This window comes from Actinomyces sp. HPA0247, from assembly GCA_000411415.1.
In the GTDB taxonomy this organism is placed as follows: Bacteria; Actinomycetota; Actinomycetes; order Actinomycetales; family Actinomycetaceae; genus Pauljensenia.
This window is the reverse complement of sequence record KE150450.1, coordinates 426,277-756,921: the sequence shown is the minus strand read 5'-3', so window position 1 is coordinate 756,921 and position 330,645 is coordinate 426,277. Positions and strand designations below refer to the sequence as shown.

Annotated in this window: 260 protein-coding genes, 11 tRNA genes, 3 pseudogenes and 1 riboswitch (1 of these 275 only partly in view); of the genes and pseudogenes, 168 read left to right on the top strand and 106 right to left on the bottom strand. The window is 65.8% G+C overall.

The features are described from left to right. From HMPREF1478_RS10540 to HMPREF1478_RS03040, 5 genes and pseudogenes are all read left to right on the top strand, one after another. Positions 1-765, top strand: a pseudogene (locus HMPREF1478_RS10540) (hypothetical protein); the annotation flags it as partial. Between the two features lie 225 nt (positions 766-990). Continuing rightward, positions 991-4,800, top strand: coding sequence for a S8 family serine peptidase (locus HMPREF1478_RS03055; RefSeq protein WP_016460615.1), 3,810 nt, complete (start codon positions 991-993; stop codon positions 4,798-4,800). Between the two features lie 232 nt (positions 4,801-5,032). Further along, on the top strand, positions 5,033-8,857 hold the full coding sequence (locus tag HMPREF1478_RS03050; protein WP_016460614.1) for a S8 family serine peptidase: 3,825 nt from the start codon (positions 5,033-5,035) through the stop codon (positions 8,855-8,857). Between the two features lie 154 nt (positions 8,858-9,011). After that, complete coding sequence (locus HMPREF1478_RS03045) at positions 9,012-9,479, top strand: protease inhibitor I9 family protein (RefSeq protein ID WP_016460613.1); 468 nt, start codon at positions 9,012-9,014, stop codon at positions 9,477-9,479. Positions 9,480-9,633: 154 nt separating this feature from the next. Further along, positions 9,634-11,016 (top strand): Fic family protein, encoded by a 1,383-nt coding sequence (locus HMPREF1478_RS03040; protein ID WP_016460612.1) that lies wholly within the window; start codon positions 9,634-9,636, stop codon positions 11,014-11,016. 162 nt (positions 11,017-11,178) lie between these two features. On the opposite strand, the gene HMPREF1478_RS03035 is transcribed toward HMPREF1478_RS03040, so the two are convergent. Further along, positions 11,179-14,211 (bottom strand): lysylphosphatidylglycerol synthase transmembrane domain-containing protein, encoded by a 3,033-nt coding sequence (locus HMPREF1478_RS03035; protein WP_016460611.1) that lies wholly within the window; start codon positions 14,209-14,211, stop codon positions 11,179-11,181. A gap of 113 nt (positions 14,212-14,324) precedes the next feature. Here HMPREF1478_RS03035 and HMPREF1478_RS03030 point away from each other — a divergent pair, with 113 nt between their 5' ends. The 3 genes from HMPREF1478_RS03030 to pheA all read left to right on the top strand — a co-directional run bounded on the left by HMPREF1478_RS03030 (position 14,325) and on the right by pheA (position 18,410). Then, positions 14,325-14,951 carry a DedA family protein gene (locus HMPREF1478_RS03030; RefSeq protein ID WP_048677730.1) on the top strand — a complete coding sequence of 209 codons (627 nt, stop codon included), beginning with the start codon at positions 14,325-14,327 and terminating at the stop codon, positions 14,949-14,951. Positions 14,952-14,954: 3 nt separating this feature from the next. Next, positions 14,955-17,210, top strand: coding sequence for a DUF6541 family protein (locus HMPREF1478_RS03025; RefSeq protein WP_016460609.1), 2,256 nt, complete (start codon positions 14,955-14,957; stop codon positions 17,208-17,210). Between the two features lie 192 nt (positions 17,211-17,402). Beyond that, positions 17,403-18,410: a prephenate dehydratase gene (gene pheA, locus HMPREF1478_RS03020; protein WP_034474867.1), complete on the top strand. Its 1,008-nt coding sequence runs from the start codon at positions 17,403-17,405 to the stop codon at positions 18,408-18,410. A 398-nt stretch (positions 18,411-18,808) separates the two neighbouring features. Here pheA and HMPREF1478_RS03015 read toward each other — a convergent pair whose 3' ends face one another. Beyond that, entirely contained in the window at positions 18,809-20,104 is a 1,296-nt protein-coding gene (locus tag HMPREF1478_RS03015) for a diacylglycerol/lipid kinase family protein (protein ID WP_034474866.1), read from the bottom strand. A 254-nt stretch (positions 20,105-20,358) separates the two neighbouring features. On the opposite strand from HMPREF1478_RS03015, the gene serS reads away from it, so the two are divergent. Beyond that, on the top strand, positions 20,359-21,636 hold the full coding sequence (serS, locus tag HMPREF1478_RS03010) for a serine--tRNA ligase (RefSeq protein ID WP_016460606.1): 1,278 nt from the start codon (positions 20,359-20,361) through the stop codon (positions 21,634-21,636). Beyond that, the gene (locus HMPREF1478_RS03005; protein ID WP_016460605.1) at positions 21,633-22,550 is read left to right on the top strand and encodes an HAD-IIB family hydrolase; all 918 of its coding nucleotides are present in this window, start codon (positions 21,633-21,635) and stop codon (positions 22,548-22,550) included. Before serS ends, HMPREF1478_RS03005 begins: the two co-directional genes overlap by 4 nt. A 1-nt stretch (position 22,551) precedes the next feature. Here the strand turns inward: HMPREF1478_RS03005 and HMPREF1478_RS10285 are convergent, their stop codons facing one another. The 3 genes from HMPREF1478_RS10285 to HMPREF1478_RS02995 are packed head-to-tail and all read right to left on the bottom strand — an operon-like array spanning position 22,552 to position 25,691. Beyond that, positions 22,552-23,094 (bottom strand): RloB family protein, encoded by a 543-nt coding sequence (locus HMPREF1478_RS10285; RefSeq protein WP_167507294.1) that lies wholly within the window; start codon positions 23,092-23,094, stop codon positions 22,552-22,554. 48 nt (positions 23,095-23,142) lie between these two features. Continuing rightward, positions 23,143-24,447, bottom strand: a complete 1,305-nt coding sequence (locus tag HMPREF1478_RS03000) for an AAA family ATPase (protein ID WP_016460603.1) — start codon at positions 24,445-24,447, stop codon at positions 23,143-23,145. A gap of 56 nt (positions 24,448-24,503) precedes the next feature. Beyond that, the gene (locus HMPREF1478_RS02995; RefSeq protein ID WP_016460602.1) at positions 24,504-25,691 is read right to left on the bottom strand and encodes an alpha/beta fold hydrolase; all 1,188 of its coding nucleotides are present in this window, start codon (positions 25,689-25,691) and stop codon (positions 24,504-24,506) included. Between the two features lie 127 nt (positions 25,692-25,818). Here HMPREF1478_RS02995 and HMPREF1478_RS02990 point away from each other — a divergent pair, with 127 nt between their 5' ends. Beyond that, positions 25,819-26,418 carry a TetR/AcrR family transcriptional regulator gene (locus tag HMPREF1478_RS02990; RefSeq protein ID WP_016460601.1) on the top strand — a complete coding sequence of 200 codons (600 nt, stop codon included), beginning with the start codon at positions 25,819-25,821 and terminating at the stop codon, positions 26,416-26,418. Position 26,419: 1 nt separating this feature from the next. Here HMPREF1478_RS02990 and HMPREF1478_RS10280 read toward each other — a convergent pair. The 4 genes and pseudogenes from HMPREF1478_RS10280 to relB form a co-directional block, all read right to left on the bottom strand. After that, a pseudogene (locus HMPREF1478_RS10280) lies at positions 26,420-26,554 on the bottom strand (type II toxin-antitoxin system RelE family toxin); the annotation flags it as partial. 42 nt (positions 26,555-26,596) lie between these two features. After that, a complete protein-coding gene (locus HMPREF1478_RS02985) occupies positions 26,597-27,424 on the bottom strand; it encodes an IS3 family transposase (protein WP_016460600.1) in 828 nt (275 codons plus the stop codon). A gap of 32 nt (positions 27,425-27,456) precedes the next feature. Continuing rightward, positions 27,457-27,960 (bottom strand): helix-turn-helix domain-containing protein, encoded by a 504-nt coding sequence (locus tag HMPREF1478_RS02980; RefSeq protein ID WP_016460599.1) that lies wholly within the window; start codon positions 27,958-27,960, stop codon positions 27,457-27,459. Positions 27,961-28,133: 173 nt separating this feature from the next. Then, complete coding sequence (relB, locus tag HMPREF1478_RS02975) at positions 28,134-28,376, bottom strand: type II toxin-antitoxin system RelB family antitoxin (protein WP_016460598.1); 243 nt, start codon at positions 28,374-28,376, stop codon at positions 28,134-28,136. Between the two features lie 256 nt (positions 28,377-28,632). Between relB and HMPREF1478_RS02970 the strand changes: the two genes are divergently transcribed. The 10 genes from HMPREF1478_RS02970 to HMPREF1478_RS02925 all read left to right on the top strand — a co-directional run bounded on the left by HMPREF1478_RS02970 (position 28,633) and on the right by HMPREF1478_RS02925 (position 40,496). Next, positions 28,633-30,231 carry a xylulokinase gene (locus HMPREF1478_RS02970; RefSeq protein ID WP_016460597.1) on the top strand — a complete coding sequence of 533 codons (1,599 nt, stop codon included), beginning with the start codon at positions 28,633-28,635 and terminating at the stop codon, positions 30,229-30,231. Between the two features lie 341 nt (positions 30,232-30,572). After that, the gene (locus HMPREF1478_RS02965; RefSeq protein WP_016460596.1) at positions 30,573-31,454 is read left to right on the top strand and encodes a DUF5926 family protein; all 882 of its coding nucleotides are present in this window, start codon (positions 30,573-30,575) and stop codon (positions 31,452-31,454) included. Positions 31,455-31,545: 91 nt separating this feature from the next. Continuing rightward, positions 31,546-32,394, top strand: coding sequence for a glycosyltransferase (locus tag HMPREF1478_RS02960; protein ID WP_034474864.1), 849 nt, complete (start codon positions 31,546-31,548; stop codon positions 32,392-32,394). Next, positions 32,391-33,938 carry a DUF2079 domain-containing protein gene (locus HMPREF1478_RS02955; protein WP_016460594.1) on the top strand — a complete coding sequence of 516 codons (1,548 nt, stop codon included), beginning with the start codon at positions 32,391-32,393 and terminating at the stop codon, positions 33,936-33,938. Before HMPREF1478_RS02960 ends, HMPREF1478_RS02955 begins: the two co-directional genes overlap by 4 nt. 207 nt (positions 33,939-34,145) lie before the next feature. Further along, entirely contained in the window at positions 34,146-34,688 is a 543-nt protein-coding gene (locus tag HMPREF1478_RS02950; RefSeq protein ID WP_016460593.1) for a hypothetical protein, read from the top strand. A 53-nt stretch (positions 34,689-34,741) separates the two neighbouring features. Further along, on the top strand, positions 34,742-35,152 hold the full coding sequence (locus tag HMPREF1478_RS02945) for a hypothetical protein (protein WP_016460592.1): 411 nt from the start codon (positions 34,742-34,744) through the stop codon (positions 35,150-35,152). Between the two features lie 129 nt (positions 35,153-35,281). Next, positions 35,282-36,895 carry a hypothetical protein gene (locus HMPREF1478_RS02940; RefSeq protein ID WP_016460591.1) on the top strand — a complete coding sequence of 538 codons (1,614 nt, stop codon included), beginning with the start codon at positions 35,282-35,284 and terminating at the stop codon, positions 36,893-36,895. Continuing rightward, positions 36,874-38,061, top strand: a complete 1,188-nt coding sequence (locus HMPREF1478_RS02935; protein WP_016460590.1) for a S8 family peptidase — start codon at positions 36,874-36,876, stop codon at positions 38,059-38,061. Before HMPREF1478_RS02940 ends, HMPREF1478_RS02935 begins: the two co-directional genes overlap by 22 nt. 4 nt (positions 38,062-38,065) lie before the next feature. Continuing rightward, entirely contained in the window at positions 38,066-39,277 is a 1,212-nt protein-coding gene (locus HMPREF1478_RS02930) for a S8 family peptidase (protein ID WP_016460589.1), read from the top strand. A 4-nt stretch (positions 39,278-39,281) separates the two neighbouring features. Beyond that, positions 39,282-40,496, top strand: coding sequence for a S8 family peptidase (locus HMPREF1478_RS02925; protein WP_016460588.1), 1,215 nt, complete (start codon positions 39,282-39,284; stop codon positions 40,494-40,496). Between the two features lie 134 nt (positions 40,497-40,630). Here the strand turns inward: HMPREF1478_RS02925 and HMPREF1478_RS02920 are convergent, their stop codons facing one another. From HMPREF1478_RS02920 to HMPREF1478_RS02910, 3 genes are all read right to left on the bottom strand, one after another. Then, on the bottom strand, positions 40,631-43,204 hold the full coding sequence (locus tag HMPREF1478_RS02920; protein ID WP_016460587.1) for a heavy metal translocating P-type ATPase: 2,574 nt from the start codon (positions 43,202-43,204) through the stop codon (positions 40,631-40,633). Between the two features lie 84 nt (positions 43,205-43,288). Then, on the bottom strand, positions 43,289-43,534 hold the full coding sequence (locus HMPREF1478_RS02915; RefSeq protein ID WP_016460586.1) for a heavy-metal-associated domain-containing protein: 246 nt from the start codon (positions 43,532-43,534) through the stop codon (positions 43,289-43,291). 16 nt (positions 43,535-43,550) lie between these two features. Further along, positions 43,551-43,841 (bottom strand): metal-sensitive transcriptional regulator, encoded by a 291-nt coding sequence (locus HMPREF1478_RS02910; RefSeq protein ID WP_016460585.1) that lies wholly within the window; start codon positions 43,839-43,841, stop codon positions 43,551-43,553. 146 nt (positions 43,842-43,987) lie between these two features. On the opposite strand from HMPREF1478_RS02910, the gene HMPREF1478_RS02905 reads away from it, so the two are divergent. Together HMPREF1478_RS02905 and HMPREF1478_RS02900 are read left to right on the top strand one after the other, a co-directional pair. Next, positions 43,988-45,469, top strand: a complete 1,482-nt coding sequence (locus tag HMPREF1478_RS02905; protein WP_016460584.1) for a hypothetical protein — start codon at positions 43,988-43,990, stop codon at positions 45,467-45,469. Beyond that, on the top strand, positions 45,466-46,107 hold the full coding sequence (locus tag HMPREF1478_RS02900) for a hypothetical protein (RefSeq protein WP_016460583.1): 642 nt from the start codon (positions 45,466-45,468) through the stop codon (positions 46,105-46,107). The genes HMPREF1478_RS02905 and HMPREF1478_RS02900 overlap by 4 nt, the downstream gene beginning before the upstream one ends. Positions 46,108-46,203: 96 nt before the next feature. On the opposite strand, the gene purB is transcribed toward HMPREF1478_RS02900, so the two are convergent. Continuing rightward, positions 46,204-47,661 (bottom strand): adenylosuccinate lyase, encoded by a 1,458-nt coding sequence (gene purB, locus HMPREF1478_RS02895; RefSeq protein WP_016460582.1) that lies wholly within the window; start codon positions 47,659-47,661, stop codon positions 46,204-46,206. A gap of 218 nt (positions 47,662-47,879) precedes the next feature. Between purB and HMPREF1478_RS02890 the strand changes: the two genes are divergently transcribed. Both HMPREF1478_RS02890 and HMPREF1478_RS02885 read left to right on the top strand, forming a co-directional pair. After that, a complete protein-coding gene (locus HMPREF1478_RS02890) occupies positions 47,880-48,176 on the top strand; it encodes a hypothetical protein (protein WP_016460581.1) in 297 nt (98 codons plus the stop codon). A gap of 2 nt (positions 48,177-48,178) precedes the next feature. Then, on the top strand, positions 48,179-49,864 hold the full coding sequence (locus tag HMPREF1478_RS02885) for a hypothetical protein (protein ID WP_016460580.1): 1,686 nt from the start codon (positions 48,179-48,181) through the stop codon (positions 49,862-49,864). Between the two features lie 28 nt (positions 49,865-49,892). On the opposite strand, the gene HMPREF1478_RS02880 is transcribed toward HMPREF1478_RS02885, so the two are convergent. Beyond that, positions 49,893-50,279, bottom strand: a complete 387-nt coding sequence (locus HMPREF1478_RS02880) for a phage holin family protein (protein ID WP_034474860.1) — start codon at positions 50,277-50,279, stop codon at positions 49,893-49,895. Between the two features lie 65 nt (positions 50,280-50,344). On the opposite strand from HMPREF1478_RS02880, the gene hisC reads away from it, so the two are divergent. Further along, positions 50,345-51,409, top strand: a complete 1,065-nt coding sequence (hisC, locus tag HMPREF1478_RS02875; RefSeq protein WP_016460578.1) for a histidinol-phosphate transaminase — start codon at positions 50,345-50,347, stop codon at positions 51,407-51,409. Between the two features lie 65 nt (positions 51,410-51,474). Here the strand turns inward: hisC and HMPREF1478_RS02870 are convergent, their stop codons facing one another. Then, the gene (locus tag HMPREF1478_RS02870) at positions 51,475-52,257 is read right to left on the bottom strand and encodes a YwiC-like family protein (RefSeq protein WP_034474858.1); all 783 of its coding nucleotides are present in this window, start codon (positions 52,255-52,257) and stop codon (positions 51,475-51,477) included. A 245-nt stretch (positions 52,258-52,502) separates the two neighbouring features. On the opposite strand from HMPREF1478_RS02870, the gene HMPREF1478_RS02865 reads away from it, so the two are divergent. Then, positions 52,503-53,486: a bile acid:sodium symporter family protein gene (locus HMPREF1478_RS02865; protein WP_016460576.1), complete on the top strand. Its 984-nt coding sequence runs from the start codon at positions 52,503-52,505 to the stop codon at positions 53,484-53,486. A gap of 370 nt (positions 53,487-53,856) precedes the next feature. Next, a complete protein-coding gene (locus tag HMPREF1478_RS02860) occupies positions 53,857-54,240 on the top strand; it encodes a hypothetical protein (RefSeq protein ID WP_016460575.1) in 384 nt (127 codons plus the stop codon). 110 nt (positions 54,241-54,350) lie between these two features. Here the strand turns inward: HMPREF1478_RS02860 and HMPREF1478_RS02855 are convergent, their stop codons facing one another. From HMPREF1478_RS02855 to HMPREF1478_RS02840, 4 genes are all read right to left on the bottom strand, one after another. Then, positions 54,351-54,848, bottom strand: a complete 498-nt coding sequence (locus tag HMPREF1478_RS02855; protein ID WP_016460574.1) for a hypothetical protein — start codon at positions 54,846-54,848, stop codon at positions 54,351-54,353. A gap of 1,428 nt (positions 54,849-56,276) precedes the next feature. Beyond that, positions 56,277-56,350, bottom strand: a tRNA-Pro gene (locus HMPREF1478_RS02850). Between the two features lie 207 nt (positions 56,351-56,557). Continuing rightward, on the bottom strand, positions 56,558-57,538 hold the full coding sequence (locus HMPREF1478_RS02845) for a metallophosphoesterase (RefSeq protein ID WP_016460573.1): 981 nt from the start codon (positions 57,536-57,538) through the stop codon (positions 56,558-56,560). Between the two features lies 1 nt (position 57,539). Then, positions 57,540-59,669: a transglycosylase domain-containing protein gene (locus HMPREF1478_RS02840; RefSeq protein WP_016460572.1), complete on the bottom strand. Its 2,130-nt coding sequence runs from the start codon at positions 59,667-59,669 to the stop codon at positions 57,540-57,542. A 168-nt stretch (positions 59,670-59,837) separates the two neighbouring features. Here HMPREF1478_RS02840 and HMPREF1478_RS02835 point away from each other — a divergent pair, with 168 nt between their 5' ends. After that, positions 59,838-60,197, top strand: coding sequence for a WhiB family transcriptional regulator (locus tag HMPREF1478_RS02835; RefSeq protein ID WP_016460571.1), 360 nt, complete (start codon positions 59,838-59,840; stop codon positions 60,195-60,197). Further along, positions 60,194-60,373 carry a Sp36 family protein gene (gene sp36 / locus HMPREF1478_RS02830; protein WP_003791133.1) on the top strand — a complete coding sequence of 60 codons (180 nt, stop codon included), beginning with the start codon at positions 60,194-60,196 and terminating at the stop codon, positions 60,371-60,373. The genes HMPREF1478_RS02835 and sp36 overlap by 4 nt, the downstream gene beginning before the upstream one ends. Before the next feature lie 169 nt (positions 60,374-60,542). On the opposite strand, the gene HMPREF1478_RS02825 is transcribed toward sp36, so the two are convergent. The 4 genes from HMPREF1478_RS02825 to HMPREF1478_RS02810 all read right to left on the bottom strand — a co-directional run bounded on the left by HMPREF1478_RS02825 (position 60,543) and on the right by HMPREF1478_RS02810 (position 65,179). Beyond that, positions 60,543-61,226 (bottom strand): Crp/Fnr family transcriptional regulator, encoded by a 684-nt coding sequence (locus HMPREF1478_RS02825; protein WP_003791132.1) that lies wholly within the window; start codon positions 61,224-61,226, stop codon positions 60,543-60,545. A 180-nt stretch (positions 61,227-61,406) separates the two neighbouring features. Next, complete coding sequence (locus HMPREF1478_RS02820) at positions 61,407-62,312, bottom strand: alpha/beta fold hydrolase (protein ID WP_016460570.1); 906 nt, start codon at positions 62,310-62,312, stop codon at positions 61,407-61,409. Next, complete coding sequence (locus HMPREF1478_RS02815; RefSeq protein ID WP_016460569.1) at positions 62,309-64,195, bottom strand: prolipoprotein diacylglyceryl transferase; 1,887 nt, start codon at positions 64,193-64,195, stop codon at positions 62,309-62,311. The genes HMPREF1478_RS02820 and HMPREF1478_RS02815 overlap by 4 nt, the downstream gene beginning before the upstream one ends. Before the next feature lie 54 nt (positions 64,196-64,249). Continuing rightward, positions 64,250-65,179, bottom strand: coding sequence for a hypothetical protein (locus HMPREF1478_RS02810; protein WP_016460568.1), 930 nt, complete (start codon positions 65,177-65,179; stop codon positions 64,250-64,252). Between the two features lie 17 nt (positions 65,180-65,196). Between HMPREF1478_RS02810 and HMPREF1478_RS02805 the strand changes: the two genes are divergently transcribed. Then, positions 65,197-66,033, top strand: a complete 837-nt coding sequence (locus HMPREF1478_RS02805; protein ID WP_016460567.1) for a hypothetical protein — start codon at positions 65,197-65,199, stop codon at positions 66,031-66,033. Between the two features lie 56 nt (positions 66,034-66,089). On the opposite strand, the gene HMPREF1478_RS02800 is transcribed toward HMPREF1478_RS02805, so the two are convergent. Then, on the bottom strand, positions 66,090-66,860 hold the full coding sequence (locus HMPREF1478_RS02800) for an HAD family hydrolase (RefSeq protein ID WP_016460566.1): 771 nt from the start codon (positions 66,858-66,860) through the stop codon (positions 66,090-66,092). Between the two features lie 142 nt (positions 66,861-67,002). On the opposite strand from HMPREF1478_RS02800, the gene HMPREF1478_RS02795 reads away from it, so the two are divergent. From HMPREF1478_RS02795 to HMPREF1478_RS02770, 6 genes are all read left to right on the top strand, one after another. Beyond that, positions 67,003-68,031, top strand: coding sequence for a CpaE-like family protein (locus HMPREF1478_RS02795; protein WP_016460565.1), 1,029 nt, complete (start codon positions 67,003-67,005; stop codon positions 68,029-68,031). After that, entirely contained in the window at positions 68,024-69,136 is a 1,113-nt protein-coding gene (locus tag HMPREF1478_RS02790) for a TadA family conjugal transfer-associated ATPase (RefSeq protein ID WP_016460564.1), read from the top strand. The genes HMPREF1478_RS02795 and HMPREF1478_RS02790 overlap by 8 nt, the downstream gene beginning before the upstream one ends. A gap of 17 nt (positions 69,137-69,153) precedes the next feature. Next, positions 69,154-70,395 (top strand): type II secretion system F family protein, encoded by a 1,242-nt coding sequence (locus HMPREF1478_RS02785; RefSeq protein ID WP_232207409.1) that lies wholly within the window; start codon positions 69,154-69,156, stop codon positions 70,393-70,395. A gap of 130 nt (positions 70,396-70,525) precedes the next feature. After that, the gene (locus tag HMPREF1478_RS02780) at positions 70,526-70,801 is read left to right on the top strand and encodes a DUF4244 domain-containing protein (RefSeq protein ID WP_034474855.1); all 276 of its coding nucleotides are present in this window, start codon (positions 70,526-70,528) and stop codon (positions 70,799-70,801) included. After that, positions 70,798-71,136 (top strand): TadE/TadG family type IV pilus assembly protein, encoded by a 339-nt coding sequence (locus tag HMPREF1478_RS02775; RefSeq protein WP_016460561.1) that lies wholly within the window; start codon positions 70,798-70,800, stop codon positions 71,134-71,136. The genes HMPREF1478_RS02780 and HMPREF1478_RS02775 overlap by 4 nt, the downstream gene beginning before the upstream one ends. Further along, positions 71,133-71,555: an Rv3654c family TadE-like protein gene (locus HMPREF1478_RS02770; RefSeq protein ID WP_016460560.1), complete on the top strand. Its 423-nt coding sequence runs from the start codon at positions 71,133-71,135 to the stop codon at positions 71,553-71,555. The genes HMPREF1478_RS02775 and HMPREF1478_RS02770 overlap by 4 nt, the downstream gene beginning before the upstream one ends. A gap of 291 nt (positions 71,556-71,846) precedes the next feature. On the opposite strand, the gene HMPREF1478_RS02765 is transcribed toward HMPREF1478_RS02770, so the two are convergent. From HMPREF1478_RS02765 to HMPREF1478_RS02755, 3 genes are all read right to left on the bottom strand, one after another. Beyond that, the gene (locus tag HMPREF1478_RS02765; RefSeq protein ID WP_051113414.1) at positions 71,847-74,426 is read right to left on the bottom strand and encodes a DEAD/DEAH box helicase; all 2,580 of its coding nucleotides are present in this window, start codon (positions 74,424-74,426) and stop codon (positions 71,847-71,849) included. Between the two features lie 197 nt (positions 74,427-74,623). Next, complete coding sequence (locus tag HMPREF1478_RS02760; protein ID WP_016460558.1) at positions 74,624-75,106, bottom strand: YbjN domain-containing protein; 483 nt, start codon at positions 75,104-75,106, stop codon at positions 74,624-74,626. Next, entirely contained in the window at positions 75,103-75,561 is a 459-nt protein-coding gene (locus HMPREF1478_RS02755; protein WP_016460557.1) for a YbjN domain-containing protein, read from the bottom strand. Before HMPREF1478_RS02755 ends, HMPREF1478_RS02760 begins: the two co-directional genes overlap by 4 nt. Before the next feature lie 323 nt (positions 75,562-75,884). Between HMPREF1478_RS02755 and HMPREF1478_RS02750 the strand changes: the two genes are divergently transcribed. From HMPREF1478_RS02750 to HMPREF1478_RS02730, 5 genes are all read left to right on the top strand, one after another. Beyond that, positions 75,885-76,976 carry a phosphatase PAP2 family protein gene (locus tag HMPREF1478_RS02750; protein WP_016460556.1) on the top strand — a complete coding sequence of 364 codons (1,092 nt, stop codon included), beginning with the start codon at positions 75,885-75,887 and terminating at the stop codon, positions 76,974-76,976. Positions 76,977-77,817: 841 nt separating this feature from the next. Beyond that, entirely contained in the window at positions 77,818-78,342 is a 525-nt protein-coding gene (locus HMPREF1478_RS02745) for a DoxX family membrane protein (protein WP_016460555.1), read from the top strand. Positions 78,343-79,078: 736 nt separating this feature from the next. After that, positions 79,079-80,983 carry a ribonucleoside triphosphate reductase gene (locus HMPREF1478_RS02740; RefSeq protein ID WP_083940064.1) on the top strand — a complete coding sequence of 635 codons (1,905 nt, stop codon included), beginning with the start codon at positions 79,079-79,081 and terminating at the stop codon, positions 80,981-80,983. Next, entirely contained in the window at positions 80,934-81,797 is an 864-nt protein-coding gene (locus HMPREF1478_RS02735; protein WP_083940063.1) for an anaerobic ribonucleoside-triphosphate reductase activating protein, read from the top strand. Before HMPREF1478_RS02740 ends, HMPREF1478_RS02735 begins: the two co-directional genes overlap by 50 nt. A gap of 116 nt (positions 81,798-81,913) precedes the next feature. Further along, positions 81,914-83,155 (top strand): variant leucine-rich repeat-containing protein, encoded by a 1,242-nt coding sequence (locus tag HMPREF1478_RS02730; RefSeq protein ID WP_016460552.1) that lies wholly within the window; start codon positions 81,914-81,916, stop codon positions 83,153-83,155. 219 nt (positions 83,156-83,374) lie between these two features. On the opposite strand, the gene HMPREF1478_RS02725 is transcribed toward HMPREF1478_RS02730, so the two are convergent. Next, on the bottom strand, positions 83,375-84,520 hold the full coding sequence (locus tag HMPREF1478_RS02725) for an acyl-CoA dehydrogenase family protein (RefSeq protein WP_016460551.1): 1,146 nt from the start codon (positions 84,518-84,520) through the stop codon (positions 83,375-83,377). 191 nt (positions 84,521-84,711) lie between these two features. On the opposite strand from HMPREF1478_RS02725, the gene HMPREF1478_RS02720 reads away from it, so the two are divergent. Further along, the gene (locus tag HMPREF1478_RS02720) at positions 84,712-85,320 is read left to right on the top strand and encodes a LytR C-terminal domain-containing protein (protein WP_016460550.1); all 609 of its coding nucleotides are present in this window, start codon (positions 84,712-84,714) and stop codon (positions 85,318-85,320) included. Positions 85,321-87,040: 1,720 nt separating this feature from the next. On the opposite strand, the gene HMPREF1478_RS02715 is transcribed toward HMPREF1478_RS02720, so the two are convergent. The 5 genes from HMPREF1478_RS02715 to HMPREF1478_RS02695 form a co-directional block, all read right to left on the bottom strand. After that, entirely contained in the window at positions 87,041-88,288 is a 1,248-nt protein-coding gene (locus tag HMPREF1478_RS02715; RefSeq protein ID WP_016460548.1) for an App1 family protein phosphatidate phosphatase, read from the bottom strand. Positions 88,289-88,335: 47 nt separating this feature from the next. Beyond that, complete coding sequence (locus HMPREF1478_RS02710; protein WP_016460547.1) at positions 88,336-89,556, bottom strand: MFS transporter; 1,221 nt, start codon at positions 89,554-89,556, stop codon at positions 88,336-88,338. A gap of 210 nt (positions 89,557-89,766) precedes the next feature. Next, positions 89,767-91,284, bottom strand: a complete 1,518-nt coding sequence (locus HMPREF1478_RS02705) for a multicopper oxidase domain-containing protein (protein WP_016460546.1) — start codon at positions 91,282-91,284, stop codon at positions 89,767-89,769. After that, positions 91,277-92,575 (bottom strand): serine/threonine-protein kinase, encoded by a 1,299-nt coding sequence (locus HMPREF1478_RS02700; protein ID WP_016460545.1) that lies wholly within the window; start codon positions 92,573-92,575, stop codon positions 91,277-91,279. The genes HMPREF1478_RS02705 and HMPREF1478_RS02700 overlap by 8 nt, the downstream gene beginning before the upstream one ends. Next, positions 92,575-93,903 carry a DUF8744 domain-containing protein gene (locus HMPREF1478_RS02695; RefSeq protein WP_016460544.1) on the bottom strand — a complete coding sequence of 443 codons (1,329 nt, stop codon included), beginning with the start codon at positions 93,901-93,903 and terminating at the stop codon, positions 92,575-92,577. Before HMPREF1478_RS02695 ends, HMPREF1478_RS02700 begins: the two co-directional genes overlap by 1 nt. A gap of 205 nt (positions 93,904-94,108) precedes the next feature. Between HMPREF1478_RS02695 and HMPREF1478_RS02690 the strand changes: the two genes are divergently transcribed. Further along, the gene (locus tag HMPREF1478_RS02690) at positions 94,109-94,873 is read left to right on the top strand and encodes a hypothetical protein (protein ID WP_016460543.1); all 765 of its coding nucleotides are present in this window, start codon (positions 94,109-94,111) and stop codon (positions 94,871-94,873) included. A 147-nt stretch (positions 94,874-95,020) separates the two neighbouring features. On the opposite strand, the gene pgm is transcribed toward HMPREF1478_RS02690, so the two are convergent. Then, positions 95,021-96,697 (bottom strand): phosphoglucomutase (alpha-D-glucose-1,6-bisphosphate-dependent), encoded by a 1,677-nt coding sequence (pgm, locus tag HMPREF1478_RS02685; RefSeq protein ID WP_016460542.1) that lies wholly within the window; start codon positions 96,695-96,697, stop codon positions 95,021-95,023. A gap of 249 nt (positions 96,698-96,946) precedes the next feature. Here pgm and HMPREF1478_RS02680 point away from each other — a divergent pair, with 249 nt between their 5' ends. From HMPREF1478_RS02680 to HMPREF1478_RS02630, 12 genes are all read left to right on the top strand, one after another. Further along, on the top strand, positions 96,947-98,287 hold the full coding sequence (locus tag HMPREF1478_RS02680) for an AGE family epimerase/isomerase (RefSeq protein ID WP_016460541.1): 1,341 nt from the start codon (positions 96,947-96,949) through the stop codon (positions 98,285-98,287). A gap of 82 nt (positions 98,288-98,369) precedes the next feature. After that, positions 98,370-98,456: transfer RNA gene (locus HMPREF1478_RS02675), tRNA-Ser, on the top strand. Between the two features lie 78 nt (positions 98,457-98,534). Continuing rightward, positions 98,535-98,624: transfer RNA gene (locus tag HMPREF1478_RS02670), tRNA-Ser, on the top strand. Positions 98,625-100,605: 1,981 nt separating this feature from the next. Then, positions 100,606-108,045 carry an SdrD B-like domain-containing protein gene (locus tag HMPREF1478_RS02665; RefSeq protein WP_016460540.1) on the top strand — a complete coding sequence of 2,480 codons (7,440 nt, stop codon included), beginning with the start codon at positions 100,606-100,608 and terminating at the stop codon, positions 108,043-108,045. 432 nt (positions 108,046-108,477) lie between these two features. Beyond that, positions 108,478-110,553, top strand: coding sequence for a DUF11 domain-containing protein (locus HMPREF1478_RS10815; protein WP_016460539.1), 2,076 nt, complete (start codon positions 108,478-108,480; stop codon positions 110,551-110,553). 110 nt (positions 110,554-110,663) lie between these two features. Further along, positions 110,664-114,326 (top strand): SdrD B-like domain-containing protein, encoded by a 3,663-nt coding sequence (locus tag HMPREF1478_RS10810; RefSeq protein WP_016460538.1) that lies wholly within the window; start codon positions 110,664-110,666, stop codon positions 114,324-114,326. Between the two features lie 257 nt (positions 114,327-114,583). After that, entirely contained in the window at positions 114,584-117,667 is a 3,084-nt protein-coding gene (locus tag HMPREF1478_RS02655; RefSeq protein ID WP_016460537.1) for a DNA polymerase III subunit gamma and tau, read from the top strand. A 1-nt stretch (position 117,668) separates the two neighbouring features. Beyond that, on the top strand, positions 117,669-118,262 hold the full coding sequence (recR, locus tag HMPREF1478_RS02650; RefSeq protein WP_007588661.1) for a recombination mediator RecR: 594 nt from the start codon (positions 117,669-117,671) through the stop codon (positions 118,260-118,262). A 217-nt stretch (positions 118,263-118,479) separates the two neighbouring features. Beyond that, complete coding sequence (locus HMPREF1478_RS02645; protein ID WP_016460536.1) at positions 118,480-119,187, top strand: response regulator transcription factor; 708 nt, start codon at positions 118,480-118,482, stop codon at positions 119,185-119,187. Continuing rightward, positions 119,184-120,743, top strand: a complete 1,560-nt coding sequence (locus HMPREF1478_RS02640; protein ID WP_016460535.1) for a sensor histidine kinase — start codon at positions 119,184-119,186, stop codon at positions 120,741-120,743. The genes HMPREF1478_RS02645 and HMPREF1478_RS02640 overlap by 4 nt, the downstream gene beginning before the upstream one ends. Positions 120,744-120,966: 223 nt before the next feature. After that, positions 120,967-122,283, top strand: coding sequence for an aspartate kinase (locus HMPREF1478_RS02635; protein ID WP_016460534.1), 1,317 nt, complete (start codon positions 120,967-120,969; stop codon positions 122,281-122,283). Between the two features lie 143 nt (positions 122,284-122,426). After that, positions 122,427-123,473 (top strand): aspartate-semialdehyde dehydrogenase, encoded by a 1,047-nt coding sequence (locus HMPREF1478_RS02630; RefSeq protein WP_016460533.1) that lies wholly within the window; start codon positions 122,427-122,429, stop codon positions 123,471-123,473. A gap of 1,178 nt (positions 123,474-124,651) precedes the next feature. Here HMPREF1478_RS02630 and HMPREF1478_RS02625 read toward each other — a convergent pair. The 3 genes from HMPREF1478_RS02625 to HMPREF1478_RS10265 are packed head-to-tail and all read right to left on the bottom strand — an operon-like array spanning position 124,652 to position 126,084. Next, on the bottom strand, positions 124,652-125,473 hold the full coding sequence (locus tag HMPREF1478_RS02625) for an IS3 family transposase (RefSeq protein WP_016460307.1): 822 nt from the start codon (positions 125,471-125,473) through the stop codon (positions 124,652-124,654). A gap of 23 nt (positions 125,474-125,496) precedes the next feature. Beyond that, positions 125,497-125,778 (bottom strand): transposase, encoded by a 282-nt coding sequence (locus tag HMPREF1478_RS02620; protein WP_016460308.1) that lies wholly within the window; start codon positions 125,776-125,778, stop codon positions 125,497-125,499. A gap of 39 nt (positions 125,779-125,817) precedes the next feature. Further along, complete coding sequence (locus HMPREF1478_RS10265) at positions 125,818-126,084, bottom strand: transposase family protein (protein ID WP_083940062.1); 267 nt, start codon at positions 126,082-126,084, stop codon at positions 125,818-125,820. 243 nt (positions 126,085-126,327) lie between these two features. Here HMPREF1478_RS10265 and HMPREF1478_RS02615 point away from each other — a divergent pair, with 243 nt between their 5' ends. Both HMPREF1478_RS02615 and HMPREF1478_RS10260 read left to right on the top strand, forming a co-directional pair. Next, positions 126,328-126,789, top strand: coding sequence for a MerR family transcriptional regulator (locus HMPREF1478_RS02615; protein ID WP_034474850.1), 462 nt, complete (start codon positions 126,328-126,330; stop codon positions 126,787-126,789). Further along, positions 126,789-127,202 carry a carboxymuconolactone decarboxylase family protein gene (locus HMPREF1478_RS10260; protein WP_083940061.1) on the top strand — a complete coding sequence of 138 codons (414 nt, stop codon included), beginning with the start codon at positions 126,789-126,791 and terminating at the stop codon, positions 127,200-127,202. Before HMPREF1478_RS02615 ends, HMPREF1478_RS10260 begins: the two co-directional genes overlap by 1 nt. Before the next feature lie 41 nt (positions 127,203-127,243). On the opposite strand, the gene HMPREF1478_RS02610 is transcribed toward HMPREF1478_RS10260, so the two are convergent. The 3 genes from HMPREF1478_RS02610 to HMPREF1478_RS02600 form a co-directional block, all read right to left on the bottom strand. Then, on the bottom strand, positions 127,244-127,483 hold the full coding sequence (locus tag HMPREF1478_RS02610; RefSeq protein WP_141764724.1) for a hypothetical protein: 240 nt from the start codon (positions 127,481-127,483) through the stop codon (positions 127,244-127,246). A gap of 167 nt (positions 127,484-127,650) precedes the next feature. After that, positions 127,651-128,715 carry a hypothetical protein gene (locus tag HMPREF1478_RS02605; RefSeq protein WP_232207408.1) on the bottom strand — a complete coding sequence of 355 codons (1,065 nt, stop codon included), beginning with the start codon at positions 128,713-128,715 and terminating at the stop codon, positions 127,651-127,653. A 239-nt stretch (positions 128,716-128,954) separates the two neighbouring features. Further along, a tRNA-Gly gene (locus tag HMPREF1478_RS02600) sits at positions 128,955-129,028 on the bottom strand. Positions 129,029-129,226: 198 nt separating this feature from the next. On the opposite strand from HMPREF1478_RS02600, the gene HMPREF1478_RS02595 reads away from it, so the two are divergent. The 3 genes from HMPREF1478_RS02595 (at position 129,227) to trxA (ending at position 130,812) form a co-directional block, all read left to right on the top strand. Continuing rightward, the gene (locus tag HMPREF1478_RS02595) at positions 129,227-129,646 is read left to right on the top strand and encodes a (deoxy)nucleoside triphosphate pyrophosphohydrolase (RefSeq protein WP_016460529.1); all 420 of its coding nucleotides are present in this window, start codon (positions 129,227-129,229) and stop codon (positions 129,644-129,646) included. 65 nt (positions 129,647-129,711) lie between these two features. Further along, a complete protein-coding gene (locus HMPREF1478_RS02590) occupies positions 129,712-130,350 on the top strand; it encodes a TetR/AcrR family transcriptional regulator (protein WP_016460528.1) in 639 nt (212 codons plus the stop codon). 96 nt (positions 130,351-130,446) lie between these two features. Continuing rightward, positions 130,447-130,812: a thioredoxin gene (gene trxA / locus HMPREF1478_RS02585; protein WP_016460527.1), complete on the top strand. Its 366-nt coding sequence runs from the start codon at positions 130,447-130,449 to the stop codon at positions 130,810-130,812. A gap of 99 nt (positions 130,813-130,911) precedes the next feature. Here trxA and HMPREF1478_RS02580 read toward each other — a convergent pair whose 3' ends face one another. After that, positions 130,912-131,523, bottom strand: a complete 612-nt coding sequence (locus tag HMPREF1478_RS02580; RefSeq protein ID WP_016460526.1) for a GNAT family N-acetyltransferase — start codon at positions 131,521-131,523, stop codon at positions 130,912-130,914. A 161-nt stretch (positions 131,524-131,684) separates the two neighbouring features. Between HMPREF1478_RS02580 and HMPREF1478_RS02575 the strand changes: the two genes are divergently transcribed. From HMPREF1478_RS02575 to HMPREF1478_RS02565, 3 genes are read left to right on the top strand one after another with little or no spacing between them, the layout of a single operon-like run. Beyond that, positions 131,685-132,770: an efflux RND transporter periplasmic adaptor subunit gene (locus tag HMPREF1478_RS02575; RefSeq protein WP_016460525.1), complete on the top strand. Its 1,086-nt coding sequence runs from the start codon at positions 131,685-131,687 to the stop codon at positions 132,768-132,770. Continuing rightward, positions 132,767-133,654, top strand: coding sequence for an ABC transporter ATP-binding protein (locus tag HMPREF1478_RS02570; RefSeq protein WP_016460524.1), 888 nt, complete (start codon positions 132,767-132,769; stop codon positions 133,652-133,654). Before HMPREF1478_RS02575 ends, HMPREF1478_RS02570 begins: the two co-directional genes overlap by 4 nt. Continuing rightward, the gene (locus tag HMPREF1478_RS02565) at positions 133,651-134,991 is read left to right on the top strand and encodes an ABC transporter permease (RefSeq protein ID WP_016460523.1); all 1,341 of its coding nucleotides are present in this window, start codon (positions 133,651-133,653) and stop codon (positions 134,989-134,991) included. The genes HMPREF1478_RS02570 and HMPREF1478_RS02565 overlap by 4 nt, the downstream gene beginning before the upstream one ends. Positions 134,992-135,073: 82 nt before the next feature. Here HMPREF1478_RS02565 and HMPREF1478_RS02560 read toward each other — a convergent pair whose 3' ends face one another. After that, on the bottom strand, positions 135,074-135,910 hold the full coding sequence (locus tag HMPREF1478_RS02560) for an HhH-GPD family protein (protein WP_016460522.1): 837 nt from the start codon (positions 135,908-135,910) through the stop codon (positions 135,074-135,076). A 256-nt stretch (positions 135,911-136,166) separates the two neighbouring features. On the opposite strand from HMPREF1478_RS02560, the gene HMPREF1478_RS02555 reads away from it, so the two are divergent. The 5 genes from HMPREF1478_RS02555 to HMPREF1478_RS02535 all read left to right on the top strand — a co-directional run bounded on the left by HMPREF1478_RS02555 (position 136,167) and on the right by HMPREF1478_RS02535 (position 140,011). Continuing rightward, positions 136,167-136,481 carry a TM2 domain-containing protein gene (locus tag HMPREF1478_RS02555; RefSeq protein WP_016460521.1) on the top strand — a complete coding sequence of 105 codons (315 nt, stop codon included), beginning with the start codon at positions 136,167-136,169 and terminating at the stop codon, positions 136,479-136,481. A gap of 268 nt (positions 136,482-136,749) precedes the next feature. After that, on the top strand, positions 136,750-137,475 hold the full coding sequence (locus tag HMPREF1478_RS02550) for a TM2 domain-containing protein (protein WP_016460520.1): 726 nt from the start codon (positions 136,750-136,752) through the stop codon (positions 137,473-137,475). Between the two features lie 46 nt (positions 137,476-137,521). Next, positions 137,522-138,103 (top strand): dCTP deaminase, encoded by a 582-nt coding sequence (gene dcd / locus HMPREF1478_RS02545; RefSeq protein ID WP_016460519.1) that lies wholly within the window; start codon positions 137,522-137,524, stop codon positions 138,101-138,103. Between the two features lie 6 nt (positions 138,104-138,109). Next, the gene (locus tag HMPREF1478_RS02540; protein ID WP_232207407.1) at positions 138,110-139,720 is read left to right on the top strand and encodes a hypothetical protein; all 1,611 of its coding nucleotides are present in this window, start codon (positions 138,110-138,112) and stop codon (positions 139,718-139,720) included. Positions 139,721-139,798: 78 nt separating this feature from the next. Next, the gene (locus HMPREF1478_RS02535) at positions 139,799-140,011 is read left to right on the top strand and encodes a TOBE domain-containing protein (RefSeq protein WP_016460517.1); all 213 of its coding nucleotides are present in this window, start codon (positions 139,799-139,801) and stop codon (positions 140,009-140,011) included. Between the two features lie 132 nt (positions 140,012-140,143). On the opposite strand, the gene HMPREF1478_RS02530 is transcribed toward HMPREF1478_RS02535, so the two are convergent. Continuing rightward, positions 140,144-142,666, bottom strand: a complete 2,523-nt coding sequence (locus HMPREF1478_RS02530; protein ID WP_016460516.1) for a (Fe-S)-binding protein — start codon at positions 142,664-142,666, stop codon at positions 140,144-140,146. Between the two features lie 176 nt (positions 142,667-142,842). Between HMPREF1478_RS02530 and purF the strand changes: the two genes are divergently transcribed. Both purF and purM read left to right on the top strand, forming a co-directional pair. Continuing rightward, positions 142,843-144,411, top strand: a complete 1,569-nt coding sequence (purF, locus tag HMPREF1478_RS02525) for an amidophosphoribosyltransferase (protein WP_016460515.1) — start codon at positions 142,843-142,845, stop codon at positions 144,409-144,411. A 100-nt stretch (positions 144,412-144,511) separates the two neighbouring features. Continuing rightward, positions 144,512-145,672: a phosphoribosylformylglycinamidine cyclo-ligase gene (gene purM, locus HMPREF1478_RS02520; protein ID WP_016460514.1), complete on the top strand. Its 1,161-nt coding sequence runs from the start codon at positions 144,512-144,514 to the stop codon at positions 145,670-145,672. 217 nt (positions 145,673-145,889) lie between these two features. Here the strand turns inward: purM and HMPREF1478_RS02515 are convergent, their stop codons facing one another. From HMPREF1478_RS02515 to HMPREF1478_RS02500, 4 genes are all read right to left on the bottom strand, one after another. Continuing rightward, positions 145,890-146,168 carry a DUF3073 domain-containing protein gene (locus HMPREF1478_RS02515; protein ID WP_016460513.1) on the bottom strand — a complete coding sequence of 93 codons (279 nt, stop codon included), beginning with the start codon at positions 146,166-146,168 and terminating at the stop codon, positions 145,890-145,892. Between the two features lie 234 nt (positions 146,169-146,402). Beyond that, positions 146,403-146,843: a DUF3618 domain-containing protein gene (locus tag HMPREF1478_RS02510; RefSeq protein ID WP_016460512.1), complete on the bottom strand. Its 441-nt coding sequence runs from the start codon at positions 146,841-146,843 to the stop codon at positions 146,403-146,405. Next, positions 146,840-147,292, bottom strand: a complete 453-nt coding sequence (locus tag HMPREF1478_RS02505) for a phage holin family protein (RefSeq protein WP_016460511.1) — start codon at positions 147,290-147,292, stop codon at positions 146,840-146,842. The genes HMPREF1478_RS02510 and HMPREF1478_RS02505 overlap by 4 nt, the downstream gene beginning before the upstream one ends. A gap of 92 nt (positions 147,293-147,384) precedes the next feature. Then, a complete protein-coding gene (locus tag HMPREF1478_RS02500; RefSeq protein ID WP_016460510.1) occupies positions 147,385-149,022 on the bottom strand; it encodes an ATP-binding cassette domain-containing protein in 1,638 nt (545 codons plus the stop codon). A 371-nt stretch (positions 149,023-149,393) separates the two neighbouring features. On the opposite strand from HMPREF1478_RS02500, the gene cas3 reads away from it, so the two are divergent. Next, entirely contained in the window at positions 149,394-152,387 is a 2,994-nt protein-coding gene (gene cas3, locus HMPREF1478_RS02495) for a CRISPR-associated helicase Cas3' (protein WP_198008380.1), read from the top strand. After that, on the top strand, positions 152,374-152,982 hold the full coding sequence (gene casA / locus HMPREF1478_RS10255) for a type I-E CRISPR-associated protein Cse1/CasA (protein ID WP_016460508.1): 609 nt from the start codon (positions 152,374-152,376) through the stop codon (positions 152,980-152,982). Before cas3 ends, casA begins: the two co-directional genes overlap by 14 nt. Here the strand turns inward: casA and HMPREF1478_RS02490 are convergent. Then, a complete protein-coding gene (locus tag HMPREF1478_RS02490) occupies positions 152,969-153,982 on the bottom strand; it encodes an IS30 family transposase (protein WP_016460220.1) in 1,014 nt (337 codons plus the stop codon). The two genes, casA and HMPREF1478_RS02490, sit on opposite strands and share 14 nt — an antisense overlap. On the opposite strand from HMPREF1478_RS02490, the gene HMPREF1478_RS10990 reads away from it, so the two are divergent. From HMPREF1478_RS10990 to HMPREF1478_RS10225, 8 genes and pseudogenes are all read left to right on the top strand, one after another. Then, positions 153,936-154,526: a type I-E CRISPR-associated protein Cse1/CasA gene (locus HMPREF1478_RS10990; RefSeq protein WP_083940060.1), complete on the top strand. Its 591-nt coding sequence runs from the start codon at positions 153,936-153,938 to the stop codon at positions 154,524-154,526. The genes HMPREF1478_RS02490 and HMPREF1478_RS10990 overlap by 47 nt on opposite strands. A gap of 22 nt (positions 154,527-154,548) precedes the next feature. Further along, a pseudogene (locus HMPREF1478_RS10920) lies at positions 154,549-155,145 on the top strand (type I-E CRISPR-associated protein Cse1/CasA); the annotation flags it as partial. Next, the gene (gene casB / locus HMPREF1478_RS10240) at positions 155,142-155,789 is read left to right on the top strand and encodes a type I-E CRISPR-associated protein Cse2/CasB (RefSeq protein ID WP_016460507.1); all 648 of its coding nucleotides are present in this window, start codon (positions 155,142-155,144) and stop codon (positions 155,787-155,789) included. The pseudogene HMPREF1478_RS10920 and the gene casB, both read left to right, overlap by 4 nt. A 48-nt stretch (positions 155,790-155,837) precedes the next feature. Continuing rightward, positions 155,838-156,998, top strand: a complete 1,161-nt coding sequence (cas7e, locus tag HMPREF1478_RS02485) for a type I-E CRISPR-associated protein Cas7/Cse4/CasC (RefSeq protein WP_034474847.1) — start codon at positions 155,838-155,840, stop codon at positions 156,996-156,998. Beyond that, the gene (cas5e, locus tag HMPREF1478_RS02480; protein ID WP_016460505.1) at positions 156,995-157,741 is read left to right on the top strand and encodes a type I-E CRISPR-associated protein Cas5/CasD; all 747 of its coding nucleotides are present in this window, start codon (positions 156,995-156,997) and stop codon (positions 157,739-157,741) included. The genes cas7e and cas5e overlap by 4 nt, the downstream gene beginning before the upstream one ends. After that, complete coding sequence (locus HMPREF1478_RS10235; RefSeq protein WP_016460504.1) at positions 157,741-158,328, top strand: type I-E CRISPR-associated protein Cas6/Cse3/CasE; 588 nt, start codon at positions 157,741-157,743, stop codon at positions 158,326-158,328. The genes cas5e and HMPREF1478_RS10235 overlap by 1 nt, the downstream gene beginning before the upstream one ends. 98 nt (positions 158,329-158,426) lie before the next feature. Continuing rightward, complete coding sequence (locus HMPREF1478_RS10230; protein WP_016460503.1) at positions 158,427-159,755, top strand: ISL3 family transposase; 1,329 nt, start codon at positions 158,427-158,429, stop codon at positions 159,753-159,755. Positions 159,756-159,761: 6 nt separating this feature from the next. Then, complete coding sequence (locus HMPREF1478_RS10225) at positions 159,762-159,947, top strand: type I-E CRISPR-associated protein Cas6/Cse3/CasE (protein ID WP_083940058.1); 186 nt, start codon at positions 159,762-159,764, stop codon at positions 159,945-159,947. A gap of 1,617 nt (positions 159,948-161,564) precedes the next feature. Here HMPREF1478_RS10225 and HMPREF1478_RS10535 read toward each other — a convergent pair. Next, a complete protein-coding gene (locus tag HMPREF1478_RS10535; protein WP_016460501.1) occupies positions 161,565-161,720 on the bottom strand; it encodes a hypothetical protein in 156 nt (51 codons plus the stop codon). 1,731 nt (positions 161,721-163,451) lie between these two features. Here HMPREF1478_RS10535 and HMPREF1478_RS02470 point away from each other — a divergent pair. Together HMPREF1478_RS02470 and HMPREF1478_RS10530 are read left to right on the top strand one after the other, a co-directional pair. Next, on the top strand, positions 163,452-164,687 hold the full coding sequence (locus tag HMPREF1478_RS02470) for an IS256 family transposase (RefSeq protein ID WP_016460499.1): 1,236 nt from the start codon (positions 163,452-163,454) through the stop codon (positions 164,685-164,687). A gap of 475 nt (positions 164,688-165,162) precedes the next feature. Beyond that, complete coding sequence (locus HMPREF1478_RS10530; protein WP_156824702.1) at positions 165,163-165,303, top strand: hypothetical protein; 141 nt, start codon at positions 165,163-165,165, stop codon at positions 165,301-165,303. Between the two features lie 350 nt (positions 165,304-165,653). Here the strand turns inward: HMPREF1478_RS10530 and HMPREF1478_RS02465 are convergent, their stop codons facing one another. The 4 genes from HMPREF1478_RS02465 to HMPREF1478_RS02450 all read right to left on the bottom strand — a co-directional run bounded on the left by HMPREF1478_RS02465 (position 165,654) and on the right by HMPREF1478_RS02450 (position 168,161). Continuing rightward, the gene (locus HMPREF1478_RS02465) at positions 165,654-167,072 is read right to left on the bottom strand and encodes an Ig-like domain-containing protein (RefSeq protein WP_016460498.1); all 1,419 of its coding nucleotides are present in this window, start codon (positions 167,070-167,072) and stop codon (positions 165,654-165,656) included. 787 nt (positions 167,073-167,859) lie between these two features. After that, a tRNA-Phe gene (locus HMPREF1478_RS02460) sits at positions 167,860-167,935 on the bottom strand. Positions 167,936-167,962: 27 nt separating this feature from the next. Continuing rightward, positions 167,963-168,036, bottom strand: a tRNA-Asp gene (locus HMPREF1478_RS02455). Positions 168,037-168,085: 49 nt separating this feature from the next. After that, positions 168,086-168,161: transfer RNA gene (locus HMPREF1478_RS02450), tRNA-Glu, on the bottom strand. A 163-nt stretch (positions 168,162-168,324) separates the two neighbouring features. On the opposite strand from HMPREF1478_RS02450, the gene HMPREF1478_RS02445 reads away from it, so the two are divergent. From HMPREF1478_RS02445 to HMPREF1478_RS02430, 4 genes are all read left to right on the top strand, one after another. Continuing rightward, complete coding sequence (locus HMPREF1478_RS02445) at positions 168,325-171,867, top strand: mechanosensitive ion channel domain-containing protein (RefSeq protein WP_016460497.1); 3,543 nt, start codon at positions 168,325-168,327, stop codon at positions 171,865-171,867. Between the two features lie 114 nt (positions 171,868-171,981). After that, positions 171,982-172,998 carry a DMT family transporter gene (locus tag HMPREF1478_RS02440; protein WP_016460496.1) on the top strand — a complete coding sequence of 339 codons (1,017 nt, stop codon included), beginning with the start codon at positions 171,982-171,984 and terminating at the stop codon, positions 172,996-172,998. 81 nt (positions 172,999-173,079) lie between these two features. After that, complete coding sequence (gene msrB / locus HMPREF1478_RS02435) at positions 173,080-173,484, top strand: peptide-methionine (R)-S-oxide reductase MsrB (RefSeq protein ID WP_016460495.1); 405 nt, start codon at positions 173,080-173,082, stop codon at positions 173,482-173,484. A 13-nt stretch (positions 173,485-173,497) separates the two neighbouring features. Beyond that, positions 173,498-174,358: an EamA family transporter gene (locus HMPREF1478_RS02430; RefSeq protein WP_016460494.1), complete on the top strand. Its 861-nt coding sequence runs from the start codon at positions 173,498-173,500 to the stop codon at positions 174,356-174,358. 22 nt (positions 174,359-174,380) lie between these two features. On the opposite strand, the gene HMPREF1478_RS02425 is transcribed toward HMPREF1478_RS02430, so the two are convergent. The 6 genes from HMPREF1478_RS02425 to HMPREF1478_RS02400 form a co-directional block, all read right to left on the bottom strand. Beyond that, complete coding sequence (locus HMPREF1478_RS02425; RefSeq protein WP_016460493.1) at positions 174,381-175,625, bottom strand: multidrug effflux MFS transporter; 1,245 nt, start codon at positions 175,623-175,625, stop codon at positions 174,381-174,383. Between the two features lie 144 nt (positions 175,626-175,769). Continuing rightward, a complete protein-coding gene (locus HMPREF1478_RS02420; RefSeq protein WP_016460492.1) occupies positions 175,770-177,842 on the bottom strand; it encodes an ADP-ribosylglycohydrolase family protein in 2,073 nt (690 codons plus the stop codon). An 11-nt stretch (positions 177,843-177,853) separates the two neighbouring features. After that, complete coding sequence (locus HMPREF1478_RS02415; RefSeq protein ID WP_016460491.1) at positions 177,854-179,788, bottom strand: carbohydrate kinase family protein; 1,935 nt, start codon at positions 179,786-179,788, stop codon at positions 177,854-177,856. 15 nt (positions 179,789-179,803) lie between these two features. Next, positions 179,804-181,753 carry an ADP-ribosylglycohydrolase family protein gene (locus HMPREF1478_RS02410; protein ID WP_016460490.1) on the bottom strand — a complete coding sequence of 650 codons (1,950 nt, stop codon included), beginning with the start codon at positions 181,751-181,753 and terminating at the stop codon, positions 179,804-179,806. A 1-nt stretch (position 181,754) separates the two neighbouring features. Further along, entirely contained in the window at positions 181,755-183,833 is a 2,079-nt protein-coding gene (locus tag HMPREF1478_RS02405; protein WP_016460489.1) for a PfkB family carbohydrate kinase, read from the bottom strand. Between the two features lie 69 nt (positions 183,834-183,902). Next, a tRNA-Lys gene (locus HMPREF1478_RS02400) sits at positions 183,903-183,974 on the bottom strand. 31 nt (positions 183,975-184,005) lie between these two features. On the opposite strand from HMPREF1478_RS02400, the gene HMPREF1478_RS02395 reads away from it, so the two are divergent. Both HMPREF1478_RS02395 and HMPREF1478_RS02390 read left to right on the top strand, forming a co-directional pair. Next, positions 184,006-184,635, top strand: a complete 630-nt coding sequence (locus HMPREF1478_RS02395) for a hypothetical protein (RefSeq protein ID WP_016460488.1) — start codon at positions 184,006-184,008, stop codon at positions 184,633-184,635. Positions 184,636-184,747: 112 nt separating this feature from the next. After that, positions 184,748-186,025 (top strand): NUDIX domain-containing protein, encoded by a 1,278-nt coding sequence (locus tag HMPREF1478_RS02390; protein WP_034474842.1) that lies wholly within the window; start codon positions 184,748-184,750, stop codon positions 186,023-186,025. 48 nt (positions 186,026-186,073) lie between these two features. Here the strand turns inward: HMPREF1478_RS02390 and HMPREF1478_RS02385 are convergent, their stop codons facing one another. The 5 genes from HMPREF1478_RS02385 to HMPREF1478_RS02365 all read right to left on the bottom strand — a co-directional run bounded on the left by HMPREF1478_RS02385 (position 186,074) and on the right by HMPREF1478_RS02365 (position 189,411). Then, positions 186,074-186,589 (bottom strand): septum formation family protein, encoded by a 516-nt coding sequence (locus tag HMPREF1478_RS02385; protein ID WP_016460486.1) that lies wholly within the window; start codon positions 186,587-186,589, stop codon positions 186,074-186,076. A 28-nt stretch (positions 186,590-186,617) separates the two neighbouring features. Then, a complete protein-coding gene (locus HMPREF1478_RS02380; protein ID WP_016460485.1) occupies positions 186,618-187,085 on the bottom strand; it encodes a septum formation family protein in 468 nt (155 codons plus the stop codon). 185 nt (positions 187,086-187,270) lie between these two features. Beyond that, a complete protein-coding gene (locus HMPREF1478_RS02375) occupies positions 187,271-187,711 on the bottom strand; it encodes a septum formation family protein (protein WP_016460484.1) in 441 nt (146 codons plus the stop codon). Next, complete coding sequence (locus HMPREF1478_RS02370; protein WP_016460483.1) at positions 187,711-188,775, bottom strand: inorganic phosphate transporter; 1,065 nt, start codon at positions 188,773-188,775, stop codon at positions 187,711-187,713. The genes HMPREF1478_RS02375 and HMPREF1478_RS02370 overlap by 1 nt, the downstream gene beginning before the upstream one ends. 3 nt (positions 188,776-188,778) lie before the next feature. After that, positions 188,779-189,411, bottom strand: coding sequence for a DUF47 domain-containing protein (locus tag HMPREF1478_RS02365; RefSeq protein ID WP_034474840.1), 633 nt, complete (start codon positions 189,409-189,411; stop codon positions 188,779-188,781). 372 nt (positions 189,412-189,783) lie between these two features. On the opposite strand from HMPREF1478_RS02365, the gene HMPREF1478_RS02360 reads away from it, so the two are divergent. From HMPREF1478_RS02360 to HMPREF1478_RS02300, 13 genes are all read left to right on the top strand, one after another. Next, entirely contained in the window at positions 189,784-191,622 is a 1,839-nt protein-coding gene (locus HMPREF1478_RS02360) for a phosphoenolpyruvate carboxykinase (GTP) (protein ID WP_016460481.1), read from the top strand. A gap of 169 nt (positions 191,623-191,791) precedes the next feature. Further along, positions 191,792-192,781, top strand: a complete 990-nt coding sequence (locus HMPREF1478_RS02355; RefSeq protein ID WP_016460480.1) for an AAA family ATPase — start codon at positions 191,792-191,794, stop codon at positions 192,779-192,781. A 45-nt stretch (positions 192,782-192,826) separates the two neighbouring features. Beyond that, entirely contained in the window at positions 192,827-193,720 is an 894-nt protein-coding gene (locus HMPREF1478_RS02350; RefSeq protein WP_016460479.1) for a DUF58 domain-containing protein, read from the top strand. Further along, a complete protein-coding gene (locus tag HMPREF1478_RS02345; RefSeq protein ID WP_016460478.1) occupies positions 193,710-194,198 on the top strand; it encodes a hypothetical protein in 489 nt (162 codons plus the stop codon). Before HMPREF1478_RS02350 ends, HMPREF1478_RS02345 begins: the two co-directional genes overlap by 11 nt. Then, positions 194,195-195,214, top strand: a complete 1,020-nt coding sequence (locus tag HMPREF1478_RS02340) for a vWA domain-containing protein (RefSeq protein ID WP_016460477.1) — start codon at positions 194,195-194,197, stop codon at positions 195,212-195,214. The genes HMPREF1478_RS02345 and HMPREF1478_RS02340 overlap by 4 nt, the downstream gene beginning before the upstream one ends. A gap of 1 nt (position 195,215) precedes the next feature. Then, the gene (locus HMPREF1478_RS02335) at positions 195,216-196,250 is read left to right on the top strand and encodes a vWA domain-containing protein (RefSeq protein ID WP_016460476.1); all 1,035 of its coding nucleotides are present in this window, start codon (positions 195,216-195,218) and stop codon (positions 196,248-196,250) included. After that, on the top strand, positions 196,240-197,193 hold the full coding sequence (locus HMPREF1478_RS02330; RefSeq protein WP_016460475.1) for a hypothetical protein: 954 nt from the start codon (positions 196,240-196,242) through the stop codon (positions 197,191-197,193). The genes HMPREF1478_RS02335 and HMPREF1478_RS02330 overlap by 11 nt, the downstream gene beginning before the upstream one ends. Positions 197,194-197,285: 92 nt before the next feature. Beyond that, entirely contained in the window at positions 197,286-198,620 is a 1,335-nt protein-coding gene (purD, locus tag HMPREF1478_RS02325) for a phosphoribosylamine--glycine ligase (RefSeq protein WP_034474838.1), read from the top strand. 19 nt (positions 198,621-198,639) lie between these two features. Then, a complete protein-coding gene (locus HMPREF1478_RS02320) occupies positions 198,640-199,641 on the top strand; it encodes a phosphoribosylaminoimidazolesuccinocarboxamide synthase (protein ID WP_016460473.1) in 1,002 nt (333 codons plus the stop codon). A gap of 64 nt (positions 199,642-199,705) precedes the next feature. Beyond that, positions 199,706-199,987, top strand: coding sequence for a phosphoribosylformylglycinamidine synthase subunit PurS (gene purS / locus HMPREF1478_RS02315; protein ID WP_016460472.1), 282 nt, complete (start codon positions 199,706-199,708; stop codon positions 199,985-199,987). Next, complete coding sequence (gene purQ / locus HMPREF1478_RS02310; RefSeq protein WP_016460471.1) at positions 199,984-200,691, top strand: phosphoribosylformylglycinamidine synthase subunit PurQ; 708 nt, start codon at positions 199,984-199,986, stop codon at positions 200,689-200,691. The genes purS and purQ overlap by 4 nt, the downstream gene beginning before the upstream one ends. 69 nt (positions 200,692-200,760) lie before the next feature. Next, complete coding sequence (gene purL / locus HMPREF1478_RS02305; protein ID WP_016460470.1) at positions 200,761-203,118, top strand: phosphoribosylformylglycinamidine synthase subunit PurL; 2,358 nt, start codon at positions 200,761-200,763, stop codon at positions 203,116-203,118. A 1,651-nt stretch (positions 203,119-204,769) separates the two neighbouring features. Next, positions 204,770-205,555 carry a CDP-alcohol phosphatidyltransferase family protein gene (locus HMPREF1478_RS02300; protein WP_016460469.1) on the top strand — a complete coding sequence of 262 codons (786 nt, stop codon included), beginning with the start codon at positions 204,770-204,772 and terminating at the stop codon, positions 205,553-205,555. Positions 205,556-205,779: 224 nt separating this feature from the next. On the opposite strand, the gene HMPREF1478_RS10680 is transcribed toward HMPREF1478_RS02300, so the two are convergent. Then, positions 205,780-206,688 carry a P-II family nitrogen regulator gene (locus HMPREF1478_RS10680; protein ID WP_016460468.1) on the bottom strand — a complete coding sequence of 303 codons (909 nt, stop codon included), beginning with the start codon at positions 206,686-206,688 and terminating at the stop codon, positions 205,780-205,782. Between the two features lie 101 nt (positions 206,689-206,789). On the opposite strand from HMPREF1478_RS10680, the gene HMPREF1478_RS02285 reads away from it, so the two are divergent. Continuing rightward, positions 206,790-207,158 carry a sterol carrier family protein gene (locus tag HMPREF1478_RS02285; protein ID WP_034474833.1) on the top strand — a complete coding sequence of 123 codons (369 nt, stop codon included), beginning with the start codon at positions 206,790-206,792 and terminating at the stop codon, positions 207,156-207,158. A 43-nt stretch (positions 207,159-207,201) separates the two neighbouring features. On the opposite strand, the gene HMPREF1478_RS02280 is transcribed toward HMPREF1478_RS02285, so the two are convergent. Beyond that, entirely contained in the window at positions 207,202-207,480 is a 279-nt protein-coding gene (locus HMPREF1478_RS02280) for a DUF4235 domain-containing protein (RefSeq protein ID WP_016460466.1), read from the bottom strand. 141 nt (positions 207,481-207,621) lie between these two features. On the opposite strand from HMPREF1478_RS02280, the gene HMPREF1478_RS02275 reads away from it, so the two are divergent. After that, the gene (locus tag HMPREF1478_RS02275) at positions 207,622-208,905 is read left to right on the top strand and encodes a type 2 periplasmic-binding domain-containing protein (protein ID WP_016460465.1); all 1,284 of its coding nucleotides are present in this window, start codon (positions 207,622-207,624) and stop codon (positions 208,903-208,905) included. A gap of 25 nt (positions 208,906-208,930) precedes the next feature. On the opposite strand, the gene HMPREF1478_RS02270 is transcribed toward HMPREF1478_RS02275, so the two are convergent. Next, positions 208,931-210,250 (bottom strand): DUF4921 family protein, encoded by a 1,320-nt coding sequence (locus tag HMPREF1478_RS02270; RefSeq protein ID WP_016460464.1) that lies wholly within the window; start codon positions 210,248-210,250, stop codon positions 208,931-208,933. 19 nt (positions 210,251-210,269) lie between these two features. Then, complete coding sequence (locus HMPREF1478_RS02265; RefSeq protein ID WP_016460463.1) at positions 210,270-211,148, bottom strand: aldo/keto reductase; 879 nt, start codon at positions 211,146-211,148, stop codon at positions 210,270-210,272. A 144-nt stretch (positions 211,149-211,292) separates the two neighbouring features. Between HMPREF1478_RS02265 and HMPREF1478_RS02260 the strand changes: the two genes are divergently transcribed. The 5 genes from HMPREF1478_RS02260 (at position 211,293) to HMPREF1478_RS02240 (ending at position 217,007) form a co-directional block, all read left to right on the top strand. After that, the gene (locus tag HMPREF1478_RS02260) at positions 211,293-212,117 is read left to right on the top strand and encodes a hypothetical protein (RefSeq protein WP_016460462.1); all 825 of its coding nucleotides are present in this window, start codon (positions 211,293-211,295) and stop codon (positions 212,115-212,117) included. Positions 212,118-212,509: 392 nt separating this feature from the next. Further along, a complete protein-coding gene (locus tag HMPREF1478_RS02255; protein WP_016460461.1) occupies positions 212,510-213,118 on the top strand; it encodes a PadR family transcriptional regulator in 609 nt (202 codons plus the stop codon). Continuing rightward, positions 213,115-213,852, top strand: a complete 738-nt coding sequence (locus HMPREF1478_RS02250; protein WP_016460460.1) for an ABC transporter ATP-binding protein — start codon at positions 213,115-213,117, stop codon at positions 213,850-213,852. Before HMPREF1478_RS02255 ends, HMPREF1478_RS02250 begins: the two co-directional genes overlap by 4 nt. Before the next feature lie 20 nt (positions 213,853-213,872). Beyond that, entirely contained in the window at positions 213,873-216,575 is a 2,703-nt protein-coding gene (locus HMPREF1478_RS02245; protein ID WP_034474830.1) for an ABC transporter permease, read from the top strand. A gap of 9 nt (positions 216,576-216,584) precedes the next feature. Then, positions 216,585-217,007: an RNA-binding S4 domain-containing protein gene (locus HMPREF1478_RS02240; RefSeq protein ID WP_016460458.1), complete on the top strand. Its 423-nt coding sequence runs from the start codon at positions 216,585-216,587 to the stop codon at positions 217,005-217,007. A gap of 155 nt (positions 217,008-217,162) precedes the next feature. Here HMPREF1478_RS02240 and HMPREF1478_RS02235 read toward each other — a convergent pair whose 3' ends face one another. The 8 genes from HMPREF1478_RS02235 to HMPREF1478_RS02200 form a co-directional block, all read right to left on the bottom strand. Continuing rightward, positions 217,163-217,888, bottom strand: coding sequence for a hypothetical protein (locus HMPREF1478_RS02235; RefSeq protein ID WP_016460457.1), 726 nt, complete (start codon positions 217,886-217,888; stop codon positions 217,163-217,165). Beyond that, positions 217,885-218,319 (bottom strand): DUF2510 domain-containing protein, encoded by a 435-nt coding sequence (locus HMPREF1478_RS10070; RefSeq protein ID WP_016460456.1) that lies wholly within the window; start codon positions 218,317-218,319, stop codon positions 217,885-217,887. Before HMPREF1478_RS10070 ends, HMPREF1478_RS02235 begins: the two co-directional genes overlap by 4 nt. 116 nt (positions 218,320-218,435) lie before the next feature. Continuing rightward, a complete protein-coding gene (locus tag HMPREF1478_RS02225; RefSeq protein ID WP_016460455.1) occupies positions 218,436-219,131 on the bottom strand; it encodes a hypothetical protein in 696 nt (231 codons plus the stop codon). Then, positions 219,128-219,370 (bottom strand): hypothetical protein, encoded by a 243-nt coding sequence (locus HMPREF1478_RS02220; protein ID WP_016460454.1) that lies wholly within the window; start codon positions 219,368-219,370, stop codon positions 219,128-219,130. The genes HMPREF1478_RS02225 and HMPREF1478_RS02220 overlap by 4 nt, the downstream gene beginning before the upstream one ends. A gap of 85 nt (positions 219,371-219,455) precedes the next feature. After that, entirely contained in the window at positions 219,456-220,154 is a 699-nt protein-coding gene (locus HMPREF1478_RS02215) for a hypothetical protein (RefSeq protein ID WP_016460453.1), read from the bottom strand. Then, a complete protein-coding gene (locus HMPREF1478_RS02210) occupies positions 220,151-220,759 on the bottom strand; it encodes a DUF2510 domain-containing protein (protein ID WP_016460452.1) in 609 nt (202 codons plus the stop codon). The genes HMPREF1478_RS02215 and HMPREF1478_RS02210 overlap by 4 nt, the downstream gene beginning before the upstream one ends. A gap of 85 nt (positions 220,760-220,844) precedes the next feature. Continuing rightward, on the bottom strand, positions 220,845-221,576 hold the full coding sequence (locus HMPREF1478_RS02205; protein ID WP_016460451.1) for a hypothetical protein: 732 nt from the start codon (positions 221,574-221,576) through the stop codon (positions 220,845-220,847). Next, the gene (locus HMPREF1478_RS02200; RefSeq protein WP_016460450.1) at positions 221,573-222,286 is read right to left on the bottom strand and encodes a DUF2510 domain-containing protein; all 714 of its coding nucleotides are present in this window, start codon (positions 222,284-222,286) and stop codon (positions 221,573-221,575) included. Before HMPREF1478_RS02200 ends, HMPREF1478_RS02205 begins: the two co-directional genes overlap by 4 nt. Positions 222,287-222,396: 110 nt before the next feature. Between HMPREF1478_RS02200 and HMPREF1478_RS02195 the strand changes: the two genes are divergently transcribed. The 3 genes from HMPREF1478_RS02195 to HMPREF1478_RS02185 all read left to right on the top strand — a co-directional run bounded on the left by HMPREF1478_RS02195 (position 222,397) and on the right by HMPREF1478_RS02185 (position 225,052). After that, entirely contained in the window at positions 222,397-223,971 is a 1,575-nt protein-coding gene (locus HMPREF1478_RS02195; protein ID WP_034474828.1) for an aspartate:alanine exchanger family transporter, read from the top strand. An 18-nt stretch (positions 223,972-223,989) separates the two neighbouring features. Further along, positions 223,990-224,511 carry an NUDIX domain-containing protein gene (locus HMPREF1478_RS02190; protein ID WP_016460448.1) on the top strand — a complete coding sequence of 174 codons (522 nt, stop codon included), beginning with the start codon at positions 223,990-223,992 and terminating at the stop codon, positions 224,509-224,511. A gap of 109 nt (positions 224,512-224,620) precedes the next feature. Beyond that, entirely contained in the window at positions 224,621-225,052 is a 432-nt protein-coding gene (locus HMPREF1478_RS02185; RefSeq protein WP_016460447.1) for an Ohr family peroxiredoxin, read from the top strand. A 182-nt stretch (positions 225,053-225,234) separates the two neighbouring features. Here the strand turns inward: HMPREF1478_RS02185 and HMPREF1478_RS02180 are convergent, their stop codons facing one another. After that, positions 225,235-226,539 carry a M18 family aminopeptidase gene (locus HMPREF1478_RS02180; protein WP_034474825.1) on the bottom strand — a complete coding sequence of 435 codons (1,305 nt, stop codon included), beginning with the start codon at positions 226,537-226,539 and terminating at the stop codon, positions 225,235-225,237. Between the two features lie 47 nt (positions 226,540-226,586). Between HMPREF1478_RS02180 and HMPREF1478_RS02175 the strand changes: the two genes are divergently transcribed. From HMPREF1478_RS02175 to HMPREF1478_RS02170, 3 genes are all read left to right on the top strand, one after another. Beyond that, the gene (locus tag HMPREF1478_RS02175) at positions 226,587-227,426 is read left to right on the top strand and encodes an aldo/keto reductase (RefSeq protein WP_016460445.1); all 840 of its coding nucleotides are present in this window, start codon (positions 226,587-226,589) and stop codon (positions 227,424-227,426) included. Positions 227,427-228,121: 695 nt separating this feature from the next. After that, complete coding sequence (locus HMPREF1478_RS10220) at positions 228,122-229,306, top strand: DNA cytosine methyltransferase (RefSeq protein ID WP_016460444.1); 1,185 nt, start codon at positions 228,122-228,124, stop codon at positions 229,304-229,306. Further along, positions 229,306-229,914: an Eco29kI family restriction endonuclease gene (locus HMPREF1478_RS02170; protein ID WP_016460443.1), complete on the top strand. Its 609-nt coding sequence runs from the start codon at positions 229,306-229,308 to the stop codon at positions 229,912-229,914. Before HMPREF1478_RS10220 ends, HMPREF1478_RS02170 begins: the two co-directional genes overlap by 1 nt. 124 nt (positions 229,915-230,038) lie before the next feature. Here the strand turns inward: HMPREF1478_RS02170 and HMPREF1478_RS10215 are convergent, their stop codons facing one another. From HMPREF1478_RS10215 to HMPREF1478_RS02155, 5 genes are all read right to left on the bottom strand, one after another. Next, positions 230,039-231,136, bottom strand: coding sequence for a DUF262 domain-containing protein (locus HMPREF1478_RS10215; RefSeq protein ID WP_016460442.1), 1,098 nt, complete (start codon positions 231,134-231,136; stop codon positions 230,039-230,041). Beyond that, the gene (locus HMPREF1478_RS10210; protein ID WP_016460441.1) at positions 231,133-231,924 is read right to left on the bottom strand and encodes an FRG domain-containing protein; all 792 of its coding nucleotides are present in this window, start codon (positions 231,922-231,924) and stop codon (positions 231,133-231,135) included. Before HMPREF1478_RS10210 ends, HMPREF1478_RS10215 begins: the two co-directional genes overlap by 4 nt. A gap of 266 nt (positions 231,925-232,190) precedes the next feature. Further along, positions 232,191-232,646, bottom strand: coding sequence for a GNAT family N-acetyltransferase (locus HMPREF1478_RS02165; RefSeq protein WP_016460440.1), 456 nt, complete (start codon positions 232,644-232,646; stop codon positions 232,191-232,193). Between the two features lie 187 nt (positions 232,647-232,833). Further along, a complete protein-coding gene (locus tag HMPREF1478_RS02160) occupies positions 232,834-233,991 on the bottom strand; it encodes a class I SAM-dependent methyltransferase (RefSeq protein ID WP_016460439.1) in 1,158 nt (385 codons plus the stop codon). A gap of 79 nt (positions 233,992-234,070) precedes the next feature. Beyond that, positions 234,071-236,443: an alpha-L-fucosidase gene (locus HMPREF1478_RS02155; protein ID WP_016460438.1), complete on the bottom strand. Its 2,373-nt coding sequence runs from the start codon at positions 236,441-236,443 to the stop codon at positions 234,071-234,073. A 468-nt stretch (positions 236,444-236,911) separates the two neighbouring features. Between HMPREF1478_RS02155 and dnaK the strand changes: the two genes are divergently transcribed. The 12 genes from dnaK (at position 236,912) to HMPREF1478_RS02095 (ending at position 251,388) form a co-directional block, all read left to right on the top strand. Further along, positions 236,912-238,747: a molecular chaperone DnaK gene (gene dnaK, locus HMPREF1478_RS02150; protein ID WP_016460437.1), complete on the top strand. Its 1,836-nt coding sequence runs from the start codon at positions 236,912-236,914 to the stop codon at positions 238,745-238,747. Next, a complete protein-coding gene (locus HMPREF1478_RS02145) occupies positions 238,744-239,400 on the top strand; it encodes a nucleotide exchange factor GrpE (RefSeq protein WP_016460436.1) in 657 nt (218 codons plus the stop codon). The genes dnaK and HMPREF1478_RS02145 overlap by 4 nt, the downstream gene beginning before the upstream one ends. Positions 239,401-239,442: 42 nt before the next feature. Next, positions 239,443-240,492, top strand: coding sequence for a DnaJ C-terminal domain-containing protein (locus HMPREF1478_RS02140; RefSeq protein WP_016460435.1), 1,050 nt, complete (start codon positions 239,443-239,445; stop codon positions 240,490-240,492). 3 nt (positions 240,493-240,495) lie between these two features. Beyond that, a complete protein-coding gene (locus HMPREF1478_RS02135) occupies positions 240,496-241,050 on the top strand; it encodes a heat shock protein transcriptional repressor HspR (RefSeq protein WP_016460434.1) in 555 nt (184 codons plus the stop codon). Positions 241,051-241,672: 622 nt separating this feature from the next. Next, a complete protein-coding gene (locus HMPREF1478_RS02130) occupies positions 241,673-242,983 on the top strand; it encodes a Mur ligase family protein (RefSeq protein ID WP_193393917.1) in 1,311 nt (436 codons plus the stop codon). Next, positions 242,980-243,720 (top strand): type 1 glutamine amidotransferase, encoded by a 741-nt coding sequence (locus tag HMPREF1478_RS02125; protein WP_016460432.1) that lies wholly within the window; start codon positions 242,980-242,982, stop codon positions 243,718-243,720. Before HMPREF1478_RS02130 ends, HMPREF1478_RS02125 begins: the two co-directional genes overlap by 4 nt. Positions 243,721-243,797: 77 nt before the next feature. Next, positions 243,798-244,481, top strand: coding sequence for a hypothetical protein (locus tag HMPREF1478_RS02120; RefSeq protein ID WP_016460431.1), 684 nt, complete (start codon positions 243,798-243,800; stop codon positions 244,479-244,481). A gap of 87 nt (positions 244,482-244,568) precedes the next feature. Next, entirely contained in the window at positions 244,569-245,990 is a 1,422-nt protein-coding gene (locus HMPREF1478_RS02115) for a DUF418 domain-containing protein (RefSeq protein ID WP_016460430.1), read from the top strand. A 344-nt stretch (positions 245,991-246,334) separates the two neighbouring features. Next, the gene (locus HMPREF1478_RS02110) at positions 246,335-246,997 is read left to right on the top strand and encodes a type III secretion system chaperone family protein (RefSeq protein WP_016460429.1); all 663 of its coding nucleotides are present in this window, start codon (positions 246,335-246,337) and stop codon (positions 246,995-246,997) included. 120 nt (positions 246,998-247,117) lie between these two features. Next, on the top strand, positions 247,118-249,730 hold the full coding sequence (clpB, locus tag HMPREF1478_RS02105; RefSeq protein ID WP_016460428.1) for an ATP-dependent chaperone ClpB: 2,613 nt from the start codon (positions 247,118-247,120) through the stop codon (positions 249,728-249,730). 75 nt (positions 249,731-249,805) lie between these two features. Continuing rightward, on the top strand, positions 249,806-250,588 hold the full coding sequence (locus HMPREF1478_RS02100) for a TetR/AcrR family transcriptional regulator (protein ID WP_016460427.1): 783 nt from the start codon (positions 249,806-249,808) through the stop codon (positions 250,586-250,588). Next, entirely contained in the window at positions 250,585-251,388 is an 804-nt protein-coding gene (locus HMPREF1478_RS02095) for a serine hydrolase domain-containing protein (RefSeq protein WP_016460426.1), read from the top strand. The genes HMPREF1478_RS02100 and HMPREF1478_RS02095 overlap by 4 nt, the downstream gene beginning before the upstream one ends. A gap of 75 nt (positions 251,389-251,463) precedes the next feature. Here HMPREF1478_RS02095 and HMPREF1478_RS02090 read toward each other — a convergent pair whose 3' ends face one another. Next, a complete protein-coding gene (locus HMPREF1478_RS02090) occupies positions 251,464-252,279 on the bottom strand; it encodes an exodeoxyribonuclease III (protein WP_016460425.1) in 816 nt (271 codons plus the stop codon). A gap of 139 nt (positions 252,280-252,418) precedes the next feature. Between HMPREF1478_RS02090 and HMPREF1478_RS02085 the strand changes: the two genes are divergently transcribed. Both HMPREF1478_RS02085 and HMPREF1478_RS02080 read left to right on the top strand, forming a co-directional pair. Continuing rightward, positions 252,419-255,397, top strand: coding sequence for a choice-of-anchor M domain-containing protein (locus HMPREF1478_RS02085; RefSeq protein ID WP_034474820.1), 2,979 nt, complete (start codon positions 252,419-252,421; stop codon positions 255,395-255,397). An 81-nt stretch (positions 255,398-255,478) separates the two neighbouring features. Then, on the top strand, positions 255,479-256,267 hold the full coding sequence (locus tag HMPREF1478_RS02080; protein WP_016460423.1) for an SDR family NAD(P)-dependent oxidoreductase: 789 nt from the start codon (positions 255,479-255,481) through the stop codon (positions 256,265-256,267). A 77-nt stretch (positions 256,268-256,344) separates the two neighbouring features. Here the strand turns inward: HMPREF1478_RS02080 and pyrE are convergent, their stop codons facing one another. Then, entirely contained in the window at positions 256,345-256,914 is a 570-nt protein-coding gene (pyrE, locus tag HMPREF1478_RS02075; protein WP_016460422.1) for an orotate phosphoribosyltransferase, read from the bottom strand. A 26-nt stretch (positions 256,915-256,940) separates the two neighbouring features. Further along, the gene (locus HMPREF1478_RS02070) at positions 256,941-257,762 is read right to left on the bottom strand and encodes an HAD-IIA family hydrolase (protein ID WP_016460421.1); all 822 of its coding nucleotides are present in this window, start codon (positions 257,760-257,762) and stop codon (positions 256,941-256,943) included. On the opposite strand from HMPREF1478_RS02070, the gene HMPREF1478_RS02065 reads away from it, so the two are divergent. From HMPREF1478_RS02065 to fbaA, 3 genes are all read left to right on the top strand, one after another. Continuing rightward, the gene (locus HMPREF1478_RS02065) at positions 257,761-258,489 is read left to right on the top strand and encodes a TrmH family RNA methyltransferase (protein WP_034474818.1); all 729 of its coding nucleotides are present in this window, start codon (positions 257,761-257,763) and stop codon (positions 258,487-258,489) included. The two genes, HMPREF1478_RS02070 and HMPREF1478_RS02065, sit on opposite strands and share 2 nt — an antisense overlap. 218 nt (positions 258,490-258,707) lie before the next feature. Continuing rightward, positions 258,708-261,734, top strand: a complete 3,027-nt coding sequence (locus HMPREF1478_RS02060; protein WP_016460419.1) for a family 20 glycosylhydrolase — start codon at positions 258,708-258,710, stop codon at positions 261,732-261,734. 147 nt (positions 261,735-261,881) lie between these two features. Next, positions 261,882-262,907: a class II fructose-bisphosphate aldolase gene (fbaA, locus tag HMPREF1478_RS02055; RefSeq protein WP_016460418.1), complete on the top strand. Its 1,026-nt coding sequence runs from the start codon at positions 261,882-261,884 to the stop codon at positions 262,905-262,907. Between the two features lie 1,478 nt (positions 262,908-264,385). On the opposite strand, the gene HMPREF1478_RS10675 is transcribed toward fbaA, so the two are convergent. Both HMPREF1478_RS10675 and HMPREF1478_RS02045 read right to left on the bottom strand, forming a co-directional pair. Continuing rightward, positions 264,386-264,808, bottom strand: a complete 423-nt coding sequence (locus HMPREF1478_RS10675; protein ID WP_016460416.1) for a hypothetical protein — start codon at positions 264,806-264,808, stop codon at positions 264,386-264,388. Positions 264,809-265,389: 581 nt separating this feature from the next. Next, positions 265,390-266,856, bottom strand: coding sequence for a flotillin family protein (locus HMPREF1478_RS02045; protein WP_016460415.1), 1,467 nt, complete (start codon positions 266,854-266,856; stop codon positions 265,390-265,392). Positions 266,857-267,108: 252 nt separating this feature from the next. Between HMPREF1478_RS02045 and HMPREF1478_RS02040 the strand changes: the two genes are divergently transcribed. Both HMPREF1478_RS02040 and HMPREF1478_RS02035 read left to right on the top strand, forming a co-directional pair. Then, positions 267,109-267,804, top strand: coding sequence for a hypothetical protein (locus HMPREF1478_RS02040; protein ID WP_016460414.1), 696 nt, complete (start codon positions 267,109-267,111; stop codon positions 267,802-267,804). Positions 267,805-267,897: 93 nt separating this feature from the next. After that, entirely contained in the window at positions 267,898-269,103 is a 1,206-nt protein-coding gene (locus HMPREF1478_RS02035; RefSeq protein WP_016460413.1) for a hypothetical protein, read from the top strand. A gap of 157 nt (positions 269,104-269,260) precedes the next feature. Here the strand turns inward: HMPREF1478_RS02035 and HMPREF1478_RS02030 are convergent, their stop codons facing one another. From HMPREF1478_RS02030 to HMPREF1478_RS02020, 3 genes are all read right to left on the bottom strand, one after another. Beyond that, positions 269,261-270,004, bottom strand: a complete 744-nt coding sequence (locus HMPREF1478_RS02030) for a glycerophosphoryl diester phosphodiesterase (RefSeq protein ID WP_016460412.1) — start codon at positions 270,002-270,004, stop codon at positions 269,261-269,263. Positions 270,005-270,044: 40 nt separating this feature from the next. Further along, complete coding sequence (locus HMPREF1478_RS02025; protein ID WP_016460411.1) at positions 270,045-271,307, bottom strand: DUF4032 domain-containing protein; 1,263 nt, start codon at positions 271,305-271,307, stop codon at positions 270,045-270,047. 164 nt (positions 271,308-271,471) lie between these two features. Further along, complete coding sequence (locus HMPREF1478_RS02020) at positions 271,472-272,602, bottom strand: ABC transporter ATP-binding protein (RefSeq protein WP_016460410.1); 1,131 nt, start codon at positions 272,600-272,602, stop codon at positions 271,472-271,474. Between the two features lie 261 nt (positions 272,603-272,863). Between HMPREF1478_RS02020 and HMPREF1478_RS02015 the strand changes: the two genes are divergently transcribed. The 3 genes from HMPREF1478_RS02015 (at position 272,864) to HMPREF1478_RS02005 (ending at position 276,015) form a co-directional block, all read left to right on the top strand. Continuing rightward, positions 272,864-274,810, top strand: a complete 1,947-nt coding sequence (locus HMPREF1478_RS02015; protein ID WP_016460409.1) for a serine/threonine-protein kinase — start codon at positions 272,864-272,866, stop codon at positions 274,808-274,810. Between the two features lie 59 nt (positions 274,811-274,869). Beyond that, positions 274,870-275,802: a DsbA family protein gene (locus tag HMPREF1478_RS02010; protein ID WP_016460408.1), complete on the top strand. Its 933-nt coding sequence runs from the start codon at positions 274,870-274,872 to the stop codon at positions 275,800-275,802. A gap of 137 nt (positions 275,803-275,939) precedes the next feature. Next, positions 275,940-276,015, top strand: a tRNA-Thr gene (locus HMPREF1478_RS02005). Between the two features lie 70 nt (positions 276,016-276,085). Here HMPREF1478_RS02005 and HMPREF1478_RS02000 read toward each other — a convergent pair. After that, on the bottom strand, positions 276,086-276,796 hold the full coding sequence (locus tag HMPREF1478_RS02000) for a uracil-DNA glycosylase (RefSeq protein ID WP_016460407.1): 711 nt from the start codon (positions 276,794-276,796) through the stop codon (positions 276,086-276,088). A gap of 134 nt (positions 276,797-276,930) precedes the next feature. Here HMPREF1478_RS02000 and HMPREF1478_RS01995 point away from each other — a divergent pair, with 134 nt between their 5' ends. Both HMPREF1478_RS01995 and groL read left to right on the top strand, forming a co-directional pair. Further along, entirely contained in the window at positions 276,931-277,470 is a 540-nt protein-coding gene (locus tag HMPREF1478_RS01995) for a LytR C-terminal domain-containing protein (protein ID WP_034474814.1), read from the top strand. Between the two features lie 1,204 nt (positions 277,471-278,674). Then, positions 278,675-280,303 carry a chaperonin GroEL gene (gene groL / locus HMPREF1478_RS01990; protein ID WP_016460405.1) on the top strand — a complete coding sequence of 543 codons (1,629 nt, stop codon included), beginning with the start codon at positions 278,675-278,677 and terminating at the stop codon, positions 280,301-280,303. Between the two features lie 135 nt (positions 280,304-280,438). On the opposite strand, the gene HMPREF1478_RS01985 is transcribed toward groL, so the two are convergent. After that, entirely contained in the window at positions 280,439-280,732 is a 294-nt protein-coding gene (locus tag HMPREF1478_RS01985) for a WXG100 family type VII secretion target (RefSeq protein ID WP_016460404.1), read from the bottom strand. 142 nt (positions 280,733-280,874) lie between these two features. On the opposite strand from HMPREF1478_RS01985, the gene HMPREF1478_RS10520 reads away from it, so the two are divergent. Next, the gene (locus HMPREF1478_RS10520) at positions 280,875-281,030 is read left to right on the top strand and encodes a hypothetical protein (RefSeq protein WP_156824701.1); all 156 of its coding nucleotides are present in this window, start codon (positions 280,875-280,877) and stop codon (positions 281,028-281,030) included. A 659-nt stretch (positions 281,031-281,689) separates the two neighbouring features. Here the strand turns inward: HMPREF1478_RS10520 and HMPREF1478_RS01980 are convergent. From HMPREF1478_RS01980 to HMPREF1478_RS01970, 3 genes are all read right to left on the bottom strand, one after another. Beyond that, complete coding sequence (locus HMPREF1478_RS01980) at positions 281,690-282,652, bottom strand: HD domain-containing protein (RefSeq protein ID WP_016460403.1); 963 nt, start codon at positions 282,650-282,652, stop codon at positions 281,690-281,692. Positions 282,653-282,828: 176 nt separating this feature from the next. Continuing rightward, complete coding sequence (locus HMPREF1478_RS01975) at positions 282,829-284,295, bottom strand: sensor histidine kinase (protein WP_016460402.1); 1,467 nt, start codon at positions 284,293-284,295, stop codon at positions 282,829-282,831. A 1-nt stretch (position 284,296) separates the two neighbouring features. Continuing rightward, the gene (locus HMPREF1478_RS01970; RefSeq protein ID WP_016460401.1) at positions 284,297-285,001 is read right to left on the bottom strand and encodes a response regulator transcription factor; all 705 of its coding nucleotides are present in this window, start codon (positions 284,999-285,001) and stop codon (positions 284,297-284,299) included. A gap of 146 nt (positions 285,002-285,147) precedes the next feature. Between HMPREF1478_RS01970 and HMPREF1478_RS01965 the strand changes: the two genes are divergently transcribed. The 7 genes from HMPREF1478_RS01965 to HMPREF1478_RS01935 all read left to right on the top strand — a co-directional run bounded on the left by HMPREF1478_RS01965 (position 285,148) and on the right by HMPREF1478_RS01935 (position 292,338). Next, on the top strand, positions 285,148-285,648 hold the full coding sequence (locus HMPREF1478_RS01965) for a PH domain-containing protein (protein WP_016460400.1): 501 nt from the start codon (positions 285,148-285,150) through the stop codon (positions 285,646-285,648). Continuing rightward, positions 285,645-287,204, top strand: a complete 1,560-nt coding sequence (locus HMPREF1478_RS01960; RefSeq protein WP_016460399.1) for a PH domain-containing protein — start codon at positions 285,645-285,647, stop codon at positions 287,202-287,204. Before HMPREF1478_RS01965 ends, HMPREF1478_RS01960 begins: the two co-directional genes overlap by 4 nt. A gap of 25 nt (positions 287,205-287,229) precedes the next feature. Beyond that, positions 287,230-288,117 carry a Rossmann-like and DUF2520 domain-containing protein gene (locus HMPREF1478_RS01955; RefSeq protein ID WP_016460398.1) on the top strand — a complete coding sequence of 296 codons (888 nt, stop codon included), beginning with the start codon at positions 287,230-287,232 and terminating at the stop codon, positions 288,115-288,117. A gap of 132 nt (positions 288,118-288,249) precedes the next feature. Beyond that, positions 288,250-289,200, top strand: coding sequence for a pantoate--beta-alanine ligase (gene panC, locus HMPREF1478_RS01950; RefSeq protein ID WP_016460397.1), 951 nt, complete (start codon positions 288,250-288,252; stop codon positions 289,198-289,200). Then, entirely contained in the window at positions 289,197-289,631 is a 435-nt protein-coding gene (gene panD, locus HMPREF1478_RS01945; RefSeq protein ID WP_016460396.1) for an aspartate 1-decarboxylase, read from the top strand. The genes panC and panD overlap by 4 nt, the downstream gene beginning before the upstream one ends. Positions 289,632-289,907: 276 nt before the next feature. Further along, on the top strand, positions 289,908-290,606 hold the full coding sequence (locus HMPREF1478_RS01940; RefSeq protein ID WP_083940056.1) for a DUF4143 domain-containing protein: 699 nt from the start codon (positions 289,908-289,910) through the stop codon (positions 290,604-290,606). A gap of 115 nt (positions 290,607-290,721) precedes the next feature. Next, the gene (locus HMPREF1478_RS01935; protein WP_016460394.1) at positions 290,722-292,338 is read left to right on the top strand and encodes a lysine--tRNA ligase; all 1,617 of its coding nucleotides are present in this window, start codon (positions 290,722-290,724) and stop codon (positions 292,336-292,338) included. 81 nt (positions 292,339-292,419) lie between these two features. On the opposite strand, the gene HMPREF1478_RS01930 is transcribed toward HMPREF1478_RS01935, so the two are convergent. Beyond that, complete coding sequence (locus HMPREF1478_RS01930) at positions 292,420-293,361, bottom strand: sugar-binding transcriptional regulator (protein ID WP_016460393.1); 942 nt, start codon at positions 293,359-293,361, stop codon at positions 292,420-292,422. Between the two features lie 314 nt (positions 293,362-293,675). Here HMPREF1478_RS01930 and HMPREF1478_RS01925 point away from each other — a divergent pair, with 314 nt between their 5' ends. Together HMPREF1478_RS01925 and glpK are read left to right on the top strand one after the other, a co-directional pair. Then, positions 293,676-294,461 (top strand): MIP/aquaporin family protein, encoded by a 786-nt coding sequence (locus HMPREF1478_RS01925; protein WP_016460392.1) that lies wholly within the window; start codon positions 293,676-293,678, stop codon positions 294,459-294,461. 152 nt (positions 294,462-294,613) lie between these two features. Further along, the gene (gene glpK / locus HMPREF1478_RS01920; protein WP_016460391.1) at positions 294,614-296,134 is read left to right on the top strand and encodes a glycerol kinase GlpK; all 1,521 of its coding nucleotides are present in this window, start codon (positions 294,614-294,616) and stop codon (positions 296,132-296,134) included. Positions 296,135-296,210: 76 nt separating this feature from the next. Here glpK and HMPREF1478_RS01915 read toward each other — a convergent pair whose 3' ends face one another. Then, a complete protein-coding gene (locus HMPREF1478_RS01915; RefSeq protein ID WP_016460390.1) occupies positions 296,211-298,493 on the bottom strand; it encodes an FAD-dependent oxidoreductase in 2,283 nt (760 codons plus the stop codon). Positions 298,494-298,584: 91 nt separating this feature from the next. On the opposite strand from HMPREF1478_RS01915, the gene HMPREF1478_RS01910 reads away from it, so the two are divergent. Further along, positions 298,585-299,178 (top strand): TetR/AcrR family transcriptional regulator, encoded by a 594-nt coding sequence (locus HMPREF1478_RS01910; protein WP_034474811.1) that lies wholly within the window; start codon positions 298,585-298,587, stop codon positions 299,176-299,178. Positions 299,179-299,257: 79 nt separating this feature from the next. After that, entirely contained in the window at positions 299,258-299,830 is a 573-nt protein-coding gene (locus HMPREF1478_RS01905; protein WP_016460388.1) for a PIN domain-containing protein, read from the top strand. A gap of 102 nt (positions 299,831-299,932) precedes the next feature. Here HMPREF1478_RS01905 and HMPREF1478_RS01900 read toward each other — a convergent pair whose 3' ends face one another. The 3 genes from HMPREF1478_RS01900 to HMPREF1478_RS01890 form a co-directional block, all read right to left on the bottom strand. Further along, the gene (locus HMPREF1478_RS01900) at positions 299,933-300,655 is read right to left on the bottom strand and encodes a PspA/IM30 family protein (protein WP_016460387.1); all 723 of its coding nucleotides are present in this window, start codon (positions 300,653-300,655) and stop codon (positions 299,933-299,935) included. A 372-nt stretch (positions 300,656-301,027) separates the two neighbouring features. Further along, positions 301,028-302,902 carry a TPM domain-containing protein gene (locus HMPREF1478_RS01895; RefSeq protein WP_016460386.1) on the bottom strand — a complete coding sequence of 625 codons (1,875 nt, stop codon included), beginning with the start codon at positions 302,900-302,902 and terminating at the stop codon, positions 301,028-301,030. Positions 302,903-302,997: 95 nt separating this feature from the next. Continuing rightward, the gene (locus HMPREF1478_RS01890) at positions 302,998-305,133 is read right to left on the bottom strand and encodes a coiled-coil domain-containing protein (protein ID WP_016460385.1); all 2,136 of its coding nucleotides are present in this window, start codon (positions 305,131-305,133) and stop codon (positions 302,998-303,000) included. Positions 305,134-305,338: 205 nt separating this feature from the next. Between HMPREF1478_RS01890 and HMPREF1478_RS01885 the strand changes: the two genes are divergently transcribed. The 4 genes from HMPREF1478_RS01885 (at position 305,339) to HMPREF1478_RS01870 (ending at position 309,541) form a co-directional block, all read left to right on the top strand. After that, positions 305,339-305,716, top strand: coding sequence for a cold-shock protein (locus tag HMPREF1478_RS01885; protein ID WP_016460384.1), 378 nt, complete (start codon positions 305,339-305,341; stop codon positions 305,714-305,716). Further along, on the top strand, positions 305,709-306,533 hold the full coding sequence (locus HMPREF1478_RS01880) for a DUF3027 domain-containing protein (protein ID WP_016460383.1): 825 nt from the start codon (positions 305,709-305,711) through the stop codon (positions 306,531-306,533). Before HMPREF1478_RS01885 ends, HMPREF1478_RS01880 begins: the two co-directional genes overlap by 8 nt. 121 nt (positions 306,534-306,654) lie before the next feature. Next, positions 306,655-308,106: an NCS2 family permease gene (locus HMPREF1478_RS01875; RefSeq protein ID WP_016460382.1), complete on the top strand. Its 1,452-nt coding sequence runs from the start codon at positions 306,655-306,657 to the stop codon at positions 308,104-308,106. Between the two features lie 145 nt (positions 308,107-308,251). Then, positions 308,252-309,541, top strand: coding sequence for an MFS transporter (locus tag HMPREF1478_RS01870; RefSeq protein ID WP_016460381.1), 1,290 nt, complete (start codon positions 308,252-308,254; stop codon positions 309,539-309,541). A gap of 18 nt (positions 309,542-309,559) precedes the next feature. On the opposite strand, the gene HMPREF1478_RS01865 is transcribed toward HMPREF1478_RS01870, so the two are convergent. Next, positions 309,560-310,678, bottom strand: a complete 1,119-nt coding sequence (locus HMPREF1478_RS01865) for a phosphoserine transaminase (protein ID WP_016460380.1) — start codon at positions 310,676-310,678, stop codon at positions 309,560-309,562. A 173-nt stretch (positions 310,679-310,851) separates the two neighbouring features. On the opposite strand from HMPREF1478_RS01865, the gene HMPREF1478_RS01860 reads away from it, so the two are divergent. From HMPREF1478_RS01860 to HMPREF1478_RS01830, 7 genes are all read left to right on the top strand, one after another. Continuing rightward, positions 310,852-311,529, top strand: a complete 678-nt coding sequence (locus HMPREF1478_RS01860; RefSeq protein WP_016460379.1) for a metal-dependent transcriptional regulator — start codon at positions 310,852-310,854, stop codon at positions 311,527-311,529. A gap of 241 nt (positions 311,530-311,770) precedes the next feature. After that, positions 311,771-311,907, top strand: a riboswitch (cyclic di-AMP (ydaO/yuaA leader). A gap of 2 nt (positions 311,908-311,909) precedes the next feature. Continuing rightward, a complete protein-coding gene (locus tag HMPREF1478_RS01855; protein ID WP_016460378.1) occupies positions 311,910-312,662 on the top strand; it encodes a C40 family peptidase in 753 nt (250 codons plus the stop codon). A 133-nt stretch (positions 312,663-312,795) separates the two neighbouring features. Beyond that, positions 312,796-313,728 (top strand): universal stress protein, encoded by a 933-nt coding sequence (locus HMPREF1478_RS01850; protein ID WP_016460377.1) that lies wholly within the window; start codon positions 312,796-312,798, stop codon positions 313,726-313,728. Between the two features lie 153 nt (positions 313,729-313,881). Next, positions 313,882-313,954 (top strand) — tRNA-Arg (locus HMPREF1478_RS01845). A gap of 16 nt (positions 313,955-313,970) precedes the next feature. Next, complete coding sequence (locus tag HMPREF1478_RS01840) at positions 313,971-314,885, top strand: DMT family transporter (RefSeq protein WP_016460376.1); 915 nt, start codon at positions 313,971-313,973, stop codon at positions 314,883-314,885. A gap of 28 nt (positions 314,886-314,913) precedes the next feature. Beyond that, on the top strand, positions 314,914-319,122 hold the full coding sequence (locus HMPREF1478_RS01835) for a PDDEXK-like endonuclease domain-containing protein (protein ID WP_016460375.1): 4,209 nt from the start codon (positions 314,914-314,916) through the stop codon (positions 319,120-319,122). Further along, on the top strand, positions 319,115-319,336 hold the full coding sequence (locus tag HMPREF1478_RS01830) for a hypothetical protein (protein ID WP_016460374.1): 222 nt from the start codon (positions 319,115-319,117) through the stop codon (positions 319,334-319,336). Before HMPREF1478_RS01835 ends, HMPREF1478_RS01830 begins: the two co-directional genes overlap by 8 nt. 258 nt (positions 319,337-319,594) lie before the next feature. On the opposite strand, the gene mscL is transcribed toward HMPREF1478_RS01830, so the two are convergent. Together mscL and HMPREF1478_RS01820 are read right to left on the bottom strand one after the other, a co-directional pair. Then, complete coding sequence (gene mscL / locus HMPREF1478_RS01825; protein WP_016460373.1) at positions 319,595-319,993, bottom strand: large conductance mechanosensitive channel protein MscL; 399 nt, start codon at positions 319,991-319,993, stop codon at positions 319,595-319,597. Between the two features lie 291 nt (positions 319,994-320,284). Beyond that, on the bottom strand, positions 320,285-320,905 hold the full coding sequence (locus HMPREF1478_RS01820) for a 5-formyltetrahydrofolate cyclo-ligase (RefSeq protein ID WP_016460372.1): 621 nt from the start codon (positions 320,903-320,905) through the stop codon (positions 320,285-320,287). 109 nt (positions 320,906-321,014) lie between these two features. Here HMPREF1478_RS01820 and HMPREF1478_RS01815 point away from each other — a divergent pair, with 109 nt between their 5' ends. The 5 genes from HMPREF1478_RS01815 to HMPREF1478_RS01795 all read left to right on the top strand — a co-directional run bounded on the left by HMPREF1478_RS01815 (position 321,015) and on the right by HMPREF1478_RS01795 (position 325,378). Further along, positions 321,015-321,938 carry a UTP--glucose-1-phosphate uridylyltransferase gene (locus HMPREF1478_RS01815; RefSeq protein WP_016460371.1) on the top strand — a complete coding sequence of 308 codons (924 nt, stop codon included), beginning with the start codon at positions 321,015-321,017 and terminating at the stop codon, positions 321,936-321,938. A gap of 5 nt (positions 321,939-321,943) precedes the next feature. After that, a complete protein-coding gene (locus tag HMPREF1478_RS01810) occupies positions 321,944-323,170 on the top strand; it encodes a molybdopterin molybdotransferase MoeA (protein WP_016460370.1) in 1,227 nt (408 codons plus the stop codon). Beyond that, the gene (locus tag HMPREF1478_RS01805) at positions 323,167-323,865 is read left to right on the top strand and encodes a GNAT family N-acetyltransferase (protein ID WP_034474806.1); all 699 of its coding nucleotides are present in this window, start codon (positions 323,167-323,169) and stop codon (positions 323,863-323,865) included. The genes HMPREF1478_RS01810 and HMPREF1478_RS01805 overlap by 4 nt, the downstream gene beginning before the upstream one ends. A gap of 191 nt (positions 323,866-324,056) precedes the next feature. After that, the gene (locus HMPREF1478_RS01800; protein ID WP_034474804.1) at positions 324,057-325,037 is read left to right on the top strand and encodes a hypothetical protein; all 981 of its coding nucleotides are present in this window, start codon (positions 324,057-324,059) and stop codon (positions 325,035-325,037) included. Positions 325,038-325,302: 265 nt separating this feature from the next. Then, positions 325,303-325,378, top strand: a tRNA-Ala gene (locus HMPREF1478_RS01795). A gap of 322 nt (positions 325,379-325,700) precedes the next feature. Here the strand turns inward: HMPREF1478_RS01795 and HMPREF1478_RS10515 are convergent. Together HMPREF1478_RS10515 and HMPREF1478_RS01790 are read right to left on the bottom strand one after the other, a co-directional pair. After that, complete coding sequence (locus HMPREF1478_RS10515) at positions 325,701-325,928, bottom strand: hypothetical protein (protein ID WP_148332941.1); 228 nt, start codon at positions 325,926-325,928, stop codon at positions 325,701-325,703. A 717-nt stretch (positions 325,929-326,645) separates the two neighbouring features. Continuing rightward, positions 326,646-328,646: a GmrSD restriction endonuclease domain-containing protein gene (locus HMPREF1478_RS01790; protein WP_016460367.1), complete on the bottom strand. Its 2,001-nt coding sequence runs from the start codon at positions 328,644-328,646 to the stop codon at positions 326,646-326,648. Positions 328,647-328,846: 200 nt separating this feature from the next. Between HMPREF1478_RS01790 and HMPREF1478_RS01785 the strand changes: the two genes are divergently transcribed. Next, complete coding sequence (locus tag HMPREF1478_RS01785; protein ID WP_016460366.1) at positions 328,847-329,659, top strand: fructosamine kinase family protein; 813 nt, start codon at positions 328,847-328,849, stop codon at positions 329,657-329,659. A 126-nt stretch (positions 329,660-329,785) separates the two neighbouring features. Here the strand turns inward: HMPREF1478_RS01785 and HMPREF1478_RS01780 are convergent, their stop codons facing one another. Further along, positions 329,786-330,645 carry the 3' portion of a molybdopterin-dependent oxidoreductase gene (locus HMPREF1478_RS01780; RefSeq protein WP_016460365.1) on the bottom strand. The gene runs 706 nt beyond the window's last position, so the window shows 860 of its 1,566 coding nt (coding positions 707-1,566); its start codon lies beyond the right edge, outside the window; its stop codon occupies positions 329,786-329,788.

Genomic DNA, 330,645 nt, shown 5'->3' with positions numbered 1-330,645 from the left:
CCGGATCCCCAGCCGCAGCCCGAGCCTCAGCCGCAGCCTGACCCCCAGCCTGCTCCGGATCCCCAGCCTGCTCCGGATCCCCAGCCGCAGCCCGAGCCTCAGCCGCAGCCTGACCCGCAGCCTGCTCCGGATCCCCAGCCTCAGCCTGCTCCCTCGGGCGCCTGGATGCTGGACTCGATCGGCTGGTGGTACCGCAACGCTGACGGCACCTACCCGGCGAATACCTCGATGGTGATCGACGGACGCACCTACCGCTTCGATGGACGCGGCTACATGCGCACTGGTTGGGTCATGGACGGCGGTGCCTGGTACTACCACGATGGCTCCGGCGCGCAGCTCACCGGCTGGCAGATCGTCCGCGGTTCCTGGTACTACCTGGGTGACAACGGCGCGATGCGCACCGGTTGGGTCATGGACGGCGGCACCTGGTACTACCTCCACGGTTCCGGTGCGATGGCCACCGGTTGGATCAACCTGGGCGGCACGTGGTACTACCTGCACGGCTCGGGCGCGATGCTCACCGGCTGGCAGATGATCGGCGGTTCCTGGTACTTCCTGGGTGACAACGGCGCGATGCGCACCGGTTGGGTCATGGACGGCGGCTCCTGGTACTACCTGCACGGCTCCGGTGCGATGGCCACCGGTTGGATCAACCTGGGCGGCGCCTGGTACTACCTGTCTCCCTCGGGAGCCATGGTGACGGGCACGCACACCATCAACGGCCGCAGCTACACCTTCAACGCCTCGGGTGTGTGGATCCCGTGATCTGATCGAGGCCTCGCCGACAGGTAACAGTCCGGGCCCGGGAACGCAGCAACGCGCTCCCGGGCCCGGCTTCTCGTTAGACGCTTCAGCTCCGCTTCACGTAACAATAAGCAATACCGTGATTGTCAGTCGTGCTATGTGCGGTATTTTGTGAGGAGACGGCTGGTACACCGATGTACCGGATGCCACCGGCACGCCGTCCCCCCACACATTTGGAGAAGGCTTATGTCAACGAAGAAACCGGCTGCCCTCCTCGCCTTCGTCGGCGCCTGCGCGCTCGCGGTCACCGGGCCGGCCACCCTGGCCTCGCCCCTGTCCGCGGGCCCGTCCGGCGCCCGCGATGGCGCAGCGGCGTCCCTGCCTGCGGGCGATATTGATACGGCGCTGACCTCGAAGAGCGGGCAGTCTGCGCCCGCCTCGAGTGCCGGCGATGAGGATCCGGCGCGCGTCGTCGGCGTCATCGTCCAGCTCGAGGACGGCGCATCCCGCGAGGGCGCGATCAACGAGATCAACCGGGCTGTGGCCGCTCAATTCCCCGGGGCCTCGGCCCAGGTCGAGCGCGAGTATGACAACGTCCTGACGGGCTTCGCCCTCAAGGCTCCCGCAGGTGCGCTCGACGCGATCCGTCGCGCCCCGGGCGTGCACGCAGCGTTCCTCGAGCGCGAGGGGCACGTGAACGACGGCGCGACCCTCGACTCAGAGGGAGGCCTTGAGGCAGCGCGCAACGGTGGGCAGGACCCCGCCAACCTGAGCGCCCAGCTGATGATGCGCACCGACCAGGTCGCGCAGAAGGGCGAGGGTAAGGTCATCGCCGTCATCGACACGGGCGTCGACACGACCCACCAGGCGTTCACGGGCGAGCTTGCGGGAACGCCTCCGCTCACCCCGCAGAAGGTTGCCGCGCTGACTTCGCAGCTGGGCGAGGGCAAGACCGGCGTCTACATCTCGCAGAAGTTCCCCTTCGCATACGACTACGCGGACGGTGACAACGACGCATCGCCGCGCGAGGGAGGCTCCGGCTTCCACGGCACCCACGTCGCCGGCATCGCCGCGGGCAATGCCGACAAGATCGTCGGCACCGCCCCCAACGCGCAGGTGATCGTCGCGAAGGTGACGCGCAGCGAGGACGACGCGCTGCTGGACTCGGCGCTGCTCGCCTCCCTCGACGACATGCTGGTCCTGCACCCCGACGTCATCAACCTGTCGCTCGGCTGGACGGCCGGCATGGATAACGAGGCCGACACGGTCTACGCGACCGTGTACAAGAAGCTCCAGGACGCGGGTATTACCGTCAACGCGGCCGCGGGCAACGCCTTCTCCACCGGGTATGGCAACAACTCCGGCAAGGGCCTGCCCTACGCCTCGGACCCCGACTCCTCGGTCATTGACGAGCCCGCGACCTACTCCTCCGTGGTCGCCGTCGCCTCCGTCGAGAACGCCCTCATCCGCAACGCCTTTACCGTCAACGGGAAGGACATCGGCTACCAGCGCTCGCGCGGCATGAATGGCGAGAAGGTCGCCTACTTCTCGGACCTGCCCGCCGGCACCTACGAGTACGTGGACGCCGGGTTCGCCTCCGAGGAGGACGTCGCCGCCCTCAAGGAGAAGTACCCGGACGGCCTCGCCGGCAAGATCGCCCTGGTCTCGCGCGGCAAGATGACCTACCAGAAGAAGGTCGAGAACCTCTACGACCTGCATCCGGCCGGCATCCTCGTCTACAACAACGTGTCCGTCGGCTCGCTCATCATCATGAACCTGACGACGCAGGACCTGCCCGCCGCGTTCATCTCCCAGGCGGACGGCCAGGCCATGCTGGACGCCCCCGAGCACAAGCTCTCCATCGCCGAGGGGCAGGTCCTGCCGCAGTCCTCCATCTACGAGGCCTCGGAGTTCTCCTCGTGGGGCGTGTCCCCGGACCTGCGTCTCAAGCCTGAGATCGTGGCGCCTGGTGGCAACGTTTTCTCATCGATACCGAACGGTGCGTACGAGCAGACCTCGGGCACCTCGATGGCCACGCCCCAGATGGCTGGCATCAGCGCGATCGTCCTGCAGCGTGTCCAGTCTGATCCGTTGTTTGCGTCGATGAGCGCGCGCCAGCAGGCTGATGTGGTGCAGAACCTCATCATTGGCACCGCCCGCCCGCTGACCGATGCGGCTCAGACGTCGGGTGCTCTCTATTCCCCGCGCAAGCAGGGTGCGGGCCTGGTGGACGCCCTGGCGGCCACGACCTCGTCGGTGTACCCGACCGTGGTGGGTGCGCCCGAGCAGTCCCGGCCCAAGGCGGACCTGGGGGATGGCACGAAGGGCTGGCATTTCGATGTCACGCTGCATAACCTGTCCGGCACGGCTGCGACGTACGAGTTGAGTTCTCAGGCTCTGTCGGAGATCGTTGATGGTGGTTTCTTCACGGAGCATTCCTCGGATTGGCGAGGCCATGGCGTGGAGATCACCTACTCCGGTGCCGCTTCTGCGTCGGCTGAGGGTGCGACGGTGACGGTTCCGGCGAGCGGCGAGGCCACGGTCGGCATCGACGTCACGCCCGGCAGCGAGTTCGCCTCCTACGTTGCGGACAATACGCCCAACGGCACGTTCTTGGATGGTTTCGTGCGCTTCGCGTCGAAGACGGACGGTCAGCCTGACCTCGCCGTGCCTTACCTGGGCTTCTACGGCGACTGGGGCAAGGCACCCATCTTCGACGCGCTCGCCTCTGTGGGCGGGGCGCACACCCGGGCCTCGGATATCGTCAACGGACAGACCGGCGCCTCCCTCGGCTACAACCCGCTCGTCAAGGTGGCCGACCGCACCGGCAACCCGAATCCGCAGCGCTACGTGATCTCGCGGTCCACGGCCTCGGGCGCCCCGACGATCCTCGAACCGCGCACGGGCACGCTGCGCAGCGTCCATACGCTGACCAGCACCTACACGAACCAGGCCGGGGAGACGGTCTTCTCCGTGACCAACCACCAGAACTGGAAGTCCGTCTACCTGACCAGCACCGAGGAGAACACCTGGGTCGAGGCCTACCACGAGTCCACCGCCTTCGATGCGAACGCGGAGAAGTTTGCGCAGATGCCCGACGGTGCCTACACGCTGCGGATCGCCGCATCCAACGACGGTCCGTCGTCTGCCCGGCAGTCGATCTCTTACAACTTCCGCCTCGACACGAAGGCCCCGGTCATCTCCGATCTGGTGTACTCCGGCAAGGATGAGGGCTTCGTCGTGACCTTCGACGTTACCGACGACTCGCCGCTGGCGGCCGTCGACCTGCACGACCCGGCCGACGGCCTGTGGTTCTACCGCCATGTCTTCACCGAAGATGAAGGCAGTGTGGGAGCCGACGGCCGGTACACGTACCACGTCGAGATCCCGCTCAGTGTCATCGAGCAGGCGTGGACCGACCAGGGCGGCACCGGCGGCGTCATCGCCAACCCCTACATCCTCGCGTGGGACTACGGCCTCAACCCCTCCGAGGTCTTCCCGATCAACCTGCCCAGCGGCAACCCGGGCACACCCAGCCCGTGCGTGAACCCCGAGGGCGGTCACTGGGTGAAGGATAGCGTCGGCTGGTGGTACGCCTGCGCCGATGGGGCCAGCTACCTCAAGGGCGGCTGGTTCACCATCAACGGCCGCGACTACCAGTTCGGGCCGTCGGGCTACATGGCGACCGGCTTCCTCAAGCGCATGAACGGCCAGTGGGTTTACGCCGACTCCGACGGCGCCCTCGTGAGCGGTTGGGTGAAGGATGGCGGCCAGTGGTACTACCTCGACCCCGCCTCTCACGTCATGGCGACCGGATGGGTGGCCGACCGCGGCTCCTGGTACTACCTCACCGGCAACGGTGCGATGGCCATCGGGTGGGTGAATGACGGCGGTACCTGGTACTTCCTGAACGCCTCCGGAAAGATGGCGACCGGCTGGGTCAAGGATCGGGGCACCTGGTACTACCTGGCACCCTCCGGTGCGATGCTGACGGGCACGCACGTGATCAACGGGCGCACCTACATGTTTGACGATTCTGGCGCCTGGGTGCGATAAGCGCCGAGCTTCCTGAATCTGTCAACATTCCCTTCCGGGCCCGAGAACGTTGTTGTGTAAGCGTTCTCGGGCCCGGAATCCGTTACTGAGTAAAATAATCGTCAGGTGTTTCTCTAGGTGAAACAAAGCTTGTCACAAGACTTGTCTGCGGTTATGTTGATGATGGCGGCCAATAGACGCGGTCCTCTCCTCGTTCTTACGCGACCGCCTGTCAACACATTGGAGTAGGTAGATGACAACGAAGAAACCAGCGACGCTCCTCGCGCTGGCCGGCACCGCGGCACTCGTGGTTGCTGGCCCCGCGACCCTCGCATCCCCGCCCACCGGCGCGGACAGCCAACCCGACGCGGGCGCCACGGCCTCGTCCCTGCCCGTCGGTAACGTCGATACCGCGCTCACCTCGAAGAGCGGGCAGACCACCCAGACCGATCAGGCCCAGTCGACCGACGAGGTGGACCCCGCCTCCGTCGTGAGCATCGTCGTCCAGCTCGACGACGGCGCCGACCGCGCGGCCGCTCTCGCCTCCATCAACGAGGCCGTCGCCGGCGCATTCCCCGGCGCCTCCGCCCAGGTGGAGCGCGAGTACGACAACGCCCTGAAGGGCTTCGCGCTCAACGCCCCCGCCGGCTCCCTCGACGCGATCCGCGCGGTGAGCGGCGTCAAGGCCGCGTTCCTCGACCGCGAGACCCACGTTGAAGGCGCCGACGACCAGGTCGCTGGCGAGGGTGCGACGAACTCCGCCCGCACCGCCGCCCAGGACCCCGCCAACCTTAGCCCCCAGCTGATGATGCACGCCGACCAGATCACCCAGAAGGGTGAGGGCAAGGTCGTCGCCGTCATCGACACCGGCGTGGACATGACGCACCCGGCGTTCGCGGGCGCCCTGCACGGAACCCCCGCGCTCTCAGCGGACAAGGTCGCATCCCTGACCCCCCAGCTGGGTGACGGAAAGACCGGCACCTACGTGTCGGAAAAGTTCCCCTTCGCCTACGACTACGCGGATAACGACCCCGACCCCTCGCCGACCGGCGAAGCCGGATCGCACGGCACGCACGTCGCCGGCATCACCGCGGGCAACGCGGGAGAAATCGTCGGCATTGCGCCCGACGCCCAGATCATCGTCGCCAAGGTCGCCCGTAGCAGCAACGGCGGCATCCCGGACTCGGCGCTGCTCGCTGCACTCGACGACATGGTGATCCTGCACCCCGACGTCGTGAACCTGTCCCTCGGACAGACCGGCGGCATGGACAACGAAGCCGACTCCATGTACGCCACCGTCTTCAAGAACCTGCAGGCCGCGGGCGTCACCGTGAACGCGGCCGCGGGCAACGAGTACACCGCCGGATACGGCAACCTGTCCGGCAAGAACCTGCCCTACGCGTCGGACCCCGACTCCTCGGTCCTGTGCGAGCCGGCGTCCTACTCCTCCGTCGTGTCCGTGGCCTCGGTCGATAACTCGCTGGCGCACAGCGCCTTCAGTGTCGGCGACCGCGACATCCCCTACCAGCGCGCTGGTGGCGCCGACGGTCAGAAGATGCCCGACCTGTCCGACCTGACCGGCGGCCCCTTCGAGTACGTCGACGGCGGCATCGGTTCGCCCGAGGACGGTGCTGCGCTCAAGGCCAAGTACCCCGAGGGCCTCGCCGGCAAGATCGTGCTGGTCAAGCGTGGCTCCCTCACCTTCCAGGACAAGTTCAACAACATCGCAGGCTCCAAGCCCGCCGGTTTCATCGTCTACAACAACGTGCCCGGTGACTCGCTCGTCGTCATGAGCCTGGCGACCGACGGCGTGCCCGCCGCGTTCATCTCGCAGGCGGACGGCGAGGCCATGCTGGCCGCCGCCGACCACCACATGAACGTCGCCCCCGGCAAGGTCGTCCCCCCCAGCACGAAGTACTCCATGTCGAGCTTCTCCTCCTGGGGCGTCACCCCCGACCTGCGCCTCAAGCCCGAGGTCAGCGCCCCCGGCGGCAACATCTACTCGTCCGTGCCCGGCGGCAACTACGAGTTCATGTCCGGCACGTCCATGGCCACCCCGCAGATGGCGGGCGTCAGCGCCGTTGTCCTGGAGCGCGTCCAGAACGATCCGCTGTTCGCGTCCATGAGCGCGAGCCAAAAGGTTGACGTCGTCCAGAACCTCATCATGGGCACGGCGGCCCCCATCGCCGACCCGCTTGAAGACTCCGGCGCCCCGTACTCCCCGCGCAAGCAGGGCTCGGGTCTGACGAACGTCCTGGCTGCCACGACCTCGTCCGTGTACCCGACCGTGGTGGGCGCCCCCGAGCAGTCCCGCCCCAAGGCCGACCTGGGCGATGGCACTAAGGGATGGCACTTCGACGTCACGCTGCACAACCTCTCCGGCGCCGAGGCCACCTACGCCCTGAACACGCAGGCGCTCTCCGAGATCGTTGACGGCGGGTTCTTCACCGGACACACCTCCGACTGGCGCGGCAAGGGCGTGGACATCGCCTACTCCGGCGCGGCCGTGAGCGGCACCGGCGAGGGCGCGACCATCACCGTCCCCGCGAACGGCGAGGCGACCGTGGGCGTGGATGTCACGCCTCGCGCCGCGTTCGACTCCTACGTCGCACAGAACACGCCCAACGGCACCTTCCTCGACGGTTTCGTGCGCTTCACCTCGAAGACTGACGGACAGCCTGACCTGACCGTGCCCTACCTGGGCTTCTACGGCGACTGGGGCAAGGCTCCCATCTTCGACGCGCTCGCCTCGCAGGATGGCGCCCACACGCTCGCCTCCTGGGTCTACAACGGCACCACGGGCCAGCAGCTGGGATACAACCCCCTGGTCAAGGACGCCGATCGTATCGGACTGCCCAACCCGAGCCAGAACATCATCTCCCGCTCGGACGCCTCGGGCGCTCCCACGGTTCTCCAGCCCCGCACCGGCACGCTGCGTAGCGTCCACACGGTCAACGCCGCGTACACGAACGCCGACGGGGAGAAGGTCGCGTCCTTCACGCGATTCATGAACTGGAAGTCCGCGGTGGATTCCTCCACCGGCAAGATGACGTGGCTCGAGCAGGGACACGATCCGATGTCCTTGGATGCGCGCGCCGACGCATACAAGAACCTGCCTGATGGCCAGTACAAGCTGACGCTCTCCGCGCACAACGACGGCCCCTCGCAGGCCGAGCAGTCGATCTCCTATGAGTTCCGCATCGACACGGTCGCGCCCGTCGTCTCCAACCTGGAGTACAAGGGTGAGGGTGCCGACACCGTCCTGTCCTTCGACGTGACGGATGCGTCGCCGCTGGCCGCGATCGACCTGCACGACCCGGCCGACGGCCTGTGGTTCTACCGCCACATCTTCACCGACAACGAGGCAACCATCGCGGCTGACGGCTCGCGCGCCTACCACGTCGAGATCCCCTTCAAGGACATCAACTCCGCGTGGACCGACCAGGGTGGCTCCGGCAACGTCATCGCCCACCCGTACCTGCTGGCATGGGACTACGGCCTCAACCACTCCGAGGCCGCGACCCTCAACCTGCCCAGCGACAACACGGGCACGACCGACGCCTGCACAAGCACCGACGGCGGCCACTGGGTGAAGGATGGCGCCGGCTGGTGGTACGCCTGCGCTGACGGCGCGAGCTACCTGAAGAACGGCTGGTTCACGATCAACGGTTCGGACTACCTGTTCGGCCCCTCCGGTTACATGGCGACCGGCTTCCTTAAGCGCGCCGACGGCCAGTGGGTCTACGCGAACGAGTCCGGCGCCCTCGTGGGTGGCTGGGTGAATGATGCCGGCTCCTGGTACTACCTCGACCCCACCACGAAGGTCATGGCCACCGGTTGGGTCGTCGACGGCGGCTCCTGGTACTACCTCACCGGCAACGGTGCGATGGCTACCGGCTGGGTGAATGACGGCGGTTCCTGGTACTACCTGACGGCCTCCGGAAAGATGGCGACCGGTTGGGTCAACGTGGGTGGTTCCTGGTACTACCTGGCACCCTCCGGTGCCATGCTCACCGGCACGCAGGTCATCAATGGACGCACCTACGTGTTCGACGCGAACGGAGTCTGGGTGCACTGATGTGCGCGCTGTTCTGAATCGCTGATTCACTGATTCTCGATTCACGAGGCCGGGGCCCGGGAACGCTCACTGCGAGCGCTCCCGGGCCCTCTATCTGCGCTATGTTGGAGGCGTCAGCGCGACAGCGCACGCCCGCAGCAAGGAGCAGATAACCATGAAGAAACCAGCCGTTTTTCTGGCCGGAGTGGGCACGTGCGCGCTTGCGGTTGCCAGCTGTTCCACCGCGACGTCGCCGACGCCCGCGCCGCAGTCCGGCGCTCCCGCAGACTCCTCCCAGTCCGCTCCGGGGGCCACGGCCTCGTCGAGTGTCGACCCCGATACCGCGCTGACCTCAAAGAACGGGCAAAGCGGACCGAGCGCGCAATCCGGCAGCCAGGACGCCGACACCACCGTCGTCGTGATCGTCCAGCTCGCGGAAGGCGCCGACGGGGAGGCGACCCTCACCTCGATTAACGAGGCCGTGGCCGCGTCCTTCCCGGGCGCGTCCGTGACCGTGGAGCGCGAGTATCGCAACGCGCTGCGCGGCTACGCCCTGCGCGTGCCCGCCGGTTCGCTGGAGACGATCCGCGCGGTCAGCGGCGTCCAGGCGGCATACCCGGACGGCAACAACAGCCTCCAGTAAGCGAACGGTCGGCTGCCTCGTGCCGGAGTGAGGCAGGTGGGGTGCGCTCTCTTGCGCATAGATGGGATCCAGGACTTGGGGTGAGAGTATTTCTAATTACTTCAAATTAAGATAATATTAGAAGTAATTTGAAATAAGCGTGAACGGAGCAGTCATGAAGAAGCCGACCCCTCCGCCCTGTCGCCTGGCTGAACTCTATGACAGTGTTCTCAATAGCCTCAGGGATATGGATGAGGATCATCGTTCGTCTGTTATTCGCGCGCTAGCTGGCGGACTTGATGATCCGGAGTATCGGCCGTGGGAGTATTACTTCCGGGCCGAGCCGGTGCCCGAGGGACTCACCCGCGAGGCCTGGTGGTGCGCGGTTCGCAGTGCTCGAGCGACCACTGCTAGACCGACGCCCTTCACGATGAAGGACGCAACACCCTTGACCTTTAATCTGCCCGATGTGCTGTTGAGCCTGAATGAGGATATTACCGCTCAGGCGCGAGGTCAGGTCGAGCTCCCCGGGGAGGTAGCAACGGAGGCTGCGCGAGACAGATACCTCATCAACTCCCTGTACGAGGAGGCGATCACATCCTCCCAGATGGAGGGAGCCTCCACGTCGAGGCGCGATGCGAAAAAGATGCTCCGGGAGGGGAGGCGCCCGCAGACGCGGTCGGAGCGGATGATCCGAAACAATTTTCTCGCCCTCGAATTTGTGCGGGGGCGTCTCACGGATAAGCTCACTCCAGAGTTTATCTGTGAGGTTCATCGGATCGTGACTGAGGGGACGCTCGATGATCCTGGCGATGCTGGCCGCCTCCAGCGGGAGGGGGAGGGCAGGGTTCGCATCTACGGGACGGAAAGCGAGGAGCAGCCGCTCCATGTTCCGCCGTCCGCATCGGAGCTGCCCGAGCGCCTGGAGCGTCTGTGTTCCTTCGTGAATGGTGAAGGTGAGTATGCGACGCAATATGTGCCGCCCCTCGTCAGGGCGCTCATTGTTCACTTCATGATGGGATACGACCACTACTTCGTTGATGGTAACGGTCGCACGGCCCGCGTCATTGCGCAGTGGGTGATGCTGCGTGAGGGCTTCTTTCTGATGGACTTTGTTCCGGTGTCCCGACTACTGCATAGAGCGCCCGCACAGTACGCTCGCTCATTCCTTGAAGTCGAGCAGGATGAGGGCGACCTTACCTACTTCCTGATCTGGCATGCGCGGATAATTCTGCGTGGAATCCGCGAGCTGCACGATTATCTGGCAAAGAAATCCAAGGAGCTGGATCAGGTGAAGCATCGCCTGCGCGCCACGACACTCACGAACCGTCAGATCGGCGTCATCGAAGAAGCCTTGCGTGATCCCATGATGACAGTGACAGCAGCGGCGCATGCCAACAAATACAGGGTCACTCCTCAGACTGCGCACGCCGACCTGCGTGGACTCGAGGATGAGGGCTATTTGAGACGTGTTCGGCGCGGCCGGAGCTTCGAGTGGTATCCGGTGTCAGATCTTCAGCGTCGGGTTGATTGTGCCCTTGAAGGGGACGGTGACTGACAAGAGGGGAGGGGTCCGAGGGTTGCCGCGATGCGGTGGCAGTCGTCAGGGTACGACTGTGGATATGTTCGTCGAGAAGGCATTGCTTCCATTTACTTCAAATTTAGCCTTAATTTGAAGTAAATGGATAGTGTGACGGATCCGCGCGCGTCTGTCCGTGCCCTAGATCATGTCCTTCTTTTCCATGTACTTCATGGCCAGCCAGCCGAAGGGGATACGGCCGTAGAAGGTGACGAGACGGTAGAGCAGGGCTGTCGCGATCGCAACCGACGAGGAGATGCCCGCAACCGTCAGGCCCGAGGTCAGCGCCGTTTCGACGGTACCGATACCACCCGGCGACGGGATGAAGGAGCCGGCCGCGTTCGCCGTCAGGTAGGTGATCGACACCGTGGAGAAGTTCAGCGAACCGCCCATGGCGAGCAGCGCCGTCCAGAACGCGCCCACGTAGCCGATGTTCATCAGCAGGTTGCCGCCCACGACCGCAGCGAGGCGACGCGGCTGGCCGATGATCCACAGGAGGCGCGGGTATACCTGCTGCCAGGTCGGCTGAATCTTCGACCAGATCCAGCGGCGCACCTTCGGCACCGCGACGATGACGCCGACCGCGACCATCACGACCGCGACGACACCCAGGATGGTGCCGTAGGGGACCGATACGGACAGTGACGACCCGGCGATCACCATGACGATCAGCAGCAGGATGATCGTGATGAGCGCCTGCGAGATCTGCATGAGGGTCACGGTCGTCACCGCCATCGCGGTGGGAACGCGACGCTTGCGCAGGTAGCGCAGGTTGAGGGCCGCGGGTCCCACGCCGGCGGGTGCCACGATCGTAATGATCGAGGCCGCGACCTGGGCGATGAGAGTCTCTCGCAGGCTCAGCTTCTCAGGCGACAGGGCAACAAGCGGGACCGCGGACCCGACCCAGATGAGGCAGGCGAGCACCGCGGAAGCGAGCATCCACCACGGGTTCGCGCTCTTGACCGTGGTCACGATGTCGCTGAAGTTCAGCGAACCCACGACGATGAAGACCGCGATGAACGCCACCGCGATTGTGAAGATCGTGCGCGGGCGGAAGCGCTGCAGGTCAGCCGTCGGCGCTGTCTCCGCCTCGGAGTCGCCCACGAGGGCCGCGCGCAGCTCGCTCAGCAGATCGGAACGGCGCAGGCGCTGGTTGATGGATGCGGGAAGAACGGGCTTCTGGATGACGGGGGCGCACGCGATCAGCGTCTCCTCCCCGACGCAGCGCCGTCCGGCCTCGAGCGCGCGCTCAGGCCCCACGGCCAGGGCCGTGAGAACCAGCATCTGCGCGATGTCGATCGACTGGTTCAGCTCGGTCGTCGCAACCTCGCCGGAATCCCAGTCGAGGAGCCACACGTCCGAGGATGAGTCGACGACCACGGCCTCGGGAGTGAGGGCGCGGTGCGAAATGCCGCGCGCGTGCGCGAAGTGCAGCTGCTCCCACGCGCGGTCCAAGACCTCGTCCGTCGCAGCCTCGCCGAGCTCCGTCAGCGGGGTCGTCGGCGGCAGTGCGGACATGACCAGAATGATCGAGTCGGAGGCCGAGGCGATGCCGATCGGCTCCTGCGTGAATACGCCCGCACGCAGCGCCTGCAGGGTTGTGAACGAGGAGCGCTCGGCCTGCGCCTTGAGCGAGGGGGAGACCCACCGGCTGATGCCGCGCAGCCGCAGGTTGTTCCACATTTCGAGGAGGGTGCCGGTCAGCTCCTGGCCGGGATCCATGGCGATGAGCTCGTAGGCGAGGCCCGTGTCGCTCCACGCCTGGTAGTGGCGGTAGTGATCCTGGCCCGGGTGGCGCGTGACCGTGACGCCCATGTCGCCCAGGTCGGCGGGCATCTGTGTCAGGCGGCCGCGCGAGTCTTCGGCGACGGCCCAGGTCGCCAGGGGTTCTTCGGTGGTGTCGAGGTCGGTGCGCACGATCCGCGAGGGTGTGATGCCGATGCCGAGGAGGGCCTCGACGAGTTTTGCGCCCTTGGCCCTCTGGTCGTCGTAGCCCATGATCCACCGCGAGCCCGAGCCGAACGCGCGGCCCAGGAAGACGGAGATGAAGGCGACGGGCAGCGTCATGGAGGAGCGCAGCACGCCCAGGATGAGGATGATCCACAGGCCGGTCCAGCCCCACTTAATGGCCTTCATCGACTGGGCCTCACCCGCGGAGGTGAACAGGGCGCACAGGGTGACGATGACCAGGTTGATCGCAATTGCGATACCGGTTTGGGAGCCTTGGGTGGCGAGCGCGCGGTCCACGCTCAGCGGCGCGGTCAGTTCCGAGGGGAGCAGTCCCGTCAGCAGGATGATGATCCAGCCGCCGACTGCCGCGACGAGGCTCGTGACCAGGACCTGGATGATCGCCTGGAGGCGTCTGCGTAGCGCGAGCGAGACGATCACGAGGATCGGCGTGGTCAAAATGATGAGGCCCTCGGTGATGCTCACCGGCAGGATGAGGATCTTGCGGACCAGCTGGAAGCTGAGGACGTCCATGGTGACGCCGCGCGTGGTCGCGCTGGCGAGCGCGCCGATCGTCCAGATGAAGAAAATCGCGATGAGGGAGATGACGACGTCGACGGCGTCCTCGCGGCGGCGTCGCACGCTCGTGATGCGGTCGGCGATGTAGACGGGGCGGGGCAGGCGCATGCGGCGCACCGGCAGGTTCGCGGCGATCTCGCCGGTGGCTGGGGAGGGGGTCTTCTCCGCCTCCTCGGACGCGCTCGCGGGGGTGGTTGCGTCTTCCTCGGCGCCGTGCACATCCTCGGTGTTGGTGGTGTCCGTGGCTACGGGCGTGGACGAGGCCGGGGCGGGCTCGTGCGTGTCGGCGGCGCTATCGGAATCGGTGGTGGCGGGCGGGGGAGGCACTGTGACGCCGCTGTCGGCGATCATCGACGAGGCCGGGGTGCCCTGGTCGGAATCTGCGTGGCTGGGAGGAATGCTGGGGGGCATGGTGACCGGGGCGGTGGTCGCGTTCGGCACGACGACGGGCGCCATGACCTCCGTGCGTGCCTCCGATGCGGGCACCTCGGGGGGTGGCGGTGGCGCGGGCTGAGCCCCTGCCTCGTCGATCATTCCCATGAGGGCGTCGACCCCGTTCTCTGCGGAATCGTCAGATGATGATGGGACGAAGAGGAGGTTTGTGTCAGCGACCGGCGAGCCGTCGTGTGAATCCTTGCGCTTCCTCATGTTGCCTATCCTATAATCGCGGTCAACAAAGGTAGGGTTAGGGTGATACATTCCCGGCAGAAAAGGGCCCTATCGTGACCTGGTCGACACTCGTGACCGCATCAGATCCGTCGATGCTGCACACCGTTATCGAGTGGTTTAAAAATCCCGAGACCCTGCTCGTCGCCATGGGACCGTGGGTGCTGTGGGGAACGATGCTCATCGTTCTCATCGAGTCCGGTGTCCTGTTCCCGGTCCTGCCCGGCGAGTCCCTGCTGTTCACCGCGGGCCTGCTCCACGACCGCCTCGGCCTGCACCTGCCGACCCTGATCCTCCTCGTCGTCGTCGCAGCTTTCATCGGCGCGCAAATCGGCTACTTCCTGGGCGCCAAGTGGGGACGGCGCTTCTTCAAGCCGGACGCCCGAATCCTCAAGACGGAGCACCTGGAGAAGGCGGAGCACTACTTCACGAACTACGGAGGCCGGTCGCTGGTCATCGGCCGTTTTATTCCCTTCGTGCGCACGTTCATCCCGATCGCCGCGGGCATGGCCCGCTACCCCTACGCGAAGTTCCTGGTCTTCAACACGCTCGGTTCTGTCATCTGGGGCGCGGGCTTCATCCTCGTGGGTGCGCTCCTGGGCAACGTTCCCTTCGTGCACGACAACCTGACGCTCATCCTCGGCGTCATCATCCTCGCGTCGGTCCTGCCCGTCATCATCGAGATGATCGGTAAGCGCCGCGCCGCATCCGAGGAGGAGTAAGCCGTGCTGGCCTGGTGGATGCTGCTTCCGACCCTGCTGGCCATGATGGTCGCCCTGGTGCTGCCGGGCTTCATGTGGCTGCGGGCCGGGGGGCGCTCGTCGCTCGTCGCGATCGGTGCGGCACCCGCGTTCACCTTCGGCCTCGTCACGGCCCTGTCAGCGGCCTACCCGGCCCTCGACATTGAGTGGGAACCCTCCACCGCCCTGCCAGTCCTCGGCCTGAGCGCCATCGGTGGCGCCGCCGCGTGGGCGTTGAGCTTCTTCCACCGCAGTAACGGCGGTTTCTCACTGCGGGGAGTTCCCCTGCGCGAGGCCATCGGCGTACGCGTTCCCATCGGCGGCGCGCAGGCTGCGGTCCGCGCCTCCACGTGGGGAGCGATCCTCGTCGGCTTCCTCGTGGCCGCGTGGCCGCTTCTTGCGGGCGCGGACCCGGCCAACCCCGTCCAGCAGTGGGACCCGACGTTCCACCAAAACGGCGTGCACGCGATCCTGTACGGAAAGGATGCGAGCCCCTTCGGTGGCCTCCACGAGCTCTACGGCGGCAGGAGCGTCTACTACCCCACGGGCTGGCACGCTTTCGTCGCGCTTTTTGCGCGCTACGACTCGGTTGTCCAGACCGCCAACGTCTCCTCGCTGGCACTCATGGCCGTGTGGGTGATCGGCCTGGCAGCGCTCGTCTCGGTGCTCACCGCCTCGCGCAGCGCTCTCCTCGCCGCGCCGGTCATCGGCGGCATGCTGCTCAACATGCCGGCCGACGCGCTCACCATGTACAACCAGTGGCCCAACTCGACCGGCACCGCGCTGGTTCCCGGGCTCGCCGCGGCCGCGATCGTCGTCGGTCGACGCTTTACCACGGATCTGCGCGCCGGAGACGGGGTACGCGCGTTCATGCGCCGCATCCCCCAGGGTGTTTTCCTGCTGATCGGCGCCCTCGGCCTCGTCGGCGCCCACCCGAGCGCCGCCTTCTCCCTCCTCGCCCTCCTCATCGCCCCGCTCCTGGCGTCGATTCTCTCCTTCGCCCGCCGGGCCTACGAGCGCGATGGCCGAGGCCAGCTCGCCGCCCTCGCGTGGGGTGCCCTCGCGCTCGCCGTCGTCGCGGCCCCGCTCCTCGCGCTGTCGTCGTCGAAGATCCAGGCGATGGGCAAGTACCCGCGCAACGGAAACGGCTGGGGCGAGGCCTTCGCCCACGCGTTCCTGCCCTACCCGCCCTTCACGAGCACTCCCAGCACCACCTACTGGACCCTCATCCAGCTGCTCCTCCTCATCGCCGGCATCGCCGCGACCGCCCGCCTGCACACGCTCTGGCGCCGCCCCGACCCCCTCGAGCGCGCCGCCGAACAGGCCGGACTCACGCAGGAGACGGGCGCGGACGAGGGAGCCCCGGCCTCGTCCGACGAGGAAGAAGCGCTGCCCCTGCCGTGCTGGCCGATCGTCTCCTACCTGATCCTTGCGGGCCTGACCGGCCTCGCCTACGCGCCCGACTCGGCGCTGCGCACGTACCTGCTGGCCCCCTGGTACAAGGACGCCCGCCGCATCATGGGCGTCGAAGACATTGCGCTGACGGTCCTCATGGCCGTCGGCACCGCTGCGATCATCCACGCTCTGCACGCCGCGTGGACCAGGTCCCTGCAGCGCATCCTCGCCGAACGCGGCGTCGACGAGGAGATCGAAGCGCCGCGCTGGCCGATCCAGGTGGGCGTCGGACTCCTCATCCTCGTCCTGTCCGGCTTCGGCGCAATCGACGCGCGAAACACCGCGGTCGCCTACGTGTACGACCCCGCGCACCTGGGCAAACCCGGCATGGCCACCACCGGCGAACTCGCCATGCTGCGCCGCATGAAGTACACGACCGCACCCAACGCGCTCATCCTCGGCGACCCAATCGCGGGCGCCGCCTACTCCGAGATGCTCGGCGGACGCAAGGCCGTCTTCCCGCAGCTGAGCACAGTCAACGCGGACGGCGCCTCGCAGAAGGTCCTCACCCAGCACTTCCACGACATCGCGACCGACCCCGAGGTGTGCGAGGTCGTGCGCAAGCTCGGCATCACGCACTTCTACGAGGAAGAAGACGGCGCCTACTACAACTTCATGCGCTCCGCCCGTAACCCGGGTCTCTACGGCGTCGACACGTCCACCGGGTTCGAGCTCGTCGACGCGGGCGGCACCGCGAAACTGTGGAAGATCACCGCGTGCGGCGACATCACCCCCGGCGGCGGACGCGACGCCTTCGCGACCGGCGTCCCCGGGGGCGGTAGCTGAGGCCCGAACCGCTTGCCTGGGGGTGTGCGTGACCTGCCTCCCGGGGGCGTGCCTATTCCCGGGCGTGCCTATTCCCGGGCGTGCTCGCACGAGGTCCGCGCGCCCCTCGAATCCCGCGCGATTGGCCACAATGCGCCCCCGGCGCTGAAACGAGGGCGCACCGCGCGCGATGCTCTCGTTACCCTTGACACCATGACGACGAACATTCCCGGCCCCGCGCCCCTCGGTGACAAGCTTCGTATCGCCTTCCTCGGCCCCTTCGGCACCTTTACCGAACAGGCCGTCCACCAGGTCGCCCCCGCCGGAGCCGTCCTCATGCCCATGACGAGCGCCCCCCAGGCGCTCGCGGCGGTGCGCCGCGGCGAGGCCGACCGGGCCGTCGTCCCGATCGAAAACTCCATCGAGGGCGGTGTCAACGCGACGCTGGATTCCCTCTCGCACGGCGACCCCCTCGTCATCGTCGCCGAGATGCACGTGCACGTCGTCTTCCAGCTGGCCGTCCTGCCGGGCACGCGCCCCGAGGATATCCGCCGCATCGGCACTCACCCGCACGCGTGGGCGCAGTGCCGCGGATGGGTCGAAGAGACCTTCCCGGGCGCGATTCACGTGCCCGCGACGTCGACGGCTGCCGCCGCCGAGCTGCTCTCCGACGGCGACGCCTCCTTCGATGCTGCCCTGTGCAACGCGGTCTCCGTCAACACCTACGGCCTTGAGGCCCTGTTCACCGACGTCGCCGACAATCCGGGCGCGATCACCCGCTTCGTCCTGGTGGCCCGCCCCGGCGTGGTGCCCCCGCCGACCGGCGCGGATAAGACGACCATCCAGGTGGCCCTGCCAGTCAACGAGTCGGGTGCGCTGCTGACCCTCCTTGAGCAGTTCTCGGCGCGCGGCGTCGACCTGTCGCGCATTGAGTCGCGCCCGAGCGGGGACGGCCTCGGCAACTACACGTTCAGCATCGACATCGTCGGCCACATTCGCGAGGAGCGCGTCCAGGCGGCCCTCGTGGGCCTGCACCGCTATTCGCCGGAGGTGCGTTTCATGGGCTCCTACCCGCGCGTCGACGGCGTGCGCGCGGCGGTTACTCCGGGCACCACGGACGAGGCCTTCCGCGCGGGCCGCGCGTGGGTCGCGGATCTGCTGCACGGCGGGGATGGCACGGGCGAGGCTGTTGGCAGCGCGCCGTCGTGGCCGCTGGCCTGACGCGTCAGGTTTCTTGATGTTTTGCGGGCCCACATCGCGGCGCACCTCGATACCTTGTGTACTATCGTCGGGATTCAACCCGTTTTGGGGAGATTCAACCTGATCGGGAAGATTCAACCCGATCAGAAGGGGTTGAATCTTCCCGATCGGGTGTAACACCTCATCGGTCACAAGCGTCATCGTGGCACTTGCTGCCGACAACGTCCCTGCCGGCGTTCAAAAGGGCGCAGATCCTGCAGCGCTGCACTAGATGCAGCAGCAATGCACTAGTTGTGGGGGCATTGCACTGCTTCCTATCTAGTGGAATGCCACGCGAAGTAGTGCAATGCTGCGCTCAGTAGTGCACTGCTACTTGACAACAGGCTCGTGCGCGGCACGCATCGCGTAAGGAAGCGGGCTCAGCTCGGCAGCAGCTCCATCCACGTGCGCTCAGCGGGAACGGCGATGTCGAGGGCACCCGCCTGCATGCGAACGTGCATGGTGTGGGCGACGCCGATTGCGTCCCCGTCCACCTGGCACACCTGGGCTTCCTTGCTTGTCACTGATGCGCCCTTCGCTTGGCGGAAGGCGACCGTGCCCGTCGCGACGGGCAGGTTCACGGGGCGAAGCCCGATCAGCTGGCCGAGCATCTTCCATGTCACGTCCGCCCATCCGAGCAGACCAGCCTGCGCGTCGACGGCGATCACGTCGATGAGGCCGTCCGACAGATTCGCGTCGGGTGCCAGGATGAGCATCTTCATCTCGCCGGCGTTGGCGAACATGACGGATCGCGCCTCGACCTCGGTGACCTCGTCCGCGACGTCCCCGGCCTCGTGGATGACGGAACCGGAGATCTGGTCGCCGATCCCGAGGGGGTCCGGCGCGGCTGCGGCGGGGGAACGCAGGGTCAGGCGGGCCTTCATGCGCGGGGCGCCCATCGCCCCCAGGCCCGCCCACACGTAGGCGATCCACCCGATGCGCTTCTTCAGCTCGGGATCCGTGTCGGCCATGGTCTCGCCGTCGTAGCCCATTCCCGCGACGACGAGGCACGCGTACTCGTCTGCGCGCGGCTCGTTCGACGAGGCCGGGGCAGCCTCGTCCTGAAGAGTGTCCTCGGGGTGCAGCGCGGCGTGCGCGGCGAGGCGGAGGCCACCTTCGGCGGGCTGATCGGATTCCTGCGTGGCGTCTTCGACGCGCACCCAGGCCAGGTCGACGGCGCGGTGATTGCGGTCGAGTGCGATGGCGAGGGCCTGCGCGGGGTTGTCGGGGATAGACAGGTTGCCGGCCAGGACGTTGCCCGTGCCCACGGGGATGATGCCCATGCGTACGCCGGATCCGGCCATGCCGGCCGCGACGGCGCGGACGGTTCCGTCTCCGCCCGCGGCGATGACGACAGTGGCACCCTCCTCAAGGGCGCGCACGGCCTGGCCGGTGCCTGGGTCCTCGCGGGTGGTTTCGCGCCAGTGCACGTGGTCGATGCCCAGTTCCTTGGCCTTGCGGTTGATGCGGTCTTTGAAGGCCTGGGGATCCTCGTGCTTGGAGGGATTCATGATGATCCAGGGACGCGGCCGTCCGCGCGTGGGGTCGTCCACGGAGGCGGGGACTTCGAGGGCTTGGCGGCGGCGGTGCCGACGGCTGAGGGCGGTTGCTAGGCGCGCGACGCCGATCGCTCCGGCTCCGGCGACCGCGGCGAGTACCCAGGGTGTTGCGTCCATATCCACAAGCGTAGCCTGCGGGTGCCCTGTGGACGGGTTGTGAAGTGGCTTTTCGTTGTACTTCGTGTCATAAGCGCCTGCCTGGTGTGCACCCAGCATCATCTTGTCCACACGGTTATGCACCAAAGGTGGATAACTTTCAGGCTTTTGAGGATAACAGGCATGTGGTTTGTGCATAACCTTGACCTGGTGTGTTGAATTCATAGCTGGCCCGATATGGGACACGGGATGCCACCTGGCATAGGATGGGATGCATGATTGATGTGCGTGCCCTGCGTGAAAACCCCGAACCCGCCCGCGCCTCCCAGCGCGCCCGCGGAGCCAACCCCGGCCTCGTCGATGAAATCATCGAGGCCGACGCCGCCCGTCGCGAGGCCCTCCAGGCCTTCGAGACGCTGCGAGCCACCCAGAAAGAGGTCTCTAAGTCCGTGGGTCGCGCCTCCAAGGAGGAGCGTCCGGCGATCCTGGCCAAGGCCAAGGAGCTCGCCGAGCAGGTGAAGGCCGCCGAGGCCGCCGCGAACGCTGCCGACGCCGAGGCCGACCGCCTCGCCCGCCTCCTGCCGAACCTCGTTCTCGACGGTGTGCCCGTCGGCGGTGAGGATGACTTCGTGGTCCTGCGCCACGAGGGACCCGCCCCTCGCGACTTCGCGGCCGAGGGCTTCGAGCCCCAGGATCACCTCGCGCTGGGTGAGGGCCTGGACGCGATCGACACCAAGCGCGGCGCGAAGGTCTCCGGCGCCCGCTTCTACTACCTCAAGGGCATCGGCGCCCGCCTCGAGCTGGCCATCATGACGATGGCGATGGATCAGGCGCTGGCCAACGGCTTCGTGCCGATGATGACCCCGACGCTGGTCACCCCGCAGATTATGGGCGGCACCGGCTTCCTCAACGAGCACTCCGACGAGATCTACTACCTGCCCGCCGACGACCTGTACCTGACGGGCACGTCCGAGGTGGCCCTCGCCGGCTACCACGCCGACGAGATCCTCGACCTGAGCGCCGGCCCCAAGCGCTACATGGGCTGGTCCACCTGCTACCGCCGCGAGGCCGGCTCTGCGGGCAAGGACACGCGCGGTATCATCCGCGTCCACCAGTTCAACAAGGCTGAAATGTTCAGCTACTGCCGCCCCGAGGACGCCGCCGCTGAGCACGAGCGCTTCCTCGCGTGGGAAGAGGAGATGCTGGCCAAGGTCGAGCTGCCCTACCGCGTCATCGACACGGCCGCCGGCGACCTGGGAACCTCGGCCGCCCGCAAGTTCGACTGCGAGGCGTGGCTGCCCACCCAGGAGCGCTACATGGAGGTCACCTCGACCTCGAACTGCACGACCTTCCAGGCGCGCCGCCTCGGCATTCGCGAGCGCCGCGAGGATGGCATGGCCGCGGTCGCCACGCTCAACGGCACGCTGGCCACGACCCGCTGGATCGTCGCCTTCCTGGAGAACCACCAGCAGGCGGACGGCTCGATCTACGTGCCCGAGGCCCTGCGCCCCTACCTGGGTGGACTCGAGGTCCTGACCCCGGTCGCTCGATGAGCCAAGAGCGCTTCCTGACGGTCCCCTCCACCGGGGAAGTCGCTCGCCCCTTCGAGGTTCTCCTCGACGAGGCCTCGGCCGCCCTGCCCGCCGACTTTCCGACGTCGGCGGGCCAGGCGCTGGTCGCGCTCGACATCGACGGCACGATCCTGACCCCCGCGGGGGCGACGCCGCGCGTCCTGGAGGGGATCCACGGCCTCGCCGCCGCGGGCGCGCACGTGCTCATCGCGTCGGGACGTGCGCTCGAGGGCGTCATCCCGGTCCTGGGGGCCCTCGACTTCACGGACGGGTGGGCGCTGTGTAATAACGGCGCGACGCTCGTGCGCGTGAGCGGCGGGAAGTGCGAGATCGTCGAGGAGCGCACCTTCGTTCCGGGGGCATGCCTGGAGGAGATTGCCTCTGCGATTCCGGGTGCCGTGTTCGCGTCGATGCCGCACCCCGACATCCTGCTGTCCGCCCCGTTCCCGAACAACGAGATCGAGGGCATCGAGCATCGCATCGTGTCGATGGAGGAGCTGGCCTCCACGCCGACCCCGAAGATCGTCGTGCGCGCCGCCGACGTGGATCGCGAGGAGTTTGATCGGATCCTGTCGTCCTTGGACGTGTCGCGCACACACGAGGTGTTCGTCGGCTGGACGTCGTGGGCGGACATCGAGCCGCTCGGCGTGACCAAGGCGACCGGGCTGGAGTCGCTGCGTGCGCGACTGGGCGTTCCCGCGTCTGGAACCGTCGCCGTGGGGGACGGCACGAACGACATTGCGATGATTGAGTGGGCGGCCTTCGGCGTCGCCATGGGTGGTGCCTCCGAGGAGGTGCGCGCCCACGCCAATCACGTGACGGCCGCCGTCGAAAACGATGGTGCCGCCGCCGTCATGCACGCGATCATGCGCCGCTGCGGGGTCGGCGGCCGCTGAGCTACTTCTCCTTCGGGGGAGATACCAGCAGATCGATGAACCATGGCATAGCAGAGGAAGGATTGGGTTCTTTTTCGTTGGGGGTAAGGCCTGGCCACGCTTTGCGCGCCCGTTCTATGGCTGCTTCGTAGTTGGCGTGGGGGAACTGGGTAGTGAGAGCCTTCTCGTCCGTCACTTTGGCGCGGTGAGCAAGATTGACGCAACCCCGTGATTCGATGTACCCCGTTTGATTTTGCGTGTGCCAGAGGAGCCAGAGCTCAAAGCAAGGGTTGGAGACGATAGCGTCAACTTCAGATGAATTTCTGCAACTAGTCAATACTTCATCGAGTCTCTGGTGTTGGTCAACATCGACGATAAGGATTGCATGGTCGAAATCGTCTTTTCGCAGTGCTTTATTGCATTCCTTGAGCACTCGTGACGGTTCTCCGCCGATGGCGTGAATTTTGATTGTCGCGTGCTTAGGGCGAATCTGTTGGTATAGAAGCTCCAGGTACTGCCGTTCGGTGACGAGACCTTCGGTAAATACTGCGTAGCGGATCTTCACATTCTTAGGATTACGTGTTTTGCGTGTACCGGGCCGTCCCATGAGGTCTCACCGTATTTCCTCGGTGTTTCTGTTCAGTAGGTTGTGAATCAGGGAGGGCGCTGTGTAAGGCACGCCTCCGAACTGCCCCTCCAGGTATTGTTTGACGATATTGCTGCCCTTCTGGAGTGTGAAGTCATCAAGGTTAAAGAGCTCGCTTGCTCCGTTGCTGCCCTTCTCAACGAACCACACTTGCTCGCGCTTGGCTCTGCTGCCACGGCCCGCATCGAGCAGGGTCATATCGTGGCTGGTGAAGATGAGCTGTGCGCCTGTTGTGTTTACCTCAGGGGCATCGAACCAGTCGATGATGAGGCGGGAAAGTTGAGGATGAAGGCTTGAACCAAGTTCGTCAACAACAAGTACACAGCCTTTTCGTAGGGCATTAACGACAGCTGTCCCGAGTGCGAGCCATGCCATGGTGCCGGTTGATTCATCGGAGCTTCTGAGTCTTCCGCTGCTTTCTCCGTGCCGAAATAGGAGGTTGCGTGCAATGTAGTTGCTGATGTCTTCTACTTCGTCTGACGAGCTATCACTAGCCTGTTCCTGACTGTCGTCGGAGGCAGGCGCCAGCATCTGGGCGACTAGCTGGGCGAACCGCGGGGGAATTGCGTGTTCCTCCACCTCGACATGCGTGATGCCTGTGTCTGCGATTTGCGCGAGGGTAACGAGGGCGCTGAGGTTTAAACTCCGTTCTTTCAGTTGTCGAGCGATGCGATCAATGCGTGCGTTAACTTCCCCGTCTCCGACGTGATAAAGGTCGAATCCACGCATGAGAGCTTCCCAGATTGGCGTTACTGATGCATGGTTGAACTGGGCGGCGCGGGAAAGTGCGAGTTCGCGTCTCGCAACTCGAGTGATCCCCTTCAGGCCCTTCACACGCCCGTCAGTGTTGCGGGAGTACACTTCTTTCCATCGAGTACTCACGACATGCAGTGACTCTTCGGTGATGCCGTCACTGTCCGTCGCAAAGCGATAGTCGTACCGTTGCCCGGAGTAGATGAACTCGAGTTCAAAGGTAGCGGGAGCTGTCATCTGTTCCGGGATAAGCGCAAAGGGGGCTCGAGGGAACTGTGGCTCATCGAGCCACGATGTTGCCGAGGAGCCGATGACTCCAAGCATGTAATGGAGCGCATCGAGAACGTTAGTCTTGCCGGAAGCGTTTGCGCCGTAGATGCCGTCAACGTGGTGGATGTGGTCGGTCCACTCTGTGCCCTTGGAGGGGCGGAGCGTCTTGAGTGTGGGCCGTGTCAGGTCGAGGGTGGCCTCATCGCGGAACGACCGATGGTTCTCAAACGTGAATCGTAGGAGATGCATAGGGATATGCTACATCATCGATCCGATTTCGATAAAAGTTATCGAAAATGAAGCGCTCATACCCTAATTGAATTGCGGAGTGATTTCATTGGTGCTGCCTGCAGCCAATCGCCCATGATCGCGAAGGCGCGGTCAAGGTCTCCGATCTGGCAGTGCTGCGCCATGTCCGGGTCCTGCGCGTGGCGGAATGCGCGCACGTCCAGGGACGCCGAGTTTTCCAAGGCCCGGCGCACGTCGCCCAGCCGCTCGAAGGGCACGTACTGATCCGCGTCGCCGGCCAGGACCAGGCACGGCTGAGTGATCCGGCCCTCGAACGGTTTCATCGTGTAGTCGCCAAACGCCCGCAGCACCTCGCTCGGCCTGCTCAGCCCGGTCAGGTGCGAGGCCTGCTGGAGCTTCCACCCCAGGTCCGTGCTGAGTCGTGAGGCCGTGCCCAGCGCGGCGTCGATAAGCCATGCGGGCCTCGGGTTCCCGACGACCGCGTCCGCGATGGGGCGCAGGGGACGAGGCAGTGGCGCCGTCAGGCCGTCCAGGAGCCGGTACATCATGTCGAAGGCGATGACGTGCGTGATGCGCGGGCAGTAGGCGGCCGCGCGCGTGACGAGGTATCCGCCGAAGGACACGCCGAGCGCCGCGGCACTCTCGATGCCGAAATAGTCCAACACCGCGTTCGTCGGGCGCTCCCACTGCGGCTCGAGCGGCATGCCCGCCAGGACCGTGTGCCCCTGGCCTGGCCCATCGAAGGCGATGGTGTCGAATGGGCGGGTGGGGAAGTGGGACGCGAAGTCGATGATCTCCTCCGCGTATCCGTCGAAGCCGTTCATCATGATGAGCGTCGTCGGGGTACCTGCCGGGGCCTGCGCGCGGTCCGTCGGGTCCGCCTCCCACCGCATCGCGGTCAGCTCCCCGTCCCCGAAGGGCACTGCGTGACGGGTGAGTGCGAGGCCTCGGTGGGCCTCGTCGAAGGAGGCCGACATGGCGTCGATGAAGCGCCGCTTACGGGGGTCGTCCGCACCGAGGTAGAAGGCCGCGAGCTCGTAGAGACGCCACGCGGCATCCGCGTCGCCCTCGGAGGAGAAGCGCTCGGCGAGGCCCTGGGCGAGCTCCGTGATCTGGTCTGTTGTTCGAAGCTGGGGGAGTGCGGTGGCCGCGATCGTCTCCATGCCCGCGCGGTCGAGGATCGGTGCGAAGGTCCGGTTGAGCTGCAGGTCGAATTGGCGATTGCCGGTGTATTCGGTGAACATGTCTCGACCGTATCGGCTGCCCGAGTGCGGTGGACTGAACAATAACAAACGGAGTGTTGGATACCGGACAGAGCAACCGCTATACGTAGGATAAGCACATTGATAGTGGAAAATTGATCGGAGAGACATGTTCCTGCGAGGCACGGAAAAGCACGGGCGCGAGGCCGAGAAGAACCTGGACCTGCGCGTTCGCAAGACGCGTCGGGCGATCCGTTCCGGCCTCGTGAAGGCGTGCCAGGCCAAGCCGTACGCGCACGTGAGTGTCACCGACATCTGCGCCGCGTCGATGGTGTCGCGCACGACCTTCTACGACCACTACACCGACAAGGACGCGCTGCTCGCAGAGGTGGTGTCTTTCCTCCTCGACGAGATCACCCCGGCGCTCGAGGGCCTGTGGTTCGGCGAGGGGCGCGACGCCCGAGCCGTCGCTCGCCACCTCGCCGACGTGTACGCGCGCAACGGCCACGCCCTGACGACCCTGCTCGCTATCCGCGTGGGCGGCGACGGCGACCTGCACGAGCAGATTTATCGCACGTGCTGTTCGGTATTTGCCGATTGGGCCCGTGGTCGCGTGGACGACGAGGTGCTGCCGCTCGCCGCCGACGTCTACGCTTCCGTCGTCCTGACCTTCATCGAGCGCAGCGCCACGAAGCCCCTCACGGACAAGGAACTCGCCGCGATCGACCGCGCCCGAGAGCTCTTCATCGAGGGGTTCGGTGCCCGGTAGGTCAGCGGTAGATGCGTGACCGGTGATCGATATTGATGGCGAGGATCAATAGCTCATCATCTTCGATGGACGCAATGATTCGATAGTTGCCAACACGGTATCGCCAAAAGCCTGAAAGGTTGCCGGTCAGTCCCTTCTGAACTGCGCCCCGAAACTTGGACGCGTTTAATGGTAGCCGTTATGCGGCTTCCTGTAGGGCCTGATCCCGGTATTCTGCCGGGGTCAGGCCCTTGAGCTTTACTTGGCGTCTTGTTGTGTTCCAGTGCGTGATGTAAGCCTCGAGGTCGGCTTTGAAGCTCTCGAAGGTCTGCCAGTCCTGGCCGCGAAAGAACTCGTCCTTGAGGTGCCCGAAGACCTGCTCGGTGGCGCCATTGTCGATGCAGTTGCCTTTGCGTGACATGCTCTGGATGAAACCGTTATCGGCGAGCGCACTGATGTAGGCCTTGTGCTGGTATTGCCATCCCATGTCCGAGTGCAAGATCGGCTCGGCCCCTGCGGGCTTGGCGTCCATGAGCATCTGGAGCATCTCTTTTTGTTGGGCGAGGTTGGGACACATCGATATGGAGTGGGCCACGATCTCTTTGCTGGCAAAGTCGTAGACCGGAGCGAGGTAGGCCTTACCGAAGGAAAGCTTGAACTCGGTGACGTCGGTACCGAGTTTCTGCCAGGGCCCATCGGCCTTAAAGTCGCGGCCGATGATGTTGTCGAAACTTTGCCCCACGTCCCCCTTGTAGGAGTTGTACCTGTGGTACTTCGTTTCGCGGCGTATGCCGCAGCGCAGCCCCATCTCACGCATCATCTTCAAGACCGTCTTATCGGCGATGCGCTCCCCTTCCTCAGCGCGCAGGCACATGGCTACCTGCCTGTGACCGCACCCGTTGGGGGTTCGTGAAAAAATCTGGGCAACCTTGGGCCGCAGATACACCCTGGTTGGCTGCTGGGGGTGAGCCAGCGCGTAGTAGTAGCTCGACCTGGCAAGACCGGCGGCCTCGAGGAGATCACACACCGCATGTCCGCGCCCTGAAAGCTCAGCGACCACTAGGGCTTTGTCCCGGTTTGGGAGCGCCTCTGCGCCTTCAGGGCAATCGATTTTTTTAGGTACGCCACCTGCGCCTCGAGCTTGCGCACGCGCTCTTCGAGTTCCTCCTCACGCGTTGGTGGCACCGCCCCCTTTGGCCTGCCCTTGGGCTTGGGCTTGAGCGCCTGCGCGCCGCCCTCGCGGTACAGCCTGCACCACTTCTTCAACGATGTCGCGCTCGCAATACCGAAACGCACCATCGCCTCAGGCTTACTCATCCCACCGTCAACCACGGCCCTCGCCGCAGCGACCTTGGTCTCATAGTCGTATTTGGCCCGCTTTACTCCCATGGCAAGAAGCCCGCCCCTCCCGATCACGCGGTACATCTTCTGCCACTCTCTCACAGTCTCAGCAGACACACCAAGCCTCCCGGCGGTCAAACGATAGCCAAATCCCCTCTCAAACATCTCCACCGCCTGCTCCCGAAGCAAACGATCATGCCTCAACCCCAGATTCACAGACACGAAAAGCCTCCCATTCCCTGGACTTCAATTTCGATGTCCAAGAAACGGGAGGCAGTTCATTCCCGCGTGAGCGGGGATCTTCGCCGCTCGCGGTCTCGCGGAGGTAGTCGATGATGCGTCTCGCGGTCGGCTTGTCGAGCTTGCTGAGCTGTTTCAGCGCGCGCGGTGACAGCTCAGCCCTCCAGGTCAAGGGTCTTCACCGCCTCGTCGAGGCTCACCGATGCGACTCGTCCGGCGCGAATGTCCTCAAGTTCCGCCTGCAGTGAGTAGGCCAGCTCGATCTCTTCGAGTGCTGACTCGATGGCGCGATTCATGTAGAACGACTTCGTTCGGCCGGTCCGCTGGGCGAGAGCCGTGAGGCGGGCGTCGATCTCGGGATCGAGCTTGACGGAGCGTGCAACGCGTGCCGTAGACATGTCTCCTCCTCATTTGTGACTACGCGTAGTCTACTCCCCCGAGGCGGCAGTTGGAAGAGGTCGGCGGAGATGCAGGAGCGCCGATGCGAGCGTTTGGCCTGTCGGTGGGAATGACACGTTATGACAACGTGAATCTGCATATACCGGACGGCGCGTTCGATAAGGGGTCTCAGGTCCCCGTCGGGGCGTGCGCGAAAGTGTTACCGTTAACGCATTCCCGGCCCCCGCCTCGTCAATGAAGACCCAAGGAGCATCCGTGAGCACCGACCCCCGCGCCGCCATCGCCGCCGCCGACACCGCGCTCGGCATCGAATTTGGCTCGACCCGCATCAAGGCCGTCCTGATCGGCCCCGACCACGAGGTGCTCGCCACCGGTGGCCACGGCTGGGAGAATCACCTGGAGGGTGGCCTGTGGTCCTACAGCCTCGACGAGGTCGTCGCCGGTTTGCAGAGCGCCTACGCGTCCCTGGTCGCCGACGTGCGCGAGCGCTACGACGTCACCCCGACGTCTTACGGCTCGATCGGCATCTCGGGCATGATGCACGGCTACCTCGCCTTCGATGCCGACGATAATCTGCTCGCGCCCTTCCGCACGTGGCGCAACACGAACACGGGACGCGCGGCGGATGAGCTCACCCGCCTCTTCGGCTTCAACATTCCGCTGCGTTGGTCGGTTGCCCACCTGCACCAGGCGGTCCTCGACTCCGAGGAGCACGCCCCGCGCGTCGCCCGCCTGACGACCCTGGCCGGCTGGGTCCATCACCAGCTGACGGGCCACCACGTCCTCGGTATCGGCGACGCCTCGGGCATGTTCCCGATTGATTCGACGACGGGCACGTACGTGGAGTCCTACCTCGATCAGTACGAGGCCCTGCTCGCCGGCCGGGTCCCGTGGCGCCTGCGCGACGTGCTGCCGACCGTGCTGCGCGCGGGTGAGGACGCGGGCGCGCTCACCCCTGAGGGTGCCGCGCTCATCGACCCGACCGGGACGCTCCAGCCGGGGATCGCGCTGTGCCCGCCCGAAGGCGACGCGGGTACCGGCATGATCGCCACGAACGCGATCGCGCAGCGCACCGGCAACATCTCGTGCGGTACCTCGGTCTTCCTCATGGCGGTCCTCGAGCGTTCTCTCACCGAGCTGCACACCGAGATCGACATGGTGACCACGCCCGATGGATCACCGGTCGCGATGGTTCACTCGAACAACGGCGCATCCGAGATTGACGCGTGGGTGGGCTGGTTCGCGGACTTCGCGCGCCTCGTGGGTGCCGACGTGAGTGTGCCCGCGATCTACGACGCGCTCTATGTCCACGCGCTCACGGGCGAGGCCGACGCGGGCGGCGTCATGGCCTACAACACCCTGTCGGCCGAGCCGCTCGTCGGCCAGGAGGCCGCGCAGCCGGTGTTCACGCACACGGCCGACGCACGCGTGACCCTGGCGAACGCGGTGCGCGCCCAGCTCATGAGCATCTTCGCGGCCGTGCGCATTGGCGTCGACATCCTGAGCGCCGAGGGCGTGCGTCTCGACTCGTTGTTCGCGCACGGCGGCCTGTTCAAGACCCCGGGCGTCGCCCAGCAGATTCTCGCCGACTCGCTGAACATCCCCGTGTCCGTGGGCGACACCGCGGGCGAGGGTGGAGCGTGGGGCATCGCGGTCCTCGCGCGCTACCGTGCGGTCGTTGCTGGGGACGAGGCCGTGCCCGCCCTGCCGGACTACCTCTCCGAGCGCGTCTTCGCCGGGGCCTCGGTCTCCACCCTCGAGCCCACTCCCGAGGGCGTGGCCGGCTACGAGCGCTTCCTCGACTCCTACCGCGCGTCCCTGCCCGGTGTGGAGGTCATCGCCCGGGGGCGCTGACGAGGCCCGGGCGCTGACGAAGCGCCCCGCGCTGCCAGATGCTGCCCTAATGCCGCCCAGCCTCTGCCTCACCATATGTTTACCCAAAAATGTCGCATGCAATTCCCTGCGAACTATTTCAAACATTGAAATCGGATCGTTGGAATTCCGGGCAATTCTCGATACCTCATAAAAGTTAGGGGAACCAAATTGCATGCGACATTTGGGGAGGGCGGGACGGAGCGTGGGGAGGCGTGGAGGTCATCGCCCGGGGCCGCTGACGAGGCGTGGGCCGGAGTGAGTGGACCGGCTCGCCCAGCCTGCGCCTCGTCGATTGAGCGAAACCCGCTACGATTACTCCCATGGGTAAAGCTAGCCGCCGTAAGAAGGTCACCGATCCCGCCAAGCTCAAGGCGTATCGCCCGCCGATCCCCTTCGTCGCGCGCCCCTACGAGGGCCTGCCGAAGGAGATCGAGCTGGTCGCCATGCGCGAGCTCATCCCGGCGGCCACGCTGACCGCACGCACCGACGCCGACCACGGCGCCGTCGAATTTGAATTCGTGACTCTCCTGCCCGAGGGCCATCCCGCGATGGTGCGCCCCGACGGCCGCATCCTCGTTGCGCTGCAGACCCGCTCGAACTCCGCGGACCTGAGCCACGACGCGGGCGCCGCGCTGCTCGCGGCCATCGCCGCGAAGGAAGCGGGCGACGAGGGCGTCATCTCGATCGACGTGCGCGAGCCGTCCGAGCGTCTCCAGGACATCCTCGACCTCGACAGCTTCACGGACATGAAGCTCGAGGAGGACTTCTCCTTCTGGTTCGACCCGGCCGAGGAGATCGACGACCAGACGCGTCGTGCCCTTGAGCAGAACCGCGACGAGATCATCCCGACCGAGCCCGTGCCCGGCGTCCCCGGCGCGTACTGGTGCGAGATGAACCGTAACTTCGTGCGTTTCCTGACGGATAACGACGAGGCCAAGCTCTTCGACGCGCTAGCCCGTCTGGCTGCGCGCGGCGAGGCCAACGTCGGTGAGGGGTCGCGCTACGTGGGTTCCTTCCGTGCGTGCGGCCTGATCGTCCCGGTCTTCGAGCTGCCCGAGGGTGCCAGCGCCTCCGACGTTGCGCCCGGCACGCAGGCTCTCGCCAAGGCCCTCGACGAGGCTCTGGCGGTCACCGAGCGCCTGGACGACAAGGAACGCCGCGCGCGTCAGGGCCTCGTCTCCCGAGCTGTGACGATCCGCTGAGCACAATTTTACCTGCCGTTTAGATCGGCTTGTCGCTCACATTACGGGCGGCGGAGCGCACATGCGCCCCGCCGCCCGTAGACTGTTAGTCGTGAACTATCCCGCAGGATCACGAGGTTCCCACCCGCAGCGAGTCGCTGCAGTTATCGCCGCCCACAACGTCGGTCGCGCCGTTGCGGCCACCGTGCGCGCGTGCCGCGCCATACCCAGCGTTGACCTCCTCATTGTCGTCGACGATGGGTCCACGGACGACACCGGACGTGCCGCGCGAGCCGCGGGCGCCGTCGTCGTGCGCCACTCCGTCGAGCGCGGGCGCGCCTCGGCCATCGAGACCGGCGTGAAGGTCGCCGCCATGCGCGACCGCCCCGACGGCCCGCCCCGCCACATCCTGCTGCTCTCTCCCGATCTGGGGGAGTCCGCGGTCGAGGCCACCGCCCTCGTCGAGGCCGTGTTCGCCCGCCAGGCCGACATGGCGATCGCCGTCCCCGCGACGGGGCGCGAGTATTCCGGCTATGGGCCGGGGATGGCGCGCCGCCTCATCCGCCGTAAGACCGGGTGGAACTGCCATTACCCGCTCAGCTATCAGCGCTGCCTGACGCGCGAGGCTATCGACGCCGCCATGCCTTTCGCGGGGCGCTACGTGCTCGAGGCTGCGATGACTATTAGCGTCTTGCGCGCGGGGCTGTCCGTTATGGAGGTGCCCTGCAACTTCACGCACTCGGGCGCGGACCGCTCGCTGGGCTCGCTCAACCGCCCGGCGCGCATGTTCGACGCTGTGCGCGCAACGGTCGGCCAGCTTTTCCACTCCGACGCGCGTTCGAAGCGCCGCGCCGACCATGAGCAGGGGATCGGCGTGCCCTACCCGGCGCCGGCCTCGGCTCGCGACGAGGCGGAGGCTGTCGATTTTCCTGCTACGCACCCCGCGGAGATGGTTGGGTGAAGGGGCCGGATCGAGTAGCCGCCACGCGCCTGGTCGCGACCTGGTGGCTGCCCACCGTCATCGCCTGCGCCGTCGGTGCGCTCTACGTCTGCTACTCGGTGGCGCAGTGGCGTGCGCTCGTGGCCCCCTCGTGGGATCTGGGCATCTTCACCGAGGCGGTTCAGGCGTACTCACGCTTCGAGGCGCCGATCGTTCCCATTAAGGGCCCGGGCTATAACCTGTTGGGCGATCACTTCCACCCGCTTCTGGCCTTGCTGGGGCCGATCTTTCGTCTGTTTCCTTCCGCGCTGACGCTCCTGGTCGTCCAGGACGTGCTGATCGCCGTATCGGTGCTGCCGATTGCGCGCCTCGCGCAGCGTCTCCTCGGGCGAGGGGGCGTGCTCCTCGTGGGGCTCGCCTACGGGCTCGGGTGGGGGTTGCAGGGCGCGGTCGCCGCTCAGTTTCACGAGGTCTGCCTGGCCGTCCCGCTGTTGGCGTTCGGGGGCGTCGCCTTCGTCGAGAGGCGCTGGGGTGCGAGCATGGCGTGGCTGGCGCCCCTCGTCCTTGTCAAGGAGGATTTGGGGCTGACGGTCTTCGTCGCGGGCCTGGCGCTCGCGTGGCGTCGCCGAGGCGAGGGACGCTCCGGCGTGCTGCGCTCGCTCGCGTACGCCCTGTTCGGCATTGTTGCGTTCGTGGTGACGGTGAAGGTGCTGCTTCCCGCGATGAACCCGGCCGGCACGTGGGCCTACTCGCTCGATGGGGCTGCGACCGGGGCGGGCACGCCGACCGCGGGAACTACCGCCGCGCGCGCCATCCCCTCCCTGTGGGACATCCTGACGACCCCCTCTGTCAAGCTTGTGACGCTTCTGGTGCTCGCGGCCGGCGCCGGCTCCGTTGGCAGCGCCTCGCCCTGGTTCGCGCTGGTCCTCCCGACGCTCGCGTGGCGCTTCGCGGGCTCCGTCGAGGCCTACTACGGCTGGGACTCCTGGCACTACAACGCGATCCTTGTCCCCATCGCGGCGTGCTCTCTGCTCGACGTCATGAACCAGTGGCTCGCGCCGGAGCGTCCCTCTCGGTCGGCGGCTGCCTCGGCGCTCGCGGAGGTGGTGGGAGAGGACGCACTGCGTGACCTCCGCGCCGACCAGGGGGCTTCTGCGTCGCCGAGGCGGGGGTGGCGCGTGGCCGCGTGGGCGGTCGCGTGCGTGCCCGCTGTGTCGCTGGCGCTCACGGCCTCGTCCCTGCCCCTGTGGAAGCTGCCCTCACTCACGGAGGATCCGCGCATGGCGGCCGCGCAAGGCGCGCTCGACGCGGTGCCCGAGGGGGCGAGCGTCGAAACGGACACGACGCTGCTCGCGCGACTCGTGCCCGGGCGCGACGTCTACTGGGTAGGTACGACTGGGCAGATGGATACCCCTCCGGAGTATGTCGTCATTGACACGCGTTCCTACGCGTGGGGCGGCATGCAGGTCGACGCCGAGTCATGGGGGAGTAGCGCCCACCCGGGCCACAGCTACGAGACCGTCTACGCCAAGCAGGGTTTCCGCGTCGCGCGGCGCACCTCGTGATGCGGCACACCTCGTGATGCGGCATGTCGGTGATGCGGCGCCCCGTCGTTCGCGACGGCGTCGAATGATCGTCCAATTTTAACTGTGGGTTATAAATCCACGGTGGGTACCGGTGACGCCATGGCCTGCCCTCCAGGTGTGATCAATTGTTGACACGGACGCCCGCACCTCGCTTATGATTGACCAGTCTGAAAGTAGGAGAAAAACATGTCCCCTCTCGCGTCCCGCCGCACGCTCGCAGCGGCCTCGTCCCTGCTGCTGGCAGCCGTCGGTCTCACCGGCTGCATCACCCTGCCTGGCGGTGGAGGCTCCAACTCCTCGGACATTAGTTCGATGAAGAACATCCCCGAAGGCATCAAGCAGGACCTCATCAGCCAGATGAGCTCCGCCTCCGACTCTGAGAAGAGCAAGATCCTCGAGAAGGCCAACGCGCTGAACAACATGGTCGGCCGGGATCTCATCGGCTCCGAGCCCGCCGTCATCGGCCTGCAAAAGTTCAAGCTGGACCCCAAGGGCACCGTCGTGGTCAACAAGGAGGACAGCATCTACGGGATGATGTCGGCCGCCGACTACTGGCGCCTGGGCCAGGATAGCTACGACCTGTGCGTCGATCAGGGCTGCGAGTACTACTCGTCCTGGACCATCGATATCGAAGGCAGCGGCTCCAACCTCGTTTATGTGTGGACCCTCAAGATCGATAATCCCGAGATTACCGACCAGCCCCTGGTCCGCCGCTTCACCGTCAAGTAATAAGTATCCCGCGCGCAGGCGCCTCACTATCCCATCAGTGCAAGGAGATCAGCATGTCAGGGTCTACGGACTACGGCTACGACCAGTCGGCTCAGGAAGCTGCGGCTTCCAACGTTCCGGAGAGTTCCGAGGCGGTGAGCAGTACGGCGGATGCGTCCTACGCCCAGGGTGCGGCCCAGACGCGCTCCGCATGGGGTGACGAGACCGGTCCCTCGGCCTTCCGGGAGTCCGTGACCAACATGTTCGAGGAGATCTCCGACATCCTGCGCAAAGAGAACGATCTGATCTCGACCTTCGATACGAACATGCGCGAGACCATGAAGGAAGCGGAGAACGCGGAGTGGGACAACGAGCAGTCCCTGAGCAAGGTCAACGACATGCTGGGGAAGGTTGCCCGATCCAACGAAGCGGAAGCGCTCAAAGAGCAGCTGAAAAAGAACGAATACATGAAGGACGAGGCGTAACAGCTGGCGTCTTCGCCTCCCACAATCAACGGGCAGTCTCCCTCCGCGCAGAATGCCGCGAATACAATCACCCACGGTGAGTGGGTCGAAAGCCGCGCCCGCCGCGCGGCAGGCAGAAAGGAATCACTCATGGTTTCGTCTCCGTACTACCAGCGCCTGAAGGAATTCATGAAGGCCGCCGAGGAGAACAAGAATCTCGACGCGTGGAATGACGAGCACGAGAAGTCGATCAAGGGCTTCGATCAGGCCGTCGAGCGCCTGAAGGCCTACCGCGACGGTCACGGCTTCCAGGGAGAGGCGGCCAAGGCCATGGAGAAGTGGGTGAACGAGTCGATCGATCGTATCGAGGGGTACCGCGCCCGCTATGAGGCGAAGTATGGCACCTATCAGGGCGGCCGCGAGGTCATGGCGAAGGCCCTCGCGGAAGCGGGAAACGTGTCCGACACCCTGGTGGACCCGGTCACCGCGGCGATGGGATACCTGCCCGTCGTCTCCGTCCCCTCCAGCCAGCCCGGCGGCGGCTTTTCCGTCGGACCGGTTCGCTTCACGACGGGTGCCGCGTACGTGGAGGGCGTCGAGGCGCAGAACAACGCCCAACGCGAGGAGGCGTGCAAGCGCATTCTCAAAACTCTGAATGGCGAGCTGGACCGCCAGACGGAAACTATGAGTAGCACCGAAACTACTCCTAAGATCGGTGATCCTACCAAAGATAAGGATAAGGGCGGTGACGATGCCGCTAACGGTGGCGGCGGTAGCGGCCACGGCAATGGCGGCGGTAGCACGGGTAATACCGGTGGTGGCGGCCATGGCTATGGTGGCGGTGGTTATTCGCCGGAGAATGGTTTTGGTCGCGAGGGTGGTCGTAATGGTGAGGGTTATCCGGGTGGCTTTGATAAGCCGTGGTGGAGCGAGGCCGACGCGGCTGCGGCTCGTAACCGCGTGATCGCCTCGGGTGCCGTCCCCACCAAGGAGTTGCCGTATGGTGAGCTTGGTTCGCGCACGAACCCGATCACGGATCCGCAGGACCTCATGGACACTGACCTGCTGCACACGCGCGTGAATGGTACGACGTATCGCAACGGCGTCGTGGGCGGTCACACCCCCGCGCCCGCTGCGGACTCCGGTCACCCCCTGTGGCGCCTGAACAGCAGCGCTGCCGCGGACGCGGCGACGGCTGGTCGCCTGGGTGGCGCTGGCGTGCTGGGCGCTGGCGCACTGGGCATGCGCGGCGCGGCCCGAATGGGCTCAGGTTTCGGCGGAGCGTCTGGTTCTGCTGGTGGCCTGGGTGCGGCCGGTCTGCGTGGTATTACCGGCACGACGGGTTCGGCGGGCGCCATGGGTGCTTCGAACCTGCGCGTGGGCTCCTACTCGGGTTCGGGTTTTGGTTCTTACACTCCCCCCGCCTCCGTGGCGGGCGCTAATGGTGCGGCCGGTGCGGGCGCCTCTGGCGTGACCGGCACGACCGGCGCAGGCGGTAGTGGCGCGGCTGGCGCGGCGGGTGCTGCCGGTCGTGGCGGTGCTGGTGCTGGTGGCGGCTTCATGGGTGGCGCTGGCGCGGGTGCTGGCATGGGTAAGGATGATAAGAAGGGCCGCAAGCGTAAGTATGTGGCTTTCACGGTGGATGATGATGAGGATGATCTGCCCGCCGGTTATGTCAATCCCTTGTCTCAGACCTACGGGACGGACCGCACGATTACTCCCGTCAAGCGCGAGGACGACGGATGGGACCTACGCCAGTGGTAACCACTCACAAGCCTGCGCGCGTCCTGACCACGGCGGCCTGTGCTCTTGCGTTGAGTGTGGGTGCTGTGGCTGTGTCTCCGTCTTCGGCGCACGCTGATGACACGATTACGACCCAGGATTATTTCTCGTATTACAAGCTTGATCAGGTGCGTGCGAAGGGGTACATGGGTCAGGGCGTGACTATCGCGATGATCGATGGCACGGTCGATACCAGCGCACCTGAGCTCGCGGGGGCCAACATCACGGTCAAAACTCCGTGTGAGTATGAGGCGGCTAAAAGTACGAAGACTCATGCCACTGTTGTCGCTTCGGTGCTGGTGTCCAAGAACTATGGTGTGGCACCTGACGCTACCCTTATCGCTTACTCAATGCCTTCCAAGGGTGAAAAATTATCAGATAAGTGTAAGCAAGACGCGTCTGGCTTCAATGCTACTTCTCTCGCAAATATTCAAATGGCGATGAATGATGGCGCGCAGATCATCTCCATCTCGTCATCGGACACTAACCATAATGTTAGGGCGTTGAAGTGGGCGATTGCTCGGGCGATGGCCCGCGGTGTCATTATTGTGGGGCCGATGGGTAATGATGCCAAGGATGAGAATGATGCGTCCTATGGCTGGTGGTCGGGGACTGTGGGTGTGTCTGCGATTGATGCCAGTGGTCAGTTGGCGAGTTATTCGTCGTGGGGTCAAGGAGTCGTCGCCGCGGGTATTGGTGGGCCTGTGAAGGCACGTGACTACGAGACGGGCGCCATTAAGGATGTGCAGGGGACGTCTATTTCGACTCCGATTGTGGCGGGTCAGATTGCTTTGGCGCGCTCGCGTTGGCCCGAGGCCACTCCTAACCAGATCCTTCAGTCGGTGATTCGTAGTGGGTCGAATAATGGTGTGTGGAATCAGTACACGGGTTACGGTGCGCTGAGTCTGGACGGGTTGTTGGGGAGTGATCCTTCTCAGTATCCGGATGAGAATCCGCTGGCCGATAAGGGCGGCGGTTCCACGCCTACCTCGGCTGAGGTGCAGCAGTACCTCGACGGCCTCGTCGACTATGGAGCGATCCAGCTTGATGACAGTTATGTGTATCGCGGGGTGGATGAAGACGCAGCTGACAGTGCTGATGCTCCGAATGCGCATATTGGCACGAGCCCGGCCTATCACCGGAAGTGACCTCATGACGCCTACGCCAGTCGCGCATCGCCGCTCCCGCGTGTTTGTGGGTGTGGTGGGGCGCGCCGCGCGCGCTTTGACTACCGCTGCCTGTGCTCTCGCGTTGAGCGTGAGTGCGCTGGCGGCGGCGCCGGGTTCTGCCCGGGCTGATGACACGATTACGACTCAGGATTATTTCTCGTTCTACAAGCTGGATCAGGCGCGTGCGAAGGGGTACACGGGTCAGGGCGTGACCATCGCGATGATCGATGGAACGGTCGATACTAGTGCTCCTGAGTTGGCGGGGGCTAACATCACGGTCAAGACGCCGTGTACGTATAACGAACCTGATGCGTCTCGGACTCACGCGACCGCTGTTGCCTCCATCCTGGTGTCGAAAAACTATGGTGTCGCGCCCGACGCTACCCTTATCGCTTACTCCATACCGTCAAGTAACGCGAAGGTAACTAGCGAATGCAAGAAGGGAGGTCAGGAACTCAAGGGAACGGCCTATGGAGCATTTGAAATGGCGATGAACGAGGGCGCGCAGATCATTTCGATTTCGATGTCGGACGATAGCGAGGGCGTAATCGAGCTGAAGTGGGCGGTTGCTCGGGCGATGGCGCAGGGCGTCGTCATTGTGAGTTCTATGGGCAATGAGGGGAAGGATGAGAATAACACTCACTTTGGCCGGTGGTCGGGAACTGTGGGTGTGTCTGCGATTGATGCCAGTGGTCAGTTGGCGAGTTATTCGTCGTGGGGTCAAGGAGTCGTCGCCGCGGGTATTGGTGGGCCTGTGAAGGCTCGCGACTACGAGGCCGGTGGTGTGAAGGATGTGCAGGGGACTTCCATTGCGACTCCGATTGTGGCGGGTCAGATTGCGTTGGCGCGCTCGCGTTGGCCTCAGGCCACCCCTAACCAGATCCTTCAGTTGGTGACTCATAGTGGGTCGAATAATGGTGTGTGGAATCAGTACACGGGTTACGGTGCGCTGAGTCTGGACGGGTTGTTGGGGAGTGATCCTTCCCAGTATCCCGATGAGAACCCGCTGGCTGATAAGGGCGGTTCTATGCCTACCCCGGCTGAGGTCCAGCAGTACCTCGATGGCCTCGTCGCTTTCAGGGACGTGGACTTTGATGATAGTTATGTGTATCGCGGGGTGGATGAAGACGCAGCTGGTAGTGCTGATGCCCCGAATGCGCATATTGGTACGAGCCCTGCCTATCACCGGAAGTGACACGATGACGCCGACGCCAGACGCGCCCTACCGCCCCCGCGTGTTTGCGGGTGCGGCGGGGCGCTCTGCGCGCGTCCTGACCACCGCCGCCTGTGCTCTTGCGTTGAGTGTGGGTGCTGTGGCTGTGTCTCCGTCTTCTGCTCACGCTGATGACACGATTACTACGCAGGATTATTTCTCGTATTACAAGCTGGATCAGGCGCGTGCGAAGGGGTACACAGGTAAGGGCGTGACCATCGCGATGGTTGATGGGCCGGTTGATACCAGCGCACCCGAACTGTCGGGGGCCAATATTACGGTGAAGACACCGTGCAAATATGAAGCGGCTAAATCCTCTTCGACTCATGCGACGGCTATTGCCTCGATTCTAGTGTCCAAAAACTATGGTGTGGCGCCTGACGCTACCCTCATCGCGTATTCGATGCCTTCTGAGGGCGAGAAGGAATCAGATGAATGTAACAGGGATATGGCTGGTGCCAAAGCCACTACATTCGCACAGTTTCAGATGGCGATGAATGATGGCGCGCAGATTATTTCTTACTCATCGTCGGATAAGAATCATAGGTCGGAAGATTTGAAGTGGGCGATTGCTCGCGCCATGGCCCGCGGTGTCATTATTGTGGGTCCGATGGGTAATGATGCGAAGGACGAGAATGACCAGTCCGTGGCCTGGTGGTCGGGGACTGTGGGTGTGTCTGCGATTGATGCCGGTGGTCAGTTGGCGAGTTATTCGTCGTGGGGTCAAGGAGTCGTCGCCGCGGGTATTGGTGGTCCTGTGAAGGCACGCGACTACGAGGCCGGTGGTGTGAAGGATATGCAGGGTACATCGTTTTCGACTCCGATTGTGGCGGGTCAGATTGCGTTGGCGCGCTCGCGTTGGCCCGAGGCCACCCCTAACCAGATCCTTCAGTCGGTGACTCGTAACGGGTCGAATAATGGTGTGTGGAATCAGTACACCGGTTACGGTGCACTGAGTCTGGACGGGTTGTTGGGGAGTGATCCTTCTCAGTATCCGGATGAGAACCCGCTGGCTGACAAAGGCGGTGGTTCTAAGCCTACCCCGGCTGAGGTGCAGCAGTATCTCGACGGCCTCGTCGCTTTCAGCGATGTGGAGTTCGATGATAGTTATGTGTATCGCGGGGTGGATGAAGACGCAGCTGGCAATGAGTACGCTCCCAACGCTCATATTGGTACGAGTCCTGCCTATCACCGGAAGTGATCCGATGACGCCGACGCCTGACGCTCCCTACCGCCCCCGCAGGCTCGTGGGGTAAAACAGGGCGGGTATCAGTCGTGAGATACCGAGTGCCGCGCAGCCGGAATTCCCGGCCGCGCGGCACTCGGTGTGTGTGACTACTTCGCGGCGCGCAGGCGCAGCGAGTTAAGGACCACGAACACGGACGAGCATGCCATCGCGGCGCTCGCCAGCATGGGGGAGAGCAGACCCGCGATTGCCAGCGGCACCATCAGCACGTTGTAGAAGAACGCCCAGAACAGGTTCTCCTTGATAATGCGCAGCGTCCGGCGCGACACGCGGATCGCAGTCGCCGCCGAGGTCAGGGACGAGTTCATGAGCGTCATGTCCGCGACCTCGATCGCCACGTCCGTGCCCGAGCCCATCGCGATGCCCAGGCCCTTCGCGCTCGCCTGCGCGAGGGCGGCCGCGTCGTTCACGCCGTCTCCCACCATCGCGACCGTGCGACCCTCGGCCTGCAGGTCAGCGACGGTGTCGCGCTTGCCGTCGGGCAGGACACCAGCGATGACGCGCTCGATTCCGACCTGACCGGCGACGTGGCGGGCCGCCGCCTCGTTATCGCCCGTCAGCAGGATCGGCTCGATGCCGAGCTCGCGCAGCTGAGCGATCGCATCCGCGGAGGACTCCTTGACCGTGTCGCGAACGACCAGCGCGGCGATCGCGCGGCCTTCGACGTGCTCGGGGATCACGAGCGCCGAGGCCTGCGCCCCCTCCCGCTCGCCCATGCCCGGCGTGGTGCCCGGCTGGGTGGGGGTACCGGTATCCCCACCCGCGCTGTCGCCAGCCGCGGGTGCGCCGTCGGCGGTCGCGGCCTCAGAACGGGAGGTGACGGTGCCGGAGTATCCGGCGGCGTTCACGACGGCCTCAAGCTCCTCGTCGCTGTGAGGGGCGGTGAGCGTGATGCGCGCGGATTCCGTCGCCAGGTTGACCTCGGCTTTCACGCCGTCGAGTTTGCCGAGCTTGCGTTCGACGCGGCGCACGCAGGACGCGCAGGTCATGCCGCCCACGCTCATGGTGAGCGTCGCGAGGGGTAGCTCGGCGTCCGGGCCCGGAAGTGCGACGGACGCGGGTGCCTCGGGCGTGGTGGAGGCTGCCACCGGGGAGGACGCCGCGGAACCCAGGTTCGGCGCGAGGGCCGCGACGACCGCGGAGGCACCCGAAGCCTCGGCCTCACGCACGGCGTCGAGGAGAGAAGCGGGAACGTCGATGCCCAGGGAGGTGAGCCACGACGGGCGACCAACCAGCACGCCGCCGCGGGCGGTCAAACCGACGACGCCGAGTCCGGGCTGGTTCGCGAACGCCGTCACGGGCTCCAGCGACAGGCCGCGATCCGCGGCGCCCGACGTGATCGCGCGGGCAACAGGGTGCTCGGAGAGGGACTCGACGGAGGCGGCCAGGGACAGGGCCGAGGCCTCGTCCACCTCAGGGGAGTCGCCCGCGGAGGCAGCTGCAACAGACTCAAGAGACATGACGCCCGTGGTGACCGTGCCCGTCTTGTCCAGGAGCATCGTGTCGATCGAGCGCGTCTGCTCGAGGATTTCCGCGTTCTTGATGAGGATGCCCAGCTGCGAGGCGCGTCCCGATCCGACGAGGATCGCGGTGGGCGTGGCCAGTCCGAGCGCGCACGGGCACGCCACGACCAGGACGGCGACGGCCGCCGTGAACGCCGCCTGCACGCTGCCGCCCGCGAGGAGCCAGCCAATCAGCGTCAGCAGGGAGACTGCGATGACGATCGGGACGAACACGCCCGAGATCTGGTCCGCGAGGCGCTGGACGGGCGCCTTTCCGGCCTGGGCCTCGGCGACCATGCGTCCGATCTGCGCGAGCGTCGTGTCCGAGCCGACGCGCGTGGCGCGCACCAGCAGGGATCCCCACGTGTTGACGGTCGCGCCCGTCACCGCATCGCCGGGGGCCGCGTCCACGGGCACGGACTCGCCCGTCAGGAGCGAGGTGTCCAGGGCGGAGGAGCCCTCGACGATGACGCCGTCGGTCGCAACCTTCTCGCCCGGGTGCACCGCAAAGAGGTCGCCGACCTGCAGGGACGAGGCGGGAACGACGCTCTCCGTGCGTTCACCCGTCTCGGGGTCGATGCGCACGAGCGTCGCCTCCTTCGCGCCCATGCGCAGCAGCGACCGCAGCGCGTCGCCCGCGCGGTAGCGTGCGCGCGCCTCCAGGTAACGGCCCGTCAGCAGGAAGACGACGATCATGCACGCGCCCTCGAAGTAAATCTCCGCATGCCCGCCGTGCGCCGCGCGCGGGATCAGGCTCATGTGCATGCGCATGCCGAGCATGCCGGCGCCGCCCCACAGCAGGGCCCACCAGCTCCACAGCGTCGAAGAAATGACGCCGAGGGAGACCAGGGTGTCCATCGTCGTCGAGCCGTGACGGCCCGCCGCGAACGCCGCCCGGTGGAAGGGCCACGCGCCCCACGTCACCACCGGGATCGAAGCTACCGCGACGACCCACTGCCACCCCGTGAACTGCCAGGCGGGAACCATTGACAGGATCATCGCGAGGATGCCCAGCGGCGCGGAGATGATGAGGCGTCGGCGCAGGTCGGCGGCGTGGGCGCGGGTGCCTTCGCCCACCTGGGGGATGGGGGCCGAGGCCTGGAGTGCCTCGTGCGAAGAAGCGGTAGTTGTGCGGTTGGGAGTCACGGAATCGGTGGACATGGGTACCCTCCGGGGGTATGTATTAGGCGAAAGGAAACGAGGCCGGGAAGGTGCCCCGGCCTCGTCGGTGAGGCGTGGAAATCCTCAGAAGTCGCGCGAGATGCCGACCAGCTTGAAGCCGGCCTCGGACACTGCGTCGCTCAGTGCCGTGTCGTCCAGGGGGGTGTCGGTCAGGACCGTCACCTTGGAGGTGGCGCCCGAGTTGAGGATGACATCGACGTTCTTCACGCCGGGGATCTCGCTCAGCTCTTCGCTGACGCTCATCACGCAGTGGCCGCAGGTCATGCCGTCGACGGACAGCTCGATGGTGCGATCGATCTCGGTGGTCATGATTTCTCCTTGTTTATTAGGACTTGATGAGGCGCGCGATGGCCGCGGCCGCCTCGTCGACTTTGGCCTGCGCGGCCTCGTCGGATTCACGCGCCGCCGTGACGACGCAGTGATTCATGTGGTCTTTGAGCAGGTTGACCGCAACGGAGTCGAGCGCGGACTGGACGGCCGAAACCTGCGTGAGGATGTCGATGCAGTACTCGCCCTGCGAGATCATGCGCTGCAGGCCGCGGACCTGGCCTTCGATGCGGCGCAGGCGCGCGAGATGATTCTCGGTGTTGCCGTGGTAGCCGTGTTCGTTGCTCATGGAACTGAGGATACCTCTAGGGGGTATGGGTGTCAAGGGGTGTGGGTGCGCGTGCGCTGTGGGGGTGGCGACACGCGTCCCTCAAAGCGGCGCGCCCCGGCCCGAGCCCGCTTAGGGTGGAGGCAGCACACAGGTAAGGAGGGGACATGAAGCGACGCCCGCGTCGGCGCTACCGCGCGATCCGCCGTGTCCCCCAGGCCTACCCCGGCGTCTACCTGCGCCTCAAAGTCGCCCCCGTCGTGCCCGCCCTCGCGGCCACGGTCGCCGTCGGCGCGCTCGCGGAAATCTCCGCCCTGCCGCAGGACGTGCGCGCTCGCGCGCGATCCCTCTCCGATGACATGGGCACAGCGATCAGTGAACAATCGCAGCGCATCTTCTTCGATAACCCCGGCCTCGACACCCTCCTCATCCGCTCCCTCTCCCACGTCGCCCGGCGCACCGCGACCGTCGGGCGCGCCTGGGCACGAACGGTTGTCGCCGTCGGCGCGGACAAGGACGGGCGCATGGCCCGCATGCTGCCCCTCATCCCCAGGCGCGGATACGACGCCCTCATGACCGGCATGCTCACCATCGGCACCGCCGTGGGGGCCTTGCGCGGTGGCGAGGTCCACGTCGCACTCCTGCGCGACTCCGACGCAGACCCCGCGTTCCAGGACCCGCTCCCCGGCCACCCCGAGGCCCAAATCCGCCGCGTCGACGCGCCCGAACTGCTCTCCGACATGTGCGCCGACATCGACGAACTCTACTGGTCGCGCACGATCGGCCCCGCCGTCAAAATCACCCGCGTCGGCGCAGGCGAGGCGCGCCGATGGCTCCTCTCCCTGGTCGGCACCGAGTCCATGACCTGGCGCTCCACGAACAACCCGGCCGACGCTGAGACGAACATCCGACTCATGCTCGGCCTCGAAAGCGCGATGAGCGTCGGCGTCGTGCGCGCACTCCACGCCGCCATGGAACGCGACGGCGTACCCGCCGAGCGGTGGACGCGCGAACCTGTCCTCATCTGTGGCCACTCCCAGGGCGGGATCGTCGCCGCCGCCCTCGCCTCCGTCCCCGCCGACGAGGCCGGGATCAACATCGCCGGAATCCTCTCCACAGGCGGCCCCAACCGGCGCATCCGCGTGCGCCCCGACGTCGTGACCGTCGCCGTCACCCACGACCAAGACGTCATGCCGAGCCTCGACGGCTCGCCCGACCGTGCCCCCGACCGGCGCGTCACCGTCGGACGCAGCCTCGTGAGGCCTCGTACCCGCCCCCTCTACTACGCGCACTCCTCCTCGACCTACACGGAGACCGTGCGCCTCCTCGAGCGCAAAGTGCGCGTCACCCCGTGGGGCCGGCTCGCCTCGGCGATGGCCGCCCTACAGGATTTCCTGCCCGCCCCGGGCGAAGCCACGCGCGTCCTGCACTACGAAATCTGGCAGGACATCCTCACCCCCACCGCCGAAGGCACGTGGGACACGGTCGCCGCGCTCGAACGAGCCAGCTCCTACGAACCCGCCACCTACCACATCGACTACGCGGCCACGGCCCCCCGCCTGCCGCGCATCGCCCGAGCCAGACGCCGCGCGAGTATTCCCGCGCGCCTCTCCTCCGCCCTCTCCTCCCTCAGAAAGGACAGGTCATGACCGACCCCAACGCCCCCCTGCGCGAGGTGCGCCGATGGATGCGCGTCTCGACCCCCGTCAACAAGGCGGCCTCCTCCGGCCTGCGTGGTCGGCTCCCGCAGATCGCCGGGCCCCTCATGATCGGCGCGCTCGGCGTGGGCGCCCTGGGTGCGGGCATCGCGTGGCGCGCCCTGTCCTCCACGCGCGGCACTGGTCGCACCCAGCGCTTCGTCGACCTCGTGACCGCCGCTCTTGAGTCGGGTTTCCCTGTGCGTGCGCACGAGGCTGGTGCGGGTGAGGCCCGCGCGCCGCGCCGCGTCGTCCACGTCGAGGTCGGCGAGGGCTTTGGTCGTCCCTCCCTCGTGTCCATCGACGTCGTCGTGTCTGCTGCCGATGTTCTGTCGCAGCGCGAGGCCGCCACGCGCGCCCTCGACGCGATCACCCGCGTGACCTGGAACAACGACGAAATGGCGCCGGTCAGCGTGCGCGCCCGCGTCCTCCTCGCCCACGAGGAGGCCGACGACCTCGAGGCCCCCGGCGCGCAGACCGACACCGTCGTCGACATGAGCGCCCTCGGCTTCGCCGACGAGATCGCGCGCCCCGACGAACTCTACGACCGCTACGGCGCGCCCGACTGCGACCCCACGTGGAGGCCGTGACCGGCAGCTGAGAGTCGGCCTCGTCGATCCAGGGCAGAAACGGCAAAGGGCGGCGAGGCGCGAACCCGCGCACCCGCCGCCCCAAACCGGCCAGGCTCAGGCCTCCCAGCGCGCCAAGCGCTCGGACAAGCCGACGTAGGTTGCGGGGGTCAGCGCCAGGAGGCGCTCCTCCACCTCGGCCGGCAGACCCAGGCCCGCGATGAACTCACGCATGTCGCGCTCACCCACCTCGTGGCCGCGCGTCAGCTCCTTGAGGCGCTCGTACGGGTTCGCCATGCCGGTCGCGCCCGCGATCGCGGCGGCGCGCATCGCCTGCTGGACGGCCTCGCCGAGCACCGCCCAATTCGCGTCCAAATCCTGCGCCATGCGCGCCGCGTTAATCTCGATGCCATCCAGGCCACGCACCAGGTTGTCGTAGGCCAACACCGCGTGACCGAACGCGACGCCCACGTTGCGCTGCGTCGTCGAATCCGTCAGGTCGCGCTGCATGCGGCTGGTCACCAGCGTCGCCGCCAGCGAATCCAGCAGCGCGTTCGACACCTCCAGGTTCGCCTCCGCGTTCTCGAAGCGAATCGGGTTGACCTTGTGCGGCATCGTCGACGATCCCGTCGAGCCCTGCGCCGCCAGGTTCTGGTGGAAGTAATCCATCGAAATGTACGTCCACGCGTCCGTCGCCAGGTTGTGGGCGATGCGGCCCGCGCGCGCTACGTCCGCGTACAGCTCGGCCTGCCAGTCGTGCGACTCAATCTGCGTGGTCAGCGGGTTCCACGTCAGGCCCAGGCCCTCCACGAAAGAGCGAGCCAGCGTCGGCCAATCCGCGCCCGGCACCGACACGACGTGCGCGGCCCACGTGCCCGTCGCGCCGTTGATCTTGCCCAGGTACTCCGTGGCCTCGACGCGCTTAATCTGACGGGACAGACGGTGCGCGAACACCGCCATCTCCTTGCCGATCGTCACCGGGGTCGCCGGCTGGCCGTGCGTGTGCGCGAGCATCGGGACCGCCGCCCCGGCCTCGGCGAGGCCGCGCAGGCGATCCAGGAGCGCGCGGATCGACGGCAGCCACACCTGCTCGGTCGCCGCCTTGATCGTCAGCGCGTATGCCAGGTTGTTGATGTCCTCGGAGGTGCAGAAGATGTGGACGACCTCGCGCAGGGTCGGCAGCGTCGTGTCCTCGCCCAGCGTGTCGGCCGCGGCCTCCAGATACTCGCCGATCAGGTACTCGACGGCCTTGACGTCGTGGCGGGTGACGGCCTCGAACTCGCCCAGGCGCTGAATGTGCTCGGCGCCGAAATCGCGGGGGAGCGCGCGCAGGTAATCGCGCTCCGCTTCCGTCAGCGTCGGGGCGCCCGGCAGGACCGAGTTGTCGAGCAGGAAAATCAGCCACTCGATCTCGACGTGCACGCGCGCGCGATTCAGGCCGGCCTCGGACAGGTAGTTCGCCAGGGGCGAGGCCACCGCGCGGTAGCGGCCGTCCAGCGGGCTGAGCGGTTCACCCCCGCCCGCCAGGTCCGAATAGCCGTGGGCAGTGGAGAACAGTGTCATCGTGTCGCTCATACCCCTATCTTCCCAGAACGAGGGGCTATCGGGCCGCCGAGTCCGCGCGGCGGTTCGTGGCATGGGTAACGACGAGGCCGGGGCTGGGCGTGTCGTCCACAGGGGTTGGCAGCGCCGGGAAGTTATCCACAGGGGTCGCTGTGCGAGTGGTGGTGGGGGAGCACGCAGGCGTAGCGTGCGAGGACAAGCAACGATTCTTCCAACGATGGGAGCCGACCATGATCCCCGATCCCCTCAGCCCCGGCCTGTCCCTGCACGCAGCCCACGGCCTCGTCGATGGCCTGCGTGGGGCGCTCGCGGGTGCTACGTGCCCACAGTGGGTCGGCGTCGCGGGAGACTCCTACCGCAGCCGACAAGGCGAGGTGACCGCGAGCGTTCAGGGAGTCCTCGACCAGATCCAGGCCGCCCTCGACCTCGTCCGCTCCTTCGACGAGGAACGCAACCGAGCCCTCGCCAGCGCGCTCGCCGACGCTTCCATCTCCCAGCCCGAACTCGTCATGCTGGGAGCGTGGTGACCATGGCATTCGACCCGCGCCGCGACGTTACCGTTAACTCGGGAGCATTTCGCGTCGACGTCGACGAACTATGCGCCGCGCACACCCTCATCAGCGGCGAGGAAACGCTCGCGATCGTGCCCGCCAGGCTCGCGCTCGACGCCGCCCTCGGCGAGGCAGACGCGGTATCCGGACTCATCCCCGAGGCCTCCGCGCGCCTCGCGTCCGCGATCACGGGCGCCCTGTCCGCCCTCAACTCGCTCGAGACCGAGATCGACTCCCTGCGGTGGAAGCTGCAGGACACCGCCCTCACATACGCGAACGCCGAGAACGGCTCCTCCCTGTGGGAGCTCGTGCCCGGCAGCCCGTTGGGACCGCAGCTGAGCGCGCGGGGCGTCGGCACGATGGTCATGGGGCCCGCCGGCCTCGCGCTCACCGGAGCCTCGGCGCTCGTTCACGGCGCGCAAGACGCCTCCGCGCGCGCCGGCGTGCCGTGGCTGCCCACCCTCCTCATGCCCGGTCTTTCATCGTTAGTCGCGGAAAAAGACCTGTGCGACACCGTCATCGACGGGTTGCTCTTCAAGTACCACGCGGACGAGGCGTCGGGTGCGCGCTTCCAACGCGACCTCGGCAGGTTCGCCCTGGACGTCAACTCCCTCCCCGCGTTCCGAGGCGTCGCGCAGTCACTGGCCGGGCTGGGGGTGAGCCAGGACCTGAACTCGACGTCCACCCAATCCGCGTCCGGCGTTGCCGCGCTGGCTGCGCCCCTGTTCGCCTACCTGGGATTCACCGACCTCCGTCTCGGCCATGGCCTCAGCTGCGGGATCATCGTCCGAGGCGCGGACGGGGACACCCGAGTGCGCACCAACGGCCTCGGATCCCGCATTCCTTCAAACGCCCTCGACGCACGCACCCGATCCGCGCTCGCGGCCATGCCCGAGACCGCCCCCGACACCCACTACGAAGGTGTCACCACCAGCGCGGATGCCATCGAGCACATCACCGAGATGCACGGGGGAGACGCCGACAACGGCGAGATTGCCATCGAGGAACACGTCACGGTGGGGGAGGACGGGGCGACGACGCGGTCGTGGACCGTCGACATCCGAGGCACCCAGTCCTTCTGGATTGGGCAGTCGGGCCCCCAGGACATGACCACCAACCTGCAGGGCGTCGCTGGCATGAACTCGGACCAGCTCGACGCCATTAAAGAGGCCATGAACGCGGCAGGCATCGCCCCGGGCGAGGCCGTCGAATTTGCCGGACACTCCCAGGGAGGAATCATGGCGGCCCAAATGGCCGCAGACCCTTGCGTGCGCGCACGCTACAACGTTGTCTCCGTCGTCACCGCCGGCTCACCCACCGCGACAATCGCGCCTAGCGACGTGCCCATCCTCGCCTACGAAAACTCCGGCGACATCGTCCCTGGCTTGGACGGCAACGCCACGAGCGGGGACAACGTCACGACCGTCATGTTTCACGACTACGAGGCCACGTGCCACGCCGACGACCCCGTGCCCTGCTCGCACAGCGCGCCCCTGTACGTCGACGAAATCAGGAGCACCCTGAACGCCGCCCGGGCCTCGTCCGACCCCGGCCTCGGCGCACTGGCAGCCGCCGAGGCCCGGCGTACCCAGGCGCTCGGCCTCACCCCGGGCACCCAGACCACCATCCACCACTACCAAACGAGGCGCATCACCCAGGGGTGACGCGCCTCGAGAAAGGGGGCAGAACGGATCAGTCGCGCTCGTCCTTCTTATCGCGCAGCAGGCCCGAGACGATCGAGGACACCACGGAGGTGATGACCGCGCCCGCCAGGCACGACAAGAAACCGCCCGTCGTCATAGGGAATCCAAGCGACGTGGACAGCCAGCCCGTCAGCGCAAACAGCAGCGAGTTCGTCACCAGGGCAAACAGTCCGAACGTCAGCAAATACAGGGGGAATGCCAGTGTCTTCACAACAGGCTTAATAATCGAGTTCACCGCCGTGAACACCAAGGCGACGACCGCAAAGACGATCACCGTCTGCGAGGCCGACGACGCCTCGATCGAAATCGACGGAACCACGTGGACCGTGACCCACAGTCCGGCCATCGTGGCTAAAAGGCGTGCAATGAAATCCATTGCTTCATTCTTGCGCAGTGGGACGATGCTTGCACGTGCCAATTCCATGGGATAGGACTACACACATGACCAACCTGCGCATTCGTCCCGCCGTCGCCGCCCTGCCCCGCTACGTGCCGAGCAAGACGGCCCCCGGCGCCGTCAAGATCTCCTCGAACGAAATGCCGACGCCGCCCAGCCCCGCCGTGCTCGAAGCGATCGCCCGCGAACTCGAGACGATCAACCGCTACCCCGACCTGACGGCCGCGCCCCTGCGCGAAGCCCTCGCGCAGCGCTTCGGGGTCGGCGCCGACCAGGTGTGCGTGGGCACCGGCTCCTCGGCGATCCTCCTCGCCGCCCTCTCCGCCGTCTGCCAGCCCGGCACCCAGGTCGTCTACCCCTGGCGCTCCTTCGAGTCCTACCCGATCGCCGTGCCCTCCGTGGGCGGCGACCCCGTGCCCGTGGAGCTCCTCCCCGACGGCACCCACGACCTGGATGCCATGCGCGCCGCGATCACGCCCGACACCGTCGCCGTCATCGTCTGCTCGCCCAACAACCCGACGGGTCCCGCCCTCACCTACGAGGAAATCGCCGCGTTCGTCGCCGACGTCCCCGACGACGTCATGATCATCGTCGACGAGGCCTACATTGACTTCGCGACCAAGCCCGGCGTACGCACTGCGGTTCCCCTCATCGAGGAGCACCCCAACGTCATCGTCATGCGCACCTTCTCCAAGGCCCACGCCCTCGCGGGCGTGCGCGTCGGCTACGCCATCGGCGAGGCCGAGGTGATCGGCGCGATCCAGGCCCTCCTCGTGCCCTTCGGCGTCAACTCCCTCGCGCTCGCAGCGGCCCTCGCCTCCCTCAAGGACTCCGAGGGCGTGGCGCGCGCAGTCGCCGAGATCGTCGCCGAACGCGAGCGCATCATACCGGCGCTGCGCGGCCTCGGATACGACATCCCCGACAGCCAGTCGAACTTCTACCTGATCCGCGGAAACGTCTACGGCCTCGTCGAGGCATGCGCGCGCGTGGGCCTCATCGTGCGCCCCTTCAGCGTGGGCGTGCGCGTCTCGGTCGGCTCGCGCGAGCAGAACGACCTCTTCCTGTCCGTCGCCACCGAATTTGCGCGCACCTCGGGCATCGGCGCGTAGGGGCGTGTGCGAATGGGCCCGCCCGACGAATCGGACGCGCCCATACACCCGCCGCAGCGCGGTGATTACGGGATCAACAGGGAGACGATCAGGAGCAGCGACCAACCGAGCTCGCTATAGCCGATGAGCTTGGGCGAGATCGGGCGCGCCCGCTTCCGGCTGATCGTCGGCATCACCCACGCGCGGGCCGTCAGCAACGCCCACGTGAGGACCGGCCAGATCGTGAGCGCTCCGAACCACCACGCCGCGGCCGCGCCCAGGGTGAACGCCGCGTGCAGCAGCGTCGAACCCACCGCCCAGCGCGGATCCCTGCGTCCCCGGATCATCGAACGCACCAGCGGAACCGTGCCGATGTAGTGCAGACCGAAGGCCGCGCACGTCGCCCACGCGTGGATCGACACCGCGGCCGGAGAACCATCCGCGACCGCCAGCGAAAAAGCCACGGGACCCATGATGTTACCCGCCAGGATCGACGCCGCCCGAGCCCCCAGGGAGCGCTCGCGGCCCTTCCACACAAGGTAAAGCGCGGACGAGGCCAGGGGTGCGAAAGCGATCGCCCACCACAGCAGCTGCGGACGCAAGGCCAGCAGGGTGGCGCCGGGGAGCGCCGCGAGGACGGCGTAGGTGATGACCGCGGGAGCGATTCGAGCGCGGCGCTTGGCGGGCGTCTTCACCCACAAGCACACGGCCGAAAACATCTGGAACGCCATCGCCCACGCCACCAGCATGAGCACGACCGTCCACGAGAAGGAGTAGGACAGCGCCCACCCGAGCAGCGGCGGGAAAGCCATCATCGTCCACGCGCCGTGCTGATCGGAGATCCAGCCGTCGCGGGCGAGCTTACGCATGTGGGGATTGTTGTGGTGGCGCGGCTTCGGGCGGCCCTGGGGACGTGCTGGTGCGCGGTCGGTGGCGGTCCCTGGGGCGTGTGCGGAACCGTCACCCCCGGTGCGTTCGGGCGGTGTCTGAGTCTGCGGCGCTGCACTGTGCATAGCCTTAGCTTAGTGAAGTGGTCTTGTGAGGCTCAATACTGAGCTGATCACAACGTGAGATGGGGAAGGGAAAATTTCAACAATCGGTGAAATATGGGGGCATGTCCACATCAGACGCAGTCACAACTCAATCTCCGACCCTGTCCTCCGAGGACCGCAGTGCGCGCATCGCCGTCACGGTCTTCCCGCTGCTGATCCTGGCGGCCTTCGCGATCGCCATGATCACCCCCGCCACCTTCAAGCCGCTGGCCCCCGGCGTTAACTGGGCGCTCGGCGTCATCATGTTCGGCATGGGCCTGACCCTCACGCTGCCCGACTTTGGACTCATCGTCAAGCGTCCTCTGCCCGTGCTCGTGGGCGTCGTCGCCCAGTACCTGATCATGCCCCTCGTCGGTTGGGCCCTGTGCTACGTGTTCCGCCTCCCCGACGCGGTCGCCGTCGGCGTCATCCTCGTCGGCTGCGCGCCCGGTGGCACGGCCTCGAACGTGATCTCCTACCTGGCGAAGGCGGACGTCGCCCTATCGGTCACCATGACCTCGATCTCGACGCTGCTCGCGCCCCTCATGACGCCGCTGCTCACCGCCTGGCTGGTGGGTTCGCGTATGCCGGTTGATGGTGCGGCCATGGCGAAGAACATCCTCCTGATGGTCCTCGCCCCCGTCCTGGGTGGCTTTATCGTGCGCTTCGTTGCGGGCAAGCTCGTGGAGAAGATCCTGCCGATCCTGCCCTGGATCTCCGTGCTGGGCATCTGCTACGTGCTCCTGGTCGTCGTGTCGGGTTCCGTCGACAAGATCCTGACGTCCGGCGCCCTCATCATCGCCGTGGTCATCTGCCACAACCTGCTCGGCTACCTCTTCGGCTATCTGGCCGGACGCGTCGGCCGCGGCTCCGACAAGGCTGCCCGCACGACCGCGATCGAGGTCGGCATGCAGAACTCGGCGCTGGCCGCGACGCTGGCAAAGACCCACTTCGCCTCCACCCCGGAGACTGCGCTCCCGGCAGCCGTGTTCTCCGTGTGGCACAACCTCTCCGGCGCGCTGCTGGCGATGTTCTTCCGTCGCTGGAAGAACGGCGGAGCGGCCTGAATCGACGAGGCCGGGGCGGGGCGAGCACTCATCCCCAGTTCCGGTTCTCGACTGAGTAGATAGTGAGAAGGGGGGCGGCCCGTTGGGGCCGCCCCCTTCCGCGTCCTGCGAGCGCGTTGCTCGTGTGCCCATGTTGCTCGTGTGAGCGTGGCCCTCGTGTGTTCGCGGTGTTGTCCCCCTCCTCGTCGTGTAAGCGCGGGGCGGCCCACTCCTCGGCGCATGTTCGGCGTAGCTATCAAGCGCCGTCGTCATTCGTGCAGCGGATGTGTAAAAAATGCACGCATGTTCGTTAACCGCGAGGTAATCAATGATGCGAAAATGCGGTATGCTTCGTGGGTACCCATCACAAATACTCGAAGGAGTAACCCTCATGAAAAAGCGTCTTCTGACGGCCGCCCTCGTCGCGCTGCTGCCCCTGAGCCTGGCCGCCTGCGGTGGACAGTCCAAGCAGGCCGCGTGCCAGATCATCAACGACAAGGCCGTCAAGGCAATTGATGGCCTGGATCCGAGCAACACGGAAGACATGATCCAGGGCATGACCAACGTCGCGACCGTCCTGAAGTCTGACGACATCACCAACACCGAAGTGAAGACTGCTGCGGTGGCTGCGGGCGATAGTGCTCAGGCCCTCGCCGACTTCGCCAAGACGGTGGGCGATAACCCGTCGGCAGACCAGATGAGCGAGGCCATGGACCTGTACACGACGTTCACGACATCGATGTCGTCGCTCGAGACGGTGTGCAACGCGCGCTGACGCGCACCATCAGATTGTGTATGCCCGCGTGTGGGCATTGAAAAGTGAGGGTGGCCCCGCGGGGCCACCCTCACCTCTACCTTGACGGGTGTCGTGTGCTCGCCAGAGCGTCACTTACCTTCGCACACCGACTGAAGATTGTTCATCGACTCCAGGTACTCCGACGTCGCTGACAGAATCCGGGAGCGCTGTTCAGCCGTCGGCTGATCGTCGGCCGCCTTGGTCGCGTCGAGGAGCTTCTGTGCGCTGGCCGCCAGGCCGTTTGCCGCCACCTTGACCTCGGGGTTGGTGACCTCGTCAGACTTCATGATGTCAATGAAGTTGGACAGGGTCTTGATGACCGAGGCCTTGTCCTTCTCGTTCAGGCTCGAGGAGATGGCGTTGGCCTTGTCGTCGAGAATGGCGCAGGCCTCCTCCTTCGTCTGGTTCGACTTCGACGAGCTCGACGCGGAGGGCGATGCCTGCGTAGGCGTGCTGGTCGGCTCCTGCGAAGGCGCGGACGAGGACGACGGCGAGGACGTCGGGTTGTCAGTCTTGACCTGCAGGCACGCGGACATGCCCAGGGGCAGCAGAGTGATGAGGAGGGCGGCTGCAATACGACGCTTCATGGGATGCTCCTTGAAATATTGAAGTGTACGTTCTCGCTCAGTCTAACCCCAAAAGCATGAAATTAACATATCGGTCAGTGAGGTCGTGCTGACGCGGGAAAATCGGGGTTAATCGGACGCCTCGTATCGGCGTATTATCCCGCTAGATGACAGGCCGCCGCGTGGACTGTCAATCTGTTTGGTGGTCGTGGTCTGTGCTTTGCTCCGGGTGTTGCTTTCGTGCCTGGTGTCTGTGTGAGGGCGTTCGGGCTCTGCTGCGCCTCCATTGGCGTTGGTCGTGGTTGCCGTCCCTCAGTGTTGTGAGTGGCCGCTGTTCTGTGCGTCGGCCCCCTCGGTGCCACGTCCGTCATCGATGCGTCGGCCGTGGAGGCGTCGGCCGTTGCCACGTCGGTCATTTATGCGTGTTTCCTGAGCTTCATCGTCGGGTGCTGCGGCGCCCTACGTGGGGTCCGTGTGGGGGTTTGCACTACATGGGGGTGTGACACGCAGGCGACACGCCGTCAGAGGGCTTCGTGTAGTGCAAAACCCCCATCGCACCAGATTGGAGACCGCACGGTGCGCAACTCGCGCCGGTGTCGGGGTGGGATAGTCCGGGCAAGGTTCCTCCCCAAGGCTCCTCCCCAAGGCACCTCCTCAAGGCTCCTCCCCAAGGCTCCTCCCCAAGGCGCCGCCAAGACCACCTCTCCACAAATTTCGCATGCAATTCCCCCACGGTACGAATCGACGCACGCTTAAAAACCGCGGAATTTCAACGATCTGATTTCAAAACCTGAAATATTCTCAGGGGAATTGCATGCGAAACTGTCGGATGCTGCGCTGTGTGTCCCCGAAAAGTTGCACGTAATTCCTCCCGGGCCTCATTCGGCGACAGCTCGAAAACCGCGGAATTTCAACGATCCAATTTCAATATTTGAAACATTCTCAGGGGAATTACGTGCAAAACTGCTGTGCCCATCTGTGGCAGGGTCAGGGTGCGCCTCACGATCAATCACTCAAAGCAAAGCTCGCGGCGCGGATGGCGGGCGGGCGGGCGACGCGGCGGCTGGAGATTAGGCGGGCTACCTCGAGGTACTACGCATCCGGATAGGTAATCGAGATCCGGATAGGTAATGAACATCCGGATAGCTTAATAACCTATCTACATGCGCATAACCTATCCGGATGCGCACAACCTATCCGCATCCGCCCGCCCCGCCCGATTGGAGGCCGCCGCGTGGCCTGCGGAGCCTGGCCGGACAACGAGTCGACGCGCCGAGCGAAGCTCGAGGCGCGGATGGCGGCCGGCGAGCGGGCGGGGCGTGCAGGTGTCGGAGATTAGGCAGGCCTCGTGGCCGGAGATCTGGGGCGCGACCCCACATCTGGTGGTGAGCCCAAGGAGGGCTGATCGATAAAAAATCGCCGGGACCAAACGGTCCCGGCGATTACCGGTCGGGGTGGCGGGATTTGAACCCACGGCCTCTTCGTCCCGAACGAAGCGCGCTACCAAGCTGCGCCACACCCCGGTGCCGTTCGAGTATAGCGTTTCCTCACCGATAATCCCAAACGGAGATCAAGCAAGCGGCATAAGTGTGTCCCACGCCGCATTAGGCTGGCTGATTGGAAGCGCCTCTTGCGGAATCTTTGCGACGCGAATGCCCTGGCGACGCCGGGTATGCGTATGCGGCGACGCCGGGTATGCGTATGCGGCGACGCTGCGTATGCTTATGTGGCTACGCCGGGTACACGTGCAGGAGCGAGGCCTCGGGGCGAGTCGCGATACGCACCTTCGCGTAGGGGGACGTCCCCAGGCCCGCGGACACGTGTAGCCACGCCGTCGAACCGTCCGGAGCCTCCCAGCGGCTCAGGCCCTTCGCGTAGGGGCGCGAAATATCGCAATTTGTGATGATGGCGCCGAACCCCGGAATGCCGATCTGACCGCCGTGCGTATGGCCCGCGAGAATCAGGTCCGAGCCGACCTCGGTGAGCGCGGAAACAACCCGCGTGTACGGCGCGTGCGTCACCCCGAGGCGCAGGACATCGGATGCTCCCCACGACGAGGCTGGAGCCCCCAGGCGATCACGGTAAATATGCGCGTCATCCGTGCCGAGCAGAGCAACCGTGCCCGTGGGCAGGCGGAGTGTGCCGGATGCGTTCGACAGGTCCAGCCAGCCCGCCCGGCGCATCGAACGCACCATCGGCAGGTAGGGCAGATCGGGGACAACACGCACCGGGTGCGGTTTCGAACGCGATAGGTAGCGGCTCCAACGCTTGGGGATCGGTGAATAGTAGTCATTCGAACCGAGCACGAACGCACCCGGGTAGGACAGGAACGGACGATACGCGTCCATCACCATGTCCAGAGCCTCCGTCGACCCAAAGTTGTCGCCCGTCGCAACGACCATGTCGAAGTGCTCCGAGGCTGCCACGTCGGACAAGAATCGCAGCAAAAACTCCTGGCCCTCGAAAAGGTGCAGGTCTGCGATCTGCAGAATCGTCACCTCGGGCACGCGGGCGCGAACCGGGACCTCGTAGCGCCGCAGCACCGGCATGGTGCGCTCGACCGACCCCCAGGCGAGCGCAGCGCCCCCCGCTGCTAACCCTGCGAGCCCCAGCCCACCCACGAGCGTGCCCGCGGTGCGCAGGAGGCCACGGCCTCGTCGAGTGGACGAGGCCGTGGCCTCCTGAAGCAACGCTGCCGTATCAGTCGTCATCTCAGTGGCTCGGCGACGGCGACGGGTTCGGGGACTGCGAAGGAGCAGGCGTCGGAGTGGTGCCGCGCTGCGGAGTGGACGCGCCGATGTTCGCGTTCGATACGGCCTCTACCGGGGTGCCCGCCAGCGCCTGCGTCATGTAGGGGGCCCAGATGTTCTGGCCGACGTAGGTCTCACCGAAGATCTCGGAGTGGTAGACGCCATTGATGACAACGCCGGACACTTCCTGCGAGGAGTTGTCGCCGTGACCCACCCACGCGGACGTCGCGAGCGACGGCGTGAAGCCCGTCAGCCACGTGTTCGCGTGGCCGTCGGTGGTACCCGACTTCGCGGCGAAGGGGCGGCCGTCGCCCAGGCGCGTCGCCGTGTAGTACTGGCCGGCCGACGCCGTCAGCAGTGCGGCCGTCTTGTTTGCGACGTCAGGGGAGATGACCTCCTTGCAGTCCGCTGAGAACTCCTTGAGGACGTTCTCGTTACGGTCGGTCACCGACTCGATGGGCTGAGGCGTGCACTGCTGGCCGGAGTTTGCGATCGTCGCGAACACGGACGCCATCTGCAGCGGGGAGCTCGACACGGAACCAAGGATGTTGGCCGGGAAGGGCGCAGGAACCTCACCGTCCTCCGTGACGCCCATGTCATAGGCGGTTTGGAAGATGGAGCAGAAGTCCACACGCGACGCCATGTTGACGAAGGCCTGGTTGACGGACAGGCCCGTCGCGCGCACGACGTTCATGGAGCCGGTCTTGCCTGCGAGGTCGTTGACCTGGTAGCCCTCAGTGGTGATGGCGCGGCCATCACACTTGAAGGATCCGTTGGGGTAGAACGTGTTGTTCGAACCTACGGTCTCGTATGCCGAGTGGCCTTCCTTGAACCACTCCAGGAGGGTGAACACCTTGAAGGTCGAACCAACCTGGAAGTTGCCGTCGGCCGAGTAGTTCGCCATCGTCTGGCCGCTCTCGATGCCGTACGTCGTGTTCTGAGCCATCGCGAGGACCTTGCCGGTGCGCGGATCCAGGGAGACAATCGCGTCGTTCAGGCCGGACGCGTCGCCGACGGGAATCGCGTTCGTCAGGGACGCGTAGGCTGCGCTCTGCTTCGCCGGGTCCAGCGTGGTGCGAATGGTGATGCCCTGCGTCTTGAGCAGGCGCTCGCGCTCGATGCGCGTGGAGCCGAAAGCCGGATCCTCCAGGAACTGCGACAGGACGTAGTCACAGAAGTAAGCCTGCGCGGACGGCGCGCCGGAGCAGCCCTCGGAGGACACCGTCGGATGCAGCATCGACTCGACGCTCGTGGCGACGCCCTGGTCGTACTCCTCCTGCGTGATGACACCCTGCTCGAGCATCGTGGCCAGGACCGTGTTGCGGCGTTCCTGGGCGGCCTCGGGGTGGGTCAGCGGATCGTACTGGACGGGGGACTGAACGAGGCCAGCGAGGAGCGCGGCCTCCAGGTAGTTCAGCTCCGAGGCCGACTTGGAGAAGTAGCGCTGCGAAGCGGCCTCTACGCCGTAGGTGATCGGACCGAAGGGCGCGATGTTGAGGTAGCCCGTGAGGATCTCATCCTTGGACTGGGTCTTTTCCAGTGCCAGCGCGTACTTCATCTCGCGGAGCTTACGCTCGGTGGTCTGCTCGGTCGCCGCGCTCACCTGATCCGCGTCGCCCTCGAGGTAGCCGCGCTCGGCCAGCGAGTTACGCACGTACTGCTGGGTGATCGTGGAGGCGCCCTGGCGTCCGCTGTCGCCCAGGTTGGAGACCAGCGCGCGTGCGATGCCGGTGGCGTCAACGCCGTTGTGCTCGTAGAAGCGCTTGTCCTCAATCGCCACGATCGCCTTCTTCATGACGTCAGCGATGTTGGCGCTGGGCACAACGATGCGCTGCTTGTCGTAGAAGTGCGCGATCACGGCGCCAGACGAATCCAGCAGCTGGGACTCCTCGGCGGGAGCCACCGTCTGCAGATCACCGGGCAGCTCGTTGAAGACGGACGGAACCGACTTCGCGACGAGCGCGGTGGGGCCGGCGACGGGGACAAGCATGCCTGCCCCGACGACGCCCATGAGCGCGGACACGCTCAGGAACGCCAGCAGCAGCGCGAGCAGCTGGGCCGGACGGACAGCGCGAGAGTGAGAGTGCGACATATTCCTAGCTTACGTGGCGGCGTGCTCATCTGGCGTTTGGCGACGCGTGAGAATTGCCTGATGAGTCACGCCTGACGGCCTTGATCGTGGTCGCAGCGTTTGCACCCACAATCGTATGTGTGTATGGTCACAGGAAGGGCTCAAAATACAGTGAAGTGGAGTTCCACGATGTCAACGCAAGGCGACGACCAGAGCTGGGTCGCTCGCGCACTCTGCGCGTCCATCGAACCGGACGTGCTGTTCGTGCAGGGTGCGTCTCAGCGTCAGGTTCGTATGCGCTGCTATGAGTGCGAGGTTCGCCTCGAATGCCTCGCCGACGCGCTTGAGTCCGAAGCCAACTACGGCGTGTGGGGCGGGCTGACAGAGCGGGAGCGCCGCGCGATTTTGCGCCACTATCCGCACGCGGAAAACTGGTTGGAGTGGCTGCGCACCTCCGACGAGTCCCTCGCGCGCGAGCTGCGCAGTCCTCACGTCCCTAAGGTTCTGTCCTTTGTTCGCCCGCAGATGGCAGGTAGGATGGAAGCATGACTAAATGGGAATACTCCACGATTCCGCTGCTCACGCACGCGACGAAAGCAATCCTCGACCAGTGGGGCGCCGACGGGTGGGAACTCGTCCAGGTGATCCCCGGCCCCACGGGCTCCGAGAACCTGGTGGCCTACCTCAAGCGTCCGATTGAGGAAGCTCCCGCCGTCCAGAACTGACGCGCACTATCCGCGCGCAATCAATCGAATACGACGAGGCCGTGGCTGGCGTGTGCGTTGAGCGCACGCGGGCCGCGGCCTCGTTTGCGTTGGGAGACAACAAGGTTGGGAGATAACAAATAGGTTGGGCCCGGCACCACTGGTGCCGGGCCCAACCCGAGAGCTGAGGTCAGCGAGCGCGACGCGCCAGGCGATCAACGTCGAGGAGGGTCACGGCACGACCTTCCAGACGGATCCAGCCGCGCGACACGAAGTCGGCCAGAGACTTGTTGACGGTCTCACGGGAGGCGCCGACCAGCTGGGCGAGCTCTTCCTGCGTGAGGTCGTGGGGGACGTGGACGCCCTTATCGGTCGCGGTGCCGAAGCGGTCTGCAAGGTCCAGGAGGGCCTTGGCGACACGGCCGGGAACGTCGGAGAACACGAGATCCGAGAGGGACTCGTTGGTGCGGCGCAGGCGCTGTGCGAGGGCGCGCAGCATGTGCTTGGCCAGGGTGGGGTTGGTGTCGAGCACGTGCATGAGGTCCTCGTGCTCGAGGTAGAGAAGCGACGCCGGGGAAACGGCAGTCGCGGTGGTCGAACGCGGGCCCGGATCGAAGAGCGTGAGCTCACCGATGATCTCTCCGGGGCCCAGGACTGCGAGCAGGGACTCGCGGCCGTCGCTGGAGGTGTGGCCGAGCTTCACCTTGCCCTCGGTCACGATGTAGAGGCGATCGCCGAGATCGCCTTCGTCGAAGAGAGTCTCTCCGCGACGCAGGGTGGTATGACCCATCTTCTGCTGGAGGGACACCTGCTGTGCATCATCAAGGCCACCGAACAGCGGCACCTGGCTGATGAAGTTTCCGTCACCGATCATTGTGCGGAGCTCCTTCCGCTCGTGCCCGATTGCTCGGGCGTTCCGATTTGGACTGCGCAGTGGTTCCCATACGTAATACCGCTCACGAGGAGGTACCGCGCATCACACCATTATGCCCTATCTATCAGGTGAAACGCGTTTCATTTTGCGATTTGTGTGAGCTGTCTAATGAAAAATGCGCTATTTGGCGTGTGCTAAAGCGTGTTCTGACAGAGCGTCAGCCACCGCTTGGGGGGCCTCTTCGGGGAGGAAGTGGCCGGCCTCGCGAATAACGATCTGCGTGAGCGGCGCATCCACGAACTGGGCGTCCGCTGCGTGATCCAGCGTGGACCAGGCGCCATCGTCGCGCCCGACCAGCGAGAGAACGGGTACGCGCAGCGGCTCGGCGAGGATGCGTCGTTCCTCGCGCGAGAGTTTGCGGGCAGCGCCGAGGCCACGCAGCGCGGTGTGCGCAGCGAAGGGGCGACGCAACGCGGCCCGGTACGTTCCTGACTGGGAGACGAGGCCATCCACGTTCCCCGGCGAGGCCCACGCGCGATAGACGGTCGTCACGAGTGACCCGGACCGCAGCGCACGTTCGCGTCCCGTGGGCAGCGCGAGGCGTCCCTGCAGCACGCGTCCACCTGCCCACGGCGCCCTGCCGATGACGGGCTGAACGCCGAGCGGATGAGGGGCCGACAGGACGGCCACCGACCGCAGCTCAAGGGGCGCGAGAGCGCCGATCATCCACGCGATCGTGCCCCCGATACCCATACCAGCCACCGAGAAGGAGGTAATACCGAGGGCGCGTACGACGGCGATGACGTCGTTCGCCATCTGGGTGAGGTCGTAGTCCCCGCGCGTCAGGTCGGAGGTGCCAAAGCCTCGTAAATCGAGGGCGAACACGCGCGACGTCGACTCGGCGAGCGCGGGCAGAACGTCGCGCCATGCCCACCAGTGCTCGGGGAAACCGTGGAGAAGAACGAGCGCATGGTCCATGCCCTCGCCCATGTCGGCAACGTGGAATGCGGCGCCGCCAGCGCTCACGTGCCGGTGGGTCCAGGGACCCTCGAGCTCGATCGCGCTGGCGGGAATCAAAGTCTTCACTTGCGGGCCGCGTCCTTCGCTGCCTTCTTGCGTGCGCGCTTGGAGTAGAAGGCGCCCGCCGGGTTCGTGGCCTCGATCGAGGTGCGCAGAGCCTCCTCGTCGCGGCCTGTGCGGCGCGCCGCGTGCGACACGTACGCCAGGCCAAGGAGCGCCACGCCCAGCAGGACGAAACGGCCCGAGTAGCCGGAAGCCTGCAGGTGGTGCGACAGGTTTGCCCCCAGGGAGCCCGTGTTGGTCAGCGCGGTCAGCGCGGCCAGCGCCGACGTGGCCGTGATGCCGGGAGCCATGACCCACGGCAGGCCAACGATCAGCGTCCCCAGGCCCGTCAGCCAGGCGCCCAGCGAGGAGCGGCGCGCCACCATGAACAGGATCGCGGCGATGAGGATCGAACCCAGCAGCTCGCCGAGCGCGAGCATCGAGGCGACGCCCGTGTACATCGGCGCGGCGTCAGCCAGCGTCATGCGCGCCCCCGCGTCAGCGGCCAGGTACCAGCCGACCGGCGTGAGGATGAGGAACAGCAGGAGCGAGAGCCAGTGCGCGCCCGTGCGCGAGGGCATCTCCGTGACCTGCGGGGCGGCGGAGAAGAGCTCGTCGTCCAGTCGGCCGGAGTCGGACTTGTCGCCGCGTGCGGCGGTCGATGCGATCGCGGCCAGGGTCGCGGCCTCGGCGTCCTCGTTGCCCTCACCCAGCAGGGAACGGCGGCGCGGGCGCGCCTCCTCGGCGGCGTCCTGGTCCTCGAAGGAGTACGAGGCCTGGGCGTGCTGGGTGGGCAGCTGGGCTGTCGGCTCGGTGAAGGGGGTGGGATCCGCGGCGGGCTGGTCGACCTCGGCGGAGGCGGCGTCGGTCTCCTCCGACGAGGCCGGGGCGGCCTGGCTGGTGGGCGCGAGTGCCGGGATCGACGGGGTCGTCGCCTCGTCGTCACCGAAGATCATCGATCGGCGCGAGGTGAGCGGGTGCTCGGCGGCTGCACCACCGACGGCCGAGGTGGTTTCCCCGGCCTCGTCCGCGTCCTTGGCCTCGTCTGCGTCCTTCGATTCCTCGGTGGAATCGACAGCGGAATCGGCGGCATCAGTAGGCTCCGTGGCCTCAGCGGGCTCCTCCGCGTCAGCGGGCTTCTCGCCCTTCGTGACTGCCTCATCCAGGTTCAGGCCTAGCGCTGCGGCAGCCTGCGCGGGCGTCATGACGGGCGTGCGCGTGGGCTCCGGTTCCTCGGGGGTGTCGGTCTCGTCGGACGAGTCCTCGGCCTCGGGCGTGGCGTCCGCTGACGTCGCGTCGTCCTGGCCCGAGGCCTTGGCGCCCTCATCCGTCGAATGTGCGGATTCCGCGTCGGCCTGGCCGGTCTCAGACTCCTCGTCGGCGGCGCTGGCAGCGGGCTCCTCGTCGGCCGACACGTCCTGCTGATCGGCGGCGTTCTCGGAGGTCTGCGCGGGAGCATCCTGCGCGTTTTCCTCGGAGGAAGCCTCATCCGCGGTGTCGCTACTGTGCGTGCCCTCCGAATCGTTCGCCGTCTCCGCAGGTGCGTCGGCGTCGCCTAGCCCGCCATCCGCCACCTGAGGCGTCTCCTCGGAAGCAGCCTCGGCCTCGTCCGTGGTGGACACGACCGGGAGGTCGCCCTCGGGGGCGGCGACGACGGGCAGCTCGCCCGTGGAAATCTTGTCCTCGATCGTGGGCTTGAGCGGGGCAGCAGCCGGAACGCGTCCCGTCAGGCCGCCGATTGCGACCGACTCGATCTCGCCCGTGTGGATGGGCTCACTGGACTCGCCGATGATCGCCGACGCGTCGGAATCTTCGCCCGGCAGCTCGATCTCCTCGCCGGTGAGCACCACGTTTTCGCGGTCCTCCTCGGCGCGGTCGCGCTGGACGTCAAACTCGTTCTCGGACATGCTTCCTCCTTATATCTGCCCACATATTACGGTCCGTCAGACCGCTTGCGCGCATTAGCCCTCGGCAGGCCCCTCATTCGTCGATGCGGCCTGCGACGCATCGAGCTTCTTCAAGGCGCGTATCCGCGCCCACAGAACCCCCATCGACGCGCAGCCCGTCGCCATTCCCAGGGCCGCCAGGGGAGGGGCGGCGAGGGAGAACTTCGTGAGGACCGAGGAACCGGGAACGATCACGTTGCCCGTCAGCGACGCCCACACCGGCAACACGACGTAACTCGGCAGCACGAGAATCGCCCACGTCGCGATCTGCGTGCCCGTGATCGACCAGCGGGCGCTCACCACCAAGAGGGCGAACGCCAGGCCCGCACCGAGGGCGAACAGCGGAGCGAGGGTGTGGCCCTCGAGGATTCCCTCCAGGCCCATCGCCGCGACGTTCGTCGAATCCGAGGGCGCCGCCCCCACCATCAGCACACCCGCGGCGATCGCGGCCGGGAGCGCGACCGTCGTGCCGAACGCGTGACGGTGCACGCGCGCGAGAGGCATGCGCGTGTCCTTGCCCGCGCGCACCCGCACCGACTTGATCGTTAGCGCACACGCGCCGAGTATGAGGGACAGGCACACCGGGTACATGCACCACAGGACGCCGGCGAGCATGTCTTCGCGGCCCACCGAGGACTTCATGAGCAGCGGCAGGCGTGCCACACCCAGGAACTGCGCGACCCCCACGGCGAGCGACCACACGAAAGTGACGACCATGCCCGCGCTCGACTCCTCGCAGTTGAGCGCGATGAGAGCGAGCAGCAGCGACGCGAGCGCCATGCCGATGAGGCCCTCCACCGAGGCCAGCGGCTGGCCGACGGCGGCCAGCGCCTGCACGTCGACCATCGACGAACCCAGGAACACCAGGGCAACCGGCGCGAAAATGAATGCGAACAACCCCGAGCGCAGGCGCGCGGAGAAGTTTCGATGCTGCAAAAGCGTCATGCCCCTAGTGTAGAGGGGTGAGTATCGAAGCCCTCGTCGACCCCGCGCCCGCCGTGCTGCGAGCGGCCGCCGCCCGTCCCGACGTCGCCTCCGCCATGAACGAGGCGCACGCCGCGCTCGCCGACCTGCGCTTCAGCGAGGGACTGCGCCGAGGCTGGGAGGAGGCCCGCGCCGAGGCCGCCGTCCGCGAGGCCACCGCCCTGTCCATCATCGAGGGTGCCCGCACGAGCGTCGACGACGTGCGCGCCGCGTCCATGGGAGACGAGGGTGGGCCTGCATCCGATCCGGGGGCTGCCCTCGCTCTGGGGATTTGGCGCTCGCAGTGGAACCTCGCCTCGCGTTTCCCCGCCCTGAACACGCGTTCCCAAGGCGGTGCGCGCGTCGCCCCGACACCCCTGCCAGCGCTGATCGCCGGGCTGCATCGGGATGCCTGCTCCGGTCTCGTGGCCTCCGGCCTCGCTCAGGCGAACGCCGTCGCCCTGCCCACGGACCCCGCCCTGCTGGCCCCCGCCCTCGCGTACGCGTGCAGCGATGCCCCCGCCCTCGCCGTCGCGGCCGCGCTCACCGCCCACTTCCGGTTCCGGCGCGTCTTCGCCCCGGCCTCGTCTGTCGTGGGAAGCGGCCTGGCGCGGTGGATCCTCGTCACGCGCGGTGTCGACCCGACCGGCGTGTGCGTGCCGAGCGCCTACGACGCGCTGGATCCCGCGCGCGCGGGGCGGGAGCTCGCCGGGTGGGTGAGCGCCGACGAGGCCGGCCTGGCCAGGTGGATCACCCACTACTGCGCGGGGATCGTCTACGGGGCCCAGGTGGGGCGCGACGTCGCACGCCACGTGCAGGCGGGCAGACTCTCCTAAATCTGCGCGATTCGTCCGATCCGTCCGATCTGCGCTCGTGTCAGCGGCGCAGCCTCCTAGCGGCGCAGGAGCGCGCAGGCCGCCGCACCCACGGCGACGCCAGCGATGAAGGGAACCGCGACCTTCGCGGGGGTTGGGACCTCGCGCGGCAACACGCGCACCGTGGACGTGAAGGTGAGCGTGGGCCAACCCTCGCGCTGCGCCATCTCGCGCAGGCCGCGGTCCGGGTTAACCGCGTAGGGATGGCCGACGAGGCGCAGGAGCGGCGCGTCCGACACCGAATCCGAATACGCCGAGCACTCCGACAGGTCCCAGCCGCGCGCGCGAGCCAAGGCCTCGCAGGCGTCCGCCTTGCCCTGCGCCTGGTTAAAGTGCGTGATCTCGCCCGTGAAACACCCGTCCTCGTCGACGGCCGCCCGCGAAGCGAGGACCTCATCCGCCCCCAGCATGTGGGCGATCGGGCGCACCACCTGCTCGACCGAGGCCGACGCGATGACGACGACGTCGCCCGCGCGCTTGTGCTGCTCGATGCGCGCGAGCGCCTGTGCGTAGCAGACGGGCTGGATCGTGCGTTCGAGCGCGTCCTCGACCGTGGCCTCGAGGAATGCGGCGTTCCAGCCGCGTCCCATCCGCCCCAGCGCCTGCGCCATCTGCTCCATGCGCGACTCGTCAGCTCCCGTGAGCAGGTAGGGCAGCTGCACGAGGACGGAGGTGATCGCGGTGCGGCGGTTCATGAGCCCGGCCTCGATGAACGGTCCCGAAAGCGCCACGTTCGAGGACGTGTCGAGAATCGTCTTATCCAGGTCGAAAAAGGCCGCGCGTACCATGCGTCTACTCCAGCGTTGGCTCAATCCACAGGGTCCTCCGTCGGGCCCCTTCTATGCACAGGGTGGCATTTTGGGTCTGCGTTGTCCACAGGGGCACGCGCGCGGGTGGACGGGAGGGTTCTGGTGGGCGCAGCGTAGCTGCATGGACATGCATGATGAGACGCACGATGCCGCGAATCGGGGTCCTGTCGCCCTCGTCGGCCTCGCCCCGCCCGACCTGGAGTGCGCCCGTGACGCGGTGGAACTCGCCGGGGCGCGGGTGTGCTCGAACCCGGCCAGCGCGCTGCTGGTCCTCGCCTCGCCAGGCGCGCCCGTGCCCGTCGGCGTGCCCTGCGTGCGCGTTGGGGGAGAGGGGCAGGTGAGTCTGCCCGGGGACACGGCGCTCCTCGTCTCCCTCATCGCCGAGGCCTGCCACCGGTGGGCGATGCCCGGCGCGGTGTGGGTGGTCGCCGGGATCTGCGGCGGGGTGGGCACGACGAGCGTCGTGCGGCTGCTGGCCGGGGAGCAGGGGCGTCGGCGCGGTGTTCGAGAGCGGTGGTGGCGTGGGGCGAGGCATCGTGAACGTGGGCGGGAGCGGGGAGTGGTCGTCGTTGACGCCTCCGGGTCTGTGCCCGGGTTTGCTCGCGCCCCCGAGTGCGATGTCCCCGGCGTGCGGTGGGCGGACCTCGCCCCGGGGGAGGACTGCTATCTGCCGTCGCTGCGCGATCACCTGCCCATCCTCAGCGGAGTGCGGGCCCTCGTCGGGGACGCGCGCGGCGGTGCCAGCGCCGATGACCCGCGCGTCGCCGCCGCCTGCCGGTCCCTGCACGCTCCCCTCATCGTGGACGCGGGACGATGGGATGACCGGGCTGCGCGCTGCACGTCCGCCGTTCACGCGAATGCTCTCGTCCTCGTGACGCGCCCAGACCTGGAGGGTGCCGCGGCGATGGCCGCGAGCCTCGCCTGTCATCCTCCGCCGTGCCCCGCGATCACGCTTGTGTCAACTGGTCGCAGGGGGCGCAGCCCGGGGCTGTCCGCGTGTGCGCCGCGCCCGATCCTGCGCGCGCCGACGCGACCGGGCCGCGATCTGCGTGCTCTCCGCCGGGCCCTCGCCTCCCTCGAACCGACGCCCCTGCGTGGGCGTTCCCTCGCGCGCGACGAGACTGTGCGCCTGGAGGTGGCTCGTGCGTAGCGCCCTGAGACTCCTCGCCCGCGGCACCGCGCCCGCCGGGGCGATCGCCAACACGTCACGACCCGGGTGCGGCGCACGCGAAGCCGCCGACGCCCTCGAGACCCTGCGTGCCCGGCAGCGCGGGATGGACCCGCCCCTCGCGCGCCTCCTCGACGACCCGAGCGTCACCGACGTGCTCATCAACGGCGCTCACGCGTGGGCCGAGCGGGGAGGCGGACTCGCGCGCGTCGACGTCGGCATCCACGACGAGGCCGACGCCCGCCACGCCGCGATCCGACTGGCGAGCGCGTGCGGGGCGCGCCTCGACGACGCCAGCCCCATCGCCGACGGCACCCTGCCCGGCGGCGTGCGCCTGCACGCGGTCCTGCCACCCGTCTCCGGGTCGGGAACGCTCATCTCCCTGCGCGTGCTCGGCACGCGTCGGCTGGGAATCGCGGATCTCGAAGCCTGCGGGACACTGCCCGGTGCGCTCGGCCCGCTCCTGCGAGCGCTCGTCGCCTCGCGCGCCAACGTCCTCGTCTCCGGCGCCACCGGCAGCGGCAAAACGACCCTCCTGAGCGCGGCCCTCTCCCTCGTCCCCTCCTCTGAGCGCATCGTGTGCATCGAGGAGGTCGCCGAGGTCGCCCCCGCCCACCCGCACTGCGTCCACCTCGTCGAACGCAAGCCAAACGTCGAGGGGCGAGGCGCCGTCACCCTGTCCGACCTCGTGCGCGCGGCCATGCGCATGCGCCCCGACCGCCTCGTCCTGGGTGAATGCCGAGGCCCCGAAGTGCGCGACGTCCTGACCGCCCTCAACACGGGACACGACGGCGGATGGGCGACCATCCACGCGAACGGGGCGCGAGACGTGCCCGCGCGCCTTTCCGCCCTCGGCGCGCTCGCCGCCATGGGCGAGGAAGCCGTTGCCGCCCAGGCCGCCAGCGCCCTCGACGCCGTCCTTCACATGCGACGATCCCCCTGCGGGCACCGCTGGGTATCCGAGGTCGGGGTGCTGACGCGCGCTCGCGGGTCGCTCGAGTGCGCGGTCGCGCTCAGCGTCACAGCCTCAGGACAGGTCACCACTCACGAGGCCTGGGCGTCCCTCGCACGAAAGGCCGGACTATGAGGTGGGGTGCCGATTGGATGGCCGTTCTCAGTGGCGGTCGCTCCGTCGTGGAGCGCTCAGCCGATCGCGCGCTCGCGTGCGTGCTCGTGCTGTGCGCGCTCATGCTGGTGTCTCGTGCGCTCGCGGCCGCCTGGCGCGTCGTGCACGAGCGTCGCATCGTGCGCGCGTGGATGCGCCCTGCCGGTTCTCGTCAATCTGCCGGACGCGCGTGGATGCGCCGCCTGCGCAGATGCGCGGGCAGGGGAGAAAACGGGCGGCATCGAGGGCGTGCCTGCGGCGTGCCTCAGGCGCGCGAGCTCTCCCTCCTGGTCGCCGAGGTGGCGACGCGCCTGCGCGCGGGAGCCCCGACCTCCGCCGCCTGGGGCCTCGCGTTGGCGCGCATCGGCGCGGGCGGAATCATGCCTGAAAGCGCGTCCTACCCGCCCATCCTCGACGAATGGGCGCGCGAGCCGCCGCGGTGGGAGCTCCCCGTGCGCGCCCGGGCCCCAGACGCGGCCGCTCGTCGCACCGCCGCCTCCGTCGCCCTGGCCTGCCGATTCAGCCACGGCCTCGGCGCGCCCATGGCCGACATCCTCGACGCCATCGGGGACAGTATCGATGATGCCCAGTCCGTCGCGGAAGCGCGCCGCGTCGCCTCCGCCGGTCCCCTCATGTCCGCGCGAGTCCTCGCCGCGCTTCCCCTCGTCGGAATCGTGAGCGCGCTCGCCCTGGGCGCCTCGCCCTGGCAGTTCTACACGGGAGCGACCGTCGGGAGAATCTGCGCGCTGCTCGGCGTGGCCGCCTGGGTGGCCGGCATCGCCTCGTGCCGCCGGATCCTCGCGCGAGCCCGATCTGTCGACGAGGACACGGACCCCGCCCTGGCCTGCGACCTCGTCGCCGCCGGCCTCGCCTGTGGGGCCGCGATCCCGCGCGTCCTCGACGCCCTGGCCGCCGCCTGCGCGCGAGAATCCCTCGCGTGGACGGCCCATGCCCTGCGGCTCGGCGTCCCATGGGACGAGGCCTGGGAAGAGACCCCGGAGTGGGCGCACCCGCTGCGCGACGCCCTCGAATCGTCCTGGACCAGCGGAAACGCACCCGAAACGATGCTCGCGCGCAGCGCCTCGTGGGAACGCCGCTCGCGCCTGGCGGAGGCGAAAACACGCGCCGAAGAACTCAGCGTCCGACTCGTCGGGCCACTGGGCGCCTGCTTCCTCCCCGCATTCCTCGCGCTCGGGATTGCGCCCCTGCTCGCCACCCTCACCGGCGGCCTCGACATGTAGGCGTTATCCACAGGGCTTTGTGGCGCTCGTGAGTTATCCACAGGGGTCCGAATCCACATGGAATCGGGGCAGGTGTGGCGCGCACACTGGCCACACGCGTCGATAGGCGCGCAGATGAAAGGACAGATCAATGATGATTATCGACAGAATCGAATCCGCGGCCACGCGCGCTCAGCTCGCTGCGATGAGCGCCCTGCAGGACGCGGCCCATCACATGACGGCGGGCCGGGGAGGGGAATCCCACGCGGACCCGGCCGACCCGGAAGAGGGAGCCACCACCGTGGAGTACGCGATCGGGACCATCGCGGCCGCAGGATTTGCGGGACTCCTCATCGTGATCCTCAAATCGGACGCCGTGCGCGCCGCCCTGGAATCCATCATCCAGGAGGCGCTGAACACCCGATGAAGCGCTGCGATCACGGATACGTCACCGTCGAGCACGCCATCGGATTCCTCGCCGTCACGGCCGTCATCGGCGTCATCGTCGCGGTCGCGCAGGCCGGATTGACGGGGGCATCCCTGTGCCAGGCAGTGCGCGAGGGGGCGAGGGCCGCCTCGATCGGGCAGGGGGATCCGCAGGCGGCGGCATCGGCCGCGTACGCCCCCGGCTCCTACGCGGTGAGCCGAGCCGACGGCTGGGTGAGTGTCACCGGCACCGCCCCCTACCGCGGCGCCGCCGGTTGGGTCGGGGGTGTGGCTCGATGCTCGGTGACGACCATCGACGAGGGGGCCCTGCCGTGATCCCCGAACAGGGGGCGGCCATTCCTGGGAGCGACCCTGAGGGGGCGGGCGATCCGCGCGCGTTGTGCGGGGAGCACGGATCCGGGACCATCAACTCCGTAGCCCTGATCGTCCTCGCGCTCGCGCTCGCTGTGGTCCTCGGTGGGGTGGGCGCCGCGCACCGCGAGCAGGGGCGCCTGCAGGCCGTCGCCGACCTGGCGGCCTTAGCGGGCGCCGAACAATCGGCAACGGCACCCTGGGAGGACGTGGGAGAACGGCCGTGCGCGGCCGCCTCCTCCGTCGCCGCGGCGAACGGAGTCGCACTCCAATCCTGCGAAGTACGAGGCAGTGATTGTCTCGTCGTTGCCACGCAGAGCGTCAGAATCGCCGGAATATCAACGATTCTGCGCGCGAAGGCGCGAGCCGGACCCGGAAGCTGAGAAATTCTCAGGAAATTGCCAGCTTCGTTCAATGGTTCCCACAGGTGAGGTACGTACATTAATAGTCATCAAGCCAAGGGCGACACCCACCAAGGGTGAGCCGAGAAAGGGAGCGCATCGGAAGACTTGCACTGTGTTGATGGGATACTCGAAGGGGTCGGCCTCAGGGTCGGCCCCTTCGAGTATCTACGGTGTGGGGTCGAGCCTTGCGTGAGTATCTCCGGTGCGGGTTCGGGTGTCTTCAGTGCGAGGCCGAGCCGTCCGCGAGTGACGGCGGTGCGAGTGCGCCTCTCACACCCCCGGCGCGCGCTCCTGAAGATAGGTGAGCAGCGTGATCGCGCCCTGTTTGGACAGGGGTTCGTTGCCGTTGCCGCACTTGGGGGATTGGACGCAGCGCGGGCATCCGGATTCGCAATCGCAGGAGGACACGGCCTCGAGAGTGGCGGCCACCCACGCCCGCGCGCTCTTGAAGCCGGCGAGCACGTGTCCGGCGCCGCCCCGGAACGCGTCGTGAATAAACACGGTGGGTGCGCCCGTGTCGTCGTGCAGTTCGGTGGACAGGCCGCCCAGGTCCCAGCGATCGCAGGTCGCGACGACGGGCAGGATCCCGATCATCGCGTGCTCGGTCGCGTGCAGCGTGCCCGCCAGGTCCGCGGCCTCGATCCCCATCGCGGCCAGCGCCGCCGGAGTGAGCGTGAACCACGTGGACTTCGTGGGCAGCGTGTGGGTGGGCAGGAAGAGCTCGATGTTGCGGATGAACTCGAGCCCGGGCAGGCGCAGCAGATCATAGTCGGTGACCCGCGTCGACACGTTTGTCGGCCCGTGATGCCAGGTGACCGTGCCGTCCCCGCACACGTACGTCTCGTCGATGGCGCACACCTCGACGCTTGTGTGGGTCGCCGAGCGCGTGCGCAGGGGAGTGCGCACCTCCTCGACCAGGGCGACGCGCGCGTCGTCTGCCCGCGCGGGCGGGATGATGATCGACGAGGCCTGGGCCCCCTCCCGCTCCCCGCCCCCGAGGTGGTCCGTTCCCTGGGTGCCGGCCCCGGCCTCGGGCAGGAGTGCGCGCGGCCATCCCTGGGCGGCGGGTGCGGTGGGCGTGGTGAGGGAGGTGAGGCTCAGGACGTGGAAGGTGCGCCCCTGGTGGATGTAGATGGCGCCGGGGAAGACGTGGGCGTCGGCGGAGGCCTGGTCGATCGTGCCGATGACGGTGCCGGTGGCCGAGTCGACGATCTGGACGTCCCCGGCGGTGCCGCGCAGGTCGGTGAGGTCGCTGGGGCGCTCGGGCCTGGTGGCGTCCCAGAAGTATCCGGCGGGCCTGCGCTTGAGATAGCCGTCGGCGACGAGGCGCTCGGTGACGCCTCGCAGTTCCGGGCCAAAGTAGGTGATATCGGACGGAGTGATCGGTATTTCTGCGGCTGCCGCAGCGACGTGCGGGGCCAGCACCCACGGGTTGGAGGGGTCGATGACAGAGGCCTCGACCTCGCCGAGAATGTGCTCCGGGTGGCGCACCAGGTACGCGTCCAGCGGGTTGTCCGACGCGATGAGCACGGACGTGCCCGGCGCGCCCGCGCGACCCGCGCGACCGATCTGCTGGCGCAGGGACGCGCGCGTACCCGGCCAGCCGACCGTGATCGTCGCGTCCAGGCCCGAGATATCCAGGCCCATCTCGAGCGCCGACGTCGTCGCGAGCGCCCGCACGCCTCCCGTGCGAATCGCCTCCTCGAGCGCCCGGCGCTCTTCGGGAAGGTAACCGCCGCGATACGCGCCCACCCGGCCGGCGTTCGCGGAACCACGCGCCGAAAGCCGATCGCGCACCTGAGCGGCCACGGCCTCGGCCCCCGCGCGCGAGCGCACGAAGGCGAGCAGGCGCGCCCCCTCCTCGACGAAGGCGGTGGCCAGGTTGGCGGCCTCGACCCCGGCGCTGCGCCGCACGATCGGGACCTTGAGGGTGGCCGTGCCGGGAGGCGCGTCGAGGGCCTCCAGGAAGGAAGAAATATCGACCTCGGACTCGTCGGCCATGACCGCGCCCTGCCACAGGACCAGCTCGTGGGCGCCCGCGGGTGAGCCGTCCTCGGTGATCGCGACCGCATCGCGCCCCGTCAGCGCGCGCCCGACAGACCCAGCGTCGCGCACCGTCGCGCTCAGCATGACGACGCGCGGATCCGCGCCCAAGTGGTGGGCGACGCGCAGCAGTCGGCGCACGACCAGCGCAATGTGCGAGCCGGTGACGCCACGCCAATGGTGGGCCTCGTCGATGACGATGAGGCGCAGCGAGGCCAGGAACCGCGACCACCGCTGGTGCGACGGCAGCATCACGTAGTGCAGGAAATCAGGGTTCGACAGGATCAGATCGGCGCCCGCGCGAGCCCACTCCTTCGCCTCGCGCGGCGTGTCCCCGTCCACGGTCGTCGCGCGCACGCGGCGCAGCCTCTCATCGACGAGGCCTTGGCTTTGTTCCGCGTCTGCGCTCGCCTGCGCGTCGGCGGGTTTGTCGTCCTGGCCGAGCAGCGCCATGAGCGAGGCCAGCTGATCCGCCGCCAGAGCCTTCGTCGGAGCCAGATACAGGGCCGTCGGACGGCGATGAATCGCGGAAATGCGCGACGAATCCTCGGCCTCCACCAGGTCCGAGAGGATCGGCGTCCACGCGGCCAGGGACTTGCCTGAGCCCGTGCCCGTCGCGAGCACGACGTCACGGCCCTCGCGCAGCGCATCCAAGGCCTCACGCTGATGAATCCACGGGCGCTCCACACCCCGGCGCGCCCACGCGTCCACGACCGCGGGGCTGACCCACTGCGGCCAATCCGCGATCCGCCCTGATCGTCCCGGCAGCGTCACGTGGCCGAGCAGCCGATCATCCCCGGCGCTCAGGCGCTCCAAGACCGCCAGCAGGTCGGCGGGGGAGGGAGACGAGGCGAGGTCCGGCGCGGCAGCGGTGCTCGATGGCACCCGATCATCCGCCTCACCTCGAGGTGACGCCGACTTCCCTGTGTCCGGGTCAAGGCGCGCGTGCTCGCGTGAACCCGCCCCGGCCTCGTGCGAGTCGGGAGAAGCGCAGCGATCAGCGTTCATCCGCGCCCGGATTCACCGAGCCCCAGAGCCTCGGAGGCGGACTCCTTCACGTACTGGATCGCCGCGATACCCGTCGAAATACCCGACGAAATAGCGTCACGCAGCTGCACATCCGACAGGCCAGCCTCCGTGTCCACCACGAAATCCGCGTACACGCCCAGCGTCCCCTCCGGCGACGTCGACGTGTACACCGTCGGGAAATACTTCTCGCGATTCCAATTGTCCGCGGTCGCGAACAGAGCGGGCTCCGCGCTCTCCGCCGGCAGATCCGACTCCCACAGCGCGCGAATCGACAGGAAACGCCCCGCCGTATCGAAGGACACCAGGAACGGAACATCGTCGAAAATCGCGCCCGCAGCGTGACCCTTCTCGATCACATCCAGCCCATAGCCCATCTCGCGCACGGCCTGAACGACCCGCTCAAAATTAGCCGGGTAAGGGGTCACCTCATCCTCGGGAACCACGTACGGAACGTTCACAGCGAAGCCTCCCGACCCTGGGAATCCCAATCCACGAACCCGGGCAACGTCACCTCAAGATCCGCGAAAAAACCCATAATCATCGACATGGACGTCTCAAAGAAATTATCCAACTGCGCCTGAGTGAGCCCCGACATCACCACGACGTTGCATTCCGCGATCAAGCCATACTGCGAGCCATCCTCCAGGGGAGCCAGGTACGCCTTCGGGCCCGTGCGCGTCGAATTGCAGGCCGCGACCTCGCGGGCCAGCTCGCCGAACTGCTCGGGCGTGCGCGCAATCCCGCGCCACTGAGCGCGCAACTGCAGAATCTGAGGGTTCGTCGCATTCCAGAAAAACGCGGCATTCGGCGTCAAATACGCCAGCTCGCCCTCGTTGTAGTCGCCGAAACGCACATCGCGAGAACGCAACAAATCACGAATACGATCGGTGCTGACAGGTGAAGATGCAGCCACTGACAACTCCCGCGTGACACGTATGGATCGGACACCCCCACTGTAACCGAGGCCTCTGTCCCGCGCGCGCCCACCTTGTCTGACAACTTTCGTGCGCGTGCCGGCCAGGGGCGTGCCGCGCATGCAGACCCGGGGCGCCGTGTGTTCCCCCTGGTGTACACCGTATGTGCCACTGCCCGGGACGAGGCCTCGGGTAGGTGCGCTTTCCACCACCGCTGTGTGCTTGCCTTCGATTCGCATCAAACCCGAACCAATCCACACGCCCGCCCCCCACTCCACTACAGTGGAGGCGGAATACGCTATCGACACGAACGGAGGACACCATGGACGACCCCAACGCCGCCCTGCCCTCCGACCCGACCGTCGACGAGTCCTACACCAAAGGCTCACGCCCCGTGCGCCCCCGCAAACGCTCGTCGGCACCCGCCGAAGCAGCGGGCCGCGCGCCCCGCGAGGACAGCGCCCCCGCGACCCCGCGACCCACCCGAGGGCGCACCCCCAGCCCCGCACCCGCCGACACGCCTGCGGCGGACGGGCCCCGGCCTCGTCGCCTCACCTCCGACTCCTGGTATCGACGCAAGCTCGCCCGACGCCTCGGCGGCGTCGCCACCTGCCTGCTGCTGACGATGCTCATCAGCCACGTCGCGCTCGCAACCGCGCCCGGGCAAGTCCTCGACACCATCCTCATGGAAGGCACCATGCGCTCCGCGAGCCGCTACGAAGCCTTCTCCACACTCATCACCGGCATCGTGTCCGTGCCCGTCATGGTCGCAGCCGGCCTCGTCGTCGCCCTCGTCGCCGCAGCGAGGCGCCGACCCACCCTCGCCGGGCGCGCCCTCGGCGCCGTCATCGGCGCAAACGTGACAACCCAAATCCTCAAGGACTACATCCTCACCCGCCCCAACCTCGGCGTCACCACGGGCGCCGGCAACTCCCTGCCCTCCGGGCACACGACCGTCGCCGTCACGCTCTCGCTCGCCCTCATCGTCGTCGCCCCCCAATGGTTCCGCAGCCCATCCGCGTGGATCGGGTGGGCGTGGACATCCCTCATGGGCGTGTCCGTCATGATGGAAGGCTGGCACCGGCCCTCAGACGTCATCACCGCGGTCCTCATCGCAGGCGCGTGGGCGCTCGCCCTCTCACCCATCGAACGGCGGCCCCGGCACGGCGCGAAAGTCCAACGCGTCATGATGTGGGTGAGCCTCGGGCTCATCGTGATCGCCCTGCTGGCCACCGGCGCTGCCATGTGGGGCTTCAGCATGTCCGCCGCATCCCCCGGATCCGGGTACGGCTTCGAGGACTTCCTGCAGGTGCGCCCCTGGCGATCCCGCGTCCTCGGCGTGGCCGCCGTCGCGTGGGTGAGCGCCGCGTGCGGCCTCATCATGCACCAGGTCGACCGGCTCGCGGGCGAGTAAATCCGGCGGTCCTGGCGGCTCCGGTTGATGTGCTGCCGTGCTTGTGGTGCCGCTTTATGTGCCTGGTCGGGCCGGGCTGCTTGGTGTGCGCGTGGGCGGCGGCCCGCCCGCGAGCCGTCCGCGCCGCGAGCTTCGCTCGGCGCGTCGTCTCGAAGCCCGGCCAGGCCCTGCCACCGCCCACGCGCACCGCAGCCAGGCCCCGCGGCCTGCCATCGTGACCTGCCACCGCGTCCTGGCCCGTCGGCCCAGCAATTTCGCATGCAATTCCCCTTTGGCTATTTCAAACTTTGAATTCATATCGTTGGAATTGCAACGTTTCTGGACTTTGTTGAAAGTTCATGCAATCGAATTGCATGCGAATTTTGCTGAGTGCTGGCCCTGCCGCCCACCGGCACCGCGGCCAGGACGTGCATGCGGTACAAAGTTCTCCCTGCTCGGTTTGTTGGTGGCTCGAGCGGTACAAAGTTCTCCCTGCTCGGGTTGTTGGTGGCTCGAGCGGTACAAAGTTCTCCCTGCTGGCGTCAAATGGCCCAAAATCGGCGTTTTTCGGTGTGCTGGGAGAGTTTTGTACCGGTTCGACCCGCGAGGGCTGCGAACAGGGAGAGTTTTGTACCGGGCCGTCGAATCAGGTGCGCAGGGCCGGTTTCGCGAAACCACCGGAACCACTGCGGATTACCAGTTTGCTGCCGACAGGCATCGGACGTCGTGACGTAACTAGCCCCACATGACTCTAGCGGTGGATAATGGCGGCGGGTTATCGAGCTGCTGACTTGGCAGGCAGTGGCCCCGCCGTCGGCGCCCCAACCCCGCCACCAACCGCAGATCACCAGAAAGGGCCGCTATGCCTCGTCCCGCATCAGCCGTCGTCACCTCCAAGCCCGCGCGCTTCGTCCTGGCCCTGCTGCGCATCGCGGTCGGCTTCATTTTCCTGTGGTCGTTCGTGGATAAGACATTCGGCCTGCACTATTCGACGGGCCCGTCGCGCGCGTGGATCAACGGTGGAACCCCGGCGCAGAGCTACCTGACGGGTGCGACGACCGGTAAGCCTCTGGCTTCCTTCTTCGAGTCCCTCGCCGTACCCGCGATGGATTGGCTGTTCATGCTGGGCCTGCTGGGGATCGGGTTGGCGTTCCTGCTGGGAATCGGCACGCGGCTCGCGGCCGTGGCGGGCGTCGTCATGCTGGGCTTCATGTATGCGGCCGTCGCGCCGTGGGTGTGGGGCTCCCTCAATCCGGTCGTCAACGAGCATCTGGTCTACGCGCTCGTCCTCATCCTGATTCCGCTCACCAGTGCGGGCGACACGCTTGGCCTGGGCGCGTGGTGGAAGGGCCTGGGACTCGTCAAGAAGCTGCCCTTCCTCGTCTGATTCGTTCCGCTTCCTCGACGAGGCCGTGGCCGGGTTTCCGGTCGCGGCCTCTGCGCTTCGTGGTGGTGGTGACGGTGTGGCGGCGACGGTCGTTGTGCCATGGTTTCCCAACAATCTCGCATGCAATTCCCCTGGGTCTATTTCAAATATTGAATTGTGGTCGTTGGAATTGCAACGTTTGTGGGGGATATTGAAGTTTAAAGTAATTGAATTGCATGCGGAATTTTGGGTGGGGAGTGTGAGGTTGGGGCGTGGAGTGCGAGGGTGGAGCGAGGGTGGGGTGAGGATGGGGTCGGATCGGGGTGAGGTTGGGATGTAGGGAGCGTGGGGCGTACTGTCTGGTCGCATGGTCATGCGGTCTCGCGTGCGACCGGACGCAGCCTCGCGTCGGGACGTAGGTCCCCGATGGATCCTGAAAAAGCGCGCACGTGATGAGGGGAACGAGGCGTCGCGCGCGTCGTATTTCTGACACACGTTTGACACTAGATATTGTGGTTGTTGTTCGGCTCAAACACTAGATCTAGTGATTCGTGGTCACGTATCCCTAGATCTAGGGGAGGGGCGCATCGGGCGGAGAAAACCTCCATCACCCACAGTGCCACGACCTCGCCCCACGAGGGTGCAGTGTTCACGACGTGTCGATCACGCGTCCGAACAGCACTGCTGGCTCCGCCGCCCACCGAAGCAACGGCAAGGCCAGAGGCTCCCGCAGCCGCCGACAATGAATAGAAACCCCATGCTCGCAGCGAAAAAGCGGAATCAAGACAGGACCAGAACAATGACCGCACCCCGATACGACGTCGACGCTATTGCAACAGTCGAGGAGTACCTCGATCGCTCCGATTGGCGAGTCAACGCCAACGCGAACCAGGGGTATTCGCTGGGTGGCCTGATCCTGAATTCGGCGGGCAAGATCGTCGCCAACTACTGGCTTGAGCACGTCTACACGCCCGAGATTGGCGCGCCGCACCGCGAGGGCGACTACCACATTCACGACCTCGACATGTTCGCCGGATACTGCGCGGGCTGGTCGCTCAAGCGCCTCATCCAGGAGGGCTTCAATGGCGTGGGTGGCGCGATCGCCTCGGCCCCGCCCAAGCATTTCTCCTCGGCGTGCGGCCAGATCGTCAACTTCCTCGGCACCCTCCAGAACGAGTGGGCGGGCGCCCAGGCGTTCTCCTCCTTCGACACCTACATGGCGCCCTTCGTGCGCCTGGACAACATGGAGTACGAGGAGATCGTGCAGTGCATGCAGGAGCTCATCTACAACCTGAACGTGCCCTCGCGCTGGGGCAGCCAGTGCCCCTTCACGAACCTCACTTTCGACTGGACGTGCCCGGACGACCTCGCGGACGAACACCCCCTCATCGGCGACGAGGTCGTCGACTTCACCTACGGCGAGCTGCAGCGGGAAATGAACCTCATCAACCGCGCGTTCATCGAGGTCATGACGGGCGGTGACGCGGACGGCCGTGTCTTCACGTTCCCGATCCCGACCTACAACATCACGCCCGACTTCGACTGGGAGGGCGAGAATGTCGACGCCCTCTTCGACATGACCGCGAAGTACGGCCTGCCCTACTTCCAGAACTTCATTAACTCCGACCTGGACCCGCACATGATCCGCTCGATGTGCTGCCGCCTGCAGCTGGACCTGCGCGAGCTCCTCAAGCGCGGCAACGGCCTCTTTGGCTCGGCGGAGCTCACGGGCTCGATCGGTGTGGTCACGCTGAATATGGCGCGCCTCGGCTACCTGTACAAGGGTGACGAGGAGGGTCTCGTCGCGCGCATGGACGAGCTCATCGACCTGGCCTCGAAGTCCCTCGAAATCAAGCGCGAGACCATCCAGTACCACATGGACCACGGCCTCTTCCCCTACTCGCAGCGCTACCTGGGCACGCTCGATAACCACTTCTCGACGATCGGCGTCAACGGCATGAACGAGATGGTGCGCAACTTCAGTGACGACGCCTACGACCTGACGGATCCGCGCGGCTTCGACATGTGCGTGCGCATCCTGGACCGCGTGCGCGAGCGCATGGTCCAGCTCCAGGAGGCCACCGGCCACATGTACAACCTGGAGGCCACCCCCGCGGAGGGCACGACGTACCGCTTCGCGAAGGAGGACCGCAAGCGCTTCCCCGACATCATTCAGGCGGGTACGCCCGACGAGCCGTACTACACGAACTCCTCGCAGCTGCCGGTCGCCTACACGGATGACCCCTTCCAGGCGCTTGAAGATCAGGAGGTCCTGCAGGGCAAGTACACGGGCGGCACGGTCCTGCACCTGTACATGGGCGAGCGCGTCTCCTCGGGCGAGGCCTGCAAGGAGATGGTGCGCCGCTCGCTGACGGCCTTCAAGGTCCCCTACATCACGATCACGCCGACCTTCTCGATCTGCCCGGTCCACGGCTACCTGGCCGGCGAGCACTTCACGTGCGACAAGTGCGCGGCCGCCCACCCGGATGCCGAGCCGCAGGCCTGCGAGGTGTGGACGCGCGTGATGGGCTACTTCCGTCCGGTCCAGTCCTTCAACATCGGCAAGAAGGGCGAGTACCACGAGCGTCAGATGTTCTCCGAGACCGCCGCGGATGCGCACGGTGAGCTCGTCAGCGCGTTCCCACCCGCGGGGAGCCGCTGACGTGGGCGCCCGTCCCCCGATTGACGAGGCCGGGGCTCCCCGGGAGGGCACGCTGAGCCTGGGCGGCCCCGGCCTCGTCGGGGGGCGAGCGAACCGCGAGTGGACGCCGGACGACCTGCAGATCGCGGGCCTCGTGCCGATGTCGACCGTGGACTGGCCGGGCAAGTTCGCGGCGTCCCTGTTTTTGCAGGGGTGCCCGTGGGCGTGCCCGTACTGCCACAACAGCGCGATCATCGACCCGCGCATCCCGGGCGTGGTCGCGTGGAGCAAGCTTGAGGATCTGCTGGCGCGCAGGCGCGGCCTCCTGGACGGCGTCGTGTTTTCGGGCGGCGAGGCGACCCGCCAGATCGCGCTCGGGGCGGCGATGGCGCGCGTGCGCGAGCTGGGTTTCGGCGTCGGCCTGCACACCGCGGGCCCCTACCCGCGCCGCCTGGCGGACCTGCTGGACGCGGGCCTCGTCGATTGGGTGGGCATCGACGTGAAGGCGACCCGGGGCAATTACGAGGCCGTGGCCGGGCGAGCGGGCGCGGGCGAGCGCGCGTGGGAGTCGCTGGGTATCGTCCTGGCGCACCCTGAGGTGGACCACGAGGTGCGCCTGACCGTCTACCCGGATGGTCCCGCCGACGGCTTCGAGGTGGCGGCACGGGCGCGCGAGATGGGGGCGAGGACCTTCGCTCTCCAGCAGGCGCGCGACATGGGGACGCCGGACGGGTTCTGTGCGACGAGGCCGGGGTGGGACGATCAGGTACGCTCCCTCGCGCGGGACATCGAAACCCTTGGCTTTGACAGATTTATCTTCCGTGGTGACTCGTAGAGCTTTTGTCAAGTGACAGCGCCGCATGGTGGGAAAAAATATGGTGAAGGTTTCACTTGTGACCCCTGATCGCGGTATTGTGTAACAACCTCGTGACCGTGAAGTCTGGAGTTTCGATGGCTGAAGAGCTGCATTTCGACGACCCTGCGGCGGCTGCCCAGGACCCGTCGACCGACGCTGAAGCGCTGCGCCAGCTGGCGTACCGCTACCCCGAGCTGCGCCCGGTGGTGGCCGCCCACCCGCACGCCTACCGCGGGCTGCTCGACTGGTTGCACCAGTTCAACGATCCGCAGGTCAACGCGGCTCTCGAAGCGCGCGACGACTACGACGGCTACATCGACTCTAACGGCTTCCTCGTCATGAATGGAGACGTGTCGGGCGCCGTCGCCGGCTCCTCGATCCGCACTTCCGAGTCCGGCATGTACGTTCTGGGTCAGGGCGGCGTGAACTCCTACTCGCAGGTCGAGCGCACCACCCCATACTCCGCGGTCGTTGGCTCGAATGCGCCCGTCCCGAAGGTGGGTGCGCGCGAGCAGGTCGTTGCCCAGGTGCAGCGCCACTCCATCATGGGTGGCAAGGCCGCCCAGGATCCCGAGGCGACCGCCGTCTACCCGAGCGCATCGGCAGGCTCGTCCTACCCCAGCGCGTCGGGCACCCCCGCGCGCACGCAGCCCACGCCCCAGGCCTACCGGGGTGCAGGCGCGTCCTACCAGGTCCAGCCGAGCGCCCCGCAGAATGCCGCGCCCGCCGCACAATCCAAGGAAAAGCGCGGCTTCCCCGTCATGGCGGTCATCCTCGGCGTCCTCGCCGTGACCGCGGCGGTCCTCCTCGCCTTCGTCATCTACGTGTTCACGCGCGGATACGAAGGACCCGCGGCCGGTTCGAGCCCGAGCTCGTCGTCCTCCTCGTCCTCGTCGGCCCCGACGCCTTCTGCGAGCGCCACGACCGAGGAACCCGTGAAGTATCCGGCCCCCGCCGGTGCGATCACCGTCGACTCGTTCTCCTCGCCGTCCGGCAATATCACCTGCTCCTTCACCGCTGACGGCGTCAGCTGCGGCATCGGCGAGTCCGATTGGGCCGAGGACGGCTTCGCCTCCTGCACCGGCAATAAGGTCGGCGTCCTGACCGCCACGAAGGACAAGGCTGGACAGTCCTGTGAGAGCGCTTCGCCCAGCGGCGGCAACGCCCTCGCCTACGGCGCTGCCGCCACGAAGGGCGACTACGCCTGCCACTCCACGCAGGACGGCATCAGCTGTTGGAACACGAAGACCGGCCAGTCCTTCGCGCTGGCGCGCGGCGGCTGGATGACCGGCACGACCGGCGAGATCGGCCCCGAGAAGTTCACGTGGAACGACTGACCCCACGCGCATGACGCGCGCATAACGGAGGGCGGGCCCGAGGAAATTCTCGGGCCCGCCCTCCGTCTGAGTCGACGAGGCCTGGGTGCAGCCGTCCTGTGGGACGGCGCCTCGGGCCGCACGTCGCGACCCTAGTGCCGCGCGGCGGGGTGCCCCGGCCTCGTTCCTGCTCCGGCGCTACGCCTTTTCGCTCCGGTGCTACGCCTTCTCGCTCCGGCGCTACGCCTTCTCGATGGGGCCCAGAATGAGGTTCGCCCACGCGGCGTGCAGGGACTCCTGGTCGGAGGGCTGGAAGAGGCCGGCCAGGGCGTCACGGTACAGGCGCGAGAGCTCGTGCGTGTTGTAGTAGGCGCTGCCACCGCACGCGCGCATGGCCTGCTCGACGGCACGCAGCGTGGCCTCGGCTGCCGCGTTCTTCGCGGCGGACAGCTGCGGCATCCACGAACGGCCGCGGTCCACACCCTCGTCGATATCGCGCGCAAGCTCACGGATCTGCGGGCCGACCGCGTTCATGATGAGGGCGGCCTCGGCGATGCGCCAGCGGATGTCGGGGTCGTTGGAGTAGGTCGTCTGGTTCTTCACCGAGCGGCGCTTCGCCACGTGCTCGGCGGCGACCTCGACGGCGCGCTCGCCGACGCCCTGGTAGGTGGCGGCCAGCAGGATCTCGAAGTGGGAGAAAATGCCGAAGATGACCGGGTCGGCGCTCGGTCCCGGGTCCGTGATCGTCAGGATGCGCTCCTCGGGCACGGTCACCCCCTGGAGCAGGGTGGTCATGGACTGGGTGGCGCGCATGCCCAGCGTGTTCCAGTCGTCCTTGATCGAGTAGCCTTCGTCGTCGCGGTGGACGATGCCGAACACGGACTTGGGGCCCTCCTCGGTCTCCGCGCGCCCGAAGATCAGCAGGCGCGTCCACACGGGGGACAGGGACGTGAAGATCTTGGTGCCCTCGAAGGAGTAGCCGCCGTCCGCGGTCGCGGTTGCGCGGGTCGTTGAGCCGAAGAGGACGAGGTCGTTGCCCGGCTCGGAGATTCCGAAGCCGAAGACCTCGCCGGCCACCGCGTCGCGCAGGATCTGCTCGCCGCGCGCGTTGCCGTGGGTGACCAGGTAGCGGCCCAGCCCGACGATGATCTGGTGCATGTTGATGCCCAGCGCGGTGCCGGGCGCCGCCTTGGCCAGCGCGGTCTGTTCCGCGGCGATCTCGGTCAGGCTCAGGCCCGCGCCCCCGAACTCCGTGGGGACGAACGCGGACAGGTACCGGGCCTCGCGCAGGTCGGCGAGGTCGGCCTCGGGGTAGGTGTTCGCGGCGTCGACGTCGGCGGCGCGCTCGTGGATGCGGGCGAGAAGGTCGGAATCCAGGAAGCTCATCGCGGTCCTCTTTTCGGGTCGGACGAAGGGACGAGGCCGGGGCGCCTCGCGCGACGTGGCGCGGTAGCGCGGTGGCCCCGTTACTCAGGGTGACCTTACTGTAGCGCCGGGGTTGTGGGACGGCGAGATGTAACGTGCCTGACGGGGCGTTGTCTGGCCTCGGGCCGCTCCCATTCGATAGGCTGGACACTGTGAGTACTCCGAACGCGCCCCGCACTGCCCTCACCCCGCGCCAGCGATTCCTGCGCGAGCGTCAGCAGCGTCAAAACACGACGTTCGCTGTCATCGGTGTCGTGATGCTAGTGGCCGCGGTGGTGGCCTCCCTCGTGTTCACGGGCATCATTCCCGTTCCTTTCGGCAACGACTTCTCGGTGAAGATCAAGTACGCCGAGACCGGCGATATCCCCTGCCCGACGGCGAACGCGAAGCCCGTTGCACCCGGCCAGGTGTCCGTCACCGTCATCAACACGACGCAACACCAGGGTCTGGCATCCAAGGCGACGGACATGTTGACAACCGCTGGATTCCAGACGGCGGAGCCCGCGAACTCGGACGTCGAGTACACCGGCAAGGTGCGCATTACCGCCGGTCCGAACGCGGTGGATAACGCCTACTCGGTGGCGCGTTTCTTCCCCGGCGCGCACGTGCGCCTCTCCGACGCGCAGGATTCCACGGTCACGGTCGAGCTGGGAACCTTCTACGACGACGCGATGAGCGCCGAAGACGTGCAGCGCGTCCTGAAGTCCACGGATCCCATCGAGCAGCCCGCCAAGTGCCGCCCGATGTCCGGATCAAAGTAGGATCGACGCGTCGCATCAACGACAAGGCCGCCCCTCGGGGCGGCCTTTTTATGTCGTTTGTCGATGAGCATCGTTTCGGGGTTAAAGGGTAATAGGACACTACGTGTCGGTTTTGTGGTGACTTTTCGGCTTGCTGGTGCGGAAAAATTGGTGTTGAAGGTGGCGTGAGCCAACTTGAAGGATGGACAAATCGTGTTGCTAGCAGGGTGACTTTTCGGCTTTGTCACGCGGGAAAGTTACGATTTTAGTTGCTTGTGTTTGCCTCGTTCCTGCGAACCCTGCATCGTGCCCCGTGCGCGGGCCCCTCTGGCAGCACACGTGGGCCCGACAAGTCGCACGTGGGCCCTCTCATGCGCACGTTAACCCGCTCATGTGAGCCTGGGCAGCCCCGCCCACGTGCATGTCGAGGGGTTTGCGTGCGTATCAAGGGGTTTACGCGCACACTCAGGGGTTAACGTGCGAACGCGCAATGTGGCTGTCGGGTCGCTACCACCCTGGCCAGGCGCCCGACAATGTGCGCGAGCAACCCATACCCCCGGGAACTGCCCAAAACGCAGGCTACTTCGCCACTAGCGGCCCGTTTTTAACGTTTTTCGCCGAGGTGTTCTGCGGTTTGGGCGCCATACCACCTCGAACAGCGGCCGCGCCGCCGCCAGTCGGGGGGAATTGCATCATTAGAGCTGCGACACGCCGGCGACGCGCCGTCAGAGCGCCCCTAATGCTGCAAAACCCCCACCGCCACCAACCTGATGTGCGCCGCATCACCTACAAGTCCTGGGCACAGGACCGGTTGGCGCGAAATAATTCGCCCAACACCGCCCCTCCAGTGGCATTCCCGCGAAAAAACTCGCCCGGCAAGCGCAAAAACGCCGAATTTGGGGTGTTGTGAGCGCGCAGGGCGAACTTTTTCGCGCTTTCGCGATCTAACAGGGACGCAGGGCGAACTTTTTCGCGCGTGCAGACGTAGGCCCTCCAGTGCACTACCCATCAGCGACCAGGCCCAACTGGTGTGGAGGGCACCGGCGAGCACGGAGGGCCTGGCCGCGGTGCCCGTGGGCGGCGGCAGGGCGCTGCCATAGCCCGCCAACTGGCACAAGGACTACGCAAGAGCACAACACAACTCGCCCAACTACAACCGCACCGGGCCCCTCCGGTACAAAACTCTCCCAGCACACCCACCCTCGCCACATATCCGGTACAAAACTCTCCCCGCTCGCCCGAAATGGCTTAATTTGGCGCTTTTTCTACATGCAGGGAGAGTTTTGTACCGTTGTCACCACCAAGAAGCCGAGCAGGGAGAGTTTTGTACCGAACGCGCGGCAGAGATCGAGCGAGCCACGACAGCACAACAGGCCCCACTAGTGTGGAAGGCACCGGGGGTGCGGAGGGCGGTGGCGGGACTGGAAGGTACCGGAGGGTGCGGAGGGACCGGAGGGCACGGGCGGGCTTTGAGGCGCGGGGCCTGACTGCAGCGCCTGCGGGCCGTGCCAGGGCCTGGTCCAGACAAATTTCGCATGCAATTCCCCCGCGACACGAATCAACGCGCGCTCAAAAACCGCGGAATATCAACGATTAGACTTCAATACTTGAAATACACTCAGGGGAATTGCATGCGAAATTGACGGGAGAGCGGCCCGTGGGGCGTCAAGCAGCGTCACGTCGGCGGGAATGCCCGGTCAGTGGCCGGTCAGCGCCCGATCAGTGCCCGGTCAGCGCCCGCTCAGCGGCCGCTCAGCGGCCCGGCCGTGCCACGACCTCGGATATTCTCCAGGAGCGCCTCACCGTCCGAGCCGTACCAGACGGGGATGGACTCGGGGACGGTCCACAGCGCGTCGGGGACCATGGCCTCGAAGCTGCCGTGGGCCATGAACTGCTCGATTTCGGATAGGGAGCGAATCGCGATGCCCGCGACGCACTGGGGGAACTCGCGGGCGAACTCCGCGTAGATTTCGGGGTCGCGCTGCCCGTCGTCGCCGACCAGGAGCCAGCGCATGTGCGGGAACATGCGGGCCAGACGGCGCAGCTCGCGGCGCTTGTGCTCGGGGCCCGAGCGGAACCAGCCCGTGTTCGAGGGGCCGAAGTCCGTCATGAGGAAACCGCCTGCCGGGTAACCGGCGCGCTCCAGGAAAGAACGAACGGTCGGCACGACGTTCCACGCGCCTGTCGACAGGTACATGATGGGGGAGTGGGTGCCCTCGGGCACGCCCTCCGACGTGGCCGAGGAGGTCGTCAGCGTCGTCAGCAGGTTCGCCATGCCGGGGACGGCCTCGCGCGAAGAGACGCGGTCGAGGAACGCGTGCTTCGCGGCGGTGACCAGGCGCGGCAGCATGGAGACCATGACGGTGTCGTCGATGTCAGAAACGACGCCGAAGCGCTCGTCGTCGGAAACGATGCGCAGGCGCACGCGGGCGGGGCGTCCGGCGCGGATGCGGCCCTTGCGGGGGCGCTCGTGCATCGCCGAGGCCGGGGCGGGCAGCGGGGTCGCGGTGCGCAGGGTGGCGGCGAGCTTCGCGGCGGTGTCCTCGGACATGCCGAGGGCGCGCACGTCGCCCGCGTGCAAGACCTGGATGGTCGCGTCGTGCCAGCCCGGCTCGAGTCCGTGGCCGAGGACCGTGATGTCGACGAAGCCGCCGCGGTCCGCGAAGGCGAGCCTGCGCGCGTTACCGACCGTGACGAGCACGGGCTGGCGGGGGACCTGGGCGTTGAAAAACTGGCGCCACCCGCGCCGCGTCTGAAGCCACGAGCGGCCGTCGTCGCCGCGCGCCATGAGGACGCGGCCGAGGATGCGGGCGCTGCGCTGGGAGCCGATGCCGCCGAAACCGACGACGCCCGGGTAGTACCAGCCCTGTGCCATCACAGCGACCAGCAGAGACGATGCGAATTCGCCCGCGCCAGCCGTGAGGGCGAGCGCGAACGAGGGCGATTCGTCGTCGATGAGGGGTGGTCGGAGGCGCATGAGGGCAATCATAGGGCCTCACCCCACCCGGAGCGCAAGAATCGGAGGCGCTTGGCGACTCAGTCGAGTGGAAGCGTCGGCTTCGGGGCGCCAGCGGTGCTCTTGCGCAGCGCGGGCAGGCCGATGAGCATGAGGAGGACCATCGCCCAGCCGGATCCCGACATGGTGAAGAGCCCGCCGCGCGCACCGATTGCGTCGATCGCGGGACCGGCGACCGCGGTGCCCAGGGAGGTGCCCAGGTTGATCGACGTCGACATCCAGGTCAGGCCCTCGGTGAGCTTCGCGGGGGAGACGGACTTTTGGATGATGACGTTGACGTTCGTCATGGTGGGGGCGCAGGTGAGGCCCGTGATGAGGATGACGATGGCCATCGTCCAGACGTTGAACGCCACGGGGAACAGGCTCATGCCGATCGCCATCGCGATGACGCCGATGACGAACAGCTGCCAGGTGGGGCGCCGCCACGTGCGGGCACCGTAGACGAGTGCGGCCGTCAGTGAGCCGATCGAGAAGAGCGCGAGGAGGATGCCGCCGAGCGCGGGGGTACCCAGCTCCTCGGTGAAGCTGACCATCGACACTTCCATCGCACCGAACGTCATGCCCATGCCGATGTAGGTCGCCGCCATGACGAGGACGACGGGCTTGCGGATGACGGACTCGCGCGGGGCGCTCGGGTCGTGGGGGATGATGGCGGGCTCGGAGTCGCGGCGCGATAGGAACAGGATGCCGCCCACTGCCAGGCTTGCGATCGAGATGATGAGGCCGGTCGCGGGGTGCACCGCGGTGCCCAGGACCGTGGAGAGCACGGGGCCCACGATGTACACGAACTCGTCGACCGCGGACTCGAGGGCGTAGGCGGTCGTCAGCTGTCCGGGCTTGTGCAGGATCGTCGACCAGCGTGAGCGCACGAGCGCGCCGGGTGCGCCCCACGTGGCACCCGCGAGGGCTGCCGGGATGAAGAGCGTCCACGCCGGGGCGTGCATGAAGACGGCGGCGACCAGCGCGGACATCGACAGGACCGAGATCGTCCACGCGGGGCCCATGACGCGCAGCTGCCCGTGGCGGTCGACGCGGCGCGCGAGGATGGGCGCGCAGAGCGCCATCACGATGATGTTGACCGCCGAGACGGCGCCGGCCAGCGTGTAGTTGCCGTACTCGGCGCGCACCATCAGGATCGTCGACAGGCCCACCATCGACATTGGCATACGCAGCACAAGGCCAGCCGCGGAGAACTTCCACGACTGACGGACACGCAGAATATCGAGATAGGTACCGAGCATCCTCTCATTCTACCGTCGGTCGGTAGGCGGAAAAGCCAAGAGGAATGGGGCGTACGTAACCATCCGGGCCCCGCCCGGGGGAGGAAAAACCTGGTGTCGCGATGACCGACGACTGCTGGCAAGCTGGGTGCCACGGGGAGGATAAGCCGTCAATATACCACGGCCTCGTCCGTAGGGGACGAGGCCGTGGCCAGGGGATGAGGAACAGGCTCAGTCGGTCACCTCGAAGACGCCGGTCTGGCCCTTCTCCGCCAGGGAGAGCGCGTGGTTGACGAAGGCGTAGTGGCCGGCCTCGAGAGGCGTGAACTCGACGAAGCCACCCTCGGCGGCGCCCAGGGATAGGACCTGGCCCCAGCCGCCACCGCTCCCGCCGCCGCGGATCACGTAGGCGCCCTCGCGCCACACGGTGTCGAACTGGGTGCCCACGACGTGGAAGGTGGTCGCCAGGTTGGGGCCCGCGTCCATGACCCACACGCGCACGCGCTCGTTGGTCTTGATCTGGATCGGGTGAGCCTTGTACTGGAAGGGCACGCCGTTGAAGGCCATTGCGTTGGGCTGCAGGGCCGACAGGAGCGAGGCATCTGCGGGCTGCCCGTCCGCGCCCAGGTAGAGCTCGGAGGCGACCATGACGTACTCGTGGTCGACCTTGTCGAGGTCGGTCGGATCAATGATGACGGCGCCGAACATGCCGTTCGCGATGTGCATCGACATCGGCGCGGTCGAGCAGTGGTAGAGCCAGATGCCCGCGTTCTTCGCGACGAAGGTGTACTCGAGGCTCTGCCCGGGCTCGATGGAGTGCATGACGTTGTCGGGGGCGACCAGGCCCGCGTGGAAGTCCAGCGAGTGGCTCATCGTCCCGTTGTTGACGAGCGTGATGTGGAAGGTGTCGCCGATGTGTCCGCGCAGGATCGGGCCGGGAGCGTCCCCGTTGAAGGTCCACGTTTGGCGGGTCAGCGTGTCGGTGACGTTGGTCGTCTGCTCGGTGACCGTGAACGTGTAGTGGCGCTCGGTCTCGTTCGTGGCCGCCGGCAGGACGGGGTCGCGCGCGTCGATGGAGGCCGCGTAGTCGGTCAGCTCGGTCGCCGTAGCCGGCCCGCCGGTGGTGTCCTGACCGTGGTTGTGTCCCGCGTGGCCGCCCGAGGCCGATGCCCCCGAGGAGGACGACGCGCCAGAGGAGGAGGCGCCCGTGGCCTGCACGTGCAGGGTCATGCCCATCTCGCGGTGACCCGGCAGGGAGCACCAGCCCTCGACGTCGCCGCCGATGACGCCGAGATCCAGCTCCTTCGTCTCGCCCGCCGCCAGGGACCCGGAGGATACGCCCGTCTCGAACACCAGGTCGTGGCGCTGGTCCCCCGAGTTCGTGAAGTCGATGATGAGGCGATCGCCGACCGGCACCTCAATGTGGTTGGGTGTAAAGGCCATGCCCTCGACGCCTACCGACACGCGGGTCGTGTGCCCGGTCGGCGTCACCGACGAGGCCGTGGTCCCCGAGGCGGTCCCCGTGCCCGACGTCGTGGGCGCGGACGGGTTGGACAGGAAGACCGCCAGCGCGAGCGCCACGACGGAGACGACGCCGATGATCGCGCCCGCCGTGCGGCTAATGGGCGAGTGGTCGCCCGCCGGGCTCATGCGCAGCTTCGGCGTTCCCGTCGAGCCGCCCGTCGAAGCGGACGACTTCGGGGTTTTTCCTCCCGATGAGGGTGACGCAGACAGGTTCAGGTCAGCCACGGTGGCCTCCTTGCGTGGTGGTGGGGGTTTGGGCGGCACGCTTGACGCGCGCCTGGGCCACGCCGCAGCGGGCCATGAGGATGATGTCGATGACGTAGGTGGCCAGCAGGACCACCCATGCGGCGATGGTGAGGCGCTCGGCGGACACGCCGCCCAGGGATGCGACGGCGAGGGCAAACACTGCGGCCACGTTGCGCGCCGCCTCCCGGATGGGAGCCCCGGCCTCGAGCACGCCGACCCCGACGCGCACGGCGGACGGGCCGCCGCCGATGACGACGGGCATCAGGTAGGTGAGCGCGCCGACGAAGAGTTGGCCGACGCCGGCCGCGCCGAGGATCGGCAGCCACGGCAGGAACGCCGCGCGCAGGCCGGTCGCGTCCGCTGCCTCGAAGGCACGCAGGGACGCTCCCGCGCCGGCGACGAGAATCCAGGCGGCACCCAGCGTGAGGGACCACGCGCCGTACTCGGCCGGACCCTTTGTGAGGGCCGCGCGAAGGAGCGGAACGCCGACGCCCAGCGCCGCCGCGCCCACGACGACGAGGAGACCCACCGACGCCACGCGCATCGACCCGGCGAGCGTGCCCGCACCCGCGACGAGGAGCGCAGCCACCCACAGAGGCAGGGCGCTCGTCGCGAAGGACACGGCCCGCGGATCCATGCGCGTGCGCATCGCGGTCGGCCCCAGCGTCACCAGGGTCCCGCCCATCGTCAGGCCCACCCAACCGGCGACACCCGCCAGCGCGTGGGCGACCGTCAGGCGGTCCCTGGCCGAGGCCAGCCACGCGGGCGCGTTCGCGTCAAACATGGCCGCCGTCACGAAACCGGCCAGCGTCGCGCCGACCACCAGGAAGAACGCCGCCGCGATGTAGTAGCGAATAATCACCGCGAAACGCGACGCCAGGCGCTCGCGGGATGCGGTGAGCAGCGCCCACCCGTGCCACGCGGCAATCGCGCCGACGATGGTCGCACCCGTGACGGTTGCGTGCCACAGATTCGACCACATGCCGCCGATGAGGAGCAGGAGGGAGAGGTTGAAGGCAATGATGCGCACGGTGTTGTCGCGCCCGGCGCGTCGGTCGTCCGGGGCCAGGTGTGCGAGCGCGCGCGTGAAGTACCAGGACCACTGGAAGATCCCGTTTGACAGGACGCCGAGGGTTATCAGGTGGATCATCGTCCACAGGTTCTGCGGGATGAGGCCGCGCGCGACGATCGTGATCGCGGCGCACGCCGCCGCCACGCACATCCAGATGGAGGTCGCGCGGTCCGTGCGGGGGACGCGGGGCTTGCTCATCACACCTCCGTTCCGCCCGACGATGCGGGACCCGAGGAGGGCGAGTCGGCCTCGTCGATGAGGCGGCGTTCCCGCGAGACCGCGCGCGCCCGGCGAATCGTCACCGTCAGCGTCGTTGCGACGAACAGGAGGACGCCCACGACACCCAGGGTGCCGCCCAGGCGCCACGGGTAGGCAGCCTCGCGCGCGCCCGCGAGGAGGCGCAGAGCGAGGGAAACCTGGAGGAACGCGAAGGGCACCCACATGGCGACGTGGTAGGGGACCTCGCGCCGGGCGACCGCCGGGATGATGACGGGAGCGTGGGCCAGCAGCATCGAGACGACGAAACCGATCGTGATCGCGTGGACGCCGGCGTCGTAGCCGTACCCGTCGAAGGCCGGGGGCGCGACGATCCACATCAGCGCGGGCACGAGCGCCCACGCGTAGCCGCTCAGCATGCACACGGCGGCCAGGCGCGGCAGGCCCTTCATGCGCACGGTGCCGCGCGCGACGTCGTGCCACGCGGTGTCCACCATGAGGGCGCCGAGGCTCAGCCCGATCAGCGGGTAACCGAGCGTGGGGGAGTAGAGCGCGACCGTCAGGCCCACCATGAGGGCGGCGCTCTCGGCGGTGATGCGCCGCTCGGTGGAGCCGGACGCGAAGGCGAGTCGCGCGAGTTCGACGCGCTCGCCGATGATTGTGACGATCAGGAAGGCCAGCCACCAGGGCACTGCGCGCGGCGTCTCGAGGCCTCGCCACCACAGGAGGATGCCGCCCAGCCCGATGAGTGCGCCCATCAGCTGGATGAGGACCGCGTGGGTGGCCTGCCTGCGCGCCCACACGTAGCAGTAGATAGACGTTAGCGCTGCCATACCGAGGGTGATGAGGAATCCGGGCATCATGCGCTCGGGCGCGAATCCGGTCAGGTGGGCGGCGAGGAAACGCAGGATCGGGAGGTTCGCGAGCGCCTCGCGCACGCCCGCATTCACGGAGATGACGACCGCGCTGATACCGCCCGCGCCGGTGAGCAGGGGAGCCGCGTACGCCCACGCGCGACGCCCGTCGGACTGCAAGGCGACCGCGCGCTCGAGGCAGATCGCGGTGCCCAGGAACCCGTAGATCATGAGGAGTCCGTGCACGGTCCCCAGGCTCGTCGAAGCCACGGGTGCGAGCGCCCCCAGGCGCACGAGGGAAGCGTCCAGTCCCGCGAGAAGCGCGATGCCGGCGAGGAGGAGGAACGCGAGGCGGCCGACGGGCAGGCGGGGGATGGGCGGCCTCGTCACTATCGACGAGGCGTGGGCTGGCGCATCCGGTCCCGCGTCGCGTGCGGGTGGGCGTGCCTCGCTCATGTGGGCTCCTGGAGGTGGTGGGCGTGAGTCGGGCCCCGGCGGGGCGACAGTGCCAAGGTAGCCGCCCCGTCACCAATTTTCTAGGGGTGTGAGCGGTAAAAATGTGCGATAGGGGAGTCAGGGTCCCCTGGATGAATGGGTGCGCATCAGGTTTCCGTCCGGTAATATTGTCCAGGTCACGCATCTATGAACACAGGAGTGGACGATGAGCGATCTTTCATTTGTTGCCGGCGAATTCCCTCGCCTCGCTTCGACGGCGCGCGAGGCCGCAGAGGCAGTTCGTTCGGCTCGCCCCGAGGGCGGAGCCAGCGCCTTCGCCTCGGCAATGCCCGGCACGAGCCTGTCGTCGCAGATGCAAGGCGTCGAAGATAAGTTTGCGGACCAGGCAACCAAGACGGGCACGAGCCTGGATGAACACGCTGACTCGCTCGAAGCTGCCGAGCGCGACTTTATCGCCACCGAAGACGAGAACAGCCAGCTCATCGGTTCCATCATCGACGGCAACAGCTACGGTGGGGGCTCCGGCTCCGGCGGTGGCAACATGCTCAGGGGCCACAGCATCGGCTCGGCCCTGTCGGGGCACAGCGCCGGCGGACAGGCCATCGACGACATCATCAACGGTGGCGGGAGTGTCAGCGGCCACAGCTATGGCTCGGGTATCAGCGGCCACAGCTACGGCTCCGGTAACGGTGACTCGGGCGATGTCATCGGCGATCCCGATCACGTGATTAACCCCCATTTTGGCTCGCGCCCCGGAGACTGGCGCATGCCGGATCCTATTGTGGGAGGCCCCGCCCTGCCGCCTGACATCTCCGAACCCATCCGCGGTAAGGTCGACGAGGCCGTCGAGGGCGTCAAGGAGACCGTGAAGGAGTTCGTCGAGGGAATCGAGAATCTCGACCCGTCGCAGATTGCTGGCCCGATCAAGGCTCCCGACTCGTCGTGGCTGAATGATCTGTCCGGCAAGTGACGAACCGGCGCTCGCGCGGCCGCGCACATTCACGGTCGGTCGCGCACATCCGCGGCCACGCGTGACCAGCGAACATAGCAGGGGGGCGGCGCTCATATGAGCGCCGCCCCCCTCGCGCAACCCGCGTGAGCGGGCGCCGTCAGAGCATCAGCCGTTCAAGGCGTCGGACACGACCTGCTTGGCGGCCTCCTGGACCTGCGCCAGGTGCTCGGCACCCTTGAAGGACTCCGCGTAGATCTTGTACACGTCCTCGGTGCCCGAAGGACGCGCGGCAAACCACGCGTACTCGGTCGTCACCTTCAGGCCACCGATGGGCGCGTCGTTACCGGGCGCGCGCACCAGCTTCGCGACGATCGGGTCGCCGGCCAGCTCGGTCGCGGTCACGTCGTCCGCGGACAGCGCAGCGAGCTTCGCCTTCTCCTCGCGGGAGGCGGCCGCGTCGATGCGCGCGTAGGCGGAGGCGCCGAAGCGCTCAACCTGCTCCTCGTGCAGCTGCGACGGGGTCTTGCCGGTCACGGCCAGGATCTCCGAGGCGAGCAGCGCCAGGATGATGCCGTCCTTATCGGTCGACCACACGGTGCCGTCCTTGCGCAGGAAGGAAGCTCCCGCGCTCTCCTCGCCGCCGAAACCGACGGTCCCGGACAGCAGGCCGGGCACGAAGTACTTGAAGCCCACGGGCACCTCGATCAGGTCGCGGCCCATCGCGGCCACAACGCGGTCGATGAGGGCGGAGGACACCAGGGTCTTACCCACGGCCGCATCCGCACCCCAGCCGGGACGGTGCGTGAACAGGTACTCGATGGCGACGGCCAGGAAGTGGTTCGGGTTCATCAGGCCGTCGGGGGTGACGATGCCGTGGCGATCCGAATCCGCGTCGTTGCCGGTCGCAATGTCGTAGGGGGTGTTGCCCTCGGCGTCCGGGGTCATGGCCTGACGCAGAGACGCCATCGCGTAGGGCGAGGAGCAATCCATGCGGATCTTGCCGTCCCAGTCCAGGGTCATGAAGGGCCACGCCGGGTCGACCTCGGGGTTCACGACGGTCAGGTCGAGGCCGTAGTGCTCGCCGATGGCCGCCCAGTAGTCGATCGACGCGCCGCCGAGCGGGTCCGCACCGATGCGCACGCCCGCCTTGCGGATGGCTTCGATGTCGATGACCTGGTCGAGCTGCGAGACGTAGAAGTCTAGGTAGTCGAAGGGCTTGATGTTCGGGTCGTGCAGCAGGTCCGAGCCGGTCACGCGGGGAACGTTCTTCCATTCACCCGAGTCGAGGAGCTCGTTGGCGCGCGCCGCGATCCAGCCGGTCGCGTCGGTGTCGGCGGGGCCGCCGTGAGGCGGGTTGTACTTGAAGCCGCCGTCGCGCGGGGGGTTGTGGCTGGGGGTGACGACGATGCCGTCGGCGAGGCCGTCGCCCTCGGTGCGCAGGTTGGCGGGTGCGCCGTTCGCGCCGAGGATGGCGACGGAGACGGCGGGGGTGGGCGTGTAGGAGCCGCGCGAGTCGATGCGCGTGTCGATGCCGGCACCCGCGAGGACCTCCAGGGCGGTGCGCCACGCGGGCTCGCTCAGGGCGTGCGTGTCACGGCCGATGAACAGCGGTCCGTTGATGCCCTGGGAGGCGCGGTACTCGATGATCGCCGCGGTGATGGCGATGATGTGCGCCTCGTTGAACTTACCGTCCAACGAAGCGCCGCGGTGGCCCGACGTTCCGAACGCGACGCGCTGTCCCACGTCGGTCGGGTCAGGGACGATGTCGTAGTAGGCGGAGATGACATCGTCGACGTTGATGAGGTCTTCTGGAAGGGCACGTGTGCCAGCTCGTTCATGCATAGTGACAGTGTTGCACGTTACGCCGCTTTGTGGGTAGCGCCGTCCCAGGGCGTGGACTTTTCCTTGTTTTCTCTTGTTCGAGGTTGTGGCTGGGAGGGCGCAAAAGGGCAGGTGGCAGCGGGGGTAGCCCCGGCCTCGTCCCCGAGAGAGAACAGGGGGTCTGCACGTTTTCCCAAAACCGCCAGCGAGCGACTATCCTATGAGATATCGGTCACCGAAGACCGTGACTGTGTCGTCAGGAGGAACACCGTGGGATGGTTTGATTCCATCGAACATAACCGTTGGCTGAGCAGCCACATGCAGGCGCTCATTGAAGAGGCTGAAGGCGCGATCGTCGCGACTGGTTTCGCGCACCTCGACGCTGATGGAAAGCCCGACCCGACCCGATCAATCGACCTGGCTGTCACGGGCCGCATGGCCTACGTGTTCTCGCTCGGCGCACTCATGGGCCTGCCCGGCACACGCCGCTACGCCGATCACGCCGTCAAAGCACTCACCAACTACTTCACGGACCCCGTCAACGGCGGCATGTGGTTCGCCATCAAGCCCGAACCCGACGAGGACGGACACGGCGTTCCGTGGGACGAGGCCTCGCGCGTGAAATCGCAGTACCACACCGTGTATGCGCTGCTCGGCGTGGCCGCCGCGACCGTCGCCGACCGCCCCGGCGCCCACGAGCTCCTCAACCGCATGCTCGACGAACAGAAGGAACTGTGGACCGACGACTTCGGGCGCGTCTGGGACGAATACGACGAGGCCTTCACCGAGGCCGTCCCCGTCCACACGCTCGGCACCCTCATCCACACGATCGAGGCCTACATGGCCGCCGCCGAGGCCACGACCGAACCCGAGTGGCTCGACCGCGCCGAGAAGATGACAGCATTCGCCTACAAGGTCGCTTCCAAGAACGGATGGCGCATCCCTGAGTACTTCGACGAGAACTGGGAACCCAACCACGAGGCCGGCAAGCTCCTCAACGACGGGCGCCGCTACTACAAGGGGTACGTGACCGGCCACTCGATGCAGCTCGCACGCTTCGCCCTCCAGGTGCGCGCGGGCCTGCGCTCGATGGGGTGGGAGGTGCCCGACTACCTCCTCGAGATGGGGACCGAGCTCTTCGAGCGCGCCCGCGTCGACGGATGGCGCCGCACCGACGCCTGCCCCGGCTTCTCCACCGGCGTGGACGATGAGGGCGACCCGATCCCCGGCGAAGACGAGCACCAGCAGTGGGTTGTGTGTGAGGGCGTATGCGCCGCTGTCGCCGTTCGCCGCGCAATGCTGGACGACGGCGCCCGCGTCTCCGACGTCGAGCACTTCGAGCACTGCTACCGCTCCTTCGTCGACTACATCCACGACTACCTCATCAGCCAGCCCGGCCGCTGGGTGCGCCGCCTCGGCGCCCACAACGAGAACGTGCAGCCCGCCAAGTCCTCGCGCTGGGACGTCTACCACGCCATCCAGGCGACGCTGGCGATCCGCGTGCCGCTGTGGCCCCCGACGGCCCCCGCGCTCTCGCGCGGCCTCCTCGACCGCCCCGAGGAACCGGCCCCCGACAAGAAGTCCTGGAACTTCTTCGGCCTGCGCGGCTGACGCATCAAGTGTCTGATGGGCTCGGGCCCGGGGATGCGAGGGTCGCATCCCCGGGCCCGGTCCTGTAGGATGATCCGAGTCTGGAGGGCTGTCTGAGTGGCCGAAAGAGACGGTCTTGAAAACCGTTGTGTCAGCAATGGCACCGGGGGTTCGAATCCCTCGCCCTCCGCAGAGCCGACCGCCAATGGGCATCGCGGCGAGCGCACGTTCGCGCTCGCGGCAAAAATGCCCTAAAGTAGTCGGCACTGGAGACGTCGCATAGTCCGGTCGAGTGCGCCTCCCTGCTAAGGAGGTAGGGGTGCATAGCCCCTCGCGGGTTCAAATCCCGCCGTCTCCGCGCATGACCCCCGCGCTTCGAGAGAAGCGCGGGGGTTTCGTATTCGCTGGGCCGTCGGATTGGCTCGCACGTGGTGTGTGCGGATTAAAGGACAAAAAGTGTTGGTTTTGTGGTGACTTTTCGGCTTGCTGGTGAGGGAAACTTGGTGTTGAAGGTGGTGGGAGCCAACTTGAAGGATGGACAAAACGTGTTGGTTTTGTGGTGACTTTTCGGCTTTCTGGTGCGGAAACATCGGTGTTGAAGGTGGTTGTTTCATCGTGGGGTAGGAACATCCCCACAGGCCCGATACGCGAGCCCATCAGCGCGCACCTGGGCCCGATAACTCGCACGTGGGCCCGCTGATTCGCACGTGGGCCCGACAAGTCGCACGTGGGCCCGATGGTATGCGTGTGGGTAGCGCCGCCCACGTGCATGTCGAGGGGTTTACGTGCGTATCAAGGGGTTTACGCGCGTACTCAGGGGTTAACGTGCGAATGCGCAATGTGGCTGTCGGGTTGCTACCACCCTGTCCAGGCGCCCGACAATGTGCGCGAGCAACCCATACCCCCGGGAACTGCCTAAAACGCAGACCACTTCGCCACTAGCAGCCCGGTTTCAGTGTTTTTCACCGAGGTGTTCTGCGGTTTGGGCGCCACATCACCTCGAACAGCGGCCGCGCCGCCGCCAAGCGGGGGGAATTGCATCATTAGAGCTGCGACACGCCGGCGACACGCCGTCAGAGCGCCCCTAATGCTGCAAAACCCCCACCGCCACCAACCTGATGTGCGCCGCATCGCCCACAAGTCCTGGGCACAGGACCGGTTGGCGCGAAATAATTCGCCCAACACCGCCCCTCCAGTGGCATTCCCGCGAAAAAACTCGCCCGGCAAGCGCAAAAACGCCGAATTTGGGGTGTTGTGAGCGCGCAGGGCGAACTTTTTCGCGCTTTCACGATCTAACAGCGATGCAGGGTGAACTTTTTCGCGCGTGCAGACGTAGGCCCTCCAGTGCACTACCCATCAGCACACCCGGCCCCACCGGTCTGGAGGGCGTCAGCGGACCCGGAGGGCACGGCTGCGGCGCCAGTGGATAACGGGGCCCGACCGCAGTATCCACAAACAACAGCAACACCCAGCCCAAGCAAATTTCGCATGCAATTCCCCCAAGACACTGATCCATGCACACTCAAAAACCGCAGAATATCAACGATTAGACTTCAACATTTGAAATATACTCAGGGGAATTGCATGCGAAATTGCCGAGATGTAGTCAGGACTCAGTACCATGCCGCGACCGGCCCAACTGGTATGGAGGGTGCCAGAGGGGCCGGAGGGCACGGGAGGATTCGAGGCGACGCGTAAAGTCGCACATCAGCGACCAGGCCCGCTGGTATGGAGGGCGCCGGAGGGTCAGGAGGGCCTGGCTGCGGTGCCCGTGGGCGGTGGCAGGGCCTGGCCGGGCTTCGAGACGGTGCGCCGAGCTGAAAGCTCGCGACGCGGACGGCTCGTGAGCGGGCCACGGCCCACGGGCACACCAAGCAGCCCGGCCCCACACGCCAACGGGTGGAGCGCAGTGCGAAAGCTGAATGGAGCGGCGGGACGTGCCTCGAGCTGACATCCAGCTGGGCAATACGGCAACAGGAACCCCTACTCATCAAAGCCTTATGGATGCTGAGTAATCGTGCGCCAGGAAAGTGCAATGTGTGATGTGTCACTAGATTGAGTGATTATGTATCGGCTAATGCCTATTGCGCTGGTCATATTTTGATGATGGTCGCAGGAGCGTTCTGATAATTGCTCAGAAATCTCTTGATGCTGCGGGCATGCGCTCACTGACCAGGGGTTCAGAGAAGTTGTTATATAGCCGTTATGCCCGGAATTTCAACGAAATACACCGTTGTAGTTGTGGTTCAGGTGATACCTGTTAGGCATGGTGGCAGCCGCTACTCCTTCACTAGGCTGGGACGCAAGTCCTGTCCATTTTCAGTTAGAAGGAGAAGTCGATGTCTCGACTGCGTCCGTTCCGCGCCCGTGTGGGCGTTGCGGGTGCTGCCAGCTTGGCCGCTCTCTCGCTTCTCGTCACGTCGCTGACGCCTTTCGCTTTGCGAGCCAGCGCCGCTGAGGAAAGTACGCAAGCAACCGACGTGGCGTCCTCGCAAGACGCTGCCACGGCCTCGTCCGAGTCCGAGGCTGCCGCCGCGCCTGCCGCCGAGGCCGGGGTCGAAGCCCCCGCCGTCGATACCGACGCAGCCGGCGCCGACGCTGCCGAGGCCGGGGCCGAAGCACCCGCCGCGGAGGTCGCACCCGAGAACCAGCCCCGCACGCGCCGCGCCCGCGCGGTAACGGAAGACCAGGCGACCCTGGCCCTCAACGTCGTCAACGACGCGCAGACCCTGCGCATCCACGACGAGCAGATCACGACGATCAACTACTCCTGCTCCTCGGTGACCACCCCCTGTAAGCAGGCCGAGATCGAGCTGACGCTGCCCGGCCCCATCACGCCGGACGGCCTCAAGCTCGTCGAGCGCGGCTACAACGTTGTCCCCGTCACGGGCGGCAGCGTCACCAAGACGATCACCTCGACCGAGAAGAACCCTGACGGCACCCGCGTGCAGCGCTACATCTTCAAGCTGAAGGATCCACTCCCCGCCGGCACGTCGGACCGCATCCAGGTCACCTGGTACTACAACTACTACGACGCTCCGAACAACTCGACCACCACGCAGAAGGTGCGCTTCAGCGCGCTGAACGCTGAGAAGATCGAGAACGAGCTCACCACCACGTGGACCGCCGACACCGACATCGCGATCGAAAAGAGCGGCCCCACGAAGCCCGCCAACTACCCTGCGGTCGGCGGCGAGGCCACCTACAAGCTGCGCTACGGCTACCAGCAGATCGACCAGACCGACCCCAACAAGGTCGGTATCCGCTGGAACGGCTCCACGATGAAGAACGGCATCAACGGCATCGGCTTCGTGGGTGTCCAGAACATCAAGGTTGTGGACCCGCTGCCCGCCAAGGCCGTCTTCGTCACGGCCTCCGACGGTGGCGTCTACGATCCGGCCACCCATACCGTCACCTGGTCCTACGATCGCTGGTTCTGGCAGAACCCGATCGATTCGACCGTCACCGTGAAGTACCCCGAGGGTACGGTTTCGCTCGATGACACGGTCACCAACAAGGCGACCATCAGCGCCGAGGTCATGAACGACCCGACGAAGACCCTGACGAAGAGCTCCGAAATCACGCACGGCTTCGCCGAGCGTAAGGTCGGCGGCCGCATCATGAAGACCGGCAACGACTACCAGTACCAGGTTCGCGGTGGCCTCTACCCGTGGCGTTTCGCCGGCATCAACTCGGGTAACACCACCCTTCACTTCCGCTGGGAAGATACCCTGCCCTGCACCTGGTCCACCCAGGATGCGAAGGCCGCCGGCGATTCCTGTGACCAGCCGACCATGGTGGGCCCCTACCGCTTCACCGTCTTCGGCAAGTCCGGATACGAGGACAACGGTGGCTGGACCCTCGAGTACTGGACCAACAAGGGCAACCACGAGACCGTCACCTACTCGAAGACGAGCCCTCTGACCCTGCCGGACGGCGAGTGGATCACCCGCTTCACCATCGACACCGACGCTGCTCCGCAGACCAGCCCCCAGGCGTGGCTGTACGGCACGACGCCTAAGACGCTGCCCACGACGGAGCCCGCGGACTTCACCTCGCACTACAACCCCGCGCTGCCTCCGGAGAAGTACTACAATTACGTGGCCTCCCCGGACTACGTGCGCTTCCAGAACTGTGCCACCGGCACGGTGACCGATAAGGACACTGGGACCGTCGTCACCTCGAGCGACGAGCTCTGCTCCTGGATGCGCGTGCGCGACGAGTTCCCGAGCGTCCAGGTCTACAAGACCGTGCGCACCAACCCCGTGGTCGTGGGCAAGCCTGCCACCTTCTTCATCAACGGCACCGCCAAGACTCAGACGGAGGGTGGCACCCCCACGCCGTTCACCGTTGTGGACCTGCTACCCGAGGGCTTCGACGTCGACGATGCCTCGGCGATCGTTCCCGAGAAGCGTTCCACGCTGAAGAACGCCGACGGCACCCCCTACGACCTCAGCAAGGTCACGGTCGAGATCGAGAAGAACTACAACAACACGGGTCGTACCCTGATCCGCTGGAACGTTCCGGACCCGGTCGAGGGCAGCCTGTACTCGACCTTCAATGTCAACGTGCTCGCGACGGCCGCTGCCGGCCAGAACACGAACGACGCCATGGCGTTCATGCCCGGCGACGGTGCTAAGTCGAGGACCGAGGACCAGAGCCTGCGCAACACCAACTACTGCATCGGTAGCCGTGCAGTCGACACCTTCGACGTCAACGGCAACGGGTCGACCACCGACTACGTGTGTAACGCGGCGACGAACTTCAACGTCGCGACCACCCCGTCGATGAATATCGCGAAGGAAGTCAAGGGCAACAAGAACGACGATTTCGTTCCCGCCGGTGAGATCGCAGAGATCGACCCGGGTGCGGACGGCGCCTACCGTTTCACGATCGCCAACACCGGTAACACCCCGCTGACGAAGGTCGTGGCCTACGACGTCCTGCCCCACCTGAACGACGTGGGCGTGGGTCCCGCCTCCTCGCAGGCACGCGGCTCCCACTGGAAGCCGAACCTGAACTCCACCACCTGGGCATTCCAGTCGGTGAAGCAGAAGCCGGGTCGTGACCCCGAGATCACGGCCGTTCCGGCCTCGGACATTACGGTCCAGTACTCGACGGTGCCCAACCCCTGCCGCGGTGAGGTTCTCTCCGCGGGCGGCTCGATGAACGATGCGCCCGCTGGCTGTACCCCCAACGCGTGGGGTGACGCTCCCGCCGACCTGACGACGATCACCGGCTTCCGCCTGGTGATGAACCGCGACATCGAGCCCGGTGAGAAGATCCAGTTCGTGGCGACCATGACCTCCCCGGTCAACGCCAACCTCATCGCCTGGAACTCGGTCGCAATGTCCGGTGGCTCCATGCAGAACGGCAAGGTGTCCTACCTGCTGCCCAACGAGGCCCCCAAGGTCGGCATCAACGTCTCCACCGACGTCGCGGTCGCCAAGACCGTGTCCCGCGTCAAGATGAACGGCGACGAGCCGGTTCGCGACGCCAACGGTATTCCCGAGACCCTCCAGTCGACGGAACCGATCATGCCGGGCGACTACATGCTCTACCGCATCACTCTGAACAACAAGGGTCCGGCTGTTGCTTCGGGCATGACCGTCAAGGAAGTGCTCCCGGCGGGTGTTGAGTACATCTCCGCTGAGACGCGCATCTGCCAGGACGGCGCGACGAACCCGTGCACCGGCACCGTGAAGGCAGATTCCGGCTTCGAGGTCCTGGACACGGACTGGCGAGCCATGGAGTCCGGCGTTCTCAACACCAACCTCTACGTGGGTGGCACCGAGACGCTGTATGTCCTCGTGAAGGTTCAGGACGGCACCGAGGGCAAGACCATCACAAACACGGCGTCCCTGGGCGACTTCGACCAGATCGACTCCAACAAGGACAACAACACGGCCAGCGCATCCTTCACCGTGGGTGGCACCATTTCGGGCACCATCTACAACGACAAGGACGCGACCTGGTTCAACGATTCGCCTGTCCTTGACAGTCCTTTCGAAGGCGTGACGGTTCGTCTGCTCGACGCTGACGGTAACCCGGTGAAGGACGCGTCCGGCGCGGACATCACCGCCAAGACCGACGCCGACGGTAAGTACACCTTCACCCGTCTGCCGATGGGCTCGTACAAGGTCGAGGTCGTTCCGGGCGCGGCGAAGGTTGACGGCTCTGACGTGAACCTGTCCGACTACAAGCAGACCTACGGCTACGGCTCGTCGACCAAGCGCAGCGAGGCCGGCAAGGGCAAGCTCGTCACGCCGAACCCGATCGAGCTGACGACCGCCGCCCCCAACGCCACGAAGGTCGACTTCGCGTTCGTGAAGCCCGCCTCGGTGGGTAACTTCGTGTGGTTCGACGCGAACAAGGACGGCATTCAGGACGCGGACGAGGCCGGTGTCCCCGGCGTCACCGTCACCCTGACGGACGGCGCCGGCAACCCGGTCATCGACCTGGACGGCAACCCGGTCAAGCCCGTGGTCACGGACGCCAACGGCAAGTACGAGTTCACGAACCTCATGCCGAACGTTGATCGGATCGTTGCGAACGCGGGCGAGGAGAACTACAAGGTTGTCTTCACGGTTCCCGCCGGCTACTCCGCGACCACGTCCTACGCGGCTGCGGATGGTGAGAAGGACTCCAACGGCGCCGACAGCTCCGTGACGCTCACCCAGGGCCAGAACGACGAGACCGTCGACTTCGGCCTCGTCGCCGACGGCACGATCGGTGACACCCTGTTCTGGGACGTCGACAACAACGGCGGTTCTGCGCCTTCAGGCCCGGACAAGCCGCTGGCCGGCGTGACCGTCACGCTGACCTACACGACCCCCGCGGGCGTGCAGAAGACGCTGACGACCGTCACGGACGCCGACGGACACTACTCGTTCAAGGACCTCGCCCCCGGCGATTACGTCGTCACCGTTGACAAGACCTCCCTGGCTACCGTGTGCCCCGAGTGCACCGCTCAGACCCACGCCCCCTCGGGCAACCTGACGGCCTCGGAGGGCCAGGAGCTTTCCCTCACCTCCAAGGTGACGCTGAGCCCCGGCGCGATGACGAACAACGACCAGGACTGGGCGTTCACCGGCGTCGCGAACACGGCGATCGTCAAGGCGATCGCGGATCCGACCGAGGTTCCGGCGGGTGGCTTCACCCCCGGCACGTCCGTCACCTACACGCTGACGCTCACGAACGAGGGCCCGAGCCCCGCCACCGGCGTCATCGCGCAGGATAAGCTCCCCTCCGGCGTGACCTTCGTGTCCGCGCAGGGCGATGGCACCTACGACGCCGCCTCCGGCAAGTGGGACCTCAGCTCTGAGGTGATCGAGAAGGACGCGACGCGCACCCTGCGCATCACCGTCACCATCGATGCCTCCGCCGCCGGCTCGGTCGTGACCAACACGGCCACGATTGAGAAGCAGGACCAGATCGGCGACAAGACGACGGACAACACCTCGTCCGCGGACCTGACCGCCGGCTACACGATCGCGGGCAAGCTCTACAACGATGCCAACGCCTCGTTTAGCTCCGATAACGGTGAGAACCCGTACGCGGGCGTGACCGTTGCCCTCCTCAAGAAGGACGGCACCCCCGTCCTCGACAAGGACGGCAACCCGGTCACGGCAGTGACCGATGCCGATGGCAAGTACTCCTTCCCCGGTCTGGCACTGGGCGAGTACACCGTCAGCGTCGTCGACCCGACCTCCGGTCCTCTGGCGGGCACCAAGCCCACCGAGGCCTACACGGGCCGCTACAAGACCACCGCGGACGTGACCATCGCCGAGGCCACAGGATCGGTCATCGACGTGAACTTCGGTTTCGTCAAGCCCGCCTCTGTCGGTGACAAGGTGTGGATGGACGTCAACCGCGATGGCATCCAGGACGCCGACGAGCCCGCGATGCCGGGCGTGACGGTGACGCTGACGCGCGCCGACGGCTCTGCCGTGACGGATGCGTCGGGTAACCCGGTTGCGGCCGTGACTACCGATGCGAATGGACAGTACAAGTTCGAGAACCTGCTGCCCGGCGATTACAAGGTGTCTTTCACGAACCCTGCGGGTTATGAGGCCACCGTGTCGGACGCTGGCAGTGATCGTGCTGCCGATTCCAATGGGACCGAGGCTTCGGTGACCCTCGCTCAGGGCCAGGACGATGCGACCGTGGATTATGGTCTGGTCGGTACCGGCGTCATCGGTGATCAGCTGTTCGTGGATGTCAACCAGAACGGTGGGGGTGCCCCCGATGCTGGTGACAAGGTGTTGCCGAATGTGAAGGTGACGCTGACGTGGACGGGTCCGGGTGGTATCACTCGCACGTTTGAGACGGTCACGGATGCTGATGGCAAGTACAAGTTCGAGAACCTGCTGCCGGGTGAGTACAAGGTGAGTGTTGACCCGGAGTCGCTGCTGGCTGCCGAGCCCCTGCTCGATGTGCTGACCCACGCCCCGTCCGGTGACGTGGCGGCCAAGAAGGTCGTGTCTGCGGATGTGAAGGCCGACAAGGACAAGCTGGCCGCGGCGTTCAACCTGAACGCATCGGTGACGCTGACGGGTGAGAAGAACCAGAATCTTGATCAGGATTGGGGTTTTGGTATCTCGGCTGACACTGCGATTATGAAGGCGATCACCGATCCGGATGAGGCTGCTCAGGAGTCCTTCGAGTTCACCCCGGGTCAGCGCGTGACCTACACGCTGACGCTGACCAATAATGGTCCGGGCGTGGCGACGGGTGTGAAGGCCGCTGACAAGCTCCCCGCTGGCGTTGCGTTCGTGTCCGCGCAGGGTGATGGCTCCTACGACTCGGCCACGGGCGTGTGGGATCTGTCTGATCTGACCCTGGCCAAGGGTGATGTCAAGACGATCACGATCACGGTTACGATTACGGGTGAGGGCGCGGGCCAGTTGGTCACCAACGTTGCTCGTATTACTCACCAGGATCAGGCAGGCGATGACCCGACCAACAACGAGTCTTCGGCCTCGTTCAAGGGCGGATACAACCTGGGTGGCACGATCTACCGTGACTCGGATGCGTCCTACTCCAAGGGCGACGACGAGCAGCGCTTCAAGGGCGTCACGGTCGCGCTGCTGAACGAGGATGGCACCCCGGTGCTCGACGCGAACGGTGATCCGATGACCGCGACGACCGACGAGAACGGTGCCTACCAGTTTGTGGGCCTGGCTCCTGCCTCGTACCGCGTGGTGATCGTGGATCCGAACGCGGGTGAGCTGGCGGGGCTGCTGCCCACGCAGGCCTACACCGGTCGGGGCGCCACCCAGGCGTCGGTCACCATCTCTGACGCGTCGGTGCAGGGCGTGGACTTCGGTCTGGTTGCCCCCGCCAGCATCGGTGACCGCGTCTGGAACGACGTCAACGCCAATGGCGCTGACGACGGCGAGCCCGGCATCGGAGGCGTGACCGTGATCCTCACCGACGCTGACGGTATGGAGGTGGCTCGCACCACCACCGACGCCAATGGCAACTACCGTTTCACGGGCCTGATCCCGGGCACCTACACCGTCTCCATCGAGGTCCCGTCCGGCTATGCGGCTGCGACCACCTCGATGAGCGTGAGCGTGGGTGAAGGCGAGGAATACGTGGACGCGGACTTCCCGCTCACCCTGATCCCGACCCCGACGCCGTCCACCACGGTTGCGAAGGTTCTGGCCCGTACCGGCTCGGACGCCTCCGTGCTCGGTGGTATGGCGGCCATGGCAGCCATTGCCGGGTTTGCGGCTCTGGCGGGTAAGCGCCGCCGCGACCGTGAGGAGGCCTAACCCGTAGGCGGGTGCACACCCCGCACGGGGTGCACGCCTGAACAGGGGAGGGGGCGCGAGACCAACACATGGTCCCGCGCCCCCTCCCCTATACCCACAAGGCGACGATCGCATCAGGGCCACTATCAATGTGACCTTGGACACCTGCATGTCTTGTCGTTTGCTCTGCCCGTGTCGTTGATCTGGTCATAATTTGATGAGCCATCGCGGCGGAACTTTTGATGATTATTCGATAAATCATAGGCCTGCGAGCGATTGGCCCACTGACCACTAGTTCAAAGAACTTGCTCAGAAACTGTGTAACCAAATCTCTGCGACATTGCAGTCTTTCACTGTCATCACGCGTCCTTCTGTAAGGGCTAGAGACGGCTGGTTGCCTTCACTACCCTGGAGACCATCCTGTCCATATTCTGCCCATAGAAGGAGAAGTCGATGTCTCGACTGCGTCCGTTCCGCGCCCGTGTGGGCGTTGCGGGTGCCGCCAGCTTGGCCGCTCTCTCGCTTCTCGTCACGTCGCTGACGCCTTTCGCTTTGCGAGCCAGCGCCGCTGAGGAAAGCACGCAAGCAACCGACGTGGCGTCCTCGCAAGACGGCGCCACGGCCTCGTCCGAGTCCGAGGCCGCCACCGCGCCCGCCGCCGATACCGACGCAGCCGGGGCCGAAGCCCCCGCCGCTGCCCGCGACGAGTCCGCCACCCTGGCAATGACCGTCGTCAACGACTACACCACCCTGCGCGTGCGCGAGGACCAGATCACGACGATTAACTTCTCCTGCTCCTCGGTGACCACCCCCTGTCAGGGTGCCGTCATCGAAATGACCTTGCCCGGCCCGATTACTCCGGCGGGACTGAAGCTCATCGAGCAGGGCTACACGGTCGTCCCCGTCACGAGTGACGTCGTCGCAAAAAGCGAAAACTACGTCGAAAAGTCGGCTGATGGAGCGCGCGTGCAGCGCTACCGCTTCACGCTGAAGGACCCGCTGCCCGCGGGCACCTCGGACCGCATCCAGATTCCGTGGCGCTACAACGGCAACGATGCACCGAACAACTCCACCACCACGCAGCACGTCGTCTTCTCGGCCAACAACGCCGCCAGCATCGAGCAGACGCTGAGCACGACGTGGACCGCCTCGACCGACGTCGCCATCGAAAAGTCGGGCCCGACCAACCGCCTGTACTACCCGGCGGTCGGCGGCGAGGCCACCTACGAGCTGCGCTACGGCTACCAGCAGAACGACACGACCAAGCCGAACTCGGTTGGCACCCGCTGGGGCGGGACCGCCTACAACGGCAAGGTCGTCGGCATCGGCTTCCAGCAGGTGCAGAACATCAAGGTCGTCGACCCCCTGCCCGCGCAGGCCGTCTTCGTGAGCGCCTCGAACGGTGGCGTCTACGATGCGGCGACCCACTCCGTGACCTGGTCCTACGACAAGTGGGCGTATCAGAACCCCATCGAGTCGACCGTCACCGTGAAGTACCCCGCCGGCACCGTGACGACCGCGGACACGGTCACCAACAAGGCGACCATCACCGCCGAAGGCATGAACGAGCCGACCAACGTCGTCACCAAGAGCTCCGAGATCACGCACGGCTTCGCCGAGCGCAGGGTCGAGGCCAGGGCTGAGAAGATCGGTACCTACAACCGCGACTACGCGCGCGGCGATACGCTCCCGTGGCGTTTCGAGGGAAGCAACTCCGGTAACACGACGCTCCACTACCGCTGGGAAGACACCATGCCCTGTACCTGGTCCTCCCAGGACGGCAAGGCTGCCGGGGATTCCTGCGATCAGCCCGCCTTCGTGGGCCCCTACGAGTTCAAGATTTCCACCAAGTCCGGATACGAGGAGATGGGCGGCTGGACCTTCGAGTACTGGACCAACAAGGGCAACCACGAGACGGTTACCTACAAGAACACTCGCACGCTTACCCTCCCGGACGGCGAGTGGATTACTCGCTTCGTCATCGAAACCGACGCTGCCCCGCTGTCCAGGCCGACCGTCGACCTGAGCGCCGCGGTCTCGCGCAGCGTCCCGAAGACCGAACCCTCGGACTTCACGAACCACTACAACGCCGTGCTGCCCCCTGAGCGCTACTACGACACCGTCGCCTCCGAGGACTACGTGCGCATCCAGAACTGCGCATCTGTCGTGGTCACCGACAAGGACACCGGCGCCGTCGCGCTGTCGAACGACAACACGTGTAGCTGGACTCGTATCCGCACCGAGGTCCCCGGCGTCCAGGTCCGCAAGGAACTGAACACCAACCCCGTCGTGGTCGGCAAGCCCGCCAATTTCATGATCGTCGCCGAGGCCCGCAAGGCCGTCGACGGCGGTACCCCCACGCCGTTCACGGTCGTGGACCTGCTGCCCGAAGGCCTCGACGTGGACGACGCCTCCAACATTCGTGCAGAGAGCTACTCCGTCCTGAAGAACCCGGACGGCACCGCCTACGACCCAGCAAGGTCAAGGTCGAGGTTGAAAAGAACTTCAATAACACGGGACGTACCCTGATCCGCTGGATCGTCCCGGATCCGGTCGAAGGCGCGTTCTTCTCAAGGTACAGCGCCAAGGTCCTGACCACCGCTCCCGCCGGCGACACCACGAACACCGCCTGGGCGTTCATGCCGGGTGGCGGAGCGAAGCCCTACGACCAGGACCGCGGTGTCCGTAACCTCAAGTACTGCATCCGCAGTCGCGCTCAGGACACGCTCGATCTCAACCAGGATGGTTCGACGACGGACTTCCTGTGCGACTCCAGCGTGAACTTTAAGATCGCCACGACCGCGGGCATGAACATCGCGAAGGAAGTCAAGGGCAACAAGAACGCCGACTTCGTCCCCGCCGGCCAGATCGCAGAGATCGACCCGGGTGCCGATGGCGCCTACCGTTTCACGATCGCCAACGCGGGCAACGCTCCGCTGACCAAGGTCGTGGCCTACGACATCCTGCCCCACCCGGGTGACGTGGGCGTCGGCCCCGCAGCCAACCAGGCTCGCGATTCCCGCTGGAAGCCGAACCTGAACTCCACGAACTGGACATTCCAGTCGGTGAAGGAACGCCAGGGTCGTGACCCCGAGATCACGACCGTTCCGGCCTCGGACATCACGATCCAGTACTCAACGGTGCCGAACCCCTGTCGTGGCGAGGTGCTGTCCGTGGGCGGCTCGATGAACGACGCTCCCGCTGGCTGTACCCCTGACGCGTGGGGCGATGCTCCCGCCGACCTGGCGTCGATCACGGGCTTCCGCATCGTCATGAACCGTGACATCGAGGTCGGCGAGAAGATTCAGTTCGTGGCGACCATGACCTCCCCGGTCAACGCCAACCTCATCGCCTGGAACTCCGTGGCGATGGCGGGTGGCGTCACCGAGAACGGCAAGGTGTCCTACCTGCTGCCCAACGAGGCCCCCAAGGTCGGCATCAACGTCTCCACCGACGTCGAGGTCGGCAAGTCGGTCGCCCGCGTCAAGATGAACGGTGACGAGGTCGTGCGTGACGCAAATGGCCTGCCCGAAACCATCGAGTCGACCGAGGCGATCATGCCGGGTGACTACGTGCTCTACAAGGTCAACCTGTCCAACAAGGGACCGGCCGTGGCCTCGGGCATGAACGTGGCCGACACGCTGCCCGATGGCGTCGAGTACGTCTCCGCTGAGACGCGCATCTGCCAGAACGCCGGTCCGATCCCGTGCACGGAGGGCGTGTACGCCCCCGCCTCCTACGACGAGGCCACCGGCACCTGGAAGGCGATGGAGTCTGGCATCCTCGACACCAACCTGAACGTTGGTGGTACCGAGACGCTGTACGTCCTCGTGAAGGTCAAGCCCGGTACTGAAGGCTCGACCATCACGAACACGGCGACGCTGGGCGATTTCGACCAGATCGACTCCAACAAGAAGAACAACACGTCGAGCGCGACCTTCACGGTTGGCGGCACGATTGCGGGCACCATCTTCAATGATGCCGACGCGTCGTGGACCTTCGGCCCGGGAGACGACAAGCCTTTCGAGGGTGTGACGCTGCGTCTGCTCGACGCGGACGGCAACCCCGTGAAGGACGATTCCGGCGCGGACATCACGACGAAGACCGATGCGGACGGTAACTACCTGTTCAACCGCCTGCCTCTCGGCTCCTACAAGGTCGAGGTCGTTCCCGGCGACGCGAAGGTTGACGGCGCCGACGTGAACCTGTCCGACTACAAGCAGACCTACGGCTACGGCTCCTCCACGGACCGTACCCAGGTCGGCCAGGGCAAGCTCGTCACGCCGAGCGCGATCGAGCTGACCACCGCCGCACCCAACGTGACGAAGGTTGACTTCGGTTTTGTCAAGCCTGCGTCCGTCGGTGACTACGTCTGGTTCGACGCCAACAAGGATGGCCTCCAGGATTCTGACGAGCCCGCTCTGCCGGGTATCACCGCAACCATCGTGGACGCCTCCGGTAACCCCGTCGTTGATGCGTCGGGTCGTCCGGTTTCGGCTGTGACGACGGGTGCGGATGGTAAGTACACCTTCGAGAACCTGCTGCCCGGTGATTACAAGGTGTCCTTCCAGACGCCGGCTGGCTATGAGGCGACGATCTCGGGTGCTGGTGCTGACCGCGCTCTCGATTCCAATGGTGCCGAGGCTTCGGTGACCCTGGTTCAGGGGCAGACGGATGACACGATTGATTTCGGTGCTGTTGGTACCGGCGTCATCGGTGATCAGCTGTTCGTGGATGTCAACCAGAACGGTGGGGGTGCCCCCGATGCTGGTGACAAGCCGCTGGCGGGCGTGAAGGTGACGCTGACGTGGACGGGTCCGGGTGGCATCACTCGCACCTATGAGACCACCACGGACGCTGATGGCAAGTACACGTTCGAGAACCTGCTGCCGGGCGAGTACAAGGTGTCGGTTGATCCGGAGTCGCTGCTGGCTGTCGAGCCCCTGCTCGATGTGCTGACGCATTCGCCCGCGGGTGATGTGGATGCCAAGAAGGTCGTGTCTGCGGATGTGAAGGCTGATGCGGACAAGCTGGCGCAGGCGTTTAAGCTGAGCGCGTCGGTGACGTTGACGGGTGAGAAGAACCAGAATCTTGATCAGGATTGGGGTTTTGGTATCTCGGCTGATACGGCGATTCTGAAGGCGATCACTACTCCGGATGAGGCGGCTCAGGAGTCCTTCGAATTCATTCCGGGAGCTCACGTGACGTACACGTTGACGCTGACCAATAACGGTCCGGGCGTGGCGACGGGCGTGAAGGCCGCTGACAAGCTCCCCGCTGGTGTTGTGTTTGAGTCCGCTGCTGGTGATGGTTCGTACGATCCGGCTACTGGTGTGTGGGATCTGTCTGGTCTGACTCTGGCCAAGGGTGAGGCGAAGAAGGTTGCTATCACGGTTGTGATCACTGGTGAGGGTGCGGGCAAGCTGGTCACCAACGTTGCTCGTATTACGCATCAGGATCAGGTGGGCGATGACCCGACGAATAACGAGTCCTCGGCCTCGTTCAAGGGCGGTTTCAACCTGGGTGGCACGATTTACCGTGACTCGGACGCCTCCTACTCGAAGAGTGATTCTGAGCAGCGCTTCAAGGGCGTGACGGTCGCTCTGCTGGGCGAGGATGGCACTCCGGTGCTTGACGCGAACGGTAACCCGATGACCACAACGACGGATGAGAAGGGTGCCTACCAGTTTGTGGGCCTGGCGCCCGCCTCGTACCGCGTGGTGATCGTGGATCCTGACAAGGGTGATCTGGCTGGTTTGATTCCGACCCAGGCCTACACGGGCCGAGGTGAAACCCAGGCGTCGGTGACGATTACGGATGCGTCGGTGCAGGGCGTGGACTTCGGTCTGGTTGCCCCCGCCACGATTGGTGATCGCGTGTGGAATGACGAGGACGGTAACGGTGTGGATAACGGCGAGCCGGGCGTGCCTGGTGTGCCCGTGATCCTCAAGGATGCCAGTGGCGTGGAGGTGGCTCGTACCACCACCGACGCGAATGGTAACTACCGTTTCACGGGCCTGATTCCGGGGACGTACACGGTTGATATCGAGGTTCCTGCCGGGTTTAACGCGGCCACGACCTCGATGACGGTGACGGTTGGTGAGGGTGAAGAAAACCTGGATGTGGACTTCCCGCTCACCCTGATCCCGGCCCCGACCCCGACCCCGTCCACCACGGTGGCGAAGGTCCTGGCCCGTACGGGTTCGGACGCCTCCGTGCTCGGTGGCATGGCGGCCATGGCAGCCATTGCCGGGTTTGTGGCTCTGGCGGGTAAGCGCCGCCGCGAGCGGCAGGAGGCCTAACCCGTAGGCAGACGCACACCCCACACGGGGTGCACGCCTGAACAGGGGAGGGGCGCGAGACCAACACATGGTCCCGCGCCCCCTCCCTTTTTCGCACCCGACCGCCACCTCGCCCACGACCATCACACCGCCAAGCAGAGTGCCGGCCCCGACCCCATAACCGAGCCCCGGCCTCGTCGATGAGCGAACGACCGACAGCGCGTGTGGAACGCGCGGCGCGGGACGCAGATGAGGGTGGGAGCAACTAGGCTTGGAGGGTGACCACTGCTCTGTATCGCCGGTATCGCCCCGACACCTTTGACCAGGTGATCGGCCAGGAACACGTGACGGAGCCGCTCAAGGCGGCGCTGCGCGCGAATCGCGTGACGCACGCGTACCTGTTCTCCGGGCCGCGCGGATGCGGCAAGACCACGTCGGCGCGCATCCTGGCGCGCTGCCTGAACTGTGCGCAGGGCCCCACGGACACCCCGTGTGGACAGTGCGAATCCTGCCGCGAGCTGGCCACCGGCGGCCCCGGCTCGCTCGACGTCGTCGAGATCGACGCGGCCTCGCACGGTGGCGTCGACGACGCGCGTGACCTGCGTGAACGCGCCACCTTCGCGCCGGTGCGCGACCGCTACAAGATCTTCATCATCGACGAGGCCCATATGGTCACGAACCAGGGCTTCAATGCGCTGCTCAAGCTCGTCGAGGAGCCGCCTGAGCACGTCAAGTTTGTCTTCGCGACGACGGAACCCGAGCGCGTCATTGGCACGATCCGTTCGCGCACCCACCACTACCCGTTCCGCCTGGTGCCGCCGGACGTCCTCGGCCCGTACCTGACGACCCTGTGCGCCGAGGAGCACATCGGCGTGGGTGAGGGCGTTCTGACCCTCGTCATGCGCGCGGGCGGCGGCTCGGTGCGTGACACACTGTCGGTGCTCGACCAGCTGATGGCCGGCGCGATCGACGGCCAGGTCAGCTACCAGACGGCGGTGGCGCTGCTCGGGTACACGGATTCCGCGCTGCTCGATCAGTCCGTCGATGCTCTCGCTGGCGGTGACGGTGCTGCGGCCTTCCGCGTCGTCGAGCGCATGGTCGAGTCCGGCCACGACCCGCGCCGCTTCGTCGAGGACCTCCTCCAGCGCTTGCGCGACCTCCTCATCATCGCGGTGGCCGGCGACGGCGCGCGCGACGTCCTGGCTGACACTCCGCAGGACCAGTTCGAGCGCATGCAGCGTCAGGCGCAGAACTGGGGTCCCCACGGCTTGTCCCGCGCCGCCGACCTGACTGACGAGGCCCTGCGTGCCATGACGGGCGCGACGTCGCCTCGCCTGCAGCTTGAGCTCCTCGTCGGCCGCATCCTCGTGCCCGCCCCCGCGCCCGCCCAGGCACCCGTCCAGGGCACGGTCGGCATGACCGGTGGGGGAGCGCCGCGCGAGGTGTCCTCCGCTTCGTCCGAGGCCCCCTCTGGTCGTTTCGGCGCCCGCGAGGCCCGCGAGGCCCTGGCCCGCAAGAAGCAGGAGCGCGCCGAGGCCTCGGCCCCCGCTGCGTCCACGTCGTCTGCCACTCCCGCCCCGCAGGGCATGCCCGCGTGGGGGAGCGGCCCCGACTGGTCCGCGCAGAAGCCCGCCGCTCACAGGCCGGCCGCGCAGAAGTCGGCACCGGAGTCGAGTGCCGCACCGGCGCAGGGTTCCGCTCCTGCGCAGGCTTCCGCACCCGTGCAGGCTGCGCCGCCCGAGGCCCCGCACCGCGAGGTCGTCGAGCGACCTCACATCGACGCCACGCAGGAACGCGCCCAGGCCGAGCCTCGTGCCGCCGCCCGCGCGCCGCAGCGCCCCGATTCTGCCGCGCCGCAGCGCCCGGACACTAACGCTCGCGCCGAGGCGCCCACCTCCGGCCGCGACGCCGACATGCTGCGCGGTCGCTGGAACGAGGTCGTCGAGCGCCTCTCCTCCATCAGCCGCGTCACGTGGTCGATGGTTGGCGGCAACGCGCAGCTGGGGGCCGTCGATGGCTCCCACGTGGTTCTTCTCTTCCCGGTCGAGGCCATGGTCAACGCCTTCTCGCGCGGCCCCCGCGCGGCCGACGTCGAAAAGGCCATCAACGAGGTCACCGGCCTGAGCGTCAGCGTGTCCGCGCAGGTCGGGCAGGCCTCGGGCGGCCCGGCCACGACTGGCCCATCGGCGCAGGCCTCGCACTCCGGCGCCTCCCAGCGCCCGTCCCAGCCCGGAGGCTGGGTCTCGGAGCCGCCCCCTTTTGATCAGGCCGCCGCGCAGGCGGCACCCGAACCCGAGCCGTGGCACGAGGCCGCGCCTGCCCCGCAGGCGCCCGCGCGCGCTGAGCAGACGGCTCCCGTGCGTGCTTATGAGGAACCCGCTGCGCAGGTGGCCCCCGAGCCCGCCCCCGAGCCGGTTGACGCCGGGTGGCCGGAGCCCGCGCCTACGCCCGAACCGGCTCCCGAACCTGAACCCGTTGACACCGGGTGGCCGGAGCCCGCGCGCGCACCTGAACCGGCTCCCGAACCCGAACCCGAGGATGCCGGCTGGCCCGAGCCCGCGACGGTGACGCCGATCCGGCGCGAGCCCGTCGCCCCGGCCCCGACCGCGGCCTCTCAGGCACCCGACCCGCAGCCCGGCGCCGAGCGCCCCGCGCTGCCCGAGCGGGCGGCCCGCGCCCTCGCCGCCGCCTCCACTGACGCGCCCGAGGGGGCATCGGCCTCGTCCCCGAATGGTGAGGCGGCCCCGCGCAAGCACTCGTTCACGGTCTTCCGCTACCCGGGCGACCCAGAGCCCGCCGAGCAGCCGACGGACGCGCCCGCGCAGCCCGCCCCGGCCACGGAACCGGTTTTTGACGATGCCCCCATCGCGCCCGCCGCGCACACGCCGTCGACCCCGACGGGCTGGGGAGACCCTGTGGTCATCCCCGGGGGAGCCTCCGTCAACTTCGACGACGGCGGCGACTCGTGGGCCCCGCCCGAGTCGGCCGCCCCCGCTGATGCGGCACCGATCAGCGCGGCGCCGAGCGCCCCCGCGCAGGCCCCGGCCTGGCTGGCGGCGGCCCCCGAGCCCACGCATGCCTCGGATCCCGGGCAGGGCTTCGGCGCCACGGAACACCAGCGCGACGCCGCACAGGCGTCTGACGCGCCGCTGACCGGTCGCGCCGCCGCAGAGGCCGCACTGCGCGAGAAGGCCCAGCGCGAGGCCGCCGTCGCCTCGACCCGCACCCACGCGGCCGACGACGACAGCGCCAGCATTGACGACGAAAACATTGAAAACTCGCAGACGATCGGCCTGGCAGCGGTCCTGGAGATCCTCGGCGGACGAGTCATCGAAGAGAAGATGACCGAGGGAGGATACTGACATGTACGACGGCGCCCTGGCCGACCTCATCGATCAGTTTGGGCAGCTGCCCGGCATCGGCCCGAAGTCCGCGCAGCGCATGGCCATGCACGTCCTGGACGCGGAGCCCGAGGACGTCGCGCGCCTCGTCGACGCGATCAACGCCGTGCGCGGGCGTGTGCGCCACTGCGACATCTGCGGCAATCTCACGGAAGAGGACGAGTGCTCCATCTGCCGCGACGTGCGCCGCGACCCCAGCGCGATCTGCGTCGTGCAGGAGCCCAAGGACATCCAGGCGATCGAGGGCGCGCGCGTGTTCCGCGGGCGCTACCACGTCCTCGGCGGCGTCATCGACCCGATCCATGGGGTGGGACCCGACCAGCTGAACATCGCCTCGCTCATGAGCCGCCTGGCCGACGGGACGGTCACCGAGGTCATCCTGGCGACCAACCCGAACGTCGAGGGCGAGGCGACGGCCGCCTACCTCGCGCGCATGCTGTCCACGATGGGCGTGGAGACCTCGCGCCTGGCGATGGGCCTGCCCATGGGCGGCGACCTGGAGTACGCGGACTCGGTGACGCTGGGGCGCGCGCTCGAGGGGCGCCGCCGTCTCTGAGCCGTCACCGACGAGGCCGGGGTTGCCTCGCGCTGTCGACGCACAGGCGGGTGCTGACTCGTGTTGTGTTCGCGCGGGTGGGCGCGCGTCTGTGCCGGTGCCCTCTGCGGCTGCGACCTGCGGCGTTTGTCGCCTCGTGGGCCGCGCGTCCCGCTGTCCGTGACGCACGTGTGACACAATCGTAGGGACCGCGCTGTGAGAAGACGAGGAGGCCATGATGGCGACCCAGGCGAGTTCAGGCGCGCCCCGAGTGCTGGTTGTTGACGACGAGGCGATGCTGGCGGACTTGCTGTCGCAGGCGCTGCGTCATGAGGGCTGGGAGACGGCTACGGCCAAGGACGGGTTGGACGCGCTGGCGAAGGCGTCGAGCTTCCACCCGGACATCGTGATCCTCGACGTGCAGATGCCGCGCATGGATGGCTTGGAGGCGCTGGAGCGTCTGAGGGCTCGCGATCCGGAGCTGCCGGTCCTGTTCCTCACCGCGCGCGACGCGGTCGCCGACCGCGTGCAGGGATTGCGTGCGGGCGCGGACGACTACGTGACCAAGCCTTTCGATCTGGACGAGGTGGCGGCCCGCGTGGAGGCGCTGCTGCGCCGCGCGGGACGCACCCAGCAGGCGGCTTCGACGGTCCTGCAGGTCGCGGATCTGACCCTCGATGTGGACTCCCACGATGTGCGTCGTGGCGGGGAAGAGATCACGTTAACGAACACTGAGTTCGAATTGCTCCGGTATCTCATGGATAACGCTGGAATTGTGCTGTCGAAGCAAAAAATTCTGGATGCTGTCTGGAGCTACGACTTCGGTGGCCAGGTGAACGTTGTCGAGCTGTACATCTCGTATCTGCGCAAGAAGATCGACGCGGATCGTCCGGCCCTTATCCGCACGGTGCGCGGCGCCGGTTACATCATGCGGGAGCCGCAGTGACGCGGCGGCCGTCCTTGGCCGGGCGCCTGTCGCGCGCCTTGGCTGCGTGTGTGGCGCTCGCGCTGATCGTCATGGTGGCGGCGTCCACGCTGGTGATGCGCTCCTGGATGCTGGGCAACATGGATTCCGAGCTGCATCGTCTCTCGCAGCGCGCGGGCGAGCACTTGGACGTTGAGGACGCGCCAGATGATGGGGTGGGTGCGCACGACGATGCCGACGACGACTCCGACGAGGGCGGTCGCGCGGTCCCGCAGTCGGGCGGGCGCGCGCCTCGTCCCGGTGGACCTGTCGTCCCCGGCGGACCCAAGGGGCCTGGGTTTGGTGGTTCCGGCATCGCCGAGGGCACCCTCCAGTACGTGAGCGAGGACGGCGAGGCGGCCGGTGCGGTCGTCTCCAACTTCTCGGTGACCTACCTGAATCAGCCCGCACTGGCGATCCTGGCCGCGGTGCCGACGGATGGCGCCCCGCGCACCGTGCGTCTCAAAGAGCTGGGCGCGTTCCGGGTGACCTCCCAGGTCGTGGGCGATAAGACCGTGCTCGTTGGCGTGCAGATGGACAGCGTCGACGACGTGGTCTTGATGCTTGTCGCGGTCGAGGTTGGCCTGTCCCTCGTCGTCGCGATTGCGGCCGGGTTCGCGGGCCGGGCGTGGGTGCGCCGCGAGCTGCGCCCGCTCGGGGTTGTGCGCGCGGCCGCCGCGGACATCGCGAGCCGCGACCTGGCTGACGATGCCGAGGACCTCACGCGCGTCGGTGAGGAGGCCACCTCCGGCCCCGTCGAGGTCGCCGACGTCGCGGGCGCGCTCAACTCGATGATTGACGCGGTCGAGGACGGCATGGAACGTCGCGCCCGCAGCGAGGCGAAGCTACGCCAGTTCGTCGCCGACGCCTCCCACGAGCTGCGCACGCCGCTCGCTTCCGTGCAGGGGTACGCGCAGCTCGCGCGCCGCGACATTGACGAGGCCTCCCGGACTCAGGCGCTCGAGCGCATCTCCTCGGAGGGGGCGCGCATGGCCTCCCTCGTGGAGGAGATGCTGACGCTGGCTCGCCTGGATGGAAACCGCGCGCTGAAACGGGACAATGTCGACGTTATCCCGCTGATACTGGACGCCCTGTCAGACGCGCACGTGGTCGCCCCCGACCACGCATGGGAGCTCGGCGAGGCCTCGGACATTCAGGTGCTCGGCGACGAGGCCGCCCTGCGCCAGATCCTCACGAACCTGCTCGCGAACGCCCGCGTGCACACGCCTGCGGGCACACGCGTCACCGTTTCTCTCTCCCGTGCCCCCCAGGGGGTGGAACCCGCGAAGGACGCCCCTGCCTCGTCGATGGTGAGGATCCGCGTCGCCGACGACGGTCCCGGTATTCCCGCCGAGATCCGCGACCGCGTCTTCGATCGTTTCGTGCGCGGCGACTCCTCGCGTACCCGCGACGGGCGCGGCTCCTCGGGCCTGGGAATGTCGATCGTCGAGTCGCTGGCGCGAGCGATGGGCGGGTCCGTGCGCCTCGCGGACGCCGACAAGGGGACCGTCATCGACGTGACATTGCCCGCCGCCTGAGCGCCCCCGTGCGTGGGTGACCGAGAGGGCGCTGACCAGGAACGTTGCAATTCCGGGCCTTGCGAGCCCCTGTGTCCTGGGTCGCCCCGGCGCGTCCCATGTCACCCGCGCCCACATGCCGGTCGTTCCCAGCGCGATGCCTGGTGGGCCGTAGGATTGTTGTGGTGGCGTGCGCCACCCGAATGCGTGTGTATCGGCACGTACCGACAGAAATGAGGCTCAAGTGGCACTGATCGTGCAAAAGTACGGCGGTTCTTCCGTCGCCGACACCGAAGCCATGAAGCGCGTCGCCCAGCGCATCGTGGACACGCACAACGCGGGACACCGCGTCGTTGTCGTCGTATCGGCGATGGGCGACACGACGGACGACCTGCTCGACTCGGCCGCAGCACTCACCGACAACCCGCCCGAGCGCGAAATGGACATCCTCCTGTCCGCCGGCGAACGCATCTCCATGGCCCTCCTCGCGATGGCCGTCAACGAGCTCGGCGTCGAAGCCCGCGCCTACACCGGCGCGCAGGCCGGCATCAAGACGGACAGCCACTTCGGCGCCGCCCAGATCGTCGGCATGGTCCCCGAGCGCGTCGCCCGCGCCGTCAAGGACGGCCAGGTCGCCATCGTCGCCGGCTTCCAGGGCATCTCCAAGGATGACGACGTGACCACGCTCGGCCGCGGCGGCTCCGACACGACCGCCGTCGCCCTCGCCGCAGCCCTCCACGCCGACGTGTGCGAAATCTACACCGACGTCGACGGCCTCTTCTCCGCCGACCCGCGCATCGTCCCCAAGGCCCACCGCCTGCGCACCCTCACCCAGGAAGAAACCCTAGAAATGGCCGCGCACGGCGCCAAGATCCTCCACCTGCGCGCCGTCGAATTCGCCCGCCGCTACGGGGTCCCCCTGCACGTGCGCTCCTCGTTCTCCGAAAAGAACGGCACCTGGATCTCCGACTCCCCCGCAAACCCCGAGCTCAAGGGCCTCGTGCCCGACGCCGCCCTGAAGTCCCCAGAGGAAAACGCCATGGAAAAGCCCGTCATCTCCGGTATCGCTCACGATCGCTCGCAGGACAAGATCACCGTCACCGACGTGCCGAACAGCCCCGGCGTCGCCGCCCGCGTCTTCGCCGTCGTCGCCGAGGTCGGCGCCAACATCGACATGATCGTCCAGAACCTGCCGATCTCCGACCCCACGAAGGCCAACATCACCTTCACCCTGCCCGAAGGCGACGCGCAGAAGGCCCTCGACGCCCTCGAGGCCCACCACGATGAAATCGGTTTCAACGAGCTGCGCTACAACCCCAACATCGGCAAGCTCAGCCTCGTCGGCGTCGGCATGCGCACCAACCCCGGTGTCTCCGCGCGCCTCTTCTCCGCCCTGTCCGACGCGGGCATCAACATCGACCTGATCTCCACCTCCGAGATCCGTATTTCCGTGGTCACCCGCCTCGAGGACCTCGACCGCGCCGTGAAGGCCGTCCACACTGCCTTCGGCCTCGACGCCTCCGAAACCGAGGCCGTCGTCTACGGCGGAACCGGCCGCTGATCGTTCATCGACGAGGCCCGGGTCGGCTCCGCTATTTCCGCCCGGTTCCGGGGACCTGAGAACGAGCCCCGGCCTCGTCCCCATAGATTTCACCCAGCGTTCGCCCCGTCGTATGGGCGCGCGCACCAACAAAGGAGAACACCATGAGTGGTTTCAATGTCGCCGTCGTCGGCGCCACCGGCCAGGTCGGCCGAGTCATGCGCACCCTGCTGGAGGAGCGTCAGTTCCCGGTCGAGACGATTCGTTTCTTCTCGTCCGCGCGCTCGGCGGGCACCACCCTGCCCTGGAAGGGACAGGACATCGTCGTCGAGGACGTGGCGACGGCCGACTACTCCGGTATTGACATTGCCGTGTTCTCTGCGGGTGCCACCGCCTCGCGCGAGTACGCCCCCAAGTTCGCGGCTGCCGGCGCGGTCGTCGTCGACAACTCCTCCGCGTGGCGCAAGGACCCCGAGGTCCCGCTCGTCGTCTCTGAGGTCAACCCCGACGACGTCGACAACCGCCCCAAGGGCATCATCGCGAACCCCAACTGCACGACCATGGCCGCCATGCCCGTCCTGAAGCCCCTCGTCGAGGCTGCCGGCGGCATCAAGCGCCTCTTCGTGTCCTCCTACCAGGCCGTCTCCGGCTCCGGTCGCGCGGGCGTCGCCGAGCTGACCGGCCAGATCGAGGCCGGCGTGAAGCAGGACCTCGCAGCCCTGGCCCTGGATGGCCGCGCCGTTACCCTGCCCGAGCCCGGCGTGTACGTCGCGCCCATCGCCTTCGACGTCGTGCCGCTCGCCGGCTCCATCGTCGATGACGGTTCCGAAGAGACCGACGAAGAGCAGAAGCTGCGCAACGAATCGCGCCGCATCCTGCACACCCCGGACCTCGCGGTGTCCGGCACCTGCGTGCGCGTCCCCGTGTACACGGGCCACACCCTCACCATCCACGCCGAGTTCGCCGGCGACATCACGCCCGACCAGGCGCGCGCCCTGTTGGCCGACGCTCCCGGCGTGCGCGTCGTCGACGTCCCCACCCCGCTCGAGGCCGCCGGCCGCGACGAGGTCCTCGTGGGCCGCATCCGCCAGGATCAGGCGGTCGACGGCAAGCGTGGCCTCGTCCTGGTCGTCTCCGGCGACAACCTGCGCAAGGGCGCTGCTCTCAACGCGGTCCAGGTCGCCGAGGTGGTGGCTGCTCGGCTGCGCTGAGTGCGCGAAGTCTCGACTGTGCTGAGTGCTTGCACTTTCGATTGTGTTGAGTGTTTGCACTCTCGACTGTGTTGAGTGTCTGATCTAGTTGCGTGAACGCGCGGCGGCCCTCTCGGGCTGCCGCGCGTTTGCGTTGTTTGCGTTGCTGTTCTGCGTGTGGCGCCGCTGGTGTTCCGGGCGCCGCGTGGTGTGCTGTCGGGCCGGGCTGCTTTGTGTGCCCGTGGGCGGCGGCCCGCCCGCGAGTCGTCCGCGCTGCGAGCTTCGCTCGGCGCGTCGTCTCGAAGCCCGGCCAGGCCCCGCCGCCGCCCACGGGCACCGCAGCCTGGCCCTCCGGACCCTCCGGCGCCCACCACGCCAGTGGCGCATGGTGGCTGATCGGTGGCTGGGCGCGTCGGCTCGTCGTCCGGCCTGGCCCCTCCGCCGTCTCTGAAATTTCGCACGTAATTCCCTCACGGCTCTTTCAAATCCTGAATTTAGATCGTTGGAATTGCAACGTTTTCAGAGTTTGTTGAAACTTCGTCCAATCGAATTACGTGCGAGATTTTGGGGAGGGGCGCGTCTCCGCAATGGTGTGTGAACTGGTGCATTGGTTGCCTTTTCGGTGCAACGCGTTGCCGGGCTGAAATCGCTGTCACCTTTGCTCGCCCGAAATGTGTGTTTTTGCGGCATTGCGGGCAAGCAAAGGTGTCGCTGGTTTCATGCGCACCCGTGAAGGAGGAAGCAAAGGCGGTGGTGGTTTCATTTGGGCGCGAAATAGTTCGCCCTGCGGCACTGTGTCATCGCGAAAGCGCGAAAAAGTTCGCCCAGCGCGCTCAAAACACCCCAAATTCGGCGTTTTTGTGCGTGCTGGGCGAGATTTTTCGCGGAAAGGCCGCTGGAGGGCCGTGCTGGGCGAACTTTGTCGCGCCGACTGGCACTGTGCCCGAGTGTCGGAGGCGGAGCGGCTCCCTCCATGTCGGCAGTGGTGGGGCTTTTGCACTACACGAGGCCTTCTGGTGGCGTGTCGCCGGCGTGTTGGACCCTCGTGTAGTGCAATTCCCCCCGCTGCTCAGTGCCGCATCCGGTTTTGTGTGCACACCGGGTTTCCCTCGTGTGTTGATGGGTGCGCACACCTTCTCGCTGTGCTCCAGTGGCCTGGTCTGGTTTTGTGGACCGGGTGTTTTGAGGGTTGTTGGTTGTTATTGGTGGTGTTGTGCCCATTGGCGCGCGTATTGGTTGGGTGAGAGCCAGTCCAGCGCGCTGTGGGGGTGCTCTTCATTGTAGCGGTGGGACCAGGCGCCGATTAGTGCGCGCGCGTGGTCAAGCCCTTCGAACATGTTGTCCTCCAGGAGTTCATCACGCATCCGGTTGTGCAAGGATTCCACGAACCCGTTATGCCAGGGTTGGCCCGGCGGGATGAACGCTTGGAGCGTGTTGTGCTCGTTGGCCCAGCGCCCCATGGCGGCGGCGATGAATTCGGGCCCGTTATCGGCGCGCAGCACCTGGGGTGCCCCATGGGTTAGGGCAGCCAGGTCAAGCATTTCGATCACGTCGGCGGCTCCCATACGCCGCTCGACGCGGAAAGCCAGGTGCTGGCGCGTGAACTCATCGATGAGGTTACAGACCTTGAACACGCGTCCCCTCCAGTCCGAATCGAACTGGAAATCAATGGCCCACACCTGCCCCGGCGCGCTAGCCTTGACCAGGCGCTGGAGGCGCGGCGCAGTGCGGGGCTTGGGGGCTTTGCGCGGGCGCACGCGCAGTCCTTCGGTGCGCCACAAGCGCCGGAACGTATCACGCCCCACGACAATGCCCTCGCTCTTGGCCCGCGCCCAGGCGCGTTTATAGCCCCAGCGTCGATGCGTGGCGGCAAAATCGTTCATCCACTGGCGCACAGGCCCATGATCACGCAGCGTTTTCGCCCCGCCCGCCGCGCGGGCCCGGCAATACGCTGACCGGGACAGCCCGGCAACGCGGCATGCAAGGCGCTGAGAAAACCCCTGGCCAACCAGGTAGCTCACAGCCTCGTGCCTGCGCGCCGGGCTTAGAAGTTTCCCTCCGCCAGCTCTCGCAACGCTGCCTTCTCCAGCTCTGCTTGGCCCAGCAACTGTTTGAGGCGCGCGTTTTGCTCACGCAACTCACGCAGTTCCTTGGCCTCACTACGATTCATTGACCCATAACGCTGACGCCACCGGCACAACGTCGCCTCACTGATACCCAGCACGCGGCAGGCCTGGGCCGTACTCATGCCCTCACCTCGCAACGCTTCGGCCTTCTCCAGCTTCACGACAATCTGCTCAGGCGTGTGCTTCGAGAACTTCCTCATGGTCATCCATTCTGCCCGGCCACAAGCAGCCGGGACTACTCAGAACAACCCTCTCAAAACAAACGGTCCGAAAAACCCAGACCCCTCCACCAGGAATGTCACCGTTTCGCAGGTGTGTTCGCGGCATATCCAGCGTCGTTTGTGGCACCGGATACGCGCCGGAACCCCGGCCGAAGGCGCGTCGATCACCTCCACCACCACACGCCCATGACCGTGAGCGATCACCCCACAACCCGGGCAGCCAACCAGCTGGTTGCACGACTCAACATCGAGCACCAGAGCCTGTGGGGTGCGAGCCACGCTCATCAGATGGAAGCCCTCCAAGTCAACGAGCAGATCACACCGACCACAACGATCAAGCGACTCAGAGCAACAGCAGGTAGGGTGAGACACCGCCCGAGGTCCTTGAAGACAGCGGGGGTAGAAGTCCGCTCATCATCAAGGACCTCGACTTCTACCCGCAACCCCCGACCAACACCCGGTCACCCATACTCAACTCGGAAGAGCCAGTTTGCCTTCGAGCGCACTCAAAGGTTTAGCGTAATAGACATGTTGGAAGAACGGTTAGAGCAAGCCCTTAGGCTCGCGATCGATCCACCCGGAGGGCTAAATACTGCGGCGTTGCGCGACCTGATTAGAGATGACGAGAACACTCAGTGGGATATCGCTACCACTGCCGAGTATTTGGGAATCAGTGCACATACGCTGCGCTATTACGAACGCGTAGGGCTGGTGAAAGTAGGACGCGACGCATCCGGCTATCGGCTTTACGATGCTGCGGCTGTACGGCGTTTGGTTTTTATTACCCGAATGCGGGTCTCTGGAATGTCGATTGCCCAACTCCAGCATTACATCTCCTTGGTTGAACAAGGTGCAGAAACAGTGCAGGAGCGTCTTGATTTGATGCTGGAGCATCGCGACATCCTTCGGCAACGAATAGAGGATCTTCAGTTATCGCTGGCAGCTACCGAATTCAAGATAGCAATGTATCAGAAAGGTTCCCGTCCATAATGAGTGATCAGTACGATATTGATTCCGTCGATAACCAGCGACGTCGTGATCTTGGATTGCAGGTTCTCTCCCGTATCGACGGAGACGCTGGTCAGAGTGTTATCGAATCACTTTCCGCGTCAAACCCTGCTTTAGGACACCACATCGCCGCATTTGCTTTCGGGGATATTTACGATAGGCCCGGTCTGGATGCGCGCAGTCGCCAGTTAGTAACAATTGGCGTATTGACTGCATTAGGCGGATGCGAACCTCAACTTAAAGTTCATGTTGGAGCGGCACTCAATGTCGGGATTTCCGAAGAGGAAATTCAGGAAGCTATCCTGCACGCCTCAGTGTACTGTGGCTTTCCACGAGCACTGAACGCTACTTTTGCAGCACAGGAAGTAATTGAGTCACGGCGGAAGGACAGGTAAGTTGATGTGGAGGTGCTGTATGCATCAGTTTCTGTTTCGGTCTAGTTGGCCATCAACTTGAAAAAAAATTCTGGGTTTCCTGTCGAGTAGTACTGGTACCAGGTGTTGATTGTCTCTACCGGGTAGACGTCAAGGTACTCCAGTATGGCTCTTGCTCGGTCCAGTCCGGCGGCTGAGTTGGCGGTGATGAGGTTCTTGTCCACCCAGACGTTTTCAGTAGCGTCCCGCATAGTGGTGTAATCGTGGGTGGTCGGCCTGTTGCTTGTTATGGGTGCGGTCACTGCGTCAATTACATGCCCAAAGGCTCTGATCGTTGGACCCCGAGCGACGCAAACCTGGACGTCATCGCTGACGATTGGAGTAGTGCCCCGGCAAAACGCCCCACTGGGACGCACCCAAGCAACGCCTCGAACTGCTGCTCAGGACATAACCCGTCTTGCAACCACCCCTAGAATCCGGCCTCTCCCTCCTCGAACGGGGGTGTGATAGTTCCGTGTCGGTCGATAAATCGCGCGGGCTTCAACGGCGCGTCTCGAACGACATTGAGGAGCCGGTTGAAGGTTTCCATCGCGGCTTGACGGTTGGAGGGAACGAACTCCAGAGCGGACGCGTACAGACTGATCTGATGACCCTGACCTGACAGGGCGTTAGCCAAGCTTGCTAGCGGGTTGGCTCGTGTACGTTCTTCAATAGCTCTCACGATCCAGGAGCGACATTCGTCGACATCGTCAGTCCAGGTACGGAATACCTGCCCGGTGAGTTCTTGGTGCCAGGAGTAGTCGTCCGAACTGCTGGTTAGTGTCCATCCCGGCCACAGCGCATCGAAATCCTCCAGGTGCATGTCCCTGTCCTGGAGCGACCACCAACGCAACGAGCGTGCTCGGTAGTCCACGAATATCCCCGTGGTCGGAACATAGTCACCCAAGGTCTGCTCCCACGCATCCGATTCATCCGGTAGCCGGGAGGCGACCTCGCGAGCCAAAGCCAGGAAATTCTCAGGACCGCATCCAGTAAGATCATCCAGGAAGCCGTAGGCGCGCCAGGTGACCAAGGTGCCGTCTGCCATGCGCACGGTGATGGGATCAACTCCGTGCCACTCATCCCATGGCTCTAGACTGGGCGTGCGATCACAAGGCAAACGATCAGAACGGTGTGTGAAGATGGTGGCCGGATCGACGCCCGCAGCCCGAAGAGTTCCCCTGGTTCCTTCGGCTGACCAGGCGGCCGTCCACCCAGGCCAGGTGTGCTCAACGAGGTAGTTGATAAGTCGAGGCATGTAGAGTGCCTCGCTCTCCTCTGCCCACACGACCAGTTTCCTGGTCTCGTCGATCAGAAGTGTGCCCTCAATCCACGTCGCCCCCTTCCAAGCATGCGGATCATCAACACCCATCGGAGACATACAACGCACACGCTCGTAGGTGGCTTCCATACCGTCGATCGCAATGTCCAGTCCGACCGTTTGGGCCGCCGAGTGGTTGTAGTAGATCTCCCAACCAGAGTAAGTCTTAAGCAAAACACCTAACCGGGAACCCATCGTGACACCTCCAATTGGGAGAACAATTTGTCCGACACTATACGTTCCTGAACGTCCTTGCTAGCCGGTGGTGCGCTCGATCAGGGTCGCGCACGCACTGGCCTGGCCACCTGCGCCACTACCACACAAATCGCTTTCACCCCATGACACTGCCGACCAACATTGGTCAGACACCCGCAAACGAAAAGACTCCGGACTTATCAAATCCGGAGCCAAAATGGAGCGGGCGACGGGAATCGAACCCGCCTCTGAAGCTTGGGAAGCTTCCATTCTACCGATGAACTACGCCCGCAATTCATCGTCCCGAAGGAATCGACCCGTCGATCATATCGTCACGCCGGATAGGCGCGCAACTGACGCCACTTGCAGGTTCGATAAGGAAGATAAGGAACAGGCGCCGCCAGGTGCATGCCGCTGACGTCTGCCGTCCACATCCCGCGCGCACACGGGCGCCAGATACACTGGGCTCGCCTGACTGATTGGAGTTCCCATGCCTCGTCCCGTGGTGGCCGCCGCGATCGTCGATTCGCTGAGTGCGCCCACGAAGCTGCTCGCCTGTTCGCGCGCCTACCCGCAGGAGCTGCGCGGCCAGTTCGAGCTACCCGGCGGCAAGGTCGAGGATAATGAGGATCCAGTACAAGCCCTCGCGCGCGAAATTGAGGAGGAGCTCGGCGCGCGCCTCACCATGGGTGAACGCGTGTGCCCGGAGGGCGGCCAGTGGTGGCCGATCCTGGGTGGACGCGTTATGGGCGTGTGGCTCGCTGAGGTTGCATCGAACTCGCAAGAGCCGCGCGTGGGCGCGTCGCACCTCGAGGCCCGGTGGGTGCCCCTCGCCGACCTGGGCGATCTGCCTTGGATCGTCGCAGACTTCCCCATCGTCGAGGCCGTGGTTGCCCACTGCGCTCGCTGAGGATTGGCAACCGGCACGCAGCCACAATTTGACGACACTAAGGGGAAAGATGTCAGAATAAGCGCATGCCGAAGATTATTGGGGAGTCCCTTGCCTCTCACCGCGAGCTGACTCGCACGCGCCTGTTCGAGGCCCTGGGGTCGCTCATGGGCGAGCAGTCCTTCGAGTCGATCACGATGAGCCAGATTGCGGAGCGTGCGGGTGTTGGCCGCACGGCGGTTTACAACCACTTCGCGGATAAGGAGGTGCTCCTGCTCGCCTACATGCGCGAGGTCACGGGAGAGTTTGCGCGTGTGCTGACTCAGCGCCTCGAAGCCGAGCCGGATCCCCTCATGCGCCTGCGTATCTACATTCGCTCGCATCTGCAGATGATCGGCCGCTACCACGTGAAGGCTGGCATGAGTCTGCGCCGCCACATGTCCGGCCAGGGCGCCTCGCACCTGCATGATCATGCGGGTGTTGTGGGTGAGGTCCTCATCGGCATCCTCGACGAGGCCATGGAGCGTGGGCTGATCGCTCAGCAGAATACGCTCGGTGCGGTTCACCTGATTCACGCGACGCTGCAGGGGCAGCGTCTGCCGCAGGATCCGGAGCATCGCGAGTCTGCGCTCACGCTGGTGGAGACGTTCATTTTGCGAGGCTTGGGCGCCTCGGAGGAGAACGTGCGCCACGTCACGACCGCGGATCTTCCTTCCGGGGAATAGTGGGCGCGCTGCGTCCGTTGAATAAGACAGTTCACGCGTGGGCATCAAGCCTGCGCCTCGACCACCGTCGGGTTAGCCGGCGACAACAGGAGAATCATGGCTACCGTTACTCTCACGCAGGAGAACTTCGAGCAGACCGTGTCCGCCGGCGGCATTGTGCTGGTGGATTTCTGGGCGACTTGGTGCGGCCCGTGCCGCCAGTTTGGCCCCATCTTTGAAGAGGCTTCCGAGAAGTACCCGGACATCGTGTTCGGCAAGATCGACACGGATGATCAGCAGCAGCTGGCGATGGCCGCGCAGATCACGTCGATCCCGACCCTCATGGCGTTCCGCGATGGCATCGCGGTGTTCCGCCAGTCCGGCGCTCTGCCGCTGTCCGCGCTCGAGGATCTGATTTCGCAGATCCAGAACCTGGACATGGATGACGTGCGCAAGAAGATCGCCGAGTCCGAGCAGGCCTGAGCGACACAACGTGGGGAGGGCCCCGAGGTATGACGCCTCGGGGCCCTTTCGTCTATGAGCGTTGGTGCGTGCGCCACTCGCGCGCCGCTCACGCGCGGCTCACGCAGTGAGCCCTCGCGGGAGGCGGCGCGTGATGAGTTCGTGGTCGGCGTGGTCGCCCACCATGAAGGAGTAGTCGCCGACGATCTCGAAGCCGTGGCGCGCATAGAACCGCTGCGCCCCGTAGTTTTCGCTCCACACGCCGATCCAGATCGTGCGCGGTCCGTCGCGCTCGAGCCAGTCCAGCGCGGTGCGCAGCAGCGCGGTCCCGCGGCCCCCGCCCTGGTGTCCCTGCAGGATGTAGAGGCGCTGAACCTCGCCGTCGCCGGGTGCGACGTCGGGGTGGGGCAGGTGCGCCGGGCATGCGGTCACGTAGCCGATGGGGGCTTGTGAGACGGACGAGGTCGGGGCCTCGTCTCTGGGTTCGGGCGTGCCCGGGAGGTCGTCGGAGGAGAGCGTCGCCCTGGCCTCGTCAACTGGCTCGTCGAAGAGGAGCCATGTCGCGCGCTCGGGGTCGTTGAGCTCGGTGCGCAGGACGGTGGGGGAGTAGGCCTCGTCGAGGAAGGCCTCGAGGTCGGAGGGTGCGTAGAGGTGCCCGAAGGTCTGCGTGAAGCAGGTGCGCGAGAGGTGGGAGAGTGCCTCGGCGTCTGCGGGCGTGGCGCGGCGGATCATGGCGGCCTTTCGTCGGTTTGTTTCCATCGTAGGGGGATGGAAGTGGGCCGCCCAAACGGTGGAACCGCCCCTGAGAAAACCCTGATAAGAAGCGGAAACCTTGCTGCGCGATTGAGGCGCACCTTACAATTGAGCAACGCCGTTCATCGAAGGAGACGCACGTGGCACACAAGACCCGCACCGCGCAGGTGCTCGACGTTGTCAAGGTTCTGGCCTGGGTAGTTATCGCTATCTCCTTGGTGAAGTTCGCGTTCTTCCCGGCCGCCCAGGAGGACGAGGGGACCGACGGGATGGATCCGGGCGGCAGCTTCGGGCAGATGACGACCGAGGTGGGCCGCGCCGACATCACGAACACCGTGAGCGTCACGGGGACGATCCAGGCGGACGAGCCGGTCGTCGCCCGTGCGACTCTGGACGGCAATGTCGTGCGGACCTTCGTCAACGATGGCGACAAGGTGTCTAAGGGCGACTCCCTCGTCCAGATTCGCAAGGAAATCCCCGGCGAAACCCGTCAGGTCACCGACGAGGACGGCAACGTGAGCGTTGAGACCGCCGACCCGACGTACAAGTACGAGACCGTCGTGTCGCCCGGTGACGGAACGGTGTCGACGAGCGTGCTTGTCGGTCAGCAGTTCGCGATCGGCGACACGGTGGCGACCGTCGCCCCGGCGACTTTCTCAGCGGTCGCTTCCCTGAGTGCGGACCAGATGTACCGCCTGCAGGACGCGCCCTCCACGGCGACCGTCACCATCAAGAACGGTCCCGCGCCCTTCGAATGCTCGGGTGTCAAGCTGGTGAGCCCGACCGGCAAGCAGCAGGATCCGAAGGCGAACGCGGGGTCCGATAACGGCACCTCGTCCTCGACGGACCTGAAGGCCCGGTGCGCGATCCCCGCAGATCAGACGGTGTTCGCGGGCCTTCAGGTGACCCTCGAGATGACGGCCGGCTCGGCGACGGGCGTCCTCGCGGTGCCGATCTCCGCGGTCGAGGGGCGCTACCAGTCCGGCTACGTCTACCTGCCGACCGCCGACCCGACGAAGCCTGACAAGCGCGCCGTCACCCTGGGTATCACCGACGGCAAGATGGTCGAGGTGAAGGAGGGATTGACGGAGGGCGAGGAGATCCTCGAGTTCACCCCGACCTCGAACAAGGACGATCAGGGCGACCAGGACGGTCCCTTGGGCGGCGCGGACTCCGGTCGGGCTGGCGGCGCGGGCGGCTCGAACGGCGGGGCGGGCGCGCAATGAGTCTCGTGTGCCTGCGGGACGTGACCCGCACGGTGACCCTGCCTGACGGGGAGGATCTGCATATCCTGCGCGGCGTTAACCTCGACGTCGCCGAGGGCGAACACGTCTCCATCGTGGGTCGATCGGGCACCGGCAAATCCACGATGCTGAACATCATTGGCCTGTTGGATGCCCCGACCTCGGGCATCTACGAGCTGGACGGGGTGGATACGACGCGCCTGGGGGAGGGGCGTCGCGCGCGGATGCGCGGGGAAGATTTCGGCTTCGTGTTCCAGCAGTTCAACATCTTTTCGGCGCGCACGGCGGCCGAGAACGTCGAGGTTCCGCTCCTGTACGCGCCGGGCCCGCAGCTGTTGCGCAGGCGCTCGATCGCGCTCGACATGCTGGAGCGCGTAGGGCTGGCCGATCGCGCCGACTCGTACCCGGGTGAGATGAGCGGAGGCGAGCAGCAGCGCATCGCGATCGCGCGCGCCCTCGTGCGCCGCCCGCGCGTGATCCTCGCCGACGAGCCGACGGGCGCCCTCGATCCGGACACGGGCCGCGTCGTCATGGCTCTCCTCGAGGAGGTCGCCCGCGAGTCCAACGCTGCGCTCATCGTCATCACGCACGACATGGCGGTGGCCGCGCGAGCCCAGCGCGCCTACGAGCTCTACGACGGCACGCTGCACGAGGTCGAGGACGCGTCCGCGCTCACGCACCGCGCGGAGGCCGGGCACTCGGGCGACGAGGCCGGGGCGCGCAATGCGATGCCCGAACCTCCGCCGGCGCCCGCCGACGACGAGGGAGCGCGGAGCGGCGAGGGTGTGCGGACTGATGAGGGTACGGGGACCCACGAGGACGAGCAGGCCTCGGACCCGGCGACACCGCGGGAGGTGGAGCAGTGAACGCTGTCAGCCAGATTCTGGGTGCGCTCATCGAGGCCTGGGGCGAGGTCAAGGTCCAGAAGGCGCGAGTCGTCCTCTCCCTTGTGGGCGTGGTCGCGGCCGTCGCTGCGATGACGATCGTGATCGCGCTCGGCGACCTGCTCCTGCAGTCTTCGCGCGAGTTGGCGGAGCTCTACGAGGGACGCTCGGTCACCTTGCGCCTGACCCCCGAAAGCTCCTCGGCCTCGCCGGAGGGGCCATCAGGCAGCGGCCCGTACCAAGATGTGTCCGGGACGGGAGCCGATGCCTCGCCGAGCGGCGAGCAGAATGCCAAGCGCCCCGACGAAAAGGACACGATCGGGGAGGCCATGGCCACCCTGGCCGACAAGACGGACATCCACTACTGGTCGCGCTTTTCCAGCGGGGGTGGAGAGATCGTCGAAGCCCGCCAGGCCAGGGCCAGCGGGCAATTCCGCGGCTACCCCCTGACGAAGGTCGGCGACATGATCGACGGCGTCGCGTTCCAGGGCGTGGACCCCTCCTACGCGGTCATTTACCGCACCCGCATGCTCGCGGGACGCTGGGTCGAGAGCAGCGATGCTGACCAGCGCCTGATTCCCGTCGTCATCTCGCAGTCCCTCTGGGATCAGCTGGGGCGTGCCCCCATCGACCAGGTACCGATTGTCCTGCACACGAGCGACGGCGTCGCGATGCGCGTCGTCGGCGTCACCAAGTCGAAGAGCTCCTACGACATGCCAACCGTGTTCGCGCACTACGACGCGGCGCGCGTGTCCTTCCCGCAGATGACCTCCCCGGCCATGATCGCGTGGGTGGGCACCGAGAACGCCGACCAGGCCCGTGAGAACCTGCCGCGCGCCCTGGCCTCGATCCTTGGCGAGGGATGGCGGGTGTCCGTCTCCGGCGGCGAACACGAGGACATTGGCGAGGAGCAGCTGGGCACGATCTCCAACGTCATCATGGTCATCGGCGGCATCATTGTGTTCCTGGGCGCCCTGGGCCTGCTGAACGTCGCCATCGTGACCGTGCGCCAGCGCGTGCGTGAGATCGGCATTCGCCGCGCCGTCGGCGCCTCCGCCGCGCGCGTCTTCTTCGCCGTCTTCATGGAGTCCGTCGTCGCGACCTTCGTCGCCGGCGTCATCGGTGTGGGCATCGCGGTCGTCGTCGTGCGCTTCCTGCCCCTCGAGGCCCTCGGCGTCACGCTCAGCGACACACCGGCATTCCCCGCTGGGGCCGCCATCGCGGGCGTCGCCATCTCCACGAGCATCGGCGCCCTGTGCGGGATCATCCCCGCGCTCGCGGCCGTGCGCATCAAGCCGATCGACGCGATCCGCTACTGACTGACCGACGAGGCCGTGGGTGCCTCCCGGGGCCGCGTTCCTCGGGTGAAGGGTCCCCGGCCCCGGCCTCGTGCTGAGAGTGTTAGCGGGGGAGCGTGACGCGCTTCGTGTCCTCGTCGTAGACGATCATGCCGTCTTTGAGGAGGGCGCGGTACACGCGTGAGGGCTGGTAGCGGTCGCCGCCGTCGATGCGGGCGACGTCGAGGACTCGGCGTTTGGTGAGCCCTTCCTTGCCTTCGAAGTGGGCGGTGCGCAGGGCTTTCATGATGCGGCCGCGCGCCTGGCGGTCGGTGCCGACGTAGGGCTGGGGCGTGGGGCGCTTCTCGTCCTTGGGGTATCCGGCGGCGGCCCACGCGCAATTCGCGTGGATCGCGCACTCGTCGCACGAGGGGCTCAGCTGGGTGCACACGAGGGCGCCGAATTCCATGAGCGACAAACTGACGTCGGCGGCGGCGTGTCCATTTTCTGGGAGGAGGGCTTCGGCGCGGGTCGTTTCCGCTTTTGAGGGCGTGGAGTGGGGCGGGAACTCCCGGCCATCGAGAAATCTGACCAGCACGCGACGGACGTTCGTGTCCAGGACGGGCACGCGGATTCCGTGTCGGAACGCGAGGAGCGCGCTGGCGGTGTAGGTGCCGACGCCCGGCAGCAGGGTGAGTTCCTTCATGGTGAGCGGGACCTCGCCGTCGTGCTTCTCGACGATCGCGGACGCGCATGCCTTGAGGCGCAGGGCGCGGGAGGGGTATCCGAGGTTTGCCCAGGCGACGATGATGTCTGCCGAGGATGCGGCGGCGAGATCGGCGGGGGTAGGCCAGCGCTCCATCCACTCAAGCCAGATTGGCTGGACCCGTGAGATGGGGGTCTGCTGGCTCATGATTTCAAAGACGAGGGTTCCCCAGTCGGAGACGTCCTGCGCGCGCATGGGGAGGTCTCGTTGATGTGCGGCGAACCATTGGGGCAGGTCGATCAGGAGCGATCGCGAGGCCTCGGCCGTCGGATTTGTGAACACCCAGTCAGTCTATGGAAGAAAGTTGCAATGCGACGAACGAAAAAAATTAACCTGTGATCCCTAACATAAAAAGGGGAGGATGTTGTACAAAATATGAATGCTTCGGTAGTCTGACCGTGTTTTCAGAAAGCACCCCTGTCCCAGGGGCCATCAACACATAGGAGACAATATGTCCGCTCCTCAGCAGCCCGGCTACAACGCTCCCGTCCAGGGCAAGTCCCGCATGGTCGCCGGCCTTCTCAACCTGTTCCTCGGCGGCTTCGGCGTCGGTGACTTCTACCTCGGCTACACCCAGTACGGCATCTACAAGATCGTCATCTCCCTCGCCTTCGTGATCCTGGGCTTCCTGGATCTCGGCTTCCTCTCGACCATCATCACGCTGCTCAGCTACGCTTGGTCGGTCGTTCTGCTCGCATGCGCCGTCATGACCTTCATGGGCAAGTGGATCTACGAGAAGGACGCCAACGGCGTTCCCACCGTCTGAGCACCTGCGTTCCGCGCGTGATGCGCGCGTAAGACTCCCCCGTGGGGCCCGGCTTCATGCCGGGCCCCACGTCTTTTCATTGGCGGAGCGTGCTCTCGAGGGTGAGAGTGATCGTTTGTGGGGTGAGGAACCGCGGCACGGGTCCGCGGTCTCCGGGATGAATCTGGGGCGTTTCGGGGTGGACGCGACTCCCGCACGAGGGCGTGGGCACGCTAGGCTATGTCAGTACGGCCGTTCGCGGCCCCCACGACAACCGAAAGGCTCACCCATGACGACGCCCGACCCGCAGGCCACTCCCTTCTCCCCTGAGGATCCCGCGAAGGTTCCCGCCCCCGAGGTCCCCTCGGCCGACTTCTCGATTCCCGGCGCTCCCGCGGTTGACGCTGCTGGCGAGATCCCGGTCCCCGAGGTTCCGGCGTTCGACGCGGTTCCCGCGCCCGATACTGCTGCGGCCCCCGACGCCGTCCCCGCGCCCGAGGCGCCGTCCTTCCCCCAGGCCTCGGCCCCCTCCTTCGACGAGGCGACAGCGACGCCCGGCTCGACCACCTACGGCACTGCCTACGATGCTACGTCCGCCCAGGCGGGCCCCGAGACCGCCGCGAACCAGGCCCCCTACGGTGCGCCCGAAGGTGCGCAGCCTGGCTATGGCGCGCAGCCCGGTTACGAGCAGCAGCCCGGTTTCGAGCAGGCCGCCTACGCCGCGGGCCAGCAGGCCTACGGACAGTCAGGTTACGCGCAGCCCGCGTACGGCCAGCCCGTCGTCGGCGCCCCCAAGCAGTGGATCGTCGCCCTGCTCCTGGCGTTCTTCCTGGGTGCCCTGGGCATTCACAACTTCTACCTGGGCTACACCGCTAAGGGCGTCATTCAGCTGATTCTGACGATCACCATGATCGGTGCGCCCATCGCCGCCATCTGGGCGCTCATCGAGTTCGTCTTGATCCTGGCCCACTCCGGCTCCTACGCCTACGACGCGCAGGGTCAGCCCCTCCAGTGATTCGCTGAGGCTGTTGTCGCGGCGCTGAGTGTGCGACAATCGTGTCATGCTGCTCAGTGACCGCGACATCAAAGCCTCCCTGGACTCCGGGCGTATCCAGCTCGACCCGCTGGACCGCGATTTGGTTCAGCCGGCCAGCATTGACGTGCGCCTGGATCGCCTGTTCCGCCTCTTCGACAACCACCGCTACCCGGTGATTGATCCTGCGGCGGATCAGTCGGACCTCACTCACCTGGTGGACGTGGGCCCCGACCAGCCTTTCGTCCTGCACCCCGGCGAGTTTGTCCTGGGAGCCACCTACGAGCTCGTCACCCTGGGTGATGACATTGCGGCGCGCCTGGAGGGTAAGTCCTCGCTGGGCCGCCTCGGCTTGCTCACGCACTCGACGGCGGGCTTCATCGACCCCGGTTTCTCCGGTCACGTGACCCTCGAGCTGTCGAACACTGCGACGATGCCGATCCTGCTTTACCCCGGTATGAAGATCGGGCAGCTGTGCTTCTTTGACCTGTCCTCCCCGGCCGAGCACCCCTACGGCTCCCAGGGCCTCGGCTCTCACTACCAGGGCCAGCGCGGCCCGACGCCGTCGCGCACCCACGAGCGCTTCACGCGCACCCGCATCGAACGGTAAGCCTCGATGTCGGCCCTTCCCCCTCCGCTGCCGTCCCGGCGTGAACGCATGCGCGCCGAGCGTGCCGAGCGCGCGGCTCGCGAGATGAACTATCCGCCTGCGCCGGATCCCGCCGACCTGCCCGAGCCTCCCGCTCCCGAACCCGCGGATCTGCCGGTGCCGCCGCTGCCGGAGCCGCCCGCGCCGACGCCCGTCATGGGTGTCCCGCAGGCGCACGCCGCCCCGCAGGGAAGCAGCCGCCACGAGGCAGGGGTCGGCATTCCCCCGGTCGCGCCCTCCCAGACGCGCACGGGTGTCATTCAGGGCGTCGCGCTGCCCGGCATGACTCCGCGCGCCGAGCAGGTCACCAACAGGGATGAGGCCCCCCAGGCCTCGCCGGTGAGGCGTTCCCTCAAGGAACGGATGGCGGCCACCCCTCATTCCTTCGCGGATCCGACGCCGATGAGCGCGACGGACAATCCGCTCACGCAGACGAACGTCGGGCTGGCGACGATGACCTCGACGGACGCGGCCTTCCAGATCGCGGCCGACGGCGAGGTCACGAGCGCGGAGGCCGCCGTCCCGATCGCCGCCGCCATTGAGGTGAGCGAGCCCGCCGGCGTCATCGACCTGGAGGACGCGCGCGCCCATCATCTCTTCCTCGTCTCCGACGCTGTCGATCCCGCCGAACTGGAGGCGCTCGCGATCTCCATGTGGGACGAGGCCGGCTGGATCGCCCCGGGACGCCTGCGCCTGTCCTCCGAGGCTGAGCTGGAAGGCCCGTGGGCGCTCGACCAGCCGACGCGCGCAGCGCTGGGTACCCCGGCCTCGCTCGCGAACGCGTGGGTCCTGCGCTGCCCGCAGGCGCACGCCCGCCAGCAGAATAACGGCGTCATGGGCGAGTGGGACAAGGCCTTCCCCGAGGGCCTGCCCACGGGCTTGGAGTATCGCGTGCTCGAGGCGCTGCGCCGCATGGCCCGCCGTCTCGCCGGCGGCCTGCGCATCGCGGGCAGCGGCTACGTCATGGTCCCCGACGCCGACTCGGCCGTGAATCTGACGGTGTACTCGCCGCGCTGGATTAATCCCGAGGACCTGCTCTCCGCGATGCGTGAGCGCGCCGGGTTCGAACAGATGAAGGACGCGCGCGACATCGCGCCCGAGGCCCCCAAGCCCCCGCCGCTCACCCCCGCGCAGATCGCGCAGATCGAGAAGCTGAAGGCTGAGCTCGGCCCGGTTCGCAAAGACATTGCGTCCAAGATCGCGAAGGCGCGCGAGGAGCTCGAGGCCCAGCACGACCAGCCGCAGGTCGTCGACGGGTACGCCCTCATGAGCCCGATCGGGCACCGCTCCGACATGATGATCGAGGTCCACGCCGTCCCCACGCCGCCGCGCGTCCTGCGCTGGGAGCCGTGGACGGCCGGGGCCATCATCGAATACCAGGTGCGTTGGCTACCCACGTCCGCGCCGACGCCGGGAGCGGGGGCGATGAGCCGCACCGCGCGCCTCGAGCGCCTGCGCTCCACGCAGGACGTGGAGAAGGCCGCCGGCATGATCGCGACCCTTGTGGGTGGCAACGTCGTCGACGAGGACGGCTTCCTCGTCGGCCTCGAGGAAATCTCCTCGGAGGATGAACAATAGGTCGCATCCGTAGAAGGAGCGCCGCGCGCCCGCTAGGGTAAGTATGTTTGCAAACCACTACGAACGAAAGGGCACATCATGAAGCTCTCCGCACGTAACCAGCTCCCCGGCACCGTCGTTGAGGTCTCCGAGGGCGCCGTGAACGGCATCGTCAAGATCGAGGTGGCCCCCGGCCTGGTCATCTCCTCGTCGATCACGAACTCCGCCATCGAGGAGCTCGGCCTGACCGTCGGTTCGAAGGCCGTCGCCGTCATCAAGGCTTCCAACGTCATCGTTGGTGTCGAGGACTGATTGTTCTGAGGTTGACGGGCGGCCCCGCAGGTTTTCCTGCGGGGCCGCCCCTTTGTTTGCGGTGCTTGCGCGCGATAGGTGATGCGTGGGCGCGCGATGTGCGCGCTGTGTTGCTCGGCGTGCGCGCGTGCGCTACTGCCCGCGCTTGACGGATTCGAGCAGCATGACGGCCACGTCGCGCACCTCGGGGAGCTTCCCGCCGGGCGAGGCCGTGGCCCCCTCGGCGCTCGAGGAACCCTGATCGGCGGCGTCGGAGGAGACGAAGCCGGCGGACGTGCCCGAGGCGGAGCCGAGCATCTGGGAACAGAAGGGGCAGGCCGTCGCGACGACGTCCGCGCCCGTGGACGCGGCCTCGACGATGCGGGCGTCGGCGATGCGGGTCCCGCGCGTCTCCTCGAACCAGGCGTGCGCGCCGCCCGCGCCGCAGCACATCGCGCGGTCGCGATTGCGCGGCATCTCGACGAGCTCCACGTTCGGCAGGGAGCCCACGAGCTCGCGCGGCGGGGAGTAAATCTTGTTGTGGCGGCCCAGGAAGCAGGCGTCGTGGTACGTGACCTTAAGGGGCGCTCCGACCCAGGGAGCGCCCGTGGAGGGTGCCGTGTCCGAGGAGGCCGCCCCGGCCTCGTCCGTGGAGTCCGCGCCCGTAGATGCAGCGGAAGTGGGGGCCACCGGCGTGAGGAGGCCGTCGCGCACGAGGCGGTTGAGGAGCTGCGTGTGATGGACGACGTCGAAGGAGCCGCCCAGCTCCGGGTACTCGCCGGCGATCGTGTTGAAGCAGTGCGCGCAGGAGACGACGATCTTCTGGGGCTTGGCTTCCTTGAGCGTGTCGATCGCCTGGGCGGCCAGCATCTGGAAGAGCGCCTCGTTGCCGGCGCGGCGGGCCGGATCGCCCGTGCAGGACTCGCCCGAGCCGAGGACCGCGAAGGACACGCCCGCCGTGTGCAGCAGCTCGGCGACGGCGGCGCTGGTCTTCTTCGCCGTGTCGTCGTAGGCACCCGCGCAGCCCACCCAGAACAGGTAGTCAACCTCGGAGGCGTCCTCGATGTCCTCGCCGACGATGGGGATGTCGAAGTCCAGCTTCTTCGCCCAGTCCATGCGCTTGCGGGCCGGCTGGTTGTAGGGGTTCGCCTTGGATTCCATGCCGCGGAACGCGCGGCCCAGCTCGCGGGGGAACGCGCCCTCCATGAGGACCTGGTGGCGGCGCAGGTCGAGGATGTGGTCGATGTGCTCGATGTCGACGGGGCACTGTTCGACACAGGCACCGCAGTTCGTGCAGTCCCACAGGACCTCTTCGGAGACGACCTCGGGGACCAGGGGAGCGGTGACCGCGGAGACGCCCTCGGGGCCGGTCGCGCCCGACAAGGACAGGGCGGAGACCAGGTCGAAGGAGTGCGGCGAGGCCGGCACGCCCTTGTCGAGGAGGACCTCCCCGTCCTCGAGCTTCTGGTGGCCCTCCTCCTGCTCGACGATCTGCACGTTGGAGGCGGACTCCATGTGGTCGCGCAGGCCCATGATGAGGAGCTTGGGGGAGAGGGGCTTCTGGGTGTTCCACGCGGGGCACAGCTCCTGGCAGCGGCCGCACTCGGTGCACGAGTACAGGTCCAGGCGCGCCTTCCACGAAAAGTCGTCGGTTGTGCCCACGCCGAGGACCGTGTCCTCGGGGAGGTCGTCGAAGTCGTCCTCGCTGGTGACGGGCTTGCCGTCAATGAGCATGTGGTCGGCCGGTCCCAGGGACTTCGTGCCGTCGGCGTTGCGGCGCGTGTACAGGTTGAGGATCGCGACGAAGCGGTGCCAGGCGACGCCCATGCCGGTCTGGATGCCGACGACCGTCAGCCAGATCATGGAGGTGAGGACCTTGAGGGCGCTGACCAGCACGATCGCGTTCGCCAGCGAGGTGGCCGAGGAGGAGGCGGCGGCCGCGAAGAGCGCGCCGAGCCAGGCGGTGAGCGGGAAGTGCAGGGCGGTCGCGTGGGCCTCGAGGCCCGGCGTGAGGCTGAACAGCGCGTATTCGAGGCCGCGCAGGGCCACGACGCACGCGCACACGATGAGGATGACCCACTCGACGAAGAGAGCCTGCCAGCGGGTCGAACCCAGGAAACGGGAGGCCAGGCCGCGCGGGGAGGAGTCGCGCGGGTGGGGCTTGGTCAGGGACGAGGGCGGGGTGCCTTCTGGGTCGGCCGCGGCAGCAGCGGCGTCGGGATCGTCGTTGGAGAGGGCCGCCTCGGCGGCCGTGCCACGCCCGGCGCGCTGGCGCACGACCATCAGGGCGATGATGCCGGCCAGGCCGCCCCACGCGAAGACCTCGGTCAGCCACTCCCACGGCGCAAAATGGCCGAGGAGAGGCAGCGTGAAGGTCTGAACGCGCAGCTGAGCGTAGCCCGTGACGAGGGTGAAGAAGAGGATCGGGAAGGAGACCATGACCAGCCAGTGGGCCGCCTTGATCCAGGGCCGCCCCTTGAACTCGCGGTGGGTGAGGGCCGCGGAGACGACGCCCCACGCTCGCTTACCGACGGGGCTCAGGCGCCCCGGGTCGGGGGTGCCCGCCGAGACCGTGCGCCACATGTGGGTTAGGCCTCGTGCGAACGACAGGACGGCCAGGGCGCTCACCAGCAGGGCGAGTCCCCACATGATGGCGCTCAGCGTCGGATTGGCCACGTTTCCTCCTCAAGATTGCTGCACTCCATTGTGTCATCTCGGCAGTGGAAAGACCGATTCTGCCCCGCAAAGCGTGCGCAATTACGCGCTGTGCGTCGTGTTTGCTGGGCCTGCGTGTGCTCGCCACAACGTGGATATGTGCCACGGTCGCGCAAAAAGTGTGGGAGAGTGAGAGCGTGCTTCCCGTCTCGCAGCCAGACATGACACTGTCCGACCAGGAAATCTTCGGAGACGATCACCCGCATGATCACTGCGGCGTCTTCGGAGTGTGGGCCCCGGGCGAGGACGTTTCCCGCCTGACCTACTTCTCCCTCTATGCCTTGCAACACCGCGGCCAACAGAGCGCCGGTATTGCGACATCGAATGGCAAGCAGATCCTCGTGTATAAGGATCAGGGCCTCGTGTCGCAGGTGTTCTCCGAGCAGTCCCTGCAGGGCCTGCGCGGCCACATCGCCCTGGGCCACGTCCGCTACGCGACGACCGGCGCGGACGTGTGGCGCAACGCCCAGCCGACGCTCGGCCCCACCCCCACGGGCACGCTCGCCCTGGGCCACAACGGCAACCTCACCAACACGGTCGAGCTGCGCGAGCTCGCTGCCGAGATCGCCGACGACGGCGAGGACTTCGAACGCGGCGCCTCCACCGACACCTCCCTCGTGACCGCGCTGTTGGGCATGGCCGACCGCATCCCCGGGCCGACCCCCTTCATCGCGTCCCCGTCCGTGACGCCTTCGAAGGCCGATGGGGACGAGGCCGCCCCGGCCTCGTCGGTGGACGACCTTGAGCCCGCGCCCCTCGTCGGCGCCGCCCTGAAGGTCCTGCCGCGTATCAAGGGCGCGTTCTCCCTGGTCTTCATGGACGAGCACACGCTGTACGCAGCGCGCGACCCGCACGGCTACCGCCCGCTCGTGCTCGGCCGCCTGGCCTCCGGCTGGGTCGTCGCCTCCGAGACCGCGGCCCTCGACCTGTGCGGCGCGACCTTCGTGCGCGAGGTCGAGCCCGGCGAGCTCATCTCGATTGACGCGTCGGGCGTGCACTCGCGCCGCTTCGCCGTGCGCCGCTCTAACACCTGCGTCTTCGAGTACGTGTACTTGGCCCGCCCCGACACGACGATCGGCGGGCGCAGGATCGTGGCCGCGCGCCACGAGATGGGCGCCGCCCTGGCGCGCGAGAACCCCATCGACGCGGACCTGGTGATCCCCACGCCCGACTCGGGCACGCCCGCCGCGATCGGCTACGCGCAGGAGTCCGGGATCCCCTTCGCCCAGGGCTTGGTCAAGAACGCGTACGTGGGCCGCACCTTCATCCAGCCCACGCAGTCCCTGCGCCAGCTGGGCATCCGCCTCAAGCTCAACCCCCTGCGCGAGGTCATCGAAGGCAAGCGCCTGGTCGTCATCGACGACTCGATCGTGCGCGGTAACACGCAGCGCGCGCTCGTCAAGATGCTGCGCGAGGCCGGGGCTGCCGAGGTGCACATCCGCATCTCGTCCCCGCCGGTTGCGTGGCCGTGCTTCTTCGGTATCGATTTCCCGACGCGGGCCGAGCTCATCGCCTCGTCCATGAGCGTCGAGCAGGTCCGCGAACACCTGGGCGCCGACTCCCTGGCCTACCTGTCGATCGACGGGATGGTCGCGGCCACCGGACAGGGCAACTCCCTGTGCCTGGGCTGCTTCACCGGCGAATACCCCGAGACGATCCCCGCCGGGACGCCCGTGCCCGGAACCCCCGAAGCCACCCCCTGCTAACCTCCACGCCCGCGACGCAACCCCTGCGCCGCGGGCGTCGTTCTCAACCCGACCACCCAGACACGGCCTCGTCGAGCGCCACCTTCGAAAGGCACCACCCATGACCGACACTCCCCTGGACTACGCGACCGCTGGCGTCGACACCGCTGCGGGCGACCGCGCCGTCGAGCTGATGAAGAGCGCGGTGGCCGCCACCCACGACTCCACCGTCCTGGGCGCGACCGGCGGATTCGCCGGCATGGTCGATGCCTCGGCGCTGCTGGGCATGGAGAAGCCGCTGCTCGCGACCTCCACCGACGGCGTGGGCACCAAGATCGCGATCGCGCAGGCCATGGACGTGCACGACACGATCGGCCAGGATTTGGTCGGCATGGTCGTCGACGACATCGTCGTGATTGGCGCGCGCCCCGTCCTGATGACCGACTACATCGCCTGCGGGCACGTGGTCCCCGAGCGCATCGCCGCGATCGTTACCGGCATCGCGCGCGCCTGCGAGGCCACGGGCACGCCCCTCATCGGCGGCGAGACCGCCGAGCACCCCGGCGTCATGGAGCCCGACGACTACGACATCGCGGGCGCCGCGACCGGCGTCGTGGACGCCTCCAAGCTGCTGGGCCCCGAGCGCGTGATGGACGGCGACGTCGTCATCGCCATGGCGTCCTCGGGCCTGCACTCCAACGGCTACTCGCTGGTGCGCTCCGTCGTCTCCCGCGTTGGTGCCTCGCTGGAGTCCCACGTGGCCGAGTTCGGCCGCACCCTCGGCGAGGAACTCCTCGAGCCCACCCGCCTGTACACGCGCCTGTGCCTGGACCTGGTCGAGCGCTTCGGCGTTGAGGGGATTCACGCCTACTCGCACGTGACCGGCGGCGGCCTGGCCGCGAACCTGTCGCGCGTCCTGCCTGTCGGCGCGGTGGCGACGGTTGACCGCTCGACGTGGACCATTCCCGCCGTGTTCGACTGGGTGCGCCGCGGCGGCGACGTCACCTGGGTCGGCATGGAGGACTCCCTGAACCTGGGCGTCGGCATGGTCGCCGTCGTCTCCGCGTCCGTGGCCTCCGAGGTCCTGTCCGCGATCAACGAGGCCGGGGTGGCCGCGTGGGTCCTCGGCTCCGTCACGTCGGCCGGCGCCGACGGAACCGTGGCCGGCTTCGGGTCGGTTGCTGATTTCGGTGCGGACTCCTCCGGCGTGCGCCTCATCTCCGGCACGAAGGGCGTGCAGGCGGGCGCCGTGCTGCTGCACGGCGAGTACCGCGTGGGCTGAGCGAGGCCTGTTGGGCGTGAGCGCGCGAGAGGGGTCGAGGCCTGCGGGCCTCGGCCCCTTGTTGTGCGTGTGCGTGGGGTGCGAGTGCGGGTGTGTGGACGCGCGCATGCGCGTGCGACGCCTCGGCAGCCCTCGATGAGCCCGCAGTGATCAGGAAACGTGTTTCGGGCACGCCAAAGCGGCGGACCGGTTCTCGGTCCGCCGTGTGGCTGAGCCGTTACTTGGTGGAGGATCCACCCGTCCAGAAGGACTCATCGAGCTGCTTCGGGTCGATGTCGTCGTCTTCTGCGGGAATCTCGGCGAAGTCGGCGTATTTCGAGTAGAGGTCGTCGTCGATTGCATCGTCCTCTTCGGGCTCGTCCGCCGGCACGTGTGCCAGGTACGAGTCCTCATCCGCCAGCTCGCGCTGAAGTGCGTTTAGGTCGGTGTCGGGGCTGAAATACTTCAGCTTCCGAGCGACTTTCATCTGCTTAGCCTTTTGACGGCCGCGCCCCATGGCGTCGACCCCCTCCGCGTCGTTCGGGTCCGCGTAAAGCGGTTCCCTGGGTGTTCAAAATGTTTCGTGGGACCATCATAGCTAATGACAGGCCTTGACCTCACCTTGGATCGTGTTTTGCGCGCTCAGCTGAGCGGCACTCGGCCCGCGAAAGCCCACGAAAACGGGGAAATGTAACCGGCGCAACCCGCGGCCGGTGTGGCCGGAGTTACGCCGGTTCGCGTCAGTTGGTGCTTACAGCGCCTCGGTCACGTCGGACTTGAGGGCAGCGAGCGTGTGCGCGGCGGCCTCGCGGGCTGCGCGGCGGGCCTCGCGACGCGAACGACGCGACGAGCGGGTCGCCAGCAGGACGATCACGCCGATGGTGCCGATCGCGGACAGGGCGACGATGCCGACCTTTTTCAGGGCCTCGGCGTTGCCGCCGGCCGCGTCCTGCAGGGTCAGCGACGCGGACTCCTTGAAGGACGCGAAGCGGGCGCTGGCCTCGTCCTTCGCCTCCTGGGCGAGGGCGGCGGGCTGGACGCGCGCGTACAGCTGGTCGATCGTGGCGGCCAGTTCGGCGCGCTGGCGCTCGAGGTCGGCAGCGATTTGGGCCTCCGTGCGCGGCTCAGAGGAGGTGGACGCGGGGGCGGACTCGCCGACGGTCACGTTGCGCGGATCGAGGTTCGTGCTCACTTGCCCAGTCCCTTCTCGATGGCTTCCTTGGTGGCGGCGACCGACGCGGCAGGGTCCGGGCGGTGCGCCTGCGCGCTCTTGAGGGAGCGGGCGCCGACGAGGGCGAGGATCAGGACGATCAGGAGGAGGACGCCGACGATGATGAGCGACGCCGCCCACGCGGGCAGGACGAGCGCGAGCGCGATCTCGGCGGTGTGCAGCGTCCAGCCGAGCAGGTAGAGCGCGAAGACTGCGGCGGCCACGAGGAGGGCGATGCCCTTACCGCTCTTGGCTGCGAAGGTGCGCAGCTTCGCCTTGTTGAGCTCGATCTCGCCGCGAATGATCCCGGAGATCTGGCCGGTCACGGACGCGAAGAGGGCGCCGATGCTGGGGCGGGCCTCGCCTGCGGCCTGCGCGGTGTTGACGGGCGGCGGCGGGTACTGCCCGGGCTGGGGGGTGGGCTGAGTCATGGGTGCTCCTGCGCGTGCGGGTGAGCGAGGCGGCGCCTCGCCTGATATGCCTAGTCTCTCATGAAGGAGGTCGGCTCGCAGTGACCGGTCCGTTACTCCTGCGGGGCGATTGAACCGGGCAGATCGGAGAGGATCTTGCGGGCGCGCACGACCAGGTCGGAGACCTCGGGCTCGGCCATGGCCGGGTCCTCGGTGTCGACGACGGGGATGCCTCGCATTGCGGTCTCGGTGCGCGGCTCGCCCGAGGCCTGGGGCACCTGCGTTGCCTGGCTTGCCTGGGTCGCTTGGGCGGGCGCGGTCTCCACGCGGGTGGTCGCCGCGTCGAGGGCGGCCTCGGCGGGGTCCGTTTCCTCGGGTCCGGGGGTCTGCTGCGCGTTCGCGCTCTGCGCCCCGGCCTCGTCGGTGCCCAGCGGGTGCCACGCGGGGGCCGAGGAGGACCCGGTGGGGGAGATGACCTCGTCGAAGGATGCGGGCAGTGCCGAGGGGATCGGGCCGAGGAGGGCCTTCGGGTCCTCGGGGTTGGCCTCCAGGGAGGCGTTGATGAGCGCGACGGAGGGGCCGGGGGCGTCGAGGGCGACGCGGCCGTTCGTCAGGAGGATCGCGCGGTCGGAGGCGGCGGCGACCTCGGGGTTCGGGGTTGCGAGGACGACCGCGCAGCCCGCGTCCGCGAGGGCGCGCAGGAGGGGGCCGAGTTCCGTGCGGGCGGCGGGGGGCAGGGAGGTCGGGTCTTCGACGAGGAAGACCTCCGCGCCGGACACGATCGCGCGGGCGATGAGGGCCTTGAAGCGCTCCCACTCGGAAAGCTCGGAGGGGTGGAGTTCGACGCGCTGGGCGAGGCCCGTGATCTGCAGGGCGCCCACGAGGTTGTCCCAGTCGGCGACGGAACCCGTCGCGGACAGGGGGGCCAGGATGTTCTGGCGGATCGTCAGGGACTCGTCCAGCGGGGAGTCGGCGCGGATCAGCGCGACCGAGCCAATGCGGCCCGCGAGGCGCGCTGCCAGCGAGCGCGAGGGCGCGGCGACGATGCGGCCCGCCTGCGGCTCCTCGAGGCCCGCGAGGATCAGGAAAAGGGCGCGGGCGCGGCGGCCCGTCGGATCCAGGATCGCGCTCAGCGAGCGCGCGCGGAAGCCCAAGTCGATGTTTGCCAGGAGGACCGCGCCCGACGCGTGGTCCGTGTAGGTGATGCCCAGGCCGGCGACCTGGACGCGGCCGCCGCGGCCCTTGGCCGAGAAGGAGCGACGCGAGCGGTACCAGGGGCGAGGCTCGGCGGGCGGCAGGTGCACGGGTGCGGCGACGACGAGGTCGTTGCCGGTGGTGTTGGCTGTGGTGTTGGCGCTGTTGGCGGGCGTGAGCTCCTGGGCGGACTGCTGGGGTGCTGCCTGCTGGGGTGCGTTGGTGGTGAACGAGGCGGGGGTTGCCTCGGCCGTGCCGGTCGGGAGGATGGGGCCGTCGGAGACGAGGGTTTCCTGCGGGTCCAGTGCGCCGTCCTCGGCGAGCGTGGCCGCTGCTTCCTGCTCGGAGGGTGCGCCGACCTCGTCGAGGGCGCTGAGCGTCTCCTCGAACGACGGGGTGGACATCTCGGCGAGCGCGTCCGCCATCGACTGGGCGGGCGTCTGCGAGGTAGCCATGTGCATGGCGGCTTGCTCGCCAGCTTGCTCGGCGGCGGCCGTCACGTCGGCCAGCTCCTGGCTATCCGAACCGTGCAGGTTTTCACGCGGGTCATTCGACATGCCCCCATTGTTTCAGGATCGTGCCACTTGTGTCGCCATGGCACGCGGAAGTGGGTGGGGTGATACGTTTGTGAGGTCCTGCGAGCGCTCGACGCGACCCCGGTCGCGGTGTTCCCCGGCAGGGGATGATCCCGTGTAGTGCATCAGGAGGTTGTTTTCCCTGTCGAGATTGCTTTTCCTTGTATTTTGGAATTTTGCTTCTATCGCTTGAAGTTATCCGATGTGTGTTTCTATGCGTGTTATGGTTGCCACACCAGCCTTCGGGCTGGGGCAATCAATGTGAGGTTGCCGGGCTCATCAGTCTTATAAAAATGGACTTATCGGTGCTTTCGCTGCACTGGTAAGTGTTACGACTCAAGGATGAGAAGATCATGGCCCGTAAGGATGCGGATAGCAGTGGTTTCAGCAGTCGTGTGGTTGCAGCACCGCCGGTCTTTCCTTCCGCGCAGCCTGAGCTTGATGCGTCTCTGCTTACAGACTTGGCTCGATGCTTTTGGGCAAAAAGCGGAGACGGCGAATCCACGTGGTTGTCCGTTGTGCAGCATTTAATGGACGCTGCAGATATAGCGGGATACCTCTTTGACGAGTACTTAAGTGAGCATCATCGAAGACTGATGGCATCTGTTTGGGGAGGGGATCAAAAGAAGGCCCGAGCAGCATTCGTATTCCTTGCGGGGATTCACGACGTTGGAAAAGTGAGTGCGGTGTTCGAGTGCCAGTGTGAAGAACTCGTGAAACTGATCCACGATCAAGGTCTCGAAGTAATGCCTGAGAAATATTATTCACGTCGAGCAGCGTTGCCTCATGGATTTGTCAGCCAGTTTGCTCTTCAGGAAGAGATAGAAGCGTGCGGGGCTGATGCTTCCCGCGCCTTTCAGTGGGCAGTTCTGGTCGGAGTCCATCACGGTCACTACCCTGAATCAACTGGTGTGGGGCGAGCACGCGATCAACACTGCAATTTGATGGAAGCTTCGGATGATGGTCAGCAGTGGGGCCAGGCGCGCTCGGACATTCTTCGATGGATGGCGGCTCGCAGTGGTTTCCCGCTCGTTGCGCCCGGCACCGCCCTGCCGGAGTTGCCCATTGCGGTGGCCTCCGCCTACGCCTCGGCCCTTGTGATCGCGGACTGGCTCGCTTCCAACGAGGATTACTTCCCGCTTCGTCCCCGGCCGGTCGGTGAGACCGGAAAGCAGTCGATTGAGGGATACTCGGAGCTCACTGCGGACCAGCAGCGTGAGCGTGTCGAGCGTGCCTGGAAGCGAGCGGGCTTTCCAACCCCTCTGCGCATTCCTGAGGCTCCACCTGGTGAGGTCGCAGAGTTCTACCGTCACCGTTTCGGATGGCCGGACACGTACAGGCCGACTGAGGCTCAGAGCGCCGCCATTGAGATTGCAACATGCGAGGACCCGGACCTCATGATTGTCGAGGCCCCGCCGGGGTCCGGGAAGACCGAGCTGGCTTTCGCTGCCGCTGAGGTGCTGATGCGCTCGCGGGGGCTGCAGGGAGTGTTCGTCGCGCTGCCTACTCAGGCCACGACGAATGCGATGTTTGAGCGCGTCACCGCGTGGCTGACGAGCATCCTGGGCGATGAACCGCAGAAGCTTGGCATCCAGCTTGCGCACGGGAAAAACAGCCTCAACGAGTCCTTCGTGAAGCTCCTTGAGCGTGGCAAGAGCCCTCTCGAAGTGTATGACGACGGGGAGGACCTCGGCCTTCACGCGAGTCGTTGGATGGGTCAGCGGTGGCGCTCGACGCTGTCGCCCGTTGTAGTCGGGACAATCGATCAGGTGCTGCTCGCAGCCCTGAAGTCGCGTCACGTGCTGGTGCGTCACCTTGGGCTCATGGGCAAGGTCGTCGTCATCGATGAGGTGCACGCTGCCGACGAATACATGGAGACCTACCTGGAAGCTGCGCTGACGTGGCTTGGTATGTACGGGATCCCCGTTGTGCTGCTGTCGGCGACCCTGCCGCCCGCACGGCGTTCGGCGCTCCTTGAGGCATATCGCCGAGGTCGTGGCTCGTCCGGTGCGGGGGCTGAGTCGGTCGATGGCATGATCGGTTATCCGGCTATTTCCACGGTGTCCGCCACGGGCGTGCGCGTCCATGAAATCCAGGGTGAAGCAGAGGTCCCCAAGCGGATCATCCCAACCCCACTCGAATCGACCCGTAAGATCGCAGAGCTGCTGGACCGCGAGCTCGCCGACGGTGGATGCGCCGTCGTCATCCGCAATACCGTCCGGGAGGCCCAGGAAACATACGAGGCCGTGAGGTCTGTGTTCGGGCGTGAGCAGGTCACCCTGCTGCACTCGCGTTTCCTGGCCGCTGAACGGGCGGTTCGTGATCGCCGGATGCTTGAACTTTTTGGGAAAGATAGTGCGCAGCGTCCTTTCAGGCACGTCGTCGTGGCGACGCAGGTGATTGAGCAAAGCCTTGATGTCGACTTCGACCTCATGCTCACAGACCCCGCGCCCATGGACCTCGTGCTACAGCGTATCGGGCGGCTCCATCGGCACGACAGAGCCGAGCGGCCTGTGCGTTTACGCGAAGCCCGTTGCCTCGTCCTCGTTGAGGACCTATTCGCTGTCCCGTGGGCATATTCCATACGAACAGACCATATCTATTCGCGGTATTCAGTCCTGCGCACTCTCGGAATTCTTGCTGATCGGAGGGAGGTGCGCGTCTGCGAACCACGAGACTATGCGCAGCTAACAGCATTGGCTTACTCCGATGCGCAGAGTGTTGGACCCGCGGAATGGACGGAAGCGTTTGGCATAGCGCAAGTAGCGAAAACCGATGCGATGACAACCTCGAGGAGGAATGCGAACACGTGGTGTCTCAACGGCGCCAATATAACTGAGTGGACCGCATCGAGATTAGAGGAATCGTTCGCAGGCAATGCTGCAACAGGAGAAGAGGTCGGGGGTGTGGGGCGGGCTGCCGTTCGAGATGGTGAAGACCAGATACCAGTCATCGTTGTTGCGGTCGATCCCGAATCGTGCGGATCTGTGATGGCGCCACCCCTAAGTGACAAGAGTTCGCCTGGTGAAAAACTCGATGTGCGTGACTATGCCGCGCGTGGCCGGATAGCGGAGATTTGCTCGTGGACTCTCTCCTTGCCTCCGTGGTCTTTCCGTGAACGTGGGCGAAGTATCGAAGACACGGTGGACGCAGTTGAGCATGCCCTACGAGAAGATCTCAGTACGGAAGGTTGGCTGTGTCGGAAACATCCACTGTTGGCGGGACAGTTAATCCTCGTGATGTCCAAAGCCGCCGATGGTGAGCGGCTTACACGCAACCTCTGCGGACGCACACTGACTTATACCACTGAGACTGGAATGGAGATTTGGGTCAATGAAGAACCCTGAATACAACCTACTTGACGAGCCCTGGATACCCGTGAGGCTGCTTGACGGCTCAGTCACTGAAGTTGGGCTGCTGGAACTACTCCAGCGTACGACCGACATCGCGGATCTGGCATGCGAGCTACCCACGCAGAGCATCGCGATTCAACGACTGATCTTAGCGGTCGCGTATCGGGTGGCAACCCCGCGAGACATGCATGACTGGGCCAGGCAGTGGGATCAAGGCGCTCCGACGGATCAGATGATCGAGTACCTCGAACGATGGAGGGATCGCTTTTTCTTATTTGGCGGTGAGTATCCATTTATGCAGGTCGCTGATCTAAAGACTGCAAAAGATGAAGCGAAACCGTTAAGTGTGATAATCGCGAATCTGCCGAAAGAAGAGAAGCGCTTGTTTTCATCACGAAGTGGGGCTGGAGCAGACTGGATGAGTGCGGCAGAAGCCGCGCGATGGCTTGTCCATGTTCAAAACTATGACTCTTCAGGAATACGTTCCGGAGCAGAGGGCGATCCAAAAGCATCGGCCGGTAGAGGGAGCCCGATTGGGCCTGCATGGTGTGCGCAGCTAGGGATCGTCGGCGGTGTCAATGGGTGGTAGCAATGAGTTCGTTGAATGCTTCTGTTGGGGTGCGGTAGCCGAGGGTGGCTCTGGGGCAGTTGTTGAGCTCGTAGGCGATGGCGTCGAGGTAGGGCTGGTGGCTGGTGATGGGGGTTCCTTTGGGCAGGTATCGGCGGATGAGCCGGTTGGTGTTTTCGTTGGTTCCTCTCTCCCAGGGGCTGTGGGGGTGAGCGAAAAACACGTCCACGCCTGTGTCGCGGGTCAGGCGCTGGTGGCGGGCCATTTCCCGGCCTTGGTCCCAGGTCAGTGTTCGCATCGCCCCATCAGGAAGGCCCTGGATGCGGCGGGTCAGCGCATCACAGACCTGGTCGGCTTTCCTACCCAGGGGCAGGGCCACGATGATCAGGTAGCGGGTGGTGCGCTCAACCAGGGTCGCACACGCGCTGGCCCCGTCTTGGCCGATGATCAGGTCGCCTTCCCAGTTGCCCGGGATTTTCCGATCAGCAATGTCGGGGCGCTCATCAATCAATCGCATCCCAACAATGGGGGGTTTGCGCCCGCCTGTGGGGGGTTTCTTGCGCATCCACCTGCGCGAGGGCAAGCATATACCGTGCTCGATGAGCGTCTTCTTGGGGTGGGCGTAGATCCACGTGTAGATAGCCTCGTGGCTAATCGTGTGGCCCTGGGCGTCGGGGGAAGTATCCATGGTGGGCAGTGTGCCACATGCTTCGGCGCGCAGGCGTCCGCTGATCTGGCGGGGCGTGTGCCCCTGAGACAAATCGGAGATCACGCGGCGGCGAAGAACCGAATTGCGATCCAACAGGCGCTTCTTGGGGCGGCGCCTGGCCGCGCGGGCTGCCTTGCTGGCCTCCTCGGCCCGATACGCCCCGTCAGGGCCCGCATGGCGGGCGATCTCACGGCACACCACCGACGGACTACGCCCAATCAAGCGAGCGATACGCGCCTGAGACAAACCCGCCTCCAGCCCTGCCATGATCGCCGCGCGGTCCTGGACACCAAGCATCCGACGACACCCCACAACCAGCCTCCCACAAGCATCACCGCTACACGAAAAATTGCTTACACCCTATGACACTGCCGTCTGGATTAAAGGAAACGACCTTGATGAGACGATTGTCCTCAATCTGATTCCATCTGACTCAGGCAGGTTGGAAGGTGGAGACAACTCTTCTGACTGGGGGGCTTGTACATGGGAAAAAGCGGACCCTTGGACTGCGAATCGGGACGACTACTCCGTCGCAGGAAAAAAAGGGACTACGAAAGCCGAGAGCTTGAGTATCCCAAAGTTGATGACATGGCAGTCTCGACGAGTTCGGTTATTCGGAGATTCTGCGGGAGTGACAAAAGTGCTTGTCTGCCAAGGAGACAAATTGACGCCGCACAATATGTTTAGGTATGAGCCGCAGAGTATGTGGAGATATGATTCGGGGGCTTCGAAGAAGTCGGTGGACGTATATAAAGCATTCAACTTTACAGCGGATCGTGCTATGTGGCGGAATCTTCCTGGTGTGTTCTGTCCTCAGGTGAAGGTGAAAGTGGGGGGGCGGTCGAGAAGTCGATAGGGTTCTTCAGCCGGCAACGCTTACGTTCCATCATAGCTTGCAGTTGAATAGAGTGAAGACGAGATATCCAGTTCGACTTCGTCTTCAAGCTGTTGGAATGATCTTTGTTTCCAAAGAGAAGACGGATTATAAGGCTGTGTATTTCGATGAGCTGACGCTGTTCTCGATATTGTTGAGTGAGAAGAGCGATAAATTGGTGGCGGAGATCAAGGATCAAGTCATGAAGACAGAAGAAGTTGCGAATCTAATTGGACGTTATGCAAGGGATATCGCGCGTGCGGCCGGTGGAATAGGTGATGTTGATGCTGAGCGAGCGCGACAGCAATTCTATGCAGCTGTCGACATTCAGTTTCGATCGTGGCTCTCAGGGATTGATGGTCATGAAAAGGTTCCTGAAATTCGGAAAAGTTGGGAGGACGTTCTAAGGAAAACATCGCGAATGTTTCAAAAAGAGATTGGTGATGCTGCGCCTCAATCATCGATCATTGGTCGATATGTTGGCAAAATTGGGGGTAAAAATGTGGACAGGTATTTAAGTCTTGGTATTGCCGAGAATTCATTTCGATATGGGTTGTTGAAACTGTTGCCTGCTGTTGATAGTTGGGAAGGGGTGAAATGACTGTGGGTGAGGTGATTTCTGTGACGTATCCCGACGCCGATGTGCAGGGGCTTGTCTCAGCGGAGGCTGTGTTTCGTCATGTGCATGGGCTCATTGCTCATCGCCTGTCGAAAGATACTTCGACAGCTCGTGCACTCCGCGCGCAGTTGCGGGGCGCGCTGAATAGAGAGGTTGGTTCGGTTCCAGCTATCTGGGACCTTACTCTTGATAAACGTAAGGGAGGGTTATCTGATGGAGCTACGAGGGGTGAGAAGGCTGTTCATGGTGCATTGACCCTGTGGGCCTTCCATCAAGGCGCAGCTGTAGACACGGCATCTGCGCCCTCTGATCGACCCTTGAGTTTTGCCTCTGCTATTCGTGTGGTCGCTGAGCACCAAAAAGGAGATAAGAGGGCTGAGGAGACGCCTATCTTCAATCGTTTTTCTGCAGCGGTGCAAGCGCCGACGTTTGATGGCTTGCTCGTGCATCTTCGTTCGCTGGTGTCGCAACTCAAGTCGGCTGGAATTCCCTGTGACTACGCCAAGCTAGCGGCAGATTTGTTCCTGTGGCAGGACTCTGGTTGTCGATCATCCGTTATGCGTGATTGGGGTCGTCAGTTCGCTCGTGCTCTGTCGGAAAGTTCAGTGGCTTCTTCTGGTGAATGACGGTTGCCCATCATTCTTAAACTGTTGTCATTTGTGAAAGGTGAAACAATGTCCATCTTCGTTGATATTCATGTTCTGCAGACTCTCCCTCCTTCGAATCCGAATAGGGATGATACTGGCGCGCCCAAGACTGCGATGTTCGGCGGGGTGCGTCGTATGCGGATATCATCGCAAGCGATTAAGCGTGCTGTTCGAAAAGACTTTGAAAACTCTATAGAGTTAGCTCTTCGAGGCATTCGATCTAAGAGAATTCCAGTATTAATTAAAGAGAAGATTCTTCAACGCAAGCCAGATTGTTCTATCGATGAACTTTCCGCGATGGTCGCTCTGATTATGGAGTTCACGTACTATGGGCATAAAGACTCAAAAGATAAGCGTGAGCAATATTTGAAGCGTGTGCAGCAGAATCCGGAACATGCTTTTGAAGAACTTGACGTCCTTTGGTTTGTCTCCCATGCAGAGATTGATAAGTATGTTGATGCTGTTATTGAAGATATGCAAACTGATGATCCGAAAAAGTCGTTCAGGCTACGTAAATTTGATAAGGCATCTACCGAACGTGATCACTCTATTGCGGTAGCATTGTTTGGGCGGATGGTAGCAAGTAATACGAACTTGCAAGTAGAAGCCGCCTGCCAAGTTGCTCCCGCCATCGGTGTGGGAGCTATGGAAAACGAATACGACTACTACACTGCCGTTGATGATCATAAGGATGCCAGTGAGGATAGTGGCAAAGGCGCCGCGATGATCGGATTGATCGAATTTGCATCGGCGACGATGTATCGATATTCAACGATCAACGTCAACATGTTGCGTGAAAACCTGGGAGATGACGCGGTCGCGGATCGAGCTGTCGAACTTTTTGTGGATAGCTTTGTCCGATCGATGCCGACCGGAAAGATCACGACTTTTGCGAACCGAACGCTGCCGGATGTCGTTCTGGTTCAGGTTCGTGATGACCAACCGATCAACATGAGTGGCGCTTTTGAGGAGCCGGTCGTCGCAGCGCAGCACGGCTTCGCAGAGCCGGCCATTAAGCGCTTCGTTGAGTTCGAGTCGCGGTTGCGCGAGCTCACGGGTCTGGAAGCTGTCGAATCGCTCGTGTCGTGGACAACACCTCGGGGTGAAAGTTTGTCTGTGTTGGGAGACAAAGTGCGCCTGATTGACCTTGGCAGTGCGACTGCAAGCGCGGTACGAGGTATGCAATGACATCCGTGCTTGTCTTGCGCTTAGCGGGTCCCATGCAGTCGTGGGGTGTATCTAGTCAGTTCGTGCACCGGGCAACTGAGACATTTCCTACGAAGAGCGGCCTGGTCGGTTTGCTTGCGGCGGCTCAGGGGCGCAGGCGCTGCGATCCTATTGAAGATCTCGCTGAGCTTCGTTTCGCTGCGAGGATTGACCAGCAGGGACAAATACTTCGCGATTTTCATACGTCGAGGCGTCAGAAGTGCATGACCGAAAATAAAGAGAAGACCCTTTTGTCTGAACGTTTCTACTGTACGGATGCGGTTTTCGTCGGATTCGTTGAAGGACCAGCTGAGCTAGTGGATGCACTGGCGCAGGCGGTCGTTCGCCCGGTGTTTCCGCTCTACCTCGGCAGGCGCTCGTGCCCTCCGACCTTGCCGCTGCGTCTTTCTGTTCGCGAGGGTAGCGCGTGGGATGCGGTGCGCGAAACTCCGTGGATGGCCTCGTCGTACTTTCAGAAGAAGCATTGTCATGATCGTTTAGTTCGAACGCGAGTCGTCGCGGATCTGGGAATCATTCCGCCTGAGGTGGAGAGGGCCTCGCAGCAGACGCTTCAGGATATGCCGATTAGTTTCAACTCGGAACACAGGCAGTTTACTGTGCGTGCCGTCGAGGAAGTATATGTCGAACTTGAGAATCCGAAGTACGCGGAGACGAAGCAGCAAGCCCACCCTGGCCTCGTGCATGACCCGATGGAGGTCCTCTGATGTTTCTGACACGTATCTACCTCAACCCACACCGTCGGGGGGCGAAGCAGCTCATGCGTAGTCGGCAGGTCCTTCACGCAGCTGTGATGAATTGTTTTCCTCCGGGTGTACTTGACATTCCAGGGAATCCTCGGGTTCTCTGGCGCCTGGATTATCCGCCATCTTTGAGAAGTGGGTTGCCGAGGCAGGGGAGTCCTTCGTGTGCCCTTTTCATCTCCAGCCCGGTCCCACCAGATCCCTCACACATCGTTGAGGAGGCTGGCTACGCCACCGAGGGTGGGGTCGTTGTCCGTGATATGAGTCCCTTCCTCGATGGTCTGTCAGCCGAGCAGCGGTGGGGTTTCCGCCTCTGTGTGAATCCGACCTTCCGAACGGCCGCTCAGGTTAATGAAAGAGGTCAGAAGAAGATTCTCGCTCATGTCACCCAAGCTCAGCAGATACAGTGGGTCCTCAAGAACGCCAAAGAGCGTGGGTTTCGTGTACTGACTTCAGCTGAGATCGGTGGGGATCTGCCGGTTCTTGAGAATGACAATGGGGAACGTGTTGACGGGGCGAATCTACTGATTAATGGGGCTCTTCCGAGTTGAGTGTGGGTGACCGGGTGTTGGTCGGGGGTTGCGGGTAGAGGTCGAGGTCCTTGATGATGAGCGGACTTCTACCCCCGCTGTCGTCAAGGACCTCGACAATGTCTCACCCTACCTGCTGCTGCTCTGTGTCGCTTGATCGTTGTGATCGGTGTGATCTGCTCGTCGACTTAGAGGGCTTCCATCTGATGAGTGCGGTTCGCACCCCAGATGCTCTGGTGCTCGATGTTGAGTCGTGCAACCAGCTGGCGGGGTGCCCAGATTGTGGGGTGATCGCTCAAGGTCATGGGCGTGTGGTGGTGGAGGTGATCGACGCGCCCTGGGCCGGGGTCCCGGTGCGGATCCGGTGGCATAAGCGACGCTGGATATGCCGCGAACACACCTGCCAGATCACGACTTTCACTGAGCAGAACCACTCGGTGTGTGCTCCCAGGGCGCGCCTGGGTGTTCGGGCGATCCGCTGGGCGATCCGACAGTTGCGCTTCGAGGGAGCCACTATCTCGGGGCTGGCCCGCCAGTTAGGAACCACGTGGAATACCGTGTGGTCCCATATCAAGCCGTGTCTGCAAGCCGCATCTGATGACCCCGCCCGTTTCTCAGGGGTGCGGGTGCTGGGGGTTGACGAGCACGTGTGGCACCACCAGGACCGACGCCGACGAGGGCCCCGTGAGCTCACCGGCATCGTCGACCTGACGCGAGGGGAGGATCATCCCACGGCCCGCTTGTTGGATCTGGTCCCGGGAAGGTCTGGCACCGTGTACAAGAACTGGCTGGCCGAGCGCGGCGAAGACTTCCGCTCCGGTATCCAGATCGCGACGCTGGATCCCTTCCAGGGATATAAGAACGCCATTGATGACCAGCTCCAAGACGCCACCAGCGTGCTCGATGCCTTTCACATCGTCAAGCTCGCCGGCGACGCTCTCGATGAGGTGCGTCGTCGCGTCCAGCAAGACACGACCGGTCACCGCGGGCGCAAGGGTGATCCTCTCTATCAGATCCGCAATCTTTTGCGCGCCTCGCGTGATCGGCTCACGAAGCGTCAACAAGAACGACTCCGTGAGGCCTTCACGGCAGACGAGGCGCATATCAGTGTCGAAGTCGCCTACCACTGCGCCCAGCAAGTGCGCGACGTCTTCCATCAAGCCACACCCGCCCAAGGCCGACGCCTGGCCGCTCATCTCGTCGAGCGCCTACCAACGTGTCCCATCCCCGAAATCGCCCGACTGGGTCGAACCCTACGCAAATGGAAGGACGCCTTCTTGGCCTACTTCGACACCGGCGGAGCCAGCAACGGCCCCACCGAAGCCATCAACGGAATCATCGAACTAGGAAGACGCACCGCCAGAGGCTACCGCAACCCCACCAACTACCATCTCCGAATGCTCCTCATCGCAGGAGGCCTAGATGCCTCCAACCACACTCAACTCTGAAGAGCCATTAATGGTGTTGAACGCAGCATTGCGGAGTTTAAACGCGATGGGCACAGGGTAACGCTTGCAGTTGCAACTTTTGAGGGCGTGCTGGAGGTAACTGATCCAGTGGCGCTGCGTCATGCTCTCGTTAATGGAATTGGTAGGGGCAAGGCCTACGGCTGCGGTTTGATGACCTTGGCTCGGCCATGACTGCGCATGTGTTCCTTGTGGAGGAATGTAGAGTGTGATTGGCGCGAGTTGGGGTTGAATGAGGAGGAGATGTTGCCCCTGTGTATTCGGGGGGTTTCCAATTGGCGACATGAACCTCATCAATACACATCAGTTTTCCCCGCTCGGCGGGGATGAGCCGGCCCACGCCTCGTCCACCGTTACTAGGTGAAGTTTTTCCCCGCGTGAGCGGGGATGAGCCCTGTGTTCAGGGCCGCATAGCGCGGCTGTGCATGTTTTCCCTGCGCGAGCGGGGATGAGCCCCTGGTTACTGTGCCTGACTTGGAGCGCCCGTAGTTTTCCCCGTGTGAGCGGGGATGAACCCTACGCGGCCCAGCTCATCACGAGCAATATCTCGTTTTCCTCGCGTGAGTGGGGATGAGCCTGCGCCGTGGGCGTCGGCTGTCTGTTCCATGATGTTTTCCCCGTGTAAGCGGGGATGAGCCGGTTATCACTGGTAACTTGGCGGCGCGCGTGCAGTTTTCCTCGCGTGAGTGGGGATGAGCCCAAGACGCTGATTGTTGCGACTGCGCAGATTTAGTTTTCCCCGAGTCAGTGGGGTTGAGCCGAAGTACAGGTAGTTGGTGATCGCGTCGGCCTTGATTTCCCCCGCGTGAGCGGGGATGCGCCCCAGGGCCGCAGCGTGTCCAGGCACACGGAACAGTTTTCCCTGCGTGAGCGGGGATGAGCCCATTGCCGGGCCCACGCCCTCCGCGAGCGCCATGTTTTCCCCGCGTGAGCGGGGATGAGCCCGTCGGATTAATCGCGGCGGTGAGCGCGGTACCGTTTTCCCCGCGTGAGTGGGGATGAGCCGCTCGGCTACCTCTCGGAGGACGGCTTCGAGAAGTTTTCCCCGCGTGAGCGGGGATGAACCCGCGGACAAGCTCGGTGGACTGACGATTGAGACGTTTTCCCTGCGTGAGCGGGGATGAGCCCGTCACGGAGCGCTCCGCTTGCGGGTAGACGTCGTTTTCCCCGCGTGAGCGGGGATGAGCCCTCCGCGTAGCACCACGGGGTAACGACGTAGGCGGTTTTCCCTGCGTGAGTGGAGATGAGCCCACGTGGTACGGCTTCCAGCAGGTGCTTGATCCGTTTTCCCCGCGTGAGCGGGGATGAGCCCTCCACCGGCAGGGCAGCCCAGTGCTCAGTAAGGTTTTCCCCGCGTGAGCGGGGATGAGCCGGACCGAGCGCAGAAAATCAAGCTCCTGCACTGGTTTTCCCCGCGTGAGCGGGGATGAGCCGGGCCGCAAGACGGACTGGGCGGCGACGTGGCGGTTTTCCCCGCGTGAGCGGGGAAGAACGGTACTGGCCGACTGGTGGTCAGGATCATGACGTTTTCCCTGTGTGAGTGGGGATGAGCCCTCGCCTTGACCCCAGGGGGTGACGATGAAGATGTTATCCTCGCGTGAGCGGGGATGAGCCCATTCGAGCGGCTTCGCTCGTCGACAGCAGGTCGTTTTCCACGCATGAGCGGGGATGAACCCAGGGCGTTCAAGAACTCCTGCATGTCGCTACGGTTTTCCCTGTGTGAGCGGGGATGAGCCCGTGGCCTGCGTGGGCAGACCAAACAGAAGCGTGTTTTCCCTGCGTGAGCGGGGATCAGCCCGTCTTTTCGACGTCGCGGGCGATCTGCTTGATGTTTTCCCCGCGTGGGCGGGGATGAACCGCGCTGCGACGCAGCAGCCACGAGAAGCTGCTTGTTTTCCCCGTGTGAGCGGGGAAGAACGGTACCGGCCGACTGGTGGTCAGGATCATGATGTTTTCCCTGTGTGAGTGGGGATGAGCCCACGTGGTACGGCTTCCAGCAGATGCTTGATCCGTTTTCCCCGTGTGAGCGGGGATGAACCCTGTGTGCGGGTGTTTCCTTCACGGAATGAGTGGTTTTCCCCGCGTGGGAGGGGATGAGCCGCCAACGGGTGCGCCCGCCGCTCCTTCGCGCACGTTTTCCCCGTGTAAGCGGGGATGAGCCCCACCATGGTTGCCAGCTCCCAGCCTGGGAATCGTTTTCCCCGCGTGAGCGGGGATGAGCCGGTCTCGAAGTACGGGGCGGATCTGGTCTCGAAGTTTTCCCCGCGTGAGCGGGGATGAGCCGCCAACGGGTGCGCCCACCGCTCCTTCGCGCACGTTTTCCCCGCGTGAACGGGGATGAGCCGATTCCCAGCGGAGTCCAGTCCGCGGGGAGTTCGTTTTCCTCGCGTGAGCGGGGATGAGTCCCTCGCGAGCTTTGCGTTCGACGCTATCTGCCTGTTCCCCGCGTGAGCGGGGATGAGCCTGCTGATCGGCGCGGTCGGCGGGCGCTGACGCAGTTTTCCCCGCGTGAGTGGGGATGAGCCGCGCTGCGACGCAGCAGCCACGAGAAGCTGCTTGTTTTCCCCGTGTGAGTGGGGTTGAGCCGGTGACAGCCCAGTAATGCAGCTGCTCGAGCTAGTCTTCCCCGTGTGAGCGGGGATGAGTCCGAGTACCAGGAACAAGGCACCTTGCTTGGGGTGTTTTCCCCGCGTGAGCGGGGATGAGCCGGGCGACCCGACCGGTAAGGTCGCCGAAACCACGTTTTCCTCGCGTGAGCGGGGATGAGCCGGGAGTCCTCATGCTGACTATTTCAATCACGAAGTTTTCCCCGTGTGAGCGGGGATGAGCCCGCCCGCGTAGGGTAGGCGCTTTGACTCGAAATGTTTTCCCCGCATGAGTGGGGATGAGCCTGGGACCGAGCCGTTTAGGGACTGCATGGCCGTGTTTTCCCCGCGTGAGCGGGGATGAGCCCTGCAGCAGTCCGCCGGCTGCCTTCACGGCGTTGTTTTCCCCGCATGAGTGGGGATGAGCCGCCGAGGCTCAGCCAAGCCTCGTTGAATTCCTCGTTTTCCCTGCATGAGCGGGGATGAGCCGGACATCATGGATCCTGTAGCTATTCTGCTTCAGTTTTCCCTCGCGTGAGCGGGGATGAGCCCGTGGTGGGTGAAGGCACCTGTCCCTTCGCTCTGTTTTCCCTCGCGTGAGCGGGGATGAGCCCCGCTTGGTAATTTTGTGGCAGTCGTCCGTCCGGTTTTCGCCGCGTGAGCGGGGATGAGCCCATGACACGGGAGTCAACCCCCTACACAGTCACGTTATCCCCGCGTGGGCGGGGATGAGCCGTTGATGACGCGGGATTCGCCGCCGGTGTCGTCGTTTTCCCCGCGTGAGTGGGGATGAGCCGCACTGGCAGGACTCGTTTAATCAGATGTTGTTGTTTTCCCCGCGTGAGCGGGGATGAGCCCGCTCTGTTACCAGACGTCCTACAGTATCCTCTGTTCTCCCCGCGTGAGCGGGGATGATCCTTATATCGAAGGAGATTGTTGATTGAATCCTAGGTTTTCCCCATGAGAGTGGAGTAGTGTCCCGCATAGTGGTGTAACCGTGTGGTGGTCGGCCCGTTTGATATGGGTGCGGTCACCGTGTGATCCTTCGAGAAAGCTCTCTACTTCTGACTCGAAATGATTTGGAGGCACAACGATGACCGCTCCTCATATTATCGACCCTGCTGGCCTGCTTGGCGAGGCGTTATCCCAGGCGTCCCCGGATTTGATGCGTTCCCTGCTCCAGCACGTGATTAACGCGTTGTTATCAGCGGACGCTGACACCGTGTGCGGGGCCCAGTGGGGCCAACAAGACCCGCAGCGTCAGACCAGGCGCAATGGGTATCGCTACCGGCCCCTGGACACCAGGGTCGGCACCATTGACGTGGCGATCCCCAAGCTGCGCTCAGGAACCTACTTTCCAGAGTGGTTGTTGCAGCGCCGCAAACGCTCCGAAAGCGCCTTGATCACAGTGGTCGCTGACTGTTACTTAGCGGGAGTATCCACGCGCCGCATGGACAAGCTCGTCAAAACCCTGGGGATCACAGGACTGTCCAAGTCCCAGGTCTCACGCATGGCAGCCGACCTGGACGAACACGTGGACGAGTTCCGCCATCGCCCCCTCCACGACGCTGGGCCTTTCACGTTCGTCGCCGCTGACGCACTGACCATGAAAGTGCGCGAAGGAGGGCGCGTCGTCTCGTGCGCGGTCCTAGTTGCCACCGGAGTCAACAATGACGGACACCGCGAAGTACTGGGGGTGCGCGTATCCACCAGCGAGACCGGTCCAGCCTGGAATGAGTTCTTCGCTGACCTAGTCGCCCGAGGCCTGACCGGCGTGCGCCTGGTCACCAGCGACGCCCATCTGGGCCTAGTTGAGGCCATCGCCGCCAACCTGCCCGGAGCCGCCTGGCAACGATGCCGCACCCACTACGCCGCGAATCTCATGTCCGTCACCCCCAAAGCGCTATGGCCCGCCGTCAAAGCAATGCTGCACTCGGTGTACGACCAGCCCGACGCCGCCTCAGTCAACGCTCAATACGACCGGCTCTTGGACTACGTGAACGACAAGCTCCCCGCCGTGTGTGACCACCTCGATCAAGCCAGGGCAGACGTCCTCGCGTTCGCATCCTTCCCCACCGGGGTATGGACCCAGATCTGGTCCAACAACCCCAATGAGCGCCTCAACCGCGAAATCCGCCGACGCACCGACTCCGTGGGGATCTTCCCCAACCGCCAGGCCATCATCCGCCTGGTCGGAGCCGTCCTCGCCGAACAAAACGACGAATGGGCAGAAGGCCGACGCTACCTCAGCCTCGACATCCTCACCAAATCACGACTCACACCCCAACCCACCCAACAGGAGGAACCCACACTCCAACTCAGCGCATAACCCACCCCGAAGGACACAAAACGATTACACCACTCCACAGGACTTGACCGAGAGTGGGGATGAGTCCAACTAGGAATCGGCAAGCGAGTTGAGCATAAAAAAGCTCCTGAACGTAGTTAACGTAGTTCAGGAGTAGAGGTGGCGAGAGGAGATCTTGGTACATGGGGTCTTTACAGCCTGAAGCTGAAGGCAGTCCCGCACCCGAAGTCGCCGAAGCGGCTTCCTTTGAACGGCTGTTACCAGACGTCCGACGCATCCTCTCGCTAGGCCGATATTAGCCTTAAAGCCAAGTTTCGGTCAAGAAAGACATGTAAACAACGCTCTCCTGCTGACACTGGTTTGATCGAAGTTTTTTCCTGTGAGCAGGGATGAGGTGTTCTCGAAACAGTGATAAGGCGCGTACGAGGGTGGCAGCCAGTCCACCTGGGAGTGATCCCCGGGCAGGTGAGCCACCCTCGTCGTCGATACAGACCGCTTGAACGACGAAGGTGGCCGCGCGCTCATTGCTCTCGGCATCCTCGAGGCCGTCGAAGCCTGCATCCGCGTCTCCGAGATGGTCGAACGCCTCGACGGCACCTACATCCACGACGACGACTGGGACTCGGTCGAGCCCTGATGCGTTTCGGTCGTCCCGAGCGAGGGGTATGAGGGCGGTCGTGGCGTGCCCGGATGGACCGAGAGGGCCGCGCAAAAGTTCGTCGAAAACTGATCATCCAAACGCACCCGCGAGAACCCGAGGCCTGTTACGCTAGTCACTGTTTCTTCCGGGTGCTTTCTCCTGTTGAAACGTTCTGTGTAAACGGACGCGCCCACGCGACCGCTCGCCGCCGGTTTCTCTCACACTTTCCCGGCAATGACGAGCCCCGCGTGGGCGCGTTCGCACATGACTTCGCCCCGACCTCGTCGATATGTACGAGGCCGGGGCGTGGCGTGTCCGATGCGTGCCCTCACGCGGAGGGTGGGTGGTCAGGCCTGGCGTCGGCGAGCGGCCACCGCCAGCGCACCCAACAGGCCCAGCATGCCGGCGCCAGCGAGGATGCCCACCATGTCGGCACCCGTGCGAGCCAGCTGCTTCGGCGCGGGAGTCGAAGGAGTGGGAGTCGAAGGAGCGGGAGGCGTAGCCGGGGGTGTGGACGAGCTCGGCGTCGAGGGGGTCGACGGTGTCGGCGTGGCCGAAGGAGTGGGGGTGGTCGAAGGCGTAGGCGTCACCGACGGCGTAGGCGTGGAAGATGGCGTCGCAGTCGGAGACGGAGTCTCGGACGGGGTCGGGCTCAGAGACGGGGCGGGAGTCGTGGAAGGCGTCGGCTCCGGCGTCACCGAAGGAGTAGGTGTCGGTGTCATCGACGGCGTCGGCGTCGGATTCGCGTCGCCGTTCGCGTTCCCCGAGCCGTCCGAGTGAATGTCCACGCCTCCCGTGTACAGCTTCGCGTTGATGGTCGCGTTGTTGTGGAAAGTCGCGCCATTCCGCACGGTCGCCATGTTGTTGATCGTGGCCTCGTACTGCAGGACGTAGGTGCCGTTGTTCGTCAGGCGCGGGAACGAGGCGGTGAACCCGGTGCCGTCGGCGTTGGCCTCCATCGTGAAGGTGCCGTCGCCGATCCTCGTACCGGCCTTGAGGGCGGGCGCCTGATCGGCCGTGTACTCGGCGTTGTCGTTGTAGTAGAACAGCTTCTCCGACCCGGGCACCAGCGAATAACCGCCGGAGCTCATGTCGAAGGCGTCGACGATCTCGACCTCGCTCGCGCCCTCGGGCAGCTCGGAGCCCTTGATATCGATCTCCCAGATGATGGTCTTGGAGTCGCCCTCCTTGGGGATGCCCCACTTCTGGGTGTGGCGCAGGATGCGTTCGGACGAGGCTGCGATCGATCCGCCGGGCAGGTCCACGATCACCGCGGTGCCGTTCACCGGGAAGGAGATGGTCGACGAGGTCGTGGCGTGCACCGCCTTCGTGCGCACGGTGCCGTGGCCGATGATGCTGTGATGGTCCCTTGCGTACTCGCCGAAGGTGCAGGTCATGGACACGCCCTCACCCGCGGGAACGGAGCAGTCGACGACGGGGACCTTGTCGTCGTTGAGCATACTGAAGTTCAGCGTCGAGCTGCCCGAGTCCGAGATAATTTTGAGCTCGGGGGGAATCTGAATGGTGAACGTGTCGCCGGGCGCGACGTCCTTGCCGGTCGTGTCGATGTCGAAGGACATGGTCATGACGTGGATGCCGACGGTGGGCGCGGTGGTTTCCTTGTCCTCGCGCGCCAGCGAAATGTTGCTGACGACGCCGACGGAGGCGGCGTAGGAGGGGGCGATCGCGATGAACGCGGCCAGGAGGCCGGCGACGATCATTCCGACAATGAGAGGAAAGAAGCGCCCGATGCTGCGTGGGTGCACGTGAGTCTCCATTCGTTATGGATGGGGGGGACGAGGCCGTGTCTGCGGTCTCGGGGTGGCCTCCCATCCGCTTTGGTTTGCAAGTAATGCTGCTTCTTGGAAGGCTACGCCTGTTCGCAATAGTCCGTGCGTTTAATTGCGCCTGTTTGTCCATGTCGTGGCGACATTGTGTTAGTCGTCTGCCATTTCGATGGGTTTTAGACCGGCCGGTCATGCAACTCGCTGCCGGACATTCCGGTTATTCGGTAATTAATTGGTTGGCGTTACGCTATCTTGTCGCCCAGTTGTGTTAGTGGTGAAGCTCATACGAGGTGCTCCGCCCTGGGGTTCGCGCTCTCATGTTGTGTGATCTGAAAATGATCGCGCGGCGATGGTTGGGGGTTTTGCACTACACGAAGCCTTCTGGCGGCGTGTCGCCGGCGTGTCGGACCCCCGTGTAGTGCAATTCCCCCGTTTGGTGGCTGTGGGGTCGCGCCCTAGGGCTGCGGGGTCTCGGGTCTCCAGAAATTTCGCACGTAATTTCCTTGAGGGTGCTTCAAACTCTGAATAAAGATCATTGGAATTGCAACGGTTTTGGGTATACTCAAAAAATGACCGTTGGAAATTACGTGCGAAATTTGTCTGGCGGGGCGTGTTGGTCGCGCGCGTGTCCCTAGATGTGCGCGTTAACCCCTAGATATGCGTCTGGGCGGCGCTGCCTGCATGCACATCATCGGGTTAACCTGCGAGATGTCGGGCTCGACCTGGGCAAAACAAAAGCCCCGAAGCGCATGCTTCGGGGACTTGCTGGTGGCTCCGACCGGCGTCGATCCGGTGACCTTTCGATTTTCAGTCGAACGCTCTACCAACTGAGCTACAGAGCCAAGACCTGAACCAAAAGGTCTGGTCGGCGACCCCGACGGGACTTGAACCCGCGACCTCCGCCGTGACAGGGCGGCGCGCTAACCAACTGCGCTACGGGGCCTTACAACAGATAAGACCTATTGAATTGTTCCAGTCACGATAGCGACCGGTGGTACCCCCAACGGGATTCGAACCCGTGTCGCCGCCGTGAAAGGGCGGTGTCCTAGGCCGCTAGACGATGGGGGCCTGCTTGGCCGTCGAACTGGCGTCCGAAGACGGGAGATAGTTTAGGCAGAACGCGCGCGGCACGTCAAAACGAAATCAAGTGACAGCTGACACATTACTGGAAAACGTTGCAATTGTGCGGAATTCACAGGATTTCATCAGCTAGGCGACCTACCCTTGATGCATGACTATGACACCAGCACTCGGTGCCCTCGCCCAGGCCTCGGACGCCCTCACGCGGGCGATCGCCGACCCTCAATCCGGGGCGGAGGCCGCCGTCGCCACGACCATCGACTTCACCCTCCTGATTCTCGGCCCAATCGTCGGCGCCTTCGTGGGTGTCGTCATCTCGGTCGTCATGTCCGTGCTCCTGCGAAAGGCTTTCGCGAAGGCTGCCACGGCCTCGTCGATCCTGGCGCGCGTGCGCCGCCCGGGCCACTTCACCTTCGCGGCGTGGGGAGCATGGGCGGGGCTCGGCATCGCGCTGGTCAACCCGAATCTATCCGACTGGAACGGCACGTCGATCACGACGTTCCTCATGCACGTGCTCCTCATCGTTGCCCTCGCGTGCCTGACGTGGATGGCCTACGCCGCCGCCTGGGTGTTCGAGGACGCCGCCAAAGCCCGCCAGGATTCTGACCAGGGGCGTTCGCGCCGTTTCGAGACGCAGGCGCAAGTGCTGCGCCGCTTCACCCAAGGGATCGTCGTCGTCGTCGGCGTGGTCGCCATCATCGGCACGTTCGAGGTCGCCCGCCAGGCCATGACAACCGTCTTGGCCTCTGCCGGTGTCCTCTCGGTCATCGCCGGTCTCGCCGCCCAGCAGACCCTCGGTAACGTGTTCGCCGGCCTGCAGCTGGCCTTCACCGACGCGATCCGCGTGGGTGACGTCGTCGTCGCCGGTGACAAGCATGAGACGGGTTCCGTCGAGGAGATCACGCTTTCCTACGTGGTCGTGCGCATCTGGGATGAGCGCCGCCTCATCATTCCGTGCCGCTACTTCACGCAGACGCCCTTCGAGAACTGGACGCGTCGCGCCGCAGCCCAGCTCGGCACTGTTGAGCTCAAGCTCGACTGGTCCGCGCCCATGACCCTCATCCGCACCAAGGTTGAGCAGCTCCTGACCTCCACGGACCTGTGGGACGGGCGCACGTGGGGCGTGCAGATCACCGACTCGGACGAGTACACGGTGACCGTGCGCGTCCTGGTCTCCGCGAAGAACTCCGGGCACCTGTCCGACCTGCGCGCGTACCTGCGCGAGCAGCTCATCTCCTGGATCGTCACGGAAGAGCCGTGGGCGCGCCCCGCCCAGCGCATCGAGCCCCGCGAGACCGTGACCGTCGAAAAGGACATGAGCCGCGAACGCATCGCGCGCCTGGCCGCCGAGCTTGCGGGGATCTCCGGCACGAACGAGGCCGTGGCCGCCACGGGCGTGTCGAGCGCCCACCCCGTCGCAGGGGAGCGCACGGCCGCAGGTAGCGCGACGGGAGGTGCCGCGTCCGCCGCTGGCGCCATGCCTGCGGGCGTTTCGCCCAAGGATCCCGCCCACGCCGCGCGCATGGTTGCCGCCCGCCGTAAGGCCAAGCGCGCCCGTCGCCGCGCGATGGCGGACCGCCAGCGCGAACTCGCCGAGGGCGGACCCACCGCTTCGCGCGACGAAACCCAGGTGATCTCGAAGGCCGCGCTGCGCAAGATCATCGAGGCCGCCGGTAATGCGAACCCGCAGCTCACACAGACCCTCACCGCGACCTCCATCGGACGAGGAGAGCGCTTCTTCTCCGGATCCGCCGACGCCGATGAGCGCGCCGCTGCCCTCGAGGGACCCGGCGAAGAGGCCTACGCCGAGCGCGAGGCCGAGGCTCGTCGCGCCCAGGAACGCCGCGAAGGCTACAAGAACCGCAGCTCAGACACCCTGGATCCCGAGGCGACCCTCGCCTTGGCGGCCGTTGGCGTCGAGCCGGTCGTTCCCGAGAATGGAGAGGCTCAGCCGGGGCAGGACACCGCGGACGCTACCGGTGACGCTACCGGTTCCGGCGAGGCTCAGGGGGCTGTCGCGTCCCCAGGGTCCGCCGCGTCCGCCGCGTCTGTCGCATCCGTCGCGTCCGCTGCGAACAGTGCGACGCCCGGACAAATCACCGAGGCTAATGCCGCCGCTGAGAAGGCCGGTGTCCCCGCGCCCGCCGATTCCGAGGCTGGCGAGGCCTCTGGCGGATCCGATGCGCCTGCTGAATCCGATGTCACACCCGAGGCGCCTGCGGCTGACGAGGTACCCTCCGAGGAATCTGCGGCCGACGATGTCTCCGAGCAGAACGCAGGTGCCGATGGCGCGGGCGCGGCAGATGGCGTCGCCGACGCTGGAAAGGCCGACGCTGGCGCATCCGACGACTCCGGCGACTCGCGCGCCGCAGACGCCCAGGAGGACAGCGCCCCCGCCGAGGACGCCGCGCGTGAGGACGCGCCCGCCCCCGACACCCCCGAGGAAACGGGCGGCGAGGAGGAGGCCCAGGCCTCGTCGGACGGTGAAACGTCGCCGGACGAGCAGGAAACCACGCCGATCCCCGCGCGTGAAACATCCGTGAAACATCCCGTGCAGGTGCCCCCGCCCGTGCGCACCGGCCGACCCGTCATGACCGACACGGTCCAGGCGGTCGCGCCCGCGCTCGTGCCGCCGCCCGAGCCGACCCCCGCTGAGATGGCGGCGTCGCTCGCCGACGAGGAAACCCCCGACGAGCCGACCGTCCACCCCGGCTGGTACGCGGTCGCCGAAGAGGCGCGCCTCGACGCGGAAACCCGCCCCACGCCCACGGTGAAGCCCGCGCGCGTGTCCATCATGGACTTCTTCCCCGCCGTCGCCCCCACCGGCGCCGAGGCCGACGTCCTGCGCGCCGTCACCGGCCAGATCCCGGTCGTCGAACGCCTCGAGCAGGAGTCCGATGAGGGCGAGTCCGCCGCGACGGACGACGAGTCCGCGACCCCCGACGCCGAAGTGTCGGAGGACGAGGCCGTGGGTGAGGCCGCGGATGAATCCGCCGCCCCCGACGATCCCGCCGCCCAGGCGGAGGGTGAGGAGAGCGCGGAGGAGTCGGATGATGCGGAAAGCGCCGAGGAGTCGGACGCCGACGAGGCGGCCGATGACGTCGACGCGTCGACGGATGACACTGAGGCGGACGATGCTGAGACTTCCGACGCCCCTGAGTCTTCCGATGTCGAGGCAACCACCGTCATGGACCCCGTGGAGGCCGCCGAGGCCGGAGCCCTCGACTCCGACGCCACGCAGGTTCTGCCCGCCGTCGACGAGCCCGTGGACGAGACCCTCGTGATGCCGGTGGCGGCCATCGCCGAGCCGGCTTCCGAGGTCGAGCCCGCTTCGCAGACCGAGGACGCCGCAGCGGAAGAGGAAGCCCCGGCGAAGAAGGAGACCGCCAAGAAGACGGCCTCCACCAAGGCTGGTGCGAAGAAGGCTCCCGCGAAAAAGGCTGCCACGAAGAAGGCGGCGACCGCGAAAAAGGGCGCAAAAAAGTCCTCCACGACGGCCAAGAAAACCGTGAGCAGCGACGACGACGCGGCCGGTGAGGGAGGCGACGCGACCCCCGCCAAGGCCGCGAAGGCTCCCGCCAAGAAGGCTCCTGCGAAGAAGACTGCCGCCAAGAAGGGTGCCGCCAAGAAAGCAGCTCCCAAGAAGGCGGCCGCGAAGAAGGCCTCAGGCGCTGGGCCCGCCACCGATGAGTGATGGGGACAGGTGAACGGGCCACGGCCTCGTGACTGAGGCCAGCGCGAGGAAAACGGACCGCCCGCGCCCACGCACATATGTGCACGGGCGCGGGCGGTCCGCGACAATAGAGGCATGACCGCTCCCGATCCCGCCGCCCCCGGCGAGACGCACGACCCGCAGGTCACGCACGATCCACATGTCATGCCTGGCCAGCAGGCTGTGCCCGAGCCGCAGGATTCTCCTGGAGGGCGCGTCGGCGGCGCCGTCCATGCAGCCCTCGCCGCCGGTGTTGTTCTCCCTGCCATAGGCATCACTCTGGCCGGAACGATCCTGGGCGTCGCGGCTCCCGACACCATCGCGTGGATGATCCTGGTCCCCGCGGCGATCGTCCTCATCGTGCGCAACAGGCCCTGGCGCCAGCACTTTGGCCTGCGTGGGCTCGGCATCGGCGTCCTCTTCGGGGTCTTGTATTTTCTGTACGGTAGTCGCATGTTCACGGCGCTCAGCCATCTATCGGTTGGTACCGCCGTGGCGATTTCGATGACCGTCGGTCTGTCGATCGGCGTCATCCACGGGCAGGGGAAACGTCGTTTCCTTAGCCTCGCTCTTGCCCTTGCGGGGCACGTCGCGTTTGCATACCAGGCGTCCCCGAGCACCCTCGATGGCAAGGCGATGCAGGTAGGCATGATGGCGAGCCTATGGGCTGGTGTTCTCCTGCTCATCATGACGGTGATGAAGGGTGTCGCGTCGCATCTCGGCTACGACCGCGGAGCGGTCTCCGGGGTTGGCTTCATCATCGCTGCGCTGGGATTCGGTCTGCGGGACGCCGCCATTCATGGGATTCCCGCCATGAATGGACGCTTTCTCGCGGTCATCATCGCTGTCAGCTGCTTGATATTTGTCAGTCCCACCGTGCTGCGCCGCGTTGGCGCTCAACCGGCAGATGCGCGAACTGAAGCTCGATACAACGTTTTCTTTCCCGCGGTCGCGATGGTTGCCGGCGTCGTCCTGCTCGGACAGGTTCCGAGCCTCCTCGATCTCGTCGGTCTCGCGCTCATTACCGGCGCGCTCTGGATCATGTCGGGCGTGACGATCGTTCCGCGGCGCCTCTTCGGCAAACGTGGGTCCGGAGCGGTGATCGCGGACTGAGCCCCCGCCTCGTCGATCGAGGCGCGTGAGGAAAGCGGCCGCACGCGTGCGAGGGCGCGGGCCGCGCGGGACAATAGAAGCATGAACGCTACTGATCCCGCTGCCCGCACCGACGCCGAGTGGAAGAAGCTCCTGAGCCCCATGCGCTACCACGTGCTGCGCGAGGCCGGCACCGAGCGCCCCTTCACGGGCGAGCTCCTCGACGAGGCGCGCGTCGGCACCTACTCGTGCGCGGCCTGCGGATCCGCTCTCTTCGACTCCGACGCGAAATTCGACTCCTCCTGCGGGTGGCCCTCCTTCTTCCAGGCCCACGACGGCGCGACCGTCGAGAGCGTCGACACCAGCCACGGCATGATCCGCACCGAAGTGCGCTGCGCGACGTGCGGCTCCCACCTCGGCCACGTCTTCCCCGACGCGCCCGACCAGCCCACCGGCATGCGCTACTGCATGAACTCGGCGGCCCTCACCTTCGCGCCCGCGAAGTGAACGCGCGCACTCAGTGAACGCACCCGCCCAGCGCCCCGTCACCGACCGCATCCCACCCCAGCTCTACATCGTCGGCTCCGGCCTCATCCAGTACGTGGGCGCGGCGCTCGCGGTCATCGCCTTCGCGTCCGTCGAACCCGCCTCCGTCGCCTGGTGGCGCGTCCTGACCGGCGCGGTCGTCCTCCTCGCGTGGAAGCGCCCGTGGCGCGGCGGCCTCACGCGCTCTGACCTGGCGATTTCCGCGCTCTTCGGCATCATCATCCTGACAATGAACTCCTCGTTCTACGAGTCCATCGCGCGCATTCCCCTGGGGACTGCCGTGTCCATCGAGTTCATCGGCCCGGTCGCCGTCGCCGTTCTCCGAGGCCGTGGCTGGCGTCCGCGCATCGCCGCAGTCCTCGCGTTCGCGGGGGTGGCGTGCATCGGCGGGCTCGCCCTCGACCTGAGCGTGCCGAGCGTGCGCGTCGGCGTCGCCTGGATCCTCCTCGCGGCCCTTGCCTGGTCGGCCTACATCGTCGTTGGGCAGAAGGCCTCGACCACGCGCGATGGGGTGACGAACCTGGCGCTCGGCTGCGCGTGGGGCACCCTGTTTTTCGCGCCTTTCCTCGGTCCGGGTGCGATGGCGGCCACGGCCTCGTGGAAGCTGATCGCCATCGTCATCGGCGTGGGCCTGCTGTCCACCGCGATTCCCTACACCTTCGAGGCGCTCGCGATGCGGCGCCTGGCGGCGTCGACCTTCGCGCTGTTCGCCGCGATCCTGCCGGCCACGTCGGCGCTGGTTGGAGCCGTCATGCTGCGCCAGATCCCCGGCGTCTTCGAGCTGATCGGCCTAGTCCTGGTGTCGGTCGCGGTGTGGCTAGCCTCGCGCGACTAAGGGCCCTGCGAGGTACCGCCCCTCAGTCGAGGCTGAGGTGGCGCTGTGTGTGCTTGCCGCCGCGGGCGATCACCCAGAACGCGAACCACGCGCCGACGGAGCCGACGATCATGACGAGCACCATCGGTACGGCGCTGTCGCCGCCCGAGGTCGCCAGGGGAGCGGCGATGCCGTTCGCGATCGACTGGAACACGCCCATGACGGACGAGGCTGTGCCTGCGTGCTCGCGCGCCTCGCTCATGGCCTGCGCGCCCGAGTTGCCGAAAATGAACGCGTTCGCCGTCATGACCAGCGCGAAGCCCACACACGTGAGAATCAGCGGCAGGTCGAGGAGGAATGTCGAGATTGCCAGCGTCACCACACCGGTTGCGGTGATCGTGAGGCCCGTGATGATGAGCGTGCGCGGCGTGAAGTGCGAGATCAGGCGCACGTTGACCAGCGCGAAACCGGTCGACAGCAGCGCGTTAAACGCGAACACCCACGCGAAAGCCATGGGGGACAGGCCCAGCGGGCCCTGCAGCACGTACGTGGCGTTCGAAATGTAGCCGAACATGCAGAAGCTCGAGAAGGCGTTGGTCAGCATGAAGCCCACGAACGGGCGGACGCGCACGACCTGGACGAGGCCGGAGAAGAACCGCGGAATACCGCCGGGGTGGCGGCGATCCTCGGGCAGGGACTCAGGCACGACGAACCACGCGAGGGCCGCCATGAGCAGCGTGAAGGCGGCGAGCGCCCAGAAGACGACCCTCCACGTCGCGTGCGTGATGATGAACGCGCCGAGGACCGGGGCGAGCATCGGAGCGAAGCCGACGATCGCCTGGAGGAGACTCATCGCGCGAGCCAGCGTCTTGCCGTGCGCGACGTCGACGAGGATCGCGCGGCCCACCGAGGAGGCGACGCCGCCGCCAAGGCCCTGGAAGACTCGACCCACGAGGAGCACCCAGATGTTGGGCGTGAACACGCAGATCATGGAGCCGACGAGGGCGATGATGCCGCCCGCGATGATCGGGCGGCGGCGCCCGATCTGGTCCGAGATTGCGCCGCCCAGGACCTGGCCGGTCGCGTAGCCCACGAAGAAGGTCGTGAGCGTGAACCCGAGCATTGTCGAGTTCGTCGCCAGGTCCGCGGTGATCTGCGGGAACGCGGCCGAGTACATGTCGGTCGCCATCGGGGGCACGGCGTTCTGCACGGCCAGCGTGATCAGCAGGGCAACCGTGAGTGCCCCGCCGATGATGCCGCCGCGGTCCTGGGTGTCGTTTGTCGTCATGGGGTCATTGTGTACCCTCGGAGGCGCAAAATAGACTACTCGGTTGAATATTTGACGCATCTCGCACGTCTGAGTCTCTCGACCTGCGCAGATGTGGCGCCGCTGAGGTCGTTCAGTTGGCGGTCAACTGGGTTTGAGCGGCGCTCACTCCCCGTCTGCCTGTGCCTTCAGCGCATCCGCCGCGGCCTCGATCTCCTCGCGCGTCGGGCACGTCGCCCTGCCGGGCGTGGCCGTGGCGAGGGCGCGTGCGCACACCGCGAGCTGGATCGCCCGTTCGATGGGCAGGCCCCTGGCGAGGGACGCCGCGAAGACACCGGAAAATACGTGTCTGGCCTCGAGTGGGTCCTCGGCCCCGAAGGGCGGTGCCGGGCAGTGCGTCACCGTCGGCCAACTCAAGTCCTCTCCGCCGTAGTTAGGCCTGGAGAAGTGGGCCCCCTCCGGCCCCGAGGGAACGAGAGCGTGGCAATCGAAGAGCCTGGTGGCCTCGAAAGCTGCGCCGCGGAACGTACGGCTGCCATCGAACGCGGTGCGGTCGCAGGTCATGCGAGTGCCTATCCCCGCGACCTCATCCTGGCCAATAACGAAGATGGTGTTGTCGAAGGGAATGCCGGAGGGCATCTCCCCTCGGTAGGACGTGTCGAGGACGAGGCGCACATGCTCGGGCAAGCGCAGGAGCGCCTCGCGAGCGGCATCATCGTTTCCCAGGTCCCCATAGTCGTATCCGTACGCGCCCGCAAACTCGCCGTCGTAGTAGAGCACGTCGGCCGGGCCCATCGTCTGGGTGAACTCAGCCCACGCACGGGTTGGCACCGCGCACTTGTCTATCATCGCCCTGACGACGAGGCGTTGCCCCGCGTCGTCGGTGATCGTCACTCGGTAGCCGTTGTCTATTCCCGGGATGCGCGGCCCCGCGTTGATGATGCCCTCTCGTCGCAGGATTTCCTCGATGAGCGAGGCGTGGGGGCCTTCGCCGATCGGGCCGAGGGAGACGGCCTCGAGCCCCATGCGTCGAGCAGCGCGCAGGACCTCGATGCCTCCGATTAGCTCCATTCCCTCGTCGGCGGCCCACACATCCCCACCCGGCTCGGGGAAGGAAGACACATGTAGCGACTGGTTGAGCACGAGCTGGCCCATGTAGGCGACGCGCCCCACGGGAGCCTCTCCGCGCGCGGAACCGAGCGGAGTCGGAGGCGACACCTGCGTGAACAGTGTCCGTCGTGTCATTCGGGTGGAGCTGGGATCCTCGAACGGGGAAGGCGCGTTGGGCGACTCCCAGGCCGCCGTGGCACCCTCGTCGGACGCATCATCGTCGCGGGCTGCGTCATCCACGGGCGCGGGGCGGCGCGCGACGAGGCGCTCAGCGAGCGATGTCAGGTCGAGGTCGTTGACCTCCTCGACCTGCATCCACGAGCCGCGCCGCAATTCGTGATGCCCCTTCGCCTCGCCGCAGAGAGCGCCGACGATTGCGCTCATGAGGCTGGTGTCGCCTCCTATCCGCGTGATCCCGTAGCGCGAGAGCCAGTGCGCGAGGTACGTGCTCAGTCCGAAACACAGCGGGACCATGCGCGTGGGTTCCGGGGAGGAGCCGAATTGCTCGGTCAGGATCTGCGTGGGCGTCGTTGCCACCTGCATGGCGATGTTCATCGCCCGGCGGGTTGCCGCCACGACGTCTGGCTCCGGACTCCAGGTGCCGCGCGGTTTCAGGGACTCCACGAGGTGGAGGGCCTCCCACAGGCGGTTGTACCTCGTCGATAGCCTCTCCTGAGTCCCGTCCACCTGGAGGGAGACGCCCGCGGCGAGCAGAGCCGTCGCCTGGAACTCCTGCCGGGTGAGGCATTCCCCTCCGCACGCCTCCCATACAGCCTGCCCGAAGGCCTCGGGATCGGCCGTCGAGGTTGCGATGCCAACGGGAATGGCACGCACAAGCTGACGCCATCCCATCGGTGCAGTGTCCGCGCGCTCCCGGATGGTCGCCCCCGCCTCGTCACCGAGAAGAGTCGAGGCCGCCGCCAGGATCTCGCGCGTCACCTCCGTGATCGTTCCCTCGGGAACGCCGGGCTTGGTGGGGTGGACGACGTCACGATCCCACCATGTCGGCGGCGGGCCGTAGGTGCTCTCGATCTCGTCGGGGGCCATGCCGCGGGTGGGCAACCCGGCCGCGTCACCGATCGCGCAGGCCAACAGCACCGCGTGGGCACGCTCAGAGCGTGTGTCCATGTTGCATTCTCCTATTCCGCAGCCGCATCCGCGGCGAGTGCGTCCGTCGCGGCCTCGATGTCCTCGCGCGTCGGGCACGAGGCCGGACCTGGCATGGTCGAGGCCAGGGCGCCCGCGCAATTCGCCAGAAGGATGCACCGCTCGAGGGTTTGCCCCTGTGCGAGGGCGGCCGCCAACACGCCATAGCGTGCGTGCTGGGACCCCAATCGATCCGTCGGTTCGACGGTCGGCGCTGGGAACCGGGTGACGTACGAAACTTCTGAGGTCTTGGCGCGCAGTGGGCGCGCGAGGTAGGACTCGTCTGTCTCTGTGTCGATGAGTGTGTAGCGGCCAAACATGTGTTCGACGAAACCGGCGGCGCGCTCCGGGTCCTGGCTGGCATCAAAAGCTGAACGATCGCGCACGATAGGCTCGCACAGACCCTGCACTCCCCACTGATGCAACACCATGATCACGTTGTCTTTGGGAAGACGTGCAGGCCCGGCCTCACGCCTCGACGCGTCCAGGACGACGCGCACGTGCTCCGGCAGGTGAACGAGTGCGTTCTCAGCAGCGGAGAGAACCTCCCGAGAACGCCTCACTGCGCCGTCGACGAACAGGACGTCGGAGGGTCCCAGCGTGCGGATCGCCTCGTCCCATGCGTGCTTGGGAACATTCTCGATGAATGAGAGCTTCGAGCGCTGGAAGTCTCCGATAACGTTCGACTCGTATCCGTTATCGCACCCCCTCACACGCGGACCCGCGTCGATGATCCCCTCCCGAGCCAGTGCCTCGGCGATGATCGATGCGCGCGGCCCCTCACCGATCGGGCTGAGGCTCACGACCTCGACGCCCATGGCTCGGGCGGCTCGCATGGCCGTCAAACAAATGTCAATCTGGACGCCCTCACGGGTAGCCCACTCGTCCCCGCTGGGCAGAGGTTCGTCCGCGGACTGTCGGTCGTACCTGAGCGTTAGCTCGTTCATGAAGACGACGCGACCTGCGGGCGCATTGCCCCTGGCCGGGCCGAGCGGTGTCGGCTTGCTCTCCGGCTCGAAGGGTGCAGCTCGAGTGAGAACGGTCGACCCGGGGGCTTCGAAGGAAGACCAGCCGCCGTTCGAAGAGCCTGAAGCCGAGCGTCCGACGGCTCGCCGTAGCCAGCTCTCGGGGGTGGGAGGACGCAGCTCAAGCAGCTGCCCGGTGACCCCGAGTAGATCGAGTTGAGAGTATCGCTCCACCCATTCCATCAAGCGGTGAGAGAAGTAACGACCGGGTGGAGAGAAATTGAACAGCAGCTCCGAAATGATGCGCAGCAGCCTCGGCTCCCCGCACAACTTGCCCAACTTGGTGGTGGATAGTGAACCGTAGCGATCACCGGGGACGAGGAAGGCCAGCGGAATAAGGAGAGACGACGGCGCATGGTCGGAAAGTTTGCGAGTCAACGGGTTGATGGGCACGTAACTGTCGACCCGCACAGAGTTCGCCTGGAAGTTCAACGCTAGCCGCGTCGCCGTCAGGACATCGGGACCGTCCTCTGGCTCACCGCGCGGTGTCATATCGGAGACGATCTGGACAGCCTCAACGAGGTGAATGTCGCGAGATTCGATGGATAAGGACACCGCCGTCGCGAGAAGCGCAGCCGCCTGAAATTCGTTCCGAGTCGTACATCCGCACGCCGCCCACACGGTGTCTGCGAGGGCCTCGGGGTCAAGCGTCGACATCGCAATACCGATGGGTACCGCGCACAAGAGGCGATCAAGCGCGCTCGCGACGGGGGCGTGCCACTCGCCTGAACGAATAGCGTGGGCGCCACCCGGGCCTCGCGTCAGCTGCGTGGCGACGGCCATGGCCTGCCTCGTCACCTCCGATACCGTTTTCGTCGGCGCTTCCGGGGTAACAGGGTTGGCCATATCCGCGCGGACGAGGGCTGCCATTGCCGCGAAGGCGCGGGGGAGTCGTGGATCCATTCTCGTTTCTCCTTGTCAGGCCTGATTGCGGGCCACAAGCTTGTCGGCCGCAGCCTCGAGCGAATCGCGGGTGGGCAGCGAGGTTGGCGTGGTGAGTGCGGCCGCGCAATTCGCTAGCAGGATGCCCCGCTTGACCGGTATGCCGAGCGCGAGGCAGGCCGCCAACGTTGCGGAATGAATGCCCGAGGTCTCCAGGTTCTGGTTCTTGGCGAGCGGGGGTGCCGGGGATTGAACGACGCGAGGTCGGATGAAGCGGGCTTCGTCGAGGGTGGGGCGGGCGTAGTACACCTGGCCATCGTCTGCGCGCAGCACGACATAGCGCATCGTCAGCATGGTGAGGGCCGCTGCCTGATCCCGGGGCTCGTCGTTTTCCTCGTAGAAGGGGAACGGAGGATAGTCGTCGTTGAAATGCCGGAAAAAGCCGCTGAAGCCGGGCCGTTGGGAAGCGCGCAGTGACACGATGACATTGTCGAGGGGAAGGTCCTCGAGGAAACCCTTGTGAGAGGATGCGTCGAAGACGACGCGCGCGTGATCGGGCAGGCCTGCCACAGCCTTGCGCAGGGCCCGCGTCATCGGTTGTTGGGCGAGCAGCGCGCCATCGATGCACAGGACATCGGCGGGGCCCATCGATTGGATGGCTTCCGCCCATACCCGTGTGGCGTCTTTGGGTAGTGGGCTCTTCGTTGCAACGGTCAGCCGCCAGCCGTTGTCGCCTGTAAAGATCAGTCGGTAGCCGTTGTCAGCCCCCGAGAATCGGGGACCGGCATCGATGATGCCCTCGCGAGCTAAGGCCTGCGAAATGGCCTCGGCATTGGGCCCTTCTCCGATTGGGCAGAGCGAGATGACCTCGGCTCCCATGCGTTGCGCCGCGACCAGTGCGCGGAACATACCGCCCGTGGACTGGCCCAGTTCTTCGGCCCACACGTGCTCGCCGAAACTTGGGTACGTCTTGGAGTGCATGGCCTGGTCGTGGAGCAGCTCGCCGAGAACAAGCACGCGCCCGGTCTGAGGTCTGCCTCGGCGTGCGCCGAGCGGAGTGGGCGGGGTGGCAGGCTCAAAGTAGCGTTGACGCGTGTGCAGGCTCGATGAGCTGTCCTCGAACGAGGCTGGGGCTGAGGGGGCGACCGGCGGCGCGGATGCGCCCGGGGCGAGAGTGTCGCGGGGGTAAGGCGCGCGTGTGGCGAGCAGATTGTGTGCGCGATCCGCCAGGTTCAGCGGGCACGCGTCCTCAACCCGGGACAACCCGTAGGAGCGCAGGAAGCTCGCGCCTCGAACCGCTCCGACCAGCGCGCCGACGATGGACAGGATCGTGTGCGCCTGGGCGCCGAGACGCAGGGGAGAGGATAGGAGGCGGTGATCCTGATAGCGTGCGGCCAGGGAAAAAGCTGCCGGCACGATCTGGGCGGGAGAACTTCCGAACCCGATCTGCTCGCTGAGCCGCTCGAGAGAGAAGCCGATGTAGTCGTTGACGTCGCTTGCGATGTTCAACGCCCTCCGGGTCGCGGCCAGCACGTCCGGCTCAGGGCTCCACTCGCCGTGAGGCTCCGCCAACGACACGACGTCGACGGCTCGCACGAGAGCGTCCTCCACGCGGAAGTTCGGACTGTCTAGGCCGATCGACACTGCGGCGGCAACCAGCGCCGTCGCCTGGAAGTCCTGGCGCGTGGGCTCCCGTTTCTGGCTGTTGTCCCACACGGCGTCCGCGAAGGCTTGGGGACTGCTTATCGAGGTGGTGATGCCGAGCTGGACGGCTCCGAGCATCAGGCCATACAAGTGATCAATGGGTGTCGTGAAGCAGGGGAACGTCGGCTGTTTCGTGGACTCGGTGGCCGCCATCAGAGAGAGAATGCTCTCGCTGAGGGGCACCGACTGACTGCCCTTATCGACCGTCGCGTCCACCTCAAGTGCCTGACCGTAGAAAAGGCCGACCATCGCCCCGTGGGCACGATCAAAGCGCGGATCCATGTCAGTTTCCCGACTCGCTCAGCGCGTCCGCCGCGGCCTCGATGTCCTCGCGCGTCGGGCACGAGGCCGGACCGGGTACGGTCGAGGCCAGGGCACCCGCACAGTTGGCGAGGACAAGGCCTCGCTCAAGTGGGATACCAAGGGCAAGTGATGCCGCCAGGACGCCGCTGTGGGCGTCGCCGGCCCCGTTCGTGTCGACAGCATCGACGGTCGGGGTCGGGATCTGCGCGGCTGATGTTTCGCTATCGGGGCTGCCAGAGCGAGCAAATAACGCGCCGGATGCTCCGAGGCGAATCAACGTGTCGTGCCCCAGTGTCTGTGCGAGGCGGCAACTGAGAGAGCCAAAAGGCAGGTAGCCGTCAAGTCGCGACTGCTTGGCGATTGTCCTCGCCTCGACGCTGTTCATCGAGATGATCGCGTGGTGCGTGGGCAAGCTCTCCGGGATCCCGATGACGGGAGAGACATCCAGGAGCACGCGCACACCCTCGGGCAAGACGCGTAACGCAGCCTCCGCGGCCTCGCGGTTCGCGGGGTGGTCCATGAGGTATCCGTCGATGTACAGCACGTCACCCGGGCTCATCGTCCGCACGAAGTCCGCCCACGCGGTCTCGGGTGTCATCGTCTCAGCGCCCTTCGTAGAGATGAAGGTGCGTTCGGCGTCGTGACCAATCATGGCGACGCAGAATCCGTTGTCCACGCCATCCACGCGTGGTCCGGCATCGACGATTCCCTCGCGCGCGAGGGCAGCCTCGATCATCGAGGCGTGGGGGCCGGTGCCGATCGGGCTGAGGGAGATGGCCTCGGCTCCCATCCGGCGCGCCGCCACGAGCGCGTTGAAGCCACCGCCCACGTGCGTGCCCCCGTCACGCGCCCATTCGGAGCCGCCGCCGTGAATCGGACGCGCCCCCTGAAGGACACGGTCCACGAGGATCTGCCCCATGAGGACGACTCGGCCCGCCCCGGGATCGGGGGACGAGGCCGGGGTGGGTGCCTCGGGAGAAGCGGCCTCGCTCGTACCCTCAGTCTCGGAGGACGTGGGCGCGCTCGCGGCAGGCTCGTGAGCCGCACGCAGCTCCAACAGCTCGAGGGCGACGGACGGCAGGTCCAGGTGGGAGGCGAGTTCGACCTGGGCGAGGCCGCGGCCGACAAAGACCTCGAAGCCGAGGGCGGCGCCCAGGATTGCGCCCGCGATTGCGCCGATCGTGTCGGTATCGCCGCCGATGTTGGCAGCGTCCAGCAGCGCCTGCGGCGAAGGATCACGCGCGAGCAACGCAAATGCCATGGGAATCGCCTGCGCCGAGGCCACGGACGTGCCCACCTGCTCGATCAGGCACTCCAGGGAGGACGAGGCGGGGTTGGCGACCAGCTGCATGGCCCTGCGCGTCGCCGCGACGACGTCCGGGTCGGGGGTCCATGCGCCGCGCTCGGGCAGGGAATCGACGTAGGTGAGGGCCTTCCACAGCAGGCTTCTCAGGTCTAAGGAAGGCGAGCGCGGCGCGTCGATCCCCATGGACACTGCCGCGGCCACGAGCGCCGCCGACTGGAAGCCCTGTCGCGTCGCGTGCGTGACCTGGCAGGACGACCAGACGGCGTCCGCGAAAGCCTGCGGATCGGCCGTTGGCATCGCGATGCCGATCGGGGTGACGCGCATCGCCGCGCCGTTCGTAGTGCCAGCCCCGCCCACCGTCAGCGGGTCTTCGCCCGCGCGCACGCGCTCGAGGGCCGCCTTCGTGGAGGGCCCCAGCAGGTCGAGCGATCCGCGCTCGATCATCGAATCCTCCCAGGCCAGCAGCGCGTGGGCGAACTCGCCCGCGTCCAGGGCCACGCGACCCGAGGACGTGCCCCGGCCTCGTACCAGGAGGGATGCAATCAGCAGCGCCTGCTCCGTGTCATCCGTGACCGACCCGGCCGGCATCCCCGGCGCGTAAGGCTGCGAGGCATCACCGTCGACGAGGCCAGTGATCGTCCCGTACACCGCGCGGATCTGCTCCGGGGACATCGCCTGCGTCGGCATGCCCAGTGCGTCTCCGAGCGCCAGGCCAGCCAGGGCGCCGTACGCGCGAGAAAAACGAGGATCCATGCTGCACCTCCAGCGCGGGCGCGCGCCCGCAGATAGCGTGAACGCCCCGGAACGTTCCGAGGCGACCAGTAGGCCCAGGGGGACTCGAACCCCCAACCTACGGATTAAAAGTCCGCTGCTCTACCATTGAGCTATAGGCCCAGCAGCCCCATTGTAGGAGGAAGAAGTCCCCATGGCCCAATCGAAGATGCCGCGACGCCCCGCCATGCTCGACGCAGCCCGGGCTGAGGCCATCGTCGGCGACGAAGATCCCGCGGCCAGCGCCGCCGTCGCGCACACCGCCGCCTGGGCCCTCATGGGCGTGGGAGACGAGACCTTCACCGACGCGGACGTCGCTCGCCTGCGTGAGACCGTGCGCACTCGCGGCGTTGACACGATCGCGCACGTGTGGTCGCGCAGCCCCGAGTTCACGCTCCCCGGGGCGCTCTGGCGCGTCTACCTGCTGCACGAGTGGTACCACCGCGATCCGCTCCTGGTGGCTGAGCGCTACGCCGACGGGATGCACGCGCCCATCATTCAGGGCCTCGAGGCCCCCGTCGAGCTGCGCTCCCTGAACCTCATCATGGAGGAGGTCGACTCGCTGCTGCGCGGCGACCTGACCGACGACGACCTCGAGTACGTGCTCGCCCAGGCATCGCGGGCGATGCGCGTGCTCGCCGCCGGCGAGGCCGGGGCCCTGTGGATCGAAGACCCCTCGGATCCGCTCGCCCACCGCGTCACCATGCGCCACTCCGCACTCTTGGTCACCGCCGACGAGCTCGACGTCGCCGCGCGGGAGGCGGCCGTCGGCACCCTCGACTGACCCCTCGCCGACGAGGCCGGGGCGCCTCGCACCGGGCGTGACCCGGGGTGACGTGGCGCGCCCACCAGGGCAAGGGCGCGCCCGGGCGACTACCCTATTCCCTATGCGCCCGATGCCAGCCCCACGCCCCCAGCGACTCGTTCGCTCTGCGGGCGCACTCGTCTGGCGCTTCACGGACCCCGCGCGCGTCGCCGTCCCCGGCGAGCCTATCGACCCCGCGGACATCGAAGTCCTCATGGTCCACCGGCCGCGCTACCACGACTGGTCCTGGCCCAAGGGCAAGACCGAAAACGGTGAGTCCCTCGTCGCCGCTGCGGTGCGCGAAGTCGAGGAAGAGACCGGACAGATCGTCACGCTCGGCGCACCCCTGACGACCCAGCGCTACCGCCTGGGCGGCGGGCAGACCAAGGAAGTCCACTACTGGGTGGGCACACCGGTTCCCCCCGGCCACGCCTCCGAGCGCCTGCGCGCCCCCGTCGCGCGCGCCCCGCGCACCGAAATCGACCAGACCGCGTGGACCTCGCCCGAGCGCGCCGCCGACATGCTCACGCGCCGAGGCGACCGCCGCCTCCTCGCCGACATCGTCGCTCGCGCCCGCGAAGGCCGCCTCGTGACGACAACGCTCCTCGTTCTGCGTCCCGGGCAGGGCGTCACCCCGCGCCTCGACGAGGCCGGGGACGCCCACGCTTCCGCGTCGCCTGCCGCTTCTTCCGGGTCTTCCGCGTCTTCCGGCGGCCCCGCCGTGCCTGCCGTGCCTGCCGCGGCTGCGGCTCCCGCCAAGCCTCGCCCCGCGCCGACCCCCGCGATGGTCGCGTCCGCCGCGGCCAGGAGGGCCGCCCAGGTGGAGCAGGCCTCGGCGAAGAAGGTCGAAGCTGCTCGCGAACCCGTCGACCCGCCGCTCAGCCGATTCGGTGTGCGCCAGGCTTTCGATCTCATTGACCTGCTCTCGAGCTTCGGCGTCGCCCGTGCGTTCGCGTCGCCGGTCGCCCGCGCGCGCCAGAGCCTCACGCCCTGGGCATCGATGGGTGGGGGATCGGTGACGCTCGTCGACTCCCTCGACCTGACCGCCACCGGCTCAGACGCATCTATCGGCGACGAGGCACGCCTCGGTCGTGTCCGCGCCTTCGCGGCGCAGCGCCTGCGCGAGCACGCGTCCCCCACGGTCCTGTCCGTCGCGGGCGCCGCGCGTGAGGCCGTCATCGAGGAGATCCGCGCCTACGCGTCCGGTGCCGTTGCCGGCAGCGAGGCACCGCGCCTGACCTACGGCCAGGTCCTCGTCGCACACGTCGAGCACGGTCCCGACGGGCCGGTCGTCGCAGCCCTCGAAACGCACGGCGTCACCACGAAAAACCCCGCCACCCACGCGCGCAAGGCCTCCAAGAAGCACTGAGGCGACCCGGCACAAGCCGAGCCGCCACGAGCACGCTTAAAAGCGGGGTCACATGTTGGAGTTCCTCGCGGAACCGGTGAGCTTACTGTTGTCCTTCGCGAAGACGTAGCATTGCACCGTGTGGTCGCCCTTTGCCCAGGTCTGTGGGCCGGGCGGAAACCAGTCGTAGTCCAACGTGGAGTCCGCGAGGGGCTTGCCGACGTAGTGCTCGAAGATCAGGCCGCAGATCTCGTCGCTCTCCTCGTCAAATTCGTCGTCGGACGGGAGGGTCGTGCCTGCGAAGTCAAAAATATGAAAGTATTCCCCATCGTGAGGCTGGTTGCAGTCGACCTTGGTGACGTCACTGTCCTCATTGGGCCCGTACTGGAAACACTCCCCGATGTGTGACTGCGTCTGCGTATCGGCCGTCGCTGAGGCCGCGGGTGTGCGCGAGTCCTTCGAAGGCTTGCGCGTTCCAGACATCGACACGGAACAGGCGGACAAGCCCAGACTCAGGATGGTGGCCGAGACCCCGAGGATCAGCGCGGGGCGCGCGGTGCGGGATGCGAATGAACGTTGGGACATGATTCTCCTTGGGTGCGAAGGTGTCCGCTTACTTGTTGGAACCCTTCATGGAGCCGGACAGCTGAGTGTCCGTGCCGTCACCGGAAATGATAAAGCAGATGATCTCGCGGTCGCACTGCTCCCAGCTGCCCGGGGACGGGTAGAGCATCGTGTAGTCCAGCTCGGACTCCTCGTAGGGGATGCCGACGTATCCCTCGAAGGCCGCCAGGCAGGCGTCGCCTCCCATGTCCTCGAGCTCGGAGTCGCTCGGGCGCTCGTCCTCGGTGACCTGGGTCAGGTGGAAGACCTCGGCATCATGCAAGGCAGAGCAGTCGGTAGTCTCCAGGTCGGTGACGTTATCGCCATCGCCAGTGGGCAGCTGAACACACTGGCCGACCTTCATGCTGAAAGCGGAGGTGCGCGGGCCGAAGGAGAGCAGGCTGCAGGCCGACGTCGTCAGGGCGAGGGCGAGGGCTGATGCCGTCAGAGCCAGGGCGCGAGGCAGGGTGCGGGACATGGTGCTCCTTGACAGTGGGGCGTGTTCGATGGGGGTGTGCGCGGGCCGGGAGGAAGCCTTCAGAAGAGTCCTGTGAGCGGGCGCGATACGAATTGTAACAATCACAATACCGCGCGGTAAAAGTAGTGGGTGGTGCGCGGAATGAACCACGCACCACCCATCGACATGTCGAGGTGGAGGAAACCCTACAGGCCCGACTCCTTCACCGACGAGGTGAGCTTTGAATGATCCAGCGGACGAGCCAGACACACGATTGTGCGGTCCTTCTGCGCCCACGAATCCTTCGTCGGGATCATCCACGTCGCATCCAGCGATGACGTCAGGTAGTCCGCGCCCACGTACTCATCAAACGCCGAGATACACATCGATTCGGCCTGCCTGTTGAGCTCGTCCGCACCCGGGAAATCCCCGTCGGCCACCGTGTCGATGTGGAAGACCTCGGCGTCGTGCTCACGCGTACAGCCGGTCGTCTCGAGGGTGGTCGCCGTGGTCTCATCCGACCCCTCCGGCAGGAGGATGCACTGGCCCACCCGCATGTGCATGACGGACGAGTCCGAGCATGCCGCAAGCGGGGCGGCGAGGAGTCCAACGACGGCGATCGCGCCGATGAGGCGAGAGCGCACCACTAGTGGACCCCCAGGGGAAGCGCCACGAGGAGGTACACGATGCCAGACACAATGGCCGCGGCTGGCAGCGTGAGGAACCACGCGATGACGATGTTGCCGGCGACGCCCCAGCGCACAGCCGAGAACCGCTTCGTGCAGCCCACGCCCATGATCGCCGTCGACACGACCTGTGTCGTCGAGATCGGGGCGTGGATGACGTACGAGCACAGGTACAGGATCGAGGCGGACACGGCCTCGGCGGTGAAGCCGCGAGCCGGATCCAGGTCGATGATCTTGCGGCCGATCGTGCGCATGATGCGCCCGCCGCCAGCCATCGTGCCCAGCGAGATCGCCAGAGCACCCGAGATCTTCACCCACAGCGGCACGTTCATCTCACCCGTGACGGGATCGAGGATGTTGTGTGTCTCGCCGTAACCGCCGGCCAGCAGCGCCATGATGATGATACCCATCGTCTTCTGCGCGTCCTGGATGCCGTGGCCCAGGGCCATAGCCGCCGACGAGAAGCGCTGCGCGGCGCGGAAGCGACGCATCGTGCGGTGATACTGCGCCTTGTGCAGCAGCGACAGCACGATCTTCATGGCGATGTAGCCAATGACGAAGCCGATGATGGGGGAGGCAAACATCGGGATGACGACGTGGCTCATGATGCCCCACCAGTACACGACCGTGCCGCTCATGAGGCCTGCGCCCACCATGCCGCCGATCAGGGCGTGCGAGGAGGACGAGGGGAGCCCGAACCACCAGGTGATCAGGTTCCAGATGCAGGCGCCCAGCAGGGCGGCCAGGATGATGACCAGGCCCTTTTGCTGCATCTCCGGCAGGGGCGACTCGGCATAGTCGCTGATCGAAATGATGCCCTTGCCGACAGTCTTCGCGACGGCCGTGCCCATCATGGCGCCGATGACGTTCATCGTCGCGGCCATGAGGAGCGCCGCGCGGGGAGTCCACGCGCGCGTCGACACGGAGGTCGCGATCGCGTTTGCCGCGTCATGGAAGCCGTTCGTGTAGCTGAAGAACAGCGCGACGGCGATGACGACGCAGACGAGGATCAGATTCAGATCCACGGCTCAGGATTCCTTCAGTGCGAGGGACTCGATGACGTTGGCCAGCTCCTCGAACGCGTCGGCGCAGGACTCGAGGCCCTGGACGATGTCCTTGAGCTTGATGATCGTGACCGGGTCGAGGCCCGAGTCGAACAGGGCCGTCAGGGTGCGGCGGTAGGCCAGGTCTCCCTCGTTTTCGAGGCGGTTGATCTCGATCCAGTAGTCGCGCATGTCCACGGGCGACTTGAGCTTGGGCATGTTCTCGGCAGTGAGGTCTGCGCAGTGCTTGATGACCGCGATCTGCTCGTTGAGCAGGGAGACCAGGGAGGAGGGGATGTCGGCGATGCCGTAGACGACCAGGAGGTCGCCGGCCTCGTCGATGAAGTCCAGGCAATCATCCAGGTGCGACGCGAGCGACTGCAGGTCCTCGCGGTCGAAAGGCGTGATGAACGAGGAGTTGATGAGCTGAACGATCGCGTGGTTCAGCTCGTCGCCGCGGTGCTCAACCTCGTGGAGCTGATCGCGTAGGGCGATGCGCTCCTCGGGGGAGGCGGCGTAGATGTGCGTCAGGAATTCGACGGCCTGCACGAGCTGGCGGGCCTGGGAGGTGAAGTCTTCAAAAAAGTCAGGGCCTTGGGTCTTGTTTCGGAATCCCATGGTGTATTCGGTCCTTCCAATGGTGGGCAGCACTGTTGTGCTACCTGTAATCGTCGGTCATGGGGCGGTGAGACTTCAAGTTCAGTGATGGATTTGCGACCCCATATCAGGTGGTCTATCTCACGGAGGACGGTGATGGGCCGACTTCCGTCTCATTCACGAGGTCGGGGCTGGGTTGGGCGTGAAGTGTGGCGGCCCCAGGGTGGGTTGAAGGTCCCTATCGGCCGGGCGGTGTGTGACTCGTTCGACTACGATTGTGGTGTGACCGGGACCAAGCGCCCGTAAGCGCGGGTGAAGGGTCCGGCATGATTGATTCTGTCAATCGGGGACGCAACTGCGGCCTCGACAATCCGAAATGCCTCAGGAGGCAAAATGTCCGTGACCGAACAGGACGTGCGTGCAGCCGCTCCGGCGAACGCTCCCGAAGATGTCATCAAGTGGGTTGCTGAAATTGCTGAGCTGACCACCCCTGACGCCATCGAGTTCTCCGACGGCTCCCAGGAGGAGTGGGATCGCCTGACCTCTCAGATGGTTGAGAGTGGCATGTTCACCAAGCTCAACGAGGAGAAGCGCCCGAACTCCTTCCTGGCTCGCTCCAAGCCGTCCGACGTGGCGCGTGTTGAGTCCCGTACCTTCATCTGCTGTGAGAAGGAAGAGGACGCCGGCCCGACGAACCACTGGGCCGACCCCAAGGAAATGAAGGCCACCCTGCACGAGAAGTTCACGGGTGCCATGAAGGGTCGCACCATGTACGTGGTGCCCTTCTCCATGGGCCCCCTGGGTGGCCCCATCTCCCAGCTCGGCGTTGAGATCACCGACTCTCCTTACGTTGTTGTCTCCATGCGCATCATGACCCGCATGGGTGCAAAGGCAATGGACCTCATCAACGAGGGCCGCGTGTGGGTTCCCGCCGTTCACTCCGTCGGTGCTCCTCTGGAGCCCGGTCAGGAAGATTCCACCTGGCCCTGCAACGACGAGAAGTACATCACCCACTTCCCCGAGACCAACGAAATCTGGTCCTTCGGTTCCGGTTACGGCGGCAACGCACTGCTGGGCAAGAAGTGCTTCGCGCTGCGTATCGCTTCGACCATGGCAAAGCGCGATGGCTGGATGGCAGAGCACATGCTCGTCCTGCGCCTGACCCGCGAGTCCACCGGCAAGCAGTACCACGTGACCGCAGCGTTCCCCAGCGCATGTGGCAAGACCAACCTGGCCATGCTCCAGCCCACCATCCCCGGCTACAAGGTCGAGACCGTGGGTGACGACATTGCATGGATGCGTCCGGGAACCGATGGCCGCCTGCGCGCCATCAACCCCGAGGCAGGCTTCTTCGGTGTTGCACCGGGAACCTCCTACAAGACCAACCCCATGGCCATGGAGACCGGCAAGGCCAACTCCATCTTCACCAACGTTGCACTGACCGACGATGGTGACGTGTGGTGGGAAGGCATCGACGGTGAGGTTCCCGCCCACCTGATCGACTGGCACGGTAACGACTGGACCCCCGAGTCCGGCGAGAAGGCTGCTCACCCGAACAGCCGCTTCACCGTCCCCGCCTCGCAGTGCCCGATCATCTGCCCCGACTGGGAAGCCCCCGAGGGTGTTCCGGTCGACGCCATCCTCTTCGGTGGTCGCCGTGCAACCAACGTTCCGCTGGTTGCTGAGCAGTACGAGCCCGCACACGGCGTGTTCATCGGCGCTTCCGTGGCCTCTGAGGTCACCGCTGCTGCAACCGACGTCAAGGCCGGTTCGCTGCGCCACGACCCCTTCGCCATGCTGCCCTTCTGCGGCTACAACATGGCCGACTACTGGGGCCACTGGCTGGAGATGCAGGACAAGCTGGGCGAGAAGTTCCCGAAGGTCTACCAGGTCAACTGGTTCCGCAAGGACGAAGACGGCAACTTCATGTGGCCCGGATTCGGCGACAACTCCCGCGTTCTGGACTGGATCGTTCGCCGCGCGGCTGGCGAGGTCGAGGCAATCGACGGCGTGACCGGCCGCTACCCGAAGTTCGAGGACTTCAACCTTGAGGGCCTGGACATCGACGAGACCGTCTGGGCGAAGCTCTTCGCGATCGACCCCGACGCTTGGGCCGCCGAGATGAACGACACCGAGGAGTACTTCTCGCAGTTCGGCGATAAGCTCCCCGCTGCCATCACCGAGCAGCTGGCCAAGTTCCGCGAGCGCATTGCCGCCGCGAAGCAGGCCTGATCCGCGCGGATCTGAGGGCGAGCCCCGGAGGAAACTCCGGGGCTCGCCCCTTTTGTGTGTCCGTTTCTGCGGCTCGTTGATATCTACGCGAAAACTGACCGGATTGCGTGCGCGGCGGCGGAGACGGCTACACTGAGACTGCATCCGACCGCGCACGCAAGGAGAGCCCGTGCCCAACTACTTGACCAACGAAGAGCTGGCCCACGCCAAGGGGCTGCTCGATCGTATGAACGATATTTTCCAGCACACCGTCGTCGGCCAGGAGGGTCTGCGCCGAGCATTGACCGCCGCGCTGCTCGCGGGTGGCCACGTGCTGGTCGAATCTGTCCCCGGCCTCGCGAAGACGACCGCCGCACAGACACTCGCGTCCGCGGTCTCTGGTACCTTCCACCGCATCCAGTGCACGCCCGACCTCATGCCGAACGACATCGTCGGCTCGCAGATCTGGAGCCAGGAACGCGGTGAGATGGTCACCCAGCTGGGTCCCGTTCACGCGAACATGGTCCTCATGGACGAGATCAACCGTTCGTCCGCGAAGACCCAGTCCGCCATGCTGGAGGCCATGCAGGAGCGCCAGACCACCATCGGCGGTGTCAACCACAAGCTGCCCAGCCCCTTCATGGTCATGGCGACCCAGAACCCCATCGAAGAAGAGGGCACCTACGTGCTGCCCGAGGCGCAGATGGACCGTTTCCTCCTCAAGGAGGTCATCACCTACCCGACGCCCGTTGAGGAGCTTGAGGTTCTGACGCGTATCGACAACGGCCAGATTGCGGCGAAGTCGTCGGCGGCGCCGATCACGCTCGCCGATGTGCGCACCCTGCAGGAGGCGACCCGCCGCGTGTTTGTCCACGAGACGCTCAAGGCGTACATCGTGGACATTGTGAACACGACGCGAGGCGCCGGTCCTAACCCTCTGCCGGGGTGGAACAACCACGTGCGTGTCGGCGCCTCGCCGCGTGGCGGCATCGCGCTCATGCAGATTTCCCAGGCAATCGCCCTCATGTCCGGTCGCAATCACGTGATGCCCGACGACATTAAGGCGATGCGTTACGGCATCCTGCGTCACCGCATCATCCGTACCTTCGACGCGCTCGCCGACAACGTGTCCATTGAGGGCCTCATCGACGCCGTGTTCAACGCGGTTCCCGTTCCGTAAAGAACCCCCGCTCCCACACGCCAGTCGACTTTCTAGAGGAACGCTATGCCTGTACGCTCGCGCGAAATCCACTCGCTCTCGTCGCGCATCCAGCTGCCCGTGTTGCGCAAGCTGCTGTCCATCATGGACGGCCAGCACTCGGCGCTGAGGCACGGACGCGGCTGGGAGTTCATGGACTTGGCTCCCTACCAGGCGGGCGACGACGTGCGTGCCATCGACTGGCCGGCAACCGTGCGCACGGGATCGCCGGTCATTAAGCGACGCGAGGCGACAGCTAACCTGCAGGTTATGCTCGTCGTCGACACCGGGCGTGAGATGGGCGCGCTGGCCCCTTCTGGGGAGACGAAGGAAGAGGTGGCGCTGACGGCATGCGAGGCGATCGCATGGCTGAGCGTCGCCCGAGGAGACCAGATTGGCCTCGTCGCCGGCGACTCCGAGCGCGTGCGCTTCATGCCTGCCCGCTCGGGCAACGCGCACGCGGAGACGGTGATGCGCCGCATCGAGGAGGACATCACCCTGTCCTCGCCCCACTCGGACGTGCCCAAGCTCCTGGCGCGCGCCCGTACCGTCACCCAGCGGCGAAGCCTCATCGTGATCGTCACGGATGCGACCCAGCCGGAGCCGACGCGCGTGTCCGATGACCTGATTAAGTCGCTGTCGGTGCGCCACCAGGTCATTCAGATTAGCGTGGCCGACATCGATCCGACGTCCCTGGACAAGGGAACGGACGTCGTCGACGTGAACGAGGGGCCGCTGCCCGACTTCCTGCTGCGCGACGACCAGCTCTCGGGTGAGGCCGCGAACGTGATGGCGATGCGACGCGCCGCAGTGACCCAGATGCTTGATAAGAGGGGGGTCATCCACGTGGATGTCTCGTCCAGTGAAGAAGTGCCGCGCGCCCTCATGCGCGCTCTCGAAAGGGGCGCACATGTCCGGTGACCTCAAAGAATACCTGCAGGATCCCGTCCCCTATCCGAACTGGATGTGGGTCCTCGGCCTGGCGATCGTCGTCGGCGTGATCGGGTGGATCCTGTACAGCGTGTGGCGCTGGTGGACCTCGCGCATCGGCGAGGTCATGGAGCTGCAGACGATCACGGATGCGCGCCGCAAGAAGTACCTGACCTTCATCGATCAGATCGCGGACCGCTACGCCGACGGCGACCTGGACGCGCGCGGCGTGCACCTCGCGCTCGCCGGCCTCATGCGTGCGCTCGGCACGGAGCGTACGGGCCGCGACCTCGAGGTCGCAACCGTTTCCGAGGTGCGCGAGCTCGTCCCCGTGTGGCCGGGCTTGGCCGACATCCTTCAGGCCTGTGAAGTTCCCAGTTTCACGGGTGACAACATCCCGCAGGGACAGCCCTCGCACGAGGCTGTCACCCGCGTTCTGACCATGGCTGTGGAGGCGGTGAACGTATGAGGTTTGGGTGGCTTATTCCCGTCGTCCTGCTGGTCGTCGTCGCGGCGACCGTCATCGGATGGATGCTCGCCCGCCGAGCTGGCGAGCGTTCGGGCAAGAAGGGCTGGGTGGCCAACACCGGCTTCCTGCGCGACCTTCCCAAGTATCAGGCGCTCGTGCGCCGTACCCGTTCGTCGCTCGCGATGGCGGTCGTCTGCTTCATCATCGCCGTCATCGCGACGTCGGTGTCGGCTGGCGCGCCCGTGGATCGCTACACGAAGTACGACAAGTCCGCGAGCCGCGACATCGTCCTGTGCCTGGACGCCTCCGGTTCGATGCTTCCCTACGACTCGGAGATCGGCGACGCCTTCAAGCAGATCATCGCGCACTTCAACGGTGAGCGAATCTCGCTGCAGCTGTGGAACACCTACTCGATGACGATGTTCCCGCTCACCGACGACTACGAGATGGCCGACGACGTGCTCACCGAGATGGCCGAACAAATCGACCGAGGCTTCAGCCAGATCGGTAACAAGATCTACTTCACCAAGGAGCTCGAGGCCTACCTCAAGCCGACGCTCGGTAACCCGGATGAGAAGCGCGGGTCCCTGGTTGGCGATGGCCTCGCCTCCTGTGTGCTGGGCTTCGACCACACCGACAAGAAGCGTTCGCGCACGATCCTGCTCGCGACCGACAACGAGGTGTTCGGCGAGGGCATCTACAACCTGTCCGAAGCTATCGAATTCGCGAAGAGCCAGGGCGTGACCGTCTCGGTCCTGTACCCCGGGTCGAAGTACGGAATGAAGGACGAGGGCGTGGAGCTGCAGGACCAGGTCAAGTCCACCGGCGGCGACTTCTACGACGCGTCGTCCCCTTCCGCCGTCGATGACGTCGTTCGGCAGATTGAATCCGAGCAGAAGGAAGAACTCGATTCCGCGGGCAAGCTCGTGGAAACTGACCGCCCGGGCGCCGCCCTCGGCTGGACCATCGTCGGTGTCCTGTCCCTGCTCGGTCTGCTTGCTTTCGGGAGGCTCTGACATGATTTTTCGCCCCGTGATCCACCCGGTGTTGCTGGTCCTCATCCTGGCGATCGCAGCGACCTTCGTGTTCCTGTCCGCCAGGCGCGCCGCGCGCAAGCGCGTCATGGACATCATCCGCCGCTCGCTCATCGTCCTGACCGTCATCGTCATGGGTGCCGGTCCGTCGATCCCCGGCGAGGCCGTTGAGGTCTCCTCGGCGCTCGAGGTCTACCTCGTCATCGACCGTACGGGCTCCATGGCGGCAGAGGACTGGGACGGCAACAAGCCTCGCATTGACGGCGTGCGCAATGACGTTTCCCTCCTCATGAACTCACTCGCGGGCTCTCGTTTCTCGATCCTCACGTGGGACTCCTCGGTGCACACGGACATGCCGCTGACGAGCGATGCCTCCGCCGTGGCCTCGTACATGGATAGCTTCAACCGAGAGCTATCCGCATCCTCCCAGGGATCGTCGATCAACCGCCCCGCCGCGGACCTGGCGGCCCTCCTCGCGAAAAACAAGGAGCGCCACCCCCAGAATCTGCGCGTCGTCTTCATCTTCTCCGACGGCGAGACCTCGAACCAGGATCACTGGTCGAGCGCGCCCAGTGGGTCCGAGGAGGACTGGGACCGCGTCAAGGAGTACGCCGACGGCGGCCTCGTCATCGGCTACGGCACCGAAGCGGGCGGGCGGATGAAGGTGCTGCGCCTGGGAAACAGCGAGTCGCAGAGTGCGGGCGATGATGGTTACATCCACGACCTGTCCCAGCCCGGCAACCCGGTCGCCATCTCGAAGATCGACGAGGCAGCCCTCCAGTCGGTCGCATCGCGCATCGGCGTCGACTACGTGCATTCGCCCGACAAGTCGGCGATCGAGTCCCACGCGCGCACCATCATGGATAGCGCGACGGAGATCTCCGAACAGCGCAACATGAAAGACACGTACCGTTACATCATCTGGCCGTTCGCGCTCCTGCTCGGGGGACTCCTCGCGTGGGAGGGCGCTACCCTGGCGCTGCGCGCTCAACAGCTGAGGAATTCGCATGCCCTCTAACAACAACCTGCCCGAAGAGGACCTCCTGCCTTTCGGCGCCCTCTCGGGCGGCCCGGTCGATTCCTCGGTTCGTGAGCAGCTCGGCCAGGCCACCAACGGCAAGCAGAAAGTGCAGCGCTCCCCGCGCGCGCTGCGTCCCCTGTGGTACTCCATCCCGATTCTCGTCATCGCCCTGGTGATCGCCGGGTACCTGATCGGCCTGAAGCTCTGGTCTGAGTCGTCCTTGAAGCACTGGCACGCCCAGGAGTACGAGGCCGCGCAGGCCGGCTACGAGGGACAGCGGACGTGGACGGGTATCGGTATCGAGGCCTGGGTCGCCCACTACAACCTCGGCACCACACTCGTGCGCCAGGACCGCGTGGACGAGGGCGTGGAAGAGCTGCGTACCGCCTTCGACCTCGTGCCTAAGGCCACCGAGGTTCAGCCCGGTCGCCTCGAGCCCTTCTCCTACGAGTGTCGCGTGCGCGTCAATCTCGCTATCGGACTGGAGATTCAGGGCGACCAGCTGCGCGCCTCGGGCTCGACCGCTAGCGCGGTGAGTGTCTACCAGGAGGCCGAGGATACGATCTCCCCCTGCCAGACCGCCTCCGGTGGAGGCGGCCAGTCCGGCGACCAGAACCAGTCGGGTGGACAGTCGGGCCAGCAGTCGGGCAGTGAATCCAACAACCCCGCCGACGAAAACAAGGAGCGCGTCGGGGACAAGAAGCAGCAGACTGAGGAGGAGTCTCAGGGGCAGAGCGGATCGCAGGACCAGCAGCAACAGCAGGACCAGCAGACGGATCCGTCGCCCAGCCCCAGCCCCTCCGAGGACCCCTACGAGGGCGAGACCCAGGAGGAGAAGGAGCGCCGGGAGCAGCTGCAGGGTCAGAACAAGGACCGGCAGCAGAATCAGCGCGATGCCCAGGACGGCAAACGCGACGGCAACCCGAACGGCGCGTGGTGAGGGACGCTAACCCGTCTCACTTTCGCTGTGACGTGCACCCATAAAACCCAACGGCGGCCCAGGTGGCCGTCAAACACCGATAGGCTGGTAGCGTGAAGGTTCTTCTCGTTGGTAACGGAGGTCGCGAACACGCGATCGCCCGTGCGCTTGTACGAACGTCCACCCCTGAGCATCCCGTGTCGCTTGTCGTCCAGGCGGGTAACCCCGCGCTGGAGCAGCTGGGCCGCTCCTTGACCATGGATCCGCTGGACCCGAAGGACGTCGTGCGCCGTGCCACGTCCGAGAATGTCGACCTCGTGGTCGTCGGCCCCGAGGCCCCGCTCGTCGCGGGCGTCGCGGATGCGGTCCTGGACTACGGGATCCCCGTCTTTGGCCCCACGAAGGACGCCGCGCGCCTCGAGGCCTCCAAGTCGTTCGCGAAGCAGGTCATGGCCGATGCTGGCGTGGCCACCGCTCGCGCCTTCACGTGCACCACGATGGACCAGGTCGAGGCCGCGTTCGACGACCTGGGTGCCCCCTACGTCGTGAAGGATGACGCGCTCGCCGCCGGCAAGGGTGTCGTCGTGACCACTGACCGCGCCCAGGCCTCGAACCACGCGCGCGCCTGCCTGTCGCGCGACGGGGGAGCGGTCGTTATCGAGGACTACCTCGACGGCCCCGAGGTCTCCCTCTTCTGTTTCGCCGACGGCGCGACCGTCGTGCCCCTGCAGCCCGCGCAGGACTTCAAGCGCGTGGGCGACGGCAACGAAGGCCCGAACACGGGCGGCATGGGCGCCTACAGCCCCCTGCCGTGGCTCCCCGAAGAGGCCACGCAGCGCATCGTCGACGAGGTCGCCCAGCCCGTCATCACTGAGATGGCGCGTCGCGGCACCCCCTTCCGCGGCCTCCTGTACTGCGGCCTCGCGATGACCTCGAAGGGCATCCGCGTCGTCGAATTCAACGTGCGTTTCGGCGACCCGGAGACCCAGGCGGTCCTCGAACGCCTCGACTCCCCGCTGGCCCCCATCCTGTACGCGGCCGCGACCGGCACCCTGGCGAAGGTCCCCGCCCCCGTGTGGAGCGACGACGCCGCCGTCACGGTCGTCATGGCCTCAGGCGGATACCCAGGGCCCACCGACACGGGCCACGAAATCACCGGCATTGAGGCGGCCGAGGCACTGGACGGCGTCCACGTCATCCACGCCGGCACCTCCGAGGAGATCACCGACGACCCGACCGACGTCGCGGCCGGATGCTGCGGCTTCGAGCCGACCTACGCGCTGGTGAACTCCGGTGGCCGAGTCCTCGACGTCGTCGCCCGCGCGGCCACGCTCGACGAGGCCCGCGCGCTCGCCTACCGCGGCGTCGAACTCATCCACTTCGACGGGGAGCACCACCGCAGCGACATCGCGACGTGGCCCGCAGACCTCACCGTCACCCTCGACTGACAACCTACTGAGGAACACTATGACCGCCACCCTCCACGGCTGGACCCCGCTGAGCGCGGGCAAGGTTCGCGACATCTACGCTCCCGACGAGGCCGTGGTCGGCCCCGCGCCGCAGACCGCCACCCTGGCGGGACGCCCCCGCCACGCAAAGGCAGGCCCGGAGGCGCTGCTCATGGTGACGTCGGATCGCATCAGCGCCTACGACTACGTCCTGCCGACGCTGATTCCCGGCAAGGGTGCGGTCCTCAACCAGCTCGCCATCTGGTGGATGGGCCAGCTGCGTCCCCTCACGGAAAACCACCTGCTGGCCGTCGGCACGAAGGCCCCGGCCGAGGCCTCGCGCGCCCTGGAGGGCGCCCAGCCCACGCGTTTCACGGTTCCTGCCGAGGTGGACGGGCGCGCGGTCGTGTGCCGCAGCCTGCACATGATCCCCATCGAGTGCGTCGTGCGCGGCTACCTGACCGGCTCGGGTCTGGCCGAGTACCGCCAGTCTGGTTCCGTGTGTGGCATCGCTCTGCCCGAGGGCCTGACCGAGGCCTCGCGCCTCGAGGAGCCGATCTTCACGCCGGCCGCGAAGGCGGAGCTGGGCGAGCACGACGAGAACATCACCTTCGAGCAGACCGCCGAGCGCATCGGCGAGGAGCTCGCGGTCGCGATCCGCGACCTGTCCATCGCCCTGTACAAGGCCGCCCGCGACATCGCTGCCGAGCGCGGCATCATCATCGCGGACACCAAGTTCGAGTTCGGTATCGACGTGACCACGGGAGCCCTCGTGCTCGCCGACGAGATCCTCACCCCGGACTCCTCGCGCTTCTGGCCCGCAGACCAGTGGGTGGAGGGCCAGGTGACACCCAGCTTCGACAAGCAGTACGTGCGCGACTGGCTGGTCTCCGACCAGTCCGGATGGGACCGCGCCTCGGGCGCCAACCCGCCCGCGCTGCCCGACTCCGTGGCCGCCGCGACCGCCGCGCGCTACGTCGAGGCCTACCGCCGACTCACCGGGTCGGACCCCATCCTGTAAACAGACTTGCCCGCCGGGCAAGATGCGCGGCGGGATCCTCACCAACAACACAAGGAGGAACGCCGTGGGGCGAATCATCGTGGAAGTGATGCCGAAGCCGGAGATCCTGGATCCCCAGGGTAAGGCTGTCGGTTCGGCGCTGCCCAGGCTCGGAATCACGAGCTTCGAGGCCGTGCGCCAGGGTAAGTGCTTCCACCTGAGCGTGGACGGTCCCGTCACCGACGAGCTCCTGGAGCAGGCCCGCAAGGCCGCCGAAGAGGTCCTGTCCAACCCGATCATCGAGGACGTCGTGCGCGTCGAGGCCATCGACGAGGCCGACGCCCGTTACGCGGGAGGCGCGCAGTGACCCGCATCGGAGTCGTCACCTTCCCGGGCACCCTCGATGACCGCGACGCCGCCCGTGCGGTGGAGATCGCTGGCGCCGAGGCCGTGTCCCTGTGGCACAAGGACGCCGACCTGCACGGCGTCGACGCGGTCGTGATCCCCGGCGGCTTCTCCTACGGCGACTACCTGCGCTGCGGTGCGATCGCCGCAACTGCCCCCGTCATGAGCGAAATCGTGCGCGAAGCCGGACGAGGCCTGCCCGTCCTGGGCATCTGCAACGGCTTCCAGGTCCTGTGCGAGTCGCACCTGCTGCCCGGCGCGCTCATCCGCAACGACCACCAGAAGTTCCTGTGCCGCGACCAGGTGCTGCGCATCGAGAATGCGGACACCGCGTGGACGCGCACCTACAGCGCCGGCGACACCATCACCGTGCCCCTCAAGAACGGCGAAGGCAACTTCCAGGCCTCCCCCGCTGAGCTCGAACGACTCGAGGGCGAAGGCCGCGTCGTGTTCCGCTACGTCGACTTCAACCCCAATGGAAGCGCCAACGACATCGCGGGCGTCACCAACGCCGCGGGCAACGTCGTCGGCCTCATGCCCCACCCCGAGCACGCGACCGAAGCCGGCTTCGGCCCGCTCTCCCTCGGCCCCGACGGCGCCAGCCACCACGGCGGCACTGACGGCCTGGGCATCTTCCGTTCCGTCCTCGCATCCCTCGTCGGCTGACGACGCCACCGCGCCCTCACCCGTGAGGGAGCCCCGGCCTCGTCCCAGACCTTTCGAATGGAAACACGAATGACCTCCGAAAACACCCGCGAGCTGCCCGACACCGTCGAAAACGCCGCCGCGACCCCCGACCAGGACATGCCCTGGAAGGAACTCGGCCTCAAAGAGGACGAATACCAGCGCATCTGCGACATCCTCGGACGCCGACCCACCAACGCCGAGCTCGCCATGTACTCCGTCATGTGGTCCGAGCACTGCTCCTACAAGTCCTCCAAGAAGCACCTCGCCGAACAGTTCGGCGCGCGCACGACCGACGCCATGAGGAAGAACCTCCTCGTCGGCATGGGCCAGAACGCCGGCGTCGTCGACATCGGCGGCGGCTGGGCCGTCACCTTCAAGGTGGAGTCCCACAACCACCCGTCCTTCGTCGAGCCCTACCAGGGCGCGGCCACCGGCGTGGGCGGCATCGTCCGCGACATCATCTCCATGGGCGCCCGCCCGATCGCCGTCATGGACCAGCTGCGCTTCGGCGCCGTCGACCACCCCGACACGGCGCGCGTCGTCCACGGCGTCGTCTCCGGCGTCGGCGGCTACGGCAACTGCCTGGGCCTGCCCAACATCGGCGGCGAAACCGAGTTTGACCCCTCCTACCAGGGCAACCCCCTCGTGAACGCGCTGTGCATCGGCAAGCTGCGCCACGATGACATCCACCTGGCCAACGCGACCGGCGAAGGCAACCTCGTCGTCCTCTTCGGCGCGCGCACCGGCGGCGACGGCATCGGCGGCGCGTCCATCCTCGCCTCCGAGACCTTCGAAGACGGCATGCCCGCCAAGCGTCCCTCCGTCCAGGTGGGCGACCCCTTCATGGAGAAGGTCCTCATCGAATGCTGCCTCGACCTGTTCGAGGCCGATGTCGTCCAGGGCATCCAGGACCTCGGCGCCGCGGGCATCTCGTGCGCGACCTCGGAGCTGGCCTCCAACGGCGACTCCGGCATGCACGTCGACCTCGAGAACGTGCTCCTGCGCGACCCCACGCTCACCGCGGGCGAGATCCTCATGAGCGAGTCCCAGGAACGCATGATGGCGATCGTGACCCCGCAGGATCGCGAGCGCTTCTTCGAGATCATCGACAAGTGGGACGTCGAGGCCGCGGTTATCGGCCACCTGACCGGCGACGGCCGCCTGACCATCGACCACCACGGCCACCGCATCGTCGACGTCGACCCGAAGACCGTCGCCCACGAGGGCCCCGTCTACGACCGCCCCTACGCGCGCCCCGCGTGGCAGGATGAGCTGCAGGCCGCCACCTCCGAGGACCTTGCGCGTCCCGCCACGCGCGAGGAGCTCATCGCCGACGTGCGCGCCGTGCTCTCCGACGTCAACCAGGCCTCCAAGGCGTGGGTCACCGACCAGTACGACCGCTACGTCCAGGGCAACACCGCCCTCGCCCAGCCCGACGATGCGGGCGTCATCCGCATCGACGAGGAAAGCGGCCTCGGCGTCGCCCTGTCGACCGACGCCAACGGCTGGTACACCAAGCTCGACCCGGCAGCGGGAGCCCGCCAGGCCCTCGCCGAGTCCTACCGTAACGTCGCCGTCGTCGGCGCCGAACCCGTCGCCATCACGGACTGCCTGAACTTCGGCAACCCCGAAGACACGGACGCCATGTGGCAGCTGGTCACCGCCATGACCGCGCTCGCGGACGGCTGCATCGAGCTCGAGATCCCCGTGACCGGCGGCAATGTGTCGCTGTACAACTCGTCCGGCACCGAGAAGGGCCTGCCGAACTCGTCGATCAACCCGACGCCCGTTATCGGCATGCTCGGCATCCTCCCCGACGTCACGCGCGCCAACCCCTCCGGCTTTACCGAAGAGGGCCTTGCCGTCATCCTCCTGGGCACCACCCGCGAGGAGTTCGACGGGTCCGCGTGGGCGCGCATCGCCCGCTCGCACCTCGGTGGCCTGCCGCCCGAGGTCGACCTGAAGGCAGAGGTCGCCCTCGGTAACGTCGTGCGCGCGCTGAGCGCCGCCGATGGCCCGGACGGCCCACCCCTCGTGCGCGCCGCTCACGACCTGTCCAACGGCGGCCTCGTGCAGGCCCTCGTGGATTCCGCGCTGCGCTTCGGTATTGGTGGCGTCTTCGACGTGGCCGGGGCTGCCCGCCGCGACTGCGTCGGCGACCACGAGATGCTCCTGTCCGAGTCCCAGGCCCGCGCCTTCGTCGCGGTGCCCGAGGCGGCCGTCAAGGCCGTGTTCGCGGCCGCCGAGGCCGAGGGCGTGGACGCCGTGCGCATCGGCACCACGGGCGGCGACATGCTCGCGATCAGTGGCGTGGACCTGCTCGCCGCCGAAGGTGAGGGCTGCGGCTGGATCGCCTCGATCGACGAGCTGCGCGAGCTGAGCGAGACCGGACGCAAGTACTTCTGAGCACTCGCGTCTGAGTAGTCGCGTCAGGGGGCGCGGGCCTGCGGGCTCGCGCCCCCTGTGCTGTGTTTTGTCTGTTGTCCGTCGGCGCCTGCATGTTTGTTGCTTGTGACGCCGCTGGTGTTCCGGGCATCATCTGATTTCCGGCGTTGCTTCACCCGCCTGATTTCTGGCCGCCGCGGGGCCTGCTCGCCCGCAGTTTATTGCTGCGTGTTGTTGCTTGTGGCCCCATGGGTGTTCCGGGTGCCGTCGGGCCCGGCCGCTGTGTGTGCCGGTGGGCGGCGGCCCGCCCGCGAGTCGTCCGCGCTGAGAGCTTCGCTCGGCGCGTCGGCTCGTTGTCCGGCCAGGCCCCGCCGCCGCCCACCGGCACCGCGTCCCGGCCGTTTGGTCCCTCCGGTGCCCTCCACACCAGTGGTGCCCGGAGTGCTGACGTGTCCTTGTACCTCGTCTCGAAGCCCGGCCTGGCTCCGCCGCCGCCCACCGGCACCGCGGCACGTCCCTCCGGCGCTCAATCATTAATGTCGCATGCAATTCTCCTGAGTCTATTTCAGGTATTGAAATCTAATCGTTGATATTCCGCGGTTTTTGGGCTTGCGTTGGTTCGTGCTGTGGGGGAATTGCATGCGAAATGTGGTTGGGGTGATCTTGGCGTAGTCTCAGCAATTTCGCACGTAATTCCCCAGTAGCTTGTTCAAATATTGAATTTGCGTCGTTGGAATTGCAACGTTTTCGGGTGGTCTCAAAAAATGACCGGGGGAAATTATGTGCGGAATTTGGCTGGCGATAGCCCTGCCAACCCGTGCTGGCCCTGCCAACCACCCGCCCGCCCGCCCGCGGCGGGGCCCTGTGGTTCCTCGGGTGCCCTTCGTGCCGGTGGTACGTGGTGTGCTGTTGTGGCTAGCCCCGTTTCTGCCTGGTGTTCGGTACAAAGTTCTCCCTGCTTGGGTTCTTGGTGGTGAAAACGGTACAAAACTCTCCCTGCATGCGTAGATTGCGCCATATTGGGCCATTTCGGGTGAGCAGGGAGAGTTTTGTACCGGACATGCGCCGAGGGCGGGTGAGCAGGGAGAGTTTTGTACCGGAGCGGCCCGGCGTGGCGTGTTGTTCGCACGTGAACCCCTCGACATGCGTGTTAACCCCTTGATGCGCACGTAAACCGCTAGGTATGCGCCTGGGCGGCGGTGCCCACGTGCATATCAACGGGCCCACGTGCGGATTAGCGGGCCCACGTGCGGATTAGCGGGCCCACGTGCGGATTAGCGGGCCCACGTGCGGATTAGCGGGCCCACGTGCGGATTAGCGGGCCCACGTGCGCATTGAAGGGCTGGGGCCACCACCTATCTGACCCGGGTGCACGCAAGCGAGCATACTCTGGCTAGGTCCGGGTGGGTGCGACGGTCGCCACGCCCGTGCGCACGCCAATGACTGGGCAGGAACACTCCCCGAGTATGCAAACATAAGCACGACCTCATCAAGGACCGGCCAGGACCGATTCGAAGTGTCATCAATTTGCAGTCGCGGTGCATGGGGACGACGCGCGGCAGATCTGTGACAACGCTCCGAAGCCATGCCATATGGTCGAAGTCCTACTAAAAGCTCGTCAATCTTTGGCATACTGAGGGGCGGAAATTATCCGCCACGACAGGAGCTGTCCGTGCCTGAGCAAAACGTCCCCACTGCAACTGAGCAGGCTGCTGCAACTGAGCAGGCCCCGGCCTCGTCGGAGGCTGCCAGCAAACCCAGCCTGGGCCGTGTGATCGCCGCGTGGGCGGTGCACGCGTTCACTATCTCCGGACTCGCGTGGGCGACGCTCGCGCTCTTCGCGATGCTCGACAATAACATCCCGATGATGTGGCTGTGGTTCGCCATCGCGCTCATCGTGGACGGCGTCGACGGCACCCTGGCCCGCAAGGTCGGCGTTCGTCAGGTGATCCCCTGGTTCGATGGCGGCGTCGTCGACAACCTCGTCGACTACCTGACGTGGACGTTCCTGCCGGCCTTGTTCATGGCGATGTACCTGCCGTTTGGCCCCAAGCCCGTCCCGGTCATCATGATGGTCGTCATCATCGTTTCCTCCGTGTTCTGCTACGCAAACGATGGAGAGAAGTCGAACGATAACTACTTCGTGGGCTTCCCGGCGGCGTGGAACTGCGTGGCGATCGTCATGTACGTGCTTCAGACTCCCGCGTGGGTGAATATTGCGGCGACGATTTTCCTTGCGATTATGACGCTGGTTCCGCTGCATTACACGCACCCGGCGCGCGTGAAGCGCTTCCAGATCCCCAACATCATCGGCGCGGCCGCGTGGATTGTCGCGTGCGCGTACCTGGTGGTCGTCTACCCGGTGCAGCCCCTGTGGACTCTGATTCTGTTCTGGGTGGGCGGCGGCTGGTTCATGATCGCGGGCTTCATTCGCACGGCGACCGGCGAGGACAAGTAATCTCCTCGTCACGAACGAATACGAACGTCCCCCGGGCCTCGCGCTCGGGGGACGTTTGTTCTTGGCGGATCCGTTGTCGTGCAGGCGGGGTTGTCGCCGCGACGGCGACGAGGCCGGGGCGGGGTGTGCGATGCCCGGGGGCGAGGCCGTGGTCGGGTGGTTGTAGCGGGCGATCGGGGCCCCGGTCGCCCGGAACGCCAGCGGGCTGCAGCCCGCTCGCGCACCTACAGTTGCTCCGCGAGGCCTTTCTTGACGGCGCGGTCGCGCCGGTAACGGAAGACTTCGAGGAAGATCCCGCCGAAGAAGATGCAGGCGATGGCGGTCCAGACGCCCGGGGGAGCGTGGCGCCCGTACATAAGGAAGTACACGTAGGGAGCGAGGAAGGTGACGGCCGCGGTGGCCGCGCCGACGATGCGGTGCCAGAGCTTTTGGCCGGCGACCATTTCGATGAGCCCCCACGTGTAGGGGATGGCGGTGATCATGTCGATGGCCCACAGGATGCGCCAGTCGCCCCGGAAGTGCGGCACGTACATGACGGGGACGGCGCGGGCCATGGAGTAGACGAGGACGACGACGTAGGCGATGAATTTGGGGTTGCGGCACAGCTTGAGGAAGCCGGCGCGTTCGATGATGGAGGCGCCGACGGCTCGCGAGGCGTGCGTCGCGTGCGAGGAGGTCGTCAGCGTGTCGAGTCCGGCCATGGCGACGCGCATGAACTCGCGCTGTTCGTCGCTGCCGGATGCCCAGTGTTCGAGGAGCTCGAGGGGGGACATGGCGACAGGCGTGTAGCCGTCGCGCGCCACTCCGGCCTCGTGGATGATGTCGGCGCCGAGGGCATCGCGTAGCCGTGGGAGATTCTCCGTGGGGATGTTGGCGATCCACAGGCGCACGCGGCGTTGGATGGCGTCGTGGAGTTCGTGGGAGAGGGCGTGCCCGGCGGCGGAGTGGGGCGAGAAGCCTTCGGCGGCGATGTCTGAGAGTGAGCCGGGAACTTCGACGATGCGGGTGGTGAGGTCTCCGGCGCGGTCGACGCCGGAGATGGCGATGATGGTGGCAGCGTCCCACTGGTAGCTGCGCGCGATCTCGAGGTCGAGGATCGAACGCAGTGTGATCAGGGAAGCGGTGTCACTCACGTGGGGCCTCTCGTTGGAAGTTGGACACAACCATTGTGCCTGACAAAGTGGTCGGATTGCACGCCCGGGGTGGGCGTGGTCGCGCCGCGTAGAATCGGGGTATGGCGAAACGACGGATTGACCCGGGTGAGGGAATGGTGGCGCTGCGCTCGTGGCGCGACGCGGTGGGGCGCGGCGAGGAGCCGTCGCGTGCGGTCGTGTTGACGGCGGTCCGCTTCACTCTCGAGGAGCTTGGCGTCTTGCATCCGGGGCGCGCGGTCGAGGTGCGTGTGCCTCCCGCGGGCGCGGTGCAGATCCTGCCGGGGACGACTCACCGGCGTGGCACTCCGCCCGCCGTCGTGGAGACTGATCCGCGCACGTGGCTGTCGCTCGCGTGCGGGCTCCTCACGTGGGACGAGGCCGTGGCAGGGTCTGCGGTGAGCGCTTCGGGTGAGCGCACGGACCTGGGGCCCTTCCTGCCGCTCGTGTGAGCAACAGGGCAGGTGACGAGGCAGGGGCCTCGGTGTGTGGGGCTCAGGCCTCGAGCTGGGGGATGCCGAAGCGCGCTTCGAGCTTGGGGGCGAGCCACTTCTGGGAGCCCTTGTAGGCGTAGCGCTGGGCGACGGCCGCGATGGCGGCGGAGGAGGCTGCGAAGAGGACCAGCGAGGCCATGGTGACGTCGTCGGCGTCCTCGGCGGGAATCGGTCGGCCGGTTGCGATCTTCCAGCCGGCTTCGAAGAGCTTGGAGGCGGCGAAGGCCGCTCCGGCGATGACGACGGTCGTGGCGACCTTTTCGATGGTGGCTGAGTCCATGGTTGCCTCCTGGCGTGGGGGGTGGTTGTCCCTTCGCGCGTGCGCGTGCTTCCATGATGCCCCACGCGGGGCTCTTGCGCGAGGGCCACGGGCGTGCTGCCCTATGCTTGAACGGTAGTGTCCCCGTCAGAAGGATTCCTCATGGCTCGCGCCCGCTCTGTTTTTGCGTTGTCGGCCCTCGCTGTTGCGGCGACGACGGTGGCGGCTTGTTCGCCGTCCGTGTCCTCGAGTGCGCCTCGGGATCCGTTTGCGTCGCCGATTGTGCCTGGCCAGAGTGCGCGCGCGTCGTCGAGCGCGGCGGGGCACGGCACGATTGATGCGCCGACCCCGCGTAGCGGTTCGGGCACGGTGACGGTCGCTCTCGTGGGTGGCGCGCAGCTGCCGATGGAGACGGCTCAGGAGTTTACGAAGGCGACCGGTTTTACGGTGGCGGCTGTGCCGGTGGACAGTGTGGATGAGCTCGCGAAGACGAACGCGGACGTTGTTCTGGGTCTCGATGGCGCGGACGCGTTGCAGGCGAGCGCGTCGGGCGCGATTGCGACTGTCGCGCCGCAAGATACGGTGACGCTGTCGGGTACGGCGGTGGAGGGCGCGGCTGGCGCGGTCGCCTACGGCCGCGATGATGTCTGCGTCATCGCCGACAAGTCGTGGATGAGCGCGAATGGGCGTCCGTTGCCGACCTCGTTTGGTGATCTGACGTCGCCGCGTATCCGCGCGCTGCTCGCGGTCCCGGACCCGGCCTCGTCGTCGGTGGGTCGCGCGTTCGTGCAGGAGGCGGCCGCGCAGACGGGCGAGGGCTTGGGGTCGTTCGCGCAGTCTCTGAACCCGCGTGTGGACCCGTCGCTGGGAGCGACGGTGGGCGCGTGGACCGCTGGCGCGCACGTGTCCGATGGGTACTTGTCCGAGGTCGTGGGTGCCTCCGCGGGAACGTCGGGCGCGTATCCGCTGGTTGTGGCGCCGCGCTCGCTGGCTGCCGCGGCCGCGACGAACACGGGTGCGGACTCTTACGGCACGCCGATTTCGTCGACGTGCATTGCCCGCATCATGTACGCGGCGGCGACGGGGTCGTCGGCTTCTGATGGCGCGGAGTCGCTGATTGCTTGGCTGCAGGGGGAAAGCGCTCAGCGTTCGTTGGCGACGACGGGTGCCGCGTATCCGATTGATGGTGCGCTCGCGGCCGACACGAAGGCCAGTTGGCTCATGGGTATCACGGGCGAAGCAGTCGTCGCTGACGAGACGGTGGGCTCACTGGATGCGCTTGATGCCTGGCTGGCCACGTGGTCCTCGGCGCTGGCCGCGCCTGCACCCACCCCCTCGCAGACTCCTGCCGCCGACGCGGGAACCGATCCCGGCGCGTCCAACGCAGGGCAGGATCAGGCGCCCTCGGATGAGACGGGCGACGACGATCCGGGCGACGAGGAGTAGCCCCGCCGCGCCCCCACGAGTCGAGTCAGCCTCGCAGCATTGCGGGGCTGACTTTGCATTCCTCCCCGATCCGCATGGGGGCGATGAGGCCCGCTTCGCGTAGTTCGAGGAGGCGCGGCACGGTGCGTTCGACGACCTTCCACGGGTCGATCGTGTTGAGGTAGATACGCGTGCCGCCCTCGAAGCCAGCCAGGGTCGAGATGCGCCACTTGAGCAGGATGCGCCAGCGCATGGGGGTGGAGACCGTGGGCGGGCGGTGGTACCACTCTTCGTTCGCGGGCACCTCGACGCCGGTTGCGGCGTGCGCGGCGTGGAGGATGTCCGAGATGCCTCGCATGGCCTCGGGACTGACCTCCCACGGGTTGGCGGCCCGTCCGAGGGGCCAGATCGCGATGCCGGGGAAGCGGTGCCCGAAACCGGCCAGGGCGACGGCGTGCTCGTTCTGCGCGATGAGGAGCTTGCGCGTGGCCGCGACCGTGAAGATCTGGTCGTAGATGTCGGGCTGGGCGCGCAGGCGTTCCAACTCGGCCTCGGTTTGCACGGACAGGTCGTCGATGGCGACGAGCTGCTTGTGGAGGTGGTCGAAGGACGCGCCGGCGGGGCGCAGCCAGTTCTGGAAGGTGGCGACGTAGCGCACGGCGGGGTCGAGGTCGTAGAGGTCGCGCATCGAGCGGGCCGTGTAGGCCGTGTACTGCGCGTGCTCCTCGGGGGTGAGGGTGCCCGACCCGGCCAGCTGGTGGGCCTCGGTGGCACCGTCGACGTAGTGGCGCCTGCCGATGATGAGGTCGTGGCCGCCGGAGAAGAAGCCGTTGGCGGCCTGCAGGCGCGCGGTTTCGCTGGTGGCGGTGAACTCGCCCTCGCTCATGCCCGAGGCCAGCATGCGGGCGCGCACGACGTTCATGACGTGCTCGTATCCCGCGTCCGAGGCCAGGTAGTGGGCCATGCGGCGTCGGTCCGCCTCGGAGGGGACGTGGCCGTGGTTGAGGTGCCAGTAGTTGTAGGAGACGATCTCGAACAGGTTCGGGATGCGTCGGAACTGCGCAACCGTGTCGGTCAGCTGGTCGGCACCCAGGGCGTCCAGCTGTTCCCAGGACCCGTCCTCGTGGCGCACGAGGCGCGACTTTTCGGGAGGGGTTTCGAGGTAGCGTCCCGAGCAGAACGCGCAGTGGTGCCCGTCGGCCTCGTGGTCGATGGGGTTGTGGTCCGCGTGCGGGGCGGTCAGGGGCCGGTTGCCGCGGCCCGGAACGGTCCACACCTCTGTGCCCGTCAGGAGGTTTTGCTGTTTGACAGTGCCGTCGGCCAGTCGGACGATGGCGCGGTCGGCGCGCGTGAGCTTGGAAGCCATGCCTGTATCGTACCCGTCTTCAGAGTCGGTCCATCGTGGCCGGATGCGACCCCATGCGCCCGGCCTCGCCCGCGTCCAGCGCGTCGATGCGCGCGCTCTGCTCGGGCGACAGGGAGAAGGAGAACACGTCGAAGTTAGCGGCCATGCGCTCGCGGTTCAGTGTCTTGGGGAAGACGACGTGGCCGCGGTCGAGGGCCCAGCGCAGGGCGACCTGGGCGGGGCTCACGCCGAGCTGGGTCCCGATCTCGATGAGCGTCGCCTCGGTGACGGCGCGTCCGCGCGCGAGGGGGGACCAGGCCTCGAACACCATGCCGAGCCCCTGCGCGTAATCGCGCAGCGCGGCGTTGGGCAGGAAGGGGTGGGCCTCGACCTGGAGGACGTGCGGGGCGACCGTGGCGACGTCTCGGACGGCCTCGATGTGCTCGCGCTCGTAGTTCGACAGGCCGATCGCTCGCGCGCGGCCAGCAGTAAAAGCGTCTTCGAGGGCGGGCCAGGGCAGGGCGACGTCGCCCCCGTAGAGCGTGGGCAGCGGCCAGTGCACGAGGAGGAGGTCGACGTAGTCGGTACGCAGGTCCTCGAGGGAACGCTCGATCGAGGCGGCAGCCCGCTCGGGTTCGTGGTTGGAATTGTCGACCTTCGTGGTGACGAACAGGTCCTCGCGGGCGATGCCCGAGGCCTCGAGCGCTGCCCCGACCTCGGCCTCGTTGCCGTACATCTGGGCGGTGTCGATGTGGCGGTACCCGACTTCGAGGGCGCGGCTCACTGCGTCGTACGTGTCCTCGGGTGCGACCTTGTAGGTGCCGAAACCGAGCACGGGGATGGGCGTGCCCGTCGGAAGCGCGAGGGTTGGAATCGGGGACGGGGCCGGGGCGGGGCCTGCGGGAAGCGGGGTGTTCATCGGTGAATCCTCCTAGTCGCCACCAGTGTAGCCTCCCGCGTCGGGGGCGGTCGCGGTCGGCGCTCGCGCTGGCGGTCGGTGTGCCGTAGCGTTGTCCTGGTTTCGGCGCCGTGTGGGCGCCCGTTCGAGAACACAGGAGAAATCATGATCAACGCATGCGAGACGGAGGACGGCGTCGTCTTCGATATGAGCGAGCTGGAGTGCGACGCGCTGCGCTCATACGCCGATGGGTTCCTCGCCGACCCCGCGCATCCTTTCGTTGAGCTGCTGCGCGGCCAAGGCCTCGTCGTCGGCGATACTCCTGTCCCGCACCTCGCCGCGGTCCTCGAGGGGTTCGCGCAGGCGACGAAGGTGCTCACCGCCTGGGTCGTCGCTCCGGCCGGATGTCGCCTCGTCACCTTCTTCGTCGGCCCGCGCTCCGTCGTCGTGTCGCGGTGTGACGATGAAGGTATGTACGGCGGCGAGGAAGACATGCTGTCGGTGTGGGCGATCGATGTTGCGCAGCTGAGGGAGACGTTCCTCGAGCTCAGTGCCTTGGGAGAGCCGTCGGGCGAGGGGATTGTGCCGACGGCGGTGCCCGAGGTGATCTTCACTGCCCTGGAACGGGGCGACGTCCCACAGATCCTCCAACAGGTGCCGAGCGTTGCTCGCGAGATCGCCGAGGTGATCGATGCCGAGGTCGACGAGGCGACGGGAGCCTTCTGGGCGGACGTCGCGGACGAGGCGTGGGTGGGGCTCGCCGTGCGGGTCGTTGATGCGGTGTCGTACCCGGATCTGTCGGGCGACAGTTGGCGATTGCTTGCCACCAGCCAAGACGTGTGCGAGGTGCTGGCGGGCGTGGAGTTCGCCGAGCTGTACCCCGATGAGGTGCCCTTGCTGGCGGATAAGGATGGCGGATTCTGGGCGGCTGTTGCGCCGTCGTCGCCGGAGGTGCTCTGGGAAGATATTGAGGACGTTCTCGCCGAGTAGGTACCCGCGTGAGCGATAGATCTCAAAATTTGAGACTGTCGGCTGACAAATAATTTCTGTCCCAATGGTCAGAGCGCCCTCGAGGGCGGTTTTTCCTGGTTTTGGAGGATGTTCGCCTCGACTTTGGAGGGCTCTGGCTGTTTGACGGGTGCTTTGTTGGAATATCACTGAAAAACTTGAAAAAGGCATCTGCAACGTGGTTGGCACTTTTATTGGTGTCACGGTCGATTTGCCTGATATTCCCCGTCATTTCGGAAACCCCTGTCTAACCAGCTGGTAGGGTTTATGTTAGGTAACCCACCGCCGATTCCCCGCTCTAACAACGATTTTGGCGTACGATAGATACTGTTCAACCACAATCGTCTACACGTCCAGACAACGAACGGAGAGTTATGTCGGTTCGCAATGCCCTGCTGGCGCTTGTTGCGCAGCAGCCCGCCGGTGTCTACCGCCTGAAGCAGATGTTCGAGGAGCAGACGTGCGGAGCATGGCCGCTGAATATTGGCCAGGTCTACCAGACGATGCAGCGCCTCGAGCGCGACGGCCAGGTTGTGTCTCACGCTGAGACCAACGCGGGCCGTGATTCCGAGGTCTTCGAGCTGACTGATGCTGGCCGCGATGTCCTCAACGCCTGGTGGTCCACCCCCGTTCCCCGCGAACATCCCGAACGTGATGAGCTCGTTATGAAGCTCGCTGTGGCTGCCGCCGATCCCACGGTCGACGTCGAGGCCATGATCCAGACCCAGCGTCGCTCGACCCTGGGCTCCCTGCGCGATGTGACCCGCCTGAAGGCTTCGGCCGATGAGGGTGAGCTCGCGTGGAAGCTCATTCTTGAGCGTCACATCTTCGACCTCGAGGCCGAGCTCAACTGGCTCGACCACATTGAGTCCGGTGCGGTCTCCGAGGCCGCGCGTCGCGCCGCCTTCGCCGCTGCGAAGGGTCGCTCGATGAACTGGGCTCAGGCTGAGGCCGGCATTTCGGAGCGTGCCGGGGTGCGATGAGCCAGCCTGTGCCGCTACCGATCAGGATGGCGGGTGTCGGACATGAGTTCGGCGCTGACGGCGTCCGAGTGAGAGCGCTCGACGGGATCGACCTTGAGGTCGCACCCGGCGAGCTTCTCGCTGTTATGGGTCCCTCCGGTTCCGGTAAGTCGACGCTGCTGTCGATTGCCGGTGGCCTGGAGCGTCCGACCCGCGGGCATGTCTATATCAACGGGGTTGACCTGGCGGCCCTGGATAGCGTTCATCGTGCCGAGGTTCGTCGTCGGTCGATTGGATACGTCTTCCAGGATTACAACCTGATCCCCTCGCTGTCGGCCCTCGAGAACGTTGAGATGCCGCTGCAGCTCGATGGTGTGAGTCCCTCCAAGGTGCGCGAGGCCGCGATGGCCGCGCTGGAGGAGGTGGGCGTTGCGGACCTGGCGGATCGTTTCCCGGAGCTCCTGTCCGGTGGCCAGCGCCAGCGCGTCGCAATCGCCCGCGGACTCGTGGGTAACCGCTCGGTCATTCTTGCTGATGAACCGACGGGTGCGCTCGATTCTCACACCGGTGAACAGATCATGTTGGTGTTGCGTGATCACATTGATGCCGGTGCAGCCGGTATCCTCGTGACTCATGAGGCCAGAATGGCCGCATGGGCAGATCGGACTGTCTTCCTGCGCGACGGTCGCATTGTCGACCGATCGAGGGGGGATTCGCTGAAGGATCTGCTGGCAGACACTGCACCAAGGATCTGATGAACCGACTCAGCACACGGATGAGGCGATGGGGAGTAGTACTCCGCATCGCCTCTCGTGATGCGCGCCAAAGCCTGGGCCGTACGGCCACGGCGGTCTTCTTGATCTCCCTGCCGATCATCATTGCGATCGCGGCGATCACCTTCTGGGACGTCACGACCTCGCAGCGTTACCAGGCCTCGTCGTGGCTCGGCCACCGCAGCGACGTCCAGGCGGTGACGCTGCACCGGTCGTCGACGGCCATCGAGCAGGACTTCACCGCGGACCGTCTGTCGAAGACGGCCTCGAGCGACGAGGTCTCGGTGTCGATGGACACGCTCGACAGCTGGCTGCCCGAGGGCGATCAGCTGGTCGCCGTCGATACGCTCTACCAGCTGCGTCTGGAAACGGCCGACGGTACGGGCTTCACGGTCGACAACGGCACGCAAACGGCTTCGCTGGAGGCGCCGCGCGTCAATGCGGGTGGTAAGAGCGGGCCCTTGGCCGCTGGTCATGCCGTCATTTCCGAGGATGTGGCCCGGGCCCTGTCGGTGAGCGTTGGCGACTCGGTGAACCTGTCTCTGACGATCGCGAAGGAACGAGCGACTCAATCCCTGAAGGGTAACGTCGTGATCGACTCCATCATTGGGGGTTCCGAACGCGCGATTATCGGCGACGGGACGCTTCCGATTGACCGCCTCGCGGTCGCGGGGCGCACCCAGACTGCCTGGTTTGTGACGGGACCGACGCCGGTGTCGTGGGAAAAGATCCGCGAGCTGAACGCGTCCGGTTTCTCGGTCCTGTCCCGTCAGGTGCTGGCAAACCCGCCCGATGCCTCGGCCCTGCCCTCGCAGATCGCCCAGTACGAGGTCCCCCAAAGCACTCGGAGCGCCAACCCGTGGCAGTACCTGCTGCTCGTTGCCGGTATTCTCCTGATCCTCACGGAGATGATCCTGCTCATCTCGCCGCTGTACACCGTTGCTCAGCGCTCGGTCATGCGCACGGCCGCGATGATTGTCGCTAATGGCGGTGACCGCACCGACGGCCGTCGGCTCACGATCGCCCACGGCGTGATCATCGGCCTCTACTCGGCTGTGTTTTCCGCGGCCTTCTCAGCGGCCGCGATGGTGGGAATCGGCATGTGGTCGGGCCTGGGCATCGGCATCGTCCCGTGGTGGCCCCTCGCGCTGTCCGTGCTCCTGCCGGTACTCCTGTCGCTCATGGCGTCGGTGTCACCGGCCCACACGACATCGCATATTGACACCTCCGCCGTTATCGGCGGTCGCGTGTGGGAGCCGTCGCGCCTCGTGCGTCGCCGCATGATCTACCCGTTGGCGCTTCTGGCGGGTCTGCCACTCCTCGGTGTCGCCGCCTGGTTCGGTTCGGTGCTCGCTCTCGTCGTCGGTATCGGCCTGCTGGAGGCGGGTCTGATCGGCTCAATCCCCTACATCTTTACCCGGTGGCGCGTTCCCAACCGCCGCGCGTCGATGAGCATGCGCCTGGCGCTGCGCGACGCCGTTCGCAATGGCCACCGCACCTTCCCGGCCATGGCCTCGATCCTGACGACGGTGTTCGTGGCGTGCGGCCTGCTCATCACCCTGTCTTCCTCGAACGAGGCCGGCTGGAACTCGCGCCCGCACGTGGGGCAGCGGGGCCAGGTCTTCGTGTCGACGGTTGACCGCACGGATTCGGTCAAGCGCTCGCGCGACCTCATGAAGTCGGCTGTTGATGCGGTCGACGGCCAGCGCGGTGTCACCTCGCAGGCGACGCTGAACGGCTTGGCGTGGAATAGCGGCCCGGGTGGCCCGACCACGATGGTCGAGGCGGTGCACCCGTACAACAATTCGACGTTCACGATGTCGACGAACATGGGCACCATGACGGAACTGGACGTGGCGTACATGGTTGATGACGGCACGTATCTGCGTCAGGCTGGGTACTTCAGCAACGAGGACGACATGGTGCGTGCGATCGCTACCTTGAACGCCGGCGGCGTCCTCATTCCCGACCCGGACTACATCGATGGTGCGGGCCAGGTGACGCTGCGGAGCCTCGACATGAGTGCCATCGCGGAGGCGAAGGCGGCGGGAGCGTCGGACGATAACCTGCCGGACGCCAAGGTGACGACCGTCCAGACCTTCGTTGCCTCGCCCCTGACTCGCGTCAACGTCATCGTGCTGTCGCCGACTGCGGCGTCCTACCTCGGACTCCAGGTGCGGCCTCTGGGCGAGCTCCTCACCGTCGATCATCCGGTGAGCCCCGTCGATGCTCCGTCGTTCCAGGCGACGATTGCGCGCCAGGTGCCCGGCGCCTCGGCCCAGGTGATCGTGCCGACGATGCGCTCCCTTGTCTTGCCCTACGTCGCGGCGCTTATCGCGGTTGTTGCCGCGGCCGCCACGGTCGCTCTCGTTGTGGCGCTGTCGGCCTCGGATATGCGCCCCGACCTCGATACGCTCGATGCGATCGGTGCTGCCCCCGCGATGCGTCGCCATGTGACGACCTGGCAGGGCGTTGTCCTCGCCCTGAATGCGATCCCGACGGCGGTCCTCGCCGGCCTCGTCGTCGGCGTTCTTGCCGTCATCACGTTCGCTCGCTCCCGCATCTTCCCGACCCTGACCACGCTGTGGCCGGTCGTGCCGTGGGGTGCGCTCCTGGGCATGCTCATCGGCATGCCGATCCTGTGCGCGCTCGTCGCGATCGTCCTGACGCCCCGCCACCAGAAGCGTCTGCGTCGCATCAACTAGGGGACGCCGATGAGTGAGACCCCCGACGACGTCGTAATCCCCGCCGGTGCGCTCGCATCGTCGCCCGTGCGCGTCGATACCTGGCTGTGGGCGACCCGTCAGCTGAAATCACGTTCCCAGGCGACGGCCGCCGTGCGCGCTGGGCACGTGCGCGTGAACGGGGAGCCCGTCAAGGCGGCCTACAAGGTGCGCGTGGGTGACGAGGTGCGCCTGCGCATTGAGGGATTTGACCGCATCCTTGGGGTCGTCCTGCTCCTGGCTAAGCGCGTCTCCTACCCGCAGGCGCGTACCGCCTACGATGACCGCACGCCGGAGCGCCCGCGCGTGCATATTCCCGTCGCCATGCGGGAGAGGGGCAGTGGGCGCCCAACCAAGAAGGAGCGTCGCGAGCTCGATAGGCTGCGCGGCTACGATTCCCACGAGCACTACTAAGCTCATCGACGAGGCCGGGGCCGGCCCGGTGGGGTGCGTGCGGGGGTGTCATCGCGGCTGAGTTGCTTCCGGGGCTCGACCGACAAGCGTCGGCTGCGGATGCACGAACCCCGCCGCCCACGGGGCGACGGGGTTTCGCGTGTCGGAGCGCCGCGTTACTCGTTCGGGTAGAACGATGACACGGTGATCTTGTAGTACTCGCCCCAGGTGGGGTCGTAGGGAGCCTCGATCAGCGTGCTGCCGTTACCGCTGCTGTCCAGGGTGACGATTGCGACGTTGTTGATGTCGTGGCCCTTCGACGTGAACGCGTTGTTCGTCGCGCGCACGGTCATGTCGAGCGTGACTGTCGTGGAGGAGAAGGACGCGAGATCCTTCTTGATCGTGTCGTTTGCCTTAACGGTCGCGGTGCACGTGATCTTCGTGCGTGATGCATTAATAGTGCACTCGCTGGTGGTGTCGAAAGCCGAGTTGGGATCGTTGTTAGCAACGAGGTCACTAATGGTGACCTTCTTCTGGCACTGCTGATCGACAGCGTGCTGAGCCGTCTCGCTCACGTCGAGGTAGAGCTGACGTAGCTCGTCGAACTTCGCGACATTCTCGGGTGTGATCTGCGAGCACCAGTAGGAGGCGAGCTCCTGACCGGCCTGCTCGCGAGTCGCCTGGGCCTCGTCGCGCATGTTGGTAGCGGACTTGGCGGTCATCGCAGTCGCAACAAGCATGGCGATCGTCAAGACTGCGAGGAGCGCTGCGACGATGAAGGTGACGCGGTTGAAGATGGACAGGCCCTTGCTCTTAGCGGGCTTCGTGGTGGCCGCGGTCGCGGTGGGAGCCTCGGTGGCTGCGGTGGCCGCGGGGGACGCTGCGGTGTTCAGGTCAGTCACTGGATTGCCTCCTGCACCTTCTGGAGCTCACTCTTTGCGTCATCGAGGATGGACTGAGAATGCGCGACGTCCTCGCGCGCCTTTCCGTGCATGCCAGTCGCAATGATGCTCGTGCCCAGGAAGAGGACGACGAGGAGCGAGGCGATGACGGCGAGGGCGATCTGTCCGCCGGTGGCCTTGGTGGCAGGCGTCTGGGCCACGGGGGTGAACTGCACCGTGGTGTCGGTGGGCTGCGGCACGGCCTGAGCGGCGGTGGCCGCGGTCTCGCCGGTGGCCGCGGCATCGCCTGCGGCGTTCGGGGTTTCGGAATTCGTGGCGGTGTTGGAAATGGGCGCGGCCTGGTAGCGGTCGGTCCACTGCGCACCGTCCCACCAGCGCAGCTGGTCGGTTCCTGCAGGGTCTGCGTACCAGCCCTGGACGGGGTTACTCACGAGGAGGCTCCTTTCACTGTGTCCCCCTCATTCTATGGGAGCATCAATTTTATTGATTCGGTCAGTGATTGGCTTCACGTGAATAGGGGGTAGCGGGACCTCGTTCGATTCTGGTGTTACTCGTTTGGGAAGAAGGAGCTCACCTGAATGTCGTACGCGCTGCCCCAGCTGGGGTCGACGGGAACATCGAAGGTCACGGTCCCGCTGCCGCTCGAATCGAGCGTCACGGTCGCGACGTTGTCGATGACGTGCGGCTGGGTTACCAAGCTCGTCTGGGTGTCCGCGACGCGCATGCGCAGGGTCGCGGTCGTTGACGGATAGTTTGCGAGTTTGAGCCGCATCGTCGTTGGACTGGCGTTCACGGTAGCGGTGCAGGAGGCGGTGCCCTGCGACTCGTTGAGGGTGCACTCGGGATCGACCGTGAAGTCGTACAGGGGATCCGCGCGGCGGATAATTTCCGCGATGGAGACGCGCGCCTTGCACTGTCGTTCGATCTCCGCTTTGAGGTCATACGACGCTGCGTCGTAGTCCTTGTACAGGTCGGGCACCTTCTCGGCGTTGTCCGGGATGATCTGGTCGCACCAATTGGCGGCCTTGATCTCGAGCGTGCGCTTCTTAGTCTTCTCCGTGTCGTTTGTGAGCTCGCGGACCTGAGCGCTGCGGGAGGCCGCCAGCGACAACAGGGCGACGGTTGCGACCGCGCTGATGACGACGATGATGGCCATGATCCAGTTGACGATGCTCAGGCCTCGGCTCTTCGTCGCGACCTTTGTCGCCGGGCGAAGGGAGGTCGGGGAAGAATTCTCGCTCACTTGCCCGCGTCCTTCGCTTCCTGGAGGTCCCGCTCGGCCTGATTGTAGGTTGATTGAGCGCGCTGGAGGTCCTCCCCGTCACGGACGTACACGCTGCCGGCCAGCACGGCGCCGACGACGAAGAAGAACGCCAGGAGCGCCAGGATCGCGGCAGTGACGATCTGCGAGGCGGGCGGCTGCGCGGTGGGCTTGGCCGCCGCGGGTGTGGCCGCAGCAGGCACCTGACCGGGGTTGCTCACGGGGAGGCTCCTTTCACTGTGTCCCGCCAATTTTAGGTCAGCGCCAATTGGTGGAATCTGTTCAGTGATGGGCCTCACGTGTTTGTCAGAGGCTGGTCGGCCACCAGGAGGTCATGGTGAACCCGCACTCGGTCTTGTCGGTCATCGCCGGGTCGTACGGAACGGAGATCGTGAACGTAGCAGGGGTTCCCGGCGTGAGCGTGACAGTTGTGGTCCCCTGGTAGGGGGAGGAGGGGTTCAGGGTCGTGCCCTTGTCGAGGGTGTAGCCGGAAATCGTCAGTTCGAGCGGCCCGAGCGAGGAGATGGGGCTCGCGGAGTTCAAGGTGATGGTGCCGTTGATCGTCGTGGTCACCTGGTCGGTCGTGCACTCGGGGACGCCGGGGCTGAAGGCGGCGTCGGCGCCGGCGCCGGCGCGCTGCGCGTTGGCGAGAGTCTCCTTGGGGGCGCATTCCTGGTGAATGGCGTCCTTGACGGCCTGCGTCGCCGAATCGTAGGTCTTGATGGCGTCGCGGATCGAGGCGGCCGTGTCGCGGGTGACGGAATCGCACCATGCCTTAGCGTCCTTGTGGACGTTGGCGGCGTCAAGGCGGGTCTTCGCGTCGGTGATCTGCTGGTCGACCGCGGCCTTCTCGGATTGCGCCTGCTCGGCCTGCGCCTCGTAGCTGGACGCAGAATGCGAACGCCAGACGTTGATGCCGCCGACGACGGCGGACAGGATGATGAAGATGACCGCGAGGGCGGCTCCGGCGACGGTCGCTGCGCGCAGCGGTGCGGGTGCGCTCACTTGTTGGCCTCCTCGATCTGGCGGTTAATGTCCGCGAGCGTGGACTGCGCGGTGTCGAGCTCCTGCTGCGCGGTTTCGGCGCGGCTCTTCGCGTCATCGTGGATGCGACCGCTGGCGCCCAGGTGGGACCATGCGAGAACGAGGACCGCGATGAAGACGGCGACAAGCATCCAGGAGGCGACGCAGCCGAGTGTCCACTTGAGGGTGCCCGAACGCTTCGGGGTCTCCTGGGAGGGCTCGGATTCGTCGGGCATCGGGATCGGGGCAGCGCCTGCCTCGTCCATCGACGAGGCGGGGGTGGGCTCCCACGCCGCCGTCTCCTCGGGGGAGGGGGCGGGTACGGTGTCCTCCCAGTACGAGGGTTCCTCGGGGGAGGGGATCGGCGGGACCTCGGCAGCGTCCTGAACCGGCACGTTCGCCGCTACCTGCTCCTGCTGAGCGTAGTACTGGGCCTCGTCGTAGGCGGGGATCGCCTCGGCGGTCTCAGACTGCGCGGGGGTCGCCTCGTAGGGTTCGACGTATTCCGTCCAGGCATGACCGTCCCACCAGCGCAGCTGCGCGGCACCGGTCGGGTCGGCGTACCAGCCTTCCGCGGGTTCGCTCATCGTGATTCTCTCTCCCGTGTCGTGTCAAAACCGAGGGTATGGTCAGGGAGTCTAGTCGCCGCAGGGATGGCGGGCAACTATATGCTCAGACCCCGCTGGGCCAGATGCTCACAGCGCGGACGATGCAGGATCCCGAGTCGAAGGAAGGCAACGGTACAGTCGATGTCAGCGAGGCTGATCCGCCCGCGGGGACGGTGACCGTCTGCTTGTCCGAGGGCTGATAACCCTTGATGGTAGAGCTGGGGACGAGGTAGAACTCGACGCCGACATCGTACGCTGAGAGGCCAGCCAAGTTCGCTCCGGTAATGGATACGGATCCGGTGATTGTTACCGAGGATGCCCCCGCAGAGCAGGAGGGGGTGTCTTGCTTGATCATATCCTGCGATGCGTCTTTCGCATACGCCTCGATAAAGTTCTTCTTCTGCGGGCAAATGTGGCCGATGGCCTCGCGGCGCGTCGCCGTCAGGTTCGTGTATTCTCGCGCCTTCAGGTCAAGCGAGGTGAAATCTGCATTCGCGCTCGTCAGCCCGTCACACCACGCCTGAGCTTCCTTCTTGTTGGTCTCCTCGGCGATCTTGGTGCGAGTCGTCGCCGTCTCGGTCTCCGTTTCCTTGGCCTGATCACGCATGGACTGGGCGTCGCTCTGCGCCTGTCGGGCGGCCTGATGGGTGGAACGCGCACCGAGTCCCAGGCCAACCGACAGGATCAGAAAGAGGATGGCGAGGCAGGCGCCGATGATCGTCAGAACTTTCATGCCGCTGTGGGACCCTGAAGCCTGTCGCGTGGGTGCTTGCGCGGGGGTGGGAACGTAACTCACTTCTGCAACTCCTCAAGTTCCTTCTGGGCCTGATCAAGCTCTTGTTGTGCCTGGTCGAGCTGGGCCTGAGCGTCGTCACGTTCGCTGACCGCGGGTGCGAGCTCCGCACGTGCGTGGCTGTAGGAGGTGCCCGCGATGATCGTCGTCACTGCGAAAACGACGACGGCCACCCACGCTGCGACTGTCGCGATCTTCCAGCGCGACGAGGTCTTGGAGTCCTTGGTGTGTTCGTTCTTCTTATCCCGCGAGTCCTTCTTCGGCTGGTCGAACTTGGGTTCGGAGCCGTAGGGATTCGATGAGACGGTCGGCGCCTGCTTATTGGACGGCAGGTGGGGGCCCTTCTGGGTGTTCGTCTGCTGTGCGCCGCCGCCCTGTGCGATGCCAGCCTGAGCGCTGGTGGCAGCTCCCTGCTGCGGCATACCCTGCTGGGGGAAACCCTGTTGCGGCATACCCTGCTGGGGTCCACCTTGCTGTGGGAAGCCCTGCTGTGAGAAGTTCTGTGGCGCGCCCTGCTGGGGGCCGCCCTGTTGCGGGAAGCCTTGCTGCATGCCCTGCTGGGGGAAGCCCTGCTGAGGCATGGCCTGCTGAGGCATGGCCTGGCGCTGGGTGGGCATCGGCTGGTACTGCTCGGTCCACATGCCACCGTTCCACCAGCGCAGGCGGGGAGAGCCTGCGGGGTCTGGATACCATCCGGGTGCTGGTTGAGACATGACCGTCCTTTCAGTTTCTCGCATCAGTGTAGCCAATCCGTGAGCTTCATAACGTGCGTAGTTATCCACTCTCCCTGATCGTGTTCGGGATGACAGGTACTCTGAAAGGTATGGCCTCTCTTTTCACGTCTTCGCCCCTGCTCGCGCTCTTTGTCGTTGTTGCGTTGGGTGCGGCGATCGGGGCCATCCGGATCGGCCCGCTGCGCTTCGGTGCGGCCGGCGCGCTCTTCGTCGGCCTCATCGTCTCGGCGGTCCACCCCGAGGTCGTGAGCACGCACATGTCGATCGTCCAGCCGATGGGCCTGGCCTTCTTCGTGTATTGCGTCGGCATCTCTGCGGGAGCGACCTTCTTCCAGGATTTGCGCAAGCAGACGAACCTCCTCGCGCTGACGACGATCGTGTGTATTGTCGGCGCGGCTATCGCGCTCGCGGGCGGACGTCTCCTCGGCCTGTCGTCCGGCCTGACCTCGGGCCTGTTCACGGGCGCCCTCACCGCCGCGCCTGCCCTCGATACGGCCACGCGTCTCACGGGGGACGCAAATGCCGCGGTCGGCTACGCCTTCGGTTATCCGGTTGGCGTCATCGGTGGCATCCTCATCGTGACCCTCACGGTGACGAGGAAGTGGCTGGGTCCCAAGGACACGCCTTCCCTGGCGGGCGCGTCCCTTGAGGCCGTCAGTGTGCACGTGACCAAGCAGATCAACACCCGTGATATTGCAGCGTGGCGTGAGCAGCGTGTGCGCCTGTCCTACCTGCGACGTGATGGCCGCACGCGCGTCATCGCCCCCGGCGAGGACCTGCTGCCCGGCGACCACGTCGTCATGGTCGGCGATCCCACGTCGATCAAGGACACAGCACCCCTCGTCGGTGAGATCCTCGACCACAACCTCGAGGATGATCGCTCCGACCTGGCATTCGAGCGCATCGTCGTGTCTAACCCTGACGTCGCGGGCCGCAGCGTCTCCGAGCTCAACGTCACCAAGCGCTTCGGCGCCGTCATCACGCGCGTGCGCCGAGGCGACCTGGACCTCCTGGCCCGCGACGACCTCGACCTCCAGCTCGGCGACCACGTCGCGGTCGTCGTCCCCACGGAGGAGCTCGACGACATCGCCGAGTGGCTCGGCGATTCCGAGCGCCGCGTCGCCGAGGTTGACGGCATGGCCTTTGGCATCGGCCTCGTTTTGGGCCTGCTTCTGGGCATCGTGTCCTTCCCGCTGCCGGGCGGCCAGGGCTTCCAGCTGGGTGCCGCCGCTGGTCCGCTGATCGTCGGCATGCTGCTCGGCGCGCTGCGCCGCACCGGCCCGCTCGTGTGGACCCTGCCCGCCGCCGCGAACCTGACGATTCGCCAGATCGGCCTCATGCTCTTCCTCGCGGCCCTCGGCCTGAACGCCGGCCCGCAGTTCGCGAGCCTGCTCGGCAGCCCCGACGGCTGGAGCGCCGCCCTCCTCGCCGCCGTCATGGTCGTTGTGTGCTGCGGCCTCCAGGCGATTGGTGCGAAGTTCATCGGCCTGTCGGCGCCTCGTGCAGCCGGTGGCGTCGCGGGCTTCCTCGGCCAGCCGGCCGTCCTGCAGGCCGCCGATGCCCGCGTGACCGACGAGCGCATCGAGGCCGCCTACGCGACCCTCTTCGCCTTCGCGATCATCGTCAAGATCCTGCTCCTGCCGATCATTACGTCCTTCCTGTGAGCGCCGTAGACTAGAGCCATGGCTACCCCCGACTTCGTCCTCGAGCTGCGCCGACACGTCGGTCACGCGCCCCTGTGGATGCCCGGCACGACCGTCGTCATCCTGCGCCCCGCCGCGGGCTGTGCGCCCATCGACTGGGAACGTCCCATCGCGCCCGAGGCCGTCGACATCCTGTGCGTGCGCCGCTCGGACAACGGAGCATGGACCCCCGTGACCGGCATCGTCGACCCCGGCGAGGAACCCGCGATCGCCGCCGCGCGCGAGGCCTTGGAGGAAGCCGACGTTCGCATCGAGGTGCGCCGCCTCCTCTCCGTCGAGGTTGTCGGCCCCGTCACCTACTACAACGGCGACGTCACCACCTACCTGGACGTCGCCTTCGCAGCGCAGTGGGTGAGTGGTGACCCCAACCCCGCAGACGGCGAAAACAGCGAGACTGCGTTCTTCCGCGGAGACCAGCTCCCGCCCATGAACGACCGCTTCCGCCGCGCCGTCGCCAAAGCCCTGAGCGCCCGCCCCGACGCGGACTTCCTGACCGCCTGAGGTCGCGTTTCCTGCTGGCTTGCCCCGGCCTCGTCCTTGAGCGCGCGGAACTACTTGTCTTTGTGTCAAACCCCTTGCGGGACTGAAGTCCTAGTGGTGGAATAGGGGCATGAATACACCTAGCAAGATCGCATACTCCGTCACCGCCGACTCCACGGGCGGCCGCGCCGGCACATCCTCCGTCCCCGCACTCGGCATCACCCACGTCATGCGCGCCCCCAAGGAACTGGGCGGCCCCGGCGACGGCGCCAACCCCGAAGCCCTCTTCGCCATGGGCTACGGCGCCTGCTTCCAGGGCGCCATGGGGCTGGCCGCCAAGGAACTGGGCATCGACACCACCGACTCCCTCGTGCGCACCACGATCGGGCTGGGCCCCGAAGGCGACTCCTTCGCCCTGACCGCCGACATCGAGGTTGTCATCCCCGGCGTCGAGCTCGACCGCGCCCAGGCCCTCGTCGACCGCGCCCACGAGCTGTGCCCCTACTCCAAGGCCACGCGCGGCAACGTGCCCGTCACCGTCACCGCGGTTGCCTCCCTCTGAGGAAACGCCTGACAGACGCAAGAATCCCGGCCTCGTCGACTGATTGACGAGGCCGGGATTTCTTCATGCGCTCAGGCGCTCACGCGCGTCAGGCGCCGGGCGCGGGCGATCCGGGCGCTCACGCGCCGCGCTGCGGGTGCCGCGCGCACGGCTTCACCCTTCGGGTTCGCCGGGCGCGGGCGTCAGGCGCCGCGCCAGTACGCCTCGAGCACCTGGGAGAGCGTGAGGAGGTCATCCACGTGGCTCATCTCGCGCGCCGAGTGCATCGACAGCAGGCCCACGCCCACGTCCACCGTCAGGATCCCCAGGCGGGTCGCCGTGATCGGGCCGATCGTCGTGCCGCACGGCATCGCGTTGTTGCCCACGAAGCTCTGCGACACCGCTCCCGCCGCCGCGCACGCGCGATTCCACAGGGCAATGCCCTCGCCGTCCGTCGCGTAACGCTGCTTCGAGTTGATCTTCAGGACCGGGCCGCGACCCATCACCGGACGGTTATCCGGATCGTGATGATCCGCGTAGTTCGGGTGCACTGAATGCGCCGCATCCGCGCTCACGCACGACGAGGCCGCAAGCATGCGCTCAAAGCCATCCTCATCGCGACCCAGCGCCGTCGCCGTGCGACGCAGCACCGTCTCCAGGATCGGGCCAGCCGCGCCCGTGCGCGAGCCGGAACCCACCTCCTCGTGATCGAAGCACATGAACACCGTGACGTCTCCGCCCGCAGGTGTGCCCTGCGCGGCCAGGCGCTCAAGGGCCACCAGGCCCGGGTGCACGCTCGACAGGTTGTCCTGGCGCGAGGCCGCGATGAACTGGCCCTTGTCGCCGAAGAAGCCCGGCCCCTGGCTGGGAGTGAGGATCAGGTCGAAGGCCGCGACCTGCGAGGCGTCGTCCAGGCCCGCCGTGCGCGCCACGTACTCCAGCAGGTTGCCGTACGGGTTATCCACCGTCCACACCGGGTGCAGGTGCTTCTGCGGATCCAGCTTCAGGCCGCCCGGGTTGACGTCGCGATCCAGGTGAATCGCCAGCTGCGGGATGCGCGCAATCGGGCCCGTACGGGCCAGGACGACCTCGCCGCTATTGAGGATCAGGCGGCCCGCCAGCGTCAGCTCGCGATCCAGCCACGAGTTCCACATCATGCCGCCGTACACCTCGACGTCGATCTGGCCCCAGCCATCCGGCGTCGTCGAGTGCACCGAAGGCTTCACCGACAGTGCCGGTGAATCCGTGTGCGCGCCGACGATGCGGAAGCCCGCGTCATCGGCAACTGTCTCCGGGACAAACCACGCGGCCACCGCGCCGCCGCGCACCATCACGTGTCCGCCCGGGGACGCGTCCCACGCGCCCTTCTCGTCGACGCGCGTAAAGCCGGCGTCCACCAGACGCTGCGCCACGACCTCGGCCGCGTGATAGGGGGAAGGAGAATCAAGGAGGAAATGCTGATAGTCCACCGCGTTCGCGTGGACCTCGTCCAATTCAAGCTGTGCCATACCTCCCATGGTAGAACTCTCAGCGAGGCCCGGCCTACGATTGACACATGAGTGAGATCCCCGCATACACCCTGAACGACGGCCTGGACGTCCCCGCGATCGCACTGGGGACCTACAACCTGCGTGGTGCCGCGGGCGTGTCCGCGATGGTTTCTGGCGTCGACGCCGGATATCGGATGCTGGACAGCGCCTTCAACTACGAAAACGAAGGTGCCCTGGGTGCCGCCGTCCGTCGCTGCGGCGTTCCCCGCGAGGACCTGCGCCTCGTCTCCAAACTCCCCGGACGCCACCAGCGCTACGACGAGGCCGTCTATACCGTCGAGGAATCCCTCATGCGCGCCGGCCTGGACTACTGGGACATGTACCTGATCCACTGGCCCAACCCCAAGCGCGGCCTGTACGTCGAGGCCTTCCAAGCCCTGCTGGACGCGCGCGACCGTGGCCTCATTCGATCCGTCGGCGTCTGCAACTTCCTGCCCGACCACCTCGACCGCGTGCACGCCGAGACCGGCGAATACCCGAGCGTCAATCAGATTGAGCTGCACCCCTACTTCCCGCAGGCCTCCGCGCTTGAGTACCACGCGCGCATCGGCGTGCTCACCGAGTCCTGGAGCCCGCTGGGCCGCAAGTGGCGCATCGTCGAAGACCCCGCCATCGTTGCCCTGGCCTCCGAGGTTGGCGTGTCCCCGTCGCGCCTCATCCTGCGCTGGCACTACCAGCTCGGCACCCTGCCCCTGCCCAAGTCCGGTAACCCCGAGCGTCAGCGCGAGAACCTCGACATCTTCTCGTTCTCGCTGTCTTCCGAACAGATGGCTGCGATCAGCGCGCTCGGGCGCCCCGACGGCCGCCAGGCCGACCAGAACCCGGAGTACTACGAGGAGTTCTGAGGCTTCTCTGTTCGGTGGTGCTTGTGGGTCCGCTGGTGTTCCGGGTGCCGGATGGCCCGGCCGCCCGCGAGGCTAGGCGTCCTCACTTCGTTCGGCGCCGCGCCTCGAAGCCCGCCCGTGCCCTCCGGTCCCTCCGGCGCCCTCCACACCGGCGCGACCCCAATGTCGCACGTAATTTCCCTGTGGCTTCTTCGCTCCATGAATTTGCATCGTTGCAATTGCAATGTTTGTGGGCGGTCTCCAAAAGTGACCGCGGGAAATTATGTGCGACTTTTGTGTGGCTCTAGCCCTGCCGCCGCCCGGGGGCATCAGAAATCTCTCGCATGAAACCGGTGTCACCTTTGCTCTCTCGTATGTGAGTGGCATTGAAACCGCCATCGCCTTTGCGGGTGAGAAACGGGTGATTTTGATCCAGTTGTCGGGCGCAGAGGTGCCGCCGGTTTCATTCGGACGAGCGAAGGAGTCAGCAGTGGTGTTGGTGGTTTCATTGAGTGATTGTGAACTTACGGGTTCTGGCACTGCAGCGGCTAAACCGATGAGGGCTGCTGTCGTGCATGCTGTGAGATCCTAGCTTTCTTGAAGAGCTGGATAACCTAGATGCAAAGTGCTCGCTCGAATCAGGACCTTGCTCGATCCCACAGCTGACCCCGTGCGTGAAGTACGCAGTTGTAGGTGGATACTGGGACAATGATCGTATGAGAAGCGTCGAACTGTTTGCTGGTGGCGGTGGTCTCCTACTGGGAACCCACCTCGCGGGTTTTTCTACGGAGCTTGTAGCCGAGTGGAATGCGTGGTGCTGCCAAACCCTCCGGCTGAACAGGGACCGAGGACTCCCTATCGTTTCTGGCATCGACGTTCGCGAGGGCGACGTGCGTGATGTCGATTGGACATCGCTTGGTGAAGGTATCGACCTTGTGAGCGGTGGACCTCCGTGTCAGCCGTTTTCGCTGGGCGGAAAAGCTATGGCTGCTGATGATCCGCGCGATATGTTTCCAGCAACTGCTGAGGTCATTCGGCAGATGAAACCACGAGCGTTCCTCATCGAAAACGTTCGTGGACTCACGCGCTCCTCATTCTCGGACTATTTTTCGTATATCAAGCTGCGTCTTGCGCATCCTGAGCTGGTTGCGCGCGAGGGTGAAGCGTGGCAGGAACACTATGCCCGTCTGCAATCCGAGCACACTTCCGTGCGATCGGATCTGCAGTACCGTGTTCTTACGAAGCTTGTTAATGCGGCAGACTACGGGGTGCCGCAGCAGCGGTGGCGCGTATTCTTTGTTGGTTTCAGAACAGATGTTGATGCTGAATGGCATTTTCCAAAGCCAACACATAGTGCGGCATCATTGCGAGCAATCCAGGAGTCAGGAGAGTATTGGGAGCGCTGGAACGTCCCTATGCGTCAGCGCCGAATCGAGGTGCGTGGACGTGCTGAAGCTGATGAGGCACTTCCCTGGGTGACGGTACGGGATGTGCTCGCCGGACTTCCTACGCCGCGTGAACAAGGGAGCCCCCGGTTCCTAAATCATGTGCTGCAGAAGGGAGCGCGTGCTTACCCGGGACATACCGGATCGTATATCGATTCGCCATCAAAGGCTCTCAAGGCGGGCGTGCATGGTGTTCCCGGCGGTGAAAACATGGTGCGTTACGCCGATGGGCGAGTTCGCTACTTCACCGTTCGTGAAGCGGCACGTATTCAGACATTTCCTGATGACTACCAGTTGGATGGCCCTTGGACTGAGGCTATGCGTCAGCTAGGTAATGCTGTTCCGGTCCGCCTTGCAGAGGTTGTGGCCAGCTCTGTGCGCAGCCACTTGACGTTGGCTGCAGAACGTGACCATGCGGATGTTGTTGCTAACAGTCAGAAAGCGAGTGTTGGTTGATGGAACCGTTTAACCCCCTTGCGATGGAGAATCTTGCCGAGTCAATCGTGCACGCGCTTCATCTCCAAGACCCGGTCCCGCTTGCGTTGGTGCCAGAATTTGATGGCGCTGGCGTGTACGCCCTGTACTATCACGGGAAATTCCCTGCGTATAAGGCGCTTGCTGCTGTTAACGCGGAGAAGCTTATAGAGCCGATCTACATCGGAAAGGCTTCTCCGAGCGGTGCTCGAAAAGGAATTGAGCTTGCAACGCAGACGACAGCGCTGACGAAGCGTCTCAAAGACCATAGGAAGAGTATTGAGGCAGCGATAAACCTGAATATCGAAGACTTCTCTGCACGTTGGCTTGTGATGGAGGACGTATGGATCGCCTTGGGAGAATCAGCGATGATTCGTAGGCACCAGCCGGTGTGGAATGCGCGCATTGATGGATTCGGAAATCATGCACCCGGGCGCGGACGTGCGAAGGGCGCTAGACCACAGTGGGACACATTGCATCCAGGAAGGGCGTGGGCGGAGGCCCTTCCCTCGGCACTGAAAAGTGCTGACGAACTGCTGCAAGATGTGCAGGAATACTTAGATTATCGCCTACGATCTCTTGTTTATTAAGGTATCGCAAGTCTCAACATTTGAGTCAACTATGGATCATCATTGATATAAATTTCGAAATGAACGTGTATCACACGTGATGTTTGATAGAAGATTATGAATGTAGATAGGTGTTCATGTTCGCCTACTCTAAATTAAGGTCACGTGCCCAAGGTCCGTCAGGATTTAGGAGATATGCCTTAAGAATAAGAGATCGTTGAGTTAAAGGAATGCCATCGTTTGAAGACTGTACGCGTTCATTGTATTTACGCAAATAGACCGACTCGGGTGTGTCGGTGGTCAATACGTCTTCTTTGTCGATTCGTCGTTGTTCTGTCCTGAGAATTTCAAAACGTTCAATGGTGTCTCGCGAGTAATCGTAATCAGCTTCGCGGAAACAGAGATAGTAGACAACCAAGGAGCCAATAGAGCCGAGAAGGCGATCTTCATCATCAAAACATTCGGTCATTTTATCGAGTGTCGAATGTGCGGCTTGTGTTGCTTCTGAGAGATAGGTAGCAGTGTATGGCTCTTTTCCTTCTTTGCTTTGCTTGAAAACCTTTTTAAGCGTGCCTGCCTTGAGATCATGCAGTGTGCCTTTGTGTTTGAGTTGTAGTTCGATAGTAATAAACTTTGTTGCAAGCTCGCGATACTTATATCTAAAGTTCTTGATTGGGCACTTACGTTCAAAAAATTCGTGTGTAGCGAGTTCGTTACTGAGATCTCGCATAGGGCCACCAATGGCGTTACGCGCCTCTGCTGCGTTTAGGCTTGTTGAGGAGTTGAGTCGCTCGAACATTTCTTCAATCTCGTCGGTCGTTTCGGCTTCGACAACGATTGTTGGGATAATAAAGGTGTCAAACTTTCTTGCGATTAGTGGGTACGTGTTACGTATCTCGGATAGTTTCATTCCGTTCATTTTTATGCTTCGGTCGGCGAAGAAAATGAAGTCATCTGAAAGTTTAATCTTGTCATCGGCAAATTCGAGAATCGCAGTCAGGCGCTGTTGGCCGTCAAGGACGGACCAGTGTTCCCGTCGTTTGGTGCCGGGACGAGGTACTGACTCTATGAATATACTTGGAATTAAATAGCCGTTGATGATTGAGTCAATGAATACAGTTTTCTGTCTATTTGTCCAGACGTTATTGTCTCTTTGGTACACCGGGTGGAGATTGAACTCGTCTTTAAGGCGATAGAAGTCCGACACTTTAAATCCGTCAAGTCGATCGGTTTTGATTGTCATTTTGCGTCTCCTGATATGTGTTTGGCTGCGCGGTCCAAGTCTCTGTAGATTGCAAACTCAGAAATTCCCAGAAGCCCAAGCTCCTCAAGAATCTCCTGCTTATATTCTCCAGGAATGAGAAGCTTTTCGGCAATTGTGTTTAAGTTGAGGTTTTCGGCACCTGCTGCTGCTGGATTGGGATGTACGGTAAATGTTCCTGACTGGAAAACAATTCGTTCAAACAGCATTGGTGCGCGAACAGCGATCGGGATTTGTCGATAGGGTGGTTCTGATTGTTGGTGCGGATAGTATGAATCTAATGTCTTGTCGGATGCTTGTAGTAGCCGCGGGTAGAATTCCGTTCTTTGTTCGCCTGGTGGTAACTCCTGGTTAGCAATTTGATTCAGCTCTTTTGGATCGATTATGAATAGGGCGCCATCTGGAGTTGTTTCTTCGTCCATCTTGGTCGGATATAAAGCGTCTTGGCATGCGAAATAGAGTGGAATTAACGGTTGTGTCGACCAATCAAGAAGGCGAGTTGGGAGTGTGTGGTGTTGTGCCAGTGTTAGCCATCCCCACTTATCCAGTTGAATCTGTGTTACCTTACCAGCCGCGTGCTGTTGAAATTGAATTAGAATATCGCACTCATTTTTGTCGCCGTTAATTCCCCGATGTATCCCAGGTTCGAGACCCCATTCTGCGTCTGATTGGCCCCGATACCATGCTTCACTATTGCGGAAGCGAATTTTTTTGTCTTTTAGGATCTGAATCAAATCGCTGACTGATTTGATTTTTTCGCATTCTGGCATCTGAGCTCCTTTGCTCATGTGGTTCTGGGGGCTGACGGAAAGAGCTATTTGTGCATAGTTTAGATGATATTCCTTAGTTTGGGGCGCATTTCCCTGGGATTGATGTTGCTCTCTGTGTATATGTTGGCGTTTGCTGTGTTGCCGCCCGCCCACGCATCATGCGGGGGCGGGCGGCAACATAATGAATGCTCGGGACGCAAGCAGCAACAAGCAACGCAATCACGGCAAACGACACGAAGGCCGTGAGCAGTGCAAGCGCCGCGCGCTCACTTCTTCTCGAGCGTCACGCGGTACACGTTGGTCTCGCGCAGCTGGAAGCCGGCGCGCTGGTAGAGGCGGTTCGCGGCCTCGCGCGAGGGGCGCGAGGTGAGGTCGACGGTGCGCGCGCCGATCTTCTGGGCGTGCTCAATCGCGGCGACGACGAGGGCCTGGCCGGCACCCTGGCCGCGGGCGGCCTCGTCGACGACGACGTCCTCGACCCACGCGCGCACGCCCGTGGGGATCTCGAAGGTGGCTAGCGACAGCATGCCGAGGATTGGGTGGTTGCCTTCCGCGTCAGCGGTGTCGGGGCGGAACACGAAGAGGTGCACGCCGGACTGGGCGAGGAAGCGCTCAACGTCGGCCTCGCTCATGGGGGCGGCGGAGCGGGAGAGCTGGGGGATCAGGCGCCCCATGGCCTCGTGGATTTCGGGCGTGGCGGCGGTGATGAGTTCGACGGTCATGTTTCTCCTAACGTTAGGTCCAATTGTAACGGCACGGGGCAGTGAACCGACGTGATTGGGCGACATGCGGGATAGGTGACCGACGGTGATGAGCGATAGATGAGAGTGACTTTGGCCGAATGCGAGGGGCCTTCGCCGTGCTGGCGTCGCACCTGGTCTAGTGCGAGGCCGGGGTGTGCCGCCCGGCCTACGCGCGCTCGAGGAGGAGGGCGACCTCGGCGTGGGTCGTGTGCGGGAACATGTCTAAGAGGCGACCCTCGACGGGGCGCAGCGTGGGCATGGCCGCCAGGTCCGTGGCCAGCGATGCGGGGTTGCACGAGGAGTAGATGACGCGGGGTGCGTCGCACTCGTTGAGGAAGGCGGCCAGGTCCGCGCCGATGCCTCGACGCGGCGGGTTCACGACGATCACGTCGGGCACGTCCTCGGGCGACTGGGCTCGAGCCCATGAGGTCGCGTCGTCCGCGATGAAGGACGCAGCCGACCGTGGCAGGCCCGCGTGGCGGGCGGCGCTGATCGCCGAGGAGATCGCCCCGGAGGACACTTCGACGCCGGTGACGCGCGGGAATCCGGCGCGCGCGGCAGCGAGGGCGAAGCCGCCGACGCCGCAGTACAGGTCCCACAGGCTCTCGGGAAGTCGCCCGTCGGCGAAGGGGCGCGACGCCCACACTGAGGCCTGCTCGTACAGGGCGGAGGCGACGGACGCGTTCGTCTGTGCGAAAGAGCGAGGCCCCAGCTCGAGGCCTTCCACGGCCAGGGGGAGCGTGCGTGCCCGGGTCAGGATGATCTCGTCGGGGCCCTCGACGATGGCCTCGTGCGTGGGGTGAATGTTCGCGGTGACGACGTGTGCGCTGGGCACGAGGTCGCGCAGGAGCGGCAGCGCTGAGCGAATGTCGGAGACGCGGTCGCGCGTACGTAGCACGAAGCGGATCATGAGCCGCTGGCCTGCGCCCACGGTGATGAGGATGTTTTTGAGCTCCCCGCGCTTGGTGGGAACGTCGTAGGGCGTCAGGTCCAGGGAGCGGATGAAGCGCTTCAGACCGGGCGTCGCGCGGTTGATCGCGGGGTGCTGGATGGGGCAGCCGGGCAGGTCGACGCCGCGGCGGTCGGGCCCCAGGATGCCCAGGGTGGGCCGGCGGCGGGTTCCGCCGACGACGAGCTTTGCGCTCGTCCGAAATCCCTTCTCCGGGGACGAGGCCGGGGCCAGCCAGGCGATCTCGCCGGCTCCTGGGACGGGGGAGAGGGTGGCCGCGACGGCCTCCACCTTGCCGGCGAGCTGACGCTCGTAGGGCTGGGGGAGGAGGGAGCAGGACCGGCAGGTCCCGGCGTCAAAGTGGTCGCAGCGCATCCCTTAAGTGTAAGTGGGGGCGGGGCGTACCGTCAGGTACGCCCCGCCCCCATCTGTGGTGGTCAAGCCCACGCGATGATTAGGCCTTGGCCAGGCGCGAGCGGCGGATGAACGCCGTGCCCGCTCCCGCGGCGACCAGTGCGGCCGCGACGAGGATCAGCGCGTTGGTGCCGGTGCGGGCCAGGCCACCCTTGCCACCCTGTTCGGGGGCGGGAGCCGGGGCCGCGGAGGGCTGCTCGCTCGGAGCGGCGCTCGGCTCCTCGGCGGGTGCCGGGGGAGCGATGACCGTCAGTGGAGCGGTCGCGGAGACGACTGGCGCGCTGGACTCGGCGACAACCGTGTGGTCCCCGGCCTCGGTGTTGGCGGGGACAGTCACCTCAGCGGTGAAGTCACCGTTCTCGTCCGTGGTGGCGGTGCCGACCTCGACGGGCTCAGAGTGCAGCGTGAGCGTCACGGTGGACTCGGGCGCGAAGCCCGTGCCCCTCACGTTGACGGTCTTGCCGGCCTCGACGGTCGACGGCTCGACGGAGAGCGCGGGAGTCGAGAACTTCTCCGCCTTCACGGTGACCGACTTGACGGTCGTGTCCTTGCCGAAGCCCTTCAGCACGTACGCCGGGTTGTCGTACTCGAGGGTGGCGCGAGCGGTCTGGTTCGGGCCGATCGTGAAGGGTCCGACGCCCGCCTTCAGGTCAGCGACGGTCAGGTTCTTGATTGTCTGGCCTGCGACGGTGACCTTGTACTTCGCGTAGGAGTCCGTGAACCCCTCGGTGTCGAAGGAGACGGTCACGCCCGAGGCGACCTTGTCGCCGGAGGTGATGGACGCCGTGAAGCTGGTCTCGCCGGTCTTGGGGGTGGGGGCCTTGAACTTTTCGAGGCTGGTAGCGGGGATCGTGGTCGCCTGCTCGCCGATGGTGGTCAGGCCGGTGGGCACGTAGTTGGGCGTGCCGTTCGTGGTGACCGTGACGACGGGGAGGATCTCGTCGGGCTGTGCGGGCAGGGTGATGACGAGGTCGTTGCCCTCAACCTTGTAGGTCAGAGCCGCGTCGGAGCCGTCGAGCTTCACCGAGGCGATGCCGTTGGCGCCGGCGCCGCGCAGCGTCACCGTGCCGTCGGCCGGCCACTTCTCGATGCCCAGGTAGATGTGGGAGTCATCAACCATGGTCTTACCCCAGGTCTCGATGGGGTAGTGAGTCGGGCGCGAGTTGTTGAGAATTCCGGGGTGTGCGCGGTTCCAGTCGCCGACGCCCTTCAGGACCGAGGCGTCCCACGGGTCGTAGGAGCCGTCGAACTTCGGGCCGACGTTGAAGAGGAACTGACCGCCCAGGGCCACGGTCGAGAACATGTTGCCCACGATCTCGGTGGTCTTGATGTGGGCGCCGCCGGGGGCCTTACGCAGGGCCGTCGTGTTGTCGACCTGCTGGATGTGGTCCCAGTCTTCCTCGGTGTAGTCCGGGTAGCCGGTGTCCTTGTAGGTGGCAGCGGCGTCGTCCCAGTTGGCGTAGCCCCACGACTTGTGGAAGATCGAGACGGCCGACTCCCAGGGGCCCTGGGTCTGCTCGGACTGCATCTCGTTGTCCCAGCCGACCTCGAAGTCTGCGCGGTCGTTGCCGACGCGCGAGTTGATCATGATGTTCGGCTGGAGCTCGTGCGCCCATGTACGCAGCTGGTCGGACTGCTCTTTGTTGGGCTTACCCATGTCGTACCAGAGCTCGGTGATCTCGCCGTACTTGCCGCCGAGGAGTTCCTTGAGCTGAGCATGGATGTAGTCCATGTAGCCCTCTTCGTCCAGGGTGTTGTTGTTCATCCACGGGTTTTCGGGCTGCTTCTCCCAGTCGATGTTGGAGAAGTAGAGGCCGAACTTGATGCCGACCTTCTGGCAGGCCTGCGAGAGTTCGTAGATCGGGTCTCGGTGCGAGGGTGACTGCTTCGTGAAGTTGTAGTCGGTCGTGGCCGTGTCCCACATGGCGAAGCCGTCGTGGTGCTTGGAGGTGATGAGCAGCATCTTCATGCCGCTGTCCTTAGCCTGCTGGCACCACGCGGTCGCGTCGAAGTTGGGGGCCTCGAAGGTCTGGGCGGTGGCCAGGTACTCCTCGCGGGGGATGCCCTGCAGCGGGATTCGCTGATCCCAGGTCTGCTGGTGACCCCATGCCTTGATCTGCTCGGGGTAGCCGACTTCCTGCTTCTGGCCCTTGTACCAGCCTGCGTAGGAGGAGTAGACGCCCCAGTGGATGAACATGGCGTACTTCATGTCCTGCCACTGCGCGACCTTCGCCTCGCCGGAGGCGGGCACGGCCGCGGGGATCGCGTAGCGTGCGTCGTAGGTGGTCTGGGGGGCGGTGGTGCCCGACTGGGCGCCGTCGGCTGCTGGCGTGTCGGCCAAAGCGGGACCTGCCATTCCTAGTGTCAGTAGGCCGGCGAGGAGGCTGCCAGCCAGTCGTTTCGTGATGCGCATCAAGTCTCCATTGATTGACGGGGCTCTCAGTCGTTGAGAGCGTTTCTAGTTTGCCAGAGGAGGGGTGTAGTGCACCACTTTCGAGTTTTGCAAATACTTACGACAGACTTTCGCTTGGCTTACGAATGGCTGACGCTGTGCATGTTTCCGCATCAATGAGCCATGTTTGGGCTTGTCATGTCGGGATGGAATAAAAGTCTGAAAAGAGAGTTGAGTACATCAGACTCAAGTTTTGAGTGACTCACGCTGAGAGGGCTTTGGTGAGGGAATAAAACCTAGGCCTCCAAAGTTGAGTACATCAGACTCAGGTTTGAGAGCTACGGGTTGCGGAATAAAGACCCGGCTCCTAAAGTTGAGTACATCAGACTCAAGGATGTGTCGGGAGCCCCCGGCACCACATAGACCACACAGACCAACGCAAGCCGCTCCGGCAGTGGAGATGGCCTAGCGAATGAAAGGACAACAACCATGGCACGTGCAGTCGGTATCGACCTCGGCACCACCAACTCCGCTATCGCCGTCCTCGAAGGCGGCGAGCCCACCATCATCCCGAACGCTGAAGGCGCTCGTACGACCCCCTCGGTCGTCGCCTTCTCCAAGACCGGCGAGGTCCTGGTTGGCGAGATCGCCAAGCGTCAGGCGGTCACCAACGTCGACCGCACCATCTCCTCCGTCAAGCGCCACATGGGCACCGACTGGACCACGGAGATCGACGGCAAGAAGTACACCGCGCAGGAAATCTCCGCGCGTATCCTCCAGAAGCTGAAGAGGGACGCCGAGGCCTACCTGGGTGAGCCCGTCACCGAGGCCGTCATTACGGTTCCCGCCTACTTCAACGACGCGCAGCGTCAGGCCACCAAGGACGCCGGACAGATCGCCGGCCTCAAGGTCGAGCGCATCGTCAACGAGCCCACCGCCGCGGCTCTGGCCTACGGCCTCGAAAAGGGCAAGGAAGACGAGCTCATCCTGGTCTTCGACCTCGGTGGCGGCACGTTCGACGTGTCCCTCCTCGAGGTGGGCAAGGATGACGACGGCTTCTCCACCATTCAGGTGCGCGCCACCTCCGGTGACAACCACCTGGGCGGCGACGACTGGGATCAGCGCATCGTCAACTGGCTGATCGACCAGGTCAAGGCCAAGACCGGCGCCGACCTGTCCAAGGACGCGGTCGCCCTCCAGCGCCTGAAGGAAGCTGCCGAGCAGGCGAAGAAGGAGCTGTCCTCCGCGACCTCCACGAACATCTCGCTGCAGTACCTGTCCATGACCGCCGATGGCCCCATCCACCTGGATGAGACCCTCACGCGCGCCAAGTTCGAGGAACTGACCGCGGACCTGCTCGAGCGCACCAAGAAGCCCTTCCGTGACGTCATGGCCGAGGCCGGCGTGACCGTCTCCGAGATCGACCACGTCGTTCTCGTTGGTGGTTCCACCCGTATGCCCGCCGTCACCGAGGTCGTCAAGGAGCTGACCGGCGGTCGCGAGCCCAACAAGGGCGTCAACCCCGATGAGGTCGTTGCCGTGGGCGCTGCCCTGCAGGCCGGCGTCATCCAGGGTGACCGCAAGGACGTCCTGCTCATCGACGTGACCCCCCTGTCGCTCGGTATCGAGACCAAGGGTGGCGTCATGACGAAGCTCATCGATCGCAACACCGCGATCCCGACCAAGGCCTCGGAGATCTTCTCCACCGCCGAGGATGGCCAGCCCTCCGTGCTCATCCAGGTCTATCAGGGCGAGCGTGAGTTCGCCCGTGACAACAAGCTGCTCGGCACCTTCGAGCTGTCCGGCATCGCCCCGGCTCCCCGTGGCGTGCCGCAGATCGAGGTCACCTTCGACATCGACGCGAACGGCATCGTTCACGTCTCCGCGAAGGACCGCGGCACCGGCAAGGAGCAGTCGGTGACGATCACCGGCGGTTCCTCCCTGCCCAAGGAGGACATCGACCGCATGGTGCGCGAGGCCGAGGAGCACGCCGCCGAGGACAAGAAGCGCCGCGAAGAGGCCGACGTCCGCAACCAGGCTGAGCAGGCCGTCTACTCGACGGAGAAGCTGCTTAAGGACGAGGCCGACAAGATCTCCGAGGAGACCCGCGAGGCCGTCCAGAAGGATGTCGACGCCGTCAAGGAAGCCCTCAAGGGTGACGACATCGAGGCTGTGAAGACCGCGATGGCGACCCTGTCCGAGTCCGGCATGAAGATTGGCCAGGAGATCTACGCCAAGCAGCAGGCCGACGAGGCCGCCGCGCAGTCCGCTCCTGCCCAGGACGATGTCGTGGACGCCGAGATCGTTGACGAGGACGACAAGTGAGCACCGAGGAAACCAACGGTTTCTCGGCGCCCAACGAAGACGCCAACGTCGCCGGGGCCGACTCTTTCGAGTCGGCCCCGGCCGGCCAGGCGGCCGAGAACAACGACGCCGCACCCGGTGCGGGTGACGCAGCCCAGGCCTCGTCCGAGGCTTCGGCCGACGACATGAGTGCCTTCGAGGATCAGATTGAGGACTCTGACCTCGCCAAGGCCCTCGAGCGCATCGCGGCCGTCGAGGATCAGCTGGCCCGCGCCAACGCGGAGCTGTACAACCAGGGCCAGGAGTACGCCAACTACGTGCGTCGCTCCAAGGAGGCTATTCCCGGTCACAAGACCGCCGGCCAGGACGAGGTTATCGAGTCGCTGATCAGCGTTCTCGACGACATCGCGGCAGCCCGTGCGCACGGCGACCTGGAGGACGGTCCCTTCGCGTCGATCGCCACGAAGCTCGAGGAGACGCTCAAGACGCGCTTCGAGCTGGAGCGCTACGGCGCCGAGGGTGACGATTTCGATCCGGCCCTGCACGACGCCCTGATGGCGACGACCAGCGCGGACGTTGACCATCCCGTCATCGGGCAGGTCCTCGCGAGCGGCTACCGCCGCGGAGACCGCGTGGTGCGCGCCGCGAAGGTGCTGGTGAACAACCCTGAATAACAGCGACAACACGCTCGTGACTGAAAGTGAGGTGAAACGCGCGTGAGTGAACAAGAATGGTTCTCGAAGGACTTCTACAAGGTCCTGGGAGTCGATAAGAAAGCGGATAAGAAGGCCATTACGAAGGCCTACCGCAAGCTGGCGCGGCAGTGGCACCCGGATCAGAACCCGGGCGACAAGGCGGCCGAAGCCAAGTTCAAGGAAATTGGCGAGGCATATGCGGTCCTGTCCAACGATGAGGATCGCAAGCGCTACGACGCGATTCGCGCGATGGCCGGCGGTGGAGCTCGATTCTCCGCCGGATCCGGCGGCGCCGGTGGCTTCGAAGATCTCTTCGGCGGCTTCGGCGGCGGCGGTTTTGGGGGCGGCGGCCACAACGTGCGCTTCCAGACCTCCGGCATGCCCGGCGGCGGGGCTGGCTTTGAGGACATCCTCTCCGGCCTCTTCGGCGGTGGCGGCGGTGCGGGCGCGCGCTTCGGGGGCGACCCCTACGGCTCGCCCTTCGGCGCTGGCGCTCACGCCCAGCAGAAGGCACCGACCCCCGAAAAGGGCGGCACGGTGCGCGCGAAGCTGGCCATCTCCTTCCGTCAGGCCCTCAACGGCGCGACGCTGACCATCAAGGTCGGCGGCTCTCCGATCAAGGTCCGCATCCCCGCGGGCATCAAGGACGGCCAGAAGGTGCGCGTCAAGGGCCACGGCAAGCCCGGCACGCACGGCGGTCCCACTGGCGACCTCGAGGTCGCCGTGACCGTCAAGCCGCACCCGGTGTACTCGCGCGAAGGAAACGACCTGGTGGTGACACTGCCGGTGACCGTCTCCGAGGCCATCCTCGGCGCCGTCGTCGACGTGCCCATGATCGATGGCAACACGGCCACGGTCAAGGTGCCCGGAGGGTCCTCCTCGGGTACTGAGATCCGCGTGCGCGGAGGGGGCGTCAAGACCTCCAAGGCGACGGGCGACCTGATCGCTCGCGTGGCCATCCGCGTCCCCGAGAAGCCGAGCCGCGAGCTCAAGAAGCTCGCGAAGGAGCTGGCGGCGGCCGAGGGCGACCTCGACGTGCGCGCCTCCCTCGCCGAGGCCTCGGAGGAGTAAGCGATGGCGAGCACTGGAACGGACGACGCGATTACGTTCGTCATCTCGGTTGCGGCCGAGCTGGCGGGCATGCATCCGCAGACCCTGCGCCAGTACGACCGACTCGGCCTGGTGATCCCCGCCCGTACCAAGGGGCGGGGTCGCCGCTATACGAAGCGCGACGTGCAGCGCCTGCGCGACGTGCAGCGGATGAGCCAGGAGGAGGGCATCAACCTCGCAGGAATCCGACGCATCCTCGAGCTCGAGCGCCGCGTCGAGGCCCTGGAAGAGGAACGGGACGCCCTGCGCGATGCGGTCACGGCCGCTGAAGCCAGGCGTAATCGAGTGTTTGCTGCGTCCGCGGATGGTCAGGTCATGCCGATACGGCGTGGTGAGCGGCCGTGGGATCGCACGTCACGGCGTGCGAATGGCTCCGGTGGCTCCCTCACCGTGTGGAGCCCTGTGCGCGCTCTTGCCGCGCTCGCGGCCGCCCAGACGTCGGCGCGCTCGGAGCTTCCGGCGCCGCCGCGTTCGAAGGCACACGACGTCATCGAAGGGACGATCGTCTCCCAGCGGTAGCATGCATCGTTTCTGATCGGCATGACACTGAGAAGGCTGCATCGTTTCTCAGCGGTGCGACACTGCAACATAAAGGACTGCGGGACCCATCCAAAGGATGGGTCCCGCAGCATATTCGATCGAGGATCCGGGGGCACACAGGATCCCCGACCGAAGCCTGGAACAGGCGGCAGGCTTGCGCCCGCTGAACATAGTTTTACCAGGTCACAGCGGGTTTCGGTAGTCGATTTTTGGGGTGTTCGTCGCTTGGGGCAAACGTGCAGGGGGCGCGGAAAAAATGTGCGTCTAATTCGCAACTCTTTTTCTGAAATGCCCTCTGACCTGCACGTTTGTTGATGATGAGGTGTTTTCCTTGAAAATGCTGAGATCTTGGGCTGCTCGGGCGGTGTTGTCGGGCGGCTGAGCGGTCGAAATTAACCGCCGAACAATATCGACGCCGTCACACAGAAATGGCGTATGTAACGTCGATATGCAATGCGTAACTATCTGTGCAGGTTAGGGGCACACCCGCGTGTCGCGCGAGGAAAGACACCCTCTTGATGGTCCCCGGCCTCGTCCTGGTGGGGGAAGTCGATATGCGTCGACGACGCGGCCAGCGCCCCGCATGCGATAACGTGGATGCATGACGAATTCTTCGCATCACCTGTCGGTGCGCTCTCGCCTTGCTACGGCTGCAGGCGGCGCTGCCCGCTTCGCGTCCCGAGCCCTCGGGCGCGGTTCTGGCGGCATGATTGGCGGCGAGGTTGCGCTGCGTATCTCCCCGAAGCTCCTCCGTGAACTGGCTGCCCCCTACTCGTCCGTCATTGTGACCGGCACGAACGGCAAGTCGACGACGACGCGCATGGTGCGTGCGGCGCTCGAAAGCGCCGGTCGCGTCGCCTCGAACATCAACGGCGACAACATGACCTCGGGTGTCCTGACGGCGCTCATGCAGGGCAAGGGCGCGACGCGGGCCGCCCTCGAAGTCGACGAGATGCATGTGCCCGCCGTTGCGGCCGACGTGGATCCGGCCGTGTTCGTTTATCTCAACCTTTCGCGCGACCAGCTCGATCGCGTGGGAGAGATCGGGACGGTCGAGCGTCGCCTGCGTGAGGGGGCCTCGGCTCATCCGGACGCCGTCGTCGTCGCAAACTGCGATGATCCTCTCATCGTCTCGGCTGCCGCCGACAATCCGAACGTTGTGTGGGTCGCAGCCGGTGGAGGCTGGGGTGGCGACTCTGCCGCGTATCCGCGCGGTGGCCGCGTCGTCCGCAGCGGTGACGACTGGCATCTGATCCCCGCATTCGAGGGGGAGGAACTGCCGGAACTGACGAGTCGTCCGCAGCCCGAGTGGTGGCTCGAGGACGTTGAGCTTTCCCCCGAAGGCCCGCGCGCGACGCTGCGCGGACCGGACGGCATCAGCGTCCCCCTTAACCTGCAGCTTCCCGGGCGCGCGAACCTCGGCAATGCCGCGCAGGCGGTCGCCGCGGCCGTCGCGATGGGCATCGACCCAGCCGTCGCAGCCTCGGCCGTCAGCGGGGTTACCGAGGTCGCCGGGCGATACTCCGTGCACGACGTCAACGGGCGCCGCGCCCGCCTCATGCTGGCGAAGAATCCGGCTGGATGGCAGGAAGCCATGACGATGATCGACCCGCGCGTCGACCAGGTTGTCATCGGCGTCAACGGTCAGGTTCCCGACGGCCAGGACCTCTCCTGGCTGTGGGACGTCGACTTTTCCGCCGTCAAGCAGCCCGGCCGCCGCGTCGTCGCCTGTGGTGAGCGCGGTGCCGACCTGGCTGTGCGCCTCGAATACGCGGGTGTGCACTGCGACCTCGTCCCGCTGCCCATGGATGCCTTGGCGCTCTGCGAGCCGGGCCGCGTCGAGATGCTCCTCAACTACACGGCCATGCGCGACTTCAAGGTCCTGCTCGATCGAAAGGAAGGCACGCGATGAGCACCTCCACGCTGCGAATCGGCGTCCTCATGCCCGAGGTGCTGGGCACCTACGGCGACAGCGGAAATGCCCTGATTCTCGCCGAGCGCGCCCGCAGGCGCGGCATCGACGCCGAGGTCGTCCACGTTGGGCTGACTGATGAAATCCCCGACAGCCTCGACATTTACACGCTCGGCGGCGGCGAAGATACCGCTCAGGCGCTCGCTGCCGACAAGTTCCGCCGCACCTCGGGCCTCGCCCGCGCCCTTGATGCCCGGCGCCCGCTCCTGGCGATCTGCGCATCCCTGCAGGTCCTCGGCCACTGGTACGAGGATGCGCGCGGCGCTCGCGTGCCGGGCATGGGTGTCCTCGACATCACGACCGAGCCTCAGGGGCACCGTGCGATCGGCGAACTCGTCTGTGAGCCCGTCCTTGATGGCCTCACCCAGACGCTCACCGGCTTCGAAAACCACGGGGGCGGTACCGTCCTCGGCCCTGACGCCGCCCCGCTGGGACGCGTGCTGTCCGGCGTTGGCAACGGCACGCCTCGCGGCACGACCCCACCCGAGGTGCGCTACGACGGCGCCGTTCAGGGATCCATCATCGCGACCTATATGCACGGCCCTGCTCTCGCGCGTAATCCGGAGCTGGCGGACCTGCTGCTGCAGCGCGCCACGGGGTCTGAGCTCGCGCCCCTTGAAGTCCCGGGCGTCGCCCAACTGCGCGCTGAGCGTCTACGCATCGTTCACGAGGCCTGATGGGTCTGCGGGAACGCCCGCGCTGAGCCCCCGCGTTGCTATGCTGACACAAACGAATTCCTAGGAAGGCTTTCCTCATGTCGAACCCCAGGCCTTACGGAGTCCCCGGCGAGCAGGGCACCCCCTGGCCGCAGTACGGACAAGATGGTGCGAACGGCGCGATGCCCGCCCAGGGCGCCTATCCGGGTACCGGTTACAGCGGTCCCGCGGTCATGCCCACCATGAAATTGCCCAGTCGAGCCCCCGGCACGATTATGATCGTCGTCGGCCTGCTCATGATGCTCATCGTCGCCCCGGTCATCTTCGCTGTGGTCGCTTTCTCAGGCCTCAACACGGAGACGCCCGAGAATGTTAACGCCGTCAGCATCACCAATGGCGGGACCGTCGAGGTTGGTGCCAACGGGCAGTACACGATCCTCCTCGGCGAGGCTGAGGCAACGTCGTGCACGATGACGGACACGGACGGCGACGTGTACGACATGCACACGTTTGCTGGGGTCAACAACTACTACACGGCCACGGATCTGCCCGCGGGTACCTACCGCATCGACTGTGAGGGTCTGCCCGCGGGAGCCGACATTGCGGGCATGGATGTCAGTGCTGGTGACATCACGAAGTCCAGCACGAACGGCCTCATCTGGTCCACGGTCGTCGGTGTCAGCGGCACGATCATCATGATCATCGGCATCGTGCTCGTGGTGAAAGCTAACGGCAGGCGCCGAGAGATTCAACAGCAGGCGATGATGTCGGCCATCGGCTGAGAGCACTCCGTACGCGAGGGGCGAGGCCCCGGAGGATCTCCGGCCTCGCCCCTTTGCTGCATCGACACCACCTCGAGTAAGGACGCCATGCACACCCTGTCTTTCACGGGCGCACGCCAGGTGCGTTTCCCCGCCCCCGATGTCGCGCGAGGCTTCATGCTCGCGCTCATCGCGCTGGCAAATGTGCCCTTCTGGCTGCGCTATTTCCCGGATGCGCCGCAGGTGGGCGAGGCGGCGCTGGCGGCCATGAACGACGCCGATCAGTGGTGGTACCTGGTGCGAACCCTGTTTGTGGACCGTCGCGCGTATCCGCTGTTTTCGATTCTGTTCGGCTTTGGTATGGCGATCATGGCCTCGCGCACGATCGAGCGTGAGCGCCGCTTCGCGATGGACGCGATTCCCCCCGAGCTGAGCGCCGGGTGGAACACCGTCCAGTGCGAGAACGTCCGGGATTCCGTCGAGCGGCGAGCGCGCCGCGCGGCCTCACGCCTGATTCGCCGCCGCGGCTGGTGGATGCTGGCCTTCGGCCTGGTGCATGGAATCGTCTTCGCGGGCGACATTATTGGCGCGTACGGTCTCGTGGCGGTCATTTTTGCCGAGGTGATTGTCATGCGGCGGCCGTGGCTGCGCGTGCTGGTCGGCGCGATCATCGCCTCCTTGAGCATGCTCGGGATTTGGTCGATGGCGGCGATGGTGGGGCGCGAGCCGATGGTGCTGGAGAGCCATGGACCCGTCGCGTTGGACGCGTCGTATCTGCTGGTCTCGCTCGCCTCCTGGCTTATCGCGACGCCGATGACTGTCCTGACGGCGCTCGTCGTCCCCTGCGTGATGATCGGCGTGGGTGTTGCTCGCTGGGGGCTGCTGCAGGATCCGCGTGGGCGCGGGCCGCTCCTGGTTGGCATCGCGCTTGTGGGCCTGGGGATCGGAGCGCTCGGGGCCGTTCCCTTCGCCCTTATGCAGCTGGACTGGGCATTTGTCGGGTCGGCTGCCTGGTCGTATCCGCTCTTTCATGCCTCGGGTGTTGCGGGAGCCTGCGGGTGGCTGGCGCTTCTCGCGCTCGTGGGAGGTGGCCCACGCGAGAGTCTCGGCTCGGTATGCGCGTTCTTGAGTGCGATCGGTCGCCGTTCGATGACCGCCTACCTGTCGCAGACGCTGCTCTTTATTGTTATGTTCGGCGTGCTTGGCGCGTTCGGCGTTCGTGTGCTGGGGGTTGCGGTTTCGGGGCTTCTTGCACTGGGGGTCTGGGCGCTGATTGGCTTCGGCTGTGTGATTGCCGAGGTCGGGGGAACCTCTCGTGGTCCCGCGGAGTGGGCGCTGCGTTGGCTGGTTGCCAAGACGGCGAGGCCTTTGCCGCTGCCCACCTTGCCGCTCGCATTCCCAGCCGCCTCGGTCGGTTCGGGGGCGGCAATACCGGGACCGTCCTTGTCAATGCCGCCGGTTTCTGGCGCTGGGCCCCGCGGGATTTCGCAGGATTCACCGGGGTCCACCAATGCAAATTGCCCTATTTAGTAGAAAGGTTTGTGTTCTGCAAGAGCTAATCGTAAATGTGATCAAGCATACAAACTAAAAATAGTTGCCTCGGGCCCCCCGGATGAGCTGCGACGATGGTGACGCACCGTCTTGAAGGTGGCGTTCAGCGGTGGCGTAAAAGCCTTGGGGGCATTGGTTTTTCGCGGTTTCTACGCTACTGTGAAAGCACCAAGACACGTGCTGGTAACACGATGAGGTGAGCGGAGGAGGCGCCAATGGGAAAGCATATGTGGACCATCGTTAGGGGCGGTCGACGCGCTCTCGCCCCGTCGGTAGCGACGCAGTGGCGCGTCAATGAATATCGGCACGAATAGGGGAACATCATGGGCTGGCTTTGGCGGGCGGATGCCGACGGAGGAACCGACGGTGAGGAGACGCCTCGCCGCCGCGATCTGCCGGACGATACCGCCTCTGATATGGAACAATGGGGAGGTAGCAAAGCAGCACCTCCGGAAGGAATTGTCACGGGTAATTCGGAGTTTGAAGCGAATCGTTTCGATATGGTTCGCCCCATCACGCAGGAGCGCTTGGGCCTCCTATTTGACTCTGAGGGGTGGACTTGGCGTATCGATAACGATGGGGATCTCTGTGGTTTGTGGGAGGGACACCTATTCTGCTTCCGCTTCCTTGGCGACTCGCGCGAGGTGCTGTCGATCGTCGCGTTCATGAAGAGTCTCGTTCCCATCGAATTTGGCGAGGATCTACGCGACTTCCTGCAGGCCTGGCACGGCGAGTTCCTGTGGCCGAAGGCGTACGTCGCTGACCAGGATGAGGGTGACCGTGTTGTCGCCGAGGTGAATGCTGACTATGAGTATGGTGCGACGGATGCGCAGCTCGTTCAGCAGGTGATGTGTGCGCTCGCGACGACGCTGCAGCTGTTCCGCGCGCTCGAGGAGCGCTACGGTCTCGAGGGAGACGAGGGGTCCGGTCCAGCTGGTGGGCATCAGCGCGGCTTTGGTGGTCCCACCTGGCTTCCGGAGAACTGACTCACATCCTCCAGAAATTTGAAGTTGAGTGGAATAGACTCAACTTCGGCTTCGTTGTGTCTGTCAGAAGGCGTCGAGTGACTCGGCGCCACCAGACAAACCATTTGGAGGAGTAATTTCATGGCACGTGAAATGACAACAAAGGCGCAGGAGGCCGTCTCCTCTGCGCTCGCGGCTGCTGGTGCGGCCGGAAACCCGCAGGTGGAGCCCATCCACCTGCTCGAAGCTCTCATTGAGCAGCGCGAAGGTATTGCGCTGTCTCTTCTCGAGGCTGTTGGCGCCGATGTGCGCGCGATTGGTGCGCGCACCCGCAACGCCCTCGTGGCTCTCCCGAGCGCGCAGGGCGCCTCCACGGGGAGTGCTCAACCCTCGAACGCGCTGCTCGCGATCGTTCGCGACGCTGGCGAGCGCGCCGAGGCCGGCGGTGACCAGTACATTTCGACCGAGCACCTGCTCATCGCTCTGGCCGCCTCGCAGACCGAGGCCGGTCGAATCCTCACCCAGGGTGGAGCCAGTGCCGACGCTCTCACGCAGGCGCTCGCGCAGCTGCGCCCCGACCCGATTACCTCGGCCGACCCCGAGGGATCCTTCGAGGCCCTGTCCAAGTACGGCCGCGACCTCACGGAGGTTGCCCGCGAAGGCAAGCTCGACCCGGTCATCGGGCGAGATAACGAGATTCGTCGCGTCATCCAGGTCCTGTCTCGTCGTACCAAGAACAACCCTGTTCTGATCGGTGAGCCCGGCGTTGGTAAGACGGCCGTCGTCGAAGGCCTCGCCCAGCGCATCGTCGCCGGCGATGTCCCGGAATCCCTGCGCGACAAGCGCCTGGTCTCCCTCGACGTGTCGTCGATGGTTGCTGGCGCGAAGTATCGCGGTGAGTTCGAGGAGCGCCTGAAGGCCGTCCTCGCTGAGATTCAGCGTTCCGACGGTCAGATCATCACCTTCATCGATGAGCTGCACACGGTCGTCGGTGCGGGAGGCGGCTCCGAGGGCGCAATGGACGCGGGCAACATGCTCAAGCCCATGCTCGCCCGCGGTGAGCTGCGCATGGTCGGCGCGACCACGCTCGACGAGTACCGCGAGAACATCGAGAAGGACCCCGCGCTGGAGCGTCGCTTCCAGCAGGTGTTCGTCGGTGAGCCCTCGGTCGAGGATACCGTCGCCATCCTGCGTGGCATCGCCCCGAAGTACGAGGCGCACCACAAGGTGACCATCTCCGACGGTGCTCTTGTCGCCGCGGCCACCCTGTCGAACCGCTACATCACGGGTCGACAGCTGCCCGACAAGGCCATCGACCTGATCGACGAGGCCGCGTCTCGCCTGCGCATGGAGCTCGACTCCTCGCCGGTCGAGATCGACGAGCTGCGCCGTAGTGTGGATCGCCTTCGTATGGAGGAGTCCTACCTGACCGAGTCCGATCCGGAGGGCCTCGACGAGGCCACCCAGGATCGCCTGAGCAAGCTGCGCGCCGACCTGGCGGATCGCGAGGAGACGCTGCGTGCGCTCACTGCCCGTTGGGAGGCCGAAAAGGCCGGTCACAACCGCGTCGGTGACCTGCGTGTTCAGCTCGATACGCTGCGCACTCAGCTGGATCTGGCCGTGCGCGAGGGTCGCTGGGAAGAGGCTGGTCGCCTCCAGAACGGCGAGATCCCCGCGGTTGAGCGCCAGATTGCCGAGGCGGAAGCTCAGGCTGAAGCTCAGGATGCTCGCGGTGATGAAGAGCCGATGATCGCTGAGAAGGTTGGCCCCGCAGAAATCGCCGAGGTGATCGAAGCGTGGACCGGAATTCCGACGGGTAAGCTCCTGCAAACTGAGACCGACAAGCTCCTGCACATGGAGGACGAGCTCGGAAAGCGCCTCATTGGTCAGAAAGATGCCGTGCGAGCGGTGTCTGATGCGGTCCGTCGCTCCCGCGCGGGCCTGTCTGACCCGAACCGTCCGACCGGTTCGTTCCTGTTCCTCGGCCCGACGGGCGTGGGTAAGACCGAGCTGGCCAAGGCGCTCGCGGAGTTCCTCTTCGATGACGAGCGCGCCATGGTGCGCATTGACATGTCGGAATACTCCGAGAAGCACTCGGTTGCACGCCTCGTCGGTGCCCCTCCGGGGTACGTGGGCTACGAGCAGGGCGGTCAGTTGACCGAGGCTGTGCGTCGTCGTCCGTATTCTGTCGTCCTTTTGGACGAAGTTGAGAAGGCCGATCCTGAGATTTTCGACATTCTTCTGCAGGTGTTGGATGACGGACGTCTCACGGACGGGCAGGGGCGGACGGTGGACTTCCGTAACACCATCCTGATCCTGACGTCGAACCTCGGTTCGCAGTTCCTGTCGGACCCTGACTTGACACCCGAAGGAAAGCGGGAGTCTGTCATGTCTGTTGTTCGCTCGGCGTTCCGTCCGGAGTTCCTCAATAGGCTGGATGAGACGGTCATGTTTGACGCGCTTACCCGCGAAAATCTGGGCGAGATCGTCGATTTGCTGGTCGCGTCGCTCGAGTCTCGTCTCCGCGAGCGTCGCATCGGTTTGACAGTAACCGAACCGGCCCGCGGATGGCTCGCTCGCGTGGGCTATGACCCGGCATTCGGTGCCCGTCCGCTGCGTCGCCTGATTCAGCGCGAGATCGGTGATCGACTGGCTGTTCTGCTGCTCGGTGGAGACGTTCAAGATGGTCAGAATGTGACAGTTGACATTAACGACTCCATCGACGGGCTTGTCATGAATGTTGATAAACCCTGAGATTGCGCGGTACACTGACTACCAGTGTGTATTTCGGACGCGCGGTATGTGGCGTCTGCAACAGCAGGAGATGATATGACAACCCAGAGGAAGGCCCGTGGCGCCTACTCCGTAGGACAGGCGACGCGTGAATCCATCCTCTCGGCAGCGATGGTTCTGATCGCAGAGCGAGGCTACAACGGCTTTTCTCTGCGCGACCTCGGCCGTCGAGTCGGTATTTCGCACCCCGCCGTCGTCTATCACTTCCCCTCAAAGGAAGCGATCCTGCGCAGTGCGATCCAGCGTCACGAGGAGATGAACGCTCTCTTCGACGTCACCATTAATGAAGAATCGGAAGGTGGCTTCGACGAGGGCGGCATCACCGCCGGCTCGTTTGTTGACTGGGCGGTCGGAGAGATGCGCTTCGCCATGAAGCCCGGCGCTGACGCGGCCATCGCTCTGGACTGTGTCCTGTGGGCCGAGTCGTCTTCTGAGACGCACCCGGCGCACGCCCACTACAAGTACCGCACGCAGCAGATGGAGGAAGCCCTCACTGCGATGATCCAGAACTTCGTCGAGGAGGAGGGTGCCGACATCGGTACCACGCCTCGTACCCTGGCGAAGATCCTCATCCGCTACTGGTACGGCTCGGTCGTCTCGGCTCGTTACAACGATGAGCCGATTGACGCTCGCGAGTTCGTCGCGGACTTCCTGGCCGTGTGCGTGCAGCTCCTGCACCTGCCCGCGCACTACGTCCTCAAGCTCGGCGCTTCGGTGCCCGAGGAAGTTGCTGAGGTCTACGCTCGCACACTGCGTAAGATCAGTGAAAAGACCACCGCGGCCGCCGAGGTTGGTGCGGCCCCGGAGGCCACCGCGTGATCGGCACACTGCCGTCTTTCGATGTCGCCCTCGTCCTTCGTGTCGGGGGCGACGTCGTCTATTCGCACGGCGACGTTGATCGCGAGTTCCCGCTCGCGTCGGTGACGAAGCCGATCGTCGCGTGGTCCGTGCTGGTCGCGGTTGATCGTGGCCTCGTCTCGCTTGATGATCCTGCGGGTCCCGAGGGGGCGACGGTTCGTCATCTCCTGGCCCATGCCTCGGGCCTGCCCTTTGAGGGGCGGCGCCCCGTTGCCGCGCCCGAGAAGCGCCGCATCTACTCGAACGAGGGTTTCGACATTCTCGGCGAGGTGATCGAGGCGGCCACCGGCGTCGGCGTCTGCGAGTGGGTGCGCCGCACGGTCTTCGAGCCGCTTCGCATGACGACGGCGGATATTCCCGGCAGTCCCGCCCATGCCGGTGTTGCGAGTGCGGCGGATGTCAGCCTCTTTGGCGCCGAGCTTGCCCGCCCGACGCTCGTGAGTGGCCCCTTGGCGGCTCTCGCGGGGCTCTCGCAGTTCCCCGCGCTCGCCGGTGTCGTACCCGGCTACGGGCGCTTCACTCCCTGTCCGTGGGGTCTCGGCCTCGAGATTCGCGGCGAGAAGTCCCCGCACTGGACTGCCCCCGACGCCTCCCCGCGCACGATCGGGCACTTCGGGCAGTCCGGCTCCTTCGTGTGGGCGGACCGTGACCTGGGCGCCAGTGCGGCCTTTGTCGGCGCGGAGCCTTTTGGACCCTGGCACCATGACAACTGGTCGGCGCTTAACTCCGAGCTGCTGCGCCTCGCGCGCGAGCACGCGTAATCGATACGGAACGAGGCCTGGGCGTGTGCCCAGGCCTCGACGTGTGTCGGCGGCGCCGGGGCCTCGTCGCCTCGCTTAGTTGACGTCGACGATGACGGGCACGTGGTCCGAGGCGCCCTTTCCCTTGCGCTCGTCGCGGTCGATCTGCGCGCCACTGACACGCGCGGCCAGCGCTGGCGAGCAGTATGCGAAGTCGATGCGCATGCCCTCGTTCTTGGGGAAGCGCAGCTTCTGGTAGTCCCAGTAGGTGTAGTTCGTGACGCGGTCTCGCGTGACCTCGACCCAGCCGTCCGCGGCGAAGGCGGCGAAGGCCTCGCGCTCGGGGGCCGACACGTGCGTGGCGCCCTCGAAGGCGCGCATGTCCCACACGTCCTCGTCCAGGGGCGCGACGTTCCAGTCGCCGACGAGGGCGATGCGGGCCGCGGGATCCTCCAGCCAGCCGCGCCCCTGCTCGGCGAGGTTTGCCAGCCACTGGAGCTTATAGGTGTAGTGCGCGTGGGTGAGTTCGCGGCCGTTGGGCACGTACAGGCTCCAGATCGTCATCGACGAGGCCTGCCCGTCCTCGGCGGGAAGGATGCCGGTCGTGTCGACGGTGACGCCGAGTGCGCGGGCTTCGACGACGGGCTGCTCACCGAAGGTGGGCTGGGTGGGGAAGTGGTCACGAACCTCGAGAATTGGCAGGCGCGAGGCCACGGCGACGCCGTTCCACTGGTTGAGACCGTGGATTGCGACGTGGTAGCCCGCTTCCTCGAACGGTTCGATGGGGAACTGGTCGGGGCGGCACTTGATTTCCTGCATGGCGAGCACATCTGTGTCAGAGCGTTGAAGGAAGGCGATGACGCGGTCGACGCGCGTGCGGATGGAGTTGACGTTCCAGGTCGCAAATCTCATGGGGTTGAGCCTATCGGTGGGTCGGGGGAGCGGCTGCGTGAAACGCGCGTGAAACATGCGCGATGGGTGTGAGTTGTGTGTGAGCCTATTTAGAGTGATAATGATTCTCACCTACAACATAGCTAGAAAAGGCACCCGAATGTCACACCTGCGACGCATCAGCACCGCTGCGCTCGCCCTCTTCCTGGCATTAACCCCCGCCGCCGCGTGGGCTGGACCCGACCAGGACAAGGAATGGATCGTCACCGGACAACACGTCGATGCACCCATCCCCGTCTGGCACGACGACACCAACAGCTTCTCGCTCAACACCATCAACATGCCGATGGAAAAGACCGCGCTGTGGATCCCGAAGGCCTGGACCGGCACCGGCGAGAAAGACGAGGCGAAGTCGCAGCTCGTCGTTCCCGCGAAGCGTCCCGACCTGGCCTTCCTCGGGGCCGAGGGAACCGTCCTGAACGCCGCGCCCCAGAACCCTGGCCCCGGTAACACGCCCATCTGGGCGGGCCTCGGCGCGGGCGAGATCGGCGACACTGACAAATTCGAAGGCGAGACCTACACGCTCGACCTCATCAGCGTCGACGGTCCAGGCCGCATGGAGATGTTCATCGACAATGGCGACAGCGTCAACCGCTTCCTCTCCAGCCATGACACCGCGTACCGCAGCGTCTACAACCCGCGCCACACGCACCTGTACACGACCTTCACGCAGCCCGGCCGCTACGTTGCGAACTACAAGATGACCGCGCGCAGCGCCGACGGCACCGCTATCTACTCCTCGCCGATCACCCCGCTGGTCTGGCAGGTCGGCGGCGCGAACCCCGCCGACGGAACCATCAAGGACATCGAAGCCGCCTACAACTCCGCGCGCGCGGAACGCACCGACGGCAACGCAGCCACCCCGACGCTGACCGTCTCTCATCACGCCGAGCGCGAGCACCCCGGCGACAACCACCTGACCGACATCACGCTCGACACGGGCGTCGCCACCGATACGGGGCGCGCATGGATCACCGTCAACGGCTACTTCCTCACCGAGGCCGCCGTTGAGGGAGGCCGCGCGACCGTTTCCGAGCTGCTCGGCGCCGACGCCGCGGCCGTGCAGGCCGTCTACATCCCCGGCGACTCCGCCTCGGCGCGTTGGATCTCGCAGACCGTCCAGTACTCCCAGAAGGACACCGAGCCCGTCACCGTCGGCGCCGCCGACACGATCCTCGGCCCCTCCAACCCGGATCCGGCCCCCGTGTGGAACCCCGACCGCCTGCCGATCTCCTCGCGCCGCGTCGACGTCTCCTACGACCTCATCCCCGGCACGACCGACCAGTACACGGCCACCGTGCGCGCGAACGACCCGACCCTGCGCGCCACCTACAAGATCGAGTTCTTCGAGTCCAAGTACGATTTCAGTCCCTGGTGCTCCATGGAGGGCACGCTCGGTGCGGGCGGCATGGACACGAAGCCGCAGGACCTCGGCGTGTGCCAGTCCGACCCGATGTACATGCGCGTGACCCTGCGCCCCCACCCGCTCTCCGACGCGGTCATGACCGTCGCGGATGCCTCCGACGTCACCGTCGGCTCCCACGTCGGCCTCACCGCCATGCTGAAGATGCGTGACGGCGTCGCCGCCCCCGACGAGCCGGAACCCGCTCCGAACCCGACGCCCGCACCTGCTCCTGCGCCCGACAACGGCGGAAACGATGCAGCCCCGGCCCCGGCCTCGTCCCTGCTGAACAATCCCGTGGAGATTGCGCGCGGGCACCTGGACGTGCGCCTGACCCAGGCCAGCGGCGAGGGTGGCCTCACCTACGGCCTCGCCGTCAAGGACGACTCCCTGACCAACGCGCGCACCTCCGTGCTGCGCACCGTCGGCTCCACGACCCTCGCGGTCGCCCCCAATGCGCGCTTCGTGCGCCCCGCATCCCTGTCGGATCCGAGCTACGACGTGCTCGGCCCGGTGGGAACAGCCACGTACGTGCTGCCGGAGACTCAGAACAGCGACATCGTGTGGCCCGGCCTGTCCACCGAAGGTATCGACTACGCGGCGCTGCCCGACGGCGCCGACCTGACCCTGCACCTCGCGCAGGCTCCCGAGGGCGCGCGAGTCGCCTTCTTCCAAGGAGGCACCTTCGGCGCGGGCGCGAAGGTCCACTTCGACTCGAGTAAGGGCGACGGCGTCGTCCACACGACCGAAGCGACGCACATGCACGGCAACTGGGTCTTCAGCACGCCGGGCACCTACCGCATCGAGGTCGGCGCGCGCAGCGGCGAGCGCAGCCTCGTCGAGCCCCAGTCTTTCACCGTGATCGTCCGATCCGGACACCGCAATGAGCAGCCCGCGCCGGTCGAGGAAGAGCCTGTTCCGACGCCGTCGCCCGGACCTGCGCCCACGCCGGAGCCGACCCCGGCACCGTCTCCCAGCGTTGATCCCACACCCGCGCCGAGCGCGGACCCCGCTCCGGCGCCGAGCGTCGACCCTGCGCCTGCACCGGCTCCCGCACCGACGGCGGACCCGGCGCCCGCTCCGACCGGGGACCCGGCACCCGCTCCGGCCCCCAGCGTCGACCCTGCGCCTGCACCGGCTCCCGCACCGACCGCGGACCCCGCGCCGAGCGCTCAGCCTGTGCCCGCACCTGCGCCGAGCGCGGACCCGGCACCGATGCCGCGCCCCTTCCCGGCTCCAGCCCCCTCCGGTGGCCCGGTACGAGTGCCCGCGCCGTCCAACAACGCTGGAACCCCGGCCTCGTCCGGTGGGACTCGCACGTCGGGCCCCGCATCCACGGGTGGAAGCGCCAGCGGAGCTCCCGCTGCTCGCAGTAACGGAGCGGCAAGTGGGACAACCGGTTCGGCCAGCTCGGCGCCCGTGACCGCACCGAAGGCCGCGCCCGCGCCGTCCGCAAGCCCGTCAGCCGCTCCCCAGAGTGGCGCGCAGAGCGGTGCCCAAAGCGGTGCGGCGGCGAGCCCGGAGGCTGGAACCAGCGACGCGGCCGCATCCCTGCCGGTCGCCGCGGCTGCGGATACTGGCCGCTCGGGCGGATGGAGCCCCTACTGGCTCGTCCTCCTCGTCATCCCGGCAGCCCTCGCCGGTGGCGGAGCCGGATACCTGATCCGGACCCGATGAGGTGCCCAGCCGGGGCGGGACGCGAGAGCGTTCCCGCCCCGGCTTCGTGCTGCCGAAACGATGCGGCGCTAGACTTCCCCCATGGGAACAGCGCTGGTCACCGGAGCAACCTCCGGCATTGGTGAAGAATTCTGTTGGCAGCTGGCCGCCGCGGGCCACGACCTGGTGCTGATCGCGCGCCGTGAGGATGCGCTGCGCGCGCTCGCTGACTCGCTCGCGAACGTCGCGGGCGTGCGCGCCGAGGTGATCGCCGCCGATCTGTCGACCGAGGACGGCTGCGCGCGCGTCGCCGCACGCCTGGACGTGGGAGGGCCCGCCGACCGTGACAAGCCGGACCTGGCGCCCGTCGACCTCCTCGTCAACAACGCCGGATTCGGGTTGGGAACCGCTTTCCTGGACAACAGCCTCGACAACGAAATGAACGGCCTGAACGTGATGGTTCGCGCGGTCATGACGCTGGCCCACCACGCGGGCATTTCCATGCGCTCGCGCGGCCGCGGTGCCATCCTCAACGTCGGCTCCGTCGCCTCGCGCACGGGCGCGGGTACCTACTCCGCGCACAAGGCCTGGGTCGTGGCCTTCACCGAGGGCCTCGCGGCCGAGCTCAAGGGCTCCGGCATCACCGCCACCGTCGTGTGCCCCGGCCCCGTCGACACCCCCTTCTTCGAGCGTGCGGGCGTCGACATGCGCGCGACCCCCTCGTGGCTGATGGCCAGCCCCGAACAGGTCGTCACGGAGGCCCTCGACGCCGTGCGCGCGGGACGCGTCCAGGTCACCCCGACCATCCCCTACAAGGTCGCCATGGGCGCCATGAAGCTCGCCCCGCGCTGGGTGACCGCGCGCGCCATGCGTTCCGTCCCCCACATGTGAGGGCGCGCAGACGACAACGAGGCCGGGGCCAGGTTCGCGCAGAACCCAGCCCCGGCCTCGTTAATGAGAGCGGAGAATCAGGCCAGGCCGATATCCTCCAGGCCCAGCGCGTAGAAGTACGGGAAGCCCTCGGCCTCGATGCGTTCCTTCGCGCCCGTCGCGCGGTCGACGATCACGGCGACTGCAACGACGTTCGCGCCGGCCTCGCGCAGAGCGAGAGCGGCCTCCAGCGGGGAACCACCGGTCGTGGACGTGTCCTCGAGGACGACGACGTTCTTGCCGACGACGTCCGGGCCCTCGATGCGGCGCTTCATGCCGTGGTCCTTCGCGGCCTTACGCACGACGAAAGCATCCAGGTCCAGGCCACGCGATGCGGCGGCGTGCAGCATCGCGGTGGCGACCGGGTCCGCGCCCATCGTCAGGCCGCCGACGGCCACGTACTCCTCGCCCACCGAGAAACCGGACTCCTCCAGGAGATCCAGCATGACGTGGCCGATGAGGGGAGCCGCCTCGTGGTGCAGGGTCGAACGGCGCATGTCGACGTAGAAGTCGGACTCGCGGCCCGAGGCCAGGATGACCTTCTCGTGGATGACGGACAGCTCCTGGACGAGGGCAGCCAGGCGCGCCTTGTGGGAATCGTTGGTCATGGGTGTTCCTTCCGGATCGGTGTGGGTCAGTGCGCCGCCTCGACGAGCTCAATGAGATCGCCGATGCCCTCGTGGATGCCGAAGGGGCGGAACGGGAAATTGTTGACGTCTTCGCGGGCGGTAGAGCCCGACAGAACGAGGTGGGTGCGCAGGCCGGCCTCGACGCCCGCGCGCACGTCCGTGTCCATGCGGTCGCCGACCATCGCGGCGCTCTCGGAGTGCGCGCCGATCTTGTTCAGGCCCGCGCGGATCATGACGGGGTTCGGCTTGCCGACGAAGTAGGGCTTCTTCCCGGTCGCCGCCGTGATCATCGCCGCGATGGCGCCGCACGCGGGCAGTGTGCCCTCGTCGGAGGGGCCCGACACGTCGGGGTTGGTCGCGATGAACTTCGCGCCACCCTCGATGAGGCGAATCGCGTGGGTCAGCGCATGGAAGTCGTAGGAGCGCACCTCGCCGAGCACCACGAACTCCGGATCGATCTCCGTCATGACGTAGCCCGCGGAGTGGATCGCGGTGGTCAGGCCGGCCTCGCCGATGACGTACGCGGTCGAGCCGGGGGATTGCTGGTGCAGGAACGCGGCCGTGGCGTTCGCGGAGGTCCAGATGTTCTCCTCCGGGATGTCGAGGCCCGAGTTTGCCAGGCGCGCGGACAGGTCACGGTTCGTGAACACGGAGTTGTTGGTGAGGACCAGGAAGGGGATGTTCTTCTCGCGAAGCGCGGCGAGGAACTCGTTTGCGCCCGGAAGCGCTCGATTCTCCTTCACCAGGACCCCATCCATGTCAGAGAGCCACGCGGTCACGGGCGGCAGGTCGGTCAGGGGAGTGGGTTCGTGCGTCAGGGCAGTCATGCCTCCATTCTACGGTGCCGCTAGGGTGGGATCCGTGAACGAGTTCGAAAACGGGTGTGACATCGCGCGGCAGGGGGCCTTGGTAGGTGACGAGGCCGGGGCGCAGACGAGTGCGCAGGTCGGAGTCGGTCCGTGGCCGGGTGGGGAGGCCGCCTGGCCGGCTGGGGAGCACTACGACCCTGAACTCCTGCGGATGGGGGACCGGCGCAACGTCGAAGACCGCTACCGCTACTGGAGGATGGACGCGATCCGAGCGGACATCGCCGCCCGCTCGCTGCCTTTCGAGGTGGCCGTGGAGAATCTCGATCACGACTTCAACATCGGGTCGATCGTGCGCACGGCGAATGCGATGGGTGCGCGTCGCGTGCACGTCGTGGGGCGCAAGCGGTGGAACCGTCGCGGCGCGATGGTCACCGACCGCTACCTGCCGGTGGATCACCGTCCCGAAGTGCGTGAACTCGTTGAGCATTGCTCGAAGGAAGGCTTGACACTCGTCGGCGTCGACAACGTTGAGGGGTCCGTCGCGCTCGAAGGTGCGGTGCTGCCCGAGCGCGCGTGCCTCGTCTTTGGATCCGAAGCCTCCGGTTTGAGCGAGGAGATGCTCGCAGCGTGCGAGATTGTCGTCGCTATTACTCAGCGCGGTTCGACTCGGTCCATGAACGTTGGACACGCCGCTGCGATCGTTATGTGGGCGCACGCGTCGCGCCTGGAGGCCGCTGAAAAGTAGTGAGTTTCGAGCGAAGTGTCAAACTCATTAGTGCTATTTAACGCGGCCTGGTTGCGTTTCTGCTGAACGGGCACAATTTAACCGTTTATATTGTTTTGAGGCATCGACTTTTGATAGGCTTTGTGGGCCAAAAAGTAGTCGGAATGGATACGGACTATCCGTTTTAATTCGGGCTTTGGACAGTTTGCGTGGAAGCAAACCGCTGAACAGGAGAATTAATGCCCCAGTCATCGCCAAGCCATGTGCGGGCCCCGCGAGTCGCACGCTCACGAGCGAAGGTCGCGCTGATCCTCGCCTCCGTGTGTGCGCTCGTCACCGCGGTTCTCGTCCCCCTGACCTCCCACCTGCACGCTCAGGCCGCGTCCAACGTCCCCGTGACGATCCCCTCTCTCGAGGGCTGGACCCCGGCCTCGGGCGCATGGACCCCCGCAAGCGGTCTCCAGATTGTTCGCCCTGATTCCGCCGAAGCCGCTGGCGTCAGCGCCCTGCTGAGCCGTGCCCTCACCGACGCCGGCATCACCGGCATCACCGAAGGCACCGCCACCTCTTCCTCCAACGCCGTCACCCTGACGATCGATCCTTCTCGCTCCGCCCTCGGCGATGAGGGCTACGAGCTGACCGTCGGTGCGAACGGCGCTCGGATCACTGCCGCCACCCGCGCGGGCCTCCTGTGGGGCGCCCGCACCCTCGAGCAGGCCGTCCGCTCGGGTCATGGAACCGTGCCCGCCGGTAGCATCACCGACATTCCGCGCTTCCCCGACCGCGGCGCCACCCTGTGTGCGTGCGGCACCCACATCAGCCCCGACTGGATCACCCGACAGATCGACCGCATGTCCGACCTGAAGATGAACTACCTGTCCCTCGAGCTGCGCATCAAGTCCGACAAGTACCCGGCCACCACCTCCTTCTCCTACTACACCAAGGACGAGGTCAAGGCCATCGTCGAACACGGCCGCGAAGTCGGCGTCCGCGTCGTCCCGCTCCTGAACGCCCCCGGCCACACCGGCACCATCCTCGGCAACTTCCCGCAGTACCAGGTCGCCGACGACAGTGGTAACAAGAGCGCCAACCACCTCAACTTCATCGACCCCGCAGCCCAGCAGTTCTACTTCGACCTCATCGACGAGTACATGGACGCCTTCGGATCCACCGAATGGCACATGGGCGCCGACGAGTTCTTCTTCCAGCAGGGCCCCGAGCACTATTCGAAGTACCTCGCTCAGATTCGCGCCGCCTACGGCGATCAGTCCATGACCTTCGACGCCGCCTTCAACGACTTCGTCAACAAGGTCAACGCGCACGTCAAGTCGCGTGGCGGCACGCTGCGCGTGTGGAACGACGGCATCGCCGATATTTCGCGCATCCCCATCGACAAAGACGTCATCATCGAATACTGGGGCAAGGGTGAGTCTAGCCAGGAGAACGCGAACCGCGGCCTGCCCGCCAAGACCCTCGTCGACGCCGGCTACACGCTCGTGAACGCGTCCTCCGCGCTGTACTACTACCGTGACCAGCCCTCCTCCTACGTCATGCAGGTGCAGGGCCTTGACGGCGTGTACAAAGACAAAGACTGGAACATGAACAAGTTCTACCAGAACGAGGACTACAAGGTTCCCGACGCCTCCATCCGTGGCGGCAAGGTCTCCATCTGGCAGGGAGGCAAGGCGAAGGTCACCGACCACGAGACCGAAGCCTGGATCTCCGACGGCCTGCGCTACGGCGCCCAGATGTTCTGGAACGCACAGACCCCCAAGGCTGACAGTACGGTTGATGCCTTCAAGGCGCGCATCAACGCCGTCGGCGAGCCCTCCACATACGTCGACCCCACGCGCGACACCCTCACCCCCGGCCAGTACACGATCGCACTGGCCGACGGACGAGGCCTGAGCGTGTCGGACGCCGCCCCCGCCGTGAGCACTTCCTCCGACAACTGGCAGCTCACCGCCACCCCCGACGGCTACTACCAGATCCGCTCGGTCAACGCGAACCGCTGCCTCGCCGTCTACTCCGAGGAAACGCCGAACTCCGAGACCCACGTGTCCACGAAGCCCGGCCAGCCGGCAGTCGCATACTCGTGCGCCGACATGAGCCAGGAATTCACCCCCACCTTCCAGGGCGACTACGCGACGCGTAACCCCCAGAAGTGGGTCGCCGAACCCGCCGGAGACGGCTTCCGCCTGCGCAATGCCGCGACCAATCAGTACCTGAGCGTCATCGACTCCGGCTACCTGTCCCGCCGCCCCAACGGTGGTGCGAAGACCGCTGAAGGCACCGTCGCACAGCTGCCCCTCGACGTCACCGTCGACAGCGGCTCGGTGTTCACCCTCACCTCCCAGGCCTCGTCGGCCCTCGACGTGAGCATCGAACGCGAAGGCGACGAGGCCTACCCGAAGAACGCCCTGTCCGGTATGGACCGTGCATCGCTGAACATCATCGGCGACGACAACTGGGGCGAAAGCGTCCTCAAGGTCTCCGTCACCAACAAGGGCACCACGGACGTCACCGGCATCCACCTGACCCCCGAGGTCTCCAACTCCTGGAAGCTCGCCAACGGCCCCCAGCCGATCGACCGCCTCGCCCCCGGTGAGACCCGCGTCGTGAAGTTCTGGGCGCGCCCCACCACCGAATTCGGTGAAGCGACCTTCACGGTCACCGTCTCGCACTCCGGTGAGAAGACCGTGGCCAGCCAAGGCCTGATCGGCGTGTGCGGTCCTCGCGTCAAGACCGAGGCCGTGACCGCCGACTCGACGGACTGGGCCAACGAGATGACCACCATCGCAATGGCGACCGACGGAGACCCGATGACGCACTGGCACTCCCAGTACACCCGGGCGCGCAAGGACTACCTGGACCCCACGGATCCGCTGCGCAAGTGGCCGCACTGGATCGACGTGAAGATCGGTGATGGCTCGACCGGGTACGACGTCTGCGCCGTCTCCTACACGCCGCGTCACGGCAACGGCACCAAGGCCTCGGGCCGCGCGAAGGACGTCCAGATCTACCTTGCAGGCAGCCTCGACGGCCTCAAGGGGCAGGGAGACAACAAGGACAAGCCTGAGGCGCAGGGCAACCCCGTCCTCGTCACCACCCTGGCGAACGTCCCTGGCACCGTCGACATCCCCGTCGCGGGCAACGGATCGTTCCTCCGCTTCCGTGGCACGAATGCGCAAGATGACGTCGCGAAGACCCTCACCGACGTCATGTCCGTCGCCGAACTCGGCGTCCGCGTCGGCCGCTCCAACTGACGCCTCGCCGAGGCGTTAACCGACGCATAACCGCGGGGGAGGGGTTGGAAGAAAACCATCCAAACGGGACTTCCATCCCCTCCCCGCTCGTGCAAAATGTGAGAGAATCGGACACGACAAAACTGTCACTCGATTAGGAGGCTCCAAGTGCCTATCGCAACCCCTGAGGTCTATGCAGAGATGCTGAATCGCGCACGGGACGGCAAGTTCGCCTACCCCGCGATTAACGTGACCTCGTCCCAGACCATCACCGCCGCCCTCCAGGGCTTCGCCGAGGCCGAGTCCGACGGCATCATCCAGATCTCCGTCGGCGGCGCCGAGTACGGCTCCGGCTCCACCATCAAGAACCGCGTCACCGGCTCGCTGGCCCTCGCCGCCTACGCCTACGAGGTTGCCAAGAACTACGGCATCACCGTGGCTCTGCACACCGACCACTGCGCCAAGCAGAACATCGACTCCTGGGTCCGCCCCCTCCTCGAGATCGAGGCCGGCCAGGTTGCCGACGGCAAGCTGCCCACCTTCCAGTCCCACATGTGGGACGGCTCCGCGATCCCGCTCGACGAGAACCTCGAGATCGCCAAGGAACTGCTCGCCATGTCCGTCAAGGCCAACACCATCCTCGAGATCGAGGTCGGCGCTGTTGGTGGCGAGGAAGACGGCGTCGTTGGCGAGATCAACGAGAAGCTCTACACCTCCACCGCAGACGGCATCAAGACCGTTGAGGCCCTGGGCCTCGGCGAGAACGGCCGCTACATCACCGCTCTGACCTTCGGCAACGTGCACGGCGCCTACAAGCCCGGCCACGTGAAGCTGCGTCCCGAGCTGCTTGGCACCATCCAGAAGGAGGTCGCTGAGCACTTCGGCCTCGACCACCGTCCCTTCGACCTGGTCATGCACGGCGGCTCCGGCTCCACCGCCGAGGAAATCGCCACCGCAGTCGCCAACGGCGTCATCAAGATGAACGTCGACACCGACACGCAGTACGCGTTCACCCGCCCCGTCGTGGACCACATGATGCGCAACTACGACGGCGTCCTCAAGATCGACGGCGAGGTCGGCGTGAAGAAGCAGTACGACCCGCGTACGTGGGGCAAGTCGGCCGAGGCCGGCATGGCCGCCCGCGTTGTCGAGGCCTGCCAGCGTCTGGGCTCCGACGGCACCCAGATGCGCTGAAACAATCGCTGAGAGCCGCCTAGCGGCCTGATGCGTGAGCCGCCCGGCCCCTGTGGGGCCGGGCGGCTTCGTTGTGTTTGTTGGGCCGGGCCGCTGTGTGTGCCGGTGGCGGCGGCCCGCCGCGTGGCCTGCTGCCCCGACAGATTTCCGGCCGCCGCGTGGCCTGTTGTGTTGGGCCTGGCCGCTGTGTGTGCCGGTGGGCGGCGGCCCGCCCGCGAGATCGCCACACGCGAGCCTGGCGGCTCGGAGTGGTCGATCTCGAGGCCCGCCCTGGCCCTGCCGCCACCCACCGGCACCGCGGCCTGGCCCCGCAGGCCCCGCGGCGGCCTCCAATCGGGCGGTGCTCACTGTCTGTGCGTTGTCGGCCAGGCCCCGCCACCGCCCACCGGCACCGCGGCCTGGCCCTGCTGCCGCCCACCGGCACCGCGGCCAGGCCCTGTAAGCCTCCGCAGGCCCCGCGGCGGCCTCCAATCGGGCGGTGCTCACTGTCTGTGCGTTGTCGGCCAGGCCCCGCCACCGCCCACCGGCACCGCGGCCTGGCCCTGCCGCCGCCCATCAATTTCGCATGCAATTCCCCCACGACTCTTTCAAACCTTGAATTCACAACGTTGGAATTGCAACGTTTCCGGACTTTGTTGAAACTTCACCCAATCGAATTGCATGCGACTTTTGCTTAATGCTGGCCCTGCCTTAGTCCGTCGGTACCACGGCCAGGCTTTCCGGACCTTGTCCGCTCTGCCTATCGACCAAACCGGCTGCGTACGCGGATAGGTTATTGCGATATGGATAGGTTATGAGCATGCGGATAGCTTATTAACCTATCCGCATGTCAATAACCTATCCGCATCGTCGCAACCTATCCGCGTGTGGAAGGCCCATGTGAGCAGGTGCTCGCTAGCGGGGTCCCTGTGCTTTGTGGGACTTGGATCTGGCCTCGTATAGCGTTATGGGCGTTGCGATGATCTTAAATCAGTTGGCCGTGGGGGTTTTGCACTACACGAACCCTGCTGGCGGCGCGTCGCCGGCGTGTCGGAGCCTCGTGTAGTGCAATTCCCCCGCTAGGTGGCGTCGGGGCCTCGGTCTGGAGCGTTGTTGCGGCCAAAGTGCGGACCCATTGGGTGACAAGCACCCAAAAACGACGGTTTTGGCTGAATGGGTCTGCACTTTGGCGGATTCATTGTCTGGCGTTGCTTGTTGCCCTGACAGATTTCCGGCCGCCACGTGGCCTGTTTTGTTGGGCCTGGCCGCTGTGTGTGCCGGTCGGCGGCGGCCCGCCCGTGAGATCGCCTCACGCGAGCCTGGCGGCTCGGAGTGGTCGATCTCGAAGCCCGGCCTGGCCCTCCGGACCCTCCGGCGCCCTCCACACCGGCGGCGCCTGCGATGCTGTGTGTGGTGGCGCGTCGTCTCGATGCCCCGCAGGCCCCGCGGCGGCCTCCTATCGGTCGGGGCGTGTCGTTTGTGTGTTGCCGGGCCTGGTCCTATGCGGGATTCGCGGCGCGTGCGCCGAGCATGAGGAGGCGCGCGATTGTTGCCGACAGAATGAGCGTGCCGACGCATACGTACATAAAGGGGCCGGGTGCCTCTCCGATGAGGAGTCCCTCAAGCAACCAGGTCAGCAGGAAGAGACCGAAGAAGCTCCACATGCATCGTGCTGCGCATGTCATCAGCTGCTGTAGCGACAGAGTGCGGATGCGAAGTGCGACAAACCCGAAGAAGAAAGCGAGCGGGAGGGGTATGAGCACACCGATGACTGTAAAGACAGTGCGATAGGCGAGTTGCGGATACGTGTCATAAACGTCGGCGACCAACAGGTAGGCCAGTCCTGACACACCGAGAAGAACGAGGCTACTCAGAGCGGCCCCAACCCTCACGAGGAGGGAGCTTTTCGCTACGCGTTCCATACTTAAGTATAAGTAGGTGGCTAGGTCGTGTGGAGGGTTTTGACGGCTATTTTGCTCTAGGTTCTCGCTAGGTTCGGCTGGATTCTAGTCGTGCTTGTAACGCCGGGAAGCCAGGTTGCGACACATGATGGTTTCCCACCAACGTCGCACGTAATTCCCCCGCAACTACTTAAACATGTGAAGTAGCGTCGTTGGAATTGCAACGTTTTCTAGCTATCTCAAAAAGTAACCGGATTAAATTATGTGCGACTTTTGTGGGGGAGGCGGGACGTCGATGTAATAGTGGTGAGGCGCCGATGATGGAGCGGGGCGCCGAGAGTCAGGAAAGGGCCTAGCGGCGGTGTGGGCTCCGACGGCTGGACGTCGACAATCAGGAAAGCACAGCAGCGGGGCGGGACCCCGTAGGATCCCGCCCCGCCTTCCACGCGCTATGTATCGCGAGCGACCCGTATTGCGAGCGGCCACTATCAATAGCTGCCCGCCTCGCGCATGGGCCCGCCGCGCGCATGGGCGCACCTCGGACACCGTCGCGTCACGCGGGCGCATCACGCGTGGTGACGCGCCGTGAGAATGAGCCTCGCTCACTCCTGCGCAGGCTTCGGGGAGGCTGCGTCGCGCACGCCCTCCTCGACCGCGTCGGAGATCGTGGGGGACACGAGCTTGGCGCCCACGAGAGCCGAGAACAGCTGCTGCAGGTCCAGGCCCAGCGAATCGCCCAGGCCCGCGTTGATCTGGCTGATCGACTTCGTGATGTCGCCGACCATCTGGGCGTTGTTGCCCTCGCCGTACATGGTGATCGTGTCGACCTTGGACAGCGGTTCGGCCACGGCGCGCGCCACCTCGGGCAGGGCACGGAAGTACATTTCCAGCACGGCCGCCTGGTTCATCTTGGTCATGGCCTCGGCCTTCTTCTCGAGGCCCTCGGCCTCGGCCGTCAGCTTCGCGCCGATCGCGGAGGCCTCGGCGCGGCCGCGCGCCTCGATACCCTGCGCCTCGGCGAGCATGGCCTGCTTGTCGGCGTCAGCCTTCTTGGTGCGCTCGAACGCCTCGGCCTCGGCCTGGCGCTGACGCGCGTACAGGGCCGCGTCGGCCTTCTTCTCGGCGGCGTAGCGGTCGGCGTCGGCCTTCGCGTTCACCTCTGCCTGCAGGGCCTGCTTGGTGACGACGACTTCCTTCTCCTTGATGACGGCCTGCTGCTCCTGCTTGACGATGTCGGCCTGCGCGGTCTCGCGCTCAATGTCGCGGCGCTGAATCTGCGACTGAATCTCGTAGGCGGCGTCTGCCTTTGCCTTCTCGGTGTCGGCCTCGACCTTGAGTGCGGCCTGGCGCTTGGCGAGGTCCGTCTGCTTCTGGGCGATCTCCAGCTGGGAAGCGACCTGCGCGTCGTTGGCTTCCTTCTGGGCGACGGCGGTCGCCTGCGCGACCTCCTTCTGGGCGTTCGCCTTGGCGATGGCCGCAGTCTTGCGGATCTGCTCGGTGTTGTCGATACCGAGGTTGTCGATGACGCCGTTCTGGTCGGTGACGTTCTGGATGTTGAACGCGACGATCTCGAGGCCCATCTCCTCCAGGTCCTGCTTCGCGTTTTCCTGGACACGCTCGGAGAAAGCGGCGCGGTCGGTGATGATGTCGGTCAGTCGCATCTGGCCGATGATGGCGCGCAGGTGGCCCTCCAGGGTGTCGCGCACCTCCTCGGAGATCTCGGCGGTCGTCTTGTACAGGAAGTTACGCGTCGCCGCGCGGAACAGCGTTGGGTCGTCGGTCGCGATACGGACCTTGACGGCCGCGTCGACGCGCACGTTGATGTAGTCGTTCGTGGGGACGAAGTCCGTGGTCTGGGCGTCGACGGAAATCATCGAGGCGGTCATGGTGTCCACGCGCTCCAGCAGGGGGACTTTCCAGCCCGTCTTGCCGTGGAGGACGCGCTGGCCTCGGGGGCCGGAGATCACCTTAATTTCGCCCGGCGACGCGGAGACGAAGCTCGCCCACAGGAACAGGAGGAAAAAGACAGTGGCGGCGACGGCGATCGCTGCGATGCTGAGGAGAGGCATGATAGCTGCTTTCAGGTGAGGGATGCGGCCCGCTTGTCCGTAGAGCCGCGTAACGGGTCAGGATAGCAGCGTATGACGAAGGACTCAAACCTGTCGATGGGTGACGCCTCGTGCCTCCCTCGTCTCGGCCGTTCAGAGCGCAATGCCTCTTGAAACCGGCTGTTTGCGCGCCGTATGATGAGGCAACTGCGCAGTGAAACGCAGCGAGGACCACCCAATGACGGGGAACGATCGCAGAAAGTCGGAGACGCCATGAAAAAAGTGTTCATGACCGTCGTCGCCGTCCTGTACGTGGTCGTCATGACGGGTTTCTTCTACATGCTTCTCAATGACGGCCACCATGTTCTCCCCGAAAAGCCCGTTCTTTACCTCTACCCGCAGGACGAGCAGCGTCTGACGGTGATGCTTGATCTGGACGGTAGCCTCGATACCGTCTACCCGACCCCGGACTCGGAGCGCGCAACCGAGCGGGGGACCCAGGCCTCGTGGAATGTGACGGCCTCGCCCGATGGGACGCTGACGGATCAGGCGGGGCGCACCTATCCCTCGCTGTTCTGGGATGGTGCGATGGACCTCCCGGCACCCGACACGGGGTTCATTGTTGCGCGTGAGGATGCGGTGCCCTTCCTGGAGGATAAGCTCGCCCAGCTCGGGCTTCATGACCGGGAGGCCGCCGACTTCATCACCTATTGGGCGCCGCGGATCCGCGCCTACGACTACACGTTCGTCTCCTTCGATGCGAGCGTCTACACCCAGCGCGTCTCCTACAGCTTCACGGACGAGGCCGGGGCGAGCGTCACGCCGGACACGTTCATCAGGGTGTTCATGACGATTCGCGAGGCCGATGCGAACACCGTTGTTCAACCGCAGGCTTTCGCGCCGCCCCCGGCGCGCACCGGCTTCACGGTGGTCGAGTGGGGCGGGGCGCAGCAACACAAAATCTCGTAACTGACCGCGCGGGCGAGCGAAATAGCGACCCACGCGACACAATGGAACCATAGAGTGGTGAGACGACGTCACCACGGACAGGAAGGTAGTGACATGGCCCAGGACTGGACTCGCATTGAAGGCATGATTATCGGCCACGATCTGGACCCCAGCGTGGTTGCCGGAGAGCTGAAGGAACGTTCGATCCTCGCGCAGCTCGAGTGGTTCCCCTCCTCGCCGCAGCTGCTGGGTCTCAACGTTGCTGTCGATAAGGAGCGCGTTGCTACCGTGCCCGCCGACTCGACCGAGGTTGTCCCCGGCCCGACGCCCGCTGAACTGGCTGACGAGCTCGCCATCCTCTTTGATGCCGAGGTGCGCATCGGCAATGCGAGCGCCGACCACCTGCCCGAGGGCGATTCGCCGCTCGGCAAGGTGTGGCCCTCCGAGGAGGAGAGCGGCGCGGCCGTGGAGCCGACTCCCACCCGTATCGTCGAGATCGGCCGCACCCCCGCGTCGTCCGTGCCGCTCCTGGCCGCCCTGGAGGGCGTGGACCTGGGCGACCTCGAGCTGGCTGAGGGACACCGCGCGCTCCTCGCCGAGCTGCCCGCCGAGAAGGAGGGCTGGAACTTCGGCGATCTGCCGCTCGTGACTCTCTCCGTGACGGATGGTGAATTCCAGGTCTTCCTGGTCACCGACGATCACCTGGAGCACATCGTGTCCCACAACTGGGGCATGGACGCCGCGATCGTGCCCGGTGGACACGACCGCACCGCCGAGCTGCCCGGTGAGGTCATTGACCTGGTGGGCGACCGCCTTGATCTGGCGGAGATCGCCGAGGCCGTCCCCGGCTCCGACGCCGAAGCGCTGTGGGCTTCCGTGGCCACGACCGGCGAGGAATCCGTGTGGAAGGTCGTGCGCGCCCTTGGCCTGCCCGGCTCTGTCGCGGGCTTCCTGCTGGGCACCACTGATATTGAGGACGTCGAGGGCGTGTCCGTGCACCTGGCGCGCGGTATCTCCAACGCGATCGGCCGCAGCGTCGACATCATGATGGGGCAGCCGCAGTCGGTCGTGAAGCCCCTGTGGAACTCATACGAGTCCGTGGCCGTCGAGCGCCCGTGGATCATCCACGCCGCCGTCGCCGCCGAGGCCATCGTCGGCACCGGCATGCTGGTTGCCGCCGTGCGTGCCTCCGCCCCGCGTTCCGGGTGGATGCGCTTCGCTGGTATCGTCGGCGGCCTCATGGTGGTCGATTCGATCGCGGAGCTGTCCCTGGCTAAGCATGTCTCCAAGCGCTTCGCGCGCCGCGCGGGCGAGGAGTAAAGAGCCGCCAGAAGCAGACGTGAAAGGGGGCCGGGGACGCGTGAGCGTTCCCGGCCCCCTCCGTCTCGTGAGAGTGCCAGCGCGGACGCAGGCCGTGCCCGCATCCGTCCGCACTCCGGGTCGTTGGTAGCGCGGCCAAAAACCGCGCTGACTCCTCTTAGGCCTTCAGGGCCTCGGCGGGGAAGTCCTGCGGGCGATCGGTGAAGATGCCGGTGACGCCCCACGAGGCCAGCTCGCGGGCCTGCTCGACGTCGTTGACGGTCCACACGTTGACGTCGAAGCCGGCGTCGCGCATCGCGCGCACATCGGAGGCCGTGAGCCCCTCAACACCAGGGTGGATCGCGGCCGCACTGAGGGCGGCCGCGCCCTCGTGCCACTCGTCGGCGGCGCGCTCGATCAGCCAGCCGAGCGCAACCGTCGGGCAGGCCTCGTGGAAGGCGGCGAGCAGGTCGTGGTCGAACGACGAGACGATGAGGCGCGACGGAACCTTCGGGTCGGCGAGCGTGACAGTCAGGGCCTCGATGAGGCGCTCACGCAGGCGATCCCCGCCCGCGCAGGGCTTGATCTCCAGGTTCGCGCCCATCTGCTGCGCGTAGGCGAAAGCCAGGACGTCTGCGGCCTCGGGGATGCGTTCGAAACGGTAGGTGTCCGAGAACCAGCGGCCGGCGTCAAGGCGACGGATGTCGGAGAACCCGAGCTGGTAGTACGAGCCGGACCCCGTCGTCGTGCGGTCGAGGGTGTCGTCGTGGATAACGATGAGGGAGCCGTCACCCGTGATGTCCACGTCGAACTCGAACCAGCGGGCGCCGACCTCCATGGCCTTCGAGAACGCGGCGATCGTGTTTTCCGGCGCGAGCGAGGACGCGCCCCTGTGGGCGATGATGCGGGGGAATTCGGACATGGATCCTCCTAGCGTGAGCGAGGTGAGAAGTTGTACCCCCTCACCATAGGTCGGGGTTCGACTCCGCGCTGAATATGGACGAGCGCCCTGGACCGGGCTCGATGAGGACGGCTTCGTCGCGCTTGGAGGGCAGGATCGTCTCGATGTACGAGGCCAGAGCCTCGTCACGCGTGACATCGTGGCCTGCCTGCTGGGCCATGTACCAGCGGTGCTCCAGGTACTCGTGGTACAGCTGGGCGGGCTCCAGCTTGCCGGCCAGCTCGCGCGGAATGGCGCGCACGACGGGGGCGAACTCGTCGGTGAGCCACTCGTGGGCGGCCTGCTCGAGGGGAAGGTCCTGGAAGCCGTTCGTCGCGCGCCACGTGTCGATGTCGGCGAGGAGACGCGCAGCCTGGTGCTCGCCGACGTCCATGCCGGTCAGACGCATGAACTTGCGGTTGTGGTGACCGGCGTCGACCACTTTGGGCTGAATGACGAGGCGCTCGCCGGACGAATCGGTAGACATGTGCAGTTCGGCAACGTCGAAACCGAGGTCGTTGAGTCGGCGGATGCGTTCACTGACGAGGTACTGGCGTTGGTCGTTGGGGATCGACTCCTCGGCCGTGACCTCGTTCCACAGCAGGTCGTACTGGGTGCGGATGCGGTCGCCGACGTCGATGGGGTCGGAGTCCTCGGGGAAGAACCCGCCGGCCTGGAGGTCCATGAGCTCGCCGATGATGTTCGTGCGGGCCAGGTCGACGTCGTACCCGCGCTGGCCGTCGGTGAGCTTGGGGTACAGCTCGCCGGTCTCGGCGTCGACCAGGTAGGCGGCGAACTCGCCCGCGTCGCGGCGGAACAGCGTGTTCGACAGGGAGACGTCGCCCCAGTAGAAGCCCAGGAGATGCAGGCGCACGAGGAGAAGCGCGAGCGCGTCGATGAGGCGCGTCGCGGTGTCCTCGCGCATCGACAGGGAAAATAACGCGCGGTAGGGGAGGGAGAACTGCAGGTGCTCGGTGATGAGAACCGCGTTGAGTTCCTCGCCCTCGGGGGACTCGCGGCCCGTGATGACGGCGACCGGCTGGACGGACGGGGCGTCCAGGCGCTTCAGGTCGCGCAGGCGGTCGTACTCGTGATGGGCGACGGTCGGGCCGATCTCCTTGACCGCGAGCACGCGGCCGGACAGGTTCACGAAGCGCACGACGTGGCGGGAAATGCCGCGAGGCAGCGCCGCGAGTAGGCTGGACGGCCACTCCTCCAGGGGAACATCCCAGGGGAGGTCCAGAAGGGCGGGGTCGACTGCGGCCGCCGTGATGTCCAAAGCCATAGGGCTTATTGTCGCATCTTGAACGCCTCACGTATAGCCCCGACTCGATATTGCACCTAGTCGCGGCCAAGAACACATGCGGGCACAGGGAAACCCCGGCCTCGTCCAGGAGGTACGAGAGGACGAGGCCGGGGCCGATTATCGCTGTGCGCGAGCGCTAGGCGTCACTCGGGCAGGCGAGCACCCGTCGCAGCGGAGAAGTTGTGCTGCTGGCCCTCGCGGATGCGCACGTGCAGGACGCCGCCGCGCGCGGGAGCGGTGCGCGGGGGGACGCGCACGATCAGCTGCTTGCCGGTGCCCTCGGCGCCCGAGCCCAGGGCCTCGCCCTCGGCGGCGCCGGCCAGGTGGCCGTACACGTAGGCGTCCGAGCCGAGCTCCTCGACGAAGTCAACCTCGACGGGGATGGTGCCCTCGGTGTCGCCGGAGACGACTTCCAGGCCCTCGGGACGGAAGCCGATCTTGATCTTTCCGCCGTCCTCAGCGGTCATCGCGGCGCGGGCGGCCTCGGAGACGGCCACGCGTGCGGGGCCGAGCTTGGCCCACTCGCCGTCGACCGTGAAGGTGCCCAGGTTCATGGCGGGGGAGCCGATGAAGCCTGCGACGAACTCGTTGGCGGGACGCTCGTACATCTCCTGCGGGGTGCCGCACTGCTGGAGGAGGCCGCCGGCGAGGACCGCGATGCGGTCGCCCATCGTCAGAGCCTCGGTCTGGTCGTGGGTGACGTACACGGTGGTGACGCCGAGCTCACGCTGCAGGGAGGCGATCTGCGTACGGGTCTGGACACGCAGCTTCGCGTCCAGGTTCGACAGGGGCTCGTCCATGAGGAACACCTGGGGCTTACGGACGATCGCGCGGCCCATGGCGACGCGCTGACGCTGGCCACCGGACAGGGCCTTGGGCTTGCGGTCCAGGTAGGGCTCCAGGTCGAGGATCTTAGCGGCCTCTTCGACGCGCTTGTTGATCTCTTCCTTGGGGGTGCCGGCGATCTTCAGGGCGAAGCCCATGTTCTCGCGCACCGACATGTGGGGGTAGAGGGCGTAGTTCTGGAAGACCATCGCGATGTCGCGGTTCTTCGGCGGAACGTCCGTGACGTCCTTGTCGCCGATGAGGATGCGACCGGAGTTGACGTCCTCCAGGCCCGCGAGCATGCGCAGCGAGGTGGACTTACCGCAGCCGGAAGGGCCGACGAGGACGAGGAACTCGCCGTCCTTGATTTCGAGGTCGAGCTGGTCGACGGCGGGCTTGTCGGAACCCGGGTAGATGCGGGTCGCCTTGTCAAAAGTGACGGTTGCCATGGAGTTTTCCTTCCCACCGGCAGGTACGTGCCGGACGATCCGTAGTGGGTGACCGTGGAGCGTCTTCGCCCACGGAGCCGCGAACACGGATCATTCCGCGCGCGCGACTAATGGTGAAGTTAGCACGCTCGCGCGCGGGTGTACAGTTCGGCTCAGATCGTGGATTCTCGGTGCGTTTTTCCTCGCCGATGACGGGGACGAGGCCGGGGCCGCCCCGAGCGGATGGCCGCAGATGGGGGAGGGGCCAGGTAGGCTGAGGGCGTGGAAGAAGGCGAGGAACTGGGCGGCTACAGGCTGATCCGCCGACTCGGAACGGGCGGCGCGGGAACGGTCTGGCTTGCCGAAGACGGGGGTGGCACGCGTGTCGCCCTCAAAGCCATGCACCCCGCGATGGCGGCTTCGGAGGCGTCGCGTGCGCGCCTCGAACGTGAGACGCGCACCGTGAACTCCGTGCGCTCGCCCTTCGTCGCGCACATCGTTGACGCGGAGACGGAGGCGACGCAGCCCTTTGTGGTCTCGGAATACGTCGAGGGGCCCACGCTCGCGGAAATCCTCGTCTCCGGACCGGTCCCGCTGCGCGGTGTCGCAGCTCTGTCGTATCACCTGGCCTCCACGATTGCGGCGGTCCACCACGCGAACATCATTCACCGCGATATCAAGCCCTCCAACATCATCTGTTCGCCGCGCGGCCCCGTTCTCATCGATTTCGGCATTGCGATGGCGACGTCGGATCAGCACCTGACCAGCACAGGCCTCGTGTCCGGGACTGCCGGATACACTGCGCCCGAACTGCTCCAGGGACACGGCGCCACGAAAGAATCGGACTGGTGGGCCTGGTGTGCGACGTTGCTGTCCTGCGCGACCGGCCGCCCGCCGTTCGGCAAGGGGGACGTCTCCGCCACCATGCTGCGTGTCCTCGAGGGGGACCCTGACCTCGCCGGATTGCATCCCATGGTCGCCGACGCGCTCGCGGGCGGGCTCTGCCCCGATCCGGACGAGCGTCCGTCGCCCTCCCTGATCGTCGCCGACCTCATGAGCGCCGTCGGATGGGCGCCCGGAGAGCTCGACTACGTGACCGTGAACTGGGCTCAGCTCCTCGACACCGGCATGCGCACGCAGATGGTCAGCTCCGACCCGCAGGAAATCGCCGCGCCTCCTGAGTGGGAGGATGCGGGGCAGCGCCCTGATGCCTCGGGTGCGCGCGCCGTCTCCTATCCCCAGCATCCGCGCCGCGATGCCTCGGAGTTCACTGCGGCAAATGACCACACCGACGTCGTGGACACCGCATCCGTCGCCGAGGGATACGGTGACTGGGAAGATGATGTCGATGAGGTCGCCTGGCACGATGATGCGACTGACACGTGGCAGGTCGTCGACGACGCGGATCCTACCGAGGTGATGGCTCCCTATCCGCAGCCTCACTACCAGGGGGTCCAGGGCGGCTACGGGGAATCATGGGGCGGCAACGGTGCAGGTCCCGGCGTGGCGCCCGGATACGGGCAGCAGCTCCCGCCTCAAGCGGCCTTCGCGTCCTCGCCGATGGGGGCGGGACAGCAGTGGAACCCCGGCCAGACCGCGGTCGGCGCGCAGGGCGAGTCGGCCTCGTCCCCGGCGAAGAAGAGCGCCTGGATCTCCAGCGCCGCACTCCTCGCACTCCTGGCTGCGCTGCCCTTCCTGCTCGGCATGAGCGGCACCCTCATCGTCGGCATCGCCCTGACCGCCTTCGGCCTGGTCGGCGCCATGAATCGGTGGCTCGAGAGGCGCCGCATCCTGCGCGGCCCCAAGGCCTCGGACGGTGCGGCTGTCATCGCTATGTCCCCGATCCTGCTCGTGCGCTCGGTCCTCACCACCGCCCTCGGCCTTGTCGTGGGAGGGCTCGTTCCCTACGCGATCTGGGCTTTCGTGTCCTACTCCCGCGAGGGGCGCATCCTCTGGTCCTGGCCGGCCGACATTGCCACCGCCGCGAGCCTTGATCGTGACGATTACTGGTTGGGCGATCCGCGTGGGACGATTATCGTATGGGCGCTCGCGAGCGTCACTCTCCTGGCGGCGTGGCTGATGCCGTTTGCCGCGGATCTGCGCGTCGGGATGGCGACATCGCTGCGCGCGATCGTGCGTCCTGCATGGGGGCGCGCGCTCCTCGCGGTAGGCTGTGGAGGGTTCCTTGCAGGTGCGTGGCTGATCGTCACGGGTGGGCTGGCGCACTAAGCGCGGGAGGACCGCGCCCGATACTATTGCAACATTCAACTACTTTGGAGGGTGAGTTCATGGCTCAGAAGAAGAAGCCGACCGTCGACCCCGTGCGCGCCAAAGCCGCGCAGATGCGCCAAGCACAGGAGCGCGCCGACCGCCGCACCCGCATCATCGTCATCTCCGCCGTCGCCGCGATCGTCCTCGCCATCGCCGCCGCCGTCGGCGGCGTCATCTGGAAGCAGCAGGCGCAGGTCAACGCTGCACACAACGTCGACGCATCCCAGGTCCTCGGCCCCTACGCCGACGGACGCCCGATCATCGTCAACGCGAACGGCGTGGTCGCCGAAGCCGACCCGAACCTGCCCACCCTCACCGAATACTTCGACTACTCCTGCCACGCGTGCGCCGACCTCGACGCGTACATGGGTGCGGACCTCACCACGTGGGCGGCCGAAGGCCACTACAACATCGAGCTGCAGCCCGTCATCACCGTCAACATGGACTACCTGAAGCCCGCTGCCAGCGCCTCCCTGGTCGTCGCGCAAAAGGCACCCGACAAGTGGGTGGACTTCCACCACGCCCTGCTCGCCTACTTCCGCAGCCAGTTCCAGGCCTCCAACGGCACCGTCGTCCAGAACCTCGACGCCTCCTGGAAGCAGGTCAAGGTCATCGCAGCCGAGGTGGGCGTCCCCTCCAGCGTCATCGACACCTTCCCCGTGAACGCGGTCGACGACTACCTCAAGGCCTCGACCACCGCCTGGCAGAACGCCGGATACAGCGGCCGCAACGGAAGCCTCGGCACCCCCGAACTCGTCAAGGATCACTCCACGGTGATCCCGCTCGGCACCCAGCTGCCCGCGCTGCGCCAGACCATCGCCCAGGAATACGGCATCACCGATTCCGCCACCCAGGGCACCGATTCAACCACGGCCCCCGAGGCCACCGAACCCTCCCAGAGCGGGGCCGACAACACCCAGAGCTCCGAAACGACCAACAGCTCCAACTGAGCCTGTCGGCACTGTGGGGGTGGGACCGCTGCGCGGCCCCACCCCCACAGTCATCGCTGCGTCGCATCCGTGCGACCGGCCACGCACCGTCGCCCGCGCGCGCCGGAGCCCCCACCTGTGGCACACTAGTGTCCGCCGCCGGCTTAGCTCAGTTGGTAGAGCAGCTGTCTTGTAAACAGCAGGTCATCGGTTCGAGTCCGATAGCCGGCTCCATGGAGTCCCTCACCGCGGCACCGCAGCCGCACCCCACCGTCGCCCGATCAGGCGAGGTGCCCCGGCCTCGTCAATGAGAGATGCCCAGCGACCAATCCACGCCGGACGTCCCCTGTGCTTCCAGCAGCTCATTCGCCCGCGAAAACGGCCGCGAGCCGAAAAATCCGCGATACGCCGACAGTGGCGACGGGTGCGCCGACGCGATAATCGGTGTCTCGCCGAGGCGTGGCGTGAGCGACTGTGCGTCCTTACCCCACAGGATCGCCACGAGAGGCGCACGCGAGCCATCCGGCCTCGTGCGGGACACCAGCGCATCAATCGCGCACTGCGTGACCTCCTCCCAGCCCCGGCCTCGATGCGACGTCGGCGCACCCGGACGCACCGTCAACACGCGGTTCAGCAGACACACGCCCTGCTCGCACCACGGCGTCAGATCCCCCGACGTCGGAACAGGCACGCCCATGTCCTCGCTCAGCTCGCGGAAAATGTTGATCAGCGACTTGGGGAGCGCCACCCCCGGGCGCACCGAAAACGACAAACCCATCGCATGGCCCGGCGTCGGATACGGGTCCTGCCCGACAATCAGAACCTTCACCTTGTCGAACGGGTACGTAAACGCGCGCAGCACATCCGTGCCGGCAGGCAGGTAGCCGCGCCCCTCCTCGACCTCGGTCGCCAGCATCGCGCCCAACTCGTGGACGCGCCCCTCCACCGGGGCGAGTGCCCGAGCCCAACCCGGATCAATCAATTCAGTCAGCGGACGGGGATTGTGTTCACTCATAGCATCAGCCTAATGCCGCACAAGCCACGCCACATTCCCCGCGCGCCACTTGCGCCCCACTCCCTCTTATCCGATAGTCTGAACGCGTGAGTTCTCAGTACCCCAGGGATGAATTTGACCGCGCCGGCGAAGATATGCCCGTCGGCATGCACCGCCCCAAGCCGTCCAAGTGGAAGAACGTGTGGCCTTTCCTGGCCATCCTCGTGATCGTTCCGGCCCTCGGATGGGCAGCGGCGACCGCCCTGTCGCGCCAACAGACCACGACGTCGGCCACGACCACGCCGACCGTTGCCGCGACGACGCCCAGTGCGTCCGCGAGCCCCAGCGCCGCGCCCACAGTCGATGCCACCCCTTCCGCCGAGCCCACGCCTTCCCCGAGCTCGTCCTCCCCGGCGGCTACCTCAGAGCCTGACCACGGCGCCGTCATTCAGGTCCTCAACGGCACCGGCACTCAGGGGTACGCCAGCCAGCAGGCCCAGATCCTGAACCAGGCCGGATACGCGGGGACCAGCGCCGCGAACGCCGACGGCTGGACCACTCAGACGTCTACCGTCTTCTACGAGGATCCCCGGATGGAAGGCACCGCCAAGGACATTGCCTCGAAGCTCGGCATCTCGAACGTGCGCCAGGAAAGCGGTCTCGGTAATCCCGATATTGTCGTGATTCTTCGATGATCCTCTGATACTGGGTGAGCCGCCCGGCCCCTGCGGGGCCGGGCGGCTTTGCTATGCCTCGGTAGTGTGTTGCGCCGCTGATGTTCCGGCGGTGTTGGTGGCGCCGCTGATGTTCCGGGCGGTGGGGGACCCGGTTGTGGGGCCGGGCTGCTTGGCGTGCCCGTGGGCGGCGGCCCGCCCGCGAGCCGTCCGCGCCGCGAGCCTTCGGCTCGGCGCGTCGCCTCGAAGCCCGGCCAGGCCCTGCCACCGCCCACGGGCACCGCAGCCAGGCTCCGCCGCCGCCCACTAGCACCGCGGCCTGGCACCGCGACCAGCCCTGTCGGCACGGTAATTTCGCATGCAATTCCCTTTTGGCTATTTCAAACTTTGAATTCATATCGTTGGAATTGCAACGTTTCTGGGTTTTGTTGAAAGTTCAGGCAACCGAATTGCATGCGAAATTGGGGGAGGGGTGCGTTATTGGGGCCAGATTGGGGTGTGGTGGCGTGTTGGTGCGTGATTTTTTTCGCCCCGCTCGTCGTGTTGGTGGCGGAAGCGGGACAAAACTCTCCCTGCTGGCGCAAAATGGGCCAAAAACAGCGTTTTGGGGCGTGCTGGGAGAGTTTTGTACTGGGTGGGCCCGTCGGGGGTGTGTACTGGGAGAGTTTTATACCGGGTGGGCCCGTCGGGGGTGTGTGCTGGGAGAGTTTTGTACCGGGTATGGTCCAGCGAGGTCGTGCAGGATGAATTCCGGTTCCTCACGCACCTGGAGGAAATTCGTCGACGGTCGTCGCGCATGAGACGTGGAACTCTCGGGTAGTAGATCCATGCTCCGTGCATCGGCTTCGACGAGCTTCCTCGTATTCGATGGGGGTGGGGTTCGACGGCGTGTTGTCACCTCGTCCATATCATCGCGCGCGGTCTGTGTGAGACCTCGTGAACGGATGTAGAGAGGGCCACGTGTTGCCTCAGTCTGACGCCTCGATCATGCCCGATGGGGAGTGCTATACGTGCTTACCCTCGGCCTCGCGCGTTACGCCCTGAGCGCATCCGACTCAAGCTCTGCGACCTCGCCTTGCACTCTGGGGTGGTGAGTGCCAAAATCTTATTTAGCACTCCGACATGGAGAGTGATAAGAGCATCGGTTCGATGAGGTCGTCTCACACAAGCGGCCGTCCGTCGCGGGCATCGAACCCGATCCGCATCGCGGAAGGACACATTTTCAATGAGCAAGATCATCAAGTTTGATGAAGATGCCCGTCGTGGCATGGAGAGCGGCCTCAACCTGCTGGCCGACACCGTCAAGGTGACGCTTGGCCCCAAGGGTCGCAACGTCGTGCTCGACAAGAAGTGGGGCGCCCCCACGATCACCAAGGATGGCGTTTCCGTCGCCAAGGAAATCGACCTGGACGATCCGTTCGAGCGCATCGGCGCCGAGCTGGTGAAGGAAGTTGCCAAGAAGACCGACGACGTCGCGGGTGACGGCACGACCACCGCGACCGTTCTGGCACAGGCGCTGGTCCACGAGGGCCTGCGTAACGTTGCCGCCGGCTCCAACCCGATCGCCCTCAAGCGCGGCATCGACCAGGCCGTCGAGGCCATCGTCGCCCAGCTGCACGCCGACGCCAAGCCCGTCGAGACCACCGAGCAGATCGCTGCCACGGCCTCCATCTCCGCCAACGATCCCGCCATCGGCAAGCTCATTGCCGAGGCCTTCGAGAAGGTCGGCGCCGAGGGCGTCGTGACCGTCGAGGAGACCAACTCCTTCGACACCACCCTGGAGACCACCGAGGGTATGCGCTTCGACAAGGGCTACCTGTCGGCCTACTTCGTGACCGACCAGGAGCGCCAGGAAGCCGTCCTCGAGGACGCCTACGTCCTCCTCATGGACTCCAAGATCTCCAACGTCAAGGACATCGTCCCCGTCCTGGAGAAGGTCATGCAGACCGGCAAGCCCCTCGCGATCATCGCCGAGGATGTCGAGGGTGAAGCCCTCGCCACGCTGGTCGTCAACAAGATCCGCGGCACCTTCAAGTCCGTGGCCGTCAAGGCCCCCGGCTTCGGTGAGCGCCGCAAGGCGATGCTGCAGGACATGGCCATCCTGACGGGCGGCCAGGTCATCTCCGAGACCGTCGGCCTCTCCCTCGAGAACGCTGACCTCGAGCTGCTGGGCCGCGCCCGCAAGATCGTCGTCTCCAAGGATGAGACCACCATCGTCGAGGGCGCTGGCGACAAGGACATGCTGGATGCCCGCGTGCGCCAGATCCGCCAGGAGATCGAGAACACCGACTCCGACTACGACCGCGAGAAGCTGCAGGAGCGCCTCGCCAAGCTGGCTGGCGGCGTCGCCGTCATCAAGTCCGGCGCGGCCACCGAGGTTGAGCTCAAGGAGCGCAAGCACCGCATCGAGGACGCCGTTCGTAACGCTCGCGCGGCTTCCGAAGAGGGCCTGGTCGCCGGCGGCGGCGTCGCCCTGATCCAGGCTGCCACCGTGGCGCTGCCCAAGCTCGATGCTCTCACCGGCGACGAGGCGACCGGCGTGAACATCGTGCGCCTGGCTATCTCCGCTCCGCTCAAGCAGATCGCTGAGAACGCGGGCGTCGAGGGTGGCGTGGTCGCCGACCGCGTTGCTCACATGGAGCCCGGCCACGGCCTGAACGCTGCGACCGGCGAGTACACCGACCTCATGGCCGCGGGCATCTCCGACCCGGTCAAGGTCACCCGTTCCGCGCTGCAGAACGCCGCGTCGATCGCAGGCATGTTCCTGACGACCGAGGCCGTCGTTGCCGACAAGCCCGAGGCTCCGGCCGCGGGTGGCGACGATGCGGCTGCTGGCATGGGCGGCATGTACTGAGCCGCTCGGCGTTAAGCTGATCCGCCTGGGGGCGGGACTCGTCAGGGTCCCGCCCCCAGGCGTCTGTCTACCAGCCCGAGGCATTGGCACGAGGCGTAGGAGCCCTGGCCGGAATTGCTGCTCCGAGTGGGCGGGTTAGGCTCCAGCGAAGAGCGCGGCGGAGTGGGCCTCTGCATCGGAGTAGGTCGCGGCGGCCGCCTGTAGTTGCGTGGAGATGCCGTCAAGGGCGTCGTGCGTCTGCGCTTGGACGGCTTGCCACTGGGTGATGGATGCCTGGAAGTTCACCTGAGCGCCGCCGGTCCACGAGTCCTGCAGTGCTAAAAGTTGGGCCATCATCGTATCGACTTCGCTACGGATGGTGGATGCGGTTGCGCAAGCCTGGGCGGCTGCGGCGGAAATCTGTTCGGCGTCGACGGCGTATGCGGTCATGATGTCACTCCTTTGTGGGACCCCGGGTGGGTCCGTCGACATCGACGCTACGCGCGTGACAGCGCGTGATCCAGGCAGAAATGAAACCCTGTGGATAACTGCCTGATGGGAAAGTGCCTGTGGATAGCCCCGAGGTATGCCTGTGCTGCTGACGGACGAGCTCCCAGAGGGACAGGCTGCGGTGCCCGGGGATGATGCCGGGGCATTCCCCGAGAAAAGTCGCATGCAATTCGATTGGGTGAAGTTTCAACAAAGTCTGGAAACGTTGCAATTCCAACGTTATGAATTCAAGGTTTGAAATAGTCGCGGGGGAATTGCATGCGAAATTGGGGGTGGGTGAAGCAATGGCGTGCGTGATGGCTGGGTGAGGGGGCCTGGTCGCGGTGCCGGTGGGTGGCGGCAGGGGATTCCTCTAGAAAAGTCGCATGCAATTCGATTGGGTGAAGTTTCAACAAAGTCTGGAAACGTTGCAATTCCAACGTTATGAATTCAAGGTTTGAAATAGTCGCGGGGGAATTGCATGCGAAATTGGGGGTGGGTGAAGCAATGGCGTGCGTGATGGCTGGGTGAGGGGGCCTGGTCGCGGTGCCGGTGGGTGGCGGCAGGGGATTCCTCTAGAAAAGTCGCATGCAATTCGATTGGGTGAAGTTTCAACAAAGTCTGGAAACGTTGCAATTCCAACGTTATGAATTCAAGGTTTGAAATAGTCGCGGGGGAATTGCATGCGAAATTGGGTGTCGGTGCAGGAATAAGGGGTGTGGGGCTGGATGCGGGTGCTGCGGGATCGTGGTGGAGCCAAGTGCGACACGCGACATCATGCTGGCCCGCCGCCCATGGGCGCACCGAGCAGCCTGAACGTGCAGAGCAAAGTGATGGAGCCGCCCCCCGAGTGGGGAGGACGGCTCCATTGGTCGACGCGTCGGATGGCCTGACAAGCAGGTGCCAGCCGCGGCCTCGTCAGTCGGCGGTCGGAAGGTCCAGGGATTCGACGGCGGATTCGAGGGAGGAGGTGGTTTCCACGTCCTCGTCGGAATCCGTGTTTTCCTCGATCTTGCGAGGCAGGACTCCGGTGGACGTTGCCTCGTCGTCCGCGGAAGCGACGGGGATGCGCTTCTTGATCGAGCGGCGCTTGATGATCAACGTGCCGGTCGTCGTCGTGGAGTTCTCCACGACTTCGTCGGTGTCGTCCGCCTCCTCGGTGTCGTCCGTGTCCTCGGTCTGGGCTGCCTGGCACAGCTGGGCCTTCTCGCGCTCGAGACGGGTCAGTTCGACCTCGAGGTTCGCGCGGGCGGTGTCTTCCCAGGTGGAGCCGAGGGGGGACTGGTAGATCGTCTCGTAGCTGAGGAGCTTCTTGACGAGCGCCATGCGTGCTTTGATGAATTGCAAATCGTCGAGCTCGCTGAGCTCGGCGCGCAGTGAGCACCGCAGCTTCTTGTAATCCTGCGGGCTGCACGACAGGCAAGCCAGGTCGGCGTCGACGAGCACCTGCGCGTCGAAGTCGGTGCGCGGTGCGCGGTGGCGCGTCAGGAAGGCGATGAGCTCATCGACGCGGACGACGACCTCCTCGGGCACGCCGAGGTTGGTGAGGCGGTTGTGCGCGTGATCGATGCAGCGGGTGGAGGCGAAGTTCGCCTGGAACCCGCCGAGTTTGATCTCGAGGGCCTTGTTGAGGAAGGCGCCGTGGTACCACGCGGCGACGCGCAGGATGTCGGGGTCGTGCGCGGACGAGGAAATTTCATCGATGTAGGTGAGCGTGTTCATGAGCCGACGCAGGTTGTGCATCTGGCGTTCGGGCGCGCTCCAGCGCTCCGCGAGGTTGGCGCCCTCTTGTTCGAGGTCGGTTTGGCTCGCGGTTGCGCCGATTTGCTGCATGGCGTCAACGAAAGACGTCAGCAGCCACTGAGGTGCTTGAGCACCCATGGGCCACTCTCCTTGCTGAGGAATACCCGAGCCATGCTAGTGCGCTTTTGAGCGAAGGTCACGTTCGTTGGTAAAAAATCGGGGAAAATCCCGATCGTTTCGCATGAACTGTTGGGGTGGAAATGGCCTAAATTGAGCGGAAAAGTCGAGAGCGTGAGTTCTGCTCGTTATGTCGTTCACGTCGTGGGGAGCTCGATGCGGACGGTGAGTCCACCGCCTTTCGTCTTGCTGAGCGATGCGTTGCCCCTGTGAGCTGCGAGGATCCCGGAGACGATGGCGAGGCCGAGGCCGGATCCGCCGGATTTTCGGTTGCGTGAGCTGTCGGCGCGGTAGAAGCGTTCGAAGACGCGCCCGCGGTCAGTTTCGTCGATGCCGGGGCCGTGGTCGCGGAGCTCGACGATGGCGGTGTCACCGCTGCGTCCGAGGGCTATTTCGACGGGGGAGCCTTCGGGCGTGTAGCGGACGATGTTGCCGATGAGGTTGGTGAAGACCTGGGAGATGCGGTCGCGGTCGCCGGGGATGATGAGGGTCATGGGGGGTGTGCGTCCGCTGATGCCGGTGAGTCCGACCGTGCGCGTGGGGTCGAGTGCTTGGAGGTCGAAGACCGCGTTGTCGGCGAGTTTGACGAGGTCGATGTCGGTGATGTCGAGGGGGCGGCCTTCGTCGAGGCGGGCGAGGGTGAGGAGGTCTTCGACGAGGGTGGCCATGCGCGATGATTCGGAGGCGATGCGGCCCATGACTTCGTCGGTGCGTTCGGCGGGGACGCCGCCCATGGCGTAGAGCTCGCAGTATCCGGAGATGGCGGCCAGGGGTGTGCGTAGCTCGTGGGAGGCGTCGGAGACGAAGCGCTTGATTTTTTGTTCCGAGGCTTGGCGCGCCTCGAAGGATTGCTCGACTTGGGTGAGCATGGTGTTGAGTGAGAGGGCGAGGGAGCCGACTTCCGTGGTGACGGGGTGGGGGGTGACTCGCTTCGTGAGGTCTCCGGCGGCGATTTTGCCGGCGGTGGACTCGATGGAACGCAGGGGAAGGAGGGCGCGGCGCACGAGGACGCGGCCGGTCCAGCCTCCGATGAGGACGATGATTGAGCCGGCGACCGCGAAGTAGGAGGCCGTCGTGCGCAGCGTGTGCTGCATGTCCGACAGGGGCAGGGCGATGGTCATGTATCCGGAGAACTGCCCGGAGTCCTGCTCGTACACGGGGACGACGAGGGCGCGCCACCCGAGGCCCATCTTCGAGGAGGAGACGGTGATGGGCAGGGTGCGGAACGAGGAGATGGGGGCCGAGGAGGTGTCGACGAGGTCGGGAAGGTCGGGTTTGCCCGAGACTTTGAGGGTGTCTTCTGAGTAGAAGTAGCGGTCGGTCCCGTCGGTGTTGCGGATGTGGATGTAGTAGAGGGTGGGGATGCCGCCTTGGCCGTCGGCGGAGAAGGTGGCTGTGGAGGCGGAGATCTGCAGCGTGTGGGCGGTTGCGATGAGCTGGTCGTCGATTTGGGAGGTGAGGTGGCGCTGCAACAGGCCGATCATGACTGTTCCGGACAGTGAGAGTCCGACGGCGAGCAGGGAGGTGATGAGCGTGACGAGCTGGGAGGAGAGGGGTTTGGAATCCCACCACGCTTCGATCCGTTGAGCGAGGCCGGGGCGCACGTCAGTCCTCAGCGCGCAGGATGTAGCCGACTCCGCGCTTGGTATGGATCAGTTCGCCGGAGGATCCTTCGACGGCGAGCTTGCGTCGCAGGTAGGAGATGTAGGACTCGACGATGGCGACTTCGCCGTCCCAGTCGTATTCCCAGACGTGGTCGAGGATCTGCATCTTGGAGACGACGCGTCCGGCGTTGATGACGAGGTATCGCAGGAGCTTGAATTCGGTGGGGGACAGGTCGATGGGCACGCCCGCGCGCGTGACTTCGTGGGCGTCCTCGTCGATGACGAGGTCTCCGACGCGCAGGAGTGCGTCGTCTTCTTCGGAGCCCATGGTGCGGCGCAGGATGGCGCGGATGCGGGCGACGACCTCTTCGAGGCCGAAGGGCTTGGTGACGTAGTCGTCGCCGCCGACGGTCAGGCCCTGGATCTTGTCGCGCATGTCGTCGCGCGCGGTGAGGAAGAGGACGGGGATCGTGATGCCGGCGTCGCGCAGGCGCCTGGTGACGGTGAAGCCGTCCATGTCGGGGAGCATGACGTCGAGGACGATGAGGTCGGGGCGCGAGGCCTGGGCTTCGTGGAATGCGCCGCTGCCGTCCTCGGCGGTGACGACGTCGAAGCCGGCGAAACGCAGCGAGGAGGCGAGGAGGTCGCGGATGTTGGGTTCGTCGTCGACGACGAGGAGTTTTGCTTCAGTTCCCGGGGTGCTCATGCGTCCAGTGTCGCCTATGTGTCTGAATGTTTCCTGTGAGGTAGGTGGGAGCGTGGGCGCTGCTTTTGTTTGCTTCGCCACTTCGGGCGGCCACGCGGGAGCAAATGACGAGAAAAGGCGCGGAAAAGATGTGCAAGAATTGAAGCATGTCATCCCGCAGCTCAGTGGACGTCCTCTCGCCCGAGGGCGTCGAATTTCAGCACGTATCCGCCAAACTCGCGACCCTGCGCCTCGGTAACGCCCTCGCGGCCTGCGGCGCCCTGTGTGGCCTGATCTCCGCGCTCGTCCTCATCGTCGATATTCCGGCGCTGTGGTGGCTCATGCTCGTGCCCGCCGCCATCGCACTGGTGTGCCTGTGGCTCGTGCCCGCTCAGGTGCGAGCCCTGCGCTACGCCCTGGCGGAGACGGACTTCGTCATCCGCCGCGGCGTTCTCAAGCGCTCGATGACCCTCGTGCCCTACGGCCGCATCCAGTACGTCGACATCTATCAGGGGCCCGTCCTGCGCCTGCTCGGCATCTCGACGATCAAGCTCTCGACCGCGAGCGCGAAGACCGACGCGACGCTGGGCGGCGTGCCGGTCGCGGACGCGGCGCGTCTGCGTGACGTCCTGGCGGAGCGCGGCTCGGCGGAGCTGATGGGCCTATGAGCACTGACCTCTCCGTGGGCGGCATCGCCCCCGAGGACTGGAAGCCGCTTCATCCCCTCACCTACGTTCCTCGCGTGGCGGGGAGTATCGCAGGCGTCGTTGGCGTGGTGTCCCTGAGCAATGCGTCCGCGATTGGGCGCATGCTGAGCGGTGAGACGCCGCCATGGCTCGCAACCACGGGCATTTTCCTAGGCCTTCTGATTGCGGCGGGCATCGTTCTCGCGCTCGCGGGTGCGTACTGCTACCTGTCGTGGAGGAAGACCCGCTACGCGGTGAGCAACACGGCGATCTGGTACCGCGCCGGTATCCTCACGCGCACCCAGCGTCACGCGCGGCTGACGCGCATTCAGACGATCAACGTGTCGTATTCGCTCGTGGGGCGCATCCTTGGCCTCGGATATCTGGACATCGAGGTTGCTGGAGGGGCCGACTCGAATATCAAACTGGGCCTGCTGCCTGCCGCCCAGTTGGAGGAGCTGCGTGCGCTTCTCCTCGCGCTCGCTTCGGGTGCGATCGACGAGGTCGTGGATCCCGCCGACCTCGCCGGTGCCTCGGCCCGCGCGGCGACGACAAAGACACCGCTGGAGGCCCCGGAGCGCCCCGTTTTCAAGGTCGGCTTCGTCACGCTCCTGGTGTCCATGCTGGCGAGCATCGACAACGTGGTCGCCCTGTTCTTCGGCGTCTTCCTGATCGGTTTGAACGGATTCCTCATTGGAGTTGTCGGTGTCACGTCGATCATGAGCTTCCTGGGCATCTTGGCGGGCGCGTTCAGTCTCCTGGCTGGCGTCTGGGCGCGTTTCGATCGGGAGTTCGGCTTCACCGCGGCGATCGCCGCGGACGGCGTGCGCATCGACCGCGGCCTGACGGCTCGTCGCCACGTGACGATCCCGCCGGGGCGCATCCATGCCGTCGAGGTGACTCAGCCGCTCATCTGGCGACTGTTTGGCTGGTATCGCGTGGAGATCACGCAGGCCGGCAACGCGGCGCACACGCAGGACGAGAAAAACAAGGGCATGAAGGTCGATGTGGCCTCGGATGTGCTGCTTCCCGTCGGCACTCGCGCGGAGGTCATGCAGGCGATTGCGATGGCGATCCCGGATCTGGGCGTCAACGATCCTGACGGCTTCCTCGAGGCGCTGCGCGTCGGTACGCGCGAGAACCAGTGGATGACTCCGATCCCGCCGAGCGCGAGGATCCTGGATCCGCTCGAGTACGGCCGCCGCGCCTTCGGCTTGACCGACACCGTGTTCGCGATCCGCGACGGGTTTTTCAACCTGCGTTTCTCGATCATCCCACTGACGCGCATCCAGTCGGTCTCGCTGCATCAGGGGCCCGTTCAGCGGTGGCGCGGCGTCGCTTCCGTGCGTGCCGAGCTGGTTCCGGGTCCGGTCGCGTCCATGGCCGAGCACGTCGAGACGGGCCGCTCGCTGGAGCTGTGGGCGCAGCTGTCGCAGGCCTCGAAAATTCGTCGCGAGGCTGAGGGCAGCGAGCGCTGGCTCTCGCGTGTCACCGCGATCGTCGAGGCGACCTCACAGCGCGCGGAGGACGACAAGTAGCGCGGCGATCGGCGACAATGGAGGTATGAGCACCCCCGGACGCCTCGGAATCGGCATCATCGGCATGGGCCACGTCGGCCCCGTCATCGGCTCCGCCCTGCGCGCGGTCGGGCACCAGATCGTCGCCGTTTCCGCCTCGTCTGAGGCCTCCCGTGAGCGCGCGGACGCGATGCTCCCCGGCGTTCCGATTGCCACGCCCGAGGAGGTCGTGCGCCGCTCCGAGGTGGTCATCGTGGCCGTTCCCGACGACCAGATTGGCCCGCTCGTGAGAGGCCTGGCCGACCTGGGGGCCTGGCAGAGCGGGCACATCGTCATCCACCTGTCCGGTGCATCGGGCGTCGGGCTGCTCAGTGCGGCCGCGGCCGCTGGTGCGATCCCGCTGGCCATCCACCCGGCAATGACGTTCACGGGGACCAGCGTCGACGTGGCGCGCCTCGTCGGAACGCCCTTCGCGGTGACGGCGGCCGCTCCCTTCCTGCCGATCTCCCAGGCCCTCGTCGTCGAAATGGGCGGCGAACCCGTCGTCGTCGCCGAGGAGGACCGCCCCCTCTACCACGCCGGCCTCGCTCACGGCGCTAACTTCATCGCCGGTATCACCGTGCAGACGACGCGCATTCTCGCGCAGGCGGGCATCGAGAACCCCGCCCTCTACGTGCGCCCCCTCCTGGAGGCGGCCCTCGACCGCGCCCTCACCGAGGGGGTTGCGGGCATCTCCGGACCCGCAGCCCGCGCCGATGCGGGAACGATTGCAGCGCACGCGCGCTGTCTCGGCTCGCGTGAGGCGCTCGCGGGGGAGCGGGACACCTACGCGGACATGACCCGTGCCCTGACCCGCCTGCTGCGCGACGCGCGTCTCCTCGACGAACGGGCTGCCACCAGCGTCGAGGCTGCCCTGCTCGATCCGGACGCTTGACGGACGCCCGCCCTCCGACCTCGATACGCGCGATGGAGCACCGGCGCAACCCCCGCCTCGTCGCGAAAACTTCAGGCGTGAGGAAAGCGACTCGATTGCGCACCGGCGGGCCGAAGTTGCAAGAATAGAACTATGACTCATCGTCCTGTCCTCACCCACACGCGTGCCGAGCTGGCTGACGCCCTGTCGCGTCTGCCCGGCACGAAGGCTCTTGTGATGACCATGGGTGCCCTCCACTCCGGGCACCTGCAGCTCGTGCGCGAAGCCCGCGAACTGGCCGATCACGTGATCGTCACGATCTTCGTCAACCCCACGCAGTTCGCGCCCGGTGAGGATTACGACGCCTACCCGCGCACCCTGGACGCGGACATGGACGCGCTCGAGACGGTGGGCGCGGACCTCGTGTGGGCACCCGCGCCGCAGGACGTCTACCCCACGCCCGCGACCGTGTCGATTGACCCGGGCCCGATCGCGCGTGTCCTCGAGGGCAAGACGCGCCCCACGCACTTCGCGGGCGTCGCCCTGGTGTGCACGAAGGTCGTCAACCTCGTGCGCCCCGACGTGGCGCTCTACGGGCAGAAGGACGCCCAGCAGCTGGCCGTCCTGCGCACTGTTTTCTCCCAGCTGGACATCCCCGTGCGCGTCCACCCCGTGCCGATCGTGCGCGCGGAGGATGGGGTCGCCCTGTCCAGCCGCAACCAGTACCTGAGCGATGAGGAACGCATCCGCGCCCGTGCACTGAATCGCGCGCTTCGTCGCGGTGCCGAGGTCGCCGAGGCCGGGGCGCAGGGCGCGGACATCGTGTCCGAGTGCCGCTCGGTCATCGAGGCCGAGGGTGGTATTGACCTGGATTACATCGCGCTCGTGGACGCGGGGACCTTCGAAATCCTTGCGGGCACCGAGTCTGTGCCCGTCGGCGAGGGGGCTGCTGCTCCCACGATTCTCTCCGACGGCTCGCGCGAGGGACGCCTCCTCATCGCCGCCAAGGTGGGCACGACCCGCCTCATCGACAACATGGAGGTGCCGCTGCGTGGTGCCTCCACACCCGCCGGCCTCGCCGAGCGTGCGGGGGACCTCGCATGATGGAAATAACCCGCGAGATGGCGATCGGCAAGATCCACCGCGCCGTCGTCACCGGTGCCGACCTGCACTACGTCGGGTCGATCACGGTGGACGAGGACCTACTGGACGCCGCGAACATCGTTCCCGGGCAGAAGGTCGACATCGTCGACGTCAACAACGGCGAGCGCCTCTCGACCTACACGATCGCGGGGGAGCGAGGCAGCGGCACGATCCAGCTCAACGGCGCGGCCGCCCACAAGGTGACCGTCGGCGATCTGGTCATCATCATGGCCTACGCCCAGGTGCCCGAATCGCTCGTGCGCCGGGTGAAGCCGTCCGTCGTCTTCGTCGACGGCTCCAACAGGATCGTCAGCGCCGGCGACCATGCGGGCACGGTTCCCGAGGACTCGCAGCGGGCCCGCGAACTGGGCTTGAAGAGCTCCGGCGTCTGACCAACGCTTGACAGCACGGGCAAGCGCCCACTGGTGACAGTGGGCGCTTCGTGTATCTGTGGCCCTTTTATGTGTGCGTTAACCCCGGTGGAGGCGGTGTGGGTGCCCTGCCTCCGTTGCCACCAGTGGGGCCCAGCTGCCGTGAAGAGGTGACGCTCACGCCGAGGCAGGCACAACATGCGCAACTTTACGTCCGAAACGCGCGCTAAAATGAAGCCAAAACATGCGCTAATGTCCGTCCAAAACATGCGCTGAAATAAGGACGCCCAGCGTAATCTGCGCGCGTACCTTGAGGATGTTGCTGTCAGTGACATTGCGCGCCTGGATGATGAACCTCGCCGTAAGCCACGAACAGTGACAGCTTTGCTGCGCTCGCTGGCGCGCAACCTGTCGTCCGAGCTGAAGCTGACAAGGATCGCGGCGGATATGCGAGGCGTCGGTGATATTCAGCCGCGTACCGTTAGCGGGTACATCGGTTCGTTGGAACGTATCTTCCTCGTCGAGGAACAAGACGCGTGGTCTCCACAGATACGCTCGAAGACTGCTATTCGCTCCGCCTCTAAGGTTCACTTTGTTGATCCCGCGCTGGCTGCTGCGGCCTTGGGAACATCCTCGCGTCAGCTGCTCGCGGACTTGAACACGGCGGGACTCTGGTTCGAATCGATGGTCGTCCAGCACCTGCGCACCTACATGCAGGAGCTTGGGGGGCAGGTCATGCACTACCGAGATAAGGCGGGACGAGAGGTCGATGTGATTGCCGAGCTCCCTGATGGTCGATGGGGAGCGATTGAGGTCAAGCTCGGGCAACCCGCGATACCTGCTGGAGCCAAGAGTCTGATGCGATTCCTTGAGGTGGTTGACGATGAGCGCATGGGGGAGCCTTCCTTCGCTGCTGTCGTGACGGCTGATGGTCCAACGATGACGCTCGAGGGCGGGGTTACCACGTTCTCACTGGCCGCTCTCACCGCCTCATGAACGAACGTCGGGGAGTCCCACTGACAGCGCGAGAAGGAAACGGGCCGAACGCTTCGTGATCTGCCCAACCGGGCCCCTGCCTCGTTGCGGGGGCAAATCCCGGTACGATAGGCGCATGACCGATTCTTCTACGCCCACGCAAGCACCCGCAGACGACACCCCCGAGCAGGTCAAGGTTCGCGCGGCCAAGCGCGCGCGCCTCATGGAGGCCGGCATCCCCGCCTACCCCGTGCGCCTGCCGATCACGACCACCATCAAGGCCGTGCGCGAGAAGTACGCGCACCTTGAGGCCGGCGAAGAAACCGAGGACTACGTGGGCCTGGCGGGCCGCGTCATCCTCGCGCGCAACGGCGGCAAGCTCTGCTTCGCAACCCTCATGGACGGTGAGGGCAACAAGATCCAGGTCATGCTCTCCGCCGCCTCCGTCGGCGCCGAGTCCCTGGCCGCCTACAAGAACGACGTCGACCTGGGCGACCACCTCTTCGTCCACGGCCGCGTGATCTCCTCGCGCCGCGGCGAGCTGTCGATCTTCGCGACCCCCGCCGAGGTCACGCCCGAGGCGCAGGCCGCCTACGACGCCGCGCCCACGGCGCTGCCCGCCCCCGATGCCTCGTGGGCCATCGCCTCCAAGGCGATCCGCCCCCTGCCCAAGACCTGGACCACCGAGGACGGCGAAGAGATCACCCTGTCCGAGGATCAGCGCATCCGTCGCCGCGAGCTCGACCTGATCACGCGCCCCGCCGCGCGCGACATGATCCGCATCCGCGCGGCCGTCAACCGTTCGATCCGTGAGAACTTCTTCCGCCGCGACTACATCGAGCTCGAGACGCCGATGCTGCAGATGATCCACGGCGGCGCTGCGGCTCGTCCCTTCACGACGCACATGAACGCGCTTGATACCGAGCTCTACCTGCGCATCGCGACGGAGATCTACCTCAAGCGCGCGGTCGTCGGAGGCGTGGACCGCGTCTTCGAGATGAACCGCAACTTCCGCAACGAGGGCATGGACTCCTCCCACAGCCCCGAGTTCACGTCCCTGGAGGCCTACGAGGCTTACTCGGACTACAACGGCATGGCCGAGCTGACCCGCGACCTCATCCAGCAGGCCGCGCGCGACGCCTTCGATCTGTCCGAGGGCGAGGAAATCGTGCGCCTGGCCGACGGCACCGAGTACGACCTGTCGGGCGAGTGGGACCGCATCGACCTGTACGGCTCCACCTCCGAGGCCCTGGGCGAGGAGATCACGGTGGAGACGCCGCGTGAGACCCTCGTCAAGTACGCCGAGCGCATCGGCCTGGAGGTCGACGACTACGCGGTCTCCGGCAAGATCGTCGAGGACATCTTCGAAGAGCTCGTCGCCTCCAAGCTGTGGGCGCCGACCTTCGTCTACGACTTCCCGGAGGATACCTCCCCGCTCACCCGCTACCACCGCTCGCGCCCCGGCCTGACCGAAAAGTGGGACCTGTACGTGCGCGGCTTCGAGACGGGCACCGCCTACTCCGAGCTGGCCGACCCGGTCGTCCAGCGCGAGCGCTTCGAGGCGCAGGCCCTCGCGGCTGCCAACGGTGACCCCGAGGCCATGGTCATGGACGAGGACTTCCTCGTCGCCATGGAGCAGGGCTTCCCGCCGTGCGGCGGCATGGGCATGGGCATCGACCGCCTGCTCATGGTCCTCACCGGCCAGGGCATCCGCGAGACGATTCCGTTCCCGCTGGTCAAGCGCCTGGGCTGATCTGAGACGAGAGAGGGCCTCGGCCTCGTTCCTTTCATGGACGAGGTCGGGGCCCTTTCGTGCGTTCGTGCGGTCGCCGGTTTAGATGAAGGAGCGTCGGGACGACATGCGTGTGTGGACGAGGTCGAGGAGCTCGTGCGCGGCACCGTCGTCGAGGACGAGGTCGGTGGCGACCCCCGCGCGCAGAGCGCCCAGCAGCGGGAGGGCTTTGGAGGCACCGGAGACAACGCACAGTCGGCGCGGGATCTTCTTGAGCGTGGATGGGCACGGGCCGGACGCGCGCTCGTTGAGGTGCATGTTCGTGGAGCCGTCCTCGCGGATGAGGACGGTGCATACGTCGCCGACGACCCCGTCGTTTTGTGCTGCCGCGATCTCGTTGGGGTCGAGGAATCCGCCTGAGTAGACGTGGGAGGGCAGGCGCGCGGACATCGATCCGACGCCGAAGAGGGCGACATCCGCGCTGTCGATCGTGTTGAGGACCGACTGAACGGAGCGTTCGCGCCAGAGCGCTTCTTTGGTGTCCGCGTAGTCGAAGAATGCGGGCACGGGGAAGTTGACGATGCGTCCGCCGATGGCCTTCGCAGCGCGGGCGATGATGGCCTCGGCGTAGGGCATGCCGGACTCGGTGGCGGTCGCTGCGCCGTTGAGCTGGACGACGGTTGAACCGGGGAAGGATACGTGGGGCATTGCGCGGGTGACCTCCGCGGTCGTGTTGCCCCAGGCGATGCCGAGAGTGACGCCGGGGAAGAGCATATCCACAAGGTGTTCGGCGGCGACGAGTGCAACGTTGTGTAGGCGATTGACTTCGGTGTGCACGTCGTGGACGGGGACGACGGAGACCTGCACACCGAACAGGTCTGCGATCTGGCCGGCGAGAGTGCCTTTGAGTCCGGGGGATGCGGAAACGGAAATGCGTACGAGGCCGACCTCCCGCGCGTGGGCGAGAAGTCGCGAGACCGAGGATCGCGATATCTGCAGGTGGCGGGCGATTGTTTCCATCGTCTGCCCCTGGAGGTAGTACATCGAGGCGGCCTCGTGAGCCTGTTCGTCACGTATTGTCACGTTTTCTAGTGTGCCATGCACAGGCGTGCAGATGTGTGATTTTGGAGATCAGAGCGAGTGTCGGACAATCTGGAACAATGCGTGGCAGATGACCAGGGTCACACCTGTAGGTCTGCACGGATGTGCACTCAGTTTGGGCTAACGTGCATCAAGTGCCATACTGTGATGTGACCCGCGAACCATATCCGAGTGGGTACTGTTCGACGGTACACAGTTAGCGGTGGTACAACACCGGTGACCCGGTGCGAAGACGCGCCGGAGAAAGATAGGGAAACATGCTCACAACACTGCTCCCGGCAGCCGCCGATATGGCTGCCCCGACCACGGGCCAGATTTTCTGGTCTGAGTTCCTCGGCACTGCCGTCCTCCTGCTCCTCGGTGGTGGCGTCGTCGCCACGAACCTGCTGCCCAAGTCCAAGGGCAAGGACGGCGGCTGGCTGCTCATCAACTGGGGATGGGGCCTGGCGGTCTTCGCCGGCGTCTACGTTGCGTTCCGCACCGGTGGCCACCTGAATCCCGCGGTGACGATCGCCAAGGTCGTCGCCCACATGTTCGACTCCAACGTCACCCTGGCGGGTGACATTCCCGTCACCGGCACCAATGTTGCGGTCTACATCGTCGCCCAGTTCCTCGGCGCCTTCGTCGGCGCGGTCCTGTGCTGGCTGACCTTCAAGAAGCACTTCGACGAGGATTGCGACCCCGCCCTCAAGCTCGGCGTTTTCTCCACTGGCCCCGAGATCCGCTCCTACGGTTGGAACTGCCTCACTGAGGCCATCGGCACTGCCGTCCTGGTCCTGTGGATCTTCGTCTCCGGCTACACCGAGACCCACGTCGGCCCCCTCGGCGTCGCGCTGATTATCGTTGTCATCGGTAACTCGCTCGGTGGCCCCACCGGTTACGCCATCAACCCGGCCCGTGACCTCGGCCCCCGTATCGCTCACGCGATCCTGCCGATCAAGGGCAAGGGTGGCTCCGACTGGGGCTACTCCTGGGTTCCCGTCGTCGGCCCGATCATCGGCGCCATCGTCGGCACCGTTCTCTACTACCTCATTCTCGCCTGAGAGTGAGTGCGCGGGCGAGGCCACTGGGGCCTCGCCCGCGTGAAACCCCACCGCCGGGGTGACATTTTCTGGGACTGGGAAGTCCCAACAGCCGCGCAGGTGGCTAGGCGCGGCATACACAACGACGTGACAACGCCACCGAAAGGATACTCATGACCACCGAAAAGTTCGTTCTCGCCATTGACCAGGGCACCACTTCGACCCGCGCGATTATCTTCAACCACGCTGGTGAAATCGTTTCCGTCGGCCAGAAGGAATTCACGCAGATCTTCCCGAACCCGGGCTGGGTCGAGCACAACCCCATCGAGATCTGGGACACCACTCGTACCGTCGTCGCGGAGGCCCTGCAGAAGGCGGAGATCAACCGCCACAACCTGGCCGCCGTGGGTATCACCAACCAGCGCGAGACCACCGTCGTGTGGGATAAGAACACCGGCGAGCCCGTGTACAACGCGATCGTCTGGCAGGATATGCGTACCTCCGACATCGTCAAGGAGCTCGAGGGCGACGAGGGCCCGGATCGTTTCCGTCAGATCTGCGGCCTGGGCCTGTCCCCCTACTTCTCTGGCTCGAAGATTAAGTGGATTCTGGACAACGTCGAGGGTGCTCGCGAGCGCGCCGAGGCCGGCGACCTCTACTTCGGCAACACCGACTCCTGGGTCCTGTGGAACCTGACGGGCGGCGTCAACGGCGGCGTGCACTGCACCGACGTCACCAACGCCTCGCGCACCATGCTCATGGACATCCGCACCCTCTCCTGGCGTGAGGACGTCTGCGAGATCTTCGGCATCCCGATGTCGATGCTCCCCGAGATCAAGTCCTCCTCCGAGATCTACGGCTACGGCCGCAAGAACGGCCTGCTCATCGACACCCCGATCGCGGGCATCCTCGGCGACCAGCAGGCGGCCACCTTCGGCCAGGCCTGCTTCGAGAAGGGCATGGCGAAGAACACCTACGGCACCGGCTGCTTCATGCTCATGAACACCGGCACGGAGCCCGTCTTCTCCGACAATGGCCTGCTCACCACGGTGGCCTACAAGATCGGCGAGCAGCCGGCCGTGTATGCCCTCGAAGGCTCGATCGCCGTCGCCGGTTCGCTGGTTCAGTGGCTGCGCGACAACCTCGGCATGATCGTCAAGTCCTCGGACATCGGCGAGTTGGCCAGCACGGTCGAGGACAACGGCGGCGTCTACTTCGTTCCTGCCTTCTCCGGCCTGTTCGCCCCCTACTGGCGTTCGGACGCTCGCGGCGCGATTGTGGGCCTGACCCGTTACGTCAACAAGGGCCACATCGCCCGCGCCGTCGAGGAGTCGACCGCGTTCCAGAGCGCCGAGGTCCTCGACGCGATGAACGCCGACGCTGGTGTGCCGCTCAAGGAGCTCAAGGTTGACGGCGGCATGACGCACGACGACCTGGTCATGCAGTTCCAGGCCGACCTGTGCGGTGTCGACGTCGTTCGCCCGAAGGTCATCGAGACGACCGCTCTGGGTGCCGCCTACGCTGCCGGTATGGCCGTGGGCTACTGGTCGGGCACCGACGACGTCGTGGCCAACTGGCAGGAAGGTAAGCGCTGGACGCCCTCCATGGAGCCCGCCGAGCGCGACCGCACCTACCGCCTGTGGAAGAAGGCCGTGACGCGTACGCTCGACTGGGTCGACGACGACGTGAAGTGATTGTCACTCCATAGACAGTGACGAGGCCGGGGCTGCGTGAAGCGGTCCCGGCCTCGTCGCGCGCGGGAGCGGCGCGTTAGAACGTCTCGAATGAGACGCGTGCGCCCCCGGCCTGGATGATGCGCGAAATGTCGCGGACTATGCGGGCGGAGCAGCACACGTAGTACGTGGCCTCAGGATCGATGCCCTCCGCGTTCAGGTAGTCGGTGATACGCCCGTGAAACGTGCCGGACGCCGCCTCGCGGCTGACGCATCGAATGAGCTGGGGAAGCGGTGTACCGACTCTGCCTGTCAGGTCGTCTTCCATCCGTGAGCATCCGACGATGAGTATGTCCTCGTCGCGCCTGCCAGCCTCGAACGCCGCGAGAAATGGGGCGATGCCCGTGCCCGTCGCGATGAAAATGCGCTGGCGTGGTGCCTCGGCGTCGGTCGTGCCCCGGTCTGGCGTGATGAGCCAGCGGCCGTAGGGCAGCTCGAGGTCGACGTCGTCGCCGGGTGCGATGGTGCTCGCCCAGGAGGCGCCCATGCCCTTCGTGCGCACGTCAACGAGGAGCCTGACGGTGCGCCCAGGGGCTGATGCGAGCGAGTAAGGTCGCCATTCGAATGGAGCGACGCGAACGAGTGCGTACTGGCCTGCGTCCCACGTCGCGCATTCCGGTAGCTCAAGTGTGATGTCGCGGGTGGTGGGAGTGAGCCAGCGAGCGCGCCCCGCTGTCGCCCCATAGCGTGTCGCTCCGGCCGTGCATTCTGTTGTCGTGTCGTGGGAGGGTGCGGCGTGATCCTGGGTGGGGACCTGAGCTCGCAGTGAGCGCATGATGCGGGGGTATCCTGCGGGACCCAGGACCCTGCAGGCCGTCGACATGCCAGCCAGGGCGGAGCCCACGATTCCGGGCATTCCGGCGTCCTGTCCGGTCAGGTAGAGGCCGTTGATGGGGGTCGAGGGGGAGGCAAGGTCCGCGGCGAAACGTTCAGGCGTGAGAGGTAGTCCGTAGAAGCATCCGCCCTCGTGTGACGTGAAGTGTTCGATCGTGAGTGGGGTGCCGACCTCGACGGAGCGCACGGTGTCTTTCAGGCCTGGTATGGCCGTGTCCGCGAGGTCGATGAGTCCGCGTGCCATCGCCGACGTCAGGTGTTCGTAGTCCTCCCCGCGCATCCCCGGCCTCGTCCCCGACCATCGTTCGAAGGCCTCCGGCTGGGCGAAGGACACGATCTCTACCGTCGCGTGGCGATCTCCGGATTTGATTCCCGGAAATGAGACGAAGGCTGATTGTGGGTGTCCCTGGCACAGGCCCTCGGTCATCTGCTCCAGGTCGTCGGGTCCTGGGGACGTATTCACCCAGACGTTCGACCCGTCCACGCCGGCAGGGTAGTGGTCGAGCGTGAGGTAGACGGTCACCGCGGAGCCTCCGTGCCCGAGGCGGGCGATCGTGTCGCGGACACGTGCAGTGAGCGCGCCGACCGGACCGGTCGTTGGCAGGAGCCGGGTGTAGGTTTCGCGCGCGCCGACGCCGGAGATCACGATGGGAGCACGCTCCTCGTAGCAGACGGGGGTGGGACCGCTGCGATCAGTGACGCGCACACCCACTGCTCGCCCGTTGTTGATGAGGATGTCGTCGACGTCCTGGCACAGGCGAATCTCACCTCCGGTTGCGCGGATCCGCTCCTCGATCATGCGCGCGATCTGCCCGCTTCCGCCGCGGGGGAACCACGCGCCGTCCATGTAGTGGCACACGATCATCGCGTGGGCGACGAACGCGCTGCGAGCGGGCTCGACCCCGTAGTCGCCCCAATGCGTGGTGAGGAGGGCGCGAAGGGCCGGGTCGCGGAAGCGGCGCTCCATGTAGTGCTCTGTCCGTTCCAGGGCGCATCCTGTCCGCAGGCGGAGCGCGAGGTGAATGGCAGGGGATGCAAGTGGTGGGACCATCTCGGCCATGTAGCGCAGCGACATCCACGAATAGGCGCGCGTCACGTCCCGGCAGTAGCGTCGAATGGCTCTCTTCTCGCGTGGAAACAGGGAGATCAGGAGGCGCTGGTACTCCTCGATACTGGATGGGATTGTGACGGTCAGGCCGTGGCCGGGCAGGACGAAACGGTCGTAGCCCGAGGGCATTCGATTCCAGCTGAGCGCGCCGCCGGTCAGGTAGTCGAAGAGCTGGCGTGGGCGGGATCCGGGGTGCATGTCGCCGACGTAGTGCAGTCCGACATCCCAGGAAGCGCCCATCCGACGGAATGAGTGGGTGAGGCCGCCTGGGGTGCAGTGTTTTTCGAGGACGAGTACGCGTGCTCCCGCGACTCCGGCAAGGAGGCCGGCCGTCGTGAGCGAGCCGATGCCCGAGCCGATAACGATCGCGTCATACATGGAAACTCCCAAAACTAGACAGTGTCTACTTATGACAACATGCCCGCTAGACACTGTCAAGTCTGACTGCTGTCTCGGCTACACTGAGTCCATGACGCGCTCTACGACATCCGAGGGGCTGCGCGAGGCAATCCTCGCGATCAGCCGTGATCTCCTCAATGAGGGTGGGCCCTCTTCGCTCTCCATGCGCGAAGTTGCTCGTCGTGCGGGCTGCACGCACCAAGCTCCCTACCACCACTTCCAGGGGCGTGAAGGAATCCTCGTGGCGCTTGTCGAGGAGGGCTACCGCTCCCTTGAACGGGCACTGCGTGAGGCCAGGGAGCGTAGTGATGGGGCATCACCGCAGGACGTGACGCGAGCCGCCGGGCACGCCTACCTGTCGTGCGCGCTGGCAAATCCCGGCGTCTTTCGGATCATGTTCCGATCAGACATGTACGACGCCGAGGCGCACCCGGGGCTGAGGCAAGCCAGCCTGGCCGCGCGCTCCCAGCTACGTTCGTTGGCGCAGACCGCCTATGGAACCGACGACCCCCACGCGGAAGTGACCCTGTGGGCATATATTCACGGCCTTGCCACTCTCGTCCTTGATGGGCCGCCCGCCCTCGGCAGCGGGCAGGACGCGCAGTGCTTCGCTCGCCAAGCCATCGAATCCCCCTTCTTTATCGATGGGGTGACGGGAGCATAACGGGCTTTGTCGAGATGGGGAGGATTGTCTAGGACCCAAGGCCGCATCGGTCTAGATAATCGTCGGTTACTCTAATTCCATGGAAAATCCTAATAATCAAACGACATACCTCGTCGTAGATGGCGAGAATATTGACGCGACGCTGGGCCTTTCTGTCCTTGATCGTCGCCCGAATCCCGAGGAGCGCCCCCGCTGGGATCGTGTCCTCGAGAGCGCGCACGGCCGCTGGAGCCAGAAGGCCAAGGGTCTGTTCTTCCTCAACGGTTCGTCCGGCTTCCTGCCGATGGGCTTCGTTCAGGCGCTCACGGCCATGGACTACTCGGTGATTCCCCTGTCGGGTCCCGCCGAGATGAAGGTCGTCGACGTCGGCCTCCAGCGCACCATGGACGCGATCGCGCAGCTCGGTACCGGCGACGTCATCCTGGCCAGCCACGACGCCGACTTCCTGCCCCAGATCGAGACCCTCCTCGACCAGGGCCGCCGCGTCGCGGTCATGTGCTTCAAGGAATTCCTCTCCTCCCAGCTCCACGAGCTGGAGGAACGAGGCCTGGAAATCATCGACCTCGAATACGACGTGCACGCCTTCCAGGTACGCCTGCCCAGGCTCCACATCATCGACATCGACGACTTCGACCCGATGGCCTTCCTGTAAGCCTGCGAGACGCGCGACGCGCAGCGCAGAGATACCAAACGAGCCGGGCGGCCCCTTGCGGGGCCGCCCGGCCTTAGTCTCGGTGCGGCTTGGCCGCTCCTCTCACTCCTCCGACTTGCCCTTGAGGGCAGCCAGACGGGCCTCGATCTCGAGCTGCGAGGAGTCGGTCTCGAGCTCCGCGAACTGGGCATCCAGGGAGGAGGCGGCCAGCTCGATCTTGCCCTGGGCGAGGGCCTCCTGGCGGCGCACGCGGTCCTCGAAACGGCCGAGCTCGCTCGTGGGATCCAGGATGTTGATGGAGCCGAGGGCGTCCGTGACCTGGGCCTGCGCCTTGGCGGTCTTCTCGCGGGCGATCAGCTGGTCGCGGCGCGTCTTGAGCTCGGCGAGCTTGTCCTTCATCTGGGCGAGGCCGCGCTTGAGGCGCTCGGCGACGTCGCGCTGGGCCTGGAGCGAGGGCTCCTCGGCCTTGATCTCGTTCTCGAACTGGATCTGCTTGCCGAGGGCGACCTTGGCCAGGTCGTCCCACTTCTTGGCACCAGCTTCGTCGCCGGCGGCGCGCAGGGAGTCACCCTTGGCGGAGGCGGCGGCGGCCTTCTGGCCCCAATCGGCGGCAGCCTTGACGTCCTCCTCGTAGTCCTTCTCGGCCAGGCGCAGGTTGCCCAGGGTCTGGGCGATCGCGTTCTCGGCCTCGATGATCGAGTTGGTGTAGTCGCGAACCAGCTGATCGATCATCTTCTCCGGATCCTCGGCCTTGTCGAGGAGCGCGTTGATGTTCGCCTTGGCGAGCTGGGCGATGCGGCCCATGATCGTCTGCTTTTCGGCCATGATGTTCTCCTTTGTGGGGTGGTGCGCATGTGCGCGGGTTGTGCGCGAGGAGAGAGCCTCGCAGGTCTAGGTGGGTGGACTACAGCGAGTCCGAACCGGATGGTGGACCGGTACGTGTCGGGGAGGGTGTCGTCGTCACGGTGCGTGGATCATGGTGCGCGCGTGCCCGAGGGCCTCGAATCCGTGGCACGCGATCCTCCTTGGTGAGTGGCGAACAGATAAAAATACATGATTGCGGATCGTGATGTCCACATAATCGTGTACGGTCTGTCACATTATGTTGGTCTGTGATGAGTGTATACGACGATCAGGTACGGGTGACACTTGCGCCTGCACCGACGGGGGTAAGCATTGGGTCGTCGAACGCCTCCTTTAGTGTCGCCCTGGTGCCGCAATCGCGCGCTCAGCGAGCGTCGTGGCGCGCGAGGCCGCTGCGCTTGCCTGCAGGGGATCTTCGTCGAGGGCTTCGCGTGCCGCGGTCACTGCTTGCTCGGCTTCGCGCATCAGCTTGTTGACGTCGAACAGGGCCGACCCTTCGTGCCTGTTCAAGTGCTCGCGAGCCCGTGTCAGGGCAGCATCGGCATTGCGGATGTCGCGCTCGGCGGTCTCGCGTGCCCTGCGCTGCGCGCCATCCTGAGTCGTCAGAGGGGCGAGCACCGCTTCCAGCCGGAGTTCCACATCGCGGAGGCTTTCAAGCGCGCCGAGGGGGTCCTCGTCGCTGACCAGCGCCTGCTGGCCGCAGGCGATGGCGGCCTCCGCCTCGTCCAGAAGGGGGCCGAAGGAAGCGGCGGCGGAATCGAGGTGCTTCGCATCCGAGAGGGACTGAGACACGGATCCGATGGAAGCGGCGAGTTTCTCGCGGAATGTATCGAGGTCGGTCTTGGCGGAGAAGATGGCATCCGTCTGCGCGTTTGCCATGGACAGCGCGCGCTGAGCGGTATCCAGCGCCGAGGCAGTGCGGGTGGGATCGGTGTCAAGATGCGCCTTGGCCGTCTCCAACGCTGCACGAGCGGACTCGAGCAACGCAGCGGCGCGCTCCGGATTGTCCTGGAGGGAAGCGAGCATGGAACCGGGATAGAGACCCGCGATGCTCGTCAGCTCTTCCTTCGCGCGCTCCAGGTCAGCGAGTTCCTCGACGAGGCGCTCACGGGCATCGGCGACCTGGGCGGGGAGCGATAGCCGCTTCTCGCTCTGTGCGGCGAACTCCTGGCGAGCATCCTGGAGTGGCGGAAGGTTCTTGTCGAGATCCGCCGTGATTGTCGAGGCGAGGCGTCGCTTAGCGTGAGCGTCTGGGGTGCGCTCTATCTGTTCGTAGGTGTCGAAGCCGCGTGCAATAGCGTCCTTTGCCGCCTCGAGGCGGTGCCCGAACTGTTCGGTCGCAGCGCTACCGAATTGCGCGCGAGCGTAGTTCCAGTCCTCTTCCGCGGCGCGCACCTGCTCCTCGGCCTCCGAGAGGCGCCGCCTGGCCTCCGTAGCGGCCCTCAGGGCGTCGCGCCGCACGGTGTCCACGATCGGGGTGTATTCCTCGGTCTCTGGGGTGCGATACGTGGTCTCAGTAGCGGGTTCATCGTCTCCGTTCAATTTCCGCACCCACACCCACACGTTGGAGACAATGGCGATCACAACGACCGCAGAAATGAGGATGTTAGCGCCGCGTTTCCTCTTCTTTTCTTCCTTCTCTCTTTCTTCCCTCGCCTTTTTCTCTTGTTCCTGGCGCTTGCGGTGGCTGGCAGCTAGATCCGCGCTGATGTCATATGAGCTGCGCAGGTCGCGAATGAAGGCCTCGGCACCTGCCGCTGCCTCTTCGGGGGGCAATGGCGTTGTTTTGTACTTGCGATGGGCGGCACTGAGCGCGCTGTCCATCATCATCCTGGTGCTGTAATCCGACATCTCCCGAGCCATTTTCGCGTCCGTGCAGAACGCATCCGTGCCATCCTCGTAGGAAACAACGTAGAGGATGCCTTTTTCGCCTGTGCGTGATTGCTTGAGGGTAGCCTTGCACCAATCGGACGGTTTCTGACCCGAGAAGTTGGGGACCACGACGACGTCGATGATCGTGTTGTACGTGCTGTAGAACGACTGCGCGGGAGACTCGATCGTCGCGCGTTGCTCGTCGCTCAGGAAAGAGTCCGGATCGGTGACGTGACCGTTCGTGGTGAGGGGCTCGGTTGCGAACGCGGGCGCGCCGCCGACGAGCAGTGCTACCGCCATGATGGCGACGAGGCCGAGGCGTCGGATCCGTGACACGTTACCCTCCTGTTCGTTGGTGAACTGATAAACGCTCGCTGCGGGTCACGCAGTCAGAAACTCCCAGTGATAAGAGATAGAGGATCTGTCCGGGATCAGCCCCAGCTCGAGTCGTCGCTGGATACCGATGCGCCGCTAAAGCCTCCGCCCCAACTGGAGTCGTCGCTGGATACCGATGCGCCGCTAAAGCCGCCGCCCCAGTCGGAACCGGAGCTGGACGCGAAGGACCATCCGGAACCGGAGGAACGGGAGCCACGGTCAAAGTGATCGAAGCGATCATAGTCGCGGTCGTGCCGACCCTGGTAGCCCGGGCCGGACTGGGAGAAGAGCGTGGACCACAGGAGGAAGTCGCCGAGCGAGGACCCGGTGTAAGACCCGTTGTTGCTCGGGCCGCTTCCCCAAGAACCCGCGGCCGGCTGGATCGGGGTTGCCATCACACGGTCCGCAAACGCGCGGGCATTGGCAGCGTGGGTGGCGGCTTCCTCGGGGTTCTTATCGAGGGTGTCGTGCGCGGCGCGCAGCGCCTGCTCCGCGTTGTTCAGCGTGCCGCGCACCTGCAGGTCGATGGCGCCGCGGCGCCCCTGCACGTAGCGCTGCGCCTGGCCGACGGCAGACTCGGCGAGAGCGATCTGGCTCTTGGCCGCGGCAAATGCCTTGTCGCGCGCCTCCTGGTTGGTGCGCAGCGGCGCCAGCGCCGCGTCGAGGGTCGCCTCAGCGGCACGCAGGTGCTCGAGCGCGGCGAGAGGATCCCCGTTGCTCGCCAGGGCCGCCTGCGCCTCCGAGATTGCGGCTCGTGCGTCGGCGACGAGGGGGTCGAAGGTCGTGGCATCGGTGTCGAGGCGTTCGACGTCCGCGATGTCCGCGGAGATCGACCCGATAGCGGCCGCCAGGCGGTCGTGGATCGCGTCGAGGTCGGACTTTGCGGTGAAGATCGCGTCCGTCTGGTGGTTGGCCATCGTCAGGGCGCGGTGGGCGGTGTCCAGGGCGCTGGCGGCGCGGGCGCGGTCCGTGTCCACCACCTCGTCGGCGGTGTCCAGGGCGGAGCGCGCCGAGGTCAGCAGGGCTGCGGCCTGTTCTGGGTTGTCCTGGAGGGATGCGAGCATCTGTGCGGGGTAGATGCCCGCGATCGTGGCCAGCTCGGACTTTGCGCGCTCGAGGTCGGTGAGTTCCTCGGCGAGGCGCTCGCGGGCCTCGCGAATGCGCTCGGGTAGCGTCGCCTCCTCCGCGCGCTTGGTAGCGAAGGCGGCCTGGATCTGGCTGAGGGGATTCAGGTTTGCGCCCAGATCGCGCATGAGTTTCTTCGCGAGCTCTAGGCGCTCGGTCGTGGCGGTCGCATCGTTCATGCGCACCTGGAGATCAAAAGAGCGCGTGACCGCTGCCTTCGCGTTCTCGATCGCGCGGGCAAACTCGTCCGTCGAGGTCAGCCCGAACTGGGCTCGCGCGAAGTTCAGCTCGTCGGTCGCGGTGCGCACCTGCTCGTCGGCGGCGAGCAGCTGGCGATTGGCCTCCTGGACGGCCTTCTCGGCCGCGACCGTGTCGATGGCCATGGCGTGCGCCGCGCTCTTCTTGCTACGCCGCGAGGAGATGGCGACCGTGATGCCGATGAGGATCAGGCCTCCGAAGAAGAGGGCGGACAGGATATAGAGGGTGTTCAGGCTGCCCGACGAGGAGGACGACGATCCCCTGGTGGGCCGGGGGGAGGCGGAGGGCGTGCTTGATGCCTGGCTCGTGGAGAGCGTCTTCGCGAATACAACCGCCGCACTGGCGGCGTCGCTCGGGGTGAGTGGATTGGACTTGAGCTGCTTATTACTTGCCGCAACGGCGGTGTTGAGCAGCGAGCTGGATTGAGAGTTGTTGGAGCAGGCGCCGTTGACCCGTTCCGTGTACGCCAGGACGTAGACGACGTCGTAGTATCCGAGGGATGAATTCTCGATGGTCTGCGAGCACCACTGGCTCACGCTGGAGCCGGAGAGGTCCTCAACGAAGACGAAGGAAATGGTGACTCCGGACGCCGCGGCCTCGCTGGCGGCCTCTTCGATGGACTCGCGGTCCGAGCTGCCCAGCCACTCCGACGGGTCGGTGACTGTACCGCTGATCGTGACCGGCGACGCTGCGAACGTCGGCAGGCCAAGTGCGAGCAGCATCGCCGTGAGAACGGCGACGAGGCTAAAGCGGCGGATTCGTGACACTGGGTCCTCCTGCGAAGTGGCGAACAGAGAAACATACATCACGCCGCACAGTCCTGTCGAGCATGTGACGAAACCAGCGTCGCGTGATTGTTCCCGTGGGGTCAGTCTACGTGAAAGTTGGCTCATCCTGGGGCGCGCGGTGCTGTTCGCTACAGGCGTCGGCTCGTCTCCCACGCGCACGGGGAGAGCGCCCTATGATAGGGGGAGCCCCATTGGGCTCACAGACTATTGAGAGAAGGAGGGGACTATGCCCACCGGTAAAGTGAGGTTCTTCGACGCGGATCGCGGTTTCGGTTTCATCGCAGGAGACGACGGGGCGGATGTCTTCCTCCACTCGTCCGCGCTGCCGGCCGACCATCCCAACCCCCGAGTGGGTGCTCGCGTGGAGTATTCGGTCGCCGATGGACGCAAGGGACCGCAGGCCCTGAGCGTGCGTTTCCTGAAGGAGACAGCTTCCGTTGCCCGAGCCAAGCGCCGCAAGCCGCAGGCGATGGTGCCCGTCGTCGAGGATCTGATCAAGCTCCTCGACTCGTCGAGCGCCGCCCTGCGTCGCGGCTCGTACCCGGACAACGCGACCAAGATCGCGAAGGTGCTGCGCGCCGTCGCAGAGGAATTTGATGCCTAAAACTGTGGCCCGTGTTCGGGCAGTGAAGAAGGACGCCGTCCTGGAGGGCGCCGTCGACGTTGCGCGCGCTGGCGCCGAGGCCGTGGCCCACCCGCGTCCCGTCGGCGATCACGTTGGCTTCGAGATGGTGTCGGAACGCCTGGGCACCCACTATTTCGCGTCGACTGACGCTGGCTACGTGGGTTGGTGCTGGGCGGTGACCGTTGCGCGTGTGCCGCGCGGACGCGTCGCCACCGTGTGCGAGGTCGACATGACTCCTCGCGAGGGTGCCCTTCTCGCCCCCGAGTGGGTGCCGTGGGAGGACCGCCTGCGTCCCTCGGACATTTCGCGCGACGACGTTTTGCCGTACAAGGCGGACGATGAGCGCCTTGAGCAGGGCTTCGAGGACACGAGCGATGACCCGGATCTGCCGATCGTGCGTGAACTTGGGCTGGGGCGCCCCCGCGTCCTGTCGCAGGAGGGGCGCGATCAGGCGGCTAAGCGCTGGTACGATTCCGAGCGCGGGCCGAAGTCGGGGCGTCGCCCGCGTAACACCTGCTCCTCGTGCGGCTTCCTCATGAAGATGAGCGGCGACATGCGCACCATGTTCGGTGTGTGCGCGAACGAGTGGGCCACCGACGACGGGGCCGTCGTGTCCTTGGACCACACGTGTGGTTCCCACTCGGAGACCGACGTTCCCAAGAACGGTACGGCGTGGCCGGTGCGCCCGTCGCGCATTAACGAGGGGGCGCTCGACGCGGAGCCGATGTCGCGCGCATCGGAAGAATTGAAGGCGGACGAGGCCGGGGCGTCGGCGGCTTCCGAACAGGCTGACTGACGTCCGCTTCCGTGATGAACTGAGAGAAAGCACCCGAGACTACGTCTCGGGTGCTTTCTCAACAAGTGGGCACATGGCGAGTTTGTTTGCGTGCTCGCCCCCGAGCAGGCACGATTGTTCAGTGAGCACACAAGAAAAGACCGCCCCATCCCACGGCGGCTTCGCACAGTCACTTGATTCGTTCTTCCAGATTTCCAAGCGCGGCTCGACGATCAGTCACGAAATCCGCGGTGGATTTGTCACCTTCTTCGCGATGGCGTACATCCTGGTCGTCAACCCGGCGATCCTGGGCAACGCAGTTCCCAAGGACGGTTCCATTACGACCCAGGGCATCGCTGCTGGCACCGCGCTCGTTGCGGGCATCATGACGATCCTCATGGGTGTCGTCGCGAACTACCCCCTGGCGCTCGCCGCCGGCCTTGGCCTCAACGCGGTCGTCGCCTTCACCCTGGTTCTTGGTGCCGGCCTCAGCTACGGCGAGGCCATGGGTATCATCGCCTGGGAAGGTATCCTCATCTTCCTGCTGGTCCTCACCGGCTTCCGTGAGGCCGTTTTCCGCGCGGTTCCCGCGGCCCTCAAGACCGCCATCACCGTTGGCCTGGGTCTCTTCGTCGCCCTCATCGGCCTCGTGAATGCGGGCATCGTGCGCACGGGCGCAACTCCCGTCCAGTTCGGTATCTCGGGTTCGCTTGACGGCTGGCCGGCCCTCGTCTTCGTGTTCGGCCTGTTCCTCATGCTCATCCTGTACGTGCGCGGCGTGAAGGGCGCGGTGCTGATCTCGATCATCGCCTCCACGGTCCTGGCGGTTATCGTCCAGGCGTTCACTCACCTCGAGCGTATTTCCGACACGAACCCCACCGGTTGGGGCCAGACTGTTCCGGAACTCAAGGGTTCCCCGATCGCCGTTCCCGTCTTCGACACGCTCGGCAAGGTGGACCTCTTCGGCGGCTTCGGCAAGCTCGGTATTGTCTCCGTCATCCTCCTGGTCTTCTCCCTCATGCTGGCTGACTTCTTCGACACGATGGGCACCATGGTGGCTGTCGGCGCCGAGGGTAACCTGCTGGACAAGGACGGCAACCCGCCCCGGACCCGTCAGATCCTGATCATCGACTCGCTGGCTGCCGTGGCCGGTGGCGTCGGTGGTGTCTCCTCGAACACCTCCTACGTCGAGTCCGCCTCGGGTGTCGCCGAGGGCGCTCGCACCGGCCTGGCCTCCGTGGTCACCGGCATCCTGTTCCTGCTGTCGACTTTCCTGGCGCCCCTCGTCGAGCTGGTCCCGACCGAGGCCGCCTCCACGGCCCTCGTGTTCGTCGGCTACCTCATGATGACCCAGGTGACGGGTATCGACTGGAAGTCCGATGAGGTCGCGATTCCCGCCTTCATGACGATCGCCTTCATGCCGTTCGGCTACTCCGTGTCCGTCGGCATCGGCGTGGGCTTCGTGACCTACGCGATCATCCAGCTCATCAAGGGCCAGGCCCGCAAGGTCCACCCGCTCATGTGGGTGGTTGCCGGCCTGTTCGTCATCTACTTCCTGATGGGCCCGATCCAGCGTCTCCTCGGCGTCGCCTGATTCGTCACCCTTCACACCCTTCCCGCCCCGCCGGAGCCTTCCTCCGGCGGGGCGGTCGTATCCTGGGAAGATACGCCGAGGAAGGATGAGCGCCGCCGGGCGCCCCGGCCTCGTTCGGCGCTTGCAGTGAAAAGGGAGGATCGGCGTGTCGGCAACATTCGCATCCATGCGCTACGTGAACTATCGGTATTGGTTCGTCGCCTCCCTGATTGCCTCGACCGGCGCGTGGCTTCAACGCGTCGCCCAGGATTGGTACGTGCTGACGGTCCTCACCGATCACGACGCCTCGCAGGTCGGCGTGGTCACCGCCCTGCAGTTCCTGCCGATCATCCTGTTTTCGGCGTGGGCGGGGGTCCTCGCGGATCGCATCCCCGGGCGCCGCCTCCTGCAGTGCACGCAGACGGGGGTCGGCCTCGTCTCCCTCATCATCGGCGTCGTTGTACTGACGGGGACGGGCGAGCTCTGGCACCAGTACATCCTGGCCTTCATTTCGGGGACTATCTCCGCCGTCGATACCCCGGCGCGCCAGGCCTTCGTGGGCGAGCTCGTGCCTCAGGACAAGATGGCGAACGCTGTCGCCCTCAACGCGACCGCTTTCCATACTGCGCGCCTGATTGGCCCGGCGTCGGCGGGTTTCTTCATCGACTGGTGGGGGGTGGGCCCCGTCTTCCTCATCGATGCCGGAATGTTTGCCGCCCCCGTCATCGCGCTGGCCCTCATGCGCGGCGACCGACTGTATCCGCGCACGCTCGTGCCGCGCGCCCGCGGCCAGCTGCGTGAGTCCGTGATCTACGTGCACAGTCGCACCGATATCCGCATTATTCTCGCGCTGATCTTCGTTGTGAGTGCGCTTGGCATGAATTTCCAGATGACGAGCGCTCTCATGGCCACGACGGTGTTCGGCAAGGCGGCGGGTTCCTTCGGCATTCTCTCGACCTTCATGGCCTTCGGCTCGATTCTCGGATCCACGGGAGCTGCGCGCCGCGCTCCTCGCCTGCGCACGATTCTCATGGGTGCCGCCTTCTACGGGACCGCCGAGATTCTGCTGGGCCTGTCGCCCTCGTACTGGTGGTTTGCCCTCCTGTCGATTCCTACGGGCTTTGGCATGCTGACGATGAATACGAGTGCGAACGCCCTCGTGCAGACGCGCACCGATTCCGATAAGCGCGGCCGCGTCATGGCCCTGTATTCGCTCGTTTTCCTGGGTGCGACGCCGATTGGCTCGCCGCTCGTCGGCTGGGTGGGGACGATGTTTGGGGCGCGCTGGTCGATCCTGGTGGGCGGCATCGCGTCGCTGGGCATCGCGCTCATCTGCGGGGTGTGGGCGATGATCCACTGGAAGGGGCGCGTCGTGCGCCGCCAGTCCTTCCCGTGGGTGGGCATTGAGGCTGATTCCTCGGTGGACGCGCCAAGCCGTTCGATCGACGCCCTCTGACGGGCGCCACCGGGGAGTTTAGAGCACCCGCTCCAGGCAGTAGTCAATGCAGGTCAGGAGCGCCTCCACGTCCTCGACCTCCACGCTCGGCCACGTGCCGATGCGCAGCTGGTTGACGCCGACGCCGCGGTAGGCGCCGATGTCGACGATGCCGCGCGTGCGCAGGTGGGCGGCCAGCTCGATCGCGCTGACGGCCTCGTCGATCTCGATCGTGGCGGTCACGGGGGAGCGCCACGCCGGGTTCTCCACGAAGGGACGTGCGGCCAGGTTCGCCTGGGCCCACTCGTAGATAAGGGACGAGGCCTGGGCGCAGTGGGCGCTCGCAGCACCCATGCCGCCGCGCTCCAGGAGCCAACGCACCTGGCGCTCCGCCATGATGATGGTCGCGAGTGCGGGGGTGTTGAGCGTCTGGTCTTTGCGCGAGTTTTGGACAGCTGCGGTCAGCGACAGGAACTGGGGGACCCAGCGCCCGTCGGAGCCCTCTTCGATGCGACGCGCCCGTTCGATGGCGGCGGGGGAGAGGATGGCGACCCACAGGCCGCCGTCGGAGCCGAGGGCCTTCTGGAGGGAGAAGTAGTAGGCGTCCACCTGCGTCAGGTCAACGGCGGCGGCGCCGGCGATCGACGTGCCATCCACGAGGGTGAGCGCTCCCGGGGCCTCGACGCGGTAGACGGGGGAGGCGACGCCGGTGGAGGTCTCGTTGTGGGGATAGGCGTAGGCGTCGATGCCATCGCGCGGGGTCACGGTGACGAGCGAGCCGTAGGGGGCCTCGTCAATGAGGGGATTGCTCAGGTGTGGCGCGCGGGTGGCTTCGGTGGCGAATTTCGCGCCGAACGCGCCCCAGGAACCGAACGCCGCGCGCGAGGAGATGAGGCAGGCGCAAGCCATGTCCCAGAATGCGGAGGCGCCGCCGTTGCCCAGGACCACCTCGTAGTCGTCGGGAACCGCCAGGAGGGTGCGCAGGCCGTCCTTCAGCGAGGCGACCACGTCGCGCACGGGCATGGCGCGGTGGGAGGTTCCCATGAGGAGCGGTGAGGAGAGCGCTTCAATTTGTGCGCCACGCACCTTGGAGGGGCCGCAGCCGAAGCGTCCATCGGAGGGGAGGAGAGCCTGGGGGATGTCGGGAAAAACCACCATGACGACAGCCTAGTCCCCTCATACGGTGTATTTCCATCACGTTCATTAATCGAATTATCGTGAGCGTGCACACGTCGACACGCCTGTTTTTCCGCATCAACGCGTCGTTCCACGTGCGCAAAGGAAGGTGACCCTATTCTGTGTTTATGACATGCCTGATGAAGGAGGGCACCATGGCAGACCTGATCGACACCACCGAGATGTACCTCAAGACCATCCTCGAACTTGAGGAGGACGGGGTCACCCCCCTGCGTGCGCGCATTGTCGACCGCCTGGGGCACTCCGGTCCGACGGTCTCGCAGACGGTCGCGCGCATGGAGCGTGACGGGCTGCTGCATGTGATGGGGGATCGCCGCCTCGAACTGACCGAGGCTGGTCGCGCGCATGCGACCGAGGTGCTGCGCAAGCATCGCCTGGCCGAGCGCCTCCTCCTCGACGTGATCGGCATGGAGTGGGCTCAGGTTCACGACGAGGCGTGCCGCTGGGAGCATGTGATGAGTGATGCCGTCGAGGCGCGTCTGCAGGAGCTGCTGAGTAACACGTGCGTGGATCCCTACGGCAATCCCATGCCCGGCTGTGAGCAGCTGGAGGGCGCTTATTCTGCTGAGCTCGCGGTGCGTTCGCTCGAAGCTGGCGTCCTCACGCTGGCGCGTATTGGCGAGCCGATCCAGGCGGACGCGGAGCTGCTGGCGTCCTTTGATGAGCTGGGCCTGCGTCCTGGCGCTCGCGTGGAGCTGTCGGCGCACGGCGACGTCGTGCGCGTCGCAGCCCTCGACGAGGCCGGGAACGTGCGCGGGTACCTGACGATGCCGATGGCGTTGGCGGCTCATCTCTTCGTCCGGGGTGAGTGAGCGCTGAGAAACGACGAGGCCGGGGCGATAAGCCCCGGCTTTTGTCGTCTACGGGGTGTGTCTCGAATCGCGAAATGTGCGAGGGGGCGGGGTTTTTCCAGAGATCGCGGGAAGCAAATGTCACGGAATGGTAACGATGAGGATAGTCACTGTTACCAGAACGTGACATTGGCCGGGTGGTCAGGGTATAGTGAATACCGGTCATCAGACCACCCGCCTATCCGGCACCCGAAGTGAGACGACGGATAGAGCGGAAATTTCGTCTCACGCGGGGAACCCAACCGCGGCTCCTCGGAGCCTTGGGGTGAAGCTCGCCAGCCGAGCCGGACTTCCCGTCCGAACCCGACAGCTAACCTCGCAGGGAAACAGGGAGAACATGAGTGAAGACTTCTAAGGCTGCTCCGCGTCACCGCCTGGCACGTCGCCCGCTGACCGACACCATGGTCGAGGGCCTCAACGCCTCCGCCGCAGCTCGTCCGATCGCCTTCGCATCGGCAGCCGGTGTTGCGCTGACCGCGATCGCCGCCGGCGTTGCGAACGCCGCCCCGGCGACCCCTCAGTCTGAGCCGCAGAGCGCGGACCTGAACACCACGACCGTCGCCGTTGATGATGTGACCACGGTTGAGGTTCCGGACATCGCGTGGACCGCCGAAGAGGACGCGACCGCGTCCGCTACCGCCGAGGCTCCCGCACCGGCACCGGCTGCCGCCACCCCGGCCGCCGAACAGTCCGATTCCGCTGCTTCCCGCTCGGAGTCGCGTGCCGACGCCACCTCGGGCGATATCTCCGCTCGTCAGGCCGCCGTGAACGCCTCGGGTTCGGACATCGTGTCCGTCGCTCTGGGCCTGACCGGCATCCCCTACGTCTACGGTGGCGAGTCCCTCGCGGGCCTCGACTGCTCCGGCCTGGTCAAGTACGCGTACGCGGCTGCCGGCATCAACCTGCCGCACTCCTCGTCCGCCCAGGCCGCTGGTGGCACGATCGTGTCTGACCCGCAGCCCGGCGACATCGTGTCCTACCCCGGCCACGTCGCCATCTACATCGGCGGTGGCCAGATGGTCGAGGCCACGGTGCCCGGTCGCCTCTCCCAGATCTCGCCGGTTCGCGCTGGCGCCACCTACGTGCGCTACTGAGCCTGCGATAGACAGCTGACGATCCCCGCAGCCCGCACGGGCTGTGGGGATCAGTGCGTCTGGGCAGGTTGGGCTTTCGCTGGCTGTCAAAATGCGGCACAATATAAGTGACTGCCACCACGAGGAGGACACCATGAGTTCTACCGAAGTCATTCTGGTCGGTGTCGATGGCTCGACGGAGAGCCTTGCCGCCGTCACCTGGGCCGCTGATCGCGGCGCGCGCACCGGAGCGCGCATCCATTGCCTGTGCACATACGCGCTGGCCTCCTACTCAGCCGCCGCCCTGGATGGCGGTTACGCCGTGCTCGACGATGAGGCCCTGAAAGCCGGGGCTGAGCAGGTCGTCGAGGAAGCGAAGGCCGTGGCGCGCGAGCGCGGCGCCACGCATGTGTCCGGCTCGACCGAACCGGGAGACCCGGCGGGCGTGCTCATCGACTTCTCCGCCGAGGTCGACATGATCGTCGTCGGTTCCCGCGGCGGCGGTGGATTCGCTGATCGCCTGCTCGGTACCGTCTCCTCGGCCCTCCCCGCGCACTCCAAGTGTCCCGTTGTCGTCGTCCCGCGTCACACCTCGGGCAAGAACTTCACGCCCGTCGAGCGCATCGTCGTCGGCGTGGACGGCACCGAGCAGCCGTCGTGCGCCCTCAAGCGCGCGATCGGTGAGGCGAGCCTGTGGGATGCGCGCGTGACAGCCGTGTCCGCCGTCCCGATCGCGGTCGGCCCCTCCGTCATGACGTGGACGCCCACCGGCGTCGACCACTCCGCCCTCCTCGCGCAGGTACGCGAGGGCATGGATGCGGCCATCACGGCTGCTCTCGACGGCAAGGACGTGCACGTCGCACGCCACGCCCTCGACGGCTCCGCGGCGTCCCTGCTCATCGAGTTCTCGACCGCCGTCGACCTCGTCGTCGTCGGCACACGCGGGCGCGGAGGCCTGGCGGGGGTACTCCTCGGCTCGACCTCCCAGACGGTGCTTGGCCACTCGACCTGCCCGGTCATGATCGTTCCCTCCGCCCACCTGGGAGAGGGGACAACCGCGGTGCACACTGAGTGGGAGCGTCGCTAACTCCACGTCGGCACGAGGCCGGGGACCGAAGCGTGGGTACCCCGGCCTCGTCCGTTTTATGAGCGAGTGACGGCCCACTGACCCGGCGTCCGCAGCCGGTGAGGGGGCAACGCCGCGCGCACTTTGCTACAGTGGGCGCGGACAACTTGTCACGCCCTCGTAGCTCAGGGGATAGAGCACCGCTCTCCTAAAGCGGGTGTCGGACGTTCGAATCGTCTCGGGGGCACACATAAGGGAACGGTATGCGTCATCCAATGGGGTATGCGGTCACCGTCGTCGCCGCACTGTGCTGGGGTGCCTCCGGTGTCTCTGCCGAGTACCTCATGAGCCGCCACGGTATCGAGCTCACTCTCATCAGCTTCGTGCGCATGTCCATCGGTGGCCTTCTCACCCTCGCGTGCGTTCTCCTCCGTTCGCGCGGGGTCTCGGCCCAACATCGCGATCTGGTGTGTGCGCCGCGCAACTGGCGAGACCTGGCGATCTACGCGGTTTTCGGCCTGGCGGCCTGCCAAATCACCTACATGGGGGTCATCCGCGCCTCGAACGCGGGGACGGGCACCATCCTGGAATACCTGGGACTCATCCTCATCGTCGTGTGGGTGTGCCTGACGCACCGGCGGTGGCCCAGAGCCTGCGAAACCATCGCCATCGTCCTCGCGGTGAGCGGCACCTTCCTGCTGTGCACACACGGGTCGCTGGACTCCCTCGTTATCACGCCGTCCGCCCTCGCGTGGGGCGCCGTCGCTGCACTCACGCTGGCGACCTACACGCTGCTTCCGGCGCGACTCATCGCGGCCTACGGCGCCGACGTCGTCGTCGGATACGCCCTGTTGATCGCCGGGCTCGGCGTTGGCCTCGTCGGACGCGTGTGGCGCTTCGCGATCACGTGGACGCCCGACGTCATCCTCGCCATGGTCATCACCGTCGTCCTCGGCACCACCGTCGCTTTCACCGCCTACCTGTGGGGCGTCGACCGCATCGGCCCCGTCAAAGCCTCCCTCATCGGAAGCCTCGAACCCATCGCCGCGGCCGCCCTGTCCGCTCTCGTCATGGGTACCTCCTACACCGGCGTCGACATCGTCGGGATGATCCTCATCGTCGGCGCCGTTGTGACCATTTCCGTTGTCGACCTCCTCCGGGCGCGCCGCGTCACATAAGAGGGCGGTGCTGCCGTAGGGTTAAAACGTGGTTCCTAGTATCTTTTCGCGACGTTCCGCCCCCGAGCCCGAGGCCACCTCAGCCTCGTCCACCTCGACGCACCCGACCACCCTCGTCGGCACTGCGCGCGAGGCGTGGCGCTCGCGCCTCGACCGTGACATTGCCGCCGACAGCGCATCGCTGCCGACGCTGTCCCTGTCCGGCGCACACCCCGGAGGCCTCGCCCAGCTGTACACGGAACACCCCGTCCGCCTGAGCCTGCTCATCCGCGAACCCATCGCCCTCGGTCGTGCCCTCGATCGGGCGCGAGCACTCATCGCCCGCTCCGAGCAGCGTGCGTCCGTACACGGCACCGGCCCCATCCACCTGGGGATCGGCACCGCCACGTGGGGCAGTGGCATGGACACCATCACCGTCCCCGCCCTGCTGCGCCCGGTGCGCCTCGTGCGACGCGACGACGACGTCCTCATCGCCCTGGGACGAGGCGCGATCCTCGCCCCCGAACTCTCAGACGCACTGCGCGCCCACGGAGTCGACGCAGACGGCGAGACCGTGCTGGCCACAGCCAGCGGAACCCACGGTTTCTCCTCCTCACAGGCGATGAACGTCCTACGCGAGCTGTGCTCCGCGCTGCCGCGCTTCGATATCCGCGATGAGCTCGTCATCGGCCTCTTCTGCCACCCCGCCACCGCCCTCGCTGCCAGCCTGGCCGAAGACGTCACGGCCCTCGAAGACTCCCAGGTGATCCGTGCGCTCGCAGGCGACCAGGACGCTCGCAACGACCTGATCGCGCAGGCGCACGAACCGAACCCGGCAGACCGTGACCCGTGGGCAGAAAAAGGCGTCGGTGACCTCATCCCCGTCCAGCAGGACGCCGTCGAGGCAGCCTCCGAGGGGCACAGTGTCTTCGTTGATATTCCTGCCCACAGTGACGACGCCTCGGTCGTGGCAGCGATCCTCGCCGACGCCGCGGCAACCGGTCGCTCCGTCCTGCACGTGTCGACCTCGCCCTCACGCTCGATCGCCGCATATACGCGACTGTCCGACCTCGGGTTGGCCGACATCGTCGCGAACATCGACGGCTACTCGGACGCACGCCGCACCCTCGCGGCCCGCGTGTCGAGCGCCATGGAGGACACCGCTCCGGTCGTTGACCAGGAGAGCGTCGACGCCATGCGCGCACGCCTGCGTCAGGTTCGCGGGGCCCTGTCGTCCTACGCGATTGCCCTCCACGAGCCCTACGGCCGCTTTGGCGTCTGCGCCGCCGATGCGCTGCGCGCCCTCACCGACCTGACGAGCGGCGAGAACGCGCCCACCACGCGCGTGCGCCTCTCTGAGGAAACCCTCTACGAGATCGCCGTCGATCAGGGTGAGAGCGCCCGCGCACTCCTGCGCGAAGCCCTCGCATCAGGCACTCTCTCGGGGGGCTCATCCTCCGCGTGGGGTAACGCGGTCCTCACCTCTGACGAGCAGGCGTCCGACGTGCTGCTGCGCGTTGACCGCCTCTCCAAGACGCTCCCCGAACTGCGCGTCCACATCGCATCGGTCGCGGGCGAGGCCGGCATCAAGCCCGCCGGCACCCTGGCTCAGTGGGACCGCCAGCTCGCCATGTTCGATGGCATCGCGGACGTCCTCGATGTGTTCCAGCCCCGCGTGTTCGAACGCAGTGCGGCCGACATGGTCATCGCGACCGCCCCCAAGCAGTGGCGCAAAGACCACGACATTTCGATGAGCCGCTCGGAACGCAACCGCCTCGTCAAGCAGGCCCAGGACCTCGTGCGCCCCGGCGTGCACGTGCCCGACCTGCACCGCGCTCTCATCCGCGTCCAGGAGCGCCGCGACGCATGGTGTGCGGTGTGCGGCGAGGATTCCTGGCCGATCCTTCCCGCGAAGATCGGCGAGATCTCGGCCCTCACCGATGCTGTGCGCGACGACCTTGACGCGATCGCCCCCGTGTTCGTCGCCGAAGAACCCGACCTGGTGGGCACCCACCTCCAGCGCCTGACGACCCTCATCGAGCGGTGGGCGGGCGACACCTCGGCGGCGCGCGAGGTCCCGGCCCGCCTCGCGATGCGTGAGCGCCTCGCCGCCCGAGGCCTCGACAAGCTGGCCCAGGACCTCGCCGACCGCCACGTCGAGGACAGCGCCATCGACACCGAGCTCGACCTCGCGTGGTGGGCCTCGTTGCTGCGCGCCATGCTCGCCGCACAGCCCGCGCTCGGCGGCGTCGATCCCGGCGCGCTTGAGGACCTGGCCCGCGAGGGGCGTGAACTGGACGAAGAGCAGGTGGCCTCGCTCATCCCGCAGGCCATCACGGGCGTGCGAAGGATCCGCACGAACGCCCTCGCGGCGCGTCCGAGCCAGTACGAGGAGCTGCGTGAACTCCTTGCCGACGGTAAAGTGCCCAGCGACCTGGATCTGCTGGTCACCTACCCTCTCGTGCGACACCTGCTACCCGTGTTGATGACGGTTCCCTCGATGGTGCCCACCCTGGCTCCCACGGGACGCACCGTCGATATCGTCGTGCTCGACGGTGCGGACGGACTGCCCCTGGCCGAGCTTGCGTCGATTATTGCCCGCGGCCACCAGCTGGTCGTCATTGACGATCTGGCAGCGGCCTCGGAGGGTGGCGCGACCCGCGAACTCGCTGGCGTCCTCCCGGTCCTGCACGTCGAACCCGGACCGCGCCGCCTCAACGACCAGGTCGCCCTGCTGCTGGCCCGCTACGGCTATGAGCACGCCGGCATTCCCGTGCCGTGGACGGCCTCGAACGCGCCCGTGAGCGCCCGCTGGGTCGAGGCGACGGGTATGCCCGCCCCCGGCGCGCACGCCATCGAATCAACGGCCGCCGAGGTGCGTGCCGTCGTCGACGCCGTCATCGAACACGCGGTGGAATCGCCCGAACGCTCCCTCGCCGTCGTCGCCCTATCCGACCGCCACGCCGGGCGCATCCGCGCCGCCCTGGAGACGGTGCGCGCCGAGGAGCCAGGCCTTGCCTCGTTCTTTGACCCGGCGACGCCCGAACCCTTCGTCGTTCTCGGCCCCTCGCAGGCCGTGGGCCTCACCCGCGAATCGCTCATCGTGTCCGTGGGATTTGCGAAGACGCCGCACGGGCGCGTCATCCACGACTTCGGTGTCCTGTCTGCCGAGAGCGGCGCAGACACCCTGGCCGAGATTCTGCGCGCCGTGCGCGGCGACCTCACCCTCGTCTGCTCGCTTCACAGCGAGGAGATCGACCGCGATCGCCTGGGACACGCGGGCGCGCGGATGCTCGTGGACCTCATCGAAATCGCAGAGGGGCACGCCGGAGAAGGCATGGACGCGTGGCCGGTCCTGGCCGGCGAGCCGGACCGTCTGCTCGTCGACCTCGCCGAGCACCTGTACTCGCGTGGCCTCGAAGTCGTCGCCAACGTCGGTATCCCCGGCGGCATGCGCATCCCCCTGGCCATCGGGCACCCGGACTCCCCGGGACGCCTGCTGCTCGCCGTCCTCACCGACGACGAGGAATACCTGGCCGAGCCCAGCCAGCGCGTGCGCGACCGCGCCCGTCCCCGCTGGCTCGAAGCCCAGGGCTGGGCCGTCTACACCGCCCTGTCGATGGCGCTGTTCATCGACCCCGAGAAGGAAGCCTCCGCGATCGTGGATAGCGTCCTCGACGCCCTCGAGAAGCTGCACGCCACCCAGGATGAGCCCGTCGTCGCCGTCCCGGAGCGCGTCGTCGATGACGAGGCTGCGGAAGAACGCGTGGAAGAGACGTCCTCTGGTGAGCCGACGTCGGGTTCGGAGGATTCGGAGGGTTCGGAGGGCGGCGCCGAGGAGCCCGCAGCCCCGCGCATGCCGATGCTGGACGACGGCCTCGACGAGGAATCCAAGCGCCGCAAGAAGGCTGACGAGGACACCACCGGCATGCTGCTGGCCATCAAGCGCAAGGAGCGCGCCTCCGAGGAGAATCGCGGGCCTCGCCCTGCGATCGCCAAGGGCCTCCCGCTGGCCGCCTATTCCGACGATCAGCTCGACGAGATGGCCGCCTGGGTACGTTCCGACGGGGTGGAGCGCACCGACCTGGAAACCGCCGAAGAGCTGCGCGAAGCCCTGGGCATCACGCGCCGTGGTTTCCAGTCCGACGCGGTCCTCGGCAACGTCGTGCGCCGCACGAAGCCCGCGGTGAGCGCGCAGGAGACCGGCGAGGCCTCGGCCTCCGAGGATGCGCAGCCGGAGGAATCCTCCGATGAGTGAGCCGACGCCGCGCAAGCGCCGCCGCGTCGCCCGCTACGTGTCCGATGTGGACCGCCGCCTCATCGAGGAGGGGCTGCCGCCCTCCTGGGAGGATCGCGTGCGCCCCGAAGACACGCGGCCCGGATCGATGGCCGACGCCCCCGACCGTGGGGACGGGGCCAACGATGCGCGGCTTCTCGAGAACGTGCCGCCCCACTCCCAAGCGCGGGCGTAGGGTCCGTGCCGCGAGCCGCACTCGGCGTCGATCCGATGCGTGATTTCCCGGTAATGTCGCATGCAATTTCCCTGTCAACTTTTCATGCTTTGAAATATAGGCGTTGCAATTTCAACGTTTGTCGGGGTGGGTGAAAGTTCGGGTCTCCGAATTGCATGCGAAATCAGGGGCGCGCCGTTGCGCAGTGTCGCGGGGATACAAAAAGGCGGGGCCGATGCGCATCGGCCCCGCCGTCCCTCAGAAAGAAGGATCAGATGCTCAGTGGCGCGGCGTGCCCTGGGCGAGCGCGTCGCGGATCTCCGTGAGGAGCTTGACCTCGTCGGAGGCCTCGGGCTCGGGAGCCTCGTCCTCAGCCTTCTTGCGGCGGGCGTTGAGGGCGTTCATGGGCACCACGATGCAGAAGTAGATCGCGAACGCCATGAGGATGAAGTTGATGACGGCGGTGATCAGCAGGCCGAACTTCATGTCGGTACCGTTCAGGGTCAGGATGAAGGCGTCCGAGAAATCGGGCTTGCCGATGACGGCCGCGATCAGCGGGTTGATGATGCCGTCGACCAGCGCGTCGACGATGTTCTTGAAGGCAGCACCGATGATGACACCGACGGCGAGCTCGACGACGTTGCCGCGAGAGATGAATTCCTTGAATCCCTTGAGCATGGGTTCTCCTGTAGTGAAGGGGGTCGGCGGGGCCGACAAGTCTGAATCGCCGATGTATCTCGGCGTGGCGGTCTGTTGCCGCCGGGGCGAGCGCGTGTTTGGCGCACGTTTACCGTGGAAAACACTAGTGGGGACTTTCGTCTTATGGACAGTGCTTAGAGGGTAATGTTCGTCGCACTTTTTGTAATTCGGTCAGCGAACTGCGATTTTCTGCCGAAAACTCAGCCGTGAGAGGTGCGTGACAAACGGCCGTTGGCGTTGCTGTTAACAGGAAAAACACTGGAAAAACGCCTATCGGGCGTTTGCTGCGATCGTGCGTGTCGGCGTGATGATCGCATCGATGGGCACGTCGTGCGCCTCCGTGGGAATTACTCCGGATTCCAGCACCTCGTCGTCGAAAACCACCGAAACGACCGCGACACCGGGTGAGCGGTGTAAGAGGGCTCGGTCGTACCAGCCCCCACCCTGCCCGAGGCGTGCTCCGTCCGCGGATGCAGCCAACGCTGGAATGATGATCAAATCCGCCTCTGCGAGCGACTCCGCCCCCATTGCCTCACCGCACGGCTGGGCGGGAGGCCGTGACGGCGTCACCAACGCCTGCCCCGCCTCCCACAGGCCCCAGCGGGGGGAGCGGTAGGGGGCGCCGGCCTCGTCGATGAGGACGGGCAGGAGCGCGTGATCGAAGGCCCCGAGCGTCAGGGACAGGTCCGGCTCGAGGGGGGTGGGGACGAACAGCGCGGGCAGCGTGACTCCTCCGATTGACGAGGCCAGGGCGCGAACCTGGCGAGCGATTCCTTCCGCTTCGGTACGGTTGCGCACGGGAATGGGGGAGGGGACGGGCTCCGGGGAAAACGAGGACTTGGATGCGGTGGACGCAGTTCTGGCGGCGGAACCTGTGAGGGATCCGGGCATAGGAGCCTGGGCGCTCCGAGCGCGGCGGCGGCTACGTACCTCCGCGCGGAGAGTTGTTTTTGTGGCCATCGTCTCCCTTTCGTCCCGTTTCTTCGCTACGCTGTGAAGTATGTCAGATAAAAACCAGCCAGTAGTGCACGCCGTCGTCCCCTCGGCCGGTCGCGGAACCCGCTTCCTGCCCATCACGAAGTCCGTGCCCAAGGAAATGTTGCCCGTCGTCGACCGTCCCTCGATCGAGTACATCGTGCGCGAGGCCACGGATGCGGGCATCGAAGACATCCTCTTCGTGACCCGCGCCGGCAAGCAGTCGATCGAAGACTACTTCGACGCTGAACCTGGCCTCGAGGCCGACCTGGAGAAGGCCGGCAAGGAGAAGGCCCTCGAATACGTCAACGAGTACAAGAAGTACGCGCGTGTCCATTCCGTGCGCCAGGGACACCCCCTCGGCCTCGGCCACGCGATCCTTCAGGCCAAGTCGCACGTGGGCGACGCCCCCTGCGCTGTGCTGCTGCCCGACGACCTCATGGAACCCGGCTCGCAGCTGCTGCGCAAGATGATCCAGGTGCGAGGAGCCCTGGGCGGCACCGTCGTCGCCCTGCTGAAGGTCACGCCCGAGCAGGCCACCGCCTACGCGTCGACCGCCGTCGAGGTCCTGCCGATCCCCGAGGGTGTTGACCTCGAAGAGGGCCAGCTCATGCGCATCACCGATGTCACCGAAAAGCCCCCGCTCGAGGAGGTCAAGTCCGAGTACGCGGTCGTCGGCCGCTACCTGCTCGACCCGGCTGTGTTCACGGCCCTCGAGAACATCGAACCGGGCGCCGGCGGTGAGTATCAGCTCACAGATGGGTACGCGCGCATGATCGACCTCCCCGAAGAAGAGGGTGGAGGGTTGTACGGTGTAGTCATCGACGAGCGACGCTTCGACACCGGGGACAAACTCGGCTACCTCGAAGCTAACGTCACGCTCGCCCTTGAGGACCCGGCGCTTGGAGCGGAACTCAAGGAGTTCCTGCGCTCCAAGCTCGAGGACTAAGAACTATGCGAAGCGTTGCCGACTTCTACCAGGACTGCATGGCCGTTGCCCACGCGCTGCCGCCGCTCGACGTTCAGCTCGCTGACGCGGTCAGCTGCGTGCTCGCAGAGGACGTGCAGGCCCCCTTCAACCTCCCGGTCGCCGACCTGTCGGCGTGTGACGGATACGCCGTTCGTATCCGTGACTGTGAGGGAGCCACCCTGGAGTCGCCGGTGACGCTTCCCGTCACCGAGGAGATCCGCGCCGGTGCCGTCGACCCGGCGGCCCTCGTGCCCGGCACCGCGATCCGCATCGCGTCCGGCGCGCCCATGCCTTCGGGTGCCGAGGCCGTGGTCTCCCTCGAGTTCACGGATCACGGCATTGCCCAGGTCGCCTTGCGCACGGCCCCCGCCAGCGGCGAAAACATCCGCCGCCGCGCGGAGGACGTCGCGCAGGGTGACACGGTCCTGCGTGCGGGCACTCGTATCGGTGCCCGCCAGATGGCCCTCCTCGCCGGCGTGGGCCGCGACCGCGTCCTGGTCCACCCCCGCCCGCGCGTCGTCATCATCTCAATCGGCGACGAGATCGTCGAGCCCGGCGGCGAGGCCCGCCCCGGCACCGTCTTCGACGCGAACGGTCACGCCCTGTCGACCGCCGTTGCTGACGCCGGCGCACAGACCTTCCGTGTCGCTGCCGTCCCGGATGAGCGCGCTCGCCTGCGCGAGACCATCGAGGACCAGCTGGTGCGCGCCGACCTGATCCTGACCACCGGCGGCATCTCCTACGGCAGCGGCGACACTGTCCGTGAGGTCCTCGGTGCGCTCGGCACGGTTCGCTTCGACAACGTCGCCGCATGGCCCGGTCACATCATGGGCGTGGGCACCGTCGGCGCCGAGGACGGCGAGCCCGGCACCCCCATCGTCTGCCTGCCCGGCGACCCCGTCTCCGCCCAGGTGTGCTTCGAGGTCTTCGTGCGCCCCGCGCTGCGCCACATGCAGGGCTGGACCGCCGTCAACCGCCCCGTGGTGCGCGCCGCCATCGACCGCTCCTGGTACTCGCCGCGAGGCCGCCGCGAGTTTGTACGCGTGCGCCTGACCGGCTCCCCCCGCTCCGGCTACAACGCTGCCGTCATGGGCACCCCGGCCTCGTTGCTGCTGTCCGCGCTCGCGGACTCGAACGCCCTCGCGGTTGTTCCCGAGGACGTGACCACCGTGCGTGCAGGAGATAGCCTCCAGTGCCTGGTCCTCGAATGAGGTGTTTCTTCCGCCGGCGCACGTGTGTGTGGGGGCGCGATATCGAGATGGTCACGCTGCGCGTGGCCGATCCGGTGGGTCGAGGTTTCCTGCGTCCCGGACCGGAGGGAAGCGAGAATCCGCGTGAGCTCGTCGTGCGTCCCGTTCACGGCGAGGAGCATCGTGCGCTGGACGCCGTGCGTCGTGCCGACGGGCACTGGCTGCGCCCCTGGGAGGCGACGCTGCCCCCGGAATCCCTCGAGCATATTCCGACGTTCTCCCAGTACGTGCGCCGCGCGGACCGTGATCAGCGGGTCGGCAATGCGCTGATCTTTGGCGTGCAGGTCGATGGCCGCTACGTGGGTCAGTTCTCTATCTCGAACGTCCACTGGGGTGCGATGTCCTCGGGCATGCTCGGCTACTGGATCGTCTCGGAGTGGGCCGGACGAGGCCTGGGTTCCCTCGTCGCCGCTCTCGTCCTCGACCTCGTCGTCGGTGAGCTGGGCCTCCATCGCGTTGAGGTGTGTGTGCGTCCGGAGAATGAGCGCTCCCTGGGAGTGTGCCGAGGCCTCGGCCTCGTGGAGGAAGGGCTGCGTCCGCGCTTCATGCACATTGGTGGACAGTGGGCGGATCACATCGCGTTTTTCATCGATTCCGAGTCCCTGCCGGAGGGCGGCCTTGTGCAGCGCCGCTGGGGTCGCCCCGCGATCGACTGACCGTCGTTCTCTGTCCGCGTTCTGCGTAGGTGGCTGTCGGGTGCCGGTTGGCCCGGTCAACGCGGTGCGATTGGGGCAGATGTTACACGTGTGACACCTGGGGAATCTTCTCTTTTTACCGAAAGGTTTGAGAGCCCGACACGCGCCCAACGCGCAAAGCCCGACACCCTAAACGCCCGTACGTTGAGGGGGTGGAGATCGGTGGACTCGTCATCGTCGCGGTATTCGTCGCGCTTTTTGCGACCGTACCGTCACTCGTCGCGCGCCGACGAGCGATCGTCCAGTCTCGTGAAATCGACCGTTTTTCGCCGAAACTGCGCATCATCCACACGAATAAGACAGAATTAGACACATGCGACCACGCCAGCGGAACCATCCTGGCACGCGGAGCATTGACGAGCGGAGGCAGCATGCACCAGGGCACCACGGGACGTAGCCGCCCCGTTATCGACCGACGCAACAACAAGGCGGTCCGCGACATTGCGAAGCTGCGCGCCCGTCGTGCCGCCCGCCTCGCCGCCGAAAGCGCAGCCGGCCGCCGCCGCATGGTGATCACCGGTATCTGCGCTCTTGCGACCGTTGCTCTCGGCATCGTCATCGGTGCGACCTCCATCGCGTGGGCGTGGATCGCGATCCCCGCCGCAGCCCTCGTGGCTTCCCTCGCGGCCTCCCGCGTTGCGGCCGTCCGCTCCCAGCAGGCCTCCGAGCGCGAGCTCGAGCTCCTTACCAAGCTGCGCGGCGACGTGCGCGGTGCCGGTCGGCCCACCGCTGCGGCTCCCGCCCCCGCCTCCGCCGAGGGCGCCTCTTCTTCATCCGAGGAAGCCGCGGAGGACACTGCAGCTTCAGATGTCGCGCCTCAGACCGGATCCGTTCCCTCGCTCGTCTTCAACGTCGACGTCCCCGAGATCGTCGAGGTCGCCGACACTCCCGCACGCGCCTGGACCGTCGTCCCCGTCCCCGCCCCGACCTACGCGTCGCGCGAGCGTGTTCGCGGCCGCATCGTCCACGCCGACACCGACCTGCGCGGCATCCCGCGCATCGGCGCGGCCGTTCCGGCTCGCCCGATCGCCCAGACCGCCCAGGTGGGGGCCCGCTCCACCGCTGAAGTTGTCGCCGACCAGGCCGTCGCCCTCGACCTGGATGCCGTCCTGGACGCGCGTCGCGCCCAATAGGAGACCTCTCAGCTGCTGATGCCGCGCCGCGGGCCCTCGGGCTCGCGGCGCGGTCGCATATGTGGACTGTGGGAACGGTTGGCTCGGATGTGCGCGTTTAGAGCGCTGGTGGTGTCTTCCCTCGTGGAGTGTTCGCGGCGGCGCACTCGTTAACGTCGCGCTGCCTGCGCGGCTCCCTTGTCCGTTCCATCTCCGTGTCATGTCGGACGCGACGGTGGTCGGCTTGCAAGGCTGATAGGCATGGTGCTAAGCTGTGTGAGTCCTTGGGGCTATGGCGCAGTTGGTAGCGCGTCTCGTTCGCAATGAGAAGGTCGGGGGTTCGAATCCCCCTAGCTCCACCACAGACCGACATCCGATCCGGATGTCGGTTTTTTGTATGTTCGGGCGCGTTGGTGCGGTGCCGGGCTGCTGGTTGTGCCCGTGGGCGGCGGCCCGCCCGCGAGCCGTCCGTGCCGCGAGCTTCGCTCGGCGCGTCGTCTCGAAGCCCGGCCAGGCCCTGCCGCCGCCCACCGGCACCGCAGCCTGGCCCTCCGTTTCCGCCGGCGCCCACCGGTGCGGCCGGCAACTCTTGTGAAACCGTCATCGCTTTTGCTGGCGTGTGCTTTGTCTCCGGTGAAACCGACGACACCATTGCATGCCAGATACACCTGTTTTGCTGCTATTTCATCGAGCAAAGGCGTCATGGGTTTCACGCAAGCGCGCCGAGGACCCCGCATTGGTGTCGACGGTTTCATCTCGCGGCGCGGTAAGCGGTATGGGCGCGACAAAGTTCGCCCAGCGCCGACTGTCGATGGCGATAGCGTGAAAATATTCGCCCAACGTGGGCAAAATGGCCCAAAATGGACGTTTTATGGCGTGCTGGGCGAGTTTTTTCGCGGAAATGGCGCACATGGCCTCGTGTTGGGCGAGTTTTTTGCGCCCACCGGCACCGTAACTAGACCCCGAAGCCCTCCATCGACACTGAAGCCAGGCCGTCCCTTGCGTCACTGTCCTCTATACCGACGAAGCTGGCCGTGTACGCGGATAGGTTATTGCGATATGGATAGGTTATGAGGATGCGGATAGCTTATTAACCTATCCGCATGTCAATAACCTATCCGCATCAGGACAACCTATCCACATAGGTCCAGGTCTGGGCCTCGCGCACGACGCGCCGACGGTCGTGGGGCTTTTGTGCCATGCGAAGCTCTCTGGAGGCGTGTCATCGGCGTGTCGGAGCCTTGGATGGCGTCATTCCCACCCCGCCTGGGGGCGGCGCGGCCGCGGTTTGCGGTGGTGTGGTGCCCACATCGCAGACCACCTCGGTGAAAAACGTTGAAAACGGGCTGTTAGTGGCGAGGTGGTCTGCGTTTTGGGCGAATCGGTACCCGCGAGGTGTGTCGTTTGCACCTAAGCCCTTGAACATGCGAGTTAACCCCTTAATACGCACGTTAACCCCTCGATATGCGCCTGGGCGGCGTTGCCCACGTGCGAGGTGTCGGGCCCACGCGCAGATCGTAGGGCCCACGTGCGCATGAGAGGGCACACGTGCGTATTGGCGGGTTTGCATGCGCATAGGCAGGCGCAGGAGGCCACCACCTATCGGGCCCAAGTGCATGCGAGACGACCCTACGAGGCGAATCGGCTCCGGTAGCTATCCCACAGGTTGCGCAGCTTCTTGCCGTCGGATTCGCGCACGAAGACGTCGAGGGCTGCGGCGCTGCTGGTTCCTGTCAGGGCGGTGACTGCGGCCGACGGGGAGGACACTTCCTGGCCGTCGGGCAGGACGATCGTGCCCTCGGGGGAAATGGCCACGACGTAGACGTTGCCGAGGTTGCGGCGCCGCCACATGAAGGTGTCACCGGGGGCGATGATGCCGGTCGCGACGACGTCGGCTAGGCGCACCTGGCGGCCGCGGGCAGCCGAGCGTTTATCGACGGCAGCCTCGAGGTCAGCGCTGGACAGGAGAGATAGGTCCACGCCATCGGAATCTCGGCGAATATCCCAGTAGTCCAAGATCAGTTGGGTCAGGTGCCTCTGGCGTTCCTCAAGGTCGGTAGCGTGAATCTCGCCCCCGGTTGAAGGCAGAGAACCAACCGCGAAGTCCCCGAGCGTCATCACGCGGTGGGTGGCGCGCACCACCGTGTCCCAGTCGGGTGCCTGGCTGACGGTACGTGCCTTAATGGTGGAGAGGATGAAGCTTCCCAGGCGCTTGTTCCATGCGCGCAGGTCGATGTCGTCGTCGACACCGCGAATGTGGCTGGCTGGAAGCCCGCACACAACGCCCATGGAGCGCGGCAGACGCGTCGGGAAGGAACCGTGCTCGGCGACCATCGCGTGGTAGAGGAGGACCTTACGGATGGAGGACTGAGGCAGGGGCCGCGAGATCGTCTCAGCGGCCCGGTGGCGGACGCTATCCGGCACGGAACAGGCGGCGTTGAGAGACTCGCCGTCCTCGAAGGCAGCGATGAACTGGGTGACGATCGCGGTGCGAGCCGACGGGGTGAGGCGTGCGGCAACAGCAGTGCCATAGACGCGCTCGAGGAGGAGCAGCAGTGACGTGGTTTCCTCGTCGCCGCGCGCCGCGCGCAACACGCTCATCGCCGCCGGCTTCCAGTCCGAGGAGTCATACAGGCGCAACAGCTCGAGCGGCGTGACCGCGGGGTGGCCCACCAGAGGCTCCAGTGTCGCCAACGTGTATGCGCGAGCGGAGGGGGCTAAGACCTCGTCAATGAACTCCTCGCCGCTCCTGGCGGCGAGGAACGGCGTGAGGACCTGCTCGTCGAACGCGTCGATGAGGGCCCTCTTGGCGGGCGCGCGCAGGGTGAGCATGAGCAGATGCCCAAAAAACGCGTCCGGGTTCTCCGTGCCCAGCGTGTCGATGCATTGCTCCCACAGGGCGGCGTAATGAGCCCGGGCGTCAGGCGTCACGCGGGACAGGACGCGCGCCTTGAAAATGTCTGCGGCCGAGAGGGGGACGCCGCGCGTGTTGAGGACGGAAAAGATGCGGTGCGCCGCCTGATAGGAATCGGTCGACACCTCGATGAGGGACACGTGCAGGGTCAGGTAGCGGATGAAGTCACTGATCTCGCTGGGTGCGAGCGTGTCGGGATTGCCCAGCACATCGAGCATGGCGCGCGCGTTGCTGACAATGCGCCGCACGGACGGACGCGTCAGACTGTCGCCGTCGACGTCAAGCAGTGAGTCGATGTTGTCGCCGATGATGAACGTGTCAAAAAACTCGCGGTCGCATTCGCGCACGCTCAGGCGTGGCCGCTCATCCAAGCCCTTGATGCGCGACTGTGGAATGAGTAGGAGAGCGCCGAGCTCAACGCGCAGGGCGGGATCCTCTTCCAGGTGACGCAGCAGAGACACGAGGATACACAGGGTGGTGAGGCGTTGCTGCCCGTCGATGATGTCGACGTCGTCGCCGCTGGGGTGCTGCACGAGGACGATCGACCCCAGGAAATAGTCGCCGTCGTTCATACGCCACGCGCCCAGCAGATCATTCACGAGGGTTTCCGCCTGCTCTTCCTCCCACACGTAGGGACGCTGGAAGTCGGGAATCTGGTACTGGCGGTCGCCGTGTAGCAGCTCTTGAATGGACTTCTGTGTCGTCGTGAGGGTCATGGAGGTCTACATCCTCGTTGTGGCGGACTATCTTCTGGTGGCAGTATATCGATGTTTGCTCGGTATGTGTCCAAAAGGAACGAGGCCTGGGCGCCGTGCCAGGATACGGCTCGGCGGGTGGGTGACCGGGTGGGCGATAGCATGGGGGAGTGCGGTGGCGGCCCCTCGCGTGGGTCGTGGAACGGAACGGGGGAGCGTCGATGGACACCATCAGGAAAGCGGATAGCCGCCGCGGGCGGATCGCCTACGAGGTTGCGGGGCTCGCGTGGCTCGCCGAGGCCTCGGACCCCGGGGCCGCCGTCGTGCCCGTCCTCGATCACGGCGCGACGTGGCTCGAGGAGCCCCGCTTGGTCTCCGTCTCGCCAAGGCCTCGGGCGGCAGAGAAATTCGGCCGCGCCCTCGCCCACACGCACGCAGCAGGCGCCACGCATTTAGGTGCACCACCGCCCGGCTTCGAGGGCGACGGCTGGATGGGGGAGGCCCACCTCTCGCTACCCGACTGCCCGAGCCCGGCCCCGGCCTCGTCGTCGGAAGAATCCTGGGGTGCCTTCTACGCGCGCGAGCGCATCGCCCCCTACGCCGACGACCGCACCTTCACGGCCGCCGAACGCGCGCTCATCGACAAGCTCTGCGAGCGCCTCGAATCGGGCGCACTCGACCACGACCAGCCGAGCCTCGTCGACGATGCGAAAAAGCGCCAGAACAACGTCGGCGCCGCCCGCACCCACGGCGACCTGTGGAGCGGCAACGTCATGTGGACCCCGGGCGGTGCCGTCCTCATCGACCCCGCCGCGCAGGGTGGCCACGCCGAGGAGGACCTCGCCGCGCTCGCGGTCTTCGGATGCCCGCACTACGAGCGGATCCTCGCTGCCTACGACGAGGCCTCGCCCCTGGAGGACGGCTGGCGCGAGCGCATCGCCCTGCACCAGATGCACATCATCATGATCCACTGCGCGGTCTTCGGTCGCTCCTACGTGCCCGAGGCCATGGCGATCGCCCGCAGGTACGCATAGACCGTGTCTCCCTGCGCGCGCCCGAGCGCAGAGACCGCAGACAAAGACCGCGCCTCCCTCCGCGAACCCGCACGCGCATGCGTGGGGACGAGGAGGGAGGCGCGGCAACGCTCGAAGGCGGGGGAATCAGGCGCGAGCGTCGTAGTGCTGCAGGCCCGAATCCTCTCGTGAGCCGCCCTGGCCGTCGCCCACGTCGTGGTAGTCGTGAATCCATTCCAGGCGACGCACCCACTTGACCATCTTGTAGCCGTGCTGGGAATCAGCGCGCAGGCGGAGAGGGCCGCCGTAGACCTCGGGCAGAGGCTCGTCGTTCATGCCCCAGGCGAGGATGCACTCATCGTCGTCGATCATCGACGGATCGATGCACTCGTAGTAGGGCTCAGCGGGGCGCCCGTCGTAGGTGTGTCCGACGTGTCCGAAGGAGGTGGCCATCAGGTAGTGCGCACCCTCCGTGGGCGTGACCTGCTCGAGGAGGTCCTTGAGGCGGATGCCCTCCCACTTCGCGATGCCCGTCCACCCCTGCATGCAGGTGTGCATCGTAATGTTCGTGACCTTACCCAGGGCCTTCAGCTCGTCGATGGAGAAGGACTTCTCCTCCTCGACCAGGCCGCCGATTTCGAGGCGGAAGTCCTTGAAGTCGTCTTCGCGAAGGGCGATGTACTCCTCGGACTGTTCCTTTGTCGGCGGGCGCGTGTTGACCCAGTGGAACGGGGAAATATCGGCCTCGGTGAAGGTCTTCTTCGCGACCTGGCGCGACTTCAAGCGGTCGATCGTGAGCGCGCGAATGGGCTGCGTCGCACCCCAGATCCAGCGCTGGGTGCGGCGCAGGTTCGACAGGGACCAGTAGGAGGCTCCGATCCACAGGACGATGGCGACGACGATGCCGATGATCAGCATGGTGACGGCCTGAGCGAATTGTGCCGCCGTGATGTCGTTGTAGTTTTCGCCCAGCATCATGTGCGCGATGTTGTACCTCGGGTGGACGA

What these genes read in the sequence shown, in the direction of transcription:
- HMPREF1478_RS02210 (WP_016460452.1), bottom strand. Translation starts at nt 220,759, where the DNA reads ATGAGCGAACCCGCGGAAGGCTGGTACGCCGACCCGACCGGTGCCGCG.
- HMPREF1478_RS02645 (WP_016460536.1), top strand. Translation starts at nt 118,480, where the DNA reads ATGGCGACCCAGGCGAGTTCAGGCGCGCCCCGAGTGCTGGTTGTTGAC.
- HMPREF1478_RS02010 (WP_016460408.1), top strand. Translation starts at nt 274,870, where the DNA reads ATGGCTCAGAAGAAGAAGCCGACCGTCGACCCCGTGCGCGCCAAAGCC.
- HMPREF1478_RS02320 (WP_016460473.1), top strand. Translation starts at nt 198,640, where the DNA reads ATGACCGCCACCCTCCACGGCTGGACCCCGCTGAGCGCGGGCAAGGTT.
- HMPREF1478_RS02780 (WP_034474855.1), top strand. Translation starts at nt 70,526, where the DNA reads ATGATGATTATCGACAGAATCGAATCCGCGGCCACGCGCGCTCAGCTC.
- HMPREF1478_RS01995 (WP_034474814.1), top strand. Translation starts at nt 276,931, where the DNA reads ATGCCCGTCGGCATGCACCGCCCCAAGCCGTCCAAGTGGAAGAACGTG.
- HMPREF1478_RS03045 (WP_016460613.1), top strand. Translation starts at nt 9,012, where the DNA reads ATGAAGAAACCAGCCGTTTTTCTGGCCGGAGTGGGCACGTGCGCGCTT.
- HMPREF1478_RS02470 (WP_016460499.1), top strand. Translation starts at nt 163,452, where the DNA reads ATGACCGCTCCTCATATTATCGACCCTGCTGGCCTGCTTGGCGAGGCG.
- HMPREF1478_RS02385 (WP_016460486.1), bottom strand. Translation starts at nt 186,589, where the DNA reads ATGTCCCAACGTTCATTCGCATCCCGCACCGCGCGCCCCGCGCTGATC.
- HMPREF1478_RS10515 (WP_148332941.1), bottom strand. Translation starts at nt 325,928, where the DNA reads ATGTGCGCCATTTCCGCGAAAAAACTCGCCCAGCACGCCATAAAACGT.
- HMPREF1478_RS02175 (WP_016460445.1), top strand. Translation starts at nt 226,587, where the DNA reads ATGAGTGAGATCCCCGCATACACCCTGAACGACGGCCTGGACGTCCCC.
- HMPREF1478_RS02270 (WP_016460464.1), bottom strand. Translation starts at nt 210,250, where the DNA reads ATGGCTTCCAAGCTCACGCGCGCCGACCGCGCCATCGTCCGACTGGCC.
- HMPREF1478_RS02965 (WP_016460596.1), top strand. Translation starts at nt 30,573, where the DNA reads ATGGGTAAAGCTAGCCGCCGTAAGAAGGTCACCGATCCCGCCAAGCTC.
- glpK (WP_016460391.1), top strand. Translation starts at nt 294,614, where the DNA reads ATGACCACCGAAAAGTTCGTTCTCGCCATTGACCAGGGCACCACTTCG.
- HMPREF1478_RS02540 (WP_232207407.1), top strand. Translation starts at nt 138,110, where the DNA reads ATGTCGGCCCTTCCCCCTCCGCTGCCGTCCCGGCGTGAACGCATGCGC.
- relB (WP_016460598.1), bottom strand. Translation starts at nt 28,376, where the DNA reads ATGTCTACGGCACGCGTTGCACGCTCCGTCAAGCTCGATCCCGAGATC.
- HMPREF1478_RS01850 (WP_016460377.1), top strand. Translation starts at nt 312,796, where the DNA reads ATGAGTTCTACCGAAGTCATTCTGGTCGGTGTCGATGGCTCGACGGAG.
- HMPREF1478_RS03055 (WP_016460615.1), top strand. Translation starts at nt 991, where the DNA reads ATGTCAACGAAGAAACCGGCTGCCCTCCTCGCCTTCGTCGGCGCCTGC.
- HMPREF1478_RS02950 (WP_016460593.1), top strand. Translation starts at nt 34,146, where the DNA reads ATGTCCCCTCTCGCGTCCCGCCGCACGCTCGCAGCGGCCTCGTCCCTG.
- HMPREF1478_RS02425 (WP_016460493.1), bottom strand. Translation starts at nt 175,625, where the DNA reads ATGACGACAAACGACACCCAGGACCGCGGCGGCATCATCGGCGGGGCA.
- cas7e (WP_034474847.1), top strand. Translation starts at nt 155,838, where the DNA reads ATGTCCATCTTCGTTGATATTCATGTTCTGCAGACTCTCCCTCCTTCG.
- HMPREF1478_RS02735 (WP_083940063.1), top strand. Translation starts at nt 80,934, where the DNA reads ATGCGCACGGTGAGCTCGTCAGCGCGTTCCCACCCGCGGGGAGCCGCT.
- HMPREF1478_RS02940 (WP_016460591.1), top strand. Translation starts at nt 35,282, where the DNA reads ATGGTTTCGTCTCCGTACTACCAGCGCCTGAAGGAATTCATGAAGGCC.
- pyrE (WP_016460422.1), bottom strand. Translation starts at nt 256,914, where the DNA reads ATGACCAACGATTCCCACAAGGCGCGCCTGGCTGCCCTCGTCCAGGAG.
- HMPREF1478_RS02440 (WP_016460496.1), top strand. Translation starts at nt 171,982, where the DNA reads ATGACCGCTCCCGATCCCGCCGCCCCCGGCGAGACGCACGACCCGCAG.
- HMPREF1478_RS02855 (WP_016460574.1), bottom strand. Translation starts at nt 54,848, where the DNA reads ATGAAGCGTCGTATTGCAGCCGCCCTCCTCATCACTCTGCTGCCCCTG.
- HMPREF1478_RS02740 (WP_083940064.1), top strand. Translation starts at nt 79,079, where the DNA reads ATGCTCGCAGCGAAAAAGCGGAATCAAGACAGGACCAGAACAATGACC.
- HMPREF1478_RS02535 (WP_016460517.1), top strand. Translation starts at nt 139,799, where the DNA reads ATGAAGCTCTCCGCACGTAACCAGCTCCCCGGCACCGTCGTTGAGGTC.
- HMPREF1478_RS02185 (WP_016460447.1), top strand. Translation starts at nt 224,621, where the DNA reads ATGAATACACCTAGCAAGATCGCATACTCCGTCACCGCCGACTCCACG.
- casA (WP_016460508.1), top strand. Translation starts at nt 152,374, where the DNA reads ATGAAGAACCCTGAATACAACCTACTTGACGAGCCCTGGATACCCGTG.
- HMPREF1478_RS02125 (WP_016460432.1), top strand. Translation starts at nt 242,980, where the DNA reads ATGAGCACCTCCACGCTGCGAATCGGCGTCCTCATGCCCGAGGTGCTG.
- HMPREF1478_RS02750 (WP_016460556.1), top strand. Translation starts at nt 75,885, where the DNA reads ATGGACGACCCCAACGCCGCCCTGCCCTCCGACCCGACCGTCGACGAG.
- HMPREF1478_RS02345 (WP_016460478.1), top strand. Translation starts at nt 193,710, where the DNA reads ATGTCCGGTGACCTCAAAGAATACCTGCAGGATCCCGTCCCCTATCCG.
- HMPREF1478_RS02730 (WP_016460552.1), top strand. Translation starts at nt 81,914, where the DNA reads ATGGCTGAAGAGCTGCATTTCGACGACCCTGCGGCGGCTGCCCAGGAC.
- casB (WP_016460507.1), top strand. Translation starts at nt 155,142, where the DNA reads ATGACTGTGGGTGAGGTGATTTCTGTGACGTATCCCGACGCCGATGTG.
- HMPREF1478_RS02900 (WP_016460583.1), top strand. Translation starts at nt 45,466, where the DNA reads ATGACCGACCCCAACGCCCCCCTGCGCGAGGTGCGCCGATGGATGCGC.
- HMPREF1478_RS10215 (WP_016460442.1), bottom strand. Translation starts at nt 231,136, where the DNA reads ATGACAATCAAAACCGATCGACTTGACGGATTTAAAGTGTCGGACTTC.
- HMPREF1478_RS10235 (WP_016460504.1), top strand. Translation starts at nt 157,741, where the DNA reads ATGTTTCTGACACGTATCTACCTCAACCCACACCGTCGGGGGGCGAAG.
- HMPREF1478_RS02615 (WP_034474850.1), top strand. Translation starts at nt 126,328, where the DNA reads ATGTTGGAAGAACGGTTAGAGCAAGCCCTTAGGCTCGCGATCGATCCA.
- HMPREF1478_RS02065 (WP_034474818.1), top strand. Translation starts at nt 257,761, where the DNA reads ATGCCTCCATTCTACGGTGCCGCTAGGGTGGGATCCGTGAACGAGTTC.
- HMPREF1478_RS02590 (WP_016460528.1), top strand. Translation starts at nt 129,712, where the DNA reads ATGCCGAAGATTATTGGGGAGTCCCTTGCCTCTCACCGCGAGCTGACT.
- HMPREF1478_RS02580 (WP_016460526.1), bottom strand. Translation starts at nt 131,523, where the DNA reads ATGATCCGCCGCGCCACGCCCGCAGACGCCGAGGCACTCTCCCACCTC.
- msrB (WP_016460495.1), top strand. Translation starts at nt 173,080, where the DNA reads ATGAACGCTACTGATCCCGCTGCCCGCACCGACGCCGAGTGGAAGAAG.
- HMPREF1478_RS02840 (WP_016460572.1), bottom strand. Translation starts at nt 59,669, where the DNA reads ATGTCGCACTCTCACTCTCGCGCTGTCCGTCCGGCCCAGCTGCTCGCG.
- HMPREF1478_RS01935 (WP_016460394.1), top strand. Translation starts at nt 290,722, where the DNA reads ATGACCGATTCTTCTACGCCCACGCAAGCACCCGCAGACGACACCCCC.
- hisC (WP_016460578.1), top strand. Translation starts at nt 50,345, where the DNA reads ATGACCAACCTGCGCATTCGTCCCGCCGTCGCCGCCCTGCCCCGCTAC.
- HMPREF1478_RS02360 (WP_016460481.1), top strand. Translation starts at nt 189,784, where the DNA reads ATGTCCGTGACCGAACAGGACGTGCGTGCAGCCGCTCCGGCGAACGCT.
- HMPREF1478_RS02335 (WP_016460476.1), top strand. Translation starts at nt 195,216, where the DNA reads ATGATTTTTCGCCCCGTGATCCACCCGGTGTTGCTGGTCCTCATCCTG.
- HMPREF1478_RS02245 (WP_034474830.1), top strand. Translation starts at nt 213,873, where the DNA reads ATGAGGCGATGGGGAGTAGTACTCCGCATCGCCTCTCGTGATGCGCGC.
- HMPREF1478_RS10220 (WP_016460444.1), top strand. Translation starts at nt 228,122, where the DNA reads ATGAGAAGCGTCGAACTGTTTGCTGGTGGCGGTGGTCTCCTACTGGGA.
- HMPREF1478_RS02410 (WP_016460490.1), bottom strand. Translation starts at nt 181,753, where the DNA reads ATGGATCCGCGCTTTGATCGTGCCCACGGGGCGATGGTCGGCCTTTTC.
- HMPREF1478_RS02255 (WP_016460461.1), top strand. Translation starts at nt 212,510, where the DNA reads ATGTCGGTTCGCAATGCCCTGCTGGCGCTTGTTGCGCAGCAGCCCGCC.
- HMPREF1478_RS02165 (WP_016460440.1), bottom strand. Translation starts at nt 232,646, where the DNA reads ATGACCGTCGAACTCATCACCGCCGCCACGCCCGAAATCCACGAGGCC.
- HMPREF1478_RS02560 (WP_016460522.1), bottom strand. Translation starts at nt 135,910, where the DNA reads ATGCGCGCGCAGGACGTCTCCGACTGGGGAACCCTCGTCTTTGAAATC.
- HMPREF1478_RS02280 (WP_016460466.1), bottom strand. Translation starts at nt 207,480, where the DNA reads ATGGACTCAGCCACCATCGAAAAGGTCGCCACGACCGTCGTCATCGCC.
- HMPREF1478_RS01830 (WP_016460374.1), top strand. Translation starts at nt 319,115, where the DNA reads ATGAGTGAGCCGACGCCGCGCAAGCGCCGCCGCGTCGCCCGCTACGTG.
- HMPREF1478_RS03005 (WP_016460605.1), top strand. Translation starts at nt 21,633, where the DNA reads ATGAGCCAAGAGCGCTTCCTGACGGTCCCCTCCACCGGGGAAGTCGCT.
- HMPREF1478_RS02665 (WP_016460540.1), top strand. Translation starts at nt 100,606, where the DNA reads ATGTCTCGACTGCGTCCGTTCCGCGCCCGTGTGGGCGTTGCGGGTGCT.
- HMPREF1478_RS02890 (WP_016460581.1), top strand. Translation starts at nt 47,880, where the DNA reads ATGATCCCCGATCCCCTCAGCCCCGGCCTGTCCCTGCACGCAGCCCAC.
- HMPREF1478_RS10210 (WP_016460441.1), bottom strand. Translation starts at nt 231,924, where the DNA reads ATGCCAGAATGCGAAAAAATCAAATCAGTCAGCGATTTGATTCAGATC.
- HMPREF1478_RS02085 (WP_034474820.1), top strand. Translation starts at nt 252,419, where the DNA reads ATGTCACACCTGCGACGCATCAGCACCGCTGCGCTCGCCCTCTTCCTG.
- HMPREF1478_RS02865 (WP_016460576.1), top strand. Translation starts at nt 52,503, where the DNA reads ATGTCCACATCAGACGCAGTCACAACTCAATCTCCGACCCTGTCCTCC.
- HMPREF1478_RS02020 (WP_016460410.1), bottom strand. Translation starts at nt 272,602, where the DNA reads ATGGCAACCGTCACTTTTGACAAGGCGACCCGCATCTACCCGGGTTCC.
- HMPREF1478_RS02415 (WP_016460491.1), bottom strand. Translation starts at nt 179,788, where the DNA reads ATGGATCCACGACTCCCCCGCGCCTTCGCGGCAATGGCAGCCCTCGTC.
- serS (WP_016460606.1), top strand. Translation starts at nt 20,359, where the DNA reads ATGATTGATGTGCGTGCCCTGCGTGAAAACCCCGAACCCGCCCGCGCC.
- HMPREF1478_RS02905 (WP_016460584.1), top strand. Translation starts at nt 43,988, where the DNA reads ATGAAGCGACGCCCGCGTCGGCGCTACCGCGCGATCCGCCGTGTCCCC.
- HMPREF1478_RS02080 (WP_016460423.1), top strand. Translation starts at nt 255,479, where the DNA reads ATGGGAACAGCGCTGGTCACCGGAGCAACCTCCGGCATTGGTGAAGAA.
- HMPREF1478_RS02070 (WP_016460421.1), bottom strand. Translation starts at nt 257,762, where the DNA reads ATGACTGCCCTGACGCACGAACCCACTCCCCTGACCGACCTGCCGCCC.
- HMPREF1478_RS02725 (WP_016460551.1), bottom strand. Translation starts at nt 84,520, where the DNA reads ATGAGCTTCCTGGATTCCGACCTTCTCGCCCGCATCCACGAGCGCGCC.
- HMPREF1478_RS02845 (WP_016460573.1), bottom strand. Translation starts at nt 57,538, where the DNA reads ATGACGACTGATACGGCAGCGTTGCTTCAGGAGGCCACGGCCTCGTCC.
- HMPREF1478_RS02000 (WP_016460407.1), bottom strand. Translation starts at nt 276,796, where the DNA reads ATGAGTGAACACAATCCCCGTCCGCTGACTGAATTGATTGATCCGGGT.
- HMPREF1478_RS02500 (WP_016460510.1), bottom strand. Translation starts at nt 149,022, where the DNA reads ATGTCGAATGACCCGCGTGAAAACCTGCACGGTTCGGATAGCCAGGAG.
- HMPREF1478_RS02690 (WP_016460543.1), top strand. Translation starts at nt 94,109, where the DNA reads ATGAGCGATCTTTCATTTGTTGCCGGCGAATTCCCTCGCCTCGCTTCG.
- HMPREF1478_RS02810 (WP_016460568.1), bottom strand. Translation starts at nt 65,179, where the DNA reads ATGACGCTTTTGCAGCATCGAAACTTCTCCGCGCGCCTGCGCTCGGGG.
- purM (WP_016460514.1), top strand. Translation starts at nt 144,512, where the DNA reads ATGACCGACACTCCCCTGGACTACGCGACCGCTGGCGTCGACACCGCT.
- HMPREF1478_RS10810 (WP_016460538.1), top strand. Translation starts at nt 110,664, where the DNA reads ATGCCGGGTGGCGGAGCGAAGCCCTACGACCAGGACCGCGGTGTCCGT.
- HMPREF1478_RS02190 (WP_016460448.1), top strand. Translation starts at nt 223,990, where the DNA reads ATGGCTACCCCCGACTTCGTCCTCGAGCTGCGCCGACACGTCGGTCAC.
- HMPREF1478_RS02930 (WP_016460589.1), top strand. Translation starts at nt 38,066, where the DNA reads ATGACGCCTACGCCAGTCGCGCATCGCCGCTCCCGCGTGTTTGTGGGT.
- HMPREF1478_RS02040 (WP_016460414.1), top strand. Translation starts at nt 267,109, where the DNA reads ATGAAAAAAGTGTTCATGACCGTCGTCGCCGTCCTGTACGTGGTCGTC.
- HMPREF1478_RS02240 (WP_016460458.1), top strand. Translation starts at nt 216,585, where the DNA reads ATGAGTGAGACCCCCGACGACGTCGTAATCCCCGCCGGTGCGCTCGCA.
- HMPREF1478_RS10260 (WP_083940061.1), top strand. Translation starts at nt 126,789, where the DNA reads ATGAGTGATCAGTACGATATTGATTCCGTCGATAACCAGCGACGTCGT.
- HMPREF1478_RS02030 (WP_016460412.1), bottom strand. Translation starts at nt 270,004, where the DNA reads ATGTCCGAATTCCCCCGCATCATCGCCCACAGGGGCGCGTCCTCGCTC.
- HMPREF1478_RS02180 (WP_034474825.1), bottom strand. Translation starts at nt 226,539, where the DNA reads ATGGCACAGCTTGAATTGGACGAGGTCCACGCGAACGCGGTGGACTAT.
- panC (WP_016460397.1), top strand. Translation starts at nt 288,250, where the DNA reads ATGACTCATCGTCCTGTCCTCACCCACACGCGTGCCGAGCTGGCTGAC.
- HMPREF1478_RS02910 (WP_016460585.1), bottom strand. Translation starts at nt 43,841, where the DNA reads ATGAGCAACGAACACGGCTACCACGGCAACACCGAGAATCATCTCGCG.
- HMPREF1478_RS02380 (WP_016460485.1), bottom strand. Translation starts at nt 187,085, where the DNA reads ATGTCCCGCACCCTGCCTCGCGCCCTGGCTCTGACGGCATCAGCCCTC.
- HMPREF1478_RS02330 (WP_016460475.1), top strand. Translation starts at nt 196,240, where the DNA reads ATGCCCTCTAACAACAACCTGCCCGAAGAGGACCTCCTGCCTTTCGGC.
- HMPREF1478_RS02260 (WP_016460462.1), top strand. Translation starts at nt 211,293, where the DNA reads ATGATCAACGCATGCGAGACGGAGGACGGCGTCGTCTTCGATATGAGC.
- HMPREF1478_RS02405 (WP_016460489.1), bottom strand. Translation starts at nt 183,833, where the DNA reads ATGGATCCTCGTTTTTCTCGCGCGTACGGCGCCCTGGCTGGCCTGGCG.
- panD (WP_016460396.1), top strand. Translation starts at nt 289,197, where the DNA reads ATGATGGAAATAACCCGCGAGATGGCGATCGGCAAGATCCACCGCGCC.
- HMPREF1478_RS03035 (WP_016460611.1), bottom strand. Translation starts at nt 14,211, where the DNA reads ATGAGGAAGCGCAAGGATTCACACGACGGCTCGCCGGTCGCTGACACA.
- HMPREF1478_RS02445 (WP_016460497.1), top strand. Translation starts at nt 168,325, where the DNA reads ATGACTATGACACCAGCACTCGGTGCCCTCGCCCAGGCCTCGGACGCC.
- HMPREF1478_RS02115 (WP_016460430.1), top strand. Translation starts at nt 244,569, where the DNA reads ATGCACACCCTGTCTTTCACGGGCGCACGCCAGGTGCGTTTCCCCGCC.
- HMPREF1478_RS02885 (WP_016460580.1), top strand. Translation starts at nt 48,179, where the DNA reads ATGGCATTCGACCCGCGCCGCGACGTTACCGTTAACTCGGGAGCATTT.
- HMPREF1478_RS02550 (WP_016460520.1), top strand. Translation starts at nt 136,750, where the DNA reads ATGACGACGCCCGACCCGCAGGCCACTCCCTTCTCCCCTGAGGATCCC.
- HMPREF1478_RS10675 (WP_016460416.1), bottom strand. Translation starts at nt 264,808, where the DNA reads ATGGAACGCGTAGCGAAAAGCTCCCTCCTCGTGAGGGTTGGGGCCGCT.
- cas5e (WP_016460505.1), top strand. Translation starts at nt 156,995, where the DNA reads ATGACATCCGTGCTTGTCTTGCGCTTAGCGGGTCCCATGCAGTCGTGG.
- HMPREF1478_RS02160 (WP_016460439.1), bottom strand. Translation starts at nt 233,991, where the DNA reads ATGCGCTGCGACCACTTTGACGCCGGGACCTGCCGGTCCTGCTCCCTC.
- HMPREF1478_RS02860 (WP_016460575.1), top strand. Translation starts at nt 53,857, where the DNA reads ATGAAAAAGCGTCTTCTGACGGCCGCCCTCGTCGCGCTGCTGCCCCTG.
- HMPREF1478_RS02365 (WP_034474840.1), bottom strand. Translation starts at nt 189,411, where the DNA reads ATGGGATTCCGAAACAAGACCCAAGGCCCTGACTTTTTTGAAGACTTC.
- pheA (WP_034474867.1), top strand. Translation starts at nt 17,403, where the DNA reads ATGACGACGAACATTCCCGGCCCCGCGCCCCTCGGTGACAAGCTTCGT.
- HMPREF1478_RS01860 (WP_016460379.1), top strand. Translation starts at nt 310,852, where the DNA reads ATGGCAGACCTGATCGACACCACCGAGATGTACCTCAAGACCATCCTC.
- HMPREF1478_RS02620 (WP_016460308.1), bottom strand. Translation starts at nt 125,778, where the DNA reads ATGAGGAAGTTCTCGAAGCACACGCCTGAGCAGATTGTCGTGAAGCTG.
- HMPREF1478_RS02035 (WP_016460413.1), top strand. Translation starts at nt 267,898, where the DNA reads ATGGCCCAGGACTGGACTCGCATTGAAGGCATGATTATCGGCCACGAT.
- HMPREF1478_RS02595 (WP_016460529.1), top strand. Translation starts at nt 129,227, where the DNA reads ATGCCTCGTCCCGTGGTGGCCGCCGCGATCGTCGATTCGCTGAGTGCG.
- HMPREF1478_RS02060 (WP_016460419.1), top strand. Translation starts at nt 258,708, where the DNA reads ATGCCCCAGTCATCGCCAAGCCATGTGCGGGCCCCGCGAGTCGCACGC.
- HMPREF1478_RS02390 (WP_034474842.1), top strand. Translation starts at nt 184,748, where the DNA reads ATGCCAGCCCCACGCCCCCAGCGACTCGTTCGCTCTGCGGGCGCACTC.
- HMPREF1478_RS02935 (WP_016460590.1), top strand. Translation starts at nt 36,874, where the DNA reads ATGGGACCTACGCCAGTGGTAACCACTCACAAGCCTGCGCGCGTCCTG.
- groL (WP_016460405.1), top strand. Translation starts at nt 278,675, where the DNA reads ATGAGCAAGATCATCAAGTTTGATGAAGATGCCCGTCGTGGCATGGAG.
- HMPREF1478_RS02130 (WP_193393917.1), top strand. Translation starts at nt 241,673, where the DNA reads ATGACGAATTCTTCGCATCACCTGTCGGTGCGCTCTCGCCTTGCTACG.
- purB (WP_016460582.1), bottom strand. Translation starts at nt 47,661, where the DNA reads ATGAGCGACACGATGACACTGTTCTCCACTGCCCACGGCTATTCGGAC.
- HMPREF1478_RS02025 (WP_016460411.1), bottom strand. Translation starts at nt 271,307, where the DNA reads ATGGCTTTGGACATCACGGCGGCCGCAGTCGACCCCGCCCTTCTGGAC.
- HMPREF1478_RS02135 (WP_016460434.1), top strand. Translation starts at nt 240,496, where the DNA reads ATGGCGAGCACTGGAACGGACGACGCGATTACGTTCGTCATCTCGGTT.
- HMPREF1478_RS02915 (WP_016460586.1), bottom strand. Translation starts at nt 43,534, where the DNA reads ATGACCACCGAGATCGATCGCACCATCGAGCTGTCCGTCGACGGCATG.
- HMPREF1478_RS02785 (WP_232207409.1), top strand. Translation starts at nt 69,154, where the DNA reads ATGGCCGTTCTCAGTGGCGGTCGCTCCGTCGTGGAGCGCTCAGCCGAT.
- clpB (WP_016460428.1), top strand. Translation starts at nt 247,118, where the DNA reads ATGGCACGTGAAATGACAACAAAGGCGCAGGAGGCCGTCTCCTCTGCG.
- HMPREF1478_RS01915 (WP_016460390.1), bottom strand. Translation starts at nt 298,493, where the DNA reads ATGTATGACGCGATCGTTATCGGCTCGGGCATCGGCTCGCTCACGACG.
- HMPREF1478_RS01925 (WP_016460392.1), top strand. Translation starts at nt 293,676, where the DNA reads ATGCTCACAACACTGCTCCCGGCAGCCGCCGATATGGCTGCCCCGACC.
- HMPREF1478_RS02420 (WP_016460492.1), bottom strand. Translation starts at nt 177,842, where the DNA reads ATGGACACACGCTCTGAGCGTGCCCACGCGGTGCTGTTGGCCTGCGCG.
- HMPREF1478_RS01820 (WP_016460372.1), bottom strand. Translation starts at nt 320,905, where the DNA reads ATGCCCGGATCCCTCACAGGTTCCGCCGCCAGAACTGCGTCCACCGCA.
- HMPREF1478_RS02715 (WP_016460548.1), bottom strand. Translation starts at nt 88,288, where the DNA reads ATGATTGCCCTCATGCGCCTCCGACCACCCCTCATCGACGACGAATCG.
- HMPREF1478_RS02880 (WP_034474860.1), bottom strand. Translation starts at nt 50,279, where the DNA reads ATGGATTTCATTGCACGCCTTTTAGCCACGATGGCCGGACTGTGGGTC.
- HMPREF1478_RS02250 (WP_016460460.1), top strand. Translation starts at nt 213,115, where the DNA reads ATGAGCCAGCCTGTGCCGCTACCGATCAGGATGGCGGGTGTCGGACAT.
- trxA (WP_016460527.1), top strand. Translation starts at nt 130,447, where the DNA reads ATGGCTACCGTTACTCTCACGCAGGAGAACTTCGAGCAGACCGTGTCC.
- HMPREF1478_RS01900 (WP_016460387.1), bottom strand. Translation starts at nt 300,655, where the DNA reads ATGGCCGAAAAGCAGACGATCATGGGCCGCATCGCCCAGCTCGCCAAG.
- HMPREF1478_RS02285 (WP_034474833.1), top strand. Translation starts at nt 206,790, where the DNA reads ATGGCGAAACGACGGATTGACCCGGGTGAGGGAATGGTGGCGCTGCGC.
- HMPREF1478_RS01790 (WP_016460367.1), bottom strand. Translation starts at nt 328,646, where the DNA reads ATGACCCTCACGACGACACAGAAGTCCATTCAAGAGCTGCTACACGGC.
- HMPREF1478_RS01810 (WP_016460370.1), top strand. Translation starts at nt 321,944, where the DNA reads ATGCGAAGCGTTGCCGACTTCTACCAGGACTGCATGGCCGTTGCCCAC.
- HMPREF1478_RS02395 (WP_016460488.1), top strand. Translation starts at nt 184,006, where the DNA reads ATGGCCCAATCGAAGATGCCGCGACGCCCCGCCATGCTCGACGCAGCC.
- HMPREF1478_RS02170 (WP_016460443.1), top strand. Translation starts at nt 229,306, where the DNA reads ATGGAACCGTTTAACCCCCTTGCGATGGAGAATCTTGCCGAGTCAATC.
- HMPREF1478_RS02155 (WP_016460438.1), bottom strand. Translation starts at nt 236,443, where the DNA reads ATGCGCATCACGAAACGACTGGCTGGCAGCCTCCTCGCCGGCCTACTG.
- HMPREF1478_RS01805 (WP_034474806.1), top strand. Translation starts at nt 323,167, where the DNA reads ATGAGGTGTTTCTTCCGCCGGCGCACGTGTGTGTGGGGGCGCGATATC.
- HMPREF1478_RS02825 (WP_003791132.1), bottom strand. Translation starts at nt 61,226, where the DNA reads ATGATCGGTGACGGAAACTTCATCAGCCAGGTGCCGCTGTTCGGTGGC.
- HMPREF1478_RS02815 (WP_016460569.1), bottom strand. Translation starts at nt 64,195, where the DNA reads ATGTCCGAGAACGAGTTTGACGTCCAGCGCGACCGCGCCGAGGAGGAC.
- HMPREF1478_RS02835 (WP_016460571.1), top strand. Translation starts at nt 59,838, where the DNA reads ATGTCAACGCAAGGCGACGACCAGAGCTGGGTCGCTCGCGCACTCTGC.
- HMPREF1478_RS02100 (WP_016460427.1), top strand. Translation starts at nt 249,806, where the DNA reads ATGACAACCCAGAGGAAGGCCCGTGGCGCCTACTCCGTAGGACAGGCG.
- HMPREF1478_RS02200 (WP_016460450.1), bottom strand. Translation starts at nt 222,286, where the DNA reads ATGTCTCAACCAGCACCCGGATGGTATCCAGACCCCGCAGGCTCTCCC.
- HMPREF1478_RS01785 (WP_016460366.1), top strand. Translation starts at nt 328,847, where the DNA reads ATGGACACCATCAGGAAAGCGGATAGCCGCCGCGGGCGGATCGCCTAC.
- HMPREF1478_RS10265 (WP_083940062.1), bottom strand. Translation starts at nt 126,084, where the DNA reads ATGAGCGTGGCTCGCACCCCACAGGCTCTGGTGCTCGATGTTGAGTCG.
- HMPREF1478_RS02695 (WP_016460544.1), bottom strand. Translation starts at nt 93,903, where the DNA reads ATGAGCGAGGCACGCCCACCCGCACGCGACGCGGGACCGGATGCGCCA.
- HMPREF1478_RS02710 (WP_016460547.1), bottom strand. Translation starts at nt 89,556, where the DNA reads ATGCTCGGTACCTATCTCGATATTCTGCGTGTCCGTCAGTCGTGGAAG.
- HMPREF1478_RS03015 (WP_034474866.1), bottom strand. Translation starts at nt 20,104, where the DNA reads ATGGACGCAACACCCTGGGTACTCGCCGCGGTCGCCGGAGCCGGAGCG.
- HMPREF1478_RS02775 (WP_016460561.1), top strand. Translation starts at nt 70,798, where the DNA reads ATGAAGCGCTGCGATCACGGATACGTCACCGTCGAGCACGCCATCGGA.
- sp36 (WP_003791133.1), top strand. Translation starts at nt 60,194, where the DNA reads ATGACTAAATGGGAATACTCCACGATTCCGCTGCTCACGCACGCGACG.
- HMPREF1478_RS02120 (WP_016460431.1), top strand. Translation starts at nt 243,798, where the DNA reads ATGTCGAACCCCAGGCCTTACGGAGTCCCCGGCGAGCAGGGCACCCCC.
- HMPREF1478_RS01955 (WP_016460398.1), top strand. Translation starts at nt 287,230, where the DNA reads ATGAGCACCCCCGGACGCCTCGGAATCGGCATCATCGGCATGGGCCAC.
- dcd (WP_016460519.1), top strand. Translation starts at nt 137,522, where the DNA reads ATGCTGCTCAGTGACCGCGACATCAAAGCCTCCCTGGACTCCGGGCGT.
- recR (WP_007588661.1), top strand. Translation starts at nt 117,669, where the DNA reads ATGTACGACGGCGCCCTGGCCGACCTCATCGATCAGTTTGGGCAGCTG.
- HMPREF1478_RS02045 (WP_016460415.1), bottom strand. Translation starts at nt 266,856, where the DNA reads ATGCCTCTCCTCAGCATCGCAGCGATCGCCGTCGCCGCCACTGTCTTT.
- purL (WP_016460470.1), top strand. Translation starts at nt 200,761, where the DNA reads ATGACCTCCGAAAACACCCGCGAGCTGCCCGACACCGTCGAAAACGCC.
- HMPREF1478_RS02630 (WP_016460533.1), top strand. Translation starts at nt 122,427, where the DNA reads ATGAGTGGTTTCAATGTCGCCGTCGTCGGCGCCACCGGCCAGGTCGGC.
- HMPREF1478_RS01965 (WP_016460400.1), top strand. Translation starts at nt 285,148, where the DNA reads ATGTCATCCCGCAGCTCAGTGGACGTCCTCTCGCCCGAGGGCGTCGAA.
- HMPREF1478_RS02945 (WP_016460592.1), top strand. Translation starts at nt 34,742, where the DNA reads ATGTCAGGGTCTACGGACTACGGCTACGACCAGTCGGCTCAGGAAGCT.
- HMPREF1478_RS02700 (WP_016460545.1), bottom strand. Translation starts at nt 92,575, where the DNA reads ATGAGCAAGCCCCGCGTCCCCCGCACGGACCGCGCGACCTCCATCTGG.
- HMPREF1478_RS03030 (WP_048677730.1), top strand. Translation starts at nt 14,325, where the DNA reads ATGCTGCACACCGTTATCGAGTGGTTTAAAAATCCCGAGACCCTGCTC.
- HMPREF1478_RS02555 (WP_016460521.1), top strand. Translation starts at nt 136,167, where the DNA reads ATGTCCGCTCCTCAGCAGCCCGGCTACAACGCTCCCGTCCAGGGCAAG.
- cas3 (WP_198008380.1), top strand. Translation starts at nt 149,394, where the DNA reads ATGGCCCGTAAGGATGCGGATAGCAGTGGTTTCAGCAGTCGTGTGGTT.
- HMPREF1478_RS02275 (WP_016460465.1), top strand. Translation starts at nt 207,622, where the DNA reads ATGGCTCGCGCCCGCTCTGTTTTTGCGTTGTCGGCCCTCGCTGTTGCG.
- HMPREF1478_RS10990 (WP_083940060.1), top strand. Translation starts at nt 153,936, where the DNA reads ATGATCGCCGCGCGGTCCTGGACACCAAGCATCCGACGACACCCCACA.
- HMPREF1478_RS02195 (WP_034474828.1), top strand. Translation starts at nt 222,397, where the DNA reads ATGGCCTCTCTTTTCACGTCTTCGCCCCTGCTCGCGCTCTTTGTCGTT.
- HMPREF1478_RS02505 (WP_016460511.1), bottom strand. Translation starts at nt 147,292, where the DNA reads ATGACTCAGCCCACCCCCCAGCCCGGGCAGTACCCGCCGCCGCCCGTC.
- HMPREF1478_RS02920 (WP_016460587.1), bottom strand. Translation starts at nt 43,204, where the DNA reads ATGTCCACCGATTCCGTGACTCCCAACCGCACAACTACCGCTTCTTCG.
- HMPREF1478_RS01905 (WP_016460388.1), top strand. Translation starts at nt 299,258, where the DNA reads ATGGAAAATCCTAATAATCAAACGACATACCTCGTCGTAGATGGCGAG.
- HMPREF1478_RS10230 (WP_016460503.1), top strand. Translation starts at nt 158,427, where the DNA reads ATGTCTCACCCTACCTGCTGCTGCTCTGTGTCGCTTGATCGTTGTGAT.
- HMPREF1478_RS02570 (WP_016460524.1), top strand. Translation starts at nt 132,767, where the DNA reads ATGAGTCTCGTGTGCCTGCGGGACGTGACCCGCACGGTGACCCTGCCT.
- HMPREF1478_RS02995 (WP_016460602.1), bottom strand. Translation starts at nt 25,691, where the DNA reads ATGTTCACCGAATACACCGGCAATCGCCAATTCGACCTGCAGCTCAAC.
- HMPREF1478_RS01840 (WP_016460376.1), top strand. Translation starts at nt 313,971, where the DNA reads ATGCGTCATCCAATGGGGTATGCGGTCACCGTCGTCGCCGCACTGTGC.
- HMPREF1478_RS02515 (WP_016460513.1), bottom strand. Translation starts at nt 146,168, where the DNA reads ATGGGGCGCGGCCGTCAAAAGGCTAAGCAGATGAAAGTCGCTCGGAAG.
- HMPREF1478_RS02350 (WP_016460479.1), top strand. Translation starts at nt 192,827, where the DNA reads ATGCCTGTACGCTCGCGCGAAATCCACTCGCTCTCGTCGCGCATCCAG.
- HMPREF1478_RS02990 (WP_016460601.1), top strand. Translation starts at nt 25,819, where the DNA reads ATGTTCCTGCGAGGCACGGAAAAGCACGGGCGCGAGGCCGAGAAGAAC.
- HMPREF1478_RS02800 (WP_016460566.1), bottom strand. Translation starts at nt 66,860, where the DNA reads ATGGTACGCGCGGCCTTTTTCGACCTGGATAAGACGATTCTCGACACG.
- HMPREF1478_RS01985 (WP_016460404.1), bottom strand. Translation starts at nt 280,732, where the DNA reads ATGACCGCATACGCCGTCGACGCCGAACAGATTTCCGCCGCAGCCGCC.
- HMPREF1478_RS02090 (WP_016460425.1), bottom strand. Translation starts at nt 252,279, where the DNA reads ATGAGATTTGCGACCTGGAACGTCAACTCCATCCGCACGCGCGTCGAC.
- HMPREF1478_RS02745 (WP_016460555.1), top strand. Translation starts at nt 77,818, where the DNA reads ATGCCTCGTCCCGCATCAGCCGTCGTCACCTCCAAGCCCGCGCGCTTC.
- HMPREF1478_RS03050 (WP_016460614.1), top strand. Translation starts at nt 5,033, where the DNA reads ATGACAACGAAGAAACCAGCGACGCTCCTCGCGCTGGCCGGCACCGCG.
- pgm (WP_016460542.1), bottom strand. Translation starts at nt 96,697, where the DNA reads ATGCATGAACGAGCTGGCACACGTGCCCTTCCAGAAGACCTCATCAAC.
- HMPREF1478_RS01960 (WP_016460399.1), top strand. Translation starts at nt 285,645, where the DNA reads ATGAGCACTGACCTCTCCGTGGGCGGCATCGCCCCCGAGGACTGGAAG.
- HMPREF1478_RS01865 (WP_016460380.1), bottom strand. Translation starts at nt 310,678, where the DNA reads ATGGTGGTTTTTCCCGACATCCCCCAGGCTCTCCTCCCCTCCGATGGA.
- HMPREF1478_RS01980 (WP_016460403.1), bottom strand. Translation starts at nt 282,652, where the DNA reads ATGGGTGCTCAAGCACCTCAGTGGCTGCTGACGTCTTTCGTTGACGCC.
- dnaK (WP_016460437.1), top strand. Translation starts at nt 236,912, where the DNA reads ATGGCACGTGCAGTCGGTATCGACCTCGGCACCACCAACTCCGCTATC.
- HMPREF1478_RS01880 (WP_016460383.1), top strand. Translation starts at nt 305,709, where the DNA reads ATGCCTAAAACTGTGGCCCGTGTTCGGGCAGTGAAGAAGGACGCCGTC.
- HMPREF1478_RS01930 (WP_016460393.1), bottom strand. Translation starts at nt 293,361, where the DNA reads ATGTACTACCTCCAGGGGCAGACGATGGAAACAATCGCCCGCCACCTG.
- HMPREF1478_RS02340 (WP_016460477.1), top strand. Translation starts at nt 194,195, where the DNA reads ATGAGGTTTGGGTGGCTTATTCCCGTCGTCCTGCTGGTCGTCGTCGCG.
- HMPREF1478_RS02265 (WP_016460463.1), bottom strand. Translation starts at nt 211,148, where the DNA reads ATGAACACCCCGCTTCCCGCAGGCCCCGCCCCGGCCCCGTCCCCGATT.
- HMPREF1478_RS02110 (WP_016460429.1), top strand. Translation starts at nt 246,335, where the DNA reads ATGGGCTGGCTTTGGCGGGCGGATGCCGACGGAGGAACCGACGGTGAG.
- HMPREF1478_RS02795 (WP_016460565.1), top strand. Translation starts at nt 67,003, where the DNA reads ATGGACATGCATGATGAGACGCACGATGCCGCGAATCGGGGTCCTGTC.
- HMPREF1478_RS10815 (WP_016460539.1), top strand. Translation starts at nt 108,478, where the DNA reads ATGTCTCGACTGCGTCCGTTCCGCGCCCGTGTGGGCGTTGCGGGTGCC.
- mscL (WP_016460373.1), bottom strand. Translation starts at nt 319,993, where the DNA reads ATGCTCAAGGGATTCAAGGAATTCATCTCTCGCGGCAACGTCGTCGAG.
- HMPREF1478_RS02925 (WP_016460588.1), top strand. Translation starts at nt 39,282, where the DNA reads ATGACGCCGACGCCAGACGCGCCCTACCGCCCCCGCGTGTTTGCGGGT.
- HMPREF1478_RS01910 (WP_034474811.1), top strand. Translation starts at nt 298,585, where the DNA reads ATGACGCGCTCTACGACATCCGAGGGGCTGCGCGAGGCAATCCTCGCG.
- HMPREF1478_RS01815 (WP_016460371.1), top strand. Translation starts at nt 321,015, where the DNA reads ATGTCAGATAAAAACCAGCCAGTAGTGCACGCCGTCGTCCCCTCGGCC.
- HMPREF1478_RS02870 (WP_034474858.1), bottom strand. Translation starts at nt 52,257, where the DNA reads ATGCGTAAGCTCGCCCGCGACGGCTGGATCTCCGATCAGCACGGCGCG.
- HMPREF1478_RS01885 (WP_016460384.1), top strand. Translation starts at nt 305,339, where the DNA reads ATGCCCACCGGTAAAGTGAGGTTCTTCGACGCGGATCGCGGTTTCGGT.
- HMPREF1478_RS03000 (WP_016460603.1), bottom strand. Translation starts at nt 24,447, where the DNA reads ATGCATCTCCTACGATTCACGTTTGAGAACCATCGGTCGTTCCGCGAT.
- HMPREF1478_RS10535 (WP_016460501.1), bottom strand. Translation starts at nt 161,720, where the DNA reads ATGATCCTGACCACCAGTCGGCCGGTACCGTTCTTCCCCGCTCACACG.
- HMPREF1478_RS03040 (WP_016460612.1), top strand. Translation starts at nt 9,634, where the DNA reads ATGAAGAAGCCGACCCCTCCGCCCTGTCGCCTGGCTGAACTCTATGAC.
- HMPREF1478_RS01970 (WP_016460401.1), bottom strand. Translation starts at nt 285,001, where the DNA reads ATGAGCACCCCGGGAACTGAAGCAAAACTCCTCGTCGTCGACGACGAA.